The following is a 457,465-nucleotide window of genomic DNA, read 5'->3' on the forward strand; positions in this document are numbered from 1 at the left end:
CGATGAGGCCGATCAGGATCTCCAGCGCGTAGGTCATCGCTCCGAGGCCCGCGTCCGGCACCGGCCAGGCCCTCGAGACGTCGGAGGTGATGATCTCCTCCGTGCCGTTCTGCGGATTGTCCGGCGCGCCGGGGAAGAAGGGCTCCCAGACGTTCGGCACCAGCTCCAGCTGGTAGGCGGTGAGGTAGGCGGAGATGAAGAAGCCGAAGAAGGCCAGCGCGATGATCGGGATCCGCTGCGTCCAGTCGGAGGGGGAATAATCCCACCCCTTGGGGATCGTCGGCCCGGTCACCGCCGCCATCCGCCCGACGCCCGGCGTGGGCCGGGCGCAGCCGGCGAGGCCGAAGATCAGTGCCCCGACGAGGGTGAAGAGGTAGTACCCCGCGGCGTTCCCCGTCCAGAAGACCAGCGGCACCGCCATCACCAGCGCCCCGATGGCGGCCACCGCCCAGCGCAGCAGCGCCGCGCGCCAGGAGAGGGTGAGGAAGGCCAGCACCATCACCAGAACCCCGGCGATGACGGCGCCGAGCGTCATCCCGATATGCTCCAGCCCCAGTAGCACCGGCATCACGATCAGGAAGGCGCCGAGGCCGATATTCATGAAGGGCGCCCAAATGTTCTGCGCATGGGCCTCGCGGTACTCCCGCTCCGCCTGCGCGCGCAGCGCCTCCGCGTCAGGCCGGTGCTCCGCCTCCGCCTCCTGCAGCCAGTGCGGCTGGGTGAGGCCGTTGGCCTCGTACCACGCGGCCGGGTCCTCCTTCAGGCGCTCGACCATCTTCGGCAGCGTCTGGCGCAGGGAGTGCTTCGGCTCCCAGCCCAGCCACTCGCGGGCGCGGGAGATGTCGAGCTCGTAGTGATCGTCCGCCATGCGGATCATGAAGGGCTTGATGAAGGGCTCCTCGCCCTGGTCGATGGCGTCGGGGACGAGCGGCTCCGCCCTCTGCTGCACCCAGGCGCCGGCGGCGGCGAGGGGTTTCGGCAGGGAGAGCGTCGTCCAGTCGTCGGAGCCATGGATGAGCTTGGCGAGCAGCGCCTGCAGGTCGCCGTAGCCGATCGCCTCCTCCTCGCCGACGAGGATGACTGCGTCGGGCGGCAGCTCCCCCCGTTTCTCGACGGAGAGGCGGAAGGCTTCCAGCATGTCGTCCTTGTGGAGGAAGGACTGCCCCGCCTCCATGTCGCCGGAATAGGCGTGGGCGAGGGGGTCGCGCTCGTAGATGCGGCGGACCTGCTCGGCGAGGGTGGGGACGGCCGTCTCCTCGTCGTAGAGCCCGGCGAGGTGGAGGAGGAGGTAGGGCATGGCCCCCGCCTCCTGCCGGATCACCTCCTCCGTCCGCGCCTTCGACTGCGGGTAGGCCCAGCCGGGGTCGATGGCGGTGGCCTCGGTAATCGGCAGGCCGGGCGCGCCGGGGCGGTGGACGAGCATGGTGCCGGAATAGATGAAGCGGTCGACCTCGTAGGGCTGGAGCGCCTGCACGAGGTTGCGCGTGCCCTCGATGTTCACCGCCTCGTAGAGCGGGCTCTCCTCGCCGGTGAAGTCGAAATAGGCGGCGAGGTGGATGACGGCGGCGATCTCGGGGCCATGGGCCTCGGTGATTTCCTTAAGCGCCCGGTCGACGGAGGCGCGGTCGGTGATGTCGAAGAGGGTGATCTTCTCGCCCTCGGTCCGGTCGAGCCCGACAACCTCGTAGCGTGCGCCGAGCCGCTCCATCAGCGCCGAGCCGAGAGATCCCGCGGCGCCGGTGATCAGTACCAGAGGTTTGTCGCCCATGCCTGCGCCGTCTCCCTTGCTGCCCCCGGGCCGCCTTTGAGCGGCCTCTGTTGGCCAACCCGTCGTGGCGTCAATGGTTCCGGCGGGGGATGGTGGAGTGGACCCCCACCCTGCGCGGTGCGGGCCGTCCCCTTTTGCGGAGAGACGGCCCGAGCTGTTCCCCCGCGCGGAATCAAGGCCGCAGGCCGCCGCGCGAGCGCCTGCCCGTCCCGGCGGGCTGGCGCTCTGGCTGAGCTTGGCACTGGGCGGCGAGCGGGGAGGGACTTGTCTGGCATAAAGCTCTGAAGCTGAAAGGTCGGAGCGCCACCCCACGGGCCGGCGTGCGAGGGTAGCGCTCGGGGCTTCGGTGGGTTGGAAACCCACTCTACGGTCGGGCGCCTTCCGTCAAACGTCACCGCTCTTTCCCCCGCGCGGAGTCAAGGCCGCAGGCCGCCGCGCGAGCGCCTGCCCGTCCCGGCGGGCTGGCGCTCTGGCTGATCTTGGCGCTGAGCAGCCCGTGCGGAGGGGCTTGGCCGGCATAAAGCGCTGCAGCGGAGAGGTCGAAGCGCCACCCCACGGGCAGGCGTGCGAGGATAGCGCTTGTCGCTGCGTAGGGTACCAGCCGGCAGCGAACGCGGGCCCAAACGCTCAATCGTGAAGGAACGGCGTTCCCACCTGCCCGTTGACCAGACAACGCCCCAACAGAGGGGCCGAAAGGAGGAACCCATGGCAAACGCAAGCAGCAAGAAGTATGGCCCGGGTCAGCAGGATCAGGGCAAGGGCGACGGTCACGGAGGCATGGAGCCGGCGGATGTCGACGTGCTGCCCGACAACGAAATCCTGTCCAACCGCGACACCTCTCAGCACTCGGACCAGCGCGGCCTCGACAGCGGCCACCTGCAGGACCGCCAGTACCACGAGCACGTCGACGGCCACGCGCCGGGCAAGGGCGAGCCGGGCAAGGCCGCGGACAAGGACAAGTTGGCGGACGAGCGCCCTGAGGGGAAGGAACCCGACGGCGAGATCTGAGGCTGTCGATCTCCGACTATCGAACACGGGGCGCCGGCGGACCCTCCGCCGGCGCCTTGCTGTCAAGGGGGACCGCCGACTGATCCGAGCGCAGACCCCGTAGGGTGGGTTTTCAACCCACCTCCCCCGATGCACCGAGCGCCCTTCCCACAGGCATGCGACAACGCCGGACCGTAGGGCGTGGCGCTTCGACGTCGGGGCACCTCGACGGACCGGCTCTCTCTCCGCGGTCGCGGACTCCTGGGGAGGCAAGAGCGGCGAGGCCCCTCGTTAACTAACCGTTAATCAATAACCTTCCCCGCGGGGAAGGCTCCGGCCCACCCCCTCAAATCTCCCGCCGCAGCCCAGCCACGGCCGCCCTGTACCTCTCCACGATCTCCTCCCGCCGCACATGCCGCCCGCCCGTCACGAGCGCCCGCCCGGCGGACCAGACGCGGTCCACCATCCCCGTCCCCCCGGCGAAGACGAAGCTGTCCAGCGCCGCGTCCCCCTCCAGCCCGGTGAGGTCCACGTGACCCGCGTCCAGCGCCAGCAGGTCCGCCCATTCGCCCACCGCGATCCTCCCGGACCCGCGCCCTGCCGCCTGCGCGCCTCCCACCGCCGCGTCCTCCATCAGCCGCCGCCCCGTCGAGCGCCCCGCCGTCGCCAGCGCGGCGCGGGAGCGGTCGCGGAGCCGCTGGGAGGTGTCGAGCTGCCGCAGCTCCTCGGCCAGCGAGATGCGGATGTTGCTGTCTGACCCGATGGCGATCGCGCCGCCGGTGCCGAGCCAGCGCACCCCGTCGAAGATGCCATCGCCGAGGCTCGCCTCCGTCAGCGGGCAGAGCCCGGCGACGGCGCCCGTCCGGGCCAGCGTCGCCGTCTCCTCGGGCTCCATCTGGGTGCAGTGGATGAGGCACCAGCGGGCGTCGAGCGGCAGGTGCTCCACCGCCCAGGCCGCCGGCCGGGCGCCGAGCGCGGCCTGCACCTCCTCCACCTCCGCCACCTGCTCGGCGAGGTGCATGTGGATCGGCCCGTCCCCCAGCCCCGCCAGCGGCAGCAGATCCTCCGCCGCCACCGCCCTCAGTGAGTGCAGCGCCACCCCGAGCCGGGTATCTCCTGGCAGGGATGCCAGCGACGCCCGCGCCCCCTCGTGGAGCCGCGCGAACCGCCCGGCATCATTGCCGAAGCGCACCTGCCCCGCCCCAAGCGGCCGCCGGTCGAGCCCGCCGAACTGGTAGGCCACGGGCAGCAGCGTCAGTCCCAGACCGCTCACCTCCGCCGCCGCCGCGATCCGCCCGGACATCTCGGCGAGGTCCGCGTAGGGCGCGCCGCCGGGGGCGTGGTGCAGGTAGTGAAACTCCACGCTGGTGCCGAAGCCCGCCTCCGCCATCTCCATCTGCACGAAGGCGGCGATGGCCTGCACCTGTTCGGGCGTAATCTCTTCGAGGAACCGGAACATGAGCTGCCGCCATGTCCAGAAGCTGTCCTGCGCGCTGGGCCCGCGCCGCTCTGTCAGCCCCGCCATGGCGCGCTGGAAAGCGTGGGAATGGGCATTGGAGGGGGCGGGGACGACGAGGCCGGTGCGCTCGCCATCGGGCGGCGCGCCGGGGGTGACGGCGGTGATGCGGCCATCGTCCACGTCGATGCGCACATCGGTCGCCCAGCCATCCGCGAGCAGCGCCTGCTCTGCCCAGATCACATGCATGGCTCGCTCCCCGTTGACAGAAGAATATGTGCATACATAATCATGGGCACAGGTTGCCGATCAAGAGGCCCCGATGCTCTACACCCACGCCCGCCTCGCCACATTCGCCGCCCCCGGCCGCTATGGGCTGGTGGAGGACGGCGCGCTGGCGGTGGAGGGCGAGCGCATCGCCTGGGCCGGGCCGCTGGCCGAGTTGCCACAGGCGTGGCGCGGGCAAGAGGCGGAGGATCTGGGCGGGCGGCTCGTCACGCCGGGGCTGATCGACTGCCACACCCACATCGTCTTTGGCGGCCATCGCGCCGACGAGTTCGAGATGCGGCTGGAAGGCGCGAGCTACGAGGAGATCGCCCGAGCCGGCGGCGGCATCGGCAGCACCGTCCGCGCCACCCGGTTGGCCTCGGAAGACGTGCTGCTGGAGGGGGCGCTGACGCGGGCCGACGCGCTCATCGGCGAGGGCGTGACGACGCTGGAGATCAAGTCCGGCTACGGGCTGGAAGCGGAGACGGAGCTGCGCATGCTCCGGGTCGCCCGCCGCATCGGCGAGCTGCGCCCCGTCACCGTGCGCACCAGCTACCTCGCCGCCCACGCGGTGCCGCCGGAGTATTCGGGCCGGGCGGACGCCTACATCGATGAAATCGTCATCCCGGTGATGCACGAGGGCCGGGGCCTGATCGACGCGGTTGACGGGTTCTGCGAGGGCATCGCCTTCGACACCGCCCAGATCGGTCGGGTCTTCGACGCGGCGGCGTCGCTCGGCCTGCCGGTGAAGCTCCACGCCGAGCAGCTTTCCCACATGGGCGGCGCGGCCTTGGCGGCCCGCCATGGCGCGCTCTCCGCCGACCATCTGGAGCATGCGAGTGCCGAAGACGCCGCGGCGATGGCCGCCGCCGGCACCGTCGCCGTGATGCTCCCGGGCGCCTATTACACCCTCCGTGACACGCAGGCCCCGCCGGTGCAGGCCTTCCGCGACGCCGGCGTGCCCATGGCCGTCGCCACCGATTGCAACCCAGGCTCCTCGCCGCTCGCCTCGCTGCTGACGGCGATGAACATGGCCTGCACGCTCTTCCGCCTGACGCCCGAGGAAGCGCTGGCCGGCGTGACCGTTCATGCCGCGAAGGCGCTGGGCCTCGCCGATCGGGGCACGCTCGCCGCCGGGCAACGGGCCGACCTCGCGGTGTGGGACGTCGAGACCCCGGCGGAGCTCGCCTACCGCATCGGCTGGAACCCCCTCCACGCCCGCATTCACGGAGGCACCAAGTGCTGACCAATGACAGACGAGGCACCACGTGCTGACCCTCATCCCCGGCGCCACCCCGCTCGCCACCCTCCGCGCAATCTGGGAGGGCGAGGGCGCGCGGCTTGACCGGGCCTGTCGCCCGGCGGTCGAGGCCGCCGAGGCGCTGGTGCGCAAGGCCGCCGAGGGCGAGGAGGCCGTCTACGGCGTCAACACCGGCTTCGGCAAGCTCGCCTCGGTTCGCATCAAGGCGGAGGACACAGCGCGGCTCCAGCGCAATCTCATCCTCTCGCATTGCTGCGGCGTGGGCGCGCCGCTCGACGCTCCCACCACCCGGCTGATGATGGCGCTCAAGCTCCTTTCGCTCGGTCGCGGCGCCTCTGGCGTCGCCTGGGCCACCGCGCAGCAGATCGAGGCGATGCTGGCGGCGGATGTGCTGCCGGTGATCCCGGACCAAGGCTCCGTCGGCGCCTCGGGCGACCTCGCGCCGCTCGCGCATCTCGCCGCCGCGATGATGGGCGAGGGAGAGGCGGTGCACGAAGGCCGGCGGATGCCCTCCGCCGAGGCGCTCGCGGCTGCCGGCCTCGCCCCCATCGCCCTCGGCCCCAAGGAGGGCCTCGCCCTCATCAACGGCACGCAATTCTCCACCGCCTGCGCGCTCGCCGCGCTCTGGGGCGCCTGGGACAATGCCCGCGCCGCCATCGTGACGGGCGCGCTGTCGACCGACGCCGTGATGGGCTCCACCGCGCCGCTGCTCGCCGGCATCCACGCGCTGCGCGGCCAGCCCGGCCAGATCGCCTTCGCCGCTGCCCAACGGTCGCTCATGGAGGGCAGCGAGATCCGCGAGAGTCACCGCGAGGGCGACACCCGCGTGCAGGACCCCTATTGCATCCGCTGCCAGCCGCAGGTGATGGGCGCGGCGATGGATCTTCTGTCCTTCGCCGCCCGCACCCTGGAGGTCGAGGCGAATGCGGTGACCGACAACCCGCTGGTGTTGGTGGAGGAGGGGCGCATCGTCTCCGGCGGCAACTTCCATGCCGAGCCGGTGGCCTTTGCCGCCGACCAGATCGCGCTGGCGATTGCCGAGATGGGCTCGATCGCGCAGCGGCGCATCGCGGTGATGGTCGACCCCACGCTCAACCACGACCTGCCGCCGTTCCTCACGCCCGAGCCCGGGCTGAACTCCGGCCTGATGATCGCCGAAGTGACAAGCGCGGCTTTGATGAGCGAGAACAAGCACCTGGCCAATCCCTGCTCGACGGATAGCACGCCGACCTCCGCCAATCAGGAGGACCATGTGAGCATGGCCGCCCATGCCGCCCGGCGTCTCGCCCGGATGAACGCCAACCTCTCGATGATCCTCGGCATCGAGGCCGTGGCGGCGGCGCAGGGCATCGGCTTTCGCGCGCCGCTGGCGACGTCGGCGCCGCTGCAGGGCGTGATCGCCCGCCTGCGGGAGGCCGTGCCGGCGCTGGGCGAGGACCGCTACCTCGCGCCCGACCTCGAGCGTGCCGCCGCGCTGGTGCGAGAGGGCCGCCTGACCGGGGGTCTCAAGTTGCCGGAGCTGGCGCCATGAATCCCGTCGAGGTGACACGCGGCGACGGCCCCGTCGTGCTCGGCTTGCCGCATACCGGCACCTGGCTGCCCGAGGACGTGCGCGCCCGGCTGAACGAAAGAGGACGTGCCCTAGCCGATACCGACTGGCACATCGACCGGCTCTACGCCGGGCTGCTGCCGGGCGTCACGAAGGTCCGCGCCACCTTCCACCGCTACCTGCTCGATGCGAACCGCGACCCCTCCGGCGCCTCGCTCTACCCGGGGCAGAACACGACGGGGCTGGTGCCGATGACGGATTTCGACGGCGAGGCGATCTGGGACGACCCGCCGGGCGAGGTGGAGATCGAGGCGCGGCGGGAGGCGTACCACGCACCCTACCATGCCGCGCTGAGCGCCGAGCTAGAACGGGTGAGGGCGCGGCACGGCGTGGCGATCTTGTACGATTGCCACTCCATCCGGGGGGAGATCCCCTTTCTCTTTGGCGGCCACTTGCCCGATTTCAACATCGGCACGAATGGCGGCACCACCTGCGCGCCCGCGATCGAGGCTGCCGTGCAGGGCATCTGCGCGGCCGCGCCGGGCTATTCCTACATCCTCAACGGCAGGTTCACCGGCGGCTGGACGACGCGCCACTACGGGCGGCCGGCCAAAGGGCTGCACGCGATCCAGATGGAACTGGCGCAGCGCAATTACCTCACCGAGGAGGCCCCGCCCTGGGCCTATGACGAGGCCAAGGCCGAGGCGCTCCGCACCCACCTCAAAGACATCCTGCAAACCCTTGCCGGCCTCGCTGGCACCCTGGAGGGCTCCCGATGACCGATCCGCGCCACAACACCCGCGACGTCTACCCGCCCACCGGTCCCGAGATCAGCGCGAAGAGCTGGCTGACCGAGGCGCCGATGCGGATGCTGATGAACAACCTGCACCCCGACGTCGCCGAGAACCCGCATGAGCTGGTCGTCTACGGCGGCATCGGCCGGGCAGCGCGGACGTGGGAAGATTTTGACAAGATCGTCGCCGCGCTGAAGACGCTGGAAGACGACGAGACGCTGCTCGTGCAATCCGGCAAGCCGGTCGGCGTCTTCCGCACGCACCCGGACGCACCCCGCGTGCTGATCGCCAATTCCAACCTCGTGCCGCATTGGGCGACTTGGGACCATTTCAACGAGCTCGATAAGAAGGGCCTGGCCATGTACGGCCAGATGACCGCCGGCTCGTGGATCTACATCGGGAGCCAGGGCATCGTGCAGGGGACGTATGAGACCTTCGTCGAGGCCGGCCGCCAGCACTATGGCGGCAACCTCACCGGCAAGTGGATCCTCACCGCCGGTCTTGGCGGCATGGGCGGCGCACAGCCGCTGGCGGCGGTGATGGCCGGCGCCTGCTGCCTCGCCGTGGAATGCGACGAGACCCGCGCCGACTTCCGCCTGCGCACCCGCTATGTCGACGAGAAGGTGCACACACTGGACGACGCCCTCGCGCTGATCGCCGAGTGGACCGCGGCGGGGGAGGCGAAATCCGTCGCCCTCATCGGCAATGCCGCCGACATCTTCCCCGAGCTCGCCGCGCGGATGAAGGCCGGCGGCCCGCGCCCCGATATCGTCACCGACCAGACCTCCGCCCATGACCCGCTGCACGGCTATCTGCCGCAGGGCTGGTCCGTGGCCGACTGGCGCGCAAAGCAGGAGAGCGCGCCCAAGGAGGTCGAGGCCGCCGCCCGCACCTCGATGCGCATTCATGTCGCCGCGATGGTCGACTTCTGGAACGCCGGCGTGCCGACGCTCGATTACGGCAACAACATCCGGCAGGTGGCGAAGGACGAGGGGCTCACCGACGCCTTCGCCTTCCCCGGCTTCGTGCCGGCTTACGTGCGCCCGCTCTTCTGCCGGGGCATCGGGCCCTTCCGCTGGGCGGCGCTCTCGGGCGACCCGGAGGATATCTACAAGACCGACGCCAAGGTGAAGGAGCTGATCGACGATCCGCACCTGCACAAATGGCTCGACATGGCACGCGAGCGCATCGCCTTTCAGGGCCTGCCGGCGCGCATCTGCTGGGTGGGCCTCGGGCAGCGCCACAAGCTCGGCCTCGCCTTCAACGAGATGGTGCGGTCGGGGGAGCTTTCCGCCCCGGTCGTCATCGGCCGCGACCATCTCGACAGCGGCTCCGTCGCCAGCCCCAACCGCGAGACGGAGGCGATGAAGGACGGCTCTGACGCCGTATCGGACTGGCCGCTGCTCAACGCGCTGCTCAACACGGCTTCCGGCGCCACCTGGGTCTCCCTCCACCACGGCGGCGGCGTCGGGATGGGCTTCTCGCAGCACGCTGGGATGGTGATTTGCGCCGACGGGACGGATGCGGCGGCAAAGCGGCTGGAGCGGGTGCTCTGGAACGACCCGGCCTCTGGCGTCATGCGCCATGCCGATGCGGGCTACGAGGACGCCGTCGCCTGCGCGGAGGAGCACGGGCTGAACCTGCCAGGCCTCAGGTGAGCCGGCGGGGCTGGCAGGAGGTTCAGGACGAGCTGATCGGCCGCATCAACGACGGCGCCTGGCCGCCGGGCACGCTGCTGCCCGCGGAGACGGCGCTGGCGGTGGAGCTGGGCGTCGCCCGCACGACGGTGAACCGCGCGCTTCGCGGTCTCGCCGAGAGCGGGCTGGTGGACCGCAAGCGGAAGGCCGGCACGGTGGTGGCGGAGCATCCGCCGGCGCGGGCGGTGCTGACGATCCCGGTGATCCGCAAGGAGGTGGAGGGGCAGGGGAAGACCTGGCGCCACCACCTGCTTCTGCGCGAGGCCGCCCCGGCCCCGGCGCCCATCTCCGCCCGCCTCCACCTGCCGGCCCGCGCCCCGATGCTGCACCTCGTCGCCCTGCACTTGGCGGACAAACGGCCCTTCCTCCTCGAGGACCGCTGGCTCAACCTCGCCGCCCTGCCAGAGGCGGAGGACGTCGATTTCCACGCCACGAGCCCCAACGAATGGCTCCTCGCCCACGTCCCCTACACCACGGGCGACCTCTCGATCTCCGCCGAGCCGGCGGGGGAGGACACCGCGGACCTCCTCGCGGCACCCGAGGGTGCAGCGCTCCTCACCCTCGACCGGGCGACGTGGAACGACGGCCGGGCGATCACGGCAGTGCGGCTCACCTACGCGCCCGGCTACAAGATGCGAGCGGCCCTGTAGGGCGGGGTTCACCCCGCCATCCGCCGGTGAAGGAGGGCTACAAACCCACCCTACATATCGCGGCCCTGCCGGTAGGGTGGGTTTGTAACCCACCTTCCTTCGCCACCTCGCAACGCCGCCGCTCCTCCCCCGCCCGGTGCGCGCCGAAGGCGCAGGGCGAGCGCCGGCCCGTCCCGCGGGCTGGCGCTCCGTCGACGTAAGCGCAGAGCTCCGAGCGCGGAGGTGGTTGCACCATGAAGCGCGCCGCTCCGCCGTCGCGGCGCCACCCCACGGGCCGGCGCTCGCCCTCCGCCCGCGATTGGTGTGCCCGGTGGAGGGCGGAGCGGTGGGTTGAAAACCCACCCTACGGGTGCGGCGGACGAAGAACATGCCCCGCCCCGAAGCTCAGCGCCGAGCCCCCACCCCACGCCCCATTGACAAACCCATTCCTCCAAGGTTATTAATAAACCCATAGCTACCGAGTTATCAGATGACAGCCGACTCCCTCTTCCGTTCCCTCTCCGATCCCACCCGCCGGGCGCTCTTCGAGCGGCTCTGCCGCGAGGGGGAGCAGGCGGTTGCGCTCCTCACGCAAGGCGCCGGCGTCTCCCAGCCGGCCGTCTCCAAGCACCTCGCCGTCCTGCGGGAGGCCGGCCTCGTCACCGCGCGCCCGCAGGGGCGGCAGACGCATTACTCCGCCCGGCCCGAGGCGCTCTCGCCCCTCGTCGACTGGACGGCCGAGATGGCCGGCTTCTGGGAGAGCCGGCTCGACGTTCTGGAATCGCTCCTCAAAAGGATGGACCAATGACTGACACCCGCTCCGTGACTGTCGAGCGAGAGCTGCCCCACCCACCGGAGAAGGTCTGGCGGGCGCTGACAACGCCGCACTTCATCGAGGAATGGCTGATGAAGAACGACTTTTCCGCCGAGGTCGGCCACAGCTTCCAGATGAGCGGCGAGTGGGGTGCCGTCGATTGCGAGGTGCTGGACGCGGAGGAGCCGCGCTCGCTCTGCTACAGCTGGAACGCCTTCGGGCTGGAGAGCACCGTCACCTGGACGCTGACCCCCACGCCCTCCGGCACCCATCTGAAGATGGAACAGGCGGGCTTTCAGGAGGGGCAGACGCAGTTCTACCAGGGCGCGAAGGCGAGCTGGCCGAGCCATGTCGGCAACCTCGCCGCCTTCCTCGACCGTCAATCCTAAGGGGCGTGCCCGTCACGCATCCCGTCCTCTGGAGGTCTCCTCGATGAACGCCACGCTCCGCAAGGTGCACCGCTGGTGCTCCGTCCTCTTCACGCTCGGATTCCTGATCAACGTCGGTGCCATCTTCCTCGCCGGCGAGCCGGCGACGTGGGTTTACTTCACGGCGCTCCTGCCGCTCTTCATCCTCTTCCCGAGCGGCCTCTACCTCTTCGCACGGCCCTACCTGCTTGGTCGCCGCACCGCCTGAGCCGCCGAAAATTCGGGCAGACACGACGCCCCCTTGTTGCACGATCGCTCAAGAAGCTTGACAGGGCCCGCCTTGCCGCCTTCTACTGAACGAAAGTTCAACAAGGGGTCCCCATGCCGCGCGCCTCCCGCTATGACCTGCTGTTCGAGCCGGTGAAGATCGGCCCCAAGGTCGCGCCGAACCGCTTCTACCAGGTGCCCCATGCCTCCGGCATGACGAATGCCAACCCGCATGTGCGCGCCGCCTTCCGCGGCATGAAGGCCGAAGGCGGCTGGGGCGTCGTCTCCACCGGTGCCTGCTCGGTGCACCCCAGCTCCGACGATTCGCCCTTTCCCTTCGCCTCGCTCTGGGACGAGGCCGACATCCGCTCCCACCGCCTGACGACAGATGCCGTTCACGCCCACGGCGCGCTCGCGGCGGTGGAGCTCTGGCACGGCGGGGCGGCGGCGGTAAACCGCACCTCCCGCTACGCGCCGCTCTCGCCCTCGGGCGTGCCTTGGATGGCGACGCATGTGGGCTTCATGTCCTCCGCCCGGCCGAAGATCATGGACGCCTCCGACATCCGAGAGCTGATCCGCTGGCATGCCGATGCCGCCGTGCGGGCGGAGGAGGCGGGCTTCGACATCCTCTATGTCTATGCGGGGATGGGCTATCTGCCCTACCAGTTCCTCCTCTCCGATTATAACCACCGGACGGACGCCTACGGCGGCTCCGCCGAGAACCGCGTGCGCCTCGTCGCCGAGCTGATCGACGCGGTGCGCGAGGCGACCCATGGCCGCTGCGCCGTGGCCTTGCGCATCTCCCTGCAGGAGCTGCGCGCCCGCCCCGCCGAGGGGGCGGAGACGGAGGCGCATGAGATCATTGGCCTGCTCAAGGACGCCCCCGACCTCTTCGACGTGAAGATGGATTACTCCTCGACCGACTGCGCCCCCTCCCGCTACGTGCAGGAGGGCAGCCACGAGCCGGTGGTGGATTTCGTGAAAGCGATCACGGACAAGCCGGTCGTCGGCGTTGGCCGTTTCACCTCTCCCGACACGATGGTCTCGATGGTGCGCCGCGGCGTGCTGGACCTCATCGGCGGAGCCCGGCCCTCCATCGCCGATCCGTTCCTGCCGAAGAAGATCTCCGAGGGGCGGGAGGACGAGATCCGCGAGTGTATCGGCTGCAACATCTGCATCTCCTCCTGGCATGACGGCGTCTGGGTGCGCTGCACGCAGAACCCTTCAGCGGGGGAGGAGTGGCGGCGCGGCTGGCACCCCGAGACGGTGGCCGAGGACAGCGCCGAGAGCGCCGTGGTCATCGGCTCCGGCCCCGCGGGGCTGGAGGCCGCGCTCACCCTCGCGCGCCGGGGGATGCAGGTGACCATCGCCGAGGCCGGCTCGGAATTCGGCGGCCGGCTCCTGTGGGAATCCAAGCTGCCGGGCCTGCGCGAGTGGTTCCGCGTCGTCGATTACCGCCTCGGGCGCCTGCTGCAGATGCCGAACGTCTCGCTCTTCGCCGAGAGCCGCCTGACGGCCGAGGATGTCGCCGAGTTCGGGGCCGACCACGTCGTCGTCGCCACCGGCGCCAAGTGGACGCGCAACCTCTGCGGCGCCAACGAGATCCCGACGGCGCCGATCGAGGGGCTGCGCATCTACACGCCGGACGACATCGCCGCCGGCACCGAGATCGAGGGCCCCGTCGCCGTCTTCGACTACGACAATTACTACATGGGCTCGGCCATCGCCGAGCATCTGGCGGGGCAGGGGACGGACGTCACCTACATCACCACCGCCGGCGCCGCTCAGAGCTGGGGCGTGATGACCAACGAGCAGCCGCATGTCCACGTCGCCTTCCAGCGCCTCGGCATTGCCTACCGCACGCTGGAGATCGTGGAGGATTTCGACGGCGAGACGCTCGGCCTGTCGCAGATCTTCACGGCGGAGCGCCGCGAGATCCCCGTCCGCTCCCTCGTCATCGTCGGCCAGCGCCTCGGCGACACGGCGCTCTACGAGGCCCTGCTCGACGCCGGCACCCCCTCCCTCCACCTGACGGGGGATGCCCACGCCCCCGGCGCCATCGCCCATGCCACCTACCAGGCCCACCGCACGTCCCGCGCCGTCGGCGCCGCCCCCGCCGACCTCCTCGAGCGTCGCGACGCCCCCTTCGCCCCGCCCGGTCTCTACACCGAGGCCGCGGAATGACCGGCCCTCACGCCTCACCCCGCGCCCGGCGCCCCTCCGGGCGCCCCGCCCGACCCGCGCCCCCATGTCATCTGGCCAAAAATACCACGGGGGTCGCCATTGGTGCCGCATTGGTCCGAGGACCAATGGCGACGGGGCTGGGCCCCGCTCCGGCGGGCTCCACTTGGGTCACCCGTCGCCCTGCCGGGATCAAGATCTCCGCCAGTCCCCTGTTTCATCTGGCCAAAAATACCGCGGGGGTGCGGGGGCTGGCCCCCGCTCCCTCATTCTCCACCAGCGCCGGAGCCGCCCCATGAGCGCCCCCCGCCGCCGCAATTCCCGTGGCCCGCGCGCCTCCGGCCCGCAGCCCGTCGCGCAGGCCCCCTTCGGCCAGCGCCGCCGGCCCTATGCCCCGGTCGAGGTCATCTCCGCCGACCAGGTGGAGGCGATCCACCAGGCGGCGCTGACGCTGCTATCCACCACCGGCTTTCGTGTCCTCGCCGAGCAGGCAAGGGCGCTCTATGCCTCCGCCGGCGCCGAGATCGACGGGCCCACCGTCCGCCTCGATCCCGGCCTGATCGGCGAGCGGCTTGCCACCGTCCCCGCCACCTTCACGCTCGCGGCGCGGGACCCGGCGCATGACCTGACCGTCGGGGGGGACCTCTGCGTCTACGCCTCCGTCGGCGGGCCGGCCTACGTGATGGACAACGATCGCGGTCGCCGCGACGGCACCTTTGAGGAGATGTGCGACTACCTGCGCCTCGTGCAGGTGCTCAACGTCATCCATCAGGAGGGCGGCTGCCCCTTCGAGCCGATGGACCTGCCGGCCAACACCCGGCACCTCGATATCTATCGCGCCCAGATCACGCTTCTCTCCAAGAACTGGCAGACGCAGACACTCGGCCACCTGCGTACGATGGACGGCATCGAGATGGCGGCCATCGCGCTCGGCACGACGCCAGAGGCGATGGCGGAGCGGCCGGCGCTCCTCGGCGTCATCAACACCAACTCTCCCCTGCAGCTCGACATCCCCATGGCCGAGGGGCTCATCGCCATGGCCAGCCACGGCCAGCCCGTCGCCATCACGCCCTTCACGCTGGCCGGGGCCATGGCCCCGGTCACTGTCGCCGGCGCGCTCGTCCAGCAGCATGCCGAGGCGCTGGCCGGCATCGTGCTCACCCAGATCGTCCGCCCCGGCACGCCGGTGCTCTATGGCGGCTTCACCTCCAACGTCGACATGCGCTCGGGCTCGCCCGCTTTCGGCACGCCCGAGTACATCAAGGCGGCCCAGGCCACTGGCCAGCTCGCCCGGCATATCGGCGTGCCCTTCCGCTCGTCGAACGTGAACGCGGCCAACGAGGTCGATGCCCAGTCGGCCTACGAGAGCATGTTCTCCCTCTGGGGCGCGCTCATGGGCGGCGCGCATCTGCTGGAGCACGGTGCGGGCTGGATGCACGGCGGCCTCACCGCCTCCTTCGAGAAGCTCATCCTCGATGCCGAGATGCTTCAGATGATGGATGCCTATTACGAGCCGCTCGATACCAGCCCCGAGGCGCTCGCCCTCGACGCCATCGCCGAGGCCGGCCCCGGCGGGCATTTCTTCGGCACCGCCCACACGATGGAGCGCTACGCCACCGCCTTCCACACCCCGCTCGTTTCCAACTGGGACAACCACCCCCTCTGGCTGGAGAAGGGCTCCGTCGATGCCCGCACCCGCGCCAACACCGTCTGGAAGCAGCTTCTGGCCACCTACGAACAGCCGCCGCTGGAGGAGGATCGCGCCGAGGCGCTCGACGCCTTCGTGGCAAGGCGGACGGAGGAGGGCGGCGCGCCGCTGAACTGATGGAGACCCGCACGACCTTCCCGCACGAGATCGAGATCACCGAGAACCTCTGGGTGCCGCTGCCCGATGGCACGCGCCTCGCCGCCAAGCTCTGGCGGCCGAAGGGCGTCGCGGCACCGGTGATCCTTGAGTACCTGCCCTACCGCAAGCGCGAGGGCACCCGCGCCCGCGATCACGCCATGCATGCCTGGCTGGCGGGGCATGGCTATGCCTGCATCCGGCTGGACATCCGTGGCACCGGCGACAGCGAGGGGATCATCACCGACGAATACACCCCGCAGGAGCAGGAGGATGGCGTCGCCGCCATCGCGTGGCTGGCGGAGCAGGAGTTCTGCGACGGGCAGGTGGCGATGATCGGCATCTCCTGGGGGGGCTTCAACGGCCTGCAGATCGCCGCACGCCAGCCGCCGGCGCTGAAGACGATCATCACCGTCGGCTCCACCGACGACCGCTATGCCACCGATATCCACTGGGTCGGCGGGTGCCTCAGCAAGGACAATTTCGACTGGTCGGCCACCATGCTGGCCCATAACGACCTGCCGCCGGACCCGGAGCTGACCGGCCCCGGCTGGCGCGAGGCCTGGCTGGCCCGCGCCGAGGCGAACAGCCCCTGGATCCTCACCTGGCTCGGCCACCAGCGGCGCGACGAGTACTGGAAGCAGGGCTCCGTCTGCGAGGACATCTCCAGGATCGAGATCCCCGTCTACGCCGTCTCCGGCTGGGCGGACAATTACTCGGAGACGGTCCCCCGCCTTCTCGCCAGCCTCCCCGGCCCCCGCCTCGGCCTCGTCGGCCCCTGGGCGCATTCCTTCCCCCACGACGTCGCCGTGCAGCCCGCCATCGGCTGGCTGCAGGAGGTCCTGCGCTGGTGCGATCACTGGCTGAAGGGGCGCGAGAGCGGGATCATGGACGAGCCCATGTACCGCGTCTGGATGCAGGAGAGTGTGCCCCCGCAGACCTGCTACGCCGAGCGCCCCGGCCGCTGGGTCGGCGAGCCGAGCTGGCCCTCGCCCCGTATCGAGACCCGCTCCCTCGCCCTCCTCGCCGATGGCAGCCTTGCCGAGCCGTCCCCGTCAGAGGCGGCCGAGGCGGGCGCCAAGCTCTCCATCTGCTCGCCCCTCTGGGTCGGCCTGACTGCCGGCGAAGTCGGCCGCTACGGGGAGGACGCCGAATGGGCCCCCGACCAGCGCGAGGATGACGGCGGCAGCCTCGTCTTCACGACCGCCCCCCTGCCGGAGTGCACCGAGATCCTCGGCGCCCCCCAGCTGCGCCTGCGGTTCTCCTGCGACAAGCCGATGGCGCTGGTGGCCGTGCGGCTGAACGACGTGATGCTGGACGGCCGCTCCACCAAGGTCACGCAAGGCTACCTCAACCTCACCCACCGGCGGGACCATGAGCATGCCGAGCCGCTGACCCCGGGCGAGACCTACGAGGTCACCGTCGATCTCGACGATATCGCCCATGCCTTCCCGGCCGGGCACCGCATCGCCGTCTCGCTCTCCACCACCTACTGGCCCATCTGCTGGCCCTCGCCGGAGCTGGCGACGCTGAGCGTCGAGACCGGGGCCAGCTGGCTCGACCTGCCCGTGCGCCCGCCTGTCGCGGCGGATGCGGCGCTGCGCGAGTTCGACCCGCCTGAGATGGCCGAGCTGACGCCCTCCATCAGCCACCCCGCCGAACCGACCGTGCGCCGCACCGTCCACCGCGACCTCCTCAGCGGCGAGATGGTCGTCGACTTTCCGCGCTGGACCTATGCCACCGAGATGCCCGACATCGGCCAGACGGTCACCTCCGACGCCTTCGCCCGCTACAGGGTCACCGACGGCGACCCGCTCTCGGCCGTCACCGAGACGGAATGCAACGTCGAGATCGCCCGCCACGACACCACCTGTGCCCACCACTCCACCGGCCGCCTCAGCTGCGACGCGACGCACTTTCGCGTCGAAGTCTCTTTGCGGGTGACGGAAAACGGGGAGAAGGTCTTCGAGAGGCACTGGGACGAGAGGATACCGCGCGACCATGTCTGACCCGGCGACAGAGCGATGCTGAGATACGCCGCCCGGCGCATCTGCCTCGCCCTCGTGATCCTCCTCACGGTGATGATCGCGATGTACGCCATGGTGTTCCTCATCCCCGGCGATCCGGCGAGCCTCGCCCTCGGCCCGCGCGCCACGCCGGAGCTGAAGGCGCTGCTCGTCCAGCGCATGGGGCTCGACCAGCCGATCCTGACGCAGATCTGGCTCTTCCTGCGCAACGCGGCGATGGGCGATCTCGGCTACGACGTCTGGTCGCAGCGCCCGGTGCTGGAGCTGATCCTCGAGTTCTTCCCCAAGACGCTGGTGCTCGGCATCACCACGCTCCTCTGGGCGCTGGTGCTGGGCATCCTCCTCGGCGCCGCCGCCGTCGTCTGGCGGGGCACGCTGACGGACCGGCTGCTGGGCCTTCTCTCGGTGAGCTTCATCTCCATCCCCAGCTTCGTCATCGCCATCTACCTGATCCTCGTCTTCGCCGTCTGGCTGCGCTGGCTGCCCGCCATCGGCGCCGGCAACCCCGGCGACCCGCTCAGCCAGATCCGCGCGCTTGTCCTGCCGGCCTTCGCGCTGGGCATCGGCTGGGTTGGCTACCTCGCCCGGCTCGTGCGCGCCTCGCTCCTCGAGGTGATGGGGGAGACCTACATCCGCACCGCCCGCGCCTTCGGCCTCTCCGAGCGGCGGGTGGTCTTCCGCTATGCGCTGCGCGTGGCGATCATCCCGACCATCGCGCTGCTGGCGGTGGGGCTCGGCTCCATCCTCTCCAGCGCCGTCTTCGTTGAGGCGGTGTTCTCCCGCCCCGGCATCGGCACGCTGATGACGGGGGCGGTCAGCAACCGGAACTACCCCGTCGTCATGGGCTGCGTGCTCTTCATGACGGCCTTCTACCTCTTCGTCGTCACCGCCGCCGACCTGTTGATCGCGCGGCTCGACCCAAGGGTGCGCGATGCCTTCCGACGCTGAGATCGCTCCGGCCGAGCCGGCCCGACAGGGCCGGGAGAGGCGCGCCGCCGGGCGTGTCCTCCACCGCTCGTCGCTGCGCGTGCTGCTGCGTGATCCGATGGGTGCGCTCGGGCTGATCCTCGTCGTCACCTTCGTCGGCATGGCCGTCTTCGCGCCTTGGCTCGCGCCCTACGACCCGCTCAAGCTCGACGTCATGAACAAGTTCCAGCCGCCCTCCTGGGCCCACCCCGCGGGGACGGACCAGCTGGGCCGCGACCTTCTCTCGCGCATCATCTACGGCGCCCGCACCGCGCTCTCCATCGCGCTCACCTCCGTGGGCCTCGCCGGCATCGGCGGGCTGATCCTCGGCATGATCGCCGGCTACGGGCCGCGCTGGCTCGACGGGATCCTCGTGCTGATCTTCGATTCCGTCTCCTCGCTGCCGATGATCATGCTGGCGCTGGCCGTCATCACCATCATCGGCCCGGGAACGGACACCCTGATCCTCGTCGTCGTCACCGTCTCCATCCCCGCCTATGCCCGGCTGATCCGCGCGCAGACGCTGGGGATGGCGCAGTCGGACTTCATCGTGGCGGAGCGGGCGATGGGCGCCTCGGGGGCGCGCATCCTCATCCGCCACCTGCTGCCGAACGTCGTCGGCCCGCTGGTCATCCTGCTCTCCATGGACGTGCCCATCGTCATCATGCTGGAGGCTGGGCTGAGCTACCTCAACCTCGGGGTGCGCCCGCCGACGCCCTCCTGGGGCAACATCCTCTACGACGGCTACACCTCCCTGCGCTCGGCGCCCCACATGGTGCTGATCGCCGGGCTGCCGCTGGTGCTCTCCACCCTCGGCTTCACCTTCCTCGGCGAGGGCCTTCGCGACGCGCTCGACCCCAAGCTGGTCAAGGGGGGCGCATGAGCGAGGCGGTGCTGAACGTCGAGGATCTGGCCCTCAGCTACCCCGGCGGCGTGCAGGCGCTGCGCGGCGTGTCGCTGCAGGTCCGCCCCGGGGAGGTGCTGGGCATCGCCGGCGAGTCGGGCTGCGGCAAGTCCACCCTCGCCTCGGCGATGATCTCCCTCCTCTCGTCGGGGGCGGAGATCACCGGCGGCGCCGTGTATCTCCGCGGCGAGAACCTGATGGCCCTCTCCGAGCGGGATCGCCGCCGCCTGCGCGGGCGCGAGATCGCCATGGTCTTCCAGGACCCGCTGACCGCCTTCAACCCGGTCCTCAGGATCGGCGAGCAGCTCGTGGACTTCCAGGTCAACGCCGAGGGCTCCTCGCGCGAGAAGCGCCGCCGCGCCGCCGCCATGCTCTCCAAGGTCGGGCTGGAGCCGGACCTCGCCCTGTCGCGCTTCCCGCACGAGCTCTCGGGCGGCATGCGCCAGCGCGCCGCCATCGCCGCGGCGCTCCTGATGCGACCCGCCGTCCTCATCGCCGACGAGCCGACGACGGCGCTGGATGTCACGATGGAGGCGCAGATCATCCACCTGCTGCGTGAGCTTCAGGCGGAGGTCGGCTGCGCCATCGTCATCGTCACCCACCACCTCGGCGTCATCGCCGAGCTCTGCGACCGCGTGGCGGTGATGTATGCCGGCGAGGTGGTGGAGGTCGCCCCCGTCGACGATCTCTACCATGACCCGCTGCACCCCTACACGCGCGCGCTCCTCTCCTGCGATCCCTCGGCGCTCGTGGAGCACACCGGCCACCTGCCCACCATCGGCGGCCGCCTGCCGGATCTCGCCGACCCGCCCCCCGGCTGCGCCTTCGCCCCCCGCTGCCCCCTCGCCTCGGAGAGCTGCGCCACCCCGCCGCCGCGCGTGCGCCCCGCTCCCGCCCGCGAGGTCCTCTGCCACAAGGTGGCGCCATGACTGGCCGGACCATGGCGCGGCTGGCGTCTGCGGGACCGTGGGCCAGCCCCCGGATCCCCCGGGATTCTTCGGGAGCAAAGACAGGGGCCGCGGCGCCCGGTGCTCCCCGGCCCGCCTCACGCCCCTGTTTCATCTGGCCGGAAATACCTCGGGGGGCTCCGGGGGGCTGGCCCCCCGGTCCCGCCGCTTCCACCAGCGCGCCGCCCGCCGCCCCGGGAGCCTCCGCATGACCCCGCTCCTGCACCTGCAAGACCTCTCGGTTGACCTGCCCCTCGGCGGCCTCTTCTCCCGGGGGAAGGCGCTCAACATCCTCGCCGGCATCACCCTCGATCTGCCGAGGGGCCAGACGCTCGGCCTCGTCGGCGAGAGCGGCTCGGGCAAGACGACGCTGGCGCGCGCCATCCTCGGCCTGCAGCCCAGCTCCGGCACGATGCTCTTCGATGGCAAGCCACTGGCCTCGCGCTCCGACTACCGGGCCATCCGCCGCCGCTCCGCCCTGATGTTCCAGGATGCCGCCGCCTCGCTCTCGCCCCGCATGAATGTCGAACAGGCGATCACCGAGCCCTTCACGATCCACCGCGAGCCCATGGGCCGCCGCCGTGACCGGGCCGCCGAGCTCCTCGCCGAGGTCGGCCTGCCCGCCGCCTTCGCCGCCCGCTTCCCGCACGAGCTCTCCGGCGGGCAGGCGCGGCGCGTCGGCGTGGCGCGGGCGCTGGCGCTCAAGCCCGAGCTGGTGATCGCCGACGAGCCGACAGCGGGGCTCGACGTCTCGGTGCAGGCCGACATCCTCAACCTGATGGCCGACCTCAAGGAGCGGCACGGGCTGAGCTACCTCGTCATCACCCACAACCTCGCGCTGATCCGCCATGTCGCCGACCGCATCGCCGTCCTCTACCTCGGCCGGCTGGTGGAGACGGGGCCGACGGCGGAGATCTTCGCCGTCCCCGCGCATCCCTACACGCAAAGCCTCATCGCCGCCGAGCCGAAGCCCGATCCGCGCAAGCGGCGGGCCGACCTCGCGATCCAGGGGGAGATTCCGGGCGTCCTGCGCCGCCCGCGGGCCTGCGAGTTCCACACCCGCTGCCCCCTCGCGCAGGAGATCTGCCGGCAGGACGAGCCGGTCCTTCGCACCATCGCGCCGGGCCGTCAGGCCCGCTGCCACCTCATTGAAGAAAAGACCTTGAACAGGGAGACGACCGATGAACTGGACCACCAATCGCCGCAGCTTTCTTAAGGCCACCGGCGGCGGCCTCGCCGGCCTGATGGCCACGCCGCACTTCGCCTGGGCGCAGGAGGGGGACACGCTGCGCATCCGCATGGCCGGCGACTTCCAGGTGCTCGACCCCTGGGGCGAGATCGGCGGGCTCGACGACGTCATCAACCGCTGCACGACCGTCACGCTCGTGCGCATCTCCGACATGCGCGAGGGCTCCGAGTGGGAGCTCTACGCCGCCGAGAGCCTCGAGTGGCAGAGCGACACGGCGCTGGCCTTTACCCTCCGCGACGGGCTGAGCTGGACGAACGGCTACGGCCCCGTGACGGCCGAGGACGTGAAGTACTCCTTCGAGCGCATCGCCGGCTCCGACAGCGCCTGGGCCTACCAGTTCGAGATGCTCGACCGCGTCGAGGTCACCGGCGAGCGGACGGGCGTCATCCACCTGACGCAGCCCTTCGCGCCCTTCATCGTCACCGCGCTGCCCTATTACGGCGGGCACCTCGTCTCGAAGGCGGCCGTCGAGGAGGCCGGTGGCTCCTTCACCACCGAGGCGCCGGCGGAGTGCGGACCCTTCCTCTTCTCCTCGTGGGAGCAGCAGCAGAAGGTCACGCTGACGGCCAACCCGGACTGGACGGGCGAGGCGCCCGACTTCTCCACCATCGAGTTCTACATCGTGGAGGACGATCAGTCTGCGCTCCTCGCCTACGAGGCGAACAGCTTCGACTTCACGCGCGTCGCGCCCTCCTCCGTCAACCAGCTCCATGCCGACATGCCCGAAGGGGCGGAGCTGATCGAGGCGGATTCGACCACCTACACCTGGCTGACGGTCAACCAGAACGCGCCCACCCTGCAGGACCCGCGGGTGCGCCGCGCCATCCAGCTCGCCTATGACAGCGAGGCGGTGCTCTACGGCGCCTATGACGGCGTCGTCGGCCGCGCCGCCGGCCTCGTCCCGCCCGGCTCCCCCTACGCGCGGGAGAGCAACATCTACGCCGAGCGCGATGTCGAGCAGGCGCGGGCGCTGCTGGCAGAGGCGGGGGCCGAGGGGCTGACGCTCAACCTCGTGGCGCTGACCGACAGCACCTCGCAGACCATCGCCCAGATCATCCAGGCGAGCCTGTCGGAGGCCGGCATCAACGTGGTGATCCAGCCGACGGAGGAGGCCGCCTACTGGTCGCTCGGCGACATGACGGCGGGTGACGATTACCTGACGCTGGAGCTGGTCCTGCAGAGCTTCGCCGGAGGGGTCGACCCGACGGAGAACTTCGTCTGGTTCCGCCCCGACCAGATCGGCGTCTACAACTGGACGTTCTTCGACAGCCCCGAGTTCGAGGAGCTCTACCAGGCCTCGCTGGTGGAGCTGGACGAGACGGCGCGCGCCGGGATGTTCAACCGGATGGAGGACCTGATGGAGGAATCGGGCTCCTTCGTCTTCATCGCCTTCGATCCTTACGTCGCGATCCACGATGCCGGCATCGAGCCGGTCATCCTTGCCGACGGTCACCCCGACCCGGTACGCTTCTCCAAGGAATGAGCCAGGCGCGGCGCCCCGGGAAGCGGGGCGCCGCCGCTACCCCGGACGGGAGCGCGATGACCGCCAGGAAGGCCCCCAAATACGTCCGCCTCTCGGGCGAGGAGCGCCGGGCCCAGTTGGTCACCGCCGGGCTCGCCTGCATGGCGCGCGGCGGCATCCAGGAATTCACCGTCGACCGCATCTGCGAGGAGGCCGGGGTCAGCCGCGGCCTCGTCATCCACCATTTCGGCTCGATGAACGCGCTGCTCGCCGCCGTCTATGCCTCCATGTACCTCGGTTCCACCCGCCTGCCGGGCCCGCCGGCGCCCGGCCAGACGCGGCTGGCGGCGTTGCTGGAGGCGTTCTTCGCGCCGGAAATCTTCAACCCCGGCGCCTTCACGATCTGGCTGACGCTCTGGGGGCAGATCTCCATAAACGACGACCTGCGCGCCGAGCACCGCGTGCAATATTCCGGCTACCTCGCCGACGTGACCTCCGCCATCGCCGAGGCAGCCGTTGCCAACGGGCGGGAGGTGGAGGCCGAGCCGCTCGCCCGTGTGCTCATCTGCCTGATCGACGGGCTCGGCATCCAGCACTGCATCGAGCCGGAGACGATGCCGGCGGAGACGGCGCTGGCCGCATGCCGGCAATTGCTGCAGCCGCATCTCGGGGTGTTCTGACCGGGGAGGGGGCTGTCTGCCCCCGCGCCTCCGGCGCCCCCCGAGGATTTTTCGGGACCAAAGACAGGGGCGCTCCTGGCTCTCGCTTTTCTCCAAATATCCCGGGGGGGCCGAAGGCGGGGGGCAGCGCCCCCCTCTGTCCGTCGGGCCGGGCTCAGACCGGTGAGCGGATTTCCAGCAGGGTCGGCCCGTCCTCGCGCCGCAGCTCGGTGAGCGCGGCGGCGACGTCGGCGGGGTCGGCGCCTGTCTGCCGGTAGGGCAGGGCGCAGGCTGCGGCGATGTGGGAGAAGTCGGGCGGCAGGGGATGGCAGCCGATGGCGGGCGTGCCGGCGCCCTCCATGGCGCGCGCGATCTCGAGATAGGCGCGGTTGTTCCAGACGATGAAGGTGATCGGCAGGCGCTCCTCGGCGGCGGTCATCAGCTCGGCGACGGAGAATTGCGCGCCGCCGTCGCCGTTCAGCGCGACGACCGGCGTGCCGGGGGCGGCAAGGGCAGCGCCGATGGCGGCGGGGATGGCGAAGCCGAGGGCCCCGTAGCCGGTGGCGGCGTTGAACCAGCCGCCGGGGCGGTCGTGATCGTAGTAGAGGTTTCCGGCATAGACGGCCTGCGTGCTGTCGCCGACGATCAGGGCGCCGGGGAGGGCATCGCGGATGGCCTCCAGGACCGCGAGGCAGGCGGCCATCTCCGCGTCGAGGGCGGCGCGGGCGGCGGCACGGGCCTTGCCGGCCCTGCGCGGGCCGTCTCGGGACTCGCTGGCCGGCAGGCGGGCGGCGAGGGCGGGGAGGAGCTCCTCGGCGCGGCCCGCGAGGGCGATTTCCGCCGGGTGGCGGCGCAGCTGCGCCTCGGAGACGTCGATCCGCACGAGGCGGGGCGGGGCGGGCCAGCCGCCGTCGACCATCATGTCATAATCGGTCTGGCCGAACTCCGTGCCGATGGCCAGCACCGCGTCCGACTCGCGGACGAGGGCGCGCACGGGATCGAGGCTCGGGGAGGCGGGCACCGTCAGCGGGTGGGCATGCATCAGGCCGCGGGCGTTGACCGTCTGGATAACGGGGGCGTCCAGCGCCTCGGCCACCTCCCGCAGGGCGCCCTCGGCCCAGCGGGCGCCGCCGCCGGCGAGGATGACCGGGCGCGTGGCGGCGGAGAGGAGGCGGGCGGCGGCGTCCAGCCCCGGCGGCAGCGAGGGCGTGGGCGTCAGCGGCGGCTCGGAGGCGGGCGCGGCGGGCAGGGGCATGACGTCGAGCGGGATCTCGATATGGTGCGGGCCGGGGCGGCCGGTGGCGAGAGCCGCGAAGGCGGCGTCGAGCGCCGGGCCCAGCTCCTCCGGCGCCGAGACGCGGGTGGAGGAGAGGGCGACGGAGCCGGCGGTGGCGCGCTGGTCGGGCAATTCGTGGAGCTTGCCGAGGCCGCGGCCCAGCGAGGCGCGATCGTTGACGCCGGAGATCACCAGCATTGGCGAGGAGTCCGCCCGGGCCTGCCCCATGGGGGTGAGCGTGTTGGTCACCCCCGGGCCGGTGATCACCAGCGCCACGCCGGGCCGGCCGGCGACGCGGCCGTAGCCATCGGCCATGAATCCCGCGCCCTGCTCGTGCCGGGCCGTGACATGGCGGATGCCGGAGCCGGCGAGGCCGCGGTAGAGCTCCACCGTGTGCACGCCGGGGATCCCGAAGACGACCTCCACGCCCCGCTCCTCCAGCGCCGCGATCAGCGCTTCTCCGATGGTCGCCATGTTCAGACCTCCGCTGTCACATGCGCCGCGATGCGGCGGGTCGCCTCGTCGATGCGCGCGTCGTCCACCGTCAGCGCCAGCCGGACCCAGCCGGCGATGGAGGGGCCGAAGACGCTGCCGGGCATCAGCGCCACGCCCGTCTCCTCCAGCAGGGAGCGGGCAAAGGCGGCGTCGCCCCTCCCGGTGGCGCGGATGTCGACGAGGGCGAACATGCCGGCCTCCGGGCGGTTGACCCGGAGGGGCGTGAGCTCCTCCAGCCGCTCGGCGAGGCGGGAGGCCCGGGCCTGGAAGCGGGCGCACATGCCGCGCGCCGTCTCCGACGGGGCGGAGACGGCGAGCGCCGTCATGTCGGCGATGAAGGGCTGGTTGCCGAAGAGCATCGTCTCGGAGAGGGGCAGGAGCTTCTCGCAGAAGGCCTCCGACCCGATGGCCCAGCCGGAACGGAAGCCGGGGGCGGCGTGGCTTTTCGAGATGGAGGAGACGATCACCGTGCGATCGGCGAGCTCGGGCAGGGCCAGCGGCGAGGCGAAGGGGGTGCCGGCGAAGATCAGCTCCTCGTAGACCTCGTCGGCGACGATCCAGAGGTCATGCTCCCGGGCGAGGGCGCCGATCTCGGCGATGTCCTCGGGGCGCAGGACGGCGCCCGTGGGGTTCTGCGGCGAGTTGAGGAGGATGGCGCGGCTGCGGGGCGTCACGCGCGCCGCCAGATCCTCCGCCGCCAGCCGGAAGCCGCGCTCGGGGCGGAGCGGGATGGCGATGGGCTCCGCCCCCGCCGCACGGATGACGCCCTCGTAGGTGGCATACATGGGATCGCCGACGAGAACCTCGCTGCCGGGTTCCGCGAGGCCCATCATCACCGCGTAGAGCGCCGTCTGGGTGCCGGGAAAGCAGAGGACCTGCGCGGGCGTGATATCCCGCCCCGTGGTGCGGCTGTAGCGGGCGGCGAGCGCGGCGCGGAGGGTCGCCTCGCCCCGGCCGTCGGAATAGGCGGTGCGGCCGGCCAGCATGGCGGCGGCGGCAGCGTCGAGGAGGGGCGGCGGGACGGCGATGTCGGGGTTGCCGATGGTCAGGTCGATGACGTCCCGCCCCGCGGCGGCCATCTCGGCGGCGCGGAGGTGGATGTCCCACTTGGCGCCACCGAGGTGGCCAAGGCGGTCGAGGATGGGGGCGTAGCGCATCAGGCGGCTCCGGTGGAGAGAGGGGAGAGAGCGGGACCGGGGGTTTTCCACCCCCGGACCCCCGGAGGATTTCATCGGACCAAAGACAGCGGGGCGCCGGGCGAAACGCGGCGCGTCATGACGGGGTGAGAGTCAGGCCGGCGAGGGTGCCGACGGAGGCGAGGGCAAGGGAGAAGATCTCGCCGGGGGAGAAGGCCTCGGGCAGGGCGCCGGCCTCCAGCCAGAGGCCGTCGATGACGGCGTTGCTGGCGATGGCGAGGGCCCGGGCCTCCTCCTCCGGGAGGGGGTTGCCCGCCTCCTGGCGCGCCTCGACGAGGAGGGCCTGCAGCTGGTCGCGATAGGCGAGGTAGCTGGCCTCGTGGGTGACGGCCATGGCCGGTGACTGGCGCACGAGGTGCAGGAACCCGGCCCAGAGGGAGAGGCCGGTGCTCTCCGCCACGGGAGGGGTGACGGAGGCGCGGATCATCGCCGTCAGCCGTGCGGTGGCGGAGGGGCCGGCGGCGGCGACCTGGGCCGCGATCGCCTCGCTCAGCGCCGCCATGTGCGCCTGGTACGCGGCGTTCACCAGCGCGTCCTTGCCGTTGAAATGGTGGCGGATCATGCCCTGCGTCACGCCCGCCCGCTCGGCGATGGCGCGCACCGTCGCCGCCTCGGGCCCCGCCTCGGCGAGGAGGGTGAGGGTGGCATCCACGAGATCCTGCCGGCGGTTGGCGGGGCTTTCGCGGCGATAGGCGCGGCGGGTGGTTGTCATACGATTGTATAGGGGCCATGGGACGGGGAGCGCAAGGGGGCAGAGGGCGGAGGGGGGCTCTGCCCCCCGCCTTCGGCTCCCCCCGAGGGTATTTGGGGCCAGATGAACGTCAGGGGCGGTCTTGGAGGCTTCGCAGCCAGGCGAGAAAGGCGCGGGCGCCGGAGGAGGGGGCGGGGCCTTCGGTGAGCCAGTAGGCGGTGCCGAGATCCACCTCTCCATCCGGCCATTGGGCCAGGGCGCCCTCGGCGACCAGGCGGGCGGTGATGGAGCGCCAGCCGAGCATCAGCCCGCGCCCGTCGAGCGCCGCCTGCGTCGCCTGCACGTAATTGTCGAAGCTCTGCCCCGGCTGCCTCGCGCGGGGCAGGCCGCGGGCGGAGAGGTATTCCGGCCAGCCCGCCCAGTGCAGGTTCTGCGCCGAGCGGACATGGATGAGAGGCGCGGCGGGCAGCTCCACCAGGCGGGCGAGGAGGTCGGGCCGGCCGACGGGGCAGACCCGCTCCTCGAAGAGCCGGTGCGTCGGGCCGTCCCGCCACTCGCCCTCGCCGTAGCGCAGCGCCACGTCGATGCCGGGGGAGAGGGCGGGCAGGTCGGTCGGCGGGGCCTGCACATTGACGGTGATGTCCGGATGCGCGGCGTAGAAGGCCGGCAGGCGCGGCATCAGCCAGTAGGTCGCCATGCCGAGCGTGCAGGCGACCGTCACCTGCGCCTCCGCCAGATCCGCCCGGGCCCGGATATCGTCGATCGCCGCGCCGATCTGCCCCAGCCCCTCGCGGGTGACCCGGGCCAGCTGCTCGCCCGCTGCCGTCAGCCGGGCGGGGCGGGTGGCCCGGTCGAGGAGCGGAGCGCCGACGTGATCCTCCAGCGCTTTCAGGGCCTGCGTCACAGCCGGTTGGGTGACGTTGAGGCTGGCGGCGGCGGCGCGCATGGAGCCGAGGCGGGCCACGGCCTCGAAGGTGGCGAGCAGGCGGAGGGGGGGCAGACGGTCCATCGACTTAACCCTGCGCTTAACTCGACTTCAGCGCAATCGGGCTGTTTCGGCGCCGAGCGAGGTGCGAGGTTGCGCGAAAGCCACCATCCGTGCCGCCTAACTTAAGGAGCCAGCCGAATGAACGTCATGCAGGCCGAGGCGCCCGTCGCCGTCGGGGAGACCGGGCTGGAGATCGCCCTTCCCGCCGGGCGCAGCTACTTCAACCATTACTGGCTGCGGGACAATTGCCCGAGCTCCTTCGATCGCTCCACGCGGGAGCGGAGCTTCGACATCCTCCACCTCGCCGCCCCGCCGCGGCCGGAGACGGCGGAGATCGAGGGCGAGGCGCTGGTGATCCGCTGGGCGGGGGAGGACCACACCTCCCGCTACCCGCTGGCGATGCTGGCGCAGTACGCCGCCCCCACCAAGCGGTCTGACCCGGCGGACATGCCGCGCCGGGCCTGGTACGGCGACCATTACCCCGACATCCCCCGCTTCTCTCAGCCGGAGCTCAAGGCCGACAAGGCGAAGGTGGCGGACTGGCTGGAGGCGCTGATCGTCGAGGGCCTCGCCATCGTCACCGACATGCCCGACAGCGATGCGGGGCTGACGGAGCTTGTCGAGCTGATGGGGCAGGTGCGGCCCACCTTCTTCGGCCTCTATTTCGACGTGAAGACGCATATCAACCCGACGAACACCGCGTACACAGCCGGTGCACTGGAGCTGCACACCGACACGCCGGCGGAGGAGACGGCGCCGGGGGTGCAGTTCCTCCACTGCCGCGCCAACACGGTGGAGGGCGGGATGAGCCTCTACGCCGACGGTGTGGCGGTGGCGAACGACTTTCGCGCCCGCGATCCCGAGGGCTTCCGCCTGCTCTCCGAGACGGAAGTGCCGTTCTTCTGCGAGCATGACAGCTACGACATGCGCTCCCGCCAGACGATCATCGAGCTCGACGAGCATGGCGAGGTCTCGGGGCTCACGCTCAGCCAGCACATGCTCGACATCCTCGATCTGGATCAGCACCTGCTGGATGACTGGTACCCGGCCTTCTGCCGCTTCGGGAAGATGCTGCAGGAGGAGCGCTACCTGATGCGCTTCACCATGAAGGCCGGGGAGTGCATGGTGTTCGACAACCACCGGATCGTGCATGGCCGCGCCGCCTATTCCGCCACCTCGGGCGAGCGGTACCTGCGCGGCACCTATTCCGACCGGGCGGAGATGCGCTCCACCTACCGGGCGCTGGTCAGCGAAGGGCGGTTCAAGTGAAGGACGAGGCGATCAACGAGACGGCGCTGCGGCAGGATCTCGCCGCCGCCTTCCGGCTCTGCCACCGTTTCGGTTGGTCGGAATCGGTGGGCAACCACTTCTCCGCCGCCGTGAGCGCCGACGGGCGGCGCTTCCTGCTCAACCCGCGCTGGCAGCACTTCGCCACCATCCGGGCCAGCGACCTGCTGCTCCTCGACACCGAGGACGAGAGCGTGATGGAGGGGCCGGAGGCGCCCGACCCCTCCGCATGGGCAATCCATGGTACGATGCACCGCGAGCTGCCGGAGGCGCGGGTGATCCTGCATTGCCACTCGCCCTATGCGACGGCGCTGGCCTGCCTGAAGGACCCGAGGCTGCTGCCGCTCGACAACAACACCGCCCGCTTCTGGGGGCGGGTGGGCTATGACCTCGCCTTCGGCGGCATCTCCGACAGCGCCGACGAGGGCCGCCACCTCGCCGAGGCCATGCGCGGCAACAGCGCGCTGGTGATGGGCAACCACGGGGTGTCCGTGGCTGGGGCGAGCGTGGCCGAGGCGTTCGAGGACCTCTACTTCTTCGAGAAGGCGGCGCAGACGCAGATCCTCGCAATGTCCACCGGCCAGCCGCTGGCGGTGCTCTCGGACGAGGTGGCCGAGGCGACGGCGGCGGGCTGGGAGGCTTACCGCGGCATGGGTGCCCGGCACTTCGACTACTTGAAGGAGAGCCTGCCCGACGCATCCTGGCGAGCCTGACCGACCTCTCGGGCGAGCGACAGCTCCGCCGTCAGCGGCAGGTGGTCGGAGGCGAGGCGGCTCTCGGGCGTCGCCACGGCCTTCACCTCCCGGGTGCGGAACTGGCCCGTGTGGGCGATCCGGTCGAGGGAGAACATCGGCCGCCGCGAATGGTAGGTCGGCGCCTCGGCGAGGATGGTGAAGCGCTTCGCCAGCCGGCCGAGGCCGACGGAGGTGCTGCGCTCGTTGAAGTCGCCCATCACCAGCGTCGGCAGCTCCTCGGCGGAAGCGGCGAGAATGTCGCCCAGATGAGAGAGCTGCGCTCGCCGCACCACCCGCGCCAGCGCCAGATGGATGGCGAAGACGCGGAAGCGCCGCCCCTCCTTCGACAGCACCGCCTCGACCAGCCCGCGGGGCTCGAGGCTGCGCAGGTCGTGGTGGCCGCGCTCTTCCACCTCGATCTCGGGGCTGACCAGGAGAGCATTGCCATGCCAGCCGAGGCTCTCGCGGCCATGGCTGAACTCCACGGGCCGCAGCCCCGTCCGCTGGAGGATCTCCATCCGGTCGAGCGCCGGGCGGCGGGGGGGCAGGCGCAGGTCGGCCTCCTGCAGGGCGACGACCTCCGCCTTCAGTGCGTCGATGACGCGCAGGACGCGCCCCGGGTCGCGCCGCCGGTCGGTGCCGAGGGCCTTGCGGATGTTGTAGGTGGCGACGCGCAGCTCTGTCACAGGAAGGGAGCCCCCAGGCGGAAGGTGTTCTCGAGCAGGCGGCGGGTCAGGTGCGGGCGGCTCACGCCCTCGCGCGCCTCCGCCATCCGCTCGCCGAACCACAATTCGAGCTCTGACACGGTCTCCTCGTCGTAGAGGAAGAGCGTTGTCTCGAAGTTGAGCAGCATGGAACGCACGTCGAAATTGGCGGAGCCGACCCAGCCGGCGCCGTCGATCAGGCCGGCCTTGGCGTGCAGCATCTCGGGGTGGCGCAGGATGCGGGCGCCGCGCCTGTCGAGGTCACGCAGGTAGGCGCCCCGGGCGAAATCGGTGACGCGCTTGTTGGAGTGCTGCGGCACCAAGAGGCGCACGTCGAGTCCGCGCCGCGCGGCGGTGACGAGCGCCAGCTCGAGGTGCTCGGTCGGCACGAAGTAGGGCGTGGCGATCCAGACGCGCCTCGTGGCGGCGTGGATGGCCTGCACCAACCCCTCGTGCAGCGCGTCGCCGGGATCATCCGGCCCCGTCGGCACCAGCTGCAGCACCGCGTCGCCGGCGGGGGCGCGGCTGTCGGGCAGGTCGGTGGCGCGGGCGCCGCCGGTCACGTCCCAGTCGCTGTGGAAGACATCCCAGAGGTGCTGCACGACCGGCCCCTCGAGCCGCATGCCGAGATCCGTCCAGCCGCCGGGGGAGAAGTAATCGTCCCCCACGTTGCGCCCGCCCGTCCAGGCGCGGCGGCCGTCGGCGATGGCGAGTTTGCGGTGGTTGCGCAGGTTCAGGTGCCCGTTGTCCGGCGGGTGCAGGAAGGGCGAGAACCAGCGCAGCTCACCGCCCGCCTCCCGGTAGGCCGCCAGCGCCTTGCGGGGCGGGAAGAGGGAGCCGAGCCGGTCGAGCACCAGCCGCACGTGCACCCCCTCGCGCGCCTTGTCCGCCAGGAGGTGCAGGAAGCGGCGGCCGCTGTCGTCGCGGTCGACGATGTAGAGACAGATGTCGAGGCTGTGGTGGGCGGAGGCGATGACCTCCTCCAGCGCCGCCTGCGCCTCCTGCGGGGTGGCGTTGAGCCGCACCACATTGCCGCGCACCGCCGGCGGCGCGCCGAGGCGGCGGAACGTCTCCGCCAGCGGCGGTGCATCCACCGCCATCTCCTCCTTCTGCGGCCCGGTGAAGGAGAGCGGCGGGAAGCGCGTGCCCTGCTTGCGCACGCCGAGCGCGAGGAAGACGGGCACGGCGAGGTAGGGCACCAGCATGATGAAGAAAATCCACGCCACCGCGGATTGCGGGGTGCGCCGCTGCTGCAGGATGAACACCACGCAGACCGCCGCCGCCACGATGCCGGCGACGACGAGGAAATGGTCATGGAGGAGGGTCAGCACGCCCCGGCCACCGTCATCTGTCCTGTCCCTGTTCTGCCCGCGCGGCGGTTGTCTCGCCCAGGGGCTTTCTCCCAGAGGTGGAGCATATGCCCCGCCCGGCAACCCCTCACTGACGCTCCCCCAGCCGCGCCTCGATCGCCTCCAGCCGCGCGAGGACCTGGGTGCGGTAATCGTCGGTCGCTGCCGTCGTCTCCTGCGTATGGGCATCCTGCATGGAGTTGACGATGAGGCCGACGACGAGGTTCATCACCGCGAAGGTGGTGACGAGGATGAAGGGCACGAAGAAGAGCCACGCTTGCGGATGCACCTCCATCACCGGGCGGACGATGCCCATCGACCAGCTCTCCAGCGTCATGATCTGGAAGAGCGAGTAGGCCGAGGCACCGAGGGTGCCGAACCACTCGGGGAAGGTCGGCGCGAAGAGGCGCGTGGCCATGACCGAGGCGATGTAGAAGATCACCCCCATCAGCAGGAAGACAGAGCCCATGCCCGGCAGGGCGGAGAGGAAGCCCTCCACCACCCGGCGCAGCGTCGGCGCGACGGAGACGACGCGCAAGAGCCGCAGGATGCGCAGGGCCCGCAGGACGGCGAAGCCGTGGCTGGCGGGGACGAGCGACATGCCGACGATGACGAAGTCGAAGATGTTCCAGCCGCTGCGCCAGAAGCTCCGGCCCCGGGCGATGAGCTTGGCCGCCAGCTCGGCGACGAAGAAGGCGAGGCACATCCAGTCGAGCAGGATGATCAGCGGCCCGGCGACGGACATGACGCGCCCCGACGTCTCCAGCCCAAGTATCACGGCATTGAAGAGGATCACCGCCATGATCACCCGCCCCGTCGCGGGGTGGTCGAGAAGGCGGGCGAGGCGCTGGCGGATGGACATGGGGGCTCCCGTTGCGGCGTGTCCCCCTGATGTGGGCAAGCGGACGGATTCGCCAAGGGGGGCGCTGCGGCAAAGGGGGGCGCGCGGCGGTCAGGAAGGGCGGAGGGGCGGCGCGGCCGGGCGCCGGAATTCGCGCGAATTCCGTGCACGAAAATCGCGCGATTTTCGTCTCCCCCGGTGGAGAGGGAGAGGGCCTAGCTCAGCCGGGCGCGGATATGCGTCGGGCGGTGCTCGCCGCTCTCCAGCACCGGCACCATCTTCTCCCAGATCTCGGCGTTCTTCGTCACGAAGTCTGGCCCCAGCCGGGCGGCGACCTCCTCGGCCCACGGCCCCCGGAAGCGCGCCAGCTCTTCGCGCGCGACGCCGAGGTACCACGGGTTGCGGTCACGCACCTCCACGCCGGTGAATCCCGCCGCAGCGCAGGCGTCGCGGTAGCGGGCGGGGGAGGCCATGCCGAAGTCGAGGTCCTCGGCGGCCATGTAGTCCTTCATCGCCGCCGAGGGTTCGTCGTCATGGCCGATCAGCCAGTCGGAGGCGAGGAAGCGGCCGCCGGGCTTCAGCACCCGCGCCACCTCCGCCATCAGCGCATGCTTGTCGGGGATGTGGACGATGGAATCCTTGGAGAAGACGACATCGAACGTCCCCGGAGGGAAGGGCAGGGGGCCGGGGGCGACCTTGATGAGGCCGATCCGGCTGTCCAGCCCCGCCTCCCCCACCAGCGCCCGGGCGCGGGAGAGGACGCCGTCCTCCACGTCGATCCCCGTCACGAAGCCGGCGCCGTGGTCCCGCACCAGTGCCAGATCGATGCCGCCGGCGCCGCAGCCGATGTCGAGGACGGAGGCGCCGGCGATGCTCTCCCCCTCCAGCACACGCGCCACCTCCTCCGGCCCGCCGGGGGAGAGGAAGCCGGTGCCCCAGAGGCTCTCCAGCAGGTCGATGAGGGCGGCGTGGTAGAGGTCGTCCATGGGGGTCTCCTGTCTGGGTCAGGGGCCGGAAGCTGGCGCCGGGCGCGGCTCGGCGTCGAGGAGCTGGGCGGGGTCGTCGCCGTCTCGCGGGGAGAGGACGCGGTAGACCTCCAGCGCCCTGTGGCTGAGCTCGCCCCGCGCGTGAAACCACATCGCCGCCGCGTAGCGCTCGCGGCCGGAGCCCGGGCGGCCGAGTGGCAGGTGCAGGAGGCGGAGCATCTCCTCCCGCGAGGGCTCGGGCTGCGCGGCGACGCTCACCGGTTCTCCTGGTAGGCCATGGCCTCGTCCTTCTGCCGCCGCTTCTCGGCGCGGTTGAGGAGCAGCCCGGCGACGACCACGCCGAGGCCGACGATGCACACGGTGATCGTCGCCAGCGCGTTGATGTCAGGCGTCACGCCCAGCTTGACCTTCGACCAGATGAGGATCGGCAGCGTCGTGTTGCCCGGCCCGGTGGTGAAGTTGGTGATCACCACGTCATCGAGAGAGATGGTGAAGGCCAGCAGCCACCCGGCGAGGATGGCGGGGGAGATGACGGGCAGCGTCACGTCCCACATCACCTGCCAGGGGCGGGAGCCGAGATCGACGGCGGCCTCCTCGATGTCGCGGTCCATCGACAGCAGCCGCGCCCGGATGATCGTGGCCACGAAGACGAGGGAGAAGGTGATGTGCGCGATGGTGATGGTGGAGAAGCCGCGCCGCTGCGGCCAGCCGATCCATTGCGCCATCAGGATGAAGAGCATCAGCGAGGCGATGCCGGTGATGACCTCCGGCATGACCAGCGGCGCCGTCACCAGCCCAGAGAAGAGCGTCCGCCCGCGGAAGCGCTTCACCCGCGCCAGCGCGAAGCCGGCCAGCGTGCCGAGGACGGTGGCGGCGGTGGCGGAGACGACGGCGATCTTCAGCGACAGGATGGCCGCCTCCAGCACCTGCTCGTTCTGGAAGAGCTCCCCGTACCACTTGGTCGACCAGCCGCCCCAGACGGTGGCGAGCCGGCTGGCGTTGAAGGAATAGACGATCATCGATAGGATCGGCACGTAGAAGAAGGCCAGCCCGAAGACGACCATCGTGTAGAGGAACCAGGGGCGGTGTTTCATCCCTCCTGCTCCCTTGCGCGGGCCTTGTCCTCCGCCCGCTGCTCCGCCCAGGTGTAGACCATGAGGGGCACGACCAGCAGGAAGAGCAGCGCCACGGCGACGGTGGAGGCCATGGGCCAGTCGCGGGCATAGGCGAACTCGTCGTTGATCACCGCGCCGATCATGGGGCGCGAGGCGCTGCCCACGAGGTTGGGGATGATGAACTCCCCGCAGGCGGGGATGAAGACGAGCATCCCGCCGGCGATGATGCCGGGCACCGACTGGGGCAGTGTGATGTCCCAGAAGACGCGCATGGGGCGGGAGCCGAGATCCATCGCCGCTTCGTCCAGCGTCAGGTCGAGCCTTTCGAGGTTCGCGTAGAGCGGCAGGATCATGAAGGGCAGGTAGGAGTAGATGGTGACGAGGATGACGGCGGCGTTGGTGTTCATGAGCGGCACGTAGGCCAGCTCCCACGCCTGCGGGACGAGGCCGTTCCAGACGGCGGTGAGCATCTCGTTGAACCACGAATTGGTGCCCATCAGCCCGATCCACGCGTAGACGCGCAGCAGGAACGACGTCCAGAACGGCAGGATCACCAGCATCAGCAGGATCGAGCGCCACGAGCGGGAGGCGCGGGCGATGCCGAGCGCGATCGGGTAGCCGATGACGAGGCAGAGCGCCGTCGCCGCCACCGCGTTGACCAGCGAGGTCAGGTAGGCGCGGATGTAGAGGCTGTCGGTGAAGAGCCGCTCGTAATGCGACCAGTTGAGCAGGGGATTCTCGCCGCCGAAGCCGAAGGGCGGCGCCGTCGGCGTGCGGGTGGCGACGCTCATCGCGAAGATGATGAGGAAGGGCACGAGGAACCACGCGACGAGCCAGATGTAGGGGATGGCGATGATCCCCTGCATGTAGCCCTGCCGGTGGAACCAGCGGCCGAGACGGCGGCGGCGGCTCGCCTCGTCCTCCAGCGGGTCGGTGATCGCGGCCATCGGCTACTCCACCAGCAGGATGGCGGAGGAGGGGGCGAAGGAGAGCCAGACGTCGTCCTCCCAGTCCGCCACCCATTGCCCCTCGCCGCCGCGCCGCGCGTTGGGCGCGTTGGCGCTGACGACGCGGCCGGAGGCGAGGCGGATGCGGTAGAGCGAATCCTTGCCGAAATAGGCGAGGCTCTCCACCGTGCCGGCCACCCGGTTCTGCGCCTCCGGCTCCGTGCGGGAGAGGGAGAGCTTCTCGGGCCGCAGCGCCAGCGTCACCGGCTGGCCGGCCGCCACCTCGCCCTCGGCGGTAACGGAGACCTGCCCCAGCTCCTCCACCTCCACCTGTGCCACGCCGCCCGAGACGGCGCGGACCTGCCCCTCGAATAGGTTGATGGAGCCGATGAAGTCCGCGACGAAGCGGTTCTGCGGATATTCGTAGATGTCGGTCGCGGTGCCGATCTGGCGGATGCGCCCCTTCTCCATCACCGCCATGCGGGAGGAGAGGGTCATCGCCTCTTCCTGATCGTGCGTCACCACGATGAAGGTCACGCCCGTCTGCTCCTGGATGGACATGAGCTCGAACTGCGTGTGCTCGCGCAGCTTCTTGTCGAGCGCCGCCAGCGGCTCGTCGAGGAGGAGGAGCTTCGGCGCCCGGGCGAGGGCGCGGGCGAGGGCGACGCGCTGGCGCTGGCCGCCGGAAATCTGGTGAGGCTTGCGGCCGCCGTAATCCTGCAGCTGCACCAGCTCCAGCATCTCGGCGACGCGGTCCGCCCGCTCGCCGCGGCTGAGGGGCTCGTGCTTGAGGCCGTAGGCGATGTTCTTCTCCACGCTCATGTGCGGGAAGAGCGCGTAGCTCTGGAACATCATGTTCACGGGGCGCTCGTAGGGCGGCACGTCGGTGACGTCCCGCCCGTCGATATGGATGCGCCCCTTCGTCGGCTCCTCGAAGCCGGCGAGCATCCGCAGCAGGGTCGTCTTGCCGCAGCCCGAGCCGCCGAGGAGGGAGAAGATCTCCCCCCGCGCGATGTCGAAGGAGACGTCGTCGACGGCGAGGAAGGTGCCGAACTTCTTCGACACCCCCTCGACGCGCACGAACGGGGCTCCGGCGGCGGCCTCGGCCACCGGAGCCTCCAGAGCCGCCGGGCCGTCCGCCATCAGCCGCCCGCCTTGATGGCCTGCCAGGCCCGGTTGATCGCCCGGTCCTGCTCTTCGGTGAAGGGATCGGGCGCGTAGAGGCGCGCCGTGTTCTCCGCATCCGGGTAGACGGCCGGGTTGTTGAGGATCGACGGATCGACGAACTCGTCGGCCGCCGCGTTGGCGTTGGCATACCAAGTGTAGTTGGTGCAGGCGGCGATGACCTCGGGCCGCAGCATGTAGTTCATGAAGGTGTGCGCGTTCTCGACATTGGCGCTGTCGGACGTCAGCGCCATCACGTCGAACCATGCCGGCGCGCCGGTCTTCGGCACATAATAGGCGAGGTTCATCTCGATCCCCGCTTCCTCCGCCCGGCCCGCGGCGACGCCGTAGTCGCCCGACCAGTTGTTGATGACGCAGAGCTCGCCGTTGGGGATGGCGTTGAGGTAGTTGGTGTTGTCGAAGGTGCGGATGTACTCGCGCACCGGGCGGAACGCCTCCACCACCTTCTCGTAGTCGGCGACGTCCTTCGTGTTCCCGTCGATGCCGAGGTAGGGCAGCGTCATGAGCAGCACGTCGGTCGGGCTGTCGAGGATGGAGATGCCGCAATCGGCCAGCGCCGCGGCGTTCTCGGGGTCGAGGATGATCGACATGTCGGCGAGGTCGGCATCGGGCAGGCGCTCGCGCACCATGTCGACGTTGAAGGTGATCCCGACGGAGCCCCACATGTAGGGCACGGTGTATTCGTTGCCCGGGTCCCACCCGGCGAGGATGGCAAGGATCTCGGTGTCGAGGTTGCCCCAGTTGGTCAGCTTCGACTTGTCGAGCTTCTGGTAGATGCCTGCCTGGATCGAGCGGGGCATGTCCATGCCGGCGTGGAAGACAACGTCATAGCCCGTCATGCCGGCCAGCATCTTGGCCTGCATCTCCTCCGACGAGGAGTAGGTGTCGTAGACCGGCTCGATCCCGAACTCGTTCTCGAAATCCTCCAGCGTCGTCTCGCCGATGTAATCGGCCCAGTTGTAGATGTAGAGCGAGCCGCTCTGCGCGTAGGATGGCCGGACCCAGGGCATGGCGAGGCCGCCGCCCATGAGGCCGAGAGTCTTGCGTCGGTTCAGTCGCATGATCGTTCCCTTCTCCTGTCAGAGATTATCCCGCGCCTTGCAGGGCCAGAGCCAGTTCTTCGTTGGATTGCGCGAGCCTGTCCTCGGGCGGCGCCTCTGCCAGCCGCATGACCGGCAGGAGCTTGCGCAGCTCGTCGTGGTGGGTCTTGAGGCCGTATTCGAGGTCGGACAGGTGGAAATCCTCGAAGGCGGACGACTTCATGCTCTCGTTCGACCAGATGGAGAGCTGCTGATCCTCCTCGCTGGTCTCGCGGTCGATGCGCTGGGCGAGGTAGCGGGCGATGCGCGCCTGCCGGTCCTCGCCGGGCATCCGGTAGGTGCGGCCCTTCAGCAGCGTCTCGCCGGCCGAGAGCGGGATGTCCTGGTAGTAGTTCGCGTGCTCGGGCGTGAAGGCGATGACCCCGGTGGGGAAGAGGCCGTAATACGTCCACGCCTTCTGCAGGTGCTCGGGCAGGTCCGGCCGCTCGGGGCTGGCCTTGACGTATTCCTTGACGGACCAGAGCCGCGCCGGCTTGTCGCCGAAATGGCCGTGGCTGTAGGAGACGCCGCCCGTGAACACCTCGTCGCGATAGGTGCGGCCGTAAAGATCCTGCAGGCCGGGGTGGGCGAGGGCGACGTGGTAGCCCTCGTTGTCGACATCGCGGATCGACTTCCAGTTGACCGGCAGCGTCGTCTCCCAGAGCACGTCGCCCTCGGGCAGCAGCTCAGCGGACTTGTAGGCGTCGAAATCCGCCTCGAAGGGGGCGAAGAGCGTGGCGACGCTGGGCTGGGGGCCGGGGAGGAAGCGCAGGAAGATGAAGCCCTTCCAGATCTCCATCTCCACCGGCTTCAGCCCGAACTCCGCCTTGTCGAGATCGTCGAAGGTCTCCGGCCGGGAGACACCGCGGAGGCTCCCGTCGGTGTTGTAGACCCAGCCGTGGAAGGGGCAGACGAGCGCGCCGCGGCAATGGCCGCTCTCGCCGTCCGCCACGCGGGCGCCGCGGTGCCGGCAGAGGTTGTGGAAGGCCCGCACCTCGCCATCCTGCCCGCGCATGACGATGGCCCGCTCGCCCAGCATGTCGAAGGCGATCCAGTCGCCATCGTCAGGGATGTCGGAAACGTGCCCCGCGATCATCCAGTGCGTGCGGAAGACGTGGTCACGCTCCAGCTCGAACATCTTCTCGGAGTGGTAGGTCCAGCCGGGCAGGCCGCGGCGGTCCCACTCGTTTGGGATGGTGATCTTGCGGGCATCGGCGTTCATCGGGTCACTCCTTCATCGGGCATCAGCCGGTCCAGAACCCATAGGTGGAAGGCGGCGATCTCGTATTCCTGAGGCATCAGCCGCCCGGCGGTGTAGGCGGGCGAGGCGAGGCCCCGCTGGTTCATCTCGCAGGCGGCGGCATCCTCGCTGAGCACCTGCGTCGCGAAGCGGGCGACGGCGGCGGCGTCGAAGCCGGGCTGGGAGAGCGTCTCTTCGGAGAAGAGCCAGTCGGCCGTCAGCCGCGTCTCGGTGGGCGAGACGGGGGTGAGCCGCACGAGGCGGACGTAATCGACATGGGCGACGACAAAGGCACTGGGCCAGATGGTCACGAAGCGGAAACCCTCGGCCTGCTCCGCCTCGCTTAAGTCCGGGAAGACGGGGCCGCAGGGCGCGCCCGTCTCCGTCCACGTCCGGGCGCCGTCCTTGAGCGCGGTGTGGGCCGCGCCGCCGTCGACGCGCTCGTTCTCGGCCATGACGCCGTGCTTGTAGACGGGCACCATGTCGATCAGCGTCGGGTGGATGCCCGGGCAGTGCAGGCATTCGTTGTAATTCTCCCAGAAGACCTTCCAGTTGCACTGGATGGTGGTCTCCAGCCGGTGCCCGAGGCGCAGCTCCTCCATCGGCCAGCTATCGAGCTTGTCGGCCCCGATATCGGTGACGAAGGGCGGAGCCTCCTCGGCGGCGGAGAGGAAGAGGATGCCGTTCCAGAGCTTGACGTGCAGCGGCAGGAGGCCATGGTCCCCGCGCTGGAAATCCTCACCCGGCGTCGCGAAGGCGGTGGAGATCAGCCGCCCGTCGGGCGCGTAGGCCCAGGCGTGGTAGGGGCAGGTGATCAGCTTGCCGAGCGGGCCATCGACGGCGCAGAGCTCGCTCCCCCGGTGGCGGCAGACGTTGTGGAAGGCCCGCGTCTCCTTGCCGTCGTTCACGACGATGACCTCGGCGCCCCCCACCTCGCGGCGGCGCACGCTGCGGGCGGGAAAGTCCTCCGCCCGGCCCATGGCGACCCACTCGGTGCGCCAGATGCCGGCCAGCTCACGCTCGTGCCACGCGGCGTCGCGGTAGGCGGCGGCCGGCAGCGTCGGCGGGCAGTGATCGAGGAGGGGAGAGGTCATACGGCCCCCGGCGGTGTCGCCCGGCGGCGGGCTGGGGAGAAGAAGGGGCGCGGGGCGGGGCGCGCCCGCTGCATCAGCTTGGCATAGCGCAGCTCGCGCATCGCGTAGATCTCCACCCAGAGGTCGGGGGAGGCGGCATGCTTCGCCTCCACCAGCGCCAGCGCGAGGCTCTGCTTGGTGGTGGGCGACCAGATGGCGGAGGTGACGGTGCCGACTTCGCGGCGCTTGCCGCGGTAGACGATGGCGCCCTCCGCGGCGACGTTGCCCTCCACCTCCAGCCCGACGAGCGCCCAGCGGGAGGTGTTGCCCTCCCGCTCGGCGGCGAGCGCCCGGCGGCCGGTGAAATGCCCCTTCTCCCAGTCGATCATCCAGCCGAGGCCGAGTTCGAGCGGCGAGAGCACCCGGTCCTCCCGCAGCGCCTGCTCGGCGGGGATGAAATCCGTCCCGGCGACGATGAACCCCGCCTCGATCCGCGCGATATCCAGCGCGGTGGAGCCGACGGGGCGCAGGTGCCACGGCGCGCCGGCCTCCATCAGCCGGTCCCAGAGGGGCAGGGCGGCGTCGGCGCCCGTCCACAGCTCGTAGCCGAGATCGCCGGTGAAACCGGTGCGGGAGATGAGGATGCCGCCTTGGGTGTCGTGCTGGAAGGGCTTCAGCGCCTCGATGTCGAACCCTGCGGCGCGGAGGACCGAAGCCGAGCAGGGCCCTTGGAGGGAAAGCGCGGCGATCTCCTCCGTCACCTCCTCGACGGCCACGTCGAAGCCGATGGCGCTGTCGAGCAGCCATGGCAGGTGCCGCTCCTGGCAGCAGAGGCGGAACTCCTCGGGGCCGAGGCGGAAGAGCGTGCCATCGTCGAGCAGCTTGCCGTCGTCGTCGCACCAGCCGGTGTACTGGACGCGGCCCGGCTTGAGCTTCGCGACGTTGCGGAGGGTCAGCCTGTCCAGCATCGCTTCCGCCCCGGGACCAGCCACCCGGTACTTCACCATCGGCGACAGGTCGTAGAGCGTCGCCGTGTTGCGGATGGCGCTGACCTCCATCTCGGTGTCGCCGTAGTCGAGCGCCGAGAGCCAGCCGGACCACGGCGCCCAGCTCGAATGCCGGTTCAGCGCCTCCATCCGCGGGTGGAAGGGGGAGCGCAGGAGCGGGCGCTCCCAGGGGCGGGCGGTGTCGTGAAGGTCCTTCATGCGGCCCTCAGCACTTGCTCGGCGGCGTTCCACCCGGCGGTGCCGGTGACGCCGCCGCCCGGGTGGGAGCCGGCGGAGGCGAGCCAGAGGCCGGGCAGGGGGGCGGCGTAGCCCGCCGCCTCCTCGAAGGGCCGCAGGAAGAGCATCCGCTCGACGGCGAAGTCGCCATGGTGCCACGAGCCGCCCTTGAGGCCGTAGCGGGCCTCGATGTCGGAGGGCATCAGCAGCTCCTCGTGAAGCGTCCGGCTGCGCAGGCCCGGCGCCGCGGCCTCGAGCACCCGCCAGACGGCCTCTTTGAAGGCGGAGGCCGCCGCGGCCGGGTCCTTCGGGGCATGGGGCGCGAACTGGGCGATGATGGAGAGGACGTGCCGGCCCTCGGGCGCCAGCGAGGGGTCATGCGCCGAGGGGCAGGTGATCTCCAGCACCGGCTCGGCCGGCACCTCGCCGTATTTCACCGGGTTGAAGGCCCGCTCGACGTGGTCGACCGACGGGGCGAGGACGATGCGGTGCGTCAGGTCGCCGAGGCCGGGGTCACCCTCGATGGCGAGGTGAATCTTGGCGGCGGCGCCGCGGAACGGCATGTTTCGCGCCCGGCGGACGATGCCGGTATCGAGCGCCGGCGCCCCGGCGAGCTGCAGGAGCGTCGCTTGCGGGCAGAGGGCGGAGACGATGGTGGCGGCGCGGACCTCCTCTCCGGAAGAGAGGAGTGCGCCGACGGCCCGGCCCTCCTCCACGATCAGCCGTTCGGCACGGGTGCCGGTGCGGATGGTCACGCCCGCTGCCTCGGTGGCGCGGGCCATCGCCGTGGCGAGGGCGCCCATGCCGCCGGCGGGCAGGCGCACGTCGCCCATCGCGAGGCGGTTGAGGTAGAGGAGCAGCGTGCCGGGGGAGCGCGGCCCCGCCCAGGCGCCGAGCGTGGCGTCGAAGGCGAGGAGGCCTTGCAGGCGGGGATCCGTCAGCTCGTCCTCCGCCACGTCGGCGATATTGGTGAGGGCGAGGCGCATCAGGTCGCGCAGATCCTCCCGCCCCGCGCGGGAGAGGCCGAAGGCGGTGGGCGCGAGCTTGCGCCAGTCCTGCCGCCCCTTGAGCCGGGGCGGTCGCATGGTGCGGAACGGGGCGAGGCGCCCCGCATGGCGGGAGAGGCGGGCGTGGAGCGCGTCCCACGCGGCGCTGTCGGTGCCGGTGACCTCGCCTCGGGGGGAGACGGTGATGGGGGTGTCGCCCGGCAGCGTGGTGGAGAGGGGGGCGGAGGCGGTGAAGCCGTGGTCCTCCAGCCCCATCTCCTTCGCGGCCCGGGCATCGAGCCCATGGACGAGATGGGCGAGGCCGGAGGTGCGGAAGCCCGGAGCGAACTCCATCGTCCGCGCCCCGCCGCCGATCTCGTCGGCCGCCTCGATGAGCGTCACCCTGGCGCCGCCCTTGGCGAGCCGGAAGGCACAGGCGAGCCCGTTGGCCCCGCCGCCGATGACGAGCGCGCTACGCATGGGCATGGCTCCGGTGGGTGGTGGGGGAGGTGGGAAGGCGGGCGACTCCGCCTGAGCTGCTCCCCCGCCCGGTCCGCGCCAAAGGCGCAGGGCGAGCGCCCGCCCGTCCCGTCGGGCTGGCGCTCTGGCTGGGCTTGGTGCTCCGCTCAGGTCGGGCAGGGGTGTGGCGGGTATAGTGCTCGGCGCGGCACGCAACTGGCGTCGCATGCGTCTGACGGCAGACGCCCTGATCGAAGCGACCCGCATCGGCGGATCCAGCAGCGCCAGTCCCCGACGCCCGAGCCTGTGCCCCGCCCGTAAGCGCGCCGCAGGCGCCGGGCGAGTGCCGGCCCGGCCCGCGGGCTGGCGCTCTGGTGGGGCTTGGTGTCTCGCCCACGCCGGGGAGGGGCTTGGCGGGCATAAAGCGCGCAGCGGTGACGTTGGAGCGCCCCCCCCCCGTGCCGGCGCTCGCCCGCCCCCTCCGCCACGCCGCGGCCCATAGCGCCCTCACAGCACATCATAGGCCTCCCGCATGTCCTGCCGGCTCATCTTCGCGGATCGGAGAATCTCCGCCGCCGCGTTCCGGCCCGGGGCGCCCATGACGCCGCCGCCGGGGTGGGTGGAGGAGCCGCACATCCACAGGCCCTCAACCGGCGAGCGGTACTGCGCCCAGCCCGGCACCGGGCGGTTGAAGAGCATCTGGTCGAAGGTCAGCTCGCCCTGGAAGATGTTGCCCTCGGTCAGCCCCACCTCGGCCTCCAGCTCCCTCGGCGTGCGCACCTCGACATGGCGCACCCGGTCGCGGAAGCCCGGCGAGTAGCGGGCGATCTGGTCGATCACCGTCTCCCCGAAGGCGTCGCGGTCTGCGTCGCTCCACGCCTGCCCGCGGATCTTCGGCGGCGCGTATTGCACGAAGCAGGACATGAAATGCTTGCCCGGCGGCGCCAGCGTCGGGTCGATCATCGAGGGGATCATCGTGTCCTGGAACGGATCGGCGGAGAACGTCCCGTCCTTCCAGTCGTCGTAGGCGCGCTCCATCCGCTCGATGGAATCGGTGAAGTGCAGATCCCCCCGCAGCATCGGCGCGCCCTCGGGCAGGGCCGGGAAGTCCGGCGCCGCGTCCAGCGCGATGTTCAGCTTGCCCGAGGAGCCCCGCGTCTTGAACTTCCGGATGGCGGAGACGAACTCGCCCGGCAGGTCGCCCTCGTCCATCGTGCCGAGGAACGTCCGCTTGGCATCCATGCCGGAGATGACGCGGCTCGCCCGGATGACCTCCCCGTCCTCCAGCTCGACGCCCGTCGTCCGCCCGCCTTCGACGAGGATGCGGCGCACGCCCTTGCCGGTGCGCACCTCTCCGCCCGCCGCCTCGAAGCTGGCCTTCAGCGCCTGCGTGATCGCCCCCATGCCGCCGCGCGCGTAGCCCCAGGCGCCGACATTGCCGTCGACGTCGCCCATGTAGTGGTGGAGGAGCACGTAGGCCGAGCCCGGCGACATCGGCCCGAGCGCGGTGCCGATGATGGCGGAGACGGCGAGGTAGGCCTTGATCACCGGGTGCTCGAAATACTCGTCGAGGTAGTCGCTGATCGACATCGTCCAGAAGCGGATCATCTCGGAGATCTGCCGCTCGGAGAGTTCCATCACCTTGCGCCCCATCCATGCCAGCTCGCCGAGGTCGCGCGGGCGCAGGCTCACCGGGTCTGCCGGGGTGCGCATCAGCATCGGGCGGATGAAGCGGCAGTGGCGCAGGATGTCGCGGGCGTAGCGGTCGTAGGCCTCGGCGTCGCGCCTGGAGTGCCGGGCGAACTCCCTACGCTGCACCTCGTGATCGCGGGACATGGCGAGGAAGCCGCCATCCTCCGTCAGCACCGCGCCGGCCTCGTAGGGGAGGATCTGCAGCCCGTGCTTCGGCAGCTCCAGATCGCGCATGATCTCGGGCCGGAAGAGGGAGCAGACGTAGGAGCAGTTGGAATAGGTGACCTCGTCATCGAGCTGCCGGCTTACCGCAGCGCCGCCCACCCAGTCGTTCTTCTCCACCGCCACGACGCGCATCCCCGCCCGCGCCAGGTATGCCGCGGTGACCAGACCGTTATGGCCGGCGCCGACGATCAGCGCGTCATAGGGCGCGGCGGTGGGGAAGGCGGGGGCGTTCATCTCGGCCGTCGGCTCCTCGCGCAGGGCCTCACGCCCGGCAGCGCCGGGGGAGGGGCGGACGCCGGCATCGCCCGGCGGCCCTCGTGATCAGGATGTCCCTAGGCTGGCTCCATTCTGACTGGATAGTCAATCAGAATTTTGCAATGATCCCCGAGGGGGCTGGCAAACGCCTTTCCAACGCCCTCCTCCGCCCGTAGGTCGGGCGGGGACAGCACGGGGCGGGAGCAGGGGAGGGCCGGCGATGGACGGGGCGCGGGAGCAGAAGCGGCGGAAGCTGGCGCCCGAGGCGCGCCGCCAGCAGCTCATCGAGGCGACGATCGAGGTCATCGCCACGCAAGGGCTCGCCCGCACCACGCAGGCCGAGGTGGCGCGCACCGCCGGGCTCTCGCACGGGCTGGTGAACTTTCACTTCTCGTCGAAGGACAAGCTCCTCGGCGCCACGCTCAGCTACCTCGCCGAGGAATACCGCGCCAACTGGCAGCAGGCGCTGGTCGAAACGGGGGAGGATCCCGCCGCCCGCCTCAACGCCCTGATCCTCGCCGATTTCCGCCCTGACATCTGCGCCTCACCGCGCCTGTCCGCCTGGTGCGCCTTCTGGGGCGAGGCGCAATCGCGCCCGATGTATCAGGACAATTGCGGAGACTTCGACGAAGAGTACATTGCCGTGCAGGAGGGCATCTGCCGCGACCTCATCGAGGCGGGCGGATACGATCTCGACCCGGTGCGCGCCGCCCGCGTCCTCAGGGTGACGACGGAGGGCACCTGGCTGGATCTGCTGACGATGCGCACTCCCTACGACCGCGACGAGGCCCTGCGCACGGTGATGACCTGCGCCGGCGTCTTCTTTCCCCGACATTTCAGCGAGAAGGGTCTGTCATGAACGACCATCTGGGCCAGTTCTACATCGACGGTGCATGGGTCCACCCCTCCACCGGCGCCGGGTCGATGGGCCTCATCGACCCCTCGACGGGCGAAGAGGTCGCCGAGTTGGCCCTCGGCGCCGAGGCGGATGCCGAGGCCGCCATCCACGCCGCCCGCGCCGCCTTTCCCGGCTGGACGGCGACGCCGGTGGCCGAGCGCATCGCGGCCCTCAAGCGCCTGCGCGATCTCTACGAGGCGCGCTACGAGGACATGGCCCAGGCGATCAGCCTGGAGATGGGCGCCCCCATCGCCTTCGCCCGCGACAGCCAGGCCGGCGCAGGCCTGATGCACCTCGATTCGACGCTGAAGGCCGCCGAGAGCTTCGAATGGGAGAGCTGGCGGGGCACCACCCGCATCGTCCGCGAGGGGATCGGCGTCTGTGGCCTGATCACGCCGTGGAACTGGCCGATGAACCAGATCGTCTGCAAGGTTGCCCCGGCGCTGGTGGCCGGCTGCACCATGGTGCTCAAGCCCTCCGAGATCGCCCCGCTCTCCGGCCTGCTCTTCGCCGAGCTGGTGCATGAGGCGGAGCTGCCGGCCGGCGTCTTCAACCTCGTCAACGGCACGGGGCCCGACGTGGGCGCCGTCCTCTCCTCCCACCCGCAGGTCGACATGGTCTCCTTCACCGGCTCCACCCGGGCGGGGGTGGAGGTGGCCCGTGCAGCCGCGCCCACCGTCAAGCGGGTGGCGCAGGAGCTGGGCGGCAAATCGGCCAACATCATCCTCCCCGATGCCGATCTCGAGGCGGCCGTGGCCGAGGGCGCCGCCGGCGTCTTCGCCAATTCCGGCCAGTCCTGCGATGCGCCCACCCGCATGCTCGTGCCCCGCGCCGAGATGGACCGCGCCGCGCGCATTGCCGCCGGTGTCGCCGAGGCGCAGGCCGTGGGCGATCCGCGCGAAGAGAGCACAGAGATGGGCCCCGTCATCAGCCAGGTGCAATGGGACAAGATCCAGGGCCTCATCGAGGCCGGCATTGCCGAGGGCGCCACGCTCGCCGCCGGCGGCCCCGGCCTGCCGCAGGGCCTCAACCGCGGCTATTACGTGCGCCCGACAGTCTTTGCCGATGTCACCAACGGCATGCGCATCGCGCGCGAGGAAATCTTCGGGCCTGTGCTGTCGATCCTCGCCTATGACAGCACGGATGAGGCCATCGCCATCGCCAATGACACGCCCTACGGCCTGGCCGCCTATGTGCAGGGCACCAACATGGCGGAGGTCGAGCGCGTGGCCCGTCAGCTTCGGGCCGGGCAGATCCAGATCAACGGCCCCGATTGGGACACCTTCGCGCCCTTCGGCGGCTACAAGCAGTCCGGCAACGGCCGCGAATATGCCGATTGGGCGATCCATGATTTCTGCGAGACGAAGGCGCTGATCGGGCTCGGCTAAAGAAGGAGCCTTCGGCTCGCCTGCGGCGCTTCTCGGGGGTGTGCCACCCCCGACCCCCGCTTCGTCGCATCGCTTCAGCCCGCGCGCCCTTGATCTCAGCCAAGCGCGGCTGGCTTCCGCCCCCCATTCATCTGGCCGAAAATACCGCGGGGGTCCGGGGGCTGTCCCCCGGTCCCGCCCTCTCAGCCCACTCCGCCGGCGGCCTTCCGCACCCCCGTCGGCGTCTCGCCGAACTCCGCCCGAAACGCCCGCGCCATCGCCGAGGCATCGGCATAGCCCGCCCGCCCCGCGATTTCCGCCACAGACAGACGCGTCTGTTCCAAGAGCCGCCGCGCCACCCCCAGCCGCACCGCGCTGTAGACAGACCGGGGCGCCCGCCCCAGCGCCGCCGCGAAATGCTGCTCCAGCGCCCGCTGCGAGCAGCCGAGGCGTCGGGCCACCTCCGCCACCGGCAGCGGCGCTTCGACATTGCGCCGCATCAGCGCCACCGCCGCCTGCACCATTCCCCTGGCCGGCACGCGGATCGCCGGGTCCAGCCGCGGCGCGCGCTCGCCGTGCATGAACAGCGCCGCCACATCCAGCGCCAGCATCCCCCCGTGGTCGCGCTCGATCAGCGCCAGCATCAGCTCCAGCGTCGTGGTCGTGCCCCCGCAGGACAGCCGGTCGCCGTCGATCACCACCCTGTCCTCGCGCGCCTGCACCTCGGGGAAGGTCTCGGCGAAGGCGTCGAACTCGTCCCAGTGGATCGTCGCCCGCCGCCCGGTCAGCAGCCCCGCCGCCGCCAGCAGCCAGCTGCCGGTATCCAGCCCCGCCAGTGTGCCGAACCGCCGGGAGGCCGCCCGTAGCGCCGCCAGAACCTCCGGCCCCAGCCAGTCGCGAAAGCCATAGGAGGGCATCACCAGCAGCCGGTCGCCGCCATGATCCGCCAGCTTTACCGGCTGCACCGGCAGCCCGGAGGAGCTGGCGAGCCCGGCGCCATCCACCGACAGGTAGCGCCAGCGGTAGAGCTCCCGGCGCGACAGCATGTTGGCGGCCCGCAAAGGCTCCACCGCATTGGCGAGGCAATGGTTGGAGAAGCGCGGGAACAGCAGCACCCCGATCTCTTTCGTATCCTGCATGATCTGCCACCAGTTCTGCACAATGCCCCGCCCAGACCTATGTCACCTTCCGCCTCAGCAGCAAGGAGGCCCGCCATGCATTTCGGCCTGACTGACGAGCAGGAGATGATCGTCTCCACCGTGCGCAGCTTCGTGGAGAAGGAGATCTATCCCCACGAGGCCGAGGTGGAGCGCACAGGCAAGGTCCCCCCCGAGGTGGCCGAGGCCATCAAGCAGAAAACCATCGAGCTTGGCTTCTACGCCTGCAACTTCCCTGAGGAGGTCGGCGGTGCGGGCCTTAGCCACCTCGATTTCGCGCTGGTCGAGCGCGAGCTCGGTCGCGGCTCCATGGCGCTGAACCACTTCTTCGGCCGCCCGCAGAACATCCTGATGGCCTGCGAGGGCGAGCAGAAGGAACGCTACCTCCTCCCCGCCGTGCGCGGCGAGAAGATGGACGCGCTGGCGATGACGGAACCCGATGCCGGCTCCGATGTGCGCGGCATGAAATGTGCGGCGGTGCGCAAGGGCGGTGACTGGGTCGTCAACGGCTCCAAGCACTTCATCTCCGGCGCCGAGCATGCCGATTTCTTCATCGTCTTCGTGGCCACCGGCGTCGATGACACGCCGCGGGGCCCCAAGAAGCGCATCACTTGTTTCCTCGTCGATCGCGGCACGCCTGGCTTCGAGGTCCGCCCCGGCTACAATTCGGTCAGCCATAAGGGCTACCAGAACTGCATCCTCACTTTCGACGATTGCCGCCTCTCCGATGCGCAAGTCCTCGGCGAGGTCGATGGCGGCTTCGCGGTGATGAACGAATGGCTCTACGCCACCCGCATCACGGTGGCGACGATGAGCGTCGGCCGGGCGCGGCGCTGCTTCGACTACGCGGTGCAGTATGCGGCCGAGCGCGAGCAGTTCGGGCAGCCGATTGCCAAGTTCCAGGGCGTCAGCTTCCAGATCGCCGACATGATCACCGAGATCGACGCCGCCGATCTGCTGACGCTCTCCTCCGCCTGGCGTCTCGATCAGGGCCTGCCAGCCAACCGCGAGATCGCCAGCGCCAAGCTCTACGCCAGCGAGATGCTGGCCCGCGTGACGGATGCCACCCTGCAGATCCACGGCGGCATGGGCCTGATGGACGATCTGCCCATCGAGCGCTTCTGGCGCGACGCCCGCGTCGAGCGCATCTGGGATGGCACGTCGGAGATCCAGCGCCACATCATCAGCCGGGAGCTCTTCCGGCCCCTCGGCGCCTGATGAGCCTCGATCGTCTCCTCCGGCCCAGGTCCGTCGCCGTCATCGGCGGCGGCGTCTGGTGCGCCAGCGTAGTGCGCGAATGCCGCAAGATCGGCTTCGCCGGCGAGCTCTGGCCCGTTCATCCGAGCAAGGCGGAGATCTCCGGCGTCCCCGCCTATCCCTCTGTCGACGCTCTGCCCGACGCGCCCGACGCCGCCTTCATCGGCGTCAACCGCGAGGCCACCATTCCTGTCCTGCGAGCCCTTGCCACCCGCGGGGCAGGGGGCGCGGTCTGCTTCGCCTCCGGCTTCCAGGAGGCGGAGGCGGAGATCGCCGGCGGCGCCTCGCTGCAGGCCGAGCTGGTGCAGGCCGCCGGCGACATGGCGATCCTCGGCCCCAATTGCTACGGCTTTCTTAACGCGCTCGACGGCGCCGCCCTCTGGCCCGACCAGCACGGGCTGGTGCGCACCGAGCGGGGCGTGGCGATCATCACGCAAAGCTCCAATATCGCCCTCAACATCACCATGCAGCGCCGCGGCCTGCCGCTGGCCTATGTCGTCACCGTCGGCAACCAGGCGAAGACGGATATGGCGGAGGTCGGCGCCGCCCTCCTGCAAGACCCGCGTGTCACAGCGCTCGGCCTGCATGTCGAAGGCTTCGGAGACCCGGCCCGGATGGAGGCGCTCGCCGCCACCGCGCGCCGCCTGAACAAGCCCATCGTCGCGCTGAAGGTCGGCGCCTCCGAGCAGGCGCGCACGGCGACCGTCTCTCACACCGCCTCTCTGGCGGGCTCCGACGCCGGCGCCCGCGCGCTGATGGCCCGCCTCGGCATCGGCCGCGCCAGCTCGCTGCCGGCGCTGCTGGAGACGCTGAAGCTCCTGCACGCCGCCGGCCCGCTGCCCCATACCGGCATCGCCTCGCTCTCCTGCTCCGGCGGCGAGGCGAGCCTCATGGCCGACAGCGCGCTCGGCACCGGCGTCACCTTCCCGCCCCTGACCGAGCTGCAGCGCACCGCCCTCCGGAGCGCCCTCGGCCCCAAGGTCGCCCTCGCCAACCCGCTGGATTACCACACCTATATCTGGGGCAACGCCGCCGCGATGGCGGGGACCTTCACCGCCATGATGACGCCCGATCTCGCGCTTGGTTGCGTCGTCCTCGATTTCCCCCGGCCTGATCGCTGCGGCCCGGCGCCCGACTGGCAGAGCGCCATCGACGGGGCAGAGGCGGCGGCGCGCGCGCATGGCGTCCCCATGGCCCTTATCGCTTCGCTGCCGGAGAACATGCCCGAAGAGATCGCCGACGATTGCATGGCCCGCGGTATCACCCCCTTCTTCGGCATCGCCGAGGCGCTGGAGTCCATCGCCCTCGCGGCCCGGCTCCACCCCGCGCCCGGCGCCCCGATCCTCGCCTCCGGCCCCCTCACCGGCGACCCGGTCACTCTGCCGGAGGCCGAGGCCAAGGCGGCCCTCGCCGCCCATGGCCTCGCCGTCCCGCGCTCCGCCCGGGCCAGCAGCCCTGACGAGGCCGCCCGCAGGGCGGAAGAGTGGCCCGCCCCCCTCGTCCTCAAGGGCGAGGGCGCCGCCCACAAATCCGAGGCCGGCCTCGTGCGCCTGAACCTCGCCCCCGGCGAGATCCGCACCGCCGCCGAGGCCATGGCCGCCCCCGGTTACCTGATCGAAGAACAGATCACCGGCGCCGTTGCCGAGCTGCTTGTCGGCGTCACACGAGACCCGGCGCACGGCTTCGTCCTCACCCTCGGCGCCGGTGGCACGCTCACCGAGCTGCTCTCCGACACCGCGTCGATCCTCGTCCCGGCCACCGAGGCCGACATCTCCGCCGCGCTCGATACGCTCCGCATCGCCCCGCTCCTCTCCGGCTATCGTGGCGCCCCCGCCGCCGACCGCCCGGCGATGCTGCAGGCGATCCTGGCGATCCAGTCCTACGTGGTGGACAACGCCGCCACCCTCGCCGAGGTTGAGGTGAACCCCCTCATCTGCACGCCCACCCGCGCCGTCGCTGCCGACGCGCTGATCCGAAAGGTTGGCCCATGAGCCCCATCCACACCGAGACCCGCGGCCATGTCCTCGAAGTCCGCCTCGACCGCCCGCCCGCCAATGCCATCGATCTCGCCACCTCGCGCCAGATGGGCGAGGTCTTCGCCGGCTTCCGCGATGACCCGAACCTCCGTGTCGCCCTCGTCACCGGCACCGGCGAGAAATTCTTCTGCCCCGGCTGGGACCTCAAGGCCGCCGCCGCCGGCGACGCGGTCGACGGCGATTACGGCGTCGGCGGCTTCGGTGGCCTGCAGGAGCTGCCCGGCCTCAACAAGCCCGTCATCGCCGCCATCAACGGCATCTGCTGCGGGGGCGGGCTGGAGCTCGCCCTCTCCGCCGACATCATCCTCGCCGCCGACCACGCCACCTTCGCCCTGCCGGAGATCCGCTCCGGCACCGTGGCCGATGCCGCCTCGATCAAGCTGCCCAAGCGTATCCCCTACCATGTCGCGATGGAGATGCTGCTGACCGGCCGCTGGTTCGATGCCGAGGAGGCGAAGCACTGGGGCCTCGTCAACCACATCCACCCCGCCGCGAGCCTCATGGACGAGGCCCGCAAGATGGCCGACCTCATCGCCGCCGGCCCGCCGCTCGTCTACGCCGCACTGAAGGAGATCGTGCGCGAGGCGGAAGCTGAGCGCTTCCACGACATGCTGGCCCGCGTCACGAAAAGCCAATTGCCCACCGTCGCCACGCTCTATGCCTCGGAAGACCAGAAGGAGGGCGCCCGCGCCTTCGCCGAGAAGCGCGACCCGGTCTGGAAAGGAAAGTAGCCCATGCCCCTCACCATGAACCGCGAGGTCTTCATCACCTGCGCCGTCACCGGCTCCGGCGCCACGCAGGACCGCTCGCCGCACGTCCCCCGCTCGCCCGAGCAGATCGCTGCCTCCGCCATCGACGCGGCCAAGGCCGGCGCGGCAGTGGTGCATTGCCATGTGCGTGACCCCGAGACGGGCGCGCCCTCGCGCCGGGTCGATCTGTTCCGCGAGGTGACCGAGCGCATCCGCGACGCCGAGGTCGACGTCGTGCTCAACCTCACCGCCGGGATGGGCGGAGACATGGTCTTCGGGCCGACCTCCTCGCCGCTACCGGTGCAGCAGGGCACCGACATGGCCTCCGCGGAGGAGCGCGTCGCCCATGTCGCCGAGTGCCTGCCGGAGATCTGCACGCTCGACTGCGGCACGATGAACTTCGCCGAGGCCGACTACGTGATGACCAACACGCCCGGCATGCTCCGGGCCATGGGAGGCATGATGACCGAGCTCGGCGTGAAGCCGGAGATCGAGGCCTTCGACACCGGCCACCTCTGGTTCGCCAAGGAGCTGGTGAAGGAAGGCGTGCTCTCCTCCCCCGCGCTGGTGCAGCTCTGCATGGGCGTGCCCTGGGGCGCGCCGGATGACCTGAACACCTTCATGGCCATGGTGAACAATGTCCCCGAGGATTGGGCCTGGTCCGCCTTCTCCCTCGGCCGGAACCAGATGCCCTATGTCGCCGCCGCCGTCCTCGCCGGTGGCAACGTGCGCGTCGGGCTGGAGGACAACCTGATGCTGGAGAAGGGCGTCCTCGCCACCAACGCCCAGCTCGTCGAGAAGGCGGTCGGCATCGTGGAGACGATGGGCGCCAAGGTCATCGGCCCCGAGGAGGTCCGCAAGAAGCTCGGCCTCACCAAGAGGGCGCCGAGATGAGTGAGGAAAAGAAAGTCTGCCCTGAATGCGGCCACGTCTTCAAAGGGAATGGCTGGGACGGCATCGACGCCCATTGGAAATCGAAGCATGAGGACATCATGCCCTACGAAGACGCTTGGCCACTCTTAAAGTCTGGCCGCTATGGGAAAGTGACATGAAGGCAGCGATCATCGGCGGCGGCGTCATCGGCGGCGGCTGGGCGGCGCGCTTCCTGCTGAACGGCTGGGACGTCGCGGTGTTCGACCCCGACCCGGAGGCCGAGCGCAAGATCGGCGAGGTGCTCGCCAACGCCCGCCACGCTCTGCCCGGCCTCTACGACCGCGCTCTGCCGGCGGAGGGGCGGCTGAGCTACCACGCGAGCCTCGCCGAGGCCGTCGCCGGCGCCGACTGGATACAGGAGAGCGTGCCCGAGCGGCTCGACCTCAAGCACAAGGTCTTCGCCCAGATCGCCGAGGCGGCGCCCGAGGGCGCGGTGCTCGGCTCCTCCACCTCCGGCTTCAAGCCGTCGGAGCTGAACGCCGAGGGGGCACAGGCCATCGTCGCCCACCCGTTCAACCCGGTCTACCTGCTGCCGCTCATCGAGCTGGTCGGAGACGCGGGCGCCTGTGAGCGGGCGGCCGGCATCCTCAAGACCATCGGCATGTTCCCCCTGCATGTCCGCAAGGAGATCGACGCCCATATCGCCGACCGCTTCCTCGAGGCGGTCTGGCGGGAGGCGCTCTGGCTGGTGACGGACGGCATCGCCACGACGGAGGAGATCGACGAGGCCATCCGCATGGGCTTTGGCCTGCGCTGGGCGCAGATGGGCCTCTTCGAGACCTACCGCATCGCCGGGGGCGAGGCGGGGATGAAGTACTTCATGGAGCAGTTCGGCCCGGCGCTCAAATGGCCCTGGACCAAGCTGATGGATGTGCCGGAGTTCACGTCCGAGCTGGTGGACCTGATCGCCACCCAGTCCGACGCCCAGTCCGGCCACCGGACCATCCGTGAGCTGGAGCGGCTGCGCGACGACAACCTCGTCGGCATCATGCGGGCGCTGAAGAAGACGGGCAGCGGCGCCGGCGGCGTCGTCGCCGGCCACGAGGCGGCGCTGCCGCTGGCGGACGCGGCCGCCGAGCTGCCGGTGACGGCGGCGCAGCAGGTCCCCGCGACATGGGCTGATTACAACGGCCACATGAACGAGACGCATTACCTCGAACTTGGCAGCCGCGCCTCCGACGCCTTCATGGCGCTGATCGGGGCCGACGCGGAGTATATCGCCGCCGGGCAGAGCTACTTCACCGTGGAGAACGTGGTGAAATACCTCGCGGAGGTGCGCGTCGGCGAGCGGCTGGAGGTGACGACGCAGGTGCTGAAGGGGGAGGGCAAGAAGCTCCACCTCTTCCACCGGATCGCGCGGGGCGGCGAGCCCGTGGCGAGCGTGGAATCGCTGCTCCTCCACGTCGACCTTACCACCCGCCGCACCTGCGCGCCCCCGCCCGAGGTGGCGGAGCGGCTGTCGGAGATCGCGGCGCGGCATGGAGGCATGGCGCGGCCGGAGGGGGCGCGGCTCTAGGCGGGATCTCGGGGGCGGCAGGCGTGCGTGGGGCGCTGCCCCACACCCCGAGGTATTTTGGGCCAGATGAATAGGATCCCGGGAGGAGGGGTCAGGCGGGCTTGGTGCGCTTGTCCGGGTCGGGCCAGAATGTGACGCCTGTCCGGGCCGGGCCGCCGCCGGAGCCCATGGGGACGCCGTCGGCGCGCCAGCAGGAGGCGCCGGTCATCGCGCCGTCCTGCCCGAAGGAGATGGCGCCCATGCAGCCGGCGATGGAATCCATCGGCTCGGCGGGGTGGCCCATCTGCCGCAGGGCGGGGATCAGGGCGGCGTCGAAGCCACGCTCCACCTCCACCACCGGGCCCTTGGCGAAGAGGCGCGGCGCCTCGGCGGCCTCCTGCACGTCCATGCCGTGGTCGATGAGGTTGACCAGCGTCTGCGCGACGACGGAGGGGATCTTGTAGCTGCCGGGCAGGCCGAGGGCGTAGATCGGGCGGTCCTCCTTCGTGACGATGGTGGCGCCGATATTGCCCGTCACCCGCTTGCCGGGCGCGATGGAGGTGGCGAGGCCGGGCAGCGGGTTGAAGATGTACATGTAGTTGTTGAGCATCGCCCCGGTGCCGGGGACGACGACGCAGGCGCCGAAGGTGGAGTTGATCGTCTGCGTCGTGGTGATGATCGTCCCGTCCCCGTCCGCCGCCGTGACATGGGTGGTGTTCTTCGATTCCGTCGAGCCATGGGCGGCGGCGAGCGGCGTGGCGCGGGCGGGGTCGATCCCGGCGCGGCGCTCGGCGGCATAGGCCTTGGAGATGAGCCGCGCCACAGGCACCTCGTGAAAGGCCGGGTCGCCGACATGGGCGTCGCGGTCGGCGGTGGCGATCTTCATCGCCTCGACGATCAGGTGGCTGGCCTCGGGCGAGCCGTAGCCGAGAGCGGCGAGGTCGTAGCCCTGCAGGATGTTCAGGATCTCCGCCACGCTCACGCCGCCGGAGCAGGGGGGCGCGACGCCGATGACCTCGTGGCCCCGGTAGCTGGTGCGCACGGGCGCCCGCTCGATCACCTCGTAGGCGGTCAGGTCCTCCAGCGTCAGGAAACCCCCGGCCGCCACCATGTGATCGGCGATGGCCTGCCCGAAGGCGCCGCCGTGGAGGTAGCCGGCGCCCTCGCGGGCCACCACCTCCAGCGTCGCCGCGTAGTCCGCCTGCACCAACCGGTCGCCGACGCCCAGAGCCTCGCCGCCGGGGGCGAGGATCTCCCGCAGGCCAGGGTCGTTCAGCACATCGGGCAGCTTCTGGTCGATGTCGAAGGCGAGGTAGGGGGAGATGACGAAGCCCCGGCGGGCGCGGGAGATCGCCGGCTCCAGCACGTCGGCGAGGGAGAGCCGGCCGTAGCGCTCCACCGCGTGGACCCAGGCGGCGAGGTTGCCGGGCACGGCGACGGCCTGCGCGCCGATGCGGTTCTTGCGGCCCACCGTCTCCGCCGAGGCCGGCCAGCTCTGGCCAAGGGGGGTGAAGCTGTCCTCCCGCGCGGCCATGGGGGCGGCACACATGCCGTCGATCACCACCTCCTCGCCCTCGGCGGTGCGGATCAGCGCCGCGCCGCCGCCGACGATGCCGACCATGGCCGGCTCCACCACCGTCACCATGAAGAGCGCCGCCACCGCGGCATCCACCGCGTTGCCGCCGGCGGCGAGCATCTCCATCCCCGCGGCGGAGGCGAGGGGGTGGTTGGCGACGACCATGCCCTTGGCGGCCGTTACCGGCGTCTTCTCCGTCTCGAACGTCGTCGCCGCCTTGTCGCGCCAGCCCATGGCCCACTCCCCTGATCTTCGGGCGCGATCATGGCGCGCCCCGCGCGATAGGTCCAATAGGCGGCGGGCGGCTTGTCGATAGGTGCAACGACAGGTGCCGGTCGATACGTCGCAGCTATCAATTGCCGCTGTCCGGGATATTGGACTTATCCGTCACCCCTTTGCATGATCGGTGTGGCGCGGGCCCGGCACGGGGCCGGAGGCCGCTGCGCAGCAAGGAAAGACCGCCGCATGGGGCCGCTCAGGGGCATCCGCATTCTCGACATGACCTCGGTGCTCATGGGCCCCTTCGCGACGACGATCCTCGGCGATCTCGGCGCCGACATCATCAAGCTCGAAAGCCTCTCCGGCGACACCATCCGCCAGATCGGCCCCTCCCGCTCAGGCGCCATGGGCGGGCTGTTCCTGCACGCCAACCGCTCCAAGCGCTCCATCTCCGTCGACCTCAAGCGCCCCGAGGGGCGGCAGGTGGCGCTGGACCTCGCGGCGGGGGTGGACGTGCTCTTCTACAACATCCGCCCCGCCTCGATGGAGCGTCTGGGCCTGTCCTACGAGGCGGTGCGCGAGAGGCGCCCCGACATCCTCTATGTCGGTGCCTTCGGCTACGGGCAGGGCGGCGCCTACGAGGCCGACCCGGCCTATGACGACCTCGTGCAGGGGCTCGCCGCCGTCCCCTCGCTGATCGCCGAGGCCTCGGGCGGGGTGCCCCGCTACGTTCCGGTCAACATCGCCGACCGGATGGTGGGGCTCTATGCCGGCAATGCCATCCTCGCCGGCCTCCTGCACCGCGGGGCCACCGGCGAGGGGCAGCGCATCGACGTGCCGATGTTCGAGACGATGGCGAGCGTGGTGCTGGGCGACCACCTTGGCGGGCGCTCCTACGTGCCGCCGCTGGACAATGGCGGCTACGGGCGGCTCCTCTCCACCTCCCGCGCGCCCTTCGCGACGTCGGACGGACATGTCTGTCTGCTGCTCTATACGGAGCGGAACCGGAGGGACTTTGCGGCCCTGCTCGACGGCATGGGCGGCGCGGAGATGGCGGAGGCGGCGGCGACGATCCGCTCCGCCAAGCCGGGGCAGGGGATCAACGCGGCCATCGCCGGGGTGATGCCGGCGCGGCCGACGGCGGAATGGCTGCGCCTGCTGGGCGAGACCGACATCCCGCACAAGCCGCTCCACACGATCGAGTCTCTGCTGGGCGACAGGCACCTCGCCGACGTCGGCTTCTTCTCGCGCGACACGCATCCGAGCGAGGGCGAGGTGGTGACGATGAAGGTCCCCTCCGGCTGGAGCGCGACACCGCCCGAGCCCTCCCGCCCCGCGCCGCTCCTCGGTGAGCACTCCCGAGAGATACTGCGGGAGATCGCCATGGAGGAGGGGCAGATCGAGGCGCTGATCGCCGGCGGTGTCGTCGGCGAGCCGGCAGCCATGGAGAAGGCGGCGGAGTAGCAGGCTCCTTCCGATTGAGCGGGGTCCGGGCGACTGGCACCGGAGGCGCCGCTCACTCCTGCCGTTTCAGCGAGGCTCGGTACTGGGCGCCCTTCTGCAGGAAGGCCCGCACGATGGGCGAGGGCTCCGAGCGGCGGGAGGCGAGGGAGAGGTCGGCCTTCACCGAGACATCCTGCAGGCGCTTGTAGCGCACCCCCGGCAGGTGCAGCGCCTGGCAGCTCTGCGGCACCAGCGCCACGCCGAAGCCGATGGCCACCATGGAGATGATCGTTACGAAATCCGCCGCCTGCCGCCCGAGCTGCGGGGTGAAGCCCACCGCCTCGCAGGCCTGCGTGGTGTACTTGCGGAACGAGACGTTGGCGGCGTGGCGCGGGGTGAGGAAGGGCTCGTCCCGCAGGTCGGCCAGCGTCACGTCCGCCTCGGCCAGCGGGTGGCGGGCCGGCATGGCGAGGACGATATCCTCCTGCAGGATCAGCGAGGTGCCGATGCCGAGCGGCAGCTCCACCGGCGGGCGCACGAAGCCGATGTCGAGCGTGCCGGCGGCGATGCGGGCCAGCTGCTCCTGCATTTCCAGCTCGGCGAGGTCGATCTCCACCTGCGGGAACTCCTCGCGGAAGGCGGCCATGATGGTGATGAGCGCGCCGGTATAGGTCGCCGAGCCGACATAGCCGACAGCGATATGGCCGATCTCCCCCCGCCCGGCACGGCGGGCCTTGGCGAGGGCGGTGCCGGCATGGGCCATCGTCTGGCGCGCCTCCTCGCGGAAGAACTCCCCCGCTGCCGTCAGCTTCACCGAGCGCTGGGTGCGATCGAAGAGCGTCGCGCCCACGATCTCCTCCAGTGCCTTGATCTGCTGCGAGAGGTTGGGCTGCGCGATGCCCAGTTTTTCGGCAGCCTGTCCGAAGTTCAACTCTTCGGCCACCGCCAGAAAGTAGCGCATGTGCCGAAGCTCAAGGATGTGCCGCGAGGCCCTGCGCCCGCCCGCCATGATCTCCTCCCCGTTTTGCCCGGGTGGCGATAAGCGCCACCTATCAACAATGCTGCTGTTGTATATTGGACTAATACTTGACCCCCTGACAGACTTTTTCTCAGATCGGGCGCGGGCCCGCTGCGGCCCGGCACGAGCGGATCGCCCGGTTGGCGCCCTGAGGCCGCCGGCGATGGTGCCGGGGCAGGGGCCCGGCCCGGTCATGGGATGCAGCCAGTTGGGGAGCGACAAGATGAAGACGTGGAACAAGGTGGCCTCGGCCGGAGCGGGCCTGCTCCTCGGCACGGCCCTCGCCGGGCCGGCCCTCGCGCAGACCGTGATCACCCTCGACACGCCGGAGGTGCCCGGCTCGCTCGACCCCTCCAAGATCTCCGATGCCGGGGACTACGCGCTGGCGGTCAACCTCTACGACGCCCTGATGACGGTGCTGCCGGGCGGCGCCCTCGCCCCCGAGCTCGCCGAAAGCTGGGAGGTGAACGAGGACGCCACCGAGGCGACCTTCTTCATCCGCGAGGATGCCACCTTCACCGACGGCTCGCCCGTCGAGGCCAGCGACGTCGTCTATTCCTACGACCGGCTGATGCGCCTCAATCAGGGGCCGTCGAACCTCTTCGCCGGGGTGGTGGAGAGCGTCGAGGCGGTGGACGCCAAGACGGTGCGCTTCACCCTCTCCAAGACCTTTGCGCCCTTCCTCGCCACGGTGCCCTCCATCTTCATCATCAACGAGGAGGTGGCGACGGCCAACGACGCGGGCGATGACGCGCAGGAATGGCTGGCGACCAACCCCGCCGGCGCCGGGGCCTACCTGCTCAAGGACGGGCCGAGCGGCTCGGGCATCGTCATCGAGCGTGACGAGGATTACTACGGCGGCTGGAACGAGAGCCCCATCGACGAGGTCCGCTGGATCGTCGCGCCCGACGATTCCACCGTCCGCTCGCTGGCCGCCTCTGGCGAGCTGACCATGGTCAGCGCCTTCCGCGCGCCGGAAACCTACGACGCGCTGATGGAGATGGGCCGTTTCACGCAGGAGGATACCTCGACCGCCACGGCGTACCTGCTCAAGCTCAACACCCAGCTCGCCCCGACGGACGACGTGCACATCCGCCGCGCCATCGCCTACGCCACGGATTACGACACCATCCGCGAGGTGATCTATCCCGGCGAAGAGCTGACCGGCCCGCTGCCGCCCGCCTTCGCCGACTTCATCCCCGAGGGGCTGCCGGCACCCGAGTTCGACATGGAGAAGGCCGCGGAGGAGGTCGCCCAGTCCTCCTACGCCGGCGCGCCGATCCCGATCACGCTTGGCTACGTCGCCGGCACCCAGTTCGAGGAGGAGATCAGCCTGCTGCTGCAATCCAATCTCGAGCAGCTCGGCTTCGAGGTGACGCAGCAGGCCGATCCCTGGGCCCGGGTGGTGGAGATCGCCGGCGCCGTGGAGACGACGCCCAACGTCAACCAGGTCTTCTTCGGGCCGACCTATCCCAGCCCGGACTCGATGTTCTTCAGCCAGTACCACTCCGACAGCGCCGGCAGCTGGACCTCGATGGAATGGCTGGAGGACCCGGAGATCGACGCCCTGATCGACGAGGCCCGCAGCAGCGGTGACCCGGAGGTTCAGGCCGCCGCCTACGGCGAGCTGCAGGAAAGAATCGTCGACATGCAGGCCGACGTCTTCCTGCTGACGCTGACCTTCCAGCTGGTGATGGACGAGTGCCTGACGGGCTACGAGTTCGTGCCCATGCAGTCGGTGCCTAGCGACTTCACCCGCTACGAGTGGCTCTGCGACTGAACACCGCCTCCGCCCCGGTGACGGCGCCTCGGCGCCTGCCCGGGCACCTCGTCACCGGCCGGCGCGGCGGGTTCTCCGCCGCGCCCCGCGCTCACGACCGACCCTTCCGGGGAGCCCCTGCTTGGAATACCTCGTCTTCCTCGTGCGACGCCTGCTCTGGTCGCTGCTCGTCCTCTTCGGCCTGTCCGTGGTGATCTTCGTGATCGCTCGCGGCATGCCGGGGGACCCGGCGCGCATGGCGCTCGGCCCGACGGCCAGCGCCGACCAGGTGGCGCAGCTGCGCGAGACGATGGGCCTCGATCTGCCGCTGGTGACGCAATACGTCCGCTATCTCGGCGGGCTGGCGCAGGGTGACCTGGGGCGCTCCCTCCTGACCGGGCGCTCGGTGAGCGCCGACATCTCCGATACCTTCGCGGCCACCTTCGAGCTGGTACTGGCGACCATCCTCATCGCCTTTGTCGTCGGCCTGCCGCTCGGCGTGATGGCGGCGCAGTGGAAGGACCGCTGGCCCGACAACTCCATCCGGCTCTTCGCGCTGCTCTCGGCCGTCACCCCCACATTCCTGCTGGCGCTGCTGCTGCAGATCCTCGCCGGCTACGTGCTGCACGTCCTGCCCACCACCGGGCGGCTGCCCATCGGCGCCGGCTTCTCCGCCGACATCACCGGGCTGGTGACCGTCGATGCCCTCCTCAAGGGCAACTGGGCGATCCTCGGCGAGGGGCTGCGCCACCTCATCCTGCCCGCCTTCGCGCTCGCCGCCGCCTCCGTGGGGCAGGTGGCGCTGACGACGCGGGCCTCGATGATCGACGTCACGAGCCAGGATTACGTCGAGGCCGCCCGCGCCTTCGGCGTGCCGGAGCGGGTGCGGGTGCTGAAATACATGCTGCGCCCGGCGCTGGTGGCGCCGATGACGATCCTCGGCCTCTCCTTCGCCTCGCTGATCGGCAATGCCTTCGTGGTGGAGCTGATCTTCGCCTGGCCCGGCATGGCCAGCTACGGGGTGCGGACGATCCTGCAGAAGGACCTCAACGCCGTAATGGGCGTGGTCATGGTCTCCGGCGCCTTCTTCGTCATGGTCAACCTCGCCATCGACGTCGCCACCGGCCTCATCGACCCGCGGGTCCGCCTCGGGGGGCGCAGCTGATGGCCACCCGCAGCCTGAGAGAAGAGCCCGCCGCCGGCGCCGCGCCCGATGCGGAGCCCCCCGTGACCACCCTGCCGGAGGCGGAGCCGGAGCGCCTCTCCGCCGCCTACCAGAGCTGGTACCGCTTCTCGCGCAACCCGACGGCGGTGATCGGCGCCGCGATCGTCGTCATCTGCATCCTCGCCGCGGTGCTGGCGCCGCTGATCACGCCCTATCCCTCCCATGTCGGCGCGGTCGTCGACTTCCGCGCCCGGCACCTGCCGCCGAGCTGGGAGCACTGGATGGGGACGGACAACGTCGGCCGCGACATCCTCACCCGCGTCGTCTACGGCATGCGCATCTCGCTGCTCCTCGCCTTCGTGGTGCTGGGCGTGGCGGTGCCGGTCGGCACGCTCCTCGGCCTCGCCGCCGGCTACTTCGGCGGCTGGGTGGAGGTGGTGATCATGCGCCTGACCGACATCGCGCTGGCGATCCCCGGGCTGGTGCTGCTGATGGCGGTGGCCACGGTCTTCTCGCCGAACCTCTTGACCACCATGCTCGCCCTCGCCGCGCTCTGGTGGACATGGCACGCGCGGCTGATCTACGCGATCACCCGCCAGCTGCGCAGCCAGGAGTTCGTCGAGGCGGCGGAGACGCTGGGCGCCTCGACCTTCCACATCCTCTTCCGCGAGATCCTGCCCAACTGCGTCTCGGCGCTGGCGGTGAAGACCTCGCTCGACTGCGGCTTCGTCATCCTCACCGGGGCCGCGCTCTCTTTCCTCGGCCTCGGCGCGCAGCCGCCGATGCCGGACCTCGGCACCATGGTCGCCGGCGGCACCAATTACCTGCCCGATTACTGGTGGGGCTCGGTCATGCCCGGCTGCGCCGTGCTCGTCATCGCGCTGGGCTTCAACCTGCTCGGCGACGGCCTCCGCGATCTCTTCGACGTGCAGGAGATCCGATGACCCTGCTCTCCGTGCGCGACCTCTCCGTCTCCTTCACCACCTACGGGCGCACCACGCAGGTGCTGCACGACGTCAGTCTCGACGTTCCCGCCTGCAGCCAGATCGCGCTGGTGGGGGAGAGCGGCTCGGGCAAGAGCGTGACGATGAAGGCCATCATGGGCCTGCTCTCGACGCCCCCCGCGCGCATCAATTCGGGGCAGATCTTCTACGACGGGGAGGACCTGCTCACCATGCCGCCCGCCCGGCGGATGGCGCTGCGCGGCACGGCGATGTCGATGGTCTTCCAAGACCCGATGTCCTCGCTCAACCCGGTCTTCACCATCGGCGACCAGCTCGGCACGATCCTCAAATACGCCGACCGCCGCCTCGGCCGGCAGCGGGGCCGGGCGGGCCGGCGGGCGCGGGTGGCGGAGGTGCTGGCGCAGGTGCGCATGCGCGAGCCGGAGCGGGTGGCGGGCAGCTACCCGATGCAGCTCTCGGGGGGCATGCGCCAGCGGGTGCTGATCGCCATGGCGCTCCTCTCCGAGCCGACGCTGCTCATCGCCGACGAGCCCGGCACGGCGCTCGACGTCACCACGCAGGCGCAGATCCTCAAGCTGCTGAAGGATCTCGTCGAGGCGAAGGACCTCGCTCTCCTGATGATCACCCACAACCTAGGCGTGGTGCGGGAGACCTCCTCCTACGTCTACGTCATGCACAAGGGCCGCGTGGTGGAGGAAGCACCGACGGAGAGGCTCTTCGCCGCCCCGGCCGAGCAGTACACGCGCGACCTTATCGCCGCCGTCCCCCGCCTCACCGGCCCGGCGCTCACCGCCGCGACGGGCGAGGCCGCCCGGCAGGGCGGAGGAGCGCCATGACCCGTCCCCTCCTCGAAGCGGTGAACCTCGCCAAGCACTACCCGGTGAAAAGCCCGCTCGGCTTCAAGACCGGCGCCGTGCGCGCCGTCGACGGCGTCTCCTTCTCCATCCCCGAGGGCGGCATCTACGGGCTGGCGGGGGAGAGCGGCTCGGGCAAGTCCACCATCGCGCGGATGATCATGGGGCTGACCACGCCCACCTCCGGCGCGCTCCTCCTCGGCGGGCGGGACATCGCGGGGCAGGCGGGTCGCCGTGCCTACCGCTCCAAGGTGCAGATGGTCTTCCAGAACCCCGGCTCCTCGCTCAACCCGCGCCGCTCCATCGGCCAGTCCATCGCCGTGCCGCTCAGCGGCCTCTCCCGCCGCGCCCGCGCCGCCCGCATCGACGAGCTCCTCGGCATGGTGCAGCTGCCCGCCTCCTACGCCCGCCGCTACCCGCACGAGCTCTCCGGCGGGCAGCGCCAGCGCGTCGCCATCGCCCGGGCGCTGGCCTGCGCGCCCCGCCTCCTCGTCCTCGACGAGCCGACCTCGGCGCTCGACGTCTCCGTCCAGGCGAAGATCATCGACCTGCTGACCGAGCTGGGGCGCGAGCTGAACCTGACCTTCCTCTTCATCTCCCACGATCTCAGCCTGATGCGCAATTTCGCCGAGGAGGTCGGTGTCCTCTACCTCGGCAAGCTGGTGGAGACCGGCCCGACCGCCGAGGTCTTCGCCCGGCCCAGACATGCCTACACGCGACTTCTACTTGCGTCGGTTCCGGTCATCTCCGACGAAGAGGCGGCCCTGCGCCCGCAGGTGCCGCTGATCGACGGCGAGATGCCGACGGCGGAACAACTCATTGCCATGGAGCAACGCTGATGGAGTTCATCGAGTCCCGCGAGGCGCTGCGCGCCCATTACCGCCCCGTCCACGAGAACGCGGCCAAGAAGGTCCTGCCGAAGCTCGACCCTCATGCCCGCAACTTCCTCTCCCGCAGCCCCTTCCTGATGATGGGCACGCAGGATGCCGCCGGCCGCGCCGATGTCTCGCCGAAGGGCGACAAGCCCGGCTTCGTTGCGCCCCTCGACGACGTCACGCTCGCCATCCCCGACCGGCCCGGCAACAACCGTCTGGATTCGTGGGAGAACCTCGTGGACAACCCGTCCATCGGCCTGATCTTCGTGATCCCCGGCATGGCGGAGACGCTGCGCATCAACGGCGAGGCGAAGCTGACGGTCGACGAGGAGCTCTGCGCCCGCCTCGGCGTCGACGGGCGGCCGGCGCAGGCGGTCTGCGTGGTGAAGATCCGCGAGCTCTACATGCATTGCGCCAAGGCCTTCATGCGCTCGGAGCTCTGGAAGCCCGAGACATGGCCCGACCGCAAGGAGCTGCCGAGCCTCGGCCAGATCATGCGCGACCAGCTCGCCCTCGCAGAGAGCTCCGACGAGATCGATGCGGGCCTCGCCGATTCCTATTCCAAGAGCATGTGGTGACCGGATGATCCGCGTTGGCATCGATGTGGGTGGCACGAATACCGATGCCGTGGTGGTGGACGGCTCCCGCGTCGTCGCGGGGGTCAAACGCCCGACGACGCAGGATGTCCTCTCCGGCGTCGTCGCCGCGCTCCGCGCGGTGCTGGAGGAGGCGGCGCTGTCCCCAGATGCCGTCGATGCCGTGATGATCGGCACCACCCATTTCACCAACGCGGTGATCGAGCGGCGCGGGCTGGCGAAGACCGGCGCCATCCGCCTCGCCCTGCCGGCCACCGCCTCGCTGCCACCAATGGTGGACTGGCCGGAGGACCTGCGCGACGTGATCGGCGGCCATGTCTGGCTCGCCCATGGGGGCAACGAGTTCGACGGTGGCGCCATCTCCGACCTCGACGAGGCGGAGCTGCGCGGCATCGCCGCCGAGGTCGCCGCCCTCGGCATCGATACGCTGGCGATCAGCGCCGTCTTCTCCCCCGTCAGCGACGGGATGGAGCGGCGGGCGGCGGAGATCCTCGCCGAGGCGCTGCCCGGCGTCACGCTCACCCTCTCCTGCGAGATCGGCCGCGTCGGCCTGCTGGAGCGGGAGAATGCCGCGATCATGAACGCCTGCCTGCGAGGGCTCTCCGCCCACGTGATCGACGCCTTCCGCCGCGCCATGGCCGAGGCGGGGGTGACGGGGCGGCTCTACCTCACTCAGAACGACGGCACGCTGATGGATGCCGAGGTGGCGGAGCGCTTCCCGGTGCTCACCTTCGCCTCCGGCCCCACGAACTCCATGCGCGGCGCCGCCTTCCTCTCCGGCGTGACGGACGCGATCGTGGTGGATATCGGCGGCACCACGGCGGATGTCGGCATGCTGCAGAAGGGCTTCCCGCGCCCCGCCTCGATGGCGGTGGAGGTGGGCGGCGTGCGCACGAACTTCCGCATGCCCGATGTCTTCTCCATCGGCCTCGGCGGCGGCAGCCTCGTGGCCGGGGAGGGGGGCGATATCGGCCCCCAGTCGGTCGGCTACCGGCTGACGGAGGAGGCGCGCGTCTTCGGCGGCGCCACCCTCACGACAACCGACATCGTGGTGGCCGCCGGCCGTGCCTCGCTCGGCGATCCGGCCGAGGTCGAGGGGCTGGAGCCGGAGCTCGTCTCCACGGCGCTCGCCCGCATCGACACGATGCTGGAGGAGGCGGTGGAGCGCTCGCGCATCTCCTCCGAGCCCTTGCCCGTTATCGTCGTCGGCGGCGGCTCGATCATCGCGCCCGGGCGGCTGGGGGAGCTGGAGGTCATCAAGCCCGGCCACTTCGCCGTCGCCAATGCCGTCGGCGCCGCCATCGCGCAGGTCTCCGGCGAGATCGACAGCGTCTTCTCCCTCGCCGAGACGGGCCGCGAGGCGGCGCTGGCCGAGGCGAAGGCGCGGGCGGGCGAGGCGGCGGTGGCCGCGGGGGCGGACGCCGCTTCCATCGAGATCGTCGATATCGAGGACGTGCCGCTGAGCTACCTGCCCGGCAACGCCACACGCATCCGCGTCAAGGCGGTGGGAGAACTGAATGTCTGACGGGTTCCTGATCCGCGAGGGGGACCTCGCCGCCCTCTCGCTCGGCGCCGCGCTGCTCGGCACCGGCGGCGGCGGCAACCCCTACTTGGGGATGCTGCGCACCCGCGAGCTGCTGCGCAAGGGCGGCGAGATCCGCATCCTGCCGCTGGAGGCCTTGGCCGACGAGGCGCAGGTCTGCACCGTCGGCGGCATCGGCGCGCCGGTGATCGGCGTCGAGAAGCTCGCCGAAGGGGGGGAGACCTACCGCGCCCTGAAGGCGGTGGCCGACACGGCGGGGGTGGAGATTTCCGCCCTCATCGCCGCCGAGATCGGCGGCGCCAATGCCATGGCGCCGATGATCGTCGCCGCGCAGGCCGGCCTGCCGGTGATCGACGGCGACGGCATGGGCCGCGCCTTCCCCGAGGTGCAGATGTCCACCTTCGCCATCTACGGCGCCCGCTCCGACATGGCGGCGCTGGCCGATGACAAGGGCAATGTCGTCGTCGTGCGCCACGTCGCCAGCGCCAAGTGGATGGAGCGGTTCCTGCGCGCCACAGTGGTGGAGATGGGGGCGGGCGGCGGCGCGGCGGGGGCGCCCATGTCCATGGCCGAGGTGCGGCGCGCCGCCATCCCCGGCACCGTCAGCCAGGCGCTGGAGATCGGCGCCGCGCTGCTCGACGCGCGGAAGAAGCGCCATGACCCCGTCGCCCGCCTCGCCGAGGTGACCGGGGGCCGCGTCTGCTTCGCCGGCAAGATCACCGATGTGCGCCGCGAGCTGACGGGCGGCTTCGTACGCGGCCATGCCGAGTTGACGGGGGCGGAGGCGTGGCAGGGCTCCACCGCGCGCATCGCCATCCAGAACGAGAACCTCGTCCTCTGGGTGGATGGCGAGCCGCGCGTCTGCGTGCCCGATCTCATCATGAACGTCGATCTCGACACCGGCGAGCCGATCACCACCGAGATGCTGCGCTACGGCCAGCGTGTCGCCGTGCTCGGCATCCCGGCCCACCCTCTCCTGACCTCTCCCGAGGCGCTCGCGGTCGTTGGCCCCGAAGCCTTCGGCTACCCCGAGCTGACCTTCACACCGCTATGACCCACGGTCTCAACACCATCCGCTTCGTCTCCGTCGATGCCATGATGCGGCTCGTGCATCACGTCGGCGTCGAGTCCTTCCTCACCGGCCTCGCCGCCTATGTGGAGGCCGATTTCCGCCGCTGGGAGAGCTTCGACAAGAGCCCCCGCGTTGCCAGCCATTCCCCCGGCGGCGTCATCGAGTTGATGCCGACGAGCGACGGCGCGCTCTATGCGTTCAAGTACGTCAACGGCCACCCGCAGAACGGCCGCCTCGGGCGGCAGACCGTCACCGCCTTCGGCGTCCTGGCCGAGGTGGACACGGGGTATCCCACGCTCCTCTCCGAGATGACGCTGCTCACGGCGCTGCGCACCGCCGCCACCTCCGCCGTCGCCGCCCGCGCTCTGGCCCGGCCGGACAGCCGCACCATGGCGCTCATCGGCAACGGCGCCCAGTCGGAGTTCCAGGCGCTGGCCTTCCGCGCCCTCCTCGGCATCGAGACGCTGCGCCTCTACGATATCGACCCCGCCGCGACGGAGCGTTGCGCCGCCAATCTCGCCCCCCTCGGCTTCTCCATCACCCGCTGCACCAGCGCGGAGGAGGCGGTGCAGGGCGCGGATATCGTCACCACCGCGACGGCGGACAAGCGGCAGGCCACCATCCTGTCGGACAACATGGTCGGCGCCGGGCAGCACCTGAACGCCGTCGGCGGCGACTGCCCCGGCAAGACGGAGCTGGCGGAGGCGATCCTGCACCGAGCGTCGATCTTCGTCGAATACCCCGAGCAGACCCGCATCGAGGGGGAGATCCAGCAGCTCGCCCCCGATCACGCCGTGACGGAGCTCTGGCAGGTCCTCTCCGGCCTCGCGCCCGGGCGGACGGGGGCGGACCAGATCACGCTCTTCGACTCGGTGGGCTTCGCGACGGAGGATTTCTCCGCCCTGCGCTTCGTCGCCGACTGCATCGCCGGCACGGAGTATTTCGAGGAGCTCGATCTCCTCGCCGATCCCGACGAGCCGCGCGACCTCTTCGGGATGCTCATGCGCGCCCGCCCGGGCGAGGCGGCGTGAGCGAGAGCTTCGACTTCATCGTCGTCGGCTCCGGCTCCGGGGGCGCGGTGGTGGCGACGCGGCTGGTGGAAGCGGGGCACTCGGTGGCCCTCATGGAGGCCGGCCCCTCCGACCGCCATCTCTTCATCCAGGCCCCGGCGGGCAGCTTCATGCTCGCCAAGACCGGCCACTCCACCCCGCATGAGACGGTGCCGCAGGCCCACGCCCTCGGGCGCAGGATGTACATTCCGACGGGCCATACGCTCGGCGGCGGCTCCTCCGTCAACGGCATGGTCTACATGCGCGGCCAGCCGGAGGATTACGATCACTGGCGCGATCTCGGGAACCCCGGCTGGGGCTATGACGACGTACTGCCCTGGTTCCGCCGGGCCGAGGACAACCAGCGCCTTGCCGGCCTCGCCCACGGGCAGGGTGGCCCGCTGACGGTGAGCGATCCCACGCATCGCCACGCCCTTTCCCGTGCCTTCGTGCTGGCGGCGCAGCAGGCGGGGCATGCCTACAACGACGACTTCAACAAGGGCCGGGGGCAGGGCAACACCCACGGCCAGCAGGGCGTCGGCTTCTTCCAGACGACGACGAAGGCTGGCCGCCGCGCCTCCACCGCCGCCGCCTACCTCTCCCGCGTGCGGGGGAGCGAGCGGCTGGCGGTGAGATTGAACGCGCCGGTGACGGGGCTGGTGCTGGAGGGGCGGCGGGTGCGCGGCGTGCGCGTCGCCGGCAAGGGCGGCGGGAGCGAGGTGCTGGCCGCCCGCGCCGGCGTCGTCCTCTCCGCCGGCACCTTCGCGACGCCGAAGCTGCTCATGCTCTCCGGCATCGGGCCGGCGGAGCATCTGGCCGGGCACGGCATCCCGCTGGCGTGGGACATGCCGGCGGTGGGGCAGAACCTGCATGACCACCTCGAGGTGCAGCTGGAGGCGCGCCTGAAGGAGCCGATCAGCCTCTTCGGGCACGACAAGGGCTGGCGCCGCTATCGGCACGGGCTCGAATGGCTGCTCTTCCGCTCGGGCGTGCTGACCTCCACCATCGTGGAATCCGGCGGCTTCTTCGACCTCGATGGCGACGGCCGGCCGGACATGCAGATCCACGTCATCCCCGCCCTCTCCGGCGATGTCGACCGGGTGCCGGCGCGGGTGCACGGCATCTCCATTGACCCCGGTTTCCTCAGGCCGAAGTCGCGCGGCGAGGTTCGCCTCGCCTCCGCCGACCCCTTCGCCCGCCCGGTGATCGACCCGCATTTCCTCGAAGCGCCGGAGGATATGGAGACGCTCCTCGCCGGCATCGCCTGCACGCGGCAGATCATGGCCCAGCCGGCGCTGGCCGATCTCATCGCCGAGGAGCTGTTGCCGGGCGCCGCCGTCACCTCCCGTGCCGATCTGGAGGCCTTCGTGCGCGGCTATGCCAAGACGGCCTACCACCCGGTCGGCACCTGCGCGATGGGCCAGGTGACGGACCACCGGCTGAAGGTGCGTGGGGCGGAGAACCTCTGGATCGCCGACGCCTCGGTCATGCCCCACATCGTCAGCGGCAACACCAACGCCCCCACGATCATGATCGGCGAGCGGGCGGCGGATTTCATCAAGGCGGACGTGGCCTGAGGGGCTGCGCCGCGAGACTGGGGGGACCGAATGAGCCATCTTGAGAGCGTCGCCCGAGGCGCGGAGCCGCCCGTCATCGGCAGCGGCGCCACATGAGCGGGCGCCATTTCGAGGACTGGGCCATCGGCGAGACCATCGCCCATCCCGTCCACCGCACGGTGACGGAGACCGACAACCTCCTGCTGACGACACTCACCCTCAATCCGCAGCCGCTGCATCTTGATGCCGACTACGCGGCGGGCACGGAGTTCGGGCAGATCGTGGTGAACGGGCTCTTCACCTTCTCGCTCATGATCGGCCTCTCGGTGGCGGAAACCACGCTCGGCACGCTCGTCGCCAACCTCGGCTACGACGCGGTGAAGATGCCGAAACCCGTCTTCATCGGTGACACCCTGCGGGCGGAGACGGAAGTCGCGGAGCTCCGGGACTCCCGGAGCCGCCCGAATGCCGGCATCGTCACCTTCGCGCACCGGGCGCTCAATCAGCGGGGCGAGGTCGTCTGCACCTGCACCCGCACGGCGCTCGTGGCGCGGCGGGCATGAGGCTGCGCTCGCTCCTCTTCGTGCCGGGCGACCGGGCGGACCGCTTCGACAAGGCCGCCCGCTCCGGCGCCGACGCGCTGATCCTCGATCTGGAGGATTCCGTCTCCCCCGAGCGCAAGGCCGAGGCGCGCGGCGCCGTCGCCGCCTTCCTCTCCCGCCCGGGCCGGCCCCTGCCGCTCTTCGTGCGGGTCAATCCACTGGGAACGGAGGCGCTGGCGGAGGATCTCGCCATCGCCGCCGCCCGGCCCGACGGCCTCGTCCTGCCCAAGGCGGAGGGCGCGGCGGACGTGGCGGCGCTCGCGGAGCGGGCCGGGGGCCTGCCGATCCTGCCCATCGCGACGGAGACGCCCCGCGCCGTCTTCGCCCTCGGCTCCTACGCGGAGGCCGCGCCCCACCTCGCTGGCCTCACCTGGGGGGCGGAGGATCTGCCCGCCGCCATCGGCGCCACCGCCTCGCGGGACGAGGCCGGCTTTCTGCCGCCCTACCAGATGCTCCGCGCGCTGACGCTCTTCGCCGCCCACGCCGCCGGCGTGCCCGCCATCGAGACGGTGCACCCCGACATCGCCGATGAAGGCGGGCTGGCCCGCGTCGCCGCCGCCGCCCGCCGCGACGGCTTCACCGGGATGATGGCCATCCACCCCGCGCAGATCGCCGCCATCCACGCCGCCTTCACGCCGGGGGAGGCGGAGGTGGCAGCGGCGCGCGAGATCGTCGCCGCCTTCGCCGCGGCGCCGGGCGCCGGGGCGCTGCGGCTGGGCGGCAAGATGATCGACCGCCCGCACCTGACCGCCGCCCGGCGGCTGCTGGAGGCGGCGGAGAGCGGCTGAAGGGGGCCGATAGCTCTGGCGCGCCGGTCGGAAGCAGTTATCATGAAACCATGTTCACTGCCCCCGAAAGGCCTGCCATGCCCAAGCGCGTCCTCTTCGCCGGCCTCTTCCATGAGACCCACACCTTCCTCGCCCAGAAGAGCGACCTGTCGCTCTTCCGCCGCTCGCTCTTCCACGAGGGCCACGAGATACTCGAGAAGACCCGCGGCAATGCCTCCCCGGCGGACGGCTTTCTCTCCGTCGCCGATGACCAGGGCTGGGAGGTCCTGCCCTCCATCCAGATGGGCGCCGGCCCCGGCGGCATGGTGACGGAAGAGGTGATCGAGACCTTCGAGGCCCGCTTCTACGCCGATCTCGAACGGCTGGCGGGAGAGATTGACGGCATCTTCCTCGTCCTCCACGGCGCGATGGTCAGCGAAGAGCGCGACGACGTCGAGGCGACGATCCTGCAGGGCGTGCAGGCGCGGCTGCGCGCTGCCGGCGTGGAGGTCCCTGTGGTCGGCGTGCTCGACCTGCACGGCAACATCTCCGACGCCTGCACCGAGAATTCCACGATGCTCGTCGCCTACCGTGAGAACCCGCACACGGATGCGCGGGCGACGGCGGTGCGGGCCGCCGGCTTCCTCGGGCAGCTGATGGATGGGCTCAAGGTCTCCCAGGTCAACCGGCAGACGCCCTACGTCCTGCCGCCCACCGGCGTCGGCACGGCGGCGGACCCGATGCGCGCCATGCTGGCGCGGGCGAGGGCCATCGAGGCGGAGGCGTCCGAGATCGTCAACATCAACGTCATGGCCGGTTATGCCTATGCCGACATCCCCATGGCCGGCGTCTCCTTCTCCGCCGCCACCACGGGCGATCCGGCCGCGGCCGAGGCCCGGCTGGCGGAGCTGGAGGAGGTGCTGACGGCCCATCTCTCCGAAGGCTACCCGGCGGAGGCGTCGCTGGCCGACGCGCTGGCCGAGGCCGATGCGCTACCGCCCGGCGAGGGGCCGGTGCTCTTGATCGAGCCGGCGGACAATATCGGCGGCGGCACCCCCGGCGACGCGACCGGGGTGCTGGGCCCGCTGCTGGAGACGGGCCGCACCGGCATCGTCGCCATGATCTGCGACCCCGAGAGCGTCGCCGCTTGCCGCGCCGCGGGCCTCGGCGCGGAGGTGGACCTGATGGTCGGCGGCAAGACGGACGATCAGCATGGGAGCCCGGTGCCCTTCGCCGGGCAGGTGCGGACCCTGACGGACGGCCGCTTCGAGCTGGAGAACAAGCAGAGCCACGCCGCCTCGATGGGCGGCGCGCTGATCGACATGGGGCCGAGCGCGGTGGTGGAGAACGGGCAGGCGGTGATCCTGCTGACCTCCATCAAGACCGCGCCGATGGATCTCGGCCAGCTCCACAGCCAGGGCATCGCGCCGGAGGAGGCGGCGTATATCGTCATCAAGGCGGCCGTCTCCCACAAGGCCGCCTACGATGCCATTGCGCGGGCGCAGATCTACGTCGACAGCGTGGGCCTGTGCACGTCGAACCTCACGCGGCTCCCTTACCGCAAGCTGACCGGCAAGCGGATCTCGCTCACCGCCACCGCCGGCGGCTGAGATGCGCCTCGGCGAGCCCTTCACTATCTATGCCAACCCGGCGCCGCTGCTCCTCTCCCGGCAGGCGGCCTTCCCGGGGCTGGTGAGCCTCGGCGGCGGCGAGCTCTTGGCGATGTTCTCCATCGGGCAGGCCTTCGACGCCGCCGACATGCGCAGCCACACCTGCCGCAGCCGCGATGGCGGGCGGACGTGGAGCGCGCCCGTGCCGATGCACGGCGGCACGGCGCTGGAATCGGAGAGCTTCAAGCCGGTGCGCCTGCCGGACGGGCGTCTCCTCGCCACCGGCTACGTCTTCGAGCGGCCCGACATGGTGACCCCCATCGTCGACCCGGCGACGCGCCGCATCCTGCCGCTGGTCACCAAGGCCGCGTGGTCCTCCGACGACGGCGCGACGTGGAGCGTGCCGCGCCCCTTCGATGCCGACGCGCCGCTGGAGCTCTCCGGCCCCGCCCTCGTCACCTCGGACGGCCGGCTCCTCGCCGCCGGGGCACCGTTCCACCTCGGCACCGAGGGCCACGAGGGCTGGCTGATCGAGAGCCGCGACGGCGGCGGGAGCTGGCAGAGGCTCTCCGTCTTCTACCGCTCACCCGGCGGCAGGGTGGCGCCGTGGGAGTGCCGGCTGGCGGAGCTGGGGCCGGGGCGGATCGCGGTGCTCTTCTGGGCCTATGACACGGCCGCCGATCGCAACCTCGACAATCACCTCGTCCTCTCCGAGGATGGGGGGCAGAGCTTCGGTCCCGCCCTCGCCACCGGCATCATGGGGCAGGCGTCGAACCTGATGCCCTTGAACCTCACGCCTCCGGGGGAGAGCGAGATCCTGACGATCCACTGCCACCGCGCGCCGCCCGTCAGCCTGACGCTCCGGCGCCTCGCCCTCACAGGCGAGGTGCGCGAAGAGGCCGACATCTTCACCGCCGAGGCGATGGGGGCGGCGACGGGCAACATCTCCGCCCAGTTCGGCTCGCTGAAGTTCGGCCAGCCCTCGCTCACGCGCCTGTCGCAGACGGAGGCGCTGGCAGCCTGGTGGCAGGTGGAAGATTGCCAGCACGTCATCAAGGGCGCCCGGATCGAGCTGGGGAGCGCCTGACGCGATGGACGGGGAGGAGCCACCGGCCGAACCGGCCGTCCAGAGCGATTTCGACAAGCTGCGGCGGATCCCGTGGTTCTACTCGCAGGTGGTGCTCACCTCGACGGCGGTCCTGTGCACCGTCACCGCGCCGCTCACCCTCTTCGCCGCCGAGATGGGGCTGGGGGAGGGGCAGATCGGTGTCCTCGGCGGCATCATGCCCTTCCTTCAGGTCGCGGGCCTGCTGGCGCTGCCCGTCATCGGGCGCTTCGGCTCCCGCCGGGTGGCGGCCTCGGCGCTGACGGCGCGCTACGGCTTTCTCTGCCTGTTCTTCCTGACGCCCTTCTTCCTTGGCGACGTCGATGTCGTCTTCGCCATCCTCCTCGTCGCCATGACCGGCTTCGCGCTCTGCCGGGCGACGGCGGAGGCGGCGCTGATCCCGTGGAGCCAGGAGTTCATCCCCCGCGCCATCCGGGGCCGGGTGGCGGGGCGCAACGCGCTGATCTACCTGCCGGTGGCGCTGGTGGTGAGCTGGCTCATCCGCTGGTGGCTGGACGGGCAGACGGGGCTCTGGCGCTTCTACCCCGTCTTCGCCGCCGGCATCCTCTGCGGCATCGCCGGCTCCCTCTCCCTCCTCGGGCTGCGCGGCGGCGCCCCCGCCGCCCGCGGGCGCCGGGCGGGGCCACGGCTGCGGGCGCTGGCGGAGCCCTTGGGGGACAGGAACTTCCTCGTCTTCCTCGCCGCCTCGGGGACGCAGTACCTGATCCTCGCGGCGCTCAACCTCTTCCTGCTGCTGTTCTTCCGTGACCTCGGCATGCGCTCGGGGGAGCTGGTCTTCCTCTCCGCCCTGACGCCCGTGGGCGCCGCGCTCGGCACGCTGGCGGCGGGCTGGCTGGTGGATCGCTACGGGACGCGGCCGGTGTTCCTCACCCTCATCGGCGGGCAGATCCTGCTCTTCCTCGCGCTGCCCTTCATGACGGCGGAGATGGGCGGGCTGGCGGTGCTGGTGGCGGTGGCCTTCTTCTTCTTCGGCCTCTTCGCGCAGACGGCGATGGCGATCGGCGGCGTCTACATGCTCAACGTCGTGCCGCCCGCCTCGAAGGAGGCGTTCACGACGCTGCATTACATCACCGTCGGCCTCGTCGGCGGGGCGGCGACCGTCTTCGCCGGGATGCTGCTGGCGCGGCTCTCGCTCGCGCCGCTGACGCTCTTCGGCCATGCCTTCGCGCCCTTCACGGTGCTCTTCGCGCTGGCGGCCATGCTCTCCCTCGTTGCCGCCGCCGCCTTCTATGCGCTGCGCGAGGAAGGCGGGCTATCGGTGCGCGACTTCTTCGCCAACTTCTCCACCGGCAGCCCGGTCCGCGCGCTCGTCGGCATCCAGCGCATCGCCGGCCCGACGTCGGAGGATCGGCGCCGTGAGCTGGCCTATGGCCTCGGCGCGCTGCGCAGCCCGCTGGCCAAGCGCGAGCTGATCGAGGCGCTGAGCGATCCCTCCTTCGATGTGCGCCACGAGGCGGTGCAATCGCTCGGCCACCTCGCCCCGCATGAGGATGTCGTGGCCGCCCTCAGCGAGGTGCTCGGCTACGACGGGCTGGTGGAGCTGCAATACGCGGCCATCGCCTCCCTCGGGCGGCTGAAGGCACGGGGTGCGGCGGCGCAGGTCGCGGCCTTCCTCGGCAGCGACAACCCGCTGCTGCGCGCCCGGGCTCTCCGCGCGCTGGGCGAGATGGGGGCGGTGGAGGCGCTCCCGGGCCTGCGCGCCGCGCTGGCGGAGGATCCGCATCTCGACTGCCGCCTCGCCGCCGTCTCCGCCCTCGGCAAACTGCGCGACGAGGAGAGCCTCGGCGGGCAGGTGGAGATCTACTGCGAGCAGGTGGCGGACGAGCACGCGATGGCCGAGCCGCGCTCGAAGGTGGTGCTGCTGGCGCTGGCCAAGATCATCGGGGTGGAGGAGAGCTTCGCCCGCGACTGGCTGAGCGAGCAGAAGGCGCCGGGGCAGGTGCCGCCCGACCTGATGCTGCGGCTGGCGCGGATGCTGCGCCGCCAGAACGAGGCGCAGCTGCTCAAGCGCGCCGCCGGCCGCTACCGCGCCGAGGCGCCGGGGGAGGCATGGATGGCGGCGCTGACGCTGCGCCCGCTGATCTCCGGCTCGGGCCACCCCGATGCCGGCAAGGTACGCGAGCTGATCGACGGGGTGGCGGGCATCAAGGCGCCGCACCCGGCGCTACTGATCCTCGTGCTGCTCGGCGCGCGGCGCGTCCTACGCAAGTAGCGCGCCGCGGCGGGCCACGGAAATCGCGCGATTTCCGTGCACGAATTTCGCGCGAAATTCGGGGCCTCCGGGGCCGGCGCTCAGGCCAGTGCGGTGCCGGCGAGCCCGGCCTCCACCGTCAGGACGGCATCGACCAGCGCCTTCGTCTCCGGCGCCTTGGGCATCCGGAAGAGATCCATCGGCGGGCCGGCCTCGACGATGCGCCCCGAGGCGATGACCGAGACGCGGGAGGTGGAGTAGGCGACGACCGAGAGGTCATGGGCGATCAGCACCAGCGACAGGCCGAGGTCCCGTGTCAGGTCCTTCAACAGGTTCAGCACCTGCGCCTGGATCGAGACGTCGAGGGCCGAGACCGGCTCGTCGGCGATCAGCACCCGCGGCCCCGGCATCAGCGCCCGGGCGATGGCGATGCGCTGCAGCTGCCCGCCGGAGAACTCGTGGGGATAGCGCTCCAGCGCCGCCGGCGTCAGGCCCACCTGGCCGATCACCTCGTGCATCCGGGCGACGTGGTCGCCTTCCACTCTCAGGCTCCGCATCGGCTCCAGCAGCGCCGTGCCGACCTTCATGCGCGGGTCGAGGGAGGAGCGGGGGTTCTGCATCACCACCTGCACGCCGCGGCGGAAGGCGGCGCGGCGGGCAGGCGGCGCGGCCCAGACGCTCTGCTCTTCGAAGAGGACCTGCCCCTCCTGCGGTTGTTCCAGCCCGGTGAGGATGCGGGTGAGGGTCGTCTTGCCGGCCCCGGATTCGCCGACGAGGCCGACCGCCTCGCCCTGGCCCACGGCGAAATCCACCTTGTCGAGAACCGTCAGCCGGGGCTTGGGCGCGAAGAGGGTCTGCCGGGCCAGCGTGTAGATCTGGCTGACGCCGCGCATCTCCAGCAGCGGGGCGCTCATGCCTCCGCCTCCCGAGGGGCCGGGGCTTCCTCCTCCACCGGGTGCCAGCAGGCGACGCCGTCGGAGCGGCCGGTCAGCTCGGGCATCTCGCGCCGGCATTTCTCGCTCGCCGCCGGGCAGCGGGGTGGAAGGCGCAGCCGGAGGGCAGGGATTGAGGGGCGGGACCATGCCGGGGATTGAGGGCAGGCGGGTGGGGCCATCCTCGGTGATATTGTCCATCGTCGGCTGCGAGTAGCGCAGGCCGCGCGTGTAGTGGTGCCGGAAACTGGGTTCAGTCATGAATAGCCGGATCGGCCAGCCGGCGGATATCGGCGGGGCGGCCGTCTTCCTCGCCGTTGACGAAGCCCGCTACATCACCGGGCAGATGCTATATATAGACGGCGGCATCATCGCTAATCAGATATCTTGGGAAGACCTGTCGTGAACAAGGCGATCGCCCCCCGCCACCTGCAACTGCGCGAGATGCTGCTGCGCCGCTGGAAGGCCAATGGCCTGAAGGTGGGTGACCGGATCGAATCCCAGAACGAGATCATCAAGTTCTGCCAGTTCTCGCTCATAACCGTGGTGAAGACGCTGAAGGACCTCGAGGCAGAGGGCGTCATCCGCCGGCAGGTCGGCAAGGGCTCCTTCCTCGTCCGCGCGCCGTGGGCGGAGGCCTTCTACCGCATCGGCTTCTTCTACAACCGCGACGTCGTGGGCGGCGGCATCTTCGACAACGTCTTCTACACGCGCATGGTCATGGCCTTCGAGAAGCAGGTGGTCAGCGACGGGCATGCCTTCATCATGGGCTCCTTCCGGCATGGCAACATGCCGGTGGAGGTGTTCGAGGCGCTGGATGTCGTCGTCCTCACCTCCGTCACCGACGAGACGGGGCTCGACGTGATCGACAGGGTGGCGAGCCAGGTCTGCCTGATCGACCACGTGGTCGATCACCCGCGCGTCCATTCCTACCGCATCGACTTCGCCCCCGCCTTCCGCGCCATGGTGGCGCATCACGGGGGCCGGCCGGCGCGCTACCTCTACATCGACAGCGAGCTGCCGACGCAGGAACTGGCGGCGCGGCGGCGCTGGGCGGAAGACGCCGTGGCGGATGCGCCCGAGGGCAGCAGCCTGCGGATGCTGAAGATCGACCCCGAAAGCCGCAGCGCCGCCAATGCCGAGGCCCTGCGCGCCGAGCTGGAGGCGCATCCGGCCGATGTCATCTTCGGCCACGCCAATGCCGAGTGGGAGCAGTCGCTGGAAGAGCTTGCCCCCGGCGCGGCGCTCTACCCGATGTCGCTCGATCCGGCGCAGCGGGGCTTCACCGTCGATGCCGCCGGCTGGATGGCCGACGTCCTGCCGCGCATCTACGCCAATTTCGAGGACAGGCAGGCGGAGGGGCAGATCCACGCCCACACCGCGACCTTCCACCCCTGAAGACCCCGCGAAAGGACCTCCCCCATGCTCAAGATCGTCGACAAGGGCGCCCGCTCCCACCTGCCGTTCTCCCCCGCCATCATCGCGGGGGACCTGATGTTCATCTCCGGCCAGGCCTCCGTCAGCCGCGAGGACGGGGCGATCATCGAGGATACCTTCGAGGGGGAGATGCGCCGCTCCATCGACAATCTGGAGGCGATCCTGAAGGAGGCGGGGGCGACGCTGGATCACGTCATCCAGGTGCGCAGCTACCTCGGTGCCGGCGACTGGGGAGCGGAGTACAACCGCATCTATGCCGAGTACTTCCCCGAGCCGCGCCCGGTGCGCACCACCATCTCCGACGTGCTGGGAACGCTCCTGAAGTTCGAGCTCGACGCCGTCGCCTACCTGCCCTCCACGCGGATGGAGGCGGAGCGCCTCTGAGCTCCGCGCCATCGGGGCGGGCCCCGATCCCTGCGATGGATGTCGTTGCCGCGCCTCTGGTCGGCTCCGTGGGCGGGCCGGGACTGACCCGGCCCTGGAGGGCGTCGGCCAGACCCTTCCCGGCCCGATCTCGTTAAAGGCGACGGCCGGGAACAGCTCCGAAAAGCCCGACGACCTTGACCCTGGCACCGGCCACACCGTCGCCCTGCCGAAGGGCCGCACGCCGGTCGTTCCCCGTTTCAAAGATTGACGTCACATCACCCTGACGAAAAGCGGCGCCGCCCGTCTTGGAAGGGCGCGCGCTCACCCTATGTCTGAAGGGTTCGAGGCAATTAGCCTGGTACACGAGTTCGTGTCTGAAATGTGATCATAAATCCCCCGAGGTAAAGGGAAATATTTGGCCACTTCGTCCGTTCGCGTGCAGGTGCGGGACAAACAACCGCTTCACTCGAGATCATGGAATAAGGGATACACCTCATGAAAACTCAAGCCTTCATCGGGGCCGTCGTCGCCAGCTTCGTCGCCACCACCGCGTTCGCCCAGACGTCCGCCTTCGATCTTGAAGACGCCGCCGTGGACGAGGTCGAGGACCTGCAGGAAGACATCGCCGACGACGCCGAGCGCGACGTCTTCCTCGGCAACCGCGGCCGTGAGACCGGCACGTTCGGCTCCGTTGCCCTGCGCTACGTTGCCAACGACGATGCCAACGGCGATGACACCGCCTCGCTCGGCCTCGGCCTGTCCTATGGCTACTACGACGGCCTCAACGGCTTCGACAGCACGCTGTCCTACTCCTACCAGGAGACCGATGGCGACGCGGACACCGACCGGCTGACGGGTAGCCTCGGCTACACCCGCGACTTCGGCCCGCGCATCTTCGGCTTTGCCGACGCGACGGTGCGGATCGACCGCGAGACCGATGAGCCGGACGACAACTTCCGCGACGCCTTCGTCGGCTTCGGTGCCGGCTACCGCGTGTTCGACACGGACACGATGCAGTGGACGGCCAAGGCCGGCCCGGGCTACCGCTACATCGAGAAGGCCTCCGGCGAGGAAGTCGACGAAGCCGCCTACGTGGTGGAATCCAACTACTACATGGAATTCCGCCCCGGTGTCGCGATCACCAACGACACCCAGCTGATCGGCTCTGACTTCGACACCACCGTGTCGAACGATCTCGCGCTCAGCGTGGCCCTGTCGAACGCCCTGTCGCTGCGCACGAGCTATGTCGTCGAATTCAGCGGCTCCGACTTCGATGATCTGGACCGCGATTCCAGCACCATCGGCGCCTCGGTGGTCTACAGCTTCAACTAACGCTGGCCTTTGCATTCTCAGGCGGGCGTGCGTTCCCTCGCACGTCCGGTCAGCCAGGGCAGGGGGGACCTTCGGGTTCCCCCTCTTCTGTTTTGGGGGAGGCGTTTCACCGACTGCAGCGCCTCCACCCGCGCCTTCGGACCGACATGAGCCGGGCGAGCGCCAGCCCGCCGGGACCGGCAGGCGCTCGCCCGGCGCCTTCGGCTTTATTCCGAGAGGGTTGGGCGCTGCTCGGGCGGGGGCTGAACCTATCGCCTCAGAGTAGGCGGAGACGCTCCCTCAGAAGAACGTCATCACCCCATCCACCACGTCATAGCTGTCGCTGACGACGGGCAGGAACCGCCACTTGTCGAAGGCCGTGCAGGGGTGGGAGATGCCGCTGGCGACCATGTCGCCCACCTGCCATTCCGCGCCGTTCCCCAGCCGCACATAGGCGTGCTGGTCGTTGACCGCCGTCACTTCCGCCTCGCCCACGGGCAGGAACCCCTTGCCCGGGCGGTAGAGCTTCAGCGGCACCGGCAGGCCGGCGTCATAGGGCACGTCGCGCTTGCCCATGGTGAGGAAGGCGAGGCCCGGCTCCGGCATCGACTGCACGTAGGCCCAGGCCTCCAGCGCCGGATGCAGCTCGCTCTTCCAGCTGCGATGCGGGTCGGCGCGGCCGGCCTCCTGCATTGCCTTGTAGCCGCCGTTGTCCGTCGTGACGTAGCAGCCCGAGCGCAGGAGGATGCGCACCGGGACCGGCAGCTCCAGCTCCCCGAACGCCTCCGCCATCAGGTCGAAGTGGCCGGAGCCGCCGCCGGTGAGGATGAACTCCTCGGCTCCCTCGTAGAGCGCCGGGGGCAGGGCGCGGGCGATCTCCACCACCTGGCGCGCATAGCCGCGCACCGGCTCCGGCCCCTCGGCGAGGCCGGGCACCACCCCCTCGAAGGAGGCAACGCCGGCGAAGCGGAAGAGCGCCGGGTCGGCGGCCAGCATCGCTTCGGCCAGGTCCGCCGCCTCCTCCTCCGTCCGCAGGCCCGTCCGCCCGCCGGCCACGCCGACCTCCAGCAGCAGGTGGAGGGGGCGGGGCAGGCCGAGGCCGGAGAGGTGGCGCGCCATGTTGTCCAGCTGGGCCGGCGAGTCGACGAAGACGTAGAACTCGAACGCCTCCCGCTCCGCCATCATCTGCGCCACCGAGGCGAGCGCCGCCCGCCCGAGGAGCTGGTTCCCCAGCACCACGCGGTCCACGCCGTAGCGGTGCATCACCTGCACCTGCGCCACGTTCGCCGCCGTGATCGCCCAGGAATAGCGCAGCTGCTCGGCGAAGAGCTGCGGCGCCATGGTCGTCTTGCCATGGGGCGCCAGCGACAACCCGTGGGCGGAGAGGTAGTCGCCGAAGACGCGGGCGTTGTGGTCCAGCGCGGCGCGCTTGAGCACCATGAGCGGCAGCGGCATGTCCTCGCGCAGCACGTTCCAGCCCTGCGCCGCGATGTGCTTCAGCGCGAAGGGGGCGGCGGTGCCGGGGAGGCCCTTGGTGCGGCCGTCGAGCACGGTCTCGTAGATCTCGGACAGGTCCATCACAGGTCCCCGAAGGCGGCGACGGCGGCATCGGCATAGCTCGCCAGCGCCACCACGTCCGCCCCGACGGAGAGGAGGTTGTAGCCCATGTCGGCGAGGGAGGCGATCTGCGGCTGGCCGCAGACGGTGGCGGCGATCTTGCCGTGCCGGCGCGCCCCTGGCGGAGCTGCGCGCCCCGGCCCCCGGCCTCGTCATGTTCGCCCGCCGCAACCGCTGGGTGGAGGAGGGCGAGACCCTCATCGCCCTCGCCGAGGACGACCCGACGGAGGGCTGACCGCCTCTCGCCGTCTTGCAAATGGGGCGGGGGGAGCGGGGCAGCGCCCCATCCCCCCGTCGGCCGGCAAGGCCGGCCGGGCATCTCGAACGGCGGGCCGCACCTCATCGTCGAGGTGGCACCGCCCGGATCCCGGCAGGGGTCCGGGCAAGCGCGCCGGGCCCGTCCCTCTCAGAGGTCCGGCCCGATCCGCTCCCCCGTGGCGGCGTCGAAGAGGTGCAGGTGCGCGTGCTCGATGCCCAGCGTGATCGCGTCGCCCGGCCGCTGGGTCACCCGCTCGCGGAAGGCGGCGGTCAGCACCTGGCCGGCGAGGCGCAGCATCACCTGCGTCTCCGATCCCGTCGGCTCCACCGTCACCACCTCGGCCGTCAGCCCCTCCATGGCCGGCAGGAAGCCCTCCGGCCGGATCCCCAGCACCACGTCGCGCCCCGAGACCCCGCTCACGTCCCCCGGCAGGGGGATGCACGTGCCGTCCTCGGCGACGAAGGTCCCGCCCTCCAGCCGCCCCGGCAGCTGGTTCATCGCCGGCGAGCCGATGAAGCCGGCGACGAAGAGGTTCGCCGGCCGGTCGTAGAGTTCCAGCGGCGTGCCGATCTGCTCGATCGTGCCGTCGCGCATGACGACGATGCGGTCGGCCATCGTCATCGCCTCGATCTGGTCGTGGGTGACGTAGACGGTCGTCGTCCGCAGGCGCTGGTGGTTGAGCTTGATCTCCGAGCGCATCTGCACGCGCAGCTTGGCGTCGAGGTTCGAGAGTGGCTCGTCGAAGAGATAGACCTGCGGGTTGCGCACGATGGCCCGCCCCATCGCCACCCGCTGCCGCTGCCCGCCGGAGAGCTGGCGGGGATGGCGGCCGAGGTAGGGCTCCAGCCCCAGCATCTCGGCAGCGGCGGCGACCCGCTCCTTGCGCTCGGCCACCGGCACGCCGGCGAGCTTGAGCGAGAAGCCCATGTTCTCCTCCACCGTCATGTGCGGGTAGAGCGCGTAGTTCTGGAACACCATGGCGATGTCCCGATCCTTCGGGGCAAGGCCGTTGACCGTGCGCCCCGCGATGGTGATCTCGCCCGAGGCGATGCTCTCCAGCCCCGCGATCATGCGCAGCAGGGTGGATTTGCCGCAGCCCGACGGGCCGACGAGGATGACGAATTCGCCATCCTCGATATCCAGCGAGACGCCGTGCAGCACCTCCACGGCGCCGTAGTTCTTGCGCGCCTCTCGTATGGTCATCGCACCCATGTCGTTCCTCCCCTCATGGCTGTCTCTCCGGGGCCGGGGGCGTGCCCGCCCAACCCGCGCGCTTGCTGGCGCGGCCGATCCCGGGATTGAATGAATTGGTCGGGTCGAGCTGGCGGTAGAACGCCAGCTGCTCCTCCCCCGCGTCGTAGCTGTGGCCGACATTGTGCTCGGCCGGGTAGCGCGCGCCGCGTCTGTCGAGCTCGGCCAGCAGCCGCGCTTTCAGCGCCTCGGCATCCACGCCGCGCCGCACGAAATATTCCTGGTGGAAGACGTGGCAGAAGAAGTGGCCGCAATATTGCCTGGCCACGAGATCCGCCTCGATGTCGGGGGGCAGCGTCTCGAACCAGTCCTGCGCGTTGCGGGGCAGGGCGATGTCGAGCGCCACGATCTCCTCCACCTCGCGGGCATGGACGGCGCGGTAGCGCACCACCGCGCCGCCGACGGCGAAGCGATGGAGGAAGGCGTCCTCCGCCTCGCGCGGCGTGCACTCGAAGGCATCGCCGGTGGCGGAGGGGAAGCGCCGGGCCAGCGCCTCCCGCGCCTCCTCCACGCCCTTGGCGCCGACCTTGAGGATCAGGTGATGCTCGTAGCGCTGCCGCCACTCCGTCATCCGCGCCGGCAGGTGCGGGGGCATGGCGCGGCAGGCGGCATCCAGCAGCCGGTCGCTCACGTAGGGGCCGAGGCCCAGCCGCTCCGTCAGCCCGTCGACGCGGCTCTTGGCGGCGAAGGCGCGGGGAACGTTGCGGGTGCCGAAGAGGCGGATGAAGCGGAAGAGGTCGCGCCCGTAGCGGGCGCTCAGGTCATAGGCGGTGGCGTGCAGGTACTCGCCCGCGATGGGCAGGTGCTCGAACCCTTGGAGGATATCGCGCCGCAGCCGCCCCAGCTCCTCCGTGTCGTTGGTGCCGATGTAGAAGGTCCGCGCCCCGTCATCGGCGGGGAAGGTATCGAGCCGCAGCGCGAAGACGGCGAGGTGCCCGGCCGAGCCCGACGCCTCGTGAAGCCGCCGCGGATCGGCGTTGTAACGGGCCGGGCTGGCGGCGGAGACATCGCGGACATGCGTTCCGTATTCCCGGTCGGAGGCGGCGCGGTTGGCGCCGTGGGTCAGATCGGCCTCGTCCCACTCGCCGCGGTCGAGCCGGCCCAGCATCTCCTCGGGGTCCTGCCCCAACTCCAGCCCCAGGTGATTGACGAGCCGCAGCACCCCGTCGGCGCCGATCTGCGCGAAGAGCGCCAGCTCCGTGTAGGCCGGCCCCCGCCGCACCAGCGCGCCGCCGGAATTGTTGCACACGCCCCCGGTGACGGAGGCGCCGATGCAGGAGGAGCCGATGACGGAATGCGGCTCGCGCCCCAGCGGCGCCAGCCGCCGCTCCAGCTGCTCCAGCGTCGCGCCCGGCTGGCAGATGACCTGCGCGCCGCCGCGGACGAGATCGACCCGCGTCATGCGCAGGGTGCTGAGGATGACGACCGGCCGGTCGTAGCTGTCCCCGTCCGGGGTGGAGCCGCCGGTGAGCCCCGTGTTCGCCGCCTGGCAGATCACGATGACCCCCGCCTCGGCGCAGAGCTTGAGGCACCGCCATTGCTCCACCAGCGAGCCGGGGCGCAGCACGGCGAGCACCGGCCCCTCGCCCTGCCGGTAGCCGCGCCGGTAGGGGCGCGTCCGGCGCGCCCCCGTCAGCACGTGGCGCGGGCCAAGCACCCTCCGGAAGGCGCCGAGCAGCGCCTCCGGGTCGGCGCTCATGGCCCGCGCGTGGTTCACTCGGCCGCCTCGCTGCGCAGCCGGGAGGGGGCGTAATCGTTGAACGCCTCGTGCCCCTCGCGAAGCTTGCCGTCGGCCTCGATGAAATGCAGGCACTCCGGCAGTCCCACGGGGCCGTATTCATCGCGGTGCAGGTCCGAGATCAGGCTGTGGTGCAGCGCGTGCACGGTGAAGCCGACGCCCCGCTTGGAGAGCTCGTCCAGCGTGAAGCGCATCACCTCGACATGCTTGGCATCGTCGCGTGCGCCCCAGACCGTCTCGGAGGCGATCAGCCCCTTGCCGACGCTGTCGGCGAAGGCGACCGTGTCCTCGATGAGCTTGATGAAGCCCTCCTTCTTGGTCACCTGCATCTGCGCGGCCTTGCCGTTCCAGACGTAGTAGGGGTGGAAGGAGAGGATATCGACCCAGGGCTCGGAGGCCTTCACGGCGGAGAGGCCGGGGTAGTTGCCGATGGTGATCGGCTGGCTCGCGCCCAGCATCCGCACCTTGTCCGCCAGCCACTTGAGCCACTTGAGCTCGGCGGCGCGCAGGGGGCTGCCCGGGTCGTCCACGTACTCGCCCATCAGGGGCTCGTTGCACAGATCCCAGCAATAGATGCGGTCGTCGTCCTTGTGGGCGGTGATGACGGCGTCGAGGAAGGTGGCGTGCACCTCCTCCACGATGGTCAGCTCGCGCCCCGTCGGATCGGCGGAGGAGAAGAGATCGTCCGAGTGGTTCCACGCCGTTGCCCAGGGGATCAGATGCTCCAGCCCGACGCCGCCGAAATCGCAGACCGGGTCGCGCCAGCGGTTGAAGAGCACGGGCATGACCTTGATGCCGTGGCTGGCGAAGATGCCGAGGCCGGCGTCGAGGTTGGCCATGAAGCGCTCGGGGTTCCTCTGGTAGCTCTCGTTGGAGAGCCACCACCGGCCGACGTTCCACTCGGGGAAGTAGCGCTTGCCCCGCGCGATCTCCACGGCCATCAGCCCGTGGTCGTGGTGGTTCCACACCTCCAGCCCGCTGGATCCCCAGGACCCGTCGTAGTTGAAGCCGAAGACCTCACTGGTTTCCATCATCTCACTCCCTCTTCTTCCATGGCGGCGTCGGCGTGCGTCGCCGTCTCCCCGCGATCCTCATTCCGATCCTCGTCCCCAGGGACGATCACCAGCTTGCCCGTGCCCGGCGCATTGGCGAGCAGGGCCGCGTAGGCCTCCCGCGCCCCGGCGAGCGGGTAGCGCCCGGTGATCAGCGCGGCGGGCCTGACCCGCCCGCGCCCCAGAAGCTGCAACATCTGCGACCAGACACCGGGGCTGCCGAGCGAGCCGGTCAGCGACTGGTCGCTGACGACCATGCGGTCGACATCCACCGGGTGGCTGGAACAGCCCGTCAGGCTGACGGCCACCAGCCGGCCGTTGCTGGCCAGCCGCCCGAGCGCGGCGCGCAGGCCGTTGGCATTGCCGCTGGCCTCGATCACCACGTCGAACTGCTCGGCCAGCTCCGCCGGCCGTGCGCCGATGCCGGCGGCGCGCGCCATGCGGGCCTCGTCCGGCTCCATCACCGCGACCTCGCAGGCGTAAAGATCCATGGCGATGGCGGCGGCGAGCCAGCCGATGGTGCCGGCGCCGACGACGAGCACCCGGTCGCCCTTGTTCCAGCCGGCACGCAGCACGGCGCGCAGGGCGACGGCGGCGGGCTCGGCGAAGACGGCGTCGTCATCGGCGATCTCCCCCGGCACCTTGTAGGCGCTGGTGGCGGGAAAGCGGACGAGGCCGGCCAGCGCGCCCTCCTGCTTCATGATGCCGGTCTCGGCGCGCGCATCGCACTGGTGGTAATCGCCCGCATCGCAGCGCAGGCAATGCCCGCAGCCGATGCTGCACTCCCCCACCACCCGGTCGCCGGGGGCGAAGCCGCGCGCCTCCTCCCCCACCGCGACGACGCGGGCGACCCATTCGTGGCCGGGCGTCATCGGCAGGCTGGCGCGGCCGTCGCGCAGGTAGATGTGGCTGCAATCGGCCAGCTCCGCATCGGTTCGGCAGAGGCCGATGGCCAGCGGGGCGAGCAGCAGGTCGCCCGGGCCGGGCAGGGGGGGCGGCGCCGGCAGGACATCGATCCGTCCGGGCGCCGAGATCACGACGTGTCTCACGTAAGTCTCTCCGTCACTGGCTCGGTCACTGGCCCGGTCACTGGCTCGACAGCGAGCCGCCGATGCCGCCCACGCTGAAGTATCGGTTGAGCAGGGCGAACAGGATGACCGGGGGCATCATGGTGATGACGGAGACCGCCATGACGGCGCCCCAGTCGGTGGATGTCTGCTGGAAGAAGGATTGCAGGCCGATGGGCAGCGTGAAGCTGTCGTCGGACTTCAGGAAGACGATGGCGACGAGGTAGTCGTTCCAGCTCAAGAGGAAGGTGAAGATCGCGGTGCTCAGCACCCCGGGCAGCGAGTTGCGCAGCACGATCCGCACGAAGCCGCCGAAGACGGAGCAGCCGTCGATCCACGCCGCCTCCTCCAGCGCCGCGGGGATGGAGTCGAAATAGGCCGCCATCATCCATGTCGCGACGGAGAGAGAGCCCGCCACGTAGATGATGACCAGCGCGCCGAGGTGGTCGGCCAGCCCCAGCCGCGCGAAGAGGATGAAGAGCGGGATGACCGCCGTGATGATCGGCAGCGACTGCACGATGAAGAGCAGCAGCGAGTAGCCCTCGATCACCTTGTGCCGCCCGCGGCTGATCACGTAGCCCGCCGGCGCCGAGACGATGATCGCCGCGACGACGGTGAAGAGCGACACCATGAGAGAGTTGCCCAGCCAGTCGAGCACCAGCGATGTCTCGAAGACATGCCTGAAGTTCTGCAAGCTGATCAGCGCCGGCTCCCCGCCCGGGCGCGGGCGCAGCGACAGCATGATGGTGGCGCCGATGGGCAGCAGCGCGATGGCCGTGAAGACGAAGACACCGGCGGTGCGCAGCGCGGTCGCGCGGTCGAAACTCGGTCCTGCGGCGGTCATGCTGTCGCTCCCGATTTGCGGATCTGGCGGAAGAGCACCATCGACACGACGACCATCGCGGCCGTCATCATCAGCGCCACGGCGACGCCGGGGCCCGTCTGGAAGTTCTGGAACACCAGCCGGTAGGCCAGCACGATCAGCGAGGTCGTGGCGTCGATCGGGCCGCCGGCGGTGAGCAGGTAGATGGTGGGGAAGTCGTTGATGCAGAAGATCGTCATCAGGATCCAGCTGATGTAGGTCGTCCGCCGCGTCAGCGGCAGCGTGATGTAGAACAGCTGCTGGCGCGCGCTGGCCCCGTCGAGCGAGGAGGCCTCGTAGACGCTCCGGTCGATGGCCGAGAGCGCGGCGCTCATCATCAGCATCATGAAGGGAAAGCTGCACCAGATCTTGAAAACGCAGACGGTCACCGCCGCCAGCACCGGATCGGCGAGGAAGAGCGGCGTGCCGAAGCCGAGAAAGCGCGCCAGCGCCGGCATCGGCGAGTCGGGCGTCGCCACCAGCCAGTTCCACGCCATGGACGACACCACGATGGGCACCACCCACGGCAGCAGCAGCAGCACCTTGAAGACACCGCCGAAGTGGATGCGCGCCTGCAGCGCCAGCGCCAGCGCCATGCCGATCAGCCAGCTCCCCGCGACGCCGGAGATGGTGAAGATCGCGGTGAAGCGCACCGCGTGCCAGAAGTCGGGGCTCTGGAGGACCTTGGCGAAGTTCGCCAGCCCGACGAATTCCCCGGCGGTGATGAGGGTGCCGTTGCGCACCGATTGCAGCGCCGCGTAGGCGACGGGGTAGGCGTTCAGCAGCGCCAGGAGCAGCACCGACGGCGCGATGAGCACCAGGAACAGGCGCCCGCGGCTGGCACTCCAGTCGGTGCGGGGGCGGCTGGCGCCCCCGCTCCGGCCTTGTGCCGCGCGGACCACGTCAAGCGGGTCTGTGCGGTCCGACATCGGCTCTGGCCCCTCTGGCTTACATCAGGTCTTCGAGGTCGGCCTGCAGGCGCTCCAGCGCCGCGCGGGCCTCGGTGCGGCCCTGCAGCATGGTCTGCGTGAAGCGCGTCACCGCCTGGCCGGCGTCGATGGAGGCCAGCGCCGGGAAGGAGGCCTGCGCCCGCGCCGCCATCGGCTTGCAGATGGGCTGCCACTCCTCGATGACCTTCACCGCCTGCGTCCGCGACTGGAAGACGTCGGTCTGCGCCACCGAGCGCAGCGCCGGAAGCGTCGGCGCATTGCCCTCGACCCAGGCGTGCTCGAGGTTGTTGACGTACCAGAAGAGGAACTCCTCGGTCGCCTCGACGGAGGGGTTGTTGGCGTACATCATGATGTTGTTGACGTAATAGGCCGAGCCGTAATCGCCGTGCGGGCCGGCCGGCGGGCTCATCACCTGCAGGTCGCCGTCGGTCTCTCCCAGCACCTCGTCGAGCCCGGGCGTATGGTAGCCGAGCGCGCATTTTCCGGTGCGCCACATCTGGTCGAGGTTGTCGGTGGAGTAGCTGATCGAGGCGGGGTCGATCATCCCGTCCACCGCCATCTCGCGGACGAACTCCATCGCCTCGACGTTGCGCTCGAAGAGGGCGTCGGGCTCGGCGCTCTCGTTGAAGAGGCCGCCGCCGTTGTTGATCATCAGCGCCATCATCGAATGGTAGCCGAAGTTGTTGTTCGGCCCCGCGCCCGTGCCGAAGGCGTAGACGTCGATCTCCTTCAGCGCCCGGCCGACCTCCAGCCATTCGGCCCAGGTCGTCGGCGCCGCGACGCCGGCCTGGTCGAGCAGCGACTGGCGCACCCAGATGGGCCGCACGTCGAGGTTCCACGGGATGCCCACGATGCCCTCGGGCGTCGTCAGCGCCTCGACGGTGCCGGGCAGGAAGTCATCGATCTTGCCGCTCTCGCGCAGCATCTCGATGATCGCGTCGGCATAGAGGACCTGCCCCTGCTCGGCGAACTGGAAGGCCTGGAAGGCGCCGCCGGTGGAGGCGGCCGGGCCGGTGTTCGAGGCCAGCGCCGAGGCGAAGACCTGCTGGAAGTTGGCCCACTGGATCACCTGGTACTCGGCGCCCAGGCTGCCGGAATAGCCCTCGACGAGGCCCTTCATGGCGTTGTTGTAGGTCGTCCCGCCCCACGGCATGTCCCAGAACTTGATGGGCCCGTCCTGGGCGATGGCCGGCATCCCCAGAAGGCTGCCCGTGGCCGCGCCGGCGGCCGAGGCCCCGGCAAGTTTCATGAAGCCGCGACGCGACAAACCGGTTATGGTGTTAGACATGTCCTGTCTCCTCTCCCTGCGTGGTCCCCTCGATCCTTCGGGCAAGGCGATACCGGTGGCCGCGGCGCATGTGCTGCCGGGCCTCCTCTCGCCGCCGTTTCGGTCGATCGGGATGTGCGCTCTGACAGTCGGCCGCCCCGGCCCCGCCTGACGTAAGGCGGGTAAAACCTCCCCGGGACGCTGACTGTCCCAAAAGTATATCGCGATTCACTTTTCGTCAAGCGCCGGATGTGCTCTTGTCGCCGCAGGGCGCCGGATGGCACATGGCCCTGCCCTCGGGGGCAGGCGCGGCGCGAAGAGGACAGACAGGACCGAGCAGTGGAAAAACGCACGAGGGGCCCCTACGAGGCGGGCCGCAAGCGCCGGGCGCGCATTCTGGAAGAGGCGGTCGAGGTCTTCGGCCGCAAGGGCTACAGCGCCGGGTCGCTGCAGGAGATCGCCCAGCGGGCCGGCATCACGACGGCCGGGATCATGCGGCACTTCGACAGCAAGGCCGAGCTGCTCGTCGAGGTGCTGCGCTACTGGGACGATGCCCAGAGGGAGGACGAGAAACGCTACGAGGGCCTCGCCTACTTCCGCAGCCTGCGCAGCGTCACCGAAGGCAACATGGCCCACCGCGGCTTCATCGACCTCTACCTGACGCTCTCCATCGAGGCGAGCCGCCCCGACCACCCCGCCAACACCTTCGTCGTCGAGCGCTACAAGCGCACGATGGACGTCTTCACCAAACACCTGCGCCTCGCCATCGCCGCCGGAGACCTGCCGGCGATGGACGAGGAGACGATCCAGTACGAGGCGCACCTGCTGATCTCCGTCCTCGACGGCTTCGCGATCCAGTGGATGATCGATGATAAGGTCGACCTGCTGCTGATGATCGGCATCTACGTCGACGCGGTGATCGAACGCTGGAAGGCCGGCGGCGGCTACCGGCCCCCGGAGGAGGCGCAGGGCTGACGGCCGGGCGGGCCTGTGGCGTTGTGGTGAGCCGAGCCGCGTGCTGAGGGTGCGGGACCGGGGGGCCAGCCCCCCGGACCCCCCGAGGGTATTTTTGGCCAGATGAAAGGGCGGTGGGAGCGTCCGGCGCGGTAGCTGGCCGAGGCGCCGTTTGAGGGTGCGGGCCGGGGGGCCAGCCCCCCGGAACCCCCCGAGGGTATTTTTGGCCAGATGAAAAGGCGGTGGGAGGCGTCAGGAGCGGGGGCGGGCCGTCGTCTCTTTCGTAGGCCGGGCTTCGGCCCGGCGCTGCCGGCGCCGACCGGGACGCGCTGTCAGCCGCCGAACATCGCCACCGGCAGCCCGGCGATGCCCGGGTCCAGCCGGAATAGGGCGCCCATCATCGGGTCGGCCGCCCGCTCCTCCTCGCTGGCGCCCTCCTTCGCCGTGGTGACGAAGAGCGTCTCCAGCCCCGCCCCCCCGAAGGCGCAGGAGCTGACGCGGGGGGTGGGGAAATGCACCTCGGCGGCCACCTCGCCGGCGGGCGTCAGCCGCACCAGCCGGCCGCCGCCCCAGAGCGCCAGCCAGACATGCCCCTCGGCATCGACGGAGAGGCCGTCCGGCACCTCGTCCCCCGTCGTCTCGAAGAGCCGCCGCTGGTTCGTCAGCGCCCCCGTGCCCACCTCGAAGTCGAAGGCATAAAGCGCCTGCGCCGTGCTGTCGGCGTAGTACATGACCCGTCCGTCCGGGCTCCATCCGAGGCCATTGGACATGGCGATGCCGTCCACCACCCGCTCCGGCGCCCCGCCCGGCGGGATACGGTAGAGATGGCAGTCGAAGCGGCCCTCGGCATTCGCCGTGCCGATCCAGAGCCGGCCGGCCGCGTCGCATTTGCCGTCGTTGAAGCGCCCGTAGGTGCCCTCGGGCAGCGCGGCGAGGCGGGGCCCGTCCTGCCCCTCCTCCACCGCGTGCAGCGCCTGCCCGCCGGCCGCGACCCAGCCGCCGCCTTGCCTCCGGGCGAGGCAGCTCGTCAGGCGGGGCAGGGGGTGCGTCTGGGTCTCGCCCGTCTCCGGGTCCGTCACGTGGCGGGCCTGGCCGAGCACGTCGAGCCAGTGCAGTCGCCCCTCCTCCGGCGCCCAGACGGGGCCTTCGCCGAGCTCGGCCCGCACCGGGCCGAGCGGCTCCGCCCTCATGGCTAAACCTCGGCGAGCTTCATCAGCAGCTCGCCCCGCTCCACCCAGCGCGAGCGGCGCAGGAACACCGGGTGCCCGCCGCTCCCCGCCCGGATCTCCGCCAAGACCGCCCCGCCCACGTCGCGCAGCGTGAAGCACAGCTGCCCCGCCGCAACCGGCGCGCCCAGCTCCACGTGGCGCTCCAGGAGGCCCGCGTGGGGGGCGGCGACCGTCGGCGCATCGGTGTCGCCATCGCCGGCGAGGCAGAGCGGCAACGGCGCGGGGGAGAAGATCGGGGCGATCATGCCCAGGTGAGCCATCACCCTGAGCACGCCCTCGGCATAGGCATCCACCAGCTCGTCGGGGGGCGTCACGCCGCCCGTTGCCTCGACGTAGATCGCCGGCGCGCCCCGCGCCTCGGCGACGGAGATGGTGCGCCCGGGCGGGCAGGGGCTCTCGTGGCGCCAGAGCACCGGGGCGCCGAAGGCCCGCGCCATCCCCTCCGCCGCCCGGCCCACCGGGCCGGGGGTGGCGACGTAGCCGGCCAGCAGCGGGCTCTCGGCGGCGACGGCGGCGGAGTGCAGGTCGACCAGCGCGTCGGCCGGCGCGATGACCGTCTCGGTGATCACCGCCGCCATCGCCTCCGTCACCGAGCCGTCACGGCGGCCGGGGAAGACGCGGGCGAGGTTCATCCCGTCGCCCGGCGTGCAGCGCTGCCCTGCCGCCACCGCCTCGGGGTTGGCGACCGGCAGCAGGATCAGCGTGCCGTCGATGGGCTCGCTGTCGAGATGGGCGAGCAGCTGGCCGATCGCCAGCGGCCCCTCCAGCTCGTCGCCATGCACGGCGCCGATGACGGCGAGCGTCGGTCCGGGCCGGCCGCCGGTGACGGTGATCACGGTCAGGGGCCGCGCCGAGCCGGGCACGGCATGCTCGGCGCGGGCGATGCGGGTGGTTGGCTTCGTGAGGTCAGTAAGCAAGGTAGCCTCCATCGACACGGAAGGTTTCGCCGGTGACGAACGAGGCCGCCTCCGACGCGAGGAACCAGACGGCCTCCGCCACCTCTTCCGGCCCGCCCTGGCGGCCGAGCGGCGTGCCGCGGGTGAGCGGGTGGCTGGCGCGGTCGACCCCGGCGGCGCGGCGCGCGTCTCCGGCGGCATCGGAGGTGCCGGTGCGGATGTCACCGGGCGCCACGGCATTGGCGCGGATGCCATGCTCCGCCCACTCGATGGCGAGGGAGCGCACCATCGCCTCCATCCCCGCCTTCGTCATGCAGTAGGTCGCGCCGTTCAGCTGCGCCGCCGCCCCGCCGACGGAGGAGATGTTGACGATGCTGCCGCCGCCCGCCGCCTGCATCCGGGCACCGGCGCCCTGCGCGAGGTGGTAGGCGGCGCTCAGGTTCACCGCCATGAGCCGGGCGTGATGCGCCTCGCTCTCCTCCATCGCCGGGGCGAGGGCGGCGGGACCGGAGAGGCCGGCGTTGTTGACGAGCGTGTCGAGCCGCCCGAAGCGGGCGTCGAGCGCTTCGAAGAGCTCTGCACGGGCGTCGCTCTCGGCGATGTCGCAGGCGTGGGTGGCAGCGGTGCCGCCGGCGGCGGTGATCGCCTCCGCCGTCTCCTCCAGCTCCGCCGCGTCCAGCCCGACGAGCAGCACCGCGTCGCCGCCGGCGGCGAAACGCCGGGCGATGGCGGCGCCGATGCCGGTGCCGCCTCCGGTGATCATCGCCACGCGCTGGGCCATCGCTGCCTCGCCTCCCCCGGTCCGCTTGTGCCCCGATGCAAGCCGTCGCTTCGTCCCGTGTCAAGAAACAAATGTTCCGCGATGAGGAACGGACGCCCGGCTGCCCGGAAAGGCGGCGGCCCGCGCATTTCAGACGCTGTGGACCCGAAGGCGGCGGTTTGGCGTTGCGTTGACAGCCTATCGGGCGCCGAATAGGCAGGCCTTGCAACAGGCATCGCACGATGCGGAACAGTCCCAGGAGGCCTCCCATGTCCCTGATCGAGGCAGAGAATGCGGAGGCGGCCGGGGCCGACGCGGGCGAGGGGCGCGACGCCGCCACCATCGGCGTGCTGGTCAAGGCGTTCCGCGCGCTGGAAGTGGTCGCCGAGATCGGCGAGCCCATGCCGCTCCGCGATATCGCCAAGGCCACGGGCCTGCCCAAGGGCACCCTCTTCCGCATCCTGCAGACGCTGACGACCCTCGGCTATGCCGCGCAGGTGGAGGAGACGGGGTTCTACTACCTCACCGGCCGCCTTTCCTGGCTGGGGCGCAATGCGCGTGAGGATGACCTCAAGATGCTCGCCCTGCCGGTGATGAAGGCGCTCCACGAGGAGTTCAACGAGACGATCAACCTCGGCGTCCTCGAAGGCACCTATGTCTATTATGTCGCTGTTCTGGAAGCGGAACGTCCGCTCTCCTGGAGGGTGCCGACGGGCACGCGCGACACCTATTATTCCACTGCCCTCGGCCGGGCCATCGCCGCGCATCTTGAGCCGCCGCAGCGCGAGGCGCTGATCGGCCATACCGACCTGCGCTCCCGCACGGCGCACACGATCAAGGACAAGGCGGAGCTCGGGCGCATCCTCGACGCGGTGCAGGAGAAGGGCGTCGCGGTGGATCTGGAGGAGAACGACGACGGCGTCGTCTGCCTCGGCGTGCCGATCTTCCTCGGCGGCCGCGTCGCCGCCTCGATCAGCGTCTCGGTGCCGACCAACCGCTATTCCGCTCCGCTTGGCGAGGCCCTCACCGCCCGCCTGCAGGGGCTGGCGCTCGATTTCCCGGCGCCCGACTAGGCGCCCGCCCGCGGGCGGGATGTTCCCTATTGTGAGACTTGCGTTTTGCATCGTGGCACAGTAGCCCGGACGGGCAGCGGGCCGCGCAGGCACGCGTCACGAGGGGATGAATCGGTTCGATGGGCGGTCTCTACACCCGCTTCGCCCGCCATCTGGGCGCGGCCGCCGCAACGGGGCTGGATCTCGGGCAGGGCGGCACGCCGCTCGTTCCCAGCCGCTCGATCGGTCCGAAGGCCGGGATCGCGGGCCTCCACTTCAAGTTGGAAAACCTCAACCCCACCGGCTCCTACAAGGATCGCTTCGCGGGCCTCGCCATCGGCGGCCTCGCCGCCGCCGGGCGCCCGGGCTGCGTGGCGACGTCCTCCGGCAATACCGGCGCCGCGCTCGCGGCCTTCTCGGCCGCCGCGGGGCTGCGCTGCGCGCTCTACGTCTCCGAGAATGCCCCCGCCGGGAAGCTCACCCAGATGCTCGCCTACGGGGCGGAGGTGCTGCGGGTGCGCGGCTTCTCCATCGACGCGGCCGAGAGCGCCCGCATCTCCGACAGCCTGACGGCGGAGTCGGCGGCGCGGGACCTGCCGATCTTCATCACCGCCTACGCGGTCAGCCCCGGCCCGATGGAGGGGATCAAGACCATCTCTTACGAGATCGCCGAGGACCTGCCCGGCGTAAGCGACGTCTTCGCTCCGGCCGGCGGCGGCGGCCTCTACGTCGCCATCGCCCGCGGCTTCGCCGATCTGGGGCCCGAGGCCGGGCCGGCCCCCCGGATGCACATCGTCCAGCCCGCCGGCAACGACACCATGGTCACGCCGCTCCTCTCCGGCGCCGACGAGGCGCGCGAGGTCTCCACCTCGACCCGCATCAGCGGCCTCGGCGTCGGCTACGTGCTCGACGGCACCGTGGCGCTCGGCCATGCCCGCGCCACCGGCGGCACCGGGCAACTCATCGACGAGGATGCGATCTTCGCCCTCCAGCGCCGCCTCGCGGTGGAGGATGGGCTGCTGGTCGAGCCGGCCGGCGCCGTCGCCGTCGCCGGCGCGCTGCAGGCGGCCGCGCGGGGGGAGCTGGCGGCCGACGCGCGCGCCGTCTGCATCCTCACCGGCCATGCCTTCAAGGACCCGGACAGCCTCTCCGCCATGGCGGGCGAGGCGCGCCTTATCGGGCGACAGGACATCCCGGCGAGCTTCGCCGGACAGCAATAAGCGGACAAAGGACCGGACCCATGGACAAATCCCTCAAGGCCTTCAGCTTCGACGCCTCGGCCGCCTGGAACGCGGAGGCTGCTAGCGTCATCGCCGGCTCCGTCAATTCCAACGTCCGCCTCGCCGGGGCGCCGATGCCGCTCTGCTTCACGCGGGGCAAGGGCGCGCACCTGTGGGACATCGACGGCAACCGCTTCCTCGACTACGCGCTCGGCATGGGGCCGACGATCCTCGGCCACGCGCCCGAGGCGGTGAATGCCGCCGTCGCGGACTCGCTGGCGCAGGGCCAGCTCTTCGCCGGCCAGCACCCGGCGGAGCTCGACCTCGCGAAGGCCCTCGTCCGCCACATCCCGTCGGCCCAGCTCACCCGCGTCGGCATGACGGGGTCGGAGATGGTGCAGGCGGCGCTGCGCGTCTCGCGCGCCTTCACCGGCAAGCCCAAGTTCATCAAGTTCGAGGGCCAGTACCACGGCTGGTACGACAACGTCCTCGTCTCCCACGCTCCCCGTGTGGCGGAACCGGGCGAGGCGCTGCCGCCCCGCCGCGAACCCAAGATCGAGTCGAAGGGCCAGACGGAGGTGGCGCGCGCCGAGATGATCGTCCTGCCCTGGAACGACATCGCCGCGCTGGAACAGGTGATCGCCGAGGAGGGCGGCCAGATCGCCGCCATCCTCACCGAGCCGGCCATGTGCAACACCGGCGCCATCCCGCCGGCCCCCGGCTACCTCGAGCGGATGCGTGAGCTGGCGACGGCCGAGAACATCGTGCTGATCTTCGACGAGGTCATCACCGGCTTCCGCCTCGGCCTCGGTGGCGGGCAGGAGCGCTTCGGCGTCACGCCCGACCTCTCCACCTTCGCTAAGGCCATGGCCGGCGGCTACCCCGTCGCCGCCCTCGTCGGCCGGGCCGACATCATGGAGATGTTCGCGACCTCGGGCGTGAACCACTCGGGCACCTACAATTCCAACGTGCAGAGCATCGTCGCCGCCGTCGCCACCCTCGCCGCGCTGGAGGACGGCACGGCACTCGCCCGCGCCGAGGCCACGGGCGAGGCGCTGATGGAGGGGCTGCGGGGGCTGGCGAGGGAGACGGGGACCCCGCTGCGGGTGGAAGGCTGGGGCACCGCCTTCTCCACCTTCTTCGCGCCGGCCGATCACGTCGTCACCGACTACCAGAGCTTCAAGGCCGCCGACGGCGACATGCTGCAGCGCTTCCTCTCCGAGCTGGTCCACCGCGGCGTGCGGCCGACGAACCGGGGGACGTGGTTCGTCTCCTCCGCCCATGACGAGGAGGACGTGGCGGAGACGCTGGAGGTGGCGCGGGAGGCGCTGACGGCGCTCTGAGGTGTTGCGGCCCGCAAGGCGGGCCGCCGGGTCGGGGGGCCAGCCCCCCGAACCCCCCGAGGTATTTCCGGCCAGATGAAAGGGGCGCGGGGCGGCAGCGAGACGCGCTCGCAAGAGAGCGGCGAGCGGGCCGGCGTTCAGGCGCCCATGCGGCGGGCGCCGTGGCCGGCGGGGCGCTCCGCCACGATGCGGCCCTGGTGGAGGAAGACCTCCCGCGTGCCGACCTCGGCGCGGAAGTGCGGGTCGTGGCTGACCGCGATCATCGCCTGCGGCAGGCCGGTCAGGATGTCCGCCAGCCGGTCCGTCGTCACCTCGTCGAGCGCGTTCGTCGGCTCGTCCAGCAACAGCACCTCCGGCTTCATCGCCAGCACCGTCGCCAGCGACACCAGCCGCCGCTCGCCGCCCGAGAGCTTGTAGGTGATCCGGTCGCGGAACCCATCCAGCCCCAGCCCCGCCAGCGCCTCGTCCGCCTGCGCGATGGCCTCGTCCCGCGGCAGGCCCATGTTGAGCGGGCCGAAGGCCACATCCTCGATGACCGTCGGCGAGAAGAGCTGGTCGTCCGGGTCCTGGAAGACGAAGCCGGCGCGGCAGCGCAGGCGGCGGAACTGCTCCTCCGTCGTCGGCTCCTCCCCGAAGGCGATGATCCGCCCCGCCTGCGGCCGCGCGAGGCCGATCAGGCAGCGCAGCAGCGTCGACTTGCCCGAGCCGTTGGCCCCGGTCAGGAACAGCCGCTCGCGGGCATGCAGCTCCAGGTCGATCCCCTCCAGCGCCGGGGCGCGGCCGGGATAGGCGAAGGTCAGGCCCTCAACGCGAAACAAAGGCGCCATGGCGGACCTCGACATAGATGAGCGCCGCCAGCACCGCCGCCGTGCCGATCGCGAAGAGCCCCTCGCGCAGCCCGGCGGGGCGGCTTTCGTCGATCAGGTGGAAGGCGCCGGTGAAGCCGCGGCAGCGCATCGCCTGCAGCACCCGCTCGGAGCGGTCGAAGGCGCGGATCAGCAGCATCCCCACGAGGTAACCCAGCGTGCGGATCGTGTGCATGTTCGTTCCGGGCCGAAAGCCGCGGGTGCGCATCGCTGTGCGCAGGCGCTGATACTCCTCGTTGAGCACCTCGATGTAGCGCACCGTGAAAAGCATCAGGTGCACGAACATCGGCGGCACCTTCAGGCGCGACAGCGCGTGCCCCAGCCGCACCGGCCCGATCGTGCCGACCAGCACCAGCATCATCAGGACGATGGCATTGGCCTTCAGCGCGATGCGGAACGCATCCCCGATCCCCTCCTTGGAGGCCTCCAGCCCGAACAGGGTAAACGCCGTCTCGCCCGGCGTGGTGAAAGGCAGCGAGAGGATGACGAAGATCATGAACATGTCGACCGTCACGACCTGCCGGATGGTGTTCGCCACCGGCAGCCGCCCGTGCAGCAGCACGGCGGCGGAGACGAAGAGCGCGATCAGCAGCGCCGCGAAATCGTGGAGCGCCACCACGGTGATGGCGAAGGCCACCACGGCCACCACCCGGTAGCGCGGGTCGACCTGCGTGAGCGCCGGCGGCGTGGCCGGGCGGGCGGTGGCGTCGCCTTCGAGGACATAGCTCATGCGTGGGCCTCCCGGAGCGGGGTGGGGGTCGGGCGCGGCAGATCGCGGATCATGCGGGCACCGGCGAGGAAGAGGCCGAGCCCGACGAGGCCGCAGAGAATGCCGATGCCGGAGACGAGGTTCATCAGGTCGGTCCGCTGCCGGTAGGCGGCGAGCTGCGTCATCAAGGGCGCCAGCTCCCGCGCGACGGCGGTGTCGATGGCGGCGGCGAGCGCCTCGTCCGTCTCCGCCGCCGGGGCGGCCGGGGCAGGGGCGAGCGCCGCGGTCTCCGCGCCGGCCTCCGCCGCGGCGAGCCCGGCGGGCAGATCGGCGGCGGCGACCAGCGCGTCCACCACGTGGCCGGAGCCGGCATCGAGGCGGAAGACATGGTCCACCGCCGCGCTCGGCATGTAGCGGAAGGCGCCGCCTCCGTCCGCCACCGTGCGGCCAAGCTCCGCCCCGTCCGGGCCCAGCACCTCGATCTCGGCATTTCCGACCATCGTGCCGTCGGAGAAGAAGGCCTCCCCCTCGATCCCGTCGCCCACCACGTAGGCCTCCAGGATCAGGTTGTGCGCCAGCGCGGGGCTCCCGGCGAGAAGGGCGAGCGCCGTCAGCACCGCCCGCATCACGCCGCCCCCCGTTTGAGCTGCGTCAGGCTGTCGAAGAGCTCCGGCCGCACACGCCAGACGAGGAAGACCGCCGCCGCGCTCACCAGCGCCTCGATCACCATCACCGGGATGTGGATGAGGAAGGTCAGCCGCGCCGCCGGCAGGAACTGGTCGCCCGAGAGCGCCAGCGACAGCGCCACCAGCACCGTCGTTGCGAGGATCGCCCCGGCGCCGGAGATGCCGCCCCAGAGCGCGGCGACGCGCGGGTTGGCGTTCACCACGCCCTGCCGGCAGAGGTAATGCATCAGCACCGCCGGCGCCGCGATGTTGAAGGTGTTGACCCCCAGCACCGTCAGCCCGCCAAAGCCGAAGAACACCGCCTGCAGGAGCAGAGCCACCGCCAGCGCCGGAAAGGCCGCCCAGCCCAGCACCAGCCCGGCCAGGCCGTTCATGATCAGGTGCACGCTCGTCGCGCCGACCGGGATGTGGACCAGCGAGGCCACGAAGAAGGTGGCGGAGAGCACGCCCGTCACGGGCATCGTCTCCATGTCGAGCTTGCGCAGCCCGACGGCCGTTCCGGCGACCGCCAGCACGGCGCCGCCGATGAGTACCGGGCCCGAGAGGGCTCCGTCCGCAATATGCATCTCACGTTCCTCCCAAACGCAGCGGAGCCCATCCTCCCCGACGGCTGCCGCTACGCACCTGCACCGAATCTCCTTTTCCGGCGCCAAGCCATGATGAAATAACACAAACCGCTCAGTCCGAGAATGTAGCCGATGCCGCCGAGGGCGACGGGCAGCGGCGTATGGGCGGAATAGATCGCCCAGTCCTGCCGCACCGGCCGTGTCTCCGCCCGCAGCCGCTCCGCCACCAGCGCCGCCGCCGCCTCTGCCGTCACGCTGCCGGCGGGGGCCTCCGATGCCGGGGCCGGGGCCTCCGCCGCCACGGGAGCCGCGGGGGCGAGGGCGCCCGGCAGATCGGCCGCGGCGACGAGCGCCTCGGCGACATGGCCGGAGCCGGCATCGAGGCGGAAGAGGTGGTCCACCCCCTCCGTCGGCGCGAAGGTGAAGGCGCCGTTGGCATCCGTAACCGCCTCGCCCAAAGCCTCCCCGCCCGGGCCGAGCACCTCGACGGCGATGTCGCCCACGAGCGTCCCGTCGGAGAAGAAGGCCTCCCCCTCGATGCCCTCGCCGATGACGTAGGCTTCCAGGATCAGGTTGTGGGCCGGCGCGGCCAGCGGCCAGAGCCCCGCCGCCAGAGCGGCGAGGCCGAGGCGGCGGAGGCGCGCCCCCATTGTCACTGCCAGTCCACCGCGGTGATCCAGATCACCGCGTCCTGGCTCAGCTCCTTGCCCTCATGCTCCGTCACCGGGCCGGAGCCGAGGGCCGCGAAGCCCCACCAGCCGGCGCGGGGGATGCCGAAGGTGAAATAGCCGTTCTCGTCGGCAATGAGCGCGATGGTCCCGCCCGGCGGCTCGCCGATCACCGCGTCGCCGGCGCTGTGCGTCGCCGGGTCGGGCGTGGCGGCGATGTATTCCACCTCGATCTCCACGCCGCCGGCCGGCTCTCCCTCCCGCAGGACCTGCCCCGTGAAGGTGCCGCCCACGACCTGGTTGTAGGGGCGGGAGAGGGGCAGGATCTCGGTCGGCAGGCCCACCGGCTCGGCCCAGTCCGTGGGCAGCTGCCCCCGGTTCACGTAGGCCTTGGTGAGTTGCTGGATGTAGATGTCCTCCGTCTCCTCGAGATAGGGCGCCGGAATGGCGGTGAGGATGTAATCCCCCGAGGAGCGGAACTCGACGTCGGCCGTATAGGCCTGCCCGCTGGCCCCGGCGCTCTCGAAGGCGATCTCCTCCAGCCGGTCCATCAGGTCGACCCGCTCGCCGCGGTGAACCATGAAGAACTCCTCCGGCATCCCACCCATATCCATCACGTGCCCGCCGGAGAGCGGGTGCCAGAAGATCAGCTCCACCGGCGCTGTGGTCGGCGCGGAGAGGTTGGTCTCGGGCGTGTAGATGGACAGGAAATGTGCCTGCGCCGGCAGCGCCAGCATCGACAGGATCAGCGCGCCTGCCATGGCCCTCGGTTGGGGTCTCGTCGTCACCGGTATATTCCTCCCGTTTTTGCCGGTTCTCGTCTCATCCGCCGCGGCTGCGACGGTCGTCTCTCTCCCTGCTCGCGCGTCCGCCTCCACTCGTCCGCGCGGCCCCGTCCCGTCTTTGTCAGCTCTTGCAACGACTTGTGGCGACATAGGGGTGGGGGGTATTTTGCCTTTAACTTTCAATACGTTGCGGGAATCATGGATAGGGATGCCCGCCCCGCCTGCCAAGACTCGAAAAATGAAAATCCAGTCCCCGGGCGCCGTGTCGCCTGCCCATGCGGGCCCTCACAGCCCCCGCGTGCGACATTCCGCCATAGGGGTCCGGGCTATCCCACGGCCGCGCAACGAAAAAGGCCGCCCGGGGAAGGGCGGCCTCGGCCGGCGGTCGGGCGCGGAACCCTACTTCAGGTAGGCCCGCACGACGCTCATCAGCTCGTCGGTCGCCTCGTTGGGATCGTGGTGATGGCCGTCGCCCTCGCCCTCCAGCGCCATCTCCGGCGCCGCGACGATGTGATTGCGCACGTGCTCCTCGATCAGCTCGGCCATCAGCCCGTTCATCGCCCCGCGCACCGAGGCGACGAGCTGCATGACCTTGGCGCATTCCACCTCGTCGAGCAGCGCCCGCTCCACCGCCTCGACCTGCCCGCCGATCCGGCGGACACGGTTCAGCAGCTGCGCCTTGTTCTTGCGGGTGTGCGACATGGGCCCTCTCCTCGGTCCGAAGGAGACTAGAGGCTCCCCCGCCGCCTGCGCCAGCGCAAATCGTCGCAGCTTCCGAAAAGTTACGGAAAACGGGGGAGGGGCGTTACGCCGCGTTGCCCGATTGGCGGTTTGGTGGCAAACGAGAGGAGGAATCGGCCCCCGTCCGCTGGCCAAGGCGTGCGGCGGGGCAGGTGACACGGCGAGGAGGAGGCCGGGCCGTCAAGGCCCGGGCGCGCCGGTTGGGAGGACATGATGAGCAAACGCGACGAGCCACTGGCCGACGCGGCCGAGGCGCGTACGACCGCGCCCTCGGCCTCGGCCGATTACGACCGCGGCGAGGCCGATCGGGAGAACCCCATCGCCACCGGCCATGCACACGGGCATGACCACGGGCACGGCCATGACCATGATCACGACCATGATCACGGTCACGACCATGATCACGGTCACGATCACCACGATGATCACGCCCACGGTCACGCCCACGACCACCACGACCACGCCCATCATCACCACGATCACCACCACGACCACGGCCCCCGCGCCGTGAGCTGGATCGACGGCGCCCGCCTCGTCATCCTCGGCGCCTGCGCCCTCGCGATGATCCTCGGCCTGCCGGACCATGCCTTCGTCTCCTTCATGGACAGCTGGACCATCCCGTGGAGCTGGTACGCCCTCGTCGGCCTCGTCCTCGGCGGCGCCGGCCTCTTCGCCGAGGGCTGGCGCTCCGCGATCGCCATGCGGCCGACCCTGCAGCTCGGCGCCTCCCTCCTCGCCCTCGTCGGCGTGGTGACGGGGCTCTACCTCGTCTCGCTGGTCGTGCTCTTCGCGGCACTGGCGATCCAGATGTGGATTTCAGCCTCCCATGAGCGCCGCGACAGCCGCCTCGGCCGGCTCATCGACGCCCCGGCGGGCCACCATGACCACGATCATGACCATGACCATGACCACGGCGAGGGCGGTCACCACCACCACCCGTTCGGGGTGATGGAGGCCATTCGCATCGTCATTGCCGGGGCCTGCGCCCTCGGGGCCTGGTCCGGCCTGCCGGACCATACCTACGCCAACTTCGCCAACGAGATGTACATCCCCTGGGGCTGGTACGCCTTCGTCGGACTGACCATCGGCGCCTGGCCGCTCTACCGCGAGGCGTGGGAGAGCATCCTCGCCCGGCGGATGACCATGGAACTCTCCATGACCATCGCGCTGCTGGCGGCGGTCTTCACCGCCTACTTCACCGTGGCGCTCTTCATCACCTTCTTCGTCCTCGTCGCCGAGGCGCTGGAGGGGATGACGCTGGACCGCGGCCGCAAGGCCATCCGCGACCTGATGGACCTGCTGCCCGACGAGGTCTCCGTCCGTCGCCCCGGCGGTATCTCCAACGTCCGTGCCAGCGCCCTCCGCCCGGGCGATTCCGTGCTCGTCTCCCCCGGCGGGCGGGTGCCGGTGGACGGTCCCGTCACCTCCGGCAACTCCTTCATCGACGAAAGCCGCATCACCGGCGAGTCGATGCCGGTCGAGAAGGTGGCCGGCTCCTATGTCTATGCCGGCACGGTCAACCAGTCCGGCGCGCTGGAGATCACGGCCGAGCGCATCGGGCGCGACACCTCCTACGGCCAGATCCTCGAGGCGGTGGAGCGGGCGGAGCGCAGCCGTGCCCCGATCCAGAAGCTCTCTGACAAGCTGGCGGCGTGGATCGTCTACTTCGCGCTCGCCATGGCCGCCTTCGCCTACTGGTACTCGGGCGGCGATGTCAGCGTCGTCATCTCCACCATCGTCGTCGCCGGCGCCTGCGGCGTCGCGGCCGGCACGCCGCTGGCGCTTCTCGGCGGCATCGGCCGCTCCGCCAAGCTCGGCGCCATCGTCAAGGGCGGCCGGCACCTGGAAACGCTGGGCCGCGTGAAGACCGTCGTGCTCGACAAGACCGGCACGCTCACCTTTGGCACGCCCGAGGTCGCCGGCCTCGCCCCCGCGCCCGGCGTCTCCGAGGAGGCGCTCCTCGCCGCCGCCGTCACGGCCGAACTCCGCTCCGAACACCCGCTCGGCAAGGCGATCCTCGCCCATGCCCGGGGCCGCGGCCTGCAGGCGGTGGAGCCCACGCGCTTCCATTACGTGCCGGGCCGGGGTGTCGAGGTGGAGGGGCCGAACGGCACCATCCATGTCGGCAACCCCAGCTGGCTCTCCGAGCATGGGGTGGCGGCGGCCGAGGCCGATTCCGGCGCCGGCTCCGCCATCCTCGTCGCCGAGGCCGGGCGCTACCTCGGCGCCATCCGCGTGGAGGACAGGATTCGCCCCGAGGCGCGGGCGGCGATGGATCGCCTCCGCGCCATGGGCATCCGCACCCTGCTGCTGACCGGCGACACCCGCCGCATCGCCGAGGCGGTGGCCTCCGAGCTCGGCGTCGACGAGGTGGAGGCGGAGCTTTTGCCGCAGGACAAGCTCGCCCGGATCGAGCGGCTGGCGGCGGAGGCGAAGCGCCCGGTGGCGATGGTCGGCGACGGCGTCAACGACGCCCCGGCGCTGGCCGCCGCCAATGTCGGCGTCGCCATGGGCTCCGGCACCGAGGTGGCGCGCGAGAAGGCCGACGTCGTCCTCCTCGGCAATGACCTCGAGCGTTTCGCCGACACGCTCCACGTCGCGCGGCGGACACGGTCGATCATCTGGTTCAACCTCTGGGGGACCATCGTGGTGGACCTCCTCGGCCTCGCCGCCGCCATGACCGGCATGATCGGCCCGACGCAGGCGGTGCTCGTCCACACGATCAGCGAGCTGGCCTTCATCCTCAACTCGGCCCGGCTGCTGCCTAGCCCGCTCTTCTGGAAGTCGCCGGAAGAGCTGGCGGCCCGCGCCGGCGTTGCCCCGGCACAGGCGAGCGCCAGCCCGGCGGAGTGACGCCTCGGCCGGCCTCTTTAGGGGGCCGGCCGGCAGGGGTGGAGAGGGAGGAGGGGGGCCTTGCCCCCCGCCTTCGGCCCCCCTGCGAGTATTTGAAAAAGGGCGAGAGACAGGGCGGGCGCTCCTCCCGCCGGTAACCTCGGCACGCGAGCCTGACGCTCTGAGGACGCGCCTCGCTCTCTGCCAAGGCGCGCCGAGCGGACCCGGCCCGTAGGGTGGGTTTCCAACCCACCGCCCCCTCTCCACCCCGCACCGCCCGTGGGGACGGGGCGACTACTCCGCGCAACCGGTCACTCCGGTTGCAGGCACAGGGCGAGCGCCGGCACGTGGGATGGCGCTCGGAGGACGCCGCTGCGCGCTTTATGGCCCCACGACCTCCCCGATCCGAGTGACGCACCAAGCCCAGCCAGAGCGCCAGCCGGCGGGACGGGCCGGCGCTCGCACTGCGCCTGCGGCGCGCGCCGGGCGGGGGAGACGCTCGGGCCGGTCGCCATGGGGGCGGGCAATGCTCTCGCCCGGTGCACGCCCCGTGCACCCCCGGTGCACGCCCTGTGGCCCGCCTCTCCCGCCCGCGAACCGGGCATCGGGGACCCGCCGCGCCGCCCTCTGCGCGAGAAGTCTTGCAAACGTATGCTATCCGTCGCAGGACTCTCTCCCATGCCGCCCCGGGGAGTGTGCGCGGCGAAAGGATTGGAGAGGGCATGGCCGAGACAGAGAAGAAGACGAACGGGTCGGCGAAGGCGCCGACGGGCAAGGTGCTGCAGGTCGAGCGGCACGATTACCCCGATCTGGCGCCGGAGAATGCCCCCCTCAACCAGTCGATGACGGGCTTCGATCCGATCTATACCGACATCGTGGATTACATCATCCGCTGCACCCACAAGATCTGGGACGAGCGCGATATCGGGCTGATCTACACCCATTACACCCACAATTGCGTGCTCTACGGCACCACCGGGACGATCTACAACCGCGAGGATGTCGTGCGTGACACCATCCAGCGGCTCGTCTCCTTCCCCGAGCGGCGGGGCATGGGCACGCAGGTGATCTGGGGCGGCGACGACGAGGCGGGCTTCTATACCTCTCACCTCGTCACCGGCTCCGGCCGGCACAGCCAGAACGGCCACCTGGGCAAGGCGACGGGCAAGCCCTTCGTCAGTCGCACCATCGCCGACTGCATGATCTACGCCAACAAGATCTACCGCGAATGGGTCGTCGCCGACACCACCGCCATCCTCCAGCAGCTCGGCGTCAGCGTCGATGGCTACGCCACCCGGCTCGCCCGCGCGGCGCATGAGCGTGGGCAGGTGAGCCTCGATATCGGCGAGAACCGCCTGATGATCGGGCAATACCCGCCGGCCGAGGCGCCCGACCTCTCCGTCGCCAGTACCGATACCGAGCGGCTGGTCGTGCGGATGCTGCACGATGTCTTCAACCGCAAGATGTTCGGCCGCATCGCCGAGCTCTATGCGCCGAACTGCCAGTATCACGGGCCCCTGATGGCCGAGCTCTACGGCCAGGCGGCGGTGATCCACCAGTCGCTCGGGCTGGTGGGCAGCCTGCCGGATGCCGTCTTCGAGGTGCAGCACGTCTGCTCCAATCCCTGCGACGAGGGTGGCGAGAAGGTCGCCGTGCGCTGGGTGATGGAGGGCCACCACCTCGGCTACGGCATCCTCGAGATGCTGGGGGACCCGACTGGCAAGCGCGTGCAGGTGATGGGGATCAGCCATTTCCACGTCAGGAATGGCCGGATCGTCGACGAGTGGCGCAACTACGACCAGATGTCGATGCTCGCGCAGGTCCGCCTCGCGCAGATGGCCGACAGCCCGGCGGCCGAGGTGGCGCCCCTGTCGCCGCCCATCGCCCCCGCCGCGCCGGCCCCCGAGGATCACGGCTGAGCCTGTCCAGCGATCTCAGGCGCCCAAAGAGGCGGCAACCATCCGGTTGCCGCCTCTTTTTTTCGGCCGCTCCGGGACCCGCGCAGAAAATTCTTGCAAACGAATGCAAAGCGGCTAGCGTCAGTTTCGTGACGTAGCAGGCGCCGCCAAACGGCGCCGCGGGACACCACTCCTGGCCTTGCCGGGTCCAACAAGGGAACTGCTCATGAAACTCACCCTGAAGGCAGCGCTCGCTCTCGGCGCGACCGCCATCGCCGGCGCCGCCAGTGCGGAATGCGGCATCGAGGCGGGCTCCGTCCGCATCCTGTCCAACGACTTCGAAGCCCTACGCTACATCAATGACACGGCGATGGAGTGTGCGTCCGATGCCGTAACGGTCGAGGCGAACGCCACTTCCGAGCACAAGAACATCCAGGGCCCGGCCCTGTCGATCGACCCGGCGGAATACACCGTCGCCGTCATCGCCAACAACTCCATCGTGCCGCTGCTCAACGACGATCTCATCCGCCCGCTGGACGATCTGATCGCCGAGTACGGCGACCAGCTCCTGCCCAACCAGGTGATCTCCACCGGTGGCGAGGCCATGGCCATCGCCTTCATGGGCAACGGCCAGCACCTGTTCTACCGCTCCGACATCCTTGAGGAGGCCGGCGTCGAGGTGCCGACCACCTATGAAGAGATGCTCTCCGCCGCCGAAGCCATCCAGGAGGCCGGCCTGATGGAGCACCCGCTCGCCGCCTCCGTGAAGCCCGGCTGGGATCTCGCGGCCGAGTTCGTGAACCTCTACCTCGGCACCGGCGGCGAGTTCTTCGAGCCCGGCTCCGCGGCTCTCGCCATCGACAACGAGGATGGCCGCCTCGTGCTCGAGACCATGCGCGCCATGACCGAGTACATGGACCCCGACTACCTGACCTTCGACGCCAACGTCATCAACCAGCTCTGGGATGCGGGGCAGGTCGCCATGATGAACCAGTGGGGCTCCCTCGCCGGCGCCGCCATCGGTGACGCGGCCGATCCGGATGTCGCCGCCAACACCGCCTTCGCGACCACGCCGAGCATCGGGGGCAACGCCATCCCGGCCGCCGCGCTGTGGTGGGACGGCTTCTCCATCGCCAAGAACATCTCCGACGAGGATGCTGCTGCCTCCTTCCAGGCGATGATGCACGGCATCTCGCCCGAGGCGGTCGCCGAGAACCCGACCGTCGCGACGTGGCTGGTCGATGGCTACCAGCCGGGCGAGGCCGCCGTCGGCGTGATCGCGAACGCCAATGCCGGCGCCCGCGCCTACCCGATGACGCCCTACATGGGCCTGCTGCACACCGCGCTCTCCACCGAGCTGGCCGATTTCATCGCCGGGCGGGAGGATGCCGACCAGGCGCTCGCCGACGTGAAGGCCGCCTATGACGACGCGGCCTCGGCCGCCGGCTTCCTGCAGTAAGAGACGGCAGGGGAGGGCGCCGCCCTCCCCGCCACCCGCTCCGCCAGCGCGGCTCCGCCGGGCGCCCGCACACCGAGGCTCGCGATCAGGAACCCGGCCATGCCGCACAAGACATTCGCTCTCTTCATCATGCCGGCCGTCGTGGCGATGCTGCTCTTCATCGCCCTGCCGATCGTCTCCGTCGTCGTGCAGTCGCTCTTCGTCGAGCATGAGCAGGTGATGGTGGAGGTGGAGAATTGCGGCCCCTTCGGCTGCTCGACCCAGCTGCGCGTCGACACCGAAGCCACCGCCGAGATCCGCGACGAAAGGCCCCTCGGCCGCTTCGCCGGCATCACCAACTACATCAACCGCAACCACCTCGCCTTCGACCAGGTGCGCGAGATCTGGTCGACCTCCGACGGGCTCGGCGAGATCTGGTCGCGGATGATGAACCTGCCCTTCTACAAGGCGCTGGCCTTCACGCTGGTCTACTGCTTCCTCGTCACGCCCTTCGCGATGATGCTGGGCTTCGCCATCGCGCTCGGCGTCAACACGCTGCCGCGGCTTGCCAAGGGGCCGGCGATCTTCGTCTCCATCCTGCCGATGATCATCACGCCGCTGATCGGCTCGCTGATCCTCTTCTGGATGTTCAACCCGCAGGGCATCCTCGGCGCCTCGCTGCAGGTGATCACGGGCGACCCGACGTTGAGCCTGCGCGCCTCGCCGGTGCTCACCTGGATCGTGCTGATCATCTACGGCATCTGGACGAACGGGCCCTTCTCCTTCGTCGTCTTCTACGCGGGCCTGCAGACGGTCCCCGGAGACACGCTGGAGAGCGCCATGATCGACGGCGCCTCGCGGTGGGAGCGGGTGCGCTACGTCATCATCCCGCATCTGGCGCCGCTGGCGACCTTCGTCGCCCTCGTGCAGCTGATGGATAACTTCCGCGTCTTCGAGCCCATCGTCGGCTTCTCGGCCGAGGCGAACGCCACCTCTCTGAGCTGGCTCGTCTATAATGACCTCATCGGGCAGGACAGCCAGCAGTTCGGCTCCGCCGCCGCCACCTCGGTCATGACGATCCTCGGCGTGGTGATCCTGCTCATCCCCGTGCTCATCCGCACCTGGCGCGACTTCAACAGAAAGGCCGTGTGATGACCACTGCCATCGGCCGCATGCCTACCGGACTTCGCTGGGTGACGGGCCTCCTCCTCGCCATCTGGTTCATCGCCGCCGCCTTCCCCTTCGTGTGGACGCTCTGGGGCTCCTTCAAGGTCGAGGCGGACTTCTTCTCCCGCGTCAGCTGGTGGAACGCCATCACCGGCGACCGGACGCTCATGCAGACGGGCGAGCGCTTCACGCTCGATGGCTACGAGGGCGCCTGGATCACGCGGGAGTTCTGGCGGGCGGCGCTCAACACGGTGATCGTCACGCTCTCGGTCACCTTCATCTCGCTCTTCGTCGGCACGCTCGGCGGCTACGCGCTCGCCCGCTCCGGCCAGCGCTATGCCTTCTGGATCCTCATCGCGGCGCTCGTCTTCCGCGCCATGCCGCACATCACGCTCGTCTCCGGCTACATGCTGCCTTTCTTCGAGCTGAACATCTGGGGCATCCTGCCGACGACGATCATCGTGCTCGTCGCCATCAACCAGCCGTTCACACTGTGGATGCTGCACTCCTTCTTCCTCGGCATCCCCAAGGATCTGGACGAGAGCGCCATGGTCGACGGCTGCACCCGTTTCCAGGCGTTCCGCATGGTGATCATCCCGGTCATGTGGCCGGGGGTCATCACCACCGGGCTCTTCAGCTTCCTGCTCGGCTACAACGACTTCGCCGTCACCTCGATGCTGCTCAGCCAGGACAACCTGACCATGGTGCCGAAGATCGCCAGCTTCCTCGGCACCATCCAGTCCGAGGGCAACGTCATGTTCGCCGTCGCCTCCGTCGTCTCGGCCACGGTGCCGCTCTTCATCCTCGTCCTGTTCTTCCAGCGCCAGATCGTCAGCGGCCTGACCGCCGGCGCCGTGAAAGGGTAAGCCATGGCCCAGATTTCCATCCGCAACGTCACCAAGCGCTGGGGCGCCGTCACCGGCGTGAAGGGCTTCGATCTCGACATCGCCGAGGGCGAGTTCCTCGTCCTCCTCGGCCCCTCGGGCTGCGGCAAGACCACCACCATGCGCATGATCGCGGGGCTGGAGGACATCACCGAGGGCGAGATCTGGATCGGCGAGCGCAAGGTCAACAACCTCGAGCCGAAGGACAGGGACATCTCGATGGTGTTCCAGAGCTACGGGCTCTACCCGAACATGTCCGTCTACGACAACATCCGCTTCCCCCTGAAGGTGCGGAAGATCCCCAAGGAAGAGCATCATGACCGCGTCATGAAGGCGGCGGAGATGGTGGAGCTCGGCGACTTCCTCGACCGCCGCCCCGCCGCCCTCTCCGGCGGCCAGCGCCAGCGCGTGGCCCTCGCCCGCGCCATCGTGCGCGAGCCCAATGCCTTCCTGATGGATGAGCCCCTGTCGAACCTCGACGCCAAGCTGCGCGTCTCCACCCGGGCGCAGATCAAGAACCTGCACCACACGCTGAAGACGACGACGATCTATGTCACCCACGACCAGATCGAGGCGATGACCCTCGCCGACCGCGTCGTGGTCATGAGCCAGGGCCTCGTACAGCAGGTCGGCACCCCGACGGAGATCTACGACGCCCCCGCCAACACCTTCGTCGCCGGCTTCATCGGCTCTCCGGCCATGAACCTCGTCGAGGGCGAGCTCAAGGGCGGCGTCTTCACCGCGCCGAAGATGCGCGTCGAGGGCCTGCCCACCGCCCACAGCGGCGCCGTCACGCTCGGCTTCCGGGCCGAGGACGCCATGGTCCTCGCCCCCGGCGAGCCCCTGCCGGAGGGCGCCGCCGGCGGCACCATCGAGGCGCCCGTCTACACGATGGAGCTGCTCGGCGAGGCCACCATGATCGCCGTGCGCATCGGCGAGGCCATCGCCTCCGTCAAGGCGGCGAAAGACTACCGCGCCGAGATCGGCGACCCCGCCCATATCGGCGTCCCCGCCTCCATCTGCCACCTCTTCGACCAGGCCACCGGCGAGCGCCTCTGACATGCCTCAGCCCGACGCCCGTCTTTCATCTGGCCAGACATACCGTGGGGGGCTCCGGGGGGCTGGCCCCCCGGTCCTGCATCCTCACCCCGCGCTCCGCCCGCTCCCCTGCTGGACGCCCGCCCCGGGATCGGCCTAGATGGCCGTCGGGAGCGGCAAAGGGGGGCGTCGGATGGCCAGCGAGAAGGTGACCTCGCTGCAGGTGGCGGCGCTGGCCGGCGTCAGCCAGTCTGCGGTCAGCCGTGTCTTCACGCCCGGCTCCTCCGTATCCCGCAAGACGGAGGAGAAGGTGCGCGCCGCCGCCGAGCAGCTCGGCTACCGGCCGAACGTGCTGGCCCGCTCGCTCAAATCCGGCAAGAGCCGGATGATCGGCCTCGTGGTCGCCTATCTGGAGAACTACTTCTACCCCGAGGTGGTCGAGCGCATCTCGTCGGAGCTGCAGAAGGAGGGCTACCACGTCCTCGTCTTCATCGGGCAGAACACCGCCGTCGATACCGACCGCGTCGTCTCCGAGCTGATGGATTACCAGGTGGACGGGATCGTCCTCGCCTCCGTCTCGCTCTCCTCCCATCTGGCCGAGCGCTGCCTCTCCATCGGCGTGCCGGTGGTGCTCTTCAACCGCGGGCAGGATCGCTCGCAGCTCTCCGCCGTCACCTCCAACAACCGCGCCGGCGGGCGGGCGCTGGCGGAGTTCCTCTGCTCGCTGGGGCACGAGCGCATCGCCTACATCGCCGGCTTCGAGGAGGCGGCGACGCAGCGCGACCGCGAGCTCGGCTTCTGCGAGGGGCTGGAGGCGGCGGGGCAGGGGCTCTTCGCCCGCGCCGTCGGAAATTTCCGCTACACCGAGGCGCAGGCGGCGACGCGGGAGATCTTTGCCCGCGCCAACCGGCCCGATGCCGTCTTCGTCGCCAACGATCACATGGCCTTCGCGGCCATGGATGTGCTGCGCTTCGAGCTGGGGCTGCGGGTGCCCGAGGATGTCTCCGTCGTCGGCTTCGACGATGTGCCCCCCGCCAGCTGGCCCTCCTACAACCTCACGACCTACAAGCAGAACGTGACCCGCATGGTGGAAGAGACGGTGGCCATCCTGCTCGAAGGCGCGCCCGAGCCGCGGCAGGTGGTGCTGGAGGGCGCCCTCGTCATCCGCGGCTCCACCCGCCGCTACAGCCAATCATGACCCGCCTGATGACGGAGGCGGAGCTGGAGGCGAAGCTCCGCGACATGGGCCTCGCGCCGGAGCCGGAGGACAAGGCTCGCATCCTCGACGGCGCCCGCTCCGCCCGGTCGCTGGCCGAGACCCTGCGCGCGTTCCTGGAGCAGGAAAGCCGGTGACGGAGCTCTCGATTCCCGAGGCCGCCGCCCGCATGGCGGAGGGCTCGCTGACCGCCGTCGCGCTGCTGGAGGATCACCTCGCGCGCATCGAGGCCCGGGACGGTGCCGTCCACGCCTTCGCCGAGGTGACGGAGGCCCGCGCCCGCGCCGAGGCCGAGGCGGTGGACAGGGCCCGCGCCGAGGGCCGCCCCCTCGGCCCGCTCGCCGGCATCCCGCTCGGCGTGAAGGACCTGATCGACCTTGAGGGCCGCGCCACCCGCGGCGCCAGCCGCGTGCCGGCCTCGCCGGCGAAAGCCGATGCGAAGGTGGTGCAGCGGCTCCGCGAGGCTGGCGCCGTTATCCTCGGCGCGCTCCAGACTTATGAATTTGCAACCGTCGGCCCCGACGAGAGCCTTCCGCAGCCGCCCAGCTTGAACATCTGGAACCTCGAGCACATCACCGGCGGCTCCTCCTCCGGCTCAGCCGCCGCCGTCGCGGCGGGGCTTCTGCGCGCCGCGCTGGGGACGGATACCGGCGGCTCCGTCCGCTCGCCCGCCGCCTATTGCGGCGTCGTCGGCCTCAAGCCGACGAAGGGCCGAGTGCCGGACGGAGGCCTCCTGCCGCTCTCCCCCAGCCTCGATCATGTCGGCCCGCTCGCGGCGACGGTGCGGGAGGCGGCCATGGTGCTCGACGCCATCTCCGCCCCCGGCTGGCGCCCCGCGACGCCCTCCGGCGACCTCCTCGGCCAGCCGCTCACCGGCCTGCGCGTCGGCTATGCCCGCGCCTGGGTGGCAGGCGACCCCGATTGCGACCCCGCGGTCCTCCGCGCCCTCGACGCCGCCGCCTCCACCCTCTCCCTCCTCGGCGCCCGGATCACCGAGGTGGAGATGCCGGACTACGCCCTCTTCGAGGCCGCGGGAGCCGTCATCCTCGATGCCGAGGCGCTGGCGGTGCACCGGGAGCGGCTGGCGGAGCACTGGGATCTCTACGGCCGGGCTGCCCGCATCTCCCTCATGCGCGCCATCGGGCTGGATGAGGAGGATGTCCGGGCCGCATGGCGGGCGGCGGAAATCCTGGGGCAGGGGGTGACGGCGGCTTTCGAGGGCGCCGATCTCCTCCTCACCGCCACCACGCTCGCCCCCGCCTCGCCTGTCGCGGCCTTCCGGGGCGGCAAGGCGGTGTGGACGCCGATGCGGACGATCCCCTTCAACCTCACCGGCCACCCGGCGCTGTCTCTTCCCGCCGGATTCTCCGGCGGCCTGCCGCTGGCGGCGCAGCTCATCGCGCCGCACGGGGGCGAGGACATCCTCTGCCGCGCCGGCGCCGCCTTCGAGCTGGCCACGGACCACGCACTGCAACGGCCCGTCTACCCCGGCAGTCGCTGATCCGACAGGCGGTCCCTACTGAGAGGACGGAGGCCTCCGGCGGGAGTATTTCGAAAAGGGCGAGACCCTGCAGGTTCATCTGGCCTCAAATACTCTCGGGGGTGAGGCCGCAGGCCGAGGGGGCAGAGCCCCCTCGCGACGCTTCCACGCCGAGGTACCGTCAGCCCCGGTGCTGCATCCGGTCCAGCCGCAGCTGCGCGGCGCGGCGGTGGCCTTCAAGCGTCTCCGATTTCGCTTGTCGGGCGGCGGGCGGGGCGACGGCCTTGATGCCCTCTTCCGTCAGCCACTGGTGCGTGGCGATCTTGACGTAGGAGCCGACCCAGAGGCCGCCCGTGTACTGCCCGGCGCCCATCGTCGGCAGGGTGTGGTTGGTGCCCGAGCATTTGTCGGAATAGACGACCGAGGCATTCTCACCGATGAAGAGCGAGCCGTAATTGCTCAGCTTCAAAGCGAAATCCTTCGGGTCCGCCGTGTGGACCTGCAGGTGCTCGGCGGCGATCTCCTCGGAGTAGGCGATCATGTCCTCCTCGCTGCCGGCCACCGCGATCAGCCCGTAGTCGTCCCACGCCGGGCGGGCGACGGAGGCGGTGGAGAGGGTGGCAAGCTGGGCCTCGACCTCCTGCAGCACCGCCTCCGCCAGTGGCGCGTGGGTGGTGATGAGGCCGACGCGGGTGCGCACGTCATGCTCGGCTTGGGCCAGCAGATCCGTCGCGATCATCTCCGCATCGCCCGTCTCGTCGGCGAGGATGAAGATCTCCGAGGGGCCGGCGAGCTGGTCGATGCCGACGGGGCCGAAGACCTGCCGCTTGGCCTCGTTGACGAAGGCATTGCCCGGGCCGACGATCTTGTTGACGCGCGGCACGGACTCCGTCCCGAAGGCCATGGCCGCGATGGCCTGCGCGCCGCCAATGCGGAAGATGCGGGTGGCGCCGGAGAGGTGGCAGCCGGCGATCATGGCCGGGTGGGCGTTGGGCGGCAGGCAGGCGACGATCTCCTGCACGCCGGCGACGACGGCGGGGACGATGGTCATCACCGGGGCGGAGAGGAGGGGGAAGCGCCCGCCGGGGACGTAGCAGCCGACCCGCGCGATGGGGATGACGCGGTGGCCGGCGTGAACGCCGGGCAGCACCTCCGTCTCCAGCGCGCCGATGGTGCCCATCTGCGCCTCGGCGAAGCGGCGGACGTTGGCGATGGCGAACTCCGTATCCGCCCGCGTCTGCGGGTCGAGCGCGGCGACGGCGGCCTCACGCTCCTCCATCGTGATCTCCAGCGCCGGGGTGTCGGCCTTGTCGAACTTGGCGGAGAACTCCTTCACCGCCTCGTCGCCCCGCGCCTTCACGGCAGAGAGGATGCCGGCGACCGTGTCGGCCACGGGGGCGGTATCGCCCACCGCGTCGCGTGCGGGCGCTTTGACGAAGGTCAGGCGGGCGGAGAGATCGTTCGGCATGGAAAGGCTCCGGGACAAGAGTGATGGCGTTTGCATACGTCACCAAAATTCCACCGGTCAAGCGCGAAGCGCAGCCCCTTGCCAGCGGGCGAGCGCCTGCTCAAATCATTGGCTGAAACTCAAGCTTGCCTCGCCGGCTCCTTTTCCGCTACCTCTTTTGCAAACGTAATCAAAACGGAGTCTCCCGATGGCCACCTCGCTCAAGAGCGGAAAGCCCGAGGCAGATCGCGCCGAAGATGACGCCAAGGTGCGCGGCATCGTGGAATCGACCCTCGCCCAGATCGAGACGGGCGGCGACGCGGCGGTGCGCGAACTCTCCGAGACGTTCGACGGCTATGCGCCGGAGAGCTTTCGCCTCAGCCCGTCGGAGATCGAGGCGGCGATGCAGAAGGTCAGCGCCCGCGACATGGACGATATCCGTTTCGCGCAGGACCAGATCCGCGCCTTCGCCGAGGCGCAACGGGCGTCCATGACCGATATTGAGGTGGAGACGCGGCCCGGTGTCATCCTCGGGCACCGCAACATCCCCGTGCAATCGGTTGGCTGCTACGTGCCGGGCGGCAAGTTCCCCATGGTGGCCTCGGCGCATATGTCGGTGCTCACCGCCTCCGTCGCCGGGGTGCCGCGCATCGTCGCCTCCGCGCCGCCGGTGAAGGGCGCGCCGCACCCGGCCATCGTCGCCGCGATGCACATGGGCGGGGCGCATGAGATCCTCTGCCTCGGCGGTATCCAGGCCGTCGGCGCCATGGCGCTGGGGACGGAAAGCATCGAGCCGGTGCACATGCTGGTGGGGCCAGGGAATGCCTTCGTCGCCGAGGCCAAGCGCCAGCTCTACGGGCGCGTCGGGATCGACCTTTTCGCCGGACCGACGGAGACGATGGTGATCGCCGACGACACGGTCGATGCCGAGATGGTGGCGACCGACCTCCTCGGCCAGGCCGAGCACGGCTACAACTCGCCCGCCGCGCTGCTGACGACCTCCCGCGCGCTCGCCGAGGCGACGCTGGCGGAGATCGACCGGCTGCTGGAGATCCTGCCGACCCGCGAGACCGCGGCCGTCTCCTGGCGCGACTACGGCGATGTCATCCTCTGCGACGATCACGACGACATGCTGCGCGTGGCGAATGACATGGCCTACGAGCATGTGCAGGTGATGACCGACCGCGACGACTGGTACCTGCAGAATATGCATTCCTACGGCGCGCTCTTCCTCGGGCCCCGCACCAACGTCGCCAATGGCGACAAGGTCATCGGCACCAACCACACGCTTCCGACGAAGAAGGCCGGCCGCTACACGGGCGGGCTCTGGGTCGGCAAGTTCCTGAAGACGCATAGCTATCAGCGCGTGACGACGGACGAGGCGGCGGCGGAGATCGGCGCCTATGGCTCGCGCCTGTGCATGCTGGAGGGCTTCGTGGGCCATGCCGAGCAATGCAACGTCCGCGTGCGCCGCTATGGCGGGCGGAACGTGGAATACGGCACCGCCGCCGCCCCGCTGGAGGCGGCGGAATGAGCCGGGCGCCGATTTTCGCGCGAAAATCGTGCACGGAATTCGCACGAATTCCGGGGGCGGGGCGGTGAGCCTGCCGCGCACGCCTTCCTTCCGGCTGGGCGGCAAGCGCGCGCTCGTCACCGGCGCCTCCTCCGGCATCGGGCGGGCGGCGGCTGTCGCGCTGGCCGAGGCGGGGGCGGAGGTGACGCTCGTCGCCCGCTCGGTGCAGCCGCTCAATGCGCTGGCCGAGGAGATGGCGGCGGAGGGCCTCACCGCCCGCACCCGGCCGCTCGACATCACCGACATCGCCGCCACAGAGGCGGCGGTGGAGGCCGAAGGGCCCTTCGACGTGCTGGTGAACTCCGCCGGCCTCGCCCGTCACGCGCCGGCGACGGAGACGGAGCTAGCCGACTACGACGCCGTCATGGCGGTGAACCTGCGCGCCGCGCATTTCCTCACCCGGGCGGTGGCCAAGGGGCTGATGGCCGCCGGCAAGCCCGGCAGCCTTATCAACATCTCCTCCCAGATGGGCCATGTCGGCGGGCCGAACCGGTCTGTCTACGCCGCCTCCAAGCACGCGCTCGAGGGGATGACCAAGGCGATGGCGATCGAGTGGGGGCCGGCCGGTATCCGCGTCAACACGCTCTGCCCCACCTTCATCCGCACGCCGCTGGGCGAGCAGACCCTGCAGAACCCGCAGGCGCGGGACTGGGTGCTCTCCAAGATCAAGCTCGGCCGCGTGGGCGAGGTGGAGGACATCATGGGCGGCGTGGTCTTCCTCGCCTCGGGTGCCTCCGCGCTCGTCACCGGCACGCATCTTCTCATCGACGGCGGGTGGACCGCCGAATGACCACAGGAGCTTCTATGACCCCCGAAGAGATGCAGGCCCGCATCGTCCGCTACGGCGAACTCGTGCCCTGCCGCACCGCCTTCATCGACGCCCATACCCCGGGCTCGAACCAGAAGGAGAACTTCACCATCATCGGCGGCGGCGTCTCCGAAAGCGCCGACCAGCACGTGCACATCACCATTCCGCACGGCTTCAACATCGGCGCCGCCGGCCAGCCGCCGAAATGCCGGAACTCGCTGCACAGCCACCGGACGGCGGAGGTGTTCTTCGTCCTCAAGGGGCGCTGGCGCTTCTTCTGGGGCCGCTGGGGCAATGCGGGCGAGGTGGTGCTGGAAGAGGGCGACATCATCAACATCCCCACCGGCATCTTCCGCGGTTTCGAGAATATCGGCACGGATTACGGGATGATCATGGCCGTCCTCGGCGGTGACGATGCCGGCGGCGGCGTCATCTGGGCGCCGCAGGTCATCGAGGATGCCAAGGATCACGGGCTGGTCCTCGGCGAGAACGGCAAGCTCTACGACAGCAAGAAGGGCCAGCACCTGCCCGACGGCGTGAAGCCGATGCCGCTCCTCAGCGAGGAGGAGCTGAAGACCTTCCCCGAGCTCGAGGCCGCCGATGTCGTGCCGGGCTATGTGGCCCGATACTGGGATCTGATGTCCCTCGCCGGCAAGCGCCCGGCCAAGGTGCTCGGCGAGACGGGCGTGCTGAAGGACAAGCCCGGCTTCGAGATCGACTTCATCACCCGCGATTCCGCCAGCGAAGAGATGCACCAGCATCCCTATCCCTCGGTGCTGATGCCGGTGACCGGCCACTGGAAGATCACCTGGGAGGGTGGCGAGACGGTGCTGGCGCCGGGCGACACGATGTCGATCCCCGAAAACCTTGGCCATTCCGCCGTGCCCTCGATGACGGGTGAGGCGGCGCTCTACCATGTCATTGCCACCGCCGATCCGGCCGGGCCGACGTGGCAGGGCTGACGGAGCAGGGGAGCGGCGCGCTGCCGCTCCTCCTTCTGCCCGGCATGATGTGCGACGCGCGGCTCTTCGCGCCGCAGATCGCCGCGCTCTCCGCCGGGCGGACGGTGCAGGTGCCGGCGCTGACCGGGGCGGAGACGATGGAGGCGCTGGCGGAGCAGGTGCTGAGCCAGGCGCCGCCGCGTTTCGCGCTCGCGGGCCTCTCGATGGGCGGCATCCTTGCCATGGAGATGCTGCGCCAGGCGCCGGAGCGCATCGAGCGCGTCGCCTTCCTCGACACAAACCCCCGCGCCGAGCTGCCAGAGGTGCAGGCGGGCCGCGCCCCGCAGGTGGCGCGGGTGCGGGAGGAGGGGCTGGGGTCCGTGCTGCGGCGGGAGGTCTTCCCGCACTACCTCCACCCCGAGAGCGACCCCGCGATCCTCGATCTCTGCGAGGAGATGGCGCTCGCCCTCGGGCCGGATATCTTCGAGCGGCAGAGCCTCGCGCTCCGGGACCGGGCCGATGCACAGGAGGTGCTGGCCGCCGTCCGCCAGCCGACGCTGATCCTCACCGGAGAGGATGACCGCCTCTGCCCGATGGACCGGCATACCCGCATGGCGGCGCTGATGCCTCATGCCCGGCTGGTCGTCGTCCCCCGCGCCGGCCACCTGCCGACGCTCGAACAACCGGCGGCCGTCAACGCCGCCCTCAACGAATGGCTCACCTGATGACCGAGATTTCTGCCGCGCTGGCCGAGGTGCTGGCCCGCGTCGACACGCCCACGATCTGCAACGCCATCGAGGTCTCCGAGGGCGGGCGCGGCTTCGCGCGCTTCACGCGGGTCACGCCCGTCTCCGCCAACGCGGAGCGGTCCTTCTTCGGGGTCGCCCGCACCGCGCGCATCCGCGCCTCCGCCCCGCCGGAGGAGGACGCCGCCACCATCCGCGCCCGGCGGATGGAGTATTACCGCATGATGGCCGCCGGCCCGTTCCCCGCAGTCGCCGTGGTGGAGGACATGGACGAGGTGCCCGTCGGCGCCTTCTGGGGCGAGATCAACGCCAGCGTGCACAAGGGCTTCGGCCTCGCCGGCACGCTCACCAACGGGCTGATGCGCGACCTCGGTGACCTGCCGGACTACCCGATCCTCGCGGGCGGGCTGGGGCCGAGCCACGCCTTCGTCCACGTCACCGAGCTGGATGTGCCCGTCCGGGTGCTGGGGCTGGAGGTGGCGCCGGGGGACCTGATCCACGCCGATCGTCACGGGGCGCTGGTGGTACCCGAGGCGGTGGTGCCGAAGCTGACAGGGGCGGTGGAGACGCTGCTCGCCTCCGAACGGCTGGTGCTGGAGCCGGCGCGGCGCGAGGGCTTCGACTTCGCCGCCTTCGAAGAGGCCTGGGCGGCGTTCGAGGCGGCGCGGGTCTGATCCGGCGGGGGGCTGCCCCCGCCGCATTCCTCAGGCGAGGAAGTTGTAGATCGTGTAGCCGGCGATGCCGATGATGAAGATCGCGATCAGCGAGAAGAGCCCGTCGCGCACAAGCAGGCCGAGCGAGAAGAACACCACGGCGGCGCCCATGATGGACGAGCTGAAGGGCACGAATTCCAGCGGCGGCATCACCGCGCCGCAGAGCAGGCAGGCGCCGACCGTCACCCACTCGAAGGGCTTGGCGACGAAGACCGACAGGCGCGGCTTCGAGATCCGGTCCATGAACTGCGCCGGCTTGCGCATCCAGCTGACGGCGCCGGTAAGCCTCTTGGACGGCACCTCGCGGCGCATGATCCAGCCGGGCAGCCACAGGTGCTTGCGGTGAAGCAGCATCTGCGCCGTCACCAGCACGATGAGGATGCCGCAGGTCGAGGAGAAGAGCGGGATGCCGGAGAGAGGCGTCACCACGGCGAGAGCGGGCGCGAAGAGGAGGGGGACGAAGGAGGCATCGCCGAGTGCCTCGACCACGTCGCCGAGCGCCGTCTCGTCCTGCCCGTCGGCGGCGCTCTCCATCCGGTCGAGGATCTCGTCGACGCTGCGCGCGTCGCCCTGATCGCCTTGCGCGTTGGCGCTGTCCGTCATCGGGCGTCGCGGCTGATCGGGGGGAGGGCAGAGTAGAAGGCGGTGAGGGTTTCGATCTCGCCATCGGTGAGTTCGCCGGTGGCGTCCTCGGAGATGGAGCGGAGTTCGGAGACGATGACGTCGGCGTCCTGCCCGGCGAGGGCTGCGGCGTCCGGATGGTCTGGGCGGCTCATGTCGCGGTTTTCCTTTCGGCTGTCGCCGGGTCAACGGGTGAGTGGCGAAAAGGATGCCGCAAAGGGAGAGATTTCTGCGTGTGTGCGCAGGTATCTGCTCATTTGGAGGGCGGGGGGGAGGCTACTCCGCCTCCGGCCCCTTGGCGGGGGGGAGGGCCGCGTACCATGCGGCGAGAGCCTCGATCTCGGCGTCGTCCAGATCCTCCGCCGCCTGCGTCATCAGCTCCGAGCCGCCACGCTCGCCGGAGCGCCAGAGGCGCAGCTGCGTGACGAGGAAGGCCTCGTCCTGCCCGGCCAGGGCGGGGAAGTCGCCGCGCGCCTCGCTCGCGCCCGGCCCGTGGCAGGCGGTGCAGGCGGGCACGTCTCCGGTGCCGCGCGCGGCGAGCTGCGCGCCGGCCTCGGGCGGGGCGGAGGCGGGGCCCGTGGGCTCCATCGCGGCATAGAAGGCGGCCAGCTCCTCCAGCTGCGCCGGCGAAAAGCGCGAGGCCGCCTGCTGCATGATGCCGCTCTGGCGGATGCCGTCCCGGTATTCGGAGAGCGTGTGCAGCAGGAAGGGCGCCTCGTGGATGTCGAGCCGCGGCACGCCGCTGTCGATGAGCGCGTGGCAGCCGGAGCAATAGGCGGCGCCGGGCGGGCTGCCCTCGGGGGCCTCGCCGGGCGCCGTCAGCGCCTGCTGCTCCTCCACCGTCAGCCCCTCCTTGATGGCGGCGAGGTAAGCGACGACGGGCCAGACCTCCTCCTCCCGGGTGACAGCGGGCCAGGCGGGCATGCCGCTCATCTTGACGCCGTTGTAGACGATCCAGTGCAGCTCGTTGGGCTGCCACTCCGCCACCGCCTCCTCGATGCGGGGCGGCTCGGGAACCATGGATCTGATGGTCGCCGTGCGCGCCTCTCCGGGGACGGAGTGGCAGGGGGCGCAGGCGGTGGCATAGTGGCGGGCGCCAAGCGCGACGAGATCGGGCGAGAAGAGGTCGGGCACTTCGTCCGGGGGCATGGCGCGCAGCTCGACTGCGTTCCGGAAGGTCGTGTGCAGCACCCAGGCGACGCCGGGCAGGTGCCCGGACTGGGCCGAGACGTTGTAGAGGCCGAGGAAGACCACGGCAGCGCCGCCGGCGAGGCCGAGCCCGGCGAGGGCGGCGAGCGTGAGGAGAACCTTTCTCATGGCGTACTCCCGCCCTGCAGTGCCCGCGCCGTCAGCCAGAGCCCGGCGACGAGGTAGACCGGCGTGCCGATGGCGAGCATCATCATCCCCCCGAGCTGCTGGCCCGAGAGGTCGGGCAGCGTCCCGCAGAAAGCGAAGTAGAGATCCCGCGGCGCGAGGGTGAGGAGCGCGCCGAGCAGGGTCATGTGCATCGAGGTGAGCAGCAGGCCCCCGGCGCCGGCGAGCGGCTGCGCGGCGCGCAGGCAGCCGGACCAGACGAAGAGCCCGACGAGCAGGAACGTCCCCTGCTCGAGGAGGAGCGCCCATGGCTCCAGCCGGGCGAGGCCATGGAGGCGCGGCGTGTGCCAGCCCCAGACGGCGAGGAACTCCAGCACCGCGGCGAGCAGCGGGTTGATGGCGAGGAGGCCCGCGAGGCGCGGCAGGCCGAGGACGAGGAGGGGCGCGGCGAGCGCGACCAGCCCCATGTGGCGGAGCATGAAGGCGGGGAAATCCGCCATCCACCGCTCCAGCGGCAGCCCCCAGAGCGCGGCGAGGAGGGCGAGGCCGGCGGCGAGGAGGGCGGGCCGGGCAGGGGGCGCGGCCCCCTCGGCCTGCGGCCTCACCCCCGAGGTATTTGCGGCCAGGTGAAGCACGGGGCGGACGTCTGACCGGGTCATCGGCAGCCCTCGATGATGATCAGCGGCATGGAGACGTAAATGACGCCGATGGCGGAGATGATCGCGAGCAGGAAGGCGGCGTGGCCGAGGAACTCGTGCCGGTCCTCCGCCTCTCCCTCGGGGTTGGTGAAGTCGCCGGTGTCGCGCACGTTCCACTGCCGGAAGGCGCGCCAGCCGAGCCAGGCGATGGCGGCGAGGGCGACGGCGGAGATGGCCAGCAGGCTGACGCGCATCACCGCCGGGTCGCCGCCGAACTTCACGCAGACGAGGCTCACCCAAGCGTAGCAGACGACGAAGTGGATCGCCCAGATCGCGGGGGCGAAGGCGATGCGCCAGAGGCTCTCCGACTCCTCGCGGAACTCGTGCTTCTCTGCGTCTTTGCCGTCGGTCATGTCAGCATCAGGGGAACGAGGCCGAGGGTGGCCGCGGCGATCAGCGCCGCGAGGGCGTGGAAATGCCAGTAGAGCGTCACGTTGCGCAGGTCCGCGTCATAGCGCGGGGTCAGCTTGCCGAAGGTGGAGCCGGCGAGGCAATAGAGCTGCATCAGCGCGCCGAGGGCCGAGTGCACCCCCATCCAGATGGTGATCGCCGAGAGGATGGCCGGGTAGGCATGGGTCTTGGGCGACAGATCCGTCACCGAGAGCGTCATGAAGCTGGCGGCGGCAAGGCTGAGGAGGGCGCCGCCCCCGAGCAGCGCCCGCGCGAGGCCCGGCCGGCCGTGGGTGTTGACCTCGCGCGCACCGAAGGTCGCCCCCCAGGCCAGCGCCACGCAGATTCCGGCGAGGGCGACGAGCATGAGCTCGGGGTGGGCGGAGCCGGCTGGCGGGAAGTCGGGGTGCGCCGTCCAGTAGTAGAAGACGGAGAAGATGAGGGAGGCGAAGGCGGTGGAATCGGCCAGCATCGTGATCCACATCGCCCACCAGCCGGCGCTTCTGGAGCCGGAGGCATAGGTCGGCAGCCGGAGGCCGAGGCCGACATCGGCCATGTGCGTCTTCGGTGGGCGGGCGGTGTCTCTCCAGAGCCAGGTGATGATGGTGCAGATCGCCAGCACCCCGCAGATTCCCGCCGGCCAGTACATGTGGAAGGTGGGGAAGATGAACGCCCCGCCGGTGAAGGCGGCGGCGACGAGGGTGATCCATGTCGGCCCGGTGATGGGCTGGATGTAGAGCGGCCGCGCGTCGATCACCGAGGTGACGATGGTCTCCCGCGTCTCCTCGGCGGAATCGCCGAGGTAGTAGCGCCCGGCATCCATCCGCTCGACCAGGTTGGGATCGTCCCAGAGCGGGTAGCGGGAGGTGATGTAGGGGATGGAGCGCACGCCCCAGTTCGCCTCCGGCACGTCATGCGTCCATTCCAGCGTCCCGCCGCCCCATGGGTTGCGCGGCGTCAGCGCCGAGCGGCGGCCGTGGGTGAGCAGGTCGAACATGAAGATGGCGAAGCCGGCGGCGATGACGAAGGCGCCGCAGGTGGAGACGAGGTTCCAGATGTCCCACCCCAGTCCGCCGGGATAGGTGAAGACCCTGCGGGGCATGCCGAGGAGGCCGGAGAGGTGCATCGGCAGGAAGGTGATGTTGAAGCCCGAGAAAATCAGCCAGAAGGACCAGCGCCCCAGCCGCTTGCTCATCAGCTTCTTCGAGATGAGCGGCATGTAGTAGTAGACCCCGGCGATGATGGGGAAGACCATGCCGCCGAAGAGCGTGTAGTGCAGGTGGGCGACGACGAAGTAGGTGTCGTGCGCCTGAAAGTCGAAGGGCGCGATGGCCAGCATCACCCCGGTCAGCCCGCCTGCGGTGAAGATGGCCAGCCCGCCCGCGATCCACAGCATCGGCAGGTTCAGCTTCACCCGGCCCACCATCAGCGTCGCCACGAAGGCGAAGAGCTGGATGCCGGTGGGGATCACCACCGCCTCCGACGCCGCCGAGAAGAAGCCGAGCGAGATGTTCGGCAGCCCCGTGGTGAACATGTGGTGGACCCATAGCCCGAAGCTGATGAATCCGGTGCCCACGGCGGAGAGCACGATCCAGCTGTAGCCGACGATGGGGCGCTGGGCGACGGTCGGCACGATCATCGCCGCGATGGCGATGGAGGGCAGGAAGATGATGTAGACCTCCGGGTGCCCGAAGATCCAGAAGAGGTGCTGCCAGAGGAGCGGATCGCCCCCGCGCGTGGGGTCGAAGAACGGCCAGTCGAAGCTGCGCTCCAGCTCGAAGAGCAGGTCCCCCGCGATGAGGGGCGGGAAGGCGAAGAGGATCATGCCGCCGACGACGAGGACGTACCACGCGTAGAGCGGCATGATGTTCACCCGCATCCCCGGCGGGCGGCATTTCAGGGCGCCGACGATCAGCTCCACCGCCGCGGCGATGGAGGCGACCTCGATGAAGGAGAGGCCGAGCAGCCAGATGTCGGAGCCGGGGCCCGGATCCTCCGTCGCCAGCGGCGGGTACATGAACCAGCCGGCCTTGGGGGCGACGTTGAAGAAGATCGAGCCGATCACGAAGATGCCGCCGATCAGGAAGCACCAGTAGCCGAAGGCGGAGAGGCGCGGGAAGGGCATGTCCCGCGCGCCAACGAGGCTCGGCAGGATGAGGATCGAGACCGACTCGAAGATCGGCACGGCGAACAGGAACATCATCGCCGAGCCATGCATCGTGAAGAGCTGATTGAAGAGGTCGGCGGAGACGAGATCGTTCTGCGGCACGGCCAGCTGCAGTCGGATGAGCAGCGCCATCAGGCCAGCCAGCAGCATGAAGCAGAAGGCGGTGAGCGTGTACCAGACGCCGACCTCGGTGTTGTTCACCGAACTCCAGTAGCGCCAGCCCGTCGGCGTCGCCCAGGCGCGGCTCAGCCGCTCGGCCTGCGCCCTGGAGAGCTCCGGATCCATCGGCTCGGCGATCATCTCCGCCGTCGGGGGATAAATGCCTTCGAGCTCCGGGTCGGCGCTGCTGGGGCCGTCAAAGCGGGAGGTGTCGCTCATTGGAGCCCCTTCAGGTAGGCGGCGAGGGCGGTCAGCTCCTCTTGCGGGAGATGGTCGAAGGGCGGCATCTCGACGCCCGGCTTCAGATCGTCTGTATGGGCGATCCAGGTGCTGAAATCCTCCAGCCTCGCGCCGAGCCGCCCGGCGCCGAGCGAGTGGCGCGAGCCGACATGGGTGAGGTCGGGCCCCACCTGTCCCTGGAACTCGGTGCCGCGGATCTCATGGCAGCCGCCGCAGCCCTCGCGGGCGAAGATCTGCCGGCCGATCGCCTCCGCCCCGCCATCCGGCGGGCCGGCGGGGGCGGCCTCGGCGGCGAGCCAGGCGTCGAAGGCGTCCGGCTCCATCGCCTCCACTTCGAAGGCCATCCAGGCGTGGGAGGCGCCGCAGAACTCGGCGCACTGGCCCCGGTAGATGCCCGCCTCGTCGGCCCGCAGCGACAGGTTGGTCTGCCGGCCGGGGAACATGTCCATCTTGCCGCCGAGGCTGGGGATCCAGAAGGAATGGATGACGCGGTGCGAGTCGAGCACGAAGCTCACCCGCTCGCCCACCGGCATGCGAATCTCGTTGGCGGAGATGACGTCGCCCTCCGGCGTCTCGTAGGCGACGCGCCACCACCATTGCTCCCCCTGCACGCGGATCACCAGCCCGTCGCCCGGCTGGTCGTGATCGGGCAGGATCGACAGGCCCCAGGCGAGGAGGGCGCCGATCAGCACGAGCGGCATCAGGATGCCGCCGCCGATGACGAGGCCGTTGGCGAGCTTGCGGCTCATCCGCCGGGGAGAGACGCGGGTGACGTAAAAGAAGAGCCCGTTGAGGCAGAGCCAGAGGATCGCCGCCGCCGTCACCATGACGGTGAACATCAGCGCCAGCGTCTCCGCATCCTCGCCGGCCGGGTCGAGGGCGGACTGGCGGCCGGAGCAGGCGGCGAGAAGCAAAAGGGCGCACGAGGCGCCCGCGCGCGTGCCTGCCTTGCTCTTCCACCGCCTCGCCGTCACGCGTCCCCCAGTCTCTTGCCGTCCAGAACAAGCAGAGGTGCCGAAGGTTCCGGCTGCTGCTGCTCCTGCCCCCGAGCATTCCTCCCAGCGCGCCGAATGGCAAATGAAATGGACAGCTTGCGCGGCGCCGTGAGATAGACGGGGGCAAACATCGGGGAGGAACCCATGGCCAAGTCTGCTCTCGTCATCTCGGCCCATGCCGCGGATTTCGTCTGGCGCTGCGGCGGCGCCATCGCGCTGCATGCCGAGAAGGGGATCGAGGTGACCGTCCTCTGCCTCTCCTTCGGGGAGCGGGGCGAGAGCGCCAAGCTGTGGAAGCAGGAGGGGATGACGCTGGAGCGCGTCAAGGAGGCCCGCCATGCCGAGGCCTCCCGCGCCGCCGAGGCGCTGGGCGTGCACGAGCTGGTCTGCCTCGACCTCGGCGACTATCCGCTGGAGTTCAGCCGCGAGAACAAGATGAAGATCGTCGACGTGATCCGGAAGGTTCAGCCGTCCTTCATGCTCTCCCACAGCCAGTACGATCCCTACAACACCGACCACATGAACACGACGAACGCCGTGCTCGAGTGCCGGATGATCGCGCAGGCCTGGGGCCATGAGCCCGGGCAGAAGGTCCTCGGCGCGCCGCAGCTCTACCTCTTCGAGCCGCATCAGACCGAGCAGATGGGATGGACGCCCGATACCTTCCTCGACATCACGCCGGTCTGGGACAGGAAGCGCGCCGCCATCGAGTGCATGGAGGGGCAGGAGCACCTCTGGGATTACTACACCCGGGTGGCGGAGAACCGGGCCAACCACTTCAAGCGCAACTCCGGCGGCCAGTCCGGCGGGCGCGATTGCCGCTACGCCGAAGGGTTCCAGTCGGTCTTTCCGCGGACGGTGGATGAGTTATAAGGCCAGCCCTCTGACTTATAAGGGCAATATGGCAATGACGTTCCTCTCCCGCTTCCAGCCGCAGCTTCTGTCGGTGTTTCGCATCATGGCGGCGCTGCTGCTGCTGCAGCACGGCAGCTCCAAGCTGTTCGACTTTCCGCCGGCCGGCATGACGCCGCCGATCACCAGCATCTACGGCATCGCCGGCATCCTCGAGCTTGTCGGCGGCCTTCTTCTGGCCATCGGCCTCTTCACGCGGCCGGTCGCCTTCATCCTCTCCGGCCTGATGGCGGCGGCCTACTTCATCGCCCACGCGCCGCAGGGCTTCTACCCGCTGCTCAACGGGGGCGAGCTGGCGGCGCTCTACTGCTTCGCCTTCCTCTACCTCGCCGCCGCGGGCCCCGGCCCCTGGTCGGCCGACGCCGCCCGCAAGGGCTGAGGCGAGGCGCTCCGGCCGGGTCGGGAGGGGACCGCGCCGGGGCGAGACGACAGGCCGGCACGCCCGGCCTATAAGGAACAGGGCCGCACGGCAAAGTCGTGCGGTCCACCCCAAACGGGAGGACAGACATGAGCCAGCCGACGAACCCCAATTTCGACCTCGCCCATCTGGGCCATGTCGAGGTCTTCACCGACCAGTTCGACAAGAGCCTCGACTTCTTCACCCGCGTCTACGGGCTGAAGCTCTCAGGGCAGGACGAGACCTCCGCCTATCTCAGGGCTTGGGAGGATTACGAATTCCACTCGATGAAGCTGACGAAGGCGGACCGGACGGGGGTGGGCCACATCGCCTACCGCGTCAGCTCCCCCGAGGCGCTGGAACGGCGCGTCGCGGCCATCGAGGCGAGCGAGTACAAGGTGCTGGGTTGGGTGGAAGGTGACCTCGGCCACGGCCGGGCCTTCCGGTTCGAAGACCCGTTCGGGCATGTCTTCGAGCTCTACTGGGACACGGTGAAATACGAGGCGCCGCCGGAGGATGCCTCGGCGCTGAAGAACCTCTCCTCCCGCTACCCCGGCGCGGGCGTGGCGCCGCGGCGGATCGACCACGTCAACGTGCTGGGCGAGGACGTCGCGGCGTTCCGCGATTTCGTCGGCACCTGCCTCGGCCACCGGGTGACCGAGTACATCCAACTCGACAATGGCCGCATGGGCGGCTGCTGGTTCACCTGCAACAACAAGAGCTACGACCTGGTCTGCTCCGAAGAGCGCGGCGGCGGCGAGGGCCGGCTGCACCATGTCACCTACGCCACCGACACGCGGGAAGACATCCTGCGGGCGGCCGATATCTACCTTGAGAACGGAGTGCATATCGAGACGGGTCCGCACAAGCACGCCATCCAGGGCAGCTTCTTCCTCTACGCCTGGGAGCCGGCGGGCAACCGGATCGAGCTGGCCAATGCCGGAGCGCGGCTGGTGATGCAGCCCGACTGGGAGCCGGTGGTCTGGACGGAGGCGGATCGCAAGAAGGGGCAGGCCTGGGGGCTGAAGACCATCGAGACGTTCCACACGCATGGGACACCGCCGGTGCAGAAGGACTGAAGGCTGGGCTGGGTGGAGAGGCTGGGGGGCTGTCTGCCCCCCAGACCCCCCGAGAGGTATTTGGAAAAGGGCGAAAGCCAGGGGAGGGCGGGATGGCGAATGTTGTGGTGCAGGAGGTTCGGCGCGCCGAGGCGTCGGTGATCGACGGGCTGGCGCGCGCGGGGGTGGCGACGGTGCATGAGGCGCAGGGGCGGCGGGGGTGCCTTGCCTCGAACATGCGGCCCATTCAGCAGGGGGCGCAGATCGCGGGTTCTGCGGTGACGATCTCGGCGCCGCCGGGAGACAACTGGATGCTGCATGTCGCAATCGAGCAGCTGCGGGAGGGCGATGTGCTGGTGCTGGCGCCGACCTCGCCTTGCGACACCGGCTACTTCGGCGACCTGCTCGCGACCTCGGCCATGGCGCGGGGCTGCCGGGGGCTGGTGATCGATGCGGGCGTGCGGGACACGAAGGATCTGCGGGAGATGGGCTTTCCGGTCTGGTCAACCGCGATCTCGGCGCAGGGCACGGTGAAGGAGACGCTGGGCTCGGTGAACGTGCCCATCGTCTGTGCCGGGCAGGCCGTGGAGGCGGGCGACGTGATCGTGGCCGATGACGACGGCGTGGTCGTCGTCAAACGGGCCGAGGCCGGGGAGGTGCTTGCGGCGGCGGAGGCGCGGCTGGCGGCGGAGGAGGAGAAGCGCAGTCGGCTCGCCTCCGGCGAGCTGGGGCTCGACATCTACGACATGCGCGGGCGGCTGGAGGCGAAGGGGCTGCGCTATGTCTGACCCGGCCGAGGACGGCATCCCCTGCCTCTGGATGCGGGGGGGCACCTCGAAGGGGGCGTATTTCCTCGCCAGCGACCTGCCGGAAGAGCCGGCGGCGCGGGACCATCTGCTCTTGCGCATCATGGGCTCCCCCGACGCGCGCCAGATCGACGGGATCGGCGGGGCGGACCCGCTGACTAGCAAGGTAGCGGTGCTCTCGCCGCCGAGCCGGAAGGATGCCGACGTCGACTACCTCTTCCTGCAGGTCTACGTCGACCGGCCGCTGGTGAGCGATGCGCAGGGCTGCGGCAACATCCTCGCCGGCGTCGGGCCGGCCGCCATCGAGCGGGGGCTGGTGGCGGCGGCGGAGGGCGAGACGCTCGTGCGCATCCACATGGTCAATACCGGAGAGGTGGCCGAAGCGCGGATAGCGACGCCGGGCGGGCGGGTGAGCTATGCCGGCGCGGCCTCCATCGACGGGGTGCCGGGGCGCCATGCCGCCGTGCCGCTCATGTTCCAGAACCTCGCCGGCTCGATGTGCGGCGCCATGCTGCCGACGGGCCACGTGGTGGACGAGATCGAGGGCGTGGCGGCAACGCTGATCGACATGGGGATGCCGATCGTCGTCATGCGTGCCGATGCGCTGGGCGTGACGGGCAGCGAGAGCCGGGAGGCGCTGGAGGGCAATGGCGCGCTGAAGGAGAAGGTGGAGGCCATCCGCCTCAAGGCCGGGCCGATGATGGGGTTGGGCGACGTGGCGGAGAAGAGCGTGCCGAAGATGTTCCTCGTCTCGCCGCCGCAGGCGGGCGGCACGCTCAGCACCCGCAGCTTCATCCCGCACCGGGTTCATGCGACGGTCGGCGTGTTCGCCGCCGTCTCCGCCGCCGTGGCGGCGACGCTGGAGGGCTCGCCCGCCGCCGAGGTCGCGGTGCTGCCCGAGGGCGAGACCTTCGTGGTGGAGCATCCGACCGGCGCCGCCGAGGTGGTGATCGAGCGGGACGGCGACGGCGCTGTCACCCGCGCCGGTACGCTGCGGACGGCGCGCAAGCTCTTCGACGGGCGGGTCTTCCCGCGAGCCTGAGGCCGCGGGCCGTCAGTCGCCCAGCATCTCGCCGAGGCGGGAGATCAGCCGCGCCGGCGTCATCGGCTTGGAGAGCAGCGGGCGGTTCTGATAGCCCTCGTCGAGCTGGCTGCGGGTGTAGCTGCTCAGGAAGGTGAAGGGCACGCCACGATGCTCCAGCGCGTCGGCGATGGGGTAGGAGGTCTCGCCCCGCAGGTTCACGTCCAGCACCGCGGCGACGGGGGAGCGCGGCTCCAGCAGCGAGAGCGCGTCGGCGACGCAATGCGCCGGGCCGATCACCTCGTAGCCGGCGGCCTCCAGCTCCTCGACGATGTCGATGGCCACCAGCCATTCGTCCTCGACGACGAGGATTGTGGGCTTCGCCAAATCAGTGCTTTCGGTGTGATCCATGGCTTCATCCCGGTCGGCTTCACCGGAGGGAAGCACGTGTTCATGATCAGCCCGTCTGGCGCGAAAGGGACATCCGCCGTGCCGCCGGGCTACGAGGCCATCTGCCTCCCGATCAGAACAAGTCCGGGAGCCTTTCGTTCCAGCGGATCGACTGGGGGGCCTCCTTTTTCGCGCCGGGTGAGCCGGGCCGGGAGCAGGGCGCGTCAGTGGCGACCGGCGCGGCGGGCGGCGAGCACCGTCAGCCATGGGCCGAGCAGCGCGAAGATGATCGTTGTCGCGACGGCGATGGAGAGCGCCGTCGCCTCGTGCTCGGGGAAGCTCCCGCCCACCACCAGCGCCATGCCGGTGGCGATGCTGGCCTCCGGCAGGAGGGCGGGGCCGAACCAGCGGGCGGTGCGCGGCGCCGGGCGGGCGGCATCGGTCGTCCGCTGGTGATGGCGATCTGGCGGGTGGAGGCCTTCGCCACCGTGGCGGGAGCTGGGCGATCACCGGCGAGGCGGAGCATTCGGACGCCGGCTGCGACTGGTGCTCGACCGGCTGGGGCGGGACGTGGCAGCGCTGGCTCTGATCGCGCGGCTCGCTCAGCTGGCTGACGCTGCTGCCGCCGCTCGGCGTGGTGCTGGGGGGCAGGGCCGCTGGGGCGGGGCGGACGCCGGGGATTCTCGCCGACCGCTGCCCGCCCCTCGTGGAGCCCAGCCCTCAGCCCCGCCGCCGGCCCTTCATCGCCCGGGCCAGAAGCCCGGCGGCGAGGCCTGTGGCCGCCAAGGCGCCGAGTCCGAGGAGCGCGTCGCGGTGCTCGCTCGCCCAGATGGCGGGGGAGGTGCCGGAGGCGCGGTCGCTGAAGCGGCCCCGGGCGCCGACATCGCCGGGCACGCTCTCGTAGAGGTTGTCCGGGCGATCCCGCTCCGCCGCGTCGGTGAGCTGGCCGGAATAGCCTGTCGCGGCGAGGTAGCGGTCCGCCAGCGCGGGGGCGACCTTGTCTGCCACGATGGCCTTGGCGGCGGAGAAGCCCAGCCAGTACTCGCGCCGCGGGTGGAAGGCGGCGTGGTGGATGGCGTCGGCGATCACCTCCGGCTCGAAGATGGGCGGCACCGGTTGCGCGCGGTGGCCGGTCTTGTTGCGCGCCCAGTCGAACTGGGGCGTGTTGACGGCGGGCAGCTGCACCATCGTCACCGTGACGGCGGACTGGTCGTGCAGCAGCTCGGTCCTCAGGCTCTCCGTGAAGCCGAGGACCGCCGCCTTGGCAGCGCAATAGGCCGATTGCAGCGGGATCGAGCGGTAGGCGAGGGCGGAGCCGATCTGCACGATGGCGCCGTGGTTGCGCGGGCGCATCCGCTTCAGCGCCGCCAGCGTCCCGTGAACGGTGCCGAGATAGGTCACCTCGGTCACGCGCCGGTACTCCTCCGCCGTCGTCCGGGCGACGGGCGCGAGGACGGTGACCATGGCGACGTTAATCCAGATGTCGATGGGGCCGAAGGCGGCCTCCAGTTGCTCGGCCGCCCGCTCGGAGGTTTCCGGGTCAGCCACGTCTCCCGGCAGGACGAGAGCGTCTCCGCCGGCCGCCCGCACCTCCTGCGCCGCGGCCTCCAGCCGGGCTTCGTCGCGGGCGATGAGGCCCAGCTTCATGCCCGGCCCGGCGAAGCGCCGCACCACTGCCCGGCCGACACCGGCCGAGGCCCCGCTGATCATCACGACTGTCATGGATCGCCCTTTCGCTATCGCGGGAACAAGGCGGCATGCGCGGCGGAGGTTCCCTCCGCCGGGTGGCCCGGGCCGGATGCCCCGGCCCGGGCCTGCGGGTCGGGTTCAAGCCCCACCCGGGGACGCCTGTGCCTGGAGCCCGGGTCGGGCTTCGACGCCTGCTGCGAGGCCAGGTTGCTGGCCGTAAGCGCAAGAGCCGTGCGCGCCATTTTCTTGCCCGTCAGCGTGTCGTAGATGACCGCCATGACTTACGATGTGATTGTGCTTGGCGCCGGAGCTGCCGGCCTGATGGCAGCCGCGACAGCGGGGCAGGGCGGTGCCCGGGTGCTTCTGCTCGATCACGCCGACAAGGCAGGCAAGAAGATCCTGATCTCCGGCGGCGGCCGCTGCAACTTCACCAATATGGGGGTCGAGGCGGACTGCTTCCTCTCCGAGAACCCGCATTTCGCGAAATCCGCGCTCGCCCGGTATACGCAGTGGGATTTCCTCGCGCTGATCGACCGCTACGGGATCGCCTGGCATGAGAAGACGCTGGGCCAGCTCTTCTGCGATGGCTCCGCGCGGCAGGTCGTGGCGATGCTTCTTGAGGAATGCGCCCGGGGCCGCGTCGAGATCCGCCTGTCGACCGAGATCGGTGAGATCGGCCATGGCGACGGGCTGTTCCGCGTGGCAGGAGCGTCGGCCCGGCAGCTGGTTATCGCCACCGGCGGCCCCTCGATCCCCAAGATGGGGGCCACCGGGGTCGCCTACCGGATCGCCGAGCGCTTCGGCCTGCCTGTCGTTCCGCCAAGGCCAGCCCTCGTCCCCATGACTCTGGGGCCGGACGCGCAGGCGTTCCGGGAGATTTCCGGCGTGTCGGCCCCGGTGACGGCCAAGACCGGCGGGGCCGCCTTCTCCGAGGCCGCGCTCTTCACGCACCGTGGGCTGTCGGGGCCGGCCATCCTTCAGGCGTCGTCCTACTGGGTGCCGGGGGAGCCGCTCGTGCTGACCATGCTCGAGAAGGCCGAGGAGATCCTGCGCGACGCGCGGAAGCGATCGCCTCGCAGCCGGCTGCGCTCCGTGCTGAGCGAGCATCTTCCGAACCGACTGGCGGAGGTTCTGGCCGCGCGCATCGGGCTGGAGACGGAGATGGGAAACGCGTCCGATCAGGACATCGGGCGCGTCGCCGCAGAGCTGCAGCACCTGACGTTCCATCCGACGGGCACCGAAGGCTATGCCAAGGCCGAGGTCACGGCGGGCGGCATTTCAACCGACGCGCTCTCGTCGCGCACGATGGAGGCTAAGACGGTTCCTGGGCTCTACACCATCGGCGAGGCGGTCGATGTCACGGGCTGGCTCGGAGGATATAATTTCCAGTGGGCCTGGTCTTCCGGATGGGCCGCCGGACAAGCGGTGTCCGAACATCTGCGATGACGTCCCTGGCGATGCGATATCCCTACCGGGTCTTGGAGGGCGCGGTGCACCAGACCCGGTAGGGGGCCCTGGGTCAGTCCGCCGGCGCCTTCGTCTCCCGCACGGTCGGGACGAGCTGGTCGCCCCAGGCGCCGGTGCCGCTGTGATGGCGGCTGACGCGGATCAACTCGACGGAGACACCGGCGCCGACCGCCCGCTGCACCGCCTCGTTGAGGCGATGGGCGGCGTCGGCGACGCGGTGGATGGCGCGGGTCTGCTCGTCGGTCTCCGGGCGGTCGACCCGGTGGAACTCCTCGGTCATGGTCATCGCATTCACTCCGCTGCGAACTGGTTCATGGTGTTGGCGGCGCCGCCGGCCTTCAGCGCCCTCGCGCCGCCGACCATCTCCTTGAAGCTGTCGCCGAGATCGGAGCCGACCTCGTGCTGGTGCTTCACCGCCGAGACGCCGCGGCGGATCTCCTCCCGCTGCACGGTGGCGACGTAGGCGAGCATCTTGTCCTCGCCGAAATAGCCGCGGGAGAGCTCGTCCACCGACTTCGCCGTCAGGTGGAAGGTGGGCAGCGTGATTAGGTTGTGGAACACGCCGGCCCGTGCCGCGATGTCGGTCTGGAAGGCGCGCAGGCGCGCGTCCGCCTCGCGGCCGAGCTCCGTCTCGTCGTAGTCGGCCTTCATCAGCGCGCCGCCCTCGGGGTAGTCGCCCTCCTCGATGCGCCCCTCGGCCAGCCATTGCTCGCGCACCTGCCGGCGCAGGTTCAGCGTCCAGTTGAAGCTTGGGGAGTTGTTGTAGGCGAGCTTGGCGCCGGGCGCCGCGGCACGGATCTCCTCCACCATACTCGCGATCTCGTCCACGTTCGGCGTGTCCGTCTCGATCCAGAGGAGGTCGGCGCCGCCCTGGTTCAGCGAGGCGATACAATCCTCGATCACCCTCGCGCGGCCCGAGCCCTCCTGAAACCGGAAGAGCCCGTTCGGCAGGCGCTCGGGCCGGCGGAGCGCGCCGTCGTGCCAGAGCGCCATCTCGCCCTCGGCCAGCGGAGCCGCATCCGTCACCGGCTCCGTCTTCAGCCACTTGTTGTAATCGGCGGCGAGGTCTCCCGGCGCGGCGCTCACCGGCACCTTCTGCGTCAGCCCGGCGCCGAGGCTGTCGGTGCGGGCGACGATGACGCCGTCCTCCACCCCCAGCTCCTCAAAGGCGAGGCGGCAGGCGCGCAGCTTCTCGATGAAGTCCTCCCGCGGGACCGTCACCTTGCCGTCCTGGTGGCCGCATTGCTTGGCATCGGAGACCTGGTTCTCGATCTGCAGGCAGCAAGCCCCGGCGCGGATCAGCTCTTTCGCGAGCAGGTAGGTGGCGTGCTCGTTGCCGAAGCCCGCGTCGATATCGGCGATGATCGGCACGACGTGGCTCTCGAAGCCGTCGATGGCGGCGATGGCCTCCTGCTCGGCGGCCTCGTCTCCCGCCTCGCGGGCGGCGGTGAGGACCTTGAAGAGGTCGTTCAGCGCCACCTCGTCGGCCTGCCGGAGGGAGACGTAGATCTCCTCGATCAGGTCGGCGACGGCGGTCTTCTCGTGCATCGACTGGTCGGGCAGGTGGCCGAAGCGGTTGCGCAGGCCGGCGACCATCCAGCCGGAGAGGTAGACATAGGTGCCCTGCGCCGTGCCCCGCATCCGCTTGACGGACTTGACCATCTGCTGCGCGTGAAAGCCCGACCAGCAGCCGAGGGACTGGGTAAACCGGCTCGTGTCCGCGTCATAAGCCGCCATGTCGGCGCGCATGACCGTCGCCATCTCCCGGGCGATGTCGAGATGGGTGGTATAGGTGCTCTGCACCTGCAGCTGGGCGATGGCCTCCACCGAGACGCCGCCGGGCGTCTGGCCGCTCGGGTACCGGGCCATGAGGCTCTCGCGGAGCCGGGTGTAGGGAATGCGCATGTCTCTCCTCCATCCTGTCTGGATCCGCTGGTGACAGCGGCCGATGTAATGCTAGTAAAGTCGTGGGAGGGGCGGAACATGCCCATTGAAACAAAGGGTTGTTCTGTCAGTCATGTAACGAAACGGCCGGTCAGGATGTAAGGATTGTCATGGCGGAGCGGGGGGAGAAGCTGATTATCGGAGCGCGGCTGCGGCGGCTGCGGCGCACGCTGGGGCTGACGCAGGCCAAGATGGCGCAGGATCTGGGCGTCTCGCCCTCCTACATCACGCTGATCGAGGCCAACCAGCGCCCCGTCAGTGCCCGCCTCCTCGTGCGGCTCGCAGAGGTCTACGATTTCTCCCCCGGGGAGATCGCCGGCGGCACCGACCTGCAATTGCAGGGGGAGCTGGAATCAGCCCTGAAGGACCCGCTCTTCGGAGAGAGCGTCGCCCGGTCGGAGGTGGAGGAGGTGGTGAACGCCTCGCCGGCCCTCGCCCGCGGGTTGCTGCGCCTCCACGAGAAGTACCGCGCCATGGCCATGGCCGCCATCTCCGACGAGAACCCCTATGCCGACCGCGACAAGGTGGAGCTGCTGGAGCAGACGGCGCGGCCGGTGGAGGAGGTGCGGGCGTATTTCCACGCCTGCCAGAACCATATCGACCGCATCGACCGCGCGGCGGAGGCGCTGGCAGACGAGCTGGAGATCTGGCGCAGCGAGCCGCATATCGTGCTCAACGACCGGCTGCGCGAGCGGCATGGCTGGCGGGTGCGCATCCTGCCGCAGGAGCTGATGCCGGGCCTCCTCCGCCTGATCGACCCGCACCGCCGGCACCTCAACCTCTCCGAACGGCTCGACCAGCCGGGGCGGCGCTTCCAGATCGCCGTGCAACTGGCGCGGCTCGATCATGGCGACCTGATCGAGGCGGAGACGGAGGCCGCCGGCTTCTCCCCCGAGGCGCTGCCGCTCGCCCGCACCAGCTTCGCCAACTACTTCGCCGCCGCGCTGCTGATGCCCTACTCCCGCTTCCTCAAGGCGGCCGAGCGGGAGCGCTACGACATCGAGCTGCTCTGCCAGCGCTTCGGCACCAGCTACGAGCAGGTCGCCCACCGGCTGACGACGCTGCAGCGGCCCGATGCGCGCGGCGTGCCCTTCTTCTTCGTGCGGCTGGACCGGGCGGGGAACGTCTCCAAGCGCTTCTCTGCCGGGCGCTTCCACTTCTCGAAGTTCGGCGGCTCCTGCCCACTATGGAACATCCACGCCTGCTTCGAGACGCCCGACAAGGTGCAGACGCAGGTGATCGGGATGCCGGACGGCACCACCTATTTCTCGATCGCCCGAACCGTTACCCGGCAGCTCGGCACCTACGAGAGCCCCGCCGCACGCTTCGCCATCGGCCTCGGCTGCGACATCGCCTATGCTCCGCGGCTGATCTACGCGAAGCACATGGGGCTGGACGCCGTGGAGCCGGAGCCCATCGGCGTGAACTGCTACCTCTGCGAGCGGCCCGATTGCGCCTCTCGCGCCTATCCGCCGATCAACCGGGCCTTCTCCTTTTCCGAGCGGGCGCGCGGCGTCTCCGCCTTCAGCTTCGCGGGGCCGGACGAGGACTAGCCTCTAGCCGAAGAAGATATCATCCAGATCGTCCTGCTGCACCTCCTCCGCCAGGTCGGCCTTCGACAGGCCGGCGGTGCCGAAGAGCGCGTCGTGAACGTCCCGCTCCGCCTTCATCGAATAGGTGTCGCGGATCGACTTGAGGAGAGAGGCGAGCCCCGGGTCGATCTCCGGCATCGGCTCCTCCGGCCGGTGGGCGGGCGCGTCGGCGGCGGCCTCCCTCACGAAGCCGGTCAGCATCCCCCGGACCTCCGCCAGCGGATCTCCGGAGGAGGCGCGGCGAGCGGCGGCAGACATCTCCTCCAGCGCCGCGCCGAGGGAGGAGACCTCCGCCTCCAGCTCGTCGATAGCCCCGGTGCCGCTGCCGGCGCCCTCGCCGGGGGCGCTGAACGCCTCCGCCTCCTGCTCCTGAAGGCGGGCGAGCTTGCGGATGGCCTGCGTGGCGCGCCCGATCTCGGCCGTGCTCTCGCGCAGCTGGCGGGAGACTTCGGTCATCCCCTGGCCCTGGTGGCCGGCGCGGCCGGAGACGAGGATGGCGTTGATGGAGAGCACGTTCATCTGCTCCTCCAGCTCGCCGATCTGGCCGGCGGCGTCGGCGCCCTTGCGGTAGGCGGTGGCCAGCGCCTCCATCTGCGGGAGGATCTGGGCGTTGCGCTCCTCCAGCGCCGCGAGCCCGCCGGCGAAGGAGGAGGAGAGGGCGGCGACCTGCCCCAGCTCATGCCCCGTCTGCGATTCGGCGATGCGCACCATCGCCTCCTGCGCGCTGCGCCACGGGCCGGCGATCCGGTCAATCTCGGGCAGGGTGGCGGCCACGGCCTCGTCGAGGCTGGCGAGCGTCGCGTCCAGATGCGCCGTCGCCAGCCGCTCCAGAACCTGCCCCTCGGGGCTGCCGGGCTCGTCGATGCGGGCGACGATCTCGCGCACATGGTCGAGCCGCTGGCGGGCGCTGTCGCCGCTCTGCAGTTGCGAGACGGCCTGCTCCAGCGCGCGGGTGACCTGCGTCATGCCGCTGCGCGCGCCCTGCGCGGCAGAGGCGAGCGTGCCGGCGTTGGCGAGGCCGGCCATCAGGGCCGGCAGCCGTTCGCGCATCACTTTCAGCTCGGCCGCGACCTCCGTCATCTCGCGCAGGCGCGGGACGAGCCGGGTCAGCTCGCGGTTGGCGCGGACCAGCTGCTCCTGGATGGCCTTCACGTTGGTATCGGCGCCGGCGAGGCAATCGCGCACGTCCTCGGCGAACTGTCCGAGCGTGTCATCCGCGCCGGGAACGGTGTGGCTGACGACCTTGGCATTGGTGGCGATGAAGGCGGCCAGCTTCATGTCGCGCAGCAGATCCTCCAGCAGGCGGCGCAGGCTCTCCGCCTGGCCGCGCAGCGTGGTGGCCGTCTGGGAATGTAGCTGGAAGCGGGCCTGCACGGCATCGACGTGTGCCTCGGTCGCCGCGGCCGCGCGCGTCAGCCGCTCACGCCCGGCGGGGCTGGAGATATCGGCGGCGCGGGTCAGCGCATCGCCGGCGCCCTGCACCTCCTCCAGGAGGGCGAAGAGCCGGCTCGCCGCCATCTCGAACACGGTCTCGATCCGGCGGTTGATCTGGCTGGCGCGGGTGTCGAGCTCGCGCAGATGGGTGGTACGGGTGCTATTGGTCATGCAACGCGGCTCCGGTTGCCGAACTGAGTGATCTCTCCGGCGATGTTCTTCAGCGGCACGGCGCGCCGGGCGGCGCCGAGGCGAAAGGCTTCCCCCGGCATGCCCCAGACGACGGATGTCGCCTCGTCCTGCACGAAGGTGGCGGCGCCGGCCTCCTGCATCTCCTTCAGGCCGCGGGCGCCGTCATCGCCCATGCCGGTCAGCACGATGCCGAAGGCGGCCTCGCCGGCGGCGATGGCGACGGAGCGCAGCAGCACGTCGACGGAGGGGCGATGGCGGCAGACGTAGGGGCCGTCCGTCACCTCGATGGTGTAGCCCTGGCCCCGGCGCTGCAGCAGCATGTGCCTGTCTCCCGGCGCGATGAGCACGAGGCCGGGGCGGGGAACGTCGCCGCTCTGCGCCTCGCGCACCTCGACGGCGCACATGGCATCGAGGCGGCGCGCAAAGGTGGCGGTGAAATGCTCCGGCATGTGCTGGACGACGACGACGGGCGGCGCGTGACGCGGCAGGCCCGGCAGCACCTCGGCCAGCGCCTCCGTCCCGCCGGTGGAGGTGCCGATGGCGACGAGCGGCGGCAGGCCGGCCGGGGGGCGCCGGCCCGGGTGGGGCGGCGGCAGGACGGCATCGGCGGTGAGCTTCGGCGAGACCAGCTTGCCGGCGGGCCGGGCGGCGGGGGGCTTGGCCGGGCGCGGCTGGCGCTGGATGTAGCCCCGCGCCCGGCCGGCGTGCATCGCGGCGCGGATCGCGTCGGCAAGGCGGATCTGCGCCTCCTCCCGCGCCTGCGGCGTGGCCATGCGCGGCTTGCCGATCACCTCGCAGGCGCCCCGCTCCAGCGCCTTCATGGCGGCCTCGGAGCCGGCCTCGGTATGGCTGGAGCAGATGACGACGGGCATCGGCTTTTGCGCCATGATCTTGGCGAGGAAGGTCAGCCCGTCCATCCGGGGCAGCTCGATATCGAGGAGCAGCACGTCGGGCAGGGCGCCCCGCATCTTGGCGGCGGCGTCGTAGGGGTCGACCGCGGCGCCGATCACCTCGATCCCCGGCTCGTCCTCCAGAAGCTGGCGGTAGACCCGGCGGACGGCGGCGCTGTCATCGACGATGAGGACGGATATCTCCTCCATCACTGCCCGCCCTCCTGCCGGAAGACGCCGGGGGCGATCTGGGCCAGCCCCGGCTCCTTCACAATCATCGATTCCGAATGGCCGACGATCAGGTAGCCTCCGGGGCGGATCTTCTCCGCGCAGGCGCCGACGATGCGGGCCTGCATCTGCGGCTCGAAGTAGATGAGGACGTTGCGCAGGAAGATTGTGTCGATCCCGCCCTCCACCGGGTAGGGCGTCTCGACGAGGTTCATCTTGCGAAAGCGCACGCGGCTGCGCAGCTCCGGCCGGATGCGGCAGAGGCGGCGGGCGCGGTTCCCGTTGCACATCAGGTAAGCGGCGCGGTGCCCCTCCGTCACCGGGGCGACGTCGACCGCCGAGTAGATCGCGGTGGAGGCCGTCTGCAGCACCTCCGTCGAGATGTCGGTGCCGAGGATGCGCCAGTCGAGCCGCGGCTCCGCCGTCGCCGCGCTGGCCAGCACCATAGCGGCGGACCACGCCTCCGCCCCCGTGGAGGCAGCGGCGCTCCACAGCCGGAAGCGGACGCGGGAAGAGGCGCGGGCGCGGGCCAGCGCCTCGGGGATGATGCGCTTCTCCAGCAGCTCGAAATGCGGGTATTCGCGGAAGAAGTCGGTCTTGTTGGTCGTCAGCGCGTTGACGATATGGGGCAGCTCCTGGTTGAGCTGCCCGCCGTCGAAGATGGTGCAGAGGTAGGCCTGCAGGTTGGCGAGGCCGAGATCGGTGAAGCGCTTGCGCAGCCGGGCCTCGATCATCGTCGCCTTGGAGGCGGGCAGGACAATGCCCGTCCGCTCATGGACGAGCCGGCGGAGCGCATCGAGATGCTGCCCGGTGCTCGAAGACGCCGCGGCCCGCAGATCCGCCCGGGTGAGATAGGCGCTCATGCCGGGAGCACCGCCTCGGACGCCGGGGCCTCGGTTGCCGGGGCGCCGGCCGGCAGCGCCAGACCGTCGAGCGTGCCGGCGAAGAGCCCCTCGACATCGAGCAGCGTCACGAAGGCCCCCTCGCGGCGGCCGATGCCGGCGACCATGCGCTCGTGCCAGTTGAGCAGCTCCGCCTCGGCGAGCGGGGCGGCGCCGTCGGCGTCGAGCTCCGTTACCTCGATGACCCGGTCGACGCGCAGGCCGACGGCCTGCCGGCGTGGTGCCTCGCGCAGCGTCAGCACGACGATGCGCGTGTCGTCGCTGTCCTCGCGCGGCGGCTGGCCGAGGAGGAGGCGCATGTCGACCACCGGGACGGACATGTCGCGGCGGTCGATGAGGCCCAGCAGGCAGGCCGGCGCGCGGGGCAGGGGCGCCGCCTCGCGCGCGTCGATGATCTCCACCACCGGGGCCACCGGCAGCGCGAAGAGCACGCTGCCGAGGCCGAAGGTGACAACCGTCTGGCTTGTCATGTCACGATCCCCCATGTCCCGTCCCCGTTCAGGCGGCGGAGCGGCTGGAGTGCTGGAACTGGGCGTCGAGCTCGTCCTCGGCATCGCCGAGATCGAAGTCGAAGCCGGAGCCGGCCTCCGCCACCGGCGGGGCACTGGGCCTGCGCGTCGCGGCAGTGCGGGGCGCTGGGCGAGAGGCCGCCCCGCGGGAGGCCGGCGCCGTGGCGCGGACCCGGCCCTCCTGCTCACCGTCGAGCTGGAAGAAGGACATCGCCCCCCGCAGCGACTCCGCCTGCGCGGCCAGCTGCTCCGCGGTGGAGGAGCTTTCCTCGGCGGCGGCGGTATTCTCCTGCGTGACCTTGTCGAGCTGCTGGATCGCCGTGTTCACCTGCGCGGCGCCCGTGGCCAGCTCCTGGCTGGCGCCGGAGATCTGGCTGACCAGCTCCGCCGTTCGCTCGATATCGGGCACCAGCCCCTCGAGCATGCGCCCGGCCTCCTCGGCGGCTTTCACCGTATCGCCGGAGAGCGAGGAGATCTCGCCCGCGGCCGTCTGGCTGCGCTCGGCCAGCTTGCGCACCTCGGAGGCGACGACGGCGAAGCCGCGGCCATGCTCGCCGGCCCGGGCCGCCTCGACGGCGGCGTTGAGGGCGAGGAGGTCGGTCTGGCGGGCAATCTCCTGCACCACCATGATGCGCTCGGCGATGGTCTTCATCGCGGTGACGGCCTCCGAGACGGCGCGACCGGACTCGCGGGCGTCGTCGGCGGATTTCTGGGCCATGCCCTCCGTCTCCTGGGCGTTGTCGGCCGTCTGCTTGATGTTGGCTGTCATCTGCTCCATCGCGCTGGAGGCTTCTTCGGTGGAGGCCGCCTGCTCGGTGGCGCCCTCGCTGAGCTGATCGGCGGTGGACGCCATCTGGCTGGAGCCGGCGGCGACCTGACCCGCGCCGGCGGAGACCTCGCCGACGACGCCGCGCAGGCGTTCGACCATCTTGTTGAGGGCGTGCATCATGTCGCCGATCTCGTCGTTGGTGCGCACGTCCAGCGTCTCGCGCAGGTTGCCGGAGGCGACGTGGTCGGCCAGCCGGTTCACCCGGCGCAGGCCGCGGCTGATGGTGGAGACGATCCAGAAGGCGAGGCCGAGGCCGACCGCGGCGGCGCCGAGCGTGACCATGGTGAGCAGCTGGCGCGACTCCTCGTAAAGGGCGGTGTTCGTCTCGGCCCGGTGATCCATCTCCGCCGCGTTCTCGGAGATCACCGTCTCGATGGCCTCTTCCATCTGCAGCCAGAGCTCGCGGCCATCGGTGCTGATGAGCGTGAAGGCGAGCGTCTCCTGCCCGCGGTCGGCGAGGGCCATCGCCCGCTCGTTGACGGCGCGGATCTCGTCGCCGATGGCGGCGTACTGGTCGAGCAGGACCCGGCCCGACTCGCTGGCGATGGCGTAGAGGCGCTCGTACTTCGCGCTGTGGCGCTCGCGGGATGCGCCCATGATGGCGAGCACGGCCTGCCGCTCTTCGGCGGTGCTCGAGAGGATGTATTCGCGCGTGTCGCGCTGGATCCGCACCTGCTCGCCCTCGAGATCGGCGGCGAGGCGCACGCGCTCGCCGTCTTCGCTGACGATCCGCTCCGTCCGGTCATTCATGTCGGCCATGGTGCCGAGCGACAGCAGCGACACCCCCACGGCCGCCCCGATGAGCAGCAGGAAGGTTATGGCGAGTTTCATCTTGAGAGTGAGGCGCATGGTTGGGCTATCCTTCCGCGTCGGTATGGGGGCCGGCGGCGGGAGCGCCGGGCCTGTGGGAGTTGCCGGCTTCGCCGGGCCGATGGGAGTTGCCGGCTTCGCCGGCCAGGAAATCGGCGAAGATCGCCGGAAGATCTGGAATGGTGACGAACTCGCCCGCCCAGCGGCCGAGCGCAGCGACGTAGCGGGGCGGCCAGCGGGTGCCGACGGCGGGGATCTCCTCCAGCGCCTCGGGGGCCAGCCGTGTCACCTCGTGCACGCTGTCGGCGAGGACGCCCACGACGCTGGCCTGCCCCGCGAGGGGCAGCTCCAGCACGAGGATGCGGGCATCGTCGGCGGCATCGCGCGACACTTCCGCGCCGCCGGGGTGCGGCATGCGCAGCGGCACCCGCAGGTCGGCCAGCGGCACGACGCTGCCGCGCACGTTGACGAGGCCGGAGACGAATTGCGGGGCGCCGGGGACGCGCGTCGTCTGCACCGGCTCCAGCACCTCGCGGAGCTGGGCGGCGGGCACGGCCAGCACCTCGCCGGAGAGGCGGAAGGTCACCATGTCGCCTGCAAGGTCCATGCCGTGGCGCGCGGGGGTGTGCTTGCTCATCACGCCGCCTCCCGCCCGTCGGCCTCGAGCCGGCCGCGGGCGACGAGCTGGGGCACGTCGAGGATCAGCGCCACTGCCCCGTCGCCGAGGATCGTGGCGCCAGAGAAGGTCTTCACCCCCGCATGGAGCGGCGAGAGCTGCTTGATGACCGTCTGGTTGGAGCCGATGATCCGGTCGACGACGAGGCCGACGCGGCCGTCGGCGCTGGTGACGACGATGACCTTCTGGTGCGGTCCAGGGACGCCGGAGCTCTGCAGCAGCTGGCGCAGGCGCAGGAAGGGCACGAGGCTGTCGCGGATGTCGAGGAAGGCATTGCCGCGGGCGCCGGGCTCGGCCAGCGCCTCCGGCAGTTCGACGATCTCGTCTACCGCCGCGAGGGGGAGGACGAAGCGCTCGCCGGCGACCTCGATCAGCAGCCCGTCGATGATCGCCAGCGTCAGCGGCAGGCGGAGGGTGACCGAGGTGCCTTCGCCGGGGCGGCTGGTCACCTCGATGGCGCCGCGCAGCCCGTCGATGGTGCGCTTGACGACATCCATGCCGACACCGCGGCCCGACAGCTCCGTCACCTCGGCGGCGGTGGAGAAGCCGGGGGCGAAGATGAGGCCGAAGAGCTCCTCGTCGGCCGGCTCGGCGCCCTCGCCGAGGAGGCCGCGCGCGGTGGCGCGGGCGCGGATCGCCTCCCGGTTCAGGCCGCGGCCGTCGTCGGAGAGGGAGATCAGCACCTCGGCCCCGGAATAGCGGGCGGAGAGGGTGATTGTGCCCGTCTCCTCCTTGCCGGCGGCGGCGCGGCCCGAGGGCTCCTCCAGCCCGTGATCGGCGGCGTTGCGGATGATGTGCATGAGCGGCTCGGTCAGCCGCTCGACCACCGTCTTGTCCAGCTCCGTCTCCTCGCCCTCGGCGACGAAGGCGATGCGCTTGCCGAGCTTGGAGGTGAGGTCATGCACGAGGCGCCTGAAGCGGCCGGTGATGGTGGAGATCGGCGTCATGCGGATCGACATGGTGGTGTCGCGCATGGCGGCGGTGAGGCGCTGGATATCCTCCGTCACCGCGACGAGGGAGGGATCGCCCGAGCGGGCGACGATGTCGACGAGCCGAGCCTCGGCGAGGACCAGCTCTCCCACCCTGTCCATCATGTCGTCCAACCGCTCGGCCGGCACGCGCATGTGGGCGCTGGGCTTGGCGGCCGGCGCGGCGGCCGAGGCATCCCGCGGCTCCGCCGCTGAGGGGGGCGCCGCCGGCGCGGGCCGCGGCTGCGCCGCGGCGGTGGGCCCTTCGGGCGCCGGCTCCGCCGGCGAGATGGACGTTTCGGGCGCCGGCTGCGCCGGCGGGGGCGCGCCTTCGGCGCGGGCGAGCGTCAGCTCCAGCCCCTGCTCGTGGAAGAGGAAGACATCGCGGATCGCGTCCTCGCTGACCTCCGCCGGAAGCTCCACCTCCCAGCCGAGGTGCAGCTCCGCCGCGTCGAGGAGGGGCAGGGGGGGCACGTCGCGGATGCGGGCGCGCAGGCGCGTAGCGCCGAGCTCCCGCAGTTCGGCGAGGACCAGCTCCGGCTTGCCGCCGAGCACCAGTGTGTCGGCGGGGAGCTTGAAGGTGAGCTGCCAGGGGCCGGCGCCGGCCGCCGGGGGCGGCTCGCCGAGGTCGAGCGCGAAGCCCTCCTCCGCCCCCGCCTCTTTGCCGAGGTGGCGGGCGAGATCGGCGAGGATCGCCTCGCCGCCGGGGGCTCCTTCGGCCTCCAGCAGGGCGGCGACGTGATCGCGGGCGCGCAGGGAGATGGCGACGAGCGGGGCGTCGACCTCCGCCGCGCCGGAGCGCACCGCCTCGAAGGCGCTCTCGAAATCATGCAGGAAGCCGGCGATATCCTCGCGCCCGAACATGGCGCCGGTGCCCTTGAGCGTGTGCAGGTCGCGGAAGACGCCGTCGATCAGCTCCCGATCCTCCGGCGTGGCCTGCAGGGCGAGCAGCCGCTCTTCGAGCGTCTCCACGAGGCCTTCCGTCTCGGCCCGGAAGACGGCGAGTGTCTCGGCATCCATCAGGCGCTCACCAGTTTGCTCATGACGCCGAGCAGCTTTTGCTGATCGAACGGCTTGACCATCCAGCCGATGGCGCCGGCGGCGCGGGCCTCCTCCTTCACGCTGGCCTGGCTCTCGGTGGAGCAGAAGACGACCGGCACGCCCTTGTTCTGCGGGGCGGCGCGGAAGGCGCGCACGAAGGAGAGGCCGTCGAGGCGGGGCATGTTCTGATCGGTGATCACGGCGTCGGGGCGCATGGTCTTCGTCAGGTCCAGCGCGGCCTGGCCATCCTCGGCGGTGACGACGGCGTAGCCGGCGCCCTTGAGGGTGTTGGAGATCATCTGGCGGACCGACGGGGAATCGTCGACCACGAGAACGGTGCGGGTCATGTCAGGCTCTCCGGCTGGGGCGCAGGGGCGCCGGCGCCCAGCGGGCCGTCGGCGATGTCGTCAAGGCAGAGGGCGCGCCAGAGGCCGGTGACGGCGGGCGCGCCCATGATGTGCGGCGGCGGCGCGAAGCCGGCCTTCAGCGCAGCGACGAGGAGCTGGATGCCGGCGGCATCCACCTCCCCCGGAGCGGGCGGGTCGGCCGGCCAGGCGGCCGGATCGTCTGCAAGGGCTTGCTGGGTGCCGGTGGCGTCCGGCAAGGCGAGTGGCGCGGTTGTGGCTGTCACGAATCCCCTCCGTGCGGCTTTAACCACGCCTCTAGCGCCACGCCCCTTAAGGCGCGGTTACGTGGAGAGCGGGAAGAGGCGGGGAGGGGGCCGTCCGCCCCCGTCGGGGGAGGCGGGCGGCGTCAGCCGGCGGCGAGCCGGTGGCGGCCGATGGGCAGCATGAGCGGCGCGCCGGAGACCGGGTCGCGGATCACCTGGCTGTCGAGGCCGAAGACGTGGCGGATCGTCTCCACCGTCAGCACCGCCTGCGGCGGACCGGCGGCGTGCAGCTTGCCGGCGGCGAGGGCGATGAGGTGGTCGGCGTAGCGGGCGGCGAGGTTGAGATCGTGCAGCACCATGACGATGGTGGTCCCGCGCGAGGCGTTAAGATCCACCAGCAGGTCCAGCACCTCCACCTGGTGGGCGACGTCGAGGAAGGTCGTGGGCTCGTCGAGGAGCAGCAGGTCCGTCTCCTGCGCGAGGGCCATGGCGATCCACACCCGCTGACGCTGCCCGCCGGAGAGCTCGTCGACGGCGCGCTCGGCGAGGTCGAGCGTCTTCGTCGCCTCCATGGCAGCGGCGACGGCGGTATCGTCCGCCCGGCTCCAGCGGGTGAAGGTGCCGTGGTGGGGGTGGCGGCCGCGCCCGATGAGGTCGGCCACGGTGATCCCCTCCGGCGCGATGGGCGCCTGCGGCAGAAGGCCGAGGGTGCGGGCCAGCGCCTTCGCCGGCATCCGGTGCACGGCCTTGCCGTCGAGCACCACCTGCCCCTCGCGGGGCGAGAGCAGGCGTGACATGGCGCGCAGGAGTGTGGACTTGCCGCAGGCATTGGCGCCGACGATGGCTGTGATCTTGCCCGGCGGCACGGCGAGGTCGACGCCCTCCAGCACCGCGCGCTCCGCGTAGCCGGCCACCAGCGCCTCGGCCGCGAGGCTGTGCGAGGTGGTCACGAGGCGCCCCCGCCGCTGTTGCTGCGCGCGATCAGCCAGACGAGGTAGGGTGCCCCCAGCGCCCCCGTCACCACGCCCACCGGGTAGCGGGACGGCAGGGCGAACTGGCCGACGTAATCGGCCAGCAGCACCAGCACCGCCCCGGTCAGCGCGGCGGGGATCAGCAGCGAGCGGCCGGGGCCGGTGATGCGCGCGGCGATGGGGCCGGAGAGGAAGGCGACGAAGGCGATGGGCCCGGCGGCGGCGGTGGCGAAGGCGATCATGCCGACGGCGGTAACGAGGACGGTGATCCGTGTCCATGCGACGCGCACGCCGAGGGCGGCGGCGGCGTCGTCGCCGAGCCGCAGCGTCTCCAGATCCCGCGCGCGGGTCAGCAGCACGCCGCCGAAGAGGACGAGCGCCAGCGCCGCCGGCAGGATCTCCCCCCAGGTGGCGCCGTTGACGGAGCCGGCGAGCCAGCGCATCGCCTCGGCATGGCTCCAGGAGCTCGCCTTCTGAAGGGCATAGGCGATGACGCTCTCCAGCATCGAGGCCATGCCGATGCCGATGAGGATCAGCCGCGCCCCGGCGCCGCCGCCCTTGAAGGACAGCCCGTAGATCAGCAGCGCCACGCCGAGTCCCGCCGCGATGGCGAAGGTGGAGACCGCGCCGCCGGAGAGGCCGAAGAAGACGATGCCGATCACGGCCGCGGCGCTGGCGCCGAAGGAGATGCCGATGATGTCGGGCGAGGCCAGCGGGTTGCGCAGCATCGTCTGGAAGGCCGCGCCCCCCATCCCGAAGCTGAGCCCGGCGACGACGGAGAGCGTCGCGCGAGGCAGCCGCAGCGTGCCGACGGTGAAGGAGGCGACGGGCACGTCCTGCCCCAGCATCACCCGCAGCACGTCGCCCGGAGGGATGAAGCTCTGCCCCAGCATCAGCGTCAGCGCGAAGAGGCCGAGGAGGAGGGCGCCCAGCCCCCACGCCACTGTCCGCCGCCGCCCGTCGCGGCGCCGGCGGCCGAGCGCCACCCAGTCGGCGGTGGTGCCGGTGAGGGAGGGGGCGGCCGTCACAGCGCGCGGATCCTCTGGCGGCGGACGATCCAGATGAAGATCGGCGCGCCGAGGAAGGCGGTAATGATGCCGACATCCATCTCGCTCGGCCGGGCGACGACGCGGCCCAGCACGTCGGCGGCGATCAGGAGGCCGGCGCCGACGAGGGCGGAGAAGGGAAGGAGCCACCGGTGGTCGATCCCCACGAGAAGCCGGCAGAGATGCGGCACGGCCAGCCCGACGAAGCCGATGGGCCCGCAGATGGCCGTGGTCGCCCCGCAGAGCAGCACCGCGCCGGCGGCAGAGGTGGCGCGGGCGAGGGCGACCCGCTCGCCGAGGCCGGCGGCCAGCTCATCGCCGAGGGCGAGGGAATTGAGGCGCTTGGCCGAGAGCAGGGAGAGGACGAAGCCGGCGAAGAGCACGGGCAGCACCTCGGTGATGCCGGCGAAGCTCGCCCCGCCGACGCCGCCGATCTGCCAGGAGCGCACGCCCCCGGCGATGTCGTTGCGCGGCAGCACGACGCCCGTGATGAAGGAGGAGAAGGCGACGGAGGTCGCCACACCCGAGAGCGCCAGCTTCAGGGGTGTCGCCCCGCCCGGCCCGACGGAGGCGATGGCGTAGACGAAGGCGACGGTCAGCGCCGCGCCGGCGACGGCCACCCAGATATAGGCGGTGAAGCTCACCATCCCGAACCAGGCGATGCCCAGCACCACCGCCAGCGCCGCGCCCATGTTGACGCCGAGGATGCCCGGGTCCGCCAGCGGGTTGCGCGTGACGCCTTGCATGACGGCGCCGGAGAGGCCGAGCGCCGCTCCGGCCAGCGCCGCGAGGAGGGTGCGGGGCACGCGCTTGGCGACGGCGGCCTCGCCGATCGTGTCCGTCGCGCCGCCGAGCCCGGCCCAGATCTCCTGCCAGCCCACGGCGCGCGTGCCGATGGAGACGGAGAGGGCGCAGAGCACGGCAAGGCCCGCGAGCACGGCGATCAGCCAGAGCCCCCGGGCCTCGAGTGAGCGCCGCCGCGGCGGCGCCCCTATGGTGGCGCTTCTCAAGCTACTCCCCCTGGCGGGCCGCCTCGGCGAGGAGTGCGACATAATCCTCCAGCACCCAAGAGATCGCCAGCGGCGTCGGGTTGGCGGCGGTGCCCAAGGGATCGTTGGAGAGGGTGACGACCGCGCCATTGGCGACGGCCGGCATCTTGGAGGTCAGGGGATCGGCGTTCAGCGCGTCGATCAGCTCCTGCCCGCCATAGGTGACGACGATCTCGACATCGTCGAAGGCGTCGATCTGCTCGGCGGAGATGGAGCCGGAATAGGCGCCGTCCTCCGAGGCGTCGATGACGCTCTGGGGCATGGCGAGGCCCAGATCCTCGAAGAACTGCACGCGCGTGTCATTGTCGGAGTAGAAGTTGATGATCGACAGGTCGGTCGTGTCGAGGTGGGTGATGAACATCACCTCCTTGCCGTCCAGCTCTGGGTACTGCCCCACCGTCTCGTCGATCTCGCCCTCGATCTCGGCGATCAGCGCCTCGCCTTCCTCGGCCATGCCCATGCCGGCGGCATTGATGCGGATCGACTCGCGCCAGTTCGTCGCCCAGGGCGCGTCAGGGTAGGCGACGGTGGGGGCGATCTGGCTGAGGGTGTCGTAATCCTCCTGGGAGAGGCCCGAGTAGCCGGCGAGGATCACGTCGGGGTTGGTGGCGGCCACCGCCTCGAAGTCGATCCCGTCGCCCTCGTCGAAGAGCACCGGCACTTCGGCGCCCATCTCCTCCAGCGCCTCGGAGACCCAGGGCAGCAGGCCGTCGCCGTCATCGTCGCCAAAGTTGGCGGCGGCGAAGCCCACCGGCACGAGGCCGAGCGCCAGCGGCACCTCGTGGTTCGCCCATTGCACGGTCGCGACGCGCTGCGGCTTCTCCTCCAGCACGGTGGAGCCGAGCGCATGCTCGATGGTGACCGGGTAATCGCCGGCCTCCTGCGCGAGGGCGGAACCGGCGGGCAGGGCGGCCAGAAGGGCGGCCAGCCGAAGCGGGTGGGACATCAGGTATCTCCTACTAAAAGGGTCGGAAACCTAAGACCAAGCCCCGCGGCGGTTGTCAACGGCCCAAGCAAGCGCCTTCCGCCGGGTCGGGCGGGCGGCGCCTGTTTTTCGCGTGGCGCCAAACATGGGTGGAACCTGCCGCCCTTCCCATGACTTAGTTGTGAAAGCGGCCGGGGTTCGCCGGGCCGCTCGACAGGGACGGGATGGAGAATCATTGCGATGCAGGCCAAGCCAAGCCGCGATAAATCCAAGGAAAACCTCCAAGACCTCGCCGCCAGCCGGCTCGCCATCGAAGCCATATCTCCGCAGATCGACAGCGGCCGCTTCGCCGCCAAGGCGGTTGCGGGCTGGCCAGTGACGATCGAGGCGGACGTGATGTCTGACGGGCACGAGGTGATTGCCGCCGCAGTGCTCACCGGCGCGGGTGAGGCCGTGCCGATGGTGAAGGGCGTCAACGACCGATGGTCGGCCGACGTGACCTTCCCGGACGTCGGGCCCGCGACCTTCCAGATCCTCGCGTGGCGCGACCTCTGGGGCACTTGGGCGCGCGACACGCGCAAGAAGATCGCCGCGGGGCAGGACGTCTCCGTCGAGCTTCAGGAAGCGGGCCAGCTGATCGACCGCGTTAAATCCGCCGGGCCCGAGATGGCCGGCCTCGCCCGTGCCGCGAAGGCGGGCGACACCGGCACGCTCCTCTCCGAGGAGACGGATGCCGTCATGGCCGCCGCCGGCCCCCGCGCCAACGTCACCGAGAGCGCCCGTTTGCCCGTTTGGGTGGACCGGGAGCGCGCCGCCTTCTCCGCCTGGTACGAGCTTTTCCCCCGCTCCACCGGGGCGGCGGGCCAGCACGGCACCTTGCGCGACGTCATTGGCCGGCTGCCTTACGTGAAGGACCTCGGCTTCGACGTCCTCTATTTCCCGCCGATCCATCCGATCGGGACGACGAACCGCAAGGGCAAGAACAATTCGCTGAAGGCCGAGGCCGGCGATGTGGGCTCTCCCTACGCCATCGGCTCGCCCGAGGGGGGGATGGATGCGCTGCACCCCGAGCTGGGAACGTTCGAGGATTTCGCGGCGCTGGTCGAAGCGGCGAAGGCCGAGGATATCGAGATCGCGATGGACATCGCGCTCAACGCCTCGCCCGATCACCCATGGATCCAGGAGCATCCCGACTGGTTCGAGCGGCGGCCCGACGGCACGATCAAGTACGCCGAGAACCCGCCGAAGAAGTACGAGGATATCGTCAACTTCCGCTATTACCTCGACGACGGCAAACCCAATGCGCCGTTCTGGGAGGCGATCCGCGACCTCTTCCTGTTCTGGGCGGAAAAGGGCGTGCTCAACTTCCGCGTCGACAACCCGCACACCAAGCCCTTCCCGTTCTGGGAATGGATCATTGCCGAGGTGCGCAAGCAGTATCCGGGGACGGTCTTCCTCTCCGAGGCCTTCACCCGCCCGAAGGTGATGAAGCGTCTCGCCAAGGTGGGCTACAACCAGAGCTACACCTACTACACGTGGCGCAATACCAAGGACGAGCTGCAGGAATACCTGACGGAGCTGACGACGGAGGAATGCCGCCACTACATGCGGCCGAACTTCTTCGTCAACACGCCGGATATCAACCCGATCTTCCTGCAATATTCCGGCCGCCCCGGCTTCCAGACCCGCCTGATCATGGCGGCCTCCCTCTCCGGCTCCTACGGCATGTATTCCGGCTTCGAGCTTTGTGAGGCGGCGCCGCTGCCGGGCAAGGAGGAGTATCTCGACAGCGAGAAATACGAACTCCGCCACCGCGACTGGGACGGGGAGGGCAATATCAAGGACGATATCCGCCTCATCAACCGCATCCGCCGCGAGAACCCGGCGATGAAGGACTATCTGAACCTCAAGTTCTTCACGGCCCATGACGACCGGGTTCTCTACTACGGCCGCTTTGACGAGGCGAGCCGCAATTACCTGCTCTTCCACGTGCTGATCGACCCGCACGGAGGGGCGCAATTCAACTTCGAAGTGCCACTTTGGGAATTCGGGCTGGAAGATTCCGGCTCGATCGAGGTGCAGGATGCCATTCAGGGCAACCGCTTCACCTGGCACGGCAAGGATCACATGCTCACGCTCGACCCCGTCAATCGCCCCTATGCCATCTGGAAACTGTTTCCGCCCGGAGGTGCCGTATGAGTCTCGCCGAACAGATCACCGACGAGACCGAGCTGCAGGTCGCGGACTGGTACAAGGACGCGATCATCTACCAGCTGCACGTCAAGGCGTACCAGGACAGCAACAATGACGGCATGGGCGACTTTGCCGGCCTGATGTCGCGCCTAGACCACGTGCAGGAGCTGGGGGCGACCGCCGTCTGGCTGCTGCCCTTCTACCCCTCGCCGCTCCGCGATGATGGCTACGACATCGCCGAGTTCAAGGAGGTGAACCCCTCCTACGGCACGATGGAGGATTTCGAGGGCTTCGTGGCGGAGGCTCACCGGCGGGGCCTGAAGGTCATCACCGAGCTCGTCATCAACCACACCTCCGACCAGCACGAATGGTTTCAACGTGCCCGGCATGCCCCCAAGGGCAGCCCGGAGCGGGACTTCTACGTCTGGTCCGACGATCCGTCGAAGTGGATGGACAAGACGCGGGTGATCTTCAACGACACCCACGACAGCAACTGGACATGGGATCCGGTCGCCGAGCAATTCTACTGGCACCGCTTCTTCGATCACCAGCCGGACCTCAACTTCGACAACCCGAAGGTGATGGAGGCGGTGCTCGACGTCATGCATTTCTGGCTCGACAAGGGCGTCGACGGGCTGCGGCTCGATGCGATCCCCTATCTCGTCGAGCGGGACGGGACGAACAACGAGAACCTGCCCGAGACGCATGACATCCTGAAGCGCATCCGCGCCAATCTCGATGAGCATTACGACGACAAGATGCTGCTGGCCGAGGCCAACCAGTGGCCAGAGGATACGCGCCCCTATTTCGGCGAGGGCGACGAATGCCACATGGGCTTCCACTTCCCGCTGATGCCGCGGATGTACATGGCCGTGGCGCAGGAAGACCGGCACCCGATCACGGATATCATCCGCCAGACGCCGGACATTCCGGATAATTGCCAATGGGCGATCTTCCTGCGCAACCATGACGAGCTGACGCTCGAGATGGTGACGGACAAGGAGCGCGATTACCTCTGGGAGACCTACGCCGCCGACAAGCGCGCGCGGATCAACATGGGCATCCGCCGCCGTCTCGCGCCGCTCCTGCAGAACGACCGCCGCAAGATCGAGCTGCTGAACTCGATGCTGATGTCGATGCCCGGCACGCCGATCCTCTATTACGGCGACGAGATCGGCATGGGCGACAACATCTATCTCGGTGACCGCGACGGCGTGCGCACGCCGATGCAATGGTCGCCCGACCGGAACGCCGGCTTCTCGCGCGCCGATCCACAGCGCCTGTATCTGCCGACGATCCAGGATGCCATCTACGGCTACGAGTCGCGCAACGTGGAGAGTCAGGCGCACGACCCGTCCTCCTACCTCAACTGGATGCGCCGCATGGTCGCCGTCCGCCAGAACCACGACGTGTTCGGGCGCGGCGAGATGCGCCTCCTTTACCCGAAGAACCGCAAGGTCCTCGCCTATATCCGCGAGCATGAGGGGGATGCGGTGCTCTGCGTCGCCAACCTCTCGCGACAGGCGCAGGCGGTGGAGATCGATCTCTCCGCCTATGCCGGCCGGGTGCCGATCGAGCTGACGGGCCACTCCGCCTTCCCGCCGGTGGGCGCGCTGCCCTACATGGTGACGCTGCCGGCCTACGGCTTCTACTGGTTCCAGCTGGCCGACGAGGCCGAGGCGCCGAGCTGGCGCACGGCCCCGCAGGAGATCCTGCCGGAGTTCCTGACGCTGACGACCCGCGACGGCCGCGTCTCCAGCGCCCTGACGGGCCGCGAGGGGCGGATGCTCGAGCGAGACGTGCTGCCGAGCTACCTGCCGATCCAGCGCTGGTTCGCCGCGAAGGACAAGACGATCAAGGGCACCCATATCTCGCCGCTGGCGGATCTGGAGGACGGGCGCGCCGCGCTCTCCCTGCTCGATGTCGATCTCGGCGACGAGACGCAGCAATACCTGCTGCCGCTCGCCGCGCTCTGGGGGGAGGACAACGTCTCCTTCGGCTCGCCGACGCTGGGCTACACGCTCTCCAAGCTGCGCCGCGGGCCCTCCGTTGGCGGCCTGATCGACGGCACCGCCGACGTGCCCGCCATGACGGCCCTGTTCGAGGCGCTTCAGAAGGGCGGGGAGCTGTCGGCCGAGGGTGGCCGCGTCGTCTTCGACAAGGTCCCCGCGATGGATGACATCGAGGACCCGGGCGAGGCGCGCCTGCTGAACGTCGAGCAGTCGAATGCCACGATGGCCTTCTCCGACAAGGCGATTCTCAAGCTCTACCGCCGCCTGCGGGAGGGTGTGCAGCCCGATATCGAGGTCTCGCGCTTCCTCACCGGCCCCGGCGGCTTCGACGGCACGCCCGCCTTCCTCGGCGAGCTGGCCTTCGAGCGCGACGACGGCGAGCGGGTGTCGCTCGGCGCCGCCTTCGGCTTCGTGCGCAACCAGGGCGATGCCTGGGCCGCGGTGACGGACGGGCTGGAGCGTCTGGTGGCCGAAAGCGCCATCGACGACGGCGCGCCGGACCCGTACCTGCCGGGCCTCGACCTCGCCCCCGCCATCGGCCGCCGCACGGCGGAGATGCACGTCGCCCTCGCCAAGGGGACGGAGCCGGACTTCGCCCCCGAGCCGATGACGCCGGAGCGGCTGGAAAGCTTCGCCGACGAGGTGATCGCCGAGTTGGAGGAGGCGCTGCAAGGCCTCTCCGCCACGTCCGGCCTCACCGGCGAGGCCGCCGCGCTGGCGGAGACGGTGCTGGCCGGCGGCGATGAGCTGAAGGCCCGCGTCGCCTCGCTGAAGGGCATGGCCCCCTCCGGCGCTCTGACCCGCATCCACGGGGATTACCACCTCGGGCAGGTGCTCGTCGCGCAGAACGACGTGGCGATCATCGACTTCGAGGGGGAGCCCCGCCGCACGCTGCCCGAGCGCCGCGCCAAGGCGGCGCCGCTGCGCGATCTCGCCGGCATGATCCACTCGCTGGATTACGCCGCCTTCTCCGCCCGCAAGCGCACCCGCAGTGCGGCAGCGGACATGGACGGCGCCACGGTGCAGATCGAGGAGTGGCACGCCCGCGCCCAGGCTGAGCTGAGCGAGGCCTATGCCGAGGCGATCAAGGACAGCCCCGCGCATCCGACCGATCCCGCCTTCGCGGCGGCGATGCTCGATGCGCTCTACATCCAGAAGGCCGCCTATCAGGTGGGCTACGAGCTGGCGATGCGGCCGACATGGCTGGACATCGGGCTCGCGGCCCTTGCCACGCGGCTCCAGACGGAAGGCAACCAATGACCGATACAACGACGACGACATGGCCCGCCCATGCCCCGCACCCCAATGACGCGGAGGCGATCAGCCGCGGCATGCACGGCGATCCGTTCCGCATCCTCGGGATGCACCAGGAGACGGGCGGCCCCGTGACCGTCTGCGTCTTCTCGCCCGACGCGGCCGAGGTGACGGTGCTCGACCACAAGGGCAAGGAGGTCGGCCCGCTCGAGCCGCTCCGCAACGATGGCCTCTTCTTCGGCGAGATGCCGAAGAAGCGCCGGCCCTTCGACTACCGGCTGAAGTTCCGCAACGCGCAGGGCCATGAATGGGAGCTGCTCGATCCCTACGGGTTCGAGCCGATCCTCGGTGAGATGGACGAGTACCTGCTCGGCGAGGGCCGCCACGAGGAGCTCTACCGCCGCCTCGGCGCCCACCCGACGACCCATGGCGGCGTCGAGGGCACAGCCTTCGCCGTCTGGGCGCCCAACGCCCGGCGCGTTTCCGTTGTCGGCCATTTCAACGCGTGGGACGGCCGCCGCCACCCGATGCGCCGCCGCGGCGCCACGGGGGTCTGGGAGATCTTCATCCCCGGCCTCGGCATGGGCGAGATCTACAAGTACGAGATCGTCGGCGCCTATGGCCATACCCTGCCGCTGAAGGCCGACCCGGTCGGCTTCTTTGCCCAGAACCCACCGGAGACGGCGAGCGTCGTCCACGGCATGCCGCGCCATGAGTGGACGGATTCGGGCTGGATGCAGGCCCGCCCGGCCGACCAGCGCAGCGAGCCGGTCAGCATCTACGAGGTTCACCTCGGCTCCTGGCGGCGCACGCTGGAAAACGAGGTGCTGGACTACGCCGCCCTCGCCGACGAGCTGATCGCCTATGTGGGCGAGATGGGCTTCACGCATGTTGAGTTCCTGCCCGTCTCCGAGCACCCCTATTCGCCGTCCTGGGGCTACCAGCCCGTCGGCATGTTCGCTCCGACGTCCCGCTTCGGCGATCCCGAGGGCTTCGCGAAGATGGTGGACAAGCTGCACGGCGCAGGCGTCGGCGTCATCGTCGACTGGGTGCCCGCGCACTTCCCCACCGACGCGCATGGCCTCGGCAATTTCGACGGCACGGCGCTCTACGAGCACGCCGACCCGCGGCAGGGCTTCCACCAGGACTGGAACACGCTGATCTACAACTTCGGCCGGCAGGAGGTGGCGAACTTCCTGCGCGCCTCCGCCACGTTCTGGCTGAAGGAGCTACATGTCGACGCGCTGCGCGTCGATGCCGTGGCCTCGATGCTCTACCTCGATTACTCTCGCAAGGATGGCGAGTGGATCCCCAACCGCTATGGCGGGCGGGAGAACCTTGATGCGATCGACTTCCTCAAGGGCGTCAACCGCGTCGTGCGTGACTACGCGCCCGGCTCGCTGACCATCGCCGAGGAAAGCACCGCCTGGCCCGGCGTCTCGCGCCCTGTCAGCGAGGACGGGCTTGGCTTCGACTTCAAGTGGAACATGGGCTGGATGCACGACACGCTGGAGTACATGCAGCAGGATCCCATCCACCGGAAGTACCACCACCACAAGATGACCTTCGGGCTGGTCTATGCCTTCTCGGAGAACTTCGTGCTGCCGCTCAGCCACGATGAGGTGGTGCACGGCAAGGGGTCGATGCTCGGCAAGATGCCGGGCGACCGCTGGCAGAAGTTCGCGAACCTGCGCGCCTATTACGGCTTCATGTGGGGCCATCCCGGCAAGAAGCTGCTCTTCATGGGCGGCGAGTTCGGGCAGGAGCGGGAGTGGAACCACGACCAGTCGCTCGACTGGCACCTGCTGGAAGATCCGCACCACGACGGCGTCCGCCAGTTCGTGCGCGATCTCAACCACCTCTACCGGTCCGAGCCGGCCATGCACCAGCGCGACTGTTCTCCCGAGGGCTTCCGCTGGATCGAGGGCGGCGATTCCGAGAACAACGTCTTCTCGTTCATCCGCTACGGCGAGGAGGGCACGAAGCCCGTCGTCGTCGTCTGCAACATGGCGCCCGTCGTCCGTGAGGGTTACCGGATCGGCATGCCGCAGAGCGGAAACTGGGCAGAACGGCTGAATTCGGATGCCGCAACATATGGTGGCTCCGGCGCCGGGAACGGTGCGGGCGTCCGCGCCGTTGAGGAAGAGCTGCACGGGCTGCCCGCCTCGGCGGCCGTGACCCTTCCGCCGCTGGGCACCATCTTCCTGACACCGGAGTAGACTATATGAAATCCCCCGCCGTGGTGACGGAACGCCCGGTCCTTGCAGGATCGGACGTTCCCCTTGGTGCGACCTGGGACGGGACGGGGACGAACTTCGCCCTCTTTTCCGCCCATGCCGAAAAGGTGGAACTCTGCCTGTTCGACAGCCGCGGCCGGAGGGAGATCGAGCGCATCGAGCTGCCGGAGTACACGCATCAGGTCTGGCACGGCTACCTGCCCGACGTGCGCCCCGGCCAGCTCTACGGCTACCGCGTCCACGGGCCATACGCGCCCGAGGCGGGGCACAGGTTCAACCCCAACAAGCTGCTGCTCGATCCTTACGCGCTGCAGCACTACGGCAACCTGCGCCCGCATCCGTCGCTGTTCGGCTACCGCATGAACAGCAACAACGCCGATCTCTCCTTCGACCGGCGAGACTCGGCCTTCGTGATGCCGAAATGCGTGGTGGTCGACAACGCCCACACCTGGGGCAGCGATTATCGCCCGCAGCGCCCGTGGGGCCGCTCGGTCATCTACGAGGCGCATGTCGGCGGAATGACGATGGGCCGGCAGGACATCGAGCAGCCGCTGCGTGGCACCTTCGAGGGGCTCGCCAACCCCAGCGTCATCGACCACCTCGTCAAGCTCGGCGTGACGGCGATCGAGCTTCTGCCCGTGCAGGCCTTCTACGACGAGGGGCACCTCGTCGATAACGGGCTGGTCAACTGGTGGGGCTACTCGACGCTCGGTTTCTTCGCCCCGGCGCCGCGGTTCCTCACGCAGGACGGCTCGCTCCACGAGTTCAAGCTGATGGTCCGCCGCCTCCACGAGGCGGAGATCGAGGTCATCATGGACGTGGTCTACAACCACACCGCCGAAGGCTCCGAGCGGGGGCCGACCCTCAGCTTCCGCGGTATCGACAACGCCAGCTACTACACGCTGGCGGACGATCCGCGCTATTACTTCGACACCACCGGCACCGGCAACTCGCTGAACCTGCGCAACTCGCGCGTGCTGCAGATGGTCATGGATTCCCTGCGCTACTGGGTGGAGGAGTGCCACGTCGACGGCTTCCGCTTCGACCTCGCCACCACGCTCGGGCGCGACCGCGACCATTACTCCGAGCACGCCATCTTCCTGGAGGCCGTGCGGCAGGATCCAATCCTCGCCGGCGTGAAGCTGATCGCCGAGCCGTGGGACACGGGGCCGAACGGCTACCAGGTGGGCAACTTCCCGCCCGGCTGGGCGGAGTGGAACGACAAGTACCGCGACACCACCCGCGCCTACTGGAAGGGCGATGGCGGCAAGCTGCCGGACATGGCCTCGGGCCTGCTCGGCTCGGCCGATACCTTCCAGAAGGCCGGCCGGCGTCCTTGGGCGAGCGTCAACTTCATCACCGCCCATGACGGCTTCACGCTGATGGATCTCGTCTCCTACAACGACAAGCACAACGAGGCGAACAAGGAAGACAACCGCGACGGCCACTCCCACAACCTGTCGTGGAACTGCGGCGTCGAAGGCCCGACGGACGATCCGGAGATCATCGCCCTGCGCGAGCGGCAGCGCCGCAACCTGATGGCGACGATGATCTTCTCGCAAGGCACGCCGATGATCCTGATGGGCGACGAGCGCGGTCGCTCGCAGGACGGCAATAACAACACCTATTGCCAGCCGGGGGAGATCAACTGGCTGGACTGGGAGCCGGACGAGGCCAACCTCGCCTTCGAGGAGTTTACGCGCGCCTGCCTGCAGATCCGCGCCTCGCGCGGGCTCTTCGTGGCGGAACGCTACCTACACGCCGGCCCCGATGCCCGGCAGGGCCGCTTCGCCAAGTGGCTGCGCCCGGACGGAGAGACGATGGCCGACGAGGATTGGCAGAACGGCGAGTCCCGCGCCGTCGCCCTGCTCCTCCACGAGGAGGGCAGCTACCTGCTGATGGTGCTGAACGCCTCGGACACGGACGTCGCCTTCACCCTGCCCGGCGGGCCGGAGCGGGAGTGGCGCTGCCTCGTCGACACCGATGCCGGCCACGCCGACCCGGCCGCGCCGATGCAGGCGCTGGGCGACAGCGTCCACCGGCCCGGCCGCTCCTTCATGCTGCTGGAGACCGAGACCCATGGATGACACCGGCAGAGACAGCTACGATTGGGGCGCCATTCCGGCGGGCGAGGGGCGCTGGCGCTTCCGTCTCTGGGCGCCGAGCGAAGAGAGCCTTACGCTCCGTCTCGCCGGGCGCGAGCTGCCGATGGAGGCGGAGGAGGGCGGCTGGTTCTCTCTCGTCGCCGAGGCGGAGGAGGGGGACGCCTACCAGTACCTCCTCCCCGACGGTTCCGCCGTGCCCGACCCGGCGGCGCGCCGGCAGGAGGGCGGGGTGCATGGCCCCTCGCTCGTCACCGCGCCGCGCACCGCGCTCCCCTGGGCCGGTCGGCCGTGGGAAGAGACGGTGCTCTACGAGCTGCACCTCGGCACCTTCACCGAGGCCGGCACCTACCGTGCCGCGATCGGTGAGCTGGACAGGCTGGCGGAGCTCGGCATCACGGCGATCGAGATTATGCCCGTCGCCCAGTTCGGCGGCGACCGCGGCTGGGGCTATGACGGCGTGCTGCCCTACTGCCCGCACAATTGCTACGGCAACCCGGACGACCTGACTGCCCTCATCGAGGCGGCGCACGAGCGGGGGCTGATGGTCTTCCTCGATGTCGTCTACAACCACTTCGGGCCCGACGGGAATTACCTGCCGAGCTACGCCGGCGACTTCTTCGTCGAGGGACGCACCACGCCCTGGGGCACGGCCATCGACTACACGAAGGCCCCCGTCCGCCGCTTCTTCATCGAGAACGCGCTCTACTGGCTGGAGGAGTTCGGCTTCGACGGGCTGCGCCTCGACGCGGTGGACCATATTCGCGACACCTCCGAGCCGGAGCTGCTGATCGAACTGGCGGAAGAGGTGCACGCGCGCCTCGGCGGCCGGAAGGTCCACCTGACGACGGAGGACAACCGCAACATCACCTACCTGCACGAGCGGGGGGAGGATGGCGCGGTGATCCGACACACCGGCGAGTGGAACGACGATTTCCACAACGCCGCCCACGTCCTCGCGACAGGTGAGCACGAGGGCTACTACGCCGACTTCTCCGACGACCCGCTCGGGCATGTCGGCCGCTGCCTCGCCGAGGGTTTTGCCTTCCAGGGCGAGGGCGGCCGCGGTGTTCCCTCCGCCCACTTGCCGCCGACCGCCTTCGTGGATTTCCTGCAGAATCACGACCAGACGGGCAACCGGGCGCTCGGCGAGCGGCTCATCTCGATGACCGATCCCGAGCGACTTGAGGCGCTGACGGCGATCCTCCTCCTCTCCCCGCATATCCCGCTGCTCTTCATGGGCGAAGAATACGGCGAGACGCGCCCCTTCACCTTCTTCGCCCATTTCGGCGACGAACTGGACGACGCGGTGCGCAAGGGCCGGGCGGAAGAGTTCGCCGCCTTCGAGGCCTTCACGGGCGAGACGGTGCCGGACCCGATCGACGAGGAGACTTTCCTCGCCTGCAAGCTCGACGCCTCCCGCCGGGAGAGTGCCGAGGGCCGCGCCTATGCCGAGCGGCTGCGCAATCTGCTGGACCTGCGGGCCCACCGCATCGTGCCGCTCCTCGCCGGAGCGGCCGGCCATGCCGGCACGCTGATCGCGGCCGAGGACGGTGTGCTGGCGGTCGACTGGCAGCTCGACGGCGCGCTGCTGCAGCTGCGCGCCAACTTCGCCGACGGCCCGCGCGACATGCCGCGCGCCGAGGGCGAAGTGATCCATGAGACGGGCACCCCCGGTGCCCCGAATTCCTCCGCTCACATGCTGGCCCTCATCACATGATGCTTCCCACCGCCACCTACCGCCTGCAATTCCGCCAAGGGATGGATTTCGACCGCGCCGCAGGGCTCGTCCCCTATCTGGCGGACCTCGGCGTCTCGCATCTCTATGCCTCGCCGCTCTTCACCGCCGCGCCGGGCTCCACCCACGGCTACGACGTCACCGACCCCGGCGAGATCGACCCGGGCCTCGGCGGCATCGAGGGGCTGCGCCGGCTCTCGGCGGCGTTGAAGGAGAAGGGCCTTGGCCTGATCCTCGACATCGTGCCGAACCACATGGCCTTTTCCGTCGACACGCGGTGGCTGCGCGACGTGCTGCGCAAGGGCGCCGAGAGCGCCTATGCCGGCCATTTCGACCTCGACCCGGCGGCCGCCCGCATCCGCCTGCCGTGGCTGCCGGCGCCCTTCGAGGAGGTCATCGGCTCCCTCTCCGTCAAGGATGCCGAGGACGGCCCGGTACTCGACACCGGCGGCCTGCAGGTGCCGCTGAAGGAGACGCCCTCTCTGGAGGCCGCCCGCGGCGGTGACGCGGACGCGCTCCGCGCCCTGCACGACGAGCAGCCCTGGCAGCTCGTCCACTGGCGCACGGAGAACGACATCCTCACCCACCGCCGCTTCTTCGCGGTGACCAGCCTCGTCGGGCTGAAGGTGGAGGACGATCCGGTCTTTGAGGACGTGCACCGCCTGCTCTTCGAGCTGGTGGACGAGGGCATCGTCAGCGGCATCCGCATCGACCATATAGACGGGCTGACCGACCCGCAGGCTTATCTCGACAAGCTGCGCGCCCGCGTCGGCGACACGCCCGTCTGGGTGGAGAAGATCCTCTCCGGCACCGAGCGCATCCCCGGCGGCTGGCCGGTGCAGGGGACGACGGGCTACGTCGTCTCCCGCGCGCTCGGGCGCCTTTTGACCGACAAGGAGGGGCTGGAGCGCATCACGGAGGATTACCGCAGCGCCACCGGCCGCCTCGATGCGGCGGAGGAGGTGAATTACCGCGCCCGCCACCAGGTGATGACGCAGGACCTCGCCGCCGAGCTCTGGACGCTGCACCGCCGCTTCTCGGAGGTAGCGGCGGACGACCCGGTGGGCCGCGAGTTCGGGCCGGAGACGCTGCGCTCCGCGCTCGTGGAGTTCATCGCCGCATTTCCGCGCTACCGCACCTACATGACGGCGGACCATATCTCCGAATCCGACAAGGCCCTCGTCCGCGCCACCGCTTCCCGCGCCGCGGCCCGCCTGATCGACCCCGGCGCGCTGCCCTTCCTCGCCGACGTTCTGACGCGTGCGACCCCCGAGACGGCGCGCTTCCGCCTGCGCCTGCAGCAGGTCACCGGCGCCGCCGTCGCCAAGAGCGCCGAGGATACCGCCTTCTACCGTGAGGTGCGCCTCCTCTCCGCCAACGAGGTGGGGGGTGAGCCGGATGACGACCCGCTCGGCATCGAGGGCTTCCACCGCGCGATGGAGCGGCGGTCGGAGCATATGCCGCACGGGCTGTCGCTGACCTCCAGCCACGACACCAAGCGTAGCGAGGATGCCCGCGCCCGCATCGCCGCCATCACCTTCGAGCCGGAATGCTACGAGGCGTGGTTCCGCATCTGCCAGGGCTTCGCGCCCAAGAGGCTGAACCCGAACCTCGTCTGGTACGTCGCCCAGACCTTCCTCGCCATGGAGCCGGGGGACGGCGACATCGCCCAGCGGCTGGCGGACCACGTGGTCAAGGCGCTGCGCGAGGCGAAGTCGGAGAGCTTCTGGACGGCGCCGGACATCGAGCTGGAAGAGGCGGCGCAGAATTACGTCCGCCGGCTCGCCAGCCACTTCCCCAAGCACGCGCGGGAGGTGGATGCCATCGTCACCGCCGCCGACCGGATCTCGCTGATCCAGGCGGCGCTGCACCTGACCGTGCCCGGCATCCCCGACATCTACCAGGGCTGCGAGATCGCCAGCTACGCGCTGACCGACCCGGACAACCGCCGGGCGGTCGACTTCGACCTCTGCGAGAGGGCGCTGGCGGACCCATCTGTCCTGCCACGCAAGCTCGATCGCGAGAAGCTCAGCCTGACGCGGCGGATCCTCTGCCTGCGGCGGGAGGAGCCGGAGCTCTTCCTCCACGGCCATTACCACCGCCTGCCGGCCCCGCCGGGAATCTGCGCCTACGAGCGCCAGCGCGACGGCACGCACATGACCGTTGCCCTCGCCATCTCCGCCCCCCCGGGGCAGCTGGAGGAGGTGGTGCAGGCGAGCCGCTGCATATGGCCGGAGAAGGTGGACAACTCGCCGGTGCGGATCGCCTTCAAACGGCCCTGAGCCAACGGCCTGATGCGGCGCCCGGGAGAGATCCCGGGCGCCGCTTTCTCGTTTAGACATCAGCGCCAGCGGTTCCGCCGCGTAGAACTGAACGGGGTAGCCGTTCTGTCGACGGCCGAGCTGCGGGTGCGCTCGCAGAACGCCCGCGCGGCCGTAACCAGCTCTGTAGGGCGGCCCTTCTCCTCCTCCTCGGAACCGCCCGGGGAGGACCGTGACAGGGACGAAGCGAAACCAAGCCTCAGATGATCGGGCCTGCGGTCGGAACAGGGCGGCGGCCCGTTCGTTCTGTCTTCAAGACTCATTCGGCAGGGAGACATGACATGAAAGACTATCCGACCCCCCCGTTCCCCGAGCAGACGCAGGACATGCCGGGCACCACCGACAAGATGGACCCGCGCCCCGACCACGGCGAGGAGAGCTACGAGGGCTCCGGCCGGCTCACCGGCATGGCGGCGCTGATCACCGGCGGCGACAGCGGCATCGGCCGCGCGGTCGCGCTGGCCTATGCCCGCGAGGGCGCCGACGTGATCATCTCCTACCTCGAGGAGGACGACGAGGCGGCCGAGACGCGCCATCTGGTCGAGGAGGCGGGGCGCCGCTGCTACATCGTGCCCGGCAACATCGCCGATGCCGACCATTGCCGCGCCCTCGTGCGCGAGGCGATGGAGGCCTTCGGGCGGCTCGACATCCTCGTCAACAACGCCGCCCATCAGGCAACGTTCGACTCGCTCCTCGATATCCCGGACGAGGAGTGGGAGAACACCTTCGCCATCAACATCCACGCCATGTTCTACCTCTGCAAGGCGGCGCTCGGCGTGATGAAGCCCGGCTCCAGCATCATCAACACGGCGTCGATCAACTCCGACAAGCCGAGCCCGGGGCTCATCGCCTATGCGGCGACCAAGGGGGCGATCCAGAACTTCACCAACGGGCTCGCCCAGCTCGTCGCCGACAAGGGCGTGCGGGTGAACTGCGTGGCGCCCGGCCCGGTGTGGACGCCGCTGATCCCCTCTACCATGCCCGGCGAGACCGTCTCGCATTTCGGCGAGCAGAGCCCGATGAAGCGCCCGGCCCAGCCGGCGGAGCTGGCCTCCGCCTACGTCATGCTGGCCGATCCGCGCTCCAGCTACACCTCCGGCGCCACCATCGCGGTGACCGGCGGCATCCCGATGATGTAAGCACCCCCCCGGGCGGCGGCAGGAACCCTCCGCCGCCCGGGCCGTTGGCCCTGCACCTATGGAGCGGAGGCATGGCATGGCACGGCATGAGGCGGATGTGGCGATCATCGGCGCGGGGACGGCGGGGCTCGCCGCCTGGCGCGCCGCCACGGAGACAGGGGCGCGCGCCCTGCTGATCGACCCCGCCTTCCGCGGCACCACCTGCGCCTATGCCGGCTGCATGCCCTCCAAGGCGCTGATCGCGGCGGCCGACAAGGCCGAGGCGGCGCGCAGCGCGATGGACTTCGGCATCCATACCGAGGTGCGCATCGACGGGGTCGGCGTAATGGCCCGCGTCCGCCACCTGCGCGACGGGTTCGTCGCCGGCGTGCGGCAGACCATCTCCGAGATCCCTGAAGACGCGCGCCTGACGGCCCGCGCCCGCTTCACCGGCCCCGCCGAGCTGTCGCTCGACACCGGCGACAGTATCTCGGCGCGCGCCATCGTCATCGCCGCCGGCGCGTCCCCCGCCGTGCCGCCGCCCTTCGAGCCGGTGCAGGACAAGGTGCTGACCACGGAGAGCCTCTTCGAGCTGAAGACGCTCCCGGACTCGCTCGGCGTCATCGGTGCCGGCCCGGTGGGGCTGGAGCTGGCGCAGGCGCTCTCCCGCCTCGGCGTGCGCGTCGAGCTCTTCGACGGCGGAGAGGCGCTGGCCGGGATGCCCGGCCCGGAATCGGAGGCGCTGAAGGGTGAGCTGGGCTTCCCCCTCCACCTCGGCACCAAGCCGCAGGCGGAGCCGGCGGAGGGCGGCGTGCGCCTCTTCTGGGAGGGCGGCGAGACGGAGGTGGCGCAGCTTCTCGTCGCCGCCGGCCGGCCGCCGAACCTCGAGCCGCTGGAGCTGGAGGCGGCGGGGCTGGAGCTGCAGGAGAGCGGCGTGCCCCGCCACGACCCGGACACGATGCAATGCGGCGACGCGCCCCTCTTCCTCGCCGGCGATGTCTCTGGCGCTCGCCCGGTGCTGCACGAAGCCTCCGCCGAGGGGCGCCTCGCTGGCCACAACGCCGCCTGCTTCCCCGATGTCGAGACAGCGCGTCGCAAGGTGAGCATGGCGATCACCTTCACGAGGCCCGAGGCGGCGCTGATCGGGGAGGTGCCGGAGGACGGCGCGGAGGGCATCGTCACCGGCTGCGTCGACTACGCGCAGCAGGGCCGGGCCCGGGTCATGGGCGCGGCGGCGGGGCTGGTGCGCATCTACGCGCGTGCGTCTGACGGGAAGCTCGTCGGTGCGAGCCTCTGCGCGCCGGGGGCCGAGCATCTCGCCCACCTGCTGGCGTGGTCCATCGAAGGCGGGCGGACGGCGCAGGAGTTGCTGGACCTGCCGGTCTACCACCCGACGCTGGAGGAGGGGCTGCAGACGGCCCTGCGGGACATCTGCCAGCAGATCTCCGCCCCGAAGCCGTGGCACCGGGACGACGCGGATTTGCCGGGCTCCCGCTAAACGCGGCCCGGCGTCAGATCTCCAAGAAAATGAAAATAGGGGAGGACCTCAGGCCTCGCCGCCCAGCAGCTTGGCCAGCGTCTGGCGCAGCTGCACCTCGCTGACCGGCTTGCGCAGGTTGGGCGCTTGCTGGAAGCGCTCCTGATCGGCGTAGCGGGACGAGTTGTAGCCGGTGAGGAAGAGGTAGGGCGTGCCCGCTTCCGACAGCCTCTCAGCGATGGAGAGCGAGGTCGCCCCGTTGCCGAGGTTCACGTCGAGGATGGCGATGTCGGGCTGAAAGACGTCGATGGCCCCGATGGCCTCGCTCGGCGTCGAATGCGGGCCGTCGGCGACGTACCCCCATTCCTCCAGCGTCATGACGAGATCCATTCCGATCAGAATTTCGTCTTCCACAACGAGAATCTTGGACCCGTCGCCCGCGACAGTCGGCGCCGGGCCTGTCTCGACACTTTTACTCAGAGAGGGAATCTGCAGTCTCCGCCTTCGTTATCGTGCATTTCAGGCCGTCTTTGAGGTAGTCAACGCGGATGTCGGCCTTCAGTTCCCGCTTCAGAAGCGTGCCGATGAGGAAGGAGCCGAAGCCGAGGTGCTCGGGCTCCTCCACCGGCGGGCCACCCTGCTCGCGCCACTCGATCCGGCTGAAGCTGTCCCCCTCCGCCTCCACCTCCAGCTCGACGGAGCCGCCATGGCTGGTGAAGGCGCCGTACTTGGCGGCGTTGGTGGCCAGCTCGTGCAGCGCAAGGCCGAGGGACAGCGCGGTGCCTGGGGAGAGGTGGATGTTGTCGCCCTCGTAGCGGAAGCGCCCGCCGTCCTCGCCGACGTAAGGCGCGACCTCGGCCGCGACCAGCTCTCTCAGCGTCTGCCCGCGCCAGTCCCCCGCCGTCAGCGCGTCATGGGTGCGGGAGATGGCGGCGAGCCGCGCGAGCAGGCTGCTCGCCATCTCCTCCTTGCTGCGCGACATGCGGGCGGTGAAGCGGGCGATGGATTGCACGGTGGCGAGGATGTTCTTCACCCGGTGCTCCAGCTCGGCGAGGAGCACGTCCTTGCGCTCGACCGCATGCACCCGCTCGGTGATGTCGATGGCGGAGGCGACCAGCTCCGTCACCGTGCCATCGTCGGCGACGATGGGCACGAGCTGGAAATCGATGATCATCGACTCGCCGCCCTCGATGCGCACGGGCACGTCGTAGCGCACGCTCTCTCCGGCGCAGGCGGCGGCCACCGCCTCCTTCAGGCGGTCCTGGGATTCCTCGTTGAAACTCCACCAGAAGGTGTCCCAGAACTTGCGGCCGATGACGTCGTCGCGGGTCACGCCGCCCCGCTCCAGCGCGGCGACGTTTACCTCCAGGAGCGTGCCGTCGTTGGAGAGCAGGCCCACGTAGGCGGCGAGGCTGTCCTGGATGCGCTGCAGGCGCTGGCGATGGCGATCGTCCCGCTCCTGCGCCAGCGCCTGGTCGGTGACGTCGAGCGAGAAGGAGATGATGCCGACGACATTGCCCGACGGGTCGAACCACGGTTCCAGCACGTTGCGGTAGACGGAGCGCTCGCCGCTTTCGGCCCGGTCGCCCAGCAGCGCGTCAAGCCGCTGCTCGTCGCTCGCCTCGCCGGTGGCGAAGACGCGGGCGATCCGCTCCATCAGGGGAGAGCCGATCAGCTCCGGCATCGCCTCGCTGATGGGCTTGCCGAGGATGTCGCGCTCGGCGACCTCGAACTGGTTGCGCGGGTTGGAGTAGGTGGTGACGAACTCCGGCCCCTCGTGCATCGAGATGGCCACGGGCGCCTGGTCGAAGATGCGGCGCATCCGCGCCTCGCTCTCGAAGACCTGCCGCTCCAGCGCCCGCTGCTCCGTGATGTCCTGCACGCAGCAGCCCACGGCGAAGATCTCGCCGCCGGCGCGGACGGGGTAGAAGTCGCAGAGCCACTCGCGCGTCACGCCGGGGTGGGAGGCTGTTTGCCCCACCACACTTAGGCCGAGCACGGGTTCGCCCGTCTCGAAGACCTGCCGCTGCAGGGGGGCGACGATCTCGTGGACCTCGGGGATCAGCTCGGACTGGAGCCGCCCGATATGCTCCTCCACCGGGAAGCCGTTTATCTCCGCCAGGCGGGTGTTGATGCGGAGCCAGCGCAGCTCCCGGTCGACGAGGTTGAGACCGATGGGCGTGGAATCGTAGAGCGTCTCCAGCTCGGCATATTGCTCGCGCAGGACCCGGGCATTCTCCTCCAGCTGCCGCTCGTGGCGCTTGCGCGAGGTGACGTCGACAAAGGTGATGACCACCCCGTCGAGCCGGTTGTCGACCGTGCGGTAGGGGCGCACGCGGGTGTGGAACGTCTCCCCGGTCGCCGGCACCATCAGCTCTCGCTCGACGGGCTGTAGGGTGCGCAGCACCTGCGCGGCATCTTCGCGCAGCGCCGGGTATTCCACCTTGCTGGCCAGATCGTGGATCGAGCGGCCGATGTCGCGCTCCTGCACGCCGAAGAGGCGGGCCAGCTCGGGCGTGAAGAGGCGCACGCAATCGTTCTGGTCGATGAACAGCGTCGCGATGGCCGTGCTTTCCAGCAGGTTCTTGAGGTCGGAGTTGGCGCGGCCGAGCTGGCGGTTGTTCTCGCTGAGCTCGGCGTTGATCGTCTCCAGCTCCTCGTTGATCGACTGCAGCTCCTCGCGGCTTGTCTCCAGCTCCTCGTTGGAGCTTTGCAGCTCCTCGTTCATCGACAGAAGCTCTTCGTTGGTCGAGCGCAGCTCCTGCTCGGTCGTCTCGTATTCGTGCTGCAGCGTCGTGAGCCGCTTGCGGGTGAGGGCCAGCTCGCGCTCGTAGCCGCGGTTGAGCGCGCCTTGCCCCTCGACCGACGTCACCTCCGCCAGGTCGCGCGGGCGCACCTCGTGCAGGGTGAGGAGCAGCAGGTCGCTCTCCTCGCCGAAGGGGCGGGCGGTGAGATCGTAGAGCCGCGTCTTGCCGTCGATCTCCACGACGATGTTGCGCACTTCGGCGGGGGACTGGTTCTCCCGCGCCTCGCCGAGGATGGAATGTGCGGGCAGGCGCAGCTCCTGCACGAGGTAATCGTCGATCGCTGTGCCGACGGCGCCGCGGGTGGGGCGCACCATCGCCGTCATCCCCTCGGAGAGGTAGACGACCTCGTCATGCCGGTTGATCGCCGCGAAGGGCGGGGCGGAATGGGTGAGGAAGGCCTGCTCGGCCTGCTGCTCGATGCCGTTGCGGGCGGAGGAGGAGTCCATCCGCGGCGGCTCATGCGCTTGCGGCATCGCGGCGCGCGGAGAGGCGGCGCGGCCGCTGATGGCGGAGAAGCCGGCGGCCGTCTCGTCATTGCGGCAGAAGATGCGGGCGTTGCGATCGATAGTGGAGAAGAAGCGCTCCTGCCGGCCCAGCGATTCCGAGGGGCCGAGCCAGAGGAAGCCGCCGGGATTGAGCGCATAGTGAAAGCGCGGCATCAGGGCGTTCTGGCTGTCGGCGTTGAGGTAGATCATCACGTTGCGGCAGGAGATCAGGTCCAGCTTCGAGAAGGGGGGATCCTGCAGCAGGTTGTGTGGGGCGAAGACGCACATCTCGCGGATGGCGCCGCGCACCTGCCAGCCCGTCTCGTCCTCGACGAAGAATCGATCCCGCCGATCGTCCGACAGCTCCATCATCGAGGCTTCGGAGTAGCGGCCGTTGCGGGCGTGGCGGAGGGCGTCGAGGTCGATATCCGTGCCGAAGATCTTCCAGGGGCGCGTGTCGCCCCGCTCCTGCGCCATCTCCTGCACCATGATGGCGAGCGAGTAGGCCTCTTCGCCGGTGGAGCAGCCGGGCACCCAGATGCGGAAGCTGGCCTGCTCGCTCTCGAAGAGCTGGGTGAGGGCGCGGCGGCGGACCGCCTCATGATGCTCCGGGTCGCGGAAGAACTGCGTGACGCCGATGAGGAAGTCCTGCGTCAGCAGGCTGCGCTCGTCCCGCCGGTCGCGGAGCGTCTCGATATAGCCGCTGACGGTGCTCTGGCGCAGCAGCGTCATCCGGCGGGCGACGCGGCGGATCAGCGTGCCGGGCTTGTAACCGGCGAAGGAATGATCGGAATCCGCGTCGAGGCACTCCAGCACGTCCTGCAGGCGCGACTCGATCTCGTCGAGCAGCGCCTCGCGGCCCTCGCCCTCTTCGATGCGGCGGCGGTAGTGGACGATCTCGAGGATCTTCGAGGGCATGTCCTCGGGGCGGAGCACGAAGTCGACGACGCCGGTGGCGGCGGCGCTGTCGGGCATGCCGGGGAAGCGGGCGGAGCGGCTTTCCTGCACCAAGGCGATGCCGCCATTGGCCTTGATCGAGCGCACGCCCACCGTCCCGTCGGAGCCGGTGCCGGAGAGCACGACGCCGAAGGCATGGCGGCCGGCGGCGTCGGCCATGGAGGTGAAGAAGCGGTCAATCGGAGTGCGCACCCCTTGCTCCGCCGTGCTGTCGGTGAGGTGGAAGCGCCCCTCCTCGATCTCGACGAAGTAGCCGGGCGGGATGACGTAGACATGGTCGGGCTCGATCTCGCCCCCGTTCTCGATCCGGCTGACGGAGAGGCGGGTGTGCGCGCCCAGAAGCTTGTCCATGAGCGAGGGGTGGTCGCGCGCGAGGTGCTGGACGACGACATAGGCAACGCCGGTGTCGTTCGGCACGGCCTGGACGAAATCCTGCAACGCCTCGAGCCCGCCGGCCGAGGCGCCGATTCCCACGATTGGTGGCAAATGAGCCATCTTCGCTGCTCCCCGTCGCTTATCCGAGCCTCAAATACCGGCTGCCCGAGGGAGATTGGCGCCTCGCGCGGGACAGGCCCCGACTCTCGCCCATGTCCGCGCTCTGGCACGCGCCCGAGGCTTATAGGGCAAACAACCGAAAATGGGGGAAAAACTTTCCATAACCTTACCACTCGTCGCGACAATTAATGCGAGGCCCGAAGGGACCCGGGCGGCACCGCAGGAGGGGGGCGTCACCGCGCCGTCTCGGCGGCCGCGACATCCTCTGCCGCGTCGCCCGCGGCCCAGTCTTCCAGCGCCGCCACGACCTCTGCGGTGATGCCCTTGGGCTGCACCTCCGCGAGGGGGCAGGGGCGGGAAAGGCGGCTCTCCATGTCCGAAGGGTGGAAGCCGTTCGGCGCGTCCAGCCTGGCCAGCTCCTCCCACGACACCGGCACGGCGACGGGGGCGCCGGGACGGGCGCGCAGGGAGTAGGGGGCGATGGCGGTGGAGCCGCGCTCGTTGCGCAGCCAGTCGATGAAGATGCGCCCCTTGCGCTTGGCCTTCGACATGGTGGCCACGTAGCGATCCGGGTGGCGCTCGGCGAGGATGGTGGCGAAGGCCCGCGAGAATGTCTTCACCGTCTCCCACGTCGCGGTACGCCGCAGCGGCACGATCACGTGCACGCCCTTGCCGCCGGAGACCATGGGGGAGGAGGGCAGGCCCACCGCATCGAGCCCCGCGCGCAACTCCTCGCAGGCGGCCTTCACATCGCCGAAATCCAGCCCCTCGTCGGGGTCGAGGTCGAAGACCAACCGGTCGGGCTTGTCGAGCTTGTCGCGCTTCGATCCCCAGATGTGGAACTCGACGCTGCCCATCTGCGCCGCGCCCATCAGGCCGGCGGCGCTGGCGACATACATGTAATCCTCGGTGCTGCCGTCCTTCTCCTCGATGGGCAGCGGCTTGATGGAGGACGGCCAGCCCTTGCCGGCGTGCTTCTGGAAGAAGGTCTGCCCCTCCAGCCCTTCCGGCAGACGGAGGAGGGAGACGGGGCGGTCGGCGGCATAGGTGAGCATCCGCTCGGCGACCGCCTCGTAATGGCGGGCGACGTCGGCCTTCGTAACCCCTGCATCGGGGAAGACCTTGCGCCCGGCGCTGGAGATGCGCACGCCGCCAATCTTCACCTCGCTGTCGTCGTCCATCGCGTCCTCCGCCCCGCTCTCCACCGCCAGCTCCTGCCCGGCCGAGACCTCCTCGGCCGGCTTGTCCTCCCGCAGGCCGTGGAAGACGCCGTGGCGCACCCGGCCCTCGGAGGTGAATTCCGTGTAGGCGATCTCCGCCACCAGCTTCGGGGTGAGCCACTTCGCCCCCCGCGTCTCGCTCGGCAGCTCGCCGTCGAGGGGAGACGTCTTGCGGGCGAGCGGTTTCATCGCCGCCATCAGCGCCTCCTGCGTCTCGCCGTCGAAACCGGTGCCGACCCGGCCGCGATAGACGAGCTTGCCGCCCTCGTAGGAGGCGAGCAGCAGCGAGGAGAAGGCGCGTCCGCGCTTGTCCGACGGCGCCCAGCCGGCGATGACCAGCTCCGCCCGCTTGATACACTTGGCCTTGATCCAGCCCTTCGTCCGCCGCCCGCGATAGGGCGCGTCGGTCTTCTTGGAGACGATGCCCTCGCCGCCGACCTCACACATCGCCGCCAGCGCCGCGTCGCCGTCGCCCTCCAGCACCGGCGAGAGGCGGATGGGCCCGCGCGGGGGCAGGGGGGAGAGCAGCCCCTCCAGCGCCGCCCGCCTGTCGGAGAGGGGCGCCTCCGTCAGGTCCTCCCCGTCGAGATGGAGCAGGTCGAAGGCGTAGAAGGTGAGCTTGCCGCCCTCCTTCAGCGCCTTCTGCAGGGCGCCAAAGTCACCGCCGCCGCTGCCGGCGATCACCTCGCCGTCGATCAGCGCGGCGCCGCAGGGGATGGCCCCGGCCGGCTCGGAGAGGTCGCCGAAGCGATCCGTCCAGTCCTTGCCGTTGCGCGTGTAGAGCTTCACGCCGCCCTTGCCGATGGCCATGAGGCAGCGATAGCCGTCGAACTTCACCTCGTGCTGCCAGCCCTCGCCCTCGGGCGGCTCATCCTCCAGCGTCGCCAGCTGCACGGCGCGGAAGCGGGGCAGGGGCTTGTCGTGCTTCGGCGCAGTCTCCACCGCCGGCTTCTCCGCCGCGATGGCGCGCATGGTGCGCCCCGTGGTCACCGACTTGGTGTGCTTGTTCGTCAGCGCATCGGCGGAGCGGGAGGTGAAATCGTCCTTCTCCTTGATGAGAAGCCAGTTCTCGCGCTTGCCATCGCCCTTGCGGTTGCCGCGCATCCGCACCAAGGCCCAGCCGCCCTGCATCCGCGCGCCGTGCAGGCGGAAGTGCAGCTTGCCTTCCTTCAGGCCCTCGTCTGGGTCGTGCAGCGGCTCCCACCAGCCATTATCCCACAGCATGACGGTGCCGCCGCCGTATTCGCCCTCGGGGATCGTCCCCTCGAAGCCGCCATAGGCGAGCGGGTGATCCTCTGTCCGCACCGCGAGGCGCTTTTCGGCGGGGTCTGCCGAGGGGCCCTTGGTCACGGCCCAGGACCAGAGGACGCCGCCCCATTCGAGGCGGAAGTCGTAGTGCAGGCGCGTCGCGTCGTGCTTTTGCACCACGAAGCTCGGCTGCTCTCCGACCGCCTCGACCAGCTCGCCCTTCGGCTCCGGCGTGACGTCGAAGTTCCGCTTCGCCGCGTATGTGTCGAGCGCGCTCACGAGGCTTTCTTGCGCGAGCCGCCGGACTTGGCGCCGGAGGAGGACTTGGAGCCGGACGACTTCGAGGAGGAAGACCGCGAGGAGGATTTCGACCCGCCGCTGTCCTTCAGGCTCTTCTTGAGCGCATCCATCAGGTCGACGACGTTGCTCTCCTCGGGCTTGTCCTCGCTGCCGCCCTTGGCGCGCGGCGTGCGCTTGTTCTTCAGCTTGCGGTCGATGAGATCCTGCAGCGCCTTGGCGTAGTGATCCTCGAAACTGGCGGGGTGGAAAGGCGCCGTCTTCTTGTCGATGAGCTGGGTGGCGACGGCCAGCAGCTCCTCGTCCGTTGCCTCGTCCTCGATGCCGGAGAAGAGCGGGTCGGCCTTGCGGATATCGCTCTCGTAGTGGAGCGTCTCCATCAGGATGCCGTCGCCGCAGGGGCGGATGGCACAGAGGTATTCCTTGCCCCGCATCGTCAGCTGGCCGAGGCCGACCTTCTTGGCCTTGCGGAGGGCATCGCGGACGACGCGGTAAGCATCCTCCGCCAGCTCGTCCGTCGGCACCACGTAATAGGGCCGGTCGAACCACAGCGGCGCGATCTCGCCCTGTTCTACGAATTGCACCAGCTCCAGCGTCTTCTTCGTCTCCAGCTTGATGCTGTCGATCTCGTCGGGCTCCAGCAGGATGTAGTCACCGCCGTCCGTCTCGTAGCCCTTCATGATGTCAGAGCTCTCCACAGGCCCGACCCCTTGCACGACCTTCTCGTAGCGCACGGGCTTGCCGGAGGGTTTGTGGATCTGCCGGAAGGAGACGCGGTTGCCGCTTTCCCGGGCCGAGTGAATCTCCACCGGGATTGAGACGAGCGACAGGCGCAGCTGCCCTTTCCAGATCGCGCGCGAGGCCATGGTCGCTCCCCTCTGGTTGCAGGTGTCAGGCGGCGGGCGCAAAGCCCGTCCAGCGATGCAAACGCGGTTCCGTTGCGAAAAGTTTCGGTGAGGTGTGGAACACCTGGCCTCGCCTGTCGTTCCCTTCGTTAAAGCGACGAAGGACAAGATCATGGCGTCATCCGTCTCCACCTCCTCCCATCGCCACCCCCACCAGCATCACCACCGACCCATCGCCCTGCTCATCCTCGGGTGGATCACGATCATTTTCGGGATCGTTTTGCTCGCCGGTGGCGTCTGGCTGATCGCGCTGGGCGGGAGCTGGTACTACGCGATCGCCGGGCTCGGCCTTCTGGCCACTGGCGTGCTTCTCAACATGCAGAACATGGCGGCGCTCTGGCTCTACCTCGTGATCTGGCTCGGCACGCTGGTCTGGGCGTGGTGGGAAGTCGGCGACGAATGGTGGGCGCAGGTGCCGCGGATGGTCGCGCCGACGGTGCTGCTGATCTTCATCCTGTTCGCCATTCCCGTCCTGCGCCGCCGCCGCGGCCACGCCGAATGAAAAAGAAGATGACAAGAACGGAGGCACGCATGACCGACTGGGCCATGACCAACCGGGTGCGCATCGCCATGATCGCCGCCCTCGCAGCCACGCCTGTCTGGGCGCAGGAGACCACCGAAACCGATGGCGACGTGATCGTCGTCGAGCCGGACAACGGCGTCGTTGTCGAGGATGACAGTGCTGACGCGCCGGTGACGGAGGAGACGGCAGAGGACGAGGCCGACGGGCCGACCCTCGATGAGGTCGAGCCGGGGGAGGAGGCGATTTTCGTCGACGACCTCGAGGCAGAGGCCGAGGGTGACGCCGCGGAGCCTGCCGCCGAAGACGGCCCGACGCTGGACGAGGTCGAGCCCGGAGAGGATGCGATCTTCGTCGATGATCTCGGGATGGACGACGAGGCCGCCGACACGGCGACCGACGAGGCGCCGACACTGGATGAGGTCGAGCCGGGCGAGGACGCCCTCTTCGTCGATGACCTTGAAACCGCGACGGACGATGAGCCCGGCGCCGAGGCAACCGCGAGCGAAGAGGAAAGCCTCGACGCCGTGATCGACCCGGCCCCCGAGACCGGCGAGACGTCGGAGGCACCCGAAGACGGCCCCGCCGCGACTGAGCCGGAGCCGGTCTTCGAGGTTGGCGCGGACTGGCCCTACTGGGGCGGCGATGCCGACGCGACCCGCTACTCGCCGCTCGCCCAGATCACCCCGCAGAACGTCGAGGAGCTGGTGGAGGTCTTCTCCTACCAGACCGGCGACATGCCGACGGAGGTGACCGAGGGCACCTACTCGCCCGAGACGACGCCGCTGAAGCTGGGCGACGACCTGCTGATGTGCTCGGCCATGAACATCCTCATCTCCATCGACGCCGCGACAGGCGAGGAGAACTGGCGCTTCAATCCCGGCGTGCCGCCGGAGGCCATCCCCTACGGCGCCACCTGCCGGGGCGTCTCCGTCTATCGCGACCCCGATGCGGGGGAGGGCGATCTCTGCGCCACCCGCGTCATCCAAGCGACGCTGGACGCCAAGCTTGTCGCCGTCGATGCCGAGACGGGCCTGCCCTGCGAGGACTTCGGCGAGAACGGCACCGTCGATCTCTGGCAGGATATCGGTGAGCGCGTGCCCGGCTGGTACGCCGTCACCGCCCCGCCCGCCATCGTGCGCGGCGTCGTTGTCACCGGCGCGCAGGTGCTCGACGGTCAGGCCGAGGAGGCGCCTTCCGGCGTCGTGCGGGGCTACGACGCCCTGACGGGCGAACTCGCCTGGGCTTGGGATCTCGCCGCGCCCGAGGAGATGCGGGACGGCCCGCCCGAGGGCCGCGTCTACACCCGCGGCACGCCCAACATGTGGACGACCGCCGTCGCTGACGAGGAGCTGGGCTACGTCTACCTGCCGCTCGGCAATTCCTCGGTCGACTACTACGGCTCCAACCGGTCGGAGGCGGAGAACGAGTTCTCCACATCTCTGGTGGCCGTCGATGCCACCACCGGCGAGGAGGTCTGGCACTTCCAGACCGTCCGCCGCGACGTCTGGGACTATGACCTCGGCTCGCAGCCCACGCTGGTGGACTGGCAAGGCACGCCGGCGATCATCCTGCCCTCCAAGCAGGGGGACATCTACATCCTTGATCGCGCGACGGGCGAGCCTCTGACGCCCGTGGGCCAGCTGGAGGACCTGCCGCAGGGCGAGATCGAGCCGGACTACATCTCAGATACGCAGCCCTACTCGGTCTGGCACACGCTGCGCAAACCGCCGCTGGAGGCCAAGGATGCCTGGGGCTTCACGCCCATCGACCAGCTCTGGTGCCGCATCCAGTTCCACCGCGCCAATTACGAGGGCTACTTCACGCCGCCCTCGGCCGATGCGCCCTGGATCCAGTACCCGGGCTACAACGGCGGCTCCGACTGGGGCTCGGTCGCAGTGGATGTCGAGCGCGGCATCATCATCGCCAACTACAACGACATCCCGAACTACAACCAGCTGATCGAGCGGGAGGACCCGTACCAAACGGACGAGTACACCACGATCGACGAGGCGCCGGAATCGGTCGGCTCGCCGGCCGACAACGAGGCCGGGCCGCAGGCGGGCTCGCCCTACGCGATCTCCGTCAACGCCGGCTGGCGCAGCGAGCTGACGGGCATGCCATGTTCCAGCCCGCCCTACGGTGGCATCCGGGCCATCGATCTGGAGACGGGGGAGACGCTCTGGGACCGCCCGCTGGGCACGGCCCGGCGCAACGGGCCCTTCGGCATCCCCTCCTTCCTGCCGCTGGACATCGGCACGCCGAACAACGGCGGCTCGGTGGTCACGGCCTCTGGCCTCGTCTTCATCGGCGCGGCGACGGACAACCTCTTCCGCGCCATAGACATTGAGACGGGCGAGACGCTCTGGTCGGTCGTGCTGCCGGCGGGCGGCCAGGCCAACCCGGTGACCTACGAGGTGGACGGGCGCCAGTACGTCATGATCTCCGCCATGGGGCACCACTTCATGGAGACGGGCGTCGGCGACTACATGATGGCCTGGGCGCTGCCGGAATAAGCGCGCAGAACTGAAGACAGAAGGGCGCCGGAGGGAGACCTCCGGCGCCCTTTTTCATGCGCTCGTTCGGGCCGCCCGTAGACCGGGCGTCAGCCCGGCACCCGCTCTGACCTTGGCGCACACTGCCCGCAGCGCATCGCCCTCAGGCGTCGCCGCTGAGCGGGGGGCCTCGCCCCCGTAGGGTGGGTTTCCAACCCACCACTCCTTCACAACTTGGCGGAACATCTGCAGGCGCAGGGCGAGCGCCTGCCCGTGGGGTGGCGCCGCAACCGCCCCGCGGCGCGCTTTATGCCGGCCAAGCCCCTCTCCGACCCGAGCGAGGCACCAAGCCCCACCAGAGCGCCAGCCCGCCGGGACGGGCAGGTGCTCGCCCTGCGCCTTTGGCGCGCACCGGGCGGGGGAGAGCTCCGGGCGTTTTCGCCACGGGCTCGCCGTCCCGATCTAAGGCGCCGGTGGGAGGCGCTCCCCCTGCAGGCTTCGAGCCCCCCGTCAGTCCCCCCTGGCTCGGCTACCCTTGACCGAGGACCAAAGCGCCGCGCCGATCAGCGCCACGCCGATGAAGCCGGTAATCACTTCCGGGATGGCCACGAAGGCTTGCAGGTACATGATCACCGAGAGCACGAAGATCGCGTAGAACGCCCCGTGCTCGAGGAAGCGGTATTGGTTCAGCGTCCCCCGTTCGACCAGCATCACCGTCATCGAGCGGACGTACATCGCGCCGATGCCGAGGCCGATGGCGATGATGAAGATGTTGTGGGAGAGGGCGAAGGCCCCGACGACACCGTCGAAGGAGAAGCTGGCGTCCAGCACCTCCAGGTAGAGGAAGGCGCCGAGGCCGCCGACCGCCGTCCGCTCTCCGGAGCGCAAGCCGCCGTCCATGATCGCCCCGCCGGCATCGACCAGCAGGAAGGTGAGCAGACCGTAGGTGGCGGCGATGATGAACTGCCGTCCTTCCTCGGCCGGCAGCAGGGTGGAGGCGACGACGGCAAGAAGCAGCACGAAGGCCGCCTCGATCCCCCGGATGCGGGCGGCGCCGGCGAGGCGGCGCTCGACGCGGCGGATCCAGTGCACGTCCTTCTCGGCGTCGAAGAAGTAGGTGAGCGAGACCATCATCAGGAAGGTCCCGCCGAAGGCGGCGATGGGCAGGTGCGCCTCGTGCATGAGGTGCGAGTACTCGTCGGGCTGCGTCGCGGCGAGGCGCAGCGCCTCCCACGGGCCGATGCCGGCGGCGACGACGATGATCAGCAGCGGGAAGACGATCCGCATGCCGAAGACGGCGATCAGGATGCCCCATGTCAGGAAGCGCCGCCGCCAGATCTCGCTCATCGTCTTCAACTTGCGGGCGTTGACGATGGCGTTGTCGAAGGAGAGCGAGATCTCCAGCACTGCCAGCACGGCGGTGATGAAGAGAAAGGAGAGGGCGGCGGCGGGCGTGCGCCCGTAGATCCAGCCGGTCACCAGCCCCAGCACCAGGCCGAGGCCGGTGACGAGAAAGGCCCATTTGAAGTAGGAATACGTCGATCGTCCGGGCGTGCCGCTGTCGGGCATGTCGGGTCCCCATCTCGGGCGGGCCGGCGCCTGCGCCGATGCCCCTCCCTGCGGCAGTTTCTGGGTCTGCGCCGACATCACAAGCGTGCCGCGAGACGCTTGCCAGAGGGGCCCGGTCGCCGGGACGGCGCCCGCCGCCCCTGATGCGGCCGTCTTGTCGCAAAAGCCCCTGCCTTCCGCAATCGCCCTGCCGCATCGCCGCCACAGATGACGTGTTGCCACGCCGCGTCAAGGCCGTTCGCCAAACCCCGGCCGCCCCGGCTCCGGCGAATTGACCCCCCCGCGCGGAGCCCTTAGGCCATTGTCAGACAATCCGGCCGCGCCCTGAAGGAGACCGCCCATGCCCCGCCTCGACCCCGATAGGCTGTTCCCGCCGGAGGAGCGCACGCGCGCCATCGCCCGCGCGCTCTACGAGGGCGTGAAGGATCTGCCGATCATCTCTCCCCACGGCCACACCGATCCCTCCTGGTTCGCCGAGAACCAGCCCTTCCCCGACCCGGCGACGCTTTTCGTGAAGCCGGATCACTACGTCTTCCGCATGCTCTTCAGCCAGGGAGTCTCGCTGGATTCGCTCGGTGTCCCCCGGGCCGACGGGGGAGAGGTGGAGACGGACGGCCGGGCGATCTGGCGGCGTTTCGCCGAGCATTACTACCTGCTGCGCGGCACGCCCTCCCGCCTCTGGCTCGATTACTCCTTCGAGAACGTCTTCGGCCTGACCGACCCCTTCGGCCCGGACACCGCCGATGCCTTCTACGATCACATCGACGCCGCCCTGAAGACGGAGGCCTTCCGCCCCCGCGCCCTCTTCGAGCGGTTCAACATCGAGGCCATCGCGACGACGGAGAGCCCGCTCGACGACCTGCGCCATCACCGCACGATTGCCGAGAGCGGTTGGGGCGGGCGGGTCATCACCGCCTACCGACCGGACCCGGTGGTGGACCCCGACTTCCCCGGCTTCACCGACAACCTCGCCAAATTCGGCGAGATCGCCGGCGAGGATGTCTCCACCTGGGCCGGCTACCTCGCCGCGCATCGCAATCGGCGCGCCTATTTCAAGGAGGTGGGCGGCGCCACCTCCTCCGATCACGGCCACCCGACGGCGCATACGGAAAACTTGGGCGAGGCGGAGGCCGCCGCGCTCTACGAGACCGTCCGCACAGGACGGGCAAGTGCGGCCGAGGCCGAGGCGTTCCGCGGCCAGATGCTCACCGAGATGGCGCGCATGAGCCTCGATGACGGGCTGGTCCTGCAGATCCACCCCGGCTCGCGGCGCAACCATTCGGGCGCGATCCTGCAGAAATTCGGCCGCGACAAGGGCTTCGACATTCCCGGCCGCACCGATTTCGTGCAGGACCTCAAGCCGCTCCTCGACGCCCACGGGCTCGACACCCGGCTGACGATCATCCTCTTCATGCTCGACGAGACCACCCAGTCTCGGGAACTCGCCCCGCTGGCCGGTGTCTACCCGGCGCTGCGGCTCGGCCCGCCCTGGTGGTTCTACGACAGCCCCGAGGGGATGATGCGTTTCCGCCAGAACACGACGGAGACGGCCGGCTTCTACAATACCGTCGGCTTCAACGACGACACGCGCGCCTACCTTTCCATCCCCGCCCGGCACGATGTCGCCCGGCGGGTGGACAGCGCCTACCTCGCCACGCTGGTCGCCACCGGCCGGCTGGGGGAGGACGAGGCGCACGATGTCGCCCATGACCTGACCTACGGGCTGGTCAAGAAAGCCTACAAACTCTGAGAGTGACACGGGGGCCGCGCCATGCACAAAGGGCGCGGCAGGAGAGGGAGAGAGCCATGACCATACGCTGGGGGATCATCGGACCGGGCGGCATCGCCGGCAATTTCGCGACCGGCCTCGCCGGGGCGGACGGGGCGGAGCTGGTGGCCATCGCCTCCCGCTCGGCCGAGCGGCGCGCCAGCTTCGGCGAGCGCTTCGGCGTCGCCGAGGCGAAGCGATACGACAGCTACGAGGCGTTGCTGGCGGACGAGGACGTCGATGCCGTCTACATCGCCACGCCGCACCCATGGCACGCCGAGCAGGGGCTGATGGTGATCCGCGCCGGCAAGCACCTGCTCTGCGAAAAGCCCGCCGGTCTCAACGCCGCCGAGGTGCAGGTGCTGGTCGAGGCGGCGCGGGAGGAGGGCGTCTTCTTTGCCGAGGCCTTCATGTGGCTCTGCCACCCGCAGATCGAGCGGCTCGCCCAGTTCGTCACCACGCTGGGGCCGGTGCAGCATGTCCGCGCCAGCTTCGGCTTCTCGGCCGCCTTCTCGGAGGAGTCGCGCCTCTACGCGCTGGAGCTGGGCGGCGGCGGCATCCTCGATGTCGGTGGCTACGCCGTCTCCGCCGTGCGCATGGTCGCTGGGCTGGCGGAGGGGCGCTTCGTCGACCCGGTGACCTTCAAGGGCACCGGCCGGCTGGGTCAGACGGGGGTCGACGAGGTGGCCTATGGCCTCCTCGGCTTCGAGAGCGGCATCACCGCCGAGGTGTCCTGCGCCGTCGCCCGCAACATGGAGAACGTCGTCCGCGTGGAATGCGAGAAGGGCACCATCACGCTCCTCGACCCGTGGATCCCGGGGCGGGAGACCGGCCCCTCCGACGCCAAGCTGCTGATCGAGGAGGGCGGCCAGCGGCGGGAGGAGCAGGTGGTGGCCCCCAAGCAGCTCTACGCCTACGAGGTGGAGGCGGCGAGCCGCGCCATCGAAGCCGGCCAGACGGCGCTCGCCTTCCCGAAGATGACGCCCGCCGGTTCCATCGGCAACAACGCCGTGCTCGACCGCTGGCGGCAGGAGCTGGGCTACGCCACCATTGCCGAGCGGGCGGGGGCGAAGCGCCACCTCTCCGGCACGCTGCCGGCCGGGTTGCCGCGCATCCCGACCGCCGAGATGCCGGGCGCCGGCCCCGTCAGCCGCCTGATCCTCGGATGCGACAACCGCGAGACGCTGGCGGAGGGGGCGATCCTCTTCGACGCCTTCCGCGAGGCCGGCGGCACCACCTTCGACACCGCGCATATCTATGGGCAGGGCCTCTACGAGCGGGTGCTCGGCCAGTGGATCGCCGACCGCGGCGTCGCCGGCGAGGTGACGGTGATCGTCAAGGGCGCCCATACGCCGTGGTGCGTGCCCGATGCCATCGGCGTCCAGCTCGGCCTCTCGCTCGGCCGGCTGGGGCTGGAGCGGGCGCCTATCTACATCATGCACCGCGACAACCCGGATGTGCCGGTCGGCGAGTTCGTCGAGGCGGTGGCGCGCGAGCGCGACGCTGGGCGCATCGGCATCTGGGGCGGCTCCAACTGGACGGCGGCGCGCTTCAGGGAGGCGGTGGACTATGCTGAGGCGAAGGGGCTGGAGCCGCCGCGCATCCTCAACAACAACCTCAGCCTCGCGGTGATGGACCCGCCGATCTGGCCGGGCTGCCTCACCTCCAACGATGCCGAGACGCTGGCCTTCCTGCGCGAGAAGGGCGTCGCCCACGTCGCCTGGTCCTCGCAGGCGCGGGGCTACTTCCTGCCCGCCGCCGAGCGCGGCGAGCTGGAGGAGGAAGGGACGGGGCCCGAGGCCTTCTACGCCTCGCCCGAGAACGAGGAGCGCCTGCGCCGGGCGGAGGAGCTGGCGGCCAAGCGCGGCGTCTCCGCCCACAATGTCGCGACGGCCTGGGTGCTGGCGCAGAGCTTCCCCAGCTTCGCCGTCATCGGGCCGCGCAGCCCGCATGAGCTGGCCACCACGCTCCCGGCGCTGGGCGTGGAGCTGACGGCGCAGGAGGCTGCCTGGCTCAACCTCGAAGGGTAGGGACGGGTGGCAGAGGCCGGGGGGCGCTGCCCCCCGGACCCCCCGAGGGTATTTATGGCCAGATGAAAAGGGGGGACGCGGAGAGCGGCCCGCCAGACGTGCGGACGGGCGCCGGTTGGGGCGCCCGTGCGTGTCGCTCGATGGGGGAGGGAGGGTTTACTCCGCTTCGTCCATCGCGGTGGCGTTGATGATGGCGTAGCGCTCGGCGCCGACACGGTCATGCAGGTCGATCTGTGTCTCGAGGAAGTCGATATGGCCTTCCTCGTCGGCCAGGAGCTCCTCGAAGAGCTTCATCGAGACGTAGTCGCCGCAATCGTGGCTGACCTCGCGGGCCTCCTTGTAGAGGGCGCGGGCCTCCTGCTCGGCGGCGAGATCGGCCTCCAGCGTTTCCTTCGGGTCCTGCCCGACGCGGATCGGGTCGAGCCGCTGCAGGTTGGGATGGCCGCCGAGGAAGATGATGCGCGCCATCAGCTTGTCGGCATGGTGCATCTCCTCGATGCTCTCCGCCCGGCTCTTGGCCGCCATCTTGCCGAGGCCCCAGTCTTCCTGAAGCTTGAAATGCAGCCAGTACTGGCTGATGGCCGTCAGCTCGCTGCGGAGCGCCCGGTTCAGATAGTCGATGACCTTGTCGTCGCCCTGCATGTCCCTGTCTGTCCTTCTTCCTTGCGTCCGGGGCGGGGTAGCACCGGTACGCGGAGATTATCGTTCCTGCGCATGGTGTCGAGGAAGAGGGACATGCAGCCCCCGCATTCCGCCGACTTGCCGAGCGCCCGGTAGACCTTGCCGGGCGTGATGATCGTCGCCGGGTCGGATGCCCGCATCCAGTCGATGGCGGAGCGGATGTCCCCGTCGGTGATGGACTGGCAGTGACAGACGATCATGGGCGGCTCTCCGCGCGCGGCCCCCCTCCGGGGCGGCTCTGGGAGAATCTCTTACGGATTTACTCGGGTAGGTCAACCGCGCCGGCCGTGGCCTCCGATCATACTTCAGCGGCCCGGCGGGCAGGGCGCGGAAAGGGCGCAGGGGTGGTGCCCCGGCGGGGCGTTTTCGCAACAGGATGTGATCTTGCCAATCTTATGGAACGCTGGCGCGAGAGGCGGCGTTAGACCCCTGAAAGCGATCAGGACCTGAAGGAGACGACGGATGTCTGATGACAGACGCGCCTCCTCTTCATCCTCGCTCTGGGCCGGCCCGATTGTGGTCGGCGTTCTTGTCGCCATGCTGGCGATCGGATCGATCTGGTACGCGCAAGACAGCGTGTTCGGCGAAGAGAGCGGCACCCTTCTGGTGATGCCGGAGTTCGAAGAGGAGGCGGAGGAGACGGCGGGGATCGACGTGCGCGCGAGCGACACGATCAGCGCCGATCTGCGCACGAAACAAGGCCAGTAAAGGCCGGTGACTTTTCGACGGGTAGGGTTTCAGGACAGGAATGAGGGCCGCAGCGATGCGGCCCTTTTTCATGCGCGACTGGCACATATGCGCCGAGGTGGATCCGACGCGCCCGGGGCGCGGGCGGCGCCACATGGTGCCGGGACCATCCAGTCTGCTGGGGGACGAAATGGAGCGGGCGAAGAGATTCGAACTCTCGACCCTTACCTTGGCAAGGTAATGCTCTACCCCTGAGCTACGCCCGCCTCCGTTTCGTGGGGCTCAAATATTCGCCCGCGCCGGGGCCCGCAAGCGAAAAATGATCGCTAGAGGGGGCCTCCGCGGATTTTCCTCCGGGCAGGCGCGCCGCCGCTCAGGCCGGCAGCGCCGGCGCGGGGCGGGTGGGCCGGCGGAGGAGCCATTCGGCGACGAGGAGGTTGGGGACCCATGAGCTCCACGCCAGGATGAGCGAGGCGGGTGTGTAGTCGTAATCGTAGAGAATGAGCAGCAGCGGCAGCTGCAGGCGCAGCGTCACCGCTCCGAAGGTGAGCGCGTAGGAGCGGGTCATCCAGCGGCGGTGTGCCTCCACTCGGCCCGCGAGGATGGCGCGGAGAGCGAGGCCGGTGGTGCCGAGCCAGAAGATCGCCAGCGTGCCGAAGCCGAGCGCTGCGACGGGACGGCCCTCCGTCGTCACGGCGAGGACGAGGGCGGCGAGGCCGCTGAGCACCACGGATCCCACGTAGAGCCGCCCGGTGACGCGGTGCAGCCGCGGGCGGCGGGCGCGCAGGCCGGGGAAGAACTGGAATGCGCCAGCAACGAGCGCAATGGGGGCGAGCACGATATGCGCGGCGAGGAAGGCCTGCCGCGGCGGGGCGTGCAGCGCCGTGACGGTGAAGAACGCCGGCTCCCACCCCAGAAAGACGAAGCGGTAGGAGGCGAGGGCGACGCCGACGGCGGAGACGGACATCGCGAGCGTGAGGGCGCGGGGCATGGGGCAGGTACTTCCGGCTGAAGTTGACAGTGTCAAGTTGATGTTGTTGACACTGTCAAGCAAGATTGACGCTGTCAAGTCGCGTGATACTCCGGGGTCATGGACACACCTTCCCACCGCCGAGACGTGCGCGCCGATCTCATCGCCGCCGGGCTCGCCATCCTCGACGAGCGCGGCTTCGAGGCGATGACGCTGCGCGCCTGCGCCGCTCGCGCCGGCGTCAGCCATGCCGCGCCTGCGCATCATTTCGAGGGGCTGCCGGGGCTCAGGGCGGCCATCGCGGCGGAGGGCTTCCGCCGCTTCACCGCGACGATTCTGGAGGAGCGGCGAAAGGCAGGGGAGGACCCGCGGGCGCGGCTGGAGGCGATCTGCGAGGGCTACCTGCGCTTCGCCCGCGCGCAGCCGGGGCTCTTCAACCTCGTCTTCAACCTCACCTTCGAGCATGTCTCGGAGGGCGAGGTGGAGGAGGCCGGCGGCGCGGCCTATGCCGTGCTGGCAGAGACCTGCGCGCCCTTCGCGCCGCTGGGCGACAGCGAGGGCTCGACGGAGGCGTTCGTCTGGTCGCTCGTGCACGGCCGCGCCTGCCTTGAGCTGGCGGGGCGGTTCGACGGCACCGCCGCACCGCCGCCGATGGCGACGATGCTGGCCGGGTTGCGGCTGAGGGCCTAGCCGGCCTCCATCTCCACCAAGAGGTCCTTGGCGTCGATCTGGGCGCCGGCGGTGACATAGACCGCCTTCACCACGCCCGCCTTGTCGGCATGGATGCCCGTCTCCATCTTCATCGCCTCGATGGTCAGGAGCAGGTCGCCCTTCTTGACGCTCATCCCCGGCTGGGCGGCGATGGTGGCGACGACGCCCGGCATCGGCGCGCCGACATGGAGCGGGTTGGCCGGGTCGGCCTTCGGCACCGCCGCCTTGCCGCCCTGCGCCTTGCGGTTGGCCACGCGGATCGAGCGGGGCTGGCCGTTGAGCTCGAAGAAGACGCGCACCTCACCGTCATCCTGCAACTCGCCGACGGCGGAGAGGCGCAGTTCGAGCGTCTTGCCCGGGTCGATCTCCACCCCGATCTCGTCCCCCGGCTCCATGCCGTAGAAGAAGACCTTCGTCGGCAGGGCGCGGACGGGGCCGTAGAGCTGGTGGCGGGTGACGTAGTCGGTGAAGACCTTGGGATACATCAGGTAGGCGGCTAGGTCGCGGTCGGTGATCTCCTCCAGCTCCAGACCGGTCGCCTCTGCCAGCTCGCCACGCTTCGCGTCGAGATCCGCTGGAGGCATCAGGGCGCCGGGGCGCTCCGTCAGGGGCTCTTCGCCTTTCAGAACCTTCTCCTGCAGGGCCGGGGGCCAGCCGCCGGGGGGCTGGCCGAGGTTGCCCTTCATCATGTCGATGACGCTGTCTGGGAAGGCGACGTCCACCTCCGGGTCCTCGACCTGGGCGCGGGTGAGGCCCTGGGAGACCATCATGAGGGCCATGTCGCCGACCACCTTGGAGGAGGGCGTGACCTTCACGATATCGCCGAACATCATGTTCACGTCGGCATAGGTCTTGGCGACCTCGTGCCACTTGTCCTCCAGCCCGAGGCTGCGCGCCTGCGCCTTGAGGTTGGTGAACTGGCCGCCCGGCATCTCGTGGAGGTACACCTCCGAGGCCGGCGCCTGCATGCCGCTCTCGAAGGCGGCGTACTGGCCGCGCACGGCTTCCCAGTAGTTGGAGATCTCGCGGATGGCGGCGATGTCGAGCCCGGTGTCGCGCTCGGTATGCCGCAGCGCCTCGACGATGGAGCCGAGGGTGGGCTGCGAGGTGTTGCCGGAGAGCGAGTCGATGGCGCCGTCGACCACGTCGACCCCGGCCGCCGCCGCCGCCAGCACGGTGGAGATGGCGGCGCCGGAGGTGTCGTGGGTGTGGAAGTGGACGGGGATCGAGACCTCGTCCTTCAGGGCGCGGATCAGCTGCGTGGCGGCGGCGGGCTTGAGAAGGCCCGCCATGTCCTTCAGGCCGAGGATCTGGGCACCGGCGGCCTCCAGCTCCTTCGCCATGCCGACGTAGTACTTCAGGTCATACTTCGCGCGATCCGGGTCGAGGATGTCGCCCGTGTAGCAGATGGCGGCCTCGCAGATCTTGCCCGTCTCCACCACGGCATCCATGGCGACGCGCATGTTCTCCACCCAGTTGAGCGAATCGAAGACGCGGAAGACATCGACCCCGCCCTCGGCGGCCTGCTGCACGAAGAACTGCACGACGTTGTCGGGGTAGTTCGTGTAGCCGACGCCGTTGGAGGCGCGCAGCAGCATCTGCGTCAGGATGTTCGGCATCGCGGCGCGGATGTCCGTCAGCCGCTTCCACGGGCTCTCCTGCAGGAACCGGTAGGCGACGTCGAAGGTGGCGCCGCCCCAGCATTCCACGCTGAAGAGGCCCGACATGTTCTGCGCATAGGCGGGCGCCGCGCCGATCATGTCGATGGAGCGCATGCGGGTGGCGAGGAGCGACTGGTGGCCGTCGCGCATCGCGGTATCGGTGATCAGCAGCGGCTTGGAGGACAGCAGCCACTCCTGTACCGCCTTCACGCCGCCCTCACGGAGGAGATCGGCGGAGCCTTTCGGCACGTCGCTGGAGAAGGCGACGGGCGGCTTCGGCGGCTTCGCCTCGGCGTAGGGCAGGGCGCGGCCCTCCGTCTCCGGGTGGCCGTTGACGGTGATGTCGGCGATGTAGGTGAGGATCTTCGTCGCCCGGTCGCGCCGCTGGCGGAAGTCGAAGAGCTCCGGCGTCTCGTCGATGAACTTGGTGGTGTACTGGTTGCTCAGGAAGGTCGGGTGCTTGAGCAGGTTGATGACGAAATCGATGTTCGTGCTCACCCCGCGGATGCGGAACTCGCGGAGCGCCCGGTCCATCCGCGCGATGGCCATCTCGGGCGTCGGCGCCCGGGCGGTGACCTTCGTCAGGAGCGAATCGTAGTAGCGGGTGATGACGGCGCCCGAATAGGCCGTACCGCCGTCGAGGCGGATGCCGGGGCCCGTGGCGCTCCGATACGTCTGGATGCGGCCGTAATCGGGGATGAAGTTGTTCGTCGGGTCTTCGGTCGTCACCCGGCATTGGACGGCGTGTCCCTGCAGCTCGACATCGTACTGGCTGGCCTTTCCCGTCGCCTCCGTCAGGCTCTTGCCCTCGGCGATGAGGATCTGGGCGCGCACGATGTCGATCCCCGTCACCTCCTCGGTGACGGTGTGCTCGACCTGCACGCGGGGGTTCACCTCGATGAAGTAGAACTCCCCCGAATCCATATCCATCAGGAATTCGACGGTGCCGGCGCACTCGTAGTTCACGTGCTGGCAGATCTGGCGGCCGAGGTTGCAGATGCGCTCGCGCTGCGCCTCGGAGAGGTAGGGGGCCGGCGCCCGCTCGACGACCTTCTGGTTGCGCCGCTGGACGGAGCAGTCCCGCTCCCACAGGTGGTAGATGTTGCCGTGGCTGTCGCCGAGGATCTGAACCTCGACGTGCCGGGCGCGGGTGATCATCTTCTCGAGGTAGCCCTCGCCGTTGCCGAAGGCGGCCTCGGCCTCGCGCCGGCCCTCCAGCACCTTCGATTCCAGCTCGTCCTCGCTGAAGATCGGCCGCATCCCCCGGCCGCCGCCGCCCCAGCTGGCCTTGAGCATCAGCGGGTAGCCCACCTCGGCGGCCTGTCGGCGGATCTCCTCCATGTCCTCGCCCAGCACCTCGGTGGCGGGGATGACCGGCACGCCGGCCTCGATGGCGACGCGGCGGGCGGAGGCCTTGTCGCCGAGCTCGCGCATCGTCTGCGCCTTGGGGCCGATGAAGGTGATGCCGGCCTCGGTGCAGGCATCGACGAAATCGGGGTTCTCGGAGAGCAGGCCATAGCCCGGGTGGATGGCGTCGGCGCCGCTCTTCTTGGCGACCCGGATGATCTCGGGGATCGATAGGTAGGCGGCCACCGGCCCCAGCCCCTCGCCGATGCGGTAGGCCTCGTCGGACTTGAAGCGGTGCAGGCCGAGCTTGTCCTCCTCGGCGTAGACGGCGACCGTCTTCTTCCCCATCTCGTTGGCGGCCCGCATGATGCGGATGGCGATCTCGCCCCGGTTGGCGATGAGGATCTTGTTGAACTCGGCCATCTCGCGTCCCCCGGGGCTGTCCATGTCGGAGGCCAGCCTAGTCATGCCGCGATGCGGCGCAATCCCCCCGAGGGGGGTGGCGGCCTCCGCCGAGCGAAAAAGCCGGGGCAGGGGGCTCAGCCGGGGAGCGTCAGCACGATGGGGCCGCGGTCGGTGGCGACGATTGTGTGCTCGTATTGCACGACGGGGGCGGCCGGCTCGGCATGGAGCGTCCAGCCGTCGCCGCCATCGGCGGCCCAGAGCGCGCCCTGCGAGAGGAAGGGCTCGACCGTCAGCACCATCCCCTTGCGGATGCGCCGCCGCTCGCCGCGCGCAGGCCATGTGGGGATCTCCTCCGGCTCCTCGTGCAGGGCCCGGCCGATGCCGTGGCTGGCGAGGTTGCGCAGCAGGGTATAGCCGCGCTTGGAGGCGAACTGCCCGATGGCTTCGCCGATGCCGCCCAGCGGCCGGCCGCTGCGCACCTGGTCGATGCCGATCTGCGTGGCGCGCCGCCCGTCGCGGCAGAGCCGCTCCAGCGAGGGGGGCACGGGGCCGAGGCGGAACGTGGCACCGGTATCGGCGAAGTAGCCATCCTTCGAGGCGGAGACGTCGATGTTCACCAGGTCTCCCGTCGCCAGCACGCGCGGGCCGGGGATGCCGTGGGCGACCTCCTCGTTGACGCTGATGCAGGTGGCGCCGGGAAAGTCGTAGGTGGATTGCGGGGCGGAGCGCGCGCCCTCCCGCTCCAACAGCTCACGGCCGATCTCGTCGAGCTCGGCCGTCGTCATCCCCGGCTCCATCGCGCCGGCCATGGCCTGCATGGTGGCGGCGACGATGCGGCCGATGTCCTTGAGCGCCTCCAGCTCGTGCTGCCTGGTGATCGTCATGACATCCGTCCCTTCGTCAAAATCGGCGCGAGGCTGGACCGGATCGTGCCCGGCCGCAATGCGGCAGGCGGGCCGAATGGGGGGAAGTCGGCCCCTCCCGCCCCGGGGAGAACGGGGGGGAGGGGCGCCCGCCTCACTCCGCCGCCGGCGCGGCCGCGTGAGCGGTTCCGCGCAGCGTGTTGTCGGAGAGGCGGAAGGCGGCGATCAGTCCGACGAGGGCGAGCCCGGCGGCGATCAGGTAGTTGGGGTGCAGCGCGTGCACGATCAGCTCGGCCACCCGATCGCGCATCTCCGGTGAGAGGCCGGCCATCATTGACGGGCCGATCTCGCCGCTGGCGAGCTGCGGCGGCAGGTTGACGCTGCTGCCGGCGGTGCTCGCCGCGAGCCGGGCCGCGAAGATCGCCCCGAAGAGCGCCGCGCCGATGGCCCCGCCGATCTGGCGGAACATGATGCCCGCCGCCGTCGCCGTGCCCATCACCTGCCGCGGCACCGCGTTCTGCACCGCCGTGGTGACGACCGGGAAGATCATCCCCATGCCGAGGCCGACGAAGAGGATGAAGGTGCCGGTGATCGCGTAGGGCGTCTGCGCGTTGATCGTGTAAAGGCAGAGCATCCCCAGCAGCAGCGACGAGCAGCCGAGGATCGGCAGGATGTAGTAGCGCGCCTTGCGGCCCATGTAGACGCCGGCGAAGCGCGAGGAGATGGTGATCCCCACGGTCATCGGCAGCAGCTGCAGGCCCGAGACGGTGGGCGAGACGCCCTTCGAGATCTGCAGGTAGAGCGGCATGAACGTCAGGATGCCGAACATCGCCGCGCCGCCCACGAAGCCGATGATCGAGGTGACGACGAATGTGTTCAGCCGGAAGAGGCCGAGCGGGATGATCGGCTCCTTCGCCCGCGATTCCGCCCAGATGAAGGCGGCGATGCCGAGCAGCGTCACGCCGCCGAGCGCGACGGCGGGCAGCGAGGCCCAGGGGAACTCCGAGCCGCCGAGCGAGGTCAGCAGCACCACGCCGGTCAGCGCGACGGAGATGGCGGCCGCGCCCTCCCAGTCGATCCGGTGCTTCTGGCGGTTGCCCGTGGGCTTGAAGGCGATGGCGAAGGTGACGAGCGCCAGCCCGCCGATGGGCAGGTTGATGAAGAAGATCCAGTGCCAGGAGATGATCTCCACCAGCGTGCCGCCGATGAGCGGCCCGATCACGGAGGAGATGGAGAAGACGGCGGCGAAGACGCCCTGGATCTTGCCCCGTTCCGTCGGCGCGATGACGTCGCCGATGATCGACAGGGCCAGCACCATGAGGCCGCCGCCGCCGAGGCCCTGCATCGCCCGGGCGAGGATCAGCCAGAGCATCGAGCTGGCGAGGCCACAAAGGATGGAGCCGACGAGGAAGATGATCACGGCAACGAACACGATGTTCCGCCGCCCGTAGAGGTCACCGAGCTTGCCGTAGATCGGCGCGACGATGGTGGAGGTGAGGAAGTAGGCCGTCACCACCCAGCTGAGGTGCTCCACCCCGCCGAGATCGGCGACGATGGTGGGCAGCGCGGTGGAGACGATGGTCTGGTCGAGGGCGGCCAGCAGCATCATCACCGCGATCGAGGCGATGACCAGCCGCGTCGAGCCCTCGGGCGGCGGCGGCGAGGACTGGGACGTCGACTGGGGCGGAGAATCGGACATGGCGAAATCGGATCTTTGTTGTGTGTCGGGTTGAGCGCTCACTAGGCCCGGCACAATTATGTGTCAACGGAACATTCTTGCCAAGAGCATCAAATTGACAGGCGCCCGCGGAATGTGCATGTCTCCCCGGCAGCAGAGGGGGAGCCACGCGCCGTGAGCCAGACGAAGATGACCGGATACCGTGACGGCGTACCCGAGCTGATCGCTGCCCACGGGCTGGGCGAGGAGACGGCGGAGGCGCTTCTGGCGCTCGACCTCGCCATGTTCCAGTACGCCCGCCGCGTGGCGAAGGGCGAGTGGGTGGCCTTCATCCTGCGCCGCATCGAGGCGGACCTCGAGATGGTGCAGTTCCAGGCCCTCGCCTCCGTCGCCCGCCGCTGCACGCCGGGCAAGGGGGGCGATGTCACCTGGGCCACGGTCGGCGATCTGGCGGAGGAGATGCAGATCACCCCGTCCCGCGCCTCCCGCCTCGCCGCCGAGCTCGTCTCCCGCGGCTACCTCCGCCGGGGGGCGGCGCAGGACGACGGCCGCAAGTCCTACCTCGAGCCGACGGCCAAGGCGGGGCGGTTCCTCGCGCGGTTCCGCAAGGAGAAGTGGGATTTCATGCTGTCGATCTACGACAGCTGGCCGGAGGACGACATCCGCACCTTCGCCCGCCTCTACGAGCGCTACACCAGCGCCGTGCAGGAGCGGATGACGGAAGACGGCGAGACGCGCGCTGAGTCGTAGGGTGGGTTTTCAACACACCATGGCTCAACGTCGCCGCTGCTTTTGAGCCCGGGCGGCCGAAGACCCCTAACCGAACCCGGTGCGCCCCTTCGTAGGGTGGCTTTCCAACCCACCGTTGCGCAACGCCTTCGCCTTTCCCTGCTCGGTACGCGCCAGAGGCGCAGGGCGAGCGCCGGCCCGTCCCGCGGGCTGGCGCTCCGGCGGCGTCACCTCCTCGCTCTGATCGAGGAGGCGGTGGCACCATAAACCGCGCCGCTCCCCCGTCGGCGCACCACCCCACGTGCCGGCGCTTGCCCTGCGCCTGCACCCGGCCACCTGGCCCCACCGCGCCACCACCGACCGCCCGCACCCTTCACACCTCGTTAACGAACTGGAACATTCGAGGAACGATCCCTTTCCAGCCGCGCCTCTTCGCGGTAGTCTTAACGCCATGAGCAGCGACGAGGCGCCAATGCCCGCATCCTCCGCCCAGCCCGCCCCTCTCAGCCAGCAGGCCATGGCCGCCCGCGGGGCGCCGTATCTCGACGACCTCAACCCCGCGCAGCGCGAGGCGGTGGAGGCGCTCGACGGCCCCGTGCTGATGCTCGCCGGCGCCGGCACCGGCAAGACGAAGGCGCTGACGACCCGGATCGGCCACCTGCTGCTCACCGGCAAATGCCGCACGAACGAGATCCTCGGCGTGACCTTCACGAACAAGGCCGCGCGCGAGATGAAGACCCGCATCGGCCGGCTCATGGGCGAGGCGGTGGAGGGGATGCCGTGGCTCGGCACCTTCCACTCCGTCAACGCCAAGCTGCTGCGCCGCCATGCCGAGCTCGTGGGGCTCAAGTCCAGCTTCACCATCCTCGATACCGACGACCAGCTGCGCCTGCTCAAGCAGCTCCTCGTCGCCAACAACATCGACGACAAACGCTGGCCCGCCCGGATGCTCGCCGGCATCATCGACAACTGGAAGAACCGCGCCTGGACGCCCGAGAAGGTGCCGGCCGGCGAGGCCTCCGCCTTCGACCGCCGGGGCGTCGAGCTCTACGCGCAATACCAGGCGCGTCTCCGCGACCTGAACGCCGTCGATTTCGGCGACCTCCTCCTGCACATGCTCACGATCTTCCAGGAGCATGAGGACGTGCTGGCGCAATACCAGCGCTGGTTCCGCTACATCCTCGTCGACGAGTACCAGGATACCAACGTCGCCCAGTACCTCTGGCTGCGCCTGCTCGCGCAGAGCCACAAGAACATCTGCTGCGTCGGCGATGACGACCAGTCGATCTACGGCTGGCGAGGTGCCGAGGTGGGCAACATCCTGCGGTTCGAGAAGGATTTCCCGGGCGCCAAGGTCATCCGGCTGGAGCAGAACTACCGCTCCACGCCGCATATCCTCGCCGCCGCCTCCGGCCTCATCACCGCCAACAAGGGTCGCCTCGGCAAGACGCTGTGGACGGATGCCGAGGAGGGCGAGAAGGTTCGCCTCATCGGCCATTGGGACGGCGAGGAAGAGGCCCGCTGGATCGGCGAGGAGATCGAGGCGATGCAGGGCGGCACCCGCGGCCTCGCCCCCATGTCGCTCGATCACATGGCGATTCTCGTGCGCGCGTCGCACCAGATGCGGGCCTTCGAGGATCGCTTCCTGACCATCGGCCTCAACTACCGCGTCATCGGCGGCCCCCGCTTCTACGAACGGATGGAGATCCGCGATGCCATGGCCTACTTCCGCCTCGCCGTCAGCCAGGAGGACGACCTCGCCTTCGAGCGGATCGTCAACACGCCGAAGCGCGGCCTCGGCGACAAGGCGGTGCAGACCATCCAGCGCGCCGCCCGCGAGCACGGGCTGAGCCTGGTCGAGGGCGCCCGGCTCTGCGTCGACGAGGGGCGTCTTTCCGGCAAGGGGCTGAAAGAGCTGCGCACGCTCGTGCAGGGGCTCGACCGCTGGCATGGGCAGGTGATCAGCGAGGCCGACACCCATGTCGAGCTGGCCGAGATGATCCTCGACGAATCGGGCTACACGGCCATGTGGCAGAACGACAAGACGCCCGAGGCGCCCGGCCGGCTGGAGAACCTCAAAGAGCTGGTGAAGGCGCTGGAGGAGTTCGAGAATCTGCAGGGCTTCCTCGAGCACATCGCGCTGATCATGGACAACGAGAGCGAGGAGCAGGGGGAGAAGGTCACGCTGATGACGCTCCACGCCGCCAAGGGCCTCGAGTTTCCGGCCGTCTTCCTGCCGGGCTGGGAAGACGGGCTCTTCCCGTCCCAGCGCAGCATGGACGAATCGGGCCTCAAGGGGCTGGAGGAGGAGCGGCGCCTCGCCTACGTGGGCATCACCAGGGCGGAAAAGCTCTGCACCATCTCCTTCGCGGGCAACCGGCGGGTCTACGGGCAATGGCAGAGCGCCTTGCCCTCCCGTTTCATCGACGAGCTGCCGCAGGAGCATATCGAGGTGCTGACGCCCCCCGGCCTCTATGGCGGCGGGTTCGGCGCGGCCGCCCCCTCCGCCGGCCCCTCGGCGGTGCAGGAGCGGGCGATGCGGGCGGATGTCTACAACTCGCCGGGCTGGAAGCGCATGCAGTCGCGCCAGCAGCGCCCCGTCTCCCAGCCGGCCGAGGCGCGGAACATGACGATCGACCTCGAGGCGACGTCCAGCTTCACCACCGGCGAGCGGGTCTTCCACAAGAAGTTCGGCTACGGCGCCATCACCGCCATCGAGGGCGACAAGCTGGAGATCGCCTTCGACAAGGCGGGCGTGAAGAACGTCGTCTCCCGCTTCGTCGTCGCCGCCGACCTCGCGGACGACATCCCCTTCTGATCCCCCTTCATCTGGCCGGAAATACCTCGGGGGGCTCCGGGGGGCTGGCCCCCCGGCCCTCGGGCGCCACCCACGTCAGGGCCAGATCAGCGGCACCAGCGTCGCCAGCAGCAGCACCGCCATGGCGATGTTGAAGGCCCTCAGGCGCCGCCGGTCCGTCAGCACCTGCGCCGCGCCGACCCCCAGCGCCGACCAGCTCGTCGTCGAGACGATGGAGACGAGAAGGAAGGCGCCGGAGACAACCAGCACGTCCCGTAACCCGTGGCCGGCGGCAAAGACGGTGGTGGCCGTCGTCGCCATCGCCCAGGCCTTCGGATTCACCCATTGAAACCCCGCCGCCTGCAAAAAGGTCAGCGGCCGCCCCTCCGCCCGCGGCCCGTCGGCGGGCGGCACGGCGCTGGCGATCTTCCACGCCAGCCAGAGCAGGTAGCAGAGCGAGGCGGCGGTCAGCACCGTCTGCACCCATGGCCAGCGCTCGAAGACCAACGACAGGCCGATGCCGACGCCGAAGATCATCAGAGAGAAGCCGAGCCCCACCCCCAGCATGTGCGGCAGGGTCCGGCGGAAGCCGTAATTGGCGCCCGATGCCATGAGCATGAGGTTGTTCGGCCCGGGCGAGCAGGTACCGGCGAGGGCGAAGAGGAGAAGGGGGATCGTCGAGTCGGCCATCATGCCGCAAGACTGCCCTCGCGCCCGCCGGATGAAATTGCGAAGATGCGGCTGTAGAAACGATCTGCGCAAGGAAGGCCGGGAATGGATGATATTGACCGCAGGATCTTGCGTGAGCTGGCCGACGACGGTCGCGTCAGCAACCAGGCGCTCGCCGGGCGCGTGGGCCTCTCCCCTTCCGCCTGCCTGCGCCGTGTGCAGGAGCTGGAGCGCCGGCGCGTCATCACCGGCTACCGGGCGCGGACCGATCCGGTGGCGATGGGGCGGGGCTTCGTCGTCTATGTCTCCGTAGGGCTCGGCGAGCACACCAAGGCCGCGCAGGACGCATTCGAGCGACGGCTCTCCTCGGCGCAGGAGGTGCGCGAGTGCCACAACGTCGCCGGTGCCTTCGAGTATCTGCTTCGGGTAGAGACGGCGGATCTCCCCTCCTACAAGCGCTTCCATGCCGAGGTGTTGGGGACGATCCCGACCGTGCGGCAGATCACCAGCTACATCGTCATGGGCACGTCCAAGGACGAGCGGGACTGATGCGCCAGCCCGGGTAACAGCTTTATGTCACCCGCTGAAGTAATAACGCTGACGTGAGGGGGAAAAGCGGCGGCGGTGCCGGGAGGAGGATGGCACCGCCGCCTGAAAACGCACCCCTGGGAGGAGGTAGGGGCCCGTCTTGCCTTGGCGCCGCCGGGAGGAGGTGGCGTGCGCCCCCGGGCTCGCGGCAGGGAGGAGGAGAGCCGCGTCCCGGATTAGGTGGCGACAGCGCGGGAGGAGGATGCGCTGCCGCCGGATTCGATGCCCGGGAGGAGGTGGACACCAAACCAAAACTGCGTTGCGGCGACCTCCGGGAGGAGGTGGAGGTCGCCGCTACAGGCGGGACGCACGGGAGGAGGATGCGCGTCCGCCGGGTTCTGATGCCCGGGAGGAGGTGGGCACCAAACTCGAAACTGGTGCGGCGACCCCCGGGAGGAGGTGGAGGTCGCCGCTACAGGCCTGACGCCCAGGGAGGAGGAGGGGCGCCGGTCTATTCCGTCGCGGCGGTATCCGGGAGGAGGTGGATACCGCCGCTCTTGGTCAGATCCGGCCCAGGGAGGAGGAGAGGGCAGGATCGAACCGGGGCCGGGCTAGGGAGGAGGAAAGCCCGGTACCCCGAAACTGTTACTCGCCGTAAGCCGCGGTGCGGGCGACGGCCTTGATCATCGACCGGTGCAGGCCGAGGTCGGCCAGCTCGCGATCGTTGAGGTTGCTCAGCTCCGCGATGGTGGAGCGGTAAACCCGGTTCTGCGCGGCCCGCTCGCTCACCATGGCAAAGCCGGCACGGAAGCGCTGACCGATGGTGAAGGTCGAAGCGCGGGATGTGGTTGCATGGGCCATATCGAAACTCATCTGCTCGTGTTACCTGATCATCGGGCTGCGTCGCGTCGGCGTTCTTGCCGTTCTGCTCTGCCACCCGGTGGCGTTGTCTGAGAGGAGATTTGGGTCATTTGCTGCGAGTGCACAATGCCCGCTTCTGCAATGCTGCCATGCGGCATGCGCATATTTCTTTTGTGGCTGGAATAATTGGCTGGCGGCAGGTGAAATGCCCACGCGATGGGCAAAAGTCAGATGGTTTTGCCTTGATCGGGGCATCGGGCGCGCTTCAGGCGCCTCCGGCCCCGGATCGTACGGTGCGAAGAAGCAACAGGAGGCCCTCTTGGCCGACAGAATGAATGAGGTTCGCGAGGTGCTCAGGCGCCTCGAACTGCCCGACGGGGGCGATCTGGTGAGTCGCGACATGCTGCGCGCCCTCTCGGTGGAGGGCGGGCGCGTGCGTTTCGTCATCGAGGCGCCGAATCCGGAGGTCGCCCGCCACATGGAGGGGCTGCGCCGCGCCGCCGAGGGCTCCGTGCAGGCGCTGGACTGGGTGGAGAGCGCCTCGGTGGCGCTGACCGCCCATTCCGGAGGCTCCTCAGGTGGCGCGCCGCCGCGGGCGCCGCAGGGCGCCCCCCAATCCGCGCCGAAAGGCCCGGGGGCGGGGGAGGCGCCGCCGCAGATCCGCATCGGCGGGCATCCGACGCCGCAGCAGGGCGGGCCGCAGCCGGTGCCGGGGATCAAGCGCATCCTCGCCGTCGGCTCCGGCAAGGGTGGCGTGGGCAAGAGCACCGTCGCCGCCAACCTCGCCGTGGCGCTGGCGAAGGAGGGCCGCAAGGTCGGCCTCCTCGATGCCGATATCTACGGCCCCTCGCAGCCCCGCATGATGGGTGTCAGCGAGCGCGCCAGCTCCAAGGACGGCAAGATCATCGACCCGGCCCATGCCCATGGCGTCACCATGATGTCCATCGGTCTGATGCTGGAGCCGGAGAAGGCGGTGATCTGGCGCGGCCCGATGCTGATGGGCGCCATGCAGCAGCTTCTGGGGCAGGTGGCCTGGGGCGAGCTCGACGTGCTGCTCATCGACCTGCCGCCCGGCACCGGTGACGTGCAGCTCTCCCTTGCGCAGCGCACGGCGCTCTCCGGCGCCATCGTCGTCTGCACCCCGCAGGACGTCGCGCTCATAGATGCGGTGAAGGCGATCGACATGTTCCGCACGCTGAAGGTACCCGTCCTCGGGCTCATCGAGAACATGTCTCTCTATATATGTCCCAACTGCGGGCACGAGGCGCACATCTTCGGCCATGGCGGCGTCGCAAAGGAGGCGGAGCGTCACGGCCTGCCGCTCCTCGGCGCGCTGCCCATCGATCTCGACACCCGCCTCGGCGGCGACTCGGGCACGCCCGTCGCCACGGGCGAGGGGGTGATGTCGGACGCCTACGCCAAGATCGCGCGCGGCCTCATCGGCGGTGGCATGGCCTGACTCGCGGGTGCGGCCCGGGATTGGCCGGGCCGCACCGGAATCGGCCGCCAGATTCGGCCGGGACGCCCGGGATTGGCTGGGTGAGGGTCGGGATTCGGGCCCCGAGAGCCCGGATTCCGCCCCCTGAGCGGCCCGCTCAAAACTTTTCTGCCTCACTGATTTACGGGCCGCTGACCTCCACCCTTTGAGTCGATCTGCGGGCCTCTCTACCAGATATGGATGTTCCCGAGCTCCGGATCACCATTTCGTGCGTCAACCTATGAATCGCGCGAGTTGAGAATCCGGCCGTTTCGCTGTGGCAAAACCGTTCTGTCCCGGCTTCGCCCAGACAATACCGTTGCCAGGGGGTAAATCCCGTGGCAGAACAGGGTTACCGAGAGGGCAGCAACAAACAACGGGGCGACAAAGACCCCAACCCGCAACGAACGAGAGCAGGTTTCATACAGGCGGCTCCCTCTCGAAACATCGTGATCCGGCGCGCGAGCGAGCAGACATCCCCCCAGGTGGCGCGCGCAGTCGGACCTCCCCCTCGAGGGGACAGGGCGGCGGATCGGTCAGTGGCAGCAGACCGATCCGCCGTTTTCACATTTAGGGGGTTTGAGAGGGCAGGCGCCGGTGAGCAGCTTCACAGGCGAACACGACCAGCGGATCGACGGGAAGGGACGTGTGTCCATCCCCATGCCGTTCCGCGGTGCCCTCGGCCAGCAGGACCCTGAGTGGACCGCCGGTCAGCCCACCCGCTTCTATCTTCAGTATTCCGACGACCTCAAAGGCTACCTGCGCGGCTGGGACGTGCGGAGCATCGAGCGTCGTCAGCGCCAGTACCAGCGCTGGGATCCCGGCCCGAAGAAGAAGCTGGCGATCCGCTACTTCTTCCGCCAGATCTCGTTGATCGTGCTCGACAAGGACGGCCGCATGGTGCTGCCGCAGAAGCAGCGCGAGCGCCTTGGCGTTGAGGGCGATGACGAGCTGAAGTTTCTCGGCTACGGCGACTACTTCGAAATCTGGCGCGCCGAGGTGGCGGACGAGGGCGACGATCACGACGCGCTCCTCGCCCAGCTCGGCCCCGATTTCGACCCGCAGGAACTGGCGGATCTGCCGCCCGACGATGACTTCGAGCCGGAATAGGCCATGGACGTGGCAGCCGCCCCGCATATCCCCGTTCTCCTCGATCCGATTCTCGACCTCGCCGCACCCGTGCGTGGCCGCTGGCTGGACGGAACGTTCGGTGCGGGCGGCTACGCGCGCGGGCTGATCGCGGCAGGCGCCGAAGAGGTCATCGGCGTGGACCGCGACCCGTCGGTCTTCCGCCTCGCCGAGGGCTGGCGCGATGACTTTCCCGGCCAGCTGACCCTGAAGGAGGGCCGCTTCAGCCAGCTCGACAGCCTCGCCGACGGTCCGCTCGACGGGGTGGTGCTCGATCTCGGCATCTCCTCCATGCAGATCGACGTGGCGGAGCGCGGCTTCTCCTTCCAGAAGGACGGCCCGCTCGACATGCGCATGTCGGGGGAGGGGCCGAGCGCCGCCGAGATCGTCAACGAGGCCTCCGAGGCCGAGCTGGCCGACATCCTCTACCTCTACGGGGAAGAGCGCGCCTCCCGCCGCATCGCCCGGGCGATTCTCGCCGCGCGGCCGCTGGCGACGACGCTGCAGCTGGCGCAGGTCATCGCCTCCGTCATGCCGCGCCAGAAGCCGGGGCAGAGCCACCCCGCGACGCGCTCCTTCCAAGCGCTGCGCATCGCGGTGAACGAGGAATATGACGAGCTGTTCCAGGGGCTTGCCGCTGCCGAGCGGGCGCTGAAGCCCGGCGGCCTGCTCGCCGTCGTCACCTTCCATTCCATCGAGGACAGGATGGTGAAGCGCTTCTTCGCGGCGCGCAGCTCCACCGGCGGCGGCTCGCGCCATGCGCCGGAGGTGACGGGGCCGGAGCCGACCTTCGAGCCGGTGACGAAGAAGGCAGTCGAGCCGGACGAGGGCGAACTGGCCGCCAACCCGCGCGCCCGCTCGGCGCGCCTGCGGATCGGCCGGCGGACGGATGCGCCGGCGGTGGAGATGCCGCAGCCGCGCGATCTGGGGATGCCGGTGATGAGGGGCCACAAATGAGGGACACAAGATGAAGGGTCTGCTCTACGTGCTCATGGGGCTGTCGGTCATGGGCCTCGCCTTCTGGGCCTACCAGGAGAATTACGAGACGCAGGATTCGCTGCGCCGGGTCTCCGAGCTGCATGCGCAGATCGGCGAGAACCGCTCCAAGCTCTCCATCCTCAATGCCGAGTGGGCGTGGCTCAACCGCCCGCAGCGCCTGCGCGAGCTGGCCGATCTCAACTTCGACCGGCTGGAGCTTCTGCCCATCCTGCCTGACGCCTTCGGCCACCTCGCCGACGTGCCTGAGCCCTTGCCCGAGCTGGCCGGCATCGAGGATGTCGTCGAGCTTTCCTCCGCCGGCTTCCAAGGGCCGATCAACCCCGATGAGGACCCGCTGTGATCCGCCAGCCGCTGCGCCCGCTCACCCGCATCCTCCAGGCCCGCGCCAAGGGCGAATCGACCGAGGCCATCGAGCGGGAGAACCGCCGCCATCGCCACGAGGAGATGCGCGAGAAGATGCGCGGCCGCGCCGCGCTGCGCCTGAAGTTCCTCGCCTTCTGCTTCTTCGCGGCCTTCTCGGCCATCGGCGGGCAGATGGCGGTGCTCGCCTCCTCCGATGCCGAGGAGCCGACGATCCAGTCCGCCGAAGGGCCGGCGCCGATCCTCTCCGACCGGGCGGATATCGTCGATCGCAACGGCCGCGTGCTGGCGACGAACATGGAGACCTACTCCCTCTACGCCCAGCCGCAGCAGATGATCGACCCGCACTTCGCGGCCGACGAGCTGGCGCGCATCTTCCCCGAGCTGGATCACGAGCGCCTCGTCGCCGACTTCACCGGCGACCGCCGCTTCCTGTGGATCCGCCGGCAGATCAGCCCCGAGCAGATGCAGCAGGTGCATGACATCGGCGACCCGGGCCTGCTCTTCGGCCCGCGCCAGATGCGTCTTTATCCCAACGGCTCGCTTGCGGCGCATATCCTCGGAGGCTCCTCCTACGGGCGCGAGGGCGTCTCCTCCGCCGAAGTGATCGGCGTGGCAGGGGTGGAGCGCTACTTCGACGCCCGCCTGCGCGATCCCTACCAGCAGGACCCGCTGGAGCTGTCGCTCGACCTGACGGTGCAGGCGGTGATGGAGGAGGTGCTCGGCTCCGGCATGGTGCTGATGAACGCCAAGGGCGCCTCCGGCATCATCATGGATGTGTATACCGGCGAGATCGTCGCCATGGCCTCGCTGCCGGATTTCGACCCCAACGACCGCCCGGCGCTGCCCACCTCCGGCTCGCCGGCTGACAGCCCGCTCTTCAACCGTTCGCTTCAGGGCGTCTACGAGCTCGGCTCCGTCTTCAAGGCGTTCACCGCCGCGGCGGCGCTGGATGCGGGGCTGGTGAACCCCAACACGATCATCAACACCGAAGGGCCGCTCACCTGGGGCCGGTTCCGCATCTCCGATTCGCACCGGATGGACCCGTCGATGCCGGTCAGCGAGGTGATCGCCGAGAGCTCCAACGTCGGCACCGCGCGCATCGCGCAGATGCTGGGGATCGAGCGGCAGAAGGCCTTCCTCGACAGCCTCGGCATGCTGGAGCCGACGCAGGTGGAGATGGCCGAGGCCCCCACGGGCCGCCCGCAGTTCCCCGAGAACTGGTCGGAGCTGTCGATGATGACCATCTCCTACGGCCACGGCCTCGCCGTCTCTCCCCTCCACCTCGCCGCGGGCTACGCGACCATCGCCAACGGCGGCACGCGGATCGTCCCCACGCTGCTGCGCCAGGACGGCCCACAGGTGGGCGAGCGGATCATCAGCCGGCAGACCTCCGACCAGATCCGCTCCATCCTGCGCGGCGTCGTCTCGCACGGCACGGCGAGCCTCGCCGAGGTGCCGGGCTACAATGTCGGCGGCAAGACGGGGACGGCCGAGAAGCCGATCGAGACGGGCGGCGGCTATTACAGCGACAAGGTCATCGCCACCTTCTCCGGCATCTTCCCGGCCAACGACCCGCGCTACGTGATCATCATCTCCCTCGACGAACCGGTGGAGACCTCCGGCCCGCAGCCCCGCCGCACCGCCGGCTGGACGGCCGTGCCGGTGGCGGCGGAGGTGATCCGCCGCACCGCGCCGCTGATGGGCCTGCGCCCTGCCGTTGAACGCTGGGCGCCGGAGAGTATACACCAAGCCTCACAGTGAAGGGGCGGCCCGAGATGACGAGACAGACAGGCACGTCGCTGGCCGATCTGGGCCTGACGGCCCGCGGCGGGCGCGAGGCGCGGATCACCGGCCTCGCCATCGACAGCCGCGAGGTGCGCGAGGGGATGCTCTTCGCCGCCCTGCCCGGCAGCCGCGTGCATGGCGGCGAGTTCATCCAGTACGCCCTGCGCCAGGGCGCCGGCGCCATCCTGACGGACCTCGAAGGCGCCGAGATCGCCAAGGACGTGATGGCCGGCTCCGGCGCCGCGCTGGTCCTCTCGGAGGATCCGCGCGCCGCGCTCGCCCGCGCCGCCGCGCTCTGGTACGGCCCGCAGCCGACGGTGATGGTCGCGGTGACGGGCACCAACGGCAAGACTTCCGTCGCCTCCTTCTGCCGGCAGATCTGGCAGGAGCTGGGGCATGACGCGGTCAACGTCGGCACCACGGGGGTGGAGGGCGACTTCACCACGCCGCTGCGCCACACCACGCCCGACAGCCTGACGCTCCACAAGGCCCTCGCCGAGGCGGCCCGCGCCGGCATCACCCATGCCGCGATGGAGGCCTCCTCCCACGGGCTCGATCAGCGGCGGCTCGACGGGGTGCAGCTGATCGGCGCCGGCTTCACCAACCTCAGCCAGGATCACCTCGACTACCACGCCGACATGCGCGCCTATTTCGAGGCAAAGCTCGGCCTTTTCGAGCGGGTGCTGGACGAGGACGGCATCGTGGTGGCGAACCTCGACGATCCCTACGGAGCCGACATCGCCGGCCGCGCCGCAGCGCGCGGGCAGGAGGTCATCGGCATCGGCCGCTGCGCCGAGGCCCGGCTCCGGCTCGGCGCGCAGCGCTTCGATTCGACCGGGCAGGAGCTGCGCTTCGACTGGCAGGGCGCGCCGCACATGCTGCGGCTGGAGCTGATCGGCGGCTTCCAGGCCGCCAACGTCGCCGCCGCCGCCGGCCTCGTCATCGCCTCCGGGGAGGACCCGCAGGAGGTCTTCGCGACGCTGCCCAAGCTGCGCACCGTCCGCGGCCGGATGGAGCTGGCGGCGACGCGCGAGAACGGCGCCGCGGCCTACGTCGATTACGCCCACACGCCCGACGCGGTGAAGGTGGCGCTGGAGGCGCTGCGCCCGCACGTGATGGGCCGCATCGTCGCCATCGTCGGCGCCGGCGGCGACCGAGACAGGGGCAAGCGCCCGCTGATGGGCCGGGCGGCGGCGGAGCACGCCGACCAGGTCATCGTCACCGACGACAACCCCCGCAGCGAAGACCCGGCCGCCATCCGCGCCGCCGTCATGGATGGTGCCCTCGCCGTCGACAGCGGCCTCTCCGTCACCGAGGTCGCCGACCGGGCGGAGGCGATCCTGCGCGGCGTCGATGCCCTCGGCCCCGGCGACGCCCTCCTCATCTGCGGCAAGGGCCACGAGAGCGGCCAGATCATCGGCGAGACGACGCATCCATTCGACGACGCCGAGCAGGCCTCCATCGCCGTCGCCGCGCTCGAGGGCCGCGCGTGAGCCTCTGGACGGCCGCCGAGGCCGCGCAGGCCACCGGCGGGCGGGCCACGAGCGACTGGCAGGCCACCGGGGTCTCCATCGACACCCGGACGCTCCAGCCCGGCGACCTCTTCATCGCGCTCAAGGACGTCCGCGACGGCCACGATTTCGTCGCCCAGGCGCTGGAGAAGGGCGCTGCCGCCGCCCTCGTCTCCCGCGTGCCGGAGGGCGTGGCGGAGGATGCCCCGCTCCTCATCGTCGGCGACGTGCTGGACGGGCTCACCGCCCTCGGCCGCGCCGGCCGGGCGCGCAGTGGGGCGCGGGTGGTGGCGATCACCGGCTCCGTCGGCAAGACCTCCACCAAGGAGATGGTGCGTGCCGCGCTGGCGGGGCAGGGGCGGGTCCATGCCGCCGAGGCCAGCTACAACAACCACTGGGGCGTGCCGCTGACCCTCGCCCGGATGCCACGGGAGACCGAGTTCGCCGTCCTCGAGATCGGCATGAACCACCCCGGCGAGATCGCCCCCCTGGCGCAGCTCGCCCATCCGCATGTGGCGATGATCACCACCATCGCTGCCGCGCATCTGGAGGCGTTCGACAGCCTCGATGGCATCGCCGACGAGAAGGCCGCCATCTTCTCCGGCCTCACCGGCGACGGCACCGCCATCGTCAACGCCGCGCTCCCGCAGTCGGAGCGGATGATCCGCGCCGCCCGCGCCGCCGGCGCATGGGTCGTCACATTCGGCGCCGAGGCGCCGGCGGACTGGCGCCTCGGCCCCGTCACCGTCGCCCCTGGCGCCACGACCGCCAAGGCGCATGGCGGCGGGCTGGACTTCCTGCTCAAGGTCTCCAGCGAGGGCGGCCACTTCGCGCTCAATGCACTCGGCGCGCTGGCCGCGGCCACCGCCCTCGGCGCCGACCTCTCCCGTGCGCTCCTCGGCCTCGCCGACTGGCGCCCGCCGGCTGGTCGCGGCACCCGGGAGGAGGTCATCCTCGACCCGGCGCGAGAGAGCGAGCGGCTCGACCTGATCGACGATTCCTTCAACGCCAACCCCACCTCGCTCTCCGCCTCCCTCTCCGTCCTCGCCGCCGCCCAGCCGCGCGACGGTGCCGGCCGGGTGGAGAAGGGGCGCCGCGTCGCCATCCTCGGCGACATGCTGGAGCTGGGGCCCGAGGAGGTGGCGATGCACGTCGCCATGGCGGAGGATCCCTCGATGCCGGCCCTCGGCCTCATCCACTGCGTCGGCCCGCGCATGAAGGCGCTCTACGAGGCGCTCCCCTACGAGCGGCGCGGCAAGTGGGTGGAGACGGCGGAGGAGCTGATCCCCCATGTCGCCCGCCTCGTCGATGCCGGCGACGTGGTGCTGGTGAAGGGCTCCAAGGGGTCCCGGGTCTCCAAGGTCGTTGACGCAATCCGCAATCTGGGGCATCGCAGCGCGTCCCGCGACCAGGAGGCTTGATCCCTTGCTCTATTGGCTGACGCTGCTGTCCGACGGCGGCGATTTCTTCAACCTCTTCCGGTACATCACCTTCCGCGCCGGCGGCGCCTTCCTCACGGCGCTGGTCTTCGGCTTCCTCTTCGGCCGGCCGCTGATCGAGGTGCTGCGCCGCCGCCAGGGGCGGGGGCAGCCGATCCGCTCCGACGGGCCGGAGGGACACCTCGCCAAGGCCGGCACCCCCACGATGGGCGGTCTGCTGATCGTCGGCGCGGTGCTGACCTCGACCCTGCTCTGGGCGCAGCTGACGAACCCCTACATCCTGATGGTCCTCTTCGTGACGCTCTCCTTCGCCATCATCGGCTTCGCCGACGACTACGCGAAGGTGGCCAAGCAGAACACCAAGGGCGTGCCCGGCAAGGTGCGCCTCGGCCTCGGCATCCTCGTCGGCGCCGTCGCCGCGTGGTGGGCAATGAGCTTTCATCCCGCCGAGCTGACGGGCGAGCTGGCCTTCCCGGTCTTCCGCGAGCTGCTCATCCACCTCGGCTGGTTCTTCGTGCCCTTCGGTGCCTTCATCATCGTCGGCGCCGCCAACGCGGTGAACCTGACGGACGGGCTCGACGGGCTGGCGATCATGCCGGTGATGATCGCCGCCGCCACCTTCGGCGTCATCGCCTACGCCGTCGGGCGGACGGACTTCACCGATTACCTCGGCGTCCACTACGTGCCCGACACCGGCGAGATCATCATCTTCTGCGCCGGCCTGATCGGCGGCGGCCTCGGCTTTTTGTGGTACAACGCCCCGCCCGCCGCCGTCTTCATGGGCGACACCGGCTCGTTGGCCATGGGCGGCGCCCTCGGCGCCATCGCCGTGGCGACGAAGCACGAGATCGTCCTCGGCATCGTCGGCGGCCTCTTCGTGGTCGAGGCGCTCTCCGTCATCATCCAGGTCTTCTACTTCCGCCGCACGGGCAAGCGGGTCTTCCTGATGGCGCCGATCCACCACCATTACGAGAAGATGGGCTGGTCGGAGCCGCAGATCGTCATCCGCTTCTGGATCGTCGCCCTGATCCTCGCCATGATCGGCCTCGCCACCCTGAAGGTCCGTTAACGCCGCGCGCGCCGGCTCGAAACCCGCCCCCCTCTCGCCCTTTTCCAAATACCTCTCGGGGGGTCCGGGGGGCAGACAGCCCCCCGGCCTCTCCACCCATTCCGGAGGTTCGCCCATGATCCCCGCCACCGGCTTCGAAGGCCAGCGCGTCGGCCTCCTCGGCCTCGGCCGGTCCGGCCGCGCCACCGCCCGCGCCCTCATCGCCGGCGGCGCCATCCCTGTCGGCTGGGACGACAGCGTCCCCGCCCGGGAGGCGGCCGTCGCCCTCGAGGGGATCGAGATCGCCGACCTCACGAAGCCCGCCAATATCGAGCCGCTGGCGACGCTCGTCACCTCCCCCGGCATCCCGCATCTCTACCCCAGCCCGCACCCGGCGATCCGGGCGGCGTGGGAGGCGGGGGTGCCGGTCGACAACGACATCGGCCTGTTCTTCCGCGCCTTCGGCTCCTCCGCCTTCGCGGAGTTCGACCGCCCGCCGCGCGTCGTCGCCATCACCGGCTCCAACGGCAAGAGCACCACCTCGGCGCTCCTCCACCACATCCTCACCCACGCGGGCCGGCCGGCGCAGCTGGCCGGCAACATCGGCCGCGGCGTCTTCGATATCGAGCCGCCCGTCGATGGCGAGGTGATCGTGCTGGAGCTCTCCTCCTACCAGACGGAGCTGGCGCGGGCGCTGACCCCCGACATCGCCGTCTTCACCAACCTCTCCCCCGATCACCTCGACCGTCACGCTGGCCCCGGCGGCTATTTCGCCGCCAAGCGCCGGCTCTTCGCCGAGGGCGGGCCGGACCGGGCGGTGATCGGGGTGGACGAGGACGAGGGGCTCTACCTCGCCGGCCAGCTCGCCGTCGGGCCGGGGGACGACCGGGTGATCCGCGTCTCCGCAGCCCGCAAGCTGGGCGGGCCGGGATGGCTGGTCTATGCGAGGAAGGGCTTCCTGACCGAGTGGCGCAAGAGCCGGCAGATCGCCTCCATCGACCTGCGCGAGGTGCCGGGCCTGCCCGGCGCCCACAACCACCAGAACGCCTGCTGCGCCTTCGCCGCCGCGCGGGCACTGGGGTTGGGCCCGAGGGAGATCGAGGCCGCGCTGGCCAGCTACCCCGGCCTGCCGCATCGCTCCCAGCGGATCCGGGAGCGGGACGGGGTGGCGTTCGTCAACGATTCCAAGGCGACCAACGCCGATGCCGCCGCCCACGCCCTCGCCGCCTTTCCGCGTATCCGCTGGATCTGCGGGGGGCTGGAGAAGGAGGGCGGCCTCGGCCGGCTGGAGCCGCATCTCGGCCACGTCGTGAAGGCCTATGTCATCGGCCGTGAGGCGGAGGCCTTCGCCCGCCAGCTCCCCGGCGTGGAGGCGGAGATCTGCCGGACGATGGAGGCCGCCGTCGAGCGCGCCGCGGCGGAGGCGGCTCCGGGCGAGGTGGTGCTGCTGGCGCCGGCCGCGGCGAGCTTCGATCAGTACGACAACTTCGAGAAGCGCGGTGACCACTTCGCGGCACTGGTGGCGGCTCTCTAGGCGCCATGGGCTCCTGAAACAGGGCGGACCGGCCTGCGCCTTTGGCGCGTGCCGGGCGGGGCATGAGCGGCGAGGTCTCGTTGGGGCGAGGGGAGGAAGTGGCGGGAACCGCTGCAGCCGTCGGGTAACCATTCCCGAGGACCTGTTTATACAGGTGGGCGCCAGGTAACCGGGCCAGGACCCGGACAGAGCCAGCTCCCTCGGAGTTGCTTAAGGCCACCGGAATTGACCCGTTGCACGAGAAGAGCAGAAACCCGCCAGCGCCTCAGGTAGTCTGCCCGCGCAGGCTCGACAAGGGGGGCGATGCGCCGATCCGGGGCGGGGCGGCCTCGCCTTCGGCAATCGCCCGCCCGCCCGGATCATCCCCCGCGCCGCGACCGGGGCAGGGCGGCGAGAGAGGCCCGCACGAAGCGTGCACCCGGCGTGCACGGGGCGTGCACCGGGCAGGGGCGTCGGGGCAGAGGCGCGGACCGGCCTCGGTGAAGGACGGCACGCGTTTGGCTTGACCGGTGTTCACCAATTGTTCATGTTTGGCGCATGGACCTTCCCGCTCTCCAGCCCGGCCAGCTCATCGCCCGCGGCGTCTGCCGACATCTGGCGGAGCATGACTTCGTCACCGTCGAGGAGCTGGTGCCCGAGCGGGGTCTGCGCGTGGACGTGATGGCCGTGGGGCCGCGCGGAGAGATCTGGGTGATCGAGTGCAAGTCCTCCCGCGCCGATTACATGGCCGACCACAAGTGGCAGGGCTACCTGCCGTGGTGCGACCGTTTTTTCTGGGCGGTGGGGGAGGACTTCCCGGTCGACCTGCTGCCAGAGGAGACCGGCCTGATCATCGCCGACAGCTACGACGCCGAGATCCTGCGCCTCGGGCCGGAGACGAAGCTCGCCGGCGCCCGGCGCAAAGCTCTGATGTTGACCTTCGCGCGCCACGCGGCGCGGCGTCTGCAGGCCTACCGGGACCCGGGGGTGGGGGCCTTCGTCTCCTAGCGCTGGCCTAGCCCTTGCGCTTGCGGCTGCCGCCGTCGCGGGCGGCGCGGGCGGCCGCGCGGATCTCCTCGGCGATCTCGTCGGCCTCGTCGGGGGAGAAATCCATCGGGATCTCGGTATTTCCGGCCTCGATGAACAGCCGCACCATGCCCCGGTCGGTCGGGCCGATCTGCAGGTTCGCCTCGATGTCGCGCTCGGTGTCGATGCCCATGGGTGTCTCCGGTCTGAAGGATGGGCGGAGATAGCGCCTCGCCGGGGCTCGATGCAAGCGGGTGGTGGGGGGCGGGGTGCCGGGGCTGAGCGGTGGCCCCGCCCGGTGCGCGCCAGAGGCGCAGGGCGAGCGCCTGCCCGTCCCGCGGGCTGGCGCTCTGGTGGGGCTTGGTGCCTCGCTCAGGGCGGGGAGGGGTGTTGCGGGTATAAAGCGCGCAGCGGCGCCGTAGGAGCGCCACCCCACGGGCAGGCGCTCGCCCTGCTCCTGCGGATGGTGCGCGGGTTGGAGAGGGAGAGGTGGGTTGGAAACCCACCCTACGGGTCTGGGTGTCGGGTTGTCTCGAAAGCCCTATGTGACCCGATCCAGGGTGCCCGGCCGGAGCTCTTCCCCCCGCCCGATGCGCGCCGCAGGCGCAGGGCGAGCGCCTGCCCGTCCCGGCGGGCTGGCGGTCTGGTGGGGCTTGGTGCCTCGCTCAGGGCGGGGAGGGGGGTTGCGGGCATAAAGTGCGCAGCGGGACCGGCGGAGCGCCACCCCACGGGCAGGCGCTCGACCTTCGCCTGCGGATGGTGTGCGGGGTGGAGAGGGAGAGGTGGGTTGGGAACCCCCCCCTACGGGGGAGGGCGTCGCGGTTGTCTCAAAGCCCGATGTGTCCCGATCTAGCCAGTGTGCCCGGCCGGAGCCTTTCCCTCGCCCGGTGCGCGCCAAAGGCGCAGGGCGAGCGCCTGCCCGTCCCGGCGGGCTGGCGCTCTGGTTGGGCTGGGTGCTCAGCGGGCCGCGGGGAGGGGCTTGGCTGGCATAAAGTGCGCAGCGGCGCCGTGGGAGCGCCACCCCACGGGCAGGTGCCCGCCCTGCGCCTGTGAGGGAGACGCTTGGTGGACAGGGCGGAGGTGGGTTGGAAACCCACCCTACGGGGGAGGGCGGGTGCCGGCCTCGGGCTACTTCGGGCGGGTGAGTTCGAAGGTCTCGCGGATGACGCCGTAGTCCTGGTAGCCGAGGCGGGTGAGCATGCCGAAGCGGGTGACGTCGAAGAAGCCGTCCACGAGGCAATCCTCGCGGATGTGGACGCCGGTCACCGTGCCGATCACCATGTGGCTGCCCCCGCCCTCCAGATCCACCACCTGCGTCATCCGGCACTCCAGCGCCGCCGGCGCCCCGGCGACGCGGGCGCAGGGGATGGTCTCGCAATCCGCCTTCTCGATACCGGCGATGTCGAACTCCGAGACCGCCCGGTCATGGCTGCCGGAGGTCTTGTTCATCACGTCGCGGGCGGCATATTCCACGATGTTGCAGCAAAAGACCCGCGTCTCGAGGATGTTGGTCAGGCTGTCCTTCGTGCCGGTGGAGGCGAACATCACCTGCGGCGGCGTGTAGGCGACGGCGTTGAAGAAGGAATAGGGGGCGAGGTTGTCCACCCCCGTCTCCCCGCGCGAGGAGATCCAGCCGATCGGGCGGGGCGAGACGAGGGCGTTGAACGGATTGCGCGGCAGGCCGTGGCCGTCTTCGGGGCGGTAGAACATGGCGCTCCTCCTGTGCTGAGGGGGCTGAGGGGGCGGGGCGATCCCCGCGCGGGCCACGGTGCCCGAATGGGGCCCGGGCCGGGTTTGCTACGGGGCTAGCCTCATGTAAGGGCCGGGTCCAGCCGAAAGGGAGAGGCAGGGTGGAGGCTTATCCGCAGGAGACGCCGGAGGACTGGTGGGAGGTGGAGGCGCTGCTCGACAGCTGCTTCGCCCCCGGCCGCACGGGCCTGTCCTCCTACCGGCTGCGCGAGGGCGTGGCGCCGGTGCCGGCGCTCTGCCGGCTCCGCCGCGACCGGACGGGCATCGTCATCGGGGCGATCCGCTGCTGGCCGGTGCGGGTGGGGGCGGCGCCGGCGCTGCTCGTCGGCCCCGTGGCGGTGCACCCGACGCGGCAGGGCGAGGGCCTCGGCGCGGCGCTGATCGGCGAGGTGGTCGAGCGGGCGCGGGACGGCGGGCACGAGCGGATGCTGCTGGTGGGGGACTGGCCCTACTACCGGCGCTTCGGCTTCGAGAAGCTCACCGGCGTCGAGATGCCGCCGCCCACCAACCCCGAGCGGGTGCTGGGGCTGGCGCTGGTGGAGGGCGCCTGGGACGGCGTCGCGGGCGAGGTGGTGCGCGCGGCCTGAGCGGGCCGGCGCGCACGGCCGAGCTGGCAAAGCTTGCCAAAGCGCGGGACCTCCACCATTTCTATTGCCATGAGTGACACGCCCACCATGCGCACGGTCAACCCCGACATCCCGCTCGACGACGCGGGGCGCGAGGAGATTGCCGAGCTGGCCCGGCGGCAGCTGGCCGCCGGCGGCATCCTGATCCGCGCCGTCAACCTCGTCGGCGGGCAGGTGGAGGACGGGCTGAAGCTGCTCCCGAAGTCCGGCCGCGCCGCGATCGAGAACGCGGCGCGCATCGGTCTGGAGCGGGCCTACCACCTCGCCCGGAGGGCCCGCGGGGCGCCGAAGGGCGATGCGCTGCACCGTGCCATCGGCACCGCCTCGGGCGCGCTCGGCGGCTTCGGCGGGCTGGGCACGGCACTGGCCGAGGTGCCGGTGGCGACGACGATCATCTTCCGCGCCGTGCAGGGTGTCGCCGAGGAATACGGCGAGGACCCGGATTCCGAGGAGGTGCGGCTGGAATGCCTGCGCGTCTTCGGCGCCGGCGGGCCGGGCGCGGAGACCCAGGGCATCGACACGGCCTTCCTCGGCGCGCGGATGACGCTCACCGGCCCGGCGCTGCACAAGATGATCGCCCGCGTGGCGCCGAAGTTCGCGACGGTGCTGACCCAGAAGCTGGCCACGCAGGCGGTGCCGATCCTCGGTGCCTTCGCCGGGGCGGGGACGAACTACGCCTTCGTGGGCTACTATACCGAGATGGCGCATGTGCATTTCGGCCTCCGCCGGCTGATCCGCACCTACAATGAAGAGCAGGTGCTGGAGCACTTCCACCGCGAGCTATCGCGGCGGAAGATGCCGGTGAAGGTGAGCTAGGGTCGGGTCGGCCGGGCGGCGTGTCGTTGATCATCGCGGTCACCCGTTTCCCCAACATTTCCGCTTCGTCCCCCGCCCGGTGCGCGCCAGAGGCGCAGGGCGAGCGCCTGCCCGTCCCGGCGGGCTGGCGCTCTGGTGGGGCTTGGTGCGTCGCTCGGGCCGGGGAGGGGCTTGGCTGGCATAAAGCGCGCCGCTCGACCGTCGGGGCGCCACCCCACGGGCAGGCGCTCGCCCTGCGCTGGCAGTTGGCGGCGCGGGATGGAGAGGGGAAGGTGGGTTGGAAACCCACCCTACGGGGGCGCGTCGATACCGGGCGACCTGTGACCCGGCCGCAGCTTTTGTCCGCCCTGCGCCTGCAGATGGCGACGCGGGGTGGAGAGGGGAAGGTGGGTTGGACACCCACCCTACGGGGCGCGTCGATAGAGGGCGCGTTTGTTGAAGCGACGGGACGAGGTGTCGCGCCGCAGGGCCGGTGTCAGGCTGGTGACAGGCCGAGGCGCGTGGGCGCCGGCCCTCAGGCCACGTACCAGCCGGCGCGGCTGAGCCATTGGCGGAGGGGGGCGCGGACGGATTGGGCGCCGCTGGCGCGGGCGCGGTCGATCTCGGCGCGGACCTCCTTGAGGTCCACCGAGCGCAGCAGGTGCTTCACCGGGCCGATGGAGGCCGGGCGCATGGAGAGCATGGGGAAGCCGAGGGCGGCGAAGCAGAGCGCCTCCAGCGGGCGGCCGGCATCCTCTCCGCAGAAGGAGAGGGGGGTGCCGGCGGCGCGGCACTTGTCGGCGATCATCTGCAGGAAGTCGAGGAAGCTGACGTCGAGCGTGTCGTAGCGGCGGCGCACGCGCTCGTTCTCGCGATCGGCCGCGAAGAAGAACTGCTTGAGGTCGTTGCCGCCGATGGACATGAAATCCACCTCCTCGAAGAAGCTCTGCGGCGCGAAGGCGAGCGACGGCGTCTCCAGCATGGCGCCGACCTCCGTCTGCGAGGGCAGGACATGACCGAGGATGCGCTCGCGCTCCATCGCCTTGTCGAACTCGGCCCGGGCATCGCGGAACTCCGACGGGTGGGCGATGAAGGGGAACATGACCGTCAGCGGCCGGCCGGCCGCGGCGCGGATCAGCGCCTGCAGCTGCATGCGCAGCACGCCCGGCTTGTCGAGCCCGACGCGGATCGCCCGCCAGCCCATGGCCGGGTTGGGCTCGTCGTTGGGCTTCATGTAGCTGAGGACCTTGTCGGAGCCGATGTCGAGCGTGCGGAAGGTCACCCGCTTGTCGCCGGCGGCATCCATCACCCGCGAGTAGAGCGCCGAGAGCTCGGCGCGCCGGGGCATCTGGTTGCGGATGAGGAACTGCAGCTCGGTCCGGAAGAGGCCGACGCCCTCGGCGCCCGAGGAGGGCAGGGATGGCAGGTCGGCCATCAGGCCGGCGTTCATGTAGAGCCCGATCTCGGTGCCGCAGCGCGCCACCGCCGGCAGCTCGCGGAGGGAGGCGTAGCGCTCCATCGCCCGCTCGGCCATGGCGATCTTGTCGGCGAAGGCCTTCTTCACCTGCTCGTCGGGCCGCAGGTGCACGACGCCCTGGTCGCCGTCGACGAGGATGTCGTCACCGTTCAGCGCCTCCGTCGTGATGCCACGGGCATGGATGACCAGCGGGATCGCCCAGGCGCGGGCGACGATGGCGGCGTGGGAGCCGACGGAGCCTTCCTCCAGCACGATGCCCTTGAGGCGCTTGCCGTAGTCGAGCAGCTCGCCGGGGCCGATGTTGCGCGCCACCAGCACGGGATTGTCCGGCATCTCCGCCCCGGTGTCGCGGCCCTGCCCGGTGAGGATGCGCAGCAGGCGGTTGGAGATGTCGTCGAGGTCGTGCATCCGCTCGCGCAGATACGCATCGCCGGCCGAGCCCATGCGGGCGCGGGCCATGCCCTGCTCCTTCTCCACCGCCGCCTCGGCGGAGAGGCCGGCGGCGACATCCGCCTCCATCCGCCGCATCCAGGAGCGGGAATTGGCGAACATGCGGTAGGCCTCGAGCACCTGCACCTGCTCGGCATCGACCGAGCGGGCGGTGCTGAGCATCTCGTCCACCATCGAGCGGAGCTGCTCGACGGCCCCTTGGAGGCGCCGCAGCTCCTGCTCGGGGTCCTCCGAGATGGGGTTGGTGACGACGACCCGCGGCTCGTGCAGGTAGACATGGCCCGAGGCCGCGCCCTCCTGCCCCTGCGTGCCGCGGAACATGGCGGGGCGCTGATGACGGGCGGCGAGCGCCGCGCCCTCGCCGATGAAGGCGCCGAGCTCGGCCATCTCGGCGAGCACCATGGCGACCACCTCGAGCGCGTAGATCTCGTCGGCCGTGTACTGGCGCGCGGCCTTGGACTGCACCACCAGCACGCCGAGGCAATCGCCGAGCCGCTGCACCGGCACGCCGCAGAAGGACGAATACCGTTCCTCCCCCGTCTCCGGCATGTAGCGGAAGCCGGGGGCGGCGGGGGCATCGGCGGTGTTGATGATCGTGCGGCTGCGGGCGGTGCGCCCGACCAGCCCCTCGCCGAGACGCATCCGCGTCTGGTGCACGGCCTCGGGCTGCAGGCCTTCGGTGGCGCAGAGCTCCAGCGTCTCATGATCGCGGAAGAGGTAGATGGAGCAGACCTCGGTCTGCATCGAGGTGGCGATGAGCTGGACGATCTTGTCCAGCCGGGCCTGACCGGCGGCATCCTCCGCCAGCGCGTCGCGCAGCCGGCCGAGCATCTTGCGACTCTCGGTTTCGGGCCGGCTCTCGGTCTGGGGCTGCTCCGTCATTCCGCCTCGCTTCGCTCCGGGGGGCATCTATAGGGCCTTCGCCGCGAAAAGGGGAGGGGCGGCGGTGGAGGTTCGCGAGAGTTTCGCAATGGCGGCGGTCGTGCGGGGTGGGCGGCGGAGGAGGGGGGCTGTCTGCCCCCCGCCGGCGGAGCCGGCCCCCCCGAGGATTTTTGGGACCAAAGACAGGGAGGCGGGTGGAGGGCGGGGCGCGCCGGGCCCGTCAGAGGTGGCGGGCGCGGGTGATGAAGAAACGGGCGAGGGTGATGACCATCGCGAGGGCGATGACGCCGAGGTAGCGCTCGTAGATGCCGTCGATGCTGGTGGGGACGATGAAGAAGATCGGGGCGGAGACGATCCAGAGAAGCCCCAGCGCGATGAGCGCCCGCGACCAGCCCTTGCCGGCGCGGCTGGCGCCACGGGCCATGGCCAGCGGCGTGGCGGCGAAGAGGGCGCCGAGCGCGTAGACGAGGTAGATGTGGATGACGACGCCCTCGTTGTCATTGTCGCCATATTCGTTGCGGGCGCCGACGAGGAAGACGATCAGGCCGAGAAGCGCGAAGCCGATGAGGCCGAGGCTCCACCCCCAGCCGCCCATGTGCACATGCGCGGCGAGGAGCGCGATGCAGATCAGCGCGGCGGAGAAGGCATAGAGGCCGATATCGACGATGAACTCGTAACGCCCGGCGGCGAGGTCGCTGATCGTGTCGGCGAGCCAGTCGTGATCGGGCACAATGAAATCGGCGATGAGGATGGAGAGGAGGAAGGCGGCGCAGCCGGCGATGGCGGTGTAGCCGAGCGCACGCATCAGCGTCGGCTCTTCCTTGATCATGGGGGATGCGACGGTCATGTCCGGGGGGCTCTCCTGTTCGTGAGGTGTCCGCTACACCTAGCTCCCGGAGCGGGGAGAACCACTCGGCGGTGCGAGCCATGCGCCCGGGCGGGGGCGCCGGGACGGACGATTCGAGCGGGGGCCGAGAGGGGGAAAGTGCAGGCTTCTGTTGCCAGGTGCCTGCGAACCCCGCCTTACACTGCTAGGCGCAAGGGCTTAGATTTCGATCTTCCGGACTGCTTACGCAGCCAGGGCGATCGGAGCACGATTGTTGTTGGCAATTGTACTGTACGGACCGATAACGGTGGTACCTCACCGGGACAAAGCTACACCTTTAGACGTTCGTCGATCCTGTTTCGGCCCCATTATCCCCCCAACAAAGGGCATTTGGTGGAGCCGCCGGGTACCGCCCCCGGGTCCGATCCGCTTATTGCGTGCGCGTTTATGTCCATAGTCCCGAAAGACAGATGTGAAGATAGGGCCGGGGCGGCGCCGGGGCAAGGGGTGTCTGCGCGGCGGGCCGGCTCACGTGAGGGTCACGACGCAACACCTTGATAACACGCCGAGCGGCAGGTGACGTAGCGTCGCCAAATGCGGCAAGGGAGAGGCGGGATTGGCACCGAATTGACCCGGCGGCGCCCAAAATCCGCCGGGAGCCGCGCCTAGCGTCGTCATCTGAGTTCCCAAGGGAGCGTGTGCAGCCATGTTGGCGCGAATTCTCAACCGGTGTCGGCACCTCGTGCGCCGGGCCATCCACAGACAGGACGGCAGTGTGACCGTCGAGTACGTCATGTGGGTCCCGGTCATCTTCTTCATCTTCGGGATCACCGTGGATGCCACGATGCTGATGCAGAAGCAGTCGCAGTTCTTCGTTGCCGCCCGCGATGCGTCGCGTCAGGTGGCCGTGGGGGCGTTGAGCGAGGGCGAGGCGGAAACGCAGCTCGCCGAACGGTTCGCCAGCGTCGGCGGGATCTCCGCGCGTGTTCAGACAACGGGCGGCTTCGTGACCTCCACGCTTTCCGCCCCCTTCAGTGCCTTCACGCTCTTCGCCGATGCCATCAAGGATGGCACCATCGTCGCCGAGGTCTCCATGCTCGTGGAGGCCGATGATGCGGGCTGAGGGCACGGGCCAGACGCTCCGCCGGCTTTGGCGGGAGGAGGGGGGCTCGGGCTCCATCAACGGTATGTTCATGCTCCTCGCCTCGGCGATGATCATGGGGCTGGCGCTCGATTACTCCAACGGCTCGCGCGAGCAGACGCGGATGCAGGTGGCGGCCGACGCCGCCGCACTCGCCGCCGCCACGCAGCTCGACGATCTGGACGCGGCGCGGCAGACGGCGCTGACGGTGGCGCAGATGAACCTCGGCGCCGAGGGGATCGTCAACAGCACGGACGTAGAGTTCGGCGCCTATGACAACGAGACGGGCGACTTCGTCGAATATCTCTCCGCCGGGATGCCGGCCGAGGATGTGACCGCCGTGCGTGTCATGCCCCGCCGCTACGAGTCGCGGGGCAATGCGCTCTCGACCTACCTGCTGCACCTCGTGGGCACCGACAGCTTCGACATCGATGCCAGCTCCGTCGCCCTCTCCTACGGGGGCGAGGGCTCGGGGGAGGATGCGCCGCCCGCCTGCGCGGCGGCGACGTTCCTCTCCACCGGGCATATCCAGACGGGCGGCGGCAACGACTTTTACGGCGATACCTGCATCCATGGGCAGACCGGTGTCTCCACCGGCGGCAACGACTACTTCGAGGAGAGCGTGCGCTTCTCGGCGCCAAGCGAGGACCTGATCTCCTTCGCGCCCTACAGCCCGGCGGAGATCCCGCCCGAGCATTTCAAGGTCGAGCGGTCGATCGCGCCGGTGATCCTGCCGACGCTGGAGGACCGCTGGTCTGAGATGTGGAACGCCTTCTGGTATTCCGGCGACACCACCTATTCCGGCGACCTGCTGCCCGGCTTCGTCACCGAGGGCGGCTCGGCGCGGATCGTCCGAAAGTCCGGCTGGTGGACGATCCAGCCCGGGGACGTGCAGCCGAACACGATCTACGTCATCAATGGCGGCGCCCAGTTCGCGGGGAACGTGCAGGCGCACAACGTCGCCTTCCTCGTCAACGGGAGGCTCGGTGTCGGCGGCGGGAATGACCTGCACTTCGAGAATTTCTTCGTCTTCGCCGAGACCATCGGCCTCGCCGGCAACATCACCTGGGGGCCGAAGAGCGCCTGGTGCGACAGCGACCAGTTCTCCGTCTATCTCTTCGGCCGCCGGTCGCTGTCGATGGGCGGCTGGGGCAAGTCCGTCTCCTCGCACAACGTGATCGGCGTCAGCCCGCAGTTCAACGCCGGCGGCGCGATGACGGCGAGCGGCATCTACTATGAGTTCGCGGATACCAACGCCTCGCTGGGCGGCAATATCTCCATCGGAGCGGATTGTTCGAGCCAGTACCTCAACAGCCATTACGGCCGCGCCGACATCCCCGGCCCCGCGACGACCGGGGCAGGGCGCGGCGGACGGGCGCACCTCGTCCGCTGAGGTGACGGGCGCGGCGCCGGGGGTTAGGCCTCCTCTGGCGGCCGCTCCGGCCTCGCCTCCTGCCACGCCAGAAGCCCGTCGAGCTGCGGGCAGAGCGACTGTCCCCAATCCGTCAGGCTGTATTCCACGCGGGGCGGGACCTCGGGGTAGATCTGCCGGTGGACGAGGCCATCCTCCTCCAGCTGCCGCAATTGCTGCGTGAGCATCTTCTGGGACACGCCGGGGAGGGCCCGCTCCAGCTCGGAGAAGCGGCGGGGGCGGCCGGGGAAGAGCTCGAAGAGGATCAGCAGCTTCCAGCGCCCGCCGATGATCTTCAGCACCCGCGCGATCCCGGCGGAGGCGGCGTCGTAGTCGGGGCGCTTACCTGCAGGTGTGTGGGGCACCATTTTGTCCGTTCTTGTGCGGGGCCGATGCTAGGCCCAGATCGGCGGCACAACAATCGAGGACAATCCCATGACCCCCGTCTCTCCCCCCGTTGCCGCTTACCTGGAGGCCGCCGCCCGGCTGGATGCGCCGGCCATGCTCGCCCCCTTCGCCGAGGGCGCCCGCGTTTATGACGAGGGCGAGTGGGTCACGGGGCGGGAGGCCATCGCGGCATGGATCGCCCGCGCCACGCTCGCCAACGAGGCGCGGCCGGAGGTGCTGGAGGTCTGGCACGAAGAGGGGGAGGAGCGGGTGCGCGCCCGGGTCGTCGGCAGCTTCAGGGGCTCTCCCGTGACGCTGACGCATCGGTTCACCGTCACCGATGGCAGGATCGCGTCTCTGCGGATCGGCTGACGGGGTGGGGCGCCCGGGATGTGCCCGGGCGCCCGCGACCTCAGAAGCCGGCCTTGATCAGCTCGAATGTCTCGGCATGCTTCTCGCGCAGCTCGTTCGGGATCGGCAGCTGGGCGAGGATCGGCACGTCGACGGAGCCGATGCCGGCGATCTCCAGCTCCGACGGGTCGATCTCGTCCAGCGCGACGCGGTTGGCGAGGCCGTAGCCGGATTCCAGCAGCGCCGGGGCGATGGCCGGGTCGAGCATGGCGTTGATGAAGTCGTAGGCCTTGTCCTCCGAGCCGGCGCCGTCGGCCATGTTGACGTAGCCGCAGAGCCAGACGGAGGAGCCTTCGGCCGGCTCACGCTCGAAGCCGATGGGGCGGCCTTCCTCGATCATCGTGGGGTAGGTCTCGTTCCACGCCCAGGAGATGAGGATTTCGCCGGTGGACATCAGCTGCGCCAGCTCCGCCGGGTCGGACCAGTAGGTGCGGATGTTCGGGTGAACGGCGCGCAGGAAGTCGGCGGCGGCCTCGAACTGCTCGTCGGTGACGTTCGTCCAGTCCGACACGCCGGTGGCGAGGTAGCCGAGGGCGAAGGCGTCGTCGACGTTGTCGGGCATCGTCACCCGGCCCTGGTAGGTCGGGTCGGCGAAGACCTGCAGGGTCGAGACGTCCTCCTCCGGCACCTCATCGGGGTTGTAGGCGATGGCGGTGGAGCCGAAGTTCTGCGGGATGAAGTAGACCTCCTCGCCGCCGCCGACCTCGGCGCCGGTCAGGTTCCGGTCGATGTTCTCGTACTCGGGGATGCGGGAGGTGTCCCACGGCTCGATGATGCCGCTCTCGGCCCACTTGGTGACGGAGCCGGCGCAGATCTGCGTGACATCGGCCTGGAAGCCGGCGCGAACCTTCTGGAAGGCCTCCTCCTCGTCGGAGAAGAAGGACCAGGTGGGGCTCATGCCGTATTGCTCGATATAGGCCGGGTGGTAGTCGGGGTTCTCGAAGCCCGGATAGTCGAGCACGATCAGCTCGCTGTCCTGCGCGGCGAGGGCGGTGCCGAGCGCGGCGAGAGCGGTGGCGGCGAGCAGGGTCTTCTGCATCGGTGTCTCCCTGGGTGGCATTGTTATGAAAAGGGAGCCTAGGGGCGGCCGGTGGGTCTGGCAATGCCGGCGGAGGCGGTCCGGGCGGCGCGGCGCCTGTCCGGGTGGCAGGTGGTGATTTGGTGGGCAGGGGAGCTCCCTGTCTTCCGCCTGGACTCGGGGCTGGCCCTCACCTGCCTCGTGCGAGGCGCCCGGCCGGAGCTGTTTCCCCCGCCCGGTACGCGCCAAAGGCGCAGGGCGAGCGCCTGCCCGTCCCGGCGGGCTGGCGCTCTGGTGGGGCTTGGTGCTGAGCGGCGAGCGGAGAGGGGCTTGGCTGGCATAAAGCACACCAGCGGGACCTTCGCGGCGCCACCCCACGGGCAGGCGCTCGCCCTGCGCCGGCAGATGGAGGGCCCGGTTGTGGCCGGGCGGTGGGCTGGAAACCCACCCTACGTGAGGGCGCGCCGGGTCTTCGCGGTGGTCTAGGTCCCTGGCGGGCGCCCGGGTGGAGCTGTGCCCCCGCCCGGTACGCGCCAAAGGCGCAGGGCGAGCGCCTGCCCGTCCCGGCGGGCTGGCGCTCTGGTGGGGCTTGGTGCTCAGCGGCGGGCGGGGTGGGGTGTGGCGGGAATAAAGCGCGCAGCTGTGCCGCCCGAAGCGCCACCCCACGGGCAGGCGCTCGCCCTGCGCCCGGAGATTGGGCGCCCGGTAGTGCGGGGCGGTGGGTTGGAAACCCACCCTACGCGGGCGGGCCATGATCCACCCGGCGCACCTGTAGGGTGGGTTTGTAACCCACCATGTGCGGCACTCCCCGCTACCGGCCCCTGATCCGCGGGTCGAGGGCGTCGCGGAGGCCGTCGCCGATGTAGTTCACCGCCAGCACCGTGAGGGAGATGCACAGGCCCGGCCAGATGACGCGCTCGGGGAAGCGCTCCATGCGCTCGACGCTGTCGAAGAGGATCTTGCCCCAGGTCGGGTAGTCGGAGGGGAAACCAAGGCCGAGGAAGCTGAGGGCGCTCTCCGTGATGATCGCCGTGGCGAGACCGAGGGTGGCGGAGACCATGATGGGCGAGAGCACGTTCGGCAGCAGGTGCCGGGTGATCATCCGCCGCGAGGGGGTGCCGATGGAGCGGGCGGCGAGGACGTATTCACGCTCCTTCAGCGCGAGGATGTCGCCCCGCACGATCCTCGCCGTGTGCATCCAGGAGGTGATGCCTATGGCGGTGACGATGAGCACGAAGATGCCCTGCTCGGGCCCGAAGGCGGCGCGCAGCTGGTCGCGGAAGAGCAGCATCATCACCAGCAGGAGCGGCAGCAGCGGCAGCGCCAGCATCAGGTCGGTGAAGCGCATCAGCAGCCCGTCGAGGGCGCGGAAGTAGCCCGCCAGCACCCCGATCAGCGTGCCGAGGATCAGCGCCAGCAGCATCGCCACCCAGCCGACGGCCATGGAGACTCGGCCCCCCTGCATGAGGTTGGCGAGGATGTCGCGGCCGAGGTTGTCCGTCCCCAGCGGGCGGGACCACATGACGTCCGCCTCCCGGTCCCAGAGCCAGGTGTAGATCGGGCGGACATCCTTGTTGCGGATGTCGAGATCGGCGGGATCGACCTGCCAGATCCACGGGCCGGCGATGACGAAGAGCGTGATGAAGATCAGGAACGCCAGCCCGATCACGGCGCCCTTGTGCTCGCGGAACTGCACCCAGACGTCGCGCCAGAGGCTCGTGGAGCTCTGCCCCGGCGCGGCGGAGCCGGCGGCCTCGGCGATCTCTCCGCCATCGGGCGCCCCGCCGGCGGGAACGGCGGGGGAGGGCGGCGGCTCGGCGCGCTCGTGCGGATCGGTGCGGTCAGTCATAGCGGATCCGCGGGTCGAAGACGCCGTAGAGGATGTCGGCGATCAGGTTGAAGGCGACGATGAGCACCGCGAAGATGAAGGTCAGCGTCAGCACCATCGGGATGTCGGAGCCCTGGATGGCGATGATGAGGAGCTGCCCCAGCCCGTTCACCTTGAACACCTGCTCGGTGATGATCGCCCCGCCGAAGACCTGCGGCACGCCGAGGGCGATGACGGTGATGACCGGGATCATCGAGTTGCGCAGCACGTGCTTGAGCACCACGATCCGCTCGTTCATCCCCTTGGCGCGGGCGGTGCGCACGTAATCCTGCCCGAGGTTGTCGAGCATCGAGGCGCGCATGTAGCGGCTGATCTGGGCGGCGTTGTAGAGCGCCAGCACGAAGACGGGCATCGCCATCTGGCGCAGCTGGGCGAGGAAGCTCTCCCAGTCCTCCACCACCAGCGTGGTGTTGTAGATCGAGGGGAACCAGCCGAGGTTCACCGCGAAGATGACGATCAGGAGCACGCCGGTGAAGAAGGTCGGCACCGAGAAGCCGACCATCGAGATGAACGTGCCGAGCTGGTCGAACCAGGAATATTGCCAGTAGGCGCCGGCGATGCCGATGGGCAGGGCGATGATGACGCCGACGATGTAGGACATGCCGACGACCCAGAGCGTCTGCGGCACCCGCTCGGCGATGATCTCGAAGACCGGCGAGCGGGACTGGAAGGAGATGATGCGCTGCGCCCCGTCGGCGAAGTTCGTGCCGAAGGCGGCGTCGATCCAGTATTGCGGCTCGACGACGAAGAACTGGTAGAGCCAGAGCCCGAAGCGGATGTACCACGGCTGGCCGAGGCCGAGCGCCTGCCGCATCTGCTCGCGCACCTCGGGCGGGATGGAGAGCGGCATGTTCGCCATCGGGTCGCCCGGTGCCAGCTCCAGCAGCATGAAGATCACGAACGCGATGAAGATCAGCGTCGGGATCGCCAGGACGAGGCGGCGGATGGTGTAGGCGAGCATCTAGAGAGGGGTCTGCTGATGGTAGGAGAGGCGGTAGCCGCCCTCCGTCATCCGCCAGAGCGAGACGCAGCCGGCGGCGTAGCCCTTGTCCTCCCGCTTGCCCTCGGCGGAGTAAATCAGGAGCCGGGCATCGCCGATCTCGCGGACATGCTGGTCATCCAGCGCGACGGCCTCCCAGCGTTCGGAGGAGGTGACGGAATCGATGATCGTCGAGCGGTCCATCGGGCCGCCAGGGACGGGGAAGGTCATCAGCGCGTCGTCGGCCAGAAGCTCCTCGTAGGCCTCGGGGCCCTCGAGCCAGAGGCGGCGCTCCTTTTCCCACAGATCCTCGTCCATACCTGTTTCCTCTTGAAGAAGTGGCCGGGCGGGAGAACCCGCCCGGCCGGTTGGCTTACTCTTCGACGCGGTACCAGTCGGCCGCGTTCCACAGCTCGCTGTCCCAGGTGTTGAGGATCACGCCGCCGAGCGAGTTGGCATGGGCGGAGACACGGCCACGATCGACCAGGCCGACGATGATGCTGCTGTCTTTCGTCAGCATGTCGTTCATCTGCCGGGCGATGCGGCCCCGCTCCTCGAGATCGCCGGTGCGGGCAAGCTCGGCGACCAGCTCTTCGTAGGCCGGGTCACAGTAGCGGTTGATGTTCTCGCCCTGCCACTGGGTCTCCGGCGACGGGATCTTGTCGCAGGTATAGGCGCCGAGATAGGCCTCCGGGTCGGTGCCCGGGAAGTTGTTGGCGTACATCTCGACGTCGGCATAGAAGCGCTGGAACGTGTCAGGGCTACCGGGGTCGCCGCCGAAGAAGACGGAGCTGTCGACGTTGCGCAGCTCGGTCTCGATGCCCAGCTCTTCCCACCATTCCTTGATCAGCGCCTGGAAGTCCTGACGGACGGCGTTGGTGGAGGTCTGGTAGAGGATCGACATGGGCTCGCCGTCCGGCGTCTCGCGCACGCCGTCACCGTCGCTGTCGACGTAGCCGGCGTCTTCCAGCATCTGCTTGGCGCGCTCCATGTCCTGCGGCATGCAATCCATGTTGTCCGAAGCGTAGAGCTCGGGCGCGGGCACGAGGTTGCAGGTCGGGCGGCCGGCCTGGCCGTAGCCCACTTCCACCAGCAGGTCGCGGTCGATGGCGATGGACATCGCCTCGCGCACCGTCTGGTCCGTCAGGAACGGGTGGGGATGCGCGACGGTGGAGCGCTCGCCTTCCGGCAGGTCCGGCGAGGGGTCGGTGAGGTTCATCTCGATCCGCTCGACGAGCGTGCCGAAGGCCGAGACGGGGGTGCCGACGCCGCCGGCGCTCATCTCCTCGATGACATCAGGGGCGAGCTGCAGGTTCCACGCGTAGTCGAACTCGCCGGTCTGCAGGACGGCGCGGGCCGCTGCCGCCGCATCGCCGCCACCCTTGAGCGTCATGGTCGCGAAGGCGGGCTTGGAGGGATCGCGGTAGTTCTCGTTCGCCTCCAGCTCGATCACGTCGTTGACGCGGAAGTCGGTGACGGTGAAGGGGCCGGTGCCGACGGGGTAGAAGTTGGCATCGGTGCAGGTGGGGGCCGCGGCGCCGAGGCAATCGGCGAACTGGGCGGCCTGGATCACCGGGCTCTCACCGCCCGTGAAGGGCAGGTAGGGGTTCGGCTTGGCCTCGGAGAAGTGGACGGTGACCGTCTTGTCATCGACCACCTCGACGTCCTCGACGCCGTTGAACTTGGCCGCCTGCGCGCAGCCACCGCCCTCGGCGGTGCAGTACTGCCAGGTGAAGCGCACGTCTTCCGCCGTCACCGGGGAGCCGTCGGACCAGGTGACATCGGGGGAGATGTTCCAGGTGATGGAGGTCAGATCCTCGGACACGCCGCCGTTGTCGAGCGTCGGGATCTCGGTGACGAGGTAGGGCACGAGGGCGCCGGTCTCGTCGTAGCGGGCCAGCGGCTCGAGGACGAGGGAGGCCGCCTCGATCTCTTTCGTGCCGCCGGAGAGGTAGGGGTTCATGATGGAGGGGGCTTGCCAGTAGATGACATTGACGTGCCCATCCTCGCCTTGCTGGGCGAAGGCGGCGGGCGCGATGGCACCGACCGCGATCGCGCCGAGTAGCGCTGTCTTCAGTTTCATGGACTCACTCCTTGTTGGGCGCTCGAATGCCCCGGTTTATGCGCCGCCGTTGGATCGGTGGTCGTCTTGGTATCCTCGTAGAGATGGCAGGCGACCTGCCGGCCGCCGGGCAAGTGCCGGGGCATCGGGTCGATCTCGTGACAGATGTCCATCACCTTGGGGCAGCGGGTGCAGAAGTTGCAGCCCTTGGGCGGGTTGGCCGGCGAGGGCACGTCGCCCTTCAGGATCACCCGCTCGACCTTGCGGGCGAGGGCGGGATCCGGCTCCGGCACGGCGGAGAGGAGCGCCTGCGTGTAGGGGTGCAGCGGCTCGGCATAGAGCGCCTCGCGAGGGGCGAGCTCGACGATGCGGCCGAGATACATGACCGCGACGCGGGTGGCGATGTGGCGCACCATCGAGAGGTCATGGGAGATGAAGAGGTAGGTGAGGCCGAACTGCTCCTGCAGATCTTCCAGCAGGTTCACCACCTGCGCCTGGATGGAGACGTCGAGCGCCGCGATGGGCTCGTCGCAGACGATGAACTTGGGGTTCAGCGCGAGGGCCCGGGCGATGCCGATGCGCTGGCGCTGGCCGCCGGAGAAGGCATGCGGGAAGCGGCGGGCGAAGGCGCGGTTGAGGCCGACGGCATCCATCAGCTCCAGCACCTTCTCGTCCTTCTCGGCGGAGGAGAGCTTGGTGTGCTCGTCCAGCGGCTCGCGGATGATCTGGGAGACGTTCATGCGCGGGTTGAGCGAGGCCTGAGGGTCCTGGAAGACCATCTGCATCGTGGGGCGGTGCTTGCGCAGGGCGTGCTGGCTGAGGTGCCCGATCTCCACCCCGTCGATGCGGATGGAGCCCTCGGTGATGTCGTAGAGGCGCAGGATGGCGCGGCCGCAGGTGCTCTTTCCGCAGCCCGACTCGCCGACGAGGCCCAGCGTCTCTCCCGGGCGGATGGTGAAATCGACGCCGTCCACCGCCTTCACGGCCCCCACCTGCCGGCGGAGCAGCCCCGAATGGATGGGGAAGTGCATCTTCAGCCCCCGCACGTCGAGGAGCGGCGGGGCCCCGTCTGCGGCGGGGGTGGCCGGTGCGGGCGCGGCGGCGTCAAGCATCCTGGATCTCCGGGCTGGTCGGCGCGAGGCCGGGGTCACAGAGGAAGCAGGCGGCGTCGTGATCGCCGGGCAGCGGGAAGCGGGCGGGCAGGGCGCGATGGCACAGCTCCCACGCATGGGGGCAGCGGTCGCGGAAGGAGCAGGCGGAGGGCGGTGCCAGCAGGATCGGCGGCTGCCCCTCGATGGTCGTCAGCCGCTTGGCGCGCTCGCCATGGACATTCGGCACCGTCTTGAGGAGCGCCTGTGTGTAGGGGTGGCGCGGGTTGGCGAAGAGCTCGTGCACCGGCGCATGCTCCACCACCTGGCCGCCGTACATCACCATCACCCGGTCGGCGATGCCGGCGATGACGCCGAGGTCATGGGTGATCCAGATCACCGCCATGCCGAGCTTCTCGCGCAGCTCCTGCATCAGTTCGAGGATCTGCGCCTGGATGGTGACGTCGAGCGCCGTGGTCGGCTCGTCGGCGATCAGCACCTTGGGGTCGCAGGCCAGCGCGATGGCGATCATCACCCGCTGGCGCATCCCGCCGGAGAACTGGTGCGGGTAGTCGCCGAGGCGCCGGCGGGCATCGGGGATGCCGACGAGCTCCAAGAGTTCCACCGCGCGGTCGGCGGCGGCCTTCTTGGACAGGCCCATGTGGCGGCGCAGCGGCTCGGCGATCTGCATGCCGACGGTGAAGACCGGGTTGAGCGACGTCATCGGGTCCTGGAAGACGAAGCCGATCTCGCCGCCGCGCACCTCGCGCAGGGCCTTCTCGTCGATCTTGAGCAGATCACGGTCGCCGAAGATGACCTCGCCGGGCCCGACGACGGCGGGCGGCGAGGGCAGAAGGCCGATGAGCGACATCATGGTGACCGACTTGCCGCTGCCGCTTTCGCCGACAACGCCGAGAAGTTCACCGGCCCCCAAAGTGAAGTTCACATCGTTCACCGCGTGCACATTTCCGGCGCGCGTGTGAAAGACGGTGCTCAAGGATCGGACGTCTAGAACGGGCGGCGCCCCCTTGGGCATTCAGAACCTCCAACTGGTTCTTTTTGCTATGGTTTCCCCTGCTGGGCAGCGTTTATGCCCAATTTGTTGGCATGAGCCTAGCAAGTTTCGCTGACCGAACAAGCCCTCGGGTGACGCGGAGGGTAATTACCGCTTTTCCTGCCCGCAGATGATGCGCAAAAGGGCAGCGACCGAGAGGGAGTGCCATGAAAGACCTCACCCCGCGAGAGATCCTCGCCCGCCTGATCGCCTTCCCGACCGTCAGCCGGGACAGCAATCTGGAGCTCATCGACTTCGTGGAGAGCTACCTGAGCGCCTGCGGCGCCCGCACCGGCCGGGTGCCGAAGCCGGGGGAGCCGAAGGCGGGCCTCTGGGCGCATGCGGGGCCGGAGGTGGAGGGCGCCGTCCTCCTCTCCGGCCATTCGGACGTGGTGCCGGTGGACGGGCAGGACTGGACGAGCGATCCCTTCGAGCTCGTGGAACGGGACGGCCGGTTCTACGGGCGCGGCACGGCGGACATGAAGGGCTTCGACGCGCTGGCCATCTGGGCCGTGGGGCAGGCGGCGCAGCGCGGCGTCGCGCGGCCCCTGCAGCTCGCCCTCAGCTACGACGAGGAGCTGGGCTGCTACGGAGCGCCGCCCATAATAGAGGCGATGGCGGAGGCCGGCGTGCCCAGGGCAGCGGCGGCGGTGATCGGCGAGCCGAGCGAGATGCGCGTCATCACCGGCCACAAGGGCGGGTGCCTGTGGGATGTGCACGTGAAGGGCCACGAGGTGCATTCCTCGCTGATCTTCGACGGCGTCTCGGCGGTGACGGAGGCGGCGCGGCTCGTCCTCTGGGCCGACGAAGTCTGCCGGCAGAACCGGGAGAGGCCTGTGGGGCCGCTCGCCGAGGGCTTCGTGCCGCCCTGCACCACGGCGCATGTCGGCCGCATGGAAGGGGGCACCGCCCACAACATCACCGCCGGCCACGCGACGCTGGGGCTGGAGATCCGCGTGGTGCCGGGCGACAGGATCGAGGAGTGGCAGGCTGCCTTCGAGAAGGAGAGGGCACGGATCGAGGCCGACATGCAGGCGCGCCATCCCGGCTGCCGGGTGGAGGCGGAGCTGGGCTTCCAGGTGCCGCCGCTGAAGCCGGAGGAGGGCGGCGCGGCCGAGCGCCTCGCGCGCGGGCTGACGGGGGACAACGGCACCCATGTGGTGAGCTACGGCACCGAGGCCGGGCATTTCCAGGCGGCCGGCATCTCCTCCGTCGTCTGCGGGCCGGGCAATATCGAGCAGGCGCACCAGGCCGACGAGTTCCTGACCGTGGCGCAGTTCGAGGCGGGCCTCGGCTTCATGGAGCGGCTGCTGGAGGCCTCGGCATGAATTTTCCCTTCACGATGGACCGCCCGGCCGAGCACCGGGGAGAGCTGCCGGAGGCGGCGGATGCGGTGATCATCGGCGGCGGCATCGTCGGCGTCATGGCCGGCTGGTTCCTCGCCCGCGCCGGGCTGAAGGCCGTGCTGGTGGAGAAGGGCCGCGTCGCCGCCGAGCAATCGGGCCGCAACTGGGGCTTCATCCGCCAGCAGGCCCGCGACGTGCGCGAGCTGCCGATCATGGTGGAGGCGAATCGCCTCTGGCCGGAGCTGGCGGAGCGGACGGGGGAGGATATCGGGCTGAGGCAGGGCGGCGTCCTCTACATGGCCGACAACGCCAGGGACATGGAGACCTTCGCCCGCCACGAGGCGGAGGGGCGCGCGCATGGCACCGACATCCGCCTGCTGTCGCGGCCGGAGCTGGCCGATCTTCTGCCCGACGCGCGGTGGGACTGGCGGGGCGGCGTCTTCACCCCCTCCGACATGTCGGCCGAGCCGTGGAAGGCGGTGCCGGCCTTCGCGAGGGCTGCGGTGCGGGACGGGTTGACGATCCGCGAGGGCTGCGCGGCGAGGGGGCTGGAGCTGACCGCCGGGCAGGTGAGCGGCGTGGTGACGGAGGACGGCGTCATCCGCACCGAGCGGGTGCTGCTGGCGGGCGGGGCATGGTCCCGCCTGTTCCTCGGCCCGCTCGGCGTGCGGATCCCGCAGGCGTCGGTGCGGGCGACAGTGGTGGCGACGGAGCCGATGCCGGGCGTCTTCGGCGGCGGCGCGGTGGACGGAAGGCTGGGCCTGCGACACCGGCAGGATGGCGGCTACACGCTGGCGCCGGGCTGGGGGCACGAGGTGTTCGTGGGGCCGGATCTGCTGCGCTCGCTGCGCGATTTCCTGCCCTTCTGGTGGGCGGACCCGATGGAGAACATCCCGCTGCCGGCGGCGCCTCGCGGCTTCCCGGATGCCTGGGGCACGCCCCGCCGGTGGGACGGCGCCTCGCCCTTCGAGGCGATGCGCATCCTCGCGCCGGAGCCGAGCCGGCGACGGATGGCGTTCCTCCCCAAGGCCTTCCACGCCCGCTTCCCCGGCCTGCCGGAGCCGAAGGTCCGCGCGGCCTGGGCGGGGATGATCGACGTCCTCCCCGACCAGGTGCCGATCGTGGACGCGGTGGCCCCGGTGCCGGGGCTCTGGCTGGGCACCGGCCTCTCCGGCCACGGCTTCGGCATCGGGCCGGGCGTGGGGAGGGTGCTGGCGGACCTGATGCAGGGCAAGGCGCCGGGCCACGACCTGAGCGGGCTGCGGTTCGGCCGGTTCGGGGGGTGAGGGTGGAGGCTCCGGCGGGGGAGGGCGTGGGCCGGAGGGGGAGTTCCCCGGGCTGCGCCTGAGAGGGGGCACCCGGTGATGGGCCGGGCGGTGGATTGAAAACCCACCCTACGGTGTGGCGGCGGCCGCGCGCCTCTTAGGGTGGGTTTGTAACCCACCATCCCAACGCCGCCGCTTTTCCCCCGCCCGGTACGCGCCAAAGGCGCAGGGCGAGCGCCTGCCCGTCCCGCGGGCTGGCGCTCTGGTGGGGCTGGGTTCGTCGCTCGGAGCGGGGAGGGGCTTGGCTGGCATAAAGTGCTGCTGCGGGAATGTCGGAGCGCCACCCCACGGGCAGGCACTCGCCCTGCGACTGCAGAGGGAGTGCCCGGTGGTGGGCGGGGCGGTGGGTTGGAAACCCACCCTACGTGAGGGCGCGCCGGGGCTTCGCGTTGGTATATGTCCCTGGCTGGCGCCCGGCTTAAGCTGTGCCCCTGCCCGGTCCGCGCCAAAGGCGCAGGGCGAGCGCCTGCCCATCCCGCGGGCTGGCGCTCTTTTTGGGCTGGGTGCTTCGCTCAGGGCGGGGAGGGGCTTGGCGGGCATAAAGCGCGCAGCGGTGCTGTCGGAGCGCCATCCCACGGGCAGGCGCCCGCCCTGCGCCTGCAGAGGGAGTGCCCGGTGGTGGGCGGGGCGGTGGGTTGGAAACCCACCCTACGGGGCGCTCCGCGGCTGCTTGGGAGCGGTTCGAGGTCCCGGGCCGACTTTCCAGTCCCCCCGCCCTCGCTCCCTCCGCGGAACCGCCTCCCGCGCCGCCGCGTTGGCCCGGGAACCCCTTGCACAGGCACATCATGGATTCCCCGTTCACGCTCATCGCCAACGAAACCTCCGGCAAGCGGGATGCGGAGCGGCTGCATGCCCTGCGCCGCATGCTGCAGGAGCGGCTGGGCACCGAGGTGCGCTACCGCCCCTTCCAGAACGCCGAGGAGATTGCCGGCGCCGCCCGGGAGGCGCGCGAGGAGGGCAAGGGCACCGTCTTCGCGGCGGGGGGTGACGGCACGCTCTCCTGCATTGCCGACGTGCTGAAGGGCTCCGGCGTCGCCATGGCGCCGCTGCCGATGGGCACCTTCAACTTCTTCGCCCGCGGCCTCGACATCCCGGAGGGCGACGAGGCCGCCGTCGACGCCTTGGCCGGCGGCGAGGTGCGAGAGTTCCCGGTCGGCGAGGTCAACGGGCGGGTGTTCCTCAACAATGCCAGCCTCGGCGTCTACCCCGCGATCCTCCGCGCCCGGGAGACGGTCTACAAGAACTGGGGCCGCTCGCGGCTCGCCGCCTACTGGTCCGTCCTGAAGATCCTCGCCCAGCCGGGACACGGGATGCGGCTGACGGTGGAGGTGGACGGGCAGCGGCACGACCTGCACACGCCGATGGTCTTCGTCGGCTCCAACCCCTTCCAGCTGCGCCTCTTCCACCTCGACGGTGCCGAGCTGCCGGAGGACGGCAAGCTCGCCTTCTACTACGGCCAGAACGTTGGGCGCTTCGCCATGCTGCGCACCGCCGTCTGGCTCGGCTTCAAGAAGGCGCGCAAGGACCGGGAGTTCGGCATGCTCGCCGGGCACGAGATCACCGTCACCGTGCCGAAGAAGAGCAAGCGGCTGGTCGTGGCGATGGATGGCGAGCGCTTTCACTTCGACCCGCCGGTGAAGATGCGCCTGCTCGATCACTCGCTGCTGGTCGTGGTGCCGAAGTCGAGCCATGCCGGGACGCGGGTGGAGGACGCGGCCTGATGGCCCGGCTCGTCCATCTCTCCGACCTGCACTTCGGCCGCACCCGGCCCGAGCTGCTGGACCCGCTGGTGGAGGCGGTGAACGGCCTCTCCCCCGATCTCGTCGCCGTCTCGGGCGACCTCTCGCAACGCGCCCGGCCCAAGCAGTTCGCGGAAGCCGCGGCGCTGCTCGACCGGCTGGAGGCGCCGAAGCTGGTCGTTCCCGGCAACCACGACGTGCCGCTGTGGAACATGCTGCTCCGCGTCGTCCACCCCTTCCGCCGCTACCGCGAGGCCTTCGGCGACGACAAGGAGCCGAAGCGGATGCTGGGCGATGTCGCCGTGATCGGCGTCAACACGGTGAACCCGCACCGCCACCAGCGCGGCAAGATGGAGGATGAGCGGCTCACGAAGGTCATCCGCCGGCTGGAGGCTCTGCCGGAGGAGACGTTGAAGATCATCGTCATGCACCACCCCATTGTTCACCCGCCCGGCTCCGACAAGGAGCCGATGGACGGGGCGGTGGCCGCGGCCCGCGCCTTCTCCCGCGCCGGGGCGGATATCGTGCTGACGGGGCACCTGCATGTCTGGGGGGCAGAGACCTTCGAGATGCCCGACGGGCGGGCGCTGCTCTTCATCCAGGCAGGGACGGGGCTGTCGACGCGCAAGCGCGGCGAGCCCAACGATTTCAACCTGATCGACTGCTCTCCGGGGCAGGCGGAGGTCACCCGTTACTGCGCAACCGAGGCGGCGGATGCCTTCGTGCCGGCAGAGCCGGAGCAGTTCATCGACGGAGCTGAGGGGTGGGTGAAAGCCTCCGATCCCGAGGCCCGGCCGGTACGCGGCGCTGTGATCGAGGCGGCCGAGTAGGCTGGGCTGGCCCCCACCTTTGGCGACCAACCCGGTGTTCGGGCTACTTCAGCTGGCTGTCCTTGGAGCCGCGGCGGTTGATGCCGGAGCGGGGGTTGTAGCGCTTGTCGCGGCCCGACTGGCAGTCGATGCAGAGCTTCACGCCCGGCAGCGCCGCGCGGCGCGCCTCCGGGATCTCCTCGCCGCATTCGGCGCATTCCAGCGCGCTTTCGCCCACCGGGGCACGGCGGCCCTTCAGCCGGGCCAGCTCATCCTGGATCGATGCCTCGATCTGCTCTTCCACCGCGCCGTCGCGGGCCCATCCGCCAGCCATGGCTGCCTCCGCTTGCTACCTAGACTAGAAGGTAGGGGCTGAGGCGCCCTTGGCAAAGGGGGGGCGGGCCGGCAATGCCGTAATGGCGGTCAGGTCAGCTCGCGCGCGGTGATCGTGTAGGTGAAGCTGTCGGGGCTCAGCTCGTCCTGTGCGACGCCGTCGATCTCCGCCTGCGGGTACATCAGGAAGGGCAGCATCCCTTGCGTGGAGCCGGGGAGGATGACGTCATGGGCGTCGTTGTAGACGATCCAGTTGCCCTCGCTGGCGCCGAAGAGCGCGGCGCGCACGTCCTGCACCTCCGGGCTCTCCAGAGTCAGGTCCTTCGGCGGCTCTTCGAGCACGACCTTGCGGACGTCGGCCGGATCCGTCGGCACCCAGCCGTAATTCTCGAGGAAGACCTCGGCGCGGCAGTGCTGCGCCTTGCTGACGTCGGCGGAGCCGGCGCCGAGGCTCTTGTAGCCGAAGGCGGAGGGCGCGACGCGGATGCCGTAGAGGTCACGCGCCGGCAGGCCGGCGGCGCGGGCGAGGCCGACGTAGAGGGCGTTGAGGTCGGCGCATTTGCCGCTGAGGTTGCCCATTTCCAGCATCGAGGCGATGTCGCCGAGGCCGCAGCCGCGCACCTCGGGGTCCCGCTCGGTGCTCTCGACGACCCACTGGTAGAGCCGCTCGGCCTTGCGCTTGTCCGTCCAGGCCCAGCCGATGATGGATTCGGCGGTGTCGCGGACGATGCCGTCGGTCGGCAGCAGGGCGGTGGCGGCGGTGAAATGCGCCTCCTCCGCTTCGGAGAGCGTCGCGCCGGTGGGGGAGGAGAGGTCCACCGCCCGGTCCTGCATGGAGATGGTGGAGACGACCTCCAGCACCGCCGGCTCGTCGCCCGCCTCCCAGACGGCATGGACGAAGCGGATGCGCTGGGCGGGGTCGTCCACCAGCTCCGCCTCGGCGGCGGTGGTGGTGAAGGTGGTCTCACCCGGGCGGGCCCAGAGCTCGGCCTCCAGCGAGGGGACGGGGACCCAGGCCTGAGCGGGGGCACTGGCGCGGGGCAGCTCGACCCGGGTGGTGATCTCGTAGGTGCGCCAGCCGGAGGGCTGCGGGGCGTAGAGCGCCGAGGCGGCGCGGGGCAGGGCAGCCAGGGCAGCGGCGGCGGCGCCGGACTTCAGGGCCGTGCGGCGGGTGATGATCATGGCGGGGCCTCGTCTCGCGCTGTCTCGTGGGGTGGCGCGCGTATAGAGCGGGGGGGAGGGTGTCGCAAGCGGGAGTGGGGGGGTGGTGAGAGGTGGGTTGGAAACCCACCCTACGCTGCGCCGGCACGCGCATCCTCGTAGGGGGGATGTAACTCACCATCCCAACGCCGCCGCTTTTCCCCCGCCCGGTGCGCGCCAAAGGCGCAGGGCGAGCGCCTGCCCGTCCCGCGGGCTGGCGGTCTGGTGAAGCTTGGTGCGTAGTTCGGAGCGAGGAGGGGCTTGGCCGGCATAAAGCGCGCAGCGCGGCCGTCGGAGCGCCACCCCACGGGCAGGCGCTCGCCCGGCGCCGGAGAGGGGAGGAGGGGCTTGGCCGGCATAAAGCGCGCAGCGCGGCCGTCGGAGCGCCACCCCACGGGCAGGCGCTCGCCCGGCGCCGGAGAGGGAGTGCCCGGTGGTGGGCCGGGCGGTGGGTTGGAAACCCACCCTACGTGAGGGCGCGCCGGGTCTTCGCGTTGGTCTTTGTCCCTGGCTGGCGCCCGGCTGGAGCTCTTCCCCCGCCCGGTACGCGCCAAAGGCGCAGGGCGAGCGCCTGCCCGTCCCGGCGCGCTGGCGCTCTGGTGAAGCTTGGTGCGTCGCTCGGGGAGGGGAGGGACTTGGCTGGCATAAAGTGCGCAGCTCAGTCGTCGGAGCGCCACCCCACGGGCAGGCGCTCGCTCTGCGCCTGAGACGTTTGCGCTCCGGGAGGCAGGGGCGTCCGTCGCGCCACGTCAGCGCCGCCGTCCGGACTGTCGGGCCAGCCACAGAGCCGCCCACCAACCCCTCACAGCGCGTCCAGCTGCTCCGGGCTGAGCGCCACGAGGCCGAGGGCCTGGGCGGCGGAGAGGGAGAGGAGCGCGCTGTCGGGGCCGCGGCCGCGCTGGTAGTCCTGGATCGCGCGGCCCGTGGCCCGGTCGAGATGGCCGGTCACGACGCCCTGGTAGAAGCCGCGCGCGGCCAGCGCCCGCTGGAGGCTCTCCACGAAAGCCTGCGTGTAGACAGGCGGGCAGAGCGTCTCGAAGCGCAGCTCCTGCCGCTCGCGGGCGATGTTCTGGCGGGTGACCGTGCGGTAGCTCGCCGGGGTGACCAGCGTGCCGTCCTCGGCGCGGACCTCGGGACTCGCCAGCTCCTGCGCCGTCACCGTCTCGATCACCGCCGGCTGGATGTCGCGCCCGTAGCAGCGCCCGTCCTCTCCGATCTCGATCTCGGCCGCCACCAGCGCCTGTGGCACCGGCGCCGCCGCGTCTGGGACGGGCGTGCAGGCGGCGGAACTCAGGAGGAGAGGGAGGAGAAGGGCGCGTCGCATGGGCCGTCTGCCGTGGGTCGGCGCCGACCATATGGGCGCCGCCGGCCGCCGCAAGCCCGGCGCCGCCCCGGCGGGCCGCTCCTGTGGCGGGGCGGGCTCACTTCTGCGCGCCCCCTCTGGCCATGCCCGGCCGGCTCGCCTATCTAGGGGCCGACCCGCAGGCGAGAGGCTCCAATGGCGCGCATTACCTATATCGAACATGGCGGTAAGGAACATCAGGTCGACGTGCCGAACGGCCTCACCGTGATGGAGGGTGCGCGCGACAACGGCATTCCCGGCATCGAGGCCGATTGCGGCGGCGCCTGCGCCTGCTCCACCTGTCACGTCTATGTCCATCCCGACTGGGTCGGCAAGCTCCCCTCCAAGGAGCCGATGGAAGAGGACATGCTCGATTTCGCCTTCGAGCCCGACGCCGATCGCTCGCGCCTGACCTGCCAGCTCAAGGTCTCCGACGAGCTCGACGGGCTCGTCGTGCAGATGCCCGAAAAGCAGATCTGATGCGCGCCGCGGCGCTCCTCGGCCTGCTGGTCTGGGGCACCGCCGCTCTGCCTCAGGAGGCTCCGGCCCGCGTGCTCTCCGCCAGTTACGGCGAGCCGACGGGGCGCTATGACCACGGAATCCTCGGCGATGCGATCGAGTGGGGGGCGCTGACCTTCCAGCTGGAGGGCGCCGCCCCGCGCAGGCTGCGCCTGCCCGAGACCCGCGTCTTCGAAGATATCGCCCCGCGGCTTGCCGATATGGACGGCGACGGCTCCCCCGAGGCGGTGGTGGTGGAGAGCGACCTCTCCCTCGGCGCCCGGCTCGCCGTCTACGGCCCGGAGGGGCTGGTGGCGGCGACGGAGTTCATCGGCCAGAGCCACCGCTGGCTGGCGCCGGTGGGCGCGGCGGATCTCGATGGCGACGGGCGCCTCGAGCTCGCCTATGTCGACCGGCCCCACCTCGCCCGGATTCTGCGCGTGGTGCGGCAGGAGGGGGAGCGGCTGGTGGAGGTCGCGGCGCTCGAGGGCGTGACGAACCACCGGATCGGGGAGGACCACATCTCTGGCGGAATCAGGGAGTGTGGCGGGCTTCCGGAGATGATCGTGGCCAGCCCTGACTGGGCGACGATCCTCTCCGTGACGATGGCGGACGGCGCGCTCGCGGCCCGGGAGATCGGCCCGGCCACGGGCCCGGCGAGCTTCGCCGCGGCGCTGGCCTGCTAGGCCAGCGCAACCAAGGCCGCGAGCCCGCCCAGCTCCGCCAGCAGGCAGCAGGCGCCGAGGATGTCCCCCGTCTGCCCGCCGATCTTCGCCCGGGCCAGCAGCGCCAGCGCCCCGACCGCGGCGCCGGCGGCGAGGGCGACCGGCACCGCCCAGACCCCCAGCATCAGCAGCGCCCAGAGCGCGCCGAGGCCGAGCCCGAGCCATCCTGCGCGGCCGGGCCGCCCCGTCCCGTGGCTCAGCCCATCGGCCCGCGCCGGGGGCAGGGCGGCCATGACGGCGGCCATGAGGCCCCGCGCCAGCGTCGGCACCGCCAGCAGCGCCGGCCAGAGGAGGCCGGCGGCGATCACCGCCTCCGTCGCTGCGAAGCGGGCGAGCGTCACCAGCACCAGCGCCAGCACGCCGTAGGCGCCCGTGCGGCTGTCGCGCATGATCTCCAGCCGGCGGGCCTTGTCCCAGCCGCCCCAGAGCCCGTCCGCCGTGTCCGCCAGCCCGTCCTCGTGGAGCGCCCCCGTCCCCAGCGCCTGCGCCGCCAGAACCGTCACCGCCGCCAGCGCCGGCGTCAGCCCCAGCCAGAGCGCCATCGCTCCGGCAAGACCGGAGACCAGACCCACGGCCAGCCCCGCCACCGGGTAGGCCCAGGCGGCCTTCGCGCCCCGCTCATGCGCCACGCGGCCCACGGGCAGGCGGGTGAGCAGCCCCAGCGCTGCGCCGATGTCGCGCAGCTCCAGCCCCTGCCAGCCGATGTCGCCAATGCGTGCCATTCCGTCCGCCCCGGGCTTTCCCTTGCGGCGCTGAGCGTTAGAGAGGGGGGCACGAAAACGCAACGAGGGACACATGCCCGTCCGCTTCACCGATCTCGCCGGCATACGCGCCGCGCTCGCCGACCTGCCGCAGCCCGATGCCGCCGCCCTCGCCGGCGCCAGCGCCCGCAATGCCCAACTGACGAAGCCGCCCGCCTCGCTGGGGCGGCTGGAGGAGCTGGCCATCTGGTACGCCGGCTGGCGGAGCGAGGCGCGGCCGGCGATGCGCGCGCCGCTCGTCTGCCTCTTCGCCGGCAACCATGGCGTCGCGGCGCGCGGCGTCTCCGCCTTCCCGCCCGAGGTGACGGCGCAGATGGTCGGCAATTTCGAGGCCGGCGGCGCCGCGATCAACCAGCTCGCCGGGGCCTTCGGGGCCCGCCTCTCCGTCACGCCCCTGTCGCTGGAGAGCCCGACGGCCGACTTCACCCAAGGGCCGGCGATGAGCGAGGCGGAGGTGGTGGAGGCCTTCGCTACCGGCTGGGCCGCCGTGGACCCGGCCGCCGACCTCCTCGTGACCGGCGAGATGGGCATCGGCAACACCACCGCGGCCGCCGCCCTTTCCGCCGCGCTCTTCGGCGGCGGGGGAGAGGCGTGGGTCGGCCGCGGCACGGGGGTCGACGATGCCGGCCTCGCCCGCAAGCGCGAGGTGGTGGATGCCGGCCTTGCTGCCCATGCCGGCGCGCTGGACGACCCGCTGGAGGTGCTCCGCCGCCTCGGCGGGCGGGAGCTGGCGGCGATGGCCGGGGCGATCCTCGCCGCGCGTCACCATCGCATCCCGGTGATCCTCGACGGGTTCATCTGCTGCGCCTCCGCCGCCGTGCTGGCGAAGGCGGCGCCGGGCGCGCTGGAGCATTGCGTCGCCGGCCATTCCGGCGCCGAGGCCGCCCATGCCCGGCTGCTGGAGGCGCTGGGGCTGACGGCGCTCCTCGACCTGGAGCTGCGCCTCGGCGAGGGCTCCGGGGCGGCGCTGGCCATCGGCGTGCTGAAGGGCGCGCTCGCCTGCCATTCGGGCATGGCGACCTTTGCCGAGGCGGGGGTGAGCGCCGGCTGAGGGGGCCTGCCTCGACCGGCCCTTGCGGGCCGGCTCGGGGCGGGGCAGCCTCGGCCCCGAGCCACAGGGAGAGCCAGATGAAGACCTTCTTCTCCGAAGACCACCGCAAGCACTTCCCGCAGGCCGAGCTCTCGGGCGGCCAGTTCGTGACGCCCTTCGAGCGGCCATCGCGCGTGGAATACGTGCTGGCGGAGCTGAAGGCGCGCGGCATGGGGGACATCGTGGCGCCGGGGGCCGCCGACATGGCGCCCATCGAGGCGATCTGCGACGCCGGCTACCTCGCCTTCCTGCAGAGCGCCTTCGCGGAATGGAAGGCCGACGGCAACGCCGGCGAGCTGATCGCCGGCTGCATCACGCCCCGCGGCATGCGCACCGACCGCATCCCGACCAACATCGACGGCAAGGCCGGCTATTATTGCCACGCCGCCGAGACGGCCATCACCGCCGGCACCTGGGAGGCCGCCCTCTCCTCCGCCGCCTCCGCCCAGGCAGCGCAGGCCGAGGTCACCGCCGGCGCCCGCGCCGCCTTCGCCCTCTGCCGCCCGCCGGGCCACCATGCGACGGCGGACCAATACGGCGGCTACTGCTTCATCAACAACGCCGCCATGGCCGCCCAGATGTTCGCCGCCGCCGGCCAGCGGACCACAGTGCTGGACATCGACTTCCACCACGGCAACGGCACGCAGAACATCTTCTACGACCGGGAGGACGTGCTCTTCGCCTCCCTCCACGGCGACCCGGCGGACGCCTACCCCTACTTCCTCGGCCATGCCGACGAGCGGGGCACCGGTGCCGGCGAGGGGGCCAACGCTAACTACCCGATGAAGTCGGGCACGGCGTGGGACGAGTGGGGCGCGGCGCTGGACGATGCCATCGGCAAGATCCGCGCCCATGGCACAGAGGCGCTGGTGGTCTCGCTGGGCGTGGATGCCTACAAGGACGACCCGATCAGCTTCTTCAGGCTGGTGAGCGATGACTTCACCCGCGCCGGCGAGAAGATTGCGGCGCTCGGCTTGCCGACGCTCTTCGTCATGGAGGGCGGCTATGCGATCGAGGCGGTGGGGATCAACACGGTTAACGTGCTGGCCGGGTTCGAGGGGGCCTGAGCGGCGGGGCCATCGCCTGCGTCCGGGCGGGGAGGGGGCGCTGCCCCGGCCGTTCTTAGGGTCGATAAGCGGCGGGGCCCTCCGACCGTCCGGTGCGGCCCCACCGCGCCGGGGGTACACATCGTCGCACTGCCCGTCGCGACGCAGATAAGCTCTTTTTTCATACCCGGTTCGCGGATACACATGCTCGCATCGTTTGCGTGAGGATGTTTCCCCTATGACCAACAAACTGCTCGTCGTCGACCCGATCGATCAGTTCGAGGTGCTCAAGGGGCTGGCGAGCGAGGTCCGGATCTCCATCCTCAAGCTTCTGGCGAAATCGGGGCCGATGAACGTCAATCAGGTCGCGGCCGAGCTCTCGCTTCCGCAATCCACGATCTCTTCCAACATGCAGGTGCTCGAGAACGTCGGCCTCGTCGTGACCGAGATCCAGCGGGCGCGGAAGGGGAGTCAGAAGGTCTGCCAGTCGGTCTTCACCGAGATCCTCGTGGCCTTCGGGGATCAGCGGCCGGAGGTCGGCGATGACGAGATCGAGGTCTCCATGCCGCTTGGCCTCTACTCCCATGTCGAGGTCACCGCGCCCTGCGGGCTCTGCTCCATCGACGGGGTCATCGGGCTGCTCGACGTGCCCGACACCTTCCTCGACCCCGACCGCATGCGGGCAGGGCTGCTCTGGTTCACCCGGGGCTTCGTGGAATACCAGTTTCCCAATAATGCCAAGCTCTTGAACAAGCCGGTCCAGTCCCTGGAGTTCTCGATGGAGCTCAGCTCGGAGGTGCCCGGCACCTCTGCCGACTGGCCCTCCGACATCTCGCTGGTCGTCAACGGCATCCACGTCGCAACGTGGACGTCACCCGGCGACTTCGGTGACAAGCGGGGCGTCTTCACCCCCGACTGGTGGAAGCTGGCCGGCTCCCAATACGGCAAGCTGAAGACATGGCGAATCAACGGCGACGGGACCTATGTCGACGGCCTGCGGGTGTCGGACGTGACCCTGAAGGATCTGGAGGTCGACACCCACCGGTCGATCCGGGTGCGGATCGGGGTGCGGGAGGATGCCCAACACCCCGGAGGCATGAACATTTTCGGGCGCGGCTTCGGCAATTACGATCAGGACATCACCATGCGCCTGCGCTGATCCGCGCAGAAAATCCTTGACTGACCCGCGATCCCCTCGCATCCATATCATCAAAATCGGTATAAACCGGAATTTAAGGTACGCCAGGGAGGGGGTTCCATGAGGGCACGGGTCACCGCGCATGCGCGCTATGCGGTCGCGGACATCGACAAGCGGCTATACGGGTCGTTCCTCGAGCATCTCGGCCGGGCGGTCTACACCGGCATCTATGAGCCCGACCATCCCAGCGCCGATGCCAGCGGCATGCGGCAGGACGTGATCGACCTTGTGCGCGAACTCGACACGCCCATCTGCCGCTACCCGGGCGGCAACTTCGTTTCCGCCTACAACTGGGAGGACGGGATCGGCCCGAAGGAGGATCGCCCGACGCGGCTCGATCTCGCGTGGAAATCCCTCGAAAACAACCACGTCGGCATCCACGAATATGCCGACTGGGCCGACAAGGCGGGGATCGAGATGATGCTCGCCGTCAACCTCGGCTCGCGCGGGCTCGACGAGGCGCGCAGCTTCGTCGAATACGTGAACCACCCCGGCGGCAGCTACTGGTCGGACCTGCGCCGCAAGAACGGCCGCGAGGACCCGTGGGCCGTGAAAACCTGGTGCCTCGGCAACGAGATGGACGGGCCCTGGCAGGTCGGCCACAAGACGGCCCGGGAATACGGGCAGCTGGCCAACGAGACGGCCAAGGCGCTGCGCGCCTTCGACAGCGATCTGGAGTTGATCGTCTGCGGCTCTTCCCACTCCGACATGCCGACCTACCCGCAGTGGGAGGCGACGGTGCTTGAGGAGAGCTACGACAATATCGACCACATCTCGCTGCACATGTATTTCGAGAATTACGAGAAGAACACGGCGAACTTCCTCGCCCTGCCGGAGAAGCTGGACCGCTACATCGGCACGGTGAGCGGCGTGATCGACTTCGTGAAGGGCAAGAAGCGGTCGAAGAAGGATGTGAAGATCTCCTTCGACGAGTGGAACGTCTGGTATCACACCCGCAAGAAGGACCAGCTCTACCTCGAGGGGAAGGACTGGCAATACTGGCCGCCGATCCTCGAGGATGTCTACAACTTCGAGGATGTGCTGCAGGTCGGATGCATCCTGAACACCTTCATCCGCCGCTCCGACCGGGTGCGTATCGCCTGCATCGCGCAGCTGGTGAATGTCATCGCGCCCATCATGACGCAGCCGGGCGGGCCGGCGTGGCGGCAGACGATCTACTACCCGTTCAAGCTCGCCTCTCACCACGGCCGCGGCACCGCGCTGCAGCTCGATGTCGACTGCCCGACCTACGACGCCGACATGGCGGCGGGGGTCAGCTACCTCGACATCGCCGGCGTCCACGATGGCGACGCGGGCAGCGTGACCTTCTTCGCAATCAACCGGAACGGGAGCGAGCCGCTGGAGGTCGAGCTGTCGCTGGAGCGCTTCGGCACGCCGAAGTCCGCCAGCCACACCCTGATCCGCCATGACGATCTGGAGGCGACGAACACCATGGAGGCGCCGGATACCGTCGTCCCCCAGGAGGGCAGCGGCGCGAAGATCGACGGCAGCACGCTCAGCATGACGCTGCCGCCCTACAGCTATTCGATGATCAAGGTGGAGCTTTGACGACCGTATCGGTGGAACGGGTATATATCACGAAGTCCGTTGATTGGATCCGAAGGTAGTGTAACATTCATCTGCGACCGGGGACCGGTCGCTCTTTGGGAGGAGACTGATGAAACATCTTATGGGACTGGCCCTCGGGGCCACGCTGGCGACGGCTGCCCAGGCGCAGGAAACGGTCGTCTGGTGGGACTTCCTGAGCGGCGGCGACGGCGTGCGGATGAAGACGCTGATCGACGATTTCAACGCCGCGCATGAAGGCGAGATCACCATCGACGCGACGACGCTCGAATGGGGCGTGCCCTTCTACACCAAGGTGCAGACCTCGGTCGCCGTCGGCGAAGCGCCGGACATCATGACCTACCACGCCAGCCGCATTCCGCTGGCCGTGAGCCAGGGCGTGCTCCAGCCGATCACCGATGCCGACTGGGAGCAGATGGGCCTCGGCCAGGACGATTTCGCGGAAGCCACGTGGAACGCGGTGACCGTCGATGGCGCGCAATATGCGGTGCCGCTCGATACGCACCCGATCGTCCTCTACTACAACCGCGACCTTCTCGAGCAGGCCGGGCGCCTCAGCGAGGACGGCACGCCCATGGGCCTCGACAGCCGCGAGGGCTTCGAGGAAACGCTGGCCGCGCTCAAGGATGCCGGCGTCCCCTATCCGCTGGCCTCGGTCACGGCCGACGGCAACTTCATGTACCGCACCATCTACTCGCTGATGGGCCAGCAGGACGGCGAGCTGCTGACGGATGGTGAATTCCTGGCCGGCGACAACGCCGAAAAGCTGGAGAATGCCCTCTCCCTGCTGCAGGACTGGACGACCAACGAGTGGCAGTCGACCTATACCGACTACCCCGCGACCGTCGCGCTCTTCACCTCCGGCGAAGCGGCGATGATGATCAACGGCGTCTGGGAAGTGCCGACGATGAACGACCTCGCGGGCGAGGGCCGGCTCTTCGACTGGGGCGCCGTCGAGCTGCCGGTGATCTTCGACCACGCGTCGACCTACGCCGACAGCCACGCCTTCGCGATCCCCGCCAACAACGGCGTGGATGAAGGCTCGGCCAAGCGCGACGCGGTGCTGGAGGTCATGTCCTGGATCTCCGACAACTCCCTCTTCTGGGCGACCGCGGGCCACATCCCGGCCAATGCCGGTGTGACGGCTTCCGACGAGTATTCCCAGATGGAGCCCAACGCGACCTACTCCACGCTGACGTCCAACATGATCTTCGACCCGCAGAGCGAGTTCTCGGGTGTCGCCGGTCCGATGTTCGACGTGATGTCCACCTACTTCGTGCCGACGCTGAACGGAGAGATGGACCCGGCCGAAGCGGTCGAGGAAATCCAGTACGAGCTCAACGACATGTAACTCCCTGGCGGGGGCGCGCGCCACGTGTGCGCCCCCATCCTTCGTGACCACCGGTTCGGATGGGAGGACCAGTCGTGATCCGCAACGCGAGAAAAGACACGCTGATCGCCTATGTCCTGATCGCCCCCTTCGTGGCGATCTACGGGCTGATCTTCGTCTACCCGACGATCGACATGTTCATCCTGTCGTTCAAGGATGCGCCGCTCATCGCCTTCGGGCCGCAGACGGCGGAGTGGACCGGGCTCGACAATTACACCCGCCTGCCGGACGACCGTCGCTTCGGCACCGCCTTCTGGAACACGGCCTATTTCGTGCTGCTCTCGGTTGTCCCGGGCACGCTGGTGGCGCTGGCCATCGCCCTTGGGATCACGCGGCTTTCGGGGCGGCTGCAGTCTCTCGTGCTGGCGCTGTTCTTCCTGCCCTACATCCTGCCCGTCTCCGTGGTCTACCGGATCTGGGACTGGACGCTGAACTTCCAGTTCGGCATCGCCATGCACCTCTTCGACACGCTGGGGATCGACCGTGTGCCGATCTTCAAGACGTCGACATGGTTCATGCCGGCCGTCGCCTTCGTGACGATCTGGTGGACCTGCGGCTTCTCGATCCTGCTGTTCCTCGCCGGCCTTCGCGCCATCCCGGCGGAGATCTACGAGGCGGCGGAGCTGGACAATGCCAACCGCTGGACCGTCTTCCGCAAGCTGACATGGCCGCTGCTCTGGCCCGTCACGGCGCTGGTCCTGACGATCCAGCTGATCCTGCAGCTGAAGATCTTCGACCAGGTCTACCTGTTCTCCGTTGGCGGGCGGCCCAACGACAACCTCGTCATGGTCTATTACATCTACCAGCGCGCCTTTCAGAACGATGACGGCGGCCGGGCCGCGGCCATCGCGGTGGTGCTCTTCATGATCGTCATCATCGTCTCGGTGCTGAACTTCCAGCTCCTGCGACTAGCGGAGCGCAAGACATGAACCTCGCCAGAACGCGACGCGTCAACATCGCCGGGGCGATCATCACCGTCATCACGGTGATCGCCGCCATCATCTGGGCCTTCCCGATCTACTGGGGCATCGTCTCCTCCTTCAAGCTCGAGGACGAGGTCGTGCGGCCCTATATCGAGCTCTGGCCCGAGCACCCGACGCTCCGCCACTACTGGTTCGCCCTGACGCAGACGCAGATCGGCAGCTGGTACGTGAACTCGGTGGCCACGGCGCTGGGCGTCACGGTCCTGACCGTCTCCACCTCGCTGCTCGTCGGCTATGCCATCAGCCAGCTGCGGTTTCCGGGGCGGCGCGTGCTCTGGTGGCTGATCCTCGCGAGCTTCATGGTCCCCACGCAGGTGCTCATCATCAACCATTTCGTGCTGATCGCGAACATGGGGCTGCTCAACACCTGGGCCGGGATCATCCTGCCGCAGCTGATCCACCCGGTGGTCATCATCGTCTACAAGCAGTTCTTCGATCAGGTGCCGAAGGAGTTTCGCGAGGCGGCCGTCATGGACAACGCCTCGGAGCTGCGGATCCTGAGCAAGGTCTACATTCCGATGAACTGGGGCGTCACCACCGCCCTCTCCATCGTCACCTTCATCTGGGCCTGGAACGCCTTCCTGTGGCCGTTCCTGGCGGTCACGCGGACCGAGATGATGACCATCACGGTCGGCATCACCCAGGTCAGCGACGCCTTCGGCGTCTATTACGCGCGGCAGCTGGCCTCGGCCGTGCTCGCCGGTTTCCCGGTCGCGCTCGCCTACCTGCTGTTCCAGAGGCGGGTCACGCAGGCCATCACGCTCAGCGCGGGGATCAAGGGGTAAGGCATGGCGGATATTTCGCTGCAGAACGTCTCGAAAAGCTTCGGCGCCGTCGATGTCATCAAGGACATCAGCCTGGAGGTCGAACAGGGGGAATTCGTGGTCTTCCTCGGGCCCTCGGGCTCGGGCAAGTCCACGCTCCTGCGCATGATCGCGGGGCTTGAATCCATCGACCGCGGCAAGCTCCTGATCGGCGGCAAGGAGTGCCAGGACATCGCGCCGGGCCAGCGGAACGTCGCCATGGTCTTCCAGAATTACGCGCTCTACCCGCACATGACCGTGCGCGACAACATGGCCTTCGGCCTGCGCAACATCGGCATGAAGGAGAAGGACATCGAGGCCAGGGTCGCCGATGCCGGGCGCATCCTCGAGATGGACGCGCTCCTCGACCGCCGGCCGAGCCAGCTGTCGGGCGGGCAGCGCCAGCGGGTCGCGATCGGCCGGGCCATCGTCAAGGAGCCGGCGGCCTTCCTCTTCGACGAGCCCCTGTCGAACCTCGACGCGGCGCTCCGCGTGCGCACACGGGTGGAGCTGGCGCAGCTGCACCAGCGCATCGCGGCGACGATGATCTACGTCACCCACGACCAGACGGAGGCGATGACGCTCGCCGACCGGATCGTCATCCTCAACGACTGCCGGATCGAGCAGATCGGCACGCCGATGGAGGTCTACACCTACCCCGCCTCGCGCTTCGTTGCCGGCTTCGTCGGCAGCCCGGGAATGAACTTCCTTAACTCCGACGTGGCGGTCTCCGGCAAGGAGGCGACGGCCACCCTCGGCGACGGCTCCCGCGTGGCGATGAGCATCGATGTCCCCGAGGGAGGTACCTACGAGCTGGGGATCCGGCCGGAGGCGGTGCATGTCGTGACGGGCGAGGGCGACACGACGGGCGAGGCGACGGTGGTGGAGAACCTCGGCGACCGGACGCTCGTCTACACCCGCCTCGGCGACGGCTCCTCTGTCATCGCGCTGGATGACGGCCGCTCCCAGGTCGCCCCGGGCGACACCGTGTCCCTCCGCTTCGACACGAGCCAGCTGCACCTCTTCGACTCGTCCGGCCGCGCCTATCACGCTGACTGAGGCTGGCGGACGCTGCCAAGGGAGGCCGGGCGCGTCGGACCGGTCGTTCTAAGTCAGGCGCGGGTGATGTCGGGGAACTGGCTGTCCGAAGCGCCAGCGTGCGGGCGCCGGTCTGACCGGCAGGCGGAGCGCAACATCGCGGCGGATAGTCATCGTCTCACGGGGCCGATGCCGCGAACGGCGCGAGTGGCGGGGGGCAGTCAGCCCCCCGCTTGCGTAGCGTTTACTGCAGGAGCTCCGTCCAGATCTGCGTGTAGAGATCGTTGGCCGAGGCGGGGCAGGTGGGCAGGAAGACGCCCGCGTCGGCCAGCTCGTCGGGGATGACGATCTCCGGCGCCGTCTGCATGTCTTCCGGCATGAACTCCTCCGAGCCGGCCACGCCGTTGCCGTAGCGGGCGAAGGCGGAGATCATCGCCGCGTTCTCCGGCTCCAGGATGAAGTCGATGAACTGGTAGGCCTCGTCGACGTTCGTGGCGTCGGCGAGGAGGCCGACGTTGTCCATCCAGATCGGGTAGCCTTCCTGCGGGTAGCCGTAGGCCACGTCGGGGTTGTTGAGGCGGATGCGCATGGAGGAGCCGTTCCAGTTGACGCTGGCCATCACGTCGTTGGCACTCATCCGGTCGGTCATGCCGTAATCCATCGACTGCCAGGAGGGCTTGGCCGCCATCAGCACGTCGCGCACTTCGCGCAGCACTTCCAGATCCTCGGTGCAGGGCTCGCCGCCGGCGTAGAAGATCGCCATGGCCATCACGTCCGACATCTCGGGAACGACGTTGACCTGGCCGACCAGCTCTTCCGGCGGGTCGAGGAAGATGCCGGAGGTGTTGATGTCGCCGTCATAGACGGAGGTGTTCACCGACACGCCCGTCGTGCCCCATTGCCACGGCACGGTGTAGTCGCGGTTCGGGTCCCAGTCGGGGTTCTGCCAGCGCTCGGCGATGTTGCCGAAGTTCTCCAGCCGGTCCTTGTCGAGCGGGGCGAGGAGGCCGGAGTCGACGTAGATCTGCACGTAGTTCGCCGTTGGCACGACGAGGTCGAAGCCGTGGCCGCCGGCCTCGATCTTCGCCAGCGCGGTGGAGTTGGAATCGTAATCCGTCACCGTCACCTCGATGCCGGTCTCTTCGGTGAACTTCTCCAGAAGCTCGGGCGAGGTGTAGTTGCCCCAGTTGTAGAGGTTGAGCTCCTGCGCGGCGGCGGCGCCGCCCAGAAGCACGAGGGCCGTGGTCGTCAGCGTCAAAGTCCGTGTCATGGTATTTCTCCCTGTGGCGGACGTGTTGGGGGCCGTCAGTTCTGGCGGCCCCGGGTGATGAGGAAGAAGCCGGTCAGCAGCAGCACGGTCAGCACCAGAAGCGCGGTGGAGATGGCGTTGACCTCCGGCGTCATCGCCCGGCGCAGCTGGCCGAGCATGTAGGTGGGCAGCGTATCCTGCCCGGCGGATTTCACGAACTCCGTGATGATCACATCGTCGAGCGAGATGACGAAGGCGAGCATCGCGCCGGCGAGGATGCCGGGCGCCAGGAGCGGCAGCGTCACGTGGCGGAAGGCCTGCCATGGTGTTGCGTAGAGGTCGGCGGCCGCCGTCTCGAGGCTCATGTCCATACCTTCCAGCCGGGCCCGGATGGGCAGGTAGGCGAAGGGGATGCAGAAGGCGGTATGGGCGAGGATCAGGTAGCCGAGGCCCTGGATGCCGGTCGCCGTGCGGATGGCGCCGAAGAGGATCAGCAGCGCTACGGCGGTGACGATCTCCGGCACCATGAGCGGCTGGTTGATCATCACGTAGATGATCGTCTGCCCCTTGAAGCGGCCGCGCCGCGTCGTCCCCACGGCGGCCAGCGTCGCCAGCAGGGTGGAGAAGCCGGCGGCGAAGGTGGCGATGACGAGGGAGCGGATCGCCGCCTGCTGCACCTGGTCGTTCTCCCAGGCGAGGCGATACCAGTCGAGCGAGAAGCCGCCCCAGATCGCCACCGAGTTGGCGGCGTTGAAGGAGTAGACCACGAGCGTGATGATCGGCGCGTAGAGCGCGATGAAGGCGGCGATGGCGATGGCGCCGAAGCCGGGCAGGCGGGTGACGGAGAAGGGTTTCGTCGCCATCAGCCGCGCTCCTCGTCCCGGGAGGAGGCACGCACGTAGACGAGCAGCGCCAGCGTCACGATCACCAGCAGCACCATGGAGAGCGCTGCCCCCAGGGGCCAGTTGCGGCCCTGACCGAACTGCAGCTCGATGAAGTTGCCGAGCATCATGTTGCGCCCGCCGCCGAGGACGCGGGGCGTCACGTAGGCGCCGAGCGAGGGGACGAAGACGAGGATCGAGCCGGCGACGATGCCGGGGCGGATGATCGGCAGGATGATCCGCCGCAGCACCCGCCAGCGGCTGGCGTAGAGGTCATAGGCGGCCTCGATGAGGCGGAAGTCGAAGCGGTCGATGGCGGCGAAGAGCGGCAGCACCATCAGCGGCAGGTAGACATAGGCCATGCCGATCAGCACGGCGGTGTCCGTGTTGAGCAGCTGGATGGGGCTGTCGATGAGGCCGATCTTGAGGAGCGCGGTGTTCAGGATCCCCTCGTTGCGGATGACCTGCATGATCGCGAAGGTGCGGATCAGCAGGTTCGTCCAGAACGGGATGGTGATCAGGAACAGCCAGAGCGGCCGGCTGCGCGCGGGCCGCGTGGCGATGAACCACGCCGTCGGCAGGCCGATGACGAAGGTGATGAGCGTGGTGAGCAGCGACAGCTTCACCGAGCGCCAGAAGATCGTCAGGTGCGCATCGGCGAGGGAGACGGTGCCGTCGAAGATGTCGCGCCGGAAGAGGACGCGGAACCATGCCTCCAGCGTCGGGTCCCAGACGACGCCGGAATACTCGCCCGGCGACAGGAAGGAATAGACGAGGACGATCATCAGCGGCCCGGCGGCGGCGCAGAAGAGCACGACGAGCGCGGGCGTGGACAGCAGCCAGGCCGTGCGGGTGCGGCTCTGTGCCATGCCTCAGTCCTCCAGCACGCGCAGGGCGCCGGGGGCGAAGGCGAGGCCGACGGGCTGGCCCTTGCCGATGCCGCTCTCGCCCGTCGGCGGCGATTGCATGCGGGCGACCACCTCCGTGCCGTCGGAGAGGAGCAGGTGGCAGTGCCAGTCGGTGCCGAAATAGACGCTGTCGCGCACGGTGGCGGTAAGGTCGCCTTCCCCCGGCTCCGTCAGGCGGAGGAGCTCGGGCCGCACCGCCAGCGTGATCGGGCCGGTGCCGGCGCCGGGCAGGGGCAGCGTGTCGCCGGTGGAGAGGGTGACGCTGTCGCCCTTCGCCTCGGCCTCGAGAAAGTTGGTCTCGCCGATGAAGTCGGCCACGAAGCGGTTGACGGGGCGGGTGTAGATCTCCCGCGGGGAGCCGACCTGCTGGAGCTGCCCGTGCGACATCACGGCGATCCGGTCGGACATCGTGAGCGCTTCTTCCTGGTCATGCGTGACGAAGACGAAGGTGATGCCCGTCTCGGACTGCAGGCGCTTGAGCTCGCTCTGCATCTCCTTGCGCAGCTTGAGGTCGAGCGCCGAGAGCGGCTCGTCGAGGAGCAGCACCTCCGGCGCCGGGGCGAGGGCGCGGGCGAGGGCCACGCGCTGCTGCTGCCCGCCCGAGAGCTGTTCGGGGCGGCGGGAGGCCATCTGCTCCATCTTCACGAGCGCCAGCATCTCTTCCGTGCGCTTGTCGACCTTGGCAGCGTCGTCGCCGCGCATCTTGAGGCCGAAGCCGATGTTCTGGGCGACCGTCAGATGCGGGAAGAGCGCGTAGCTCTGGAAGACGGTGTTGACGTTGCGCTTGTTGGGCGGGCTCGCGGTGATGTCGCTCCCCGACAGGAGGATGGCGCCGTCGGTCGGTGTCTCGAACCCCGCGATGCAGCGCAGAAGCGTTGTCTTGCCGCAGCCGGAGGGGCCGAGAAGGGTGAAGAATTCCCCCTGCGCGATGGAGATGGAGACGGCGTCGAGCGCCGTGATCTCGCCGGCGCCGAACCTCTTGGTGACCGCGCGGGCCTCGATAGCTGTCGTCGTCATTCGTCCCCCTGCTCAGGGCGATGTTGGACGGCGATCTATCGGCTTGCAAGCCGGAACGCGGGCAGACGGTCCACCCAGGGCGCCGCCTGCTCAAGCTCTGCGCAGAGGGAGAGCAGACGCTCGTCCTCCCCCGTCGCCGCGGCGAGGTGGATGCCGACGGGCAGCCCCGCCGCCTCGCCGAGGGGCACGGAGGCGGCCGGCTGGCCGGAGGCGTTGAAGGCGGCGCAGAAGGGGGAATAGGCGAAGACGCCGCCGGGCCCGGTGCGGAAGGCGACGTAATCCTCGGTCTCGTGGTTGAACCGCCCGATCTTTGCCGGAAGCTCGGCGAGGGTGGGGGAGAGCAGGATGTCGACATTCTCGAAGATCGCCGCCATCTGCCGCCCGTAGGCGTGGATCTGGCCGACCGCCTCGAGGTAGTCGGCGCCCGAGAGCGTCTCCGCATAGGCGATGGCGCCGCGGGTGACACCCTCGACGTCGCCCTCGCGAAGCTCCCGCCCCTGCCGGGCGAGCGCCTTGCGCACGGAGAGGGCGGTGCCGCAGGCGACGATCCGCGTCCAGGCCTGCATCATCCCCTCGTGATGCGCCTCGGGGCGCAGCGGCGTGACGGTATGGCCGAGGTTCTCCAGCAGGTGGGCGGCTTTCTCCACCTCTGCCGCCACCTCCGGCGCCACGGGGGTGCCGTCGAACTGCGTGGTGCACAGGCCAATGCGCAGGCGGGCCGGCGGCGCCTCGATGGCGCGCGAGAAGCCCTTGCGCAGCGGCGGGGCGAAGTAGGGGGCGCCGAGGTCGGGGCCCTGGCATTCGTCCATCATCGTGGCGGCGTCGCGGACGGAGCGGGCGAGGAAGCCGTCGATGGCCATGCCCGCCCAGCCCTCGCCCGAATAGGGCCCGTCGGGGAAGCGGGCGCGCGTCGCCTTGAAGCCGAAGAGCCCGCAGGAGGCGGCCGGGATGCGGACGGAGCCGCCGCCGTCGCTGCCATGTGCCAAGGGCACGATCCCCGCCGCCACGGCCGCGCCGGCGCCGCCGGAGGAGCCGCCGGGCGTGCGCGAGCTGTCCCAAGGATTGCGCGTCGGCCCGCCGTAGACGGCCGCCTCCGTCGCCGGGCCGATGCCGCCCTCGGGAGACGTGGTGCGCCCGAAGGTGACGGCGCCGGAGGCGCGGATGCGCGTGAAAATGGCGCTGTCCTGCCCGTAGCTCGTATCCGCCAGCAGGCGGGAGCCGTTATGCGAGGGGAAGTCGATGGCCTCGGCGCCGAGATCCTTCAGAAGGAACGGCACGCCCCGGAAGGGGCCGGGGAGGAGGCCGTCGGCGATCGTCTTGCGGGCGATCTCCTCGCGCAGGTGGACGACGGCGTTGAGCTTCGGGTTCAGCGCCGCGACCTGGGCGAGGGCGACGTCGAGCAGCTCGTCCGGCGTCACCTCGCCGCGGGCGACGAGCTCGGCGAGGGCGGTGGCATCATGGCGGACGTAATCTTCGGGGGTCATCGGGTCACCATCAGGCGGTCATGGCCGTGGAAGTGGTAGAGATCGGCGAATTGCGGGGGCTCGGCGAGGGAGAGGGCGGGGCCGGCGAAGAGGGCGCGCAGACCGATCAGCAGCTCCAGCCGGGCGAGCGGGGCCCCGACGCAGAAGTGGATGCCGCCGCCGAAGGCCGCATGCGCCGGCGCCTTGCCAGCGTAGCGGGACGGATCGAAGGTGGCGGCGTCGTCGTAGACCGACGGGTCACGCCCGGCGGCGGCGAGGAGGCAGGCAACCTGGTCGCCGCGCTGGAAGCTGTGGCCGAAGAGCTCGCAGGGCTCGTAGACCCAGCGGGTGAACATATGCAGGGGCGGATCGAAGCGCAGCACCTCCTCCACCAGCGCCTCGTCCACCCTGCCGGGTGGCCTCGGCAGCAGCAGGGTGGCGGCGTTGCCGATGGTGTGCACCGTCGCCTCGTGCCCGGCGTTGAGGAGGAGGATGCAGGTGGTGACCAGCTCGTCGGTGGAGAGGCTCTCGCCGGCCTCCTCCGCCGCGATCAGCTCGGTGATCAGGTCATCTCCCGGGCGGGAGCGGCGGGCGGCGACGACCTCGCGGATATAGGCGGCGAAGGCGGTAGAGGCTCCCATCGCGGCCGCCTCGATCTGCGGCGTCCGCCGGGCCTGATACATGGCGACCATGGCGTTGGACCAGTCGACGAGCTGGCGCCAGTCCTCCTCCGGCGTGCCGAGGAGGCGGCAGATGGTGATGGCGGGGATCGGCTTGGCATAGGCCTCGATCAGGTCGAAGGGGCCGTCCGGGAAGGCCGCCACGAGATCGGCGCAGAGCGCCTCCAGCCCGGGGCCAAGCGCGGCGATGCGGCGCGAGGTGAAGGCGCGCAGGACGAGGCCGCGCAGGCGCTTGTGGCGCGGCGGCTCCAGCTCCAGCATCGAGTGGGCCTCGATATCGTAGAAGGGGCGCAGGTGCTCGGCGATCTCGGGCGCGCATTCTGGCGGCGCCTCGCGCCCCAGCCGGCGGTCGCGCAGGAGGGCGCCGACGGCGCGGTGCGAGGTGGCGCAGACGAGGCCGTACTCCTCCCACTCGAACAGGTCGCCGCCCGCCCGGGCGCGCTCGTAGAACGGGTAGGGATCCTGGACGAAGGCGGGGTCGGTGGGGGACTGGGAGAGCCGGAGCATGGGCCGCAGACTCGCGCGGGCGCGGGCCGAGTGCAAGAGCTGGCGCTGGGCCGAACGCCTGACCCGGTGCTTGACCCTGGGGCGGGCCTGCGGCGTGATGGGGCGGTAACCAGCAGGAGGGGTTTTATGGCCTACACGATCGACAGGGTGATCGAGGGCGCTGGCATGGCGGAGGTCGAGGCGCGGGCCCGCGAGGCGCTCTCCGCCCATGGCTTCGGCGTGCTGACGGAGATCGACGTTCAGGCGACGATGCAGGCGAAGCTGGGGGAGGAGATGGCGGGCTACAAGATCCTCGGCGCCTGCAACCCGAAGATGGCCTGGGCGGCCATCGGGATGGAGCCGCGCATCGGCGCCATGCTGCCCTGCAACGTCATCCTGCGGGAGGTCGAAGGCGGCGTCGAGGTGGCGGCGGTCGACCCGGTCGCCTCCATGTCCGCCGTGCGCAACCCCGAGCTGGACGTCGTCGCCGAAAAGGTTCGCGAGATGCTCGCCGAGGCGATCGCCGCCGTCTGAGCGCCGGATCCCGCTTCATCTGGCCAAAAATACCGCGGGGTGTGGGGCAGAGCCCCACCCGTCCGGGGGTGTGGGGGCCTCAGGCCCCCACGAAAGGCAGGGGGTTCGGGGGGTGCAACCCCCCGACGCGCCCCCCTCAGGTCTCTTCCAGCGCCGAGATGATCGGCGAGAAATCGGCCGAGGTCAGGCTCGCGCCGCCGACCAGCGCCCCGTCGACGTTGGGGACGGCGAAGATCTCGGCCGCGTTGGCGCCCTTCACCGAGCCGCCGTAGAGGAGCGTCACCTCCGCGCCGTCCTGCAGCCGTGCCTCCAGCGCCTCGCGGAGGGCCGTGTGCGCCTCGGCGATCTCCTCCGGCCCGGCGGTGAGGCCGGTGCCGATGGCCCAGATGGGCTCGTAAGCGATGATCGTGTTGGCCGCCGTGGCGCCGCCCGGCAGCGAGCCGGCGAGCTGGGCCGTGATGACGGCGAGGTGCTCGCCCGCCTCGCGCTGGGCCTGGCTCTCGCCGAGGCAGATGATCGCCGTCAGCCCGGCGCCGTGGGCGGCGGCGGCCTTGGCGGCGACATCCTCGTCGCTCTCGCCATGCTCGCCCCGGCGCTCGGAATGGCCGACGATCACGTGGGAGGCGCCGGCATCGGCCAGCATGGAGGCGGAGATGTCGCCGGTATGGGCGCCGTTCGCCTCGGCGTGGCAATCCTGCCCGCCGGCGGCGATGGCGGTGCCACCCAGCGCCCCCGCGACGGCGGAGAGGAGGGTGGCGGGCGGGCAGATCAGGATGCCGACGGAAGGCTCCGGGTGGGCGGCCTGCAGGGCGCGCACCTCGTCCAGCCCGGCGGTCAGGCCGTTCATCTTCCAGTTGCCCGCGGCGAGTTTCTTCGGCATGGCGCCCTCCCTTTGCATCCACGGCTAGCAGCCGGGGGAGGGGGCTTCAATCGCGCGCGCCGCTGTTTGCGCTCACAGGCGGATGCTTTGCGGGTGGGGCGCCCCCGGGGAGCCCCGGGGCCGGCGCTCAGTGGGTCTGGGCGCCGAGGCCTTCCTCGAACTTGATCGATTCGCCGCAGCCGCATTCGTCCACCACGTTGGGGTTGCGGAAGCGGAAGCCGGATTCGAGGAGCGAGACCTCATAGTCGATCTCGGTGCCGAAGAGGAACATCTGCGCCATCGGCGCGATCATGACGACGGCGCCATCCTGCTCGACCACCTCGTCATGCGGATCGACCGCGTCGGTGTAGTCGAGCGTGTATTCCATGCCCGCGCAGCCCCCCTTCTTGATGCCCAGGCGGAGGCCCTTGTGGCCTTTCCTGTTCATCAGGGTGCTGATCTGCTTGGCGGCGGCCGGCGTGAGGGTGACGGCCTGCTTTCCGGGAATCGCGAACATGGTGCCTCCTTCGACTTCCCCAAGATAGGACGGGCGCGCCCCTCTCTCAAGGGACACGCCCGCCGTGGCGCCCTGCGCCTGCGTCAGGGCAGGGCGCCGGGCCCGGCTCAGGGCAGCTCTCAGAGCCCCATGCAGTTGGCGTAGTAGGTCACCGTCGCCGGCCAGTCGGAGAAGACGCCGACGACGCCCACGTCCTGCGCCAGAACGTCGAGCACCTCGAAGTAGTCGCCGTCGTTGTCGATGGCGTCGGTGATCGTGTGGTAGTACCAGCCGCCGCCCGAGGCGAGCGGGCCGGAGCGCTCCAGCGTCCAGGCGACGATGCCGATATCGGCGTCGGCGAGCTGGATGGAGAGCTCGGAGGGGACGATCTCGCCGGTCTCATCGAGCGTGACGAGGAAGGGGATGGCGGGGGCCACGTAGTTGACGCCCTGCTCCTTCAGCTTGGCCGGTGTCCAGCCCCAGGTGGCCGGGTCCATGCCGTCGAGGCCCTCGATGGAGCTGTCGTCGATCAGGTAGACGGCCTGTTCGCCGAACTCGGGGGTGTTCTCGATCCAGTAGAGGACGTCGTCGAGGCTGAAGCTCTGCGGCCAGACGCGCGAGGGGTCGATGCCGGCGGCGACGTATTCGTCCACCAGCTTCTGGGCGTAGTCTTCCTGGGAGAAGCCGTTGAAGGGCATCTCGACGGAGGGCGATTTCAGCTCGGGCGTGAAATCGGCGCCCAGCTCGTCGAAGAGGGCGATCGATTCGGCATGCGTCATCAGCGTGGCGTTGCCGGCATAGAGGTCGGTGCGCCAGTTGGCGGTGCCGCCGACGTAGTCTTCCGGCGTGGTGGCGGAGGCGTCGGAGGCGTCCATCTTCGGCATCAGCGTCTGGAACTCGGCCAGCGTGATGTCGGAGGTGCGGCACTCGGCGGAGGCGGGAGTCTCGCCCTCGGCGGCGGTGAACGGCGTGGTGCAGTTCTCGGCGAGGTCGGTGGTGACGATGTTGGTCGTCGTGTGCAGGTCGTTCTGCGCGTGGCGGCAGACCAACTCCAGATCGGAGGTGAAGGTCACATCGCACTCGAGGATGCCGGCGCCCATCGTGGCGGCGGCGCGGTTCGATTCCACCGTGTGCTCGGGGAACATGAGCGGCGCGCCGCGGTGGCCGATGGAGAAGGGCGTCTGCGCGGGCGTCTGCGCGGCGCAGGCGGCGAGCGTGTCTTTCAGCTCGCCCTCTTCCATCTGGCTGATGAGGTAGGCGGGGCGGGGGCCGTAGCTGACGGCGTCCTGCGCGAGGGCCGGCAGCGCGGCGCCGGCGGCGAGCGCGGCGAGGGCAGTGGTGCGGATGAGGGACATCTGGAGCCTCCTGTAATGTCTGGCGCAGCTTGTCGGGAGCCGGCGCAACGGGAGGGAAACGAGACGACGAAGATTTCGTGACAGCGTTCAGATCCGGGCGCTCAGAGCCGGGCGGCGAGGGCCTGGGCGGCGAAGGTGACGGCGATGGCCCAGCCGAAGGAGGCGAGCGTGCCGATGATAACGTATTCGCTGGCGGCCCGACTCTCGGAGACGGTGCCGAAGCGCAGGATCGACTTGGCCGCGATGAGGAAGCCGATGGAGCCGGGCTGGCCGGCGAGCATCAGCACGAAGATCAGCCCCCGCTCAAGGTAGCCGATGGCCGCGCCGCCGCGGGGCAGGCCTGAGCCGCTCTCTTCCCCCGCCGGCAGTCCGCCGGGGGCGAGGCCCTCCATCAGAAGGGCGACGGCGAAGCTGCCGGCCCGCGCGGCGATGAGGAAGCCGGCGCCGAGGGCCAGCAGGCGCGGCGCCTCGGCGAGGTACGGCGCCCAGAGCGATGCCTCCCACAGCCCCGGCATCAGCTGGGCGAGGAGCGCGAGGGAAGCCAGGTGCAGCGCCTGATCGACGAGGAAGGCGGTGAGGCCGCGGCGGGGCAGGAGCGCCTTGCCCGCGTCGATGGCCAGATGCGCCAGCGCCAGCGCGAGGAGGGCGAGCGCCGCCCGCGGCTCCGTCGGGGCCAGGAGGGCGAGGAGGAGGGCGAGGTGGATGCCGGCATGGGCGAGGAGGGCGCCGGGGCGCCCCTCGGCCTTGCGCGCGGCCATCGCATCGCTCTGCAGCAGGAAGTCGCCCAGCGCGTGGGCGGCGAGGAGCAGGGCGAAGCTCTCAATCAAGCGAGGCCTCCCATGCGCCCAGCGCCTTCAGAAGCGTGCCCCAGCCGGCGCCGGAGAGGCGGGATTGCACGGCCTGCCGCGTCACCCCCAGCTGCTGCGCGAGATCCTCGTGGCGCGGGGGGGAGGCGGCGTCTCCCAGCGCGTCCAGCGCGACGAGCAGCGCCTCCGCCTGCGTGGCGGTCCAGCGGGTGGCGATCTCGCCGCAGGCGGCGAGCAGGGCCTGGTGCAGGGGGGTGATGCCCGTCCCGTCGACGGCGAGCAGCTCGCGGGCCGGCATGTCATCGAGCATCCGGCCGGAGAGGCTGAAGGCCGCGCCCTCGCCGGCGGCCAGCCCGCCCTCGCCGACCTCTGCCTCCCCCAGCCCGATGGCGATGCGGGAGAAGGAGGGCCGGTCCGGCCGGTCACGCAGGACGCAGAGGATCTTCAGGGTCAGCCGCAGGGCCAGTTCGCCCTCGGGCAGCAGGATCTGCCAGCCGTCGCCCCGGTGCCGCTCGAAGCGGCCGCCGTCCCGCCCGGCCACCTCCTCGATGAGACGCAGCGCGTCCGTCACCTCGGCAGGGGCGCGTTCGGAGGAGGCGACGATGTCGCCGGTGAAGATGGCAGCGGTCATTTGCAATGAAAAACCCTTGCTTCGGATAAAAGCAAGGGCATTCTTATGCTATCTGGAAAGCAAGGGAAATCCCTTGCTTGCACGCCTTACATGAAGCCGAGTTCCAGCCGGGCTTCGTCGCTCATCATGTCCATGCCCCATTGGGGGGACCAGACCATCTCCACGTCCACCTGCTTGACGCCGGGGATCGGCTCGACCGCGTCGGCGACCCAGCCGGGCATCTCGCCGGCGACGGGGCAGCCGGGGGCGGTGAGCGTCATGTGGATGGTCACGGCGCTCTCGGCATCGATCTCGATCGTGTAGACGAGGCCGAGGTCGTAGATGTTCACCGGGATCTCCGGGTCATAGACCGTGCGGCACGCCTCCACGATCTGCTCGTAGAGCGGATGATCGGTCGTCGACGGCTTGATGAGCGGTGTGCCTTCGAGCTGATCGTCGGGCATGGGGCGTCTCCGGCTATTCCTGAGCAAAACATAAGGTTTCCCGCCGGCGCCGTAAAGGTCACCGCCGGGAGGGGCTCAGGCGACGCTGAACCCGTGCATCCGCCGCGACCATTGCAGCGCGACGAAGGCCCCCTTGATGCGCGGCAGCAGCCAGAGGGAGAGGACGACGGCGATCGTCGTCAGCGACGTCGCCATGACCCAGGGCTCGGGTTGGAACCACGACCAGAGGAAGTGGATGACGAAGCCGATCACGTGCCCGACGACGAGGATCGTCAGATAGGCCGGGCCGTCATCCGCCCGCTGGGCGGTATAATCCTCGCCGCAGACGTCGCAGGCCTCGTTCACCTTGAGGTAGGAGTGCAGCAGATGCCCCTCGCCGCAATGCGGGCAGCGCCGGCGGAAGCCGCGGCGCAGCGCCGGCCAGAGCGGCCGGTCGTCGATCTCGCGCTCGCCCAGACGGGCGGCGGAGGAGGGGGCGGAGGTCTGTGTCTCACTCATCGGGGTCTCCCGGGGCTTCGCTCCATAGATGGGGCAAGTTCCCGGAAGGTTAAACCCTTCGGCGCTCATCTGTGACCTCGCGCCTCCGTGACCTCGTGCCCCGCACCGCGACGGAGGCGCCGGCCCCGCCCGTTGGACGGGGCAGTCCGGCAGCGAAGGCCGGTATCGAGGAAGGAGCCTGACATGACACGGATGATGCTGATGGCCGCGGCCCTGACCGCTCTCGGCGGGGCGGCGACGGCGCAGGGGGCCCCCGGCCCGCTGATGGGGCCGCCGAGCTTCGAGACGCTGGATGCCGACGGCAGCGGCGCATTGTCGCTGGAGGAGATGACCGGCGCCGCCGAAAGCCGCTTCGAGGCGGTGGACGGTAACGGTGATGGCGTCCTCTCCGCCGAGGAGGTCGCCGCGGCCATCGTCGCGGCGGCGGAGGCGCGGGCGGCGGACATCAGCGAGCGGATGATCGCGCGCATGGATGTCGACCGGGACGGCGCCCTCTCCTCGGGCGAGATCGGCGCGCGGATGCCGAACCCCACCGCGATGTTCGGCCGGCTGGACGCCGATGACGACGGCGAGGTCTCCGCCGAGGAGTTCGAGGCGGGCCCGGGGATGCGCGGGGGGCCGGGCGGCCGCCATTTCTTCGACAGGGCGGGGGAGGATCGCGGCCCCGGCTTCCGTGGCGGTGACCGCCACTGGGGCCCCGGCTTCGGGGACGGTGACCGCGACTGGGGTCCCCACTTCGGGGAGGGCGAGCGCCCGGTCCCGCCCGCGCCGGAGGATGGCAGCGACGAAGGTGGGGCCGGTGACGAGGGCTGACACCGCACCGATGGGGGCGCTCGGTCTTGCCGGGCGTCCCCGCGCAGAGGGGGCCCGCGCCCATGGACGACGCAAGGCCGTGAGCATAGATCTCGCCCCCATGAGCCACAGCGCCGCCCCAGACCCGGCCGACCCGGATGCCGGGTTGCTGGCGGCCTATGCCGCCGGGGAGCGCGGCGCGGCCGCGGCCCTGACGGAGCGGCTCGGCCCGCGCGCCTTCGCGCAGGCCTACCGGATGCTCGGCGAGGTGGCGGAGGCGGAGGACGTGGCGCAGGAGGCGCTGCTTCGCCTCTGGCGCGCGGCGCCCGGCTGGCGCCACGGCGAGGCCAAGGTCTCCACCTGGCTCTACCGGGTGGTGGCGAACCTCGCCACCGACCGACTGCGCCGGCGGGGCCGCTCCAAGCCCTTGGAGGCGGCGCCGGAGCCGGAGGACGAGACGATCTCCGTCGCCGCGCAGCTGCAGCAGGAGGATCGGGCCTCCGCCTTGCGGGAGGCGCTGTCCGGGCTACCTCCGCGGCAGGCAGAGGCCGTGTCGCTGCGGCATCTCGAAGAGCTCGGCAACCCGGAGATCGCCGAGATCATGGACATCGGCGTCGAGGCGGTCGAAAGTCTGGTCGCCCGGGGCAAGAGAGCGCTCAAGGCGGCCCTTCAGCCGAGGAGGAGCGCGTTGGGGTGGCAGGATGACTGAGCAGACGGACGACGACCTCGAGGATCTGTTCGGCGCCGCCCGCGAGGGTGCGCCGGCCCCCTCCGCCGCCTTCATGGCGCGCCTGCAGGCCGATGCCCGCGGCGCCCAGCCGCGCCCGCGGCCGGCAGTGGCCATGGCGATGCAGCCGGCAATGGCCGGCGGCGGCACGATGGACGCCGGCGGCGGCTTCTCCGACGAGCTGGGCGGCTGGCCGTCGCTGACCTTCCTCGTCCTCGTGGCGTTGACGGGCCTGTGGTTCGGCGTCGCCGCGCCGGGGAGCATCGGGCACGCGCTCTCCACCCTCTTCGGCGGCGGCGTGACGATAGAGCTGGTGCCCTCGGCCGACGTGTTCGGGTCGGAGGGGCTTTGATGGCGAAGACGCAGCGCACGCGCCTGATCTGGCGCGCCGTCCTCGTGGTTTCGCTGGCGTTCAACCTGCTGATCGTCGGCCTCGCCGTCGGCATGATGATGGGCGGCCGCGTCGGCCCCGGCCGGCCGCCGCCGGTGGAGCTGTCGATCGGCCCCGTCGTCCGGGCCCTCTCCGACGAGGATCGGCGGGCGCTGCGGAGCGAGATCGGCGAGGGGCTGCGGCGCGCCGGGGTGCTGAGCCGCGATGCAGACGCGCTGGATGCGCTGGTCGCCGCCGTGGGCGCCGAGCCGTTCGACCCCGAGGCGGTGCGCGCCGTGCTCCTGCGGCAGGAGGAGCTGGCGCTGCGCGGCGGCGAGGTGGCGCGCGAGGCGCTGGTCTCGCGGATCGCCGAGGCCACGCCCGCCGATCGGGCCGCCTTTGCCGAGCGGCTGGCCCGCGAGGTGGAGCGTCGGCCCGGGCCTCCGTTCCGGCGGTAAGGCTCGGGTGGGCCCCGCACCGCCCGCCCGGCCTCAGGCCGCCGGGCGGCTGAGGCTCACCATGTTCCGCCCCGCCAGCTTGGCGGAGTAGAGCGCCGCGTCGGCCCGCTCGAAGAGCGTCGGCTCGCCGGGGCGCTCGCCCGCGCCCAGCGCCACGCCGATGGAGAGGGTGACGCGCACCGGCGGCGGGGCAGGGCAGCCCTCGCGGTTCGATTCAAAGGGCCTGTCCTCGATGCCGGAGCGCAGGCGCTCGGCGGCTTCGGCGGCGGCCTCGGCATCCGTCTCCGGCATGACGACGAGGAATTCCTCGCCGCCGATCCGGGCCACCATGTCGCCCACGCGGACCCGGGCGGCGAGTCGCCGGGCCACCTCCTCCAGCACCTTGTCGCCGGTGGCATGGCCGAAGCGGTCGTTGATCTCCTTGAAGTGGTCGATGTCGAGCACCATCACCGCCGCCATGCGCCCGCTGCGCGCCGCCTGATCGGTGACGCTCTTCAGCGCCGGCAGGGCGTAGCGGCGGTTGTAGAGCCCGGTGAGCGGGTCAGTCACCGAGTTCTCGACGCCCCGGCGCAGCTTTTCCCGCGCCCGGTCGGCGCGGTGCTTCTGCAGGAGCAGCGCCTTCAGCCGGTGCATCAGTTCCGCCGGGCGCACGCGGGCGGAGACGAGATCGTCGACGCCGAGGTCGAGCGCCATTGCGGCCATGTCCGTCATGTCGGGCGGCACGATGGCGATCTGCACGGAGTGCCGCGTCGAGGCACGGCTGCGCAGCTCGGCGATGAGGCGGAAGAGCTCCCCCGGGCGCAGCCCCTCGGCCGCCGCATCGATCACGAAGAGATCGGCGGCGTCGCCCGAGCCGATGCGCGTCAGCAGGCTGCGCGGGTCGAGCACATCGCCGCCGCCGGGCAGGCGGTCGAGCACCGGCACCACGGCGGGAAGGACGGCCTGCCCCTCCGGCACGACGACGCTGACGCGGCCGGGTTGCAGGAACTCCTCCCCCTCCTCGGCGAAGCCGAGGGCGCGGTGCGTCTCTTCCCGCAGGCAGAGCTCTGCCAGCGAGTCGGAGCGGCGGAGCAGCCGGCGCACCTGCGCCTGCAGCAGCACCGGGTCCACCGGCCGGTCGCAGAGGTCGTCGGCGCCGGCGCGTAGCACGGCGAGGCGCAGCGACGGATCGCTCAGCCTGCCGACGGCGATGACGGGGATGCCGCGCCGCTGCGGGTCGGCCCGCAGCCCGGCGAGGAAGGCAAAGGCCCCCGCCGCCGGCGCCACGACGCCCAGAAGGATGAGATCGGGCCGCCCGCGCATCATTTCGACCTGTGCATCGGCCGAACTTTCCGCCACGACGAGGTTGTACTGCGCCTCCGCCAGGGCCGCCCTCGTGAGGATGCGGCTCGAGACCGTGGGGTCGAAAATGAGCACTCGGGCGGGCACGGCGAGTCCTGAAACAATGGTCCGTCGCCTTTTGTTAAAACTTGCAACAGTTAAGAAATGGTTTCCAAGCGAGGAAAGGAGTGAACGGGTGACGCCACAGAATGCCGAGATCGTCGGGATAGAGGCGCTGGCATGGCTGGTGGGCGACGAGGAGCTTCTGCCTGTCTTCCTCGGCGCGTCCGGGGCAGATCTGGCGTGGCTGCGGGAGGGGGCGGGCGATCCCGCCGTGCTGGCCTCCGTCCTCGATTTCCTGCTGCTCGACGACGCCTGGGTCGGCCGCTTCGCCGCCGAGACGGGTCATGCGCCGGAGGCGCTCATGCAGGCCCGCGTCGCCCTGCCGGGCGCCGAGCAGGTGCACTGGACATGACCGTGTCTCCGCCGCCCCTCCGCGGCATCCTGCTCGACAAGGACGGCACGATCTTCGATTTCACCGCCACCTGGGGCGCGTGGACGGCGGGTTTCTGCGCCCGGCTGGCCGGGGGAGATGCCGCCCGGACCGCCGCCATCGCCGATGCGATGGGCTACGATCCCGAGGCGCAGCGCTTCCGGCCGGGCTCGCCTGTCGTGGCCGGCACCGCGGAGGAGGTGGCGGCGGTCATCGCCCCGCACCTGGCGGAGCCCATGAGCGACGCGGCGCTGGTCGCGCTGATCCAGGACGCCGGCAAGGACGTGCCGCAGGTCCCGGTGGCGCCGCTCGGCCCGCTGCTGCAGCGGCTCGGCGCAGGGCACGTGCTGGGGCTCGTCACGAACGACGCCGAGGCGACGGCGCGCGCCCATCTGGTGGCCGCGGGGATCGAGGGCGCCTTCGCCTTCATCGCCGGTTACGATTCCGGGCATGGCGCGAAGCCGGAGCCGGGGCAGCTCCTCGCCTTTGCCGCCGCCACCGGGCTGGCGCCGGGGGAGGTGCTGATGGTGGGCGATTCCACGCATGACCTCCTCGCCGCTCGCGCCGCCGGGATGCGGGCCGTGGGCGTGCTCACCGGCACGGCGCCGGCAGAGGAACTGGCGCCCCATGCCGAGGCGGTGCTGGCCTCGCTGGCGGATCTGCCGGGCTGGCTCGATCAGGGCGCCTGAACGGCCGATCGCGACCATTCCTGTCGCAAAGAGGAAACATATCGCAAGGCCCCTGCGCGAAGCTGCATCCGAGCCTCTTCGGGGATTGCACGACGTCATGAACGAGCAGCCACGCCGCCGCCGCGCGGGCGGACGCGCCGCCAACACCGCCCGACGGGGCGGCGCCGATCTGCACCAGAGCGACTGGCGCATCCCGCTCAACACCGATGCCCCGACGGAGCCGCTGCGCCCCGAGGGCGTGCAGGCGATCCACGAGGGGGCCATGCGCATCCTCGAGGAGATCGGGATAGATTACCTCAACCCCGAAGCCATCGAGATCTGGAAGGAGGCGGGCGCCATCGTCTCCGGCGAGAATGTCCGGATCGGCCGTGACTTCGTGATGGAGATGGTGGCCAAGGCGCCGAGCCAGTTCACCATCACGCCGCGCAACCCGGCGCGCGAGATCACGGTGGGCGGCAAGCACATCCTCTTCGGCAACGTCTCCTCGCCGCCCAACTACATGGATCTGTCGCTGGGCCGGAAGGTGCCGGGCACGCGGGAGCAATGCGCCAACCTGCTGCGCCTCACCCAGGCCTTCAACTGCATCCATTTCGCGGGCGGCTACCCGGTGGAGCCGGTGGACGTGCATGCCTCCGTTCGCCATCTCGACGTGCTCTTCGACAAGCTGACGCTGACCGACAAGGTCGCCCACGCCTATTCGCTGGGGCCCGCCCGGGTGGAGGACGTGATGGAGATGGTGCGCCTCGCCGGTGGGCTGTCGGAGGACGAGTTCCGCGCCCGCCCGCACATGTACACCAACATCAACTCCTCCTCGCCGCTCAAGCACGACTACCCGATGATCGACGGCTGCCTGCGCCTGATCCGCGCGGGGCAGGCGGTGATGGTGACACCCTTCACGCTGGCCGGGGCCATGGCGCCGGTGACGATGGCGGGGGCGGTGACGCTGTCGATCGCCGAGGCGCTCTCGGCCATCGCGCTCTTTCAATACGTCCGCCCCGGCTGCCCCTGCGTGATCGGCACCTTCACGTCGAACGTCGACATGAAGTCCGGCGCCCCCGCCTTCGGCACGCCGGAATACATGCGCGCCACCCAGATGACCGGCCAGATGGCCCGCTTCTACGGGCTGCCCTTGCGCGCCTCCGGCTCCTGCGCGGCGAACGTGCCCGACGGGCAGGCGATGTGGGAGACGGGCAATGCCCTGTGGAGCGCCGTGCAATCGGGCGCCAACGTCGTCTACCACGCCGCCGGCTGGCTGGAGGGCGGACTGATCGCGTCTCCTGAGAAGTTCATCATGGATTGCGAGGTGATCTCGATGATCCAGCGGTATTTCGAGCCGGAGCTGGTGGCGACCGAGCCGGAGGACATCGCCGTCGACGCCATCCGCGAGGTCGGCAGCCACGGCCATTTCTTCGGCATCCAGCACACGCAGGATCGCTACGAGACGGCCTTCTACTCGCCCTTCGTCAGCGACTGGCGCAATTTCGAGGCATGGGAGCTCGGCGGCGCGGTCTGGACACCGGAGCGTGCGCACCGCGTCTACCACGAGATCCTCTCCAGCTTCGAGCCGCCGCCCATGGCCGATGCCGCGCGCGGCGCGCTGGAGGAGTTCGTGATCCGCCGCAAGGAAGAGGGCGGCGCCCCGACGGATTTCTAGCCCGGCGACCTCCGCGCCTCAGGCCCCCGGGCCCGGGCCCGCTGCGGGATCCTCATTCATCTGGCCAAAAAATACCCTCGGGGGTGTGGGGGCAGCGCCCCCACCCGTCCCCACGCAGCGCTCAGCTATCCTCCGGCGCAATCGCCTTCCCGGCAAACCGGTCCTGCCATTCCTCGCGCTGCTCGTCGGTGATCTTGGTGAAGAGGTTCTCCGGCACCGAGAAGGCATGCCCGGCGGGCAGGGCGCCCAGCGCCGCTTCGGCGGAGCCCGGCCAGGCGGTGTCCTCCAGCTTCAGCGCCTCGGCGAGGGCCTTGGCGGTGAAGGGCAGGAAGGGGGCGGAGATGACGGCGTAGAGCGCGGCGAGGTTGAGGCCCATGCGCACCTGAGCGGCGGCTGCTTCCGGGTCTTCCTTGAAGGTCGCCCAAGGTGCGGCGGCCTGCAGGTACTCGTTGCCGGCCACCCAGATCGCCCGCAGCTCGGCGGCGGCCTTGCGGACCTCGATCGCCTCCATCTGCGCCTCGTAGGCGCGCAGCCGGCGCTCGATCTCGGCGATCAAGGCCTCCTCACGCTCGCCATAGGCGCCGCCCGCCGGCACCTCCTCGCCGAACTTGGAGCGGCAGAACTTGGTGACGCGGGAGACGAAGTTGCCCAGCACGTCAGCGAGGTCCTTGTTCACGCCGGCCTGGAAATTCTCCCAGGTGAACTCGGCATCCCCGGACTCGGGGGCGTGCGACAGTAGCCACCAGCGCCAGTAATCGGCGGGCAGGATGTCCAGCGCCGCGTCCATGAACACGCCGCGCCCGCGCGAGGTGGAGAACTGGCCGCCGTCGTAATTGAGGTAATTGAAGCTCTTGATGTAATCGACGAGCTTCCACGGCTCGCCGCTGCCGAGGATCGTCACCGGGAACCCGAGCGTGTGGAAGGGCACGTTGTCCTTGCCCATGAACTGGGTGTAGCGGACGTCGTCCGCGCCCTTGTCGGTGCGCCACCAGCGCTCCCAGTCCGTCCCGGTCCCGGCATCCACCCATTCCTGGGCTGCGGCGATGTACTCGATGGGCGCATCGAACCAGACGTAGAAGACCTTGCCCTCCATGCCCGGCCAGGGCTCGTCGCCCTTCTGTACGGGCACGCCCCAGTCGAGGTCGCGGGTGATGCCGCGATCCTGCAGGCCGTCGCCGTCATTGAGCCATTTCTTGGCGATGGAGGTCGTCAGGATCGGCCAGTCGGCCTGCTGGTCGATCCACTCGTTCAGCGCGTCCTTCATGGCGGACTGACGGAGGTAGAGGTGCTTGGTCTCCCGCATCTCCAGATCGGTGGAGCCGGAGATGGTGGAATGCGGCTCGATCAGGTCGACCGGGTCGAGCTGCTTGGTGCAATTGTCGCACTGATCGCCGCGCGCCTCAGCGAAGCCGCAGTTGGGGCAGGTGCCCTCGATGTAGCGGTCGGGCAGGAAGCGCCCGTCGGCGTGGGAATACATCTGCCGCTCGGAGACTTCGCGGATCAGCCCCGCCTCCGCCAGCCGCGCGGCGAAATGCTGCGTCAGCCGGTGGTTCTGCGGGCCGGAGGAGCGGCCGTAATGGTCGAAGGAGAGGCCGAAGCCCTCGGCGAGGCGCCCTTGCGTGTGGTGCATCTCGGCGCAGTATTCCGCCACTGGCTGGCCGGCCTTCTTGGCGGCGATCTCCGCGGGGGTGCCGTGCTCGTCGGTGGCGCAGAGGAAGAGCACCTCGTGGCCGCGCCCGCGCAGGTAGCGGGCATAGAGGTCGGCCGGAAGCTGGCTGCCGATCAGCGTGCCGAGATGCTTGATCCCGTTGATATAGGGCAGGGCCGAGGTGATGAGGTGCCGGGCCATGGTCTCTCCTGTCGTTCCCCGCCCATGTAGCGAGGCCCGCCCCCGCTGGCCAGAGCCCCCGCCAATCCGTCCAAAAGGCCCGCCCCTCTCCCCCTGCGCGGCACGTCCGCCACCCCGCCCCCAACGCGACACGCCCGCCAGTCCGCTCCCTGCGCGACAGGCCCGCTAGCCCGCCCCCCCTTCATCTGGCCCAAAATACCGCGGGGGTCCGGGGGCTGGCCCCCGGTCCCTCACTCACCTCCCGCCCCTCCGCGCGGATCAGCGCCGCCGCGGTCCCACCTTGCCCCCACCCACCGTCCCCGGCATCGTCCCCGTCGTGGCGGGGGAGCGGGACATGCGCGGCAAGAGCCTTCTGATCATGGCCTTTGGCCAGTCGAACGCCGACGTCCACAACGCCGGCCCACGGCTGGAGGCGCCGCCGCTGGAGGACCCGCGCCTCGTCGTCCCCGACGACGGCCACGGCTTTCGCGGCCTGATGGGGCAGGCGCCGAAGGGGCCGATCACGGGGTTCGAGCCCTTCGCGCCGCATGAGCGGCGGGTGATGTCGCTCACCGCCGCCGCCGGCGCGCGGGTGCTGCACGAGATGGGGCCCGAGGCGCCGGCCCGCGTGATCCTGCGCTCGGGCGCCAAGGGCGGCCGCCGGCTCCTCGGCCTGCGGCAGGGGGCGCGCGAGGTGGACGGCCTCCTCTCCACCTGCTCGGGGGATCTGTCGCCGCTCTTCGAGGCCTTCCTGCGGGTGACGTCGGAGGTCTGCGATGCCGCCATGCGCGATGGCCCCGAGGTCGGCGCCATTGCCTTCCTCTTCGCGCATGGCGAGAGCGAGCGGCAGATGGTCCGCGCCGAATATGCCGCGCGCCTCGGCGGCATGATGGATGTCACGGCGGACGTGCTGGCGCCCCTTGGCCTGCCGATGCACTGGCATCTTGTGCAGGCCGCCGGGCCGGGGGCGGAGGGGGCCGGCAATGCCTGGCCGAACCGGCTCGCCCTCGCCGATGTCGCCACCGCCCGCGGCGACGCGACGCTGGCCGCGGCCGGCTACCCCTGGCCGCTGGAGGATGGCGTGCACTACAGCGCCGAGGGCAAGGCCCTCCTCGGCGAGGCGCTTGGGCGCAGCATCGCCGCGCAGCTCTCCGGCCAGCCCCGCACCTTGCCGCATCCCGTTGCGGCCGTGGCGGAGGGTGCGCGCCTCCTGCTGGACTTCGCGGGGGAGGGGCCGCTCGCCCTCGACCACGCCCCGGCCTCGGGCCGCCACGGCTTCGAGATGGCGCGGGGCGAAGTCACGGGCGTGCGGGTGGACGGCCGCCGCGTCGAGGTGACGCTGGCTGAGCCGGCGAGCGGGCCGGAGGGGCTCTCCTACGCCTGGTCGTCCTGGGCGAAGGGCACGCGGCTGCCCGCGATCCCCGGTGCCGCGCTCGGCGGGGGCGGGTTGCGGAGCGCGGAGGGCGTGGCCTCGATCCTCCTGCCGGGGCGGAAGATCTACGACTGGGTGCCCGGCTTCTCGCTCTGAGGCGCCTCGCGCTCCTTGCGCGTCAGCCAGCCGATGAGGAAGCTCGTGCGCGGCGCGTAGGCATAGGCCGTCCGCCGCTCCGCCGGGCGGGCGCGCATCCGCAGAAGTGAGAAGGCGACCAGCGCGATGTGGGCCAGCGAGATGACGGCGAAGAGCGCCGAGGGGCCGAGCGCGGCGATCAGCGCCGAGGTGCTCCACGGCGCGGCGATGGCGCCGACGGCGTAGAAGAACATCAGCGCGGCGGAGAGCTCCACCCGCTCCTCCGAGGTGGCGAAGTCATGGGCATGGGCGGTGGCGACGGAGTAGATCGGCACCGTCACGGCGCCGAAGAGCATGGCCGCGGCCATGATCGCCCCGCGCCCGCCGCCCGCCGCCAGCACCGTGGCGGCGCAGGCGAGAATGGCGGCGAGGGAGAGGCCGATCAGCACGCGCCGCCGGTCGAGCCGGTCGGCGAGCCAGCCGGCGGGGATCTGCGCCAGCCCGCCGCCGGCGACGTAAATGGCGAGAAAAGCGCCGATCTCCGAGGCGGCGAGCCCCACCTCCTGCCCGTAGATCGGGCCGACCATGCGGAAGGAGGCGCCCGAGACGGCGGAGACGAGCACCGCCGCCACGGCAAGCGGCGAGCAGCGCCAGGCGAGGCCGGGGCGCAGCCGCCCGGCCGTCGGCGCAGCCGGCGCCGCCATGCGGGTGACGGCGAGCGGCAGGATGGAGGCGCAGCAGAGGATCGTGAGCAGGGCGTAGGCGGTATAGGTCGGCATGTCGGCGAGCCCGCCGATCAGCGACTGGGCGACGAGCGAGGCGGTGATGTCCACCACGCGGTAGGAGCCCATGGCCCGCCCGCGCGTCGCATTGGTCAGCCGCGCCATGAGCCAGGCCTCGATGACGGTATAGCAGCCGGCGACGCAGAGGCCGGTGGCCATGCGGAAGAAGGTCCAGGCCCAGGCGTCGGTGACGAGGATATGCGCGGCGAGGCCGATGGCGCCGAGCGCGGTGAAGCCGGCATAGGCGCGGGCGTGGCCGACGGAGCCCATCAGCCGCGGGGCCCACCAGCAGCCGGCGAAGAAGCCGAGGAAGTGGGCGGAGCCGAGGAGGCCGACGGCGCCGGTGGAAAAGCCCGCCTCCAGCCCCGTCAACGCGTCCAGCGGGCCGACGCCGCCGGAGGAGAGCTGGAGCAGGGCAACGGAGAGCAGGAGCGGCAGGAAGGTGAGCATCAGGCGCATGGCCGTCCGGGCCTAACCCGCCGCCGCCCCCCGGGCTGCGCCGAAAGCGACAGCCCCGGGCGAAAACGGGCAGGCCCCCCACGTCACCCGCCCGCCACCCCACCTTCCCCGCTCCCCACCCCGCGCCCGCTCCCCGTCAGCGCGCGCCTTCACCACCCCCTGTCTTTGGTCCAAAAAAATCCCGGGGGGTCGCCATTGGTGGAGCCATCGGTCCGAGCCCCAATGGCGACGGGCTGGCCCCCGGTCCCTCACTCTCAACCCCCCACGCCCCGGCCCGCTCCCGTCGCCCCCGATCGCCCCTTGCCCCCACCGCCTCCACCCTTAGGGTGCCGCGCCAAAGCACGGGACGGGACGACAGATGAAACGACGCATGATCGGCGGCGCCCTCGAGGTGTCGGACTGGTGCTTCGGCACCATGACCTTCGGAAACCAGACGGACGAGGCGGAGGCGCATCGCCAGCTCTCCCGGGCGCGGGACTTCGGGTTGGATTTTCTCGACACCGCCGAGATGTATCCCGTCGCCCCGGTGACGCCGGAGACGCTGGGCCGGACCGAGGAGTACATCGGCACCTGGATCGCGAAGTACGGGCGGCAGGGCTGGAAGATCGCCACCAAGATCACCGGCGAGGGCGGCGTGGCGCGGGATGGCGCACCGATCGACGGGGCGGCGGTGCGCGCGGCGGTGGAGGAGTCCCTGCGGCGGCTGCAGACCGATCACATCGACATCTACCAGTTCCACTGGCCGAACCGGGGCGCCTACAGCTTCCGCCAGAACTGGCGGTTCGACCCGTCGGGTCAGGACACGGCGAAGACGCTCGCGCACATGGACGATTGCCTGCAGGCGTTGAAGGCGCTGCGCGAGGAGGGCAAGATCGGTCAGTTCGGCCTCTCCAACGAGAGCGCCTGGGGCACGATCCGCTGGATCGACCGGGCCGAGGTGCTGGGCGCGCCGCGGGTCGTCACCGTGCAGAACGAGTACTCGCTGCTCTGCCGGCTCTGGGACACCGACATGGCGGAGATGTCGATCCACGAGGGCGTGACGCTCCTCTCCTACTCGCCGCTGGCGGCGGGCTTTCTGACCGGCAAGTACCAGGGCGGCAAGGTGCCCGAGGGCAGCCGCAAGTCGCGCCAGGCCGAGCTCGGCGGGCGGGCCTCGGAGCGGGTGCTGGACGTCGTGGAGGTCTACATGGAGATCGCCCGGCGCCACGGCGTGGACCCGGTGCACATGGCGCTGAACTGGCAGGGCACGCGGCCCTTCCCGGTGATGCCGATCATCGGCGCGACCACGGATGCGCAACTGCAGCACATCCTGGAGGGCTACGGCACCGAGCTGTCCCCGGAGCTGATCGAGGAGATCGAGGTGGCGCACAAGCGCAACCCGATGCCGTTCTGATGCGCCGCGCGCTGGCGCTGGCGCTGCTCCTCGCCGCCTGCGGCAAGGCGGCGGAGGAGGCGCCGCAGGTCTGGCGGGTGGCGGGGGCGCCCATCGCCTCCACCTCCCGCGACGCGGCGGCGCTGGCCGGCGACTGGCAGGTAGGCGCCGCCTATCCCGGCCCGGGGCCGGGGGTCGGCGTGCCGGTGCGGGTGAGCTTCGCCGCGGACGGCAGCGGCGTGCTGGGCTGGGACGGCGGCAGCTGGGAGCTGACACCCCTCTCCGCCGGGCGCTGGCAGGGGCCGGCGGGGCCTCTCTGGCTGCTCTGGGCCGACGAGAGCTTCCGCGTCGCCGTGCTGGGAAGCCCGGAGGGGACCTTCGGCTTCGTGCTGGAGCGGCCGGGTCAGGTGCAGGGCGACCTGAGGGAGGCGGCGCGCGAGATGCTGGACTTCAACGGCTATGAGCTGGGGGAGCTGCGGCGCTGAGGGCGGGGCGGCCTCGCCTTCGGCAATCGCCCGCCCGCCCTCCATATCCCTGTCCGCGCTGATTCCAGCGTCGGGAGGGGTGAGAGGGATCTCCATCTGCCGAGAGGCCGTTTGCTGGCAGGTCTGCCTGCAAACAGGCCTCCTCGATGGTGAGGGCGAGTCGCCCCGCGTCAAGGAGCTTCGCCCGCCGTTGGCGGCGCCTGCGGCGTCCTTGACCCGGGGCGACTCGCGGGGCGCCGGGGGAGAGGGCGGAGCGGGGGTCAGGTGATTTCGGCGTCGAGGGCGGCGAGGTGGGTTGGCAGGTCGCGGGCGGAGACGCTCGCTTCGCGGACAAGCGCATCGAAATGGGTGGAGATGGCGCGCACCCGCTCGGTGTCGCGGAAGGTCAGGTAGTTGCGGCCGAGGTAGAGCACGGCCAGCAGCGGGCCGAAGATCGTCACCGGAGAGGAATAGAGGCGCCGCGCGTCGAAGAGATAGACGCGCAGCGCCGGGTAGAGCTGGGCATGCAGCGCCATCAGATGGCGGATCTGGGCCCGGCGCGCCTCGGCGGGCAGGCCCTCGTAATAGCCCTCGGCGCGCGCGAAGGTGGCCAGCTCGTGCAACGGCATGGCGATCTCGTAATCCGACTGGCTCTGCTGCATCCAGGCCAGCCGGTCGGCGGAGGCGCCGATGGCCTGCTCCGTCGTCCGCCCGAGGCTGGGCTCGTATTCCCACTGCATCACCTCCGGCAACTTCAGCATGTCCGGCAGGGCGGCGGGGACGTGGCGGATCTTGTAGCCCGCCGCCTCCCGGTGCCAGGCGAAGATGCGCTCGTCGATCAGGGCGCGCGGCGCCTCCGTCATGCTCATCGCGGCGGCGACGAGGTCCGCCGCGCGCTCGCGCCGGGCCGTCAGACCGAGCAGCCAGTCCGAGGAGATGCCGAGCGCCTGCGCGCATTCCCCGACGAGCTGGGAATTGGGCAGGCGCACGTTTTCCGCCGCCAGGAGCTGGGAGATGGTGGAGCGGTCGGAGCCGACCAGCCGGGCGAGGCGGGCCTGGCTGACGCCCTGATCGACCATGGCCCGGTGGAGCCGGTCGCGGAAGATGAGGGCGCGCTCGCGTTTATCCATTCTCCCTTATGGTGACAAAACGAAACAATGTTCAAGGAAGGTTGCGCATCTCCGGACTGCCGCGCCGCACTGCAGCGGATTATCCTGTGACATAGCCGCGGGGGCATGCGGCACAGGGGCAGACATGACACGAAAGACGGACTCGGCCGAATGGCCGACGCTGGGCCTGTTGGCCCTGACCTATGCGCTGTGGGCAGCGGGGCTCTTCTGGCTCTCCACCCTCAGCCTGTGGATGGCGGTGCCGGTGACGGCCTGGGCCATCGCGCAACATGCGTCGCTGCAGCACGAGGCGATCCACGGCCATCCTTTCCGCCGGCGCTGGCTCAACGAGGCGGTGGTCTTCCCGGCGCTGGCGCTGGTGATCCCCTACCGGCGCTTCCGCGACACGCACCTCGCGCACCACCACGATTCGATGCTGACGGACCCTTACGACGATCCGGAGACGAACTACTTCGACGGCACGGCGTGGGAGCGGTTGCCGGCGCTGGGGCGGGGGATCTACCTCTTCAACAACACGCTGGTCGGGCGGCTGCTGATCGGCCCCGTCATCGGCACGGCGACGTTCATTGCCAATGACCTCCGGGCGATGCGGCGGGGCAACCGGGCCGTGGCGCGGGCCTGGGCCTGGCACCTGCCGGCGGCGGCACTGGCGCTGGGCGTGGCGATGGCGGCGCCGATGCCGCTCTGGGCTTACCTCGCCGCCGCCTATGCCGGGCTGTCGCTCTTGAAGATCCGCACCTTCCTCGAGCATCAGGCGCATGAGAAGGTGCGGGCGCGGACCGTCATCATCGAGGACAGGGGGCCACTGGCGCTGCTCTTCCTCAACAACAACCTGCATGTCGTGCACCACATGCACCCGCGCGTGCCGTGGTACCGGCTGCCGCGCCTCTACCGCGCCAACCCCAAGCGCTACCTCGGCATCAACGAGCATTATCGCTACGACAGCTACGCCGAGGTCTTCCGCCGCTATCTCTTCGCGCGGAAGGACCCGGTGCCCCACCCGATCTGGCGCCGCGGCTAGGGCGGGCGTAAGGGCTCCGCCATGGAGCCCTGGATCCTCATCACCCTCGCCGCCGCCGGCTTTCAGGCGCTGCGCTTCGCGACGCAGAAGCACCTGAAGACGGCCGGCTTTTCCAGCGCCGGGGCGACCTTCGCGCGCTTCGTCTACTCCGCCCCGCTGGTGCCGGCGTTGATGCTCGGCTGGGCGGCATGGAGCGGGCAGGCGGTGCCGGCGCTGCCGGCCGCCTTCTGGCCCTACGCGCTGGCGGGCGGGCTGGCGCAGATCCTTGCGACTCTGTGCACGGTGACGCTCTTCTCCATGCGCAACTTCGCCGTCGGCATGACGCTGAAGAAGACCGAGGTCCTGATGAGCGTGCTCGTCGGCTGGGTCGTGCTGGGCGAGGGCGTGAGCCTCGCCGGCTTCGCCGCGATGCTGGTGGGCTTCGGCGGCGTGCTGCTGCTGACCGACACGCCGGCGCTGGGGGCGGGCTGGCGCCGGCTGGTGCACCCCGCGGCGGGGCTGGGGCTGCTGTCGGGGCTGCTCTTCGGGCTCGCGGGCGTCGGCTATCGGGGCGCCTCCCTCTCCCTCCCCGGGGGAGACGCGGTGCTGCGGGCGCTGGTGACGCTGATGTGCGTGACCGCCGCGCAGGCCATCGGGCTGGGGCTGTGGATGGCGTGGCGGCAGCGGGCGGAGCTCGCCAAGGTGGCCCGCGGCTGGCGCGTGGGCGTGGTGACGGGGCTGACCTCGCTCGCCGGCTCCTTCTGCTGGTTCACCGCCTTCACGCTGCAGAGGGTCGGCTACGTGAACGCGGTGGGGCAGGTGGAGCTGATCTTCTCGCTCGCGCTATCGGCCCTGTGGTTCGGGGAGAGGATCAGCCGGAGGGAATGGCAGGGGCTGCTGCTGCTGACGGGCTCGATCACGGCGCTGGTGCTGGTGGCCTGACGCGGGCGCGTAGCACCGGTGGAGAGTGCGGGACCGGGGGGCCAGCCCCCCGGAGCCCCCCGGGATTTTTTGGGACCAAAGACAGGGGGGCACGGCCGGCGGGGGGAGATTGAGGCTTTCCGGCGGGGGCGGCGGGGGATATGAGCGCCGGCCATGAGCTTTCGCTTTCATCTTCAGGCCACCGACGGCGCGGCGCGCACCGGGCGGATCGAGACGCCGCGCGGCGAGATCCGCACGCCGGCCTTCATGCCCGTGGGCACCGCCGGCACCGTCAAGGCGATGATGCCGGAGAGCGTTGCGGCGACGGGCGCCGACATCCTTCTCGGCAATACCTACCACCTGATGCTGCGCCCCGGGGCGGAGCGGGTGGCGAGGCTCGGTGGGCTGCACAGCTTCATGAACTGGGAGAGGCCGATCCTGACGGACTCGGGCGGCTTCCAGGTGATGAGCCTCGCGGGGCTGCGCAAGCTGACGGAGGAGGGGGTGACCTTCCAGAGCCATATCGATGGCTCCAAGCACCTCCTTTCCCCCGAGACCTCGATGGAGATCCAGCGGCAGCTCGGCTCCGACATCGTGATGTGCTTCGACGAATGCCCGGCGCTGCCGGCCGATGAGGCGACGGTGAAGCGGAGCATGGAGCTGTCCATGCGCTGGGCGCAGCGGAGCCGCGACGCCTTCGGCGACCGGCCGGCCCACGCGCTCTTCGGCATCCAGCAGGGCGGGGTGACGGAGGAGCTTCGGGGCGAGAGCGCCGAGGCGCTGACGGCCATCGGCTTCGAGGGCTACGCCATCGGCGGGCTCGCGGTGGGCGAGGGGCAGGAGGCGATGTTCGGCGTGCTCGACTACGCGCCGGGGATGCTGCCGCAGGACAAGCCCCGCTACCTGATGGGTGTCGGCAAGCCCGATGACATCGTGGGCGCCGTGAAGCGCGGCGTCGACATGATGGATTGCGTGCTGCCCTCGCGCTCCGGTCGCACGGGGCAGGCGTGGACGCGGCGGGGGCAGGTGAACCTGCGGAACGCCCGCCATGCCGACGACCCGCGCCCGCTGGACGAGGCCTGTGGTTGCCCGGCCTGCCGCAATTACTCGCGCGCCTACCTGCACCATGTCGTGCGGGCGGGCGAGATGATCGGGGGCATGCTGCTCACCTGGCACAACCTGCATTACTATCAGGAGCTGATGGCGGGGATGCGCCGGGCGATTGCCGAGGGCAGCTTCGAGGCATGGGAGGCGGCGTTCCACGCCGGGCGCGCCGAGGGGGATATCGAGCGACTCTGAGGCCTGCGGGCGCCCCGGCGGCTACCAGATTACCCTTGCGTCGCCCTTGCTGCGCTCCTTGCCTGCCATCCCCTCCTGCGCCAGCCGGTGCAAAGACCAGTCGGTGCGGCGGCTGACGGAGGCGGCGAAGCTGTCCCACTCGTCGCCGAAGGCATCGTCGAGCCAGCGGGCGAGGGCGGCGCGCAGGGGCAGGGGCTCGTGGCAAAGGTGCGACTCGATCAGCGTCTGCCCCTCCTCCAGCTCGATGAAGCGCAGATCCATCACCGCTTCCTCGAAGTAGTCGCCCTCGCTGCGCTCGATGTAGAAGCGGCAATGGCGGGGGTGGGCCCGCTCGAGGAAGGTCACCGTCACCTCGTCGAAGAGGCCGGCGGGGTTGCGGTAGCGCAGGTGCAGGGTCTCGGGATCTTCGGGGTCGTGGTCGAAATCGATCAGCGTGCCCGTCCAGTGATCCTCCGGGTGGCTCTCGCCGGGGATCAGGCGCGTCCAGATCACGCGGGGCGGGGCATCGACGGTCACGGAGCGGGCGGAGGACAGGCTGACGCGGAAGGGCAGTCCGTCGAGGCTGCGCCCGGAGAAGAAGCGCTGGAAGATCACCGTCGTCAGGAGGATCACGCCGATGCGCACATCCGCATCCACCGGCAGCAGCGCGCCCGTCGGCACGCCGAAGGCGAGTGCCTCCACCCAGTGGCGGAAGCGGGGCGCGAAGCTGACGATGAGCGCCGAGCAGAGCGCCATCGCCAGCGCCGAGAGCTGGGCGGCGAGGCCCGGCCCGAAGAGGAGGATCGCTCCCGCCATGACGCCTGCGATTCCGACGAAGAGCCTGCGCCGCTGGCGCATGATGCGCTTGAACATGTCTGTCGCCCTGCCTTGCCTTCCCGAACCGCGGGCCGGGGGAGCCGCGCGTGCCGGCGCCGGGCCTGCGGGCCTCTGCCCGGTCGGTGTGCGGCGCTGTGGGACCGGGTTGTGCAGGGTTAATGCGGCAGGCCCGGGGCAGGGGAATGACGGCAGGCGGGCATTTTTGGTGCGGTCGCCATCCGCGCCGGCGGCCCCCCGGCGCCCCGGGGGAAGGCCTTGCCCCTCTGAGGCGGCGGGGGCATGGTACCGGCAATGGAGCCGGGGCGGTTGAATGGCGGCCATCGCCGCCTAGATTCAGCTTCCTGACGCGTTCGAAAAAAAGTGGGGCCGGCCACGCTGCCGATCATCGGGGCACACCGGCCTGCCAGACAAGGAACCGAGCATGAACGACCCCCTTCGCCCCTCCTATCCCGTGCTTCCCCTGCGCGACATCGTGCTGTTTCCGCACATGATCGTGCCGCTCTTCGTGGGGCGGGAGAAGTCGGTCCGCGCCCTCGAGGACGTGATGGCCGACGACAAACAGATCCTCATCGCCAGCCAGATGGACCCGTCCGAGGACGATCCGGCCACTGACGGGCTCTACAAGGCCGGCGTGCTGGCCAACGTGCTGCAGTTGCTCAAGCTGCCCGACGGCACCGTAAAGCTGCTCGTCGAGGGCAAGGCCCGCGTGCGCATCACCGAGTGGGTCGAGAACGACCGCTTCTTCGAGGCCAAGGTGGCCGGGCTCACCGAGATCCCCGGTGACGACCAGATCGTGCGCGCGCTCGTCTCGACCGTCGCGCAGGAATTCGAGCGCTACGCCAAGGTCAAGAAGAACATCCCCGAGGAGGCGCTCGCCAACGTCACCGACGAGACGGAGCCGGCCAAGCTGGCGGACCTCGTCGCGGGGCACCTCGGCATCGAGGTCAAGCAGAAGCAGGAGCTTCTGGAGACGCTTTCCGTCGCCGAGCGGCTGGAGAAGGTCTACGGCCTGATGCAGGGGGAGATGTCCGTCCTGCAGGTCGAGAAGAAGATCAAGACCCGCGTGAAATCCCAGATGGAGCGGACGCAGCGCGAGTACTACCTCAACGAGCAGATGAAGGCGATTCAGAAGGAGCTGGGCGACGGCGAGGACGGCGGCAACGAGGTCGCCGAGCTCGAGAAGCGCATCGAGGAGACCAAGCTCTCCAAGGAAGCGCGCGAGAAGGCCGACGCCGAGGTCAAGAAGCTCAAGTCGATGCCGCCGATGAGCGCGGAAGCGACCGTCGTGCGCAACTACCTCGACTGGATCCTCTCCGTCCCGTGGGGCACCAAAAGCCGCGTCAAGAAGGACCTCGGCCATGCCGAGAAGGTCCTCGATGACGACCACTACGGGCTCGAGAAGGTCAAGGAGCGCATCGTCGAGTATCTTGCTGTGCAGTCCCGCTCGACCAAGCTGAAGGGGCCGATCCTCTGCCTCGTCGGCCCTCCCGGCGTCGGCAAGACGTCCCTCGGCAAGTCGGTCGCCAAGGCGACGGGGCGCGAGTTCATCCGCATCTCGCTCGGCGGTGTCCGGGACGAGTCGGAGATCCGCGGCCACCGGAGGACGTACATCGGCTCCATGCCCGGCAAGATCATCCAGGCGCTGAAGAAGGCGAAGACGACCAACCCGCTGATCCTGCTCGATGAGATCGACAAGATGGGCCAGGATTTCCGCGGCGACCCGGCCTCCGCCATGCTGGAGGTGCTGGACCCGGAGCAGAACGGGACGTTCGTCGACCACTATCTCGAAGTGGAATACGACCTCTCCAACGTGCTCTTCCTGACCACGGCCAACAGCTACAACATGCCGGGGCCGCTGCTCGACCGGATGGAGATCATCTCCCTCTCCGGCTACACGGAAGACGAGAAGCGCGAGATCGCCCGCCAGCACCTTCTCTCCAAGGTCATGAAGAACCATGGCCTGAAGGCGAAGGAGTTCGAGATCGATGACGCGGCGCTGACCGCGATGATCCGCACCTATACCCGCGAGGCGGGGGTGCGGAACCTCGAGCGCGAGCTGGCCAAGATCGCCCGGAAGGCCGTGACCAAGCTGGTCAAGAAGGAGGCCGAAAAGGTCTCCGTCACCGAGGAGAACCTCGCCGACTTCCTCGGCGTCGAGCGGCACCGCTTCGGCCTCGCCGAGAAGGAGGACCAGATCGGCGTCGTCACCGGCCTCGCGTGGACCTCAGTGGGCGGCGACCTGCTGCAGATCGAGGCGCTGCGCCTGCCCGGAAAGGGCCGGATGAAGACGACCGGCAAGCTCGGCGACGTGATGAAGGAGAGCATCGACGCGGCCTCGTCCTACGTGCGCTCCGTCTCGCCCTCTATCGGGGTGAAGCCGACGCAGTTCGACAAGCTGGACATCCACGTCCACGTGCCGGACGGCGCGACGCCGAAGGACGGGCCGAGCGCGGGGCTGGCGATGGTGACCTCCATCGTCTCGGTGCTCACGCAGATCCCGATCCGCAAGGATATCGCGATGACGGGCGAGGTGAGCCTGCGCGGCAACGCGATGCCCATCGGCGGGCTGAAGGAGAAGCTGCTGGCGGCGCTGAGGGGCGGCATCAAGACGGTGTTCATCCCCGAGGAGAACGCCAAGGACCTGCCGGAGATCCCCGACAACGTGAAGGAGGGGCTGGAGATCATCCCCGTCTCCCACGTCTCGGAGGTCCTCAAGGCGGCGCTGGTGCGCCAGCCCGAGCCCATCGAGTGGGACGAGGAGGCCGAAGAAGCCGCCCTCGCCGCCGCCCAGGCCGCGAAACCGGAAGGGCAGGGCGCCACGGCGCACTGACCTTCGGGGACGGAATGAAGGGGGCCCGCCGGTTTGGCGGGCCCTTATTCGTTGGGGGTTTGTGCGGGGCGCGGAGGAGTGCGGCGTGTGGAAGGTGGGTTGAAAACCCACCCTACGCGGGGTGGCGCGAATAATCGCCCGGCGGTCGGAAAGGTGGGGCGCCACCGTAGGGTGGGTTTGTAACCCACCTTGGCCCGCCGTCTCCTCCCGCCGGGCACCGTTCCCCCTTCGGCACCAGGCCATGCCGGATCGAGACCCCCGTAGGGTGGGTTTCCAAGCCACCGCTGCGCGACGTTGCCGCTCTTCCCCCGCCCGGTACGCGCCAAAGGCGCAGGGCGAGCGCCGGCCCGTCCCGCGGGCTGGCGCTCTGGCTGAGCTTGGTGCTGAGCGGCCCGCGGGGAGGGGCTTGGCTGGCATAAAGCGCGCAGCGGGGGCGTCGGAGCGCCACCCAACGGGCCGCCGCTCGCCCTGCGCCTGCGGGCCGGAGGCTCAAGGCCCCGTCGGTCAGCGTGCCCGCGCCGCCGCCACCAGATCCGCCAGCCGCGCCTCGCCCGTCCAGACCTCGGCTTGCCAGCCGGCGGCGCGGGCGGCGGTGACGTTGCGCTCGCTGTCGTCGACCAGCAGGAACGGGCCCTCGCCGCCGGCCGCCGCCTCGGCGGCCGCGAAGAATGCCGGCTCCGGCTTCATCGCGCCTAGGCGGGCGGAGTGGAGGATGCCGTCGACATGGGCGGCGAGGCCGAGCGTCTCCAACAGGTAGGCGGCGCGGCGATGCTCCTGGTTCGTGGCCAGCCAGACGGGCAGGCCGCCGGCGCGGAGGCTCGCCACCTCGTCGAGCAGCGCGGCGTCTATCCGGGAGTCGCGGGAGAACCAGTAGTCCATGAGGTCCCGCGCCGGCAGGTCCGGGGCGATCTTCGCGAGGCTCCCGGCCAGCGCCGGCTCCAACTCCGCCCGGCCGGTGACGATCTCCTGCCAGTGCGGGCGGAAGAAGCTCTCCTGCAGGCGCTCCGGCTCCAGCCCCAGATCGGCGGCGAGGCTCGTCGCCCAGGGGCGCCCGTCGCCGGGGCGGCCGGTGACGAGAACGCCGTCGACATCGAGCATGAGCTGCAGGGACATGGCCCCCGTGATAGCGGCTGGGGCCGGGGAGCGCCATCAGCGCTCACTCCCCGTCCGCCTCGCCGATCCGCATGCCGCGCGCGGCGAGGAGGGCGAGGAGCGCGATGGCGGCCGTGCTCCCCCAGAGCCAGAGGACAGCGGGGGCGGGCGTGCCCGCCTGCACCTCGCCCACCAATTGCGTGGCCCCCGCCACCAGCCCGGCGAGCCCGGCGCCGAGGGCGCTCCCCGCCGTCTGGATCGACGGCATGAAGGAGGAGGTGCGCGAGCGCTCTCCAGCCGGCGTCGCCGCCATGATCGCCTGCATCGCGGGGCCCCAGCTCATCCCGAAGGCCATGCCCACCAGCACCTGCCCGGCGATGAGCAGCGGCAGCGTCCCGCTCGCCAGCGCCCCGGCGATGCAGAGCGCGCCTGCCACCTGCGCCGCTGGCGCGTGGCGGAGGATCGCCTCGAACACGGCGCGGGAACGGAGCTGGCCGATGACGAAGGCGGTGCCGCTCCAGCTCAGCGCCAGCGTCACGATGATGAAGCCGACCAGTATGGGCGAGAGGCCCCAGATCTCCCGCAGCGCGAAGGCGAGGTAGACCTGGCTGGCCGCGTGCCCCACCGGCATCAGCAGGATCAGCCACGTGCCGCGCCCCACCGCGCCGCTGCGGAACGCCCCGCCCGGGAAGAAGGGCGCGGCGAGGCGCCCGTCGAGGCGGAAGGCGAGGGCGGCGAGGGCGAGGCCGAGGGGCAGGGCGAGCAGCGCCCCTCCGGGCAGGAGGGGCGAGAGGGCGATGGCCGCCGCACCTGCGAGGCAGAGGCCGGCGGGCAGGAGCGCCGCGAGCTTGCGGGCCGGGGCGCCGCGGCTGCCCTCCAGCACCGCCGCGGCGCAGAGGAGGAAGAGGACCGCCAGCGGCGCCGCCACGAGCATCGCCACCCGCCAGCCGGCCCCCTCTGTCGCCAGCCCGCCGAGGAGCGGGCCGAGCACCGCGGCCGTCGCCCAGACCACCGATTCCACCGCGAAGACACGGGGCAACAGGCTCTGGCGGAAGAGCTCCGGGATCAGGCCGTAGCAGAGCGCGACGATCAGCCCGTCCGACAGCCCTTGCAGCGCCCGCCCGGCGAGGAAGGGCGCGGGCGAGCCGGCGCCGGCCATCAGCCCCAGCCCGGCGAGGAAGGCGGCGCAGGCCCCGAGCCCCAGCACCCGCGCCCCGACCAGCGCCCGCAGCTGCGCCGACGTCAGCCCTCCCGCCACCACGGCGACGAAGTAGAGCGCGTAGAGGAGGGGGAGGCGTCGCAGACCGCCCAGATCCTCCAGCGCGATGGGCAGGGAGGCGGCGATGGCGAGGTCGTTGAAGGCATGCATCCCGATCCCGGCGGAGATCAGCGCCAGCGCGCCACGGGAGCCGGGGGAGAGAAGGCGCGGCGGGGCGGGATCGACGGCGGGAAGAGGCGAGGCGGTCATGGGTGCATCCGAATCAAGGAGAAGTCAGCCTGCGACCTCAAGCCCACTTGAGGTCAAGCCTCTGCCTGATCTATACCCGCTACGCGCATCCTGTGCCCCGACCTTGTGCATTTGCCGAAAATGGAACTGTCCGTCCCTGCCGCGCGTTTGCTCAGTATCGTCAACAAGGGGTATACCACGGGCGTAAGCAGCAGACATGACAGACCCAGCCTCAGCAACACGCCCCGCCTCCACCGATCCGATTCCGCTGCCGCCCTTGGGCGAAGCAGCGGTTTTTCTGGACTTCGACGGCACCCTCGTCGATCTGGCCGAAACGCCGGACGGGGTGCACGTCCCCTTCGACCTCTTCTCCATGCTCGAGCGCCTGCATCAGCGGACCGGCGGCGCCACGGCGCTCGTCTCCGGGCGCAAGGTCTCCGACATCGACCAGTTCCTGCCGGGCTTTCCCGGGCCGGTGATCGGCTCCCACGGGGCCGAGCGGCGGATCGACGGCGTCTTCCGGCAGCACGAGGCCGTGGGCACCGACGAGTTGGCCGCCGTGAAGGCCGAGGCCCGCGACTGGGCGGAGCGGCAGGAGAATGTGCTGGTGGAGGACAAGCCTGTCTCCATCGTCCTGCACTTCCGGCAGGCGCCGGGGCTGCTTGAGCCCGCCGGCGCCGCGATGGCCGAGATCGTCTCCCGCCATGACGGCTACGAGCTGCACCACGCCAAGATGGCGCTGGAGCTGCATCCCATGGGCGTCTCCAAGGGCGGCGCCGTGCAGGCGCTGATGGACGGGCCCTTCGCGGGCCGCACGCCCTTCGCCGCCGGCGATGACAAGACCGATGAGGCGATGATGGAGGTGGCGCTCGCGGCGGGCGGCACCGCCCTGAAGATCGGCACCGGCGACAGCGCCGCGCCGATGCGCCTCGAGACCCCCTCCGAACTCCGTGCCCTGCTCTCCGCCTGGCTCGAAAGGACCTGACGCCATGACTGGCCGGCTGATCGTTGTCTCCAACCGCATTCCCATGGGCGACGTCCCCTCGGGGGGCCTCGTCGTCGCCATCCACGAGGCGCTGAGCGAGCGTGGGGGCCTTTGGATCGGCGCCCATCCCGATGTCGTGGACGAGGCGACGGAGGAGTTCGCCGACCTGCCCTCGAACGGATACGAGAAGAAGGCCTTTCGCATCACGGAAGAGGATCACCAGACCCATTACCTCGGCTACGCCAACTCCGTGCTCTGGCCGCTCTGCCATCACCGGGCGGACCTGCTGGCGATGGAGCCGAGCTATTTTCCCGGCTACGTTGCGCTCAACGAGCGCGTGGCGCGTATGATCGCCCGCATTGCCGAGCCGGAGGACATGATCTGGGTGCAGGATTACCACTTCCTGCCGCTCGCCCAGGCGCTGCGGAAGGAAGGCGTCACCGGCCGGATCGGCCTCTTCCTGCACATCCCCTTCCCGCATGCCGGCGACCTCGACGCGCTGAGCGAGCGGGAGCTCTTCCTCGACTGGTTCGCCGCCTTCGACATGGTCGGCCTGCAGACGCAGGCGGACGTGGCGCGCTGCCTCGAGACCTTCCGCTCCGCCGGCAAGGGCGAGATGATGCTCGACGGCCGACTGAAGGTGGGCAAGCGCAAGTTCGACGTCCTCTCCCTGCCGATCGGCATCGACGCGGAGCGCTTCGCCGAGATGGCGACGGAGCATGACGGACGGAGCCTGCTCAACCTGTCGCCGCGCGAGGACATCATCATCGGTGTCGACCGGCTCGATTATTCCAAGGGCCTGCCCGGCCGCTTCCGCGGTTTCGGGCGCTTCCTCGACATGAGCGAGGAGGGGGACCGCCGGGTCTCGCTCCTCCAGATCGCGCCGCCGACGCGCGAGGATGTCGCCGCCTATGCCGAGATCCGCGACGAGCTGGAATCGCTTTCCGGCAAGATCAACGGTGCCCATACGGAGCTGGACTGGACGCCGATCCGCTACATCCACCGTCCCGTCCCGAGGGACACTCTGGCGGCGCTCTACCGCGTCTCGCGCATCGGCCTCGTGACGCCGCTGGCCGACGGCATGAACCTCGTCGCCAAGGAATACGTGGCCGCGCAGGACCCGGAGGACCCGGGCGTGCTCGTCCTCTCCCGCACCGCCGGCGCGGCTGAGCAGATGGAGGAGGCGCTGCTCATCAACCCCTATGACGCCGATGACATCGCTCGCGCCATCGCCCGCGGCCTCGCAATGCCGCTGGAGGAGCGGCGCGAGCGCCACAAGGCTCTGCTGGAAGGCGTCATGCGCGACAACGTCTCCGCCTGGTGCGAGGCCTGCCTCGGCTGGCTGGAGCGGCCCCGCCGCCCGACCCATGAGGACGCTCAGCAATCTCAAGCGCAAGAGACGACTTGAACCCCGCCGCGGAGGGCGTTATCTCCCCGGCCCACGGGTGATTAGCTCAGTGGTAGAGCGCTTCGTTCACATCGAAGATGTCGGGAGTTCAAATCTCTCATCACCCACCACGCCCCTCGCTCTGACTGCTCCGGCGCCCCTCGCGCCGATGTACAGGCGGGCAGGCGCGCCTCGCTCCATGACGATCGACGCCGATTCCGGCCCCTGATGCCCGAGCGACCGGCGCCTTGATGGCCGGCCCCTCCCTTTCCGAGAGGATCCCCTGATGCGCCTGTCCATCGGCTGCCGGCTGACCTACCAGCTCGCGCAGCCCACCCCCATGATCGCCATGCTCAGCGTGCACTACTCGCGTGCCGCCGATCTGGAGCGTCCCGACCACCTGATCACCACCCCCTCGGTGCCGATGCACGCTTACCGCGACATCTTCGGCAACTGGTGCAACCGCTTCGTCGCCCCCGCCGGCGAGCTGGTGCTGAGCACCGACGCCGTCATCCGCGACGCCGGCCGGACCGACCCCTACGCGCCGGGCGCCCCGCAGCTGGCGGTGGAGGCGCTGCCCGACGAGGTGCTCGGCTTCCTCCTCGGCAGCCGCTACTGCGACACCGACGTGCTGTCGGACGAGGCGTGGCAGCGCTTCGGGCAGACGGAGCCGGGCTGGGCGCGGGTGCAGGCGATCTGCGACTTCGTCCACAACCACATCCGCTTCGGCTACGAGCACGCCCGCTCCACCCGCACCGCCTCCGAGGGGCTGGCGGAGGGGCAGGGAGTGTGCCGCGACTACACCCACCTCGCCATCGCCTTCTGCCGCTGCATGAACATCCCGGCCCGCTACTGCACCGGCTACCTCGGCGATGTCGGCGTGCCGCTGCCCCATGCGCCCGGCGACTTCGCCGCGTGGATGGAGGTCTACCTAGGCGGCGACTGGTGGGTCTTCGATCCACGCAACAACGTCCCCCGCCAGAGCCGTGTGCTCATCGCCCGCGGCCGCGACGCCGCCGACGTGCCGCTCACCCACAGCTTCGGATCGGCGGACCTGCAGGGCTTCGAGGTCTGGACGGACGAGCTGCGCTGAAGCAGGCCCGCCGGGCTGGCGGCCCGGGCTGGCGGTGCGGCGCGGGGTGGACTAGGCACGGGCCGACGCGGCCGCTTAGGGCCCGTGCCAGCCTAGGAGAGTGCCCCGATGGACCTGCCGGATCTCTACGTCATCCGCCACGGCGAGACCGAGTGGAATGCCGAGGGCCGCTGGCAGGGCGCCTTCGATTCGCCCCTCACCGCGAAGGGGGAGGCGCAGGCCCGCGCCCTTGGCCGCCTTCTCGCCTCCCGCGGCGTCGCTCAGAGCCACGCCCTATGGTGCAGCCCGCAGGGCCGCGCGCGACGCACGGCGGAGATCATCGCCGAGGTCGCCGGCTGGCCCACGCCCCCCCGCGAAGACGCGCGCCTGCGCGAGATCGACGTCGGCCGCTGGACGGGCTGCACCCGCGAGGACATCCTCGGCGAAGAGCCCGACGCGGAGGATATGCACTTCCTCGACCTCTACGCCCGCGCCCCCGGCGGCGAGGGCTTCGACGCCCTCTGGCGGCGCGCCACGGCGGTTCTGGAGGGGCTGGCGGGGCCGGCGGTTCTCGTCACGCACGGCATCACCAGCCGCGTCCTGCGCACCGCGGCGATGGGCTACGAGGAAGACCGGCTCTCCGAGCTGCCGGGAGGGCAGGGCGTCGCCCATTTCCTCTCCTCCGGCGCCCACGAGGAGCTGCGCCCGGCGGACTGAGCCGCGCCACCGCTTGCCTCCGCCTACCCCCGCTTGGTAGAGGGCCGGCGAAGGGTGATTAGCTCAGTTGGTAGAGCGCCTCGTTTACACCGAGGATGTCGGGAGTTCGAGCCTCTCATCACCCACCACTCCCCCTCGCACAGGCTCCTCCGCCGCGCTCAGGCCGGCGCGCCCTATCTGGCGGTCGCGAGGTAGTCGGCGGAGACGTAGCCGGTGACGTTGGGGCCGGAGACGGGGGTGACGCGGCACCACAGCTGGCCAACCTCGGTGATGCAGTCGCGGCGGATCACCTGCGTGCCCTCCGGTATGCCGAGGATCACCGCGTAGCCGAGGCCCGGTCCGGCGCGCATGTTCAGCAGCTCCTCCTCGCCGGTATTCATGACCACCGCCCGCTGGGCGGGCGGGGCGGCGCAGGCGGCGACCGACAGAAGGATCATCAGCAGCGAAGCGGTGCGGTGGCGCATGGTCCCATCCCTCATCTGGCGCGGTCTCTTGCCCGTGAAGACCATATTCGGGCGCCGCTGGGCAAGGCCTGCAAGAGGGGCGCGGAAGGCCCGGTGCGGGTGGGCGAGAAAGGTGAAGATTGTCGCTTGACGCCCCCCGCCGCTCCCCATAGAAGGCCCCCCACGCGCGGTTGTAGCTCAGTTGGTTAGAGTACCGGCCTGTCACGCCGGGGGTCGCGGGTTCGAGCCCCGTCAACCGCGCCATTCCCCTTCTTTCCTTGCTCGCGGGCAGCCTCACCAGGCTGCCTTCGCAGCGGCTTCGGCCGCTGTTGGCGTGGCCGTTTCGACGCCTGATCGATCTGTGAGAGCGGATGTGCGGAGGGCCCTCCGCGGCGCGCCTTCACCTCGCTTGAAACGAGACCCCGCGCCCCGCGCGCCTATCCCAACAGGGACAGCACGAACCCGATCACGATGCCGGCGATGCCGCTGTAGCCGATGATCCGCAGCGCCGAGGAGCGCAGCTGGCGGAACTGGTCGGCCGTGAAGAGGCAGAGGACGGCGAGCAGGAGGAGGGAGAGGAGGACCGGCGGCGCGTAATGGGCGAACATGTGCAGGCTGCCATGCGTGCCTTCGGCCAGGTGCGCGCTGATATCCTCGATGTTCTGCACCGCGAAGACCGACAGGTACGAGGTGATGAAGCTCACCGGCACCAGGACGACGCTCCCGGGACTGACCCCCTTCTTCGCCGGTAGCGGCGCCGGCTCCAGCAGCAGGCGCTCGGCCTCGTGCAGGCCGAAGGCCGGGTCGTCCGGTCTCAGCGGCGTGTCGAGGGGGAGCAAGGGGGAATCCGGCGGGGGCATGACCCCGGAGGTAAGGCCGCATTTGGGCCAGAAACGGGCGCGACATGGCTCGAACCTTGGCGTTTCCGCCGCCATTGGCCATGAGCGCGCCCCAGGTCTTACGGGCGCGTTAACCTTGCGACACGCGCACGCCTCGGGCCCCTCAGGCGCCCTTCGACACCCGCTCCAGCACCCGCGCCCAGGAGCGCATGCCGCGGTGGAAGCTGGAGAGATCGTACTTCTCATTCGGGCTGTGAATGAGGTCATCATCCTTGCCGAAGCCGATCAGCATCGAATCCATGCCGAGGATGCTCTTGAAGTAGCCCGCCACCGGGATCGAGCCGCCGGCGCCGATGAAGGCGGCCTCCTTCGGCCATTCGTCGGAGAGCGCCTGCCGCGCCTGCTCGAAGGCCGGGTTGTCGGTGGACATGACGGAGGCGGGGGACGCGCCGTGATCGTGGAAGTCGACCTCGCAGTCGGCGGGCAGCATGTCCGTCACCATCTGCTGGAAGCTCTCGCGGATGGCGATGGGGTCCTGCGTGCCGACGAGGCGGAAAGAGACCTTGGCGGAGGCCTTCGACGGCAGCACGGTCTTGAAGCCGTCGCCCTCGTAGCCGCCGGAGATGCCGTTGATCTCGCAGGTCGGGCGCGACCAGAGCATCTCCAGCACCGAGCGCCCCGATTCGCCGGCGGGTTCGGAGAGGCCGACTGCGCCGAGGAAGGCATCGTCGTCGAAGCCGAGGCCCTCCCACTGCTCGGAGATCTGCGCATCGATCTCCGGCACGCCGTCATAGAAGCCGGGCACGGTGACGCGGCCGGTCTCGTCATGCAGGCTGGCGAGGACGCGGGCGAGGACGCGGATGGGGTTCATAGCGGCGCCGCCGTAGCTGCCGGAATGCAGGTCGCGGTCCGGGCCGGTGATCGTGATCTCCTGCCCGAGGAGGCCGCGCAGCATGGTGGTGACGGCCGGCGTCTCCGGATCGAAGAGGCCGGTGTCGCAGATCAGCGCGAGGTCGCAGGTCAGCTCCTCGGCATTCTCCTTCATGAAGGGCACGAGGGAGGGGGAGCCGGATTCCTCCTCGCCCTCGAGGAAGATCGTGATGCGGCAGGGCAGGGCGCCGTTCACCGCCACCCAGGCCCGGCAGGCCTCGATGAAGGTCATCAGCTGGCCCTTGTCATCCGCCGCGCCGCGCCCGCGGATCACCTTGCCCTCGGGCCGCTCCTCGATGATCGGCTCGAAGGGGGGCTGATCCCAGAGGTTCAAGGGATCGACCGGCTGCACGTCGTAATGGCCGTAGAAGAGCAGGTGCGGGCCGCCCTCGCCGCCATGGGCGACGACCATGGGATGGCCGGGCGTCGGACGGGCGGTCGCCTCGAAGCCGATGGAGGCGAGATCGGCGACGAGGGCGTCGGCCGTCTTCGCGCAATCTTCCTTGTAGGCCGGGTCGGTGGAGATGGAGGGCAGGCGCAGCAGGGCCATCAGCCGCTCCAGCGCATCGTCGAGATCGGAATCGAGTTTGTCGAGGACGGCGTCGAGGCTCATCGCGGGGCTCCTGTCATGGGTTGCGCGTGAGGCTAGGGGCGGCTCGGGGCGCCGTCCAGCCCTGCGGCAAACGCGCGTGGAGGGGCGCCGGGCCGGGTTGGCGGGCCGGGCGCGCTAACGGAACCGTCACGCCGGGGCGGCACCTTGACCGCTATCGGAAACCTGGCGACCCGATCGGCGCGGGCGTTGACCAACCCGTGATGACGATGGGTCCGCCCGCCCTCCTGCGGGGCGCTCCCAATGCCTTATATAGGGAAAGTCGGGTTTTCCGGATCGGCGGGGAATGTTGACCTGCATCAAGGCGGGGGATAGGCCCGTCGGGCAAGAAAGTGCCGGCCCCTCGGCAGGGGCCCGACACGCGCCGCTTTGGCCGGGCCGGCATGAGAAGGAAAGGACAGCTTCGTGAATTTCGATGCGATGCTCGATACGGCGATCAACTCCCTTCACCAGGAGGGGCGCTACCGCACCTTCATCGACATCGCGCGCGATCGCGGCCACTTCCCTCATGCCCGCTGGTCCCGCCCCGACGGCACCGAGCAGCCGGTCACCATCTGGTGCGGCAATGACTATCTCGGCATGGGCCAGCACCCCGTCGTCCTCGCCGCCATGCACGAGGCGGTCGACGCCGCCGGCGCCGGCTCCGGCGGGACGCGGAACATCTCCGGCACCACCATCTGGCACAAGGAGCTGGAGGGCGAGCTGGCCGATCTGCATGGCAAGGAGGCGGCGCTGCTCTTCACCTCCGCTTACATCGCCAATGACGCGACGCTGAGCACGCTGCCGAAGCTCTTCCCCGGCCTCATCATCTATTCCGACGCGCTGAACCACGCCTCGATGATCGAGGGCATCCGCCGCAACGGCGGCGCCAAGCGCATCTTCCGCCACAACGACCTCGCTCACCTGCGCGAGCTCTTGGAGGCCGACGATCCCTCGGCGCCGAAGCTCATCGCCTTCGAATCGGTCTACTCGATGGATGGCGATTTCGGCCCGCTGGAGGAGATCGTCGCCCTCGCCGAGGAATTCGGCGCGCTGACCTATCTCGACGAAGTCCACGCCGTCGGCATGTACGGCCGGCGCGGCGGCGGCCTCTCGGAGGAGCTGGGGCTCGCCGGGCGGATCGACATCATCAACGGCACGCTCGGCAAGGCCTTCGGCGTGATGGGCGGCTATATCTCCGCCTCCGGCAAGATGTGCGACGCCATCCGCTCCTACGCGCCGGGCTTCATCTTCACCACCTCGCTGCCGCCGGCCGTGGCCGCCGGGGCGGCTGCCAGCGTCAAGCATCTGAAGGAAGACCAGGCGCTGCGCGACAAGCACCGTACGCAGGCGAAGATCCTCAAGACGCGGCTCAAGGGCCTCGGCCTGCCGATCATCGACCATGGCAGTCACATCGTCCCCCTCATCGTGGGGGACCCGGTGCATACCAAGCGCCTGTCGGACATGCTGCTCGCCGATTTCGGCATCTACGTGCAGCCCATCAACTTCCCCACCGTGCCGCGGGGGACGGAGCGGCTGCGCTTCACGCCCTCGCCCGTGCACGGCCCGAAGGAGACGGACGCGCTGGTCAAGGCGCTCGACTCGCTCTGGTCGCATTGCGCGCTCAACCGCATCGAGCTGGCCGGCTGAGACGCAGGGAGACCCCGCCGCAACGTCAGGAATGGGCGCCCTCGGGCGCCCAATTTTTTACCGCCCCTTAACCATTCGGAACTAGGGGCGAAGTGAACGAAGTATCAAGTTTTAAGGCTGTGCGCGGCTTTGCGCCGAACCAATTCTCAATTCTTTTCTGCGGGTGCGACTCTTGCTGGTGTATGTTAGGCGCAGGCAGGCGGCGACGTTTGATTCGAGCGCGCCCGGGGGATGACTGGCAGGCAGAAAGGCGGCTCGCGCTCATGATTGGTCGCGGCTTCAGGCGGGACAAGGACGCCCAGGAGGACGAAGCCAAGGGCTTCGATGCTTTCGAGCTTCGGCTCGGCGACCTGATGCGTGGCGAACGCGCGACAATGGGCAAGAGCCTTCTCGACGTGCAGCGAGAGCTGCGCATCAAGGCTGCCTACATCGCCGCGATCGAGAATTGCGATCCCACCGCATTCGACACACCCGGCTTCATCGCCGGCTACGTGCGCTCCTACGCGCGCTATCTCAACATGGACCCGGACTGGGCGTTCGATACCTTCTGCCGGGAGAGCGGTTTCGTCACCGCCCACGGCATGTCGGAGTCGGCCTCCTCCGTGAAACCGACGCGGGAGGAGCGGATGGCCGCCTCCGGCGTGGGGCGCGACATCTTCGCCTCCTCAACGACGCCCTTCATCCCGGCCGGTGAGCGCATGTTCTCGGGCATCGAGCCGCGGGCCATCGGCTCTCTGGCCGTGCTCGGGGTGCTCATCGCGGGACTCGGCTACGGCGGCTGGTCCCTCCTGCAGGAGGTGCAGAAGGTGCAGTTCGCCCCGGTGGAGCAGCCGCCGGTGGTGCTCTCCGATGTCGATCCGCTCGCCGGCGCCACCCGCGGCGCCCAGACGGTAGGGGAGGGCGACGAGCTCGCCTCCATGACGCTGCCCTCGGCCGAGGCGCTGGAGCGGCTCTATCGCCCGCAGGCTCTCGACGTGCCGGTGCTCACCCGCCGCGACGGCCCGATCGCCTCGCTCGACCCCGATTCCATCGGCGCGCTCGCGCCGGGCGGGTCCGGCGATCCGCGCCGCGACCGTCAGGCGGAGATGCTGGCCGCCTCGCTCGGCGGCGTCACGGCGCCGCAGGTGGCGCCGGGTGACGTTGGCTCCGGGGAGCTTGGCACCGCCGCGCTCGCCGATGCCGGGGCGGAGCTGCCGGCCCCCCGCGCCGTGCAGGTGACGGAGGGCGAAGCGCCCGAGGTGATGCTCGTCGCCGTCCGCCCGGCATGGTTGCGCGTGCGCGCCGCCTCCGGCACGGTGATCTTCGAGGGAATCCTCGATGCCGGGCAGACCTACGAGCTGCCGCAGACGGAAGAGCCTGCGACGGTGCGCATCGGCGAGTCCGGCGCGCTCTACTTCGCCGTCAACGGCCAGCACTACGGGCCCGCCGGTCCGCGCGGCGCGGTGACGGATGGCATCGTCCTCGCCGCCGAGGCGCTGACTGAGGAATATGCCGCCGCCGACCTTGCCGACGATGCCGATCTCGCCGAATATGTCCGCGTCGCCGAGGCCCCGCTGAGCGACTAGGCGGCGCGACCCACCCATGCGCCCCTTGCCGGCCGGCCGGGACGCCCCAGATGGTGACTCATGAGCCACAATCCAGTTCGCCCCTGGCGCAATATCGAGCGTCGCAAATCGCGCCTGATCCACGTGGGCAATGTCCCCGTGGGCGGCGACGCGCCGATCTCCGTCCAGACGATGACCAACACGCTGACGACCGACGTGCCCGGCACCATCGCCCAGATCCAGGCGGCGGCGGAGGCCGGGGCCGACATCGTGCGCGTCTCGGTGCCCGACGAGGATTCGTCTCGCGCGCTGAAGGAGATCGTGCGCGAGAGCCCGGTGCCGATCGTCGCGGACATCCACTTCCACTACAAGCGCGCCATCGAGAGCGCCGAGGCCGGCGCCGCCTGCCTGCGCATCAACCCCGGGAACATCGGCGATGACCGCCGGGTGAAGGAGGTCATCCGCGCCGCCAAGGATCACGGCTGCTCCATGCGCATCGGCGTGAACGCCGGCAGCCTCGAGCGGGACCTGCTTGAGAAGTACGGTGAGCCCTGCCCGGAGGCGATGGTCGAGAGCGGTCTCGATCACATCAAGATCCTCGAGGACAACGACTTCCTCGAGTTCAAGATCTCGGTGAAGGCGTCGGACGTCTTCCTCGCCGCCGCCGCCTACCAGGCACTGGCCGAGGCGACGGAGGCCCCCATTCACCTCGGCATCACCGAGGCGGGCGGGCTCATGTCCGGCACGATCAAGAGCGCCATCGGCCTCGGCAACCTCCTCTGGATGGGCATCGGCGACACGGTGCGCGTCTCTCTCTCCGCCGATCCGGTGGAGGAAGTGCGTGTGGGCTACGAGATCCTGAAGTCGCTGGGGCTGAGGCACCGCGGCGTCAACATCATCTCCTGCCCCAGCTGCGCGCGGCAGGGGTTCGACGTGATCAAGACGGTGGAGGTCCTCGAGGACCGGCTGGCCCATATCAAGGAGCCGATGAGCCTGAGCATCATCGGCTGCGTGGTGAACGGGCCGGGCGAGGCGCTGATGACGGATGTCGGCTTCACGGGCGGCGGCTCGGGCAACGGCATGGTCTACCTCGCCGGCAAGCAGAGCCACCGGATGAGCAACGACCAGATGATCGACCACATCGTCGAGCAGGTCGAAAAGAAGGCCGCCCAGCTCGCCGCCCAGAAGGAAGCGGCGGAGTAGCGCAGGGCGGTTGGCCGTGCCCCCGTGGGGCGGGTGTGCAAGCCGTCGCCGCGGTCCGCGCTTGGCCCGGCGTTCCCTGATCTGGAAGACGTCGCCCCTGGCGCACCGCTCTCACGCCGGCCCGTGGGGTGGCGCTGCAACGGGGCCTCCGGCGCGCTTTATGCCAGCCAAGCCCCTCCTCGCTCCGAGCGAGGCACCAAGCTCAGCCAGAGCGCCAGCCCGCGGGGACGGGCCGGCGCTCGCGCGGCGGCCTGCGGTCTTGATTCCGCGCAGGGAGAAGAGCGGCAGGCGAGTGGATTGGGACGCGAGCGGAAATGGCGGTGAAGAAAAATGGCGGGCTGAAGCCCGCCCTACGGGGGCGAAGGCGGCACGCCGGGCTTCAGGCCCGGCGCCCGCCGATGAGGCCTAGGCCTAGCCCAACCGGTATCCCCGGCGCGCCCCCTCACCCCTCTTCGCGCAGATCCGCCACTACGCCCTGCATCGAGGCCAGCGGTACGTAGCCGCGCAGCATCTCGTCCTCGATCACGAAAGTCGGCGTCCCGTTGATGCGCAGGCGGCTGGCGAGGTCGTGGTTCGCCTGGATCTCGGTCTCCACCTCTTCGGAGAGCATGTGGTCGAGCACCGGGCCCGGCTCCAGCCCCAAGGTCTGCGCCAGCTGGGCCAGCGAATCCGGCGTCACGTCGCTGCGCATGACCATCAGCGCGTCATGCACCTCCTTGTAGAGGTCGTCGCCGTGCAGCTGCTTCACCGCCACGGCGAATTGCGAGGCCAGCAGCGACTGCTCCCCAAGGATGGGGAACTCCTTCAGGATGAAGCGGATGTTGCCGTCGGTCTCCACCAGCTGCTCCACCTCGGCGAAGGCCTGCCGGCAATAGCCGCAGCGGTAATCCATGAACTCCACCAGAGTGATGTCACCCTCCGGGTTGCCCCCCACCCAGGAATGGCCGTCGCTGAAGAGCGAATCCGCGTTCGCCGCCGCGAGCTGCTGGTCGGCCATCGCCGCCATCTCTGCCTCGCGCTGCTCGAGGACGCCGATCGCCTCCATCAGCACCTCCGGGTTGTCCAGCAGATAAGAGCGGACCTCCTCACGGAAGACGCTGCGCTCCTCGTCCGTCATGTCGGTCAGGCCTTGCGCGGCGAGGGGGGAGGCGAGGGCGGTCGTCCCCGCGATCAGAAGGGCGTGAAGGCGGCGCATCGGGAAATCCTCTTTCGGCGGGTGCGTTGACGGGGCACCCCCGCCCTTGGCAGAACTGGCGCGACAATAGGGGCGGGCGAATGCAGGTTTCAAGGCGGGGCGCGGTCGATCCGTTCATCGTGATGGACGTGATGGAGCAGGCGCGCGCGGCAGAGGACGCCGGGCGCCACATCATCCACATGGAGGTCGGCCAGCCCGGCACCGGCGCCCCCTCGGGCGCTTTGGCGCGCCTCGGGGAGGAGATGGCGGGCGATCCGCTCGGCTATTCCGTGGCGCTCGGCATCCCGGCGCTGCGCGCCCGCATCGCGCGCCATTACGGCGAGTGGTACGGGGTCGATCTCGACCCGGCGCGCGTCATCGTCACCGCCGGCGCCTCCGGCGCCTTCCTGCTCTCCTTCACCGCGCTCTTCGATGCCGGCGCCCGCGTCGGCCTCGGGCTGCCTTGCTACCCCTCCTACCGGCAGATCCTGAGGGCCCTGTCGCTGGAGCCGGTGCACATCCGCACCCGGCTGCAGAACGGCATGCAGCCCGTCCCGGCGGAGCTGGAGGGGCTGGGCCTGAACGGCCTGCTCCTCGCCAGCCCCAACAACCCGACCGGCGCCATGCTGGACCGTGACCGGCTGGCGGAGATGGCGGCGGCCTGCGAGGCGCGAGGCATCGCGCTGATTTCCGACGAGATCTACCACGGCATCGGCAATGCCCCGGTCTCGGCGCTGGAGGTGACGGACGAGGTGCACGTCATCAACTCCTTCTCCAAGTACTTCTCGATGACCGGCTGGCGGGTCGGCTGGATGGTCGTGCCCCCGGACCACGTCCGCCTCGTCGAGCGGCTGGCGCAGAACATGTTCATCTGCCCCTCGCACGCCGCGCAGCGACTCGCCCTCCACGCCTTCGACTGCCCGGAGGAGCTGGAGGCGAACGCGGCCGTCTACGAGGCGAACCGGGCGATGATGGTGGAGGTGCTGGCGGCGATGGGCCTCGGCCGCATCGCGCCGCCCGACGGGGCCTTCTACATCTATGCCGATGTCTCGGCCTTCACCGGCGATTCCCTCGCCTTCGCCGGGGAGATCCTCGCCGAGGCCGGCGTGGCGGTGACGCCGGGGCTCGATTTCGACCCCGAGGAGGGGCACCGCTGGATGCGCTTCTCCTACGCCCGCGCCACGGCGGATATCGAGGAGGGGCTGGCCCGCCTCTCCGCCTTCTTCGCAAGGCGGGCGGCGGCATGAGGGCGCTCCTCGCGGCGCTCCTCATCCTCCTCGCGGCCGCCGCCCCGGCGCAGGACTTCTCGGCCCTCGCCCGGCTCGACGTGGCGCAGAGCCAGATCCGCGACGACGGCGACGGGCTGGGGGTGGAGCTGCACCTGTCGCAGACCGTTCCCTACCGTGCCTACACGCTGGCGGAGCCGTGGCGCCTCGTCCTCGATTTCCGCGAGCTGGATTTCCGCGGCGCCACCCGCGCCGGCCTGCTCAATGCCGACAACGCGGAGGGCGTGCGCTTCGGCCCCGTCCAGCCGGGCCTCTCCCGGCTGGTGCTGGAGCTGGGCGCCCCCATGCGCATCGCCACCGCCGGGCTGGACGTCGACGAGGCGGCGGGCACCGCGACCCTCCGCGTCTCCCTCGTCGCCGCTTCTGCGCAGAGCGCCACCGCCGTCGCCGGCGCCCCCGCCAGCCCCGGCTGGCCGGACCCGGCCACCGCCGCGCTGGCGCCCGCCGCGCCGGAGGAGGCCGCCCCGCTGACGGTGGTGATCGACCCCGGCCATGGCGGCCTCGACCCCGGCGCCCAGCGGGCCGGCCTCGACGAGGCCGACGTCATGCTCACGCTGGCGCTGGAGCTGTCGGAGGCGCTCACCCGCGCCGGGATGCGCGCCGTGCTCACCCGAACGGAGGATGTCTTCGTCCCCCTGCAGGACCGCATCTCCATCGCCCGCGCGGCGGGGGCGGACGTGATGATCTCGCTCCATGCCGACGCGCTGGAGGATGACGAGGTCACCTCGGGCGCCTCGATCTACACCCTCTCCGCCTCGGCGGAGAACGAGGCCTCCTCCCGCATGGCCGAGCGCCATGAGCGGGGCGACATCCTCGGCGGGCTCGACCTGTCGGGGCAGGACGATTCCATCGCCACCATACTGATGGAGCTGGCCCGCACGGAGACCGGCCCCTCCGGCCTGCGCCTCGCCGATGCCCTCCTGACCGCCCTGCGCGAGGAGGGCGCCCGCCTGCGCACCAACCCGCAGCGCCAGGCTCTGCTGGCCGTTCTCACGGCGGCGGATTTCCCGGCCGTGCTGCTGGAGGTGGGCTTCCTCTCCTCCGCCCGCGACCGGGCGGAGCTGACGAGCGCCGAAGGCCGCGCGAAGATCATCGCCGGCATCACCTCCGCCCTGCGCCGCTGGGCCGCGACGGAAGAGGCCCGCGCCCCGCTCCTGCGCCAGTAAGCCCCCGCCGGCCGAGGCGCCGAACGCCAGCCACCGCCCCCCGGTCTTTGGTCCCGAAAATCCTCGGGGGGGCTGCCAACGGCAGCGGGGGGCAGACAGCCCCCCTCCACCGCCCGCCACCCCGCCAATCCGCCGGCGATTTCCCACCGCCTGTCGCAATCGTGCTTTTGACCCGGCCTTCCCAACCGCCTATATGGCGCCGAGGATATCCCGGCAGGTCATGTTCAGATTCATCTTTTCGTTCTTCGGCGGCATCTTCTCGTTGCTGACCCTGGGCGCCATCATGGCCGGTCTCGGCCTTGGTGGCATCTTCTATGCCTACGGGCGCGACCTGCCGAGCATCGAGGTGCTGGCCCAGTACACGCCAGCGACCATCTCCCGCGTCTACTCGGCCGAGGGGCGGATCATCGACGAATTCGCCACCGAGCGGCGCATCTTCGTGCCCGCCGAGGAGATCCCCGATACGGTCAAGCACGCCTTCGTCTCGGCGGAGGATCAGAACTTCTACACCCACCCGGGCTATGACGTCCGCGGCATGGCCGCCGCCTTCGTCGATGCGATCGAGAGCCGGGGGCGCGACATCCGCGGCGCCTCCACCATCACCCAGCAGGTGATGAAGAACTTCCTCCTCGACGGCTCGCGCACGGCGGAGCGGAAGATCAAGGAACTGATCCTCGCCACCCGCATCGAGCGGGCGCTCGACAAGGAGCATATCCTCGAGCTCTACCTCAACGAGATCTTCCTCGGGCAGAACTCCTTCGGCGTCGCCGCCGCCGCGCAGACCTATTACAACAAGCCGCTCTCCGACCTGACGCCAGCTGAGGCCGCCTACCTCGCGGCGCTCGCACAGCGGCCCGGCACGCTGCACCCGGTGCGCGACCATGACGACGCCATCGCCCGGCGCAACTACGTGCTGGGGCGGATGGCGGAGGACGGCTACATCACGCAGGACCAGCTGTCGGAGGCCCGCCCCGAGCCGCTCCGCACCGTGCAGTCCGGCGATATCGAGCCCTTCCGCCGCTCGCTGCCGCCGCGCGACTACTTCACCGACGAGATCCGCCGCCAGCTCTCCGCCCGCTACTCGGAGGAGGAGTTCTTCACCGGCGGCCTCTCCGTCCGCGCCACCATCGACCCGGAGCTTCAGGCCGTCGCCGCCCAGGCGCTCCAGCGCGCGCTGGAGGAGTTCGACCGCGGGCAGGGTGTCTGGCGCGGCACCGGCGTGACCCTGCCGGCCGAGGCGCTGGCCGACGAGGAGGCATGGCGCGCCGCGCTGGCCTCCGCCGACGTGCCGCGCGACATCGCTCTCGAGAGCGAGTGGCTGCCGGCCGTCGTCCTCGACATCGCCGACCAGTCCCTCTTCGTCGGGATCGAGGGCGTGCCGCTTGAGGGCGGGGAGCCGCAGGTGGTGCCGCGTGACGACATCTCCTGGCTGCGCGGCGATTTCTTCGACAATTTCGAGGTCGGCGACGTCGTCATGGTCCGCCGGATGATCACCGATTCCGACGGCTCCTTCATCCGCTGGACGCTCCGCCAAGTGCCGGAGATCGAGGGCGCCTTCATGGCGATGGACGTGAACACCGGCCGGGTGCTCGCCATCCAGGGCGGCTTCTCCTACCAGCACTCCGTCTTCAACCGGGCGACGCAGGCCTACCGGCAGCCCGGCTCGGCCTTCAAACCCTTCGTCTATGCCGCCGCACTCGATTCCGGCTACACGCCGGCGACGATCATCGTCGACGCCCCCATCGAGATCACCTCGGGTGGCGAGATCTGGCGCCCGCAGAACGCTTCCAACCAGTTCTACGGCCCCACGCCGCTGCGGACCGGCATCGAGCAGTCGCGGAACCTGATGACCGTGCGCCTCGCGCAGGAAATCGGCATGGACACGGTCGCCGAATATGCCGAGCGCTTCGGCGTCTACGACAACCTGCAGCAGGTCCTCTCCTCCGCCCTCGGAGCCGACGAGACGACGCTGTTCCGCATCGTCGCCGCCTACGCGATGTTCGCCAATGGCGGCGAGCGGGTGGAGCCGACGCTGGTCGACCGCGTGCAGGACCGCTTCGGCAACACGATCTACCGGCACGACCCGCGCTCCTGCGACGATTGCTCGCTGGAGAGCCTGCCGCCCGGCGAGGCGCCGCACATCCGCTCCAACCGCGACCGGATCATGAACGCGGTGACGGCATACCAGCTCACCTCGATGATGGAGGGCGTGGTGCAGCGCGGCACCGCGGCGCGCGCCATCAACCTGCCGGTGCCGATCGCCGGCAAGACCGGCACCACCAACGACGCCAAGGACGTGTGGTTCGTCGGCTTCTCCTCCAACATCGCGGCGGGCTGCTACATCGGCTACGACACGCCCCGTTCCATCCCCGGCGGCTCCGGCGGCGGCGTCTGTGCGCCGGTGTTCCAGGAGTTCATGGCCGAGGCGATCCAGTCCTACGGTGGCGGGCCCTTCAACGTCCCCGCCGATTGCCAGTTCATCAAGATCGACCGCTTCACCGGCGCCCGCCTGCCGAGCAGCGCCTCGGGCCCGAACGTCGTGGCCGAGTGCTTCCGCGCCGGCGAGGAGCCGCTCTTCGGCATCACCTTCGACGGCGGCTTCGCCATGGCGGCCGACCTGCCGCTGGTGGACGAGGTGCGTGCCAGCTCGCGGAACGTGACCACCTCCACGGGTGAGACGGCGACGGTGGGGCCGAAGCCCTCCTACGGCGCCCTCTCCTCCGGCGGCCTCTACTAGCCCGCTCTCCGCCCCTGCCGGGCCGGCTCGCCCGGCCCGGCGCTTGCCGCCTTGCGCCGTGGGCGGTATCAGGCCCGGACCAACCAGACAGGTGCCCCATGCGCGCAGAGACGCGAGATCATATCGAGGCGATCGAGAAGTCGCTCGACCTCTATGCCAAGCGGATCGGCTGGGAGACGGCCAAGCACAGGCTGGAGGAGTTCAACGCTCGCGTGGAGGATCCGACCCTCTGGGACGATCCCGCCGGCGCCCAGAAGCTCATGCGCGACCGGCAGATGCTGGTCGACCAGATCGGCGCCTACGAAAGCCTCAAGGGCGATCTCGACATGAACCGCGAGCTCATCGAGATGGGCGAGATGGAGGACGATGCCGAGGTCGTGGCAGAGGCGGAGACGGCCCTGGCCGCCGTCGCAGACCGCGCCGCCCAGAAGGAGCTGGAGGCCCTGCTCGACGGTGAGGCCGACGGCAACGACACCTTCCTGGAGATCAACGCCGGCGCCGGCGGCACCGAGGCCTGCGACTGGGCGCAGATGCTGCAGCGGATGTATGTCCGCTGGGCCGAGGCGCATGGCTACGAGGTGGAGATGCAGTCGGAGGAGGCCGGCGCCGAAGCCGGCATCAAATCCGTCGCCTACAAGATCTCGGGCAAGAACGCCTATGGCTGGCTGAAGTCCGAGAGCGGCGTCCACCGGCTCGTCCGCATCTCGCCCTTCGGCAAGGGCACCCGGGAGACATCCTTCGCCTCCGTCTGGGTCTACCCGGTGGTGGACGAGAACATCGACATCGACGTGAACCCCTCCGACATCCGGGTGGACACCTTCCGCTCCTCCGGCGCCGGCGGCCAGCACGTGAACACGACCGACTCGGCGGTGCGGATCACCCACATGCCGACGGGGATCGTCACGACCTCCTCGATGAAGTCGCAGCACCAGAACCGCGAGATCGCGATGAACGCCCTCAAGGCCCGGCTCTACCAGATGGAGCTCGACCGCCGCACGGCCGACATCAATGCCGCGCACGAGGCCAAGGGCTCCGCCGGCTGGGGCAACCAGATCCGCTCCTACGTCCTGCAGCCCTACCAGATGGTGAAGGACCTGCGGACCAACCACGAGACCTCCGACACCTCCGGCGTGCTCGACGGCGACCTCGACGGCTTCATGGCCGCCACGCTCGCCCAGCAGCTCACCGGCAAGTCCCGCGCCGAAGCCGGCGCCGACTGAGGCTCTCGCCCTTTTTCAAATACTCCCGGGGGGGGGGCCGCAGGCGGGGGGCAGCGCCCCCCTCCGCCCTCACCCGGCGCGCCGGGCGTCCGCCTCTAGGGGCTCGCGGGGTTGGCCAAGGTCGCCTCGTACACGATCTCGATCACCGTGGGGCTGGTTTGCTCCGGCGCCCTCAGCACCTGGCAGAAGTGGTCGTCATTGAGCTGCGCGCCGGCCACTCCTGCATCGGGATCGTCGACCTCTGCCTGAATAGGCAGCGCCTCCCCCCGGATGGAGAGGGTCAGCCCCGACCAGCAGCCCCAGTCCCATTGGTATCCGCTCGGGTTCCGGGCGATGATATCCTCGACATTGGCGCCATGCTCCGATCGCGGGGCGGCGCTGTCCAGCTCATAGATGGTGAGTTTGTATGTGCTCATGCCGTCCCGCCCGCTCCGACCGGCCATGCCTGACCGATGTGTTCTGCCGAGCCGCTGAGGGGGGCCGGCCATGAGCGATCTCACCCGCCGCTCCGCCACCGAGCTCTCCACCATGCTCTCGCGCCGCGAGGTCTCCGTCGCCGAGGTGATGGAGGCGCATCTAGCCGTCATCGCCGAGCGGAACCCGGGGCTGAACGCCCTCGTCTCCCTCGCCGAGCCGGAGGTGCTGATGGCCGAGGCGCGTGCGGCGGACGATGCCGAGCCGCGCGGGCCGCTCCATGGCCTGCCGCTGGCGGTGAAGGATCTCGCCAACGCCGCCGACTTCCCCACCTCCATGGGCTCTCCGATGTTCGCCGGCCAGATGGCCGAGCATGACGACCTGCACGTCGCGCGTCTGCGCGCCGCCGGTGCCATCGTCATCGGCAAGAGCAACGTGCCGGAGTTCGGCCTCGGCTCGCACAGCTACAACCCGGTCTTCGGCGTCACCCGCAACCCGGGCGAGCCGTCCCTCTCCGCCGGCGGCTCCTCCGGCGGGGCCGCGGCGGCGCTGGCGACGGGCATGGTGCCGCTCGCCGACGGGTCGGACATGATGGGCAGCCTGCGCAACCCCGCCGGCTGGTGCGGCATCTGGTCCCTCCGGCCGAGCTGGGGGCTGGTGCCGGGCGAGCCGGAGGGGGACCTCTTCCTCCACCAGCTCTCCACCCTCGGGCCCATGGGGCGCACGCCGGCGGACGTGGAGCTGATGCTCTCCGTCATCGCGGGGCCCGACCGGCACCAGCCGGTGGGCGGCGGCTACTACCGCTCGCTGCCGGGCGAGTCGCCGGTGGGGGACAGGATCGGCTGGCTGGGAGACTGGGACAGCGCCCTGCCGATGGAGGAGGGCGTGCTGCGCGCCTGCGAATACCAGCTCGCCCGCCTCACGGATGCCGGCGCCAGCGTCGTCTCCGTCGCCGCGCCCTTCCCGGCGGAGGCGCTGTGGGAGAGTTGGACAACTCTGCGCTCTTTCGCCGTCGCCGGCAGCCTCGGCGCCCTGCTTGCTCAGGAGGGTGCGGAGCTCAAGCCGGAGGCGGTGTGGGAGATCGAGCGCGGCCTCGCCCTGACCGCCTCCGAGGTGCTGCGCGCCTCGGCGATCCGGTCGGACTGGTACCGCCGCGCGGTGAGGCTCTTCGAGACGCATGACATGCTGGCGCTGCCGACGGCCCAGTGCTTCCCGTTCCCGGCGGAGTGGGACTGGCCGAAGGAGATCGCGGGGCAGGGGATGGACAGCTATCACCGCTGGATGGAGGTCGTCGTGCCCGCCTCGCTGATCGGCCTGCCAGTGGTGACGATGCCGATTCCCGGCCGGCGGATGGGGCTGCAGCTCATCGGCCCGAAGGGCAGCGACGCCCGCCTCCTCGCCTTCGCCCGCCGCTACGTCTCCCGCTGAGGGGCCCGGGCCGGCGTCTTCGGTTGCCCGAGGCCAGCCAGCCGGCCCGTGAGCACCAGCGCTCAGCGGGTCACGACCCCGGGTCGTCCACAACCCGCACCCCCGAAACACAGAAGGCCCCGCGGGGGGCGGGGCCTTCTGGATAGCTCCGGGAAGAGGCTTACTCGGCCGCTTCCGTCGTCTTCGGCTTCGGCAGGGACTTGGCGGTCTGGCCGGAGAGCGGATCGTCCTGGCGTTGCACCGAGCCCTCGAAATGGGCGCCGGATTCGATGGCGATGGTCTTGTGGATGATATCCCCCTCGACGCGGGCGGAGGAGGTGAGGCGCACCTTTAGGCCGCGCACCCGGCCGACGATACGGCCGTGGATCACCACGTCATCGGCGACAAGCTCGCCCTTGACCGTCGCGCCTTCGCCGATCGTGAGCAGGTGGGCACGGATATCGCCCGAGACGTTGCCCTCGATCTGGATGTCGCCCGTCGTCTTGATGTTGCCCTCGATCACCAGATCGGGGGAGAGGACGGATGCGGGCGGCTTCTGCTTCGGCGTCACTGGGCGAGACTCTCCTGTCGGTGCGGGGGTGGGCGCGCTGGTCTGCGTGGGGGCGTCGCCAGCCTTCGGCCCGGGTTCGTTGATCTTGCTTTTAGAAAACATCTTGGCCAGCTCGTATGTAGATCATGGGATTGATCGGTTCACCGCCGACACGCACCTCGTAGTGCAGGTGGGGGCCGGTCGACCTTCCAGAATTTCCCATATCACCGATATGCTCGCCTTGCGAGACTCTTTGCCCCACTTGCACATCAATGGCATTGAGATGCCCGAAGCGCGTCTCGATCCCGAACTCGTGGCGGATCTTGATGAGCCGCCCGTAGCCGGAGGACCAGCCGGCATGGGTCACCACGCCATCGGCGGTGGCATAGATGGGCGTGCCGACGGGCCCGGCCATGTCGACGCCCTCGTGCATCCGACCCCAGCGCTGCCCGAAGGGCGAGGTGTAGCGGAAGCTGTCGCGCACCGGCATCGAGAACGGCGCCTTCTGGGCGGCGATGCGGTAGAGGTTGATCCGGTCGAGCGAGGAGAGGATGCCGTTGGCGCGCAGCGTCGAGGTATCCGGCGCCTCGTTCATGGTGGAGAAGGCGAGCGGCGTCAGCGGCCCGCCGGTGCCGGAATAGCCGCGGCGCACGGCGGTGATCATGTCGTCGGGGTCCATGCCGGCGGCGCGGAACATGTCGTCCAGCGGCTCGACGGAGACGTTCATCGCCTCTTCGAGCTGGCGGAAGATCTCGTCGTTGCGATCCTCCATCAGCCGCAGCTCCAGCTCAAGTTCAGCGGCGTGGGAGAGGGCGAAATCGGCGTCGGCGGCGATGATGTCCCGCTCTTCGGCGGTGCGGGCGAGGGCGTCGGAGAGTATCTCGACTGTGCCCGTCATCTCGTCGGCGGCGGCGGCGAGGATGGGCGCCCCGTCTGGGCCGCCGGTCAGGCCGTCGACTTCCGCCAGCGCATCGTCGCGCTCGTTCATCACCCGCAGCAGGGTCGCCTGCACCACGTCGAGGCCGCGCTCGGCCTCGCGGCGGCGATCCTCGAGGCTGAGGATCTCGCTCTGCATGGTGGAGATCTGGTCGAGGGCGGAGGCGAAGCGCTCCTGCGCGGCGACGGCCTCCTGCGCGCGCATGTCGCGCTCTTCGGAGAGGGCGTTCAGCCGGTCCTCGTAGAGCACCCTGTCCCGCTGGGCCTGGGCGCGGAAGTTGCCGGCGCCGATGGAATCCATCAGCAGGATGGCGGTGGCGATGATCGCCCAGCCGACGAGCAGCGTCGCACCGGACCAGATTCCGAGCTGCATGCCCGGGCGGAGGCGGATGAACCGCGTCTCCGAGTCGGATTTCAGGAAGAGTCTGCGTTCGGGGAATCGGCGCTCCATGATGGAATGGATCGCCTGTGCCAGTCGTGATCGCACGCTGTCATATCCCCCTTGCTGTCCCCTCGGGGTGCCGCGATTTAGCAACATCCCCACGAAAGCTGTTACCGGCCGTGTTCCAGCCGTGCAAGCGCAGGGCGAATCTCATGCGCTCTTCCGCCGGGAATCCGCAAGTATCGGCAATTTCTCGCGCATCCGGCGTCGATGGTTCGAGGAGGAGCTCCCGCGCCTGCAACAAGGCCCTTGCACAGCGCGCGCCGCTCAGAGCTGGCGCGCCGCCTCCAGAACCGCCTCGGGGTGCCCGGCGATTCGGCTCACCGTCCAGCCTTCGGCGACCTTCCCGTCGTCCCCGACGAGGAAGGTCGAGCGGATCATGCCCATGTAGCGCTTGCCGAAATTCACCTTCTCGCCCCAGACGCCGAAGGCCTCCGCCGCTGCGCCCTCGGGATCGCTGAGGAGCGGCAGGCGCAGGCCCTGCTTCTCGATGAACTTCGCGTGGCTGGCGAGGCTGTCGGTGGAGATCCCGTAAAGACGGCAGCCGGCGGCGGCGAACTCGTCGGCGAGCTCCGAGAAGGCCTTCAGCTCGTTCGTGCAGGTCGGCGTCGCGTCGCGGGGGTAGAAGATCAGCGCGGCGCGGCTGAGCTCGGACAGGCGGACGGGCGCGCCGTCGCTGCTCTCCAGCGTCAGGTCGGGCAGGGCGGCACCGGGGGCGAGCGGCTCGGGCGTCGTCTCGGGCATCGTCATCCTCGCTTTGCTGCAGCTGCCGACGTGCTCTAGGCTCGCCGGGGGGATGTCAACAGGCGAGGGCATGGCGATAGACAGCGAGGCGCGGCAGGCGCCGGCGGGGCCCGGGCAGGGGGGCACCGCGCCCACGCCACGGCGCCGCCGCTGGCTGATCCTGACGCGCGGCGCCCCCGCGGCCGTCGGCGCCGTGCTGCTGGCCGCGCTGCTGTCGCCGCTCCTGCTCATCGGGCAAGAGGTCTCGGCGCCGAGCTGGGTGGCCCGAAGGGTGGAAGCGGGGGCCGAGGCGGCGCTGGAGGGCGGCGAGATCGCCTTCCGGGAGATGTCGCTGATCGTCGGCGAGGATCTCCACCCCCGCGTCCGCCTCGCCGGCGCCCGGCTCAGCGATGCCGGCGGGCGCGAGGTGGCGGTGATCCCGCAGATCGACATGCTCTTCTCCCCCCGCGGCCTGCTGCTGGAGCGGGAGCTGCTGGTGCAGGAGGTGGTGATAACGGGGGCCGAGCTCTCCCTCCGCCGCGCCGCCAGCGGCGACCTCGCGCTCAGCTTCGGGGAGACGGAAGCCGAAGTGGGGCAGGCGGAGGGATTCACCGGCCTCCTCGCCGGCTTCGACGCGCTCTTCGACCGCCCGGCGCTGGCGGCGCTGGAGGCGGTGCGCGCCGAGGGGCTGGTGGTCAACTACCAAGACAGCCGCGCCGGCCGCTCCTGGGTCGTCGATGGCGGGCGGCTGGCGCTGGAGGTGGCGGACGGGCAGACGCGGCTGACAGGCGACCTCGCCCTCCTCTCCGGGCGCGCCTATGTCACCACGCTGGCGCTGGAGTATCGCAGCGCCCGGGGCAGCCCCGCTGCCGAGATCGCGCTTGACCTGCGCGACGTTGCCGCCCGCGACATCGCCACGCAGAGCCCGGCGCTCTCGTGGCTCGGCCTGCTCGACGCGCCGCTCTCTGCCCGGCTCACCGGTTCGGTCACCGAGGCGGGGGCGCTCGGGCCGCTGGCGGCGGAACTCTCCATTGGGGCCGGCACGCTCAGCCCCGATCCGGCGGCGCCCGGCATCCCCTTTCAGGCGGCCAGCGCCGCGCTCGCCTTCGATGCCGCCAGCGGGGCGCTGGCCTTCTCGCGGGTGGAGCTGCTGAGCGACTGGGGCCGCGTACAGGCGGAGGGGGAGACGTGGCTGGAAGGGATGGAGGACGGCTTGCCCTCGGGCCTGACGGGGCAGTTCCGCCTCTCCGACTCGAGCCTCAACCTCGCCGGCCTCCTCCCCGCGCCGCTGGAGCTGGACGAGGCCCATGCGACGATCCGGCTGGGGCTGGAGCCCTTTCGGCTGGAGGTGGCGGAGGCAGGGATGACCCTCTCCGCCGGCCCGCGCCTCACGGGGGCGGGGGAGGTGGCCGTGGCGCCGGAGGGCTGGCGCGTCTCGGCCGATGCCCACCTGCCGCGCCTGACGATGGCCGAGGCGCGCGCCCTCTGGCCGCCGGACGCCGCCGCTACCCTGCGCGGCTGGGTGGTGGAGAACATCCCCGAAGGCACCCTCACCGATGTCGCCGCCGGCCTCGCCCTCCGCCCAGGCGCGCCGCCGCGGATGCAGGTGACGGCGGGCTTCGAGGCGGCGACGATCCGTGCCGTCAGCACCTACCCGCCCATCACCGGCGGCGCCGGGGCGCTGACCTTCGATGGCGGATCGATGACCGTCCTGCTGGAGGAGGGGTTCGTCAGCCCGCCGCAGGGCGGGCGGCTGGACATGGCGGGCACCAGCTTCTCGATGCCCGACATCTCCATCGACCCGCGCCCGATCGAGGTGCGCCTCGCCGCCGCGGGCAGCATCACCGCCGGGCTGTCGCTGCTCGACCAGCCGCCCTTCGAGTTCCTCACCAAGGCCAATCGCCCGGTGACGCTGGCCGACGGGCGGATGCGCGCCTGGGGCGTGATCCGCATGCCGCTGACCACCCGCCCGCCGCCCGGCTCCGTCACCTACGAGATCGAGGCGGCGCTGAGCGAGGTGGTGAGCGACCAGCTCGTCCCCGGGCGGGAGCTGCGCACCTCCGCCCTCAACCTGACGGTGGACAACGACGCGCTGCGCATCGGCGGGCCGGCGCGGATCGGCGCCGCGCCCTTCACCTTCGCCTGGCGGCTCCCCATCGTGCCGCGCGGCGCGCCGCGGCCGGTGGCAGAGCTGACGGCTGACGTGACGATCAACCCCGCCGTGCTCGACGAGTTCGACATCGCGCTGCCGCCCGGCACCGTCGTCGGCGAGGGGGCGGGCGACCTCGCCGTCTCCTTGCCGCCGGGTGGGCCGCCGGCCTTCCGGCTGACGTCGGACCTCGCCGGCCTCACCGTGGCCATCCCGCAGGTCGGCTGGCGCAAGCCGGCGGGCACGGCGGGGCGGCTGGAGCTCTCCGGCACGCTGGGCGATGTACCGCAGGTGGAGGGGCTGCTCCTGACGGCGCCGGGGCTGGATGTGCGGGGAGCCGTCTCTCTCAACGCCGAGGGCGGCCTCGCCCGCGCCCGCTTCGACCGGCTGCAGGTCGGCGGATGGCTGGATGCGCCAGTGGATCTCGTCGGCCGCGGCGCCGGGCTGCCGGCGCAGGTGGAGATGCGCGGCGGCACGCTGGACCTCGGCCGCGCCGAGTTCGCCAGCGGCGCCGAGAGCGGGCCCCTGGAGGTGGCGCTCGACCGGCTGCAGGTGACGGACGAGATCGCCCTCACCGGCTTCCAGGGCAGCTTCGGCGCTGGCCTCTCGGGGCAGTTCGCCGCCCTCGTCAACGGCGGGCAGGAGGTCGCCGGCGCCACCGAGCCGACGGCGGAGGGGCTGGCGGTGCGCCTGCGCTCCGCCGATGCCGGGGCGGTGCTGCGCAGCCTCGACCTCTTCGAGACGGCGGTGGGCGGCGCGCTCGACCTCGTGCTGCTGCCGGCCGAGGGCGAGGGCAGCTATGACGGCTCGCTCACAGTCACCGACATCCGCCTGCAGGACGCGCCGGCGATGGCGGCGCTGCTCGACGCCGTCTCCGTCGTCGGTGCGCTGCAGCAGCTCGGCGGGCAGGGGCTGGTCTTCGACGAGGTGGAGGCGGCGTTCCGGCTCGATCCGGGGCTGATCACCCTGCGGCAGGCCAGCGCCGTGGGGCCCGGCCTTGGCATCTCTCTGGACGGCTATTACAGCACCGCCTCCAGGATCATGGATTTTCAGGGCGTCGTGTCACCGTTCTACTTCATCAATTCCATCGGCTCGGTGCTGACGCGGCCGGGCGAGGGGCTGATCGGCTTCAACTTCACGCTCGCCGGCCCGGTGAGCGAGCCGGCGGTGGCGGTGAACCCGCTCTCCGTCCTGACGCCCGGCATGTTCCGCGAGATCTTCCGCCGCCCGCCGCCGGAGGCCGAATGAAGCTCTCCGATTTCGACTTCCACCTGCCGGAGGAACTGATCGCGACCCGCCCGGCGCGCCCCCGCTCCTCCGCCCGGCTGCTGCATGCCGAGGGCGGGCAGCTGGCGGACCGGCATGTCTTCGATCTGCCCGGCATCCTGCGGGCCGGGGACCTGCTCGTGCTCAACGACACCCGGGTGATCCCGGCGCGGCTGACCGGCACACGCCGGCGGGGCGAGGCGGAGGCGCGGATCGAGGTGACGCTGGCGGCGCCGAAGGGCGAGGGGCTCTGGACGGCGCTGGTCAAGCCGCTGCGCAAGTGGCGCGAGGGCGAGCGGGTGGTCTTCTCTCCCCGCCTTTCGGCGGGGCTCGAGGGGCGCGAGGGGGAGATGGCCGTGATCCGGCTGGAGGCAGAGGGCGACCTCGACGCCGCCCTCGCCGAGGCCGGCGCCATGCCGCTGCCGCCCTACATCGCCAGCCGCCGCCCGGCGGACGAGGCCGACCGGCAGGATTACCAGACGATCTGGGCCGCCCGCGCCGGCGCCGTCGCGGCTCCGACCGCCTCCCTCCATTTCGACGCGCCGCTGATGGCGGCGCTGGAGGCGGCGGGGGTCGAGCGGACCCACGTGACGCTGCATGTCGGCGCCGGGACCTTCCTGCCGGTGAAGGTCGACGACGTCTCCGAGCACCGGATGCATGCCGAGTGGGGCGAGGTCGGCGCCGAGGCCGCCGCCGCCATCGCCCGGGCCAAGGCCGAGGGGCGGCGGGTCATCCCCGTCGGCACCACGGCGCTGCGGCTGATCGAGGCGGCGGAGGGGAAGGTCTGGGACGGCGAGACGGATATCTTCATCCGCCCCGGCTACCGCTTCCGCGTCGCCGACGGGCTGATGACGAATTTCCATCTGCCCAAATCGACGCTGATGATGCTGGTCTCCGCCCTGATGGGCCGCGAGCGGGTGATGGAGCTTTACGCCCACGCCATAGAGGAGGGGTACCGTTTCTTCTCCTACGGGGATTCGTCGCTGCTGATCCCAGATTGACCGTGGCGCCGGCCCTGCCGGGCTGTCTTCCGCCCCAAGGGTTGGGCGGGGAGTTGCCGGTGCCTCGTCCCGTAGCGACAGATATGGTCGCGTCCGGCCAAGTGCGTTAGGGCGCGCCGCGAGAGACGGGGGAGACGAAAGGACCACCACCATGCTCACCGTGCTGCGCTCTTCCTGGCCGCTCTTCATCGGCCTCTTCATGATGATGATCGGCAATGGCCTGCAGGGGACCCTGCTGGGCCTGCGCGGTGCGATGGAGGAGTTCTCCACCTCCACCATGTCCTACGTCATGGCCTGCTATTTCGCCGGCTTCCTCTTCGCCAGCCGCATCGCGCCGCGGCTGATCCGCAACGTCGGGCACGTGCGGGTCTTCGCGGCGCTGGGCTCGGCCATCTCCGCCATCCTCATCCTCTACCCGACGCTGGTGGAGCCCTGGGCCTGGATGCTGGGGCGCGCCGTCATCGGCTTCTGCTTCTGCGGCGTCTACATCACCTGCGAGAGCTGGCTGAACGACAGCGCCACGAACGAGACGCGGGGCACCTCGCTGTCGCTCTACATGATCGTGCAGCTCGCCGGGATCGTCGTGGCGCAGTACATCGTGCTGCTCGGCGATATCGGCGGCTACGTGCTCTTCATCATCCCCTCGATGCTGGTGTCGCTCGCCTTCGCGCCGATCCTGCTCTCCGTCGGCACGGTGCCGGCCTTCGCGCAGACCAAGCCCCTGCCCCTGGCCCGGCTGATCTCCGCCTCGCCGCTTGCGGCGGTGGGGATGTTCCTGCTCGGCGGCGTCTTCGCGGCGCAGTTCGGCATGGCGGCCGTCTACGGCGCGCAGGCGGGAATGACCGTGCCGCAGATCTCGACGATGATCTCGGCGATCTACATCGCGGCGCTGGCGCTGCAGTACCCGATCGGCTGGCTGTCCGACCGCATGGATCGGCGCAAGCTGATCATCTACATCGCCCTCGCCGGCGGCATCGTGGGCCTGCTCGGCATGATCCTGCCCGGCAGCTTCATCTTCGCGGTGATCGCTGCCGCCGCCATCGGCGGCGCCTCCAACCCGCTCTACGCGCTGCTCATCGCCTACGGGAACGACTACCTCGACCGGGAGGACATGGCCGCCGCCTCCGGCGGCTTCCTCTTCGTGAACGGCGTCGGCGCCGTCTTCGGCCCGATCCTCGTCGGCTGGGTGATGGAGCAGTTCGGCCCCGGCGGCTACTGGGCCTACATGTCGCTGCTGCTGCTCGCTCTGGCGGCCTACGGCCTTTACCGGATGACGCAGCGCGAGCGCTCGGCCGAGACGGTGGCGGACCAGGTGCCCTATGCGCCGGTCCTCGCCAACGCCAGCCCGCTTGTCGCCGAGATGGCGCAGGAGGCCTACATCGAGGCCGAGGAGGAGGCGCAAGCGGAGGCCGCCGAGGCGCAGAGTGGCGCGGAAAAGGGCGAAGATGGCTCCCCGCTGCCGAAAGACCCCGCGTTTGATGACGCAAAGGCAACAGATAAGCCGGGCGGGGATGCCTGACTGGACGCATAAGGGGGTGCGTGCCACATCTGTGGGCCAAGCGAAGATTGCTTGTGCAGAGGTGACGCCATGTCCGGTCCCGACGACGTCCTGAAATTCTGGCTCGACGAATGCTCGCCGAAGGATTGGTACGGCGGCGGCCCCGAGCTGGATGCCGAGATCACCGAGCGCTTCCAGGGCCTGTGGAGCAACGTCATGGACGGGATCGGCAGCCTCTGGCTGACCTATCCCTCCGGCTGCCTCGCCTACATCATCCTGACCGACCAGTTCCCGCGGAACATGTTCCGCGGCACGTCGCGCGCCTTCGCCTCCGACCATCTGGCGCTGGAGGCGGCGATCTCGGCCATCGGGCAGGATTACGACCTGCGCATCGATGCGCCGGCGCGCTGCTTCTTCTACATGCCGCTGGAGCATTCGGAGAACCACTTCCACCAGGACCGCGCCGTGCGGCTCTTCAAGGACCGGCTCGACGATTACCCCGAGTACCTGCTGCATGCCTGTGCCCACCGCGAGGTGATCCGCCGCTTCGGCCGCTTCCCCTTCCGCAACGAGGCGCTGGGGCGCACCTCCTCGCCGGAGGAGGCGGACTGGCTGGCCAATGGCGGCTACATGAGCACGGTGAACGCGCTCAGGGAGGAAGAGGCGCACCCCGCCGCCTGACGGCGCAGCGCCGGGCCGCCTCCCGCCCACCCACCCCGGCGCGCCCGGCGCTGGGGACGCGATGCGGCGAGCGCGGGCAAGGGGGGCGGACGGGGAGGGGCGCTGCCCCAGCGACTTGCAAGAGAGCGAGAGGCAGGGGGCGGAGAGCCTTGCGCCCGGCGGATGGCGGGGTTGCCTTTTCGCGCCCCGGCAGATGGTTTAGCGTTGAACCGATTTTGAGCCGGAGGAGAGAGCCGCATGGCCGCCCAGCAATTCGACATGATCGTCATCGGCGCCGGGCCCGGCGGCTACGTCGCCGCCATCCGCGGCGCCCAGCTCGGTCTGAAGGTGGCCTGCGTCGAGCGCGAGCATCTCGGCGGCATCTGCCTCAACTGGGGCTGCATTCCGACCAAGGCGCTGCTGCGCTCCTCCGAAGTCTTCCACCTGATGGAGCGGGCCAAGGACTACGGCCTGAAAGCCGGCGACATCGGCTTCGACCTCGACGCGGTCGTCCAGCGCTCGCGCGGCGTGGCCAAGCAGATGGAGGGCGGTGTGCGCGGCCTTCTGAAGAAGAACAAGGTCACGACCATCATGGGCGAGGCCAAGCTCGCCGGGAAGGGCAAGGTCACCGTCAAGACCAAGGACGGGACGGAGGAGCTGACCTCCAAGGCCATCGTCGTCGCCACCGGCGCCCGCGCCCGTGAGCTGCCGGGGCTGGAGGCGGATGGCGATCTCGTCTGGACCTACCGCCACGCGCTGAAGCCGCCGCGGATGCCGAAAAAGCTCCTCGTCATCGGCTCCGGCGCCATCGGCATCGAATTTGCCAGCTTCTACAACACGCTCGGCGCCGAGACGACGGTCGTCGAGGTGATGGACCGGATCCTGCCGGTGGAGGACGAGGAGATCTCCGCCTTCGCCAAGAAGCAGTTCGCCAAGCAGGGCATGACCATCCTCGAGAAGGCCGGCGTCAAGAAGCTCGACCGCGGCAACGGCAAGGTGACGGCGCATATCGAGCAGGGCGGCAAGGTCACCCAGCACGAGTTCGACACCGTCATCTCCGCCGTGGGCATCGTCGGCAATGTCGAGGGGCTGGGGCTGGAGGAGGCCGGGGTGAAGATCGACCGGAGCCACGTCGTCGTCGACGAGATGTGCCGGACGGGCGCCGAGGGGATCTACGCCATCGGCGACATCGCCGGTGCCCCGTGGCTCGCCCACAAGGCCAGCCACGAGGGCGTCATGGTGGCCGAGCTGGTCGCCGGCGGCCACCCGCACGCCATCAAGCCGGGCACCATCGCCGGCTGCACCTATTGCCAGCCGCAGATCGCCTCTGTCGGGCTGACCGAGGCAAAGGCGAAGGAGGCGGGCTTCGAGGTGAAGGTCGGCCGCTTCCCCTTCATCGGCAACGGCAAGGCCGTGGCGCTGGGTGAGCCGGAGGGGATGGTGAAGACGGTGTTCGACGCGAAGACCGGCGAGCTTCTGGGCGCGCACATGGTCGGTGCCGAGGTGACGGAGCTGATCCAGGGCTACGTCGTCGGCCGCACGCTGGAGACGACGGAAGCCGAGCTGATGGAGACGATCTTCCCGCACCCTACGCTCAGCGAGATGATGCACGAGAGCGTGCTGGCGGCCTACGGGCGGGCGATCCACATCTGAATAAGAAAAGGCGGCCCCGGGGGGCCGCCTTTCCGATCCGGCGTTTAGTCGGCGTGCATAACGCCGCCGAGAGGGATCTCGTTGTCATCCTCGTCGTAAAAAGAACCGCCGATGATACCGAGCATGCTGTTGCCATTCTCGGTGAGTTCGGCGGCCAAGGCGGCATCGACGTAGTATACGTCAACGCCCGATTCTAGAACACCCGCCACGTCGGCATCGATGCCGGCGCCGCTCAGGTCACCGGCGACATAAAGCTCGCCATTGACGTCGAAATACTCAAGTTCGGATTTGCGGGCGCCGAGGTTGTGGAAGCTACCCGTGACGTCTTTTGTGCCAAAATTCACGTCCAAGTCGACGTCGCCGAAGAGTGTGGAGTAATCCCCGCTGCTGTCGATGATTGAGGCGAAGCTGCCGTCGTAATTTGCCGTGCCGTAGGCGGGCAGGCTGGTGGCGACCTCTTGAGCTTCGTTGCGGTAGTTGAATATTTCGAAATCGGTCGCGGCCTCTGGTCCGTAGAAACTGGCGGAGTTAGTCGGAGCCTCGAGGTCGAAGATCGGCCCGGGGACATATGGGCTGGGATCGGCTGGGGCGGGGTCGACTGGAACGGGGTTATTAGGCGTCGGGGTACCCACCCCTGTGGCGGAGCAGGCCGCCGCGACGAGCGGCACGGCGAGGAACGCGTAAGCGGTGAGGCGCATGAGGATGTTCCCTGTGGAATTAAGGTCTGGCCGATCACATGCGCCGCTGTCTCTGCCGGTCAATGTCGGGGCCGCTGTTATTCGATAGCAAATGCCTCCGTGCGCGTTTCGCCCGGCCACTGCCCCGGCCCCGCCCCTATGGAGCGGCGGGGCCGGGCCCGGCCTGGCGGAGGGCCTACCTGTCGGCGGTGAAGATGCCGGACAGGTCGAGATCGCCGGCGCTGCCCTCGAAGGTGCCGAGCACGCCGGACGCGCCGTTGCCGGTCAGCTTGGCGTCGAGCGTGCCGTCGATGACGGCGGTCTCGCTGCCGTCGGAAATCGTGCCAGAGAGATCGCCCGAGATCCGGTGGCCGTGACGGAACGCCCCCTCAAGCTCGAACCCGCCGGAGACGGGGAAGCTGTCGCCGCTCTCCTCGTAGCCGGTGATGCCGTCGAAGCGGCCGCTGACGTCCTGGTTGCCGAAGTTCACCATCAGGGTCGCATCGCCCTGCAGCCCCACCTCCTCTTCGTCATTGCCGAGCGAGCCGGCGAAGCCGCCCCGGTAGGTGCTGGTGCCGCTGACAGGCAGGTTCGTCGCGGCCTGGCCCGTCTCGTTGCGCTGTTGCCAGGCGTCGATTTCCCCCACGATGGCGGGGCCGTAGACCGACGTGTCGGCCGGCAGCTCCAGCTCGTAGAGGCCGTCGGAGAGAATGCCGTCATCCCCGCCCCCGGTCTCGCCGGAGCCGGACCCTGTGCCGGAGCAGGCCGCGAGGGTCAGGCAGGCGCCGGAGATGGCGAGGGTAGTCAGAAACTTCATTGGTCGATCCTTGAGTTGAGTTTGCCCCCGACGGACAGCCTAAAAAACGAGCACCGCGTGACCACCCAGAACACGCTCTGTTGACGCAACGGCAGGCAGCGGTGACGCCGCATCTCGCGCCAGCACGCCGGCCGCACGCCAATATGTTCCCTTAACGTTCTGTTCATGGTTGGAGACTCGGCGACAGGCGACTATGTGTTCCGCTTGAGTCCTGCCCGGGGGTGCGAAGTGGCCGAACTGAAAAACATCGAAGTCCGCGGCGCGCGGGAGCATAATCTCAAGAACATCGACGTGGATATCCCGCGCGATCAGCTGGTGGTCGTCACCGGGCTGTCCGGCTCCGGCAAGTCGTCGCTCGCCTTCGACACGATCTATGCCGAGGGCCAGCGCCGCTATGTCGAGTCGCTCTCCGCCTACGCGCGCCAGTTCCTCGACATGATGGAAAAGCCGGATGTTGACCACATCTCCGGCCTCTCCCCTGCGATCTCCATCGAGCAGAAGACGACGAGCAAGAACCCCCGCTCCACCGTCGGCACGGTCACCGAGATCTACGATTACATGCGCCTGCTCTTCGCGCGCTGCGGCACGCCCTACAGCCCCGCAACCGGGCTCCCAATCGAGGCGCAGCAGGTGCAGGACATGGTTGACCGCGTCATGGGCATGGAGGAGGGCACCCGCGCCTACCTCCTCGCCCCCATCGTGCGTGACCGGAAGGGCGAGTACCGCAAGGAGATGCTGGAGCTGCGCAAGCAGGGTTTCCAGCGCGTGAAGGTCGACGGCCAGTTCCATGAGCTGGACGATCCGCCGACGCTCGACAAGAAGTTCCGACATGACATCGACGTCGTCGTCGACCGCCTCGTCGTACGCGAGGGGCTGGAGACGCGGCTCGCCGACAGCTTCCGCACCGCGCTCGACCTCGCCGACGGCATCGCCATCCTCGAGACGGCGCCGACGGCGGAGGAGGGCGAGCCCCCCGCGCCAGAGCGCTTCACCTTCTCCGAGAAGTTCGCCTGCCCGGTCAGCGGCTTCACGATCCCCGAGATCGAGCCGCGGCTCTTTTCCTTCAACGCCCCCTTCGGCGCCTGCCCGGAATGCGACGGCCTCGGCGTGGAGCTGTTCTTCGACGAGCGCCTCGTGGTGCCGGACGTGACGCTCAAGATCGCCGACGGCGCCATCGCGCCGTGGCGGAAGGGCAAGAGCCCCTACTTCCTGCAGACCATCGAGGCCATCTCCAAGCATTACGGCGTCTCCAAGTCCGCCCGCTGGAAGGACCTGCCGGAGAATGTCCAGCAGGTGTTCCTGCGCGGTTCGGGGGAGGAGGAGATCCAGTTCCGCTACGACGAGGGCGGGCGGGTCTATCAGGTGAAGCGCGTCTTCGAGGGGGTCATCCCCAACATGGAGCGCCGCTATCGCGAGACGGACAGCGCCTGGATCCGCGAGGAGTTCGAGCAGTACCAGAACACCAAGCCCTGCCATGCCTGCGGCGGCTACCGGCTGCGGCCGGAGGCGCTGGCGGTGAAGATCGCCGGGCTGCACGTGGGGCAGGTGGTGCAATTCTCCATCCGCGAGGCGCATGAGTGGATCAGCTCGGTGCCGGAGAGCCTGAGCAAGCAGAAGAACGAGATCGCCAAGGCCATCCTCAAGGAGATCCGCGAGCGGCTCGGCTTCCTCAACAACGTCGGGCTCGACTACCTGACGCTCAGCCGCAACTCCGGCACGCTCTCGGGCGGGGAATCGCAGCGCATCCGGCTGGCGAGCCAGATCGGCTCGGGCCTGACCGGCGTTCTCTACGTGCTCGACGAGCCCTCCATCGGCCTGCACCAGCGCGACAACGGGCGCCTCCTGGAGACGCTGAAGAACCTGAGGGACCAGGGCAACACGGTGATCGTGGTGGAGCATGACGAGGAGGCGATCCGCGAGGCGGATTACGTCTTCGACATTGGCCCGGGCGCCGGGGTGCATGGCGGCCACGTCGTCGCCCATGGCACGCCGGAGGAGATCACCGCTGATCCCAAGAGCCTTACGGGCGATTACCTCGCCGGCCGCCGCGAGATCGCGGTGCCGGCGGAGCGGCGGGCGGGGAACAAGAAGAAGGTGCAGGTGGTCAAGGCCACCGGGAACAACCTCAAGGAGGTCAGCGTCGACTTCCCGCTCGGCAAGTTCGTCTGCGTCACCGGGGTCTCGGGCGGCGGCAAGTCGACCCTGACCATCGAGACGTTGTTCAAGACCGCCTCCATGCGGCTCAACGGCGCCCGGCAGACGCCCGCGCCCTGCGAGACGATCAAGGGGTTGGAGCACCTCGACAAGGTCATCGACATCGATCAGCGCCCCATCGGCCGCACGCCGCGCTCGAACCCCGCCACCTACACGGGTGCCTTCACGCCCATCCGCGACTGGTTCGCCGGCCTACCCGAGGCGAAGGCGCGCGGCTACAAGCCGGGCCGCTTCTCCTTCAACGTGAAGGGGGGCCGCTGCGAGGCCTGCCAGGGCGACGGCGTCATCAAGATCGAGATGCACTTCCTGCCCGATGTCTACGTCACCTGCGAGACCTGCAAGGGCGCGCGTTACAACCGCGAGACGCTGGAAATTCAGTTCAAGGGCAAGAGCATAGCCGACGTTCTTGATATGACGGTTGAAGATGCGCAGGAGTTCTTCAAGGCCGTCCCCAGCATCCGCGAGAAGATGGATGCGCTGGTGCGGGTGGGCCTTGGCTACATCAAGGTCGGCCAGCAGGCGACGCAGCTCTCGGGCGGCGAGGCGCAGCGGGTCAAGCTCTCCAAGGAGCTCGCCAAGCGATCCACCGGGCGCACACTCTACATCCTCGACGAGCCCACCACGGGCCTGCATTTCGAGGATGTGCGCAAGCTGCTGGAGGTGCTGCACGAGCTGGTCGAGCAGGGGAACTCCGTGGTGGTAATCGAGCACAACCTCGACGTCATCAAGACGGCGGACTGGCTCATCGACATCGGCCCCGAGGGCGGCGATGGCGGCGGAACGCTGGTCGCCACCGGCACGCCGGAAGAAGTGGCCGAGGTGGCGGAGAGCCACACCGGGCGCTTCCTCGCGCCGATGCTGAAGGCCCGGAAGGTGGCGGCGGAGTAGAGCCGCAAGAAATCTCCTCACGAGGACTTGAAAGTTAAAGGCGTTAACATTTAGTGGGCGGTAACCGTAACTGGAGACCGCCCATGACGTCCTTCGCCAGATCCGCCGCCACCAAGGCCCCGTTCGCCGTCGCCCTGCTTGCCACGGCCATCGCCTTTCCCTCCCTCGCCCTTGCCGAAACCCGCGGCTACGACGCCGCCGGCTTCGACACTATCTCCGTCTCCGACGGCGTGGAGGCGGTGATCAGCGAGGGCGACTTCTTCGTCGAGGCGGAGGCGCGCCAAGGAGACATCGACCGGCTGGTCGTGGAGGTGGACGGCGACAGGCTGAAGATCGGGCGCGATCAACACTTGCCGCTAGGGCTCCTCCAGCTCTTCCGGCAGGACGAGTTCATCGTGACGGTTCACCTTCCCGAGGTGCGGGGCATCAATGCCGATCACGGCGCCAACGTGGAGAGCAGCGTGCCCTCGGCAGAGGGCGCCTTCACCGCCGGGGCCACCGGCGGCGCGAACCTGCGGATCGCGGGCATCGTGGCCGAGCGGGTGACGGCCGACAGCCGCTCCGGGGCAAACCTGTGGCTGGAGGCCGAGGCAGAGGAGGTGAAGCTCGCCGCATCGTCGGGCGCCAACCTGAACGCCAGTGGCAGCTGCGGCACCCTGCACGCCTCCGGCCGCTCCGGCGCCTCTTTGAGGGCCGATGACTTGGCCTGCGAGGTGGCCCTGCTCGACGCCGCCAGCGGCGCCAGCATGCGCGCCCATGCGAGCGAGACGGCCGAGGCCAGCGCCTCCTCCGGCGCCTCCATTGCGCTCTACGGCGGCGGCGAGGTGGACGCGACGGAGAATAGCGGCGGCTCGGTGCGCTCCCGCTGAGATAGTTGGAAAATGTAAAGTCCGGGGCCTGAGGGAGGCGCTCAGCGACCTTCCAGGTTCCGGATGTGCAAGCTAGAGATCGGCCGAGAACTCCTCGACCAGATGCGCCACCACGGCCCGCATCTGCTCCTCCCGGCTCTTGCCCTGCTCCTCCGCCTCCGCTCTCACCGCCCGCTGGCGCTCGGCGCCGGTGCCGCTGCGGATGATGTTGCGGGCGCCCTCGACCTCGGCGAGGCAGCCGAGCTCTTCGGCGTCCTCCCGCACCAGCTCGATGATGTGCTCCAGCAGCACAGGCATGGGCGTGATGACGCCCTGCCCGAAGTCGATCAGCTCGCCCTTGATGCCGAAGCGCTGCGCCCGCCAGCGGTTCTCGGCGATCAGGAAGTTGTCGTAGCGCCGCCAGCGCTGGTTGCGCACCCTCAGCCGCCAGAGCATCCGCATGAGGCACTGCGTCAGCGCCGCGATGGAGAGCGCATCTTCCAGCCGGGGGCAGACGTCGCAGATGCGCGATTCCAGCGTCGGGTAGGTGTGGGAGGGGCGCAGGTCCCACCAGATCTTGGAGCTGTCCTCGATGACGTCGAGCTCGATCAGCACGTCCACGGCCCGCCGGTACTCGGCCCAGGTGTCGATATGAGGTGGCAGGCCGGTGCGGGGCAGGTTGTCGAAGATCGAGAGGCGGTAGCTCGACAGGCCGGTATCCTCCCCCTTCCAAAAGGGAGAGGAGGTGGACAGCGCCAGCAGGTGCGGCAGGAAGTAGGCCATCTGCCCGAGCAGGTCGGCCCGCAGCGCGTCGTCATTGAGCCCGACATGGACGTGCATCCCGCAGATCAGGGCACGGCGGACGACGCCGGCGAGATCATCCTGCAGCTCGTGATAGCGCTGCTTGTCCGTCGTCTCCTGATCGCGCCAGTCCGCAAAGGGGTGGCAGGAGGCGGCGATGGGGGCGAGGCCGTGGGCCGCCGCCCTGTCCCGCACGAGGGCGCGCAGCTGGCGTAGCTCATCTCGCGCTTCGGGGATGGTCTTGCAGACGCGGGTGCCGATCTCGATCTGGCAGCGGAGGAACTCGGGGCTCACCTGCCCCTCGTGCAGGGCCTGCGAGCATTCCTCCATCAGGCCCGGAGGGGCATCGGCGAGGGCGAACGTCTCGGTGTCGACGAGGAGGTATTCCTCCTCGATGCCGATGGTGAAATCCGGCTGCATCATCGCCCGCTCCCTGCTCGTCGGAGGAGCTTTGCAGGGGGCGGGGCAGGGCGCAAGCGCGCCCGCGTCAGGTGACGGTGATGGTACCGGTCATGTTGGGGTGGAAGTCGCAGTGATAGGGGTAGGTGCCGGGCGTCTCGAAGGTGATGGCGCTCATCATGCCGCGCGTCATGCGCCCGGAATCGAAGGCGCCGCCGTCCGCCGTGGCGGTGTGCGGGGCGCCGTCGTTGTTGGTGAATGTGACGGTATCGCCGGCCGCGACCGTCAGATCGGCGGGCGAGAAGGCGAAATCCTGGATGGTCACCTGGTGGCCGGCGGCGAAGGCGGCACGGGGCAGGCCGGCGAGGGCGGCGGCGCCGAGGGCGCTCTGCGCGAGGAAGGCGCGGCGGGTGGTCATGAGGCTCTCCCGGGAGTTTGGGCGGTTGGCGCGCATCTTGCACGGGCGGGGCGCGGCGTCATGCCAATTCCGCGTGACGCGCGGGCTCTTGCCGGCGCCCGCGCCCGGCGCTACAGGCCCGCGGCGCATCCACCGGCGGACAGAAGCCGCTCGGCCCGGTGCGCCTTCCCCGAGCCCCTCCATGCCCTCCGACATCCCTGACTGCATCACCTGCGGCGCCTGCTGCTTCGGCGCCCGCGAGACCTATATCGCGCTCCTGCCCGAGGATGGCGGCCGCGCCATCCCGGCGGAAGCGACGTTCGCCGTGGGGAAGGTGCGCTTCCTGCGCATGTGCGGCGGCCACTGCGCCCAGCTCGCCCGCTCGCCCCTCGGCGAGGCGGTCTGCGGCATCTACCCCGAGCGCCCGACGGCGTGCCGCGCCTTCCGGGCCGGCTCCTTCGAGTGCCTGATGGCGCGCAAGCACAACGGTAGGGTGGCGGAGGCGTTCAGGGCGGCGCCGGAGATGCCCGGCACGCTGCCGCCGGAGAACCTGCCCGGGGCGCCCGCCGAGGTGGCGTGACGGGAGCCGGGCGAGCGCCTGCCCGTGGGGTGGCGCCGCGACATCGCCGCTGCTTGATTTATGCCAGCCAAGCTCCTCGCCGACTGCCGCTGAGCGCCAGGGCCAGCCAGAGCGCCAGCCCGCCGGGACGGGCAGGCGCTCGCCCGGCGCCTTCGGCTTGATTCCGGGCGGGGAGGCGACTGGCCCGCTACGCCGTAGGGTGGGTTTTCAACCCACCGCCCTCGGCCATCAATCCATCGGCTTGAAGTTGAACTCCCCGCCATCCTTGATGCCCGACGGCCAGCGCGCCGTGACCGTCTTCGTCTTCGTGTAGAAGCGGAAGGAGTCCGGCCCGTGCTGGTTGAGATCGCCGAAGGATGATTTCTTCCAGCCCCCGAAGGTGTGGTAAGCCAGCGGCACCGGGATCGGCACGTTGATGCCCACCATGCCGACGTTCACGCGCGACGCGAAATCGCGGGCCGCGTCGCCGTCGCGGGTGAAGATCGCGGTGCCGTTGCCGTACTCATGGTCCATTGCCAGCTTCAGCGCCTCTTCGTAGGAGCCGGCGCGCACGGTGGTCAGCACCGGGCCGAAGATCTCCTTGCGATAGATCTCCATGTCCGGCGTGACCCGATCGAAGAGATGGGGGCCGACGAAGAAGCCGTCCTCGTAGCCCTGCAGGGAGAAGCCGCGCCCGTCGACGACCAGCTCGGCGCCGGCCTCGACGCCGCCCTCGACCATGCGCAGGATGTTCTCTTTCGCCGCCGCGGTGACGACCGGGCCGTAATCGACCTCCGCGCCGCCGGTATAGGGGCCGACCTTCAGGCGCTCGATGCGGGGGACGAGCTTCTCGATCAGCCGGTCCGCCGTCTCCTCGCCCACGGGCACGGCGACGGAAATGGCCATGCAGCGCTCGCCCGCCGCGCCGTAGCCGGCACCGACGAGGGCGTCGGCGGCCTGGTCGAGGTCGGCATCCGGCATGACGATCATGTGGTTCTTGGCGCCGCCGAAACACTGCACGCGTTTGCCGGCCGCGCAGCCGCGCGAGTAGATGTACTGGGCGATGGGCGTCGAGCCGACGAAGCCGACCGAGGAGATGCCCTCGTGGTCGAGGATCGCGTCCACTGCCTCCTTGTCGCCGTTGACGACCTGCAGGATGCCCTTGGGCAGGCCGGCCTCTTCCATCAGGGCGGCGAGCATCAGCGGCACCGACGGGTCACGCTCGGAGGGCTTGAGGATGAAGGCGTTGCCGCAGGCGATGGCGGGCGCGAACATCCACATCGGGATCATGGCGGGGAAGTTGAAGGGCGTGATGCCGGCGCAGACGCCGAGTGGCTGGCGGAGGGAATACATGTCGATCCCCGGGCCGGCGCCATCGGTGAACTCGCCTTTCAGCAGGTGCGGCGCGCCGATGCAGAACTCGACGACCTCGAGCCCGCGCTGCACGTCTCCGGCGGCGTCGGGCAGCGTCTTGCCATGCTCGCGGGAGAGGGCCTCGGCCAGCTTGTCCATATCGCGGTTGAGCAGGCGCACGAACTCCATCATCACGCGTGCCCGGCGCTGCGGGTTGACGGCAGCCCAGGCGGGCTGGGCTTCGGCGGCGATCTTTACCGCGCGGTCCACCTCTTCGGCAGAGGCGAGAGGGGTGCGGCTTTGCACCTCGCCCGTGGCGGGGTTGTAGACATCGGCGAAGCGGCCCGAGGTGCCGGCCGTCGCCGCGCCGCCGAGGTAATGGGTGAGGTCCTGCATCTGTCGTCTCCCGAAATTGCCGCCCTCCGGCGGTACCCCGAGGCGCCCTGCCGGGCAAGGGTGTCCTATCAGCGCCAGAGGTTGACAGGAGGAGCGGGCGGAGGCGAGGCTTGACCTCAGGTAAGAGTGCCGGGAGGACATGATGCTCGTCAGACAGATACTGAAGTCCAAGGACTCCGCCGAGATCGTCTCGGTCGCGCCGGACAAGCCGGTGGCGGACGTGGTGCAGATGCTCTCCCAAAAGCGCATCGGCGCCGTCATAGTCTCCACCGACGGGGGGGCGCCCGCCGGCATCCTCTCCGAGCGGGACATCGTGCGCGAGATCGGCCGGCGCGGCGCCGCCTGCCTGGAGGAGACGGCAGAGCAGATGATGACCGCCGGCCCCGTCACCTGCACGCCGGAGGACAGCGCCGACGCCGTCCTGCAGACGATGACCGACGGGCGCTTCCGCCACCTGCCGGTGATGGAGGGCGGGAGGCTCGTCGGCCTCATCTCCATCGGCGACGTGGTGAAGGCGCGCCTGTCGGAGCTGGCGATGGAGAAGGACGCCCTGGAAGGGATGATCATGGGCCACTGAGCGGCGCGCCGGGTGGCGGGCTCCATGGGGGTTGCCAATCGGCGCGGCGCATGACTTTTTGCCTTTCAATGACTTGAGGGCAGGGGGGCGCGATGCGCATCGGTCTTTATCCCGGCACGTTCGACCCGCTGACGCTGGGCCATATCGACATCATCTCCCGCGCCTGCCGCATGGTGGACAGGCTGGTGATCGGCGTCGCCATCAATCAGGGCAAGGGGCCGCTCTTCTCTCTCGACGAGCGCGTCGCGATGATCGAGGCGGAGATCGGCGCCATTGCCCGCGCCCGCGGCACCGAGATCGTCGTCCACCCGTTCGAAAACCTGCTGATCGACTGCGCCCGCGACGTGGGCGCCGGCATCATCATCCGCGGCCTGCGGGCGGTGGCGGATTTCGAATACGAGTTCCAGATGGTCGGCATGAACCGGGCGCTGGATTCAGAGGTGGAGACGGTCTTCCTCATGGCCGAGGCGCGCCATCAGGCCATCGCCTCCAAGCTGGTCAAGGAGATCGCCCGCCTCGGCGGCGACGTCTCCAAGTTCGTCCCCTCCGCCGTGGATACGCGGCTGAAGGAGAAGCTGGACGCGCCCACCGGAATTTGAGCCCCGGCAAATGAAAAGCCGCCCCTTGGGGCGGCTTGGGTCGTCGTCCTGTCGGCTCTCGCGCCGTGTGGTCGGGCGCGCCCCGCAGGGCACGCCTCAGCCGTAGACGGCCTGACGGGCGATGCGCTTGGCGTCGCCGGGGTAGAGGTCGAGGTCCAGCGCGATGTCGAGCGGCAGGGAGCGGATTTCCGTCACCGTGCGGTTATAGGCAGCGCGCTTGGCGAGAACCGTGCGGAGTTTGTTGAACGTGGTCATGCGTGGTCACTCCTTTTTAAGCTGGCCTGTGTCGTTCGAGGAGTAAGATAGTGATGCTGCGCTGCGGCACTACCGCTAACACGTCCGTAGCGCCCTGCATGAGATGCATGGCGGGGAGCCGTGGTTTCGGGCATTCCGGACTGTCCGGTTTCCCTCTCAACGCGCGATAGTCAAAGGGAAATTTCTTTCGGGCCGTCGCCTTCGCGTCGGACGGCTCCCGGCGGGAGCGTTACGATTTGGTTACCCGCAGATGCGACGAGGCGGGCTCCAACGTGGTGCGCGCGCGGTGTCTGACGCGCTCAAACAGCCTGCAGATCTCCATGCTCCGCGCGGCCCAACCCCTCAGAACGGCGCCAGCGCGCCGATCTGCACGAGGCCCTGCAGCACCGCGTCCACCGCCACGGCGGCGAGGATCATGCCCATCACCCGGCTGACGATCGAGGCGCCGGCCGGCCCGATGACACGCAGGATGGGGCCGGCCATGAGCAGGAAGCCCAGCGTCAGGCCGAGGATCACCAGCAGGATCAGTGAGGTCTGCAGCTGGTGCTGCACCGAGAAGCGGTCGTTGTCCGTCAGGATCACGACCGCCAGCATCGCCCCCGGCGAGGCGATGGAGGGGATGGCGATGGGGTGGATCGCTGTTTGCGTCATCCCCTCCTCGGCCATCTCCCGCTGCGGCTTGGCCGGCCCGAAGATCATCGTCAGCGCGAAGAGGAACAAGACCAGCCCGCCGGCGATCTGGAAGGAGGGCAGCCCCAGCCCCAGCGCCTCCAGCACCAGCTGCCCCAGGACGATGAAAGCCAGCAGCACGGCGGCGGAGACGGCCACGGCCCTCACCGCCACCTTGCGCTGCGCCACCGCGCTCATGCCGGCGGTGACGGCGAGGAACACCGGTACCGTCCCGATCGGGTCGATGACGACCCAGAGCGTGATGAATTCCTGCAGGATCTGGTCGGCGTTCAGCATGTCTCACCGCGGGCTGGAAGTCCCGCCTTCAAGACCGCCCCGCCCTGGAAACGTCAAGGGCGCCGGCCGAAGCCCGCGCCCTCTCGCTTACGTCAAAAGCCTCCGGGGCGCCGTACCGGCCGCCCCGCGCTTCCCTCAGAGCAGCTTGCCCATGGCGACGGCGGTGTCGCTCATCCGGTTGGAGAAGCCCCACTCGTTGTCGTACCAGCTGAGGATACGGCAGAAGTTTCCGTCCATCACCTTGGTCTCCGGCATCGCGAAGGTCGAGGAATGGGGATCGTGGTTGAAATCCATCGAGACGAGCTTGTCGTCGGTATAGCCGAGAATGTTCTTCAGCTCGCCATCGGCGGCGGCGCGGATGGCGTCGTTGATCTCCTCGACCGTGGTGTCGCGGTCGGCCTCGAAGGTCAGGTCCACCACCGAGACGTTCGGGGTGGGGACGCGGATGGAGACACCGTCGAGCTTGCCGTTCAGTTCAGGCAGCACGAGGCCGACGGCCTTGGCGGCGCCGGTGGAGGTGGGGATCTGGTTCATCGCCGCGGCGCGGGCGCGGTAGAGATCCTTGTGCATCGTGTCCAGCGTCGGCTGGTCGCCGGTGTAGGAGTGGATCGTGGTCATGAAGCCGCGCTTGATGCCCATCGCCTTGTTCAGCACGTAAGCCACCGGCGCCAGGCAGTTCGTGGTGCAGGAGGCGTTGGAGACGACGATGTCGTCCGCCGTCAGGCTCTCATGGTTGACGCCGTAGACGATGGTCTTGTCGGCGCCCGTGCCCGGGGCGGAGATCAGCACGCGCTTGGCGCCCGTCTCGAGGTGCGGCTGGCACTTCTCCTTGGAGGTGAAGATGCCGGTGCATTCCATGATGATGTCGACATCGCCCCACGGCAGCTCGGCCGGGTTGCGGATGGACGTCACCTTCATCGGGCCGCGGCCGACGTCGATCGTGTCGTCCGTCGTCGTCACCTTGTGGGGGAAGCGGCCGTGCACGCTGTCGTAGCGCAGCAGGTGGGCGTTGGTCTCCACCGGGCCGAGATCGTTGATCGCCACCACCTCGATATCGGTGCGGCCGGATTCGATGATGGCGCGGAGCACATTGCGCCCGATCCGCCCGAACCCATTGATTGCCACCTTCACAGCCATGTCGTTCCCTCCGGGTTTCGCGCCGGGTGCGGCGCGTTTGGCCGGCAGAATTGTCATTTGGCCGGAAAGGTCAACCGCGCCGGCAGATGTTAGCGCCAGAAGGCGAGCCAGTGAATGAGATCGACCAGCCAGCGAAGCACGAAGAGCGTGCCGCCCCAGCCCTGCCAGAGGTCCACCGCGATGGCGCCGGCGACGAGGAGGGCGAGGGCAAGGGCGAGGCGCGTGGTCATGGGCTGAGGCTATCCGCTGCGGCGGGCGGCCGGAAGGGCGCGAGGGGCGGGACCGGGGGCGCTGCCCCCCGGAGCCCCCCGAGGGTATTTTTGGCCAGATGAAATGGGGGCGGCGGGAGACGCAGGGGACGGGGCCGTGCGCGGGCGGGGTTGCCGCGGCCGGGGGCGGGTCTAGATTGAGCCGGCAGCAGCGAGGGCGGACATGAGCGGACTTCTGGCACTACTCGACGACGTGGCGGCCATCGCCAAGGTGGCCGCCGCCTCGGTGGACGATGTGGCCAGCGCCGCCGCGAAGGCCGGCGCCAAGACCGCCGGGGTGCTGATCGACGACGCCGCGGTGACGCCGAAATACGTGACCGGCTTCAAGCCGCAGCGCGAATTGCCGATCATCTGGAAGATCACCAAGGGGAGTCTCCGCAACAAGCTGATCTTCCTGCTGCCCATCGCGCTCCTGCTCTCCAACTTCGCGCCATGGGCGATCACGCCGCTCCTGATGCTCGGCGGCTCCTACCTCTGCTTCGAGGGGGCGGAGAAGATCTTCCACGTCCTCTTCCCCCATGCCAGCCACAAGGTGGCCGAGGACATGGAGGTGAAGGACCCGACCAAGCTGGAGGAGCGCAAGGTCGCCGGCGCCATCAAGACCGATTTCATCCTCTCGGCGGAGATCATGACGATCTCGCTCTCGGTCATCGAGGCCGACAGTTTCTGGCTGGAGGCGGCGACGCTCGCCGTCGTCGCGGTGGCGATCACCCTCGCCGTCTATGGCTCGGTGGCGCTGATCGTGAAGGCCGATGATCTCGGGCTGGAGATGGTCGATCACGGGCGCCTCGGCGTCACCCGCGCCATCGGGCGCGGGCTGGTGCGGGGGATGCCGTGGTTCCTCAAGCTGCTCTCCATCGTCGGCACGGCGGCGATGCTCTGGGTCGGCGGCAACATCATCGTCCACGGGCTGGAGGTGCTGGGCTGGCCGGTGCTCTACGACTGGATCCACCACCTCGCCGAAGAGGCGGCGCATGCCCTCGGCACGCTGGAGGGCGCGGTCACCTGGGCGGTGACGGCCTTCTGCGACGGCATCCTCGGCCTCGCCTGGGGGCTGGTGCTGATCCCCGTCGCCACCAAGGTGATCACGCCGCTCCTCGGCCTCTTCGGCGGGGACAAGTCGGCGGACAAGGCCGCGGGTCATTGAGCCGCTGGCAGGACGCCGCGCTCCTCGCGGCGCGGCTCCTCCTCGCGGTGCTCTTCCTCGGCGGCGCGGTGCAGAAGGTGCTGGCGCCCGAGCCGGTCTACGAACTCCTCGCCATGCGCGGCTGGCCCCTCTGGCTCTACTGGCCGGCGCTCATCTACACCACGGCGGCCGGCCTCGCGCTGGTGGCGGGCGCGTGGATCGCCCCCGTCGCCCTCAGCCTCGCCGGATATTGCGCGGTGACGAGCATCTTCCACCTCCAGCCGGAGGATCCCTGGCAGATGACGATCTTCGTCAAGAACTGGGCCATCGCCGGCGGCTGCCTCGCCCTTGCCGTCGCCGGCCCGGGCCCCTGGCGCCTCGTCCGCTGAGGCCGACTCGGAAGGGCAGCAACGCGCCCCCCTGTCTTTGGTCCCGAAAATCCTCGGGGGAGGTTGAGGGGGCAGACAGCCCCCTCAACGCAAGCATCAAATGCGCCGCAGGCGCTCCGCTGAGCAGCCGCCCTAGCCGAGCAGCGCCTTCGCCTTTTCGACCGTGTGCCCGGCGGTGATGCCGAACTTCTCGAACAGCACCTCGGCGGGGGCGGAGGCGCCGAAGCTGTCCATCCCCACGAAGGCCGCCTTCTGCTCGCGGCCGCGCTCGCCCAGGAGCAGCCAGTCCCAAGGCTGGCGCACGCCGGCCTCGATGGCCACGCGCACCGGCCCGGCGGGAAGGACGCGCTTGCGGTAGGCCTCGTCCTGCTCGCGGAAGAGCTCCATCGACGGGACGGAGACGACGCGCGTGCCGATGCCCTCGGCCTCCAGCGCCTTCTTGGCCTCCATCGCCACCTCGACCTCGGAGCCCGACGCCATGAGGATGACGCGGCGCTTGTTCTCCGCCTCGGCCAGCACGTAGGCGCCCTGGGCGGTCAGGTTCTTGGTGGTGTGCTTGGTGCGCACCGTCGGCAGGCCCTGGCGGGTGAGCGCGAGCACGGAGGGCTTCTTCGTCTGGCTCAGCGCGATCTCCCACGCCTCCGCCGTCTCCACTGTGTCGGCGGGGCGGAAGGTGAGCAGGCCCGGCGTCGCGCGCACCATGGCGAGGTGCTCGACCGGCTGGTGCGTCGGCCCGTCCTCGCCGAGGCCGATGGAATCGTGGGTCATCACGTAGATCACCGGCACGCCCATCAGCGCGGAGAGGCGGATGGCCGGGCGGGCGTAGTCGGTGAAGCAGAAGAACGTGCCGCCATAGGGCTTCACGCCGCCATGCGAGGCCAAGCCGTTCATCGCGGCGGCCATGCCGTGTTCACGGATGCCGTAGTGGATGTAGCGGCCCTTGCGGTCCTCCGGGGAGAAGATGCCCAGATCACCGGTCTTGGTGTTGTTGGAGCCGGTGAGGTCGGCCGAGCCGCCCAGCGTCTCCTTCATCACCGGGTTCACCACCTCCAGCACCATCTCGGAGCTCTTGCGGGTGGCGACCTTCGGCCCCTCTTCGGAGATCTGCTTCTTCAGCGCCTTGATGCGGCCGGAGAGCGCCTTGGGCGCCTCGCGGTCGAAGCTGCGCTCGAACTCGGCGCGCTTGGCGTCGGAGAGGGCACCGATGCGCTCGTTCCACTCGGCATGGGCGGCGGCGCCGCGCTCGCCCATCGACTCCCACTGCGACTTGATGTCGGCGGGGATCTCGAAGGCGGGGGCGTCCCAGCCATAGGCGGCCTTGGCGTCGGCGACGACCTTGTCGTCGGTCAGCGCGCCGTGGCCCTTGGCGGTGTCCTGCGCGGCGGAGCCGAGGGCGATATGCGTCTCGCACTGGATCATCGATGGGCGGGGGTCGGCCTTGGCGGCCTCGATGGCCTCGTCGATGGCGACCGGGTCATGCCCGTCGATCTTCTGCACGTGCCAGCCGGAGGCGGAAAACCGCTCGCACTGATCCGTCGAGTCGGCCAGCGAGGTCGGCCCGTCGATGGTGATCGAGTTGTGGTCGAAGAAGACCGTCAGGTTGCCGAGCTTCTGGTGGCCGGCGAGCGCGATGGCCTCCTGGCTCACGCCCTCCATCAGGCAGCCGTCCCCGGCGAAGACCCAGGTGCGGTGATCCATGATCTTCTTGCCCCAGCGGGCGCGCAGGCTCTCCTCGGCGATGGCGAAGCCGACGGAGTTGGCGATGCCTTGCCCCAAGGGGCCGGTCGTCGTCTCGATGCCGGGGGAGTGGTTGTACTCCGGGTGGCCCGGGGTCGCGCTCTCCCACTGGCGGAAATCCTTGATGTCCTGCAGGGACATGCCCTCGTAGCCGGTGAGATAGAGCACCGAGTAGAGCAGCATCGAGCCGTGGCCGTTGGAGACGATGAAGCGGTCACGGTCGGGCCAGAGCGGGTTCTTGGGGTCGAACTTCAGGTGCTTCTCGAAGAGCACCGTGGCGATGTCGGCCATGCCCATGGGCATGCCGGAATGGCCGGAATTGGCGGCGGCGACGGCATCCAGCGTCAGGGTGCGGATGGCGGCGGCTTTCATCCAGTGCTCGGGATGAGCCTCGCGCAGGGCAGCTATGTCCAAGGTCTTTCCTTTCCGAAATCGCGTTGAAACAGCCGTCTTTGGCCGGGCGCAAACGTGCATAACAGCGGGTGGGGGGAGATCAAGCCCGCTTGAAGGGCGCAGGCTAAGCCCTTCGGCGATAAACCCTTCCCCCGTTTGCCGCTTCCCGCCGCCTCGCATACCCTGTCGGCGCGCGAGCGCGATTCGTGGGTCATGGGCCCGGCGGCGCGGCGCGCGAGGCCAGAAAAAGACGATGCCGGACGGTGCCACGAGCAGGGCCGCCGCCGGCCAACGAGACCAAGAGCAACGGGCGCAAGGCGGGACGGACGGCATGGAAGAGCTTCACGAGCTGGAGGCACGGATTTCACAGGCGTTGCACCGCATCCAGGCGGGCATGGGCGCCATGAACCGGCCGGTGGCGGGGCAGGGGCCGGAGGATTTCGCCCGGCTGGAGGCGGCGCTGGACGAGGAGCAGACCGCCAACGCCCAGCTTGAGGAGCGCATCCGCACCCTGAAGGGCAAGCTGGAGCGCGCGAAGGAGGAGCAGGCCGCCGAGGCCGAACGCCACCGCGAGGGCATGGGCCGGCTCGACGGCGAACTGCAGGGCTTGCAGGAGGCGAATGCCGAGCTGCGCGACGCCTCCGAGCAGCTGCGCCGCGCCGCCGAGGAGGGGGTGAGCGACCCCGAACTGATCAACCGTGCCATGAAGGCCGAGCTGGAGGCGCTGACCGCCTCGCGGGCCGCCGAGATTGCCGAGATCGACGCCATCCTGGCGGAATTCCGCCCCGTCCTCGAGGCCGGGCAAGAGGAGGCGCAGTGATGCCGCAGGTGGAGATCAAGATCGGCGGCCGCAGCTTCGAGGTCGCCTGCCAGCCGGGCGAGGAGCCCTTCCTGCAATCGGCCGCCGGGATGCTGGATGCCGAGGCGGCGGAGCTCTCCGCCCAGATCGGCCGGATGCCCGAGGCACGGATGCTGCTGATGGCGGGCCTGATGCTCGCCGACAAGACGGCCGGGCTGGAGGACAGGGTGAAGGAGGCGGAGGATCGCACCGCCGCTCTCACCGCCGAGCTGGAGGAGCTGAAGGCCCGCCCGGCGCCCGAGCCGGAGCGCGTCGAGGTCCCCGTGATGCCCGAGGGCGTGACGGAGACGCTGGCCGAGCTCGCCGCCCGCGCCGAGTCGCTGGCCGACGAAGTCGAGGAGAAGGCGCAGTGACCCGCTGGCTCGCCGGCGCGGCGGCCCTCGCGCTGCTCCCGCCGGCGGCGTCGGCGGAGGTCATCACCACCCGCTACCTCTGCGAGCGCGGCGTGGAGATCCCGGTGACCTACGTGAACGGCGTCGACCCGGCCGTCGTGGTGCTGGTCGTCGAGGGGCGAATGATGACGCTGGAGCAGGAGGTCAGCGGCTCCGGCGCCCGCTACGGCTGGCCCTCGGACGGCTCCCACTACGTCTGGTGGGACCAGGGCGAGGAGGCGACGCTCAGCTGGTACGACGGCGAAGTCGGCGAGGAGGTGACCCTCTACGCCTTCTGCGAGCGGCAGTAGGGGAGGGGCTGGGGGAGGCGCGGGTCTCGCTGGCTTCCTGGAAGGTCTTGTCGCTGGTAACCGGCGGGCGTCTTTGCTTTCCCTCTAAGGTCTCCGAGCCTTTTCCGTTTTTCCCCGTTCCGACCCCGCCTCCTGTCGTACCGGTTGCAGGCGCAGGTCGAGCGCCTGCCCGTGGGATGGCGCCCCGACAGTGCCGCGGTGCGCTTTATGCCAGCCAAGCCCCTCCCCGACCTGGGCGGAGCACCAAGCCCAACCAAAGCGCCAGCCCGCCGGGACGGGCAGGCGCTCGCCCTGAGCCTTTGGCGCGTACCGGGCGGGGGCGCAGCGGCGGCGTTGCGAGGCGGCCGGGGCAAGGTGGGTTGGAAACCCACCCTACGGATCGCGCTGGTCGTAGGGTGGGTTGATAACCCACCGTCTCTGTCTACTTGGGGCGATCTTAGACAGCCCGCCGGCCCCCGGAGACGGAAATCGCGCGATTTCCGTCCCGAATTCCGCGCGAAATTCGTCCCCGGCCCGATCACCCGCCGAGGCGCGCCAGCTCCGTCGATAGGTCGATGAAGCGCTCCATGTCGGGCGCGCGGGCGATGGCGTGGCGCAGGCGCACCCGGACTCCGTCGCGGGAGATGATCAGCACCGGGTGGCCGCGCTCTCCGCGGATCAGCGGCTCCCAGCTCATCAGCGTGCGGGCCAGCGCCTGCGTCTCGAAGCGGTGCCCGAGCGCGCAGGAGGCGAGGATGGTCACGCCGTCCGGCCCGTCCTGCAGGCGCAGGGCGCCGGCATCGCCGGCGGCGCCGGGGCCGATGAGGCGGGTGAGGAGCTTCTCGCCCATCTCGCCGTCCATCTGCCCCTGCATGAGCCCGGTCAGCGCCGCCACGTCGGGCGAGAGCGGCCCGGCCATGACCATCGTGCCCTCGCTCCAGTGCGGATCGCGCGCCGAGAACTCCGTCGATTGCAGGTCCCGCACCGAGTCGTCGCCCGAGCGGCGGCGGCTCTCCACCACCCACTTGGTGCCCCCGCGCGGCTGAAGCCGCGTGATGGCCGGGCGGCCGAGCACCTCTCCGGTGATGTTGAGCTGCCAGGAGCGGCGGGCGGCCATCTCCTCGAAGTCCTCGCGCCGCCGTGCCTCAACCCGCTTCAGCCCGGTCACCACGGCAAGGCCGACGGCGAGCAGGATGACGAGCGTGGCAACGAGGGTGAGGGCCGTGGTCACGGCATGCACCAGCCTGACGGACCCTCACCGGGCACGCGCGAATATGCGAGACGAAGTGACACGTGACACCGGCAGCAAGCAGAACCCTCTGCGAAAATAGCCTCCCCTGAGCCGGTGCCTAGCGAGGAGGTGCCCCGTGCCCCCGAGGCTCCGCCGCACTGTTGCACTTTGGCACGTGAGCGGAGGCCCCGCGGGGCGGGGAACAGGCGGCGCCCGGGGCGCCGCCGTCCGTCAGCCGTTGGCTTCGCGGATCTTGTCCGCGGCATCCTTGGAGAAGGTGATCCCCTTCGTCTCGAAGAGCTGGTCGAGCTCTCCGGAGAGCGTCATCTCGGTGATGATGTCGCAGCCGCCGACGAACTCGCCCTTGACGTAGAGCTGCGGGATGGTCGGCCAGTCGGAGAAATCCTTGATCCCCTGCCGCACGCCCTCGTCCTCCAGCACGTTCACGTCGGCGAAATCCACGCCCATGAAGTTGAGCACGCCGGCGACGCGGGAGGAGAAGCCGCATTGCGGCATCGACTTGGTGCCCTTCATGAAGAGCACCACGTCGTTTGCGTCGATTGTCGTCTTGATCTGGTCCTGAGCGGTCATGTCCGTCTCCATTCGCCCCGTCCGGCGGGGCCTGTGCGTGAAAAGGTCGCCCGCGGGTCAGTCCGGGGCGCGTGTCGTCAGCGCCAGCGCGTGCAGCTCGCCCTGCGCGCCGTCCATCTTGCCCGCGAGGGCGGCGTAGACGGCGCGCTGCTGCTGCACGCGGTTCATCCCCCGGAAGCTCTCGTCCACCACCTGCGCGGCGAAATGGGCGCCGTCGTCGCCCTCCACCGTGACCTGGGCGTCGGGAAAGCTCTTGCGGATCAGGCTTTCGATTTCATGGGCTGTGATCGGCATCGGGGTGTCCTCGCGGGCGCCTTGCATTCGGGCTGGAATCTAGGCTCGGTGGGCGGGAGTCGCAAGGTGGCGGGCGGAGGAGACGGGATGGCAGGGGGATCGGGCACGCAGCTCATCCGGCGGATGGCACCGGGGGAGGAGGTCCTGCGGACCGAGCGGATGATCCTGCGCGCCCCCCGCCCGGAGGATCTGGACAGGCTCGCCGCCTTCTATGCCGACGAGGATGTGCGCCGCCATTTCCCGAACTTCACCCGCACCCGCGAGCAGACGGCCGCCGAGATGGACTGGTCCATGGCCGGCGGCCACGCCTCGCACCCCGGCTACACGCTCTGGGCCGCCACCTGGCGCGACAGCGGCGAGTTGATCGGCCGGGGCGGGATCCTGGTGGTCGAGATCGACGGCGTCGAGGAGATCGAGCTGGCGTGGATGCTGGACAAGCCGTGGTGGGGCCGGGGCCTCGGCCGGGAGATGGGAGAGGGCCTGCGAGACCTCGGCTTCGCCGCCGGGCACGAGAGGCTCATCGCGCTGGTCGACCTGCCCAACCATGCCTCCGCCGCCACCGCCCGCAGCATCGGCATGAGCCGCGAGCGGGAGGTGGACCTCCACGGCCTCTGCCACCTCTTCGCCATCGAGCGCCCGGCCGTCTGAGGCCGGCGCGCCCGCTCAGGCCAGCGCCGCCGCGAAGGCCGAGCGATAGAGGGCGAAGAGCTCCGCCGCCGCCGCCCGCTCGCCGCCCATGACGATGTCGTCGCCGCCGAAGTGGCCCACGGCCATCAGCGGCACGCCCGCCGCCGCGGCAGCCTCCTGAAGCGCCGCTGCCCCGGCCTCGTCGGCGGCCAGCAGGTAGCGGCCCTGATCCTCGCCGAAGAGCGCCGCGGTCCCGGCCATGTCGAGCGTCACGCCCGTCTGGCCCGCCTCAGCCAGCTCGAAAGCGGCGAGCGCCAGCCCGCCGTCCGACAGGTCCGTCGCCGCGCGGATATGGGCGCGGCCGGCCAGAACGAAGTCGCCATGGGCGCGCTCGGCGGCAAGGTCCACCTCCGGCGCCTCGCCATCCTCGCGGCCGAACATCTCCCACAGCAGCGCCGACTGGCCGAGATGCGCCGGCATGCCGCCGAGGAGGAGGGCGATGTCGCCCGCCTCCGGCCGGCTGCCGATAGCGTCCCCGGGGGAGGCGATGAGCCCGACGGCGCCGATGGTCGGCGTCGGCAGGATGCCGGTGCCGTCGGTCTCGTTGTAGAGCGAGACGTTGCCGGAGACGATGGGCATGTCCAGCGCCTCGCAGGCGGCGCCGATGCCGCGGATGCAGCCGACGAACTGGCCCATGATTCCCGGCTTCTCGGGGTTGCCGAAGTTGAGGTTGTCCGTCGCCGCCAGCGGCGTCGCCCCCGTGGAGACGAGGTTGCGATAGGCCTCCGCCACCGCCTGCGCGCCACCCCGCTCGGGGTTGGCGCGGCAATAGCGGGGGGTGACGTCGGAGGTGAAGGCGATGGCCTTGCCCGTCCCGTGCACCCGCACGATCCCGGCGCCGAGCCCCGGCCGCCGCGCCGTATCACCCATCACCTGCGTGTCGTACTGCTCGAAGACCCATTGCTTCGCCGCGTGGTTCGGCGAGCCGATCAGCGCGCGAAGGCCATCCATCGCCGCAATCGCCGGCACCGGGGCGAGGGCAGGGGGGGCGGCGCTCTCCTCCCACGGCCGGTCGTATTCCGGCGCCGAGGAGGCGAGGCGGGAGAGCGGCAGGTCGGCCTTCACGTCGTTGCCGTGGAGGATGAGGAAGCGATCTTCCTCAATCGTCTCGCCGACGATGGCGAAGTCGAGATCCCACTTCTCGAAGACGGCGCGCGCCTCTCCCTCCTTCTCGGGGCGGAGCACCATGAGCATCCGCTCCTGGCTCTCGGAGAGCATCATCTCATAGGCGCTCATCCGCGCCTCGCGCTGGGGCACGTCATCGAGCTGCAGGCGGATGCCGAGGCCCCCCTTGTCGCCCATCTCGACGGCCGAGCAGGTGAGGCCGGCGGCGCCCATGTCCTGGATGGAGATGACGGCGCCGGTGGCCATCAACTCGAGGCAGGCCTCCATCAGGCGCTTCTCGGTGAAGGGGTCGCCGACCTGCACCGTCGGGCGCTTCTCCTCGATGGTCTCGTCGAACTCGGCGGAGGCCATGGTGGCGCCGCCCACCCCGTCACGCCCCGTCTTGGCGCCGAGGTAGACGACCGGCATGCCGACGCCCGAGGCCGCCGAGTAGAAGATCGCATCGGCATCGGCGAGGCCGGCGGCGAAGGCGTTGACGAGGCAGTTGCCGTTGTAGCTGGGGTGGAAACGCACCTCGCCCCCCACCGTCGGCACGCCGAAGGCATTGCCGTAGCCGCCGACGCCTTCCACGACCCCGTGCACGATGCTGCGGGTCTTCGGGTGATCCGGCATGCCGAAGGAGAGCGCGTTCATCGCCGCGATGGGCCGGGCGCCCATGGTGAAGACGTCGCGCAGGATGCCGCCCACCCCGGTCGCCGCGCCCTGGTAGGGCTCGATGTAGGAGGGGTGGTTGTGGCTCTCCATCTTGAAGACGAGCGCCTGCCCGTCGCCGATATCCACCACGCCGGCATTCTCGCCGGGCCCGCAGATGACCTGCGGCCCGGTGGTGGGCAGGGTGCGCAGCCACTTCTTGGAGGACTTGTAGGAGCAATGCTCGTTCCACATCGCCGAGAAGATGCCGAGCTCGGTGAAGCTCGGCTCCCGCCCGATGATCTCCAGGATCCGCTGGTATTCGTCCGCGGTCAGCCCGTGGGCGGCGATCAGCTCTTCGGTGATGGCGGGCTCTTGCATGGATGTCTCCCCTTGCGGCGCCGCCTCTCTAGCCGAGCCTCGGGGGCGGGAAAAGTCCGCCCGGACCGATCAGCGGCGCCGGCGCGCGAGAGGGAGCTTCGCTGCCTCCGGCGGAGGTATTTTGGGCCAGATGAAACAGGCGATCCGCGCCCTACGCGCCGCCCGCTCGGGACCCGGGGGGGCGCCCCGGTCCCTCCGGCCCCCTCTTCATCTGGCCAAAAATACCCTCGGGGGGCTCCGGGGGGCTGGCCCCCCGGTCCTGCCCTCTCACCCCGCGCTGCCGTCTCCGGCCTCGTCCTGCTCCGTCGTGACCATCCAGCGGATGCCGTAGCGATCCGTCAGCGAGCCGAAACCGGGGGAGAAGAAGTTCTCCTCCCACCCCATCCGCACTTCGCCGCCTTCGGAGAGCGCGTCGAACCAGCCCTTCGTCTCCGCGATGTCGGGGCTGGAGACCATGATGGAGCTGCCCTCCATGGGCGGGGTGGTGCCGTCGAAATCGTCGGCCCCGGCCAGCATGCCGCCGCCGAGGTGCACCTCGGCATGCATCGTGTAGCCGGGCTGGCCCATGTCGCCGGCCGGGTAGAGCACCGGCTCCGGCGCGCCGAAGATGCCGGCATAGAAGCGCATCGCCGCTTCGCACTGGCCGTCCTTGAAGAACACGTAAGGGGTGGGGGTGGGCATCTGGTCTGTCTCTCCCTCTGGGGTCGGGGCCAGTCTGGCGGAATTTAGGTTGATGTAAACCTGAATCTCTCCTCTCGCGCCCTGCTTGACCACCCGCCCCCCGCCGCCGTAGATGCGGGCGTTTCACGCTAAGGAGGCGAGCATGGGCTTTCGCATGGGGATCGTCGGGCTGCCGAATGTCGGCAAGTCGACCCTGTTCAACGCGCTGACGAAGACGGCCTCCGCCCAGGCGGCGAACTTCCCCTTCTGCACCATCGAGCCGAATGTCGGCGAGGTCGCGGTGCCCGACCCGCGGCTCGAGGTGCTGGCGAAGATCGCCGGCTCCAAGCAGATCATCCCCACCCGCATGACCTTTGTGGACATCGCCGGGCTGGTGAAGGGCGCGAGCAAAGGGGAGGGGCTCGGCAACCAGTTCCTCGCCAACATCCGCGAGACGGATGCCATCGCCCACGTGCTGCGCTGCTTCGAGGACGGCGACGTCACGCACGTAGAGGGGCGGGTCGACCCGATCGCTGATGCCGAGGTCATCGAGACCGAGCTGATGATCGCGGATCTGGAGAGCGTCGAGCGGCGCCGCGCCAACCTCGTGCGCAAGCTCAAGGGCAACGACAAGGAGGCGAAGGATCAGGACCGCCTGCTCGCCGCCGCCCAGGAGGCGCTGGAGGGTGGCCGCCCCGCCCGCACGATCGAGGTGGCCGAGGAGGACCGCAAGGCCTGGACGATGCTGCAGCTGATCACCGCCAAGCCCGTGCTCTACGTCTGCAACGTCGAGGAGGGCGCCGCTGCGACGGGCAATGCCCAGTCCGCCCGGGTCGCCGAGATGGCGGCGGCGGAGGGCAATTCCCACGTCGTTATCTCCGCCCGCATCGAGGAGGAGATCGCCCAGCTGGAGGACGAGGAGCAGGCGATGTTCCTCGAAGAGATGGGGCTGGAGGAGGCGGGGCTCGACCGACTCATCCGCGCCGGCCACCAGCTCTTGAATCTGCAGACCTACTTCACGGTCGGCCCCAAGGAGACCCGCGCCTGGACGATCCCCGTCGGCTGCCACGCCCCGCAGGCGGCGGGCGTGATCCACGGCGATTTCGAGAAGGGCTTCATCCGCGCCGAGACCATCGCCTACGACGACTACGTCGCCGGCGGTGGCGAGCAGGGCGCAAAGGAGGCGGGCAAGATGCGCGCCGAGGGCAAGGGCTACGTCGTCAAGGACGGCGACGTGATGCACTTCCTGTTCAATACGTAAGGATCGGGGTTCGCGGTCGTCTCCGGTTGAGGCGGTGGCGGTGGGTTGAAAACCCACCCCACCCTACGCGGCGCCGGCGGCCGGCGCGCTCTCGTAGGGTGGGTTTGTAACCCACCTTCCCCACGCCGCCGCTCTGTCGCCCGCCCGGTACGCGCCAAAGGCGCAGGGCGAGCGCCTGCCCGTCCCCACGGGCTGACGCTCTGGCTGGGCTTGGTGCTCAGTGGGCCACGGGGAGGTGGGCCACGGGGAGGTCCCTGGCTGGCATAAAGCACACCAGCGGCGCCGTCGAAGCGCCACCCCACGGGCCGGCGCTCGCCCTGCGCCTGCGGACCGTGGCACATTTGGCCGGCGCGGGTAGGTCGTGCCAGGTTTCGCCCGCCCTTCGCTCAAGAAACGAAAGGGGCGGCACCTGTGAGCCGCCCCCACGCCTTCCCGATCTGCCCTCACTCGGCGGTCAGGAACTCCGCCACGTCCAGCAGGATCATCTCGTTGTCATCCGCCACGCCCTCTTCGCGGCCGACCGAGAAGGGGTAGTTGTTGTCGTTGGCGACGACGATGGTCGTCTCGTCCACCCGGTCGACATCCTCGATGGTCACGAAGGGGAAGGTGAAGACGCCGTCCACAGAGCCGCGGGGGGCGAGGCCCTCGGGGTCCTGGATGTTCATCAGGTCGATATAGGCGATCTTGCGCAACACGCCGTTCTCGTCGGCCTCCTCGAGATCCACAAGGTAGATGCGCTTGAACTCCGCCGGCGTCTCCGCCCAGCCGTCGCGCGCGTCGCCGGTGCCATTGTCGCGCTCGATGATCAGCGCGCGGGTTCCCTCGATGATGTTGAAGTCGCCGATGGCGTGGCCGGCATCCTCCAGCGGGTAGTAGCGGGTGCGGTCGCCCCAGCCATTCCCCTCCGTGTCGTACTCGAAGATGCGCAGCACGGGCCGGCCGGAGACCTCCTCCGCCGCGCCGGTCGCCGCGTCGAAGACCGGCTTCTCCAGCAGCGGGTAGAGCGTCGTGCCGTCCTCGGAGAGCGCCATGCCCTCGTAGCCGCCGGAGCGCTGCGACATCATCGCGGGCAGGGTGCCGCCGGGGTTCGGCATGGAGAGGAAGGCGTTGTCCGGCCCCTGGATCAGCTCGCCCGCCGGCTCGGTGGCGATGACCTGCAGGACGCGGCCCGTGCTGTCCGTCTCGATCAGCCAGGGCCCGAACTCGTCGCCGAGCCAGTAGTGGTCGCCGACCGGCTGGATGGATTCGAGGTCGAAATCCGCCCCCGTCAGGTAGCGGCTTTCGGTCGTCTCGGCGATGATCGGGAAGGGCACGACCATGTCGGGATCGTGCAGGCGGATGGTCTCCTCGACGTTCACCGCACCGGCCTCCCAGTCGACGGAGACGATGTTGAACATCAAGATCACGTCGGCGGAGTTCGCCTTGGAGCCGAAGCCGTTGTCCGTCAGCACGAGGAAGCGGTCATCGCCGAGCGAGCGGATCCCGGAGAAGCCCTGCAGAGGCTGGCCCTCGAAGGGGCGCGAGAGGCCGGTCACCTCATCGGTGATCGCCCCCGGCTCCTCCACCCGCGCGCCGGCGGTGAAGCGTCCGGAGCGCTGGAAGTAGGCGGGCGCATCCTCGGGCGCATCGAGGAAGGTGGCCCCGGGCAGCTGGGCATGGGCGGTCAGCGTGGCGGGGAACTCCCGCGCCTCCTGCGCGAGGGCAGGGGCGGCGGCCGTGCCGAGCAGGGCGGCGAGGAGGGTGGTGCGAAGGGACATGTCCGTCTCCATGGGTGCGATATGGCCACCGCTTCCTCCCCGGTGATGACGGCGCCATGTCAGGCCGCTGAAGCTTTGGTGACTGGGGCGAGGACCGTGGGGTCACGTGGCCGGGCAGGGGGGACGGGCCGGTCCACGGCGCGTGTTTTCGCCCGGGCGGTGCGAATATCCCTTGTTCCTCTGGTCCGTCGGCTGATAGACCCGCCGGCGGAGACGTGGCCGAGTGGTCGAAGGCACACCCCTGCTAAGGGTGCAGGCGGGAAACCGTCTCGAGGGTTCGAATCCCTTCGTCTCCGCCACTTGCCCCCGAGAAAGCGTTCTCCCGATCCGGCTGCGGCCGGATTTTTCCGTTGTTTTCGAGGGTTATGCGGCAGGGGCTGAGCACCGACCCTGTCGCCAGGAGGCCGGGAAGCGGTCTCTCATGGCCGATATTCTCTCGACCTCATGACTGCGCCAATTTGGTGAATTTCTTGCAAGGCGCTGAAACTAAAGGTCTTCTGGCGTTGATAGGCTAAGCACTTCGACAACAGTGGCGTCCGGTGTGATGGAGCATATATCGAACATTTTCCAAGACATAGGACCCGCCTCAAATCGAAGCGGTTCAGCCCAAAGCTGCCGTTCGTAGTGTTCCGGGAGAGCGGCCACGCTACCGGATCTTACGGAAACTGGCCCAGTCGAACTCGAGGGAGCAAAATGGCACAAAGTTGCCGCTGTACCCTCTCCAGATGGACGACCTCTATAGTTAATGTCTCCTGTTGTTGAGAATTGAATCGGTTGATCTCGGAGTCCGCCGTTCGTTCGGATTGGTCATATGTTTCGGGTTGTTGTCTGCCTATCATCTAGTTGCGAACTCTGAACGAGCCGCTTTTCCGGCCAACAGAATGTCCATCCATGAACAGGATTTCGCAGTCGGTGCGATCATCGAGGAATGTCTCGGCAAAGTACTTCAGAAGCCGCGAATCGCGCATTACCTCCAAATCGCCGGGTAGATGATTGATTACCTCTTGGCTCGCCAACACTACGAGCTTGGCACGCGGTCGTGAGGCCATGACGTTGAAGCGATTGAGCGACAGAAGAAATTCGTCCTCGTCGGCGATCGCATCAGGATCGCCCAAGGCGTAACTAGCGATGATCACGTCACGCTGCTGGCCCTGGAAGCGTTCCACAGTATTCACCGCGTTGCGGATGAGCCTGCCATCGTCACCGAGCGGCTCGAATAGGGCCTGCAGCTTGGACACTACCAGCGCCTTGTGGGCGCGGTGCGGCGTCACCACGCCAACGGCGTCAGTCCAGAAGCTGATCGCAGTATGCAGCCCTGCGCCGCTCGCCTGCGGGTCTCCATCAAGACCGGCGCCTAGGTGACCCCGAAGCGTCGAGAGGAGCGCCGCCACTGTTTGGGCCTCGAAGTCGTTCCACCGGCTGCTTCGTCCTTCCGGATAGATGAAGGCCGAAATGGGCTGGCTGGGCTCCGGCAGCCGGGCGAACTCGGTGCCGAACGCGAGATTTCCGGGCCAGTTCGCCGGCGCCGCCGCAGGGAACGGCGTCTCCAGCCGCATACGCAGATCCGGGTAGCGGGCTGTAAGACCGGCCGGATAGCCGGCGAAGCGCCCGAAGCCGACGATCGTGCTGTTCGAACGGTAGTTCTCCAGCAGGTCCTTCGAGGTCACTCGCCTATGGTCCGCCACAAAGTCGTAGACGGAACCAAGGAGCTTCTCGAGGCCGAGCGGCGCCTGCACCGCTTGGATGGGCGGCAGTTGCTTGGGATCGCCGACGACGATCGTAGAGCCACCTTCGGCCAGCGGGGCAAGGGTGAGCACGGCGTTGGCCATGTCCATCTGGGATGCTTCGTCGATGAGAACCACGTCGAAGAGCGGCTGGGCGACGTTGCCCTTTAGGCCGGCGAACTTGGCCACCTGCTGCGGCGGCGCCGACACGATCGCGGACGTCGTCCCGGCGGTCAGCAGATCGTGCAGCTCGCGGATGCCGGGCGCATCCTTGTCGTTGAGGAGATTGACGCCCGCCGGAAGGCTCGGAGCGTCCTCCTTCGAACCGGAACGCAGACGCGCCAGCTGCACCTTGCCTGTCTCCGCCTCTCCTAGCGCCACGATCTGACGGAAGGTGCGCAGCACGACGTTGTCGGTCGCGTCGTAGGTATTACTCGTCACGAGGATTCGGATCGTCTTGCCGGCGGCGTGAGCTTCCAGCAGCAGCCCGAGCAGAATGGCGCGCAGCGTCTGCGACTTCCCCGTTCCGGGAGGTCCCCAGATGAGGGCGAGGCGCTTCTCCATCGCTTCCCGCCATGCGTCCCACTGGCTATCGTTGAGCTCGGTGCCGAGGGACTCCAGCGTCGCCCGTGTTCCGGCGGCATTCCTGCCCGTGGGATTGAGCGCTATCTTTTTTTGTATCCCAGAGCACGTCCGCCACGGGGACATGGGCGGTTGCGGTCTTGGGAGCCGCTTTCCCGATGACGTTGGCCGTCGGCGTGCCGGCGCTCATCGCCAGGGGCGGGTTACCGATGGCTCTGAGCGCTGTCTCGAGCCGTCCCGTCAGGAAGTCCTGGACCCGGCGATCGAGGACGACGTCGCGGCGCAGGTCAAGCGTGGATTCGATCCGTCTCAAATAGGCGTCGACCTCGGGCTTGAAGTATATTGCGATGAGACGAGCGTCGCGATCGATGGCGAGCAGCTGCGTCGCCGTCAGGGTTCCCGGCGAGCCAAATTCCCTGATCCAGACCGGCAGGTCGGAGGCGAGCGGTATGTCGCCGGTGAACTCGCCAATCCGGCGCGAATAGAAATCCGGTACGGAAGCGGGAGAGAGCGAGCAGAGGAAGTCGCCCTCCTCGAACTTGGCTTCGCGGGATCCCTCGGCGAGCGTGTAGATCCGCACCCCGGGGCGCGGCGTGATGCCGAGCGTCGATGCGGCGGCTGCCAGATCGGCTCCCGTCAGCTCCACCTCCAGCCGCGCGGCGAGATACTTCGCCTCCCGCTCGTGGATGGGCATGGCCAAGGAAATGCCGTGCTCCAGGCTGACGACCTGCGCGTTGAGTCGAGCGAAGGCGTACCAGATCTGCCCGTCGGCACTCACCCTCTGAAGCGATGACGGCGGCTTGATCTCCGTGATTTTGGGCGCGCGGCTACGCAGCTGGCCCTGGAGGTCGAGGCGCAGGCGCCACATGATGGAATGAAGCGCGTGCAGCTTCATCGTCACCGTCGAACGCAGCTGCGTGACCTGCTGGCTCCATGGACGGGGCTGGCCCATGCGGGTCCAGATCTCGTGCGGCCGCTCCGACGGGACCTGATCAGACAGCGGATCCTCAAAGATCACCGGCACGCGGAACTCGAACGGCCTCGAGCCCGGTTTCGGTGGCGGCGCATAAGTCCGTGCCAGTCCGAGCAGCGAGTAGTAATGGGGGATGGGTGCCGCCACGAGTGCCTGCACCGCGTTGCGGACGATCGTGATTGGCGCATTCACCGAGCGAAGCTTCGCGTTCTCGATGATCTCCTCCGGTGGGAACAGCCATGCCAGCTTTTTCAGACTGCCGTCAGCCAAGACGTGCTGAAGGTTGCGGCCGATTACACGCAGCATGTGCTCGTAGGTGACGCTGTCCCAGATGTAAATCTGAACCGTCGCATCCGCCTTGGCCTTCGTGGCATCTGAGAGCGCCCTTTCAACATAGGCGAGAAAGCTCATCAGCTCACGGGTCTCGCTCTGGACGCTTCGGGTGTCGTTCACGAAGACCTGCGCCTGGATCTTTTCCCGCTGTCCGCTGGCGAACGAGTGACCGCCGACGCCGAAGGCTAGGGTCAGGCCGCTGCCGACGTCGAAGTCGGCCGAAAGATAGAGATTAAGATCCGCCCTGTTCGGAATGACGGCCGACGTGCCCGAACCGGCGGGGATGTCGCTGCTGCCGGTCGCCAACGACTGCGCGCGGCCCGAGACGACCGTCCGCGTTGCGCGCAGCTTGGGATGGCAATCAAAGGCCACGTCGTCGGCCTGCAAAGGTGCCAGCGATACGGTGGTATTGATGTTGCGGTCGCCGAGCGCGCGCCGAGCGCCACGAGGAAGGAAGGCGATGGAACTAAGGTGTCCCTGCGCCTTCGCCATCGGCATGCAGTGGTCAGGATGCTCAGGGGTGGTCGCGCTCCACACGTAGCCAAGGTATTCGCAGCCGCTGCAGCCGGTACCCACGTGCCAGTCGAGAGCCTTCCGAGGGCTGGCCAGCGCCTCGGCGAGTTCCACGTTGAAGAAGTGCCTGAGGCGCGGCGAGAAGACGTCAATTTCGAGCGTCTCGATGTCATCGTTCAGGGCGGCGGCCAGCTCGTCGGCTGTCGGCGTCATCCCCGACTTGCTTCGCTCCGCCTGGAGCCTGACGATCGCTGCGGCGTCGTGCGATCCCGGCCAGATAGCCGCCTCGGCGACGACGGCATATCGGTCAGCGCTTGCCGCGGCTTGACCTCTGATCTGTGGGTGGATCGTTTCGTGGATGCGCTGGCCGATGTCTGTCGTCGACCTTGGAGGATCGGCGGGTGGTTTGACATTGAGAAGGCCACTGAACTGCTCGATCCAGTCCTCGGGCGAGTTCACCTACGCGACGCAGGCGATCCGCAAGACTGATGGTGGCGCGACAGTGCCCGAGAACATGAACGCGCTGGCCGCCTCCACCGACATGGTGGAGGCGCTGGACCGGCTGCAGGCGATGGCGCCTGCGATCGAGAGCGTCAGCCTCGTCGTCGCCTGGGTCGGCGACGACCTGCGCGCGGGGTCCTGCAAGGTGCGGCCGGGCGTCGAGGTCTCGGTTAAGTCGACCTCACCCGCCAGCTGGTCGGTCAATGGTGTCAGCCGCGGCGATGCATTCCTCGTCAGCCGCGACGACCAGGACCGCCCGGTCTATGGCGGCACGCCCTCCGACTTCGCCGTGGTACGGGCGATCCAGGAGATGAAGGCGCGCGGGCTGCGCGTCACCTTCTACCCGTTCATCCTGATGGACGTGCCGCCCGGCAACACGCTGCCGAACCAGTATTCCGACAACGCCGCAGAGACCGGCCAGCCCGCGTTCCCCTGGCGCGGCCGGATTACCTGTTCGCCTGCAGCGGGGTTCGCCGGAACCGTGGACAAGACCGCCACGGCCGCCGCGCAGGTGGCGGCGCTGTTCGGGGCGGCGACACCTGCGAACTTCAGTGTCTCGGGCGAGAGCGTCAGCTGGATCGGCACGCCCGGCGACTGGGGCCTGCGGCGCATAGTGCTGCACTACGCCCATCTCTGCGCGGCAGCAGGCGGGGTCGATGCGTTCCTGATCGGCACCGAAATGCCCGTCCTGACGACCATCCGCTCGGGCGCGTCCACCTATCCGGCGGTGCAGGCCTATCGGGATCTTCTCGCGGATGTGCGCTCTATCCTCGGGGCCGGGACCAGGATCGGCTATGCCGCAGACTGGTCGGAGTATTTCGGGCACCAGCCGGGCGACGGCTCGGACGACGTGTTCTTCCACCTCGATCCGCTCTGGGCCGATCCGGAGATCGATTTCGTCGGGATCGACAACTACATGCAGCTCTCCGACTGGCGCGACGGGTTCGAGCATGCGGACGCGGCCGAGGGCTGGCGCGCGATCTACGACCGCGCCTATCTGCAAACCAACATCGCGGGCGGCGAAGGCTTCAACTGGTTCTATGCCAGCGCGGCCGATCGGAGCGCGCAGGTGCGGACCTCGATCACGGATGGCGCGGCGGCCAAGCCGTGGGTCTTTCGCTACAAGGATTTGCGCGCCTAGTGGTCGAACGCGCACTACAACCGCCCGGGCGGGGTGGAGAGCGGCACGCCGACGGCGTGGGCGCCGCAATCCAAGCCGATCTGGTTCACCGAGCTCGGCTGTCCCGCCATCGACCGCGGCACCAACCAGCCGAACGTCTTCTTCGACCCGAAGTCGTCCGAGAGCTTCACGCCGCATTTCTCGCGGGGCTGGCGGGACGACGCTATTCAGCGCGCCTATGTCGAAGCGACCTACCTCTTCTGGGGCGAGGCCGCGAACAACCCGGTGTCCTCGGTCTACGGCGGCCGCATGGTGCATGTGCCCGAATGAGCCGCCTGGACCTGGGACGCGCGGCCGTACCCATTCTTTCCGGCGCTGACCGCCGTCTGGACCGATGGCCCCAACTGGCGGCTCGGCCACTGGCTGACCGGATGGCTCGGGTCAGTGTCTCTAGCCGCGCTCGTCCGGCACCTCTGTCTGCGCGCCGGGCTGCCGGAGGATCGGATCGACGTCACCGGCCTCTGGGGCGCGGTCGAGGGCTATGCCATCACGGCGCTGGAAAGCCCGCGCACCTCGATCACCACGCTGGCGCGGCATTTCGGGTGCGACGCCGTCGAGACCGACGGCGTGATCCGTTTCGTCATGCTTGCGCGAGCGGCGGTGGCGAGCATCGCGCCTGACGATCTGGTGGCCCCTCGCGAGGGCGACGTGCTGGAACTTACGCTGGGCCAGGAGACGGAACTGCCGCAGCCGCTGAAGTGGCAAGTCGCCCGAGCGGACGAGGACTACGACGCCGCCCTCGTCGAGGACCGACGCATCACGGTGGACACGACGCGGATCGCGTCCGAGAGCTTTCCGATGGCGGTGCCGCCAGAGGAAGCCGAGCGGCGCTGCCGCCGTGCCCTGATGGAGGCGTAGGTGGGTCGCGAGGCGGCGGCATTCCGTCTGCCGCCCTCGCGGCTCGCGCTCGATCCGGCCGACGCGATCCGGCTGGAGCAAGATGGGCGGCTGGTCGATCTGCGGCTCGTCTCCATCGCCGACGCGGAGGCGCGCGGCATGGAGGCGGTGCGCCAGGACCGAGCGACTTCCGATCTGCCGCCCGGCGATCCCCGCGCCGCCTCGCTGACACTCGCCGTTGTCTTCGGCGCGCCGGAAGCGGTGCTGATGGACCTGCCGCAACTGACCGAGGACCAGCCCGCGCATCGGCCGCTGGCCGCCGCGCACGCGGTTCCTTGGCCGGGCGAGATGGCGGTGTTCCGCAGTCCCTCGACCGATGGCTTCGAGCTGCTGACCACGTTCGGCAGTCGCGCCCGGCTCGGAGTTCTGGTCTCGGACTTCTACGCGGGCCCCACGTCGCGCTCTCGGCAATGCGCTGGTGGTCGATCTGCTGACCGGCACGCTGGAGAGCGTCGAGGACCTGACCCTATTCGGCGGAGCGAACGCCCTGGCCATCGAGAGCGCGCCCGGCGTCTGGGAGATCGTCCAGGCGGGCGCGGCTGAGCTGCTGGCGCCCGGCCGCTATAGACTGACGCGGCTTCTGCGCGGCCAACGCGGCACGGAAGGCGCGATGGGTAACCCTGGGCCGGTTGGCGCCCGCGTCGTGGTGCTCGACGACAGCCTCGCCACGCTGCCAATCGCCGAGGCCGATCTCGGCATCCCCTGGAACTGGCGCATCGGCCCGGCGAGCTGTTCGGTCAGCGACGAGACCTATGTCGCGCAGCCGTGCCGCACGCCGCGTACGCCCGGCGATCTGACGATCCGCTGGACGCGTCGGTCCCGCGCGCTCGCGGCCGACAGCTGGAGGCGGGCTTGAGGTGCCGCTGGCCGAGGAACTGGAAGCCTACGAGGTCGAGATCCTCGACGGCGCCACCGTGAAGCGGGTGCTGAGCACCGCCACCACCAGCGCGGTCTACACCGCCGCGCAACAGACCGCCGACTGGGGCGCACCGCTCGGTCCCGGCGACACGCTCGACATCCGCATCTTCCAGCTCTCCGCCCTCGTCGGGCGGGGCACGCCCAAGACCGTCACGCTACTATTCTGAAGGCCATCCCATGTCCGACGCCACGACTCATCTGCTGCTGCCCTACATCCTGGCGGCGCAGGCCCAGAAGCATGTCACCCACAACGAGGCGCTGCGGATCCTCGATGGGCTCATCCAGCTTTCCGTGCTCGACCGCGATCTGACAGCGCCGCCCAGCAGCCCCACCGATGGCGATCGCTACATCGTCGGCTCGGGCGCGACGGGCGATTGGGCCGGCTGGGATCTGAACGTCGCGCTCTGGACGGACGGCGCCTGGCTGCGTCTGCCGCCCCGGACCGGCTGGCGGGCGTGGGTCGAGGACGAGGAACTGCTGCACGTCTGGACCGGCACTGCCTGTGAGGTCGTAGGCGAGCCGAGCGACATCTCGGATGCCGTCTTCAGCCTGATCAACGAGGCCGACGCCACAAAGAAGGCGGTCTTCTCGCTCTCCGGTATCAGCGCCGGCACGACCCGCAGTTACACGCTGCCGAACACCTCGTAGGAAATGGCGATCCTGGCGGGAACCCAGACCTTCACCGGCAACAAAACCTTCTCGGGCACGCTCACGGCCTCCGGCACCGTGACGGTCTCGGGCGCGTCCGCAACCATCGGCACGGCGACCTACGGCATGGGCATAGGGGCGACGACCACCGGCCTCACCAAGACCGTGAACCTTGGCACCGGCGGTGCGTCGGGGTCGAACACGGTCGTCAACATCGGCCCGGCAACTCCGGCGCGAACGGCACGACGGTGGTCAACACGCCGACCGTCACCTTCGCCAATGCCGTCACGCAGGTCGGCATGCCACAGGCGAACCTCACCTCGCAGCTTCTGGGCCTCGGCGGCGGGACGGCCGACAGCTACAACCGGCTCTCGGTCGACACGCCCGCGGTGCTCCTGAACAACGCCGGCGCCGGGATCGAGGCGACGGTGAACAAGGCCGCAGCCGGGAACGACGCTGCCTTCGCCTTCAAGACCGGCTTTTCGGCCCGGGCGCTGATGGGACTTCTCAGCAGCGACGATTTCAGCTTCAAGGTCAGCCCGGACGGTTTGGCCTTCGATGGGGCGATCCGCATCGACTGCAGCAGCGGCCGGGTCGAGATGCCCGAGCCCGTCGTGCTTCCGGCGATGAGCGCCGTTCCCGCGCCGCCGCCGACCGGCAAGATCGTCCTCTATGCCCGCGACCGCGCCGGGGGGGGGGGGCTCGACGTTCAGCGCCCCTCGGGACGGTTCTTCCCGCTGCAGCCGCTTTTCGGGATGAACCGGATCGCGACCTGGGCGCCGTCCTCGGGCACGACCGTCAACACCAACGGCATGCCGCGCACCGCCGTCGGCACGGTCGCGACGCCGACACTCGCCACCAACAACCTTTCGACCTCAATGCGCCGCTGGCGCGTTACCCGCGCCGCCACCGCCGACGCGGCGGCCGAGGAACGCTCGGCCGGCTGGGTCTGCTGGCACGGCAATGACGATGGGCTGGGCGGCTTCACCTATGTGAACCGACTTTCGCTCGTGACCTTGCAGGCGATCGGCATGGGGTTCTTCGGCCTCTACGGATCGACGGCGGCGCTGGCCACGACCCTGACGTTGTCGGCCATGGTGAACTGCATCGGCATCGGCTTCCAGCGCGGCACCCACGAACTGGCAGTTGGTGCAGAACGATGCCTCGGGTGCACCGACACTCGCCGATCTCGGGGCGAGTTTTCCGGTGGCGAGCACGACGAACGTTCTGACCCTCACGCTTCTCGCCGCTCCGAACAGCAGCGAGATCGGCGTCCGGGTGGTCGAGAAGGTCAGCGGGGCGGTGGTCGAGGCCTTGCTCGACACCGACATTCCCGCAGCTGCGCAACTCCTGAGCCCGCGCAACTACATGAACAACGGCGCCACGGCGGCGGCGGTCGCCTACGATTGCTCAGCCGTCTATGTGGAGACGGATTACTAGCCAAGTCGACCGAACCATCGTTGAACAGGCTCTCCAACTCAGACCGCCCGGATCATTTCTTGCTTTGTGGTTTGCAGAAAGAATGCCACCTTAGGGTGACGCATCAAAATTTGTGCCATGCCTGCAACCCTCCGTACGTACCATCAACGCAAGCTTTTATCTAAGGCTTTTGGCTTGCTGTCTGCTTGCCCCCTTGGGCCTCGCATCGAAGTTGGTATTGCCTTAGAGCTATATGGCGATCAGATGATCCCCCCAAAAGATACTTCCCCTTCTTGTCGATCACCCAAAAGAAATTAGGGGGTATAACGAAGCGAGATGCCAGTAGTACTTGATTCTGGAATACTTGACGCGCATCCAGTGCGTAACGTGGCGCTCTCACAGATTCAAAGTGCGTGCGCACATCAAGCCGGCATACAAGTCGCGACTTTTCGATCAAACTCCGTGGAAATCATTCGGGATTACTTAGATCATCTTGGCCTCAGAGTTCCATGTGAAACCACAGACTATACGGAATTTCTTGAGCTTTTCAGTTCCGATATCGAGAAGTGGAAGGAGTTTTCTGAAAACATCTTCGTGAAAGTCGCGCTGCAAAGCCCATCTTTTCCTCACCTTCTCTTTCGTCTGATGATGAATCACTATGCAGCAAGAGCACACTATGCGATAGCACTACTTTACCTTTTCTCGGACAAGGACAAGACGCGCACCTGGCGAATTCTGGGTGCAAACTTTCCATTGATGCTGCGGGCCGCCGCCGACAAGGAGCTCATATATGTGTTTGGACCTACACTTGTAGACCTGGGTAATCGAGAAGCGGAAAGATTGGCGTCCCTTCAGAGTGTTGTTGTTTACGAAGTTCAGCGACTGGCCGATGCAACATCTCAACTGCGAGGCAAGTATAGTGGACTGCTTTGCACAACTGAAGAGATAATTAGAAATGCTTTTGCAAGGCCAAAGATATCGCAATCTCAGTTGGAAAGTGAATGCTTGATTGGCTCTTGCGTGCTGAAGAGCGCGAGGATGAACGAGGTCTCAAAGCAATACGAGTCAGTGCCGCCAACTTTTTATAGCAAGCTTGCAGCCTCATTGTATCTTGTTTGCACCGAAAAGCGGAACGCTTGCTTCGCCTTCCGATCCTTCTCAGGGGTGAGCGATATTCGCAAGAGAGTTGTAAGCGTCCAGGCGAATACTCTGGAAATTTCGGTATCCGAGCATGGGCCAGGTGCTCTTCCGGTTGAGGATACGGCACGCGCCAGAGCGCTTTCTGGATTTACAAATTGGTCCGTCTTCATCGCCGAGTCAATTAACATGTTAATAAACTGGCTCCAGTATCACGCAAGCGCAGACCCGGACGGTGAGGGTGGGGTTGACTTCGGTCGACGGCTTGCGAGGTACTTGGCCTATCCATTCAATGCAGATGAATGTAATATCTACCGGAGCGCCCCCAAGCATGGTGCGATTTCTTTGGAGGCCTATGCGCAATATTCTCGAAGCGCAATACCCCCAGGCCGATCTCGACTGATTGCTGAGGAAGTAGTTCGAATCTCGAAAGGTCCGTTCCCAAAGCGGTCAATCGTTGCGCGCGCCAGCTTTCTTAATGCAGAACAGTATTGCGTACTGTTTGAGCAAGCAAGTGGTGCGGCAATCCCGGAAGATCAGGTTTTATGTTTTCCAAATGGACATGAGGATTCAGATTGGGGGAGGTCTGCTTGCGCGATACCTATTCGTTTTTCCGGCTTAAGTTGGGGTGTCATTGAATTTGTGAGTGTGATGCCTCATGCCTTTCGAGAGACCGTCCGATCGAAAATCGAGGGAGTGATAAGCGTCTTTGCGCCACATGTTTTGCAACGAGAGATTTTTGGCGGCGTTCGAGAACTGAGCAGAACAATGATGAGCACCCGGACGATTGGTGATAGGAAGGGTGACCTTGCCGCTGTTTTTCAGAACCTGCTTTGCGCCAGATCGCTGTCGATCTTCTCTTTCAAGAAGGGCGAAAGGCCCGAACTATTCGTTCAGAGGGGTTGGTCTGATATCGAGAATATTCTGGACGCCAAAGTCAACGCCGAGCGCACGCTTTCGGCAATAATAGCACAGTTCGCTGATGAAGGTGTCGACTTTCGGTGGCTCAACGATGCTCTCGGACCCGAGCCACGCCTTTCCGCCCTTCGTGGGCGCAACCCGGAGCGAGTGCTACTTGCAAGGGTTCTTTGGAGAATAGCTGAGGGTTTAGGACATGCCGCGATTGCATTAATCGAGTTTCAACATCGACCGGTTCAGGCGGAAAATTGGCAATCCTTGGTAAAGTTCGTGTGTCAAGCTACTGGGAATACCATCGGAGGTATCTATAGCAAAGAAACATGGGATATTGAGTTACGCTTACGTTCTGCGCATGAGTTGAAGAAGTCGGCGAAGGGTCTGGCTTCCTCCAACGAAAAGTTGAGCAAACTTATCGAGAGGCTTGAACGAGGTCCTGACCAAAGAACCTTGCAAAAAGTTCGCACGGTGATGACCGATTATCGAAGATACTCGGCGAGCGTTGACAGGATGACCTATGCATTGGAAAACACCGCGTATGATCCATCGACAATCGAACCGCGTTTCGGCCTTGCGGGGTCCGCAGTTGATAGGTGGGTTGCGACAGGAAGATCTTCGATCGATATCAGAGATGTAATAAATCACGCCTTCTACGGGGCTAGCGAAGCTTTCACAGATAGAAACATACTTCTTCCTGAGTTCGTCAGTCTTCCCAAGTTAGAGGCGTATGTCGAAGAATGGTGTCTGCAAGAGGTTCTATTGTCACTGTCACAGAATGCTCAGAAGTACGCTGCGCCGAATACTGCGATATTGATTTCAGAAAAGTCTACCAACAACCTCGGCTTAAGGATCTCGAACATCGGTCCGCGGCTCGACGAAGACGAAGAGCATCGAGTCTTCAACGACCAAGCTCGAGGCAGACGAGTCGTCGCGCTTGGTATCGAGGGCTCCGGCTACGGGTTGCATTATGCGCAAGAGATGGCTCGGAAGTACATGGGTTGTGACCTCGATCACTTCCAAACCGAGCTAGATAAGGGCCGCGACGCCGAGCTAACGTGGCATCACTTCACGCTTGTGTTGCCGCGACGACTCGTTAAGAAATTATGACAGGATTGGAGGCCCGGTATGCTTCAGAGCGTTCATTCGACTGACCAGCAGAAGTTATGTCGGATCCTTGTGTTTGATGACAACGAAACCTTCGATTATCTTAATGACTTCACAGCTTACGGCTGCACGTTTGCGAAGTGCGCTAGCTTCGCGGAACTTGACCGCGAGCTGTCGAGGGACGGCGGAAGCTCAGATGAGTATGTGCTCGGTGTCTTCGATGTTTTCTGCGATATTGCGGAGGACTTCGGTTTCCTTGGCAGGGATGACATCAAGCTTGAACCGGCCCGCTGCGGTCCGCAACTGGTTGGAGAAGTCTTACCAAGCTTGGGTTTTGATTTCAGACAGAAGCCCTTGATACTGTTCTCTAGCCATGAGGGAGTCGGCGGGACCGCTGAGGTCCGCAATGATGAAAATCGGCCTGTTTCAATGCCAGTGATTTCGAGAGAGAAGATTGCAGAGCAGATCGCTCGGAAGATGGCGGAAATTGGCGTGGGATTTGGGGGGCAGGCGACATTGGCGGTATTGATGGTGATGTTTTTTCACCATCTGAGTACAAAGATATTTATTTAAGCTTGGCGGCCAGACTCCAACTTACTGACGACGAAGTTCGCCGATTTTTGGGAATTATTAACAAGGATGTTTCTGTAGATCAGGTATTTCGTTCAGTTACTCTCGCAAATGAGAAGATTGATCTACTGGTTGAGGTTGTAGCTCATATGGATATATTTCTGCGAGAGGATGAATTTAGAGATTTCCTGGAAACAAGATGTCGTTCGCTTCCAGGCGGTTTACCTCTTGAGTACCTGCTAGGGTGAACTGCCGATCTGGTTAACCTCAGGGCGGAATTGGAGTCCATTAACGGCGGGGCATTGCTCTAGTCATGATGGACGATTATTGCTGCATTATTAGTAATAAGCCTAAAGCAAGATGCGTCGCTTCCGATGTATTTTACACGGACCGAGGCGCTCAGAGTTTTGCTGATCAAATTCCTTCATCGATTCCGAAAGAAAAGCTGGATGAGTATCTTCGTCGGAGGCGGCGCAGCTACGCGAACAGTGATAGAGATAGAATTATTCGTAATGTGAGCTGGGGGTTCGACAAAGTTGCCTTGGGGCAGACTGTAGGGGAAGGCCGATTCAATTCGAAACATGAGGCGGCGCTATATACAGCAAGAGATGCTCAGACCGCAATGAAAGAGCGGCTCCACTACGTCAAGGAAGGGAGCAAGCCGTTTGACTACGTTGTATTTGCAATTTTTGCGTCAGCTAAGATGGTCGATATTCGGAAGGGTAGTGGCAACAGTTTATGCCTGGTGGTTGCCGACAACCATCAAGAATGTCAGCGATTTGCGTCAGATGTACGAGAAAAGTATGCGATGTCGACCGGCATAATTCCCGACTCTGTGCGAGATCCGGGTGGAGCATGTTGCACGTTTTTTACTTAGTCGGCGTTGCTCCTGATTGCGTCATCTCCGTTGGTGTTGAGACTTAATTGCGCCAGTTTGACGATGTTTGAAACATGGAGAAGGTTGGGCGTCAGGCCCATCACCTCCCCCACCCACCATTTATGTTGATTGGCGCTCGGTGCTGTTCATTCCGTGGTATGAAACCAGGTATAGGCATGGCCTAGGCTCAGGACCCATTGATCAAGACGGCGGTGCGTGATTCAGCCTTCGCCAGAAGGAGGCTGACGATGAGCGAACTTTACTGGCTGAGCGACGCGCAGATAGATCGGCTGCGGCCTACTTTCCTCGGCTCAGGACTCATAGCCAATAGATTGCGGTCGCGGCGAGTGCGATGGCCGAGAGGAAGGCCTTGGGGCATCGGTCGTAGCGAGTGACGACACGACGCCAATCCTTGATGCGGCCAAACATGATCTTGATACGATGGTGCCTGCGGTATCTTCGCTTGTCGTATCTAATCGGCTCCCTGCGCGACTTTCGCGACGGAATGCAGGCCCGAACCTTGCTTTCCGACAGAGAGTTATAGAACCAGTCGGCGTCGTAGCCGCGGTCGGCGAAAAGCCAGTCCGGTTGCGGAAAGCCGCTCTGGAGCGCGAGCGCGCGCTTGTAGTCGCTGACCTGGCCGGCGGTCACGAAAAGGCGGACAGGACGGCCCTCGCGGTCGGTGACGGCATGGAGCTTGGTGTTCATGCCGCCCTTGTTCCTGCCGATCAGGCGGCCACGTACCCCTTTCGAGCTTGCAGGCTCGAGGCCGTGCGGTGCGCCTCCAGATAGGTCGCGTCGATCATGATCGTCCGGCAATCGGTCTACTCGGCGGCGAGCCCATGATCCGGGCGAACACGTCCGTGCGGCTCCATCTGATCCAGTTATTGTAGAGCGTCTTGTGCGGACCGTATTCGCGGGGGCGTCCCGCCATCGCAAGCCATTGAGATTGATGAAGATAATGCCGCTGAGGACGCGCTTGCCGTCCACACGGGGTCGCCCATGGGGTTAGGAAAGTAGGCCGCAGCCGCTCCATCTGTGCGTCGCTCAGCCAGTAAAGATCGCTCATCGTCAGCCTCCTTCTGGCGAAGGCTGAATCACGCATCGCCGTCTTGATCAATGGGTCCTGAGCCTAGGGCCGGCTAGCGAGAGCGAGGCACACAAGGCACGAGCGACTGCGTTGCGCCACCCACCCGCCGCCGCCGCCCCCCTTCAACCATCCCGCCCCGCGCCCTCCGGCCCCACCCGGGGCAGCCCGTGCTCCCCGCTCAGTTCGGCCAGAACCTCGTGCAGGCGCGAGATGATTTCGGCGCGGGGGGAGGAGGTGCGTTCGACGATGCCGATCTGGCGGGTGGCCTGGGGGGTGCCGAAGGGCAGGCGGATGAGGCCGGCGTCCTCGGGGCCAGCGAGCGCGACATGGGGGACGACGGAGATGCCGAGGCCCTGGCGGACGCAGGTGACGATGGAGCTGACCGTGTCGATCTCCGCCACGTCCTGCGTCACCACGCCGAGGCGCGACAGCTCGGTGTCGATCAGGTTCGCCAGCGGTACCGCGCTCTTGAAACGCACGTAGGGGCGGGTGTTGAGGAGGCGGAGGATGTCGCGGTCCTCCGTGCCCTCGGGCGCGATCAGCCAGAGGGGCTCGCGCAGGAAAGGGCTCCAGCGCAGCGCGTTCGGCATGCCCATGTGCTCGGCCACCACCGCCGCGTCGAGACGGCCGGAGGCGACGTCGGCGATGAGGGTGGAGGAGAGCGAGATGCGCAGGCTGGTCTTCAGCCGAGGGTAACGCTCGCGCATGTGGACGAGCGCGGTGGGGAGCAGGTTGAGGGCGCTGGAGCGGACGGACCCGATCATCAGCGTGCCCGCCATCTGGTCTCCGCGGAGCGCGGTCTTCGTGTCGTCCTCCAGAAGCAGGATCTGGCGGGCCAGCTCCAGCACCTGGCTGCCCGGCGCCGTCAGTTTGGGCGGGCGCGAGGTCCGGTCGAAGAGCTTGACGCCAAGCTCCTGTTCCAGCGCATGAATCTGCTGGCTGACGGCCGAGGGGGTCAGGCCGACGACATCGGCGGCCATGGCGAATGTCCCATGCGTGGCAATCGCGGAGAGGGTCTTCAGCTGGCGCGTGTCCATGGCTTCATCCAGTTTTTCTTAATCATCTCTCCAGAATTACGCGCTTTTGTGCAGATGCGCTATCCCTTACGCAAGTGGGCGGAGGAATGCCGCGCCGGTCTGAGGAGCCCGTCGCGGACTTCACAAACGATAGACCTGCCCCTGGCCGGATTCTCCGGGCCCAGGCCACGAGAGGCTTGCCATGAGCAACACTATCCTTGTCACCGGACCCGATCTGCACCCCTCCGCGGTGGAGATCGTCAAGGCGCGCGGGTTCTCGACCGCTCACACGCCTGCCTACGCCGACAGTGCCAATATCATCGAACTCCTCGCCGAGACGGGCGCGCAGGGCATCGTCTCGCGCATGGGGCGGATCGATGCCGAGGTGATGGACAGTGCGCCGGGGCTGAAGGTCATCTCCAAGCACGGCGTGGGCGTCGACAACATCGATCTTGAGGCCGCCGCCCAGCGGGGCATCCCCGTGATCGTGGCGACGGGCGCCAATGCCGTTTCCGTCGCCGAGCACGCCATCGCGCTGCTGCTGACGGCATCGAAGCGCATCCTGCCGCTGGACGCCGGGCTGCGCGCGGGGCGCTGGGAGAAGCCGGGCTTCTCCGGGCTGGAGCTCGCCGGCTCGACCATCGGGCTCATGGGCATCGGCTCCATTGCCCGCGCGACGGCGCGGATGGCGCAGGGGCTGGGGCTGAAGGTCGTGGCCTATGACCCCTATGCCGACCCCGCCCAGTTCGAGGCGATCGGCGCCGGGCGCTGCGAGAGCTTCGAAGAGCTGGCGAGCCGGTCCAACATCCTCAGTCTGCATTGCCCGCTGACCGACCAGACCCGCGGCATCGTCAATGCCGAGGCGCTGGCGCGGATGCCCGAGGGCTCCTTCGTCATCAACACGGCCCGCGGCGGGCTGATCGACGAGGCGGCGCTTGTCGCTGCCGTGCAGTCGGGACACATCGCCGGCGCCGGGCTCGACAGCTTCGCCACCGAGCCTCCGGGCGAGGGGCACCCGTTCTTCGCCGAGCCGCGCATCGTGGTGACGCCCCATATCGGCGGGGTCACGGCCGAGGCCAATGCCCGCGTCGGCCGCAATGCCGTGGAAGGCATCTTTTCCGTGCTCGACGGCGCGCCGCTGCCGCCCGAGCGCATCATCAACCGCAAGCTGCTGACGCTCGCCGACAAGCCGCTGCCCGCCATGGAGACCCTGTGATGACCGTTGGATTCCGCATCCTCAAGCGCACCGAGACCGCCAGCAAGGAGCTGGTGGAGGCCTTCGCCAAGCTCCCGGTGGCGAACGTCTCCGACGCCATGTCGCGCATGACGGCCGCCGGCCCGTCGCTGCGGCCGATGCACGCCTCCGGCGGCATGGCCGGCGTGGCGGTGACGGTGAAGGCGCGGCCGGGGGACAACCTGATGCTGCACAAGGCCATCGACATGGCCGTGCCGGGCGACGTGATCGTCGTCGACGCGGGCGGTGACTGCACCAACGCGCTGATGGGCGAGCTGATGCTGGCCCATGCCATCAACCGCGGCGTGGTCGGCTTCGTCATCGACGGCGCGATCCGCGATGTCGATGCCTTCGTGGAGACCAACCTGCCGACCTTCGCCGCGGGCGTGACCCACCGCGGACCCTACAAGGACGGCCCGGGCGAGATCAACGTGCCGATCAGCCTCGGCGGCATGGTCATCAACCCCGGCGACATCGTGATCGGCGACGCCGATGGCGTGCTTGCCGTGCCGATGGCCGATGCCGAAGAGATCCTGCGCAAGACCGAAGCCAAGCAGGAGGCCGAGACGCGCCAGATGGAAGCGATCAAGGCCGGCAAGAACGACCGCACCTGGGTGGACGCCGCGCTGACGAAGCTCGGCTGCGCGCTGCCCGAGTAAGACAATCCCAAGCATGCAACGGAGGAAAACATGCTGAAACTCGCCCTCAACACCACCCTCGCGGGCACGCTCGCCCTCGCTGCCGGCGCTGCCATGGCGCAGGACTACCCCGATGAGCCCATCGAGGTCATCGTGGGCTACGATGCCGGCGGCGGCACCGATGTGATGGCCCGCACCGCGGCGCCCTTCATCGAGAAGTACCTCGGCGACGGCGCCAGCCTCATCGTGCGCAACATGCCCGGCGCCAGCGGCCAGATCGGCATCACCGAGGTCGCCAATTCCGACCCCGATGGCTACACGATCGGCACGTTCAACCTGCCCGGCATGATGGCCCGCACGCTCGACCGTGAAGCCGGCTACGACCGTGAGAGCTTCACCTACCTCGCCAACGTCGTGAACGACCCCAACGTGATCGTCACCCCGCTGAACAGCGATATCGACACCATCGACAAGCTGATCGCGGAAGCGACCGAGAACCCCGGCGCCGTCACCGTCGGCATGTCGAGCCTCGGCGGCGATGACCACTTCATGCTGATCAAGCTGCAGGAGATGACGGGCGCCGAGTTCACCATCGTGCCCTTCTCCGGCTCCGCGCCGGCGCGGACGGCCCTGATGGGCGGCCACGTGAGCATGGGCATCCTCAACATCTCCGAGGTTGCCGAATTCCAGGAAGAGCTGAACGTGCTGGGCGTCGCCCAGGCCGAGCGCTCGCGCTTCGCCCCCGACCTGCCGACCTTCCGCGAGCAGGGCGTCGATCTGGTGAACGGCTCCATGCGCGGCTTCGTCGCCCCGGCCGGCCTGCCCGAAGACGTCGAGGCCCAGCTTCTCGAAGCCTTCAACCAGCTCGCCGACGACGAAGAGTTCATGGATGCCATGGCCGCGACGGCGAACCCCGTCGAAGTGGTCACCGGCGAAGACTTCCGCGCCCTGACCTCGGATCTCTACGATCTGGCCGAAGGCGTCTGGAACGAGACGCCCTGGAACTGATGTCTCCGGCCCCCTGAGCGGGGCCGGGGTGAGCCGGGGGCAGCGATGTGCTGCCCCCGGCGCTTTCGCACATTCCCCCCCGTGAGGCGCCAAACATGTCCGCACAACCTTCCTCGCGACTGACCCGGCCGGAGACGATCACCGCGATCGGCATCGTGATCATCGCCGGTGCGCTGCTCATTCCCGCTGCCGGGCTGCGCCCGATCTCGGCCCTGCTACCGGTCGCTATGCTCGTCGGCCTGATCATCCTGTCGGTCTTCCTGCTCATCGCCGACCAGCGCAAGGCGACGCTCGAGCAAAAGGGAGAGCGCGAGCCGGCCGGTCCGCTCAGCGACTCGCCGAAGCGCGCCCTCGGGGCCTTCGCCCTCATCGTGCTCTACGCGCTCGCCGTCGACGTCGCCGGTTTCTACGCCAGCACCATCGTGATGCTGCCGCTGGTGACCTACACCTTCGGCTACCGCTCGCTGCCGCGCATCGCGCTGGCCACCGTGATCGTCGTCGGGGCGATCTACCTCATTTTCTCGGTCGGGATGTCGCAGAACTTCCCCACCGGCATGCTCTGGGAGTCGTAAGCGATGTATGGCGACCTTCTGAGTGCGCTGCCCGAGGTTATCGGGTTCACCAATTTCGCGGCCGTGGTCATCGGCGTCATCGCCGGGATCGTCGTCGGCGCCATGCCGGGCCTCAGCGCCACCATGGCGATCTCGGTGCTGGTGCCCTTCACCTTCGGGCTGGAGCCGCTCGTCGCGCTCGGCATGATGGCGGGCATCTACAACGGCGCCATGTATGGCGGCGCGATCCCCGCCGTCCTGCTGCGCATCCCCGGCACGCCGGCGGCCGTGGCGACCACGTTCGACGGCTACCCGATGGCCCAGAAGGGGCAGGGCGGGCTGGCGCTGCAGGTGGCGGTGGTCTCCTCCTCCATCGGCGGCATCGCCTCGGCCTTCGCGCTGATGCTGCTGGCACCGCCGCTCAGCAAGGTCACGCTACTCTTCGGCCCGTCGGAAGTGTTCTGGGTGGCCGTCTTCGGCCTCGCCTCGATCATCTTCCTGCTCGGCGGCAACGTCGTGAAGGGCCTGATCAGCGCCTGCTTCGGGGTGTTCGTCTCCGTCATCGGCTCCGACCCGATCTACGGCTCCGACCGCTTCACCTTCGGCCAGCTTGAGCTGCTCGACGGCATCTCCATCGTCATCCTGCTCGTGGGTCTCTACGCCCTGCCGCCGGTGATCGACCTGCTGGAGACGCCGCTCAAGACCGACGGCGTCAGCAGCTCCAAGCTCGGGACGGACCCGATCTGGAAGTCGCTGCCCTCGATGAAGGGCTACTGGAAGACGTGGCTGCGCGGCTCCATCATCGGGATCTGGATCGGCATCCTGCCCGGCGCCGGGGGGTCGATGGCGGCCTTCATGAGCTACAACGAGGCGCGCCGCACCTCGAAGAACCCGCAGGACTGGGGCGAGGGGGAGCCCGAGGGCGTCGCCGCCTCCGAGGTCGCCAACAACGCCGACACCGCCTCGGCGCTGATCCCGGCGCTGACGCTCGGCATCCCCGGCACCGCCGTGGCCGCCGTCATGCTGGGGGGCCTGCTCATCCACGGGCTGCAGCCGGGGCCGATGCTCTTCCGCGAGAACCCGACCATCGTGTTCGGCTTCATGTGGCAGTTCCTCTTCGGCGCCATCCTTCTGGTGCTGCTCGGCGGCTCGCTGGCCACCAACAGCTTCGCGAGGCTCCTGAACCTGCCGCGCCCGCTCCTTGGCTCGGTCATCATCATGCTGATGCTGATCGGCGTCTATTCGATCCACGGGCGGATGTTCGACGTCTACCTGATGCTCGGCTTCGGCGCGATTGGCTGGGTGATGGACAAGCTGAAGTTCCCGCTGCCGCCGGTCGTGCTGGGCCTCATCCTCGGCGCCTTCGCCGAAGAGAACCTGCGTCTCGCCCTCAGGATCGGCCGCGGAGACTGGACGCACCTGTTCTCGAACGTCACGAGCCAGATCCTCGTGGCGCTGACGGTGGCCGTCGTCGTGGGGCCGATCATCAAGCGGCGCGTCTTCGACAGGCGCAAGAAGGACAAGGCTGCCTGACAACACCGCCATGAGCCAACAAGGGGGCCCTCGGGGGCCCCCTTCGCCATTTCAACCGAGGGGCCCATGCGCCTTCTGCTGCACCGCGATCTCGCGCTCTACCTTGCCGGCAACTTCGCTTCGATCACCGGCACATGGGCGCAGCGCGTCGTCGTCTTCTGGCTGGCCTGGGAGCTGACGGAATCCCCCTCGATCCTCGGCGTGCTGGCGGCGCTGGAGCTTCTGCCCTCGATCGTCTTCGCCCCGCTCGCCGGCACATGGGCCGACCGCCGCCCTGCCGCCCGGCTGGCCCGAGACGTGCAGGCCGCCTCGATGCTGCCGCCGCTGGCGCTGCTGGCCGTGGCCCTGATGGGAGAGCCCGGGCTGCCGGCGCTGGTGATCGTCACGCTCGCGACAGGCGTGCTGAACGGGCTCGACCATCCGCTGCGGCTGCTGCTTGTGGGGCGCGTGGCGCCGAAGGGGCAGGTCTCGGGCGCGGTGGCGTGGAACTCGGCGGCCTTCAACGTCGGCCGCATGATCGGCCCGGCGCTCGGCGGCTGGGCCATCTCCGCCGGCCAGCCGGAGTGGATCTTCGGCTACAACGCGCTGTCCTACCTCGGCTTCGTCGTCGTCCTGACCATCGTGGGCCGGCACATGGCGGCGACGGAGCCGGGCGCCGCCTCGCGCGGCCAGGCGAGCTGGCGCGGCCTCCTGCGAGCCTTCCCCCGCGACGTGCTGCTGCTCTTCGTGCTCTTCGCCGCCACGGCCGGCCTGCTCCGCCCGATCTTCGAACTCCTGCCGAGCTTCGCCGACAGCTTCAGCGGCGGGGTGGAGGCCGGCCCGGCGAGCGGGGCAGGGGCCTTCTCGCTGCTCACCACGGCGCAGGCCGCCGGGGCGCTCGTGGGGGCACTGGCGGCGTCGGTCCTTTTCGCGCGGTTCGGCAACCGACGAGTCGCCATCGGCATGGCCTTCGTCGCCGCGCTCTCGGCGCTCGCCTTCGTCGCCACCCCCAACCTGCCGCTGGCGGTGCTGGCGGTGGCGGTCATGTCAGGCGCGACGCTCGGCAATGGGATCGCCACGCAAGTCGACCTGCAGACGACACTCGACGAGAGCGTCCGTGGCCGCGCGCTCGCGCTCTACACGATGACGTTCCGCGGCCTTCCGGCGCTCGGCGCGCTGTTGCTCGGTGTGCTGGGGGAGGCGCTCAGCGTCCATCTCGCCGCCGCGCACTCCGCGCTCGTGCTGCTGGCGGTCTGGGCAGTGCTGACGCTGCGCATCCGGCGCCACTGAGGGCGCCGCCGGCGGGCGCCCATCATCTCGCTCCAATAGGCCATACGGTCGACCGACTCGCGCCACAGGTTGACGGTGGCGATGTGGCACGGCGCACCGACGCCGCCCATGTAGGAGCCCATGTGCTCCTCGCCTTACCTGGTGAGCGGGATCATCAGCGAGACGGTGCCGGCGTGTGGCCGGGCGTCACGAGGGCGGTCAGCGTGGTATCGCCGAGCGTGATCTCCATCCCGTCGGTGATGACGAAGTCATTCTCGTCACGCTCGGGGATCTCGCCGGCGATCGTCGCAAGCTGGTAATCTGCTTCGGACATGCCGACGGAGGCACCGGTCAGCTCTTTGAGATACTCAAGGCTGCCCGTGTGGTCGAAGTGGCCATGCGAGATGATGATGATCTCGATGTCCTGCGGGTCGAGACCCATGCGCATCATGTTGCCGACCGTGAAGCCCTCGGCCTGTTCCGCGTGTCGAGCAGGATGATGCCTTCGCTGGTGTCGAACGCCCAGATGGTATTGGCGTCGTTGCCGATGGAATAGACGTTGTCGAACACTCCGAGCGGCACGCGATATTCCGCGTTCAGCGCGGTGCCGCCATGCGGGTTCTTGCACTGGTAGAACAGCGTCGGGACCCGGTTGCCGTCAGCGGCGACGGCGGCGAGGCTGGCATATTCGAGGGCGGCGGGCGCGGTGTAGCCGCTGGTCTCGACCATCTCCTCGACAGTGTTGATCTCGGGGCGGCCACCGTTGGGCGTGTCCTCGTGGCCTTCCCAGACATCGCCCGGGCGCTGCGGCGAGAGCGGCGTGTTCTCCGGGTAGGGTGGGATGTCGTCCTGCGCGAAGCCGAGCGTGCCCTGCAGGGCGAGGGTGGCGATGCCGGTTGCGAGGGCCAATTTGTTCTTGATGGTCATAGGATATTCCAGCCGCTGGGGCTGTCCTCCTCCTAGGTGTCTGCGCCGTGTCCGGGGCGATGGTCCGACGAGCGAGCAAACGTCGACGGGGCCGGCGACGCGGACGTCGCCGGAATGGACGGCCATGCATGCCGCGGCCGTCTCGAACCGCCCGGCGAGGGGGACGTGTCAGATTCTGATCTGTTGCTTGAAACCGAGCTGCCCGTGGGCGGTCTGTCTCTTCCTGCAGGGGAGGATGGCATGAAGCGCTTGTGCCGCGAAGCGGAAATATCTGTTAATTAGGTTAATGACAGCTGCATAAAATGCCGTTCGATGGTCTGAAACGCGAGGCCTAGGAGCACAATTTCTGCGTCCGACGCCAGTATATGCGTGCAGTCTTGCAGTCGGTTGTTGCCTCGGGGGCGGCCATATCGAGGCGCCCGGGCTTGTGGACCTCTACTCAAAAAGTTGATCCTGCTCGGGGTGAGCCACTTGGGCCGGAGACTGCGCATGGGCGCATCGGTTTGGTTGGCTGGGTCTGTCTGCTGCTGTAGATCTTGCCTTCCAAATGAAGGCCTCTCTACTGTGACCCGGCACACAAGTGAATCGTAGCCCTGCGTTTCGGACGCGGGCTGCAGACGATATCGCTGCGTACCGGGCGCGCTCACGAGCACCGTGGACCCGAAGTCGCTTGGAGACCCCCCTGACCTTTCAGTAGGCCCTCTGTAATGTTGACGACGCTAGGGAAATAGATGCGAGCGGCGACCCGCGCCCGATACTCCACTCGCAGAATAACTCCATCACAACTCGGCGCGGCTGTAGTCTTCCGTGCCGCTCAGGTCGTGGCGGATCACATCGACGAGCCAGCCCGTCATCAGGTCATAGACCAACTCGCCGCGTTCGGCGGTGGCGAGCTGTGGGTCTCCGGTGATGCCGCTTTTGAACCCTTCGAAATAGGGCTCTGCCATCTTGTACCGACCGACGCCGCCGCCGAGGTAGGGGAGGTTGTCGGCGTCGGGACGGTCGTCGCGGGGGGTGGGGTGCCAGGGCTCCGCGAGGTGCATCCGGCACAGATGGGGGGCGGTGGCCAGCATGCGGCAGGTCTCGCCTTCTCCGCCGTGACCGTCCTGCGCCTTGGCTTCCATGTACTTGGAGTAGCGCGGGCGGGCGCCGACGAGCCAGTTAAGGGTGACCACGTTCGCCTCCGTCGTCTCGCATAGCTTCTTCGCCACGATCTGCATCGGGGCGTCGCTCTCGGCATGAAAGCCGAGAAAGTAGAGCCGGCGAAACCCCTGTTCGATGATCTCGCGGCCGATCTCCTCCAGCACCAGCATGAAGGTCTGGGCGGAGAAGTTGACGTTGCCGGGCAGCTTGATCGGCGTTTCGCTCAGAAAGCCGCGCGGCCCGAAGGGGATGGCCGGCCCGACGATGGCAGGATGGCCTTCGGCGTGCAGCTTGGCGACGGTCCGGCGGGCAAGTTCGATCCCCTGCATCGTGTCGGCGCCCAGAGGCAGATGACCGCCATGTTGCTCTGTCGCGCCGAGCGAAATGAGGATGACGGCATTGTCCTCGATCGCCTTGCCGACTTCGATGGAGGTCATCTCGTCGAAGTACGGCACCATCCGGTGGTCAGGGGCCGATGTAGAGGTCGTGGTCGTGTCACTGGTGGGTGTCGAAGAGCCAGTCATGCCGAGCGCCTCCACATGGCGTATTCCTTGCGAATGACGTCGCAGATCCACTCGTTCACCACCTTGTAGTAGGCTTCGCCGGTTTCGGCGGTCGCATAGTCGGGATCGCCCCAGAGGCCGTCCTCGAATCCCTCGAAGACTTCGGGAGGATACTTGTAGCGACCGATGGCACCGCCGAGGTAGGGCATCCGGTCCTGGCGTGCCGGATCGGTGGGCAGAGCGGGGCGGTAGCTGACGCATTTGTCCATCCGCACGAGGTGCGGGGCAGAAGCCAGCATCCGGGCCGTTTCGCCTTCGCCGGCGTGCCCCTGTGAGCCGGGGGCCAGCTTGATCTTGCCGTAGTCCGGTTGGGCGCCGATCAGCCATTGCACGGTCAGGACGGATGCATCGGTTTCCTCGGACACCTCTTTGGCGACGAGCTGCAGGACGGGGTCGCTCTCGGCGTGGCCGCAGATGAGGTAGATCACCTTGAAGCCCTGGCGGACGAGCTCCAGGCAGATGTCCTTGGACAGGGCATGCAAGGTGGCGTGCGAGACGTAGATCGAGCCGGAGAAATCCCGCGGGCTCTCGCTCTGAACGGCCGAGGGGCCAAAGGGCACGGCTGGTCCGACGAGCAGGGGAACGCCTTCGGGATTGAGAGTGGCTGCGGCGCGGCGGGCGATGTCGACGCTCTGGTAGGTGTCGGTGCCGAGCGGCAGGTGGCCGGCGTGCTGTTCCGTCGCGCCGAAGGGCACCACGACATGCGCGCCGGCTTCAGCGGCTGCGGCGACATCGGGCGATGTCAGCTCGTCGAAGATCGGGATGTCACGCCAGTCGCCGGAATCGGGATAGGGGAAGCTCATGTCTCTGTCCTCGTGTCTTGAAGGGCTTTTGCCGCTGGACCGGTGGTGGGCGGCAGCGGTGCCGCCCCGGCCTGCGGATGGGGGGAGAACGCCGCGCAGAACTGGCCGATGACCGGCTGCAGCTTGCGAAACAGCGCCTTGTTGTCGGCGTTCAGCGTATCGAGACGGGCGACCGCATCGGTGACCTGCCGCTGCAGGCGGGCCAGGTCGACGGTCATCAGCCTGCGGTCGCGCACGATCATGTGGCCGTCGATCATCACGTGGCGGACGGCAGTGGCATCCTCTGCCTGCACCAGCTGCATGGTTACGTTGCGCAGAGGCATCCAGTGCACCCAGCCGAGATCGAGAAATACGATGTCGGCGGCGTAGCCGACATCGAGCTTGCCGATCCCATGCATGCCGAGCGCCTTCGCCCCGCCTTCGGTGGCGGCGCGGGCGGCTTCGGCGCTGGTCACCCAATCTTCCGCGTTGGGCGACTGGACGTGGGACATGTACCCGGCGAGTCGCGTCACCTCGTACATGTTCTGATGATCGCCGCAGGAGGCACTGTCGGTGCCGAGCGCGACGTTCATCCCGGCGTCCAGCAGGCGGCGCATGCGCGGCAACCCGGAGCCGAGACGCAGGTTGGAGCTGGGATTGAGCACCGCCGTCGCGCCGGCCTCAGCCAGAAGGGCGATGTCTGTGTCGTTCAGCCACACGGCGTGGGCGACGGAGAGGTTCGGGCCGAGGAAGCCCACATCGGCCAAGTGTTCGGTCAGTGACCGGCCCCAACGTTCGCGGGCGGTCACCTCCTGGATGCGGCTTTCGGAAAGATGTGTCTGAATCGGCAGACCGCGGTCGCGGGCCAGCCGCGCGGCGCCCGAGAGGAATTCGTCGCTGCACAGGAGCGGGACGGTGGGCCCGAGCGCGAAGGCGACCTGATCGCGGTCGAACGGCCAGGCGTCGTCGATTGCGGCAAGGCGGGACAGGAGGGCCTCGGAGCTCGGCGCGGTCCAAGGCGTGATCTCGGCGCGTAATTCCTCAGGTATGGCCTCGATCAGGCCCGGGATGGAGGAGAGGAAACTGCCGTCGGCCACCATAGGCGCCATGACGGCGCGCATTCCGACGTCGCTGTAGGCGCGGCCGGCCGTCGCCATCCCCTCGTAGGACGCGGTGGGGAATTCCCAGAACAGGTCGTAACAGGCGGTGCAGCCTTTCAGGACCATCTCGGCAGCGCCGATCAGCGTGGACAGATACTTGTCTTCGTGGCTGCGGTTGCCGTTCAGCCAGAAGCTCCCGGCCAGCAATGTCTCCAGCGTCAGGTCATCGGTCAGCGCGCGCGAATAATGCCCGTGGCCGTGTGTGTGCCCGTTGACGAGGCCGGGATGCAGCAGGCATCCGGCCGCGTCGATCTGCTCGCAGTCTTCGGGGGCTTCCATGCCCGGTGCGCCGATCAAGGCGATCTTGCCATCGCGCACGAGGATGTCGGCAGGGGGGGCAGTATCCGCGCCGGGACGCAGAATCCGCCCGCCGCGGATGACGCAGGTTCGAGAGGCCATCAGTCGACAGCCCCTGCGAGAAAGGGGCGGGCGCCAGCCCGGCACCATTTGGCTGAGCCGGCGTCCGCGAAGGTCACGAGATGGTCTCGATGTAGCGGTTGAGGACTTCGGCCGAATTCTCGGCGTACCACTCGGCATCGGCCGAGATCTGCTTGGCGAAGTTCTCCGGCGAGCCGGGGTCGAGCGGTTTCAGCTCGTCGGGCACCATCGAGGCGGCTTCGGGATTGACTGGGCCATTGCCGAGCAGCTCGAACAGGACGACCTGCGCCGCCGGGTCCTGGGTCGAGGCGATGAATTCGAACACGGCGCTTCCCGCCGGGTTCCCCTTCATCACGATCCAGGCGCCGGGCCAGACGATGCCCTGTTTGTAGGTGAACTCGATCTCGGCGTCGGTCTCGCGCCGGACGACGCTGGCGCGGGTGTTGAACACGTTGCCCATGACCACTTCACGGTCACGGAAGAGCTGCTGGCTTTCAGAGCCGGAGCCCCAGAAGATCGTGTTCTCCTTGATCTCGGCGATCTTGGCGAGCGCCCGGTCGACGTCAAGCGGGTAGAGGTCTTCCGGCGCGACGCCGTCGGCCATCAGGGCGCTCTCGAGCTGGCCGTCGATGTGGCGGCGCAGGGTGCGGGTGCCGGGGTAGTCGGCGAGGTTCCAGACATCGGCCCAGCCGGCAGGCTCCCAGTCGGGGAAGACTGTGGTGTCCCAGCTGATCACGTTCGAGAAGATGTAGTTGCCGATGCCCCACTGGCCGGCATGCTCCGGGCGCACCTTGCTGCGATCGACGATCGTGTAATCGATCTCTTCCAGCAGCCCCTGACGGCCGAGCTCCAGCGACGCAGGCATGTTGCGGTCGGCGACGTCCCACGTCACTGCGCCGCTCTCGACCATGCTCTTGACGGCGCCCGACGAGGGGCCCGAGCCGTCGACGTAGACGGAGTATTCCGGGTCTGCCTGCATGAAGGGGTCAGCGAAGGCCTCGGTCATCGCCGTGACTGCGTCGCCGCCCCAGTTGACGAGGACGATCTCGCGGCCCTGCGCGAGAGCCGGCGTCACGCGGAAGGCGGTGGATGACACGCCGAGCGCGGCCAGCACGGTCATGAACGTGCGCCGATTGACGAGCTTGCCGTCGGTCATCTCGCGGAAGCGCTCGACACGGGTTTCGGTATCGCTTGAGAGTCTTCTGTTCTTCATGATTTCCGTCCTGCTTGAGTGGTGGGTCATGGTCTTAGGGTCATCTGTCGTCGCGTACGATGCAGCCCGCATCGGGCGGCCAGTGGAGGCGCAAGGCCTGCCCTTCCCGCGGCTCGAACGCGGCCTGCCATGTGGGGAGCTGCACGTGAAATTCGCCCAGATCGGTTGCGACCCGGCAGGTGACGCTTGCGCCGAGATAGCTCCAGGCGGTCAGGCATCCGGGCAATCCGGGGCCACTGCCGCTGTCGACTGTCACGGCGATCTTCTCGGGGCGGATTGCCAAAATCACGGGGTTCCCCTCGGCCGGGATGTCGGCCCCGGGCGGCAGATCCAGAACATGGGGGCCGGCCACCACAGCCGGTGTGCCGTTACGGCCGGAGACCCGGCCCTCGACGTAGTTGCTGCGGCCTAGGAAGCTGGCGATGAAGTGGGTCTTGGGCCTCTCGTAGAGCGCGCTCGGCGCCCCTGACTGAACGACCTCGCCGCCCCTGATGATTGCGATCTGGTCGGACATGGACAGCGCCTCTTCCTGATCGTGCGTGACGTAGACGAAGGTCAGGCCGAGGCGGGCGTGCAATGCCTTCAGCTCCCACTGCAGGTCGGCCCGCAGCGACTTGTCCAGCGCCGACAGCGGCTCGTCGAGCAAAAGCACCTGCGGTTCGAACACCAGCGCGCGGGCGAGGGCGACCCGCTGTTGCTGGCCCCCGGAGAGCTGGCGCGGATACCGGTCGGCGAGGTGCCCGAGCTGGACGAGGTCGAGCGCGCGCTTCACACGCTCCTGGACTTCGGCGCGGGGGCGACGGCGAAGCTTCAGCGCGAAGGCGACGTTGCCGGCCACGGTCAGGTGCGGAAAAAGGGCATATCCCTGAAACACCATGCCGAACTCGCGCTTCTCCGGCGGCATCGCGATGATGTCGCGGCCGTTCGCGAGTATGCGCCCTGCATCGGGCCGGGTGAATCCGGCGATCGACATCAGAAGCGTGGTCTTGCCGGACCCGGAGGGTCCCAGAAGCGTCGTGAAGCTACCCGCGGGAATGTCGAGGCTGACGTCCTTCAGCGCGTAGGTTTCGCCATATTGCTTGACCACTCTTTGGATCATCACGCCGCTGGGGGCCTGGGTCTCGGTCATGTCGGGATCTCCATGGTCCGCTTGAGCGCGGGGCGTCGGGTCAGGGTGGTTCTGCCGCTGATGTTGGTTCATGCTGCCCCCCTGATGCGGGCGGCCATGCGGCGGTCCCAGAGCATTTTCCCCAGCACGGCGATGATGGTGGCAAGGATCAGCACGACGCCGATCGCGGCCACGGCCGGAGAGATGTTGTCCTGGATGCCGTCCCAGATCTGGCGCGGCAGGGTGTAGACGTTGCGCTGCGTCAGGAAGAGCGCGACGACGATCTCGTCCCAGGAGATGGCGAAGGCGAAGACGCCTCCGGCCAGCACGCCGGGCCAGATGTTCGGCAGGATGGTCAGGCGCATGGCCGTCAACGGGCCGGCGCCGAGGCTGCGCGCGGCCTGCTCGAGGCGCGGGTCGAAGTTCGACAGCACCGCCGAAACGGAGATCACGACGAAGGGGATGCCTTTCATCGTGTGGGCGAGGATGAGGCCGACGTAGCTGTCGATCATGCCGAAATCGACCCAGACGCGATACATCCCGAGCGCATGCACGATCGGCGGGACGATCATCGGTGTCAGGGCAAGAATGCGGATGGTCTCACCGAGCGCCGAAGACAGCTTCCAGCAGCCAATCGCGCAGATCGTGCCGAGGCAGATAGCGAGGCTCGATGCCCCGAGGGCGACGATGGCGCTGTCGATGATCCCCTTGCGCCACATGCGGTCGGTGAACAGCGTCTCGTAGTGGCGCAGCGAATATTCGCCCTCGGGCAGCGACAGGTAGCGCTCCGGCGTGAATGAGATCGGGATCACCACCAGCAACGGGAGGATCAGGAAGGCGATCAGCGTCCAGGCGATGCAGAGGGTGAAGGCAAAGCCGAAGTTGGCGCGGAGTCTGTCCATCTCAGGCCGCTCCGAACATGTTGCGAAACTTCACGATGCGTCCCAGCACGATCAGCAGCGTGAAGACGACGAACAGCATGCTGGACGCGAGCGCGGTGCCCTGTCCCCAGGCGAGCGTCTCGTTCACCTGCAGCGCGATGTACTCCGCCACCATCGTGGTGCGTCCGCCGCCCAGCAGGGCCGGGGTGATGTAGAAGCCGATCGAGAAGATGAAGACGAGAATGCCGGCGCTGATGAGGCCCGGCAGGCTCAGCGGCAGGAAGACACGCCAGAACGCGCCGAAGGGCGAGGCGCCGAGGCCACGTGCGGCGGGCACATAGCGCGTGTCGATGGTGCGCATGTTCGCCATCAGCGGCAGCACCGCGTAGGGGATCATGTAGTGCACCATGCCGAGGATGACGCCGAAGGGGTTGCGGATGAAGCGGATCGGGTCGTCGATCAGGCCGATGGCCTGCAGCGTTTCGTTCACCATCCCCCGGGTTTGCAGCAGGGCGATCCAGGCAAAAGCGCGGATCAGGATCGACACCCAGAACGACAACAGCACGGCAAGCAGCATCCAGCTTTGCCAGCGCCCCGTCGCGTGGACGATCGCGTATGCAAGGAGATAGCCGAGCATCAGCGAGATGCTCGAGGAGACGACGCAGATCCACAGCGTGGTGGACAGCACCTTCCGCACCGGCGAGCTGGTGAAGATATCGATGTAGTTGCCGAAGCCCGGCGTCGGCTCGGTCACCGAGATCAGCAGCACGCGGATAAGCGGGTAGAAGTAGAAGACCGAGAGCACGGCGATCGGCAGCAGAGCCATCGCCCAGACCGTGACCTGCGTGCGATCCATCCGGGGCAGGTTCGGCGCGGCGGCGATTTGCGAGGCGTCGCTCATGCGCTTTTGCGTCCGGCGGCTTGCGAGAAGCACATCAGGCTGGCGAGTTCGAACAGCACCTGCGCGCCGGCCTGGGCCGTGTTGGTCGTGGCATCGTATTGCGGTGCGACCTCTACGATATCCGCGCCGATCAGGTTCAGCCCCTTCATGCCGCGCAGAAGGGCCAGGGCCTCGCGGGTCGTCAGGCCGCCCACCTCGGGCGTCCCCGTTCCCGGGGCGAAAGCTGGATCGAGGCTGTCGATATCGAAGGAGAGGTAGGTGGGGCCGTCCCCGACGATGTCGCGCGCCCGGGCGATGAGGCCCGGCAGGCCCGCGTCGGTTATCTCCTCGGCGTGGATCACGGTCATCCCGGAATCCGCGCTGAACTCCCAAAGATATTCCGACGAGCCGCGGATCCCGATCTGAATGGTGCGCTGCGGATCGAGCACACCGTCGAGCACCGCGTTTCGGAACGGCCCGCCGTGGTGGAACTTGGTGCCGTCGAACGGCCCGGACGTGTCGCAATGGGCGTCGATATGGATCATGCCGACCGGTCGGGTCCGGCCCAGAGCCTTCATGATCGGATGCGTGATCGAATGGTCGCCGCCGACGGAGATGGGCACCACGCCCGCCTCGGCAATCTTGTCGACCCAGGCCTCGATATCCTCGTGACATTCCTCGAGGCGATACCGACCGCGAAATGGCACGTCGCCGATATCGGCCATGGCGAGATCGCCGACCGGGACACAATCGAGCACGTGGTTGTAAGGGCCGATCCGCTCGATCGTGCGCAATGCGCGGGGTCCGAAACGGGACCCGGGCCGGTTCGTGACGCCGAGATCCATGGGGATGCCGAGGAGCGCCACATCGAGGCCGCTGAAGTCCGGGTTGACCGGATCGACCGTGCGGGCAGGGGCGGAGAGGAACGTGGGCTGGCCCGCGAAAGGGGGCACGCGGGTGCCGCTCGCCGAGAACAAGGTCTTGGCCACACGGGCGAACCTCGGGTCCTCGATGTCGCCGCCCGTCCTGTCTGCGTATTTGGCACGGAGCCGGGCGAGGTTGTCAGCGCCGTCCTTCACAGGAATCCCTCCCGCATCGTCGTCGCCGGAGCGCCTGATGAGGCAGGATGTGCTGCCGCTATGTTGGGCATCGTGGGATTGTGGGACGTCGGCATGATGGCTCCGGCAGAGGTCTGTCCCTCAGGCTGGAAGCAAAGGTTCCGCCGCTTCAATATCGCAGAGGCGGGGCATTTATTTGGATTCCGCGATGCGAGGACCGGGCGCTCATGGGCGCGCCAGATAATCGGGCAGGGGGCTTCGAAAGCCGCCGATGAAGCGGGCATTTGGAGAATGCGCCCGAATTGCACAGCTCGCCCCGCCGTGTCCATGCCGAGCGCGGCGCTGTGCCCTCTATCTTGAGGACGTTCGGCCGCGCCACGCTTTTGAGGCGCGTTCCCGGTCTGTCACCAAGGATAGAGATTGATGAACCAGCCCAACGTTGGTCAGCGCTTGTTTTACAAGGATTTCCGGCTGCTTCGATTGTTCACGCAGATCGTCCGATATGGCGGCTTTGCCCAGGCGCAGGCCGCGCTGAACCTTGGTCAATCCACCGTCTCCAACCAGATGGCCGAGCTGGAACAACAACTTGGCTTGCGCCTCTGCCATCGGGGCCGGGGGGGATTCCGGCTGACAGAGGAGGGCGAGAAGGTCTTCCAGGAGACGATGAAGCTGTTCGAGGCTGTCGGTGGCTTCGAGGCCCAGATCGCCGGCCTCCGGGACGGTCTGGTGGGCGATCTGACGATCCACGTGGTCGACCACGTGTCAAGCAACCCCGCCAGCCCCCTGCCGGATGCAATCGACGCCTTCACCCGCGAAGCGCCGGAGGCGCGGCTTCACATCCACGTCGACACTCCCGACAACATCGAGCTCTCGGTCCTGAACGGCAGCTGCGACGTGGGAATTGGATCTTTTTTCCACCACGGCGGCAGTCTCAGCTACGATTGGCTCTTCGACGAGCGTCAACTTCTCGTCTGCGGGCGGCGGCATCCCCTTTCCGCGCGCTCAGGCTCCGAATTGAACCTCGCCGAGATCGGCAAACATCCCTTCGTTTCGCGCAGCTATTTTCACCAGCAGCTTGCCAAAGACACCGAGCCCGCGGGCTTCGCCGCTCATATGGAGGCGGTGGCCCTCCTCATCCTGTCAGGGCGGTACGTTGGTTACCTCCCCGACCACCAGGCCGAGCCCTGGGTACGGCGCGGCGAGATGTCGGTGCTGCTTCCGGATGAGATGGGATACACGGCCCGCTTCGAGGTCGTGACGCGGGTGGATGGGGTGAGGTCAGCCCTGGTGGACAAGTTCACGGATTGCCTTGCCGCAGTTCGTCGCGGCAGCGGTGACGAAACGCAGCTCGTTGCAGAGTTGTCTTGAGCCTAGGAACACTTATGCCTTGCAATATACGGCGTCATGAAACCCGAGCTGCTCCTCCGCCATCGTAGTGGATTTTGTTGAACGCCCACCCCTCGTCCGTCTAGATCTCGACTGCCGACATCTCCCCGGCCTCACCTACCAGCCGTGCTGCTCCGGATCACCAGGTCCGGCTTCAGGACGATCCGCTTCGTCGCATCCGCGCTCGTGTTGATCCGGTCGAGCATCAGCTCGGCGGCGGCTTGCGCGATCTGCTCGGCCGGGTAGTTCACGCTGGAGAGGGGAGGGGCTGCGGCTTCGGCGTATTCGACGTTGTCGTAGCCGAAGACCGAGACGTCGGTGGGGACGTCGATGCCGTTCTCCTGGCACCAGCGCAGGCCCCCCATCGCGATCCGGTCGGTGGAGGCGAGGACCGCCGTCGGCGGGTCGGGGAGGGTGAGCAGGTGCGCCATCGCGGCATAGCCTTGCGAGATCCCGTGACCGCCGGGGCCGACGATGAGGGCCGGGTCGACCTCGATCCCGGCCTCCGCCAGGGCCTGCCGGTAGCCGTCGATCTTCTCGGCATTGCCCGTCGCGCGCTCGCTGTCGATCAGGCCGATCCGGCGGTGACCGAGATCGATCAGGTGGCGCGCCGCGAGGGCGCTGCCGTGCTGCTCGTCGATGGTCACCACGTCGAGCCCCTCGACCTCCTTGCCGGCGAGCAGGATGACCGGCATCCCGGAGGCGGCGAGCCGGCGGATGCCGTCGAGGTGGCGGCGGTGGTTGGGGTAGACGAGCACCCCGTCCACCTGGCGGGAGCGGAAGGTGGCGAGCGCGCGCTCCTCCTCCTCGCCGTCGCCGTTGGAGGCGGCGAGGAGGGTGACGTAGCCCTTCGCCTTCAGCTCGATTTCCAGCTTCTGGGCGACCTGCGTGAGGACGGGGCTCGTCATGTCGGTCAGCAGCAGGCCCACCGTCATGTTGCGCCGGGTCACGAGGGACTGCGCGGCGTGGTTCGGCGTATAATCGAGGGCGCGGGCGGATTCGAGGATGCGCTCGCGGGTGCTCTGCCCGACGCGGGGCGAGCCGCGCAGGGCGAGCGAGACGGTGTTCACCGAGACGCCGGTCCGCTCCGCGATGTCCTTGAGTGTCGCCACCTGATCCCCCATCGCACGTCAGGTCAGTCCCAGTCGGGCCCCCAATCCGGGTCGATGCTGCGTTGGCCCCGGTCGAGGCCCTCGATCCGGTCTATCTCACCTTCCGTCAGCTGAATGTCTAGCGCGCCGAAGTTCGCCTTGATGCGCTCCGCCTTGCCGGAGGTCGGGATGGCCGCGTAGCCGCGCGAGAGCTCGAAGGCGAGCGCGACCTGCTCGGGCGTGGCGCCGTGCGCCTCGGCGATCTCGCGCATCACCGGATCCTCCCCGATCCGGCCGTGGGCAATCGGCTGATAGCAGGTGACGGTGACCCCGCGGGCGGTGCAGTGATCGGCGAGCTTGCGGTTGCGGAAGAGGGGATTGAGCTCGACCTGGTTGGTGAGGAGCGGCACGCCGCCGAGGATCTCCAGCGCCTCGTCGAGAAGCGCGATGGTGAAGTTGGAGACCCCGATGTTGCGGGCGAGGCCGCGCTCGCGCGCCTCCGCCAGCTGCGGGATGTAGTCGGAGAGCGGCCGCTCCCCGTTCGGGGCCGGCCAGTGGATCAGGGCGAGATCGACCTGCTCGAGCCCCAGCGCCTCGCAGCTGCGCTCCAGGGACGGGATCAGCGCGCCGGGGCCGAAGTTGGCGGGGCGGACCTTGGTGGTGACGAAGACCTCGCCGCGGGGCAGGCCCGAGCGGCGCATCGCCTCTCCGACCTCTGCCTCGGTGTCGTAATCCTGCGCGGTGTCGAGGTGGCGGTAGCCCGTCTCCAGCGCGCAGCCGATGGCGTCGATGCCTTCGGCGCCCTTGCGCCCGTAGGTGCCGAAGCCCAGCGGCGGCATGTCCATCCCTTGCATCTCTTCCCTCCCTGTCCGCCACGCCCGGGCGGTCCGCATTTGTTGTTGACGCAACGCGAATCCTATCTCAGTATTAACGTTAATACAACGCAGCAACAGCGCTGCGAGTGCAGGGTCGAGGAGGGCCCGGCACGAGGGAGGAGCCATGACGATCCGTTGGACGCGGATCGCCCCGCAGATCGCGTTGACGCCGGCCGTAGCGGTGACGGCAGTCGCGTTCGTCGGGTCGATCCTATGGACGATATACCTGTCTTTCACCCGGTCCCGCCGGGTGCCAGACTACGCCATCGACTGGACCGAATGGTCCCGCCAATACGACCGGTTGTTCCAGGACGCTGGCTGGTCCACGGCCCTGTGGAACCTCGTCACGCTCGGCCTCGGCTCGGCGCTGGCGATCGTCTTCGGCTTCATCCTTGCCGCGATGATCGACCGTGAGAAGCGGGGGGAGGCATTGTTCCGCACCGTCTTCCTCTACCCGCTGGCGGTGTCGCTGATCGTGACGGGCGTGGCGTGGCGCTGGATCCTCAACCCCACGATGGGGCTGGAGGCGACGCTGCACCGATGGGGCTGGGAGTGGGTCGATTTCAACTGGCTGGCCCAGGGCGATACCGCGATGTACGCGATCATCCTTGCCTCGATCTGGCAATCCTCCGGCTTCTACATGGCGCTGATGATCGCGGGGCTGAAATCCATCAATTCCGAGATCTGGTCGGCCGCGCGCCTCGACGGGGTGAGCCTGCCGCGGCTCTATATCGAGATCATCATCCCGATGATGAAGTTCACCTTCCTGACCTGCGCCATCCTGCTCTCGCTCGGCGTCATCAAGGCCTATGACATCGTGCTCGCCATGACGAACGGCGGGCCGGGGCAGTCGACCTGGGTGCCGGCGTACTTCGTCATCAACGCGCTCAGCCAGAAGCAGAACCTCGGCTATGCCAGCGCCGCGGCGGTGATGATGCTCGGCATCACGCTCCTCGTCTTCCTGCCGCTGGTGATGCTCACCGCCTGGCAGAACGGCCGGAGGGAGGCGAGATGACCCAGCTCGACGTCACCGAGGCCGCCGCCGGCGCCACCGTCGTCCGCAACCAGGCGCGCGTTCGCCGCCGGAAGGGCCTGAACGGCCGGTCCATCGCCGTCCTCGTGTTCCTGACCATGTGCGCGCTGTTCTTCTGCGTACCGCTCTACGTGGTGCTGACGACCTCGCTCAAGACGATGGAGGAGATCCGGCAGGGCCAGATCTTCGCCCTGCCGGAGACATGGACGCTGGAGGCCTGGAACTTCGCCTGGAACGACGCCTGCTCGGGCATCACCTGCGAGGGGCTGAAGGTCGGCTTCTGGAACTCGGTCCGCATCCTCGTCCCCTCGCTGATCCTGTCGATCACGCTCGCCATGGTGACCGGCTACGCGCTGGCCCTCTGGGAGGTGAAGTGGGCGGGGACGTTCCTGTTCCTCCTTTTCCTCTGCGCCTTCGTGCCGCTGCAGATCATCATGTTCCCGCTGATCGCGATCACGCGGACGATGGGCGTCTACGGCACGATCATGGGGGTGGCGGTCGTCCACTCCGTCATGGCGATGCCCGTCCTCACGCTGATCTTCCGCAACTTCTACAAGGACATCCCGCGAGAGATCATGAACGCCGCGATCATGGATAGCGGCTCGTTCTGGAAAATCTTCGTGGAGATCATCCTGCCCATGTCGGGCAACATCCTGATCGTCGTGCTGATCCTGCAGATCACCAACGTATGGAACGACTACCTCGTCGGCGTCACCTTCGGCGGCTTCAACACCCAGCCGATGACAGTGAACCTCGCCAACATGGTCACCGTCTCCACCGGTACCGCCACCTACAACGTCGACATGGCGGCGGCGCTGCTCACCGCGATCCCCCCGCTCGTCATCTACTTCATGGTGGGCAAGTTCTTCGTCGCCGGCATCACCGCCGGCGCCATCAAGGGATAGACAGATGCCCCGCGTTTCCTTCGAGCATATCGTCAAGTCCTACGGCGGACTGAACATCCTTGAGGATCTCAACCTCAGCGTCGATCACGGGGAGTTCCTCGTCCTGCTCGGGCCCTCGGGTTGCGGCAAGACCACGCTGCTCAACCTGCTCGCCGGGCTGACCGACGTGACCGACGGCCGCATCATGATCGGCGAGCGCGACGTCACCGAGCTCGACCCCAAGGACAGGGGGCTGGCGATGGTCTTCCAGTCCTACGCGCTCTACCCGACGAAATCGGTGCGCGGGAACCTCAAGTTCGGCCTCTCCGCCGCGAAGCTGCCGCGAGAGGAGGTGGCGCGGCGGGTCGACTGGGCGGCGAAGCTGCTGCAGATCGAGCCGCTGATGGACCGCCGGCCGAGCCAGCTTTCGGGCGGGCAGCGCCAGCGCGTCGCCATCGGCCGGGCGCTCGTCAAGCATGCCGACGTGCTGCTCTTCGACGAGCCGCTGTCGAACCTCGACGCCAAGCTGCGCACCGAGATGAGGCTGGAGATCATGCGCCTGCATGACGAGCTGAACCCGACGGTGGTCTACGTCACCCACGACCAGATCGAGGCGATGACGATGGCGACCCGGATCGCCGTGATGAACGGCGGTGTCATCCAGCAGTTCGGCACGCCCGACGAGGTTTACGAGACGCCTGCCAACCTGTTCGTCGCCGGCTTCATCGGCGCGCCGGCGATGAACCTCAAGAAGGGCCACATCGCCAAGGCGAATGGCGGCGTCGCGGGCGTCTTCGAGACCGGGGAGCGCATCGTCCTCGACGATTACGCCTTCGCCCGCGCCCCGGAGGAGGGGGCGCCGGTGGTGATCGGCCTGCGTCCCGAGCATTTCGGGGCTCCGAACGCGCCGATCGGCGATGCGGCGGGGCGCTTCGAGCTGCCGCTGCAGCACACCGAGCGCACGGGGTCGGATGCGACCGGCTACCTGCACTGGGGCGACGGGCTGCTGTCGCACCGGGTGGAGCCCGGCGACGCCGCCCGCCTGCGCCCGGGCGAGAAGATCAGCGTCGCCTTCCCGAGAGGAAAGGCGAACCTGTTCGACGCCGCGTCCGGAGAGCGGCTCTGAGAGGGATGCCGCTCCTCGCGGGCGGCTCTGACGATCGACGCCGCTTGAGGAGAGCGGCGGTGACTTCATCGAAAGGGAGGAGACCCAAGATGACGACCAAGACCCGACTGACCGGCCTCACTGCCGCCCTACTATGCGGCACGGCCATTGCCCCGGCTGCCATGGCCGAGGAGGTGATCGTCTTCCACAACTGGTCCTCGGGGCCGGAAGTGGCGGCGCTGAATGTCCTCAAGGACAACTTCGAGGCGATGGGCCACACGTGGACCGACATCGCGATCCCGCATGACACCGGCTCGAACGTGAGCCTGCTCAACCTCGTGACGGGGGGCAATCCGCCCAACGTCTTCCTCGAATCCAGCCCAGGCTTCTACCGCGACCTCGCCGACATGGGCATGGCCCGGCCCCTGACCGAATGGTACGAGGAGAACGGCTACCTCGAGCATCTGCCATCCTCCGTGATCGAGAGCATCACCGTCGACGGCGAGATCATGAAGGTCCCGACCGCGATCCACATCGACGGCATGGTCTACTACAACATGGACGTGGCCGAGCAGGTGGGCGTCGATCCGACCTCCTGGACCTCGCTCGACGACATGTTCGCCGACTTCGACATGATCCGCGAGCAGGGCGTCGTGCCCATCGCCCTCGGCGCGCAGCAATGGCAGATCGGCTACCTGACGCATGCCATCGCCGCCTCCGTCGCGGGGCCGGAGTTCTACAACGCCATCTACGGCGGCGAGGTGAACCCCGACGTCATCGACAGCGAGGAGATGCGCACGACGCTCGAATGGCTGCGGCGCTTCCAGGAGGCGGCGGACGAAGGCTCCGTCAACCGCGACTGGAACGTGACCACCAACATGGTCATCACCGGCGACGCCTTGATGCAGATCCACGGTGACTGGATGAAGGGCGAATGGACCGCCGCAGGCCTGACGGCCGGCGAGGACTTCGGCTGCATGCAGATCCCCGGTGCCATCGCCATCCCCGTGACGGTCGATGCCTGGGGCGTGCTGGGCGACCAGTCGGAAGAGATGGACGCGGCCGAGCTCGACTTCGCCTCCGTCGTCCTCGACCCCGAGGTGCAGGCCCAGTTCGCGGCCGAGAAGGGCTCCACCCCCGTCCGCCTCGATGCGGCCGGTGAGATCGATGCCTGCAGCGAGGCCGTCCTCGGCTACCTCGAGGATCCCGATCACCAGGTGGCGAACCCGCACACGATGGTCGACGCTGACTGGCAGTCCTCCCTCTGGGACGTGCTCTTCAACTTCTGGAGCGACCCGGAGATGACCGCCGACGAGGCCATCGAGCAGATGCAGACGAACTACGACCTGATCCTCGGCTGACGCCGGGGGTCCTGTGCCGGGCGGTGGGCTCCCGCCGCCGCCCGGCCCTCTCTCTCCCTCCGCCGCCGTCCCGCGCGGCCCCCAGGATTGGACCTTCCATGATCGACAAACGACTCCTCGACGAAGACGAGGTGATGCAGATCTGCTTCGTCACCCACGACGCCGAGGCCTCCGCCCGCTGGTTCGCCGACCTTACCGGCAAGGAGATGCCCCCCGAGGGCAGGGCGGCCGAACCCGAGGAGGCGCAGGCGATCTACAACGGCCAGCCGGCCCGCGTCGGCTGCACCATCCGCATGTTCGCCTTCGGCAACATCGACGTGGAATTCCTGCAGCCCGGCCCCGAGAAGAGCGCCTGGCGCGACCTGCTGGAGGAGAAGGGCCCCGGCTGCCACCACATCGCCTTCCGCACGCGGAACCTGACGAAGCGCAATGCCTATCTCGAGGAGAAGGGCCACCGCCTGCTCCAGCGCGGCGAGTTCGACGGCAGCCACGGCCGCTACGCCTATTACGACACGGTCAAGGACCTCGGCGTGATGGTCGAGCTTCTGGAGTTCGACAAGGACAAGGAGCCGCAGGGCTCATGAGCTATCCCCTGGCCTACCAGCTTTACTCCTCGCGCAACTTCCCCCCGCTGGGGGACCAGCTGCCAGAGCTTGCCGCCATGGGCTACGACGCCATCGAGCCATGGCTGCCGGCTTACGAGGCCGACCCGGCCGGTTTCGGCCGGCAGGTCCGGGCGGCGGGGATGCGGATCATCGGCTTTCACATGCCGCTGGACGGTCTGGCCGCCGATCCCGAGCGCTGGTGCGACATCGCCGAGGCGATGGAGGCCGAGGTGCTGATCCCGCCCTTCGTCCCGGCGGAGGAGCGCCAGCCGAAGCCCGAGTTCTGGCGCGGCGTGGGCGAGAGGCTGGCCCGCGGGGCGGAGGTGGCGGAACGGCGGGGCCTCACCGTCGCCTGGCACAACCACGACTTCGAATATGCACCCCTGCCGGACGGCACCCGCCCCATCGAGCACATCCTCGGCGTCTCCGATGCCGTGAAGTTCGAGATCGATTGCGGCTGGATCGTCCGCGGCGGCGCCGACCCGGCTGAGGAGCTGCGGCGCTACGCCGACCGCATCGTCGCCATCCAGCTCAAGGACACCGCTGGCCCCGATGGCATGGGAACGGAGGATGGCTGGCGGGCCACCGGCGACGGGATCATCGACTGGGAGGCCCTCGTGCCGCTGATGAAGGAGACCGCCGCGACTCACGTCGTCGCCGAGCACGACAACCCCGCCGACTGGCGTGCCTTCGCCGCGCGCTCGGCGGATCACATGCGCCGCCTCGGCCTCGCCGCCGGCGCCGCCTGAACAGGAGCCGATCCGATGGAGACCGAACGCCATACGTCGCGCCCGGAGGGGCACGTCCCCAACAGCCGCTTTCCCCTGTTGATCCACCGCGGCGCCATTCCCGGCGGCGGGGCAGGGGCCGTGCGGGAGGTCTTTCGCCGCAACGGCTGGACGAACAACTGGGACTATCCGGGCATCTACGACTACGCCCATTACCACTCGACGACCCACGAGGCGCTGGGCGTCGCAGCGGGCTGGATCGAGCTGGAGCTCTCGGTCTCCGGCGGCATCCGCGTCAGGCTGGAGGTCGGCGATGTCGTGGTGATGCCGGCGGGGGTGTCTCACGCCATGGTCGGCGGCAGCGATGACGTGCTGTTCGTCGGCGGCTATCCCGAGGGCCGTGACTGGGACAACATGCGCGGCGACCGGCTCGACGATCTCGCCGCGCGGGAGGCCGCCAAGCGCATCATGATGCTGCCCATCCCCGCCCGCGACCCGGTCACCGGCGCGGCGATGGACGACTGGATCGACGCGCCATCGAGCGTCGATGCCGATCTCAACGATTTCCGCGACGGGCTGGGGTGAACGACCGTCCGGCGGCCCGCGTTTTCGATCAACCCAAAAGACAGGAGGCCGCCATGGCCCTGAAACTCAAGCAACTCGCGCATGTCTGCATCTTCGCCCGCGACGTCGAGGAGACACGCCGCTTCTACGAGGACGTGCTCGGCATGAAGACCGTCTTCAACTTCACCCGCGAGGGCCATCTCTTCGGCTTCTACCTCGATGCCGGTAACCGCACCTTCGTGGAGGTCTTCGAGAACGCCTCCGCGGAGTACAGCGGCAAGAACCAGATCAACCACCTGTGCCTCGAAGTCGAGGATCTGGAGGAGGCGGTCGCCCATATCCGCACGCAGGGCATCGAGCCGACCGCGCCGAAGAAGGGCGTCGACGAGACGTGGCAGGCGTGGATCGACGATCCGAACGGCGTGAAGATCGAGCTCTTCCAGTACACCGACGCGAGCGTGCAGTTCACCGGCGGTGACGTCGAGGCCGACTGGTAGGAGCCGTCCGCCACCGGAGGAGGCCCGCCTGGGACGCGGGCCTTCTTCCCCAAAGGCCCCGAGAGTCCCTCGGGGCGCCGGCTGCAGCCTAGAGCGACACCTCGTAGGGCAGGGGGCGCCCGTCGAAGTAGGCGGTGAGGTTGTCCAGCGTCATCTGCGCCATCGCCCCGCGCGCCTCCACCGTGCCCGAGGCATGGTGCGGGTAGCAGGTGACGTTCGGCAGGCCCGTCAGCGCCGCATCGGGCGTCGGCTCATCGTGGAATACGTCGAGCCCCGCCGCCCCGAGCGTGCCGTCCGTCAGCGCGGCGATCAGCGCCGCCTCGTCCACCACCGAGCCGCGCCCGACATTGACGAGGATGCCCTCCGGCCCCTGCGCCGCCATCACCTCGGCGCCGATCATGTGGCGTGTCGCGTCCCCGCCGGGCAGGCAGACGATCAGGTCGCCCGCCCACTTGGCCAGCTCCGTCAGGTCATCGAAATGGCGCCCCGGCGCGTCCGGCTTCTCGGTTCGTGAGAAATAGCCGATCTCCTTGCCAAAGCCCTCGGCCCGCCGCGCTACCGCGGCCCCGATCCGCCCCATCCCCGCGATGCCGAGCCGGCCGCCGGTGAAGCTGTGGAGCAGCGGGTAGGAGCCATCGGCCCAGTCGCCCGAGGTGACATGGGCATGGGCGCGAGGCAGATCGCGCCGAGCCGCCATCAGCAGCAGGATGGCAGTGTCGGCCACGTCATCCTCCAGCGCCGGGGAGACATTGCCCATGCGGATGCCCCGGCGCTTCAGGGCGGCGGTGTCGATGCGGTCATAGCCGGCCGAGGAGCAGGTGACGAATTCGAGCTTCGGCAGCCGCTCCAGCAGCGCCTCGTCCACTGCCTTGCCGCCATCGGTGACGATCCCGCGGATACTCCCGCCGGCGTCATCGAGCACAGCCTCCCGGTCGTCGGCGTCGAAGAGCCGGTGCACGGTGAAGCGGTCCTCCAGCTCCGCCTGCAGGTGAGGGGGCAGGGAGGTGAGGCAAAGGATGTCGGCCGTCATGTCATTCCTTCTCGGACGAAGCGGCGCTCAGGCGGCGCCGGGAATGCCCTCTGTATGGCAGGTCTGCCGCCCGGCCGTAACGCCGGTTGTCGCGACGATCGCCCGATGTGTTCAAGCCGCCCAAGGGCGTGGCGGCGTCGAGCCAAGGATAGGCCGGATGACCGGTCCCTGCCACCAGCCTCTCCGCCGTGCCGGTGCCTGACCCCGATCTGGAACGGGCCAGCGCGGGGGAGGCTCGGGAGTGCTCGCCGCAACAGAGTCGGCCTCTCTGGACGGCGCGACAGGCCCTCCCCGAGACCCCGGTGCGCCCGCCCTGGCACCAGCGGATTCACACTGCCTAAAAGTGAGCCTAATCGCCCGATTTTGCCTCTTTGATACTCAAAGTCGCGCCCCTCCCTCCCGCCTCGCCTTGACCGCGCGCGGCGGGAGGCGTGGCGTCTAGCTCCGACGGAACGATCTGCTGCAGGACGAATTCATGGGCGAATACAAGACACTCCGATCCGACCACCGACTGGCGGAGCGGGCCGCGCCCGTTCCCCGGCGTCACTCCGGACGGGCCCTGCTGGTCACCGGCGGCGCCAGCGGCATCGGGCGCGCCGTGGCCGAGAGACTGATCGCCGAGGGCGCCAGCGTGATGATCGCCGATCTGCCGTCCGACCGCCTGACCGGCACCGCCGAGGAGATCGGCGCGCATTCCGTCGCCTGTGATGTGGCTGACCCCGAGGCCATCGCCGCCGCCATGGCCGAGGTCGCCGCCAGGCTCGGCCCCCTCGACGGCCTCGTGAACTGCGCCGCCATCGTGCGCCATTCCGACCCGCTGGCGATCCCGCGCGAGGACTGGGAGCTGCAGTACAAGGTCAACGTCTTCGGCGCCTACGAGATGGCCGTCGCCGCCGCCAAGATGATGATCGACGCCGGCAAGCCCGGCGCCATCGTCACCCTCGCCTCCGAGGCGGGCAAGAAGGGCCATCTCGACAGCCTCGCCTATTCCAGCTCCAAGGCCGCCGTCATCTCGTGGACGCGCATCCTCGCCGCCCGGCTGGCGCCGCATGACATCAACGTCAATTGCGTCTGCCCCGGCGGGGTCGCGACGCCGATGCTGCGGCAGGTGGCGGAGGATTACAGCAAGGTCACGGGTGAGGACCCCGAGGCCGTCTTCTCGCAGATGACCATGCCCCAGCTCGGCCGCCACATCGCGCCCGCCGAGGTGGCCGCCGTCATCTCGTTCCTGCTGACGGACGACGCCATGCTCGTGCGCGGGCAGGCCATCAACGCCGATGCCGGCGATACGCCCTATTGACCCCCTCAAAGGCCCACTCACAAGGATACCCCTGATGAAATTCCCCCTCGCTGCCGCCTCCCTCCTCGCCCTCTCCGCGCCCGTCTCCGCGCAGGAGTACCAGTCGATCATCTACGTCTCGCCCAACCCGGTAGGCATCAACGACTTCCTGCAGCTCGGCGCCGACGGCACGATGCGCATCGCCGAGGAGATGGGGCTCGACGCCAAGATATTCGAAAGCTCCGACCCCACGGTGAAGCTGCAGAACCTCGAGGCCGCCGCGCAGGAGGCCGACATCGTCGTCGCCATCACCTTCGAGTTCGACGAGATCCTCGCCGACGTGGCGCGTGACTATCCCGAGACGCAGTTCCTGCAGGTCGACAGCTGCACGCCCGATGCGCCCGAGAACGTGCATTGCTCGGTCTTCCGCGAATACGAGACGGCCTTCCTTGCCGGCGCCGTCGCGGCGCTGACCTCCGAGACGGGCACGATCGGCGCCATCGGCGCGCTCGATATCCCCTTCATCCACCGCTACACCGACGCTTTCATCGCCGGCGCCGAGCATGTGATGCCCGAGATCGAGGTGGCGCCGACGCTCTGGATCGGCGGCGACAATCCCTTCGCCGATCCCGCGCGCGGCCAGCAGCGGGCCACGATCATGGCTTCGGGCGGCGCCGACCGCATCCTGACGGCGGCCTCGGGCACCAATGGCGGTGTCTTCCGCGCGCTGGAGGATTTCCCGGGCGCGGCGGGCTTCGGGGTGGATATCAACCAGTGCCTGCAGGCCCCGGGCGTGGTGATGGATAACATCGAGAAGAACACCGACATCGTCGTCGAAATGGGCGTGCGCGGCATCATCGAGGGCACCCAGCCCGCCATCGTGGCGCTGGGCCTTGCCGACGAGGGCATGACGCTGACCAGCCTCAAGCCCGGCGTCGAGGACAGCGAGTGCCTCATCGCGAATTACCCTGAGGTGATCGAGCAGGTCGCCGCCCTTCGCGACCAGATCGTGGCGGGCGAGCTGGAGGTCGCCGACCCGATGCAGATGGCCGAGTAAGCCGGAATGCAATGGGAGCTCGAGACCATCGGCGTGACCAAGCGCTTCGGCCCGGTCACGGCCAACGAGGGCGTGGACCTGCGCGTGAAGAAAGGCGAGGTCCATGCCGTAATGGGAGAGAACGGCGCGGGGAAATCCACCTTGATGTCGATGCTCTACGGGCTCCTCCAGCCGGATGACGGCGAAATCCTCATCGCGGGGCGGCAGGTGCATTTCACCTCCGCCCTCGATGCCATCGGCCACGGGCTCGGCATGGTCCACCAGGCGTTCCAGCTCTTCGAGGAGCTGACGGTCTGGGAGAACATCGTCATGGGCGCCGAGCCCGCGCGCCGCGGCTTTCTCGACCGGCGCCGCGCCATCGCCTCTGTCGCTGGGCTGGCCGAACGCTATGACCTGAAGGTCGACGTGACACAGCGGGTGCGCGATCTTTCCGTCGGCATCCGCCAGCGGGTGGAGATCCTCAAGGCGCTCTACCGCGACGCGCAGATCCTCATCCTCGACGAGCCGACGGCCGTGCTCACCCCGCAGGAGCGCGACGGGCTGTTCGCCGTGATCCGCGCGCTGAGGGATGACGGCCGCACCATCCTCTTCGTCACCCACAAGCTGCACGAGGTGATGGAGATCACCGACAGCGTCACCGTCCTGCGGCAGGGCCGCGTGACCGAGCGGATGGCGACGAAGGAGAGCACGCCCGAGGCGATCATCACCGCCATGACCGGCCGCTCGGTCAGCCTCGACGTGGCCAAGGGCCCGGCGACACCCGGCGAGATTGTGCTGCAGGTCGCGGGCCTCACTGTGGGGCAGGGGCCGAAGCCCGCCGTTGCCGATGTCTCCATCACCGTAAGGGCCGGCGAGATCGTCGGCATCGCCGGGGTGGCGGGCAACGGGCAGAGCGAGCTGATCGAGGCCATCGCGGGCCTCCGCCCCGGGTCTGGCCGAGTCACGCTGAAGGGCAGGGACATCGCCTCCCTCCGCGTGGCCGAGCGCCGCGAGGCCGGCCTTGCCTATATCCCCGAGGATCGCGCGGCCACCGGCACCGCTGCCGGCGCCACCGCGGCCGAGACGCTGCTGATGGGCCGGCAGGGCGACGCGGCGCTGTCGCGCGGCGGGCTCCTGAACCTCCCAGCCATCTCCGAGCGGGCCCGGCGGCTGATCGCGCAGAACGACATTCGCATCTCCTCCGAGCGGGCGAAGGTGGGCACCCTTTCCGGCGGCAACCTGCAGAAGGTCGTCATCGCCCGCGAGCTCGATCACGAGGCGCCGCTGCTCATCGCCGAGCAGCCCACGCGCGGCGTCGACGTGGGCGCCATCGAGGCGATCCACGCCCGCATCGTGGCGGAGCGGGATGCCGGGCGCGCCGTGCTGCTCGTCTCCGCCGAGATGTCGGAGGTCCTTGGCCTCTCCGACCGCATCCTCGTGATGTACGAGGGCCGCATCCTGGCCGAGCTTCCGGCCAGCGAGGCGACCGAGGCGCAGCTCGGCCTGCTCATGGCCGGCCGCACGGGCGAGGCCGCGTGATGGAGCGCCTGAAGTCCCTCCGCCCCGGCCCCGTGCCGCTTGCAATCCTCTCCGGCCTCGTCATCGGGGCGCTGATGCTGCTCGTCTCGGGCGACAATCCCCTCGTCGCCTACCGCGAGATCGTCGAGGGCGCCTTTGCGCCCCGCAACTGGCGCAACACCTTGAGCTGGGCGATCCCGCTCGTCGGCATGTCGCTCGCCGCCGCCATTCCGTTGCGGGGCGGCATGGTGAACCTCGGGGGCGACGGGCAGATCGTCATCGGCGGCTTCGTCGCCGCCGTGGTGCCCATCTATCTCGCCGATGCCGTGCCGCTGCCGGGGTTCCTTCTCGCCGCCATCGCCATCCTCTGCGCCATGCTCGCCTCCGGCCTCTGGGCCGCGCTGGCGGCACTGGGAGAGACGCGGCTCGGCATCCCGATGCTGATCTCCTCGCTGCTTCTCAGCTACCCCGCCATCGGCCTCACCTCCTGGGCGACGGGCTTTCCCCTCCGCGACACCTCTACCGGCCTCACCCAGACGCGCCCCGTGCCGCCGGGCGCCGAACTGCCGGAGCTCTTCGGGCCGGTGACCATGGGCCTCGTCCTGTTGACGATCGTCGTCGCCGCGGTGATCTATGTCGACCGGCGCACCGTGCCAGGCTACGAGCTGCGGATGCGCGGGCTCAACCGGCGGTTCGCCGAATACGGCGGCGTGCGGACCGAGCGGCAGGCGCTGGGCGCGATGTTCGCCAGCGGCGCCATCGCCGGGCTCGTCGGCGCCATCGTGGTGCTGGAGGTGCATCACCGCTTCCAGAACGGCGCGCTCGTCTCGCCAAGCTACACCTGGTCGGGGCTGATGGCGGCGCTGCTGGCCGGCGGCAACCCGGCGCGGGCGGTGCTCGCGGGCTTCTTCTTCGCCGCGCTGCAAACGGGCGGCTTCGCCATGCAGCGCGAGATCCAGGTGCCGCGCGTGCTGTCGATGGTGCTGCAGGCGATCATCATCCTCTTCGTCTCGCTGCGCTACGGGGTGGGAGGCGGCCGGGGGCCGAAGGACCGGCCATGAACATGCTCAACGCCTACACGGTCAACGCCACCATCGGCGGCATGACCCCCATCCTGCTCGCCGCGCTCGCCGGCGTGCTCTGCGGGCGGGTCGCCGTCTTCAACATCGCGCTGGAGGGCAAGATCCTCATCGGCGCCTTCTTCGCGATCGTCGGCAGCTATTTCACCGGCTCCGCCCTTGGCGGCGTTCTCTGCGGTGTGCTGGCGACGATGCTGTTCTCGACGATCCTCGCCTATGGCGTCACGCGGTTTCGCGGTGACAGCATTGTCCTGTGCATCGGGATGAACCTGCTTGCCTCGGGCCTCACCGCCTATCTGCTCCGCCAGATCTTCGGGCAGGCGGGCGTCTTCTCCGACCCTGCCATCGCCGAGGTCGACCGCATCGTCATCCCCGCGATCAACACCATCCCCTGGCTCGGCTGGATCTTCTCGCGGCAGACGCCGATCACCTATCTGTCGTGGCTGCTCGTCATCGTGGTGGCAATCGTGCTCTTCCGCACGCCCCTTGGCCTTCGGATGCGCGGCATCGGGCAGAACCCCGAGGCCGCCACCACACTCGGCATAGACGTTGGCCGCACCCGGCGGTGGACGGTGATTGCCGCGGGCGCGCTTTGCGGGCTGGCCGGGGCGCAGCTCTCCATTGGCACGGTGGGCATCTTCGCCGAGGGCATGAGCGCCGGGCGCGGCTGGATCGCCGTCGTCGCCGTCATGCTGGCGCGCGACAACCCCATCTGGGCCGCCGCCGTCTGCCTGCTCTTCGCCATCGCCGACACCTTCTCGGTGCAGCTTCAGGCGCAGGGCCTGCCCAACCAGCTGACCGACGCGGTGCCCTACGTGATCACCCTCGTCGCCCTCGTCATCGGCGCCCTGCGGGGGCGCCGCCGGCGGATGGCCCCCGTATAGCCCTCGTTCAAGAAGAAGACCCATGCCCCAGAAGATCCTGCTGGATGTCGACACCGGCATCGACGACGCGCTCGCCATCTACTACGCGCTCCGCCACCCCGAGCTGGAGCCGGTCGGCTTCACCTGCGTCTTCGGCAATACTGATGTCGATATCGCCACGACCAACACGCTGCGCATCCTCGAGCTTGCCGGCCGTCCCGAGCTGCCCGTCGCCATGGGCGCCGCCCGCTCGCTCCTCTGGCCCTACACGCGCGAGGCGGATTTCGTGCATGGGTCCAACGGCCTCGGCGACGTCGAGCTGCCCGAGCCCGCCGCGAAGGCGGTGGACGAGCACGCCGCCGATTTCATCATCCGCATGGTGAAGGAGGCTCCCGGTGAGATCGCGCTCTGCCCCGTCGGCCCGATGACCAACATCGGCCTCGCCCTCGCCAAGGCGCCCGAGATCGCGGGCCTGGTGAAGGAGATTGTGGTCATGGGCTCGACCCTCGCCCATCCCGGCATCCACGGCGTGGCCCGCCCGATGGTCGACGCCAACTTCCACAACGATCCCGAGGCGGCCCACATCCTCATGCAATCGAGCGCGCCGATCACGCTCGTCGGCATGGACGCCACGATGACGACGCTGATGTCCCGGGAGATGATGGACGATATCCGCGCCAACGGCACCGAGGCCGGGCGGGTGCTGATGGAGATCACCGAGTTCTACGTCCGCTCCTACGAGCAGATGCACCCCGGCATTGCGGGCTGCCCCCTGCACGACCCGCTCGCCGTCGCCGCCTGCCACGCGCCGGACCTGCTCACCCGCGAGCGCCTGCGCATCGACATCGAGCTCTCCGGCGCCCTCACCCGCGGCCAGGCCATCCCCGACCGCCGCCCCATGGGTCTGGAGCGGGCCAATTGCGAGGTGGCGACGGGGGTGGACGCGCCGCGCTTCGAGGCAATGTTCCACGAGACGATGCTGATGTGAGCAGGGTGGTCCGGGGTGGCGAAGGAGCGGGGCCTCTCAGCTTCCAACAGGGGAGCTGAACCCGTTCCGATCTTGACCCATCAAGCCATTCCTTCTTGCCTCACATATTCCCTACCAGCCGCACCACGCCAATCCGCCTGCACTCCAGCCGCCCGACGCTCTCCGGCCAGCTCCGCCGCATGGATGCCCAGCACGACGAGCCCCGGCCAAAGCATGTAGGCCTCGATCTCCAGGTTCTCGCCGAAGGAGAGCAGCACGATCGTCATGAGGATGCTCAGCGGCAGGCGCCCCCGCGGCCCCTTCGCGGCGTCGACGATGGCGAGCAGGGTCTGGACGCCCAGCGGCACGAGCAGGGCGAAGAGGCCCACGAGACCCTTCACGAAGAGCAGGCCCCACCAGGTGTGGTGGCTGCCGATGGGCATGTATTCCACGACATGCGCGCCGGGATGGACCGTGCCATGGCCGAACCAGAAGGCCTCCTCCCGCCAGCGCTCGCCGGCGATGCGCTGCAACGTCTCGCGCACCCGGGTGCTGTCGGCGCGGGCGCCCTTGAAGGCGGCGACGCCGTCCAGCGCCATCCGCACCAGCGCCGTGCCCACGACCGCCAGCGACGCGGCCAAAGCTGCCATCAGCTGCCACGCCCAGCCCTTCAGGAGGAGCGGCAGGAGGCGCGGCCCGATGGTGCAGGCGACGAGGCCGACGAGCCCCATGCGCGACTTCGACAGCAGGATCATCGCCGTCCCCGCCGCGAGGCCGGTGGCGCGCCAGCGGATGTTCCGCTCCTCCAGCGCGAAGGCGACCTGCACGACGCCGAGAAGCGCGGCGAAGGGCGACCAGGGGGCGTAGAACTGCCAGCGCGGCGTCCAGCTCGCCGGATCCCAAGTGAAGAAGTAGACCGAGAAGTACTCCGGCCCCGGCCCGCCGATGGCCTTCAGCGGAGAGGTGAAGATCTTCTCCGGCAGGCCCACGTATGGGGCGGCGAAGAGCACGGGCAGGAGCGCCAGCGTCCACGCCCCCACCACGCATTGCCCCCGCACGAGGATCTCCCGGCGGATCGGCAGCACCGCCCCGGCGAGGGGAAAGAGCGCGAGCAGCGCCCAGCCCTTGGCCCAGCCGATGGAGGACTTGATGGTCTGCTTCAGGCCCAGCCCCCAGTCGACATGGCCGACCCAGAGGGCGACGAGCATCACCAGCATCCCGATGATCCAGAGCCACACCACGCCCGGCACCGCCCCCTTCGCCCGCAGCCCCGGGTGGATCGCCGGGCCGAGGTAGAGCGAGAGCATGGCAAGCCCGCCCAGCAGCCAGCCCAGCACCGGGCCCACCACGTAGAGGGCGCCGACGAAGTAGAAGGGCCATGTCCAGCGGAGCGCCTTGAAGGCCATGGCCTCCGCCAGGTTCTGCGGGGCGAGGTGGGCGGGCGCGGCGCTCATTCCGCCGGCACCGCGTAGGCGGGGGCCGCGCCGGGCTGCACCGGGTCGTCGGGGATCAGCCTGGTGATCAGCGGGCGGCGGATCCAGCCGAGGAGGAGGCCCATCATCGCGAAGAGGCTGCCCGCGACGCCGGCGGCGACGGCGAGCTTGCGCTTCGGCGAGGAGGGCTCCACCGGCAGCGAGGGGTCCTCGAGCACCTGCACGAGCGGGTAGGAGGCATAGACATCGGTCTTCGTCGTCTCTGCCCGCGCCATGGCCGAGGCGAAGACGGCCTCCGCCACGCGGAAGTCGCGCTGCATGTCCTCCAGCCGGGCGGCGGGCTCGATGAGGTCGAGCTTGCGGGCCTCGACCGCCGCGAGGCGCTCGGTGAGCACGGCGTGCTCGGCGGCAAGGCCCGCGCGCTCCGCCTCGGCGGCGACGAGATCGCTGAGGAGGCCGGCGCGGCTGCCGACATGGCTGATGTCGAGCGTGGCGAGCTCCGCCTCGCCCAGACCCGTGAGCCGGGCGGCGCGGCTCATGGCCTCGGCCTCGGCGGCGGCATAGCCCGAGCGGGCGGCGCGCACGTCGGGGTGGCTCTCGCCGAAGCGGGCGCGGGCCTGGGAGAGAAGGGCGGCCTGGGCGGACATCTCCTCCGTCAGCGCCGCGAACTCGGTATCGGCGTGCAGCTTCAGGGCAGAGGCGGCGAGGCGCGCATCGGTTCCGAGGGAGGCCTGCAAGGCGGCCACCGCCTCCGTCCGGTCATCGAGCGTGGCGCCGAGGTCGCTCACCCGCGCGGCGAGCGTCTCCGCCTCCGCCACCAGCGCGCCGTACTGCTCGGCGGAGATCAGGCCGGTCTCGCGCTGCAGGCGCGAGATCTCGTCCCGCGTGGCGAGCACGGAGCTGCGGTAATCGTCGATGGCTCCGAGGCCGCTTTGCTGCCTCTGGTGCAGCTCGTCCGTCCGCAGCTCCTCGATCTCGGAGAAGAAGGCCTGCAACAGCGCCTCGCCGCGCGCCTGCGCGTCATCGGGGCTGTTGCCGGTGATGGAGACATGGATGAGCCCGGTCTGGTCGATCAGCTCCACCCGCGGCTGGCCGAAATCGACCCGCCGCATGTCCATCTCGCCCGCGGCCGCCGCGACGATGCGGTCGGCGCCGAAGAGGCGCTTGTAGGTTTCCGTCGGGCTGACGGAGCTGCTGGAGAAGGGCGAGCTGGAGTTGGAGGAGGCCTGCCCGATCTGGTCGAGGTTGACCGAGGCGGAGGACCCGGCGCCCGGCAGGATCAGCGACATGCCCGAGGTGTAGCGCAGCGGCGCCGTCTTCAGGTAGCCGGTGATCGGCGCCCAGACGCAGACGAGGGCGATGGCGAAGAGCCCCGCGTAGCGCGGCAGGCGGCCGAGATCGTTCGGGCGGCCCCCCTTGAGGACCCGCCCGAAACTCAGTTGCACGAGCGGCAGGCGCAGCAGGGGCGGAACGAAGGTGCGGCGGGCTTGGGTCATGTGTGCTCTCCTTTGGCCGGAGAGATACGAGACCTGGGCGATGGGCGCGCCGTCCTGCCGGGTTAGCCGGCCGGCGCCGTGGGATGCCCCGCCTATCCCGACGGGTAGGTCATCGAGGGCCGGGCAGGATTCCGTCTTTTGAAATCCGCGCTGCAGCTTGAGGTCTTGCACACTGCGTGACGCACTCGATGTCCCAAGGGGGCTTCGGCCGGGTCTTCGGCCGGGTCTTCTGAGGACGTCGATGGTCGACGTCAACTATGCGGGACGAAGCCGCCGTTCCGCCGCTGGAACGAGCGTCCGCTATGCGAGCCGGATTGTCTGGGGAGCGTTCCGGCGCCAGACTGTGCATCGTGCCCCTTCCAGAGATATACTAGGACAGCGTCAGTGCTTCACGGCGTGGCTCGGACCCACTGAAACGATTTGAATAATGTGAGACGATGGCCAGCCTATTCATACCTTCGCGCAACGCGCTGTTCCTGCATTTGCCCAAGACGGCCGGATACTCGGTCTCGACGGCACTGGCCGAGGCGTTCCCCGACACCCAATCCTATCCGGTTCGCGACATGTCCCGAGCCGAAAGCGCGGCGAGCTATCTCGGAGAGCGTCTAGACCCCGCCGTCTTCGCCCGAACATGGAGCTTCTGTTTCGTGCGCAACCCGTGGGACTGGGCGGTGTCTGGCTGGCTGCACGTTACCCGTAACACGGGCGCCTACGGCGATTCGCCGCCGAGCTTCGCTGAGTTCCTGACAGGTTCGTGGGACCAGGGGCTCAAGAGGAACCCCAACCCGCGCAAGTTCAATTCACCGCAAACCTTCGTCGCCTACCATACGCAGTTGACCCAGTCCGAGCACTTGGCCGGACGCAATGGGGAAGACCCGGTCCCGCTCGCGTTCTACGCCCGGTTCGAACAGCTGTCCCAGGACTGGGCGCGCATCTGCGACAGGCTCGGTCGGGCTATTTCGCTCCCGCACCAGAACAAGTCGCAGCGCGGCCACTACACGGACTATTACACGGACCCGCTTCGCGAGATCGTCGCACGCCGCAACGCCGCCCTAATTGCCCGCTTCGGATATGCGTTCGGTGAATGATACCTCGGCGCGTTCGCAGTTGCGGCCGTGGAGCTTCGCTTAGATCCTTGCCTGGGCACCGCGACGGGGCGATGCTTTCGCATGTCCTGCGCCATTGCGCCGGGTTCGGTATCCTACCGCCTGACCTGCATCTCGTACTGCCCGCTGAGGATCCTGCCGAGAAACCCGATGGCCGCCTCACCAACACCACTTGGCGTAATCACCTCTTCCCCCTGCCTGCCGTTCGCGTGTGAGGATCGACAGTGTAGCTTCGAGTCTCGCCAACGCCCTCAGGATGACCGCACATGAGGCGTTGGTAACGGCCGGTCGATGCAGGCTGTCAAAGGCGTGGAATGGGCTCTAAGCGGTCATTGGGCGTTCGAACCGCCGGCTGTCTCGTCCTCACCACACAATGCCAAAGCCGAGCACCCGGAAAGCGTAGGTCAGAACAGGCCCTGGTCGCGAGCGATCATGGCGGCCTGCGTGCGGTTGCTGGCGCCGATCTTGCGGTAGAGCGTCTTCATGTGGAGCTTCACCGTGGGCTCGCGGATGTCGAGATCGCGGGCGATCTCCTTGTTCGACTTCCCCTCCGTCAGCCCCTGCAGCACCTCGATCTCGCGCTGAGAGAGCTTGTCGGCGAGCGGGTTGGCGACCGTCTCCTCCGTGGCGCGCAGGAAGTCGAGGGGCGCGTATTGCTCGCCCATCGCCATGAAGCGGATCGCGTTGACGAGCGACTTGGCCGAGAGCGTCTTGGGCAGGAAGCCGGCGGCCCCGGCGGCGAGCGTCTGCTCGGCCACCTCGCGGTCGGCGGTGCCGGAGATGATGGCGACGTGGTGCTCCCCCGGCATCTCCATGATGCGTGAGAGGCCAGACAGACCGTTCATTCCCGGCATGCCGTAATCGAGGAGGACGAGGGCGAAGGGCTGCTCGGCGACGAGCTTCTCGGCCTCGCTGAAGTTGGCGGCCGTTTCCGTCTCGAGGTTGGCTTCACTCGCGAGGAACATCACCAGCGTGTCGCGCAGAAGGTCGTGATCGTCGGCAATCAGGATCCGCATGGGCTTCGTCTCCGTGGTGGAGCGCTGGCGCTCCCGGCGTTCAGTCGGCGTGGGGCTTCATAGCATGGGCGGCCGGTCGCGGCTCGCGGCGCGGACCCGAAATTACTCAAGATAGTGTCAATAGCAGGGCAGGGGCCATGCGCGACCTACCCACCCGGATAAGGGCGCGCGCCCGATGGGATAGCGCGCGATCCGGCCGGGGACAGGAGGCTCTCCGGCCGGGGACGGCGCCCCGCCATCCGGGGCCGAGACCTCGCCGGCCGCGCCGTTGAGCGGCGGGCGTCTCCTCCCGCAAGTCATTGGAAACGATTGTGAAAGGATCGCCTCCAATGAGCTACGTCTCCACCGTCCCCGCCCTCTCCTCAGAGCAGACCCCCGCCCTCCGCGCCGCTCCGCCGGCCCCCTCGGGCCTCACCCCCGTACGGGTGTTCGGCCTGCCGCTGGTCAGCGCCAGCACCCGCAGCGTGATCGATCATCTGCTCGCGCCGGGCCGGCGCAGCCGCGTCGCCTTCCTCAACGCGCATTGCGCCAACGTCATGGTCCGCGACAGCGCCTATGAAGACGCGCTGCACACCGCCGACCTCGTGCTGCCCGACGGCATCGGGGTGGAGCTCGCCGCCCGCATGGCCGGCGACCGCCTCGCCGAGAACCTCAACGGCACCGATTTCGTGCCGGCCCTGCTGGAGGCCGCCGCGGCGAAGGGCCTCAGCGTCTTCCTCTTCGGCGGCCAGCCGGGCGTGGCCGACGCCGCCGCGCGCAACCTCTGCCTGCGCATCCCGGGCCTGCGTGTCGTCGGCACCCGCGATGGCTTCGAGGGGGCGAAGAACGCCTCCGCCGCCGTCGCCGCCATCAATGCCGCGCAGCCCGACATCGTGCTGGTCGCGATGGGCGTGCCGACGCAGGACGTCTGGCTCGCCCGCCACGCCGCCCATCTCGATGCGCGCATCACGCTCGGCGTCGGCGCGCTCTTCGATTTCCTCTCCGGCCGCGTCCGCCGGGCGCCGAAGCTGGTGCGCGCCGCGCGCTGCGAATGGGTCTGGCGGCTGGCGATGGAGCCGCGCCGGATGGCGCGCCGCTACCTCACCGGCAATGCCGCATTCCTCGCCCGCGCCGCCGTGCGCGCCTGGGCCGGGCGCGACCGGGCGGCGATGGCCAAGCGGGCGGTGGACCTCTCGCTCTCGGCCATCGCGATGCTCGCGGCGGCGCCGATCCTGCTGCTCATCGCGGCGGCCATCAAGCTGGAGAGCCGGGGCCCCGTCTTCTTCCGGCAGGTGCGCGTCGGCAAGGATGGTGTGCCCTTCACCATGCTGAAGTTCCGCTCGATGCATATCGACGCCGAAGCCCGCCGCGCCGCGCTGCTCGCCCAGTCCGACCGGGAAGGCGTCTGCTTCAAGTCCCGCAACGATCCGCGGGTGACCCGCGTGGGGCGGCTCCTCCGCCGCTTCTCCATCGACGAGCTGCCGCAGGTGCTGAACGTGCTGAAGGGCCAGATGTCGCTCGTCGGCCCGCGCCCGGCGCTGCCCGAGGAGGTCGCCGCCTATCCCGCCCGCGCCCATGGCCGGCTTGCCGTGAAGCCGGGGCTGACGGGGATGTGGCAGGTCTCCGGCCGGGCGGAGATCGGCTTCGACAAGATGATCGACATGGATCTCGCCTATGCCCGCTCGCGCTCGACGCTGCTCGACCTGCTGCTGATCGGCATGACGGCGAAGGCGGTGATCGGCGGGCGCGGGGCCTTCTGACGCGCCGCGAGGGGGACGACCTATCCGAAGGGATAGGGGGCCTCTTCCGATGCCCGACTGCACGGGGCGCCGCCTTCGTGAGATAGACCTGCCAGCCAGATCGGAGAGACGCCAATGCACTTCCATCGCCACCTCATCGCCGCCGCCGTCTACGCCCTCGCCGCCCTGCCGCTCGCCGCGCAGGAGCTGGGCACGCCGGAGGGGGACATCCTCCTCACCATCGACGGGGCCATCACCGAGACCAATGACGACGGCCGCGCCGTCTTCGACCGCGCCATGCTGGAAGCGCTCGGCCCCGTGACCTTCGAGACCGAGACGACCTGGACCGAAGGCGTGCAGACCTTCACCGGCGTCGAGCTCGCCACGCTTCTGGAGGCCGTCGGCGCCACCGGCGACAGCATCGCGGCCACCGCCATCAACGACTACGCCGTCGACATCCCCCGCGAGGACTGGGTCGAGGGCGGGCCCATCGTGGCCTACCTGCGCAACGGCGAGGAGATGCCGGTGCGCGACAAGGGGCCGCTCTGGGTCGTCTACCCCTTCGATGCCAGCGAGGACTACCAGACCGAGGTCATCTACTCGCGCAGCATCTGGCAGTTGGACCGGATCACCGTCGCGGAGTAGCGTTGAGCCATGGATGAGCCGAGCCGAGACGTGCTGCAGGACGCGGGCCCCGCCGACGAGGCGCCGGGCTCGCGCACGCTCCTCTGGGTCTTCCTGCTGCTGCTGTGCTTCGGCGCCGCGGTGGGGATGGGCTGGCTCGTCCTGCGGGAGATCGAGGATCTCGGCACCGCCAATTCCGACAATGCCCAGTGGAGCCTCGCGCAGACCGAGGTGGAGTTCCTGCAGTTCCAGCTCGCCATCGAGCGCGCGGGGGAGGAGGAGGTGAGCCTCGACACCCTCCGCCGGCGGTTCGACGTGTTCTACAGCCGCATCGGCACCTTCGCCTCGGCCTCGACCTACAGCGCCGTGCGCTCGTCGCCGGAATTCATCGCGGCCAATGAGGAGATCACCGACTTCCTCGACGCCGCCGTGCCCGTCATCGACAGCCCCGACGCGCAGCTCGCGGCGGCGCTGCCAGCGCTCTCCGCCGAGGCGCAGGCGCTGCTGCCGCAGGTGCGCGCCCTGTCGCTCGCGGGGCTCGCCAGCTTCGCCGAATCTTCCGACGAGCGGCGGGAGGACGTGCGGCGCACCCTCGCGCAGATGGTCGGCGTGCTGGGGCTTTTGCTCGGCGGCTTCGCGCTGCTCACCAACTCCTTCCGCCGGCTATACCGCGTCTCGCGCCGGCAGGCGCAGGCGATGGAGCGGGCGGGGGACCGGATGCGCGCCATCGTCGAGGCGGCCGCCGATGCGATCCTCGTCTGCGACCGCGACGGCGCCATCCTCGACATGAACACCGCCGGCGTCCGCCTCTTCGGCTACAGCCGCGAAGAGGGTATCGGCCGACGGGCGCTGGAGACGATCTACCCCGCCGACGTGGCGCCCGCCCTGCAGGAGGCGACGCGGGCCTTCTTCCAGGAGGACGGCCGCGCCGGCACGACGGCCCTGCACTACGAGACCGAAGCCGTCTCTCGCAGCGGCCGCCGCTTTCCCGCCGAGGTCTCCATCGCGCGCACGGCCGACGAGACAGACCCGATCTACGTGGCCTTCATCCGCGATATCTCGCGCCGCAAGGAGGCCGAGGAGGGGCTGACCGAGGCACGCGACAAGGCACTGGCCGGCGAGCGGGCCAAGGCGGAGTTCCTCGCCGTGATGAGCCACGAGATGCGCACGCCGCTCAACGGCCTGATGGGCACCATGCAGCTGATGCGCGATCACAGCCTCAGCCAGCGTCAGAGCGAGCTCCTCGACCGGATGCACAGCTCTGGCCGGCTGCTCCTCGGCCTCGTCAACGACGTGCTCGACCTCGCCAAGTTCGAGGCCGGCAAGCTCAAGGCCGAGCGCCGGCCCTTTTCCGTCTCCGCCCTGCTCGACGGGGTGGTGGAGACGACGGCGACGCTGGCCTCGAGCAACGGCAACAGCCTGCGCTGGCGGCCGCTGACCCCGGGCCTCGACATCGTGCGGGGCGACTCGCGGCGGCTGCGGCAGGTGCTGCTCAACCTCGTCGGCAACGCGGTGAAGTTCACCCGCGCCGGCTCCATCGACATCGAGGTGGAGCGGCTGCCGGGTGAGGGGGGGCTGGTGGAATTCCGCGTCGCCGACACCGGCATCGGCATCGCGGAGGCCCAGCTCGAGCGGATCTTTCAGGATTTCGAGACGCTCGACAGCTCCTATTCCCGGCAGGCCGGCGGCACCGGGCTCGGCCTCGGGATCGCGCGGCGCCTCGTCGGCGTCATGGGCGGCGAGATCGGGGTGGAGAGCGAGCCGGGGGAGGGCAGCCTCTTCTGGGTCCGCCTCTCCCTGCCGCCCGCCGAGGCGGAGGAGACGCCGCTGCCGGGGCAGGGGGGCAACGCCACCCTCCCGGTCCGGCCGCTCGACGTGCTCCTCGTGGAAGACAACGAGATGAACCGCTTCGTCGCCCGCGGCCTGCTGGAATCCGAGGGCCACAAGGTGACGGAGGCTGTCGACGGGCGCGCGGGCGTGGAATGGGCCGAGTCCCACCCGTTCGACGTCATCTTGATGGATATCTCGATGCCCGTGATGGATGGCCAGACGGCGGCACGGAAGATCCGCGCCGGCTCCGGCCGCTCCGCCACCACGCCCATCATCGCCCTCACCGCCCATGCCCTGCCGGAGGAGGTGGAGCGCTTCCGCGAGGCGGGGATGGCGCATTGCCTCTCAAAGCCTATCGACCGCAAGGTGCTCTCCGGTCTCCTCCGCGGCATCGCGGCGGGCTATTCTGGCGGCTCCGTTACCATGGCCGAGCCGGCTAGCGGGCTGATCGACCGCGCGCAGCTCGGCGAGCTGTCCCAGACGATCCGCCCCGCCGATCTGGAGCGCCTTCTCGCGACCTTCCGCGCCGAGATGGACGAGGGCGTCACGCGGCTGACGGCAAGCGACCTGCCGCCGGCCGAGCTCGGCGCGCTGGCGCATAAATGCGCCGGCTCTTGCGCCACGCTCGGGCTCACCGCGCTGCGCCAGCTTCTGGGCCGGGTGGAGACGGCGGCCAAGCGCGGAGAGGTCAGCGAGGGCGATCTTGCACAGCTGCCGGAACTCTGGGCCGAGAGCCGGCAGGCGCTGGACGCCTGGCAGGGCGAGCAGGCCCTTACGGAATGAGCGCGCCGGCGGTGAAGACGCCGAGCACCCGCCCGATCTCGCCGAGGTTGGTGACGCCGCTGTCGTAGCAGGCGATGGCATCGCCGGGCAGCAGGTAGGGGTCGTAATCGTCGCGGTCGGGCCGGGCGCGCATCTCCTCGATGGGCCGCTCGATCACGGCGGAGACGCCGGTCATCGGATTGCGGGTGAAGAGCGCGGCGGAGCGGTCGGCGCTGGTCGCCCGCGCCCCGCCGACGCAATTAGCATCGATCACCGCCTGCATGTAGCGCGTGCCATAGGGCACCTCGCGCACCGTCTGGCCGATGGCCGAGGGCGCGTTGCCGGTGGCGGGCTGGGTGAGGTTGGAGAGGTAGAGCGAGATGCCGGGCGGCGAGATCGGGCTCGGCTTCATCAGCGCGTCCTGAAAGCAGAAGCGCGAGGGGACGTAGATCTCGTCGCCCGCCAGCAGCATCACGTCCTCGAAGGCCCGCCCTTCGATGGCGCCGCGCAGGTCGATCACGTAGTTCGTGCCGGCCCGGGTGAGGCGCACGGCGGAGAGATCGGCATCGGGGCGGATGCCGCCGGCGCTGCGCAGCGCAACGGAAAGGTTACGACCCTCGGTCGAGCTGCCCCGCGCGGCCTGCCGGCGCGCATCCACCGCGTCGCCGGGCACGCCGCCGATATCCACCGGGTTGGGATCGAAGACAGCGCCGCTCACCCCGATGCGGGCCGAGGCGAAATCGAGCACCAGCAGCGAGACATCGGGCCGGTCGTCGTAATAGCCGCCCGCCACGAGCCCCTGTCGGATGTCGGCGGCGACGCTGGCGGCGGATCGGCCCTGCGCCGGGATGGGGGAGAGATAGGGCACCTTCAGCGTGCCATCGCGCGAGATGACGTATTCGCCGCTGAACGTCTCCTCATCGGGCAGGCGCAGGTCGAGCAGATCGCCGCGCGAGAGCACCTCGCCGCGCAGCACCTCGGGCAGCCGCGCGCCCAGCTTGCCGGCAGCGCCCTCGGCCGCCACCGCACCATCGGGCGAGCGGCAGCTGCGGGCATTGATCTCCTCCGCCTGCAGGAAGTTGGCGGGCGGGTAGGCGAGGGCGCGATACTGGGCCTGGTAGCCCCGGCCCTCGGCGACCGGCTCGATATTGTCGGCCGTCTCGATGGCTGCGCAGCCGGCCAGAGCGGCGGCGCCCATCAGCCGGCAGACAACCTGCCCAATCCTCGGCGCCATGTGCCCCCCGTTCCGGTTTTTCTGCCTCTGGGGAAAGCCTAGCGCGGGGCCGCGCGCGGCGTCCATCGCCTTCGCCGCATCCTAAACATATCCCTAAGGATAGGTCGCTCTCCCGTCGCGCCACTCGGCTGTCCCGCCGGGCGCGCGACGGGGGGCGGGCGGGCCTTTATCCATCGGGCAACACACGAGCTTTCCGGCTCCAGCCAGATGGACAGACCGCCCATGACCCTCGCAGCCCAGATCGGCCCCTTCGCCCGGCACCTCGTGGCCTACAGCCTCTCCGAGGCGGCGGCCAAGGCCTCGCGGCTGCTCGTCGTGGTCGCCGTGGCGCGCACCATGGATGTCGCCGCCATCGGCGTCGCCGCCGCCGCGCTCGCCGCCGCCGACATCCTGAAGGCCCTCACCGAGAACGGTGCCGGCCAGCGCATCATCGCCGCCAGCGACGACGCGCTGGAGGCGACCTGCCGCACGGCGCAGCGCATCTTCTGGGCCTGGTGCCTCGGCCTCTTCGCGCTGCAGCTCGGCGTGGGCGCGGTGATCTGGCAGGTCAGCGGCGACGCGGCGCTCTTCGCCCTCGTCGCGATCCTCGCCGGCGAATATCTCTTCATGCCCGCCGGCCTCGTGCAGAACGCCCTCGCCATGCGCGCCGGTAAGCTGCGCCAGACCGCGGCCATCGCCGCGGGTCAGGTGGTCGGCGCAAACGCCCTGACGGCGCTCCTCGCCTTCGTGGCGCCCGGGCCGCTGGCGCTGGTGCTGCCGCGCCTGATCGCCGCGCCCATCTGGCTCATCGCCTCGCGCCGCCTGCACCCGTGGACCGTCGACCGCTCCGTCACGCCCGCGCCGCTCGCCCCCTTCCTGCGCTACGGCTGGGCCGTGCTCGGAGTGGAGGTCGTCAAAGCGCTGCGGATGCAGGGCGACAAGCTGATCATCGGCGCGCTGATGGGGGCCGAGGCGCTGGGCCTCTACTTCATGGCCTTCAACGCCGGCCTCGGCCTCGCCAATTCCTTTGCCCAGGCCTTCTCCGTCGCGCTTTTCCCTCATCTGTGTACCGCCCGCGACCGGCTGGCGACGCTGCGCGGCGCCCTCGGTCTCGGCGGGCTCGCGATCTCGGCCATCGTCATCCTGCAGGCCATTGCTGCGCCGCTCTACGTACCCGTGCTCTTCGGCGCCGGCTGGGAGGGGGTGAGCGATGTCGTCTCCATCCTCTGCCTCGCCGCCATCCCCGGCGTCATCTGGAGCGCCGCCGCTCAATGGCTGCGCGCCGAGGGCCGGCCGCAGGTGGAGTTCGCCGTGACCTGCGTCACCGCCGCCGCGCTCATGGCCAACACCGCGATCCTCGCTCCCCACGGGCTGACGGCGGTGGCCACCGGCTACCTCGTCGTCGCCACGATCACGCAAGCCGGGGCGGCGCTGCCCGCCCTCGCTCCCGCCTTCCGCCCCGCTCACCGCCCCGCTTTCAAGGAGGCCCTCTGACATGCCCCGCTTCTCCATCATCATGCCCTGCTTCAACGCCGCCGACACGCTGGAGGACACGCTGCAGAGCATCGCCCTGCAGACCAACACCGACTGGGAGCTGATCTGCATCGACGACTGGTCCTCGGACTGCACGCCCCGGATCCTCGCCCGAGCCGCCGCCGACCCCCGCGTCCGCGTGCTGATCAACAAGGGCAAGGGCCCGAGCCGGGCGCGCAACGACGGCGTGGCGGTGGCGCGCGGCGAGATTATCGCCTTCTGCGACGCCGATGACATCTGGGCCCACGACAAGCTCGAGCGCATGGCCGAGGTGATGGACGACGGCCGCTTCGACGGCGCCTACGCCCGCGTCGCCTTCTTCCGCGGCTCCCGCTCGACGAGCCAGTCGACCGTGACGGAAGAGCCGCTGAGCGTGCAGGTGCTGATGGGCGAGAACCCGGTCTGCACGATGTCGAACCTCGTCGTGCGGCGCTCCGCCTTCCAGCTGACCGAGGGGTTCGACACCACGATGGTGCACAACGAAGACCTCGAATGGCTGATCCGCGCCGTCGCCAAGGGCCTCTGGATCCAGGGCATCGACGAGACGCTCGTGCACTACCGCACCAGCGTCACCGGCCTTTCCTCCGATCTTCAAGCGATGGAGGAAGGGCGCCGCAAGGCCCTGCGCACCGCCGCCGGCTTCGGCTACGAGCCCGATCCGCGCGCCGAGGCCATCCACCTGCGCTACCTCGCCCGCCGCGCCCTGCGCGTCGGCGCCCCGGCCAGCGAGGCCCTCCGCCTCGCCGCCGCAGGAATCAAGGAGAGCCCGCGCGGCTTCTTCTCCGACCTGCGCCGCGGCAGCCTGACAGCCCTCGGCGCGGTCACCGCCCCCCTCCTGCCCGCGCCGGTGCGCCGGGCCCTCTTCGCCAGCTGAAAGGTCAGACCCATGCCCCGCGCTTCCATCATCGTGCCCGCCTACAATTGCGAGACCACTCTCCACGAGACGCTGGAGGGCCTCTGCGCCCAGACCTACGGCGACTTCGAGATCGTCGTCGTCGACGATGGCTCGACGGACCGGACCGCCGCCGTCGCCCGCAGCCTCGGCGACGCCCGCATCCGCCTGATCCAGCAGCCCAACCGCGGCCTCGCCGGCGCCCGCAACAGCGGCATCGCCCATGCCCGCGGCGCCTTCCTCGGCTTCTGCGACGCCGATGACCTCTGGCGCCCGACAAAGCTCGCCGCCCACGTCGCGCATCTGGAGGCGAACCCGAACGTCGGCATCAGCTACTCCGGCTCGGAGCTGATCGACGCGGCCGGCAAGCCGCTCCGCATCGCGCAGCGCCCCCGCCTGACCGAGGTGTCGGCGGCGCACATCTTCCTGCGCAATCCTATCGGCAACGGATCGGCCCCCGTCATCCGCCGCGCCGCGCTGGACGACATCGCCTTCGCCTGCCCCGGGGAGCCGGAGCGGACCTGCTGGTTCGACGAGAGCTTCCGCCAGTCGGAAGACGTCGAATGCTGGCTGCGCTTCAAGCTGACGACCGACTGGGATGTCGAAGGCATCCCCGGCCTGCTGACCCGCTACCGCATCGTGGCCAGCGGCCTTTCCGCCGGCACCGCCCGCCAGTTCGCCACCTGGGAGCGGCTGGTCGCCAAGCTCACCCCCATCGCGCCGGAGTTCATGGCCCGCCACACGCCCACGGCCCGCGCCTACATGCAGCGCTATCTCGCCCGCCGGGCGATCTCCTCCGGTGACGGGCAGGAGGCGCTGGCCCGGGTGCGCGCCTCGCTCGCCGCCTCCCGCCGCCCGCTCTGGCAGGAGCCTGCCAAGAGCGCCACGACCATCGCCGCCGCAGCGGTGCTCTACGCCCTCGGCGCCGCGCGCCTGCCCCTGCTTCGCCGCCCGGCCGGCGCCTGACCCTTCGCTCAAGGAGACCTCCCCATGCTTCGCATCGCTCACCTCATCGACGACCAGAACCCCGGCGGCGTGACCCGCTACCTCGATTTCATCGCCAGCGACCCCGGCATGGCCGCGCTCGGCCGCCACGAGATCGTCCCCGTCTCCCGCTATCGCCCCGCCGCCACCCGCATCGAGGCCGACGTCATCGTCTCGCACCTGACGCTCAGCTGGCGCGGGCTGCCGGGCCTCATGTTCCTGCGCGCCCGCCACCCCGGCACGCCGCTCATCCATGTCGAGCACAGCTACTCCGCCGGCTTCGTCGCCCATAACGTGACCCGGGCCGCGCGCTTCTACACGCTGCTGCGCACCGGCTACGCCATGTTCGAGCGCGTCGTCGCGGTCAGCGCCGCGCAGGCGGACTGGATGGCGCGGCGCGGGCTGGTCGCCGAGGGCAGGCTGGAGGTCATCCGCCCCTCGCTCGACCTCTCGGACTTCCGCGCGCTGGACGCGCCCGAGGGCCCGGTGCGTACTATAGGCGCCATCGGCCGGTTCGACCGGCAGAAGGGCTTCGACATCCTGATCCGGGCCTTCCGCCAGATCGAGGGCGAGGACCTGCGCCTGCGGATCATCGGCGACGGCCCCGAGCGCGCCCGGCTGGAAGAGCTCGCCGGCGCCGATCCCCGCATCTCCTTCCCCGGCTTTGCCGCCGATCCGGCCACCGCCATCGCGGCCTGCGATGCCATCGCCATGCCCTCTCGCTGGGAGCCCTACGGCCTCGTCGCCCTCGAAGCCCTCGCCGCCCGCCGCCCGGTGCTCGTCTCCAACGTCGACGGCCTGCGCGACCACGTGCAGACGGGCGCCTTGCAGGTGACGGGCGGGGGCGTCGACGACTGGGTGGTTGGGTTCAACCGCCTGGTGACCGCGAAGAGCTTGAAGCGGCCCGGCGCTCCGGTCGGTACGACCCGTGCCGACTGGCGCCGGCTGCTGGACGAGGTGACGGGCGCGGACCGCGTTGAGAACGACGGTTGGGGGACCGCGGCGTGAGTTGGCGGAGCCTCTCTCGTGAGGGGGCCATCTCGAAAGGGACTTGGCTCGGCTAGGGCAGGAGGCTGCGCAGCACCTCCTCCTCGGGCCGCTGCTGCACCGGGCCGAAGCGCGCCTCGAAGCGGGCGCCGTCCATGGTGAGCGGGTAGGCCATGTTGGTGACCTCGGCGCGCTCCTGCATCAGGCCGCCGCTGCCGGGAGGCATCAGCTCGACGGCGCCGTCCCGGCCCGCCAGCCGGGCGAAGAGGGCGGCCCACTCGCCCATGGTGCGCTGGATGGGCGGGGCGATGTTGAAAGTCTCGCCGCCGCAGTCGCTGGTGGCGGCGAGCGCCACGGCGGCGGCGGCGTCGTCCAGCGTGATGAAGGTCTGCGGCCAGGCGGCGGCGCGTTCGTCCATGCGGATCGGGCCGCCTGCTGCGAGCGCCTCGGTGATCCAGGTGAAGCGGCCCTGCTTGTCGCCGGGGCCGTAGATGGCTGGCAGGCGCAGGATGGTGGCATCGAGGCGCGCATCCTCGCGGGCGGCGGCCTCGATCGGCACCTTGTCGTAATCGTCGATCAGCGCATCGTCGAAGCCCTTGGGCCGGCGCGGATTGCCGCGATAGGGGTAGAGCGCCGTGCGGACCGGGTCATCCTCGCGCGAGGGGCGCTTCACCACCGGCGGCGTCTCCATCCCCATGAGCCCGCCGTAATTGGCATAGACGTCGATGGCGCTGATCATGACATAGCGCGCGCCTGCCGCCGCCGTGGCGGCGAGGAGGGCGCGGGTGTTCTCCAGCGACAGGGTGAGCACGTCGATGACGCGGGTGACGCCATGCTCGGCGAAGATCGCCTCCAGCGCGGGCTGGTCCGCCCGGTCGGCGGCGGCGGTGATGCTGCCCGTCACCACCTCGTAGGGCGAGGTCAGGCGGGCCACCTGGACGGGTGTCTCGCCGCGCGCCACCAGCGCCTTGGCAATGGCGGTGCCGAGAAAGCCCGTCCCTCCGATGATCGCGACCGCCATCCTAGCGGCTCGCCGCGATGAGATCGCGGGTATAGGCCTCGGCGGCGGCGCCGGTGGTCAGCTCTTCTCGGCCCAGCGTTTCCACGATCCGGCCCTCCTTCATCACCGCGAGGCGGCTGCACATATGGCTGATCACCGCCAGGTCATGGCTGACGATCAGGTAGGTCAGGCCGCGCTCGGCCCTGAGTTTGTTCAGCAAGTTCAGAACCTCTGCCTGGATGGAGACGTCGAGCGCCGAGGTGGGCTCGTCGAGCAGCAGCACCTCGGGGTCGAGCGCGAGGGCGCGCGCGATGGCGACGCGCTGGCGCTGCCCGCCCGACAGCTCGTGCGGGTAGCGGTAGCGATGCGCGGCGGTGAGCCCGATGGCCTCCAGCAGCTCCACCGTCCGCTCCGCGACGCGGGGCAGGCGGTTGACGCGCATGGGCTCGGCGATGGCCTCGCCGATGAGCAGGCGGGGGTGGAGCGAGGCGTAGGGGTCCTGGAAGACCATCTGCACCTTGCGGAGGAAGGCGGGGCGGGGGCCCTTGCGGGCGTCGACGCCGGCGATCTCGATGCGGCCCTGCCACTGGGGGGCGAGGCCCATGGCGGCGCGCAGGATGGTGCTCTTGCCGGAGCCGCTCTCGCCGACGAGGCCGAAGCACTCGCCCTTTTCCACAGCGATATCCGCGCCTTGCACCACCTGCCGTTGGCCGCGGCCCTCGCCATAGGAGACGCTCAGCCCCTCGATCTCGATCTCGCTCATGCGCCCGCTCCCTCTTCCCGCCAGCTCTCCTGCCGCTGCAGCACGGGCAGCGGCTCTTGCGGGCCGCCGATCTGCGGCATGCAGGCGAGTAGGCCCTGGGTGTAGGGGTGCTGGGCGTTGTGGAGGTCGGCGGCGGCGATCTCTTCGACAACCCGGCCGGCATACATCACCAGCACCCGGTCGCAGAAGCGGGACACAAGATTTAGGTCGTGGCTGATGAAGATGAGGCCCATGTTGCGGCGGGTGACCATCTCGTCGAGCAATTCGAGGATGCGGGCGGAGACGGTGACGTCGAGCGCCGAGGTCACCTCGTCGGCGATCAGCAGGTCGGGTTCGCGGACGAAGACGATGGCGATCATCACGCGCTGGCCCATGCCTCCCGAGACCTCGTGCGGGTAGAGGCGCATGACCCGGTCGGGCTCGCGAATTTCTACCGATTCCAGCATGTTGCGGGCCTTGGCCCAGGCGTCGCGGCGGCTGATCTTGCGGTCTCCCAGCCGGATGGCCTCGACGATCTGGTCGCCGATGCGCTGCACCGGGTCGAGCGCGTGGCGCGGGTCCTGCATGACCATGCCGATGCGCCCGCCGCGCAAGCTGCGCATCTGGCGGGGGGTGGCGGTGAGCAGGTCGACCCCGTCAAACCGCATGGCACGGGCCGTGCACCGGGCGTGCACAGCCTGTACACCGAGGATGCATCGCGCGGTGAGGCTTTTGCCCGAGCCGCTCTCGCCCACGATGCCCACCTTCTCGCGGCCCATCGTCAGGTTCACACCCCGCACCGCCAGCTCCTCTCCGCCGCCGTCGCGGGGGAATGCGACGGTGAGGTCTTCGATGGTCAGGAGGGCGCTCATGTCCGCCTCACGGCATGGGGGTCGAGGAGGTCACGGAGGGCGTCGCCCAGAAGGTTGAAGCCGAGCGAGACGAGGAAGATCGCGGCGCCGGGCATGGCGGCGACCCACCATTGATCGAAGATGAAGCGCCGGCCCGAGGCGATCATCGCGCCCCATTCGGGCAGGGGCGGCTGCGCGCCGAGGCCGATGAAACCGAGGCCGGCGGCGATGAGGATGATGCCGGCCATGTCGAAGGTCACGCGGACCAGCATCGACGAGGTGCACATCGGCACGACATGGCGCGCGATGATGCGGATCGGCGAGGCGCCGGCGAGGCGGATGGCGTTGATGTAATCGGCATTGCGGACGGCCAGCGTCTCTGCCCGGGCGAGGCGCGCATAGGGCGGCCAGGCGGTGAGCGTGATGGCGAGCGCGGCGTTGACGATGCCGGGGCCGAGGACGGCGACGAAGGCGAGCGCGAGGAGGAGCTTCGGCACCGCGAGGAAGACATCGGTGATGCGCATCAGCACCGCGTCGATCCAGCCGCCGAAATAGCCGGAGATCACCCCCATGAAGAGCCCGATGGGGGCGGAGGTGAAGATGACCAGCGCCACGATGAAGAGCGTGATGCGGCTGCCGTAGAGGATGCGGGTGTAGATGTCGCGGCCGAGCTCGTCGGAGCCGAGCCAGTACTCCGCGCCCGGCGGGGTGAGGCGCCCGCCGAAATCCGGCGCGTAGGGATCATGCGTGGCGAGCCACGGCGCGAAGATCGCGGCGAGGATGAGGAGGAGGCCGATGAAGAGCCCGACCATGCCCAAGGGGTTGCGGCGGAAGGCGCGGGCGAAGCGGCTGAGCTCTGCCAGGCGGGCCTGCAGGGCGGAGGCGCGGGGGGCGGCTGTCTCGCTCATTGGGCGGCCGCCTTCGTGCGCGGGTCGAGCAGGCGGTAGAGCAAGTCAGAGCCCACGTTGAGCAGTACGAAGATCGTCCCCACCACCAGCGTGCCGCCAAGGACGGCGTTCATGTCTCCGCCCAGCAGCGACTGGGCGATGTAATTTCCGAGGCCCGGCCAGGAGAACACCGTCTCGATCAGCACCGAGCCTTCGAGCAGGCCGCCGAAGGAGAGGGCGACGATGGTCACCAGCGGGATGGCGGCGTTGCGCAGGGCGTGGCGCACGACGACCGTGTATTCCGAGGCGCCCTTGATGCGGGCGGCCAGCACATATTCGCTGGAGAGCTGTTCCAGCATGACCGAGCGGGTCATGCGGCTGATATAGGCCATGGAGTAATATCCGATGAGCAGGGCGGGCAGGGCGATGTGGCTGACGGCATTGGCGAAGACGGCCCAGTCGCCGCTCAGCGCGGTATCGACGAGGATGAAGCCGGTCACCCGCGTATAGGAATAGGCATAGCCGATATCGAGCTGCCCCGGCCCGCCGACCCATTGCAGCTTGGCGTAGAAGACGAGCAGCCCCATCAGCGCCAGCCAGAAGATCGGCACCGAGTAGCCGATGAGGGCGACGATGCGCACGATATGGTCGACCCATGTGTCACGCTTCACGGCGGCGATGACGCCGGCGGGCACGCCGAGGGCGACGCCGATGATGATGCCGAGCACCGCCAGTTCGAAGGTGGCGGGGAAGAAGCGCAGGATGTCGGAGAGGACGGCGCGGTCGGTCGTGTAGGACTGGCCGAGATCGCCGCGCGCGATGTCGCGCAGGTAGTAGAGAAACTGGGTGATCAGCGGCTGATCGAGCCCGAGCTCGCGGTAGACGCGGTCATAGACCTCTGGCGGGGCCTTCTCGCCCACGATGGTCAGCACCGGATCGATGGGCACGATGCGGCCGATGAAGAAGGTCAGCGCCACGAGGCCGAGGAGCGTGATCGCGATGGTCAGCGCCACGCTCGCGAGGCTGCCGCCAAGGCGCAGGGCGCGCCCTGCCGCACGGGTCGAGCGGGTGCCGGGATTGGTGGTCATGGGCGAGCAATCGGCTTGGGGCGGGACAGGCCCCGCGGGAACGAGGTGGCCCCGCCGCGCCCGTAAAAGCGCGGCGGGGCCAATGGTTTACGAGGCTTACTTCGTGACGTTCCAGTAGCGGTCGTCGGCGAAGGTGACGCCGAGCGTCAGGCCCTCGACACCGGCGCGCACGCCGATCGCCCGCTGCTCCTGGAACATGTAGAGGAAGGGCGAGATGTCGGTGTGCTCGCGCTGGATCTCTTCATACATGCTCTGGCGGACAGAGGCATCCTGCTCGCGCACGGCGGCCATGGTGCGGGGGCTCAGCTCGCCCGGATCGAAGCCGAAGCGGTCGGCCAGCGTGTCGACGCCATCGGGCGAGTCCGCCGCCGTCACCGCGAAGGCCTTGGCGTTGGAATGGGGGTCGGGGTAGTCGGGGCCCCAGAGACCCATCCAGCCGTCGAGATCATGGTTGCGGTAGCGATCCAGCCACTGGCCGCCATCGACGACCTCGAGGTTCAGCTCGATCCCGGCGGGCGCCATGGTGGCCTGCAGGGCCTGGGCGAAATCGGTGTAGGGGGCGTTGTTCCACACCACGATATCAAGCTCGATGGGCAGCTCGACACCGCTTTCCTCCAGCAGCTCCTGAGCGCGCTCGAGGTCGTAGCTGTAGGGGTTGTAGTCGACCGCGCCGAGGAACCCTTCGGGTATCATCGTCTGGTGGACCTTCACCGTGCCGGCGGCCAGCGTGTCGGCCATGCCCTGGTAATCGATGAGGTACTTCATCGCCTCGATCACCTGCGGGTTGCCGAGCGGCTCTTCGCGCTCGTTCATGCCCATGTAGTAGATGACGGAGGAGGGGCCGTTGATCGTCTCCACATCGGGGTTGTCGGCGAGGGCGGCGTGGTCATCGGGCGAGAGCTTGTTGGCGATGTCGATATCGCCCTGCTCCAGCAGCAGGCGCTGGGTGGCGCTCTCGGCGACGTGGCGGAGCACGATGCGGTTCATCTCGGGCGCGTCGCCCCAGTAGTTCTCGTTGCGCTCCATCACGATGGCGACCGACGGGTCCCACTGGGCCAGCGTGAAGGGGCCGGAGCCGACGGATTGCTCGCCGGTCTTCAGCCAGGCGTTGCCGAAATCGCCGTCGACGGCGTGCTCCTCGACCAGAGCCTTCTCGACGATGGCGCCGACGTAGGAGGAGAGCGTGACGAGGAAGAAGGAGGGGGCGTAGGCCTCGTCGATGGTGATCTGGAGCGTCTCGTCGTCGAGGGCGACGACGCGCTCTTCGACGTTCTCGGGCGTGAAGCCGAACTGCGTGATGATGAAGGCGGTGCGGCCGTTCATCTTGACGATGCGGTGGAAGGAATAGGCGGCGTCCTCGGCGGTGACCGGGTTGCCGGAGGCGAAGGTCGCCTCGGGGTTCATGTGGAACGTGTAGGTCAGGCCGTCTTCGCTGATGTCCCAGCTGTCGGCGAGCACGCCCATGATGTTGGTGGCGTCGTTGACGTCGACCGTCACGAGCGTCTGGTAGACCTGGGTGGAGACGAGCACGCCGCCGATCTCGCCCACTTCATGCGGGTCGAGCGTGATGACGTCGTCGATGGCGTCGGCGATGACAAGCGTATCCGCCGGGGTCTCGGCGAAGGCCGGCGCAACCGCGGCGACAGAGACGCCGGCGGCCAGGCTGGCCATGATGGAATTGAGGCGCATGGTTGTCCTTCCTGTGGGATGGGGCCGCCGGTGAGCGCGAAGGCTGCCTGCGGTCTTGAGGGTCACTCTAGGGGCCGGGGCGGATCGATCAATCCTGCCTTTGGCGGGGTGACTTTTGGGAAGGGGCGCCCCCGGGAGGGCGCCCCGGTCTCTCATTCAGAGACGGTCACGTCGCGGAAGTAGGGGACGTTCAGCGTCGAGCGCCAGAAGCCTTCCACCTCGGGCGACATCATCATGTAGGCGTAGCGGTGGTACATCGGCAGGATGATGTGATCGTTCATCAGGATGGCCTCGGCCTCACGCATCTCGGCGAGCGATTCCGCCTCGTCCGTCGCGGCCTTGGCGGCGGCGATCTCGGCGTCATACTCCTCGTTCTGCCAGCCAGCCAGGTTGTTTGGGCTGTCGGAGAGGAAGATGTCGAGGAACGTCATCGGGTGCGGGTAATCCGCGCCCCAGCCCATCTGTGCGATCTGGTATTCCACCTTCTGCACTTCGGGGTAGTAGACCTGCCATTCGCTGGCCTGGATCTCGACGTCGATGTTGAGGTTGGCCTTCCACATCTGCTGGATGGCCTCGATGATGCGCTCGACCGGCGGCGACGAGTAGGTCACGAACACCGTCTCGGGGAAGCCTTCACCACCCGGGTAACCGGCTTCGGCCAGCAGCTCCTGCGCGGCTTCGACCTCAGCGGTCGGGGCCAGGCCAAAGGTGCTCGTCCCGTCGCGGAAGTCTTCGCCCGCGATGGTCATGCCGTAGGGCACGAGGGCGAGGGCCGGCACGTCGGCGGATTGCATGACGAAGTCGATCAGCTCCTGCCGGTCGATGGCCATGGAGAGCGCCTGGCGGACCTTCACGTCATCCAAAGGGGCGACGCTCGGGTTGAAGAAGGCATAGGTGGTGCCTAGCGACGGCACGACCATGAAGCCTTCATCCGACGCCATGAGGCGCGGGATTTCCGGCGCCGGCACCGCTTCGATCCCGTCGACCTGGCCGGACTCGTAGGCCGTCAGCGCCGTGGTGGGCTCGGGGATGAGGCGGAAGGTCAGCGTGTCGAGCGAGACGCTATCGGCGTCGTAGTACTCCGGGTTCTTCTCGAAGACGACGCTTTCGCCGAAGTTGAACTCCGACACCTTGAACGGGCCGTTGCCGATGAAGGTCTCGGGGCTGCGCGTCCAGCCTTCGGGGTCGGCTTCCACCATGTCTTCGCGCACGGGGAAGAAGTTGGTGTAGGTGAGCAGCTGCATGATGTAGGGCACGCGCTGCGCGAGCGTGAAGGTGAAGGTCTTGTCGTCGGGGGCCGAGATGGCCACGTCGCCGGTGGCGGCATTGGCGTAATACGCCTCGGCGCCGTCGATGAGGTAGAACATCGCGGGGTTCATGGCGCCGGCGGCCGGGTCGAGCACCCGCTTCCAGGCATAGACGAAGTCACCGGCGGAGACGGGCTGGCCGTCGGACCAGTTGGCGTCGCGCAGGTGGAACGTGTACGTCAGGCCGTCCTCGGAGACCTCCCAGCTTTCGGCCATGGCGGGCTCGATCTCGCCGGCTTCGTTGAAGCGCACGAGGCCCTCAAACGTGTTGCCGATGATCGGCGCCGCGAAGGTCTCCGACGTCAGGCCGGGGTCGTAGGTGGCGCTTTCGTTGTTGACCACGTAGGTCAGATCCCCTTGCGCGAACGCGGGCGCGCCAAAGGCGGCCGCGAAGGCGAGGGGGAGCATGAGGTTACGCATTCTCTCTCTCCGGGTTGGTGATGGGAGTGGTGGGCGCCGACTCATCGGCGTGATGGCAGGCGGCCAGATGGCCCCCGCCAAAGTCGCGCGGCTCGGGCTCGATCTTCGCGCAGATCTCGCTGGCCAGAGGGCAGCGGGTGCGGAAGCGGCAGCCGGAGGGCAGGTCGAGCGGGCTTGGCACCTCGTCGGTCGCCGGGGGCGCATCCTTGCGGACGGCCGGGTCAGGCACCGGAATGGCCGAGAGGAGGAGCCGCGTATAGGGGTGGCGGGGCCGGGTATAGAGCTCGGCGGCGGGCGCCAGCTCCACCAGCTTGCCGAGATACATCACGCCGATGCGGTCGGCGATGTGGCGCACCATGGAGAGGTCATGCGTGATGAAGAGGTAGGTCAGGCCCAGCTTGGCCTGCAGATCCTCCAGCATGTTCACGACCTGCGCCTGGATCGAGACGTCGAGCGCCGAGATCGGTTCGTCGCAGATCACCAGATCGGGGTCGAGCGCGATGGCCCGCGCGATGCCGATGCGCTGGCGCTGCCCGCCGGAGAATTCGTGCGGGTAGCGCCCGGCATGGGCGGCGGAGAGGCCGACGGTCTCCAAGAGCTCGTTGGCGCGCTCGCGGCGCTGGCGCGGGGTGCCGATCTTGAGGATATCGAGCGGCTCGGTGATCAGCTCGCGCACGCTCATCCGGCCATCGAGGGAGGCGAGCGGGTCTTGAAAGATCATCTGGATGCGGCGGCGGAAGGGGCGCAGCTCGGCTTCGGAGAGGTGCGTGATGTCGGTGCCGTCGAAGATCACCCGCCCGCCGGTCGGCTCGTAAAGGCGGATGATCGAGCGGGCGAGGGTCGACTTGCCGCAGCCCGACTCGCCGACGAGGCCGAGCGTCTCGCCCTTCTGGATCGAGACGGTGACGCCATCGACGGCGCGGAGCTTGGCGGGCTTGGAGAAGAGGCCGCCGCCGACGTTGAAATGCTGCGCGAGGCCCTCGAGCTGCAGAAGGCTCATGCCGCGTCCTCCGTGTTGTAGGGGGCGCGGGCGGGGGCCGCCTCGTCCATCAGCCAGCAGCGTGAGCGGTTGGCCGGGCCGCCCGCTTCGTAGAGCCGGGGCATCTCTTCGGCGCAGACGCGCATCGCCACCGGGCAGCGCGGCGCGAAGGGGCAGCCCTTGGGCGGGTCGCTCATGTCGGGCGGCGTGCCGGGGATGGGGGAGAGGCGGCCCTCGCCCGCCGTGCGCGGATCGGGGATCGAGGCCATGAGGCCGCGCGTATAGGGGTGGCGGGGCAGGGCGAAGATCTCGGCGACCGGCGCCTCCTCCATCACCATGCCGCCATACATCACCATCACGCGGTCCGCGGTCTCGGCGATCACGCCAAGGTCGTGGGTGATGAGGATCACCGCCATGCCGAGCCGGCCCTGCAGCTCCTTGATGAGGCTCAGGATCTGCCGCTGGATGGTGACGTCGAGCGCCGTGGTGGGCTCGTCGGCGATCAGCAGCTTGGGCTCGCAGGCCAGCGCGATGGCGATCATCACGCGCTGGCGCATGCCGCCTGAGAACTCGTGCGGATAGGCATCGACGCGGGTGGCGGCGGACGGGATGCGCACCATCTCGAAGAGCTCGACGGCGCGGGCGCGGGCGGCGCGGCGGCCGATGTTGCGGTGGCGCAGAACCGTCTCGATCACCTGCTCGCCCACGGTGAGCGTGGGGTTGAGCGAGGACATCGGGTCTTGAAAGATCACGCCGATCTCGTTGCCGCGCAGGTCGGTCAGCGCATCCTCATCCAGCTCCATCAGGTCACGCCCGTCGAAGACGGCGCTGCCCCCCTCGATGCGGCCCTGGCGCTTCAAGAGCCGCAGGATGGACATGCAGGTGACCGACTTGCCCGAGCCGCTTTCGCCCACGATGCCGAGGATCTCGCCGGGCTTCACGGTCAGGTCCACGCCCCGCACCGCCTGCACGCGGCCGCGCGAGGTGTGGAAGGAGGTCGTGAGGCCGGTGACGTTCAGAAGCTCGGTCATTGGCGCAGCCTCGGGTCGAGCGCATCGCGGAGCCCGTCGCCGAGGAAGTTGAAGGCGAACATGGTCAGCGAGATGGCGGTAGCTGGGAAGAAGAGCTGGTGGGGATAGCGGCGCAGCGTCTCCACCGCGTCGGAGGTCAGCGTGCCCCAGCTCGCCTGCGGGGGCGTGACGCCGAGGCCGATGAAGCTCATGAAGCTCTCGATGAAGATCGCCGAGGGGATGAGCATGGTGGCGGTGACGAGGATCGGGCCGATGGTGTTGGGCAAAAGGTGCTTGGCCATGATCCAGCGGGTCGGCGCGCCCATGGTGCGGGCGGCGGCGACGTAATCCTGGCTCTTGAGGGTGAGGATCTGCCCGCGCACGATGCGGGCCATATCCACCCAGAAGACGGTGCCGATGGCCAGCATCACCGAGATGAGGCCGGATTGGAGGACGACCATCATGAGGATGACGTAGAGCGTGAGCGGGATGGTCGAGATGATCTCGACGATGCGCATCATCACGAGGTCGACCTTGCCGCCGAGATAGCCCGACAGGCCGCCATAGGTGACGCCGATGACGAAGTTCACCAGCGTCGCGACGAAGGCCACCATCAGCGAGATGCGCGCGCCGTAGAGCTGGCGGACGAGCACGTCGCGGCCGAGCTGGTCGGTGCCGAAGAGATAGGTGCGGTTCCACTTGGTGGGGCCGGGGGAGAGGCCGGGGCCGCCCTCTTGGGCGAGGACGGGGGGCAGGGAGGAATAGTCGAGCACCACCTCGGCGCCGCCGACCTGCCAGATCGTCTGGCGGTTGATCATGTCCTTGCGCCCGCCGGGAAGGAGGCCGGTGACATGGCCGCCCTCATCGACGCCGTAGAGGTTGAGGTTGCCGGTGTTGACGAAGACGAGCTGCCGCTCCTCCGCCCCGCCGACTTCCGTCGTCTTCAGGATGGGCGGCAGGTTGGCGAGCGAGAGGTTCTGCGCCCGGTAGGAATGGGGCGAGAGCATCGGCCCGAAGATCGCGGCCAGCACCAGCAGGATGATGAAGATCAGCCCCGCCATGGCCGGCTTGTTCTGCGCGAGGCGCGCCCGCACATCCTGCCAGTAGGTGCGGACGGGGGCGGCGATGATCTCGGCGGCGTCGTCCTCGCGCTCGAGCAGGGCCCAGCGGGGGTCATCCAGCGGCGCGAGGGTGGGGGTCAGCTCGGTCATGCGCGCCTCCGGTAGTCGATGCGCGGGTCGAGCCAGACGTAGAGCATGTCCACGATGAAGATCATCAGCATCAGGAACGCCGCGTAGAAGATGGTGATGCCCATGATGGCCGTGTAATCGCGGTTGGTGATCGACAGCACGAAATGCCGCCCGATGCCGGGCAGGGCGAAGATCTGCTCGATCACGAAGGAGCCCGTCAGCAGGTTGGCGATCACCGGCCCCATGATGGTGACGACGGGGATCAGCGAATTGCGCAGCCCATGCTTGAGGAGGATCTTGCGGCGCTTGAGGCCCTTGGCCCGGGCCGTCGTCATGTAATCCTGATCCAGCGTCTCCAATAGGGACGAGCGGGTGAGGCGGGCGATGAAGCTCAGCCAGAAGCCCGAGAGCGCGAAGACGGGCAGGAAATAACCGCGCCAGTCATCGAGCCCGAAGGCCGGCACCCAGCCGAGGCGGAGCGCGAAGATATAGAGGCAGACGGTGGCGATGACATAGGAGGGGATGGCCGCGCCGATGGTGGCGATGGTCATCACCGCGGTATCGGGCCAGCGGTTGCGGTTGAGCGCGGCGGCGACGCCGAGCGGCACGCCGAGCGCGACGACGCAAAGGACGGCGAGAAGTCCGGTCTGCGCGGTGACGGGCAGGCCTTCGGCAATCATCTCGTTGACGCTCATGCCGGGGTATTTGAACGACGGGCCGAGATCGAAGGTGATCACGCTGCCGAGGTAGTTCAGGTACTGCCGCCAGATCGGCTCATCGAGGCCGTACTTGGCATTGAGCGCCGCCTCGATCTCCGGCGCCAGCATCTTCTCGGAGACGAAGGGCCCGCCGGGGACGGCATGCATGAGGAAGAAGGTCAGCGTGATGACAGCCCAGAGCGTCACGAGCATCAAGACGAGGCGCTGGCCGACGTAGGCCAGCGGCAGGCGGGAAAGGGCGCCGTTAGCCACGGGGGGTATCCTCCTGCCGCAGGCGCAGCACCGGAGAGGTGCCGAGCCAGAAGATCACCGCCGCCTCGGTGGCGGAGGTGTTGAAGGCCTGGTGCCGCATGTCGGAGCGGAAGTGCAGCGTGTCGCCCGGGGCCAGCGCGTGGGGCTGGCCCTCGATGTCGAAGCGCACCTCGCCGGTCTCCAGCTGGACGAATTCCTCTCCGTCATGCCGGTCGATCTCCCCCACGAAGCCGGGGGGCAGCGTGATGCGGAAGGCGGAGAAGGTGGCGCCGGGGAAGTCGCCGTGGAGGCGCTGGTAGGTCATGCCGCCATCGTTGATCCACGTGGTCTCGCGATTCTCGGCACGGTTGACGATGCCCGAGCCGTGGGGGACGGGCATGAACTGGCCGACCTCGACCCCGAGCGCATGGGCGATGCGGGTGAGGGAGGAGAGCGAGGGGGTGGCGATGTCGCGCTCGATCTGGCTGAGATAGCCGACGGAGAGGCCCGACGTCTGCCCGAGCGCCTGCAGCGTCAGGTTCTGGCGGCGGCGCACGGCGCGGACGAGCGCGCCGATCTTCGGGCGCGACTCCACGGTGGAGACATCGTGCGACAGGTCTGGCGAGGTGGTGACGTCTGACAAGGGGCAGCCCTGGTTGTGAGGCGGTGCCGGGGGCGGTCACCGGATTTGCCGCAGGCTGGCATCTAAAAAATTTAGACTCAAGAAAAAGGTTTTAGTTTTTGTGTCGCAGGGGGGCTCGACCCGCCCTGATGGGCGGGCTCGCGGCAGGGGCGATGCGTGGCGATGCAGGGATCCTGTGCGCGGAGGTCATCCGGGCAGCATGATAGAGGTATGGATCCGGGCCCCGCGCCTACAGCGCCTCCGCCTCGCGCTCGGCCGTTCCAGGCAGCTGGAGCTCGTCGGCGCGGTGGCAGGCGACGCCGCGCTGGAAGGCGGGGACCTCGCGGCGGCAGATGTCGACCACATGGGGGCAGCGCGGGTGGAAGGGGCAGCCGGTTGGGGGCGTGATGGGGCTCGGCATCTCGCCCTTGATCGCGGTGCCGCGGCGCTCCCTGCCCGGGACGGCCTCCAGCAGCATCTGCGTGTAGGGGTGGCGGGGGGCCGAGAAGATGCGGGCGGCCGGCGCCACCTCGACCAGCCGGCCGAGGTAGAGCACGCCGATCTGCGTCGCCATGTAGCGGACAACCGCGAGGTTGTGGCTGATGAAGAGGTAGGTCAGGCCGAACTGCCCCTGCAGCTGGCGCATCAGGTTCAGGATCTGCGCCTGCACGCTGACATCGAGGGCGGAGGTCGGCTCGTCGCAGACGAGGAAGGGCGCGTTGGCCGAGAGGCTGCGCGCGATAGCGATCCGCTGCCGCTGCCCGCCGGAGAACTGGTGCGGATATTTCGCGGCGTCCTGCGCATGCAGGCCCACCAGCTCCAGCAGCTCGGCCACGCGGGTGTCGCGCTCCTCGGCGGGCAGGTGGCGGATGGGCTCGCCGATGATCCGGCCGACCTTCCAGCGCGGGTTGAGGCTGGCGTAGGGGTCCTGGAAGACCATCTGGATTTCGGCGCTGTCCGCCGAGCGGCCCCGTGCCGCGCCGACGGGCAGGCCGTCGATGCGGATGTCGCCCAATTGCGTGGGCGTCAGGCCGGCGAGGATGCGGGCGATGGTGGTCTTGCCCGAGCCGCTCTCGCCGACCAGCGCGAAGGTCTCGCCGCGCTCGATGCTGAAGCTGACATCCTCGACGGCGCGCAGGATCTTGCGCTCGCCGCCGCTGACGAGGCGGGCCAGCCGGCCCGCGGAGAGGTCGAAATGGTGGCGAAGATGGCTGACGGTGACATGCGGCTCCGCCGCCCGGGGGGATTCGGTCACTGGGCATCCTCCGGTGCGAGGTCGTCGTAGAGGTGGCAGGCGACCCTCCGGTCGCCGACCGCGAGGGGCTCCGGCCGGTCGGTGCGGCAGCGGGCGAAGGCCTTGTCGCAGCGGGGGTGGAACGAGCATCCGTCGGGGATCGCCGAGAGGCGGGGCATCGTGCCGGGGATCTGGACGAGCGGCTGGCCGCGATCCTCCAGCGTCGGGATGGCGCCCATCAGGCCGCGGGAATAGGGGTGCAGGGCAGCGTCGGTGACCTCGGCGCAGCTGCCGATCTCCACCATCCGGCCGGCGTACATGACGGCGACGCGGTCGGCGATGTCGGCGATGACGCCCATGTCGTGGGTGACCAGCATCATCGAGGTGCCGTGGTCGCGGCAGATGCGGGCGAGCAGGTCGAGGATCTGTGCCTGCACCGCGACGTCGAGCGCGGTGGTCGGCTCGTCGGCGATGATCAGCTCCGGCTCGGCGCACATCGCCAGCGCGATGACGACCCGCTGACGCATGCCGCCGCTCAGCTCGTGGGGATAGGCGTCGACCCGGTCGGAGGGGGAGGGGACGCCGACCTCGTCGAGGAGATCGACCGCCCGCCGCCGCCCGGCCTTTCGGCCCATGCCGAGGTGGACGCCCATCGTCTCCGCCAGCTGGTCGCCCACGGTGAAGAGCGGGTTGAGGCTGGTCATCGGGTCCTGGAAGATCATGCCGATCCGCTTGCCGCGGATGCGGCGCATCTCTCCGCGGGGGAGCTGGTCGATGCGCTTGCCGGCCAGCCATATCTCGCCGCCGGCGATGCGGCCCGGCGGCTGGATCATGCGCGAGACGGCCATGCCGGTCAGGGACTTGCCCGCCCCGGATTCCCCGACGACGCCGAGGACCTCGCCGCGGGCGATGGAGAAGCTGACGTGATCGAGCGCGCGGAGAGGGCCGTCATCGGTGTCGAACTCGACGACCAGATCCCGGACGTCGAGCGCCGCTGTCGCCGGGCCCGGCTCCGCCGCGCCGGCGTGCGGGGCGGTGGTCGCGCGTCGCGCACTGGCATGAACCGTCATGGCAGGACCTTTCCGGGGTTCATTATTCCTGTGGGATCGAGCGAGGCCTTCAGGCGGCGCATCATGCCGATCTCGGCCCCGCTCTTGTAGCGCGCCATCTGGGCGATCTTCTGTTGGCCGATGCCGTGCTCGGCCGAGAAGCTGCCGCCGGCATCGCGGGTGAGATCGTAGATGCAGGTGGAGACGCGGGCCTGGTCCGCCTCGGGCAGCTCCTGCCCGCGCTCGCGCGGCAGGACGTTGATGTGCAGGTTGCCGTCGCCGACATGGCCGAAGATGTTGAGGCGGATCGTGTCATCGAGATCGCGGCAGGCGGCGAGGAGGGTCTCGATGAAGCTGTCGATCTGCGAGGGGGCGACGGAGATGTCGTGCTTGATGGTCGGGCCCGCGGCGCGCTCGGCCTCGGTGATGTCCTCGCGGATGGCCCAGAGGTCGGCGCGCTGCTGGGCCGAGGTGGCGACGACGACATCCTCGATGTCGTGCTCGACGAGGATCTCGGCGAGGTCATCGAGGATGTCGGCGGGCTCGCCGAAATGGGAGAGCTCGCCGAGGAGGTACCACGCGTGCGGGCCCTCCAGCGGCAGTGTCGTCGCCATGGGGGGCGTGACGAGGAGCTCCGCCGAGACCTCGGAGAAGAGCTCCCACGAGGTGACCGGGCTGGCGGTGAGCGTGCGCACCGCGCGTAGGGTGGCGCGGGCCTGTCCGACATCGGCGAGGCCGGCGAGGAAGGTCGTGTAGCCGACGGGGCGGGGCGAGAGCGAGAGGGTGGCCGCGGTGACGATGCCGAGCGTGCCCTCCGACCCGGCGAGGAGCGAGGTGAGGTCGTAGCCCGTGTTGTCCTTGCGCAGCGGGGTGAGGCGCGAGACGACGGAGCCGTCCGGCAGCACCGCCTCGATGCCGAGCAAAAGCTGCCGCGCCGAGCCGTAATGGAGGACGTTCAGACCGCCGGCGTTGGTGGAGACGACGCCGCCGATGGTCGCCGTCCCCTCCGAGGCGATGCTGAGCGGCAGGAGCATGCCCGCGGCCTCGGCATGGGCCTGCGCCTCCGCGAGGGGCATGCCGGCGCCGCAGGTGATGTGGCCGTCCTCCGCGTCGAGGCTGCGCAGCTGCCGGAGGCGCTGCAGGGTGAGGACGATCTGGGTGCCGCTGTCGTCCGGCGTCGCGCCGGCGCAGAGGCCGGTGTTGCCGCCCTGCGGGACGATGGGGACACCGTGACGGCTGCAATAGGCGACGACCTTGGCGACCTCGGCGTTGCTCCCGGGCTGGACGACGGCGAGGCAGCGGCCGTGGTACTTGCCGCGCCAGTCTGTCTCATAGGGGGCCCGGTCCGTCGCCTCGGTCAGGACCCGATCGGCGCCGACGATGCCGGCCAGCGCCTCGACGATGCGCTCGGACGGCGGGCGGTCGGGCGGCTCTGTCGGGCGGGGGCCTTGCATGGATCTCTTCCCTTCAAGCCCCGAAGGGTGCGGTGGGGTCGCTGAATTCATGTTGTATTACAATCTTACAGCTCCTAGTTTTTGTCCATTCGTTTCTCACCTCAAGGACTGTGCCGGACATGACAGAACCAGCCGATTTCGACGAAGCCTTGCGGGCGACCCTGATGACGTCTTCCGTGCCGACGGTCGCGTCGCTGCTGTGGAAACGCGGCTTCCGGAACACGTTCCTGAAGGGGCCGGCGCCCCTCAATCCCGCCTGCACCAAGTTCGTCGGCCCGGCCCGCACGGTTCACACGCTCCCTGTCCGCGAGGACCTTCTGGAGGCGCAAAACAAGGGCGAACGGCCCAACCTGCAGGGGCGGTCGGTGGAGATCGTCCGCAAGGGGGATGTGCTGGCCGTCGCGATGGGCGGGGAGTGCGACACCGCCTTCATGGGCGACATCATGACGACGTATCTGGCCGCGAAGGGCACGGCCGCGGCGGTGCTGGATGGCGGCGTCTCCGACGCGGCGGCGATTGCCGGGATCGACATGCCTGTTTTTGCGGCAGCGAACATCCCGCGACCGCTGACCTCGCACCGGATGGTCATGGATCTCGACGTACCGATCGAGCTGGCGGGGGTCACCGTCTTCCCCGGCGATGTCATGATGGGGGATGCCAACGGCATCGTGGTCATCCCCGCCGCCGTCGCGCCGCAGATCGCCGAGGAGGCCGCCGAGCGGGAGGCGCTGGAAGCCTTCGTCACCGAGAAGGTGAGGGCCGGGGCGCCGCTGGCGGGAACCTACCCCCCCAGCGACGCGGTGCTGGAGGAATTTCGCGCCTCTCGCGACAAGGACTGACCCAAGAATATCACTCCTGCGCCTCACGCTCGGGCGCAGGAGACCGGACGGGCGAGCGGTCGATCTGCATGTGATCCTTCAGAAGAGCGCGGACCTCGTCTTCATCGATGGGCCCCTGATCGATCCGGGCTTTCAGCCAGTCGAACATCTCCCAGTGGCGTGTCACCACAAGGTTGAGATCGGTGTCGCGATATCGGGCGATATTGAAGATGATGAGCGTATGGCGGGCAATTGCCTGCCAGCTCATATAGGCGATTTCATTATGGGCCGCCTCGCAGACGGCGCGGTGGAAATCGAGGTCGCACCGAAGGATGCCGCGGAAATTATCCGTCCGCGCCGCGATTTCCATCTTCGCCAGCTGCGCCTCGATCCCGCCGAAGGAGGGGCCGTTTTCCTGCCAGCGGACGAGCGCATCCCGCCACAGGATCACCTCGAGCATCAGGCGCACCTCGTTGACCTGCGCGATCTGCTCGCGCGAGAACTCGGCCACCCGGTAGCCGCGGTGGCCGCCACCCGTGAGAATTCCCTGAGTATGCAGGATCTTGAGGGCCTCGCGCACCGGCACCCGGCTGGTCTCGTAGGTCTTGGCCAGCGTTGTCTCGACCACCCGCGTGCCGGGGCTGAGATGGCGGGCGGCCACCGCCTCGGCAATCGCGTCCGCAATCGCGGAGGTCAGAAATTCCCGCTTCGGTTTCGGAAAGCCGCCGGCTGTCGGGTCTTGCGTCGTCATTCGCCTCGCCCAGAAGTTTCCTGAACTGTATTGGAGGGACGGCGGGTAGTCACGCGGGAGCGTCCAATTCCGCGCCGCGAGGCTGCATCACCCGTCCCTTTCTGTGATCCCAGCGGCCGTGTTCGCGCAGGTGCTCGACATTCACGCAGCTGCGCAGCCGCCCCTCGCGCAGGAACTGGATCGCCGCCAGCACCGACAGGCGGCGCATATCGCGCAGGCTTTCGGGGGTAAAGAACGCGGCATGCGGGGTGATGGTCAGCCGGCCCTCGAGCCACGGCTCGCCCGCCGTCCACGCCGCGAGCAGCGGGTGAGAGCGGTCGAGCGGCTCCTCGGGCAGCACATCGAGGCCGGCGCCACTCAACCTGCCGGAGCGCAGGCCCTCTTCCACGGCATCGAGATCCATGGTGCCCCCGCGGGCGGTGTTGATCAGGATGGCGCCGGGCTTGAGGCGGGCGATGGCATCCGTATCGATGAGCGTGCGCGTGCTCTCGTTGAGGGGGCAGTGCAGGGTGATGATGTCGGACCGGGCGAAGAGCTCGCCGATATCGTCGACCCGGCCAAGGCCGGCGCCGAGCTCCGCGCCGGCGGGCAGGTGCGGGTCGTAGAAGATCACCTCCAGCCCGAAGGCGCGGGCGCGCATGGACGTCGCCATGCCGATGCGGCCCAGCCCGACGATGCCGAGAACCTGCCCCGACAGACGGCGGACGGGGGCAACCGGGAGGGACTTGGTGTTCCAGGAATCGTCGCGCACGAGCAGCCGGTTGTTGTAGGCGGTGGTGCCGCGCATCAGGTCGAGCATCAGCGCCATGGCGTGGTCGGCGACCTCCATCGTGCCGTAATCGGGCGTGTTGCAGACGGGGATGCCCCGGCGGGCGCAGGCATCGAGGTCGATATGGTCGTAGCCGACGCCGGCCTGCACGACGACGCGGGCCTCGTCCATCTTCGCGATGATCGCCTCGGGCAGGTGGTGGCGGCTTCGGCAGTTCACGACAGCATGGGCGCGGCGCAGCTTGTCGACCTGCTCAGGCGACGTCACCTCGCGGACGATATCGAACTGCGTGTCGGGTCCGGTCACCTCGCGCTCGACGTCGGGGTCATTGTCGAATTGCGGGTCGATGATGAGGATGCGTTCCATCATGCCGTCTCCATCGTCTTGGCAGAGCCGCCGATGGGCAGCGTCACGCCGATCTCCTCCAGCGCCTCGCACATCTGGGCCAGGATGTGCTGCATGTCCTGCTCGTAGAGATCGCCCATCACCCCGATGCGGAACGTCCCCTCAGAGGTGAGGCGTCCGGGGAAGACCTCGATGCCGCGGTTGAGCATGGCGGCGTGGAAATCCTTGAAGGAATAGGCGGGATCGGCTGGGTCGTTGAACGTCGCGATGATGGGGATCGCCACGTCGTCGGGCAGGAGCGTAGTGAAGCCCTTCTGCCGCAGCCCGTTGACGAGGATGCTCCAGTTCCTGCGGTAGCGCTCCAGCCGCGGGCCCGAGCCACCCTCGGCCGCGTGGCGCTTGCAGGAATGGGCCAGCGCGGCGACCACATGGGTCGGCGGCGTCCAGCGCCAGTTGCCGGTCTTCTGCATGAAGTCCCACTGATGGTGCAGGTCGAGAACGGCCGAGGGGCAGCGCCCCTCCGCCGCGATCAGCGAGGACTTTTTGACGAGGACGATGGCGAGGCCCGGCGCGCTTTCGAGGCACTTGTTGGGGGAGATGAAGACCGCTTCGAGATCCAGTGCGGCGACGTCGATGGCGACGCCGCCGAAGGAGGCGACCGCATCGACCATGACCTTGATGCCGCGCTCGCGCCCGACCTCGGCGACCATCTCGACGGGGTTGAGCACGCCGGTGCCCGTTTCCGCCTGGCAGAGGACGATATGCGTGATGGCGGGATCGGCATCGAGCGCGGCCTCGATATCGGCGCGTGTCGGGAGGGGCAGTGTGGGGAGCTGCAGGACGGTGGTATCGACGCGCGCGGCCTCGGCGATCTCGCGCAGGCGCACGCCGTAGAAGCCGTTGACGATGACGAGCAGGCGACCGTCTTTCGGGATCAGCGTCTGGAAGCCGGCCTCGACGCCGTAGGTGGCGCTGCCCTGAAGGAGCACGCAGGCGTGCGTCTCGGTGCCGTTGCAGATCTGCAGCAGGTAATCCTGGATGTCGCGAGTCATGCCGATGTGCTCGGCGCCGCCCGGGTTGCGGTCGCGCAGCATGGCCTCGTGCGTCTCGCGCGGCACCGTCAGCGGGCCGGGCGTCAGCAGGTAATACTCGTGCCTGGGTCCTGTCGTCATGGTCGGGCCTCCTCCTTGATACGTGCGGCGACCTGCTGGCGCAGGTTGTCCAGTTCCTTCGCCAGCCGGTCTCGCGCGGCTGCCGGATCGCCGATCAGCGTCTCGATCGGCTTGCCCTTGCCGGCTTCGAGGCCCGGCACGACATTGTAGAAGATCTGCGCGCGGCGCTCGCTGCGCACCGAGGTGCCGAGCGTCATCAGAAGCGCGTTGAGCTCGGTCATGACGGTATCGTCGAAGACGCTCTCCCATGCCTCGCGCTCGGGGCCGAAGTTGAAGCCGGCGCTGTCGCCGCGCTCCCCTTTCAGTTGTGCGCGCAGGCGTTCGGTCTCCTCGGCATCGACGAGGCCGCCGGAGAGGGCGACGCCGTAGTCGGCCCGGGCGGCCTCGGCGCTGACGTAGCCGAGGCGCACATCCGCCTCGACGTCGGCGGGGTCGCGAGCGAGCGGGTCGCCGTGGCCGCCGCCGCCGGGGGTGAGCACGGTGACGATGTCGCCCACCTTGGGGTGGTAGATGTCGATCTTGCCGAGGTCGATCTCGCCCGGAGTGCCCGGGTTGACGATGACGCGGGCCTTGGCGCCGGGGCGCCCGCCGTTCATGCCCCAGGGCGGAAAGACGAAGCGCTCCATGCCCCGCCCGAGGATGGCGCTGCCGGGCTTGGCGATGCGCACGGAGAAGGCAACCCCGGTGCCGCCCCGCCAGCGGCCGGGGCCGCCGGAATCGGTGCGCAGAGAGTAGTCGACGATGACCGCCTCGGCCTCCTCCTCGGTCTTCTCGATGGGGGTGTTGCGCTGGTTGGCGAGGCTGGAATCGCGCCCGTCGACCCCGTCGGAGCCATGGCGCGCGCCGGTGCCGCCGACGAGCGATTGCAGCACCAGCACGCTGCGCTCGCCGGTGGCCTCGTCCTGTTCGACGAGCACGAGCGGGATCATGATGCCGCCGCTCGGCGCGGGGATGAGCTCCGGCCGCGCCGCCGCGACGGCGCCCATCAGCGCCTCGTTGACGCGGATCGCCGTGGCGCTGCGGATGCCGACGGCGGCGGGCGGCTCGGGGTTGAGGATGCTGCCGCGGGGCGCGTTGACCGTCATGTGCCGGAAGACGCCGTAGTTCAGCGGGATCGACCGGTCGTTGGAGAAGATGAAGTGCATCATCTTCAGCGTCAGCCAGGGATGCCGCTTGCCCGCGGTGGGGATGTTGTAGGCCGCCGCGACCTGCGGATCGGAGCCTGCGAAGTCGAGATGCACCTTGCCCGCCTCGACGGTCAGCTTGCAGCGAACGCGGACGGGGATCGCCGAATTGTAGTCGTCGTCGAGGAAATCCCAGAAGGAATAGGTGCCGTCGGGGATCGTCTTCTGGACGGCCAGCGCCTTCTGCGAGGCATAATCGACGACGGCCGTCTGGGCGGCGAGGAAGGTCTCCACCCCGTAGAGGTCCACGAGCTCCAGAATCCGGCGCTCGGCGACGCGCAGGGCCGCGAGCATGGCCTTGATGTCCCCGAGGTTGACGTCGGGCGTCCGGCAGTTGGCCCGGTAGAGCTGCAGGAAATCCTCGTTCAGCACGCCGGCGCGGGCGATCTTCATCGGCGGGATCTGCAGCCCCTCTTCGAAGAGGTCGCGGAAGCGCGGGGAAATGCTGGAGGGCACGGCGCCGCCGATATCGGCGGAATGGATGAAATCCCACGCATGGGCGATGATCTTCCCCTCGTGAAAGATCGGCCGAATCAGGTGCAGATCCGGCATGTGCGTCGCCAGCCCCTCGCTCTCGTAGGGGTGGTTGGTGATGATCACGTCCCCCGGCTCCAGATCCGGCACGCGGGCGACCGTCGGGCCGATGTCGCTGTCGAGGAAGCCGCTGACGCCAAGCACGGCGGGATAGCAGAAGAAGTGGCCATCCGGCGTTGCAAGGGCGGTGCCGAAGTCGCCCGCTTCCTTGACGTAGGTCGTCCGGGCGGAGCGCTGCAGCGTGATCGCCATCTCTTCGGTGATGGCGGTGAACTTGTGCAGGAATATCTCCTGCAGGACGGGATCAAGGGTCATGATTGGGGAATCCTCGTCAGGTGCAGCGTTCCGATCCTGTCGGCCTCGGCCCGCCAGCCGGGCAGGACGAAGGTGGTGGTGTCCGGTTGCTCGATGATCGCCGGCCCGTCGAAGGCCGAGCCATGGCCGAGATCGGCGCGCCCGAAGACGGCGGCGTCGATATCCGCGCCGCGCCAGCGGACGATGCGGCGGGCGCGCGGCTCGGCGCCCGCCGGGGGCGCATCGGGCAGCTCGCCCGAGCCGACGCTGCCGATCACGGCCAGACGCAGGGTCGAGGTGACGAGCTCGCTGCCGCGCTCGGAGAAACCGTAGAGCTTCTCGTGCTCGGCGTGGAACAGCTCGGCCGCCTCGGCGGCGGACATGTCCGCGCGCCGATCCTCGGGAATCGAGATCTCCAGCTCGTAGGCCTGCGAGGGGTAGCGCAGGCGGAAGGTCACCTCGAAGCGGTGCTCGCCCACCAGATCGCCTTCAAGCAGGATCCAGGCCTGGGCCTGCTCCTCCATCTCGGCGAGGGTGCCCTTGATCGCATTCCAGCCCGCCTCGCCGCGCGGCCCGGCGAAGCGGTGACGCGCCGTGCGCACGTAGTCGCGGCGCACGTCGGCGAGGATGGCGCCGAGGGCGCAGAACGTCCCCGGCGCGGTCGGCACGAGGACGGAGGAGAGCTGCGCCTCGTCGGCGAGCATGCAGGCATGGGTGGCCCCGGCGCCGCCGAAGCCAAGGAGGGTGTAGTCGCGCATGTCGGCCCCTGCATGGGCGAGGAGCTTGACGATCTCGGTGCCCATCTTGGCGGTGGCGACGCGCAGGGCCGCCTCGGCGGCCGCGGCGGCGCGATGCTCTCCCTCGAAGCCGAGCTTGGCGGCGATGACCTCCAGCGCCTCGGTCGCGGCGGCGGCGTCGAGCGTCATCTTGCCATCGAGGAAGGTGGCGGGGTCGATGATGCCGAGCGCGACGTAGCAATCGGTGACGGTCGCCTCCGTACCGCCGCGCCCGTAGCAGGCGGGGCCGGGGTCGGCGCCGGCGGAGAGGGGGCCGACCTTGAGGATGCCCTGCGCATCGACCCAGATGATCGAGCCACCCCCGGCGCCGATGGCGAGGATGTTCACCACCGGCATCATGATCGGAAAGTCGCCGACGAAGGTCGAGGCCGTGAAGTCCGGCTCCCCGGTATGGCTGAGCGAGATGTCGGCGCTCGTGCCGCCCATGTCGAAGGTGACGATCTGCCGGCGCTCGGCGGCGCGGGCGACCCGGGTGGCGGCGACGACACCCGAGGCGGGGCCCGAGAGGATCGTGTCGATGGGGCGGCTCTTGGCCGTGTCGAGGCTGAGCGTGCCGCCGTTGTTGGCGGTGATGTAGATCGGGCAGCCGACGCCGAGGCCGGCGACGCGCTCTGTCAGGCGGTCGAAATACTGGGTCATCATCGGGCGGATGAAGGCGTTGAGCGCCACCAGCAGGCAGCGCTCGTATTCACGCGATTCCGGCCAGATGACGCCGGATTCCACGATCAGTACGCCGGGTAGCCGGGCGCGGAGCGCGTCGCCGATGCGCCGCTCGAGGCTGCTGTCGGAATAGGCGTTGAGAAAGTTGATGGCGACGGCGTCGAACCCCTCGGCCCGCAGTGTCTCGGCAAGCGCGTCGATTTCAGCCTCGGAGGGCTCGGCGAGGATCTCGCCCTTGGCGGTCATCCGCGCTGCGAGCTCATAGACGTGGTTGCGCGGTATCAGCGGCGTCTCGCGCGGCTCGGTGAAATCGTAGGAGCTGGGCAGGCGGAGGCGGGCGATCTCCAGGATGTCGCGGTTGCCCTTTGAGACGACGAGCGCCGTGCGGGCGCCGCGGCGCTGGATGATCGCGTTGAGGCCAATGGTGGTGCCGTGGCAGATCAGCTCGATCTGCCCGGGCCGGATGCCGGCCTCGGCGATGAAATGCGCGATGCCGCGTTCAACGGCGACCGAAGGGTCGTTCGGAACGCTGGGCTGCTTGTGGAAGGTGAGCCGGTTGGTATCGGTTTCGGCAAAGACGAAATCGGTGAATGTGCCTCCGACGTCGATCCCGATCCGGTAGCGTGCTTCTGCGCTGGTCACTCTGTGTCCTCTTGGCAGCGCACCCGGGCTGCCCTTCCTTTTCGTGGGGCGTGCCGGCCCGCTGGGCGGGCCGGCACATGTGTCACTGCGTGATCCGCGGGGGCCGCTGGATCAGTCCATCGTCACCCAGCGGATTTCGATGAAGTTGTCGGGGCGCACCGGCACGTCGACACCGTCGCGCATCGCGTAGACCAGCGTCTGGGTGTGGAGCGGGGCATAGGCCACGTCGGCGCGGGCGATGGCGAAGGCCTCGTACATCAGCTCCTGGCGGCGATCGCGGTCGAGCTCGACGCGCGCTTCGCGGACCAGCTCATCGAACTCAGGGTTGGAATAGCCGCTGTAGTTGTAGATGCCTTCCCCGTCCTCGCCGGTCTGCGTCATCAGCAGCGTCTCGAGCACATACATCGCGTCGAAATAGGCCGTGTTGAAGCCGATGATGAAGAACGAGGTGTCCTTGTCCCAGAGCAGGGGAATGAACTGCGCCCGCGGGATCAGGTTGAGGTCGATGTCGATGCCGATCTGCGACATCATCGCCGACACCGCCTGACAGATCTGCTCGGGGTTGGTGTAGGTGTCGGTCGGGCAGTCCATCCGCACCGAGAACCCGTCGGGATAGCCGGCCTCGGCCAGCAGCTCACGCGCATGCTCGATGTCGAACGGGGCCCGCTCGTCGCCCTCGGGGTTCCAGCCGAAGTTGCCTGGCGCGATCAGCTGGGCGGTGGGCTGGGAGAGGCCGCGCATCACGACGCGGGAGATCGTGTCGGCATCGATGGCGGAGTCGACGGCCTGGCGAACACGCAGGTCCTGGAAAGGGTTGGTGCCGCCCGCATCGCCGTGGCGCAATTCGCCGGACGCGTGGTCGAAGCCGAAGAAGATCGTCCGCAGCTCGGGCGAGCGGGCGACGGTAAGGCCGTCGGTGCTCTCCAGCCGCTGCACGTCCTGCGGGGGCACGTCGATCACGACGTCGACCTCGCCGGAGATCAGCGAGGAGATCCGCGTCGGGGGGCTGCTGATCGGCAGGTAGATGACCTCTTCGATGTCATCGGCCATCTCGCCCCAGTAGTCGGGGTTGATCTCCAGCACGGTGCGGTTGTCCGGCACACGCTCGGCGATGGTGTAGGGGCCGGTGCCGTTGGCGTTCATCACCGCGTAGGTGTTTTCCTCGTTGCCGAGGTCCTGCGGGACGGTGACGCCGTTCGCCTCGGCCCAGCCGCTGTCCATGATCATGATGTAGCCCAGCTTGTCGGGCAGCAGCGGGTCGACCATCGCCGTCTCGATCTCGACCGTCAGGTCGTCGATCACCTCCACCGAGGCGATGGAGCCGACGAAGTTGGCGAACTGGGAGGTCTCCGCCTGAGCCCGTTCGATGGTGAACTTCACATCCTCGGCGTCGAAGGCGCTGCCGTCATGGAAGGTGACATCCGGGCGCAGCTCGAAGCGCCAGGTGGTGTCGGCCACGGGCTCCCACGACAGGGCGAGGCTGGGCACCATCTGAAGATCTTCGTCGCGGGTTACCAGCGACTCGTAGACCATCGAGAGCACGCTGATGGTGATCTGCGAGTTCTGCGCCTGCGGGTCGAGCGTGCCGATGTCGCCTTGACCGGCGATGCGCAGGGTATCTGCCGTGGCGGCGGAGCCGGCCATGCCGAGGGCGAGGGCCGCGGCGCAGGCACCCGATGCCATCCGCCCGCGAAAGGGGGTTCGGCCGTGAATTCCATTGAGCTTCGTCATGTCTTCAATTGCCTCCATGTTGGGTTTCCCGAAAATCACTTCAGGCGTGGGTTCAGGGCATCCCGAAGAAAGTCTCCGAGAAGATTGATCGCGAGGACGAGTACCAGCAGGGCAAATCCGGGCATGATCGCGATCCACCATTCCCCGGAAAGGATGTAATTGTTGCCCACCCGGATGAGGGTGCCGAGCGACGGTTGCGTGGGCGGAATCCCGAGGCCGACGAAGGAGAGCGTCGCCTCGATGAGGATGGCCACGCCGAGGTGGATCGTGCCGATCACCAGAACCGCCGTCAGGACGTTGGGAAGGATGTGGTTGAAGAGGATGCTGGCCGTGCCGACGCGGCTGAGCTGCGCGGAGGCAACGTAGTCACGGTGCCGCTCGACCATCGTGGCGCCGCGGACGGCGCGGGCATATTCCACCCAGCCCGACAGGCCGATGGCGATGATGAGGACGATCACCGCGGCATTGTCACGCCCGGCATTGCCGAGGATCGCGCGGGAGACGCCGTCGATCATCACCGCGATAAGGATCGCGGGGAAGGTCAGCTGGACGTCGGCGACGCGCATCAGCAGACTGTCGATGAAGCCCCCGGCATAGCCGGCGATCAGCCCGATGGTGACGCCGATCACCACCGCGAGGGCCACCCCGCCCAGCCCGACCGTCACCGAGACGCGCAGGCCGTAGATGATGGCCGAGAGGATGTCGCGGCCCTGGTCATCTGTGCCGAGCAGGAACTCGGCGCTGCCCCCGTCGAGCCATGCCGGCGGCCGGAAGGCGTTCATCAGCTGGATTTGCGTCAGGTCGAACACCCGGTAGGGCGCCAGCAGGTTCGGCAGGGCCGCGGCGAACATCAGGATCAGCAGCACCGCCAGCGCCAGCATGGCGACCCAGTCCTTGCGGAGCGAGCGCACGATGGAGGCCGAGCGCAGGGCGCGCAGGATGCGGCCGGCGCCGCCGGGGGCGGTCTTCGGCTCGGCATTCGTGGCGGGGTCGGGATGGTTCGGGTCGCTCACGTGCATCCCTCCTAGCGGCCCGCCCGCGCCCGGAGGCGTGGATCGATGGCGAAGTAGAGAAGGTCCACCGCGAGGTTGATCACCACGAAGAGGCCGGCGATCAGGATCAGGTAGGCGGACATGATGGTCACATCGGCCGCGGCGACCGACTGCAGGAAGAGAAGGCCGAGGCCCGGCCACTGGAAGACTGACTCGGTGATGACGGCGAAGGCGATCAGCGAGCCCAGCTGAAGGGCGATGATGGTGATCACCGGGATCAGCGTGTTCTTCAGGGCATGGCGGAAGTAGATCCGCCGCTCCGGCAGGCCGCGCGCCCGGGCGAACTGGATGTAATCGGAGCGGATGACTTCCAGCATCTCGGCGCGCACGAGGCGCATGATCATCGCGATCTGGAACACCGCGATGCTCATCGCGGGCAGCACGAGGGCGGCGAGGCCGGAGCTTGTGAGAAAGCCGGTGGTCCACCAGCCGAGATCGACAGTCTGGCCCCGGCCGAAGGAGGGCAGGACGCCGAGATTGACGCTGAAGACCCAGATCAGCACGACGCCGACGAAGAAGGTCGGCACCGAGATGCCGATGAGCGACCCGCCGAGCAGCACCCGCGAGACCGGCGAGCGGCGGCGGATGGCGCTGAAGACGCCCGCCGGCACCCCGATGAGCAGGGCGATGGCCATGCCGGAGAAGGCCAGCTCCACCGTGGCGGGCAGCCGCTCGACGATCACCTCGGTCACCGGCTGGCCGAGGCGGTAGCTCAGGCCGAAATTGCCGCCCGCAATGTCCCGCAGGTAGACGAAGAAGCGCACGAGGATGGGCCGGTCGAGGCCGAGCTGCTGCTCCACCGCGCGCCGGGCGGCTTCGGAGGCATCCTGCCCGAGGATCGCGACGACGGGGTCGCCGAGATAGTTGAACATGACGAAGGCGATCGCGGTGACGGCCAGCATCACGATGAGCGCGCCGCCGACACGGCGGAGGAGGAAGGCGATCACGGGCGCGCCTCCTTGCGGAGGAGGGCGCTGACGGCCGCGGCGACGAGATCGAACTCCTCCGGCTCGGTGTAGGCGAAGGTGCACAGGCGCAGCCAGAGCGCGCCGGAATGCGGGGCGACGAGCGCCTCGATGCGGGCGCTGTGCCAGAGCGCGTCGCGGATCTCGCCGGCCCGGGGCCAGCTGGCCTCGCCGAAGGCGCCCGGCAGGCGGACGCTGACCATGCCGGAGATCATCTCGTCCGGCCCCGAGACCTCTGTCCCGAGCCGCTCGGCCACGAGACGCCCGCCGCTCCGCGCCAGCTGCGCATCGCGGGCGCGCAGGCGGGCGCCGCCGAGCCGCTCATGGGCGTCGATGGCCGCGGGGACCGAGAGCCAGGCCGAGGGGTCACGCGTGCCGATCTTGGCGAATTCGGCGGACAGCCCCTGCCCGTAGGCATGAGAGATGACGAGGGGGTGGAGCTCAAGCTCGGCGGCGGCGGCCTCGCCGACCACCATGAAGGCGGCGCCCTTGGGGGCGCAGAGCCATTTGTGGCAATTGGCGACGTAGAAGTCGGCGCCGATGGAATCCGCCTCGACCTCGACGAGACCGGGGGCGTGCGAGGCATCCACCAGCAGCCGGGTGCCGGCCTCCCGGCAGAGGGCGGCGATCTCGGCCACCGGAAGCACCAGCGAGCTGGGCGAGGTGACATGGTCGATCACGACGAGCCGGGTGCGGGCGTCGATGGCCTCCGCGAGAGGCTGGAGGAAATCGGAGGGGCCCTTGACCGGGAGCGGCACAGCCACCTCCGCGATCTCGGCGCCGGTGAGGCGGCAGACATGCTGGAGCGCCTTGCGGACCGCGCCGTAGACATGGTCGGTGATGACGATCCTGTCGCCCGGCCGGAAGGACAGGGCGGTCATCGCGGTCATCAGGCCGGTTGAGGCGTTCTCGACCATGAGCGTCCGCTCCGGCACCGATCCGGCGAAGGCGGCGACGGGGCGGGTCACCTCGGCGAGGAGTCCGGGCAGATCGTTCATGAAGAAGCGGCCGGTCTGGCGTTCCATCCGGGTGCGCCACGCGTCCTGCTCGCGCAGAACCTCGCGCAGGGCCGCGCCGAAGGCGCCCTGGTTGAAGAAGACCATGTCGTCCTCGAACGCCCAGAGCCCGCGAAGGCCCCGCCCCCAGGTTTGATGCGTCTCGGCACTGAGAGCGGCGGGCCCTGTCACAGCGTCACCCAGCCTCCCACCTCGGCAGAGGCGCCGACGGCCTCGAACGCCTTGATCCCGTTGAGGATCTCCCCGCGGGAGACGGGGTAGGCCCGCCCTCCTGCGATGGCGGCGGCGAAGGCTTCGAGCTCCAGCCGCTCGGTCTCCACCGGGTCGAAGTCGATGATCTCGGGCGCGTCGCCCGGCCTCGTCAGGATCAGGCGCGTCTCGCCGTCGAGTTCGGCCGACGCCCGAGTGCCGTGAAACTTGGCGCGGAAGGTCGGCACGGTGGCCATGATGGAGACGAGGGTGGCCGAGGCGCCGTTCTCCAGCCGGAGCAGCGCGGCTGTGGTGTCGTCCATCTCGATCTCGAGGACCTGCCGGTCGGAGAGCGAGACAACCGCGCTGATCGGCGCCATCAGGTGCACGATGAGGTCGATCATGTGGATGCCGGCCCCGGCGAGACCGCCGGCCGGGCTCTCCGCCCCGCTGGACCGCCATTGGCCGGGGGCATACTTGCCGACGACATTGCCGGAGAAGTTGGTCTCGGCGAAGAGGATGTCGCCGAGGGTGCCGGCCGCAATCTCCTCGGCCAGGCGCGTCACCGAGGGGAGGAAGCGGCGGTTGTGACCGGCCGCCACGACCATGTCCGCCGGGCAGCAGGCGAGGGCCTCAGCGGCGCTGTCATGAGTGAGGGCGAAGGGTTTTTCCACGAAGACCGGCTTGCCGGCGGCGGCGCAGAGTTTGACCTGCTCGGCATGCATGGAGTGCGGCGTCGCCAGCACGACGGCCTCGACCGAGGGGTGGGCGAGGGCCTCCTCCAGCGTCGTCACGACCGCGGCGCCGAGCCGCGCGGCGTCTTCCGCGACGCGATCAGGATTGCGGGAGACGATGACACCGAAGCGGAGCTCATCGCTCTTGCCGGCGACGGAGGCCACGAGCTTCCGGCCCCAGTTTCCGTAGCCTGCGATCGCTGCTGTGAGCATGTGTCCCGACGTCCCCCGATCCCCGTATCTTGTATTACAATCATACAGACCGGGATCGGCAAACGCCTTATCGCGGAGAAGGGGTGGATCAGCCCGCCAGCCAGCCGCCTTCGGCGTTCAGACAGGCACCAGTGGTGAAAGATGCATCATCTGACAAAAGGAAGCGGATGGCGCGGGCCATCTCGTCGGGTCGCCCGAGCCGCCCCAGCGGGTGGCGGGCGACGGAGCGGGCGCGGGCGGCCTCCGGGTCCGGCGCGCGGTCGAAGGCGCGGGTCAGCAGGGGCGTGTCGATGGCCCCGGGCACCAGCACGTTGACGCGGATGCCGTCGGCGGCGTGATCGACGGCCATGGACTTGGCGAGACTCACCAGCGCGCCCTTCGTCGCAAGATAGGCAGCATTGGACCGCCCGCCCGCGAACGCGAGCTGCGAGCCGATCATCACGATGGAGCCGCCCTGGCCGGCGGCGCGCATCTGGCTCACGGCGGCGCGCGACCAGAGGAAGGAGCCGGTCAGATTGGTGCGCAGGATGGCATCCCATTCATCAAGCGGGCAGTCGGGGACCGATTTGCCATTCGAGAAGCCCGCGGCACAGACGAGCATGTCGATGGGGCCGAGGGTGTCGCGGATATTGTGCGCCTGTTCCTCCACCACCGCCTCGTCGCCCACATCGCCCTGCAGCTCCAGCCGGGCGCCGGCCGAGGCGGCGGGGCCGGGGGCGGCGCGGTCGATGGAGGCAACCTGCGCGCCGGCCTCCGCGAGAAGCTGGACGGTGGCCAGCCCGATGCCCGAGGCGCCGCCCGTGATCGCGACCACCTTGCCACCGAAGCCGCTCACGGCTTCACCATGGCGCCGAAGTTCCGGGCCGGGTCCATCTCCGGCACCGTGATGCCCGGGCGGCCGAAGTAGTCCGACGGGCCGCGCGTGACGAACCGGCCGCGCTTCGGCTCGGCCACGCAGGCGCCGTCCTCGATGATCCGCTCGCCGCGGCTGAGGACAGCGACGGGCCAGCCGGTCAGGCGCATCCCCTCGTAGGGCGTGTAATCCATCGCGTCGTGCTGATCCTCAAGGCGGACCTCGCGGGTCTCGGCCGGGTCCCAGATCGCGATGTCGGCGTCGGAGCCGACGGCGATCTCGCCCTTCTGCGGATACATCCCGTAGAGGCGGGCGGCGTTGGTGCTGGAGAGCGCGACGAACTGCTCGAGCGTGATCCGCCCGCTTGTCACGCCCGAGAACAGCAGGGGCAGCCGCGCCGCCAGCCCGGGCATGCCGTTGGCGATCTGCTTGAAGGTCGCCTCCGGGCCGTTCGCGAGCTTGCCGCTCTCGTCGTGCCGGTAGGGGGCGTGATCCGAGGAGAAGACCGTGAAGGTGCCCCGGGCGAGGTGCTGCCAGAGCACCTCCTGCGTCTCGGCATCGCGCGGCGGCGGCGAGCACATGAACTTCGCGCCCTCCATCCCCGGAAGGTCGAGATCGTCGCGGGTGAGGAAGAGGTATTGCGGGCAGGTCTCCGCAAAGACCTTCGCGCCCTCGGCCTGGGCGCGGGCCACCAGCTCGGCCCCCTCGCGGGTGGAGACATGGACGATCAGCAGGGGCGCATCGACCAGCTTCGACAGGCTGATGGCGCGGTTGATGGCCTCCGCCTCGGCGAGGGCAGGGTGGCTGATGGCGTGGTAGCGCGGCTCGGTATGGCCGGCGGCGACGAGCCGGCGCGACATCCAGTCGATCATGCCGTTGTTCTCGGCATGGACCATGGTGAGCCCGCCGGCCGACTTCGCCAGCGCCAGCACGTCGAGGAAGGTGCTGTCGGCCACCATCATGCGCTCGTAGGTCAGAAAGACCTTGAGCGAGGTGATGCCCTGCCGGAAGGCCTCGGGCAGATCGTGCTCGACGGCCTGCTGGTCCGGGTTGGTGACGATCAGGTGGAAGGCGTAGTCGAGGACGGAGTCCTTCCCGCGCTCGTGGTAGAGCTCCAGTGTTTCGGCCACGCTCATGCCCCGGTGCTGCGCCGCGAAGGGGATGAAGGTGCTGTTGCCGCCGAAGGCGGCGCTGATGCTGCCGGTGCGGTAGTCGTCGGCCGTCATGAGGCCGGCCGCGCTTTCCTGGGCGACATGGCAATGCGCCTCGATCCCGCCGGGCATCACCAGCCGGTCCGTCGCGTCGATTTCATCGGGCGCGGTGAGCGTGTCGGCGATGGCGACGATGCGGCCGCCCCGGATGCCGACATCGGCTTTGTAGCGCCCCGAGGAGGTGACGATGGTGCCGCCGCGGATTGCGAGATCGAGGTCCATGCGCGCGCTCCTCAGGTTGACCGGATCAGGCCGCCGTCACAGCGGACCATGCTGCCGGTGACGTAGCTGGCCGGGGCGCTGGCGAGGAAGGCCGCGACCGCCGAGAACTCCTCGACGCTGCCATAGCGGCCGGCGGGGATGGTGGCGCGCGAGGCCTCGCGCACCTCCTCCAGGCTCTTGCCGGAGCGCTCGGCCGCGCCGCCGTCGATCTGGTCGACGCGGTCGGTGTGGATGCGCCCGGGCAGCAGCATGTTGACGGTGATCCCGTCCGCCGCAAGGTCGGTGGCCATGGATTTCGACCAGCCCGCCAGCGAGGCGCGCAGGGCGTTGGAGATGCCGAGTTTGGGGATCGGCTGTTCGACCCCCGAGGAGCCGACCGTGATGATCCGGCCCCAGCCCGTCTTGCGCATCGCGGGGACAACGATGGCCGTCATCGCCATGACGCTGAGCACCATGGCGCGGAACTGGGTGGCGATGACCTCGAGATCCGCATCGGACATCCGGCCCGGGGGCGGGCCGCCGGTGTTGTTGACGAGGATGTCGACGGGGCCCAACGCCCCCCGCACCGCAGCTTCCAGCTTGCCGGGCGTGGCCGGGTCGGCGAGGTCGGCGGCCAGCCACGCGGCCTCGCCGCCGTCGGCCTCGATCGCCGCGACGGCGCGCTCCAGCTTCTCGCTCGTGCGGCCGGTCAGGAAGACGCGGGCGCCCTCTGCCGCGAGCGCCCGGGCGATGCCGAGGCCGAGGCCGCCGGAGGAGGCGAGGACCAGCGCGGTCTTGCCGCGAATTCCGAAATCCATGTGTCTGTCCTATTCGCTCTGATGTCCGAGCCGCGCCGTCTGCCGCTCAAGGAGGGTGTCGATCTCCGCCACGTCGGCCGGCGATAGCTTCGGGCCGGGCCGGCGGAGCGTTGGGTGCGCGATGATCCCGCGCCTGGCGAGGATGTGCTTGCGGATGGCGAGGCCGAGGCCCGGCTGGCTCTCGTAGCGGATCAGCGGGAGATAGGCGTCGAAGAGGTCGCGGGCCGCGGCGCTCTCGCCGCTCGCCATCAGCCGGCAGACGCCGATCATCATCTCGGGAAAGGCGAAGCCGGTCATCGCGCCGTCGGCGCCGCGCTCGATCTCTTCGGGCAGGAACAGCCCGCCGTTGCCGCAGAGGATGGAGATGCGCCGCCCGCCGGCCTCGGACGTGCGCCGCAGGGCGCTGATCTTCGACAGGCCCGGCCAGTCCTCGTGCTTGAGCATCACGCAGGTCGGCACGTCCTGCACGATCCGGTCGATGACCGAGCTGGCAATGGCGACGCCCGTCACCAGCGGGAAATCCTGCAAGACGAAGGGCGTCTCCTCCCCCAGCTCCTCGCCGACCATGCGGTAGTAGTCGAGGATCTTGCCGTCGGTGTTCAGCGTCCCCGGCGGGGCCACCATGACACCGGCCGCGCCGGCCTCCATCGCGGCCGCGGAGAGGCCGGTGATCGTCGCCAGCCCGGGGGCGGAGACGCCGACGACGACCGGGATGCGGCCGCGAACCCGCTCCAGCACCCGCCGCATGACCTGCAGCCCTTCCTCGGGAGCGAGCTTCTGGGCCTCGCCCATCATGCCCATGATGGTCAGCCCGTCGGCGCCGGCCTCGATATAGGCCTCGACCATGGTGTCGATGCTCGCGGTGTCGATCGCGCCGTCGGGGAGGAACGGCGTGGGCGCGATGACATAGACGCCTTTTGCCGTTTCGTTCAGTCGTGTCATGTCAGGGCCTGTACCATTGGGATCTGCGTCTCACGCGATGTCATAGACAGCCGCGAAGCGCCGATCGAGATGGGCGAGATAGGGATCGAGATCGAGCGTCCGGCCGGTCGCCGCCTCCAGCAGCTCGTCGCGGATGTAACGGCGGCCGTGGCGGAGGACGTTGCCGGTCAGCCACTCACGCAGCGGCGCGTAATCGGCGGCGTCGAGGCCTTGCTGGACGCCCTCCGCTTGGCTGGCGGTCGCGAAGAGCTGCGCGGCGACGATGTTGCCGATGGTGTAGTTGCAGAAGGTGCCGAACTGGCCCGTCGGCCAGTGGACATCCTGCAGGATGCTCTCTGTGTCGTCCCTGACGATGACGCCGAGCATCTCTTCCGTCTTGGCATTCCACGCGTCGCGCACCTGCGAGACCTTGAGGTCCCCCGCGATCAGGTCCCGCTCCAGCTCCGTGCGCAGGATCGTGTGCAGGTCGTAGGTCAGCTCGCTGGCGAAGGAGCGCTTCGCGCCGGGGCGGCTGACGTTCACCGCCTGCCAGAAGCTCTCCGGCGTCTGCCCGGAGAGCTGCTCGGGGAAGGCGTCATGCACCGTGGCGAAGTGATGCTCCCAGAAGCTGCGCGACCGCCCGACATGATTTTCCCACAGCCGGGACTGGGATTCATGCATGCCAAAGCTGACGCCACCGACGGCGTAGAGCAGGACGAGGTCGGTCGCGAGCGGGGTGCGGGTATAGGCCGGGTCGATGTTCTGCTCGTAGATGCCGTGGCCCGCTTCGTGAAGCGTCGTGAAGATGGACTTCGGCAGCCAGGTGCGGTTGATCCACGTCGTCAGGCGGACATCGTTGCGCGTGAAGGAGATCTCGAACGGATGGAGCGCCGTGTCGAGGCGGCCGCGATCGAGATCGTAGCCGATCTTGCGGGCCAGTCTGCCGGCGACGGACATCTGGATGTGCTCGGGGTAGACCTGCCCGAGGAAGCTGTCATCGGGCTGGGGCGCCGCATGAACATCGCGCGCCAGCGGGACGATGTGATCCGTCAGGCGCTGGAGGAGCGGCGTGAGATTCCGCACGGTGTTGCCCGGCTCGTAGAGCTCGAGCATCGCGTCGTAGGGGTGATCCTCGTAGCCGGCATGATCGACCCAGGCGCGGCAGATCTCCACCGTGTCTTCGAGGGCGGGCAGGAAGATGGAGGCGTCCTTCTGCCGGCAGGCCTCCGCCCAGACGTCATGCGCCGTGACCGCGAGCTCGTTCCGCCGTCGCACCAGATCCGCCGGGATGCGGTCATGGTAGGCGATGGCGTGGCGCACGGCGCTGATCATGTCGGCCTCCGCCGTGCCCGCCTCCGCCTCCGCCTCGTCGGCCGCGCGGCGCATCTCGTCCGAGCAGAGAAGGTCGCGGGCGGCGACGGTGAGGGTGGAGATCTGCAGGCCGCGCGTTGCGTTGCCCGAGGGGGGCATCATCGTGCGGGAGTCCCACGCGAGGAGGGAGGACGCGTTCAGCAGATCGTTAATTCTGCCCGAGAGCTCCAGTAGCTTGGTCAGTGCCATGTCCCCGCCCCGATGCGTGTTCTGGATACCTTGTCATACAATCATACAGATTTTGGGGTGCCAACCTTGGAGGCCTCCAGGACGGTTCGGAATGAGCGCACGCGGTTGGGAATGCCTCTTTGATGGGCTTTTGGAGCTCGCCGTGAGGCACCCGTCGCATCGCGGCCTGTCGAGCTGGGCGGCCAAATAGCGGGCATGGGTCATGACGATGACGTGGTTCAGGGCCGGTGAAGCCCGAGGAGGAGCTGCACGACGCCGCAACCTCAAGGTCGTCCGGGGTAATCTGGTCTTCCATACTCACGGTGATCTCGATTGCCCCGTTCGACACCACGGAGCTTATTCCCGAGACCGCGCCTTCGATCTTTCTGTCATCCGGCAGGATGACGGTGACACCTTCGCCGATCGTCACGAGCGCCTGGTCGGCAGCATCAAGGCGAATGTGACGATCGTCTCGGTGTTCGTGTATTCAAGAATGTCTCCGGCACCGGCGGCGGCGAGATCGGCTTCCGCCCCGGCCAATTCCGCCATGGAGAGGAGATCATCGGCCGCAAGCTCCCCTACGCGCGCCAGTCTCACTTCAGCCGCGGCCACGGCACCAGTTAGCTCTTCCGACACGATTGCCTGGCGAGCGTCTGAGTAATTTTCGGTTCTGTTCCAGATAGTGCTTTCATAGGAGGAGTTGCACCTGATCGGTTCAAAAGAGAGAGCCTAGGTACCTACTTCGTAGATTGAGAGCCACGACCTATCTGCCACCGGTTTCAGTGTTAGCGCTCCTTTCGCGCGTTCCGCGCCTCTCTCGACTAGAAGCGTCTAGTCGGTAGCTTCTGCCGGTACATTTCCGCGGGAGCAGATCATCCCGCTGCGACACCGTCATGCCAATCTCACCAATTTACTCTCGCTGCAGTAGATAGTGATTGCGTCGCTCCGATCTCACCACGGTATAGTGAGAGGCCCGCCCGAGAGCTTCCACCTCGTTAACTTCGCCGTCGAGGTTGACAGGGCCCTCGTCCATTTCCTGTGCAGAGAGTATGCTCTCCCCTACGAGCGGCAAAGATACCGCTCTCGCTGATTGCCACTGGATCTCATCGACATAAACCGTCTTGATGCTCCGGAGGACCTGGGTGCTGCTGAGGGCGCGCGCTTGAACGGTAAGGGCGACTGCTGCCAGAAGAACGAGAAGGCTGAGGACTGTGAGGAGTATGATTCCGGAATCGGGCCGCCTGTGGCTCTCGGCCGTTCCGACCTTCCTTGGCCTTGTCCTGACGCTCTGGGCGCTGCTGAGCACGCCAACTTTGATCGTCTTCCCTACGCTCATGCTGTCCGGGCTTTCCATCTGGATATCGGCTGTCGATGCTTGTAATAAACGTATCCCGAACTTGGCCGTGATTGCAGTCGCATGTACAGGTCTCTTGAGTGGAGCCGCCCAAGATCCACTCGAGCCGATCAGCCTGACCGCCGCAGGCATTTTCGCCTATACTCTGTTTTGGGCAATCGGTGAAGTTACCTTCCGACGGACCGGGCGCGAGTATCTAGGCTTGGGAGACGCAAAGTTAGTCGGTGCTGCGGGCTGCTGTGTGGGAATCTTGGGGCTTCCAAGCGTCGTGCTCATCGCTTCGCTCTCTGGAATCGTCAGTTATCTGCTCGTTCGCCCTGACAGTGGCCTACCGTTCGGCCCGTCATTATGTTTCGGTCTCCTTGCTGTCTGGACCTCCGGGCCAATTCTCATCTAAGGTAAGGAAGTAACCGTGACGGATCGTCGAGACGCTCGCCTTGGCATCACTCTCTTAGAAGTGCTTATCGTTCTGGCTATCCTCGCCATGGTAACAACGCTCGCCGCACCGCGGCTGATCGAGACTTTCGGGCGCGCTCGGTCTCACGTTGCCGAAGTTCAACTTGCGAACATTTCTGCTGCGATCCAGATCTACTATCTTGATACAGGGCAGTTTCCGACGCAGGCAGAGGGCTTGAGTGCACTTGTCTTGCGCCCCCAGGGGGTCGAGGGTTGGAGCGGACCGTACTTGGACGCCGAGAGCGTGGCCGACCCGTGGGGGCGCAAATGGATATTTCGCCAGCCGGGCCAAGATGGTAGCTTTGAGCTGATAAGTTATGGTCGTGACGGCCAACCCGGCGGAGCCAATGAGGACGCCGATATCTCTTCTTGAGCCGCATCCTTTGCCGGCCAGGCCGTGAAAGGGGCGTTCCAGATCCCGTTCGATCCGCTGGTCTGAATTTTTATCAGACGCGGAAGCAACACTGCGCCCTCCCAAGTTTCCTTCCACTGCGGGGTCCCCTCGGGTCGAGGAGCGCCGTAATAGGAAAAAATCACTTGACCCACAGCGGTTCGCAGGTTGGCGCTGGTCCCATCTGGGTACGTCAGTACCAAGTCCTCTTCTTCGTGGGCAATCGCGAACCAGGCCAAAGGTTCGTCCGGAGCCGCGGGTGCGAGAAATCGGAACCCGGCTGCTGTCGGCTCGAAGACATCGCCAATTTCGAGCCCATTACCCAGTTCAGGCATGCGTTCGAGTGCCTGCCATAGATCATGACGTGACATGGCCTCGTCAACAATTTGAGGTGCGTCGGAGGATGCTCGCCAGACTTGATTTGAGGTTGCAAACATGTTCGCAAGCGCAACCGCCATCATCGCAGAGATCCCTAACGCAAAGAGCGTCTCGAGCAGAGTCAGCCCGAGATTGCGCCGACGCATCAGGGGCCACCTGTCATGGCAAAGATCTGCACGAATTGCGCTGGTTCATGGTCGGAATGCCGGTCCGTGACTTCAATGGTCGCCTGAACAAGGTCAACCACGCCATCGAAGCGTGTCGGCTCCGAGCTGGCCGTTTCCTCAAAGTTCACCCTGTAAGAGAAGCGCTGACCATACTCGCCTGAGAGGCCGAAGTCGGGGCCGAACGCTTCAATCTCCGCTAGTACCGAACGGGCAAACTCGATTGTTTCAATCTCCGGTTCAAGTTCGCCGGTCAGCCTCAGAGTCCGACTGAGCATCGCCATAGCCAAGATGCCTAAGAGCCCAAGGAGCACTGCCGCATACAGCGTTTCGAGTAGTGTAAAGCCAGCGTCAGAACGCAACCTGATTGACCTCCAGCATGGCGCTGATGAGGAAATAGACAATGGTGCCGATGAAACAGCCTACAAGCGAAGTAGCCGCTGGACCAATTGCAGTTGTGAGAGCCTTTGCGCGGCCGTCCGCCGACTGATCGAGTATGGAGGCTGCAAGTGCCAATGTCTCCGGCAACCGATTGGAACTCTCGCCGATCTGGAAGAGGCGCGCAAAGACAACGGGGACATGTCGATCGGTCATGAATACATGCGCGGCGTCCTTACCCTCCATCAGTCTCGCCCGAGCGTCTTCCAGAAGCTCCTTTGCGTCTGGAGCCTTAGCCAGCGCTCCGGCATGAGACATCGCTTCTTCAAGGCGCATGCCGGCGGAGATAAGCGTAGCCACCAAAGTAGATACCCGCGCGTATTCCCGGAAGTACGATAGATCGCGGGTTATCGGCATTCGTCGCAGCAAAGACGGCCCGACCTGCCAACCAAGAAGTACAAAGAGGGTGACCCCTACAACCAAACCTCCGGTGGCGGCTAGCGAATGAGCGTCGATCCATCTGCGAAGAGACTCAAGGGTACCGATCAATCCGGTCCCTTCCTTACCGGAGCTCGCCATGGCACTGTATAGCGTGGGAACAAGAACGAAGATGAGCATCGAAAACACCGCGACCGAGCCGGCGAGAAGAAATGCGGGATAGGCTAGGGACGAGAGGATCGACCGATGCAACCCCGAACGTTGGCGGAAATAGCGCGCTGCCTCGCTCATCGACTGCGGCAGGTCGTTGGCCATGCTTCCGGCAGAAGCGAAGAGGACCATTTCCGAAGGGAGAGCGGTACCTCCTTCACGCACGGCATCTCCGAAATTCAGGCCCTCTGAGATGCTTTGTCTCATCCGCCCCGCGCTCGCACGCAAAGAGCGGCTCGGTGCAGACCTCGATGATATATCAAGAGCATCGTGTAGCGACACTCCTGCTCCTAGCATGGTGGCCAGCGACTGGCAAAATTCAGCAACTGCCGCCTCGTTGACGCCAGACGGTCCCAGGCGGACCTCCTTGAGGTACCATGGTGCCGAAGTTTTCCTTTGGAGACGTTCGCCGATCTCGTAGACGTGGATCCCTCGGCCTGCGAGCTCGCTGATCGCGAACGATTCCTCACCGGCGATAAGGCTACCGCTTATTTCGCCGCCGTCCGCATCGATGCCTCTGTAGTCGAACTTTGGCACGACTATTCTTCAGCGAAGCATGTCTTCCAAGCTGTGGCGCGGCGGCCCCAGTCCTTGGATGAGATCGGCGTCTGCATCGCCTATGCGATTTCGCATCTCGCTCGTGTATTCAAATGCGTCGAGTTCGTCGTGCATGACGCGAGGGTGGATGAGAAGCAGGAGTTCGGTCCGGTTGCGGCGGCTATCCCGGCTACGGAACGCAGCCCCCAGCACGGGAATTTCGCCGAGCCCAGGAACTGCCGCATCCCTTTGCTCGGATCCTTCCTGGATGAGCCCGCCCAGCACCAAAGTACTGCCGTCTTGAACGGCGACAGTGGTCTCGATCTGACGCTGCCGGATCGTTGGGGAGTTGATCCCCGAAGTAGAGTTCGCGATGACACTGCTGACTTCTTGGCTGATATCGAGAGTTAGGCGGCCAGTCGCGCCGATCTGCGGGCGAACACTGAGGATGATGCCAGTGTCCCGGTAACTGACCGACGTAATTACAGGAGCATCGTCACTGGTTGTGCTATTAGAGGTTTGTGTTGCAACAGGAACCTGGTCGCCAATCTGGAGAACCGCTTCCTTGTTATCAAGCACTACCAATGTTGGAGACGCGATCACGCTGACATCGGTGACACCTGACAAGGTGTTGAGAACAAACCCTGCGTCGCCGACGGAAAAGGCTGACGAGAAGCCTGGATAGTTTTGCCCGAAGCTTCCGTTCGCCGCGTCCGTGAAGCCAACCCTAAGGTTGCTGTTCTCGAAGAACCACCGCACGCCAAGTTGCAGTTGGTCATTTAGCGTAACCTCGACAATCGTGGCCTCCAATGCCACTTGAGGTGCGCGCTGATCAAGATCCGCGAGGACCCGGCCAACCTCGTCGTGCTCTCGGCGCAGCCCTCGCACGATCAGTGCATTGCGCTCCGGATCGGCTGCGACGTGTGTTCCTGTTATTGCTCCCGCCCCGGCCCCTTCGTCTGCTCCGTCGAGGGAGGTAACAGCTGGGCTCTCGCTCAGGAGTTGGTCCAAAATTGGCGCGACCTCTTCGGCGCGGCGGTTGTTCAACGTGTAGATGCGCGTATACGCTTGAGACTGGCCAGCGCTGCGGTCCAGGTCGCGGATCCAGCGACGTGCGCGGTCCAGATATTCCGAACGGGCCGTGAGGACGAGAACCGAATTGAGCCGCTCATTGGGCACAAACTCGATGACACCGTCGAGCGAGCCTCCTTCTTGACTTTCGAAGATGGCCCGGAGCTCCTCAACAATATCATCAGGATCAGCGGCTTCCAGGCGAAACAGTGCCACCGACCGGCCCTGCATTACATCGACGTCGAAGATATTGAGGGCTTCTACGGCCGCACTCAGAATGGTGGCACTCCCGGAAAGCAGCAGTAGGTTTCTGTTCTGGTCCGGTGTTATGGAGAGGCCCCCTTCCGCCAGCGGGGCCATCAGTCCGGCCATCTCATTCGCCGATACGAAGCGTAGAGGCGCGATCACGATGGGCACGGCATATTCGTCGTAGCCGATTCCGTTTGCTGGTAAGAGACCTACGGGACCACGAGAGCCTTCGACGATTGCGAACAGGCCACCCTGGTCTTCGATACGGAGTCCGTTCGCGCGAAGCGCTGCATCAAAGAGATCGAAGAGCGCAGTTTTGGGGATGGGGCCGGTTGTCTGGATGGTAACGCGGCCGTCAACGTCGTCAGCAACGAAATAACTTCTGTGCAGAATTCCACCAAGAACCGCCTCGGCGGCTGCGGGTATGCTAGCATTGATTAGGCTCATTATGAAAGTAACCTCAGTCAGCTACGAATGAGGCTTTTCAGCGGAACGTAAATGCGTCGCGTGCTTCCGCCGTTAAACGGAATGATTTCGGAACGCCTACTTTGAGGGCAGGATGACCCCACTGAGTGTTTCTTCTATCCCACATACGGCCCGAAAACCCCGCGTCAGCGGCGTGCCCGCTTGATAACGCGCATCTGTTAAGAGCAAGTGCGCGCTCAACGGCATCCGGCCAAGCTTCGCTCCGTCCACTCGGGCACTCATCCTTGAGATGGTCAACAATCTGGAAGTGCTCCCGATCGCGTCAGAAGTTCATGGCGCCAATCTGTTTCCGAAGCATCTGACTTCGACGCATGAGGCGCTTCTGCTCCGCTCCTCAGTCTCGGGTCACCGCCGGCTGGAGTTTCTGGCTCTTTTCTGCTCTGCTCCCTGAGACTTGGGCCGCGTGAAGCTGGAGTTTTCGGCTACCATCCCCTGTCTGGGATAGGAGCTGAGGACGATGAAGGCATCGAGCTTCACGGAGGCGTTCGTGCTGAAGCAGGTTGAGGAAGGCACGGCGGTTGCGGAGATCTTCCGCAAGGCCGGGATGAGTCATGCGACATACTTCAACTGGAAGAAACGGCATGGCGGCCTGCTGCCCGACGAGATGCGCCGGCTGAAGGCGCTGGAAGACGAGAACGCGCGGCTGAAGAAGATCGTCGCCGACCTGACGCTCGACCGCGGGATGTTGCAGGACGTCATCCGCCGAAAGCTCTGAAGCCTGGTCGGATGCGCGAGCTGGTTCGCGGGATGTGCATCGATTGGGGCGTGTCGATCCGGGGGGCTTGTGGGGCCCTTCGCTTCGACACCTCGACGGTCCAATACAAGTCCCGGCGTACCGACCAGGCGGCCGTCGGGAGACGGATCAAGGAGATTGCAGAGACGCGCGTGCGCTACGGCTACCGGCGCGTGCACGTCCTGCTGCGACGTGAGGGATGGGTGATCAACATGAAGAAAACTCGGCGGATATACAATGAGTTGAGCCTACAGCTACGGAACAAGCACCCGAAGCGGCGGGTGAAGGCCAAGCTGCGGGAGGATCGGCAGGAGGCTGCCGGTTCGAACGAGGTATGGGCGATGGACTTCGTCCACGACCAGCTCGCCACAGGCACGAAGCTTCGGATCCTGACCGCCGCCGATACGCATTCTCGGCTATGTCCAGCAGCTGATCCCCGGCTCGCCTACCGCGGCGAGGACGTGGTCCAGACCCTCGAAAGGGTCTGTGCCAGGATCGGCTATCCGAACACGATCAGGGTCGACAACGGCAGCGAGTTCATCTTACGGGACCTCGACCTCTAGGCCTATGCCAACGACGTCACGCTGGACTTCTCGCGGCCCGGAAGCCGAACATCCTCCTCCACTTTGAGGTAAAGTCCGCTCCAGACGGGGAGACGGACGGCGAGGCGATCAAGGTTTAACGAGTAGCAGGTTAACGTGACGCTGAATTAGCGGGATACCGGGATACCCACGGTTGAGGTCGGCCGAAAGTGGGGGGCAAAGCAGCAAAGGCACCAATCAAACCCTCGTTTTCAGGGATTTGTGGTGACCTAACCACTGGAATAGGAAGAGACTATGGCCAAACGGCCCCCGTCAGTTTCCCCTGTAGTGCTTGCGAATATTGGCGATATGTTGGTGATGAGAAAAATTTCCAAGGAATACAGGGAAATCGACGTCAGACGACAGTTTCAGGATTTCTCTAACAAAAACTTCCGGACCGCAGACCCACAGGGGCTCTTTTACCCCCTCTCTAAATATTAGAAATCTGTTCTCAGGCGACCAGATGGCAGTCTGACTGTATCTGAGGCAATAGGCTGGAAGAAGCGAAGCGGCAGGTCGATCTGATGATCGAGGCGAAGAGATCATGACATTTGCGCATGCGAAGAGGACCCCCATACGTACCCTCAACCACTATGGGGGTCATGTCTGGGGGTGGCGCGGGCGCAATAGTGGAACATGGCTGCGCCAAAATCGGAGTTTCTGGTCCGCGACTTCATTTGAATTCGCGGATGAAAGGGACGGTGGCTCTGCCCCCGCCACCCGTGGATCTCTCTGAGGCGCCCCCTTGCGTGTCGCCCTCTCTCACGGCTCGGTCAGGAAGGGGTTCATCCTACGCAAGACCTTCTACGAAGTGTCCCTCTCAGTCTCCTTCACCCATGAAGAGATGCAGATCATCCGGATGCGGGGTCTGGCGAAGATCCTCCTGATGGAGCGCCGCCCGGCCAATGCCAGGGTCGATGACCGCGACCAGAAGTTCGAGCGCTGGGCGCGTGCGCAGGGCGTCCGCGACAGCGAGCTTGTCGCCCTCAATCTCGCTATCCGACGGGCGGGGCAGGAGGGGGCGCCCGAGCAGGCGCGCGCGCTCGAAGCGCTGCGCGTCCGGGTGCTGGCCGCGATGCCGTCGACCTTCGCTCGCCGCGCGGAGGCGGATGCCGAGGCCCTCCCGGAGGCGCAGGGCTTCGCCTCTCGCTGGGGGCCACGCGTCGCGGTCGACCTCTCGCTGCTCGGCGCCGTGACCGAGGACCTGCGTCAGCCCTGCGAACTGCAGATGCGCTACCGGGGCGCTGCCGGGACGACGCAGGAGCGTCTGATCGACCCGCACCGCCTGCTGCTCGGCACCCGGCGCTACCTGATCGCGCGGCCCTCAGGCGGGGACGGGATCATGCGCCGCTTCCGCCTAGACCGGGTCGAGGCTGCCGAGATCACCGGCCGCGTCTTCGCCCGGGACCCGAACTTCGACCTTGAGGACTTCTCCGCCCGCGCCTTCGGCGTCGTACGACGCCGAGGCCGAATTTGGCCCCGTCGTCTGGCGCTTCGCTCCGGCGGCCGCCGATGCCGCCCGGCAGTTCGTCTTCCATCCGGCCCAGACCTTCACCGACGAGCCGGACGGCTCACTCACCGTCCGATTAAGGGCCGCCGGGCACCTGGAAATGGTCTGGCACCTGTACCAGTGGGGCGCCGCCGTGGAGGCGCTGGAGCCCCCGGCGCTCGCCGCCCTGGTGGCCGGGCATCGGCGGACGGATTTTCGGCGCTGCCCTAGATTCAGGGGCTTGGCGGCAAGTTAAACGCCCGTCGTCCCGCTCCACGGCGGACTTTTCACCGCTCATACCCAGATTGTAACTTCCGGCCCCCTCCTGACATCCACGCGACCTGCCACGCCACGGTGCGGCGTCGCGGAAGCGGCCGACGGCGGGCGAGCGCGGCGTCGCTGGGGTGTTGTTCTCGGACAGTGCTGCGGATCGCGACGAGTAAGTTACGACCGAGAGGTCGGAGGCCGCGATGTCGCGAGAAGGCAGGACGGGAGAGGTGCGGATCCCCGGGAGCATCTGCGGCTGCTGGCCCTGAGCATGCGCCGTCATGGACCCAACCCGATCGGCTCCGCAATACGATCACCTCGGCGTCGGCGGAGAGGTTCGGGAAGAGACCTTCGCGGTCGTCTATCGGGAATTCCCGCCGAACAGGGATCTTGGGACGGAAGGTCACGGGAAGCCGGCATCGCACGCACGCGGACGCCAGAGCTGATGACAAGGCGATCTACGGTGACGAGCCGCCTTGTCCTTCAAGCGTTGTCAACTTGCGTCATGACGTGCCGGTTCGCCGGGCGAGCCACGCCTCGAGCTGGACGAGGGCGTCGTAGATCAGCACCGCGAACAGGCCCACGATCA

394 protein-coding genes, 5 tRNA genes, 1 other RNA gene and 6 pseudogenes (2 of these 406 cut by a window edge) are annotated in these 457,465 nt (G+C 69.2%); 206 read left to right on the forward strand and 200 right to left on the reverse strand.

Annotation, left to right across the window (positions count from 1 at the left end; genetic code table 11):
• On the reverse strand, positions 1–1,768 hold the 5' portion of the coding sequence (locus GY170_RS04290; RefSeq protein ID WP_163890296.1) for a vitamin K epoxide reductase family protein. 689 nt of this gene lie to the left of the window's left edge; 1,768 of the gene's 2,457 nt are visible here — the first part of the coding sequence; its start codon is at positions 1,766–1,768; its stop codon lies off the left edge, out of view.
• A gap of 705 nt (positions 1,769–2,473) precedes the next feature.
• Here GY170_RS04290 and GY170_RS04295 point away from each other — a divergent pair.
• The gene (locus tag GY170_RS04295) at positions 2,474–2,776 is read left to right on the forward strand and encodes a hypothetical protein (protein WP_203531157.1); all 303 of its coding nucleotides are present in this window, start codon (positions 2,474–2,476) and stop codon (positions 2,774–2,776) included.
• A 325-nt stretch (positions 2,777–3,101) separates the two neighbouring features.
• Here the strand turns inward: GY170_RS04295 and GY170_RS04300 are convergent, their stop codons facing one another.
• On the reverse strand, positions 3,102–4,460 hold the full coding sequence (locus GY170_RS04300) for a formimidoylglutamate deiminase (RefSeq protein ID WP_163890298.1): 1,359 nt from the start codon (positions 4,458–4,460) through the stop codon (positions 3,102–3,104).
• A 73-nt stretch (positions 4,461–4,533) separates the two neighbouring features.
• Between GY170_RS04300 and hutI the strand changes: the two genes are divergently transcribed.
• From hutI to GY170_RS04385, 17 genes are all read left to right on the forward strand, one after another.
• Complete coding sequence (hutI, locus tag GY170_RS04305; RefSeq protein WP_163890300.1) at positions 4,534–5,724, forward strand: imidazolonepropionase; 1,191 nt, start codon at positions 4,534–4,536, stop codon at positions 5,722–5,724.
• Between the two features lie 22 nt (positions 5,725–5,746).
• A complete protein-coding gene (gene hutH / locus GY170_RS04310; RefSeq protein WP_163890302.1) occupies positions 5,747–7,270 on the forward strand; it encodes a histidine ammonia-lyase in 1,524 nt (507 codons plus the stop codon).
• The gene (gene hutG / locus GY170_RS04315; RefSeq protein WP_163890304.1) at positions 7,267–8,067 is read left to right on the forward strand and encodes an N-formylglutamate deformylase; all 801 of its coding nucleotides are present in this window, start codon (positions 7,267–7,269) and stop codon (positions 8,065–8,067) included. The genes hutH and hutG overlap by 4 nt, the downstream gene beginning before the upstream one ends.
• Complete coding sequence (gene hutU / locus GY170_RS04320; RefSeq protein WP_163890306.1) at positions 8,064–9,740, forward strand: urocanate hydratase; 1,677 nt, start codon at positions 8,064–8,066, stop codon at positions 9,738–9,740. Before hutG ends, hutU begins: the two co-directional genes overlap by 4 nt.
• Positions 9,737–10,429 carry a histidine utilization transcriptional repressor HutC gene (gene hutC, locus GY170_RS04325; protein ID WP_163890308.1) on the forward strand — a complete coding sequence of 231 codons (693 nt, stop codon included), beginning with the start codon at positions 9,737–9,739 and terminating at the stop codon, positions 10,427–10,429. The genes hutU and hutC overlap by 4 nt, the downstream gene beginning before the upstream one ends.
• Before the next feature lie 469 nt (positions 10,430–10,898).
• Complete coding sequence (locus GY170_RS04330) at positions 10,899–11,216, forward strand: ArsR/SmtB family transcription factor (RefSeq protein ID WP_163890310.1); 318 nt, start codon at positions 10,899–10,901, stop codon at positions 11,214–11,216.
• Entirely contained in the window at positions 11,213–11,611 is a 399-nt protein-coding gene (locus GY170_RS04335) for an SRPBCC family protein (protein WP_163890312.1), read from the forward strand. Before GY170_RS04330 ends, GY170_RS04335 begins: the two co-directional genes overlap by 4 nt.
• 43 nt (positions 11,612–11,654) lie before the next feature.
• Complete coding sequence (locus tag GY170_RS04340) at positions 11,655–11,858, forward strand: DUF2207 domain-containing protein (RefSeq protein WP_163890314.1); 204 nt, start codon at positions 11,655–11,657, stop codon at positions 11,856–11,858.
• Positions 11,859–11,971: 113 nt separating this feature from the next.
• Positions 11,972–14,041: an oxidoreductase gene (locus GY170_RS04345; protein ID WP_163890316.1), complete on the forward strand. Its 2,070-nt coding sequence runs from the start codon at positions 11,972–11,974 to the stop codon at positions 14,039–14,041.
• Between the two features lie 292 nt (positions 14,042–14,333).
• Positions 14,334–15,863 carry a trimethylamine methyltransferase family protein gene (locus GY170_RS04350; RefSeq protein WP_163890318.1) on the forward strand — a complete coding sequence of 510 codons (1,530 nt, stop codon included), beginning with the start codon at positions 14,334–14,336 and terminating at the stop codon, positions 15,861–15,863.
• A complete protein-coding gene (locus tag GY170_RS04355) occupies positions 15,863–17,890 on the forward strand; it encodes a CocE/NonD family hydrolase (RefSeq protein ID WP_163890321.1) in 2,028 nt (675 codons plus the stop codon). The genes GY170_RS04350 and GY170_RS04355 overlap by 1 nt, the downstream gene beginning before the upstream one ends.
• Before the next feature lie 15 nt (positions 17,891–17,905).
• A complete protein-coding gene (locus GY170_RS04360; protein WP_163890322.1) occupies positions 17,906–18,856 on the forward strand; it encodes an ABC transporter permease in 951 nt (316 codons plus the stop codon).
• Positions 18,840–19,757 carry an ABC transporter permease gene (locus tag GY170_RS04365; RefSeq protein WP_163890324.1) on the forward strand — a complete coding sequence of 306 codons (918 nt, stop codon included), beginning with the start codon at positions 18,840–18,842 and terminating at the stop codon, positions 19,755–19,757. The genes GY170_RS04360 and GY170_RS04365 overlap by 17 nt, the downstream gene beginning before the upstream one ends.
• A complete protein-coding gene (locus GY170_RS04370) occupies positions 19,754–20,707 on the forward strand; it encodes an ABC transporter ATP-binding protein (RefSeq protein ID WP_163890326.1) in 954 nt (317 codons plus the stop codon). The genes GY170_RS04365 and GY170_RS04370 overlap by 4 nt, the downstream gene beginning before the upstream one ends.
• Positions 20,708–20,933: 226 nt before the next feature.
• Positions 20,934–21,941, forward strand: coding sequence for an ABC transporter ATP-binding protein (locus tag GY170_RS04375; RefSeq protein WP_163890328.1), 1,008 nt, complete (start codon positions 20,934–20,936; stop codon positions 21,939–21,941).
• Complete coding sequence (locus GY170_RS04380) at positions 21,907–23,457, forward strand: ABC transporter substrate-binding protein (RefSeq protein ID WP_163890330.1); 1,551 nt, start codon at positions 21,907–21,909, stop codon at positions 23,455–23,457. Before GY170_RS04375 ends, GY170_RS04380 begins: the two co-directional genes overlap by 35 nt.
• 56 nt (positions 23,458–23,513) lie before the next feature.
• A complete protein-coding gene (locus GY170_RS04385; protein ID WP_163890332.1) occupies positions 23,514–24,116 on the forward strand; it encodes a TetR/AcrR family transcriptional regulator in 603 nt (200 codons plus the stop codon).
• 154 nt (positions 24,117–24,270) lie between these two features.
• Here GY170_RS04385 and GY170_RS04390 read toward each other — a convergent pair whose 3' ends face one another.
• The 4 genes from GY170_RS04390 to GY170_RS04405 form a co-directional block, all read right to left on the reverse strand.
• On the reverse strand, positions 24,271–25,845 hold the full coding sequence (locus GY170_RS04390) for a 5-guanidino-2-oxopentanoate decarboxylase (protein WP_163890334.1): 1,575 nt from the start codon (positions 25,843–25,845) through the stop codon (positions 24,271–24,273).
• Between the two features lie 2 nt (positions 25,846–25,847).
• Positions 25,848–27,023, reverse strand: coding sequence for a pyridoxal phosphate-dependent aminotransferase (locus GY170_RS04395; RefSeq protein WP_163890336.1), 1,176 nt, complete (start codon positions 27,021–27,023; stop codon positions 25,848–25,850).
• Between the two features lie 115 nt (positions 27,024–27,138).
• On the reverse strand, positions 27,139–27,774 hold the full coding sequence (locus tag GY170_RS04400; RefSeq protein ID WP_163890338.1) for a TetR/AcrR family transcriptional regulator: 636 nt from the start codon (positions 27,772–27,774) through the stop codon (positions 27,139–27,141).
• A gap of 109 nt (positions 27,775–27,883) precedes the next feature.
• On the reverse strand, positions 27,884–28,762 hold the full coding sequence (locus GY170_RS04405) for a LysR substrate-binding domain-containing protein (RefSeq protein WP_163890340.1): 879 nt from the start codon (positions 28,760–28,762) through the stop codon (positions 27,884–27,886).
• Between the two features lie 117 nt (positions 28,763–28,879).
• Between GY170_RS04405 and GY170_RS04410 the strand changes: the two genes are divergently transcribed.
• Together GY170_RS04410 and GY170_RS04415 are read left to right on the forward strand one after the other, a co-directional pair.
• Positions 28,880–30,010 (forward strand): TauD/TfdA family dioxygenase, encoded by a 1,131-nt coding sequence (locus tag GY170_RS04410; RefSeq protein WP_163890342.1) that lies wholly within the window; start codon positions 28,880–28,882, stop codon positions 30,008–30,010.
• A complete protein-coding gene (locus tag GY170_RS04415) occupies positions 30,007–30,741 on the forward strand; it encodes a class II aldolase/adducin family protein (RefSeq protein ID WP_163890343.1) in 735 nt (244 codons plus the stop codon). The genes GY170_RS04410 and GY170_RS04415 overlap by 4 nt, the downstream gene beginning before the upstream one ends.
• Here GY170_RS04415 and GY170_RS04420 read toward each other — a convergent pair.
• The 14 genes from GY170_RS04420 to GY170_RS04485 all read right to left on the reverse strand — a co-directional run bounded on the left by GY170_RS04420 (position 30,699) and on the right by GY170_RS04485 (position 46,100).
• Positions 30,699–31,448, reverse strand: a complete 750-nt coding sequence (locus GY170_RS04420; RefSeq protein ID WP_163890345.1) for an endonuclease/exonuclease/phosphatase family protein — start codon at positions 31,446–31,448, stop codon at positions 30,699–30,701. The two genes, GY170_RS04415 and GY170_RS04420, sit on opposite strands and share 43 nt — an antisense overlap.
• Positions 31,445–32,797: a phospholipase D-like domain-containing protein gene (locus GY170_RS04425; protein ID WP_235937791.1), complete on the reverse strand. Its 1,353-nt coding sequence runs from the start codon at positions 32,795–32,797 to the stop codon at positions 31,445–31,447. Before GY170_RS04425 ends, GY170_RS04420 begins: the two co-directional genes overlap by 4 nt.
• A gap of 106 nt (positions 32,798–32,903) precedes the next feature.
• Positions 32,904–33,677, reverse strand: a complete 774-nt coding sequence (locus GY170_RS04430) for an ion transporter (protein WP_163890349.1) — start codon at positions 33,675–33,677, stop codon at positions 32,904–32,906.
• A 194-nt stretch (positions 33,678–33,871) separates the two neighbouring features.
• The gene (locus GY170_RS04435) at positions 33,872–34,642 is read right to left on the reverse strand and encodes a class I SAM-dependent methyltransferase (RefSeq protein ID WP_163890351.1); all 771 of its coding nucleotides are present in this window, start codon (positions 34,640–34,642) and stop codon (positions 33,872–33,874) included.
• A gap of 18 nt (positions 34,643–34,660) precedes the next feature.
• On the reverse strand, positions 34,661–34,900 hold the full coding sequence (locus GY170_RS04440) for a hypothetical protein (RefSeq protein ID WP_203531158.1): 240 nt from the start codon (positions 34,898–34,900) through the stop codon (positions 34,661–34,663).
• Complete coding sequence (locus GY170_RS04445; protein ID WP_163890353.1) at positions 34,897–35,736, reverse strand: ABC transporter permease; 840 nt, start codon at positions 35,734–35,736, stop codon at positions 34,897–34,899. The genes GY170_RS04440 and GY170_RS04445 overlap by 4 nt, the downstream gene beginning before the upstream one ends.
• Positions 35,733–36,704 (reverse strand): ABC transporter permease, encoded by a 972-nt coding sequence (locus GY170_RS04450; protein ID WP_328799989.1) that lies wholly within the window; start codon positions 36,702–36,704, stop codon positions 35,733–35,735. Before GY170_RS04450 ends, GY170_RS04445 begins: the two co-directional genes overlap by 4 nt.
• Positions 36,705–36,707: 3 nt before the next feature.
• Entirely contained in the window at positions 36,708–37,847 is a 1,140-nt protein-coding gene (locus GY170_RS04455) for an ABC transporter ATP-binding protein (protein WP_163890355.1), read from the reverse strand.
• Entirely contained in the window at positions 37,847–38,950 is a 1,104-nt protein-coding gene (locus GY170_RS04460) for a polyamine ABC transporter substrate-binding protein (protein WP_163890357.1), read from the reverse strand. Before GY170_RS04460 ends, GY170_RS04455 begins: the two co-directional genes overlap by 1 nt.
• A 25-nt stretch (positions 38,951–38,975) precedes the next feature.
• On the reverse strand, positions 38,976–40,190 hold the full coding sequence (locus GY170_RS04465) for an aromatic ring-hydroxylating oxygenase subunit alpha (protein WP_163890359.1): 1,215 nt from the start codon (positions 40,188–40,190) through the stop codon (positions 38,976–38,978).
• Positions 40,187–41,302 (reverse strand): aromatic ring-hydroxylating oxygenase subunit alpha, encoded by a 1,116-nt coding sequence (locus GY170_RS04470; RefSeq protein ID WP_163890361.1) that lies wholly within the window; start codon positions 41,300–41,302, stop codon positions 40,187–40,189. The genes GY170_RS04465 and GY170_RS04470 overlap by 4 nt, the downstream gene beginning before the upstream one ends.
• Positions 41,299–42,486: an aminomethyl transferase family protein gene (locus tag GY170_RS04475; protein WP_163890363.1), complete on the reverse strand. Its 1,188-nt coding sequence runs from the start codon at positions 42,484–42,486 to the stop codon at positions 41,299–41,301. The genes GY170_RS04470 and GY170_RS04475 overlap by 4 nt, the downstream gene beginning before the upstream one ends.
• Complete coding sequence (locus GY170_RS04480; RefSeq protein ID WP_203531159.1) at positions 42,483–43,970, reverse strand: phytoene desaturase family protein; 1,488 nt, start codon at positions 43,968–43,970, stop codon at positions 42,483–42,485. Before GY170_RS04480 ends, GY170_RS04475 begins: the two co-directional genes overlap by 4 nt.
• A gap of 486 nt (positions 43,971–44,456) precedes the next feature.
• The gene (locus GY170_RS04485) at positions 44,457–46,100 is read right to left on the reverse strand and encodes a phytoene desaturase family protein (protein WP_163890367.1); all 1,644 of its coding nucleotides are present in this window, start codon (positions 46,098–46,100) and stop codon (positions 44,457–44,459) included.
• A 241-nt stretch (positions 46,101–46,341) separates the two neighbouring features.
• On the opposite strand from GY170_RS04485, the gene GY170_RS04490 reads away from it, so the two are divergent.
• On the forward strand, positions 46,342–46,980 hold the full coding sequence (locus tag GY170_RS04490; protein WP_163890369.1) for a TetR family transcriptional regulator C-terminal domain-containing protein: 639 nt from the start codon (positions 46,342–46,344) through the stop codon (positions 46,978–46,980).
• Positions 46,977–48,407 carry an aldehyde dehydrogenase family protein gene (locus tag GY170_RS04495; protein ID WP_163890371.1) on the forward strand — a complete coding sequence of 477 codons (1,431 nt, stop codon included), beginning with the start codon at positions 46,977–46,979 and terminating at the stop codon, positions 48,405–48,407. Before GY170_RS04490 ends, GY170_RS04495 begins: the two co-directional genes overlap by 4 nt.
• A gap of 182 nt (positions 48,408–48,589) precedes the next feature.
• Here GY170_RS04495 and GY170_RS04500 read toward each other — a convergent pair whose 3' ends face one another.
• Positions 48,590–49,525, reverse strand: a complete 936-nt coding sequence (locus GY170_RS04500) for a GlxA family transcriptional regulator (protein ID WP_163890373.1) — start codon at positions 49,523–49,525, stop codon at positions 48,590–48,592.
• Positions 49,526–49,600: 75 nt separating this feature from the next.
• Between GY170_RS04500 and GY170_RS04505 the strand changes: the two genes are divergently transcribed.
• The 5 genes from GY170_RS04505 to GY170_RS04525 all read left to right on the forward strand — a co-directional run bounded on the left by GY170_RS04505 (position 49,601) and on the right by GY170_RS04525 (position 56,034).
• Positions 49,601–50,761, forward strand: coding sequence for an acyl-CoA dehydrogenase family protein (locus tag GY170_RS04505; protein WP_163890375.1), 1,161 nt, complete (start codon positions 49,601–49,603; stop codon positions 50,759–50,761).
• Entirely contained in the window at positions 50,761–52,791 is a 2,031-nt protein-coding gene (locus GY170_RS04510) for an acetate--CoA ligase family protein (protein WP_163890377.1), read from the forward strand. Before GY170_RS04505 ends, GY170_RS04510 begins: the two co-directional genes overlap by 1 nt.
• Positions 52,788–53,567 (forward strand): carnitinyl-CoA dehydratase, encoded by a 780-nt coding sequence (locus GY170_RS04515; protein WP_163890378.1) that lies wholly within the window; start codon positions 52,788–52,790, stop codon positions 53,565–53,567. Before GY170_RS04510 ends, GY170_RS04515 begins: the two co-directional genes overlap by 4 nt.
• A 3-nt stretch (positions 53,568–53,570) precedes the next feature.
• Complete coding sequence (gene bcoG, locus GY170_RS04520; RefSeq protein WP_163890380.1) at positions 53,571–54,479, forward strand: 3-dehydrocarnitine:acetyl-CoA trimethylamine transferase BcoG; 909 nt, start codon at positions 53,571–53,573, stop codon at positions 54,477–54,479.
• Positions 54,480–54,633: 154 nt separating this feature from the next.
• A complete protein-coding gene (locus GY170_RS04525; RefSeq protein ID WP_163890382.1) occupies positions 54,634–56,034 on the forward strand; it encodes a carnitine 3-dehydrogenase in 1,401 nt (466 codons plus the stop codon).
• A gap of 91 nt (positions 56,035–56,125) precedes the next feature.
• Here GY170_RS04525 and ggt read toward each other — a convergent pair whose 3' ends face one another.
• Positions 56,126–57,823 carry a gamma-glutamyltransferase gene (gene ggt, locus GY170_RS04530; RefSeq protein WP_203531160.1) on the reverse strand — a complete coding sequence of 566 codons (1,698 nt, stop codon included), beginning with the start codon at positions 57,821–57,823 and terminating at the stop codon, positions 56,126–56,128.
• A 231-nt stretch (positions 57,824–58,054) separates the two neighbouring features.
• Between ggt and GY170_RS04535 the strand changes: the two genes are divergently transcribed.
• Positions 58,055–59,272 (forward strand): CaiB/BaiF CoA transferase family protein, encoded by a 1,218-nt coding sequence (locus GY170_RS04535; protein ID WP_163890384.1) that lies wholly within the window; start codon positions 58,055–58,057, stop codon positions 59,270–59,272.
• A gap of 52 nt (positions 59,273–59,324) precedes the next feature.
• On the opposite strand, the gene GY170_RS04540 is transcribed toward GY170_RS04535, so the two are convergent.
• The gene (locus GY170_RS04540) at positions 59,325–60,212 is read right to left on the reverse strand and encodes a LysR substrate-binding domain-containing protein (protein ID WP_203531161.1); all 888 of its coding nucleotides are present in this window, start codon (positions 60,210–60,212) and stop codon (positions 59,325–59,327) included.
• A gap of 280 nt (positions 60,213–60,492) precedes the next feature.
• On the opposite strand from GY170_RS04540, the gene GY170_RS04545 reads away from it, so the two are divergent.
• From GY170_RS04545 to GY170_RS04615, 15 genes and pseudogenes are all read left to right on the forward strand, one after another.
• Positions 60,493–62,049 (forward strand): ABC transporter substrate-binding protein, encoded by a 1,557-nt coding sequence (locus tag GY170_RS04545; RefSeq protein WP_163890388.1) that lies wholly within the window; start codon positions 60,493–60,495, stop codon positions 62,047–62,049.
• Between the two features lie 121 nt (positions 62,050–62,170).
• Positions 62,171–63,193, forward strand: a complete 1,023-nt coding sequence (locus GY170_RS04550) for an ABC transporter permease (protein ID WP_163890390.1) — start codon at positions 62,171–62,173, stop codon at positions 63,191–63,193.
• Positions 63,193–64,137, forward strand: a complete 945-nt coding sequence (locus tag GY170_RS04555) for an ABC transporter permease (RefSeq protein WP_163890392.1) — start codon at positions 63,193–63,195, stop codon at positions 64,135–64,137. Before GY170_RS04550 ends, GY170_RS04555 begins: the two co-directional genes overlap by 1 nt.
• A complete protein-coding gene (locus GY170_RS04560; protein ID WP_163890394.1) occupies positions 64,134–64,994 on the forward strand; it encodes an ABC transporter ATP-binding protein in 861 nt (286 codons plus the stop codon). The genes GY170_RS04555 and GY170_RS04560 overlap by 4 nt, the downstream gene beginning before the upstream one ends.
• Complete coding sequence (locus GY170_RS04565; protein ID WP_163890396.1) at positions 64,991–65,851, forward strand: ATP-binding cassette domain-containing protein; 861 nt, start codon at positions 64,991–64,993, stop codon at positions 65,849–65,851. Before GY170_RS04560 ends, GY170_RS04565 begins: the two co-directional genes overlap by 4 nt.
• On the forward strand, positions 65,851–66,465 hold the full coding sequence (locus GY170_RS04570) for a pyridoxamine 5'-phosphate oxidase family protein (RefSeq protein WP_163890398.1): 615 nt from the start codon (positions 65,851–65,853) through the stop codon (positions 66,463–66,465). Before GY170_RS04565 ends, GY170_RS04570 begins: the two co-directional genes overlap by 1 nt.
• Positions 66,466–66,469: 4 nt before the next feature.
• Positions 66,470–68,008: a hydantoinase/oxoprolinase N-terminal domain-containing protein gene (locus tag GY170_RS04575; protein ID WP_163890400.1), complete on the forward strand. Its 1,539-nt coding sequence runs from the start codon at positions 66,470–66,472 to the stop codon at positions 68,006–68,008.
• Positions 68,001–69,080 (forward strand): S-methyl thiohydantoin desulfurase family protein, encoded by a 1,080-nt coding sequence (locus GY170_RS04580; protein WP_163890402.1) that lies wholly within the window; start codon positions 68,001–68,003, stop codon positions 69,078–69,080. The genes GY170_RS04575 and GY170_RS04580 overlap by 8 nt, the downstream gene beginning before the upstream one ends.
• Entirely contained in the window at positions 69,077–70,129 is a 1,053-nt protein-coding gene (gene ocd, locus GY170_RS04585) for an ornithine cyclodeaminase (RefSeq protein ID WP_163890404.1), read from the forward strand. The genes GY170_RS04580 and ocd overlap by 4 nt, the downstream gene beginning before the upstream one ends.
• A complete protein-coding gene (locus GY170_RS04590) occupies positions 70,126–71,724 on the forward strand; it encodes a GMC family oxidoreductase (protein WP_163890406.1) in 1,599 nt (532 codons plus the stop codon). Before ocd ends, GY170_RS04590 begins: the two co-directional genes overlap by 4 nt.
• An 89-nt stretch (positions 71,725–71,813) precedes the next feature.
• A pseudogene (locus GY170_RS04595) lies at positions 71,814–72,266 on the forward strand (MaoC family dehydratase); the annotation flags it as partial.
• Positions 72,263–73,093, forward strand: a complete 831-nt coding sequence (locus GY170_RS04600) for an HpcH/HpaI aldolase/citrate lyase family protein (RefSeq protein ID WP_163890410.1) — start codon at positions 72,263–72,265, stop codon at positions 73,091–73,093. The pseudogene GY170_RS04595 and the gene GY170_RS04600, both read left to right, overlap by 4 nt.
• Before the next feature lie 77 nt (positions 73,094–73,170).
• Entirely contained in the window at positions 73,171–74,682 is a 1,512-nt protein-coding gene (locus tag GY170_RS04605; protein ID WP_163890411.1) for a M81 family metallopeptidase, read from the forward strand.
• A gap of 1 nt (position 74,683) precedes the next feature.
• Entirely contained in the window at positions 74,684–75,769 is a 1,086-nt protein-coding gene (locus GY170_RS04610; RefSeq protein ID WP_163890413.1) for a sialidase family protein, read from the forward strand.
• Positions 75,770–75,773: 4 nt separating this feature from the next.
• On the forward strand, positions 75,774–78,020 hold the full coding sequence (locus GY170_RS04615) for an MFS transporter (RefSeq protein WP_163890415.1): 2,247 nt from the start codon (positions 75,774–75,776) through the stop codon (positions 78,018–78,020).
• Between the two features lie 80 nt (positions 78,021–78,100).
• Here GY170_RS04615 and GY170_RS04620 read toward each other — a convergent pair whose 3' ends face one another.
• A complete protein-coding gene (locus GY170_RS04620; protein ID WP_163890417.1) occupies positions 78,101–78,913 on the reverse strand; it encodes an ATP-binding cassette domain-containing protein in 813 nt (270 codons plus the stop codon).
• Positions 78,914–79,190: 277 nt separating this feature from the next.
• Here GY170_RS04620 and GY170_RS04625 point away from each other — a divergent pair, with 277 nt between their 5' ends.
• The 4 genes from GY170_RS04625 to GY170_RS04640 all read left to right on the forward strand — a co-directional run bounded on the left by GY170_RS04625 (position 79,191) and on the right by GY170_RS04640 (position 82,066).
• Positions 79,191–79,337 (forward strand): SDR family oxidoreductase, encoded by a 147-nt coding sequence (locus GY170_RS04625; RefSeq protein WP_163890419.1) that lies wholly within the window; start codon positions 79,191–79,193, stop codon positions 79,335–79,337.
• The gene (locus GY170_RS04630; RefSeq protein WP_235937792.1) at positions 79,334–80,329 is read left to right on the forward strand and encodes a GntR family transcriptional regulator; all 996 of its coding nucleotides are present in this window, start codon (positions 79,334–79,336) and stop codon (positions 80,327–80,329) included. Before GY170_RS04625 ends, GY170_RS04630 begins: the two co-directional genes overlap by 4 nt.
• Positions 80,330–80,353: 24 nt before the next feature.
• Positions 80,354–80,752, forward strand: coding sequence for a RidA family protein (locus GY170_RS04635; RefSeq protein WP_163890421.1), 399 nt, complete (start codon positions 80,354–80,356; stop codon positions 80,750–80,752).
• Between the two features lie 477 nt (positions 80,753–81,229).
• Positions 81,230–82,066: a DUF481 domain-containing protein gene (locus GY170_RS04640; RefSeq protein ID WP_163890423.1), complete on the forward strand. Its 837-nt coding sequence runs from the start codon at positions 81,230–81,232 to the stop codon at positions 82,064–82,066.
• 279 nt (positions 82,067–82,345) lie between these two features.
• On the opposite strand, the gene GY170_RS04645 is transcribed toward GY170_RS04640, so the two are convergent.
• From GY170_RS04645 to GY170_RS04680, 8 genes are all read right to left on the reverse strand, one after another.
• The gene (locus GY170_RS04645) at positions 82,346–83,623 is read right to left on the reverse strand and encodes an amino acid deaminase (protein ID WP_163890425.1); all 1,278 of its coding nucleotides are present in this window, start codon (positions 83,621–83,623) and stop codon (positions 82,346–82,348) included.
• Between the two features lie 445 nt (positions 83,624–84,068).
• The gene (locus GY170_RS04650) at positions 84,069–85,133 is read right to left on the reverse strand and encodes an ABC transporter ATP-binding protein (protein ID WP_163890427.1); all 1,065 of its coding nucleotides are present in this window, start codon (positions 85,131–85,133) and stop codon (positions 84,069–84,071) included.
• Between the two features lie 13 nt (positions 85,134–85,146).
• A complete protein-coding gene (dld, locus tag GY170_RS04655) occupies positions 85,147–86,871 on the reverse strand; it encodes a D-lactate dehydrogenase (RefSeq protein WP_163890429.1) in 1,725 nt (574 codons plus the stop codon).
• Between the two features lie 14 nt (positions 86,872–86,885).
• Positions 86,886–87,941, reverse strand: a complete 1,056-nt coding sequence (locus tag GY170_RS04660; protein WP_163890431.1) for a glycoside hydrolase 5 family protein — start codon at positions 87,939–87,941, stop codon at positions 86,886–86,888.
• Positions 87,941–89,011 (reverse strand): zinc-dependent alcohol dehydrogenase, encoded by a 1,071-nt coding sequence (locus GY170_RS04665; RefSeq protein WP_163890433.1) that lies wholly within the window; start codon positions 89,009–89,011, stop codon positions 87,941–87,943. Before GY170_RS04665 ends, GY170_RS04660 begins: the two co-directional genes overlap by 1 nt.
• 37 nt (positions 89,012–89,048) lie before the next feature.
• Positions 89,049–89,873, reverse strand: a complete 825-nt coding sequence (locus GY170_RS04670) for a carbohydrate ABC transporter permease (RefSeq protein ID WP_163890435.1) — start codon at positions 89,871–89,873, stop codon at positions 89,049–89,051.
• Positions 89,870–90,820: a carbohydrate ABC transporter permease gene (locus GY170_RS04675; protein ID WP_163890437.1), complete on the reverse strand. Its 951-nt coding sequence runs from the start codon at positions 90,818–90,820 to the stop codon at positions 89,870–89,872. Before GY170_RS04675 ends, GY170_RS04670 begins: the two co-directional genes overlap by 4 nt.
• A 19-nt stretch (positions 90,821–90,839) precedes the next feature.
• Positions 90,840–92,129 (reverse strand): ABC transporter substrate-binding protein, encoded by a 1,290-nt coding sequence (locus GY170_RS04680; protein ID WP_163890439.1) that lies wholly within the window; start codon positions 92,127–92,129, stop codon positions 90,840–90,842.
• Between the two features lie 318 nt (positions 92,130–92,447).
• On the opposite strand from GY170_RS04680, the gene GY170_RS04685 reads away from it, so the two are divergent.
• Positions 92,448–93,083: a TetR/AcrR family transcriptional regulator gene (locus GY170_RS04685; RefSeq protein ID WP_163890441.1), complete on the forward strand. Its 636-nt coding sequence runs from the start codon at positions 92,448–92,450 to the stop codon at positions 93,081–93,083.
• Between the two features lie 311 nt (positions 93,084–93,394).
• On the opposite strand, the gene GY170_RS04690 is transcribed toward GY170_RS04685, so the two are convergent.
• Genes GY170_RS04690 through GY170_RS04700 form a run of 3 tightly spaced genes read right to left on the reverse strand, consistent with a single transcriptional unit; the run spans position 93,395 to position 95,968 of the window.
• Positions 93,395–94,252, reverse strand: coding sequence for an SMP-30/gluconolactonase/LRE family protein (locus GY170_RS04690; protein WP_163890443.1), 858 nt, complete (start codon positions 94,250–94,252; stop codon positions 93,395–93,397).
• A 2-nt stretch (positions 94,253–94,254) separates the two neighbouring features.
• Entirely contained in the window at positions 94,255–95,208 is a 954-nt protein-coding gene (locus tag GY170_RS04695) for a succinylglutamate desuccinylase/aspartoacylase family protein (protein ID WP_163890445.1), read from the reverse strand.
• Positions 95,198–95,968, reverse strand: a complete 771-nt coding sequence (locus GY170_RS04700) for an SDR family NAD(P)-dependent oxidoreductase (RefSeq protein ID WP_163890447.1) — start codon at positions 95,966–95,968, stop codon at positions 95,198–95,200. The genes GY170_RS04695 and GY170_RS04700 overlap by 11 nt, the downstream gene beginning before the upstream one ends.
• A gap of 248 nt (positions 95,969–96,216) precedes the next feature.
• Between GY170_RS04700 and GY170_RS04705 the strand changes: the two genes are divergently transcribed.
• From GY170_RS04705 to GY170_RS04715, 3 genes are all read left to right on the forward strand, one after another.
• Positions 96,217–97,020: an IclR family transcriptional regulator gene (locus tag GY170_RS04705; protein WP_163890449.1), complete on the forward strand. Its 804-nt coding sequence runs from the start codon at positions 96,217–96,219 to the stop codon at positions 97,018–97,020.
• Positions 97,021–97,139: 119 nt separating this feature from the next.
• Positions 97,140–98,219 (forward strand): pyridoxal-phosphate dependent enzyme, encoded by a 1,080-nt coding sequence (locus GY170_RS04710; RefSeq protein WP_163890451.1) that lies wholly within the window; start codon positions 97,140–97,142, stop codon positions 98,217–98,219.
• A 20-nt stretch (positions 98,220–98,239) separates the two neighbouring features.
• The gene (locus GY170_RS04715; protein WP_163890453.1) at positions 98,240–99,562 is read left to right on the forward strand and encodes an aspartate aminotransferase family protein; all 1,323 of its coding nucleotides are present in this window, start codon (positions 98,240–98,242) and stop codon (positions 99,560–99,562) included.
• A gap of 137 nt (positions 99,563–99,699) precedes the next feature.
• On the opposite strand, the gene GY170_RS04720 is transcribed toward GY170_RS04715, so the two are convergent.
• From GY170_RS04720 to GY170_RS04750, 7 genes are all read right to left on the reverse strand, one after another.
• On the reverse strand, positions 99,700–100,389 hold the full coding sequence (locus GY170_RS04720) for an energy-coupling factor ABC transporter ATP-binding protein (RefSeq protein WP_163890455.1): 690 nt from the start codon (positions 100,387–100,389) through the stop codon (positions 99,700–99,702).
• Positions 100,367–101,158, reverse strand: coding sequence for a cobalt ECF transporter T component CbiQ (cbiQ, locus tag GY170_RS04725; RefSeq protein WP_163890457.1), 792 nt, complete (start codon positions 101,156–101,158; stop codon positions 100,367–100,369). Before cbiQ ends, GY170_RS04720 begins: the two co-directional genes overlap by 23 nt.
• Positions 101,155–101,763, reverse strand: a complete 609-nt coding sequence (locus tag GY170_RS04730; RefSeq protein ID WP_167803286.1) for an HI_1622 family ECF transport-associated protein — start codon at positions 101,761–101,763, stop codon at positions 101,155–101,157. The genes cbiQ and GY170_RS04730 overlap by 4 nt, the downstream gene beginning before the upstream one ends.
• A complete protein-coding gene (cbiM, locus tag GY170_RS04735; protein WP_163890460.1) occupies positions 101,763–102,389 on the reverse strand; it encodes a cobalt transporter CbiM in 627 nt (208 codons plus the stop codon). The genes GY170_RS04730 and cbiM overlap by 1 nt, the downstream gene beginning before the upstream one ends.
• Positions 102,390–102,439: 50 nt before the next feature.
• Positions 102,440–103,039: an HI_1622 family ECF transport-associated protein gene (locus GY170_RS04740; RefSeq protein ID WP_163890462.1), complete on the reverse strand. Its 600-nt coding sequence runs from the start codon at positions 103,037–103,039 to the stop codon at positions 102,440–102,442.
• A gap of 2 nt (positions 103,040–103,041) precedes the next feature.
• The gene (locus GY170_RS04745) at positions 103,042–103,818 is read right to left on the reverse strand and encodes a DUF4198 domain-containing protein (protein WP_163891185.1); all 777 of its coding nucleotides are present in this window, start codon (positions 103,816–103,818) and stop codon (positions 103,042–103,044) included.
• A 423-nt stretch (positions 103,819–104,241) separates the two neighbouring features.
• Positions 104,242–104,544, reverse strand: a complete 303-nt coding sequence (locus GY170_RS04750; protein ID WP_163890464.1) for a metal/formaldehyde-sensitive transcriptional repressor — start codon at positions 104,542–104,544, stop codon at positions 104,242–104,244.
• 252 nt (positions 104,545–104,796) lie between these two features.
• Between GY170_RS04750 and GY170_RS04755 the strand changes: the two genes are divergently transcribed.
• The 9 genes from GY170_RS04755 (at position 104,797) to GY170_RS04795 (ending at position 116,557) form a co-directional block, all read left to right on the forward strand.
• Positions 104,797–107,436: a heavy metal translocating P-type ATPase gene (locus GY170_RS04755; protein ID WP_203531163.1), complete on the forward strand. Its 2,640-nt coding sequence runs from the start codon at positions 104,797–104,799 to the stop codon at positions 107,434–107,436.
• A 701-nt stretch (positions 107,437–108,137) separates the two neighbouring features.
• Complete coding sequence (locus GY170_RS04760; RefSeq protein ID WP_163890466.1) at positions 108,138–109,334, forward strand: nuclear transport factor 2 family protein; 1,197 nt, start codon at positions 108,138–108,140, stop codon at positions 109,332–109,334.
• A gap of 205 nt (positions 109,335–109,539) precedes the next feature.
• Positions 109,540–110,772 (forward strand): ABC transporter substrate-binding protein, encoded by a 1,233-nt coding sequence (locus tag GY170_RS04765; protein WP_163890468.1) that lies wholly within the window; start codon positions 109,540–109,542, stop codon positions 110,770–110,772.
• A gap of 99 nt (positions 110,773–110,871) precedes the next feature.
• On the forward strand, positions 110,872–111,903 hold the full coding sequence (locus tag GY170_RS04770) for a carbohydrate ABC transporter permease (protein WP_163890470.1): 1,032 nt from the start codon (positions 110,872–110,874) through the stop codon (positions 111,901–111,903).
• A gap of 20 nt (positions 111,904–111,923) precedes the next feature.
• Complete coding sequence (locus GY170_RS04775; protein ID WP_235937793.1) at positions 111,924–112,784, forward strand: carbohydrate ABC transporter permease; 861 nt, start codon at positions 111,924–111,926, stop codon at positions 112,782–112,784.
• A 3-nt stretch (positions 112,785–112,787) separates the two neighbouring features.
• Entirely contained in the window at positions 112,788–113,861 is a 1,074-nt protein-coding gene (locus GY170_RS04780; protein ID WP_163890474.1) for an ABC transporter ATP-binding protein, read from the forward strand.
• 172 nt (positions 113,862–114,033) lie between these two features.
• Positions 114,034–115,038 (forward strand): LacI family DNA-binding transcriptional regulator, encoded by a 1,005-nt coding sequence (locus tag GY170_RS04785; protein WP_163890476.1) that lies wholly within the window; start codon positions 114,034–114,036, stop codon positions 115,036–115,038.
• Positions 115,035–115,193 (forward strand): hypothetical protein, encoded by a 159-nt coding sequence (locus GY170_RS04790; protein ID WP_163890478.1) that lies wholly within the window; start codon positions 115,035–115,037, stop codon positions 115,191–115,193. Before GY170_RS04785 ends, GY170_RS04790 begins: the two co-directional genes overlap by 4 nt.
• Positions 115,190–116,557 carry an amidase gene (locus GY170_RS04795; RefSeq protein WP_235937794.1) on the forward strand — a complete coding sequence of 456 codons (1,368 nt, stop codon included), beginning with the start codon at positions 115,190–115,192 and terminating at the stop codon, positions 116,555–116,557. The genes GY170_RS04790 and GY170_RS04795 overlap by 4 nt, the downstream gene beginning before the upstream one ends.
• Before the next feature lie 160 nt (positions 116,558–116,717).
• Here GY170_RS04795 and hisD (GY170_RS04800) read toward each other — a convergent pair whose 3' ends face one another.
• Positions 116,718–118,004, reverse strand: a complete 1,287-nt coding sequence (hisD, locus tag GY170_RS04800) for a histidinol dehydrogenase (protein ID WP_163890480.1) — start codon at positions 118,002–118,004, stop codon at positions 116,718–116,720.
• 187 nt (positions 118,005–118,191) lie between these two features.
• On the opposite strand from hisD (GY170_RS04800), the gene hisD (GY170_RS04805) reads away from it, so the two are divergent.
• The 5 genes from hisD (GY170_RS04805) (at position 118,192) to GY170_RS04825 (ending at position 122,725) form a co-directional block, all read left to right on the forward strand.
• A complete protein-coding gene (hisD, locus tag GY170_RS04805) occupies positions 118,192–119,517 on the forward strand; it encodes a histidinol dehydrogenase (RefSeq protein ID WP_163890482.1) in 1,326 nt (441 codons plus the stop codon).
• Between the two features lie 64 nt (positions 119,518–119,581).
• On the forward strand, positions 119,582–120,346 hold the full coding sequence (locus GY170_RS04810) for an SDR family NAD(P)-dependent oxidoreductase (RefSeq protein WP_163890484.1): 765 nt from the start codon (positions 119,582–119,584) through the stop codon (positions 120,344–120,346).
• A 14-nt stretch (positions 120,347–120,360) separates the two neighbouring features.
• Positions 120,361–121,326, forward strand: a complete 966-nt coding sequence (locus tag GY170_RS04815) for a cupin domain-containing protein (RefSeq protein WP_163890486.1) — start codon at positions 120,361–120,363, stop codon at positions 121,324–121,326.
• Positions 121,314–122,030 (forward strand): alpha/beta fold hydrolase, encoded by a 717-nt coding sequence (locus GY170_RS04820; RefSeq protein WP_268960208.1) that lies wholly within the window; start codon positions 121,314–121,316, stop codon positions 122,028–122,030. Before GY170_RS04815 ends, GY170_RS04820 begins: the two co-directional genes overlap by 13 nt.
• Before the next feature lie 8 nt (positions 122,031–122,038).
• The gene (locus GY170_RS04825; RefSeq protein WP_163891193.1) at positions 122,039–122,725 is read left to right on the forward strand and encodes an RraA family protein; all 687 of its coding nucleotides are present in this window, start codon (positions 122,039–122,041) and stop codon (positions 122,723–122,725) included.
• Positions 122,726–122,755: 30 nt separating this feature from the next.
• Here GY170_RS04825 and GY170_RS04830 read toward each other — a convergent pair whose 3' ends face one another.
• From GY170_RS04830 to coxB, 7 genes are all read right to left on the reverse strand, one after another.
• Positions 122,756–123,367, reverse strand: a complete 612-nt coding sequence (locus GY170_RS04830) for an exopolysaccharide biosynthesis protein (RefSeq protein ID WP_163890488.1) — start codon at positions 123,365–123,367, stop codon at positions 122,756–122,758.
• Entirely contained in the window at positions 123,364–123,540 is a 177-nt protein-coding gene (locus GY170_RS04835) for a c-type cytochrome (RefSeq protein ID WP_163890490.1), read from the reverse strand. Before GY170_RS04835 ends, GY170_RS04830 begins: the two co-directional genes overlap by 4 nt.
• Before the next feature lie 121 nt (positions 123,541–123,661).
• Positions 123,662–124,702: a c-type cytochrome gene (locus GY170_RS04840; RefSeq protein WP_163890492.1), complete on the reverse strand. Its 1,041-nt coding sequence runs from the start codon at positions 124,700–124,702 to the stop codon at positions 123,662–123,664.
• A complete protein-coding gene (locus tag GY170_RS04845) occupies positions 124,699–125,358 on the reverse strand; it encodes a cytochrome c oxidase assembly protein (protein WP_163890494.1) in 660 nt (219 codons plus the stop codon). The genes GY170_RS04840 and GY170_RS04845 overlap by 4 nt, the downstream gene beginning before the upstream one ends.
• A complete protein-coding gene (locus tag GY170_RS04850; protein ID WP_163890496.1) occupies positions 125,355–125,750 on the reverse strand; it encodes a hypothetical protein in 396 nt (131 codons plus the stop codon). Before GY170_RS04850 ends, GY170_RS04845 begins: the two co-directional genes overlap by 4 nt.
• A complete protein-coding gene (ctaD, locus tag GY170_RS04855) occupies positions 125,747–128,332 on the reverse strand; it encodes a cytochrome c oxidase subunit I (RefSeq protein ID WP_163890498.1) in 2,586 nt (861 codons plus the stop codon). The genes GY170_RS04850 and ctaD overlap by 4 nt, the downstream gene beginning before the upstream one ends.
• Complete coding sequence (coxB, locus tag GY170_RS04860) at positions 128,329–129,267, reverse strand: cytochrome c oxidase subunit II (protein WP_235924005.1); 939 nt, start codon at positions 129,265–129,267, stop codon at positions 128,329–128,331. The genes ctaD and coxB overlap by 4 nt, the downstream gene beginning before the upstream one ends.
• 225 nt (positions 129,268–129,492) lie before the next feature.
• Between coxB and GY170_RS04865 the strand changes: the two genes are divergently transcribed.
• The 5 genes from GY170_RS04865 to GY170_RS04885 all read left to right on the forward strand — a co-directional run bounded on the left by GY170_RS04865 (position 129,493) and on the right by GY170_RS04885 (position 133,563).
• Positions 129,493–130,221, forward strand: coding sequence for a PIG-L deacetylase family protein (locus GY170_RS04865; RefSeq protein WP_163890502.1), 729 nt, complete (start codon positions 129,493–129,495; stop codon positions 130,219–130,221).
• 28 nt (positions 130,222–130,249) lie between these two features.
• Positions 130,250–130,639, forward strand: a complete 390-nt coding sequence (locus GY170_RS04870) for a DoxX family protein (protein WP_163890504.1) — start codon at positions 130,250–130,252, stop codon at positions 130,637–130,639.
• A gap of 128 nt (positions 130,640–130,767) precedes the next feature.
• Positions 130,768–131,736 carry a VOC family protein gene (locus GY170_RS04875; RefSeq protein WP_163890506.1) on the forward strand — a complete coding sequence of 323 codons (969 nt, stop codon included), beginning with the start codon at positions 130,768–130,770 and terminating at the stop codon, positions 131,734–131,736.
• Between the two features lie 92 nt (positions 131,737–131,828).
• Positions 131,829–132,503 (forward strand): 4-carboxy-4-hydroxy-2-oxoadipate aldolase/oxaloacetate decarboxylase, encoded by a 675-nt coding sequence (locus GY170_RS04880; protein WP_163890508.1) that lies wholly within the window; start codon positions 131,829–131,831, stop codon positions 132,501–132,503.
• Positions 132,496–133,563, forward strand: coding sequence for a 4-oxalomesaconate tautomerase (locus GY170_RS04885; RefSeq protein ID WP_163890510.1), 1,068 nt, complete (start codon positions 132,496–132,498; stop codon positions 133,561–133,563). The genes GY170_RS04880 and GY170_RS04885 overlap by 8 nt, the downstream gene beginning before the upstream one ends.
• 12 nt (positions 133,564–133,575) lie before the next feature.
• On the opposite strand, the gene GY170_RS04890 is transcribed toward GY170_RS04885, so the two are convergent.
• The 3 genes from GY170_RS04890 to GY170_RS04900 all read right to left on the reverse strand — a co-directional run bounded on the left by GY170_RS04890 (position 133,576) and on the right by GY170_RS04900 (position 135,654).
• Entirely contained in the window at positions 133,576–133,929 is a 354-nt protein-coding gene (locus GY170_RS04890; RefSeq protein ID WP_163890512.1) for a response regulator, read from the reverse strand.
• Between the two features lie 227 nt (positions 133,930–134,156).
• Entirely contained in the window at positions 134,157–134,294 is a 138-nt protein-coding gene (locus tag GY170_RS04895) for a hypothetical protein (protein ID WP_163890514.1), read from the reverse strand.
• A 358-nt stretch (positions 134,295–134,652) separates the two neighbouring features.
• Positions 134,653–135,654: an SDR family oxidoreductase gene (locus tag GY170_RS04900; RefSeq protein ID WP_163890516.1), complete on the reverse strand. Its 1,002-nt coding sequence runs from the start codon at positions 135,652–135,654 to the stop codon at positions 134,653–134,655.
• 243 nt (positions 135,655–135,897) lie between these two features.
• Here GY170_RS04900 and GY170_RS04905 point away from each other — a divergent pair, with 243 nt between their 5' ends.
• Complete coding sequence (locus GY170_RS04905) at positions 135,898–137,067, forward strand: BaiN/RdsA family NAD(P)/FAD-dependent oxidoreductase (protein ID WP_163890518.1); 1,170 nt, start codon at positions 135,898–135,900, stop codon at positions 137,065–137,067.
• A gap of 73 nt (positions 137,068–137,140) precedes the next feature.
• On the opposite strand, the gene GY170_RS04910 is transcribed toward GY170_RS04905, so the two are convergent.
• Positions 137,141–137,374, reverse strand: coding sequence for a hypothetical protein (locus GY170_RS04910; protein WP_167803288.1), 234 nt, complete (start codon positions 137,372–137,374; stop codon positions 137,141–137,143).
• Positions 137,375–137,379: 5 nt separating this feature from the next.
• On the reverse strand, positions 137,380–138,993 hold the full coding sequence (locus tag GY170_RS04915) for an isocitrate lyase (protein ID WP_163890520.1): 1,614 nt from the start codon (positions 138,991–138,993) through the stop codon (positions 137,380–137,382).
• A 149-nt stretch (positions 138,994–139,142) separates the two neighbouring features.
• Here GY170_RS04915 and GY170_RS04920 point away from each other — a divergent pair, with 149 nt between their 5' ends.
• Positions 139,143–140,585 (forward strand): helix-turn-helix domain-containing protein, encoded by a 1,443-nt coding sequence (locus GY170_RS04920; protein ID WP_163890522.1) that lies wholly within the window; start codon positions 139,143–139,145, stop codon positions 140,583–140,585.
• Positions 140,586–140,588: 3 nt separating this feature from the next.
• Here GY170_RS04920 and GY170_RS04925 read toward each other — a convergent pair whose 3' ends face one another.
• The 13 genes from GY170_RS04925 to GY170_RS04985 form a co-directional block, all read right to left on the reverse strand.
• Positions 140,589–142,229 (reverse strand): hypothetical protein, encoded by a 1,641-nt coding sequence (locus tag GY170_RS04925; protein WP_163890524.1) that lies wholly within the window; start codon positions 142,227–142,229, stop codon positions 140,589–140,591.
• A complete protein-coding gene (locus GY170_RS04930; protein ID WP_203531165.1) occupies positions 142,226–143,350 on the reverse strand; it encodes a protein-glutamate methylesterase/protein-glutamine glutaminase in 1,125 nt (374 codons plus the stop codon). The genes GY170_RS04925 and GY170_RS04930 overlap by 4 nt, the downstream gene beginning before the upstream one ends.
• Positions 143,350–144,231 (reverse strand): CheR family methyltransferase, encoded by an 882-nt coding sequence (locus GY170_RS04935; RefSeq protein ID WP_163890528.1) that lies wholly within the window; start codon positions 144,229–144,231, stop codon positions 143,350–143,352. The genes GY170_RS04930 and GY170_RS04935 overlap by 1 nt, the downstream gene beginning before the upstream one ends.
• Complete coding sequence (locus tag GY170_RS04940) at positions 144,228–144,740, reverse strand: chemotaxis protein CheW (RefSeq protein WP_163890530.1); 513 nt, start codon at positions 144,738–144,740, stop codon at positions 144,228–144,230. The genes GY170_RS04935 and GY170_RS04940 overlap by 4 nt, the downstream gene beginning before the upstream one ends.
• A gap of 28 nt (positions 144,741–144,768) precedes the next feature.
• On the reverse strand, positions 144,769–146,457 hold the full coding sequence (locus GY170_RS04945) for a methyl-accepting chemotaxis protein (RefSeq protein WP_163890532.1): 1,689 nt from the start codon (positions 146,455–146,457) through the stop codon (positions 144,769–144,771).
• A gap of 7 nt (positions 146,458–146,464) precedes the next feature.
• Positions 146,465–147,055, reverse strand: coding sequence for a chemotaxis protein CheW (locus GY170_RS04950; protein WP_163890534.1), 591 nt, complete (start codon positions 147,053–147,055; stop codon positions 146,465–146,467).
• Positions 147,055–149,082 carry a chemotaxis protein CheA gene (locus GY170_RS04955; protein WP_203531167.1) on the reverse strand — a complete coding sequence of 676 codons (2,028 nt, stop codon included), beginning with the start codon at positions 149,080–149,082 and terminating at the stop codon, positions 147,055–147,057. Before GY170_RS04955 ends, GY170_RS04950 begins: the two co-directional genes overlap by 1 nt.
• Positions 149,082–149,450 carry a response regulator gene (locus GY170_RS04960; RefSeq protein ID WP_163890536.1) on the reverse strand — a complete coding sequence of 123 codons (369 nt, stop codon included), beginning with the start codon at positions 149,448–149,450 and terminating at the stop codon, positions 149,082–149,084. The genes GY170_RS04955 and GY170_RS04960 overlap by 1 nt, the downstream gene beginning before the upstream one ends.
• Complete coding sequence (locus tag GY170_RS04965) at positions 149,447–149,734, reverse strand: hypothetical protein (RefSeq protein ID WP_163890538.1); 288 nt, start codon at positions 149,732–149,734, stop codon at positions 149,447–149,449. The genes GY170_RS04960 and GY170_RS04965 overlap by 4 nt, the downstream gene beginning before the upstream one ends.
• A gap of 122 nt (positions 149,735–149,856) precedes the next feature.
• Positions 149,857–150,663 (reverse strand): ABC transporter ATP-binding protein, encoded by an 807-nt coding sequence (locus GY170_RS04970; RefSeq protein ID WP_163890540.1) that lies wholly within the window; start codon positions 150,661–150,663, stop codon positions 149,857–149,859.
• Positions 150,660–151,712, reverse strand: a complete 1,053-nt coding sequence (locus GY170_RS04975) for a FecCD family ABC transporter permease (protein ID WP_163890542.1) — start codon at positions 151,710–151,712, stop codon at positions 150,660–150,662. The genes GY170_RS04970 and GY170_RS04975 overlap by 4 nt, the downstream gene beginning before the upstream one ends.
• Positions 151,709–152,740 carry a FecCD family ABC transporter permease gene (locus GY170_RS04980; protein WP_235924006.1) on the reverse strand — a complete coding sequence of 344 codons (1,032 nt, stop codon included), beginning with the start codon at positions 152,738–152,740 and terminating at the stop codon, positions 151,709–151,711. Before GY170_RS04980 ends, GY170_RS04975 begins: the two co-directional genes overlap by 4 nt.
• A gap of 1 nt (position 152,741) precedes the next feature.
• Positions 152,742–153,725: an iron-siderophore ABC transporter substrate-binding protein gene (locus tag GY170_RS04985; protein WP_163890545.1), complete on the reverse strand. Its 984-nt coding sequence runs from the start codon at positions 153,723–153,725 to the stop codon at positions 152,742–152,744.
• 219 nt (positions 153,726–153,944) lie between these two features.
• Between GY170_RS04985 and GY170_RS04990 the strand changes: the two genes are divergently transcribed.
• The 8 genes from GY170_RS04990 to GY170_RS05025 all read left to right on the forward strand — a co-directional run bounded on the left by GY170_RS04990 (position 153,945) and on the right by GY170_RS05025 (position 170,177).
• Positions 153,945–155,903: an alpha-1,4-glucan--maltose-1-phosphate maltosyltransferase gene (locus tag GY170_RS04990; protein WP_163890547.1), complete on the forward strand. Its 1,959-nt coding sequence runs from the start codon at positions 153,945–153,947 to the stop codon at positions 155,901–155,903.
• Positions 155,900–159,169 carry a maltose alpha-D-glucosyltransferase gene (gene treS, locus GY170_RS04995; RefSeq protein ID WP_163890549.1) on the forward strand — a complete coding sequence of 1,090 codons (3,270 nt, stop codon included), beginning with the start codon at positions 155,900–155,902 and terminating at the stop codon, positions 159,167–159,169. Before GY170_RS04990 ends, treS begins: the two co-directional genes overlap by 4 nt.
• Complete coding sequence (glgB, locus tag GY170_RS05000) at positions 159,166–161,382, forward strand: 1,4-alpha-glucan branching protein GlgB (protein WP_163890551.1); 2,217 nt, start codon at positions 159,166–159,168, stop codon at positions 161,380–161,382. The genes treS and glgB overlap by 4 nt, the downstream gene beginning before the upstream one ends.
• 5 nt (positions 161,383–161,387) lie before the next feature.
• Positions 161,388–163,487 carry a glycogen debranching protein GlgX gene (gene glgX / locus GY170_RS05005; RefSeq protein ID WP_163890553.1) on the forward strand — a complete coding sequence of 700 codons (2,100 nt, stop codon included), beginning with the start codon at positions 161,388–161,390 and terminating at the stop codon, positions 163,485–163,487.
• Complete coding sequence (gene treZ, locus GY170_RS05010) at positions 163,480–165,222, forward strand: malto-oligosyltrehalose trehalohydrolase (RefSeq protein WP_163890555.1); 1,743 nt, start codon at positions 163,480–163,482, stop codon at positions 165,220–165,222. The genes glgX and treZ overlap by 8 nt, the downstream gene beginning before the upstream one ends.
• The gene (treY, locus tag GY170_RS05015; RefSeq protein WP_163890557.1) at positions 165,219–167,522 is read left to right on the forward strand and encodes a malto-oligosyltrehalose synthase; all 2,304 of its coding nucleotides are present in this window, start codon (positions 165,219–165,221) and stop codon (positions 167,520–167,522) included. Before treZ ends, treY begins: the two co-directional genes overlap by 4 nt.
• Before the next feature lie 320 nt (positions 167,523–167,842).
• Positions 167,843–168,700, forward strand: a complete 858-nt coding sequence (locus GY170_RS05020) for an SDR family oxidoreductase (protein WP_163890559.1) — start codon at positions 167,843–167,845, stop codon at positions 168,698–168,700.
• A 76-nt stretch (positions 168,701–168,776) separates the two neighbouring features.
• The gene (locus GY170_RS05025) at positions 168,777–170,177 is read left to right on the forward strand and encodes a dihydrolipoyl dehydrogenase (protein ID WP_163890561.1); all 1,401 of its coding nucleotides are present in this window, start codon (positions 168,777–168,779) and stop codon (positions 170,175–170,177) included.
• Between the two features lie 48 nt (positions 170,178–170,225).
• On the opposite strand, the gene GY170_RS05030 is transcribed toward GY170_RS05025, so the two are convergent.
• The 4 genes from GY170_RS05030 to ku form a co-directional block, all read right to left on the reverse strand.
• Positions 170,226–170,570: a response regulator gene (locus GY170_RS05030; RefSeq protein ID WP_163890563.1), complete on the reverse strand. Its 345-nt coding sequence runs from the start codon at positions 170,568–170,570 to the stop codon at positions 170,226–170,228.
• Between the two features lie 58 nt (positions 170,571–170,628).
• Positions 170,629–174,900, reverse strand: a complete 4,272-nt coding sequence (locus tag GY170_RS05035; protein ID WP_163890565.1) for a chemotaxis protein CheB — start codon at positions 174,898–174,900, stop codon at positions 170,629–170,631.
• 233 nt (positions 174,901–175,133) lie between these two features.
• Complete coding sequence (gene ligD / locus GY170_RS05040; protein WP_163890567.1) at positions 175,134–177,647, reverse strand: DNA ligase D; 2,514 nt, start codon at positions 177,645–177,647, stop codon at positions 175,134–175,136.
• On the reverse strand, positions 177,644–178,531 hold the full coding sequence (ku, locus tag GY170_RS05045) for a non-homologous end joining protein Ku (RefSeq protein WP_163890569.1): 888 nt from the start codon (positions 178,529–178,531) through the stop codon (positions 177,644–177,646). The genes ligD and ku overlap by 4 nt, the downstream gene beginning before the upstream one ends.
• A gap of 151 nt (positions 178,532–178,682) precedes the next feature.
• Here ku and GY170_RS05050 point away from each other — a divergent pair, with 151 nt between their 5' ends.
• Together GY170_RS05050 and GY170_RS05055 are read left to right on the forward strand one after the other, a co-directional pair.
• On the forward strand, positions 178,683–179,072 hold the full coding sequence (locus tag GY170_RS05050) for a glucose dehydrogenase (protein WP_235924007.1): 390 nt from the start codon (positions 178,683–178,685) through the stop codon (positions 179,070–179,072).
• 29 nt (positions 179,073–179,101) lie between these two features.
• On the forward strand, positions 179,102–181,606 hold the full coding sequence (locus GY170_RS05055; protein ID WP_235924008.1) for a pyrroloquinoline quinone-dependent dehydrogenase: 2,505 nt from the start codon (positions 179,102–179,104) through the stop codon (positions 181,604–181,606).
• Between the two features lie 489 nt (positions 181,607–182,095).
• On the opposite strand, the gene GY170_RS05060 is transcribed toward GY170_RS05055, so the two are convergent.
• The gene (locus GY170_RS05060) at positions 182,096–183,154 is read right to left on the reverse strand and encodes a DUF475 domain-containing protein (RefSeq protein ID WP_163890571.1); all 1,059 of its coding nucleotides are present in this window, start codon (positions 183,152–183,154) and stop codon (positions 182,096–182,098) included.
• A 340-nt stretch (positions 183,155–183,494) separates the two neighbouring features.
• Between GY170_RS05060 and uxaC the strand changes: the two genes are divergently transcribed.
• Positions 183,495–184,904, forward strand: a complete 1,410-nt coding sequence (gene uxaC / locus GY170_RS05065; protein ID WP_163890573.1) for a glucuronate isomerase — start codon at positions 183,495–183,497, stop codon at positions 184,902–184,904.
• A 56-nt stretch (positions 184,905–184,960) separates the two neighbouring features.
• Positions 184,961–186,952, forward strand: a complete 1,992-nt coding sequence (locus tag GY170_RS05070; protein WP_163890575.1) for an aldo/keto reductase — start codon at positions 184,961–184,963, stop codon at positions 186,950–186,952.
• Positions 186,953–187,108: 156 nt separating this feature from the next.
• On the opposite strand, the gene bfr is transcribed toward GY170_RS05070, so the two are convergent.
• Both bfr and GY170_RS05080 read right to left on the reverse strand, forming a co-directional pair.
• Positions 187,109–187,594 carry a bacterioferritin gene (gene bfr, locus GY170_RS05075; protein ID WP_163890577.1) on the reverse strand — a complete coding sequence of 162 codons (486 nt, stop codon included), beginning with the start codon at positions 187,592–187,594 and terminating at the stop codon, positions 187,109–187,111.
• Complete coding sequence (locus GY170_RS05080) at positions 187,561–187,833, reverse strand: (2Fe-2S)-binding protein (RefSeq protein ID WP_163890579.1); 273 nt, start codon at positions 187,831–187,833, stop codon at positions 187,561–187,563. The genes bfr and GY170_RS05080 overlap by 34 nt, the downstream gene beginning before the upstream one ends.
• A gap of 262 nt (positions 187,834–188,095) precedes the next feature.
• On the opposite strand from GY170_RS05080, the gene GY170_RS05085 reads away from it, so the two are divergent.
• Positions 188,096–188,341, forward strand: a complete 246-nt coding sequence (locus tag GY170_RS05085) for a hypothetical protein (protein ID WP_163890581.1) — start codon at positions 188,096–188,098, stop codon at positions 188,339–188,341.
• 170 nt (positions 188,342–188,511) lie between these two features.
• Here the strand turns inward: GY170_RS05085 and GY170_RS05090 are convergent.
• Positions 188,512–188,586, reverse strand: a tRNA-Gly gene (locus GY170_RS05090).
• Between the two features lie 107 nt (positions 188,587–188,693).
• Positions 188,694–189,311 (reverse strand): DUF2306 domain-containing protein, encoded by a 618-nt coding sequence (locus GY170_RS05095; protein ID WP_163890583.1) that lies wholly within the window; start codon positions 189,309–189,311, stop codon positions 188,694–188,696.
• Positions 189,312–189,410: 99 nt separating this feature from the next.
• Between GY170_RS05095 and GY170_RS05100 the strand changes: the two genes are divergently transcribed.
• A complete protein-coding gene (locus GY170_RS05100) occupies positions 189,411–189,980 on the forward strand; it encodes a TetR/AcrR family transcriptional regulator (RefSeq protein ID WP_163890585.1) in 570 nt (189 codons plus the stop codon).
• Here the strand turns inward: GY170_RS05100 and GY170_RS05105 are convergent.
• The 3 genes from GY170_RS05105 to GY170_RS05115 all read right to left on the reverse strand — a co-directional run bounded on the left by GY170_RS05105 (position 189,977) and on the right by GY170_RS05115 (position 195,976).
• Entirely contained in the window at positions 189,977–193,432 is a 3,456-nt protein-coding gene (locus GY170_RS05105) for a pyruvate carboxylase (RefSeq protein ID WP_163891202.1), read from the reverse strand. The two genes, GY170_RS05100 and GY170_RS05105, sit on opposite strands and share 4 nt — an antisense overlap.
• Before the next feature lie 116 nt (positions 193,433–193,548).
• Entirely contained in the window at positions 193,549–194,298 is a 750-nt protein-coding gene (gene map, locus GY170_RS05110; RefSeq protein ID WP_163890587.1) for a type I methionyl aminopeptidase, read from the reverse strand.
• Between the two features lie 133 nt (positions 194,299–194,431).
• Positions 194,432–195,976 carry an MDR family MFS transporter gene (locus GY170_RS05115; RefSeq protein ID WP_163890589.1) on the reverse strand — a complete coding sequence of 515 codons (1,545 nt, stop codon included), beginning with the start codon at positions 195,974–195,976 and terminating at the stop codon, positions 194,432–194,434.
• Positions 195,977–196,129: 153 nt separating this feature from the next.
• On the opposite strand from GY170_RS05115, the gene GY170_RS05120 reads away from it, so the two are divergent.
• On the forward strand, positions 196,130–196,705 hold the full coding sequence (locus tag GY170_RS05120) for a MarR family winged helix-turn-helix transcriptional regulator (protein ID WP_163890591.1): 576 nt from the start codon (positions 196,130–196,132) through the stop codon (positions 196,703–196,705).
• A gap of 430 nt (positions 196,706–197,135) precedes the next feature.
• Positions 197,136–199,502 carry an ATP-dependent helicase gene (locus tag GY170_RS05125; RefSeq protein ID WP_163890593.1) on the forward strand — a complete coding sequence of 789 codons (2,367 nt, stop codon included), beginning with the start codon at positions 197,136–197,138 and terminating at the stop codon, positions 199,500–199,502.
• A 75-nt stretch (positions 199,503–199,577) separates the two neighbouring features.
• Here GY170_RS05125 and GY170_RS05130 read toward each other — a convergent pair whose 3' ends face one another.
• The gene (locus GY170_RS05130) at positions 199,578–200,174 is read right to left on the reverse strand and encodes a LysE family translocator (protein WP_163890595.1); all 597 of its coding nucleotides are present in this window, start codon (positions 200,172–200,174) and stop codon (positions 199,578–199,580) included.
• An 81-nt stretch (positions 200,175–200,255) separates the two neighbouring features.
• On the opposite strand from GY170_RS05130, the gene GY170_RS05135 reads away from it, so the two are divergent.
• Positions 200,256–200,699 (forward strand): Lrp/AsnC family transcriptional regulator, encoded by a 444-nt coding sequence (locus tag GY170_RS05135; RefSeq protein WP_163890597.1) that lies wholly within the window; start codon positions 200,256–200,258, stop codon positions 200,697–200,699.
• A gap of 624 nt (positions 200,700–201,323) precedes the next feature.
• Here the strand turns inward: GY170_RS05135 and GY170_RS05140 are convergent.
• On the reverse strand, positions 201,324–201,539 hold the full coding sequence (locus GY170_RS05140; RefSeq protein ID WP_163890599.1) for a DUF1127 domain-containing protein: 216 nt from the start codon (positions 201,537–201,539) through the stop codon (positions 201,324–201,326).
• A gap of 331 nt (positions 201,540–201,870) precedes the next feature.
• On the opposite strand from GY170_RS05140, the gene GY170_RS05145 reads away from it, so the two are divergent.
• From GY170_RS05145 to GY170_RS05190, 10 genes are all read left to right on the forward strand, one after another.
• Positions 201,871–202,998, forward strand: coding sequence for an Mrp/NBP35 family ATP-binding protein (locus GY170_RS05145; RefSeq protein WP_163891204.1), 1,128 nt, complete (start codon positions 201,871–201,873; stop codon positions 202,996–202,998).
• A 615-nt stretch (positions 202,999–203,613) separates the two neighbouring features.
• Positions 203,614–204,126, forward strand: coding sequence for a division/cell wall cluster transcriptional repressor MraZ (locus GY170_RS05150; RefSeq protein WP_163890601.1), 513 nt, complete (start codon positions 203,614–203,616; stop codon positions 204,124–204,126).
• 3 nt (positions 204,127–204,129) lie between these two features.
• The gene (rsmH, locus tag GY170_RS05155) at positions 204,130–205,101 is read left to right on the forward strand and encodes a 16S rRNA (cytosine(1402)-N(4))-methyltransferase RsmH (RefSeq protein WP_163890603.1); all 972 of its coding nucleotides are present in this window, start codon (positions 204,130–204,132) and stop codon (positions 205,099–205,101) included.
• Between the two features lie 10 nt (positions 205,102–205,111).
• Positions 205,112–205,483 (forward strand): cell division protein FtsL, encoded by a 372-nt coding sequence (gene ftsL, locus GY170_RS05160; RefSeq protein WP_163890605.1) that lies wholly within the window; start codon positions 205,112–205,114, stop codon positions 205,481–205,483.
• The gene (locus GY170_RS05165; protein ID WP_163890607.1) at positions 205,480–207,267 is read left to right on the forward strand and encodes a peptidoglycan D,D-transpeptidase FtsI family protein; all 1,788 of its coding nucleotides are present in this window, start codon (positions 205,480–205,482) and stop codon (positions 207,265–207,267) included. The genes ftsL and GY170_RS05165 overlap by 4 nt, the downstream gene beginning before the upstream one ends.
• 14 nt (positions 207,268–207,281) lie before the next feature.
• Positions 207,282–208,784, forward strand: a complete 1,503-nt coding sequence (locus GY170_RS05170; RefSeq protein WP_163890609.1) for a UDP-N-acetylmuramoyl-L-alanyl-D-glutamate--2,6-diaminopimelate ligase — start codon at positions 207,282–207,284, stop codon at positions 208,782–208,784.
• On the forward strand, positions 208,781–210,223 hold the full coding sequence (locus GY170_RS05175; protein ID WP_163890611.1) for a UDP-N-acetylmuramoyl-tripeptide--D-alanyl-D-alanine ligase: 1,443 nt from the start codon (positions 208,781–208,783) through the stop codon (positions 210,221–210,223). Before GY170_RS05170 ends, GY170_RS05175 begins: the two co-directional genes overlap by 4 nt.
• Positions 210,224–210,227: 4 nt before the next feature.
• Positions 210,228–211,310: a phospho-N-acetylmuramoyl-pentapeptide-transferase gene (gene mraY, locus GY170_RS05180; RefSeq protein WP_163890613.1), complete on the forward strand. Its 1,083-nt coding sequence runs from the start codon at positions 210,228–210,230 to the stop codon at positions 211,308–211,310.
• 115 nt (positions 211,311–211,425) lie between these two features.
• Positions 211,426–212,823 (forward strand): UDP-N-acetylmuramoyl-L-alanine--D-glutamate ligase, encoded by a 1,398-nt coding sequence (gene murD / locus GY170_RS05185; protein WP_163890615.1) that lies wholly within the window; start codon positions 211,426–211,428, stop codon positions 212,821–212,823.
• 537 nt (positions 212,824–213,360) lie between these two features.
• Complete coding sequence (locus GY170_RS05190; protein ID WP_163890617.1) at positions 213,361–213,810, forward strand: MmcB family DNA repair protein; 450 nt, start codon at positions 213,361–213,363, stop codon at positions 213,808–213,810.
• Positions 213,811–213,817: 7 nt separating this feature from the next.
• On the opposite strand, the gene GY170_RS05195 is transcribed toward GY170_RS05190, so the two are convergent.
• Both GY170_RS05195 and GY170_RS05200 read right to left on the reverse strand, forming a co-directional pair.
• Positions 213,818–214,021, reverse strand: a complete 204-nt coding sequence (locus GY170_RS05195) for a DUF6324 family protein (protein WP_163890618.1) — start codon at positions 214,019–214,021, stop codon at positions 213,818–213,820.
• A gap of 935 nt (positions 214,022–214,956) precedes the next feature.
• The gene (locus GY170_RS05200) at positions 214,957–215,538 is read right to left on the reverse strand and encodes a flavin reductase family protein (RefSeq protein ID WP_163890621.1); all 582 of its coding nucleotides are present in this window, start codon (positions 215,536–215,538) and stop codon (positions 214,957–214,959) included.
• A gap of 140 nt (positions 215,539–215,678) precedes the next feature.
• Here GY170_RS05200 and GY170_RS05205 point away from each other — a divergent pair, with 140 nt between their 5' ends.
• Both GY170_RS05205 and GY170_RS05210 read left to right on the forward strand, forming a co-directional pair.
• Entirely contained in the window at positions 215,679–216,164 is a 486-nt protein-coding gene (locus GY170_RS05205; protein WP_163890623.1) for a GNAT family N-acetyltransferase, read from the forward strand.
• A 69-nt stretch (positions 216,165–216,233) separates the two neighbouring features.
• Entirely contained in the window at positions 216,234–217,019 is a 786-nt protein-coding gene (locus GY170_RS05210; protein ID WP_163890625.1) for an EcsC family protein, read from the forward strand.
• Between the two features lie 514 nt (positions 217,020–217,533).
• Here the strand turns inward: GY170_RS05210 and GY170_RS05215 are convergent.
• The 3 genes from GY170_RS05215 to ssrA all read right to left on the reverse strand — a co-directional run bounded on the left by GY170_RS05215 (position 217,534) and on the right by ssrA (position 221,141).
• Positions 217,534–219,807: a phosphoenolpyruvate--protein phosphotransferase gene (locus GY170_RS05215; protein ID WP_163890627.1), complete on the reverse strand. Its 2,274-nt coding sequence runs from the start codon at positions 219,805–219,807 to the stop codon at positions 217,534–217,536.
• A 220-nt stretch (positions 219,808–220,027) separates the two neighbouring features.
• A complete protein-coding gene (locus GY170_RS05220) occupies positions 220,028–220,654 on the reverse strand; it encodes a DUF998 domain-containing protein (RefSeq protein ID WP_235924009.1) in 627 nt (208 codons plus the stop codon).
• A gap of 137 nt (positions 220,655–220,791) precedes the next feature.
• Positions 220,792–221,141: a transfer-messenger RNA gene (gene ssrA / locus GY170_RS05225) on the reverse strand.
• A gap of 267 nt (positions 221,142–221,408) precedes the next feature.
• On the opposite strand from ssrA, the gene GY170_RS05230 reads away from it, so the two are divergent.
• Positions 221,409–221,756, forward strand: coding sequence for a TadE/TadG family type IV pilus assembly protein (locus tag GY170_RS05230; RefSeq protein ID WP_163890629.1), 348 nt, complete (start codon positions 221,409–221,411; stop codon positions 221,754–221,756).
• Positions 221,746–223,167 carry a pilus assembly protein TadG-related protein gene (locus GY170_RS05235; RefSeq protein ID WP_163890631.1) on the forward strand — a complete coding sequence of 474 codons (1,422 nt, stop codon included), beginning with the start codon at positions 221,746–221,748 and terminating at the stop codon, positions 223,165–223,167. The genes GY170_RS05230 and GY170_RS05235 overlap by 11 nt, the downstream gene beginning before the upstream one ends.
• A gap of 23 nt (positions 223,168–223,190) precedes the next feature.
• On the opposite strand, the gene GY170_RS05240 is transcribed toward GY170_RS05235, so the two are convergent.
• A complete protein-coding gene (locus GY170_RS05240) occupies positions 223,191–223,553 on the reverse strand; it encodes a winged helix-turn-helix transcriptional regulator (protein ID WP_163890633.1) in 363 nt (120 codons plus the stop codon).
• Between the two features lie 67 nt (positions 223,554–223,620).
• Between GY170_RS05240 and GY170_RS05245 the strand changes: the two genes are divergently transcribed.
• Positions 223,621–223,944 (forward strand): nuclear transport factor 2 family protein, encoded by a 324-nt coding sequence (locus tag GY170_RS05245; protein ID WP_163890635.1) that lies wholly within the window; start codon positions 223,621–223,623, stop codon positions 223,942–223,944.
• 40 nt (positions 223,945–223,984) lie between these two features.
• Here GY170_RS05245 and GY170_RS05250 read toward each other — a convergent pair whose 3' ends face one another.
• The 7 genes from GY170_RS05250 to GY170_RS05280 form a co-directional block, all read right to left on the reverse strand.
• On the reverse strand, positions 223,985–225,022 hold the full coding sequence (locus tag GY170_RS05250) for an extracellular solute-binding protein (protein WP_163890637.1): 1,038 nt from the start codon (positions 225,020–225,022) through the stop codon (positions 223,985–223,987).
• A 790-nt stretch (positions 225,023–225,812) separates the two neighbouring features.
• On the reverse strand, positions 225,813–226,850 hold the full coding sequence (locus GY170_RS05255; RefSeq protein WP_163890639.1) for an ABC transporter permease: 1,038 nt from the start codon (positions 226,848–226,850) through the stop codon (positions 225,813–225,815).
• On the reverse strand, positions 226,843–227,850 hold the full coding sequence (locus tag GY170_RS05260) for an ABC transporter permease (RefSeq protein ID WP_163890641.1): 1,008 nt from the start codon (positions 227,848–227,850) through the stop codon (positions 226,843–226,845). The genes GY170_RS05255 and GY170_RS05260 overlap by 8 nt, the downstream gene beginning before the upstream one ends.
• Positions 227,851–228,186, reverse strand: a complete 336-nt coding sequence (locus tag GY170_RS05265; RefSeq protein ID WP_163890643.1) for a nuclear transport factor 2 family protein — start codon at positions 228,184–228,186, stop codon at positions 227,851–227,853.
• Between the two features lie 55 nt (positions 228,187–228,241).
• A complete protein-coding gene (locus tag GY170_RS05270) occupies positions 228,242–229,951 on the reverse strand; it encodes a peptide ABC transporter substrate-binding protein (RefSeq protein ID WP_163890645.1) in 1,710 nt (569 codons plus the stop codon).
• Complete coding sequence (locus GY170_RS05275) at positions 229,948–231,042, reverse strand: ABC transporter ATP-binding protein (RefSeq protein ID WP_163890646.1); 1,095 nt, start codon at positions 231,040–231,042, stop codon at positions 229,948–229,950. The genes GY170_RS05270 and GY170_RS05275 overlap by 4 nt, the downstream gene beginning before the upstream one ends.
• Positions 231,035–232,054 carry an ABC transporter ATP-binding protein gene (locus tag GY170_RS05280; protein WP_163890648.1) on the reverse strand — a complete coding sequence of 340 codons (1,020 nt, stop codon included), beginning with the start codon at positions 232,052–232,054 and terminating at the stop codon, positions 231,035–231,037. Before GY170_RS05280 ends, GY170_RS05275 begins: the two co-directional genes overlap by 8 nt.
• A gap of 185 nt (positions 232,055–232,239) precedes the next feature.
• Here GY170_RS05280 and argE point away from each other — a divergent pair, with 185 nt between their 5' ends.
• The 4 genes from argE (at position 232,240) to GY170_RS05300 (ending at position 237,312) form a co-directional block, all read left to right on the forward strand.
• Entirely contained in the window at positions 232,240–233,400 is a 1,161-nt protein-coding gene (argE, locus tag GY170_RS05285; RefSeq protein WP_163890650.1) for an acetylornithine deacetylase, read from the forward strand.
• Complete coding sequence (locus GY170_RS05290; protein ID WP_163890652.1) at positions 233,397–234,704, forward strand: NAD(P)/FAD-dependent oxidoreductase; 1,308 nt, start codon at positions 233,397–233,399, stop codon at positions 234,702–234,704. The genes argE and GY170_RS05290 overlap by 4 nt, the downstream gene beginning before the upstream one ends.
• 824 nt (positions 234,705–235,528) lie before the next feature.
• On the forward strand, positions 235,529–236,464 hold the full coding sequence (locus GY170_RS05295) for a diacylglycerol/lipid kinase family protein (RefSeq protein WP_163890654.1): 936 nt from the start codon (positions 235,529–235,531) through the stop codon (positions 236,462–236,464).
• Positions 236,464–237,312 carry a metallophosphoesterase family protein gene (locus GY170_RS05300; RefSeq protein ID WP_163890655.1) on the forward strand — a complete coding sequence of 283 codons (849 nt, stop codon included), beginning with the start codon at positions 236,464–236,466 and terminating at the stop codon, positions 237,310–237,312. The genes GY170_RS05295 and GY170_RS05300 overlap by 1 nt, the downstream gene beginning before the upstream one ends.
• 43 nt (positions 237,313–237,355) lie before the next feature.
• Here GY170_RS05300 and GY170_RS05305 read toward each other — a convergent pair whose 3' ends face one another.
• From GY170_RS05305 to GY170_RS05315, 3 genes are all read right to left on the reverse strand, one after another.
• Positions 237,356–237,625, reverse strand: a complete 270-nt coding sequence (locus GY170_RS05305; RefSeq protein WP_163890657.1) for a DksA/TraR family C4-type zinc finger protein — start codon at positions 237,623–237,625, stop codon at positions 237,356–237,358.
• Positions 237,626–237,714: 89 nt separating this feature from the next.
• On the reverse strand, positions 237,715–238,806 hold the full coding sequence (locus GY170_RS05310) for a transglutaminase-like domain-containing protein (protein ID WP_163890659.1): 1,092 nt from the start codon (positions 238,804–238,806) through the stop codon (positions 237,715–237,717).
• An 820-nt stretch (positions 238,807–239,626) separates the two neighbouring features.
• Entirely contained in the window at positions 239,627–240,148 is a 522-nt protein-coding gene (locus tag GY170_RS05315; RefSeq protein WP_163890661.1) for a peptidoglycan-binding domain-containing protein, read from the reverse strand.
• 174 nt (positions 240,149–240,322) lie between these two features.
• Here GY170_RS05315 and GY170_RS05320 point away from each other — a divergent pair, with 174 nt between their 5' ends.
• Both GY170_RS05320 and GY170_RS05325 read left to right on the forward strand, forming a co-directional pair.
• Positions 240,323–240,646 carry a 2Fe-2S iron-sulfur cluster-binding protein gene (locus GY170_RS05320; protein WP_163890663.1) on the forward strand — a complete coding sequence of 108 codons (324 nt, stop codon included), beginning with the start codon at positions 240,323–240,325 and terminating at the stop codon, positions 240,644–240,646.
• Positions 240,646–241,350 carry an FG-GAP repeat domain-containing protein gene (locus GY170_RS05325; RefSeq protein WP_163890665.1) on the forward strand — a complete coding sequence of 235 codons (705 nt, stop codon included), beginning with the start codon at positions 240,646–240,648 and terminating at the stop codon, positions 241,348–241,350. The genes GY170_RS05320 and GY170_RS05325 overlap by 1 nt, the downstream gene beginning before the upstream one ends.
• Here GY170_RS05325 and cobS read toward each other — a convergent pair.
• Complete coding sequence (cobS, locus tag GY170_RS05330) at positions 241,347–242,111, reverse strand: adenosylcobinamide-GDP ribazoletransferase (protein WP_163890667.1); 765 nt, start codon at positions 242,109–242,111, stop codon at positions 241,347–241,349. The two genes, GY170_RS05325 and cobS, sit on opposite strands and share 4 nt — an antisense overlap.
• Positions 242,112–242,184: 73 nt before the next feature.
• Here cobS and cobT point away from each other — a divergent pair, with 73 nt between their 5' ends.
• The 8 genes from cobT to GY170_RS05370 all read left to right on the forward strand — a co-directional run bounded on the left by cobT (position 242,185) and on the right by GY170_RS05370 (position 251,306).
• Positions 242,185–243,201, forward strand: coding sequence for a nicotinate-nucleotide--dimethylbenzimidazole phosphoribosyltransferase (gene cobT / locus GY170_RS05335; RefSeq protein WP_163890669.1), 1,017 nt, complete (start codon positions 242,185–242,187; stop codon positions 243,199–243,201).
• A 77-nt stretch (positions 243,202–243,278) separates the two neighbouring features.
• Positions 243,279–244,307 (forward strand): histone deacetylase family protein, encoded by a 1,029-nt coding sequence (locus tag GY170_RS05340; protein ID WP_163890670.1) that lies wholly within the window; start codon positions 243,279–243,281, stop codon positions 244,305–244,307.
• A 217-nt stretch (positions 244,308–244,524) separates the two neighbouring features.
• Positions 244,525–245,445: an ArsR/SmtB family transcription factor gene (locus GY170_RS05345; protein ID WP_163890672.1), complete on the forward strand. Its 921-nt coding sequence runs from the start codon at positions 244,525–244,527 to the stop codon at positions 245,443–245,445.
• A gap of 99 nt (positions 245,446–245,544) precedes the next feature.
• Positions 245,545–247,053 (forward strand): arabinosylfuranosidase ArfA, encoded by a 1,509-nt coding sequence (gene arfA, locus GY170_RS05350; RefSeq protein WP_163890674.1) that lies wholly within the window; start codon positions 245,545–245,547, stop codon positions 247,051–247,053.
• A gap of 109 nt (positions 247,054–247,162) precedes the next feature.
• Entirely contained in the window at positions 247,163–248,422 is a 1,260-nt protein-coding gene (locus GY170_RS05355; protein WP_163890676.1) for an extracellular solute-binding protein, read from the forward strand.
• Positions 248,423–248,496: 74 nt separating this feature from the next.
• Positions 248,497–249,390: a carbohydrate ABC transporter permease gene (locus GY170_RS05360; protein ID WP_163890678.1), complete on the forward strand. Its 894-nt coding sequence runs from the start codon at positions 248,497–248,499 to the stop codon at positions 249,388–249,390.
• The gene (locus GY170_RS05365) at positions 249,387–250,229 is read left to right on the forward strand and encodes a carbohydrate ABC transporter permease (RefSeq protein WP_163890680.1); all 843 of its coding nucleotides are present in this window, start codon (positions 249,387–249,389) and stop codon (positions 250,227–250,229) included. Before GY170_RS05360 ends, GY170_RS05365 begins: the two co-directional genes overlap by 4 nt.
• Positions 250,230–250,232: 3 nt before the next feature.
• Positions 250,233–251,306, forward strand: a complete 1,074-nt coding sequence (locus GY170_RS05370) for an ABC transporter ATP-binding protein (protein ID WP_163890682.1) — start codon at positions 250,233–250,235, stop codon at positions 251,304–251,306.
• A gap of 223 nt (positions 251,307–251,529) precedes the next feature.
• On the opposite strand, the gene GY170_RS05375 is transcribed toward GY170_RS05370, so the two are convergent.
• Genes GY170_RS05375 through GY170_RS05400 form a run of 6 tightly spaced genes read right to left on the reverse strand, consistent with a single transcriptional unit; the run spans position 251,530 to position 257,990 of the window.
• On the reverse strand, positions 251,530–252,555 hold the full coding sequence (locus GY170_RS05375) for an ABC transporter substrate-binding protein (protein ID WP_163890684.1): 1,026 nt from the start codon (positions 252,553–252,555) through the stop codon (positions 251,530–251,532).
• Between the two features lie 35 nt (positions 252,556–252,590).
• Positions 252,591–253,397, reverse strand: a complete 807-nt coding sequence (locus GY170_RS05380) for an ABC transporter permease (protein ID WP_163890686.1) — start codon at positions 253,395–253,397, stop codon at positions 252,591–252,593.
• Positions 253,397–254,284: an ABC transporter permease gene (locus tag GY170_RS05385; protein ID WP_163890688.1), complete on the reverse strand. Its 888-nt coding sequence runs from the start codon at positions 254,282–254,284 to the stop codon at positions 253,397–253,399. Before GY170_RS05385 ends, GY170_RS05380 begins: the two co-directional genes overlap by 1 nt.
• Positions 254,285–254,287: 3 nt before the next feature.
• Positions 254,288–255,340 carry an ABC transporter ATP-binding protein gene (locus GY170_RS05390; RefSeq protein WP_163890690.1) on the reverse strand — a complete coding sequence of 351 codons (1,053 nt, stop codon included), beginning with the start codon at positions 255,338–255,340 and terminating at the stop codon, positions 254,288–254,290.
• 35 nt (positions 255,341–255,375) lie between these two features.
• Positions 255,376–256,824, reverse strand: a complete 1,449-nt coding sequence (locus GY170_RS05395; protein ID WP_163890692.1) for an amidase — start codon at positions 256,822–256,824, stop codon at positions 255,376–255,378.
• A complete protein-coding gene (locus GY170_RS05400; RefSeq protein WP_163890694.1) occupies positions 256,821–257,990 on the reverse strand; it encodes a cytochrome P450 in 1,170 nt (389 codons plus the stop codon). The genes GY170_RS05395 and GY170_RS05400 overlap by 4 nt, the downstream gene beginning before the upstream one ends.
• A 126-nt stretch (positions 257,991–258,116) precedes the next feature.
• Between GY170_RS05400 and GY170_RS05405 the strand changes: the two genes are divergently transcribed.
• Positions 258,117–258,503 (forward strand): DUF302 domain-containing protein, encoded by a 387-nt coding sequence (locus GY170_RS05405; RefSeq protein ID WP_163890696.1) that lies wholly within the window; start codon positions 258,117–258,119, stop codon positions 258,501–258,503.
• A gap of 136 nt (positions 258,504–258,639) precedes the next feature.
• On the opposite strand, the gene tpiA is transcribed toward GY170_RS05405, so the two are convergent.
• From tpiA to GY170_RS05440, 7 genes are all read right to left on the reverse strand, one after another.
• Positions 258,640–259,383 carry a triose-phosphate isomerase gene (gene tpiA, locus GY170_RS05410; RefSeq protein WP_163890698.1) on the reverse strand — a complete coding sequence of 248 codons (744 nt, stop codon included), beginning with the start codon at positions 259,381–259,383 and terminating at the stop codon, positions 258,640–258,642.
• Between the two features lie 127 nt (positions 259,384–259,510).
• The gene (locus tag GY170_RS05415) at positions 259,511–259,879 is read right to left on the reverse strand and encodes a HesB/IscA family protein (protein ID WP_163890700.1); all 369 of its coding nucleotides are present in this window, start codon (positions 259,877–259,879) and stop codon (positions 259,511–259,513) included.
• 119 nt (positions 259,880–259,998) lie between these two features.
• Positions 259,999–261,213 (reverse strand): glycerophosphodiester phosphodiesterase family protein, encoded by a 1,215-nt coding sequence (locus GY170_RS05420; protein WP_163890702.1) that lies wholly within the window; start codon positions 261,211–261,213, stop codon positions 259,999–260,001.
• A gap of 101 nt (positions 261,214–261,314) precedes the next feature.
• The gene (locus GY170_RS05425; RefSeq protein WP_163890704.1) at positions 261,315–262,040 is read right to left on the reverse strand and encodes a DUF3307 domain-containing protein; all 726 of its coding nucleotides are present in this window, start codon (positions 262,038–262,040) and stop codon (positions 261,315–261,317) included.
• Positions 262,033–262,650: a hypothetical protein gene (locus GY170_RS05430; protein WP_163890706.1), complete on the reverse strand. Its 618-nt coding sequence runs from the start codon at positions 262,648–262,650 to the stop codon at positions 262,033–262,035. The genes GY170_RS05425 and GY170_RS05430 overlap by 8 nt, the downstream gene beginning before the upstream one ends.
• An 86-nt stretch (positions 262,651–262,736) precedes the next feature.
• Entirely contained in the window at positions 262,737–263,093 is a 357-nt protein-coding gene (locus GY170_RS05435) for an SUF system Fe-S cluster assembly protein (protein WP_163890708.1), read from the reverse strand.
• 75 nt (positions 263,094–263,168) lie between these two features.
• On the reverse strand, positions 263,169–263,591 hold the full coding sequence (locus tag GY170_RS05440) for a DUF983 domain-containing protein (RefSeq protein ID WP_163890710.1): 423 nt from the start codon (positions 263,589–263,591) through the stop codon (positions 263,169–263,171).
• A gap of 183 nt (positions 263,592–263,774) precedes the next feature.
• Between GY170_RS05440 and GY170_RS05445 the strand changes: the two genes are divergently transcribed.
• From GY170_RS05445 to GY170_RS05460, 4 genes are all read left to right on the forward strand, one after another.
• On the forward strand, positions 263,775–264,404 hold the full coding sequence (locus GY170_RS05445) for an EF-hand domain-containing protein (protein WP_163890712.1): 630 nt from the start codon (positions 263,775–263,777) through the stop codon (positions 264,402–264,404).
• 100 nt (positions 264,405–264,504) lie between these two features.
• Entirely contained in the window at positions 264,505–265,092 is a 588-nt protein-coding gene (locus tag GY170_RS05450; RefSeq protein WP_163890714.1) for a sigma-70 family RNA polymerase sigma factor, read from the forward strand.
• Positions 265,085–265,462 (forward strand): hypothetical protein, encoded by a 378-nt coding sequence (locus GY170_RS05455; RefSeq protein WP_163890716.1) that lies wholly within the window; start codon positions 265,085–265,087, stop codon positions 265,460–265,462. Before GY170_RS05450 ends, GY170_RS05455 begins: the two co-directional genes overlap by 8 nt.
• On the forward strand, positions 265,462–265,938 hold the full coding sequence (locus GY170_RS05460; RefSeq protein ID WP_163890718.1) for a periplasmic heavy metal sensor: 477 nt from the start codon (positions 265,462–265,464) through the stop codon (positions 265,936–265,938). The genes GY170_RS05455 and GY170_RS05460 overlap by 1 nt, the downstream gene beginning before the upstream one ends.
• Positions 265,939–265,971: 33 nt before the next feature.
• Here the strand turns inward: GY170_RS05460 and GY170_RS05465 are convergent, their stop codons facing one another.
• Positions 265,972–267,354, reverse strand: coding sequence for a diguanylate cyclase (locus GY170_RS05465; protein WP_167803289.1), 1,383 nt, complete (start codon positions 267,352–267,354; stop codon positions 265,972–265,974).
• Positions 267,355–267,454: 100 nt separating this feature from the next.
• On the opposite strand from GY170_RS05465, the gene GY170_RS05470 reads away from it, so the two are divergent.
• The 3 genes from GY170_RS05470 to GY170_RS05480 all read left to right on the forward strand — a co-directional run bounded on the left by GY170_RS05470 (position 267,455) and on the right by GY170_RS05480 (position 270,094).
• A complete protein-coding gene (locus GY170_RS05470) occupies positions 267,455–267,733 on the forward strand; it encodes a DUF3572 domain-containing protein (RefSeq protein ID WP_235937797.1) in 279 nt (92 codons plus the stop codon).
• A complete protein-coding gene (locus tag GY170_RS05475; RefSeq protein ID WP_163890724.1) occupies positions 267,730–268,440 on the forward strand; it encodes an HAD family hydrolase in 711 nt (236 codons plus the stop codon). The genes GY170_RS05470 and GY170_RS05475 overlap by 4 nt, the downstream gene beginning before the upstream one ends.
• 97 nt (positions 268,441–268,537) lie before the next feature.
• On the forward strand, positions 268,538–270,094 hold the full coding sequence (locus tag GY170_RS05480; protein ID WP_163890726.1) for a trimethylamine methyltransferase family protein: 1,557 nt from the start codon (positions 268,538–268,540) through the stop codon (positions 270,092–270,094).
• Between the two features lie 121 nt (positions 270,095–270,215).
• On the opposite strand, the gene metG is transcribed toward GY170_RS05480, so the two are convergent.
• Positions 270,216–271,943: a methionine--tRNA ligase gene (gene metG / locus GY170_RS05485; RefSeq protein ID WP_163890728.1), complete on the reverse strand. Its 1,728-nt coding sequence runs from the start codon at positions 271,941–271,943 to the stop codon at positions 270,216–270,218.
• A gap of 334 nt (positions 271,944–272,277) precedes the next feature.
• On the opposite strand from metG, the gene GY170_RS05490 reads away from it, so the two are divergent.
• Positions 272,278–273,450: a hypothetical protein gene (locus tag GY170_RS05490; protein WP_167803290.1), complete on the forward strand. Its 1,173-nt coding sequence runs from the start codon at positions 272,278–272,280 to the stop codon at positions 273,448–273,450.
• Here GY170_RS05490 and GY170_RS05495 read toward each other — a convergent pair.
• Positions 273,420–274,670: an MFS transporter gene (locus GY170_RS05495; protein ID WP_163890732.1), complete on the reverse strand. Its 1,251-nt coding sequence runs from the start codon at positions 274,668–274,670 to the stop codon at positions 273,420–273,422. The genes GY170_RS05490 and GY170_RS05495 overlap by 31 nt on opposite strands.
• A 358-nt stretch (positions 274,671–275,028) precedes the next feature.
• Between GY170_RS05495 and GY170_RS05500 the strand changes: the two genes are divergently transcribed.
• A complete protein-coding gene (locus tag GY170_RS05500; protein ID WP_163890734.1) occupies positions 275,029–276,063 on the forward strand; it encodes an aldo/keto reductase in 1,035 nt (344 codons plus the stop codon).
• The gene (locus GY170_RS05505) at positions 276,063–276,527 is read left to right on the forward strand and encodes a lipocalin family protein (RefSeq protein WP_163890735.1); all 465 of its coding nucleotides are present in this window, start codon (positions 276,063–276,065) and stop codon (positions 276,525–276,527) included. The genes GY170_RS05500 and GY170_RS05505 overlap by 1 nt, the downstream gene beginning before the upstream one ends.
• 260 nt (positions 276,528–276,787) lie before the next feature.
• Here GY170_RS05505 and GY170_RS05510 read toward each other — a convergent pair whose 3' ends face one another.
• Positions 276,788–277,636 (reverse strand): helix-turn-helix domain-containing protein, encoded by an 849-nt coding sequence (locus tag GY170_RS05510; protein ID WP_163890737.1) that lies wholly within the window; start codon positions 277,634–277,636, stop codon positions 276,788–276,790.
• Positions 277,637–277,760: 124 nt separating this feature from the next.
• Here GY170_RS05510 and GY170_RS05515 point away from each other — a divergent pair, with 124 nt between their 5' ends.
• The 3 genes from GY170_RS05515 (at position 277,761) to tgt (ending at position 280,856) form a co-directional block, all read left to right on the forward strand.
• A complete protein-coding gene (locus tag GY170_RS05515; RefSeq protein WP_163890739.1) occupies positions 277,761–278,657 on the forward strand; it encodes a fatty acid desaturase in 897 nt (298 codons plus the stop codon).
• Between the two features lie 21 nt (positions 278,658–278,678).
• On the forward strand, positions 278,679–279,578 hold the full coding sequence (locus GY170_RS05520; protein ID WP_163890741.1) for an EamA family transporter: 900 nt from the start codon (positions 278,679–278,681) through the stop codon (positions 279,576–279,578).
• 153 nt (positions 279,579–279,731) lie between these two features.
• Positions 279,732–280,856, forward strand: a complete 1,125-nt coding sequence (tgt, locus tag GY170_RS05525; RefSeq protein ID WP_163890743.1) for a tRNA guanosine(34) transglycosylase Tgt — start codon at positions 279,732–279,734, stop codon at positions 280,854–280,856.
• Positions 280,857–280,877: 21 nt separating this feature from the next.
• Here the strand turns inward: tgt and GY170_RS05530 are convergent, their stop codons facing one another.
• Positions 280,878–281,708: an SRPBCC family protein gene (locus tag GY170_RS05530; protein WP_163890745.1), complete on the reverse strand. Its 831-nt coding sequence runs from the start codon at positions 281,706–281,708 to the stop codon at positions 280,878–280,880.
• A gap of 385 nt (positions 281,709–282,093) precedes the next feature.
• Here GY170_RS05530 and lon point away from each other — a divergent pair, with 385 nt between their 5' ends.
• On the forward strand, positions 282,094–284,502 hold the full coding sequence (gene lon / locus GY170_RS05535; protein WP_163890747.1) for an endopeptidase La: 2,409 nt from the start codon (positions 282,094–282,096) through the stop codon (positions 284,500–284,502).
• A 504-nt stretch (positions 284,503–285,006) separates the two neighbouring features.
• Here the strand turns inward: lon and GY170_RS05540 are convergent.
• Both GY170_RS05540 and GY170_RS05545 read right to left on the reverse strand, forming a co-directional pair.
• Positions 285,007–285,615: an HAD-IA family hydrolase gene (locus GY170_RS05540; RefSeq protein ID WP_163890749.1), complete on the reverse strand. Its 609-nt coding sequence runs from the start codon at positions 285,613–285,615 to the stop codon at positions 285,007–285,009.
• A gap of 43 nt (positions 285,616–285,658) precedes the next feature.
• A complete protein-coding gene (locus GY170_RS05545) occupies positions 285,659–287,062 on the reverse strand; it encodes an MFS transporter (RefSeq protein ID WP_163890751.1) in 1,404 nt (467 codons plus the stop codon).
• A gap of 196 nt (positions 287,063–287,258) precedes the next feature.
• Between GY170_RS05545 and otsB the strand changes: the two genes are divergently transcribed.
• The 6 genes from otsB to GY170_RS05575 all read left to right on the forward strand — a co-directional run bounded on the left by otsB (position 287,259) and on the right by GY170_RS05575 (position 291,330).
• On the forward strand, positions 287,259–288,026 hold the full coding sequence (otsB, locus tag GY170_RS05550) for a trehalose-phosphatase (RefSeq protein ID WP_163890753.1): 768 nt from the start codon (positions 287,259–287,261) through the stop codon (positions 288,024–288,026).
• A gap of 4 nt (positions 288,027–288,030) precedes the next feature.
• A complete protein-coding gene (locus GY170_RS05555) occupies positions 288,031–289,434 on the forward strand; it encodes an alpha,alpha-trehalose-phosphate synthase (UDP-forming) (RefSeq protein ID WP_163890755.1) in 1,404 nt (467 codons plus the stop codon).
• A 35-nt stretch (positions 289,435–289,469) separates the two neighbouring features.
• Positions 289,470–289,544: transfer RNA gene (locus tag GY170_RS05560), tRNA-Val, on the forward strand.
• Between the two features lie 155 nt (positions 289,545–289,699).
• Positions 289,700–290,506 carry a transglutaminase-like domain-containing protein gene (locus GY170_RS05565; protein WP_163890757.1) on the forward strand — a complete coding sequence of 269 codons (807 nt, stop codon included), beginning with the start codon at positions 289,700–289,702 and terminating at the stop codon, positions 290,504–290,506.
• A 108-nt stretch (positions 290,507–290,614) separates the two neighbouring features.
• Positions 290,615–291,202: a histidine phosphatase family protein gene (locus GY170_RS05570; RefSeq protein WP_163890759.1), complete on the forward strand. Its 588-nt coding sequence runs from the start codon at positions 290,615–290,617 to the stop codon at positions 291,200–291,202.
• A 52-nt stretch (positions 291,203–291,254) separates the two neighbouring features.
• A tRNA-Val gene (locus GY170_RS05575) sits at positions 291,255–291,330 on the forward strand.
• 45 nt (positions 291,331–291,375) lie between these two features.
• On the opposite strand, the gene GY170_RS05580 is transcribed toward GY170_RS05575, so the two are convergent.
• The gene (locus GY170_RS05580) at positions 291,376–291,666 is read right to left on the reverse strand and encodes an SH3 domain-containing protein (RefSeq protein ID WP_163890761.1); all 291 of its coding nucleotides are present in this window, start codon (positions 291,664–291,666) and stop codon (positions 291,376–291,378) included.
• A gap of 166 nt (positions 291,667–291,832) precedes the next feature.
• Here GY170_RS05580 and GY170_RS05585 point away from each other — a divergent pair.
• Positions 291,833–291,909: transfer RNA gene (locus GY170_RS05585), tRNA-Asp, on the forward strand.
• Between the two features lie 173 nt (positions 291,910–292,082).
• Here GY170_RS05585 and GY170_RS05590 read toward each other — a convergent pair.
• Both GY170_RS05590 and GY170_RS05595 read right to left on the reverse strand, forming a co-directional pair.
• A complete protein-coding gene (locus GY170_RS05590) occupies positions 292,083–292,484 on the reverse strand; it encodes a hypothetical protein (RefSeq protein ID WP_163890763.1) in 402 nt (133 codons plus the stop codon).
• Between the two features lie 163 nt (positions 292,485–292,647).
• Positions 292,648–294,027 (reverse strand): M20/M25/M40 family metallo-hydrolase, encoded by a 1,380-nt coding sequence (locus GY170_RS05595; RefSeq protein ID WP_163890765.1) that lies wholly within the window; start codon positions 294,025–294,027, stop codon positions 292,648–292,650.
• A 417-nt stretch (positions 294,028–294,444) separates the two neighbouring features.
• Between GY170_RS05595 and hemA the strand changes: the two genes are divergently transcribed.
• The 3 genes from hemA (at position 294,445) to ispG (ending at position 298,400) form a co-directional block, all read left to right on the forward strand.
• On the forward strand, positions 294,445–295,653 hold the full coding sequence (gene hemA / locus GY170_RS05600; protein WP_203531221.1) for a 5-aminolevulinate synthase: 1,209 nt from the start codon (positions 294,445–294,447) through the stop codon (positions 295,651–295,653).
• 263 nt (positions 295,654–295,916) lie between these two features.
• The gene (locus GY170_RS05605) at positions 295,917–297,218 is read left to right on the forward strand and encodes a helix-turn-helix domain-containing protein (RefSeq protein WP_163890769.1); all 1,302 of its coding nucleotides are present in this window, start codon (positions 295,917–295,919) and stop codon (positions 297,216–297,218) included.
• A gap of 60 nt (positions 297,219–297,278) precedes the next feature.
• Entirely contained in the window at positions 297,279–298,400 is a 1,122-nt protein-coding gene (gene ispG / locus GY170_RS05610) for a flavodoxin-dependent (E)-4-hydroxy-3-methylbut-2-enyl-diphosphate synthase (protein ID WP_163890771.1), read from the forward strand.
• A 442-nt stretch (positions 298,401–298,842) separates the two neighbouring features.
• Here ispG and GY170_RS05615 read toward each other — a convergent pair whose 3' ends face one another.
• Complete coding sequence (locus GY170_RS05615; protein ID WP_163890773.1) at positions 298,843–299,595, reverse strand: DsbA family protein; 753 nt, start codon at positions 299,593–299,595, stop codon at positions 298,843–298,845.
• Positions 299,596–299,675: 80 nt separating this feature from the next.
• Between GY170_RS05615 and GY170_RS05620 the strand changes: the two genes are divergently transcribed.
• The 4 genes from GY170_RS05620 (at position 299,676) to prfB (ending at position 305,983) form a co-directional block, all read left to right on the forward strand.
• Complete coding sequence (locus GY170_RS05620) at positions 299,676–300,821, forward strand: pyridoxal phosphate-dependent aminotransferase (protein WP_163890775.1); 1,146 nt, start codon at positions 299,676–299,678, stop codon at positions 300,819–300,821.
• On the forward strand, positions 300,818–302,026 hold the full coding sequence (locus GY170_RS05625; protein ID WP_163890777.1) for an N-acetylmuramoyl-L-alanine amidase: 1,209 nt from the start codon (positions 300,818–300,820) through the stop codon (positions 302,024–302,026). The genes GY170_RS05620 and GY170_RS05625 overlap by 4 nt, the downstream gene beginning before the upstream one ends.
• 220 nt (positions 302,027–302,246) lie before the next feature.
• Positions 302,247–304,763, forward strand: a complete 2,517-nt coding sequence (locus tag GY170_RS05630) for a penicillin-binding protein 1A (RefSeq protein WP_163890779.1) — start codon at positions 302,247–302,249, stop codon at positions 304,761–304,763.
• Positions 304,764–304,861: 98 nt separating this feature from the next.
• Positions 304,862–305,983 (forward strand): peptide chain release factor 2, encoded by a 1,122-nt coding sequence (gene prfB / locus GY170_RS05635; RefSeq protein WP_163890781.1) that lies wholly within the window; start codon positions 304,862–304,864, stop codon positions 305,981–305,983.
• A 95-nt stretch (positions 305,984–306,078) separates the two neighbouring features.
• On the opposite strand, the gene GY170_RS05640 is transcribed toward prfB, so the two are convergent.
• On the reverse strand, positions 306,079–306,399 hold the full coding sequence (locus tag GY170_RS05640; RefSeq protein ID WP_163890783.1) for a hypothetical protein: 321 nt from the start codon (positions 306,397–306,399) through the stop codon (positions 306,079–306,081).
• A gap of 70 nt (positions 306,400–306,469) precedes the next feature.
• On the opposite strand from GY170_RS05640, the gene GY170_RS05645 reads away from it, so the two are divergent.
• On the forward strand, positions 306,470–307,825 hold the full coding sequence (locus GY170_RS05645; RefSeq protein ID WP_163890784.1) for an amidase: 1,356 nt from the start codon (positions 306,470–306,472) through the stop codon (positions 307,823–307,825).
• Between the two features lie 160 nt (positions 307,826–307,985).
• Here the strand turns inward: GY170_RS05645 and GY170_RS05650 are convergent, their stop codons facing one another.
• From GY170_RS05650 to GY170_RS05660, 3 genes are all read right to left on the reverse strand, one after another.
• Positions 307,986–308,477 carry a bactofilin family protein gene (locus GY170_RS05650; protein WP_163890786.1) on the reverse strand — a complete coding sequence of 164 codons (492 nt, stop codon included), beginning with the start codon at positions 308,475–308,477 and terminating at the stop codon, positions 307,986–307,988.
• On the reverse strand, positions 308,467–309,777 hold the full coding sequence (locus GY170_RS05655; protein ID WP_235937798.1) for a M23 family metallopeptidase: 1,311 nt from the start codon (positions 309,775–309,777) through the stop codon (positions 308,467–308,469). The genes GY170_RS05650 and GY170_RS05655 overlap by 11 nt, the downstream gene beginning before the upstream one ends.
• A gap of 222 nt (positions 309,778–309,999) precedes the next feature.
• Positions 310,000–310,476: a peroxiredoxin gene (locus GY170_RS05660; RefSeq protein WP_163890788.1), complete on the reverse strand. Its 477-nt coding sequence runs from the start codon at positions 310,474–310,476 to the stop codon at positions 310,000–310,002.
• Between the two features lie 70 nt (positions 310,477–310,546).
• Between GY170_RS05660 and GY170_RS05665 the strand changes: the two genes are divergently transcribed.
• From GY170_RS05665 to lpdA, 5 genes are all read left to right on the forward strand, one after another.
• Positions 310,547–313,852, forward strand: coding sequence for a DUF3971 domain-containing protein (locus GY170_RS05665; RefSeq protein WP_163890790.1), 3,306 nt, complete (start codon positions 310,547–310,549; stop codon positions 313,850–313,852).
• Positions 313,849–314,871 carry a tRNA preQ1(34) S-adenosylmethionine ribosyltransferase-isomerase QueA gene (queA, locus tag GY170_RS05670; RefSeq protein WP_163890792.1) on the forward strand — a complete coding sequence of 341 codons (1,023 nt, stop codon included), beginning with the start codon at positions 313,849–313,851 and terminating at the stop codon, positions 314,869–314,871. The genes GY170_RS05665 and queA overlap by 4 nt, the downstream gene beginning before the upstream one ends.
• A gap of 151 nt (positions 314,872–315,022) precedes the next feature.
• The gene (locus GY170_RS05675; RefSeq protein WP_163890794.1) at positions 315,023–316,390 is read left to right on the forward strand and encodes an MFS transporter; all 1,368 of its coding nucleotides are present in this window, start codon (positions 315,023–315,025) and stop codon (positions 316,388–316,390) included.
• A 69-nt stretch (positions 316,391–316,459) separates the two neighbouring features.
• A complete protein-coding gene (locus GY170_RS05680) occupies positions 316,460–317,050 on the forward strand; it encodes a DUF924 family protein (protein WP_163890796.1) in 591 nt (196 codons plus the stop codon).
• Between the two features lie 237 nt (positions 317,051–317,287).
• Positions 317,288–318,682 (forward strand): dihydrolipoyl dehydrogenase, encoded by a 1,395-nt coding sequence (gene lpdA / locus GY170_RS05685; protein WP_163890798.1) that lies wholly within the window; start codon positions 317,288–317,290, stop codon positions 318,680–318,682.
• 44 nt (positions 318,683–318,726) lie between these two features.
• On the opposite strand, the gene GY170_RS05690 is transcribed toward lpdA, so the two are convergent.
• Positions 318,727–319,380: a HupA family protein gene (locus tag GY170_RS05690; RefSeq protein WP_163890799.1), complete on the reverse strand. Its 654-nt coding sequence runs from the start codon at positions 319,378–319,380 to the stop codon at positions 318,727–318,729.
• 175 nt (positions 319,381–319,555) lie between these two features.
• On the reverse strand, positions 319,556–320,176 hold the full coding sequence (locus GY170_RS05695; protein WP_163890800.1) for a hypothetical protein: 621 nt from the start codon (positions 320,174–320,176) through the stop codon (positions 319,556–319,558).
• A 228-nt stretch (positions 320,177–320,404) separates the two neighbouring features.
• Here GY170_RS05695 and uvrA point away from each other — a divergent pair, with 228 nt between their 5' ends.
• Both uvrA and GY170_RS05705 read left to right on the forward strand, forming a co-directional pair.
• Positions 320,405–323,278, forward strand: a complete 2,874-nt coding sequence (gene uvrA / locus GY170_RS05700) for an excinuclease ABC subunit UvrA (RefSeq protein ID WP_163890802.1) — start codon at positions 320,405–320,407, stop codon at positions 323,276–323,278.
• A gap of 83 nt (positions 323,279–323,361) precedes the next feature.
• Positions 323,362–324,147 carry a GIN domain-containing protein gene (locus tag GY170_RS05705; protein ID WP_163890804.1) on the forward strand — a complete coding sequence of 262 codons (786 nt, stop codon included), beginning with the start codon at positions 323,362–323,364 and terminating at the stop codon, positions 324,145–324,147.
• A gap of 72 nt (positions 324,148–324,219) precedes the next feature.
• Here GY170_RS05705 and GY170_RS05710 read toward each other — a convergent pair whose 3' ends face one another.
• Positions 324,220–325,350 carry a carboxylate-amine ligase gene (locus GY170_RS05710; RefSeq protein ID WP_163890806.1) on the reverse strand — a complete coding sequence of 377 codons (1,131 nt, stop codon included), beginning with the start codon at positions 325,348–325,350 and terminating at the stop codon, positions 324,220–324,222.
• Between the two features lie 64 nt (positions 325,351–325,414).
• Positions 325,415–325,744 (reverse strand): cupredoxin domain-containing protein, encoded by a 330-nt coding sequence (locus GY170_RS05715; protein ID WP_163890809.1) that lies wholly within the window; start codon positions 325,742–325,744, stop codon positions 325,415–325,417.
• 181 nt (positions 325,745–325,925) lie between these two features.
• Between GY170_RS05715 and GY170_RS05720 the strand changes: the two genes are divergently transcribed.
• Positions 325,926–326,303, forward strand: a complete 378-nt coding sequence (locus GY170_RS05720; protein WP_163890811.1) for a YkgJ family cysteine cluster protein — start codon at positions 325,926–325,928, stop codon at positions 326,301–326,303.
• Positions 326,304–326,531: 228 nt separating this feature from the next.
• Here the strand turns inward: GY170_RS05720 and GY170_RS05725 are convergent, their stop codons facing one another.
• On the reverse strand, positions 326,532–328,031 hold the full coding sequence (locus GY170_RS05725) for a CoA-acylating methylmalonate-semialdehyde dehydrogenase (RefSeq protein WP_163890813.1): 1,500 nt from the start codon (positions 328,029–328,031) through the stop codon (positions 326,532–326,534).
• A 142-nt stretch (positions 328,032–328,173) separates the two neighbouring features.
• On the opposite strand from GY170_RS05725, the gene GY170_RS05730 reads away from it, so the two are divergent.
• Together GY170_RS05730 and coaD are read left to right on the forward strand one after the other, a co-directional pair.
• Positions 328,174–328,608, forward strand: a complete 435-nt coding sequence (locus GY170_RS05730) for a CBS domain-containing protein (protein WP_163890815.1) — start codon at positions 328,174–328,176, stop codon at positions 328,606–328,608.
• Between the two features lie 92 nt (positions 328,609–328,700).
• Positions 328,701–329,207 carry a pantetheine-phosphate adenylyltransferase gene (gene coaD / locus GY170_RS05735; RefSeq protein ID WP_163890817.1) on the forward strand — a complete coding sequence of 169 codons (507 nt, stop codon included), beginning with the start codon at positions 328,701–328,703 and terminating at the stop codon, positions 329,205–329,207.
• A gap of 96 nt (positions 329,208–329,303) precedes the next feature.
• Here coaD and GY170_RS05740 read toward each other — a convergent pair whose 3' ends face one another.
• From GY170_RS05740 to GY170_RS05755, 4 genes are all read right to left on the reverse strand, one after another.
• A complete protein-coding gene (locus GY170_RS05740) occupies positions 329,304–329,462 on the reverse strand; it encodes a hypothetical protein (protein WP_167803292.1) in 159 nt (52 codons plus the stop codon).
• A 342-nt stretch (positions 329,463–329,804) separates the two neighbouring features.
• Positions 329,805–330,428, reverse strand: a complete 624-nt coding sequence (locus GY170_RS05745; RefSeq protein WP_163890819.1) for a MarC family protein — start codon at positions 330,426–330,428, stop codon at positions 329,805–329,807.
• Positions 330,429–330,563: 135 nt separating this feature from the next.
• A complete protein-coding gene (gene gap / locus GY170_RS05750; RefSeq protein WP_163890820.1) occupies positions 330,564–331,565 on the reverse strand; it encodes a type I glyceraldehyde-3-phosphate dehydrogenase in 1,002 nt (333 codons plus the stop codon).
• A gap of 89 nt (positions 331,566–331,654) precedes the next feature.
• Positions 331,655–331,795 (reverse strand): hypothetical protein, encoded by a 141-nt coding sequence (locus GY170_RS05755; protein ID WP_167803293.1) that lies wholly within the window; start codon positions 331,793–331,795, stop codon positions 331,655–331,657.
• 202 nt (positions 331,796–331,997) lie between these two features.
• On the opposite strand from GY170_RS05755, the gene GY170_RS05760 reads away from it, so the two are divergent.
• Together GY170_RS05760 and GY170_RS05765 are read left to right on the forward strand one after the other, a co-directional pair.
• Positions 331,998–332,981 carry a DUF808 domain-containing protein gene (locus GY170_RS05760; RefSeq protein WP_163890822.1) on the forward strand — a complete coding sequence of 328 codons (984 nt, stop codon included), beginning with the start codon at positions 331,998–332,000 and terminating at the stop codon, positions 332,979–332,981.
• A complete protein-coding gene (locus GY170_RS05765) occupies positions 332,978–333,349 on the forward strand; it encodes a DoxX family protein (protein ID WP_163890824.1) in 372 nt (123 codons plus the stop codon). The genes GY170_RS05760 and GY170_RS05765 overlap by 4 nt, the downstream gene beginning before the upstream one ends.
• Before the next feature lie 132 nt (positions 333,350–333,481).
• On the opposite strand, the gene tkt is transcribed toward GY170_RS05765, so the two are convergent.
• A complete protein-coding gene (tkt, locus tag GY170_RS05770; RefSeq protein WP_163890826.1) occupies positions 333,482–335,500 on the reverse strand; it encodes a transketolase in 2,019 nt (672 codons plus the stop codon).
• Between the two features lie 310 nt (positions 335,501–335,810).
• Between tkt and GY170_RS05775 the strand changes: the two genes are divergently transcribed.
• Genes GY170_RS05775 through GY170_RS05785 form a run of 3 tightly spaced genes read left to right on the forward strand, consistent with a single transcriptional unit; the run spans position 335,811 to position 337,020 of the window.
• On the forward strand, positions 335,811–336,299 hold the full coding sequence (locus GY170_RS05775; protein WP_163890828.1) for a hypothetical protein: 489 nt from the start codon (positions 335,811–335,813) through the stop codon (positions 336,297–336,299).
• The gene (locus GY170_RS05780) at positions 336,299–336,691 is read left to right on the forward strand and encodes a cell division protein ZapA (protein WP_163890829.1); all 393 of its coding nucleotides are present in this window, start codon (positions 336,299–336,301) and stop codon (positions 336,689–336,691) included. The genes GY170_RS05775 and GY170_RS05780 overlap by 1 nt, the downstream gene beginning before the upstream one ends.
• Complete coding sequence (locus GY170_RS05785; RefSeq protein ID WP_163890831.1) at positions 336,688–337,020, forward strand: MliC family protein; 333 nt, start codon at positions 336,688–336,690, stop codon at positions 337,018–337,020. Before GY170_RS05780 ends, GY170_RS05785 begins: the two co-directional genes overlap by 4 nt.
• A 517-nt stretch (positions 337,021–337,537) precedes the next feature.
• Here the strand turns inward: GY170_RS05785 and GY170_RS05790 are convergent.
• The 3 genes from GY170_RS05790 to GY170_RS05800 form a co-directional block, all read right to left on the reverse strand.
• Positions 337,538–338,230: a hypothetical protein gene (locus GY170_RS05790; protein ID WP_163890833.1), complete on the reverse strand. Its 693-nt coding sequence runs from the start codon at positions 338,228–338,230 to the stop codon at positions 337,538–337,540.
• A 231-nt stretch (positions 338,231–338,461) separates the two neighbouring features.
• Positions 338,462–338,821 carry a Grx4 family monothiol glutaredoxin gene (gene grxD / locus GY170_RS05795; RefSeq protein WP_163890835.1) on the reverse strand — a complete coding sequence of 120 codons (360 nt, stop codon included), beginning with the start codon at positions 338,819–338,821 and terminating at the stop codon, positions 338,462–338,464.
• A gap of 57 nt (positions 338,822–338,878) precedes the next feature.
• The gene (locus GY170_RS05800; protein WP_163890837.1) at positions 338,879–339,115 is read right to left on the reverse strand and encodes a BolA family protein; all 237 of its coding nucleotides are present in this window, start codon (positions 339,113–339,115) and stop codon (positions 338,879–338,881) included.
• 87 nt (positions 339,116–339,202) lie between these two features.
• Here GY170_RS05800 and GY170_RS05805 point away from each other — a divergent pair, with 87 nt between their 5' ends.
• A complete protein-coding gene (locus GY170_RS05805; protein WP_163890839.1) occupies positions 339,203–339,763 on the forward strand; it encodes a GNAT family N-acetyltransferase in 561 nt (186 codons plus the stop codon).
• A gap of 15 nt (positions 339,764–339,778) precedes the next feature.
• On the opposite strand, the gene purL is transcribed toward GY170_RS05805, so the two are convergent.
• Entirely contained in the window at positions 339,779–341,938 is a 2,160-nt protein-coding gene (gene purL / locus GY170_RS05810) for a phosphoribosylformylglycinamidine synthase subunit PurL (protein WP_163890841.1), read from the reverse strand.
• A 267-nt stretch (positions 341,939–342,205) separates the two neighbouring features.
• Positions 342,206–342,619: a VOC family protein gene (locus GY170_RS05815; protein ID WP_163890843.1), complete on the reverse strand. Its 414-nt coding sequence runs from the start codon at positions 342,617–342,619 to the stop codon at positions 342,206–342,208.
• Positions 342,620–342,761: 142 nt separating this feature from the next.
• Here GY170_RS05815 and ychF point away from each other — a divergent pair, with 142 nt between their 5' ends.
• A complete protein-coding gene (ychF, locus tag GY170_RS05820; protein WP_163890845.1) occupies positions 342,762–343,859 on the forward strand; it encodes a redox-regulated ATPase YchF in 1,098 nt (365 codons plus the stop codon).
• Between the two features lie 443 nt (positions 343,860–344,302).
• Here ychF and GY170_RS05825 read toward each other — a convergent pair whose 3' ends face one another.
• Complete coding sequence (locus GY170_RS05825; protein WP_163890847.1) at positions 344,303–345,616, reverse strand: esterase-like activity of phytase family protein; 1,314 nt, start codon at positions 345,614–345,616, stop codon at positions 344,303–344,305.
• Between the two features lie 209 nt (positions 345,617–345,825).
• On the opposite strand from GY170_RS05825, the gene GY170_RS05830 reads away from it, so the two are divergent.
• A tRNA-Ser gene (locus GY170_RS05830) sits at positions 345,826–345,915 on the forward strand.
• 540 nt (positions 345,916–346,455) lie between these two features.
• On the opposite strand, the gene GY170_RS05835 is transcribed toward GY170_RS05830, so the two are convergent.
• Both GY170_RS05835 and GY170_RS05840 read right to left on the reverse strand, forming a co-directional pair.
• The gene (locus GY170_RS05835; RefSeq protein WP_268895038.1) at positions 346,456–348,048 is read right to left on the reverse strand and encodes a DEAD/DEAH box helicase; all 1,593 of its coding nucleotides are present in this window, start codon (positions 348,046–348,048) and stop codon (positions 346,456–346,458) included.
• Positions 347,930–350,200 (reverse strand): hypothetical protein, encoded by a 2,271-nt coding sequence (locus tag GY170_RS05840; RefSeq protein ID WP_167803294.1) that lies wholly within the window; start codon positions 350,198–350,200, stop codon positions 347,930–347,932. The genes GY170_RS05835 and GY170_RS05840 overlap by 119 nt, the downstream gene beginning before the upstream one ends.
• On the opposite strand from GY170_RS05840, the pseudogene GY170_RS05845 reads away from it, so the two are divergent.
• The 5 genes and pseudogenes from GY170_RS05845 to GY170_RS05865 all read left to right on the forward strand — a co-directional run.
• A pseudogene (locus GY170_RS05845) lies at positions 350,178–353,404 on the forward strand (baseplate multidomain protein megatron); the annotation flags it as partial. The gene GY170_RS05840 and the pseudogene GY170_RS05845 overlap by 23 nt on opposite strands.
• 10 nt (positions 353,405–353,414) lie before the next feature.
• Positions 353,415–355,325: pseudogene (locus tag GY170_RS05850) on the forward strand (DUF2793 domain-containing protein).
• 441 nt (positions 355,326–355,766) lie between these two features.
• A complete protein-coding gene (locus GY170_RS05855) occupies positions 355,767–358,463 on the forward strand; it encodes an ATP-binding protein (RefSeq protein ID WP_163890853.1) in 2,697 nt (898 codons plus the stop codon).
• An 18-nt stretch (positions 358,464–358,481) separates the two neighbouring features.
• Positions 358,482–359,033 carry a hypothetical protein gene (locus GY170_RS05860; protein ID WP_163890855.1) on the forward strand — a complete coding sequence of 184 codons (552 nt, stop codon included), beginning with the start codon at positions 358,482–358,484 and terminating at the stop codon, positions 359,031–359,033.
• Positions 359,034–359,343: 310 nt separating this feature from the next.
• Positions 359,344–359,907 carry an RES family NAD+ phosphorylase gene (locus tag GY170_RS05865; RefSeq protein ID WP_163890857.1) on the forward strand — a complete coding sequence of 188 codons (564 nt, stop codon included), beginning with the start codon at positions 359,344–359,346 and terminating at the stop codon, positions 359,905–359,907.
• A gap of 318 nt (positions 359,908–360,225) precedes the next feature.
• On the opposite strand, the pseudogene GY170_RS05870 reads toward GY170_RS05865, so the two are convergent.
• A pseudogene (locus tag GY170_RS05870) lies at positions 360,226–360,976 on the reverse strand (IS5 family transposase).
• 143 nt (positions 360,977–361,119) lie between these two features.
• Positions 361,120–362,034: a LysR family transcriptional regulator gene (locus GY170_RS05875; protein ID WP_163890858.1), complete on the reverse strand. Its 915-nt coding sequence runs from the start codon at positions 362,032–362,034 to the stop codon at positions 361,120–361,122.
• A gap of 181 nt (positions 362,035–362,215) precedes the next feature.
• Between GY170_RS05875 and GY170_RS05880 the strand changes: the two genes are divergently transcribed.
• From GY170_RS05880 to GY170_RS05905, 6 genes are all read left to right on the forward strand, one after another.
• A complete protein-coding gene (locus GY170_RS05880) occupies positions 362,216–363,229 on the forward strand; it encodes a hydroxyacid dehydrogenase (protein WP_163890860.1) in 1,014 nt (337 codons plus the stop codon).
• Positions 363,229–363,906, forward strand: coding sequence for an RraA family protein (locus tag GY170_RS05885; RefSeq protein WP_163890862.1), 678 nt, complete (start codon positions 363,229–363,231; stop codon positions 363,904–363,906). The genes GY170_RS05880 and GY170_RS05885 overlap by 1 nt, the downstream gene beginning before the upstream one ends.
• A 30-nt stretch (positions 363,907–363,936) precedes the next feature.
• Positions 363,937–364,893: a Bug family tripartite tricarboxylate transporter substrate binding protein gene (locus GY170_RS05890; protein ID WP_163890864.1), complete on the forward strand. Its 957-nt coding sequence runs from the start codon at positions 363,937–363,939 to the stop codon at positions 364,891–364,893.
• Positions 364,894–364,988: 95 nt separating this feature from the next.
• A complete protein-coding gene (locus GY170_RS05895) occupies positions 364,989–365,465 on the forward strand; it encodes a tripartite tricarboxylate transporter TctB family protein (protein ID WP_163890866.1) in 477 nt (158 codons plus the stop codon).
• Between the two features lie 3 nt (positions 365,466–365,468).
• A complete protein-coding gene (locus GY170_RS05900; protein ID WP_163890868.1) occupies positions 365,469–366,977 on the forward strand; it encodes a tripartite tricarboxylate transporter permease in 1,509 nt (502 codons plus the stop codon).
• A gap of 66 nt (positions 366,978–367,043) precedes the next feature.
• The gene (locus GY170_RS05905) at positions 367,044–368,246 is read left to right on the forward strand and encodes an MFS transporter (protein ID WP_163890870.1); all 1,203 of its coding nucleotides are present in this window, start codon (positions 367,044–367,046) and stop codon (positions 368,244–368,246) included.
• 154 nt (positions 368,247–368,400) lie between these two features.
• Here the strand turns inward: GY170_RS05905 and GY170_RS05910 are convergent, their stop codons facing one another.
• From GY170_RS05910 to speB, 10 genes are all read right to left on the reverse strand, one after another.
• Positions 368,401–368,676: an MBL fold metallo-hydrolase gene (locus GY170_RS05910; RefSeq protein WP_163890872.1), complete on the reverse strand. Its 276-nt coding sequence runs from the start codon at positions 368,674–368,676 to the stop codon at positions 368,401–368,403.
• The gene (locus GY170_RS05915) at positions 368,673–369,152 is read right to left on the reverse strand and encodes a hypothetical protein (protein WP_163890874.1); all 480 of its coding nucleotides are present in this window, start codon (positions 369,150–369,152) and stop codon (positions 368,673–368,675) included. The genes GY170_RS05910 and GY170_RS05915 overlap by 4 nt, the downstream gene beginning before the upstream one ends.
• 779 nt (positions 369,153–369,931) lie before the next feature.
• The gene (locus tag GY170_RS05920; RefSeq protein ID WP_163890876.1) at positions 369,932–370,819 is read right to left on the reverse strand and encodes a creatininase family protein; all 888 of its coding nucleotides are present in this window, start codon (positions 370,817–370,819) and stop codon (positions 369,932–369,934) included.
• The gene (locus GY170_RS05925; protein WP_163890878.1) at positions 370,816–371,661 is read right to left on the reverse strand and encodes a creatininase family protein; all 846 of its coding nucleotides are present in this window, start codon (positions 371,659–371,661) and stop codon (positions 370,816–370,818) included. The genes GY170_RS05920 and GY170_RS05925 overlap by 4 nt, the downstream gene beginning before the upstream one ends.
• Positions 371,658–373,199 (reverse strand): amidohydrolase family protein, encoded by a 1,542-nt coding sequence (locus GY170_RS05930; RefSeq protein ID WP_163890880.1) that lies wholly within the window; start codon positions 373,197–373,199, stop codon positions 371,658–371,660. The genes GY170_RS05925 and GY170_RS05930 overlap by 4 nt, the downstream gene beginning before the upstream one ends.
• Before the next feature lie 73 nt (positions 373,200–373,272).
• Positions 373,273–374,391 (reverse strand): extracellular solute-binding protein, encoded by a 1,119-nt coding sequence (locus GY170_RS05935; protein WP_163890882.1) that lies wholly within the window; start codon positions 374,389–374,391, stop codon positions 373,273–373,275.
• A gap of 40 nt (positions 374,392–374,431) precedes the next feature.
• Positions 374,432–375,520, reverse strand: coding sequence for an ABC transporter ATP-binding protein (locus GY170_RS05940; RefSeq protein ID WP_163890884.1), 1,089 nt, complete (start codon positions 375,518–375,520; stop codon positions 374,432–374,434).
• A 68-nt stretch (positions 375,521–375,588) separates the two neighbouring features.
• Positions 375,589–376,401 (reverse strand): ABC transporter permease, encoded by an 813-nt coding sequence (locus GY170_RS05945; RefSeq protein ID WP_163890886.1) that lies wholly within the window; start codon positions 376,399–376,401, stop codon positions 375,589–375,591.
• A 1-nt stretch (position 376,402) separates the two neighbouring features.
• Positions 376,403–377,281, reverse strand: a complete 879-nt coding sequence (locus tag GY170_RS05950; protein ID WP_203531171.1) for an ABC transporter permease — start codon at positions 377,279–377,281, stop codon at positions 376,403–376,405.
• Positions 377,278–378,339, reverse strand: a complete 1,062-nt coding sequence (gene speB / locus GY170_RS05955) for an agmatinase (RefSeq protein ID WP_163890888.1) — start codon at positions 378,337–378,339, stop codon at positions 377,278–377,280. Before speB ends, GY170_RS05950 begins: the two co-directional genes overlap by 4 nt.
• 402 nt (positions 378,340–378,741) lie before the next feature.
• Here speB and GY170_RS05960 point away from each other — a divergent pair, with 402 nt between their 5' ends.
• The gene (locus GY170_RS05960) at positions 378,742–379,686 is read left to right on the forward strand and encodes a LysR family transcriptional regulator (protein WP_163890890.1); all 945 of its coding nucleotides are present in this window, start codon (positions 378,742–378,744) and stop codon (positions 379,684–379,686) included.
• A gap of 131 nt (positions 379,687–379,817) precedes the next feature.
• Here the strand turns inward: GY170_RS05960 and GY170_RS05965 are convergent, their stop codons facing one another.
• Both GY170_RS05965 and GY170_RS05970 read right to left on the reverse strand, forming a co-directional pair.
• Positions 379,818–380,816 (reverse strand): LacI family DNA-binding transcriptional regulator, encoded by a 999-nt coding sequence (locus tag GY170_RS05965; RefSeq protein ID WP_163890892.1) that lies wholly within the window; start codon positions 380,814–380,816, stop codon positions 379,818–379,820.
• A gap of 23 nt (positions 380,817–380,839) precedes the next feature.
• Complete coding sequence (locus GY170_RS05970; protein ID WP_163890895.1) at positions 380,840–381,649, reverse strand: aldo/keto reductase; 810 nt, start codon at positions 381,647–381,649, stop codon at positions 380,840–380,842.
• 145 nt (positions 381,650–381,794) lie between these two features.
• Here GY170_RS05970 and GY170_RS05975 point away from each other — a divergent pair, with 145 nt between their 5' ends.
• The 8 genes from GY170_RS05975 to GY170_RS06010 all read left to right on the forward strand — a co-directional run bounded on the left by GY170_RS05975 (position 381,795) and on the right by GY170_RS06010 (position 388,447).
• On the forward strand, positions 381,795–382,685 hold the full coding sequence (locus GY170_RS05975) for a carbohydrate ABC transporter permease (protein WP_163890897.1): 891 nt from the start codon (positions 381,795–381,797) through the stop codon (positions 382,683–382,685).
• Positions 382,682–383,608 (forward strand): carbohydrate ABC transporter permease, encoded by a 927-nt coding sequence (locus GY170_RS05980; RefSeq protein WP_163890899.1) that lies wholly within the window; start codon positions 382,682–382,684, stop codon positions 383,606–383,608. The genes GY170_RS05975 and GY170_RS05980 overlap by 4 nt, the downstream gene beginning before the upstream one ends.
• A gap of 4 nt (positions 383,609–383,612) precedes the next feature.
• Positions 383,613–384,713, forward strand: coding sequence for an ABC transporter ATP-binding protein (locus GY170_RS05985; RefSeq protein ID WP_163890901.1), 1,101 nt, complete (start codon positions 383,613–383,615; stop codon positions 384,711–384,713).
• 89 nt (positions 384,714–384,802) lie between these two features.
• Positions 384,803–386,053, forward strand: coding sequence for an ABC transporter substrate-binding protein (locus GY170_RS05990; RefSeq protein ID WP_163890903.1), 1,251 nt, complete (start codon positions 384,803–384,805; stop codon positions 386,051–386,053).
• Between the two features lie 98 nt (positions 386,054–386,151).
• A complete protein-coding gene (locus tag GY170_RS05995) occupies positions 386,152–386,637 on the forward strand; it encodes a VOC family protein (protein WP_203531172.1) in 486 nt (161 codons plus the stop codon).
• Entirely contained in the window at positions 386,634–387,407 is a 774-nt protein-coding gene (locus tag GY170_RS06000) for a sugar phosphate isomerase/epimerase family protein (RefSeq protein WP_163890905.1), read from the forward strand. The genes GY170_RS05995 and GY170_RS06000 overlap by 4 nt, the downstream gene beginning before the upstream one ends.
• 15 nt (positions 387,408–387,422) lie before the next feature.
• Positions 387,423–387,971, forward strand: coding sequence for a cupin domain-containing protein (locus tag GY170_RS06005; protein WP_163890907.1), 549 nt, complete (start codon positions 387,423–387,425; stop codon positions 387,969–387,971).
• A 53-nt stretch (positions 387,972–388,024) separates the two neighbouring features.
• Positions 388,025–388,447 carry a VOC family protein gene (locus GY170_RS06010; protein ID WP_163890909.1) on the forward strand — a complete coding sequence of 141 codons (423 nt, stop codon included), beginning with the start codon at positions 388,025–388,027 and terminating at the stop codon, positions 388,445–388,447.
• An 88-nt stretch (positions 388,448–388,535) separates the two neighbouring features.
• On the opposite strand, the gene GY170_RS06015 is transcribed toward GY170_RS06010, so the two are convergent.
• The gene (locus GY170_RS06015) at positions 388,536–389,477 is read right to left on the reverse strand and encodes a 2-hydroxyacid dehydrogenase (protein WP_163890911.1); all 942 of its coding nucleotides are present in this window, start codon (positions 389,475–389,477) and stop codon (positions 388,536–388,538) included.
• 475 nt (positions 389,478–389,952) lie between these two features.
• Here GY170_RS06015 and GY170_RS06020 point away from each other — a divergent pair, with 475 nt between their 5' ends.
• The 6 genes from GY170_RS06020 to GY170_RS06045 are packed head-to-tail and all read left to right on the forward strand — an operon-like array spanning position 389,953 to position 396,240.
• Complete coding sequence (locus GY170_RS06020; protein WP_163890913.1) at positions 389,953–390,777, forward strand: SDR family NAD(P)-dependent oxidoreductase; 825 nt, start codon at positions 389,953–389,955, stop codon at positions 390,775–390,777.
• A 34-nt stretch (positions 390,778–390,811) separates the two neighbouring features.
• Entirely contained in the window at positions 390,812–391,813 is a 1,002-nt protein-coding gene (locus GY170_RS06025) for a BMP family ABC transporter substrate-binding protein (RefSeq protein WP_163890915.1), read from the forward strand.
• A 6-nt stretch (positions 391,814–391,819) separates the two neighbouring features.
• Positions 391,820–393,331 (forward strand): ABC transporter ATP-binding protein, encoded by a 1,512-nt coding sequence (locus GY170_RS06030; RefSeq protein WP_163890917.1) that lies wholly within the window; start codon positions 391,820–391,822, stop codon positions 393,329–393,331.
• The gene (locus GY170_RS06035) at positions 393,331–394,371 is read left to right on the forward strand and encodes an ABC transporter permease (protein WP_163890919.1); all 1,041 of its coding nucleotides are present in this window, start codon (positions 393,331–393,333) and stop codon (positions 394,369–394,371) included. The genes GY170_RS06030 and GY170_RS06035 overlap by 1 nt, the downstream gene beginning before the upstream one ends.
• The gene (locus GY170_RS06040) at positions 394,368–395,273 is read left to right on the forward strand and encodes an ABC transporter permease (protein WP_163890921.1); all 906 of its coding nucleotides are present in this window, start codon (positions 394,368–394,370) and stop codon (positions 395,271–395,273) included. Before GY170_RS06035 ends, GY170_RS06040 begins: the two co-directional genes overlap by 4 nt.
• 22 nt (positions 395,274–395,295) lie before the next feature.
• The gene (locus GY170_RS06045; protein WP_163890923.1) at positions 395,296–396,240 is read left to right on the forward strand and encodes a nucleoside hydrolase; all 945 of its coding nucleotides are present in this window, start codon (positions 395,296–395,298) and stop codon (positions 396,238–396,240) included.
• A gap of 80 nt (positions 396,241–396,320) precedes the next feature.
• On the opposite strand, the gene GY170_RS06050 is transcribed toward GY170_RS06045, so the two are convergent.
• Both GY170_RS06050 and GY170_RS06055 read right to left on the reverse strand, forming a co-directional pair.
• Positions 396,321–397,673, reverse strand: a complete 1,353-nt coding sequence (locus GY170_RS06050; RefSeq protein ID WP_235924010.1) for a solute carrier organic anion transporter — start codon at positions 397,671–397,673, stop codon at positions 396,321–396,323.
• Positions 397,670–399,148 carry a GumC family protein gene (locus GY170_RS06055; protein WP_163890925.1) on the reverse strand — a complete coding sequence of 493 codons (1,479 nt, stop codon included), beginning with the start codon at positions 399,146–399,148 and terminating at the stop codon, positions 397,670–397,672. Before GY170_RS06055 ends, GY170_RS06050 begins: the two co-directional genes overlap by 4 nt.
• A gap of 437 nt (positions 399,149–399,585) precedes the next feature.
• Between GY170_RS06055 and GY170_RS06060 the strand changes: the two genes are divergently transcribed.
• Positions 399,586–400,236, forward strand: coding sequence for a sulfotransferase family 2 domain-containing protein (locus tag GY170_RS06060; RefSeq protein ID WP_163890927.1), 651 nt, complete (start codon positions 399,586–399,588; stop codon positions 400,234–400,236).
• A 422-nt stretch (positions 400,237–400,658) separates the two neighbouring features.
• Here GY170_RS06060 and GY170_RS06065 read toward each other — a convergent pair whose 3' ends face one another.
• Complete coding sequence (locus tag GY170_RS06065) at positions 400,659–401,270, reverse strand: response regulator transcription factor (protein WP_163890929.1); 612 nt, start codon at positions 401,268–401,270, stop codon at positions 400,659–400,661.
• A gap of 329 nt (positions 401,271–401,599) precedes the next feature.
• On the opposite strand from GY170_RS06065, the gene GY170_RS06070 reads away from it, so the two are divergent.
• The 3 genes from GY170_RS06070 to GY170_RS06080 all read left to right on the forward strand — a co-directional run bounded on the left by GY170_RS06070 (position 401,600) and on the right by GY170_RS06080 (position 406,225).
• Positions 401,600–403,009, forward strand: a complete 1,410-nt coding sequence (locus GY170_RS06070; RefSeq protein ID WP_163890939.1) for a WecB/TagA/CpsF family glycosyltransferase — start codon at positions 401,600–401,602, stop codon at positions 403,007–403,009.
• Positions 403,010–403,123: 114 nt separating this feature from the next.
• On the forward strand, positions 403,124–403,633 hold the full coding sequence (locus GY170_RS06075) for a putative pterin-binding protein (protein ID WP_163890941.1): 510 nt from the start codon (positions 403,124–403,126) through the stop codon (positions 403,631–403,633).
• Between the two features lie 9 nt (positions 403,634–403,642).
• Positions 403,643–406,225, forward strand: a complete 2,583-nt coding sequence (locus tag GY170_RS06080; RefSeq protein ID WP_163890943.1) for an ATP-binding protein — start codon at positions 403,643–403,645, stop codon at positions 406,223–406,225.
• Here the strand turns inward: GY170_RS06080 and GY170_RS06085 are convergent.
• Positions 406,215–407,438 (reverse strand): polysaccharide biosynthesis/export family protein, encoded by a 1,224-nt coding sequence (locus GY170_RS06085; protein ID WP_163890945.1) that lies wholly within the window; start codon positions 407,436–407,438, stop codon positions 406,215–406,217. The two genes, GY170_RS06080 and GY170_RS06085, sit on opposite strands and share 11 nt — an antisense overlap.
• A 222-nt stretch (positions 407,439–407,660) precedes the next feature.
• Here GY170_RS06085 and GY170_RS06090 point away from each other — a divergent pair, with 222 nt between their 5' ends.
• The 4 genes from GY170_RS06090 to GY170_RS06105 are packed head-to-tail and all read left to right on the forward strand — an operon-like array spanning position 407,661 to position 411,834.
• Complete coding sequence (locus GY170_RS06090) at positions 407,661–408,911, forward strand: oligosaccharide flippase family protein (protein WP_163890947.1); 1,251 nt, start codon at positions 407,661–407,663, stop codon at positions 408,909–408,911.
• Position 408,912: 1 nt separating this feature from the next.
• On the forward strand, positions 408,913–409,824 hold the full coding sequence (locus tag GY170_RS06095) for a glycosyltransferase family 2 protein (protein WP_163890949.1): 912 nt from the start codon (positions 408,913–408,915) through the stop codon (positions 409,822–409,824).
• A 12-nt stretch (positions 409,825–409,836) separates the two neighbouring features.
• Entirely contained in the window at positions 409,837–410,808 is a 972-nt protein-coding gene (locus GY170_RS06100; protein WP_163890951.1) for a glycosyltransferase family 2 protein, read from the forward strand.
• Positions 410,809–410,832: 24 nt separating this feature from the next.
• A complete protein-coding gene (locus GY170_RS06105) occupies positions 410,833–411,834 on the forward strand; it encodes a glycosyltransferase (RefSeq protein ID WP_163890954.1) in 1,002 nt (333 codons plus the stop codon).
• 52 nt (positions 411,835–411,886) lie between these two features.
• Here GY170_RS06105 and GY170_RS06110 read toward each other — a convergent pair whose 3' ends face one another.
• The 15 genes from GY170_RS06110 to GY170_RS06180 all read right to left on the reverse strand — a co-directional run bounded on the left by GY170_RS06110 (position 411,887) and on the right by GY170_RS06180 (position 428,285).
• On the reverse strand, positions 411,887–412,834 hold the full coding sequence (locus GY170_RS06110) for an NAD-dependent epimerase/dehydratase family protein (protein WP_163890956.1): 948 nt from the start codon (positions 412,832–412,834) through the stop codon (positions 411,887–411,889).
• Between the two features lies 1 nt (position 412,835).
• Positions 412,836–413,576: an ABC transporter ATP-binding protein gene (locus tag GY170_RS06115; RefSeq protein ID WP_163890958.1), complete on the reverse strand. Its 741-nt coding sequence runs from the start codon at positions 413,574–413,576 to the stop codon at positions 412,836–412,838.
• Complete coding sequence (locus GY170_RS06120; RefSeq protein WP_163890960.1) at positions 413,573–414,427, reverse strand: ABC transporter ATP-binding protein; 855 nt, start codon at positions 414,425–414,427, stop codon at positions 413,573–413,575. Before GY170_RS06120 ends, GY170_RS06115 begins: the two co-directional genes overlap by 4 nt.
• On the reverse strand, positions 414,424–415,314 hold the full coding sequence (locus GY170_RS06125; RefSeq protein WP_163890962.1) for an ABC transporter permease: 891 nt from the start codon (positions 415,312–415,314) through the stop codon (positions 414,424–414,426). The genes GY170_RS06120 and GY170_RS06125 overlap by 4 nt, the downstream gene beginning before the upstream one ends.
• A complete protein-coding gene (locus GY170_RS06130) occupies positions 415,311–416,381 on the reverse strand; it encodes an ABC transporter permease (protein WP_163890964.1) in 1,071 nt (356 codons plus the stop codon). Before GY170_RS06130 ends, GY170_RS06125 begins: the two co-directional genes overlap by 4 nt.
• Positions 416,382–416,477: 96 nt before the next feature.
• The gene (locus GY170_RS06135) at positions 416,478–418,070 is read right to left on the reverse strand and encodes an ABC transporter substrate-binding protein (protein ID WP_163890967.1); all 1,593 of its coding nucleotides are present in this window, start codon (positions 418,068–418,070) and stop codon (positions 416,478–416,480) included.
• A gap of 152 nt (positions 418,071–418,222) precedes the next feature.
• Complete coding sequence (locus tag GY170_RS06140; protein WP_163890969.1) at positions 418,223–419,797, reverse strand: peptide ABC transporter substrate-binding protein; 1,575 nt, start codon at positions 419,795–419,797, stop codon at positions 418,223–418,225.
• Positions 419,790–420,797 carry an ABC transporter ATP-binding protein gene (locus tag GY170_RS06145; RefSeq protein WP_163890971.1) on the reverse strand — a complete coding sequence of 336 codons (1,008 nt, stop codon included), beginning with the start codon at positions 420,795–420,797 and terminating at the stop codon, positions 419,790–419,792. The genes GY170_RS06140 and GY170_RS06145 overlap by 8 nt, the downstream gene beginning before the upstream one ends.
• On the reverse strand, positions 420,794–421,807 hold the full coding sequence (locus tag GY170_RS06150; protein ID WP_163890974.1) for an ABC transporter ATP-binding protein: 1,014 nt from the start codon (positions 421,805–421,807) through the stop codon (positions 420,794–420,796). The genes GY170_RS06145 and GY170_RS06150 overlap by 4 nt, the downstream gene beginning before the upstream one ends.
• Positions 421,804–422,997 carry an ABC transporter permease gene (locus GY170_RS06155; RefSeq protein ID WP_163890977.1) on the reverse strand — a complete coding sequence of 398 codons (1,194 nt, stop codon included), beginning with the start codon at positions 422,995–422,997 and terminating at the stop codon, positions 421,804–421,806. The genes GY170_RS06150 and GY170_RS06155 overlap by 4 nt, the downstream gene beginning before the upstream one ends.
• Positions 422,994–423,947, reverse strand: coding sequence for an ABC transporter permease (locus GY170_RS06160; protein ID WP_235937799.1), 954 nt, complete (start codon positions 423,945–423,947; stop codon positions 422,994–422,996). Before GY170_RS06160 ends, GY170_RS06155 begins: the two co-directional genes overlap by 4 nt.
• Positions 423,940–424,569 carry a helix-turn-helix domain-containing protein gene (locus GY170_RS06165; RefSeq protein ID WP_163890979.1) on the reverse strand — a complete coding sequence of 210 codons (630 nt, stop codon included), beginning with the start codon at positions 424,567–424,569 and terminating at the stop codon, positions 423,940–423,942. The genes GY170_RS06160 and GY170_RS06165 overlap by 8 nt, the downstream gene beginning before the upstream one ends.
• A 229-nt stretch (positions 424,570–424,798) precedes the next feature.
• Complete coding sequence (locus tag GY170_RS06170) at positions 424,799–425,803, reverse strand: ABC transporter ATP-binding protein (RefSeq protein ID WP_163890981.1); 1,005 nt, start codon at positions 425,801–425,803, stop codon at positions 424,799–424,801.
• Positions 425,800–426,852 (reverse strand): ABC transporter ATP-binding protein, encoded by a 1,053-nt coding sequence (locus tag GY170_RS06175; protein ID WP_163890983.1) that lies wholly within the window; start codon positions 426,850–426,852, stop codon positions 425,800–425,802. Before GY170_RS06175 ends, GY170_RS06170 begins: the two co-directional genes overlap by 4 nt.
• Entirely contained in the window at positions 426,849–428,285 is a 1,437-nt protein-coding gene (locus GY170_RS06180) for an FAD-binding oxidoreductase (protein ID WP_163890985.1), read from the reverse strand. The genes GY170_RS06175 and GY170_RS06180 overlap by 4 nt, the downstream gene beginning before the upstream one ends.
• Positions 428,286–428,404: 119 nt before the next feature.
• Between GY170_RS06180 and GY170_RS06185 the strand changes: the two genes are divergently transcribed.
• Positions 428,405–429,124, forward strand: a complete 720-nt coding sequence (locus GY170_RS06185; protein ID WP_163890987.1) for an RraA family protein — start codon at positions 428,405–428,407, stop codon at positions 429,122–429,124.
• Positions 429,125–429,134: 10 nt separating this feature from the next.
• Here GY170_RS06185 and GY170_RS06190 read toward each other — a convergent pair whose 3' ends face one another.
• From GY170_RS06190 to GY170_RS06265, 16 genes are all read right to left on the reverse strand, one after another.
• Entirely contained in the window at positions 429,135–429,854 is a 720-nt protein-coding gene (locus tag GY170_RS06190; RefSeq protein WP_163890989.1) for a GntR family transcriptional regulator, read from the reverse strand.
• A gap of 49 nt (positions 429,855–429,903) precedes the next feature.
• A complete protein-coding gene (locus tag GY170_RS06195) occupies positions 429,904–430,989 on the reverse strand; it encodes a C-terminal binding protein (RefSeq protein WP_163891218.1) in 1,086 nt (361 codons plus the stop codon).
• Positions 430,989–432,140 carry a 2-aminoethylphosphonate--pyruvate transaminase gene (locus GY170_RS06200; protein WP_163890991.1) on the reverse strand — a complete coding sequence of 384 codons (1,152 nt, stop codon included), beginning with the start codon at positions 432,138–432,140 and terminating at the stop codon, positions 430,989–430,991. Before GY170_RS06200 ends, GY170_RS06195 begins: the two co-directional genes overlap by 1 nt.
• Positions 432,137–434,173 carry a hydantoinase B/oxoprolinase family protein gene (locus tag GY170_RS06205; protein ID WP_163890993.1) on the reverse strand — a complete coding sequence of 679 codons (2,037 nt, stop codon included), beginning with the start codon at positions 434,171–434,173 and terminating at the stop codon, positions 432,137–432,139. Before GY170_RS06205 ends, GY170_RS06200 begins: the two co-directional genes overlap by 4 nt.
• The gene (locus GY170_RS06210; protein WP_209316607.1) at positions 434,170–436,251 is read right to left on the reverse strand and encodes a hydantoinase/oxoprolinase family protein; all 2,082 of its coding nucleotides are present in this window, start codon (positions 436,249–436,251) and stop codon (positions 434,170–434,172) included. Before GY170_RS06210 ends, GY170_RS06205 begins: the two co-directional genes overlap by 4 nt.
• Before the next feature lie 111 nt (positions 436,252–436,362).
• A complete protein-coding gene (locus GY170_RS06215; protein ID WP_167803296.1) occupies positions 436,363–437,934 on the reverse strand; it encodes an ABC transporter substrate-binding protein in 1,572 nt (523 codons plus the stop codon).
• Positions 437,935–438,017: 83 nt separating this feature from the next.
• Positions 438,018–438,995, reverse strand: coding sequence for an ABC transporter permease (locus GY170_RS06220; RefSeq protein ID WP_235937800.1), 978 nt, complete (start codon positions 438,993–438,995; stop codon positions 438,018–438,020).
• An 11-nt stretch (positions 438,996–439,006) separates the two neighbouring features.
• A complete protein-coding gene (locus GY170_RS06225) occupies positions 439,007–439,981 on the reverse strand; it encodes an ABC transporter permease (protein WP_163890999.1) in 975 nt (324 codons plus the stop codon).
• Positions 439,978–441,102, reverse strand: coding sequence for an aminotransferase class V-fold PLP-dependent enzyme (locus GY170_RS06230; RefSeq protein ID WP_163891000.1), 1,125 nt, complete (start codon positions 441,100–441,102; stop codon positions 439,978–439,980). The genes GY170_RS06225 and GY170_RS06230 overlap by 4 nt, the downstream gene beginning before the upstream one ends.
• A gap of 80 nt (positions 441,103–441,182) precedes the next feature.
• Complete coding sequence (locus GY170_RS06235) at positions 441,183–442,151, reverse strand: Gfo/Idh/MocA family protein (RefSeq protein ID WP_163891002.1); 969 nt, start codon at positions 442,149–442,151, stop codon at positions 441,183–441,185.
• Positions 442,152–442,239: 88 nt separating this feature from the next.
• Positions 442,240–442,986 carry an SDR family oxidoreductase gene (locus GY170_RS06240; RefSeq protein ID WP_163891004.1) on the reverse strand — a complete coding sequence of 249 codons (747 nt, stop codon included), beginning with the start codon at positions 442,984–442,986 and terminating at the stop codon, positions 442,240–442,242.
• Positions 442,983–444,437 carry a dihydropyrimidinase gene (gene hydA, locus GY170_RS06245; protein WP_163891006.1) on the reverse strand — a complete coding sequence of 485 codons (1,455 nt, stop codon included), beginning with the start codon at positions 444,435–444,437 and terminating at the stop codon, positions 442,983–442,985. The genes GY170_RS06240 and hydA overlap by 4 nt, the downstream gene beginning before the upstream one ends.
• 11 nt (positions 444,438–444,448) lie before the next feature.
• A complete protein-coding gene (locus GY170_RS06250) occupies positions 444,449–445,234 on the reverse strand; it encodes an SDR family oxidoreductase (protein ID WP_163891008.1) in 786 nt (261 codons plus the stop codon).
• A 9-nt stretch (positions 445,235–445,243) separates the two neighbouring features.
• A complete protein-coding gene (locus GY170_RS06255) occupies positions 445,244–446,176 on the reverse strand; it encodes a dihydrodipicolinate synthase family protein (RefSeq protein WP_163891010.1) in 933 nt (310 codons plus the stop codon).
• A gap of 30 nt (positions 446,177–446,206) precedes the next feature.
• Positions 446,207–447,715, reverse strand: coding sequence for a carboxypeptidase M32 (locus GY170_RS06260; RefSeq protein ID WP_163891012.1), 1,509 nt, complete (start codon positions 447,713–447,715; stop codon positions 446,207–446,209).
• 405 nt (positions 447,716–448,120) lie between these two features.
• Positions 448,121–448,306 (reverse strand): hypothetical protein, encoded by a 186-nt coding sequence (locus GY170_RS06265; protein ID WP_163891013.1) that lies wholly within the window; start codon positions 448,304–448,306, stop codon positions 448,121–448,123.
• A gap of 608 nt (positions 448,307–448,914) precedes the next feature.
• Here GY170_RS06265 and GY170_RS06270 point away from each other — a divergent pair.
• Positions 448,915–449,445: a prepilin peptidase gene (locus tag GY170_RS06270; protein WP_163891015.1), complete on the forward strand. Its 531-nt coding sequence runs from the start codon at positions 448,915–448,917 to the stop codon at positions 449,443–449,445.
• 15 nt (positions 449,446–449,460) lie between these two features.
• Positions 449,461–449,877: a type II secretion system major pseudopilin GspG gene (gene gspG, locus GY170_RS18685; protein WP_163891017.1), complete on the forward strand. Its 417-nt coding sequence runs from the start codon at positions 449,461–449,463 to the stop codon at positions 449,875–449,877.
• Here the strand turns inward: gspG and GY170_RS06280 are convergent.
• From GY170_RS06280 to gspD, 4 genes are all read right to left on the reverse strand, one after another.
• Complete coding sequence (locus GY170_RS06280) at positions 449,820–450,419, reverse strand: PulJ/GspJ family protein (protein ID WP_163888782.1); 600 nt, start codon at positions 450,417–450,419, stop codon at positions 449,820–449,822. The genes gspG and GY170_RS06280 overlap by 58 nt on opposite strands.
• Positions 450,419–450,721 (reverse strand): hypothetical protein, encoded by a 303-nt coding sequence (locus GY170_RS06285; RefSeq protein ID WP_163891019.1) that lies wholly within the window; start codon positions 450,719–450,721, stop codon positions 450,419–450,421. Before GY170_RS06285 ends, GY170_RS06280 begins: the two co-directional genes overlap by 1 nt.
• A 67-nt stretch (positions 450,722–450,788) precedes the next feature.
• Positions 450,789–452,000 (reverse strand): type II secretion system F family protein, encoded by a 1,212-nt coding sequence (locus tag GY170_RS06290; protein WP_163891020.1) that lies wholly within the window; start codon positions 451,998–452,000, stop codon positions 450,789–450,791.
• Between the two features lie 9 nt (positions 452,001–452,009).
• Positions 452,010–453,767: a type II secretion system secretin GspD gene (gspD, locus tag GY170_RS06295; RefSeq protein ID WP_163891022.1), complete on the reverse strand. Its 1,758-nt coding sequence runs from the start codon at positions 453,765–453,767 to the stop codon at positions 452,010–452,012.
• 496 nt (positions 453,768–454,263) lie between these two features.
• Here gspD and GY170_RS06300 point away from each other — a divergent pair.
• The 3 genes and pseudogenes from GY170_RS06300 to GY170_RS18695 form a co-directional block, all read left to right on the forward strand.
• A pseudogene (locus GY170_RS06300) lies at positions 454,264–455,162 on the forward strand (IS3 family transposase); the annotation flags it as partial.
• A 1,033-nt stretch (positions 455,163–456,195) separates the two neighbouring features.
• A pseudogene (locus GY170_RS18690) lies at positions 456,196–456,492 on the forward strand (WYL domain-containing protein); the annotation flags it as partial.
• Between the two features lie 49 nt (positions 456,493–456,541).
• Positions 456,542–456,865 (forward strand): WCX domain-containing protein, encoded by a 324-nt coding sequence (locus GY170_RS18695; protein WP_394351481.1) that lies wholly within the window; start codon positions 456,542–456,544, stop codon positions 456,863–456,865.
• Positions 456,866–457,379: 514 nt separating this feature from the next.
• Here the strand turns inward: GY170_RS18695 and GY170_RS06310 are convergent.
• Positions 457,380–457,465: the 3' end of an ABC transporter permease gene (locus GY170_RS06310; RefSeq protein ID WP_163891026.1), read on the reverse strand. Its footprint extends 652 nt past the window's final position; 86 of the gene's 738 nt are visible here — the last part of the coding sequence; the start codon falls outside the window, past its right edge — the gene reads right to left on this strand; it ends in the stop codon at positions 457,380–457,382.

Source organism: Pseudoroseicyclus tamaricis (assembly GCF_012070395.1).
GTDB lineage: Bacteria > Pseudomonadota > Alphaproteobacteria > Rhodobacterales > Rhodobacteraceae > Pseudoroseicyclus_A > Pseudoroseicyclus_A tamaricis.

Bases quoted from the DNA above. Each gene is read 5' to 3' on its own strand.
- GY170_RS04295 (WP_203531157.1), top strand. From the start codon at position 2,474: ATGGCAAACGCAAGCAGCAAGAAGTATGGCCCGGGTCAGCAGGATCAG.
- GY170_RS04300 (WP_163890298.1), bottom strand. From the start codon at position 4,460: ATGCATGTGATCTGGGCAGAGCAGGCGCTGCTCGCGGATGGCTGGGCG.
- hutI (WP_163890300.1), top strand. From the start codon at position 4,534: ATGCTCTACACCCACGCCCGCCTCGCCACATTCGCCGCCCCCGGCCGC.
- hutG (WP_163890304.1), top strand. From the start codon at position 7,267: ATGAATCCCGTCGAGGTGACACGCGGCGACGGCCCCGTCGTGCTCGGC.
- hutU (WP_163890306.1), top strand. From the start codon at position 8,064: ATGACCGATCCGCGCCACAACACCCGCGACGTCTACCCGCCCACCGGT.
- GY170_RS04330 (WP_163890310.1), top strand. From the start codon at position 10,899: ATGACAGCCGACTCCCTCTTCCGTTCCCTCTCCGATCCCACCCGCCGG.
- GY170_RS04335 (WP_163890312.1), top strand. From the start codon at position 11,213: ATGACTGACACCCGCTCCGTGACTGTCGAGCGAGAGCTGCCCCACCCA.
- GY170_RS04340 (WP_163890314.1), top strand. From the start codon at position 11,655: ATGAACGCCACGCTCCGCAAGGTGCACCGCTGGTGCTCCGTCCTCTTC.
- GY170_RS04345 (WP_163890316.1), top strand. From the start codon at position 11,972: ATGCCGCGCGCCTCCCGCTATGACCTGCTGTTCGAGCCGGTGAAGATC.
- GY170_RS04350 (WP_163890318.1), top strand. From the start codon at position 14,334: ATGAGCGCCCCCCGCCGCCGCAATTCCCGTGGCCCGCGCGCCTCCGGC.
- GY170_RS04355 (WP_163890321.1), top strand. From the start codon at position 15,863: ATGGAGACCCGCACGACCTTCCCGCACGAGATCGAGATCACCGAGAAC.
- GY170_RS04360 (WP_163890322.1), top strand. From the start codon at position 17,906: ATGCTGAGATACGCCGCCCGGCGCATCTGCCTCGCCCTCGTGATCCTC.
- GY170_RS04365 (WP_163890324.1), top strand. From the start codon at position 18,840: ATGCCTTCCGACGCTGAGATCGCTCCGGCCGAGCCGGCCCGACAGGGC.
- GY170_RS04370 (WP_163890326.1), top strand. From the start codon at position 19,754: ATGAGCGAGGCGGTGCTGAACGTCGAGGATCTGGCCCTCAGCTACCCC.
- GY170_RS04375 (WP_163890328.1), top strand. From the start codon at position 20,934: ATGACCCCGCTCCTGCACCTGCAAGACCTCTCGGTTGACCTGCCCCTC.
- GY170_RS04380 (WP_163890330.1), top strand. From the start codon at position 21,907: ATGAACTGGACCACCAATCGCCGCAGCTTTCTTAAGGCCACCGGCGGC.
- GY170_RS04385 (WP_163890332.1), top strand. From the start codon at position 23,514: ATGACCGCCAGGAAGGCCCCCAAATACGTCCGCCTCTCGGGCGAGGAG.
- GY170_RS04390 (WP_163890334.1), bottom strand. From the start codon at position 25,845: ATGGCGACCATCGGAGAAGCGCTGATCGCGGCGCTGGAGGAGCGGGGC.
- GY170_RS04395 (WP_163890336.1), bottom strand. From the start codon at position 27,023: ATGCGCTACGCCCCCATCCTCGACCGCCTTGGCCACCTCGGTGGCGCC.
- GY170_RS04400 (WP_163890338.1), bottom strand. From the start codon at position 27,774: ATGACAACCACCCGCCGCGCCTATCGCCGCGAAAGCCCCGCCAACCGC.
- GY170_RS04405 (WP_163890340.1), bottom strand. From the start codon at position 28,762: ATGGACCGTCTGCCCCCCCTCCGCCTGCTCGCCACCTTCGAGGCCGTG.
- GY170_RS04410 (WP_163890342.1), top strand. From the start codon at position 28,880: ATGAACGTCATGCAGGCCGAGGCGCCCGTCGCCGTCGGGGAGACCGGG.
- GY170_RS04430 (WP_163890349.1), bottom strand. From the start codon at position 33,677: ATGTCCATCCGCCAGCGCCTCGCCCGCCTTCTCGACCACCCCGCGACG.
- GY170_RS04435 (WP_163890351.1), bottom strand. From the start codon at position 34,642: ATGGACGACCTCTACCACGCCGCCCTCATCGACCTGCTGGAGAGCCTC.
- GY170_RS04445 (WP_163890353.1), bottom strand. From the start codon at position 35,736: ATGAAACACCGCCCCTGGTTCCTCTACACGATGGTCGTCTTCGGGCTG.
- GY170_RS04450 (WP_328799989.1), bottom strand. From the start codon at position 36,704: ATGGCCGCGATCACCGACCCGCTGGAGGACGAGGCGAGCCGCCGCCGC.
- GY170_RS04455 (WP_163890355.1), bottom strand. From the start codon at position 37,847: ATGGCGGACGGCCCGGCGGCTCTGGAGGCTCCGGTGGCCGAGGCCGCC.
- GY170_RS04460 (WP_163890357.1), bottom strand. From the start codon at position 38,950: ATGCGACTGAACCGACGCAAGACTCTCGGCCTCATGGGCGGCGGCCTC.
- GY170_RS04465 (WP_163890359.1), bottom strand. From the start codon at position 40,190: ATGAACGCCGATGCCCGCAAGATCACCATCCCAAACGAGTGGGACCGC.
- GY170_RS04470 (WP_163890361.1), bottom strand. From the start codon at position 41,302: ATGACCTCTCCCCTCCTCGATCACTGCCCGCCGACGCTGCCGGCCGCC.
- GY170_RS04475 (WP_163890363.1), bottom strand. From the start codon at position 42,486: ATGAAGGACCTTCACGACACCGCCCGCCCCTGGGAGCGCCCGCTCCTG.
- GY170_RS04480 (WP_203531159.1), bottom strand. From the start codon at position 43,970: ATGCGTAGCGCGCTCGTCATCGGCGGCGGGGCCAACGGGCTCGCCTGT.
- GY170_RS04485 (WP_163890367.1), bottom strand. From the start codon at position 46,100: ATGAACGCCCCCGCCTTCCCCACCGCCGCGCCCTATGACGCGCTGATC.
- GY170_RS04490 (WP_163890369.1), top strand. From the start codon at position 46,342: ATGGACGGGGCGCGGGAGCAGAAGCGGCGGAAGCTGGCGCCCGAGGCG.
- GY170_RS04495 (WP_163890371.1), top strand. From the start codon at position 46,977: ATGAACGACCATCTGGGCCAGTTCTACATCGACGGTGCATGGGTCCAC.
- GY170_RS04500 (WP_163890373.1), bottom strand. From the start codon at position 49,525: ATGCAGGATACGAAAGAGATCGGGGTGCTGCTGTTCCCGCGCTTCTCC.
- GY170_RS04505 (WP_163890375.1), top strand. From the start codon at position 49,601: ATGCATTTCGGCCTGACTGACGAGCAGGAGATGATCGTCTCCACCGTG.
- GY170_RS04510 (WP_163890377.1), top strand. From the start codon at position 50,761: ATGAGCCTCGATCGTCTCCTCCGGCCCAGGTCCGTCGCCGTCATCGGC.
- GY170_RS04515 (WP_163890378.1), top strand. From the start codon at position 52,788: ATGAGCCCCATCCACACCGAGACCCGCGGCCATGTCCTCGAAGTCCGC.
- bcoG (WP_163890380.1), top strand. From the start codon at position 53,571: ATGCCCCTCACCATGAACCGCGAGGTCTTCATCACCTGCGCCGTCACC.
- GY170_RS04525 (WP_163890382.1), top strand. From the start codon at position 54,634: ATGAAGGCAGCGATCATCGGCGGCGGCGTCATCGGCGGCGGCTGGGCG.
- ggt (WP_203531160.1), bottom strand. From the start codon at position 57,823: ATGGGCTGGCGCGACAAGGCGGCGACGACGTTCGAGACGGAGAAGACG.
- GY170_RS04535 (WP_163890384.1), top strand. From the start codon at position 58,055: ATGGGGCCGCTCAGGGGCATCCGCATTCTCGACATGACCTCGGTGCTC.
- GY170_RS04540 (WP_203531161.1), bottom strand. From the start codon at position 60,212: ATGCGCTACTTTCTGGCGGTGGCCGAAGAGTTGAACTTCGGACAGGCT.
- GY170_RS04545 (WP_163890388.1), top strand. From the start codon at position 60,493: ATGAAGACGTGGAACAAGGTGGCCTCGGCCGGAGCGGGCCTGCTCCTC.
- GY170_RS04555 (WP_163890392.1), top strand. From the start codon at position 63,193: ATGGCCACCCGCAGCCTGAGAGAAGAGCCCGCCGCCGGCGCCGCGCCC.
- GY170_RS04560 (WP_163890394.1), top strand. From the start codon at position 64,134: ATGACCCTGCTCTCCGTGCGCGACCTCTCCGTCTCCTTCACCACCTAC.
- GY170_RS04565 (WP_163890396.1), top strand. From the start codon at position 64,991: ATGACCCGTCCCCTCCTCGAAGCGGTGAACCTCGCCAAGCACTACCCG.
- GY170_RS04570 (WP_163890398.1), top strand. From the start codon at position 65,851: ATGGAGTTCATCGAGTCCCGCGAGGCGCTGCGCGCCCATTACCGCCCC.
- GY170_RS04575 (WP_163890400.1), top strand. From the start codon at position 66,470: ATGATCCGCGTTGGCATCGATGTGGGTGGCACGAATACCGATGCCGTG.
- GY170_RS04580 (WP_163890402.1), top strand. From the start codon at position 68,001: ATGTCTGACGGGTTCCTGATCCGCGAGGGGGACCTCGCCGCCCTCTCG.
- ocd (WP_163890404.1), top strand. From the start codon at position 69,077: ATGACCCACGGTCTCAACACCATCCGCTTCGTCTCCGTCGATGCCATG.
- GY170_RS04600 (WP_163890410.1), top strand. From the start codon at position 72,263: ATGAGGCTGCGCTCGCTCCTCTTCGTGCCGGGCGACCGGGCGGACCGC.
- GY170_RS04605 (WP_163890411.1), top strand. From the start codon at position 73,171: ATGCCCAAGCGCGTCCTCTTCGCCGGCCTCTTCCATGAGACCCACACC.
- GY170_RS04610 (WP_163890413.1), top strand. From the start codon at position 74,684: ATGCGCCTCGGCGAGCCCTTCACTATCTATGCCAACCCGGCGCCGCTG.
- GY170_RS04615 (WP_163890415.1), top strand. From the start codon at position 75,774: ATGGACGGGGAGGAGCCACCGGCCGAACCGGCCGTCCAGAGCGATTTC.
- GY170_RS04620 (WP_163890417.1), bottom strand. From the start codon at position 78,913: ATGAGCGCCCCGCTGCTGGAGATGCGCGGCGTCAGCCAGATCTACACG.
- GY170_RS04625 (WP_163890419.1), top strand. From the start codon at position 79,191: ATGAATAGCCGGATCGGCCAGCCGGCGGATATCGGCGGGGCGGCCGTC.
- GY170_RS04635 (WP_163890421.1), top strand. From the start codon at position 80,354: ATGCTCAAGATCGTCGACAAGGGCGCCCGCTCCCACCTGCCGTTCTCC.
- GY170_RS04640 (WP_163890423.1), top strand. From the start codon at position 81,230: ATGAAAACTCAAGCCTTCATCGGGGCCGTCGTCGCCAGCTTCGTCGCC.
- GY170_RS04645 (WP_163890425.1), bottom strand. From the start codon at position 83,623: ATGGACCTGTCCGAGATCTACGAGACCGTGCTCGACGGCCGCACCAAG.
- GY170_RS04650 (WP_163890427.1), bottom strand. From the start codon at position 85,133: ATGGGTGCGATGACCATACGAGAGGCGCGCAAGAACTACGGCGCCGTG.
- dld (WP_163890429.1), bottom strand. From the start codon at position 86,871: ATGAGCGCCGACCCGGAGGCGCTGCTCGGCGCCTTCCGGAGGGTGCTT.
- GY170_RS04660 (WP_163890431.1), bottom strand. From the start codon at position 87,941: ATGGAAACCAGTGAGGTCTTCGGCTTCAACTACGACGGGTCCTGGGGA.
- GY170_RS04670 (WP_163890435.1), bottom strand. From the start codon at position 89,873: ATGACCGCCGCAGGACCGAGTTTCGACCGCGCGACCGCGCTGCGCACC.
- GY170_RS04675 (WP_163890437.1), bottom strand. From the start codon at position 90,820: ATGTCGGACCGCACAGACCCGCTTGACGTGGTCCGCGCGGCACAAGGC.
- GY170_RS04680 (WP_163890439.1), bottom strand. From the start codon at position 92,129: ATGTCTAACACCATAACCGGTTTGTCGCGTCGCGGCTTCATGAAACTT.
- GY170_RS04690 (WP_163890443.1), bottom strand. From the start codon at position 94,252: ATGAGGGCGGAGCCGCTCGGCCCGGTGCGGGCCGAGCTCGGCGAAGGC.
- GY170_RS04700 (WP_163890447.1), bottom strand. From the start codon at position 95,968: ATGGCCCAGCGCGTGGCGATGATCACCGGAGGCGGCACCGGCATCGGC.
- GY170_RS04705 (WP_163890449.1), top strand. From the start codon at position 96,217: ATGTCCCTGATCGAGGCAGAGAATGCGGAGGCGGCCGGGGCCGACGCG.
- GY170_RS04710 (WP_163890451.1), top strand. From the start codon at position 97,140: ATGGGCGGTCTCTACACCCGCTTCGCCCGCCATCTGGGCGCGGCCGCC.
- GY170_RS04715 (WP_163890453.1), top strand. From the start codon at position 98,240: ATGGACAAATCCCTCAAGGCCTTCAGCTTCGACGCCTCGGCCGCCTGG.
- GY170_RS04720 (WP_163890455.1), bottom strand. From the start codon at position 100,389: ATGGCGCCTTTGTTTCGCGTTGAGGGCCTGACCTTCGCCTATCCCGGC.
- cbiQ (WP_163890457.1), bottom strand. From the start codon at position 101,158: ATGAGCTATGTCCTCGAAGGCGACGCCACCGCCCGCCCGGCCACGCCG.
- GY170_RS04730 (WP_167803286.1), bottom strand. From the start codon at position 101,763: ATGCGGGCGGTGCTGACGGCGCTCGCCCTTCTCGCCGGGAGCCCCGCG.
- cbiM (WP_163890460.1), bottom strand. From the start codon at position 102,389: ATGCATATTGCGGACGGAGCCCTCTCGGGCCCGGTACTCATCGGCGGC.
- GY170_RS04740 (WP_163890462.1), bottom strand. From the start codon at position 103,039: ATGGGGGCGCGCCTCCGCCGCCTCGGCCTCGCCGCTCTGGCGGCGGGG.
- GY170_RS04745 (WP_163891185.1), bottom strand. From the start codon at position 103,818: ATGGCAGGCGCGCTGATCCTGTCGATGCTGGCGCTGCCGGCGCAGGCA.
- GY170_RS04750 (WP_163890464.1), bottom strand. From the start codon at position 104,544: ATGTCGCACACCCGCAAGAACAAGGCGCAGCTGCTGAACCGTGTCCGC.
- GY170_RS04755 (WP_203531163.1), top strand. From the start codon at position 104,797: ATGAGCAAACGCGACGAGCCACTGGCCGACGCGGCCGAGGCGCGTACG.
- GY170_RS04760 (WP_163890466.1), top strand. From the start codon at position 108,138: ATGGCCGAGACAGAGAAGAAGACGAACGGGTCGGCGAAGGCGCCGACG.
- GY170_RS04765 (WP_163890468.1), top strand. From the start codon at position 109,540: ATGAAACTCACCCTGAAGGCAGCGCTCGCTCTCGGCGCGACCGCCATC.
- GY170_RS04770 (WP_163890470.1), top strand. From the start codon at position 110,872: ATGCCGCACAAGACATTCGCTCTCTTCATCATGCCGGCCGTCGTGGCG.
- GY170_RS04775 (WP_235937793.1), top strand. From the start codon at position 111,924: ATGCCTACCGGACTTCGCTGGGTGACGGGCCTCCTCCTCGCCATCTGG.
- GY170_RS04780 (WP_163890474.1), top strand. From the start codon at position 112,788: ATGGCCCAGATTTCCATCCGCAACGTCACCAAGCGCTGGGGCGCCGTC.
- GY170_RS04785 (WP_163890476.1), top strand. From the start codon at position 114,034: ATGGCCAGCGAGAAGGTGACCTCGCTGCAGGTGGCGGCGCTGGCCGGC.
- GY170_RS04790 (WP_163890478.1), top strand. From the start codon at position 115,035: ATGACCCGCCTGATGACGGAGGCGGAGCTGGAGGCGAAGCTCCGCGAC.
- hisD (WP_163890480.1), bottom strand. From the start codon at position 118,004: ATGCCGAACGATCTCTCCGCCCGCCTGACCTTCGTCAAAGCGCCCGCA.
- hisD (WP_163890482.1), top strand. From the start codon at position 118,192: ATGGCCACCTCGCTCAAGAGCGGAAAGCCCGAGGCAGATCGCGCCGAA.
- GY170_RS04815 (WP_163890486.1), top strand. From the start codon at position 120,361: ATGACCCCCGAAGAGATGCAGGCCCGCATCGTCCGCTACGGCGAACTC.
- GY170_RS04830 (WP_163890488.1), bottom strand. From the start codon at position 123,367: ATGACGGACAGCGCCAACGCGCAAGGCGATCAGGGCGACGCGCGCAGC.
- GY170_RS04835 (WP_163890490.1), bottom strand. From the start codon at position 123,540: ATGAGCCGCCCAGACCATCCGGACGCCGCAGCCCTCGCCGGGCAGGAC.
- GY170_RS04840 (WP_163890492.1), bottom strand. From the start codon at position 124,702: ATGAGAAAGGTTCTCCTCACGCTCGCCGCCCTCGCCGGGCTCGGCCTC.
- GY170_RS04845 (WP_163890494.1), bottom strand. From the start codon at position 125,358: ATGACCCGGTCAGACGTCCGCCCCGTGCTTCACCTGGCCGCAAATACC.
- GY170_RS04850 (WP_163890496.1), bottom strand. From the start codon at position 125,750: ATGACCGACGGCAAAGACGCAGAGAAGCACGAGTTCCGCGAGGAGTCG.
- ctaD (WP_163890498.1), bottom strand. From the start codon at position 128,332: ATGAGCGACACCTCCCGCTTTGACGGCCCCAGCAGCGCCGACCCGGAG.
- GY170_RS04865 (WP_163890502.1), top strand. From the start codon at position 129,493: ATGGCCAAGTCTGCTCTCGTCATCTCGGCCCATGCCGCGGATTTCGTC.
- GY170_RS04870 (WP_163890504.1), top strand. From the start codon at position 130,250: ATGGCAATGACGTTCCTCTCCCGCTTCCAGCCGCAGCTTCTGTCGGTG.
- GY170_RS04875 (WP_163890506.1), top strand. From the start codon at position 130,768: ATGAGCCAGCCGACGAACCCCAATTTCGACCTCGCCCATCTGGGCCAT.
- GY170_RS04880 (WP_163890508.1), top strand. From the start codon at position 131,829: ATGGCGAATGTTGTGGTGCAGGAGGTTCGGCGCGCCGAGGCGTCGGTG.
- GY170_RS04885 (WP_163890510.1), top strand. From the start codon at position 132,496: ATGTCTGACCCGGCCGAGGACGGCATCCCCTGCCTCTGGATGCGGGGG.
- GY170_RS04895 (WP_163890514.1), bottom strand. From the start codon at position 134,294: ATGGCGCTGGTGGTGGGCGGGAGCTTCCCCGAGCACGAGGCGACGGCG.
- GY170_RS04900 (WP_163890516.1), bottom strand. From the start codon at position 135,654: ATGACAGTCGTGATGATCAGCGGGGCCTCGGCCGGTGTCGGCCGGGCA.
- GY170_RS04905 (WP_163890518.1), top strand. From the start codon at position 135,898: ATGACTTACGATGTGATTGTGCTTGGCGCCGGAGCTGCCGGCCTGATG.
- GY170_RS04910 (WP_167803288.1), bottom strand. From the start codon at position 137,374: ATGACCATGACCGAGGAGTTCCACCGGGTCGACCGCCCGGAGACCGAC.
- GY170_RS04915 (WP_163890520.1), bottom strand. From the start codon at position 138,993: ATGCGCATTCCCTACACCCGGCTCCGCGAGAGCCTCATGGCCCGGTAC.
- GY170_RS04920 (WP_163890522.1), top strand. From the start codon at position 139,143: ATGGCGGAGCGGGGGGAGAAGCTGATTATCGGAGCGCGGCTGCGGCGG.
- GY170_RS04925 (WP_163890524.1), bottom strand. From the start codon at position 142,229: ATGACCAATAGCACCCGTACCACCCATCTGCGCGAGCTCGACACCCGC.
- GY170_RS04930 (WP_203531165.1), bottom strand. From the start codon at position 143,350: ATGGAGGAGATATCCGTCCTCATCGTCGATGACAGCGCCGCCGTCCGC.
- GY170_RS04935 (WP_163890528.1), bottom strand. From the start codon at position 144,231: ATGAGCGCCTATCTCACCCGGGCGGATCTGCGGGCCGCGGCGTCTTCG.
- GY170_RS04940 (WP_163890530.1), bottom strand. From the start codon at position 144,740: ATGACAAGCCAGACGGTTGTCACCTTCGGCCTCGGCAGCGTGCTCTTC.
- GY170_RS04945 (WP_163890532.1), bottom strand. From the start codon at position 146,457: ATGCGCCTCACTCTCAAGATGAAACTCGCCATAACCTTCCTGCTGCTC.
- GY170_RS04950 (WP_163890534.1), bottom strand. From the start codon at position 147,055: ATGAGCAAGCACACCCCCGCGCGCCACGGCATGGACCTTGCAGGCGAC.
- GY170_RS04955 (WP_203531167.1), bottom strand. From the start codon at position 149,082: ATGGATGCCGAGACACTCGCCGTCTTCCGGGCCGAGACGGAAGGCCTC.
- GY170_RS04960 (WP_163890536.1), bottom strand. From the start codon at position 149,450: ATGACCCGCACCGTTCTCGTGGTCGACGATTCCCCGTCGGTCCGCCAG.
- GY170_RS04985 (WP_163890545.1), bottom strand. From the start codon at position 153,725: ATGTCCCACCCGCTTCGGCTGGCCGCCCTTCTGGCCGCCCTGCCCGCC.
- GY170_RS04990 (WP_163890547.1), top strand. From the start codon at position 153,945: ATGCAGGCCAAGCCAAGCCGCGATAAATCCAAGGAAAACCTCCAAGAC.
- treS (WP_163890549.1), top strand. From the start codon at position 155,900: ATGAGTCTCGCCGAACAGATCACCGACGAGACCGAGCTGCAGGTCGCG.
- glgB (WP_163890551.1), top strand. From the start codon at position 159,166: ATGACCGATACAACGACGACGACATGGCCCGCCCATGCCCCGCACCCC.
- glgX (WP_163890553.1), top strand. From the start codon at position 161,388: ATGAAATCCCCCGCCGTGGTGACGGAACGCCCGGTCCTTGCAGGATCG.
- treZ (WP_163890555.1), top strand. From the start codon at position 163,480: ATGGATGACACCGGCAGAGACAGCTACGATTGGGGCGCCATTCCGGCG.
- treY (WP_163890557.1), top strand. From the start codon at position 165,219: ATGATGCTTCCCACCGCCACCTACCGCCTGCAATTCCGCCAAGGGATG.
- GY170_RS05020 (WP_163890559.1), top strand. From the start codon at position 167,843: ATGAAAGACTATCCGACCCCCCCGTTCCCCGAGCAGACGCAGGACATG.
- GY170_RS05025 (WP_163890561.1), top strand. From the start codon at position 168,777: ATGGCACGGCATGAGGCGGATGTGGCGATCATCGGCGCGGGGACGGCG.
- GY170_RS05035 (WP_163890565.1), bottom strand. From the start codon at position 174,900: ATGGCTCATTTGCCACCAATCGTGGGAATCGGCGCCTCGGCCGGCGGG.
- ku (WP_163890569.1), bottom strand. From the start codon at position 178,531: ATGGCCTCGCGCGCGATCTGGAAAGGGCAGCTGCGCCTGTCGCTCGTC.
- GY170_RS05050 (WP_235924007.1), top strand. From the start codon at position 178,683: ATGGCGTCATCCGTCTCCACCTCCTCCCATCGCCACCCCCACCAGCAT.
- GY170_RS05055 (WP_235924008.1), top strand. From the start codon at position 179,102: ATGACCGACTGGGCCATGACCAACCGGGTGCGCATCGCCATGATCGCC.
- GY170_RS05060 (WP_163890571.1), bottom strand. From the start codon at position 183,154: ATGCCCGACAGCGGCACGCCCGGACGATCGACGTATTCCTACTTCAAA.
- uxaC (WP_163890573.1), top strand. From the start codon at position 183,495: ATGCCCCGCCTCGACCCCGATAGGCTGTTCCCGCCGGAGGAGCGCACG.
- GY170_RS05070 (WP_163890575.1), top strand. From the start codon at position 184,961: ATGACCATACGCTGGGGGATCATCGGACCGGGCGGCATCGCCGGCAAT.
- bfr (WP_163890577.1), bottom strand. From the start codon at position 187,594: ATGCAGGGCGACGACAAGGTCATCGACTATCTGAACCGGGCGCTCCGC.
- GY170_RS05080 (WP_163890579.1), bottom strand. From the start codon at position 187,833: ATGATCGTCTGTCACTGCCAGTCCATCACCGACGGGGACATCCGCTCC.
- GY170_RS05085 (WP_163890581.1), top strand. From the start codon at position 188,096: ATGTCTGATGACAGACGCGCCTCCTCTTCATCCTCGCTCTGGGCCGGC.
- GY170_RS05095 (WP_163890583.1), bottom strand. From the start codon at position 189,311: ATGCCCCGCGCCCTCACGCTCGCGATGTCCGTCTCCGCCGTCGGCGTC.
- GY170_RS05100 (WP_163890585.1), top strand. From the start codon at position 189,411: ATGGACACACCTTCCCACCGCCGAGACGTGCGCGCCGATCTCATCGCC.
- GY170_RS05105 (WP_163891202.1), bottom strand. From the start codon at position 193,432: ATGGCCGAGTTCAACAAGATCCTCATCGCCAACCGGGGCGAGATCGCC.
- map (WP_163890587.1), bottom strand. From the start codon at position 194,298: ATGACGATCACCAGGCAGCACGAGCTGGAGGCGCTCAAGGACATCGGC.
- GY170_RS05115 (WP_163890589.1), bottom strand. From the start codon at position 195,976: ATGTCCGATTCTCCGCCCCAGTCGACGTCCCAGTCCTCGCCGCCGCCG.
- GY170_RS05125 (WP_163890593.1), top strand. From the start codon at position 197,136: ATGAGCAGCGACGAGGCGCCAATGCCCGCATCCTCCGCCCAGCCCGCC.
- GY170_RS05130 (WP_163890595.1), bottom strand. From the start codon at position 200,174: ATGATGGCCGACTCGACGATCCCCCTTCTCCTCTTCGCCCTCGCCGGT.
- GY170_RS05135 (WP_163890597.1), top strand. From the start codon at position 200,256: ATGGATGATATTGACCGCAGGATCTTGCGTGAGCTGGCCGACGACGGT.
- GY170_RS05140 (WP_163890599.1), bottom strand. From the start codon at position 201,539: ATGGCCCATGCAACCACATCCCGCGCTTCGACCTTCACCATCGGTCAG.
- GY170_RS05145 (WP_163891204.1), top strand. From the start codon at position 201,871: ATGAATGAGGTTCGCGAGGTGCTCAGGCGCCTCGAACTGCCCGACGGG.
- rsmH (WP_163890603.1), top strand. From the start codon at position 204,130: ATGGACGTGGCAGCCGCCCCGCATATCCCCGTTCTCCTCGATCCGATT.
- ftsL (WP_163890605.1), top strand. From the start codon at position 205,112: ATGAAGGGTCTGCTCTACGTGCTCATGGGGCTGTCGGTCATGGGCCTC.
- GY170_RS05170 (WP_163890609.1), top strand. From the start codon at position 207,282: ATGACGAGACAGACAGGCACGTCGCTGGCCGATCTGGGCCTGACGGCC.
- murD (WP_163890615.1), top strand. From the start codon at position 211,426: ATGATCCCCGCCACCGGCTTCGAAGGCCAGCGCGTCGGCCTCCTCGGC.
- GY170_RS05190 (WP_163890617.1), top strand. From the start codon at position 213,361: ATGGACCTTCCCGCTCTCCAGCCCGGCCAGCTCATCGCCCGCGGCGTC.
- GY170_RS05195 (WP_163890618.1), bottom strand. From the start codon at position 214,021: ATGGGCATCGACACCGAGCGCGACATCGAGGCGAACCTGCAGATCGGC.
- GY170_RS05200 (WP_163890621.1), bottom strand. From the start codon at position 215,538: ATGTTCTACCGCCCCGAAGACGGCCACGGCCTGCCGCGCAATCCGTTC.
- GY170_RS05210 (WP_163890625.1), top strand. From the start codon at position 216,234: ATGAGTGACACGCCCACCATGCGCACGGTCAACCCCGACATCCCGCTC.
- GY170_RS05215 (WP_163890627.1), bottom strand. From the start codon at position 219,807: ATGACGGAGCAGCCCCAGACCGAGAGCCGGCCCGAAACCGAGAGTCGC.
- GY170_RS05220 (WP_235924009.1), bottom strand. From the start codon at position 220,654: ATGACCGTCGCATCCCCCATGATCAAGGAAGAGCCGACGCTGATGCGT.
- GY170_RS05235 (WP_163890631.1), top strand. From the start codon at position 221,746: ATGCGGGCTGAGGGCACGGGCCAGACGCTCCGCCGGCTTTGGCGGGAG.
- GY170_RS05240 (WP_163890633.1), bottom strand. From the start codon at position 223,553: ATGGTGCCCCACACACCTGCAGGTAAGCGCCCCGACTACGACGCCGCC.
- GY170_RS05245 (WP_163890635.1), top strand. From the start codon at position 223,621: ATGACCCCCGTCTCTCCCCCCGTTGCCGCTTACCTGGAGGCCGCCGCC.
- GY170_RS05250 (WP_163890637.1), bottom strand. From the start codon at position 225,022: ATGCAGAAGACCCTGCTCGCCGCCACCGCTCTCGCCGCGCTCGGCACC.
- GY170_RS05255 (WP_163890639.1), bottom strand. From the start codon at position 226,850: ATGACTGACCGCACCGATCCGCACGAGCGCGCCGAGCCGCCGCCCTCC.
- GY170_RS05260 (WP_163890641.1), bottom strand. From the start codon at position 227,850: ATGCTCGCCTACACCATCCGCCGCCTCGTCCTGGCGATCCCGACGCTG.
- GY170_RS05265 (WP_163890643.1), bottom strand. From the start codon at position 228,186: ATGGACGAGGATCTGTGGGAAAAGGAGCGCCGCCTCTGGCTCGAGGGC.
- GY170_RS05270 (WP_163890645.1), bottom strand. From the start codon at position 229,951: ATGAAACTGAAGACAGCGCTACTCGGCGCGATCGCGGTCGGTGCCATC.
- GY170_RS05275 (WP_163890646.1), bottom strand. From the start codon at position 231,042: ATGCTTGACGCCGCCGCGCCCGCACCGGCCACCCCCGCCGCAGACGGG.
- GY170_RS05280 (WP_163890648.1), bottom strand. From the start codon at position 232,054: ATGCCCAAGGGGGCGCCGCCCGTTCTAGACGTCCGATCCTTGAGCACC.
- argE (WP_163890650.1), top strand. From the start codon at position 232,240: ATGAAAGACCTCACCCCGCGAGAGATCCTCGCCCGCCTGATCGCCTTC.
- GY170_RS05290 (WP_163890652.1), top strand. From the start codon at position 233,397: ATGAATTTTCCCTTCACGATGGACCGCCCGGCCGAGCACCGGGGAGAG.
- GY170_RS05295 (WP_163890654.1), top strand. From the start codon at position 235,529: ATGGATTCCCCGTTCACGCTCATCGCCAACGAAACCTCCGGCAAGCGG.
- GY170_RS05300 (WP_163890655.1), top strand. From the start codon at position 236,464: ATGGCCCGGCTCGTCCATCTCTCCGACCTGCACTTCGGCCGCACCCGG.
- GY170_RS05305 (WP_163890657.1), bottom strand. From the start codon at position 237,625: ATGGCTGGCGGATGGGCCCGCGACGGCGCGGTGGAAGAGCAGATCGAG.
- GY170_RS05310 (WP_163890659.1), bottom strand. From the start codon at position 238,806: ATGATCATCACCCGCCGCACGGCCCTGAAGTCCGGCGCCGCCGCCGCT.
- GY170_RS05315 (WP_163890661.1), bottom strand. From the start codon at position 240,148: ATGCGACGCGCCCTTCTCCTCCCTCTCCTCCTGAGTTCCGCCGCCTGC.
- GY170_RS05320 (WP_163890663.1), top strand. From the start codon at position 240,323: ATGGCGCGCATTACCTATATCGAACATGGCGGTAAGGAACATCAGGTC.
- GY170_RS05325 (WP_163890665.1), top strand. From the start codon at position 240,646: ATGCGCGCCGCGGCGCTCCTCGGCCTGCTGGTCTGGGGCACCGCCGCT.
- cobS (WP_163890667.1), bottom strand. From the start codon at position 242,111: ATGGCACGCATTGGCGACATCGGCTGGCAGGGGCTGGAGCTGCGCGAC.
- cobT (WP_163890669.1), top strand. From the start codon at position 242,185: ATGCCCGTCCGCTTCACCGATCTCGCCGGCATACGCGCCGCGCTCGCC.
- GY170_RS05340 (WP_163890670.1), top strand. From the start codon at position 243,279: ATGAAGACCTTCTTCTCCGAAGACCACCGCAAGCACTTCCCGCAGGCC.
- GY170_RS05345 (WP_163890672.1), top strand. From the start codon at position 244,525: ATGACCAACAAACTGCTCGTCGTCGACCCGATCGATCAGTTCGAGGTG.
- arfA (WP_163890674.1), top strand. From the start codon at position 245,545: ATGAGGGCACGGGTCACCGCGCATGCGCGCTATGCGGTCGCGGACATC.
- GY170_RS05355 (WP_163890676.1), top strand. From the start codon at position 247,163: ATGAAACATCTTATGGGACTGGCCCTCGGGGCCACGCTGGCGACGGCT.
- GY170_RS05365 (WP_163890680.1), top strand. From the start codon at position 249,387: ATGAACCTCGCCAGAACGCGACGCGTCAACATCGCCGGGGCGATCATC.
- GY170_RS05370 (WP_163890682.1), top strand. From the start codon at position 250,233: ATGGCGGATATTTCGCTGCAGAACGTCTCGAAAAGCTTCGGCGCCGTC.
- GY170_RS05375 (WP_163890684.1), bottom strand. From the start codon at position 252,555: ATGACACGGACTTTGACGCTGACGACCACGGCCCTCGTGCTTCTGGGC.
- GY170_RS05380 (WP_163890686.1), bottom strand. From the start codon at position 253,397: ATGGCGACGAAACCCTTCTCCGTCACCCGCCTGCCCGGCTTCGGCGCC.
- GY170_RS05385 (WP_163890688.1), bottom strand. From the start codon at position 254,284: ATGGCACAGAGCCGCACCCGCACGGCCTGGCTGCTGTCCACGCCCGCG.
- GY170_RS05390 (WP_163890690.1), bottom strand. From the start codon at position 255,340: ATGACGACGACAGCTATCGAGGCCCGCGCGGTCACCAAGAGGTTCGGC.
- GY170_RS05395 (WP_163890692.1), bottom strand. From the start codon at position 256,824: ATGACCCCCGAAGATTACGTCCGCCATGATGCCACCGCCCTCGCCGAG.
- GY170_RS05400 (WP_163890694.1), bottom strand. From the start codon at position 257,990: ATGCTCCGGCTCTCCCAGTCCCCCACCGACCCCGCCTTCGTCCAGGAT.
- GY170_RS05405 (WP_163890696.1), top strand. From the start codon at position 258,117: ATGGCCTACACGATCGACAGGGTGATCGAGGGCGCTGGCATGGCGGAG.
- tpiA (WP_163890698.1), bottom strand. From the start codon at position 259,383: ATGCCGAAGAAACTCGCCGCGGGCAACTGGAAGATGAACGGCCTGACC.
- GY170_RS05415 (WP_163890700.1), bottom strand. From the start codon at position 259,879: ATGTTCGCGATTCCCGGAAAGCAGGCCGTCACCCTCACGCCGGCCGCC.
- GY170_RS05420 (WP_163890702.1), bottom strand. From the start codon at position 261,213: ATGTCCCTCATCCGCACCACTGCCCTCGCCGCGCTCGCCGCCGGCGCC.
- GY170_RS05430 (WP_163890706.1), bottom strand. From the start codon at position 262,650: ATGACCGCTGCCATCTTCACCGGCGACATCGTCGCCTCCTCCGAACGC.
- GY170_RS05435 (WP_163890708.1), bottom strand. From the start codon at position 263,093: ATGCCCGACGATCAGCTCGAAGGCACACCGCTCATCAAGCCGTCGACG.
- GY170_RS05440 (WP_163890710.1), bottom strand. From the start codon at position 263,591: ATGAGTGAGACACAGACCTCCGCCCCCTCCTCCGCCGCCCGTCTGGGC.
- GY170_RS05445 (WP_163890712.1), top strand. From the start codon at position 263,775: ATGACACGGATGATGCTGATGGCCGCGGCCCTGACCGCTCTCGGCGGG.
- GY170_RS05450 (WP_163890714.1), top strand. From the start codon at position 264,505: ATGAGCCACAGCGCCGCCCCAGACCCGGCCGACCCGGATGCCGGGTTG.
- GY170_RS05455 (WP_163890716.1), top strand. From the start codon at position 265,085: ATGACTGAGCAGACGGACGACGACCTCGAGGATCTGTTCGGCGCCGCC.
- GY170_RS05460 (WP_163890718.1), top strand. From the start codon at position 265,462: ATGGCGAAGACGCAGCGCACGCGCCTGATCTGGCGCGCCGTCCTCGTG.
- GY170_RS05475 (WP_163890724.1), top strand. From the start codon at position 267,730: ATGACCGTGTCTCCGCCGCCCCTCCGCGGCATCCTGCTCGACAAGGAC.
- GY170_RS05480 (WP_163890726.1), top strand. From the start codon at position 268,538: ATGAACGAGCAGCCACGCCGCCGCCGCGCGGGCGGACGCGCCGCCAAC.
- metG (WP_163890728.1), bottom strand. From the start codon at position 271,943: ATGGCCCGGCACCTCATCACCTCGGCCCTGCCCTATATCAACGGGATC.
- GY170_RS05490 (WP_167803290.1), top strand. From the start codon at position 272,278: ATGCGCGGCAAGAGCCTTCTGATCATGGCCTTTGGCCAGTCGAACGCC.
- GY170_RS05495 (WP_163890732.1), bottom strand. From the start codon at position 274,670: ATGCGCCTGATGCTCACCTTCCTGCCGCTCCTGCTCTCCGTTGCCCTG.
- GY170_RS05500 (WP_163890734.1), top strand. From the start codon at position 275,029: ATGAAACGACGCATGATCGGCGGCGCCCTCGAGGTGTCGGACTGGTGC.
- GY170_RS05505 (WP_163890735.1), top strand. From the start codon at position 276,063: ATGCGCCGCGCGCTGGCGCTGGCGCTGCTCCTCGCCGCCTGCGGCAAG.
- GY170_RS05510 (WP_163890737.1), bottom strand. From the start codon at position 277,636: ATGGATAAACGCGAGCGCGCCCTCATCTTCCGCGACCGGCTCCACCGG.
- GY170_RS05515 (WP_163890739.1), top strand. From the start codon at position 277,761: ATGACACGAAAGACGGACTCGGCCGAATGGCCGACGCTGGGCCTGTTG.
- GY170_RS05520 (WP_163890741.1), top strand. From the start codon at position 278,679: ATGGAGCCCTGGATCCTCATCACCCTCGCCGCCGCCGGCTTTCAGGCG.
- tgt (WP_163890743.1), top strand. From the start codon at position 279,732: ATGAGCTTTCGCTTTCATCTTCAGGCCACCGACGGCGCGGCGCGCACC.
- GY170_RS05530 (WP_163890745.1), bottom strand. From the start codon at position 281,708: ATGTTCAAGCGCATCATGCGCCAGCGGCGCAGGCTCTTCGTCGGAATC.
- lon (WP_163890747.1), top strand. From the start codon at position 282,094: ATGAACGACCCCCTTCGCCCCTCCTATCCCGTGCTTCCCCTGCGCGAC.
- GY170_RS05540 (WP_163890749.1), bottom strand. From the start codon at position 285,615: ATGTCCCTGCAGCTCATGCTCGATGTCGACGGCGTTCTCGTCACCGGC.
- GY170_RS05545 (WP_163890751.1), bottom strand. From the start codon at position 287,062: ATGACCGCCTCGCCTCTTCCCGCCGTCGATCCCGCCCCGCCGCGCCTT.
- otsB (WP_163890753.1), top strand. From the start codon at position 287,259: ATGACAGACCCAGCCTCAGCAACACGCCCCGCCTCCACCGATCCGATT.
- GY170_RS05555 (WP_163890755.1), top strand. From the start codon at position 288,031: ATGACTGGCCGGCTGATCGTTGTCTCCAACCGCATTCCCATGGGCGAC.
- GY170_RS05565 (WP_163890757.1), top strand. From the start codon at position 289,700: ATGCGCCTGTCCATCGGCTGCCGGCTGACCTACCAGCTCGCGCAGCCC.
- GY170_RS05570 (WP_163890759.1), top strand. From the start codon at position 290,615: ATGGACCTGCCGGATCTCTACGTCATCCGCCACGGCGAGACCGAGTGG.
- GY170_RS05580 (WP_163890761.1), bottom strand. From the start codon at position 291,666: ATGCGCCACCGCACCGCTTCGCTGCTGATGATCCTTCTGTCGGTCGCC.
- GY170_RS05595 (WP_163890765.1), bottom strand. From the start codon at position 294,027: ATGAGCCTCGACGCCGTCCTCGACAAACTCGATTCCGATCTCGACGAT.
- hemA (WP_203531221.1), top strand. From the start codon at position 294,445: ATGCTCGATACGGCGATCAACTCCCTTCACCAGGAGGGGCGCTACCGC.
- GY170_RS05605 (WP_163890769.1), top strand. From the start codon at position 295,917: ATGATTGGTCGCGGCTTCAGGCGGGACAAGGACGCCCAGGAGGACGAA.
- ispG (WP_163890771.1), top strand. From the start codon at position 297,279: ATGAGCCACAATCCAGTTCGCCCCTGGCGCAATATCGAGCGTCGCAAA.
- GY170_RS05615 (WP_163890773.1), bottom strand. From the start codon at position 299,595: ATGCGCCGCCTTCACGCCCTTCTGATCGCGGGGACGACCGCCCTCGCC.
- GY170_RS05620 (WP_163890775.1), top strand. From the start codon at position 299,676: ATGCAGGTTTCAAGGCGGGGCGCGGTCGATCCGTTCATCGTGATGGAC.
- GY170_RS05625 (WP_163890777.1), top strand. From the start codon at position 300,818: ATGAGGGCGCTCCTCGCGGCGCTCCTCATCCTCCTCGCGGCCGCCGCC.
- GY170_RS05630 (WP_163890779.1), top strand. From the start codon at position 302,247: ATGTTCAGATTCATCTTTTCGTTCTTCGGCGGCATCTTCTCGTTGCTG.
- prfB (WP_163890781.1), top strand. From the start codon at position 304,862: ATGCGCGCAGAGACGCGAGATCATATCGAGGCGATCGAGAAGTCGCTC.
- GY170_RS05640 (WP_163890783.1), bottom strand. From the start codon at position 306,399: ATGAGCACATACAAACTCACCATCTATGAGCTGGACAGCGCCGCCCCG.
- GY170_RS05645 (WP_163890784.1), top strand. From the start codon at position 306,470: ATGAGCGATCTCACCCGCCGCTCCGCCACCGAGCTCTCCACCATGCTC.
- GY170_RS05650 (WP_163890786.1), bottom strand. From the start codon at position 308,477: ATGTTTTCTAAAAGCAAGATCAACGAACCCGGGCCGAAGGCTGGCGAC.
- GY170_RS05660 (WP_163890788.1), bottom strand. From the start codon at position 310,476: ATGCCCGAGACGACGCCCGAGCCGCTCGCCCCCGGTGCCGCCCTGCCC.
- GY170_RS05665 (WP_163890790.1), top strand. From the start codon at position 310,547: ATGGCGATAGACAGCGAGGCGCGGCAGGCGCCGGCGGGGCCCGGGCAG.
- queA (WP_163890792.1), top strand. From the start codon at position 313,849: ATGAAGCTCTCCGATTTCGACTTCCACCTGCCGGAGGAACTGATCGCG.
- GY170_RS05675 (WP_163890794.1), top strand. From the start codon at position 315,023: ATGCTCACCGTGCTGCGCTCTTCCTGGCCGCTCTTCATCGGCCTCTTC.
- GY170_RS05680 (WP_163890796.1), top strand. From the start codon at position 316,460: ATGTCCGGTCCCGACGACGTCCTGAAATTCTGGCTCGACGAATGCTCG.
- lpdA (WP_163890798.1), top strand. From the start codon at position 317,288: ATGGCCGCCCAGCAATTCGACATGATCGTCATCGGCGCCGGGCCCGGC.
- GY170_RS05690 (WP_163890799.1), bottom strand. From the start codon at position 319,380: ATGCGCCTCACCGCTTACGCGTTCCTCGCCGTGCCGCTCGTCGCGGCG.
- GY170_RS05695 (WP_163890800.1), bottom strand. From the start codon at position 320,176: ATGAAGTTTCTGACTACCCTCGCCATCTCCGGCGCCTGCCTGACCCTC.
- GY170_RS05705 (WP_163890804.1), top strand. From the start codon at position 323,362: ATGACGTCCTTCGCCAGATCCGCCGCCACCAAGGCCCCGTTCGCCGTC.
- GY170_RS05710 (WP_163890806.1), bottom strand. From the start codon at position 325,350: ATGATGCAGCCGGATTTCACCATCGGCATCGAGGAGGAATACCTCCTC.
- GY170_RS05715 (WP_163890809.1), bottom strand. From the start codon at position 325,744: ATGACCACCCGCCGCGCCTTCCTCGCGCAGAGCGCCCTCGGCGCCGCC.
- GY170_RS05720 (WP_163890811.1), top strand. From the start codon at position 325,926: ATGCCCTCCGACATCCCTGACTGCATCACCTGCGGCGCCTGCTGCTTC.
- GY170_RS05725 (WP_163890813.1), bottom strand. From the start codon at position 328,031: ATGCAGGACCTCACCCATTACCTCGGCGGCGCGGCGACGGCCGGCACC.
- GY170_RS05730 (WP_163890815.1), top strand. From the start codon at position 328,174: ATGCTCGTCAGACAGATACTGAAGTCCAAGGACTCCGCCGAGATCGTC.
- coaD (WP_163890817.1), top strand. From the start codon at position 328,701: ATGCGCATCGGTCTTTATCCCGGCACGTTCGACCCGCTGACGCTGGGC.
- GY170_RS05740 (WP_167803292.1), bottom strand. From the start codon at position 329,462: ATGACCACGTTCAACAAACTCCGCACGGTTCTCGCCAAGCGCGCTGCC.
- GY170_RS05745 (WP_163890819.1), bottom strand. From the start codon at position 330,428: ATGCTGAACGCCGACCAGATCCTGCAGGAATTCATCACGCTCTGGGTC.
- gap (WP_163890820.1), bottom strand. From the start codon at position 331,565: ATGGCTGTGAAGGTGGCAATCAATGGGTTCGGGCGGATCGGGCGCAAT.
- GY170_RS05755 (WP_167803293.1), bottom strand. From the start codon at position 331,795: ATGACCACGCGCCTCGCCCTTGCCCTCGCCCTCCTCGTCGCCGGCGCC.
- GY170_RS05760 (WP_163890822.1), top strand. From the start codon at position 331,998: ATGAGCGGACTTCTGGCACTACTCGACGACGTGGCGGCCATCGCCAAG.
- GY170_RS05775 (WP_163890828.1), top strand. From the start codon at position 335,811: ATGGAAGAGCTTCACGAGCTGGAGGCACGGATTTCACAGGCGTTGCAC.
- GY170_RS05780 (WP_163890829.1), top strand. From the start codon at position 336,299: ATGCCGCAGGTGGAGATCAAGATCGGCGGCCGCAGCTTCGAGGTCGCC.
- grxD (WP_163890835.1), bottom strand. From the start codon at position 338,821: ATGACCGCTCAGGACCAGATCAAGACGACAATCGACGCAAACGACGTG.
- GY170_RS05800 (WP_163890837.1), bottom strand. From the start codon at position 339,115: ATGCCGATCACAGCCCATGAAATCGAAAGCCTGATCCGCAAGAGCTTT.
- GY170_RS05805 (WP_163890839.1), top strand. From the start codon at position 339,203: ATGGCAGGGGGATCGGGCACGCAGCTCATCCGGCGGATGGCACCGGGG.
- purL (WP_163890841.1), bottom strand. From the start codon at position 341,938: ATGCAAGAGCCCGCCATCACCGAAGAGCTGATCGCCGCCCACGGGCTG.
- GY170_RS05815 (WP_163890843.1), bottom strand. From the start codon at position 342,619: ATGCCCACCCCCACCCCTTACGTGTTCTTCAAGGACGGCCAGTGCGAA.
- ychF (WP_163890845.1), top strand. From the start codon at position 342,762: ATGGGCTTTCGCATGGGGATCGTCGGGCTGCCGAATGTCGGCAAGTCG.
- GY170_RS05825 (WP_163890847.1), bottom strand. From the start codon at position 345,616: ATGTCCCTTCGCACCACCCTCCTCGCCGCCCTGCTCGGCACGGCCGCC.
- GY170_RS05835 (WP_268895038.1), bottom strand. From the start codon at position 348,048: ATGTCCCCGTGGCGGACGTGCTCTGGGATACAAAAAAAGATAGCGCTC.
- GY170_RS05860 (WP_163890855.1), top strand. From the start codon at position 358,482: ATGCTTCAGAGCGTTCATTCGACTGACCAGCAGAAGTTATGTCGGATC.
- GY170_RS05865 (WP_163890857.1), top strand. From the start codon at position 359,344: ATGATGGACGATTATTGCTGCATTATTAGTAATAAGCCTAAAGCAAGA.
- GY170_RS05875 (WP_163890858.1), bottom strand. From the start codon at position 362,034: ATGGACACGCGCCAGCTGAAGACCCTCTCCGCGATTGCCACGCATGGG.
- GY170_RS05880 (WP_163890860.1), top strand. From the start codon at position 362,216: ATGAGCAACACTATCCTTGTCACCGGACCCGATCTGCACCCCTCCGCG.
- GY170_RS05885 (WP_163890862.1), top strand. From the start codon at position 363,229: ATGACCGTTGGATTCCGCATCCTCAAGCGCACCGAGACCGCCAGCAAG.
- GY170_RS05890 (WP_163890864.1), top strand. From the start codon at position 363,937: ATGCTGAAACTCGCCCTCAACACCACCCTCGCGGGCACGCTCGCCCTC.
- GY170_RS05895 (WP_163890866.1), top strand. From the start codon at position 364,989: ATGTCCGCACAACCTTCCTCGCGACTGACCCGGCCGGAGACGATCACC.
- GY170_RS05900 (WP_163890868.1), top strand. From the start codon at position 365,469: ATGTATGGCGACCTTCTGAGTGCGCTGCCCGAGGTTATCGGGTTCACC.
- GY170_RS05905 (WP_163890870.1), top strand. From the start codon at position 367,044: ATGCGCCTTCTGCTGCACCGCGATCTCGCGCTCTACCTTGCCGGCAAC.
- GY170_RS05910 (WP_163890872.1), bottom strand. From the start codon at position 368,676: ATGATGCGCATGGGTCTCGACCCGCAGGACATCGAGATCATCATCATC.
- GY170_RS05915 (WP_163890874.1), bottom strand. From the start codon at position 369,152: ATGACCATCAAGAACAAATTGGCCCTCGCAACCGGCATCGCCACCCTC.
- GY170_RS05920 (WP_163890876.1), bottom strand. From the start codon at position 370,819: ATGACTGGCTCTTCGACACCCACCAGTGACACGACCACGACCTCTACA.
- GY170_RS05925 (WP_163890878.1), bottom strand. From the start codon at position 371,661: ATGAGCTTCCCCTATCCCGATTCCGGCGACTGGCGTGACATCCCGATC.
- GY170_RS05930 (WP_163890880.1), bottom strand. From the start codon at position 373,199: ATGGCCTCTCGAACCTGCGTCATCCGCGGCGGGCGGATTCTGCGTCCC.
- GY170_RS05935 (WP_163890882.1), bottom strand. From the start codon at position 374,391: ATGAAGAACAGAAGACTCTCAAGCGATACCGAAACCCGTGTCGAGCGC.
- GY170_RS05940 (WP_163890884.1), bottom strand. From the start codon at position 375,520: ATGACCGAGACCCAGGCCCCCAGCGGCGTGATGATCCAAAGAGTGGTC.
- GY170_RS05945 (WP_163890886.1), bottom strand. From the start codon at position 376,401: ATGGACAGACTCCGCGCCAACTTCGGCTTTGCCTTCACCCTCTGCATC.
- GY170_RS05950 (WP_203531171.1), bottom strand. From the start codon at position 377,281: ATGAGCGACGCCTCGCAAATCGCCGCCGCGCCGAACCTGCCCCGGATG.
- GY170_RS05960 (WP_163890890.1), top strand. From the start codon at position 378,742: ATGAACCAGCCCAACGTTGGTCAGCGCTTGTTTTACAAGGATTTCCGG.
- GY170_RS05970 (WP_163890895.1), bottom strand. From the start codon at position 381,649: ATGCAAGGGATGGACATGCCGCCGCTGGGCTTCGGCACCTACGGGCGC.
- GY170_RS05975 (WP_163890897.1), top strand. From the start codon at position 381,795: ATGACGATCCGTTGGACGCGGATCGCCCCGCAGATCGCGTTGACGCCG.
- GY170_RS05980 (WP_163890899.1), top strand. From the start codon at position 382,682: ATGACCCAGCTCGACGTCACCGAGGCCGCCGCCGGCGCCACCGTCGTC.
- GY170_RS05985 (WP_163890901.1), top strand. From the start codon at position 383,613: ATGCCCCGCGTTTCCTTCGAGCATATCGTCAAGTCCTACGGCGGACTG.
- GY170_RS05990 (WP_163890903.1), top strand. From the start codon at position 384,803: ATGACGACCAAGACCCGACTGACCGGCCTCACTGCCGCCCTACTATGC.
- GY170_RS05995 (WP_203531172.1), top strand. From the start codon at position 386,152: ATGATCGACAAACGACTCCTCGACGAAGACGAGGTGATGCAGATCTGC.
- GY170_RS06000 (WP_163890905.1), top strand. From the start codon at position 386,634: ATGAGCTATCCCCTGGCCTACCAGCTTTACTCCTCGCGCAACTTCCCC.
- GY170_RS06005 (WP_163890907.1), top strand. From the start codon at position 387,423: ATGGAGACCGAACGCCATACGTCGCGCCCGGAGGGGCACGTCCCCAAC.
- GY170_RS06010 (WP_163890909.1), top strand. From the start codon at position 388,025: ATGGCCCTGAAACTCAAGCAACTCGCGCATGTCTGCATCTTCGCCCGC.
- GY170_RS06015 (WP_163890911.1), bottom strand. From the start codon at position 389,477: ATGACGGCCGACATCCTTTGCCTCACCTCCCTGCCCCCTCACCTGCAG.
- GY170_RS06020 (WP_163890913.1), top strand. From the start codon at position 389,953: ATGGGCGAATACAAGACACTCCGATCCGACCACCGACTGGCGGAGCGG.
- GY170_RS06025 (WP_163890915.1), top strand. From the start codon at position 390,812: ATGAAATTCCCCCTCGCTGCCGCCTCCCTCCTCGCCCTCTCCGCGCCC.
- GY170_RS06030 (WP_163890917.1), top strand. From the start codon at position 391,820: ATGCAATGGGAGCTCGAGACCATCGGCGTGACCAAGCGCTTCGGCCCG.
- GY170_RS06035 (WP_163890919.1), top strand. From the start codon at position 393,331: ATGGAGCGCCTGAAGTCCCTCCGCCCCGGCCCCGTGCCGCTTGCAATC.
- GY170_RS06040 (WP_163890921.1), top strand. From the start codon at position 394,368: ATGAACATGCTCAACGCCTACACGGTCAACGCCACCATCGGCGGCATG.
- GY170_RS06045 (WP_163890923.1), top strand. From the start codon at position 395,296: ATGCCCCAGAAGATCCTGCTGGATGTCGACACCGGCATCGACGACGCG.
- GY170_RS06050 (WP_235924010.1), bottom strand. From the start codon at position 397,673: ATGAGCGCCGCGCCCGCCCACCTCGCCCCGCAGAACCTGGCGGAGGCC.
- GY170_RS06055 (WP_163890925.1), bottom strand. From the start codon at position 399,148: ATGACCCAAGCCCGCCGCACCTTCGTTCCGCCCCTGCTGCGCCTGCCG.
- GY170_RS06060 (WP_163890927.1), top strand. From the start codon at position 399,586: ATGGCCAGCCTATTCATACCTTCGCGCAACGCGCTGTTCCTGCATTTG.
- GY170_RS06065 (WP_163890929.1), bottom strand. From the start codon at position 401,270: ATGCGGATCCTGATTGCCGACGATCACGACCTTCTGCGCGACACGCTG.
- GY170_RS06070 (WP_163890939.1), top strand. From the start codon at position 401,600: ATGAGCTACGTCTCCACCGTCCCCGCCCTCTCCTCAGAGCAGACCCCC.
- GY170_RS06075 (WP_163890941.1), top strand. From the start codon at position 403,124: ATGCACTTCCATCGCCACCTCATCGCCGCCGCCGTCTACGCCCTCGCC.
- GY170_RS06080 (WP_163890943.1), top strand. From the start codon at position 403,643: ATGGATGAGCCGAGCCGAGACGTGCTGCAGGACGCGGGCCCCGCCGAC.
- GY170_RS06085 (WP_163890945.1), bottom strand. From the start codon at position 407,438: ATGGCGCCGAGGATTGGGCAGGTTGTCTGCCGGCTGATGGGCGCCGCC.
- GY170_RS06090 (WP_163890947.1), top strand. From the start codon at position 407,661: ATGACCCTCGCAGCCCAGATCGGCCCCTTCGCCCGGCACCTCGTGGCC.
- GY170_RS06095 (WP_163890949.1), top strand. From the start codon at position 408,913: ATGCCCCGCTTCTCCATCATCATGCCCTGCTTCAACGCCGCCGACACG.
- GY170_RS06100 (WP_163890951.1), top strand. From the start codon at position 409,837: ATGCCCCGCGCTTCCATCATCGTGCCCGCCTACAATTGCGAGACCACT.
- GY170_RS06105 (WP_163890954.1), top strand. From the start codon at position 410,833: ATGCTTCGCATCGCTCACCTCATCGACGACCAGAACCCCGGCGGCGTG.
- GY170_RS06110 (WP_163890956.1), bottom strand. From the start codon at position 412,834: ATGGCGGTCGCGATCATCGGAGGGACGGGCTTTCTCGGCACCGCCATT.
- GY170_RS06115 (WP_163890958.1), bottom strand. From the start codon at position 413,576: ATGAGCGAGATCGAGATCGAGGGGCTGAGCGTCTCCTATGGCGAGGGC.
- GY170_RS06120 (WP_163890960.1), bottom strand. From the start codon at position 414,427: ATGAGCGCCCTCCTGACCATCGAAGACCTCACCGTCGCATTCCCCCGC.
- GY170_RS06125 (WP_163890962.1), bottom strand. From the start codon at position 415,314: ATGAGCGAGACAGCCGCCCCCCGCGCCTCCGCCCTGCAGGCCCGCCTG.
- GY170_RS06130 (WP_163890964.1), bottom strand. From the start codon at position 416,381: ATGACCACCAATCCCGGCACCCGCTCGACCCGTGCGGCAGGGCGCGCC.
- GY170_RS06135 (WP_163890967.1), bottom strand. From the start codon at position 418,070: ATGCGCCTCAATTCCATCATGGCCAGCCTGGCCGCCGGCGTCTCTGTC.
- GY170_RS06140 (WP_163890969.1), bottom strand. From the start codon at position 419,797: ATGCGTAACCTCATGCTCCCCCTCGCCTTCGCGGCCGCCTTTGGCGCG.
- GY170_RS06145 (WP_163890971.1), bottom strand. From the start codon at position 420,797: ATGAGCCTTCTGCAGCTCGAGGGCCTCGCGCAGCATTTCAACGTCGGC.
- GY170_RS06150 (WP_163890974.1), bottom strand. From the start codon at position 421,807: ATGACCGAGCTTCTGAACGTCACCGGCCTCACGACCTCCTTCCACACC.
- GY170_RS06155 (WP_163890977.1), bottom strand. From the start codon at position 422,997: ATGACCGAGCTGACCCCCACCCTCGCGCCGCTGGATGACCCCCGCTGG.
- GY170_RS06175 (WP_163890983.1), bottom strand. From the start codon at position 426,852: ATGACGGTTCATGCCAGTGCGCGACGCGCGACCACCGCCCCGCACGCC.
- GY170_RS06180 (WP_163890985.1), bottom strand. From the start codon at position 428,285: ATGCAAGGCCCCCGCCCGACAGAGCCGCCCGACCGCCCGCCGTCCGAG.
- GY170_RS06185 (WP_163890987.1), top strand. From the start codon at position 428,405: ATGACAGAACCAGCCGATTTCGACGAAGCCTTGCGGGCGACCCTGATG.
- GY170_RS06190 (WP_163890989.1), bottom strand. From the start codon at position 429,854: ATGACGACGCAAGACCCGACAGCCGGCGGCTTTCCGAAACCGAAGCGG.
- GY170_RS06195 (WP_163891218.1), bottom strand. From the start codon at position 430,989: ATGGAACGCATCCTCATCATCGACCCGCAATTCGACAATGACCCCGAC.
- GY170_RS06200 (WP_163890991.1), bottom strand. From the start codon at position 432,140: ATGACGACAGGACCCAGGCACGAGTATTACCTGCTGACGCCCGGCCCG.
- GY170_RS06205 (WP_163890993.1), bottom strand. From the start codon at position 434,173: ATGACCCTTGATCCCGTCCTGCAGGAGATATTCCTGCACAAGTTCACC.
- GY170_RS06215 (WP_167803296.1), bottom strand. From the start codon at position 437,934: ATGGCATCGGGTGCCTGCGCCGCGGCCCTCGCCCTCGGCATGGCCGGC.
- GY170_RS06230 (WP_163891000.1), bottom strand. From the start codon at position 441,102: ATGGTCTTCTTCAACCAGGGCGCCTTCGGCGCGGCCCTGCGCGAGGTT.
- GY170_RS06235 (WP_163891002.1), bottom strand. From the start codon at position 442,151: ATGCTCACAGCAGCGATCGCAGGCTACGGAAACTGGGGCCGGAAGCTC.
- hydA (WP_163891006.1), bottom strand. From the start codon at position 444,437: ATGGACCTCGATCTCGCAATCCGCGGCGGCACCATCGTCACCTCCTCG.
- GY170_RS06250 (WP_163891008.1), bottom strand. From the start codon at position 445,234: ATGGATTTCGGAATTCGCGGCAAGACCGCGCTGGTCCTCGCCTCCTCC.
- GY170_RS06255 (WP_163891010.1), bottom strand. From the start codon at position 446,176: ATGACACGACTGAACGAAACGGCAAAAGGCGTCTATGTCATCGCGCCC.
- GY170_RS06260 (WP_163891012.1), bottom strand. From the start codon at position 447,715: ATGGCACTGACCAAGCTACTGGAGCTCTCGGGCAGAATTAACGATCTG.
- GY170_RS06270 (WP_163891015.1), top strand. From the start codon at position 448,915: ATGATTCCGGAATCGGGCCGCCTGTGGCTCTCGGCCGTTCCGACCTTC.
- GY170_RS06280 (WP_163888782.1), bottom strand. From the start codon at position 450,419: ATGCGTCGGCGCAATCTCGGGCTGACTCTGCTCGAGACGCTCTTTGCG.
- GY170_RS06285 (WP_163891019.1), bottom strand. From the start codon at position 450,721: ATGGCGATGCTCAGTCGGACTCTGAGGCTGACCGGCGAACTTGAACCG.
- gspD (WP_163891022.1), bottom strand. From the start codon at position 453,767: ATGAGCCTAATCAATGCTAGCATACCCGCAGCCGCCGAGGCGGTTCTT.